Raw genomic sequence first — 451,777 nt, forward strand, 5'->3', positions numbered from 1 at the left:
CACCGATTTACAAGGCTTGTCAGCCACAGCGCATCGGTTCAAAGTTCAAGCGAGCAACGGAAGGCATTCAGGGGGAACGCCGAGCGTGATCGTTTATCAGTCGACCCGTGCCGCGTTCCTGCAAGACTCGGAACGGCAGGCAATCGAAGACATCATCTCCACCGCCTTCATCCAGAAGACGGGCCGATACGCGCCGGACAGCGAGTTCCGCGCCTGGCGTCACTCGCTCACCCAGATGGCCGATGTCCTCAGCGACGACAGCCTGCCCGCGGACATGGGCGTGGGCATCGAGTTCGGCATCCCGCAGACCGCCAAACGCATCGATTTCATCCTGAGCGGGCTTGGCGAGGCCGAAGAACCGCGCGCGATCATCGTCGAACTCAAGCAATGGTCCACATCCGCCGTGACCGACAAGGACGGCATCGTCAGTGCGCAACGCGGCGGGCCGAGCGAGACAGAAGGCCCGCATCCGTCCTATCAGGCCTGGTCGTATGCGGCCCTGCTGCAGGGCTTCAACGAGGCGGTGTACGAAGGCGGCGTGCAGCTACAGCCTTGCGCCTACCTGCACAACCACTTCCGCGACGGCACCATCGACGATCCGCGCTACACCGCCTACACCGACAAGGCGCCGCTATTCCTGCGCGGCGTGGAAGAGAAGCGCAAGCTGCGCGACTTCATCCGCCAGCACGTGCGTAAAGGCGACAACGGCGAATTGCTCTACAAGATCGAACACGGCCGCATCCGCCCTTCCAAGATGCTGGCCGACAGCGTGGTCGGCATGCTCAAGGGCAACCAGGAGTTCGTGCTGATCGACGAACAGAAACTGGTCTACGAAACCTGCCTGGCGCGCGCCGCGCAGGCCAGCGCCGAACGCAAGCAGGTGGTGATCGTCAAAGGCGGCCCCGGCACCGGGAAGTCGGTGGTGGCGGTGAACTTGCTGGTGGAACTGACCAAGCGCGGCACCACCACCAAGTACGTCTCCAAGAACGCAGCGCCGCGCGCCGTGTACGCGCAGAAGCTGGCCGGCCACGTGCGCAAGATCGAGATCGGCAACTTGTTCTCCGGCTCGGGCAACTTCCACCAGACCGAGCCGAATGTGTTCGGCACCCTGGTGGTGGACGAGGCGCACCGCCTCAACGAGAAGAGCGGCCTGTACGGCAACCTGGGCCAGAACCAGGTGATGGAACTGATCCGCAGCGCCCACTGCACCATCTTCTTCGTCGACGACGACCAGATTGTCACCCTCTCCGACATCGGCCACACCGGCGAGCTGCGGCACTGGGCCGCACAGCTCGGCGCCGAAGTCACCGAGCTGGAACTGGCTTCGCAATTCCGCTGCGCCGGCTCGGACGGCTACATCGCCTGGCTGGACAACTTCCTTAGCATCCGCGAGACCGCCAACGCCGATTTCGACCGCGATGCCTTCGACTTCCGCATCGTCGACTCGCCGGTGGAACTGCACAACCTGATCCGCGAAAAGAACAAGCGCAACAACAAGTCGCGCGTGGTGGCTGGCTATTGCTGGGACTGGAAGAGCAAGAACAACCCGGATGCCTGGGACATCGAGATCCCGGAACACGACTATCGCGCGCAGTGGAATCTGGGAAGCGACGGCAGCTTGTGGGCTGTCGCCGAGAACTCCGTCGAGCAAGTCGGATGCATACACACCTGCCAGGGACTGGAACTGGACTACGTGGGCGTGATCATCGGGCCAGACCTGGTTTGGCGCGAGGGCCAGTTGCTCACCGATCCAAGCAAGCGTTCAAAGCAGGATCGCTCTATCCGCGGATACAAGTCGCAGTCAAAGCACAATCCCGAAGTCAATGATCGCGTGGATCGGATCATCCGGAATACCTACAAGACATTGATGAGCCGAGGCATGAGGGGGTGTTATGTCTATACAAGCAATACGGACTCTAAAGCTGCCATGCAAATTCTTAAGGCTGTCTGATACGGACGCCTAGTGAAGCCCCCTCCATAAACTAGCGCGTGTTCGGAACAAGGGAAAGCATGCATTCCAACAGGATTTAATAGATGAGCATCGCTGGCATACGCTCCAACCGAGGTGACGGCTACCAGACAATGGTGGCGTTTGATTGGGCGTTGACAGTCCTATCCGATCCGAAATGTGTTTGGCTTGAGATCGATTCGATAACCTATTCGGTGGACGATGTGGTGGTCGGCAAAGCCGACGGCACTCTTATTGCCTGTCAGTGCAAAAAAAATCAGATCGATTTCAAGGCGTGGTCAATAGCCGACCTTGCGGAAGAGCTAGACAAAGCATCGTACTTGCTGGCCAATAACAAGAATGCCGAAGTGCGTTTCTATTCACGCAACAACTTTGGCGACCTCGCGAAATTGAGAGAACACAGCTTAACTCAGAATGATGAAGTCAGTTATCGAGCAAGTTTAGGCAAGGAGCATCAAGCAACAGATACAACTTTGACGACACGGCTTGCCACATCCGCCCCCGGCCTTTCCTCCTACGAATTCCTGCGTCGCACAAAATTCGCGACCAGTGATGAACTGGAACGCATGGTCGATTTGCTACGCGAACGCTTGCGCAACATGGCGAGCAACCCTGAGGCCGCATTCAATGCCTTTTGGAGACACCTTGATCAACTAGGGACACGCATTGGAGACGATAGCACATCCGCCACTCGGCACCGATTAACCAAAGACGACCTCAAGGCCATTCTTCACAAGGCTGGAGCCATGCTGGTTCCTCCCATTAATATTGCCGAGGTGCGTTTGTCGTTCGCCGATACCTCCGCTATTGGCAGATCGTGGCGGAGAGATATCGCGGGGCTACGGATTTCCAGTCCAACCGTGAACGAACTGCTTACCGCAATCAATGCAAAGAAGCGGGCTATCTTACTCACTGGGCTGCCCGGCTCCGGGAAAACCTGTGTAATGCTTGCGTTGCAAGACGCTTTGGAGCAGCGAGCGCAAACCTATTCAGACATTGCGCCACTCTTCATTCAGTCGCGTGAGTTTGCCGACTTGGCTACAGCACAAGATCGGCAATCACAAGGCTTGCCTGAGCAATGGATCGAAAAAGCCGCCCGTCTGGCTGAAAATGCGCATGTAATTGTGGTCATGGATTCGCTGGATGTACTGTCTATCGCCCGCGAGCATCGTGTGCTGACCTACTTTTTAGCGCAGATAGACCGTTTGCTACTGGTTCCCAACGTCACCGTGGTTACCGCCTGTCGCGACTTTGACAGGCACTACGACCGTCGAATTGCCGAAAGGAAATGGGATTGCGAATTGAAGTGTCAGCCTTTGGACTGGGATGCTGAAATTGCGCCAATGCTCGATAAGCTCGGGATCGCAACGACCTCCATCGATGCGGTTACTCGCGAGCTGATAAAAAACCCACGCGAACTGGCTTTGTTCGTCGAGTTGGCACAACGCGAGGGTAGCTTCAATGTGGTGACCAGCCAAGCCTTGGCCCAGCGCTATCTCGATACTATCGTGCGGGCCAATTGCGTATTGGGGGATGCGGCAATACAAGCGATAGAGGCCATTGCCTCGGATATGCTTAATTTACGCAGCCTGGCTGTGTCGTATCAACGTTTCGACGCATCGCAGGAAATCCTCCGGGTGCTTTGCAGCCTTAATGTGATGCAAGAAACTCAGGATGGGAAGTTGACATTCGGGCATCAAACCCTACTTGACGTATTGGTCATCAGTGGAGCGGTGCGCAGTGGCGTCACGCTGAATAAATTCATTCAAAGTCTGCCCCCCGTTCCTTTCGTCCGTCCCAGCATCCGGAGTTTTGTGGCCCAGTTGGCGCTGGGCGAACGTCGCGAATTCAGGAAGCAGCTACGCACCGTTTTGACGGGTGACGCAGCCTTCCACACCAGGCGCTTGGTTGCAGAATCATTTGCAGAGCAGAAGCCCCATGACGATGACTGGCCCTTGATACGCGACTTGCGCGAAAAGCATCTCGATGTATTCCAGGTGATCTATGGCGCTAGAGCAATTGAGTGGCACCACTTCTGGTTAAAGCATCTGGTTCCCGACTTGAAGAGTACACGGGATGCCGAAGGGATGACAAGGCATGTTTATCGAGTAGCGCAGTGGGGAGACGCAGATGCCACCGACGTGCTGGCGTTATGGATAGAGGCGCTATCACTGGATTGGCTGGACAGCAATAGTATTGCAGAGAAGCTGGGATTTCATCTATCCGGAATCAAATCTGACAATATTGCACTGGTTGTTCCGCTACTTGAGCGGCTGCTCGATCTGCCGCGCTCCGAGCACAGCCCCCTTGGAAGATTTATCGCACGTTGTGTGGCAGCAGGAGTGGCGGATGACTCCCTGCTTTGGCGTTATATCGCAGGTGACATTTGCGACGATAACTTACTTGAGTTCAGGTTCGATAACAAATTGCGTTGCAATTCTCATGAGTTCGGCGACGGGGAAGAAAACTTCATACGTCAACGCATGGAACAGTCCACAGCGTTGCTGGATTTAGCCTTGGAATCGATTGAGCTGTGGAGCAACTTTCGAGCAGCGCGCTATGGAGAAACTCGAATCGGTTACCGGCATGGCTTTTTGGGCGAAACCTCATACGAGGATATGCACAGTCAGAGAGATATGCTGCATGCTGACAGCATGAATATCCTGTTTGATGCGCTTGAGGCGGCCATCATTCATCACGCGAGAATAAATTCAGAGTGGTGGCGAAGTAACCGCGAACGCCTATGTTCCAGTCGCGAAGGGGCATTACTGTACTTTGCAATCCTCGCGTGCACTGCATCGCCTGAAGCCAACATCGATTTGACAGGCCGCATGTTGCGCGACAAGAATTTATTGGAATTTGAGCTTTCCTATGAATTGGGAATATTGATTAAATCGACATTCACCTTAGTTGACCATCGAACGCAAGATGCTGTGACGGCGAATATCTTGACTCTATGGAGTGATGAGACTTCCGATGACGCTAGCTGTTCCTGGACATTAAGACAACGAGCTGAATTTATTGTCGCAATCCCTTGCCACCAGCGCTCGCCAGAAGCACAGGAAGTATTGGAGACATATGAGATGAGAGCTGGCACGCTGATTCCGCAGCCAAATATACGCTCGCGTGGCGGCTGGGTAAGAGCGCCATTTTCATACGAATTATTTCTCAGCTCAAGTAATACAGGGGTATTGCGGCTGTTGTCACACTACGCTGGACATGAAAGTGGTTTCGATGATTTTCTGGCTGGCGGTGAACGTGAGGTTGGCGGGCAGCTGCGAGAGGCTTCTTCCCTTCATCCCACGCGATTTTTGAATTTTCTGCATAATTACTGGGAAGATATTCCAAAGCGGTTCAGAGATGACATCATGGACGGCGCGGCTACTTATCTGGCTCATCGTTATGGCAATTTGCAACCCAGCGGAACATGGAAGCCCATTGAAGAACCCGATGCTTCCGTCTTGGCAGGCCTTATTCTTGATGGACTGGAAAGGCATCCGAAGTACTGGCTTCACCAACGTTCCGCTGCTAAAGCGCTGGAAGCATGCTCGAACGTCATATACGACGCGCAAAATTCCGAGCGGTTGATTTTTCTTGCCATAGGCTTTGGAGGCCTTCATGAAGACGCCCCCATAAAAGGAGACAACGTCGGGCTGATCTCCATAGGCATAAATATGATAAAGGGGGATGTTGCCGAAGGCTTGATGATCCTGGCGAATAATCTACATGAGCACGGCAATGAATTTCCTGAACTGCTGGTTCCTACCTTGCGCCGTTTCGCTAGTGACGAACACCCTGCGGTTCGTGCGCTGATCCTACGCCGCTTACCGTACTTGCAGAGCAAAGTTTTTGATCTTGGCTGGGATTTGTTTCACTTAGCCATGAAGGATGCTGAGGGACTTTGGAAAATCGCGGAGCCATGTCTTTATTACGCCTACTATAGTCATTTTGAGGTAGTGAGGCCTTTGCTGTCGCGTCTTCGTAGCGAGGGTTGCGGAAAGGATCTAAAAACATGGGGGCGCATTTCAGCACTGGCGGCCATGGCTCGGAAAATCGAGTTTGCCAAATTATTGGAGGATTTTAGGGTGCTGGATAGAACGGAGGCCTGGCAGGGGGCGGCCACCGTTTGGACAAACGTTGAAAACGCCCGACAGCACCGTGAGCAATGCCTTTCAGGCTTAGATGCAGGCTTTAATTCTGGCGCCACTCATGCCAAAGCAGTGGCGGAGCAGATGGGGCATATTTTCTCTGACAAATCAGCCTTGATTTCTGTTCCGATAGAGCTGATTCGACGTTGCTTTGATGCATTCAAAGAAGATAAGGATAAAGAGAGAAAACATCATCGTCTCTCCGGGTTTCACGAATGGCTCAATGCGACCTCGCAGCGCGATCCCGAACAAGCCCTTGCTGTAACCGAGATTTATCTAGCCTATGTCAACCATTGCAAGCCATATCTGTATGACCATGAGAATAGTCTTACGCAACTAGTAACTCGTCTATTTGCTGAAGCAGAAGAACGAGAAGAGTCCGACTATGGCGCGATGCTGCAACGTGTGGTCATCGTACAAGACACACTACTTTCTCTGGGAGTCAATGGTGTTGCCGATTGGCTGAAGGCCGCCGAGCGACGATGACCGCATACAAGGTCATCGGCTCGGCCTTGCGGCGCTTGGTGATGTTGGCCATCGGCTTTTCCATGTCTCCGGTGTCTTGGGGTGCGGGACGCGCGCTCAATAATAGCCGCCTTCACGTTGGGGCTTACCGCCACGTTCCAATCTAGCCCTTGCGCGCCGCATCCAACTGGAACTGCAGCGCCGCCAACATGTCCTCTGCCTCCACATAGCCGCCCGATCGACGGGCCTTGTCGCGGGACGCCAACCCACGCGCGACGAAACGCGACGCACCCTCTGCCTCCTCGCACAACACCGGATCGACCCGAGGCGCAGGAAAGGATGCGGGCTTCATAGCTGACGCGGACCGGATATTTCGGTCATTGGATTTCGCCATTGCGATACTCCTTTGCAGGAATGGTTGCTTCATGCGGCGACGCTCGCTTATGCGTCAAGCCCAAGCGCTACCCGCACCGCATCGCACGCCGCGATCAAATCCACCACCAGCCGCTCGCTCACATCCAGCTCGCCCTCGTACTCGGCAACGTTGCGCTGGTGGTGGCACTTGTCCAGCACCCGCCACACCTCCGGACCCAGGCCCAAGGTGTGCGGCAACACCTGGAACACGATGTAGCGGTTGTTGGCGCGGTAGCCCTTTGCACGCAGCGCCGCCAGGCACAGTGCGTGCGCGGCGTTGTAGGCCAGGTCGAAGCGGCTTTCCAGGGCGAGCGTGGCGTTCTTGGCGTCGCCCAGGCGGGCCAGGCCCGAGCGCGTCAGGCCGTCCAGTTCGCGCGGGTCGGTCGGTTCGGCGCTGAGTTGCTTGCCGGGGCCGGACAGGTTTTCAAGTGGCGAGGTCATCCATTCCTCCGATCACCCAGATCTTGGGTTGCTGCAGCACGCGCTGCAGGAATGCGTTTTCGTCGCGCAGCCGCTTTGCGTAATCGGCACGCGTGTACAGCGTGGGATTGACCGGGCGGCCCAGCCGCGCCTGCATGCCATCCAGCGCGCGCATCAGGTCGGCATAGCCCACCGTATCGGAGATCACCATCAGGTCGATGTCGCTGCGTGCGGTGTCGCTGCGCTTGGCGACCGAGCCGTAGACGAAGGCGGCCACGATCTCGGCGGCGATGGGCTGCAAGGCCTCGCCGAGCGGGCCGGCCAGGCCGATGGTCTTCTGCACGATGCCGAGCAGTTCGTCGTGGATGGGCGAGTGCGGGTTGGCCTGGTAGCGCTTCTGGTTGCCGGTGCGCTGTACCGTGAGCAGGCCGGCATCGGCCAGCTTGGCCAGTTCGCGCTGCACCGCACCGTTGCCGGCGCCGGCGGCCGCGATCAGCTCGCCGACCCCGAAGTCGCGCTGCGGCTGGCCGTACAGCAGGGCCAGCACGCGCTGCTGGGTGCGGGTGAACAAGGCATCGGCCAGGCCCGATGGCCGCTTGGTTGCAGCACGCGGCGCTTCGGTCTTTGCAGTGGCGGTGGCGGCCTTGTTACCCATAATGGGTAGGTTATTACCCAATCTGGGTATTTGCAAAGCCTTTTGGCTGGGCCGGGCGAAGGCTCCCTGGTCGGGAGCCAGCCGCACTCGACCAGCCACCCACCCTCACCCCTTCCGCCCCGCCAACCACGCCTTGATCTGCGGCACCCGCTGCGCACGCAGCTTCACCCGCGTGCGGATGTCGGCAATGGCTGCGTCCGCATCGCGGCGCGAGGTCGCGGCGAGGTAGCGCTGCGCATACGCCTGGATCTTGTCGACCATCTTCAGGTCGACGGAGCCGGCGCCCAGGCGCGGGTAGTAGCGGGCGCGCGAGGTGGTGTCGATCAGGGTGTCCACGTGGTCGCGGTGGGCCACGGCGAAATCGAAGGCTAGGTCCGGATGCTCGCCCGCCACCGTCGTGATCATGGAGGCGCTGTTGGTAGCGCCGGGCTCGTCGGTCAGCGCCATGTCCAGGGCGCGTTGCGCGAGAGTGGCGTCCTTGGCGGCGGCCAGCAGCAGGTAGTCCTGGTCGCGGATCATCGAGGACGTCTCCTTCTGCGCCATCCGGTGCAGTGCGTCCCAGGTGCCGGCGTCGGCATGGCGCGCGACGATGCCCAGCACGCTGTTGCGCAGTTCCGGCGACAAGGCGGTCGGGTCGGCCTGGAAGGCGGCGAAACGGCGGCGCGCTTCGGCGATCACCTGGGCGTCGCCCATGCCGCCGAGCGTGTCGATCAGGTGCGCGCGCAGTTGCTTGGCCTGGGCGGAGTCGCTGGCGCGGTCGTCCCAGCCCAGGGTGGCGAACTCCGGCGCCAGCCGCGACAGCGCGTAGCGGCGCCAGGCGGCCTGGCTCTGCGGGTCGTCCTTGAACATATCGTCGATGCCGGCGTAGACCGTGGCGACAGTGACCCACAGGTCCGACGCCGCGCCCACCGGCACCGTGTCGGCCAGGCCGAGCAGGTCCGCTTGCGGCTGCAGGCCGACCGTGGCCAGTGCGCTGGTATCCAGCAGCACGCCGAGCTGGTCCACCACCGGCAGCGTGGCGAAGCCGGCGGTCAGCGCCTTGAACTGCGCGGGCGCGTACAGCGTGCGGTAGTAGCCCTTCTGCCCGGCGTTGACCAGCACCGGGGCGGCGCAGCCGGGCAGTTGCAGCTGCGCGCTGCCGTCCACCAGCACGCGCACTTCATTACCGCCGCTGCGCACGGCCACCGGCACGCGCCAGTGCAGTGGCTGTTTGTCGGGGCGGTCGAGGGTGTATTCGCCCTGCTCCAGGCGCACGACGGTGGTGCCTGCGTTGCAGTTGGCGGCGACCTCGATCAGCGGCACGCCCGGCTGCAGGGTGAAGTCGTGCGCCACCTGCAGGAACTGCTTGCCGGGTGCGGCGGCGTCGATTTCCTGCCACAGGTCGCCGGTGACCGCGTTGCCATAGGCGCGCTTGGCGATGTAGCGGCGCACGCCGTCGCGCCATGCGTCGGCGCCGACGTAGTCCTCCAGCATGCCGATCACCGCCGAGCCCTTTTCGTAGGTGATGCCGTCGAAGGCCTGGCTGGCCTGTTCGACGGTGGCCACTTTCTGCACTACCGGGTGGGTGGTGGCGTAGGCGTCGCTGCCCATGGCGGCACGGCTGACGTAGGCCGGGCCGGTCTTGTCGATATCCCATTCCGGGTGCAGCTTGGCGGTGGTGCGGCCTTCCAGCCAGGTGGCGAAGCCTTCGTTGAGCCACAGGTCGTCCCACCAGGCCATGGTCACCAAGTCGCCGAACCATTGGTGCGCGATCTCGTGCGCGGCGGTGGTGAACACGCGCTGCCGGTCGGTCACGTCCGACACAGCCGGGTCCAGCAGCAGGGAATGTTCGAAGGTGAAGATGGCGCCCCAGTTCTCCATGGCGCTGAAGAACTGGCTGCCGCCCGGGGCGGCGATGTTGTCCAGCTTGGGCAGCGGATAGCGCACGCCGAAGTAGGCGTTGTATTCGCGCAGCACGTCGCGGCCGGACTCCAGCGCGAAGCGCGCCTGGTCGGCCTTGCCCTGCTGGGCGATCACGCCGATCTCGGTGCCGTTGTCGCCCTTGAGCGCGGTGCGCTCGAACTCGCCCACGCCCAAGAACAGCAGGTAGGTGGACATCTTCGGCGTGGTCTGGAACGCGACGCGCTTGAGGCCATGGCCGAGGTCGGTGGTGGCGGCCACGGGCATGTTGCCGACCACCATCTGCGCGGCCGGCGCGTTCACCGTCAGGTCGAAGGTGGCCTTGAAGTCGGGTTCGTCCCAGGACGGCAGGAAGCGGCGCGCGTCGGAGTTCTCGAACTGCGTGTACAGCGCGCGGCGCTGGCCGTGCGCGGTGGCGTAGTCCAGCGCGAACAGGCCATTGGCCTGGGTGTTGATGACGCCGCTGTAGGCGATGGACAGCACGTAGCTGCCCGGCGCCAGCGGCTGGTCGAACACGAAGCTGGCGGTCTGCGCGTCGGCGTCGGTGGCGACCTTGGCCACCAGCGCGGCTTTTGCCTTGCCGCCGGTGAGGGTGCTGCGGCCGAAGCGCAGGTCGGCGGCCTGCAGCACGATGCGGTCGGTGGGCTGCAGCACGTCGAGCGCGATGCGGACCTTGCCGTCGAACGTCATCGTGTCGGCGTGCGGGGTGATTTCCAGTGCGTAATGGTTCGGCCTGGCAGTGCGCGGCAATTGCGTGGTGACCGCGGCGGCCGGCGCGGCGGCGATGCTGGGTGCAGGACGTTCCGGCTGGGCGAACGTGCACGGCGAGACGCTGGCCAGGGCCAGGGCGATGGCGGTCGTGAGGATCTGGCGCATGGGGGCTCTTCGAAGGGGCCGGCGCAGGATACAGACGGCGCGGCGCGTTCGACGCGGCCGCCTGCAATGCAGACAGCGGGCAATCAGCTCGGGCCGGCAGGACCCCGCCAATGCCGATCCGATGGCAGCGGCCAGGTCATGCCAGTTGCCTGAGTTGCGCCTCGCTGGGAAAGTCGCGCACGCGGAAGCGCGGCGGATAGAAGTCCGGTTCCTGCTCCATCAGTTCAGCGACCACCGCGACGGCCTTGTCCCAGTCCGCGACCACCATGTCCGCGTCGCCCGCGTCCTTCGGCACGACGAAGGCGATGCGATCGGCCTTGGGCAAGGAGGTGTCGACATCACGGGTCCAGGTCGCCAGCGAGAACTGCCGGCCGCTGCCGTCGTTCTCCTCGAACACGCGGTAGGAGGCGACGAAGATGTCGGTGTGGTTCGCGGCGTGGATCTTTTCCAGCAGGTCCTTCTGCAGGGAATAGGCCGGCGCATCCATCATGCGCTGCAGATCGGCCTGGCGGCGCCGGTGCTCGGGCTGCGGCAACGCGAACGGCACGATCCGGCGCGCGTCGTCGTAGGCGAAGGCCAGCGAGGAGATGCAGCGGCCGTTCGCGGCCGCGTCCAGGCTCAGTTCCAGCATGCCCGCCATCGCGGTTTCGTCGCGGTCGCCCACCACCAGCAGGCAATCGCGGGTGGGCAGCATGAACACCGGTCGCCCCTTCACCGGGACGCGCTGCAGCACGTCGGGCAGCACCACGCGGCTGGTGTCGTAGGCGTCGTGCCAGGCGCCCTGGAAGATGCCTGCGGCGACCTCGACGAAACGGTCCGGCGTGGCGTCGCGCAGGTTGTCGTGGGCGATGGCCAGGGCTTGCTCGAAGGTGATGCCCCACGCGTCCTTCGGCCCAGCGAGCAGGGTGGAGGTCGAATCGGGGCGGTCGATCGCCAGCAACTCGACGCAGTCCTCGCTCAGCTCGCGCCAGACGGTCGTGAACGGCGTCTCCCAGCCATGCGCGCGGACATGCTCCAGGCGCATTTCCTCGAACATGGCGCGATGGCGCACGACGGGCATCAGCATCGGCCGCGCCTGTTCCAAGGTCTCGATCCGGTTGTCTTCGCCGCCCTCTTCCACGAACGCCGCGGCATAGCTGCGCAGCACCTCGGCGCGGCGCTGGCGATCGGCGGTGGTGTAGTCGTGGTAGGCGTTGTGCAGGTTGATGATGCGCCCGCGTGGCGCGACAAGGCGGAATTCGTCCGGCCGGTACGTGAGCTCCTCGCGGTAGCCCTGCGCGCGCAACGCCTCCTCGAACAGCTTGGCGAACGCATCAGGACTGGGTTTGCGATTGAACAGCTTGTCGAACAGGGCTGCGAACATCAGCGGTCTTCCTTGTTAGTTGGGGCGGGTGTCCGCCTCGGTTTCATGCATCGCGTGCATAGCCCGCCTCTCGCTGTGCGCGAATCGCCAGCACGATCACCGTGTCGGTCACATCCACATAGCGATACGACGCCACGTCACCGCGCGAACCGCGGCCCATCACCAGTTCGCGGCTGTCTCCATGGACCGGGCGGCCGATCAACGGATTGCCTGCCAGCACGTCGAACGCGCTGACGATCTCCTCGGCTCTCTGTTCTGCATGCGCGCTCTCGTGGTCGCGCAAATACGCGGCGATCCGCTCCAGATCCTCGATCACGCCGGGACCGAGGCGAATGCGCGCCACTTCAGTCTTCCAGCTTGCGCGCCACCGGCCGCTTCGCAGGCTTTCCTGCCACCTGGGCCCTGAAGTAGGTGCGCGCCTCGTCCCACGGGATGGTCTCACCCGTCTCCAGGAACTCGGCCCAGCGCTGATCGGCCTGGGCGTGGAAGTCGGCGCGCCGCTCGGCCAGCTCGGCCTTCTCGGCGATGGCTTCCAGGATGAAGTTGTGCGACGTGGTGCCGGCCGCTTCCGCCGCCTTGGCGATGCGGGCCTTGAGCGCGTCCGGCAGGCGGATGGTGGTGGTGCTCATGCGGGGCTCCCGGCGATGGGTTCGAGGCAATGTAGCACATGTGTGGTACAGGCAGCAGGCAGCCGACTGAGTAGGGTTCAGCTCACCTCACATGCGCTTTTCCAGATAGACGCGCATGTCGCTCCACGCAATGGCCTTCCCGGACGCGATGATGCCGGCGTAGCGCCGCTCGGCCATCGCGTCGACGTCGGCGCGAGGCTGGGAGTGTCGTCTTGCGTGCGGCATCTTCGTCATGCGGCGATTTTCACTTTGGCCGCGAAAGGAGCATGGCTTGAAGGCGTTCGCGCACAATCCCTGCCCTTCCGGGTTCGGCCACCAGGCCGGGCAGCGCATTCGCGAACGCGGGATCGTCCAGCAGCGCCGCAAACGCGTTGGCAACCATGTGCCTCAGGTCTTCCGGCGCCATGGCAAGTTCTTCCACCAGTTCTGCCCGACCGTCGACGACATTGAGCACGTCCTCCAGATCGTGGCTGGAAAGAAAGTCGCCCTGACCCCGCGTAGCGAAGGCCTCGAGCTTCGTCGCGACGAACGCAACCGCTGTCACCATCCGTATGGACAAACGCTCATCCAATTCAACTGACTGAGCGGTTTCCACGGCGTAGGCGTACCAACGATTCGAGAAGCCAAGGACCTCGGAATCCACCGGCATCAGATCGAACACCACACCAGAATTACGATGCACCCAACGACAGACCACGCCACTTTCCATCTCGCGGGCGAAGCCTTGCGTCTGCACACGCTCTTCGATACGACGGAACCGGGACCAGTCCAGATCCACCACCGCATCGACGTCGTAGGTAGAGCGAACGCTCTCGGCCAATGGATCGGACAGCAACAGGCCAACGACTGCGCCACCGAGGAAGACGACCTGCTCGCGCAGGTCGCCTAGCGCATCGGCGATCAGACGTAGATGCGGCAGATTGGGATCGTCAGCTCGCATCGCCGAGGCCCAACCGTTGCTTGAGGTGCTTTGCAGCCAATGCGCGCTCGCGTGCGCGGCCGATGCGCAAGGCATCCTGAAGCGCCAACAATTCGTACAAGCCAGGATCGACCAGCGCGGCGTGCGGCGCACTGGCGGACAATGGCGCCACGCCCGGCCCCTTTGCCATGCCCTCTGCGCTCGGCCACACCGGCGCCTCGCCGGGCGCGCTGGCGATATCCACGGACAGCGGCGGCGCGCCGAACGCCGTGGGGATCCCTCGCCGCACAGGACCCAAGGTGACGGGGAATGCATAGCGCACGCCGTGGACCGCGAATTCATGCAGCGCCGTACGCACCGCCTCCCACTCGCCGCGACCCTTCTCCAGTGCCAAGCCGGACGCCACGCATCGCTTCACGCTACGGTGCACTTGCGAGGCACTCATCTGCAGCGCTTCGCCCAAGGACGCATACGTCCAGGATCGCCCTGCTTGAGCGACCTGTTTGTACAGCACCACGAGGTCCTGGGGCTTCAGCTCCACAGCGCACCCTTATTCCATATTCCGGAATATGGAATATCCGCCCCAGGGCACTGCTTTGCAAGTCTTTTGACCCAAAAAGAAGGCCCCTTGCGGGGCCTTCCTGCGGCACTGGTCCCGGCATGCGCCGGGACGCCGGATCAGGCGAACGGATCCTGCAGCACCATCGTGTGGTCGCGGTCCGGGCCGGTGGAGACGATCGAGATCGGACAGCCGGCCAGTTCCTCCAGCGCGCGCAGGTAGGCGCGGGCGGCGGGCGGCAGTTCGTCCCACACGGTGATGCCGTGGGTGTTCTCGGTCCAGCCGGGGAACTCCAGGTACACCGGGGTGCACTCTTCCCAGCCCTGCGCGTCCAGCGGCGCGTATTCGGTGCGCTTGCCGCGGTATTCGTAGGCGATGCAGATCTTCAGCTTCTCCATGCCGTCGAGCACGTCGAGCTTGGTGATGCACAGGCCGGAGATGCCGTTGATGGCGACGGCGCGCTTGAGCGCGACGATGTCCATCCAGCCGCAGCGGCGCGGGCGGCCGGTGGAGGCGCCGTACTCGGCGCCGCGGTCGCGGATGCCCTGGCCCACTTCGTCGTCCAGTTCGGTCGGGAACGGGCCGCCGCCGACGCGGGTGGCGTAGGCCTTGGCGATGCCGAGCACGTAGTCGATGGCATCGGCGCCGACGCCGGTGCCGGCCAGCGCGCCGCCGACGGTGGTGTTGGAGCTGGTGACGTACGGGTAGGTGCCGTGGTCGATGTCGAGCAGCGCGCCCTGCGCGCCTTCGAACAGCACGCGCTTGCCCTGCTTGCGCAGCTCGTGGAGGATGCCGGCCACGTCGTACTTCATCGGCTGTACGTACTCGCCGAAGGCCAGGGCCTCGTCGAAGGTCTTCTGGAAATCGACCGCTTCCACGCCCAGGTACTTGGTCAGCACGAAGTTGTGGTAGTCCAGCGCGGTGCGCAGCAGTTCTTCCAGTTGCGGCGGGTAGTGCAGGTCGGCGATGCGGATGCCGCGGCGCGCCACCTTGTCTTCGTACGCCGGGCCGATGCCGCGGCCGGTGGTGCCGATGGCCTTGCCGCCGGCGGCCTTCTCGCGGGCCTGATCCAGGGCGATGTGGTACGGCATGATCAGCGGCGCGGCCGGGGAGATCTTCAGGCGCGAACGCACTTCCACGCCCGCGTCCTCCAGCTCGCTGATTTCCTTGATCAGCGCGGCCGGCGAGATCACCACGCCGTTGCCGATCAGGCACAGCGCGTCTTCGCGCAGGATGCCCGACGGGATCAGGTGCAGGACGGTCTTCTTGCCGTTGATGACGAGGGTGTGGCCGGCGTTGTGGCCGCCCTGGAAGCGCACGACGGCACCGATTTCCTCGGTGAGCAGATCGACGATCTTGCCTTTGCCTTCATCGCCCCACTGGGCGCCGAGCACGACAACTGACTGACCCATGGCTGGGTAACTCCTGGTTTGCTGCGCAGCCATCGGGGCCGCACGGATGTGGTGGCCATGCACGGGTCTTGCCGGCGCCGGTACGGCCGCTCCATCGGGGAGCGTCCAGGCGGCGGCAGGCCCTTACACGGAAAAGCCGGTCGAGGCGCTCGTGTGGAGCGGGCCCGGCCGGCTTTTGTGCATTATCCGGGTTTTGGGTGACGCTCACCACCCCCTCGGCCGCTGCGTTCAGCAGCGCAACCGGCCTGGATGGATCGGGCCGTCGCTCAGGCGCGGACCCACCACAGGGCCAGCAGCCCCACCGCCAGGGCCACACCACCGGACGCACGCAGCTGCGCGACCGGCATGGCCAACATCTGCTGCACCAGCCGCTTCCAGGCCTCCGGCGCGACCAGCAGCACCAGCCCCTCGAAGACGATCATCAGGCACACCGCGGCGATCAGGTCGTGCATGGGGAGTCTCGGGCGGAGTGGATGGCCGCGGCGCGGCGGGACTGAAGCGGCGTTCTTGCATGTTTACAGACAACCAAAAACTTGTGGGAGCGACTTCAGTCGCGACGGGTTTCACCGGGAAGGCCCGTCGCGACTGAAGTCGCTCCCACAACAGTCCGCGAGCTGCGGCTATCCGGGTTGAGAACGCTCCAAGCGCCGGGCCACCAGGTCGTATGCGACCGGCAACCTGCACTTGGTCAGGAACCGGGACCCGCTTTTACGAATCCCCAATCCCCAATCCCCAATCCCCAATCCCGGCTCGATCAGCGCTCGCTCTTGAGGTACTGCAGGAACGGATCGTTCTTGTCCAGCACGATCACCGCGTTGCCGTCGGCCATGGCGCCGCGATAAGCCTCCAGGCTGCGGTAGAACGCGTAGAACGACGGGTCGGCGGAGCCGGCCTTGCCGTAGATGCTGGCGGCTTCGGCATCGCCTTCGCCGCGCAGCTTCTGCGCGTCGCGCTCGGCCTCGGCAACCAGCACGGTGCTCTCGCGGTCGGCCTGGGCCCGGATGGTCAGCGCCTGCTCTTCGCCTTCGGCGCGCAGCTTGCTGGCTTCCTGCTTGCGCTGCGCGCGCATGCGCTCGTACACGTCGGTGATCACCTGGCTGTCGGTCGGCAGGTCGATCTGCTTGATGCGCAGGTCGGTGATCTGCATGCCCAGGGTCTTGCCGGCGGCGTTGATCGCGCTCAGCTGCTGCGCGATCAGTTCGCTGCGGTCGCCGGACACCAGCTGCTGCAGGGTGCGCGCGTTGATCTGGTTGCGCAGCGAATCGATGATGATCGGCGCCAGGCGCGCATTGGCCACCTTCTCGTCGCCGCCGGTGGCGCGGTAGAAGGCGCGCACGTCGGAGATGTAGCCGATGGCGAAGAAGTCGACGCTGACGTCCTTCTGCTCGGCGGTGAAGTAACGCGCCGGCGGCGTGTCCAGCACCTGGAAGCGACGATCGAACACGCGCGTGGATTCGACCAGCGGCAGCTTGAAGTGCAGGCCCGGCTTGAGGTCGGCACGCGCCACGCGGCCCAGGTTCAGCACCATCGCGGTCTGGTCTTCGCGCACCACGAACACCGAGCTGAGCAACACGAACAGCGCCACGACCGCAACGCCTGCCCACAGGGAAATTCTCATGGCTGCACCTCCTCACGGCCGTTCGGGCGCGGCGAGCGCTCCGGACTGCGGATACTCTCGGCCGGGCTGCTGGACAGCGACGGCATCAGGACCTCCTGCGGCAGCGTCGGCACGCCGCCGCCGCTGGACGGCGCCGGCGCGGCAGCGCCGGCAGCCTTGCCGCCATCGGCCGGCATCGGCACGTAGATCAGCTGGCGGCCGTCGCCGCCGATGACCTTGCGGTTCTCCGACAGCACCTTCTGCACGGTTTCCAGCCACAGCCGCTTGCGGGTGACCTCCGGCGCGCTCTGGTACTGCTGCTGCAGCAGGGTGAAGCGCTCGGCATCGCCCTGCGCGCGGGCGATCGACGCTTCCTTGTAGCCTTCGGCGACGGTGCGGGTGCGCGCGGCCTGGCCGCGGGCTTCCGGCACCATCTTGGCGGCATAGGCCTGGGCCTCGTTGATCAGCCGTTCCTTGACCTGCTGCGCGCCGTTGACCTCGTCGAAGGCCGGCTTCACTTCTTCTGGCGGGCGCGCGTCGGGCAGGGTCAGCCCGGTCACGATCAGGCCGGTGCGGTAGGCGCTGAGCGCGGCCTGCAGGCGGTCGCGCGCGGCGGTGGCCATCGGCCCGCGGTTGTTCAGCACCACGTTGAGGTCGGCGCGGCCGACCTGTTCGCGCACCGCGCTCTGCGCGGCCTGCTCCAGCACCTGGTCGGCGTTGCGCGAGCCGAACACGTACATGCGCGGGTCGTCGATGCGGTACTGCACGTTGAGCGAGACGCTGACGATGTTCTCGTCGCGGGTCAGCACCGGCACCTGGTTGCTGAAGGTCTTGATTTCGGTGGCGTTGACCTTGCGCACCGATTCGATCGGCCACGGCAGCTTGAAGTTCGGCCCCGGCTGCAGGATCCGCGAGAACTGGCCGAAGCGCAGCACCACGCCGCGCTGCTGCTCGCCGATCAGCTGGAAGCTGCTGAACAGCAGCAACAGCACCGCGGCGGCCAGCACCCAGCGGCCGATGTTGGCGCCGTCGCCACCGAACAGGTCCTTCAGCGGACCGGGCAACCCGCCCCACTTGCCACCACCATTGCCGCCACGAGGCTTCCAGGGATTGCGCCCGTGATTGTCCGGGCCATCTGTGCCCTTGCCGCCGGGTGTATTCCAGGCCATGCATGCTCCAAGAAGGTAGGTGGCGGCGCGTCGGTGCGCGCCGGTCACCGTAAGTGAGTCGCCGATTCTACAAGATGGGGCAGATCCGACGTTTCGAAAGGGCTATCTTGGTGCATTCCGTCGCGCCGACCAAGGTGTTCGCCATGCCGCTCCCCGCCAGCTTCCCCGCTTTGCGCATCCACCAGGACGATGCCGGCTACCGCGCCGCGGTCGAACCGGTGGGGCTGGACCAGCTCAGTCCCGGCGAAGTGGTGATCCGCGGCGCCTGGTCGTCGGTGAATTTCAAGGACGCGCTGGCCGGCACCGGCCAGGGCAAGATCCTGCGCCGCTTCCCGCTGGTCGGCGGCATCGACGTGGCCGGGCACGTGGTCGCTTCCAGCGATCCGGCGTTCAAGGAAGGCGATGCGGTGCTGGTCACCGGCTGCGGCCTGAGCGAGACCCGCGACGGCGGCTACAGCCAGTACGCGCGACTGGAGGCCAAGTGGGTGGTGCCGCTGCCGGCCGGGCTGAGCCTGCGCGAGAGCATGGTGCTGGGCACCGCCGGCTTCACCGCGGCGCTGGCGCTGCTGCGCCTGCTCGACAACCGGCAGACGCCGAACCACGGCCCGCTGTGCGTGACCGGCGCCACCGGCGGGGTCGGCTCGCTGGCGATCGACATCTTCAGCCGCGCCGGCTTCGAGGTGCATGCGGTCAGCGGCAAGGCCGACCGCGCCGAGCACCTGAAGGCGCTGGGCGCCAGCCAGGTGCTGGGCCGCGAGGCGCTGCAGACCCGGCGCCCGCTGGAGTCGGTGCGCTTCGGCGGCGGCCTGGATAACGTCGGCGGCGCGATGCTGACCAGCCTGCTGGCGCAGACGGCGCCGTACGGCAATGTCGCCAGCGCCGGGCTGGCGGCGACCCCGGAGCTGGACATGACGGTGATGCCGTTCATCCTGCGCGGCGTGTCGCTGCTGGGGATCGGCTCGGCCGGCACCGCGCGCGACCTGCGCGACCGGATCTGGCAGCAGCTGGGCAGCGACTGGAAACCGCGCCACCTGGACGCGATCTGCACCCGCGAAGTGGAGCTGTCGGGCCTGCCCGAGGTGTTCGCGACGATGCTCGCCGGGCAGTCGTTCGGGCGCACCGTGGTGCGGCTGGATCCGGCGGCGTAGACCTGCCCGGGCGTTTGTGACGCGCAGCGCTTTCCGGGTGCGCGCCGCTGCCACTACACTCGTGGCTCCAAGGGGGAAACACATGGCACGCATCCTGATCGTCGACGATTCGCCGTCGCAGTTGCTCGGCATCCAGCGCATCGTCGAGAAGCTGGGCCACGAAACGCTCACCGCCACCGACGGTGCGGCCGGCGTGGAAGCGGCCAAGGCGGCGCTGCCGGACCTGGTGCTGATGGACGTGGTGATGCCCAACCTCAACGGTTTCCAGGCCACCCGCACGCTGCGCCGCGAGCCGAGCACGCAGAACATCCCGGTGATCCTGGTCACCACCAAGGACCAGGACACCGACCGCATGTGGGGCATGCGCCAGGGCGCCCGCGCCTACATCACCAAGCCGTTCTCCGAGGACGAACTGTCCGAGGTGATCGAGCGGGTGTTCAGTGGCGAGGATGGGCCGAAGGGCTGAGGAGCCGGGACTCGGGACTCGGGACTCGGGACTCGGGGAGGCTGTCCCGGGGTAAATCGCTGTCAAGCGATTTGGATAAAAAGTGCCGATTCTTTGGAAGAAAGAAGCGGCCTTTTCGTAATCTCAGAGCCTGACCGCTTTTCTGTAGGAGGGGCTTCAGCCCCGACGCCTTACCGGTAAGGCGTCGGGGCTGAAGCCCCTCCTACAGAAAGCCAGGGATGCAGCGCACTCGCAACCATCCTTCGAGTCCCGGGTCCCCAGTCCCCAGTCCCGAGTCCCGGCCCTCAAACCGCCTCGCCGAACGCCTTGGCCAGACTGCGATAGGCCTTGCGCTGCGCCTCGGTCTCCGGGGCCGGCGCCAGCACTTCCAGTTCCACGATCTGGTCGCCCGCCGGGGTGCCCGGCAGGCCGCGGCCGCGCAGGCGCAGCTTGCGCCCGGCGTCGGACTCCGGCGGGATCTTCAACTCCACCGCACCGCCCAGGGTCGGCACGCTGATGCTGGTGCCCAGCGCCGCCTGCCACGGCGTCACCGGCAGGGTGTACAGGATGTTGAGCCCGTCCACCTCGAACTGCGGGTGCGCGGCGTATTCGATCTCCAGCAGCAGGTTGCCGCCGCCGTTGCCCTGCCCGCTCAGCCGGATCACCTGGCCGGGCCGCACGCCCTTGGGCACGCGCACGTCCAGTTGCTTGCCGTTGATGGTGATGCGCACGCTGTCGCCGGCATACACAGCCTCCAGCGGCACCGCCAGCTTGGCGCGGGTGTCGCCGCGCGGCGCCGCACCCGCGCCGGGACCGGGGCCGGCGCCGCCCTGGCGCGCGCGCTGCTGGCGCGCGAACAGGCTCTCGAAGAAATCACTGAAACCGCCGCCGGCGCCGCCGTTGCCGAACACTTCCTCGAAGTCGTAGCCCTGCGCGCCGCCGTAGTTGGGCGGGGCCTGGAACTCTTCGCCGGGCCGGTAGCCCTGCGCGCGCAGCTGGTCGTAGGCGGCGCGCTTGGGCGGATCGCGCAGCGCCTCGTAGGCCTCGTTGATGGCCTTGAACTTGTCCTCGGCGCCGGCCTCCTTGCTGACGTCGGGATGGTACTTGCGCGCCAGCCGCCGGTAGGCGGTCTTGATCTCGGCGTCGCCCGCGCTGGGCTCCACGCCCAGGGTCGCGTAGTAATCCTTGAATTCCATCCATCACCTCAAAAAGAGTCGGCCCGCCGCCTTGCGGCAACGGGCCGGTTGCATGCTGCGCACCATCGCCCGGCCATTCTACCGGCCGGCCGCGAAGGCGCGGCGCCGCCGTGGCGGCGCCGACGCGGGCGGGCGCTTACTGCACGATCGTGGCTCCGCTGCCGACCTGGATCCGGCGCGGCGTGCTCGCCGGGCGCTTGGGGATGCGCACTTCCAGCACCCCATGGTAGCCGGTGGCGGAAATGTTGTCGGGATCGGCGCTGTCGGGCAGCGCGAAGCGGCGGTGGAAGCTGCCGTAGCGGCGCTCGATACGCGAGAAGCGCTCGCTGTCGGCGGTGGACTCGCTCTTGCGCTCGCCCCGGATCGACAGGATGCCCTTGTCCATCGACACCTCGATCTCGGCCGGGTCGATGCCGGGCAGGTCGGCGTACAGCACGAAGCGCTCCGGCTCCTCCTTGATGTCCACGCGCGGCACCCACTGCGCGGTGACGACGGCCGACTCGTCGGTGCCGCCGTTGGGGTCGAAGAAGCGGTCGAACACCTGCTTGATCTCGTTCTGGAAGGCGGCCTGGGCCGGCAACTGGCGATAACGGACGATGCTCATCTCGTAGTCTCCTGCAACGTGAATGGGATAGACCCTGACGGGTGGTTCGCGGCGCCGGGCCAGGCCCGCCGCCATGCCTGCCAGATAGGAATGGGCCGGCGCTTTTCAAGGGCCTTGACGCTGCCTTCCCATCCCAATTCCTAGACTCGATTCATCCAAGGAGCCCGACATGCCCATCCAGCCCGGCGAACGCATTCCCGAAGTGGTCCTGCAGCGCATCCGCGAGGGCGTGGAGCAGGTCGACACGCGCAGCCTGTTCGACGGCCGCCATGCGCTGCTGTTCGCGGTGCCCGGCGCGTTCACCCCGACCTGCTCGGAGAAGCACCTACCCGGCTACGTCGAGCACTTCGAGGAGTTCCGCAAGCGCGGCATCGAGGTGTACTGCATGGCGGTCAACGACCCGTTCGTGATGCAGGCCTGGGGCAAGAGCCAGCTGGTGCCGGACGGCCTGCAGATGCTGTCCGACGGCAACGGCGAACTGGCCAAGGCGCTGGGCCTGGAAATGGACGCCAGCAGCTACGGCATGGGCGTGCGGGCGCGGCGCTTCGCGCTGTACGCCGAGGACGGCGTGGTCCGCGCGCTGTTCGTCGAGGCGCCCGGCGAATTCAAGGTCTCCGCTGCCGACTACGTGCTGCAGCATCTCCCCGACTGATCCCCTCCACCCACCACACAGGAACCGGCCAGCCATGTCCAACAAGCCAGCCAACGACGCCAAGCCGCTGCACAACACCACCGGCCTCACCGACACCGCCACGCTGCGCGCCAATGCGCGCCAGAGCATCGAGGACGGCGCGATCACCAAGAGCTACAGCGCCGACCGCGAGGCGGTGATCAAACTGCTCAACGACGCGCTCGCCACCGAATACGTGTGCGTGCTGCGCTACTACCGCCACTACTTCATGGCCTCGGGCATGCTCGCCGATTCGGTCAAGGCCGAGTTCCTGGAGCATGCGCAGCAGGAGCAGGAGCACGCGCACAAGCTGGCCGAGCGCATCGTGCAGCTGGGCGGCGAACCGGACCTCAATCCCGACACCCTGACCGCGCGTTCGCACGCCGAATACAAGGAAGGCGAGGACCTGCGCGACATGGTCAAGGAGAACCTGATCGCCGAGCGCATCGCCATCGACAGCTACCGCGAGATGATCAACTTCGTCGGCGACAAGGACACCACCACCAAGCGCATCCTGGAGCAGATCCTGGCCCAGGAGGAAGAGCACGCGGACGAGTTCTCCGACATGCTGGAAGGATGGATCGGGAAGTAGTCGCGCGATCGCCTGTCTGCACATCCAGCGCCCGGCACCTGCCGGGCGCTTTTTTTGTGGCAATCGCGACTGGATGCGCCGATAGCGCCCGTCGCGGCTGGAACCGCTCCTGCAAAAATCGTCCATCTGCGTAACGCAGCCTGACGCTCCCTGTAGGAGGCATACCACCAGAAAGCGCGTTAGGGCTTCACGATGCAGTCGCAGGGAACGTATCTCTTGTGGAAGCGACTTCAGTCGCGACGGGCTTTACCGGTAATGCCCGTCGCGACTGAAGTCGCTCCCACAACACTCCTTCGGCTTTAAGCAGCAAAGCCGAATGCTCCACATCCCGCAGCGCGCGCGGGATCCGCGCACAGCCCACTCAATGCAGCACCCGGAACCGCACCTGGGTCCACGCGCCGTTGCTGGCCAGCGCGGTCAGGGTGTGCTCGCCGGCCTCGGCGAAATCGCGCTGGAAGTGGCGCGCGCCCTCGGTGCGCGCGATCCAGCGGCCGTCCAGCAGCCAGTCCACAGGCGCGGTGGTGCCCAGCGCACGCACCTGCAGGCGCACGCTGGGACTGCCCGGCGCGCGCGCCAGGGTGGCGCGGTCGTTGAGCCCTTCGATGCGCAGCACGTCGTTGCCGCCGCGGCCGTCGTCGCGGCAGTCCGGCGCCAGCGCCGGCAGTTGCCCGGCCTGGCGTTCGCTGGCGTGCAGCCATGGCGTCAGCAGCGCCGGCCAGCGCGCGAGTTCGCGCTGCACCGCCTGGTGCGGCCGCGCGCAATCCGGCGACAGGCGCAGGCCGCTGTGCGCATCCACCTGCACCGTGTCGCGGCCGGCGCTCCATAGCCGCGCGTCGCGCTCGGCGAAGGTCGGCGGCACCGCGCCGTCCAGCGCGTAGGCGGAGAAGCGCCGCTGGCACAGCGCGGGCGGGGTCTGTTCGGCGGCGATGCCCAGCGGCCAGCACACGTCCACCTGCTGCACGTTGCCCGGCATCGGCCGCGGCGCGTTGTCGCCGCGTGCGCGCGGCAGGCTGTCGATGGTCTCGAACATCAGCGGCAGCGCGGTCACAGCGCCGTACTGGCCGGGCAGCGGCGTGCCGTCCGGGCGCCCGACCCAGACCCCGACCGTGTAGCGGCGGGTGCTGCCGATCGCCCAGGCGTCGCGATAGCCGTAGCTGGTGCCGGTCTTCCACGCCACGCGCGGGCGCGTGCCGACATCGAAGGTGCCGATGCCGTAGCCGGGCCGCGGGTTGGCCTCGAGGATTTCGCGCACGATCCACGCCGCGCCGGGCGACATCAGCCGCCGGTCGATGACCTTGTCGGCGGCGGTGTAGCGCACGCGCCCGGCGATGCCGTCGCGGTTGAGCGCGGCGAAGGCGCCGACCAGCTCTTCCAGCTGCGCGCCGGTGCCGCCGAGGATCAGCGCCAGGTTCGGGGTGCTGCCGCGCGGGAACTTCAGGCCGATGCCGGCGTTGTTCAGGCGCGCGGCGAAACGCGCCGGGCCGACCCGCTCGAGCAGGTCCACCGCCGGCACGTTCAGCGACAGGCGCAAGGCGCTGGCCGCGCCGACCGGACCGTTGAAGGCCTCGTCGAAATTGCCCGGGCGGTAGTCGCCGAAACTCTGCGGCGCGTCCACCAGCAGGCTTTCGGAATGGATCAGGCCGTCGTCCAGGGCCATGCCGTACAGGAACGGCTTGAGCGTGGAACCGGGCGAACGCCAGGCCTGCACCATGTCCACGTCGCCGAGCCGCTTGCGGTCGCCGAACACCACCGAGCCGATGTAGGCGCGCGCCTGCAGGTCGCGGTTGTCGACCACCAGCAACGCCGCGGAGGTGCGCTCGGGCAGCTGCGAGAAATACGCGCTGACCCGATCCTCCAGGGTGCGCTGCAGATCCGCATCGAGGGTGGAGACGATGTGCGCGGCGCGCGGCGCTTGCCGGCGCAGGCGCTCGGCCAGCAGCGCGGCATGCATCGGCGACTGCAGCGAGCGCGCCACCACCGGTTCGATGCGCGCGTCGTCGACCTGCGCGCGCGACCACACCTGCAGCTCGACCATGCGCTCGAGCACCTTGTCGCGCGCGGCGCGCGCGGCCTCCGGGTGCCGGTCCGGGCGCAACCGGCTCGGCGCCTGCGGCAGCACCGCCAGCAACGCCGCCTCGGCCTGCGACAGGCGCGACGCCGGCTTGCCCAGGTAGGCCCAGCTGGCCGCCTCCACGCCCTCGATGGTGCCGCCGTAAGGCGCGCGCTCCAGGTACAGCTGCAGGATCTGGCGCTTGCTCAGGTGCGCTTCCAGCTGCAGCGCGCGCAACAGCTGCTGCAGCTTGCCCAGCGGGCTGCGCGTGCTGACGTTGTCCGGCATCAGGATCCGCGCCACCTGCATGGTCAGGGTGGAACCGCCGGAGACGATGCGGCGCGAGAACACCCACTGCTTGCCGGCGCGCAGCAGCGCCCACGGATTGATCCCGGGGTGATGCCAGAACCAGCGGTCCTCGTAGTTCAGCAGCGCCTGCAGATACAGCGGCGACACGCTTTGCGGCGTGGCCGGGTAGCGCCACACGCCATTGCCGTCGGCGAAGGCGCGCAACGGGGTGCCGTCGGCGGCCACCACCAGGGTCGAGGTATCGCGCGATTTCGGCAGCGGCAGCGGGAACGCCAGGTCCAGCAGCAACAGCGTGGCCAGCAACGCCACCGTGCCCCAGCGCAGCACGCGCCAGTGCAGGCGGCCCCAATGCGGCCGTGGCAGCAGGCGCGTCCAGCGCCGGGTGCGCCGCGCGCGGAGCGTGGCGGCGGAGACATCCTGTGACATGCGGGCTCCCGGTGGAAGCGGCTATTTTGCCCGTTGCGGCGGCGCCGGCGCATCCGCGCGATGCACTTGCAGCGCCTGCGCCAGGAACGGCGCGCACCGCGCCTGGGCCGCATCGTGCTCCACCACCAGATGGTCGATCGCCGCCACCGCGGCCACCAGATGCGGCGCATGCGCGCCGAGCTTGTCCACGGTGACCACCACCGCGGTCTCGCCGCTGGCCTCGATCATCGCGCGCTTGAACAGCGCTTCCTCGCCGTCCACGCCCCACAGCCCGCGCTCGGCATCGATCGCGCAGGCGCCGGGAAAGCACAGGTCGGCACGGACCTGGCGCAGTTGCTGCAGCGCCTGCGCGCCGACGGCCGCGCCGATCCGCGGATCGATCCGGCCGCCGATCAGCAGGATCTCGACGCCTTCGCGCGGCATCAGCAGCTGAGCGATGTCCGGCGCATTGGTGATCACGGTCAGGCGCTGCCGCAGCGGCAGCGCGGCGGCGATGGCGCTGTTGGTGGAGCCGGCGTCGATCAGCAGCACCTGCCCGGGGCGCACCAGCGCGGCGGCCGCCTGCGCCAGCGCACGCTTGCGCTCGGCGTGTTCCTCGTGCCGCTGCGGCAGCGGCGCGAAGCCGGGCGTGGGCGGCAGCGCGCCGCCGTAGACGCGGCGGCACAGGCCCTGCGCGGCGAGATCGCGCAGGTCGCGGCGGATCGAATCCTCCGACACCGCGAACGCCGCGGCCAGCTCCGTGGCCACGACCCGGCCGTGCTCGCGCAGGCGTTGCAGGATCGCCTGCTGGCGTTCCTGCGGCAGCGCGTCGGCGGCGTCCGTCATGCGCCCGACCCGGCACTGCGCAGCGGCAGGCCCAGCGCGCGCAGCTCGGCACGCAGCGTGGCCGCGTCGCGGAACTGCAGCGCGTGCAGGCCCTGCGCGGCGGCGGCGTGGACGTTGCGCGGCGCGTCGTCGATGAACACCGCGCGCGCCGGATCGATGCCATAGCGCGACAGCAGCAGCGCGAAGATCGCCGGGTCCGGCTTCACCAGCCGCTCCTGCCCGGACACCAGGATCCCGGCGAAGCGCTGCAGGAACGCATAGCGCTGCAGCGCGACCGGGAACGTCTCCTGCGACCAGTTGGTCAGCGCATACAGGCGCACGCCCTGTGCGTGCAGTTCTTCCAATATCTGCACACTGGCCTCGAGCGGGCCGCCGAGGGTTTCCTCCCAGCGCTGGTGATAGGCGGCGATCCGCTCGGCATGCGCCGGATGCAGCGCGCTCAGCTCGGCGACCGCCTCGCGCCACGGCCGGCCGGCATCCTGCTGCTCGTTCCACTGCGGCGAGCACACCTCGGCGAGGAAGCGCTCCATCTCGGCGGCGTCGTCGAACAGTTGCCGGTACAGATAGCGCGGGTTCCAGTCGATCAGCACGCCGCCGAGGTCGAAGATCACGGTGTGCGGCGCGTGCGCGGGAGTGGCTGGCATGGCGTGGTGCTCCTAGGTCGGATCAGTGCCGCAGCAGCCGCGACCCCATCACCACCAGCAGCAACAGCCCGGCCACCGCCAGCAACGCGGTGGGCAGGCTGCTGGCGTGGGCGAGGAAGCCGATCAGCGCCGGCCCGGCGAGCAGGCCGGTGTAGCCGAGCGTGGTCAGCGCGGCGATCGCCACCGCCGGCGAGGTGCCGGGCAGGCGCCCGGCCGCGCCGAACAGGATCGGCACCAGGTTCGACACGCCCAGGCCGACCAGCGCATAACCGAGCAGGCCGCTGGCGACGCCCTGCAGCAGCGTGGCCAGCAGCAGGCCGCCGGCCGCCAGCGACGCACCGGCCGCCAGCATCGCCGGCTGGCCGATGCGTGCGACCACCCGGTCGCCGCCGAAGCGGCCGGCCGCCATCGCCACCGAGAACAGCGCATAGCCGACGCCGGCGTAGCGCGTGTCCATGCCATGGAACTCGCGCAGCAGCACCGCGCTCCAGTCGAGCATCGCGCCTTCGGCGAGCAGGCAGATGAAGCACAGCGCGCCCAGCACCAGCACCACGCCGCGCGGCAGGCGCAACGCGGTGCGCTGCGCCGGATCGCCGCCAGCGCCGGCCAGCAGGCCGGCGCGTTGCCACAGCAGCAGCGCCAGCAACAGCGCCGACACCGCCAGCGTGGCCGCCAGCAACGGCGTTCCGAGCGCGAGCAGGGCGCTCATCGCCGCTGCGCCGGTCAGCCCGCCGACGCTGAACACGCCGTGGAAACTGGACATCACCGGCCGCCCGGCGCGCGTCTCGGTTTCCACCCCGTGCGCGTTCATCGCCACGTCCAGCGCGCCGAGCGCGGCACCGAAGTACAGCAGCGCGGCGACCATGCCCGGCACGGTCGGCGCCAGCGCCACCAGCGGCAGGCCCAGGCACAACGCCAGCCCGGAAGCGACCATGACCGCGCGGCTGCCGACCCGGTGGCTGAGCACGCCGGCCAGCGGCATCGCCAGGATCGAGCCGCCGCCGAAGGCGAGCAGCACCAGGCCCAGGGCGGCATCGTCCAGCGCGAAGCGCGCTTTCACGTACGGCACCATCGGCGCCCACGCGGCCATCGCGATCCCGGACAGCAGGAACACCCAGCGGGTGGCGCGGATCGCAGGCCTGGCGGCGGCGTCGGGGACGGCGGAAGCGATGCGTTCCGCGGTGGCGATGGGTAGGTCGGCAGGCATGCGGCGACTGTACTGAAGCACGCATAATCGTGCAACAAGATGCAAAATGACGGATAGACAGGCGGGAACGAAAGGCCGTGGCGAAGCCGCGCATTTGGCGACGAGCCGCGCTGTGCGCTGCTGCCCGACGCCGACCATCCTGCAGCAAGAGGCTTCAGCCCCGACGCTTCACCGGCAAGGCATCGAGCTCGAAGAAGCCCGCCACGCTTACGGAATCACCAGGCGCGCGCATATGCCGGCATGGCACCGCCCTGCCCGACCGCGCAGGGACGGCATCTGCGACATCGCGGCCTGCGCTCCCGGACTGCAGGGCCGCGCAGCCGGCGTCACTCCCCGTGGCCGTCCGCCGCCAGCGGCAGGCGCAGCGTGGCCACGCTGCCGGCGGCATCTGCGCGCGTTTCGAGGCTCAGGCTGGCGCCTTGCGCCTCCAGGATCTGCCGCGACAGCACCAGGCCGATGCCCGAGCCGCCGGGCTTGGTGGTGAAGAACGGCACGAACAGGTTGTCGCTGGGCGGCAGCCCGGCGCCACCGTCGAGGACTTCGATCGACGCGGTTGCGCCGTCGCTGCGCGCGCGCAACGCCACCGGCGCGCTGCCGCCGGACTCCAGCGCGTTGCGCAGCAGGTTGATCAGCACTTGCTCGAGTTGGTCGGCGTCGGCGTGCACTCGCAGTTGCGGGTCGACCTCGACCCGCACCCGCGGATCGTCGAGCAAGCGCTGCACCCGCGTGCACAGCGAGGCCAGCGCCACGGCCGTCGGCACCGGCGCCGGCAACCTGGCCAGGCGCGCGTAGCCGCCGAGAAAGCGCTGCAGCGCCGCACTGCGCTGTTCGATCACGCCCAGGCCGTTGCGCAGGTCGGCGTGCAGTTCGGCGTCGAGCGTGTCCGGCGCGGCCGCGAGCAGGCGCCCGAGGGTATCGGCGATCGAGCCGATCGGCGCCAGCGAGTTGTTGATCTCGTGGCCGAGCACGCGCAACAGGCGGCGGAAGGCCTGCGCTTCCTCCTCGCGCAACACGCGCTCCATCGGCTGCACCAGCAGCAGCTGTCCGGCCTGGCTGCGGCTGCGCAAGGCGGCGTGGCCGATCTGCCAGCGCCCTTGCTGGCCGGCGAAGGCATGCGCGTGGATGCTGCCCGACGGCAACGCGAACAATCCGGCCAGGCCAAGCGCCTGCGCGGACTGCCCGATCAGCTGCTCGGCGGCGGCGCCGAGCAGGCGTTCGCCGGCCGGGTTGACCAGGCGCAGGCGCTGGTCCTGTTCGAACGCGAACACCGCCCCGTCCAGCGCCGCCAGGGTCTTGCTCAGCAGCTGCAGGCTCTCGTGCGAATCGCGCTGCTCGTCCTGCAGCCGCTGCGCCAGCGCGTTGAAGCGCTGCAGCAGGCCATCGCTGTCGCGATCGCGTGCGTCCTGCGCCACGCGCACGCTGTAGTCGCCCTCGCGCAGCGCCTCGAGCAGGCCGCCGAGGGTGCGCAGGCGCTGCCCGGCCTCGCGTTGCTGCCGGCGCCACAACGCCGCGGTCAGCGCCAGCACGCACAGCATCAGCACGGCCGCCTCCGGCGGCCGCGGCGCGCCGACCGCGAGCACCAGCGCCAACGCCAGCAAGGCCGGCGCCGCCAGCCACAACGGTCGCCGCCGCTGCCGCTCAGCCGCCGTCATCGCTGCGCAGGCCATGCTTGCCCAGGCGCCGGTACAGGCTCTGCCGGGTGATGCCGAGCTGGTCGGCGGCGCGCTGCAGATTGCCCTGCTGCTGCGCCAGCGCCTGCCGCAGCAGCAGCGCCTCGGCTTCTTCCAGAGTCAGTTGGGTCGACAAGGCCGGCACCGCGCCGGAAGCCGGTTGCAGGCGCAGGTCGTCGCTGCCCAGCGTCGTACCGTCGGCGAGCAGCGCGGCGCGCTCCATCGCGTGCGCCAGTTCGCGCACGTTGCCCGGCCAGGCGTAGCCGAGCAAGGCGCGCTCGGCGTCGCGCGCCAGCGCCGGCAGCGGCCGCCGGTAGCGCGTGCAGGCGGTGGCCAGATAGTGCCGCGCCAGCGGCAGGATGTCGGCGCCGCGCTCGCGCAGCGGCGGCACCCGCAACTGGAAGGTGTTGAGCCGGTACAGCAGGTCCTGGCGGAAATTCCCGGCCGCCACTTCCGCGTCCAGGTCGGCATTGGTCGCCGCGACGATGCGCACGTCCACGCGCAGCGTGCGCGAGGAGCCGAGCCGCTCGAATTCCCCATCCTCGATCGCGCGCAGCAGCTTGGGTTGCTGCTGCAGCGGCAGGTTGCCGATCTCGTCCAGGAACAGGGTGCCGCCGTCGGCCAGTTCGAAGCGGCCGGCGCGGTCCTGCCGTGCGTCGGTATAGGCGCCGCGCACATGGCCGAACAGTTCGGCTTCGAACAGGGCCGGCGCCAATCCGCCGATGTTGACCTTGACGAAGGCCTGCGCGCGGCGCGGCGACCACTGGTGCAGCAGCTGCGCGAGCAGGCTCTTGCCGGTGCCGTTCTCGCCCAGCAGCAGCACGTTGGCGCCGCTGCCGGCGATGCGCAGCAGGTCCTCGACCAGGCGCTGCATCGGCGCCGATTCGGCGACGAAGCCGGCGGCGCCGTCCTGCAGCAGCAAGGCCTGCGCCTCGCCGAGCCGCTGTGCGTTGCGGCGGCTGCGGTCCAGCGCGATGCGGCTGTCCAGCACCGCCAGCACGCGCGCGTTCTGCCACGGCTTCTCGATGAAATCCACCGCGCCGTCGCGCATCGCCGCCACCGCCAGTTCGATGCTGGCCCAGGCGGTCATCGCGATCACCGGCAATCCCGGCCACTGCGCGGCGATCTGCGCGATCAGCGCCAAGCCTTCCGCGCCGGACGTGGTGTCGCGGGCGTAGTTCATGTCCACCAGCACCGCGGCGAACTCGTCGCCGCGCAGGCAGGCCAGCGCCAGCTCCGGCGACTGCGCGCCGACCACGCCGTAGCCGGCGCTCTTGAGCAGCATGCGCAAGGCCTCGCGCACGTCCACCTGGTCGTCGACCACCAGGATGCGCGGCAAGGGTGGCGTGCGGGCGTCGTTCATGGCGCAGAGTCTAGCGGCTGACCACCGCCGGCATACGCGTCATGCGCGGCGATCGCAACGCACGCAGCCTGCTTTGCTGGCCGCGTCATTCGGCGCGCAACGCCTGCATCGGCGACACCCTGGCCGCGCGCCGCGCCGGCCCCAGCGCCGCGAGCAGGCCGGCTGCCGCCAGCACCAGCAACACCGCGCCGATCGCCAGCGGATCGGCCACCCTCACCTCGAACAGGAAGCGCTGCAGCAGCCGCGACAGCGCCATCGCCACGCCCAGGCCCAGCAGCAGCCCGATCCCGATCTGCACGCCGGCCTCGCCCAGCACCTGCCGCCGCAGCCGCGCCGGCGGCGCGCCGAGCGCGGCGCGCACGCCGAACTCGTGCTGGCGCGCGGCCACCGCCACCGCCATCACCGCGTACAGGCCGACCGCGGCCAGCAGCAGCGCCAGCGCGGCGAACAGGCCGACCAGCAGCAGGTTGAGCTTCTGCTCGCCGGTGGTGCTGGCGACCAGGGCATTCATCGACTGCACGTCGGTGATCGGCTGCTGCGGCGCCACTTCCTCGATCGCCGCGCGCAGCAGGCGCTCGTCCACGCCCGTCGCGCCCGCATGCAGCCGCAGCGCATAGGTCAACGCGCCGAAGTTGCGCAGGATCTGCCACATCGGCTCGCGCATCTGCGCCAGCGGCTGGTACACCATCGGCTGCGCCGGCTCGGCCGGGCCGGCATGGCGCACGTCGCCGACCACGCCGACCACGCGCATCGCCAGGCGGCTGTTGTCGCCGTCGTCGGGGACGGTGACGATCTTGCCGAGCGCATCGCCGTGCAGGTAGCGCTGCGCGAACGAGGCGCTGACCAGGCAGACCTGCTCGGCGCCGGCCATGTCGCCGTCGGCGATGCCGCGCCCGGCCAGCAGCGGGATGCGGAACACCTCCAGGAACTGCGGCGTGATCAGACGGTACTGGCTGTTGATCATCGGCGCGCCGTCATCGACCGACACGCTCCAGTTCAATTGCGTCGACGCCGGCGGATTGGTGGACACGCCGACCCGTTCGATGCCCGGCACCTGCTGCAACCGCGCGACGATACGCCGGGTCTGCTGCATGGCATCGCCGACCGTGGCGTAACGCTCCTTGACCGGCGCCAGGGTGAACACCATCGCGGAGCGGCTTTCGAAGCCCATCGGCACCTCCGCCAGCTTCTGCAGCGTGCGGGTGAACAGCGCCGCGCCGATCAGCAGCACCACGGCGATGGCCACCTGCGCGATCACCAGGCTGCGCCCAAGGCGGCCGGCCTGCAGGCTCCAGCCGCCACGGCCGCCGCCGGCCAGTTCCGCGACCAGATCGCGGCGGCGGCCGCGCACGACGCCCAACGCTGCGGCCAGCAGCGCGGTGGCGCCGCCGGCGAGCAGCGCGAACAGCACGCTGGCCCCGGTCAGGTGCGCGGCCTCGCCGCGCATCCACAGCAACGGCACCCAGCCGCCGAGCAGGCGCAGGCCGAGCCAGGCCAGCGCCAGCCCGGCCAGGCTGCCGAGCGCGCCGATCAGCACGCCTTCGGCCAGCGCCGGCAGGCTCAGCCGCAGCCACGGCGCGCCGAGCGCGGCGCGCACCGCGCTGTCGTGGCTGCGGCCGAGCGCGCGCAGCAGCATCAGGCTGGTCAGGTTGATCGCGGCGATCAGCAGCACGCAGGCCGCCGCGGCGAAGAACAGCCACAGCGTGTTGCCGCTGTAGGAGGTGTACAGGCTGTCCTGCAACGGCAACGCGTTCGGCGGGTCCTGCTGCAACCTGCGCCACCACGTCTCGTCCATGTGCCGGCTGTTCCGCAGCAGCTCCTTGATCACCACGGCGGTCTGCGCGGAGGCAGCTTCCACACTGACGCCCGGCCGCAACCGCGCCACCACGATCTCGTTGGTGGACAGGTTGGTCGCGGCCAGGTCCGGCTGCATGTTGCGGATCAGGTCGAACGGTTCGGCCCAGGGAAAGTCCGCCGGCAGCACGCCGACGATCTGCACCGGCTTGCCCTCCATCTGCAAGGTGCGTCCCACCGCCGCCGGGTCGCCGCCGAAATAGCGCTGCCAGAAGCGATGGCCGAGGATCACCGCCTGCGGCCCGCCGGGCCGGCTCTCCTCGGCATTGAAGTTGCGCCCTGCCGCCATCGGCAGGCCGAACGTGCGCAGGAAGCCCTCGTCTGCGCTGATCGTCGGCACCACCTCGCTGGCATCGCCGCGGACGATGTTGGTCGGCACCGGAAAGCCGCGCGCGATGCCGATCGCCCGCAGGCTGGGCATGCGCCGCAGCACCGGGTAATAACCGGGCGCGGCGATGTTGTGGCCGCCGTCGATGGCCAGGCCCAGGGTGACCAGCCGCTGCGGCTGCGGGAACGGCAACGGCTTCAGCAAGGCCTGGTCGAGCAGCGCGAACACCGCCGTGGTGGTGGCCACGCCCAGCGCCAGGGTCAGCATCGCCAGCAGCAGGTAGCCGGGCTTGCGCGCCAGCGCGCGCCAGGATTGCCGCGTCTCGGCCCAATGGATGGCGGCGCTCATCGCGTCGGCTCCGCGGCGCGCGCCGGCAACGCCACGTCCTGCTCGTGGCGCAGCCGCTCGAAGGTGTCCTCGTCGACGATGCGCCCGTCGAGCATGTGCACGATGCGCTGCGCGCGCCGCGCGAACGCCGCATCGTGGGTGACCATGCACAAGGTGGTGCCGTTGTCGTGCAGTTGTTCCAGCAGCTGCATCACCGCCTCGCCGTTGCGGCTGTCGAGGTTGCCGGTGGGTTCGTCGGCGAGCAGGATCGCCGGATCGCCGGCCAGCGCGCGCGCCACCGCCACGCGCTGCTGCTGGCCGCCGGACAGCTGCCCCGGATAGTGCCTGTGGCGATGGTGCATGCCGACCAGTTCCAGCACCTCGCGCACGCGCTGGCGGATCCGGCCGCGCTCGGCGCCGTCGCGGTAGGTCAGCGGCAGCGCCACGTTCTCTTCCACGGTGAGGTCGGCGATCAGGTTGAAGGCCTGGAAGATGAAGCCGATCTCGGCATTGCGGATGCGCGCGCGGCCGACCGCGTCCAGCTCGGCGACGCTGCGGCCGTTGAGCGAATACGTGCCGCCGCTGGGCGCATCGAGCAGGCCGAGGATCGACAGCAGGGTCGATTTGCCGCAGCCGGACGGGCCGGTGATGGCGAGGAAATCGCCGCGCGCCACGTCCAGCGCGATCTCGGCCAGCGCGTGGGTCTCCACTTCGTCGGTATGGAACACCTTGCCCAGCCCGTGCAGGCGGATCAGCGGCTCGGCGGAAGGTGCGGGAATTGCGGTCATTCTGGGTCTCCTGGAGCGCTAGCGTAAGCGCAGGGTGGCGTAGGCGTTCCACTGGCTGGTATCGGACAGCACGACCTGCTCGCCGGCGCGCAGGCCGGCACGCACTTCGATGCGGTCGCTGGAAGCGGCGCCGAAGCGCACGCGGATGCGTTGCGCGCGCGCGCCGCCGTCGCGCAGCACGAACAGGTCGCCGGCGGTATCGGGTGCGGCCAGCGCCGGGCGCGGGATGCTGACCACGTCGCGCAGCGTGCCGAGCACGATGCGGCCGTCCACCGACAGGTCCGGGCGCATGCCCGGCGGCAACGGCGGCGCCAGCCGCACGTCGACCACCACGCTGCCGCTGCGCACGGCCGGGTCGATCCGCGCCACTTGCCCGCCGACCACGCCGTTGTGCGTGTCCACGGCGACCGGCTGGTCGTCGATCACGTCCTTGGCCAGCACCTCGGGCACCTGCAGCCGCACCAGCAGGTCGTCCGGGCGCGCCACCCGCGCCAGCTTGGCGCCGACCTCGACGCGCTGGCCGGGTTCCACGTCCACCTGCTGGAGGATGCCGGCGCTGCCGGCGCGCACCTGCAGCGAAGCGGCCTGTTGCGCGGCGATGGCCAGGGCGCTGGCGGCCTGCGCGCGCCGCGCCTGGGCGGCGCGCAGCTGCGCGGCCATGTTCTGGCGGAAGGCGGCCACGCGCTGGGTTTCGATGCCGGCGCGGCCGCGCTGCTGCGCCTCGACGATCTGGCTCTGGGTCAGGTCGATCGCCGAGATCGCGCCGCCGTCGTGGCCGCGCTGGTAGGCCTGCGCCTTGACCTGCGCGATGCGCCAGTCCGAGTCGGCCTGCGCCTGCAGCGCCTGCTGGTCCAGCAGTTGCGAGGCCAGCGCGGCACGCAGCGCGGCCACGTCGGCATCGGCGCCGGCCAGTGCGGCGCGGGCGCGGTCCAGGCCGGCGTCCAGCTCGGGATTGGCCAGCTGCAGGATCAGCGTGTCCGCCTGCACCCGCGCGCCGGCATCGACCAGTTGCTGCTGCACGGTGGCGGTGGCGCCGGCGGTGATCCAGCGGATCTGCCGCGGTACCAGTATGCCGTTGGCGCGGATCTCGCGGCGCATCTCGCCGCGCGTGGCCGCCTCGATCCACACCTCGCTGCGGCTTACCTGCGGCGCGGCGCGGCCCGCACCCAACAGGACCACGCCGAGCAGCAGCATGGCCGCCACGGCCAGCGCCAGCCAACGGCGCCGGTGGCGCCAGATCGAACGGTTGGGAGACTTCGCGATATCCATGGCCACTGCAGAGCAGGCTGCGTGCCAATCGGCGAAGCGAGATAACCCATTGAAACGCTTGCCTATCGCCTACGCCAGGCGAGATCGCCGCGTCCGCAGGCGGTCGATCGGCGACCGATTACGGACAGTTGCGCGGCGAAGCGCGCGCGCTCAGCGCTTTTTTTCGAGCCAAGCGCGGTAGCGCAGCAGGGCTTCCGGCTCGTCGGTCTGGAACGCACCGATCCCGGCGCGGTACAGCCGCCCCCACACTGCATCCGGATCGCGCAACGCGTCGGCGTCGCCGCCGTAACCGGCGACGAACCCTTCCCACAGCGTGTTGACCAGCAACCGCACGTGCTGCTGCCTGGCCAACGCGGCCACCGCCGGCAACTGCTCGGCGCGCATCCGCGGCAGTTCGATCGCGACCGGACGCACCTTGCCGCCGATCTGGGTGCGCATGGTCTGCAGCAGGTCGTCGGTGCCGGGCGGATCGAGCAGCACCGGGGTGAAGTTGACCTGGTCGAACGGCGGCAGCGACGCCAGCGGCTGGCTGCGCACGCCGGCCTCGGTCTTGAGCACCACCTGGCGCTGCATGCCCGCACGCCGCACCGCGTCCGCCACCTCCGCATAGATCGGCGCCTTGACGTCGAGATTGAGCATGATCCGGCCCTTGGCCGCGGCCAGCATCTGCTCCAGGGTCACCGGATGCTGGTCGGTGAGCGGCGCATCGGCGCCGCCCTCGTCGTCGCGCAGACGCAGCCGCGACAGCTGCGCCCAGGTCATCTCGGCGACCTTGCCGCTGCCGTCGGTGGTGCGCTCGACGGTGGCGTCGTGGAACATCACCAGGGTGCCGTCGGCGGCGCGGCGGATGTCGGTTTCCAGCATGTCCACGCCCAGCGCCACGCAGCGCTCCAGGCCGGACAGCGAGTTCTCCGGCGCATGCCCGGGGAAGCCGTGCGCGGGCGCCGGATTGTGGCAGCCGCGATGGGCGACGACGAAGATGCCGCCGGCGGGATCGGCCAGGCGCGCCTGGCTGGCGGCGCTGCCGGCGGCGGCCGCGGCGACGGGAGCGGTCAGCGCGCTGCCCAGCAGCAGGAGCGGCAACAGAGTGGATTTCATGGCAATGGGCGTCCGAAGGAGTGCAAGGTTTCAAAGGGAGGGCGTGAAGCGGATGCCGAACCAGTAGGTGGTCGGCACCGAGTAGGTGTCCTTCAACAGGTTCTCGCCCGGCCCGGTCACGCTGGTGATGCGGCTGTGGGTGACGTTGCTGACCTGGCCGACCACGCTGACCTGCTTGTTGACCGCATAGGTCGCCGACAGGTCCAGCTGCGAGCGCGGCGACCAGTACAGGTCCTGCCAGTCGATGTTGCTGACGATGGCGCGCAACGCCTTGCCCTGGCGGTTGTAGGCCGCGCGCAGTTCCAGCCCGCCGACGCTGTAGAACAGCGAGGCGTTGGCGGTGTAGCCGGGCTGGCCGACCAGGCGATCGACGCTGCGCTGGCGCTGGCTCACGTTCGGCGCGCTGCCGACGCTGTACGGCACGTCCATGCCGCCATCGAGCAAGGCCAGGTTGGCGCTGCCGCCCAGTCCGGACAGCGCCGGCACGCCCGGCAACAGGGTGTTGAGCACCGCGCTCAGTTCCAGGCCGCGGATATGCGCCTTGGATGCATTGGCCGGAGTGCTGATCAACACGTTCGAATAGGTGGTGCCGTTGAAGCTGAACTGGTCGGTGCGCGACAGGGTGAAGATCTCGTCCTGGATGCGCTTGTTGAACACCGCCGCGGCGAGCATGCCGTCGAAATCGTCGGGCAGGCGCCATTCCAGCGACAGGTCCAGATTGGTCGAGATGCGCGGCTTGATGTCCGGATTGCCCACGGTCACGGTCACGCCCTGCGCGTTGGGATTGCCGGCGTCGGTGCTGTTGACGAAGCCGATCGAGGTGCGCGCGGCGTAGGCGTCGTACGGCGGGCGGCCGAGCGTGCGGCTGGCGCCGGCACGCAGGTCGAGGCGGTCGCTGAGGTGGTAGGTCATGATCGCCGACGGCAGCAGGTTGGCGTAGTGCGAATCGGTCGGCGCATCGACGTAGACGTACTTGCCGCTGGCCGTATCCAGCTGGCGCTGGCGGCCGACGGTGGACTGGTCGGTGTCGTCGTAGTGCAGGCCGGCCTCCACGTTGAACGCCTCGGCACGGTAGCTGACCAGGCCGTAGGCGCCGAAGATCTTTTCGGTATGGGTGAAGTTGTCCTGGTTGCTGAAGGCCGACTGGTCGGTGCTGTTGAACGCGCTCAGCGGCGTGGACTGCAGCACGCGCCGGGCCTTGTCCGGATCGATGGTGATCAGGTTCAGGCCCAGATAGCGCAGCGGCGCGTTGGACGGCGCCAGCACGTCGGCGATGTTCAGCGCCGGCGCGCTGCGGTTGGGCTGGTATTCGTCGCGATAAATATTGAACGACGGCTTGTCGGTGGTATAGGACAGGCCGGCGCCGAAGCCAAGCCCGCGGTCCTGCTCGCCCTGATTGAAGGCGTAGTCCAGGCGTCCGGTGAGGATGCGGTCGCGCGCGCTGCGCTTGTAGTCCGGACGCCAGTACAACAGGCTGTAGTTGTCGTAGTCGTAGTACGCCTGCGGCGCCACCGGGAAGCGCTGGTTCAGCGCCGAGGTGTCGTAGTTGAAGGCGTAGTTGGCGGTGGGAGTGACGGTGACGCCAGGGCCGGACTGGCCGACCGCGACCGCCGCCGGGCGCGAGGCGCCGGTGACGTACTTGAACATCTGGATCGGCTCGTCGTAGGTCGCATCCGACCACGAGCCGCGCGCGGACAGCACCTGGTGGTCGTCCGGCCGCCATTCCATGCCGGCCTGGCCGAGCTTGGTGCGGGTGGTGGTGACCTGGCTGGAATAGCCGACCTCGATGTCGCCGGCCGGATAGCTGCCGGAGGTCGCGGTCTGGTTGGCGACGCGGTTGCGGTTGCGCGGATCGATGAGCAGCTCGTTGCGCTGCATGTCGTCCTTGAAATAATAGTAGCCGGCGGTGACGTAGGCCTGCAGGTCGGCGCTGGGATGCGCCTCGAACTTGCCGGTCAGGCCGTAGCGGTCGCGCTTGTCCATCACGTACCAGTACTTGTCCTGCTGCGGCACCGCCCAGCCGTTGCCGAGATTGCTGCCGCTCTGCAGCACGCCGTTGCCGTCGTAGAACCCGTAGTGCACCGTGTCGGTGGTCATGTGGGTTTCGGTGTAGCTGCTCAGCGTCTGGTAGTTGCCCGACAGGGTCAGGCCGTACTGCCGGTCGCTGCCGAAGGTGGTGCTGCCGGTGGCGCCGAGGCGATAACCGGGATCGTCCTGGTCGCGCGGCTTGCCGACGTCGTTGGCATGGCCCAGCGCGGCCTCGCTGGTGAAGAACGGCTTGCCGCCGTTCTCGAACGCGCTGCGCGTGCGCAGGTTGATCGCGCCGCCGGTGGCGTTGGGATCCAGGTCGGGGGTGAAGGTCTTGACCACCTGCAGTTCGCTGACCATCGACGCCGGCAGGATGTCCAGGCGCACGCCGCGGGTGATCGAGCCGAGCGTGCCGTTCGGCGTGCCCGGCGAGGCCACGGTCAGGCCGTCGATGGTGACGTTGTTGTAGGACGGGCCGAGGCCGCGCAGCACCGGCGTGGCGGCCTCGTCGCGCGGATGCTCGTTGTCGGTCGCCGGCAGCACCGACAGGCCGGGGATGCGGCGCAGCGCCTCGACGATGGTGGTGTCCGGCAGCGCGCGCACGTCGGTGGAACTGACCACGTCGGTGATGTTGGTCGCCGCGCGCTTGCTCTCCATCGCCGCGGCATTGGCCTTGCGCACGCCGGTGACGACCACGCTGTCCAGGGTCTTGGCCGCGGCCGCCGGCGGCGATGCGGCGGACGGCGCAGCGGCGGCGACATCGGTGGTGTCGGTGTCCGCGGCGGCCGGCGGCAACGGCATCGTCGCCTGCTGCGCGAGGGCGGCCTGGCAACTGGCGGCAAGCAGGCACACCAGCAACGTGCGCTGGTGGCGGTGGTGCGATCGCGTCATCTCGTCTCCCCTGGAAATTTCAAAATGAAATTAATAACTTCAAATTAGTTAATTTTATCCAGGGGGCGATGACAGGCCCATGTCACGGTGTGGGCAGTTGCAAGAACGGTCGGATTGGCGCTGAAAAGCCGCACTGCGGGCGGTGGTCGGCGAGCGCATGCCGGAATGGCGGGTGGGCAGCCATCGCGATTGCAGGACGCTGCGCCACTCGGTGTGCCGCGGCATCGCGCCGGCGGCGGCTCCAGAACGACGATAGGGCCGCAAGGGCCCCATCGCGTGTTTATCTCCATGTGTGCGGCCTGATACGCCAGGGCCTCAAGTCACTCGACCGAAGCCGACACCCTTCTCTCACCAGGACCATGATCCCTTTCGGGGGAAGGTGGTCCGCGAGGCCGGATGAGGATGCGTGCGCAGCTTCGCGCGCCCAACTCCACGAGACGCTTCGTGCCGCACCCTCACCCCAACCCCTCTCCCGGTGGGAGAGGGGCTTCAGGTGCCTCAGCGTGCAGAGCTTGCAGCGCGTCGCGCTGGATTGCAGACGATGACGCGCCTAGGGCTGCACGACGCTGATCGTGCCCGGGTTGCTGCGCCCCACCCCGCGCAGGTCGGGACGGTACATGTCCTCGACCAGCGGCGGCGGCACCGTGTAGGTCCCCGGGGTCACCGCGCGCACCAGGTAGAACACCTGCGCCTTGCTGCCCGATGCCAGGCTCAGCGCGGCCACGTAGCGGTCGTCGCGGAACTCCTCGTGCTTGACGTCGGCGGCCTCGGAACGGTCGCTGATCTCGATGCCGTCCACCACCACGTCGGCCCACTGCTTGGCGTCGCCCAGGTTGAAGTTCTCGAGCTCCAGGCCGGCCGGCAGCAGGTCGGTCAGCAGCGCGTCGGGCATGCCCACGTTGGAGGTGATGGTGACGCGCACGATCAGCGCCTCGCCTTCCTTCAGCGGCCGTGGCGTCCACGGCTTGCCGTCGGTGCCGTACCACTGCCGCTCCACCTTCAGCGTGCTCTCGTCCACCTCCGGCGCCTTGCGCGGGATGCCGGCGATGTCCAGGCTGGCGTACAGCGGCGCCTCGCCCTGCGGCACAAAGCTGACCCCGCGCGCCAGCTCGGCCTCGCCGAACTGGCGGCCGAACGCCTTGGCCGCGCCGATCGCCTCGCTGCTGTCGCCGATCGCCAGCTGCCCGGACACCAGCTTGCTCTGGTTGACCAGCAAGGCCTTGCCCATCCGCGCCAGCGCCACCTGCTCCTGGGTGCTCAGCCACAGCCAGCCGCCGCGGCGGCGCGCGTCGATCTCGCGGCCCAGCGCCACCGCGCGCGCGTCGTACTCGGGCTTGGCCAGGCCGCGCTCGTGCAGCAGCGCGATCATCAGCGCGTCGTCGCGGATCACGCTGCCGTAGTCGCCGAAGTAAGGCGGGCGGTCGCCGCTGTCCTTGGCGAAGCCGGCCGCGATCGCCGCTTCGCCGCGCTTCTTGTCGCCCTGCAGCGACAGCGCCACGCCCAGGTGCACCAGCGACAGGCCGGTCAGCGCCTTGCCGCGGTCGTTGTCGTACAAAGCGCGCAGCGTGCCCAGCGGGGCGCGGTTGACCCGCGCCAGCACGTAGCCGGACCAGGCCTGGTTGGCGAACTTCAGGTTCTCGCGGCGGTCCTGGCCGTAGAAGTTGTTGCCGCCGGACAGCAGGTCCTCGCTGAGCCGGTTCAAGGCCTTCTGCAGCACGTTGTCGGGCACCGCGAAACCGGCGTCCTTGGCGTCGAGCAGGAACTCGGCGATGTACGGGGTCAGGCCCGGATTGACGTAACCGTCGTCGCCCCACATCGAGAAGTGGCCGCTGGAGATCTGCATCGATGCCAATCGGCCGAACGCGCCTTCCATGCGCTCGCGACGGGTGGCCGCATCCAGGCCCTTGGCGCCGAGCAGCCTGGCGGTGGCGTCGTCGAGCAGCAGCGCGGCGTAGCCCTTGCTGGTGGTCTGCTCGGCGCAACCGTACGGGTACTCCAGCGCGCCCTGCAGCGCGCTGGCGAACGGGATCGGCGGCAACGCGCTGACCAGCATGCGCGCGTTGACCGAACCGGCCATCAGCCCCTCGGCGTCGGCCATGCCCAGCGTCACTGGCGCCAACGGATCCAGCACGCGGGTCTGCGCGCGCAGCACCGACGGCCACGCCGCGCGCACCGGCAGGTCGTAGCGGCGGTCGACGCTGAAGCCGTTGCCGTCGACCCGCACCCGCACCTTGGCCACGGTATAGCCCTCCTGCGCCACCAGCGGGAAGCTGAGCGTGGCCTTGCCGTCCTTGCCGAGCTTGGCGCTGCGCGCGTTCTCGGCGATCGCCAGCGGGCCTTCGCCATCCACCTGCACCTTGAACTCGCCCGCCTGCCCGGTGAAGTTCTGCACGTCCAGGGTGACCGTGCTGCGGTCGCCCGGCGCCATCACCCGCGGCATGCTGGCCTCGGCCACGATCGGCGCGCGCACCAGCGTCTCCACGTCGCGGTTGCCGTAGCGCTCGTCCGAATACACCAGCGCCGAGACCCGCAGGGTGCCGTTGAAGTCGGGCACCGACAGTTGCACCCGCGCGTTGCCCTTGGCATCGAGCTTCACCGAACCGGAGAACAAATCAACGGTCTGCACCCGCGCGGTCGGCCGCTTGGCCTGCGGCAACGCCGCCAGCGCCATGTCGCCGCCGAAGCGCAGCTTGCCGGTGCCGCCTTCGAAGCTCTCGATCACGCGGCCGTAGATGTCGTAGGAATCCACGCCCAGGCGCCGCTGCGCGAAGAACTGCGCGTTGGCGTCGGGCACCGGGAAGCGGGTGATGTTGAGGATGCCCACATCGACCGCGGAGATGGTCACGTGCGCCTGCTGGCCGGCCAGTTCCGGCACGCTGACCGTCACCGGCAGCGGCTGCTCCGGACGCATCTGCTTGGGCGCGACCAGGCCCACCGCCACGCGCCGGGTCTTGCGCTCCATCGGCACGAAGGCCACGCCGACCGCACGCGCCGGGGTGATCTTGCTCGGCGCCGAACCGCCGCGGAACACCAGCGCGGTGACGTACACGTCGTGGCGCTCCCAGTCCTTGGTCACCGGGATCTCGAAGCGGCTGCCCGGCTTCACGTCGATGTCCTGCACGTACAGCATCCTGTCGCTCTCGACCATCAGCACGCCGGGACCGGCATGCGGCGGGGTCAGGGTGACCTTGAGCGTGTCGCCGGCCTTGTAGCCGGTCTTGTCCAGCGCCAGCTTGACCTTGTCCGGGCGCGCATCCAGGCCGCGGTTCTCGTCGTTCCAGCTCCAGCCGGCGCGGAACGGATAGCGCGTGGTCAGGCCGGTGGACGGATCGAACACGTCCACCCGGTACTCGCCCCACTCCACCGGGAAGTCGAACTTGGCCGCGCCGCTGCCGGCATCGACGCTGATGCTCTGCTTGTTCTCGAAGCGGCGGGTGAAGTCGTAGTCCCAGCGGTTGTCGGTGAACGCCCAGTGGTAGTCGCGCAGCTCGCGCACCAGGGTCACCTTCAGCCCCTTGGCCGGCTGCGGCTTGCCCTGCGCATCGACACGCATCAGTTCGAAGCGCGCATTGGCGTTGGCGTCGGCGCCGTCCTTGTCGTCGAACAGCGGACGCACCCCGACCAGCGCCGGCGCCGGCCACAGCACGCGCTTGAGCGTGCGGGTGACGGTGCGCCCGCCGGTCTCGTACACGCTGGCGGAAACCAGCGCGGCGATGGTGCTGGTCGGCTTGGCTTCGTCCGGCAGCGCCAGGTCCTCGGCGATCTTGCCGTCGGCGCCGAACTCGGTATCGATCACGTCCTTGGCTTCGCGCGGCAACTGCAGCGTCGGGTCGCCGAAGAAATAGCCCGGCAGCGCTTCCACCGGATGCTGCTCGACCGCCACCGCCAGCTTGGCGGTGAAGCGGTTGCCGTCGGCCGGCGCGCCGTACAGATACGCGGCGGTGGCCTGCAGCTTGAACGGCTCGCCCGGCTTGAGCGTCTTCTGCGCGCTGTCCAGGTCCAGCTTCATGCGCTCGGGCAGGAATTCCTCGATGCGCAGGGTCATGCCCTGCACCGCTTCCTTGCTGGACGGATCGGTGCGGAACTCCACCTGCCAGCGCCCGGTCGGCGCATCGGCGGGAATCAGCTGCTCGAAACTGAAATAGCCCTGCTCGCCCGGCTGCAGGCGGGTCTCGCGGAAGATCTTGCCGTCGGGCTGCTTCAAACGCAGGAACACCGGTTGCGCGCCCTTGCCGCTGGTCGCCACCGGCTTGCCGTCGTTGTCGCGCAGCAGCGCCGACACGCGCACCGTCTCGCCGGGGCGGTACAGGTCGCGGCCGGACCAGGCGAACACGTCGAACCAGGCGTTCTCGCGCCCGGCCACGGCGAACTCGCTCAGGTCCAGCGCCGGCTGGTTGAACGGCAGCATCGACAGGTCGGTGCCGCTGCGCGCCACCAGCACCTGGCCGGCGTCGAGCGTGTAGTTCAGCAGCGCGTTGCCGTTGGCGTCGGTCTCGCCCTTCAGGAACAGCTCGCCCTTGGCGTCGAGGATGCGCAGTTCCACCTTCTTCACCGCCTCGCCGCTCTGCAGCGAGGCGGTATGCACGAACAGCTTGTCCTTGTAGGCGCGCGCGTGCAGGCCGATGTCGCTGACGGTGAAGAACGCGGTGTCGTATTCGTTCTCGAACCGGCCCGGGCGCTTCATCACCGCGAAGTACAGGCCCGGTTCCTGCAGTTCCTTGATGTCCTGGATCGGCAGATAGGTCAGCGCGCGCTCGTTCTTATCGCCGCCGAGCACGAAGCGGTTGACGTAGACCGACTCGGCCAGCTGCGAGATCGGGGTGTGGTCGCCGTACTCGCTGTCCATCTCCCAGCTGCCGCGGCGGCCGCCGCGCTGGTACTGGGCGAAGAACGCCGGCAGCGCGCCTTCCTTGACCCGCATGAACTCCACGTCCACTTCCGGCACGTTGAGCGAGACCACCGGCAGGCCGCGGCTCTCGCGCGCCGGCAGCACGCTGCCCTGCGAGGCGAAGCCGACCGCCGGCTCCAGTTCGCCGGTATAGACCTTCTGCTTGAGCGGCTTGCCCAGGCGGCTGCCGTCGGCGGCGAGCAGGTCGGCGGAGATCAGCACGGTGTAGTCCTTGGCCGCCTCCACGTACGGATAGCGCAGGGTCTTGCCGTCGTCGGACAGCGACCAGGCGCTGTCGTCGGTGCCGACCTTCTCCTCGAAGCGCAGCAGCTTGTCGAAGTCCTGGGTGCCGACCAGCGGCCGCGAGAACTCCAGCGCCAGCGACAGGCCGTCGCGCTTCTGGTCGGGATAGGCGCGAACCAGGCCGAAGCCCTTCATCGCTTCCTTCTGGCCCTTGACCGGCTCGCCGCTGGCGTCGGGCAACTGCCCGGATTCGTTGCGCTTGCAGCCGCCCAGGGCCAGCGCCAGGCCCAGCAGCAGGAAGGTGCCCAACAACCCCGTGCGCAGGAGGCGCCACTGCCGCTTCGAATCCGTGTGCATACGTTCGCTCCGTGAAAGTGGCGCGAGTATAGAACGCCGGCGCGGCGGCGGGAGGGCCGGCATGGCGATCGCGCACGCGGCGTTCGCCGGCGCCTGGCGGGGCGGTCGCGGACGCTGGCGGGCGGGCGCTGCCGGACCGTGCAGGCGGCGATGTTTTCTGCGTGCCGGTTACGGGCGGATGGCGGCGGCGCGCAGCGCTGTTGCGTACTCCGGCCGACATGCCACCGTCGGCGCCGGACATCGCCGTGGAAACAGCCGAGAAGGCAACGGATCACCCCGCCCGGATGCAGTCGGGACTGAAGTCCCTCCCACAGGGCACCCAGTCAGTCAGCCGCTAGTCTTTGTAGGGGCGGCTTCAGCCGCGACGAGCGGAGCCTGGAATCGCGACGGTTTCGGCAATCGGCCGGGGCTGAAGCTCCTCCTACAGTGCACCCGGTTGGACGGCCGCCAGTCCATGTGGGAGCGGCTTCAGCCGCGACGAGCGGAACCGCGGGCTCGCCGCCGCCTCAGCGCAGCAAGCGCTGCATGTACAGCGCGATCAGCCGTGGCCGGTCCAGCGCCAGGCAGACCTGGGCGTTGGCGGCGCCGGGCGCCGCATGGCCGCCCTCCGCCGAGGTGCCGACGGCCGCAGCGCCGCCGGCTGCGCTGGCGCCGGACCGCACTTCCCGCGTATACCCTTGGTCGTCGACCGCGATGCGCAGCGGTACGGTCGGGCACAGGCTCGGGTCGAGCAGCTGCGCCACCGGCACCACGTCGAACAGGGTCGGGGTGGCGCTGGCCCAGGGCTGGTCGGTGTCGCGCCACTGGTAGTAGAGCTGGGTCAGCGCGTCGGTCAGCGGATCGCCATGCGCGAACAGCGCCACCCGCTCCGGTTCCTCCAGGGTCACCTGGGTCGCGTCCAGCGGCAGCATCACCAGCGGCACGCCGGCGGCGAACACGCGCTGCGCAGCGCCGATGTCGGAGACGATGTTGTACTCGGGCGCCGGCGCGCTCGCCGGGCGGTAGCGCGACTTGCCGTAACCGGCGCGCACCGAGCCGCCCATCAGCACCACCTGCCTGAGCATGGCGAAACCCTGCGGGTCGCGCTGCGACGCGCGCGCCGCATCGGTCAGCGGGCCGAGCACCAGCAAGGTGACCTGGCCGGGATGACGCCGCGCCTGTGCCAGGATGAAGTCCGCCGCATCCGGCGCGTTGCGCGGCAGCGTGCCCTGCGCCGCCCAGCGCGCCTGGCTGAAGGGGATGCCGCTGGCGGTCTGCTGGCCGATCGCCAGCGCGATGTCGCTGCGTCCGGCCTGCTGCAACAGCCGCTGCAACAACCGCGCGCGCAGCGTGGTGTCGCCCCAGGCCGAGGCGATGCCGAGCACGTCCAGTTCCGGACTGCGCAGCAGCAGCGCCAGCGCGAACGCATCGTCGATGTCGTCGCCGATGTCGGTGGACACGACGATCTTCTGCGTCGGCGTCGCGGCCGGCTGCGCCGCCACAGCCACGACCGGCGCCATGGCCAGCAGCGCCAGCGCCAGCGCCGCCCACCGTTTCAGACAGCGCATGCGCGCCTCCCATGAAAAGAAACCGCCGGCATGATAGCCGGCGGTCCGTGGTGCATCGCAGTGCAGCGCGCCGATCAGAAATTGGCGCGGAACTGCGCACCGACGATGCGCGGATCGTTGATGAAGCCGGTGAGGTTGTTGAAGTCGATCGCACCGGTGGCGCGGATCTGGTTGGTGCAGTTGCGGCAGAACACCGACACCTCGTACGCGCCGGCATCCCAGTTGTAGCCGATCTTGGCGCCGCCTTCGAGCAGCGGCTGGCCGACGAACTCGCGCGAGTCGTACAGGAAGAAGTTGATCTCGCTGCGGTAGGACCAGTCGGTGTAGAAGAAGAACTCGGCGGCGTCGCCCACCGGGATGCCGTAGCGCAGCGTGGCATTGCCCATCCACTTGGCGGCCTGCGGCAGCACGTTGCCGTCGATGATGGCGTTGCCGGCGGCGTTGAGCGGATCGGTCACGGTGCAGGTGCGGCACACGCCGACCGACAGGGTCGGATCCTCGATGCGGGTCCAGTTGTACGCGCCGCCGAGGGTGACGCGCAGGTTCTGGGTGAGCAGCGCCTCGAAGTCGAACTCGGCGCCGCGCGCCTTGGACTTGTCGGCGTTGAGCAGGCGCACGTCGTTGGAGGTGCCGCCGACCGCGGTCAGCTGCTGGTTCTTCACCTGGAAATCGTAGATGTCGAAGCTGATCCGCGCGCGCTTGTCGAACAGGTCGGACTTGATGCCGATCTCGTAGGAGTCCACGGTCTCCGGCGCGGCCACGGTCAGCGGCGCGGTCGCCGACGGCACGCCGAAGCTGGCGCCGCGGAAACCGCGCGCGGCGCGGGCATAGACGTTGACGTCGTCGTTGATGGTGTAGGTCGCGCTGAGGTCGCCGGTGACCTTGGAGTTGTCGGTGCTGCCGGTGGACGGCTCGAGCAGGGTGACGCGGTCCAGCGCCAGCACGTCGAAGGTCTTCTTGTCGTAGGTGTAGCGGATGCCGGCGCGCAGGTCCAGGCGGTCGGTGGCCGCGTAGTTCAGCGAGCCGAACGCCGCCCACGAGGTGTTGCGCTGGCGGGTCAGCTGGTAGCTGCTGAGGGTGCCGCCGCCCAGGGTGTTGTAGGTGTAGTTCTCGCCTTCCACCGAATCGTGGAAGTAGTACAGGCCGGCCTGCCAGTTGAGCGGGCCGGCGTACTGCGACTCGGCGCGCAGCTCCTGCGAGTACTGGTCCAGGTTCTTGATGCCGCCGGCGGTTTCCACCGGGAACGCGATCACGCCCGGGCCGGACGGCGGCGCGAACACCGCGCCGTAGCCGCCGTCGATGTCGCCGCGGCTGTAGTACTTGCCGATGCCCTCGTAGCCGGTGATCGAGTGCAGCACGATGTCGCCCAGATCCCAGGTCAGGTTGGCGCTGCCGCCGTAGGTCTGCAGTTCCTGGGTGTTGCCGCCGTCGATGGAGACCTTGTCCGGATCGAAGCCATCGACCAGCTTGTTGCTGCCCGGCTGGAAGATGTTGGCGCGGAACAGCCGCGCGGTGCCGTCGAGATGGCGCGCATGCGCGTTGAACAGCGCGCTGAAATCCTCGCCCGGCTGGAACAGCAGCTGCACCCGCACCGCCGAGTCGGTGTAGCCCTCGAACGAACGGTTGTCCACGGTGTTGTCGACCCAGTCGTCGCGGCGCTGGCCCAGCGCCGACACGCGCGCGGCCCACTTGTCGCCCATGGCGATGCTCAGGCCGGTTTCCATGGTCATGGTGCCGTAGGTGCCGTAGGACAGGCTGGCGTAGCCGTCGTTGGCGCCGATGGTCGGCTTGACCGAGTTGAACTTGACCACGCCGGCAGGCGTGTTGCGGCCGAACAGGGTGCCCTGCGGGCCGCGCAGCACTTCCAGGCTCTCCAGGTCGAAGATCGGGAAGCCCTTCAGGAATGCGTTCTCGGCGACCACGTCGTCGTACACCAGCGACACCGGCTGCGAGGCGTAGGTGTTGAAGTCGGTGTTGCCGTAGCCGCGGATGTAGAAGCGCGGGAACACGCGGCCGTTGGAGGATTCGACATTGAGGCTGGGCGCCTTGCCGGCCAGTACGCGCACGTCCGAGCCGCTGGTGGCGATCGCGTCCAGGTATTCCGGGCGCAGCACGCTGGCGGAGATCGGCACGTCCTTGGAATCTTCCGCGCGCCGTTCGGCGGTGACCTTGACCGTGTCCAGGCGGGCGACCCCGTCCGTGCTGTCCGTCTGCTGGGCGGCGGCGGAGAACGAAAGGGCGGAAACGACGGCGACGGCAAGTGCGCTGGTGCGCAACGACCAACTGGCGGACATGGGGACTCCGGAGTGGAATGGGCAAGAGCGGGAAGGTGCGCGTCGCCGGCAAGCGATGCCGCGCCGCACCATAATTAACACAAAATACACATGTTGTGCATGTCCCGGTCGCCTAAACGTGTTAAGGCTGGACATCATGCAACGCACCGTCACAGGCGCCCTGCAGATGCACCGCTCTGCGAAGCCGCCTCTCCCGAACGTTCTTGAACTCGCGCTCCGGATTCCCGGTTCGCCGGCGCCCGTGCCCGCCGCGACGACCATGCAGCATCGCGCGGCTTCAGCCACGCCCGCTTACACGCGAAGTACGGTCGCGGCCGAAGCCGCCCCTACAAAAACAGGACCGGATTTGCGGTGCCATCGCGGCACGGCGATACCGCCGGTGCTGCCGGCTCAGCAGATGTCGCCCGGCACCCGCACCCAGCCGTCCATCAGCACCCGCGCGCTGCGGCTCATGCTCGCCTTGGTGACGCTCCACTGGCCGTCCGCCTGCTGCCGCGCTTCGGCGCCGACCCGCAAGGTGCCCGACGGGTGGCCGAAGCGCACCGCCTGGCGCGCGCCGCCGCCGGCCGCGCGGTTCACCAGCGTGCCGGGGATCGCCGCGGCGGTGCCGATCGCCACCGCGGCGGTGCCCATCATCGCGTGGTGCAGCTTGCCCATCGACATCGCCCGCGCCAGCAGGTCGATGTCGGCGGCGGCGACCGGCCTGCCGCTGGAGGCCACATAGTCGGCCGGCGGCGCGACGAAGGCGACCTTCGGCGTGTGCTGGCGTGTCGCCGCGTCTTCCAGCCTGGCGATCAGGCCGATGCGCAGCGCGCCGTAGGCGCGGATGGTCTCGAACCTGGCCAGCGCCTGCGCGTCGCCGTTGATCGCGTCCTGCAGTTCGGTGCCGCGGTAGCCCAGCGCCTGCGCGTCGAGGAAGATGGTCGGGATGCCGGCGTTGATCAGCGTCGCCTCGAAGCTGCCCACGCCCGGCACGTCCAGCGTATCGACCAGGTTGCCGGTGGGAAACATCGCCCCGTCCGCGCCGTCCTCGTCCGCGGCCGGATCGAGGAAGTCGAGCTGGATCTCGGCGGCCGGGAAGGTCACCCCGTCCAGCTCGAAATCGCCGCTCTCCTGCACCGCGCCGGCCACGATCGGCACCTGCGCGAGGATGGTCTTGCCGATATTGGCCTGCCAGATCCGCACCGTGGCCGTGCCGTCGTGCGGAATGCGCGCGGCATCGACCAGCCCGGCGGCGATCGCGAACGGCCCCACCGCCGCCGACAGGTTGCCGCAGTTGCCGCTCCAGTCCACGAACGGGCGGTCGATCGCCACCTGGCCGAACAGGTAATCCACGTCGTGGTCCGCGCGCGCGCTCGGCGCCACGATCACCGTCTTGCTGGTGCTGGACGTCGCCCCGCCCATGCCGTCGATCTGCTTGGCATAGGGATCGGGACTGCCGATCACCCGCAGCAGCAGCGCATCGCGCGCCGCACCGGGCAACTGCGCGGCAGCGGGCAGATCCTGCAGGCGGAAGAACACGCCCTTGGACGTGCCGCCGCGCATGTAGGTGGCGGGAATGCGGAGTTGGGGAACGTGGGACATGGTGTTTTCCGATCGACGCGTACGCGGGAAGTGTCAGCGGTTGGCGGGAATCTCGGCCTCGACCAGCTGCGCCAGCAGGGTCAGCGACTCCTGCCAGCCGAGGTGGCAGAACTCCACCGGGATCTGTTCGGGGATGCCATCCTGGACGATGTCCAGCTCGGTGCCGCAGGCCAGCGTGCGCAGCCTGACCGTCACCATCATCTCGCCGGGCAGGGCCGGGTTGTCGAAGGTGTCGGTGTGGCGGATCAACGCGCCCGGCACCAGTTCCAGATAGGTGCCGCCGAAGGATTCGCTGGTGCCAGCGCCGAAATTGCTGAAGGAGATCCTGAAGCTGCCGCCCACGCGCGCATCCAGGGCATGCACGGTGGCGGTGTGGCCGTGCGGCGGCAGCCATTTGACCAGCGCCGCCGGTTCCAGGAACGCGCGGTAGATGCGCTCGGCCGGCGCGCGCAGGACGCGGTGCAGGCGGACGGTACCGGTGTTGGCCATGGTCGTTTCCTCAGTGGTGGACGGCATGCGCAGGATGGCACGCGGCCGATGACATGGACGAACCGATCAGGCCACCTTCGCCTGCTCGAGGAAATCCTGCGCGAAGCGTTGCAGCACGCCGCCGTGCGGCTTCGCCGAAGACATTCACATCGATTCCTGCATCCATGCCGGGATATCGCGCTGCGCATGCAGAACGCGCCAGAGATCGACATGCGTCTTGCGTTCGACATAGAAGATCAGATAGGGAAACCCGTTGAGCGGCCAGAAGCGCATGTCCTGCAGTTTCAACAGTGCGGCATGCCGGCTTGAGCCGATCGCTGGATGCCGCGCGATCGTCTTCGTCGCTGCTTCGAGCGCATCGGCGAACGCCAGCTCCAGCGCCACGCCACCTTGTTCGCCATACCACGCGGCGGCCTCGTCGGCATCCCGCCGCGCCAAGGGACGCCAGTACGCTGGCTTCACTTGGCGGCAGCCCGATCCCGCGCGCGCTTGCGCATCTTGTCGAAGAAGTCGGATTCCATCGCCGTGGCCGGCCCGGAATTCGCGCCGTCCAGCAGCAGCCCGCGCAGCGTTTCCACGTCGCGCTGCTTGCGGATCAACTCGCGCAGATATTCGCTGCTGGAGCCGTACGCATGTTTGGCAACCTGCTGGTCGACGAACTGCTTCAGTTCGTCGGGCAAGGAGATGTTCATGGTGGCCATAAGAACCCCAATGGCAAAGATTGCCAAAGTCTGCATCGCCCGGCTTGCGGTTGCAAGCCGGGGCCGATATCACGCCGGGAAGACGCGCAGCACATCACGCAGCGGAAGCCTCGAGGAAATCCTGCGCGAAGCGCTGCAGCACGCCGCCGGCCTCGTAGATCGCCAGTTCCTCTGCGGTGTCCAGGCGGCAGGTCACCGGCACTTCCACGCGGGTACCGTCGGCGCGGGCGATGGACAGGGTCAGCGTCGCGCCAGGGGTGCGCGCGCCGAGCACGTCGAACACCTCGCTGCCGTCGATGCCCAGGGTCTTGCGCGTGGTGCCGGGCCGGAATTCCAGCGGCAGCACGCCCATGCCGACCAGGTTGGTGCGGTGGATGCGCTCGAAGCCCTCGGCCACGATCGCCTCGACCCCGGCCAGGCGCACGCCCTTGGCCGCCCAGTCGCGCGAGGAGCCCTGCCCGTAGTCGGCGCCGGCGACGATCAGCAGCGGCTGCTTGCGCGCCATGTAGGTCTCGATCGCTTCCCACATGCGCAGCACCTGCCCGTCCGGTTCCAGCCGGGTCAGCGAACCGCGCTGCGGCTGGCCATCGACCACGGCCATTTCGTTGAGCAGTTGCGGATTGGCGAAGGTGGCGCGCTGCGCGGTGAGGTGATCGCCGCGATGGGTGGCGTAGGAATTGAAGTCCTCTTCCGGCACGCCCATCCGCGCCAGGTATTCGCCGGCCGCGCTGTCGGCCAGGATCGCGTTGGACGGCGACAGGTGGTCGGTGGTGATGTTGTCGCCGAGCACCGCCAGCGCGCGCATGCCGCGCAGCGTGCGCTCGCCGGCCAGCGCGCCTTCCCAGTACGGCGGGCGGCGGATGTAGGTGCTGTGCGGGCGCCAGGCGTACAGCGGGCTGACCGCGGCGCCGTGCTCCACGCGCACGTTGAACATCGGGTTGTAGACGCGGCGGAACTGCTCCGGCTTCACTGCCGCCGTCACCACCGCGTCGATCTCGGCGTCGCTGGGCCAGATGTCCTTCAGGCGCACGGCGTTGCCGGCGGCGTCCACGCCCAGCACGTCCTTCTCGATGTCGAAGCGCACGGTCCCGGCGATGGCGTAGGCGATCACCAGCGGCGGCGAGGCCAGGAAGGCCTGCTTGGCGTAGGGGTGGATGCGGCCGTCGAAGTTGCGGTTGCCCGACAGCACCGCGGTGGCGTACAGGTCGCGCTCGACGATCTCCTGCTGGATCGCCGGGTCCAGCGCGCCGCTCATGCCGTTGCAGGTGGTGCAGGCGAAGGCGACGATGCCGAATCCCAATGCTTCCAGCTCGGTCAGCAGGCCGGCTTCCTCCAGGTACAGCTGCACCGCCTTGGAGCCGGGCGCCAGCGAGGTCTTGACCCACGGCTTGCGTTGCAGCCCGCGCGCATTGGCGTTGCGCGCCAGCAGGCCGGCGGCGATGACGTTGCGCGGATTGGAGGTATTGGTGCAACTGGTGATGGCGGCGATGATCACCGCGCCGTCGGGCATCAGGCCCTGCGCCTGCTCGGCCTTGCCGACATCGAGCTTGGCCGCATCGGCGATGCCGCGCTCGGCCAGCTCGGCGGTGGCCACCCGCCGGTGCGGATTGCTCGGGCCGGCCATGTTGCGCACCACCGTGGACAGGTCGAAGCGCAGCACGCGCTCGTACTGCGCGGTCGCCAGCGCATCGGCCCATAGCCCGGCGGTACGGGCGTAGTGCTCCACCAGCGCGACCTGCGCGTCCTCGCGCCCGGTCAGGCGCAGGTAGTCGATGGTCTGCTGGTCGATGTAGAACATCGCCGCGGTGGCGCCGTATTCCGGGCACATGTTGGAAATGGTGGCGCGGTCGCCGATGGTGAGCGCGGCGGCGCCGCTGCCGAAGAATTCGAGATAGGCGCCGACCACGCGCTCCTTGCGCAGGAACTCGGTCAGCGCCAGCACCACGTCGGTGGCGGTGATGCCCGGCTGCGGCCTGCCGCTCAGCTCCACGCCGACGATGTCCGGCAGGCGCATCCACGAGGCGCGGCCGAGCATCACGTTCTCCGCTTCCAGCCCGCCGACGCCGATGGCGATCACGCCCAGCGCATCCACGTGCGGGGTGTGGCTGTCGGTGCCCACGCAGGTATCCGGGAAGGCGACGCCGTCCTGCACGCAGACCACCGGCGACATCTTCTCCAGGTTGATCTGGTGCATGATGCCGTTGCCCGGCGGGATCACGTCCACGTTCTGGAACGCCTGCTTGGTCCAGTCGATGAAGTGGAAACGGTCTTCGTTGCGGCGATCCTCGATGGCGCGGTTCTTCGCGAACGCCTGTGGATCGGTGCCGCCGCACTCCACCGCCAGCGAGTGATCGACGATCAGCTGCACCGGCACCACCGGATTGACCTTGGCCGGATCGCCACCCATGTCCGCGATCGCGTCGCGCAGCCCGGCCAGGTCCACCAGCGCGGTCTGGCCGAGGATGTCGTGGCACACCACGCGCGCCGGGAACCACGGGAAATCCAGGTCGCGGCGGCGTTCGATCAGCTGCATCAGCGAAGCGTCCAGCGTGGCCGGAGCGCAGCGCCGCACCAGGTTCTCGGCGAACACCCGCGAGGTGTACGGCAGCGTGGCGTAGGCCGCGGGCCGGAGCGCATCGACCGCGGCGCGCGCGTCGAAGTAATCCAGCGAAGTGCCGGGCAGGGAAGTGCGGTAGTGGCTGTTCATGGCTGGCTACGAAGTTAGAAAAGCAAAACAAAAACGAAGACGGGACTTCCTTCTCCCATCGGGAGAAGGTGCCCCGAAGGGGCGGATGAGGGTACGGGCGAAGCCTGGTGCGAATGAGAGTCCACATGGGGCGGATGAGGGTACGGGCGAAGCCCAATGCAACCAAACGTCGCGAGGCTGCGCCCGTACCCTCACCCCCGACCCCTCTCCCGCCGGGAGAGGGGAGCAATCAGCTGCGGCGATCGATCGGCACGAAGGTCCGGTCTTCCGGGCCGGTGTAGTTCGCGCTGGGGCGGATGATCTTGCCGTCGATGCGCTGCTCGATGATGTGCGCGCTCCAGCCGGCGGTGCGCGCGATCACGAACAGCGGGGTGAACATCGCGGTCGGCACGCCCATCATGTGGTAGCTGACCGCGCTGAACCAGTCCAGGTTCGGGAACATCTTCTTGATCTCCCACATCACCGCCTCCAGGCGCTCGGCGATGTCGTACATCTTGCGGCTGCCCTGCGCGTCGGACAGCTCGCGCGCCACGTCCTTGATCACCTGGTTGCGCGGGTCGGACACCGTGTACACCGGGTGGCCGAAACCGATGATCACTTCCTTGCGCTCGACCCGCGCGCGGATGTCCGCTTCCGCCTCGTCGGGCGTGTCGTAGCGCTTCTGCACCTCGAACGCGACCTCGTTGGCGCCGCCGTGCTTGGGCCCGCGCAGCGCGCCGATGCCGCCGGCGATGGCGCTGTGCATGTCGCTGCCGGTGCCGGCGATGACCCGGCAGGCGAAGGTGGACGCGTTGAACTCGTGCTCGGCGTACAGGATCAGGCTGGTGTGCATCGCCTGCACCCACTCCTCGTGCGGCTTGAAGCCGTGCAGCAGATGCAGGAAATGGCCGCCGATCGAATCGTCGTCGGTCTCCACCTCGATGCGCCGGCCGTTGTGGCTGTAGTGGTACCAGTACAGCAGCATCGAGCCCAGCGAGGCCATCAGCTTGTCGGCGATGTCGCGCGCGCCGGGATGGTTGTGGTCGTCCTTCTCCGGCTGCACGCAGCCCAGCACCGACACGCCGGTGCGCATCACGTCCATCGGATGCGCCGACGGCGGCAGCTGCTCCAGCGCCGCCTTGACCGCGGCCGGCACCCCGCGCAGCGAGCGCAGCTTGGCCTTGTAGCCGCGCAGCTCGCTGTTGCTGGGCAGCTTGCCGTGCACCAGCAGGTAGGCGATCTCCTCGAACTGGCTGCTGCGCGCCAGGTCCAGGATGTCGTAGCCGCGGTAATGCAGGTCGTTGCCGCTGCGGCCCACCGTGCACAGCGCGGTGTTGCCGGCGGCGGTACCGGACAGGGCCACCGATTTCTTCGGCTTGAAGGGCGTGGCGGTGGATGCGGCGGTCGTGTCGTTCATTGCAATCTCCCGGAGGTTCGCGGTCGTGTCGGCGCGGGCAATCAGCGCACGGAGGCGTCCGGCGACAGGCCGCCGGCGCGCTCGAGCAATTGCTGCAGCATGGCGATCTGGCGGTTCTGCAGGTCGACCAGTGTCGCCCAGTCCTGCTCGCGCAGCTGGTTGAGCTTCTCGTGCACCTGCAGGATCTCCAGCTCGGATTTGATGTTCACTTCGTAATCGTTCTGCGCGCGCAGGCGGTCCACCGCGGCCTGGCGGTTCTGGCTCATCATGATCACCGGCGCCTGGATCGCGGCCAGGCACGACAGGCACAGGTTGAGCAGGATGTAGGGATACGGATCGAAGGCATGCGCCAGCACCAGGCTGTTGAGCGCGATCCACGCCAGCAGCACCAGGCCGAAGCCGATGATGAAGCTCCAGCTGCCGCCGATCTCGGCCACGCGATCGGCGATGCGCTCGCCCAGCGTGCGGTCGCGGTCGGCCTGCTTGACGATGTCGCGCGCCACGTGGCGCTTGGCGATGAAGCGCTCCACCACCTCGCGCTCGGCATCGGGCAGTTTCTCCAGCTCGGTCTGCAGCAGTTGCCGCGCGGTCTGGCGGCGATCGATGCGGCCGTGCGGCGATGTGGTGCCGGCGTGGGTGTTCATGGACGTGCTCGGGCAAGGGAACCGGCGTGGATCATGCGCCCTTGCCGGCGAACAGGGCGTCCAGGCGCTGCTCGAAGGCGTGGTAGCCGATGCGTTCGTACAGCTCCTCGCGGGTCTGCATCGTGTCCACCACGTTGTGCTGGTGGCCGTCGCGACGGATCGCCGCATACACCGCCTCGGCGGCCTTGTTGGCGGCACGGAACGCCGACAGCGGGAACAGCTGGATCGCCACCCCGGCCGATGCCAGTTCCTCGCGGCTGAACAGCGGGGTCTTGCCGAATTCGGTGATGTTGGCCAGCACCGGCACCTTCACCGCCTCGACGAAACGGCGGTAGGTGTCCAGGTCGTAGGCGGCCTCGGCGAAGATGCCGTCGGCGCCGGCGTCCACGCAGGCGATGGCGCGCTCGATCGCCGCGTCCACGCCATCCACCTGGATCGCGTCGGTGCGCGCGATCAAAAAGAACTCGGCATCGGTCCTGGCATCGGCGGCGGCCTTGACCCGGTCGGCCATCTCGGCCTGGCTCACGATCTCCTTGCCGGGCCGGTGGCCGCAGCGCTTGGCCCCGACCTGGTCCTCGAGATGGCAGGCGGCCGCGCCGGCCTTGATCAGCGACTTGATGCTGCGCTCGATGTTGAACGCGCTCGGGCCGAAGCCGGTGTCGATGTCCACCAGCAGCGGCAGGTCGCACACGTCGGTGATGCGGCGCACGTCGATCAGCACGTCGTCCAGGGTGTTGATGCCCAGGTCCGGCAGGCCCAGCGACCCGGCGGCGACGCCGCCGCCGGACAGATAGATGGCCCGGTAGCCGGCGCGTTGCGCCAGCAGCGCGTGGTTGGCGTTGATCGCGCCGATCACCTGCAGCGGCGATTCGGCGGCCAGCGCGGCGCGGAAACGGGCACCGGCGGAAACGTGCGACATGGCGAACTCCTGAGCGAGGGCGGCGGCCCGCACGGCCGTTCCGCGATGGGCGCCAATCTGGCACCATCGCCCGGGCCGATCAATCTTGATTCAATGAATCAACCTATCAGCGGATCCCCATGTCCCCCGAAGCCGACCGCCACCTGATCTCCGCCGCCGAGGCCTGCGCCCTGCTCGGCATCAGCAGCGCCACGCTCTACGCCTACGTGAGCCGCGGCCTGCTCGGCTCGCGCGCCGGGGCCGACCATCGCAGCCGCGCCTACCTGCGCGCGGAAGTGGAACGGCTGGCGCAGCGCAAGCGCGTCGGCCGCGGCGCCGCGCGCGGTGCCGCGCAGAGCCTGGACCGCGGCCTGCCGGTGCTGGAGACGCGCATCTCGCTGATCCGGCCCGACAGCCCCTACTACCGCGGGCGCTCGGCGGTCGCCGCGGTGCGCGAGGGCGCCGGCCTGGAGGACATCGCGCGGCTGCTGTGGGAGTGCCTGGACGAAGACCCGTTCGCCGCGGCCCCGGTCGCGCCATGGCCGCAACGGGTGGCGCCGCTGGCCGGCGACATCACGCTGCCGCCGCTGGAGCGTGCCATGGCCTGCATTCCACTGCTGGCCCTGGAGCTGCGCCAACCGCTCAACGCCGCGCCGACCGTGCGCCGCGAGATCGCCGCCACCCTGCTGCGGCAGAACGCCGCGCTGCTGGTCGGCACCCAGCCGGACACCCGGCCGGTGCATCGCCTGATCGCCGACCGCTGGCGCCCGGGCGATGCCGACTTCGCCGAACTGGTGCGCGCCACCCTGGTGCTGTGCGCCGATCACGAACTCAACGTCTCCGCCTTCGCCGCGCGCGTGGTCGCCTCCACCGGCGCACCGCTGCACGCCACCGTCAGCGCCGGCCTGGCCGCGCTGTCCGGCCCGCGCCACGGCGGCGCCACCGCGCGCGCCCACGCGCTGCTGCGCGACGCCCAGGACGCCGCCGACCCGGCCGCCTTCATCGCCGAACGCTGGCAGCGCGGCGACGACCTGCCCGGCTTCCACCATGCGCTGTACCCGGACGGCGACCCGCGCGCGGCCGAAGTGTTGCGCCTGCTGCGCGAGCGCTGTGGCCAGCATCCGCAGATGCGGCATGTGGAAACGGTGCTCGCCGCGGCGCAGGACTGCAGCGGCCAGGCGCCCAACATCGACGGCATGCTCGCGGCGATCTGCCTGGTCCACGACCTGCCCGCCGCCCACGCCCTGGTCCTGTTCGCCGCCGCGCGGCTGTCCGGCTGGCTGGCGCATGCGCTGGAGCAGCAGGCGCTGGGCAAGCTGATCCGCCCGCGCGCGCGCTATGCCGGGGTCATGCCCGAGGGCGCGGCGCCGGGCTGAGGGCGGCAGCTTGCGTGGCGAACGCCGCATCGGCGGCAGCGGCGTCCATTGCGCATGTCCTGCTGTTGCTGCGGCGGCAATCCGCATCGCAGACCGCCCCCTCGCACCGCAGAAAAAGGGCTGACCGGATTCAGTGAACCGCGTCGCCAAATCGACCGCGAAGGTGTACAAATGTACACCATGGATACCCTCTCCCCCCAGCGCGCCGCCATCCTCGCCTACGTCCACGACTGCGCCGAGCAGGCCGGACGGCCGCCGAGCCTGGCCGAGATCGCCAAGCGCTTCGGCTTCGCCTCGCGCAACGCGGCGCGCAAGCACGTGCAGGCGCTCATCGAGGCCGGGCTGCTGGAGCATGTGCCGCAGCAGGCGCGCAGCCTGCGCCCGGTGCAGGCGACGACGCGCAGCGCGCTGCTGCGGCTGCCGGTGCTGGGCCGGGTCGCCGCCGGCGCGCCGATCGGCGCCAATATCGGTTTGGACCAGCAGTTGCGGCTGGACCGCGCCGTGTTCGCGCTGCGTCCGGACTACCTGCTGCGCGTGCAGGGCGATTCGATGATCGACGACGGCATCCTCGACGGCGACCTGGTCGGGATACGCCGCGCCAGCGATGCGCGGGACGGCCAGATCGTGGTGGCGCGGCTGGACGGCGAACTCACCATCAAGCGCTACCGGCACGACGGCGCACGCATCCAGCTGCTGCCGCGCAATCCGGCCTATGCGCCGATCGTGGTGCAGCCGGGGCAGGACTTCGCCATCGAAGGCCATTACTGCGGGCTGATCCGGCAAGGCTGATGGCGGCCGTCGTCGCCCTCGACCGCCTGCTGGCCGAACGCCGGGTCTGGCGCGGCCAGCCGACCACGCTGCCGCCCAGCGCGCAGCCCACCGGCCATGCCGCGCTCGATGCCGTGCTGCCGGCGCGCGGTTGGCCGGAGATGGCGCTGACCGAACTGCTGCACGCCGCCGACGGCATCGGCGAACTGCAGCTGCTGTGGCCGACGCTGGCGCGGCTGTCGCAGGGCGGCGGCCGCATCGTGCTGGTCGACCCGCCCTATCTGCCCTACCCCGGCGCCTGGGAACAGGCCGGGGTGGCGCTGCCGCAGCTGCAGATCGTGCGTGCCGGCGCCGATGCGGCCTGGGCCGCCGAACAATGCCTGCGTTCGGGCAGCTGCGCAGCGGTGCTGTGCTGGCCGGCGCAGGCCAACGACAAGACCCTGCGCCGGCTGCAGGTGGCGGCCGAGACCGGGCGCGCGCTGGGCTTCGCCTATCGGCCGTTGAAGGCCGCGGCCAATCCGTCGCCGGCCGCGCTGCGCATCGCCATCGATGCCGCACCGGCGCAGCTGCGCGTGCTCAAGTGCCGCGGCGGCACGCCGCCGGCGCGCGCCATCGCGCTGTCCGCGTTGGCCACGCCAGCGTCGGCCTCGGCTTGAGGCCGCGCACATGCGCTGGGCCTGCATCCTGCTGCCGCAACTGGCGCTCGACACGGTGCTGCGGCGCTGGCCGACCCCGGACCAACCGCTGGCGCTGCTCGCCGGCCCGCCGCAGCGGCGCACGCTGAAGGCGGTCAACGCCGCCGCACGCGCGCGCGGCCTGCAGCCCGGGCAATCGCTGGCCACCGCGCAGGCGCTGTGCGACCGCTTCGCCACCGCCCTGCACGATGCCGGGGAAAGCCGCCGCTGCCAGCAGTTCCTGGCGGCGTGGGCGTACCGCTTCAGCTCGCTGGTCAGCACCGACTATCCCGGCGCGCTGCTGCTGGAGATCGAGGCCAGCCTGGGCCTGTTCGGGCCCTGGCCGCGCTTCGAGGCGCGCCTGCGCGAGGAGTTGACGGCGTTGGGCTTCCGCCACCGCATCGTGGTCGCGCCGCATCCGTTGGCCGCGCGCGTGCTGGCCAACGCGCACGACGGCATCGCCCTGCTCGACAACGCCGCGCTGCACGGCGCGCTGGGCCAATTGCCGATCGCCCGCGCCGGGCTGGAACCGGGCCTGGCCGACGCCTTCGCGCGGATGGGCCTGCGCACCCTGCAGCAGCTGTTCGCGCTGCCGCGCACGGCGCTGGCGCGGCGCTATCCGCCCACGCTGCTGCAGCACCTGGACGCCTTGCGCGGGCAGGCGCCGCTGCCGCTGCAGTACTACCTGCCGCCGGACCGCTTCGATGCGCGGCTGGAACTGGGCTACGCAGTGGAATCCAGCCAGGCGCTGCTGTTCCCGCTGTGCCGGCTGACCGCCGACCTGGCCGCGTTCCTGGCCGGGCGCGACGGCGGCGTGCAGCGCTTCCAACTGCACCTGGAGCACGAAGGCCTGGCCGACAGCATGGTGCCGGTCGGCCTGCTCGCCGCCGAACGCGAGGCGGCGATGCTGTTCGAACTGGCGCGCGGCCGCCTGCAGCAGGCCAGCGTGCCGGCGCCGGTACAAGCGCTGCGCCTGCGCGCCGACGAACTGCCGCCGTTCGTGCCCGCCGCGCGCGAACTGTTCGACGACCGCGCGCAGCAGGCGCTGCCCTGGGAACAGCTGCGCGAACGCCTGCGCGCGCGCCTCGGCGACGACGCGGTGCACGGCCTGCGCGCGCATGCCGACCATCGTCCCGAATGGGCGTGGCGCGCCGACTCCGGCAAGCCCGCGCAGGCAGGCAAGACCAACAAACCGACCGCGCCCCACATGGCCGCGTCTACCGCGCTGCCGCGCCCCGGCTGGCTGCTGACCCGGCCGATCCCGCTGCGCGAACGCGATCCCGAGCGCCTGGCCGGCCCGGAACGCATCGAAAGCGGCTGGTGGGACGGCGACGACGTGCGCCGCGACTACTACATCGTGCGCACCCGCCAGGGCCAGCGCGCCTGGGTGTTCGCGCCGGCCGACGCGCCGGACGCGCTGATGCTGCACGGCTGGTTCGCATGAGCCACGGCCCAACGCGTCCACGCTTGCGCGCCGTGCCGGCGCCGGTCGCGCAGCCTGCGCCGGCGCACGCCGGCACGCCTGCAGCCGCGGGCACGACGCTACCGGACTACGCCGAACTGCACTGCCTGTCGAACTTCAGTTTCCAACGCGGCGCCTCGCATGCGCGCGAACTGTTCGAACGCGCGGCTCGCCACGGCTACCGTGCGCTGGCGATCACCGACGAATGCACCCTGGCCGGCATCGTGCGCGCCTGGCAGGCGGCCAGGGACACCAGCCTGGCGCTGATCGTCGGCAGCGAATTCCAGCTCGAACACGGCCCCAAGCTGGTGCTGCTGGCCGAGACCCTGCACGGCTACCAGTGCCTGTGCCGACTGATCACCCTGGCCCGCCGTCGCGCCGACAAGGGCACGTACCGCGCCCTGCGCGCGGACTTCGACGACGATCTCGATGGCCTGCTGTGCCTGTGGCTGCCGCACGACGACGGCGACGACGCGGCCGACGGCGCCTGGCTGCAGGCGCGCTTCCCGCAGCGCCTGTGGCTGGCGGTGGAACTGCTGCGCGGCCCCGACGACGACGCCCTGCTGCACGCGCGCCTGACGCTGGCCCGGCGCCTGCACCTGCCCGCCGTCGCCAGCGGCGACGTGCACATGCACGCACGCGGCCGCCGCGCGCTGCAGGACACGCTGACCGCGATCCGCCAGCGCCTGCCGCTGAGCGAGGCCGGCGCGCACCTGTTCGCCAACGGCGAGCGCCACCTGCGTCCGCGCGCGACCCTGGCCACGCTGTATCCGCACGCGCTGCTGACCGAGTCGGTGCGCATCGCGCAACGCTGCACGTTCGACCTCGGCCAACTGCGCTACCAATACCCGCACGAACTGGTGCCGCCCGGGCAGACCCCCACGCAATGGCTGCGCACGCTCACCGAACGCGGCGTCATCGAGCGTTGGGGCGAAGCCGGCGCACCCGAGAAAGCGCGGCGCCTGATCGAACACGAACTCGGCGTGATCGAACGCCTGCAGTACGAATCCTATTTCCTCACCGTCTACGACCTGGTGCGCTTCGCCAGATCGCGCCACATCCTGTGCCAGGGCCGCGGCTCGGCGGCGAACTCGGCGGTCTGCTACGCATTGGGCATCACCGCGATCGACCCGGACCGCATCGGCATGCTGTTCGAGCGCTTCATTTCCGAGAAGCGCAACGAAAAGCCCGACATCGACATCGATTTCGAGCACGACCGCCGCGAGGAAGTGATCCAGTACATCTTCAGCCACTACGGCCGCGAGCGCGCCGCGCTGACCACGGTGGCGATCCAGTACCACGGCCGCAGCGCGGTGCGCGACGTGGCGCGCGCGCTCGGCCTGCCCGGCGACAGCATCGACGCGCTGGCCTCCACGCTGGGCCAGTGGGACGACGACGTCCCGCCGCACGAACGCCTGCGCGAACGCGGTTTCGATCCGGATACCGCGCTGATGCGCCGGCTGCTGGCGCTGAGCGCCGAGCTGATCGGCTTCCCCCGCCACCTGTCGCAGCACCCCGGCGGCTTCGTGATCTCCGAACATCCGCTGCACACGCTGGTGCCGGTGGAGAACGCGGCGATGGCCGAGCGCACCGTGATCCAGTGGGACAAGGACGACCTGGAACTGGTCGGGCTGATGAAGGTGGACGTGCTCGCGCTGGGCATGCTCAGCGCGCTGCGGCGCACGCTGGACCTGCTGCGTGCGCACCGCGGCCGCGATCTGGACCTGGCCAGCATTCCCGCCGAAGACGAGCAGACCTACCAGATGATCCAGCGCGCCGACACCATCGGCGTGTTCCAGATCGAATCGCGCGCGCAGATGGCGATGCTGCCGCGACTCAAACCGCGCGAGTTCTACGACCTGGTGATCCAGGTGGCGATCGTGCGCCCCGGCCCGATCCAGGGCGGCATGGTGCATCCCTACCTGCGCCGGCGCAGCGGCGAGGAACAACGCGACGACTTGCCGGAGAAATTGAAGGAGGTGTTCAAGCGCACCCTTGGAGTGCCGCTGTTCCAGGAACAGGTGATGCAGCTGGCGATCGTCGCCGCCGACTACCTACCGGGCGAGGCCGACCAGCTGCGCCGCTCGATGGCCGCCTGGAAGCGCCACGGCGGGCTGGAACCGCACCGCGAGAAGCTGACCAACGGCATGCTGAAAAACGGCTACAGCGCCGAATTCGCCGCGCGCATCTTCGAACAGATCAAGGGCTTCGGCAGCTACGGCTTCCCCGAGAGCCACGCCGCCAGTTTCGCGCTGCTCACCTACGCCAGCTGCTGGCTCAAGTGCCACGAACCGGCGGCCTTCACCTGCGCGTTGATCAACAGCTGGCCGATGGGCTTCTACAGCCCCGACCAATTGCTGCAGGACGCGCGCCGCCACGGCCTGCAGGTGCGTCCGGTGGACGTGCGCTACAGCGACTGGGATTGCGGATTGGAAGCCTACAGCGCCGATCCGGCGGTGCAGCCGGCGATCCGCCTGGGCCTGCGCCTGGTCCGCGGCCTGGCCGAAGACGCCGCGTTGCGCCTGCAGCAGGCGCGCACGCAGGCGCCGTTCCGCGACCTCGCCGACCTGTGCCAGCGCGCCGCGCTCGACGACAAGGCGCGTGACAGCCTGGCCGACGCCGGTGCGCTGAAACCGCTGGCCGGGCACCGCCACCGCGCACGCTGGGCCGTGGCCGGCGTCGAAGCGCAGCGCCCACTGTTCGAGCCGCTCGCCGCCACTCCGGAACAGCAGGTGGCATTACCGCTGCCCAGCCTCGGCGAGGACATCCGCGCCGACTACGCGACCATCGGCACCACCCTGGGCAAGCACCCGCTGACCTTGCTGCGCCGGCAACTGCAAGCGCGCCGCTATCGCCACTCCGCCGAACTGCGCGCCCTGCCCCACGCCAGCGCGGTCGCCATCGCCGGCCTGGTGACCATGCGCCAGCGCCCGCAGACCGCCAGCGGCGTCACCTTCCTCACCCTCGAAGACGAACACGGCCTGGTCAACGTCGTGGTCTGGCGCCGCCTGGCCGACCGCCAGCGCCAGGCGCTGATCGAATCCAGGCTGCTGGCGGTGCGCGGCCGCCTGGAGACCGCCGACGGCGTGCGCCACCTGATCGCCGGCCACCTCGAAGACCTGACCCCGCTGCTGCTCGGACTGGACATCCGCAGCCGCGATTTCCATTGAGCCGATGAGCACGACGCTGCATGCCTTGCGCGTCGAACGGGCCGGCGCTGTTATTGCGCGGGCGCATCCGCTGCACGGCCGCACGCCTGCATCGCCTGTTGCACCGCATCCGCTTCGCCCAGGCGTTCGCGGTAGATGGTGGCGGCCAACTCGCGCCTGGCCTTGCTCGACCCGATCGAACCGTGACTGGCGATGTCCGACAACGGCCCCCCCAACTGGCGATACCTGGCCACGAGCCTGGCCGTCGCGGCCATGCTGTCGCACTCCACCGGTGCCGCCTGCACCGGCGCGCACACCATCAGCAAACACGAAAAACCCAGCGCGGCGAGTGTCTTGTTCATAGCTGCTCCCAAGCGGAGACGAAGACCGCCATCCCCATGCGGCCGCGCAGGGTTGAAGCGCTGCAGCTCATCGCTGCACAGCACTGCAGCGCGCGGCGCGGCATCGCCACACCACCACCGAGAGCACCGGCAAACAGGCCGCAGCGGCATCGGGCCGCGCGTATCGCCATCCGCTCAGTGCGGACAGCGCCGATGGACGATAGCCAACGCAAACGCCACCGCCAGGCGTGTTGCGACGAAACCCGGCGGCGGCGGATCGAACAATCGGATCAGCGGCGCGAAGTGCGACAGCAACGCCGCCGATGTCCACCGAGCGCGCAAGCACGGACAACGGCCTGCACCGTCCGATCACCAACGATCGCCGCCCGTGGAAGACCTGGCTGCGCTGTCGCAAGCGCTGGATGCCCGCAGCCAATCTCGGACGAGGCAACAAGGCCCCGGATGCCGCCGGATCAAGTGCAGCACATCGAGCTTGCAAACGAGACCGTCACCTTGCCGTTGGCCTCGCGCCATGCGGCGGCATCCAAGGTGAAGCGCCCCGGGAAACCCGGGGCGGTTCAGAATTCATACATGGCGTCGTTCCTGAAGTGCTAACGGCAACCAGTACACGTATTCGGCCCGATATTTACCAACTTGCCGGCCGCCACTCAGACGATATCCAACGCAGCAGGGAGCGCTCAACTCAAGCGCCAAACCGCAGGGGTGACGATTCCAAAACCTGCCATACGATCTCGCTTTCAAGAGGGTGCCATCGGCGTCGGACTCAACACATCGCACGCAACCGGCCAGACTGCGCCGCCATCAACATGGACTGCTTGCGCTACGCCCACCTGGCCCTGGACTAGCTCGGCAGGACAAGCGGTCGTGTTCTCAGGCGGACAGCGCCTTGAGCACATGTTTAGGATCGTTCTTGATCGCCCGCAGCAACGCCTTGGCGGGGCCGGTCGGCGTCCGACGGCCCTGCTCCCAATTGCGTAGCGTGCCGATCTGCACATCGATCACCTGGGCGAACTTGGCCTGGGAGAGGCCTGTAGCCGCGCGCACTTCCTTGACCTTGATCGCATCGACATGGAACTCGCGCGAAGGAACGCGCTCGCCACGGACGATCTCGTCCATCTGCTGCACGCTTTCCATCAGCTCTTCGAAGAACTTGCTCATGAATACCTCCAATGCTCGATGATGCCCTTGAGCGCCTTGCGCTCGGCGTTCGTCAGATCACGCTGCTCGTTCTTGGGATAGATCATCAGCAATGCGATGGTGTCTATGGAAACGAAGTGGTAGTAGATGACACGGGCACCACCTCGCTTCCCATGCCCCTTGGCGGCGACGCGCACCTTGCGCAGCCCGCCCGTTCCTTCGATCAGATCCCCGGCTTCTGGATTCTCGCGCAGCACTACCTGGAACGTGCTGTAGGTCTCGTCGTCCAACAATTCCTTGACGCGCCGGGTGAACAGCGGTGTCTCCACGAGAATCATGAGCAATGCTATCCGCCTGGCCCGAAGTACGTCAATGGCGTACTCCGCGCACCCTGAACGGAATCCGGGATGGGTCGTCACCAACCCGAGCCAGAGTCGCCAAAGGAGACCACCTCCCAGGCTACCTGCCCAGCCTTGCCAGCAGCCTCTGCACGCCTTTCCAACCCCAATACACCCGATGGCACGCGATCAGGCCGCACGCATCCAGGTCCATGACTTCCACCAGATCGACCTGATCGCCGTCGGGGGTTTCTCGCGGATATTCCCACACCACCTGGCGGTGGGATGCATGGCAACGGCCGCTGCGATACCAGCGGCCGAGGCCGTTTTCGGGCTGGGCGAAGGACGCTGCGAAAAACGTCCTGATGGTCTCCCGTCCCTGCAGTCTTCCATCTTGCCGCTCTGCGGAGACCACATAGGCCAGGGGCGTTTCCAGCATCGCGTCTTCCGCATACAGTGCCATCAGCGCATCCAGATTCCGCTCGACAACGCTTTTGTGCCATTGCTCGAAGATGCGGCGGGCATCGCCCTCCGATCCGTTCGATCGCGCTTCGATTTCGCTCATGCAAGACACTCCGATGTAGTGCACTGCAGTCTAGGAACCTGGGCGCGCTGTCGCTTCGATGCGTATCGAAGCGTTCAAGCAAGGCGCGGTCTATGATGGCCGTGCCCGCCAGGAGTGCACACGATGCCGGTCGAACAGCCCAAGCTTGCCGCGACCGCGTTCCTCATCGCCGATCCCGCCCGCGCCGCCATGTTGATGGCGCTCGTCAACGGGCGAGCACTGCCTGCCGGCGAACTCGCCTTCGCTGGTGGCGTCACGCCGCAGACGGCCAGTTCGCACCTGTCGAAACTGCTGGACGGCGGCTTGCTGGCGGTCGAGGTCCAGGGCCGCCACCGCTACTACCGGCTGGCCGGTTCCCACGTCGCGTTCGCCCTCGAAAACCTGGCGACTCTCGCCGCGCCCGTGGCACCGCGATGCCGGAAAACAGCACGCAAGCAGCAATCGCTGACCTTGGCCAGATGCTGTTACGACCACCTGGCGGGGCGACTGGGCATCGCGGTGACCGAAGCGCTGGAGCGGCGCGCGCTGATCGCCAGACAAGACGACAAGCAATACGCGGTGTCCGCCGAAGGCAGCGCATGGTTCGCGCGGATGGGCCTGGACGTTGCGCGCCTCGTCCCGACCAGGCTCGGCATCGCGCGGCAGTGCCTGGACTGGACCGAACGCAGGCACCACCTCGCCGGACCACTCGGCGTCGAGTTGCTTGCGCTGCTTTGCGCCAAACACTGGCTGCGCCGCGAACAGGGCACGCGTGCGATCCACGTCACCGACATCGGCTGGGCCGGCCTGCAGAGCGAACTGGGAATCGGCCGGCTTGCCGGGGACGAACTCGAACTGGATCGCTAAGGCGCTTGTACGAGTGAAGCATCCAGCGCATAGCGGCGCTGGCAATGCTCGCAGAAGAAGGCGCGCCGCTGCGCCTTGCCGAGCTGCTTGCGATAGGTCAGCAGATGGCCGTCGCGCGGACAGGTGGTCTTGGTGTGCACCTGGTAGTGCTTCTTCAGCACGAAGGCCTTCTTCCAGGTGTAGAAATCGAAGCTGTACTCGCGTGCCTGCATCACCAGCTCGGCCAGCTTGCGCGGCGGCAACGCCCCGATTTCGCTCTCCGGATGTACACGAATGCGGAATAGCACCTCGTTCTTGATGATGTTGCCGACCCCGGCGAACACGTCCTGGTCCAGCAACGCATCGGCGGCCAGCGTGCGCGGCCGCAGGCGCAACTTGCGCCGCGCCTGCGCCGCATCCCAGTCCGGGTTCATCACGTCCCCACGCCAGTCGTAGGCCTCGTCCAGCGCGCCCTCGATGAACTTGACCGAACACGCGTAGAAGTTCAGCTCCTCGCCCTTGGCGAAGCCCAGGCTCAACCGTGGCGACGCATCCTTGCGCGCATTGATCCGGTAGCTGCCGAACAGCAGCAAATGGATGCGCACACTGAACCCGTCGAACTCGATCAGGAAGTGCTTGCCCCAACTGCGCAGCGACAGGATCTTGCGGTTGCGCATCCGTTCCAGGTCCAGCTTGCTGTTGCCGGACACCCGCAACACCTTGCGCCCCGCGAACGCGGCCGCTTCTTCTTTCAGGATGACGATCGAAGGACCTTCAGGCATGGCTGAAGTATCGATAGCAGGCGTGAGCGGATCGTGAGCTCAACCGAGCTATAACGGATCAATGAAAACCCACTTGGGGATTCAGCACTTCATTACAAATAAATACTCCCGTTTCTACAGACTCCCAAGACGCCAGCATTTCATAGAAGCAAAAAAGCACCTAGCGAGCGCACACATGAAGATCAATGGCATGACCGATGAGCATGATTTCAGCACACACCTTCGCCAACTTAGTTACTTAGGTGACAGCTGCTATCGCTCCCGTCGATAATCCAAAATCTGTCGCTGCATTTCCTCTCTCGCACTCTGCCCAATCTTCACGTAAATGGGTCCCCACGGAGTACCTACACCCGCACGAACTAGTCGAATAATCAACCATGGCGGCAGCTGCACATCGCCCAAATAAGAGCCGAAGGACTTTTCTGCAGTTCCATAACGAAACGATTCGCCTCTTTGGATGTTTGCTGGGAGCTTGTTGTTGAAAGGATGTCGCCAATCATTTGCTACAGCTCCCCCCCCACTTCATCCAGCGCCGTACCCACGGCTTGAATTCGAGAAAGCAGTTATGGATATAAATCGAATGAGTCCCGAGGTTACTCACCTGATACATCAGTACTCTAGTGTCCAAGTCAGGAGGAAAAAGGTAAATATCGAGGCTACCCTTGGCCTGTGGCTTGTCAGATCGACGTGCTATGTAAAGCGCGGTGACCACCGCTGCCAACGAAGCAATTCCAGAGAACCACGTTGCGACATCACCCCAATCGACGTCCATCACCACGTTACAGATCGTCGAAGTTGCCGACATTGCAAATCCTCCTCGCAGGACGGTTGCAGGACGGCAAAAAGCCGGCACTGTGGCCGGCTTTAAATACCGCGAAACTCCATCTAACGTCAAACCTCTAGATGGTGGGCGGTGCAGGGTTCGAACCTGCGACCCTTGCCGTGTGAAGGCAATGCTCTACCGCTGAGCTAACCGCCCGTGTCGCGAGCCGCACATTATAGGGCCGCTGCGGCTGGCGTCAACGCCCCCGTCGGCGGCGCCTGCGCATGCCTGGCTACATGGTCTGGGTCGGCTTGTCGGCGTTGAGGGTGCCGGCCAGCTGGGTCTCGATCCTGTTGCGGATGGTCTCGCCTTCGCTGTTGTCCGGCAGCTGCACGCCGATGCCGGCGGTGCGGTTGCCCTGCGCGCCCATCGGGGTCACCCAGATCACCTTGCCGGCCACCGGCAGGCGTTCGCTGGAATCGGGCAGGGTCAGCAGCAGGAACACTTCGTTGCCCAGGACATAGCGCTTGGGCGTGGGCACGAAGATGCCGCCGTTCTTCACGAACGGCATGTACGCGTTGTACAGCGCCGCCTTGTCCTTCACCGCCAGCGACAGGATGCCCTGGCGTCCGCTCATCGCACTCATCGTTGTCCCCCTCTCCGGACCGGGCGATCGCCATCGCGCCAGGCCAACAACAGTTCCGCGATGGCCAGGTCGCCACGGACGGTGGTGCGCAGCAGGTCGCGGGTGCGGTTGGCTGCGTCGAACCAGGCGGCCAGCTTGTGCAATCGCGCCGGGTCGGTCAAGCCGGCCTGCGAGGCCTGCGCCAGCGCCAGGTCGGCGGCATGGCCCAGGCGCTGCTCGGCGAAGCCGTCGGCGCTCCAGCGCTGCGCCGCCTCGACCGTGCCCAGCTTGCCCGCGGCGACCTGCTCCAGGTCCGCGGCCACCTGCCGGCGCAGCTTCAGGCCGTCCTCGCGCAGCCACTGCGCGGCCAGGCCGGGGTGGCCGCGCGCGGCGGCCAGCGCTTCGCGCGCGGTCTTTTCCGGAAACTCCTGGGCCAGCAGCCAGGCGATCGCCTCGTCGGCCGGCGGCAGCTTGAACTCCAGGCGCTGGCAGCGGCTGCGGATCGTCGCCGGCAGCCGCGCCGGCTGCGCGCTGATCAGCCACAGGTAGCGGCCGGGTTGCGGCTCCTCCAGGGTCTTGAGCAGGGCGTTGCAGGCGGCGCGGTTGATCGCGTCGGCCGGGTCCACCACCACCACCTGGGCGATGCCGTACTGCGGGGTCAGCGACAGCTTCTGCGAGATCTCGCGCACCTGTTCGATGACGATCTCGGTGCGCAGCTTGTCGCCGGTGCGGTTGGGAATGAACGAGATCAGCTGCAGGTCCGGATGGGTGCCGGCGGCGATCAGCTGCGCGCTGCGCAGGTTCGCCGCCGGCTCGCCCTGGCCGAGCACGTGCGCGGCCAGCTTCAGCGCCACCGCGCGCTTGCCCAGGCCGTCCGGGCCGCAGATCAGCAGGCCGTGGCCGAGCCGGCCGGCGTCGAGCGCGGCCACAGTCTGCTCGTAGGCGCGCTGCTGCCAGGGCGCGAAGGGCAGCTCACTCATGGCGTGCGCTCCTGCTGCACCCAGGCCGCCAGCGCCGCGGCCACGTCGTGGGCCACCGCCTGCGGCGGCTGGCTGGCGTCGATGGTGCGGAAGCGCTGCGGGTCCTGCGCGGCGCGCTGGCGGAAGCCGGCCCGCACGCGCTGGAAGAAATCGTCCTGCTCGCTCTCGATCCGGTCCGGCCACAGGTCGCGGCCGCTGGTGCGGGCGCGGCCGATCTGCACGTCCAGGTCCAGCAGCAGGGTCAGGCCCGGCTGCAGGCCGACCGCGCGCCGCTCCAGGTCGGCGATCCAGGCTCGATCCAGGCCGCGGCCTTCGCCCTGGTAGGCGTAGCTGGAATCGGTGAAGCGGTCGCTGACCACGTAGGCGCCGCGTTGCAGCGCCGGACGGATCACCTCGCGCACATGCTGGGCGCGCGCGGCGAACACCAGCAGCAGTTCGGTCTCGGCGGCCAGCGGCTCGGCCGGCTGCAGCGCCGGCGCGTTGTTGAGCAGCAGCTCGCGAATGCGCTCGGCCAGCGGGGTGCCGCCGGGTTCGCGGGTCAGCAGCACCTCGTGGCCCTGCGCCTGCAGCCAGTCGCGGATCGCGTTGATCGCGGTGGTCTTGCCGGCGCCCTCGCCGCCTTCCAGGCTGACGAAGCGATGGTGGCGCAGCACGGCCTCGCTCATGGCGTCACCGCCGCGCCGCTGCGCGCCTGGCGCAAGCGCTGCAGATAGCGCGCCACCGCCGCGGTGTGCTCGGCATAGCTGGCGGAGAACACGTGCGCGCCGCTGCCGTCGCCGACCGCGACGAAGTACAGGCTGTCGCCGGGCGCCGGGTTGGTCGCCGCGCGCAGCGCGTCGCGGCCGGGCATGGCGATCGGGGTCGGCGGCAGGCCGCTGCGGGTGTAGGTGTTGTACGGGGTATCGGTTTCCAGGTCGCGTTTGCGGATGTTGCCGTCGTAGGCGCTGCCGATGCCGTAGATCACGGTCGGATCGGTCTGCAGCTTCATGCCCTGCTGCAGGCGGCGCACGAACACGCCGGCGATCTGCGGACGCTCGGCGGCCAGGCCGGTTTCCTTCTCCACGATCGAGGCCAGGGTCAGCGCCTGCTCCGGCGACTGCAGCGGCAGCCCGTCGACGCGCGCGTCCCAGACCTCGGCCAGCGCCTTGTCCATCGCCGCATGGGCGCGCTGCAGTACGTCCAGATCGCTGTCCTCGCGCTGGTACAGGTAGGTCTCCGGCAGGAAGCGGCCTTCCGGGTGCTGCCCGGGCTGGCCGAGCTTGGCCATCAGTTCGCTGTCGCTGAGCTCGGTGGCGACGTGGCGCAGCGGCGTGGCCGCGTTCAGCGCCGCGCGCAGCTGGCGGATGTTCCAGCCTTCGACGATGGTGAAGCGGTAGTGGATCACCTGGCCCTTGCGCATGCGGATCAGCAGTTCGCGCGGCGTCAGCGCCGGCTGCAGCGCGTATTCGCCGACCTTGAGCTTGCCGGCGGCATCGAGCTGGCGCGCCAGCAGTTGCCACTGCAGGTTGCTGCCCTGTTCGACCCCGGCCGCACGCAGCTTGCGCAGCACGCCGTTGAACGAATCGCCGCGTGCCACCTCCACGCTGGGCTGCGCCGCGTGCAGCGGCTGCTCGGCGAAGGCGCGATAGCCCTGCCACCACCACGCGCCGGCCGCGGCGGCCAGCAGCGCAAGCACCAGCAATGTCGCCATCAGGGTCAGACACCCGCGTTTAGCCCAAGCCACGGCCACCTCGAAGCGAATTCAACGGGGTGCAGGATACCGCGCGGCCGGCACCGGCCGGTATCGCGAGCGCGCCGCTCACGGTTCCAGCGCGCGCAGCAGGCCGCGCGCCTTGGCCCGGGTCTCGTCGAGTTCGCGCTCGGGCTGCGAATCGACCACGATGCCGGCGCCGGTGCGGAAATGCGCCTGCGCGCCGTCCACTTCGGCGGTGCGGATCAGGATGTTCAGGTCCATGTCGCCGTCGCGGTTGAGCCAGCCGAACGCGCCGGTGTAGGCGCCGCGCGGCACCTGTTCCAGCTCGGCGATGATCTGCATGCAGCGCACCTTGGGGCAGCCGGTGATGGTGCCGCCGGGGAAGGTGGCGCGGATCACCTCGCCGGGGCTGACCCCGGCGCGCAGCCGCCCGCGCACGTTGCTGACGATGTGGTGCACGTGGGCGTAGCTCTCCACCGTCATCAGCTCGTCGACCTCGACGCTGCCCGGCGCGCAGACCCGGCCCAGGTCGTTGCGCTCCAGGTCGATCAGCATCACGTGCTCGGCGCGTTCCTTGGGGTGCCCGACCAGTTCGCGGATGCGCGCGGCCTCGTCGTCGCCGGGCGCGCGCGGGCGGGTGCCGGCGATCGGCCGGGTCTCGACCACGTCGCCGCGCACCGACACCAGCCGTTCCGGCGAGGAACTGACCACCGCGCGGCCATGGCTGGCGAACAGGCCGGCGAACGGCGCCGGATTGGCGCGGCGCAGCTGCGCGTACAGCGCGGCCGGGTCCAGCGCGGCGGCGAAGCGCGCCGACCAGCGCCGCGACAGGTTGACCTGGAACACGTCGCCGGCGCGCAGGTAGTCGAGGATGCGGCGCACGCCGTCGACGAAACGCGGCGGCGGGTCTTCGTCGATCGCCAGCGGCGGTGTCCAGGCCGGCAGCGGCGCGGCGGCGGGCACGGCCTGCAGGTCGGCGAGCAGCGCGTCCAGCAGCCCGGCATGCGCGGTTTCCGCCAGCGCCACGCACTCGCCGCTGGCGTGGTCGCGCAGCAGCGCGGCCGGGCAGCGCAGCGCCAGCGCCGTCGGCGTGGCCGCCGGCCCCTGCGGCAACCGCAGCACCGGCTCCACCTGCGCCGCCAGTTCGTAGTCCAGCAGCAGCGCCCAGCCGCCGCGGAACGGCCAGCGCGGCTCGTCGCGCGCGCAGCGTTCGGCCTGCCATTGAGCGTCCAGCGCGGCCAGGAAATCGCCGGCGACTGCGGCCCCCTGCAGGTCGCGGGTGATGCCATCGCGGTCCAGGCGCAGGCCCTCGCCGCCGGCGATCAGCAGCAGGTCCCAGCGGCCCTGCGCGGTGCCCGACGCCGCCGATTCCAGCAGCAACGGATAGCGCTGCGGCGCCAGGCGATGCAGCGCCAGCAGATCGGTGTCGGCCGGCAGGGGAACGGTACGCAGCATCGAGGACCCGGAGGAAGATGGAGGTGATGCGGACGCAGGCGGCGGTGCACCGTTCACGTGCAAACGATCGGTGTCTCTGCAACTGCGCGCCGGCGGATGCATCCGGAGCAACGGCGCAGTCGCGGCGATCGCATCAACCGACGCCACCACCGCAGCATCGTGCCGGCCCACAGGCCGTTGGCTCGGCCCCGATCACGGCTGCGACCGCCCTGACGTGGATCAGCGCTGTGCCAGCGCAAACGCTCAGGCATCAGCGCTGCCAGTCCGCTCGCCAAAAGCGAGGCGGACACGCCGCCCACTACAAGCGCGGTTCACGCACAAACGAACAAGCTCGAACAGGGGGCGAAAACGGAACGCTCTTGCCAATCCCGAATCCCGAATCCCCAATCCCGGCTCAATCACATCCGCTTGAACACCAAGGTCCCGTTCGTGCCGCCGAAGCCGAACCCATTGGACATCGCCACGTCGATCTTCTTCTCGCGCGCCACGTTGGGCACGTAGTCCAGGTCGCAGCCTTCGCTGGGCTCTTCCAGGTTGATCGTCGGCGGGATGATGCCGGTGTGCAGCGCCATCACCGAGAAGATCGCCTCGGCGCCGCCGGCCGCGCCGAGCAGGTGCCCGGTCATCGACTTTGTCGAGCTGACCATGGTCTTGTAGGCGTGGTCGCCGAGCGCGCGCTTCATCGCCAGGGTCTCGGCCAGGTCGCCCAGCGGCGTGGAGGTGCCGTGCGCGTTGAGGTAGTCGATCTGCTCGGGGTTGAGCCCGGCGTCCTTGATCGCCGCCAGCATGCTGCGCGCGGCGCCTTCGCCGTCCTCGCTCGGGGCGGTCATGTGGAACGCGTCGGAGCTGGCGCCGAAGCCGACCAGCTCGGCGTAGATGCGCGCGCCGCGCGCCTTGGCGTGTTCGTACTCTTCCAGCACCAGCACGCCGGCGCCGTCGCCGAGCACGAAGCCGTCGCGGCCCTTGTCCCACGGCCGCGAGGCGGCGGCCGGGTCGTCGTTGCGGGTGGACATCGCCTTCATCGAGCAGAAGCCGCCGACCGAGGTCGGCGAGGAGCCGCGCTCGGCGCCGCCGGCCAGCATCACGTCGGCATCGCCGTGCTGGATCATGCGCAGCGCGGTGCCGATGGAGTGGTTGGAGGTGGCGCAGGCCGAGACCGCCGAGAAGGTCGGGCCCTTCAGGCCCTTGATCAGGCTCACCTGCCCGGGGAGCATGTTGATGATGGTGCTGGGCACGTAGAACGGCGAGATCTTGCGCGCGCCGCCCTCGTGGAATTTGATGGTCTGCTCCTCGATGCCGAGCAGGCCGCCGATGCCCGAGCCGAGGATCGCGCCGATGCGTTCGGCGTTGCTGTCGTCGATCACCAGACCCGAATCGTCCAGCGCCATGAACGAGGCGCCGACGCCGTAGTGGATGAACGAATCCATCTTCTTGGCGTCCTTGGCGGACACGAACTTGGTCGGATCGAAATCCTTGATCTCGCCGGCGATCTTGGTGGTGAACTGCGACGCATCGATCTGGGTGATCGGGCCGATGCCGGAACGCCCGTTGACGATCCCTTCCCAACTGCTGGCCAGGTCATTGCCCAACGGCGATACCAGGCCCATGCCGGTTACGACGACGCGACGGCTCATTGCGAAATCTCCTCGCCGCGATGCGCGCGGCGTTGACGCTGTAAAAACACAGGGCCGCATGCGCGGCCCCATGGGATTGTCACGCGGACCGGACCCACGCAGGCGCCGATCGCGATCGAGAACGGAGCATCAGCTCTTGACGTGCGCCTTGACGTAGTCGATGGCCTGCTGCACCGAGGTGATCTTCTCGGCTTCTTCGTCCGGAATCTCGCACTCGAACTCTTCTTCCAGCGCCATCACCAGTTCGACGGTGTCCAGCGAGTCGGCACCGAGGTCATCGACGAACGATGCGCTGTTGGTGACTTCTTCTTCCTTGACGCCGAGTTGTTCGACGACGATTTTCTTGACGCGTTCTTCGATGGTGCTCATTGGGATATCGCTCCAGATGGAGTAGTGGTGGTTCGAAACGCCATCGGGCTGCGATGGCCGCGTTGGATAGTGTAGTGGAAACCGCCCGGCCCTTGCATCGCTGCACAAACGCCTGCCGATCAGCCACTTAGGCGCAGTCCCTGCGCCGCAGGCTTACGGCATGTACATCCCGCCGTTCACATGCAGGGTCTCTCCGGTGATGTAGCCGGCCCCGGGGCCGACCAGGAACGCCACCGCGTTGGCGATGTCGGCCGGCTGGCCGAGCTGGCCGAGCGCGATCTGCTCCAGCAGCGCGGTGCGTTGCGCTTCGGGCAGGGCCTTGGTCATGTCGGTGTCGATGAAGCCCGGCGCGACCACGTTGACGGTGATGCCGCGCGAACCGATTTCCTTGGCCATCGACTTGGAGAAGGCGATGATGCCGGCCTTGGCCGCGGCGTAGTTGGCCTGGCCCGGGTTGCCGGTCACGCCGACCACCGAGGCGATGTTGACGATGCGGCCCTTGCGCGCCTTCATCATGCCGCGCAGCACCGCCTTGGAGGTGCGGAACACGCTGGTCAGGTTGGTGTCGATGATCGCCTGCCAGTCCTCTTCCTTCATCCGCATCAGCAGGTTGTCGCGGGTGATGCCGGCGTTGTTGACCAGGATCGAGACCGCGCCGAATTCCTTGCCGATCGCCTCGATCAGCGCCTCGACCGCGGCCGGGTCGGTGACGTCCAGCGCGCGGCCGTGACCGCCGTTGGCGGCCATCCGCTCGCCGATCGCCTGCGCGCCGGTGGCGGAGGTGGCGGTGCCGATGACGGTGGCGCCCTGCGCGGCCAGCGTGTCGGCGATGGCCGCGCCGATGCCGCGGCTGGCGCCGGTGACCAGGGCGATCTCGCCCTGCAATGGCTTGCTCATCTGCTGTTCCTTGGGGGACGGACGGCGCGCGAGGCGCCGAGGGAAAGGAGGCCGCCGCGGGCGTATCCGCCCGCGCGCGGCAGCGGGATCAGGCAGCCCAGGTTTCCAGTGCGCCGGCGAAGTCGGCCGGGGTCGCCAGGGCGCGCCCGTCCAGCGACTTGTCGATGCGCTTGACCAGCCCGGTCAGCACCTTGCCGGGGCCACATTCGGCCACGCCGGTGGCGCCGCGCGCGGCCAGCGCCTGCACGCAGCCGCTCCAGCGCACCGGCAGGTACAGCTGCTCGACCAGCGCCTGGCGGATCGCATCGACGCCGTCGTGCACCTTGGCGTCGACGTTCTGCACCACCGGCAGCTGCGGCGCATGCCAGGCCAGGCCGCGCATCGCCTCGGCCAGGCGGTTGGCCGCCTCGCGCATCAGCGGCGTGTGCGAGGGCACGCTGACCGCCAGCTTCACCGCCTTGCGCACGCCACGCTCGGCCAGCAGCGCCAGCGCGCGGTCGACCGCGGCGGCGTCGCCGCCGATCACCACCTGGCCGGGGGAGTTGTAGTTGGCCGGGACCACCACCTGGCTGCCGGCGGCCTGCGCGCAGACCTCCTCGACCAGCGCGTCCTCGGCACCGATCACCGCGGCAATCGCGCCGACCCCGGCCGGGGCCGCGTCCTGCATCAGCTGGCCGCGCAGGCGCACCAGGTGTGCGCCGTCGTGCAGCGACAGCGCACCGGCCGCGACCAGCGCGCTGTATTCGCCCAGGCTGTGCCCGGCCAGCAACGCCGGCCGCGCGCCGCCCTGGGCCAGCCACAGCCGCCACAGCGCCACGCTCGCCGCCAGCAACGCCGGCTGGGTGTACTCGGTGCGGTTGAGCATTTCCTCGGGGCCGCCCTGGCTCAACGCCCACAGGTCCACGCCGGCGCCGTCGGAGGCCTCGGTGAAGCTGTCGCGCAGCGACGGGTGCAGCTCGGACAGTTCGGCCAGCATGCCCAGCGATTGCGACCCCTGGCCGGGGAAAACGAAGGCTAGTGTGGAATCGGTCACGCGCAATCCGCCTGCAAAAATCGAGCGGCGATGATACGGGCGAAACCGGCCGTGCGTCTGTACCCGGGCGTATGTGCGGCGCCGAACGATGGCGGCCGCAGCGACCGCCACCACCGGTGCAGCCCGCCGTAGCGGGTCGCGGCACCGCGGCGCGCAAGCGCGCGGCGACCCGGCACGCCTGCCCTCGCGCGCAGGTTCACGCGATCCGCGCCAGCGGCTGCGGGGCAGGTGTCGTAATGACGTTCGGTGAATTTGCAGCGGCGCGCAACGCGCCCACCCTGCCGCAGGCCATGGCGCGCGTGGCGCCATGCCGCGGGGATTCCCGGACTCAGTAGCGCAGCAGCGCCGAGCCCCAGGTGAAGCCGCCACCGAAGGCTTCCAGCAGCAGCAGCTGGCCGCGCTGCACGCGGCCGGAACGCACCGCCACATCCAGCGCCATCGGCACCGAGGCGGACGAGGTGTTGCCGTGCATGTCCACCGTCACCACCACCTGGTCCATCGACAGTTCCAGGCGCTTGGCGGTGGCTTCGATGATGCGCAGGTTGGCCTGGTGCGGGATCAGCCAGTCCAGGTCGCCCTTGTTCAGGCCGTTGGCGTCGAGGGTCTCGTCGACCACCGCGTCCAGCGCCTTGACCGCGTACTTGAACACCTCGCTGCCCTTCATCTGGATGCCGCCGGCGGAGGCGTCGCCGGTGCCGTCGCCGAGTCCGGTGGAGATGCCGACCGGATTCCACAGCAGTTCCTTCTTGCTGCCGTCGGCGTGCAGATGGGTGCTGAGGATGCCGGTGTCTTCGTCGGCGCGCAGGACCACCGCGCCGGCACCGTCGCCGAACAGCACGCAGGTGGTGCGCTCGGTCCAGTCGACGATGCGGCTGAGGGTCTCGGTGCCGATCACCAGCACGGTCCTGGCGTCGCCGCAGCGGATGAACTTGTCGGCCACGCTGAGCGCGTAGACGAAGCCCGAGCAGGCGGCGTTGACGTCCAGCGCGGCGCAACCGACCGCACCCAGCCGCGCCTGGATCAGGCAGGCGGTGGACGGGAAGATCAGATCCGGGGTGGTGGTGCCGACGACGATCATGTCGAGCGCGGCGACCTCGATACCGGACGCCTCGATCGCCTTCAACGCGGCTTCGTAGCCGAGGTCGCCGGTGGTCTGGCCCGGCGCGGCGATGTGCCGCTCGCGGATGCCGGTACGGCTGCGGATCCATTCGTCGCTGGTATCGACCATGTGCGACAGATCGTCGTTGGTCAACACTTTTTCAGGCAAATAGCTACCGGTGCCCGCGATCCTGGAATAGATCCGCTTGCTCATGCTGATTCCTGTTGCCTGTTACGCAGGCCGCCCGCGCGGGCGCGGCCTGTGAAGATGGGTGACTCCGTCCGCCGCGGCGCGAGGGACGGGCACGGATCAATCTTCTTCGACCTGCGAGGTCTTGGTGGCGATCACCTTCTTACCGCGGTAGTAGCCGTCGGCGGTGATGTGGTGGCGCAGGTGGATCTCGCCGCTGGTCGGGTCGGTCGACAGCTGCTTGGCGCTGAGGGCGTCGTGCGAACGGCGCTGGCCGCGGCGGGACGGGGTGACACGGGATTTCTGCACAGCCATGGGATTGCTCCAAACTCGGTTCGTTTACATCTGTCGTCATTACGTCGCGCAGGACGCGCGCGTCCGGCAACAACCTTCAAGGCAGCGCGCCGGCGGGCCGACCGCTACTGTTTCTTCAGCGCCGCCAACGCCGCGAACGGGTTGGCCTTGCTCACCTCTTCCTCGGTCGCCGGCCAGTCCTGTTCGACCGCCTCGCTTCCGGGCGCCACCGGCACCAGCGGAACCGCCAGCACCAACTCGTCCTCGACCAGATCGGCGGGCCGCAGCATGCCGTCGTCCGGCACCAGCAAGGCCTCGTAATCCGGCGGCAGCGCGGCCTCTTCGGCCTCGCTGCGGATCAGCCCCAGCCGCTGTACGCTGGACACCGGCAGCAGGAAGCGCTGCAGGCTGCGCTGACAGATCAGCGGCAGCTCGGTTTCGAGCGTCAGTTCGACGTAGGACACTTGCAGTACAGCGTCGCGGCCGAATTCCAGCGTGTAGCGGCATTCGCCTTCGGTATCGGCCAGGCTGCCTTGCAGACGGGTCATCGCCGAGAGCGGCAGGCGGTCTTCGAAGACCCTGCGCGCTGCGACCATCCGCCAGGCATCCAACAGTTCGGGCACGTTCGCGGACATAAGCCGCAGAATGTTAAGGACTAGGACAAGCTCTGTCAAACCGTCCTGTCATCCTGCTTGCCCGGCCGCACGCAGCGCCGCAGACTGCCGGCATTGGCGCCCGCGCCGCCGCCTGCCCGACCGCCAATGCCGCGCCTGATCCTGGCCTCCACCTCCGTCTACCGCCGCGCGCTGCTGCAGCGCCTGCGCCTGCCGTTCGACAGCGCCCGCCCGCAGGTCGAGGAGACGCCGCTGCCCGGGGAAGCGCCGCTGGCGCTGGCGCAGCGCCTGGCGCGGGCCAAGGCGGCGGCAGTGGCTGCCGGCGCCGCCGATGCCTGGGTGATCGGCTCCGACCAGGTCGCCGAACTGGACGGCCAGCCGCTGGGCAAGCCCGGCCATGCCGCCGCCGCGCAGGCGCAGTTGGCGGCGATGTCCGGGCGCAGCGTGCGCTTCCATACCGCCGTGTGCCTGCTGCGCGGCGAACGCGCGCTGCAGCTGTGCGACCTGACCGAGGTGCGCTTCCGCACGCTGCAGGCCGAGGAGATCGCCCGCTACGTCGCCGCCGAACAGCCGCTGGACTGCGCCGGCAGCTTCAAGTGCGAAGGCCTGGGCATCAGCCTGTTCAGCGCGATCCACAGCCAGGACCCGACCGCGCTGGTCGGGCTGCCGCTGATCGGCCTGGCCGGGCTGCTGCGCGAGGCCGGCTACGTGGTGCCGTAGCCGCCGCCATCAGCGTGTGCCGACCCGGCACCACTGATACGGGTAGCTCGCCTGCCCGACCCAGGACGCGTAGACCGCGCAGGTCTCCGGCCGCAAGGCCAGGCCGTAGCGCGCCAGTTGCTGGTCGGCCAGCGCCAGCGCCTGGCGGTCGCCGGCGGCGATGTCGATGGCCCGTCCCGGCAGGATCGTCCACCGGCAGCGGCCATCGCGCTCGGTCACTGCCGCGCGTACCGGCCGGTGCGCCAGGCGCCGCATCAGCCGGCAGTCCGGCCCCCGGTCCAGGCCCAGGCGCGCGGCCAGCGCATTGAGCCGCTGCAGCCGCGCGACGTTGCGGTCCACCGTTGCCGGCAACAGCGCATAGCCCTGGCCGCGTTCGGCCAGCATCGCCCGCACGCGCTGGGCATAGGCCGCCGATTCGGGGAAATTGGACGCCACCGACGCGTACGCCGCCTGCGCCGGCAGGAATGGGATGCGCCACGACTGCGGCACGTCGCCGACCAGCAGCACCAGGCTGCGCGCCGGCTGCGGCAGCGGCGGCGCCTGCACCCGGAACGCCGCGCGCGCCCAGCGCTCGTGGCCCCAGTCGCCCCAGCCATGCACGGCGACCAGCGCGCACGCGATCAGCGTCCAGCGCGCCGCAGCGGCGGCGATGCGCGCCGGCAGCATGCGCCGCAGCCCGACCCACAGCAGCAGCGGCGCCAGCAACTCCGGCACCACCAGGTAGCGCTGGATGCTGAAAACCGACTGCCAGGCCAGGTAGGCGACCACGAAGAACACCAGCAGCGCGCGCCAGGCCGGCGCGACCACGTCGCTGGCCGCCGCGGGCCGGGGTGGCCGGCGCAGCGCGAACCGCAGCAGCGCGGCCAGGCCGACCAGGTACAGCAACGGCCAGACGATCTGCCGCAGGGCGACCTCGCTGACCCGGTTCGGCGCGAACGAAAATTGCAGCGGCCAGCTCAGCCGCTGCAGCCAGCCCTGCGGCAGCCAGCGCGTATCGCTGAGCGCCACCGGCTGCGCCAGCGGCGCCAGGAAATGGCTGTTGAACTGCGGGAACAGCGGGTTGCCGAAGGCCTTCCACACACCCAGCAACCACGGCCCGGCCAGGACCGCGAAGCCGAGCACGGTGACCACGGTCAGCACCGCGGCGCCGCCCACGCGCTGCCGCGCGCGGCCACCGGCGACCAGCGCGGCGACGCCCAGCGCGAGCGCGAACACCGCATTGGTCAGCTTGCAGGCCAGCGCCAGGCCCAGCAGCGCACCGGCCAGCGCCCACCACCCGACCGCCACGCCCTGCCCGGCCGCCTGCTGCCGGCGCTGCGCGTGCAGCGCGGCCAGCAGCCCGCCCAATACCGGCAGCGCGCTGCTGTTGTCGGCCATGGTGCCGGCGAATTCGGACAGGAACGCGGCGCTGCACATGCCGGCCAGGGCCAGCCACGGCGCCAGCCGCGCGCGGTGCAGGCGCGGGTCCAGCACCTGCCAGACGATGCCGGCCAGCAGCAGGAACGCCAGCGCGTGCAGCGCGCCCATCGCGAACCCCGCCAGCGGCGCCGGCAGGCCGGTCATCAGCGCGTAGTGCAGCACGTCCAGCAGCGGATTGAAGTAGCTCTGCAGCTGCGCCGGCGCCAGGTCCGTGCCCAGGCGCCCGTGCAGCGCGGCATAGCCGTTGTACAGGTGATAGTTGCGCAGGTCCCAGTTGGCGTCCTGGCCCAGCAGCAGCGACAGCACGCCGCCGAGCAGCGCGACCGCGATGCCGGCGGCGATCACGTTGCCGCGGTCGTGGAAGGCGAAGCGGCGATCCAGCGCGCGCCGCAGGCGCTGGCGGCGACTCGGGCGCGGCGCTGCCGGCGTGCCGAAGGCCGCGCTCATGCGCCGTCGCCCGAGGAGGCGGCACGCGCCGGCGGCGCGCGCAACGGCAGCGCCGGGATCGCCAGATAGGCCAGGCGCTTGGCCTCGACCCGGCCGCGCGTGACCGTGTCCAGGATCAGCCCGCAGGCCAGCAGCAGGAAGCCGAGCAGCACCAGCGCCGAGCACAGGATCGCGGTCGGGAAGCGCGGCACCAGGCCGGTGTGCGCATAGGTCAGCACCAGCGGCACCGCCAGGCCCAGCGCCAGCAGCACGCAGGCGCCGCAGCCCAGCGAGAAGAACAGCAACGGCCGTTCGGCCTTGAACAGGCGCAGGATGGTCAACAGGATCCGGGTGCCGTCGTGCCAGGTGCGCAGCTTGCTCTGCGAGCCTTGCGGGCGCGCGCCGTAGGCGGTGGCCACTTCCGCCACCGGCATGCGCAGCTGCAGCGCGTGCACCGCCAGTTCGGTCTCGGTCTCGAAGCCGGCGGCATGCGCGGGAAACGACTTCACGTAGCGGCGCGAGAACACCCGGTAGCCGGACAGCATGTCGTCGAAACTGCGCCCGAACAGGAAGCCCACGCAGCGGGTCAGCAGCACGTTGCCGGCCCGATGCCCGGCGCGGTAGGCGGCGGCCTCGTCGCTGCGCCGCGCGCCGACCACCATGTCCAGGCCATCGCGCAGCAGGCGCTCGACCAGCGCCGGCGCCATCGCCGCGTCGTAGGTCGCATCGCCATCGACCAGCACGTACACGTCGGCATCGACATCGGCGAACAGGCGCCGCACCACGTTGCCCTTGCCCTGCAGCGCCACCTCGCGCACCTGCGCGCCGGCCGCGCGCGCGCGCGCGATGGTGGCGTCGCTGGAGTTGTTGTCGAACACGTGGATGCTCGCCGTCGGCAACTGCGCGGCGAACGCGGCGATCACCTGGCCGATCGTGGCCGCTTCGTTGTGGCAGGGAACCAGCACCGCGATCCGCGGCATGGCCGCGTCGTGGGAGGAAGAAAGACTCGGCATGGGCGGCGGGCGGTCCTGCGCGGCGGGCGTGGAAAGGCGCGCCATCCTATCAGCGGCGGCGCAGTTCGATCGGCTGTTCCCACCACTCCTCGACGCTGCCGTCGCGGCCATGCAGGCGCAGGCCCAGCCAATGCGTCCCCGGCGCCAATTCGCCGGCATCGACTTCGGCGCGGAAGCCGACATTGGGATGGCCCGGATCGGTGGAGACCTTCCAGAACGCGGTGATGTCGTAGGCCTCGCCGTAGCGCGCCTGCGCGGCGACCTTGCCGTCGAGCAGCACCTCGACCCGGTCGATGCCCACGCCGTCCTTGAACGCCCAGCCGGAGACCTCGAAATGGCGCGCCACCTTGTCGCCCACCTGCGGCGCGTTGAACCAGGCCATCGCCGGCGTCGTGCACGGACCCGGCAGGCGCTGCGCCGGCAATGCGAACAGCAGGAAGCGCTGGCTGCCGTGATCGCTGGACACCACCTTCGGCGGCGGCAGCGGGCCGACCAGATCGCAGACCGCGTGGTAACGCTGCAGCAGCAGCCGATACTTCATGTCGCTTGGCGACAGCACCAGCAAGCGCGGCCCGTCGCGGCGGCCGTCGCTGAGCAGGCCCCACTGGCGCAGCTGCACGCTGCGCCCATGCTTGTCGTTCAACGGATGCGGCAGCACCTGGATGTCGGCATCGCCGAGTTCGAAACCGAGCTCGGCACCGACCTTGAAGTTGTCGGCCAGCACCTGCGTGCCTGGCGGCATCGCCGCCAGCTCGTGACGCACCGCCGAGGCCAGCGGCTTCCAGCCGGCGAAGTTGCGCGGGTAGTACTTGTCGCCAGCGGCATGCTCGCGCACCGACGGCACCGACACCGCCAGGTAGTAGCCGAACGCGCCGACCAGGCCCAGCCCGGTCAGCAGCCAGGTCGCGCGGCGCAGCGGCTTCGGCCAGCCGTGGAGGATCACCGGCGCGGCGATCAGCAAGGCCAGGTAGCCCGGCAACGGCCAATGGAAACTGACCCGCTCGGCATCGGTGAAGAAGCCGAGCAGGAAGATGCCCAGCGTGGACACGCCGCCGAGCAGGCCGAAGTAGCGCCACTGCACGCGCGCGCCGCCGCTGCCGCCGCCGCGCGTGGCCACCAGCGCCACCTTCCACATCGCCACCGCCAGCAGCGGCGTGACCAGCAGGCCCTGGATCAGCACGAAGGCGATGCCGCTGGGCTGGAAGCTCCACGGATGCCGATCGATCAACTGGAACCTGACCCCGGCCTCGCCGTTGTCGGCGTTCCAGGCCAGCAACGGCAGCCAGGCGACGATGCCCATCGCCAGCGCCACCCACACCTGCGGATCGCGCAGCATGCGCCGGCCCTGCGGGATCAGCAGCAGCGCGATCGCGCCGACCCCGATCACCCCGGCGAAGCGGTAGTGGCTCAACGCACCCAGGGTCAGGCCCAGCGCCAGTTCCACCGCGCTCATCGCATCGACCTGGCGCAGCAGCCGCGCGCTGGCGTCCATGCACAGGATCGTCGCCAGCGCCATCGGCACGTCCGGCAGGGCGAGGATGCCGAGCGTGCCCGACAGCGGCATCAGCAAGGTCAGGCTGCCGGCGCGCCAGCCGGCCACCGCGCCGAACCAGCGCGTGGCGATGCGCGCGATCAGCCACGGCATCGCCGCCGACACCAGCAGGAACGGCGCGCGCAGCGCCAGCAGATGCTCGCCGCCCAGCGCCACGCCCAGCCGCGCCAGCCAGGCGGTCAGCCCGGGCAGATCCGAATAGGCGGCGGCCAGGTGCTGGCCCTCCTGCCAATAGAACGCCTCGTCGACGAACAACGGCAGGCGCGCGGCCACCAGCAGCTTGGCTGCGCTGACCAGCATCCACAGCACCATGAAGGTGGTGCGTGCACGTTGTTCGCCTTGCATTGCCTTTAGACTCCCCTAAACCGTTGCGAGAATGCGATGCCTACTCCGCCCCGCTTGCCGGAAATGCTAACCGATACGCTGCGCGAGGCGCTCGCGCAGGCCCAGCAGCAGGTCAATTCGCTGGTGTTGGGCAAGCCGCAACAGGTGCGATTGGCGTTTGTCGCGCTGTTGTCCGGCGGACATCTGCTGATCGAGGATCTGCCCGGGTTGGGCAAGACCACGCTGGCGCATGCGCTGGCCGCGAGCCTGGGACTGAGCTTCCAGCGCGTGCAGTTCACCTCCGACCTGCTGCCGGCCGACGTGCTCGGCGTATCGGTGTACGACGCGCAATCGCGCCAGTTCCAGTTCCATCCCGGCCCGGTGTTCGCCCACGTGCTGCTCGCCGACGAGATCAACCGCGCGCCGCCGCGCACGCAGAGCGCGCTGCTGGAAGCGATGGCCGAACAGCAGGTCACGCTGGACGGCACCACGCATCCGCTGCCGGCGCCGTTCTTCGTCATCGCCACGCAGAATCCGGTGGACCTGTCGGGCACCTTCCCGCTGCCCGATTCGCAGCTGGACCGCTTCCTGCTGCGGCTGGCGCTGGGCTATCCCAGCGCCGAATCCGAACGCGCGCTGCTCAGCGGCAGCGACCGCCGCGACCTGATCGCACAGGCGCGGCCGCTGCTCGGCGACACCGACATGGCCACGCTGCGGCACAGCGTGGAACAGATCCATGCCAGCGACGCGCTGGTCGGCTACGTGCAGGCGCTGCTCGCGCGCAGCCGCCAGCATCCGGGCGTGCGCGTGGGCCTGTCGCCGCGCGCCGGCATCGCGCTGCTGCGCGCGGCCAAGGCGCACGCGCTGCTGCTGGGTCGCGCGCATGCGCTGCCCGAGGACGTGCAGGCGCTGTTCGTGGCGGTCGCCGAGCACCGCCTGGAGGCCGAACAGGAATCGGCCTCCGGGCAAGCGCTGGCCAAGGCGATCCTGCACAGCGTGGCGGTGGACTGACCCGAATGCGGGCACGGCTGCGCGAGTGGCGGCAGGCGCTGGCACGGCTGGCGCGGCCGCGCGATCCCGAGCCGCTGCCGGTGCGGCTGGACCGGCGCCGCATCTACATCCTGCCCACGCCATTCGGCGGCTTCCTGGCGCTGCTGCTCGGCGCGATGCTGCTCGGCGCGCTGAACTACAACAACAACCCCGCCCTGCTGCTGGCGATGCTGCTCGGCGCGGCCGCCATCGCCAGCGCGATCGCGGCACACCTGCAGCTGTCGGGACTGCGCCTGGAGGCGCTGTCGGCCGAACCGGTCGCGGCCGGCACCCCGCTGCGGCTGCGCCTGGCGCTGGCCGCCGACGACGCCAGGCACCGCCGCGGCCTGCGTGTGGCGCATGCCGACCGGCACACCTACATCGACCTGCACGGCGACGGCGCCAACGAAGCCGATCTGGAGCTGCCCACCGAACGCCGCGGCTGGCTCGACCTGCAGCGCATCCGCGTTTCCACCACCCAGCCGCTGGGCCTGCTGCGCGCCTGGGCCTGGTTCTGGCCGGACGCGCCGCTGTTGGTTTACCCGCAACCGGAACACGACGGGCCGCCGCTGCCGCACGGCGACGGCACCCCGCCCCAGACCCGCCTGCACGCGCTCGGCGAAGAGCTGCACCAGTTGCGCCCATACCGCGCCGGCGATGCGCCGCGCGCGATCTCCTGGAAGCACTCGGCGCGCCGCGACACGCTGCTGGTGCGCGAATACGAACGCCCGATCGGCGTGGACGTGGTGCTGGACTGGCGCACCCTGCCGGCGCTGCCCTACGAGCGCCGCATCGCGCGGCTGGCGCGCTGGGTCAACGAGGCCGAGCGCGACGGTCGCCGCTATCGCCTGCTGCTGCCGGGACAACCGCCGCTGGGCCCGGGCCGCGGCCCGCAACACCGGCACCTGTGCCTGCGCGCGCTGGCGCTGCTGCCGCATGGCTGAGCCGCGCTCGCCCGCGCTGAGCGACGCCAGCCGCCACTGGGCGCTCGCCGCCGGCCTGCTGGCGCTGCTGCCGCTGCTGCTGCAGTTGCCTGGCGCGCTGGCGCTGCTGTTCGCGGCGACCGCGTTGCTGATCGGCGCCAGCTCGGCATGGCGGCCGCTGCCGGCCGCGCTGCGCCTGCTGCTGGTGGCGGCGATGCTGGCGGCGATCTACTGGCAGGTCGGCATGCGCTTCGGCCGCGACACCGGCTGCGCCATGCTGGCGGCGATGCTGGCGATCAAGCCGTCGGAACTGAAGACGCTGCGCGACGCGCGCAGCCTGCTCGGCTTCGCCCTGTTCGCGCCGTTCGCCGCGTTCCTGCTGGACCAGGGACCGGTGACGATGCTGCTCGGACTCGCCGCGGTGATCGCCGCGCTGCTGTGCATGCAGCGCCTGGCCGACCAGGAAGGCCAGAGCGCGGCGCCGCCGCTGCGCGGCCAGCTGCGCGGCGTCGGCCGGCTGCTGGCGCTGGGCCTGCCGCTGGCACTGGCCGCGTTCTGGCTGTTCCCGCGGCTGGGCTCGCCACTGTGGGGCGTACCCGAGCGCGCGCTGGCGCGGCCTGGCCTGTCGGACACGATGAGTCCCGGCCAGTGGCTGGACCTGATGGCCGACGACACCCCGGCGCTGCGCGTGCAGTTCTTCGGCCGCGTGCCCGCGCCGGCGCAGCGCTACTGGCGCGGGCCGGTGCTGTGGGATTTCGACGGCCGTACCTGGCGTGCGCAACGCGGCAACGACTACCTGCCCGCGCCGGCGGTGCAGACCGGCGCGAACGCGTGGGACTACGAGATCGAGGTCGAGCCGACCGACCGCCGCCAGCTGGTCGCGCTGGACCTGCCGCTGCAGGCACCCGAGGGCACCCGCCTCTCCGCCGACTACGTGCTGCACAGCGAGCGCCCGCTCGGCGCATTGACCCGCTGGCGCCTGCGCTCGGCACCGCCGCTGCGCTTCGAAACCGCACTGCCGCCCGCCCAGCGCCAGCGCGCATTGACCCTGCCGCCCGGCTACAACCCGCGCACCCTGGCCCTGGCCCGGCAATGGCGGCAACAGGCCGGCGCCGACGACGCCGCGATCGTGGCGCGCGCGCTGCAATGGATCCGCCGCGACTTCGCCTACACGCTGGAAACGCCGCTGCCCGGCCGCGACGGCGTGGACGAATTCCTGTTCCAGCAGAAGGCCGGGTTCTGCCAGCACTTCAGCTCCGCCTTCGTGGTGCTGATGCGCGGCGCCGGCATCCCCGCACGGGTGGTCACCGGCTATGCCGGCGGCACCCGCAATCCGTTCGGCGACTACTGGGTGGTGCGGCGCATGGACGCCCACGCCTGGGCCGAAGTGTGGCTGCCGCAGCGCGGCTGGGTGCGCGTGGACCCGACCGCCGCGGTCGCCCCGGAACGCATCTACGACACCCTGGAGGACCGCCTCGGCAGCGACGCCGGAGTGCGGAGTGGCAGCGGCGACTGGCAGCTGCGCGACGTCGGCGACTGGTTGCGCCGCGGCTGGAACGACCTGGTGCTGTCCTTCGACGCCAACCGCCAGCAGCGGCTGCTGAGCGAGCTGGGCATCGCCAAGCTGGAGCCGGCGCAACTGGTCGCCCTGTTCGCCGGCTTCGCCGGCTTCGCCGGCTTCGCCGCGTTGCTGCTGGGCTGGATGGCCTGGCTGCTGGCGCGCGGCGAACGCGAGCGCGACCCGCTGCTGCGCGCCTGGCGCCGGCTGGGCCGGCGCTACGCCCGGCTCGGCCTGGGCCGCGAGGCGCACGAACCGGCCTTGGCGTGGGCGCTGCGTGTACACCAGATGATGGAGGCAAACGCGTTGCTTTCGCTCAGCCAGCGTTTCGCTGATTCGCGCTACGCTGGCGCGGATTCGGACAGGGCTTCATTGTTGCGCGACCTGCGCAGGCACCGTCCGCACACCGGAGCATCTCGATGAAGATCCGATTGCTGTTCCCCGTCCTGGCCGTTCTCGCCCTGGGCGCCTGCGCGACCGCGCCCAAGCCGCTGCAAGGTCAGTTCGCCACCGTCACCCCGCGCGACTCGGTCGCCGGCCAGCAGGTCGGCACCTCGGTGCGCTGGGGCGGCAAGATCATCCAGACCAAACCCGGCCAGGGCCAGACCTGCTTCCAGATGCTGTCGCGGCCGTTGAGCGCCAGCGGCCGCCCGGACAGCGACTCGGCCGACGCCAGCGACGGCCGCTTCGTCGCCTGCCGCTCCGGCTTCTACGACCCGGCGGTGTTCGAACCCGGCCGCGAGGTGACCTTCATCGGCCACGTCGCCGGCTACGAAAGCACCCGCATCGGCGAGTACGACTACCGCCTGCCGAAGATCGACGCCGACGTGGTCTACCTGTGGCCGGTGGTGCGCCAGGTCGACGTGGTGCCCGCCTACCCGTACGGTCCGTACGGCCCGTGGGATCCGTGGGGCCCGCGCTGGGGCTGGGGCCGCGGCTGGTGGTAAGCCCGCCGCTGATGGCAAGCGTTGTGCGATGATGGAGAAGAAAACGCCGCCGAAACGCGGCGTTTTCTGTTTGACCGGGAGCGCCGCGGCGAATCGTCCGCATGCGCCCGGCCGGCGGCGGGATCAGGGTGTGCCGAAGCGGCCCAGCGGCGCCCCTGCCAGCAGGTGCAGATGCAGATGGAACACGGTCTGCCCGGCATGCTCGCGGCAGTTCATCACCACCCGGTAGCCGTCCTCGGCCAGGCCCTGTTCGCGCGCGTAGGCGGCCGCGGCCAGCACCAGCCTGCCGACCAGCGGCGCCTGCTCCGGCGCCAGGTCGTCGAGCGTGGGGATCTCCACCTGCTTGGGAATGAACAGCACGTGCACCGGCGCCTGCGGCGCAATGTCCTTGAAGCCGAGCACGGCTTCGTCCTCGTAGACGATGCTGGCGGGAATTTCGCGGCGGATGATCTTGCCGAAGATGGTGTCCATGGGCCGGGTCGCAAAGCGGAAAGGGGCAGTCGTTATAGCCGAATTCGGCGGCGCGCAGGCATTGCCGCGCGAGGCCCCCGCATCGTCCTTCCTGGTGCTTGTCCCCGTGCGCGCGCACAGGAGCGGTGCAACCTGACGACAGGCCCTACTCGCCTGCGCCGCCCCGCGGGACTTCGTTGCGGCTGCCGAACGCATGCGACAGCGTGCCGCGGTCCACGTATTCCAGTTCCCCGCCCAGCGGCAGGCCCTGCGCCAACCGGCTGGGGCGTACCCCGTGGCGGCGCGCCAGCTGCGCCAGGTAGTGCGCGGTGGCCTCGCCTTCGACGGTGGAATTGGTGGCGATGATCAGCTCGGCGATCTCGCCCTGCGCCAGCCGCGCCCCCAGCCGGTCCAGGCCGAGTTCGCGCGGGCCGACGCCGTCCAGCGGCGACAGCCTGCCCTGCAGGATGAAATACAGCCCGCGGTAGCCGGTGGCGTGCTCGATCGCCAGGCGGTCGGCCGGCGACTCCACCGCACACAGCTGCTGGCGGTCGCGGCTGGTGCTGGCGCAGATCGCGCAGAGCTCGGTTTCGCTGAAATCGCGGCACTGCGTGCAGTGGCCGATGCGCTCGATCGCCTCGCGCAAGGTATCGGCCAGCCGCTGCCCACCCTCTCGCTCGCGCTCTAGCACATGGTAAGCCATGCGCTGCGCGGTCTTCTGGCCGACGCCGGGCAACACGCGGAAGGCGTCGATCAGTTGTTCTAGCAGGGAGGGGCTCATTGCGGATAGGGACTCGGGACTGAGGACTCGGAAAGGCGGGCTGTTGCACTCGTAGCCCTTCAGGACGTGGCACCACCATCCGGCGCTACGCCGGCTTGGCTTTTCCGAGTCCCGAGTCCCGGCCTCAGAACGGCAGCTTCATCCCCGGCGGAATCGGCATCCCGGCAGTGGCCGCGCCCATCCGCGACTTGGACTCGGCATCGATCTTGTTGGAGGCGTCGTTGAACGCGGCGGCGATCAGATCCTCGGCCATCTCCTGGTCGGAGAGGATGCTCGGATCGATCCGCACCTTGCGGCACTCCTTGGCGCCGGTCAGGGTCACGCTGACCATGCCGCCGCCGGCGCTGCCGGTGACTTCCAGCTGGGCCAGTTCTTCCTGGGCGCGCTGCAGGTTTTCCTGCATCTTCTGCGCCTGCTGCATCAATTGGGCGATGTTGCCACGCATGCTCTTCTACTCTTGGTAAGGGCGGATGGAATCGGGCACGACCCGCGCGCCTTGCTGCTGGATCAGCGCTTGCACCGCCGGGTCGCTCAGGAACGCGGTTTCGGCCGCGCTCTGGCGCTCGCCGCGTTGCCGGTGCGAGCGCTCGTGCAGGGTCTCGGCATCGACCGCGATGCCGCTTTCGATCACGATCTTCGGCCGGCTGCCCAGCGCGTCGGCCAGCGCCGCGGCCAGTTCGCCGAGCGAGCGCTCGGACTGCAGGTATTCGAAGCCCGGCGACAGCGACAGCCGCAGCACGCCGTCGGCATGGCTGACGAAGGCCGAGTTGGCGGCCAGCTGCCGCGACGGACCGGTCAGGCCGCAATCGGCGACCAGTTCCAGCCAGTCCTCGGCCGCGTGCAGCACGCGCGGTGCGGCGTATTCGGGCGGCGTACGCTCAGCGACGGCCAGCGGTGGCACCATCGCCATTTCCGGCTCGGGCGAAGGTGCGGAGGTTGGCGCAGCAGGCACCGTGTTCGCCAATGGCGGTGGTGTCTGAGCAGGTGCCGGTGCCGCGGTTTCCCATGGCGGATCCAGCACGGCGGGTGCCGCGACTGGTGCGGGCGCCGGTGCCGGCTTGTCTGCGACCGCAGCCGCTGCCGGCGCTGGCGCCATCATCGGTGCGGCAGGGGCCGCGGGCATCGCGGCGACGGACGGTGTGGCGACGCTGGCCGCCGCGGCAGCAGGTGCTGCTGCCACTGGCGCCGCAGGCGTACGGCCTTCGGTCGTCGTGCCCGACCCGGATGCGGCGGCCGGCAGCGGCGCCGCACCCGCCGGGCGGAACGCCAGCATGCGCAGCACCGCCATCTCGAAACCGGCGCGCGGACTCGGCGCCAGGTACAGGTCGCGGCGCCCGTTCAGCGCCATCTGGTACCACAGCTGCACGATTTCCGGGCGCAGGCGCTCGGCGAACGGCGCCGGGTCCAGCCCGTCGAGACCGGCCACCGCCGCGCCCGGCACCAGCTGCCGCACCTGGATCCGGTGCAGCGCTTCGGCCAGCGCCTCCAGCACCCCGCCCCAGTCCGGCGAGAACTCGGCCAGCCCGGCGACCACCTGCAGCAGCCGCTGCCCGTCGCCATCGGCCAGCGCCTCGAGCATCGCCCCGACCTGGGTGCGATCGACCGTGCCCAGCATCGCCCGCACCACATCGTCGCGCAGCGCGCCGCCGGCATAGGCGATGGCCTGGTCGAGCAGCGACAGGCCGTCGCGCAGGCTGCCGTCGGCGGCCTTGGCCAGTTGCACGATCGCCGAGGCATCGACCTCGATCTGCTCGGCGGCCAGGATCCTGGTCATCTGCCCCTGGATCTGCTCCTCGTCCAGGCGCTTGAGGTTGAACTGAAGGCAGCGCGACAGCACCGTCACCGGCAGCTTCTGCGGGTCGGTGGTGGCGAGCAGGAACTTGACGTGCTCCGGCGGCTCTTCCAGCGTCTTCAGCAGCGCGTTGAACGCCGCCTTGGACAGCATGTGCACCTCGTCGATCAGGTAGACCTTGTACTTGCCGCGCGAGGGCATGTACTGCGCGTTCTCGATCACCTCGCGCACGTCGTCCACGCCGGTGTTGGACGCGGCGTCGATCTCCAGCAGGTCGATGTAGCGGCCGGCGTCGATGTCCAGGCACGCCGGGCACTGCCCGCACGGGTCGGCGCTGGTGCCCTGCTCGCAGTTCAGCGACTTGGCGAAGATGCGCGCGATGGTGGTCTTGCCGACGCCGCGGGTACCGGTGAACAGGAACGCGTGGTGCACGCGCCCGCTGTCCAGCGCATTGCTGAGCGCGCGGACCACGTGCTCCTGCCCCACCAGCTCGGCAAAACGCTTGGGGCGCCACTTGCGGGCGAGAACGAGATAGGACATCAGGCAACCGTCTTCATCTGAACCGCCATTGTGCCACGCCGCGCCGCGTCGATCGTTCAGCGGCCGCGGCGGCCGACCCGTCGCCACGGGTCCGGACGACGACGGACGGTGCTTTTACGCAATGGGGGAACTGGCGCTGGCGGCAAGCCCCCATCCCCGCAGACCGTTGTCCTTGTTAACGGCGCCGGCGACGGCTAGAATCCCGCCCCTGCCGTCGGCTACCTCGCGCCGGCAGGCCCGGAGAGGTGTCCGAGTGGTTGAAGGAGCACGCCTGGAAAGTGTGTAAGCGTCTAAACCGCGCTTCGGGGGTTCGAATCCCCCTCTCTCCGCCAGATTAAAAAGTGTTGAGATGGCCCAGTCGCGTGAGTTTCGCCGGCGCCTGGGAGGGGGTGAGAACCCCCGGGTTCGACAGGTGGCATCGCCACCTGCACGGCGAAGCCGCCCGTAGGGCGAGGCATCGAAAGATGCCGAGTGCATCCCCCTCTCTCCGCCAGATTCGAATTGCGCTTCCCTCGCAGGGTTTCTTCGCCGCCGGCGAAAGAACTCAAAGGGAAAGACCGCGCCACGGCGCGGTTTCGTCTCTATGGTGGCCCCGTCGGCCCCTCGCGACGCTAGGTCGAAAACTCCGCCAGGGCCGGAAGGCAGCAACGGTATCGATCGACGCGGGCGCCGAGGTCAGCCGGCGGGGTCGCCACCCTAATTCTGAAACGCAGCCGCACGGGTCGATTCGACGCCTGTACAGATGGCGTTGTGCGCGCGAGCTATGGCCATGGATAGCATGGCGGCAATTCGCTCAAGTCCTGGCCAGTCATTGGCACCGGCCGTGGGACGGCCCGGACATCCCCGCAACGGCAGCGCTCCCTCAGCGCGGTCAGCCGGCGGGGTCGCCACCCTAATTTCGCAGCGCAGCCGCACGGGCCGATTCGACGCCGGCTTGCGCGGTTCGCGCCTGCTGGTCCGCCGCGTCGCGGCCGACACCGCAGGCGCTATGTCTCCGGGTGCAACCAGCCGACGTCGCCTTCGCGGTAACGCTCGCGCTTCCAGATCGGCACCCGCGCCTTGACCTCGTCGATGACGTAGCGGCAGGCGCCGAAGGCGGCGTCGCGGTGCGCCGCGACCACGCCCACCCAGACCGCCAGGTCGCCGATCGCCAGCTCGCCGACGCGATGCACGCAACGCAGGTCGAGGATGTCGAAGCGGGCCAGGGCTTCGTTGGCGATGCGCCGGCCTTCGGCCTCGGCCAGCGCCGCATAGGCCTCGTAGCGCAGGCCATCGACCGCGCGGCCGTCGTTGTGGTCGCGCACCCAGCCTTCGAAACTGGCATAGGCGCCGGCCTGCGCATGCGCCAGCGGCGCGCGCAACGCGGCGATGTCGAGGGCACTGTCGGCGAGATGGAAGCGAGGCGTGTCGGCCATCGGTCAGCCTCCCGAAACCGGCGGGATGAACACCACTTCGCTGCCTTCGCGCAGCGCGTCGTCCCAACTCACGAACGCACCGTCCACGGCCACGCGCAGGCGCTGCGACGGCCAGCGCAGGCCATGCCGCGCGTCGAGTTCGGCATACAGCGCGCGCAGGTCGGCCGCGGCGGTGCGCACCTGTTCGCGCTCGATGCCCGCCGCTTCGCGCAGGCTGGCGAAATACAACACCGTCACCTGCACGCTCATGCCGCATTCCCGACGTCGCGCTTGCCGCCGCGCTTGCCGAGCAATCGGACCGGGCCGATCGTCATCGCGTGGGTCAGCGCCTTGCACATGTCGTAGACGGTCAGCGCGGCGACGCTGGCGCCGGTCAGCGCCTCCATCTCCACACCGGTGCGGTGCACGGTGCGCACCGTGCATTCGATCCGCAGCACTTGCGGCGAGGCCCAGTCGATCGCGAAGCGGCAGCCGTCGATCGGCAGCGGATGGCAGAACGGGATCAGTTCGTGGGTGCGTTTGACCGCCATGGTGCCGGCGATCACCGCGGTGTCGACGATGCCGCCCTTGGCGCTGCGCAGCGCGTCGGCGCGCAATTGCGCGGCCACGGCCGCGGGAAAACGCACGCGCGCCTCGGCCACCGCAACGCGCGCGGTGACCGCCTTGGCCGAGACGTCGACCATCGTCGGCAGTCCCTGCGGGTCCAGATGGGTCAACGTCTTGCTCGCCGCGACGGCGTAGTTGGCCTTTTCTTCGCTCATAGACTGCGCTGCCGCTCCCACGGCACCCTGCTCAGGCGGCGCCGGGAATCGGCGTGCCCTGGTGGAACAGCATGCGCCATTCGCCGTTGCGGCAGCGCCACAACGAACTGCGCAGCGCATGCCGCACCGGCGCGCCGTCGCCATCGCGGCGCTCGCTGCGATAGCGCAACTGCGCCAGATCCGGCGCCGGCAACCACGCCTGCAAGTCGAACGCGCGATAGCGGACCGCGCCGGCCTCTGCGGGCAATGCCTGCAGCAGCGCCTGCCTGTCGATGCTTCGCCCGGACGCACCGAACTCGATGAACGCCTCGTCGAGCAGCGCCGACAACCGCGCGACCGAGGCGCGCGTCGCCGGCTCCAGCAATTCCAGCTCCAGCGCGAACAACCGCTGCTTCAGCGCCTCGTCCATCCCGCTCATCCGCCGATCAGGAACATCTCGACGTGCTTGCCGCGCGCCGCGCGCGCATCGCCGCGCAGTTCGCTGTAGCGGTCGCCACGCTGGCCCCACAGCGCCCGCACGCGCTCGGCCAGCGCATCCTCGCCGCCGGCCAGGGCCGGCTTCAGGTCGGTGCCGGCGGCGGCGAACAGGCAGGTGTAGAGCTGGCCGTCGGCCGACACGCGCGCGCGATGGCAATCGCCGCAGAACGGCGCGCTGACCGAACTGACGAAGCCGATCTCGCCGCCGCCATCGACGAAGGCATGGCGCGCGGCGACTTCGCCGGCGTAGTGCGGATCGAGCGTGCGCAACGGCCAGCGTGCGGCGATGCGCGCGTGCAATTCGGCCGAAGGCACCACCCGTTCGCGGCGCCAGGCATTGCAGGTGCCCACGTCCATGTACTCGATGAAGCGCAGCACGTGGCCGCTGCCGCGGAAATGCGCCAGCAGCGGCAGCACCTGGTCGTCGTTGATGCCGCGCTGGACCACGCAATTGATCTTCACCGGCCCAAGCCCGGCCGCCACCGCCGCGTCGATGCCGGCCAGCACCTGCGCCACGTCGCCGCGATCGCCGGACATGCGCCGGAAGGCCGCCGCGTCGATCGCGTCCAGGCTCACCGTGACCCTGCGCAATCCCGCATCGCGCAGGGCCTGCGCGTGCCGCGCCAGCAGCGAGCCGTTGGTGGTCATGGCCAGATCGTCCAGGCCGGGAATGCGCGCCAGCCGCCGCACCAGTTCGGGCAGGTCGCGGCGCAGCAGCGGCTCGCCGCCGGTCAGGCGCAGCTTGCTGACGCCGTTGCGCACGAAGCCGCGCACCAGCGTCTCGAGTTGTTCGAACGACAACCGCGAGGCCGCATCGAAGCCGTAGTCGTCGGGCACCTTGTCGGCCGGCATGCAGTAACCGCAGCGGAAATTGCAGGCCTCGATCACCGACAGGCGCAGATCGCGCAGCGGCCGCCCCAACCGATCCACCGGCGTGGCAGGCGCCAGCGGCAGCGGCGGTCGCAGCACGGCGCTCATGGCGCCGGCACCTGCGGCGCGCGCGGCGTCTGCAGCGTCACGCACTCGCCCGGCCGCGCGACGCGGTGGCCGCGCGCGCGCAGGGCCTCGGCATCCTCGGCGCTGGCGTAGTGGTACAGCATCATGCGTTGCAGCAACTCGGCGGGATAGTCCCGTTCCAGGTCATCCGCCCCAGTATGCGACGGGTTGCCGTGAAGACCGCAGTCATGCGCGACCAGCTCGCCGTCGCCGGCATAACGGCTCAGCATTTCCGGGATCGGCCGGGTATCGCCGCTCCACACCAGCGCGCCCTGCAGGCGCAGCCCGTAGGCGGTGTCCGGCCAGTGGTGGCGCACCGGGAACACCTCCAGCCGCACCCCGTCGTGCCAGAACGCATCGCCGACCGCGATCAGCTGGAACGCGTCCCAGAAATTGGCGCCGCCCTCGGCCAGCACGTTCGGGTAGTCGCCGATCCGGCGATGCAGCAGCGGCAGCACCGGCGCCGGCACGTAGACCCGCACCTTGCCGCGCCGCGCCGAGAAATAGGCGTCCACGAACAGCCGCTCGAACCCGGCGACGTGGTCCAGGTGCACATGGGTCACGAACAGCGCCTGCGGCATCGCCCCGTAGTGCGCCTGGTAGGCGCTCAGGCCCTCGCCGCCGCAATCGATGCTCAGCCACGGCGCACCGTCGCGCTCGATCGTGGCCATCGGCGACCCCAGCTCCACCGCCGACGCATTGCCGACGCCCTGGAAGCGCAGTGCCCAGGCCATCAGTAGCCCCGGTTCCAGGCCAGGTCGTAGGCGCGGCGCAGGCGCGCGTAGTCCTTGTTGACCTCGTCCACGCTGCGCTCGCCGCGCAGCTTCAGCAGCGAGCGGTGCAGGCGCTTGAGGTTGCGCTCGCGCCAGCGCGTGGCCGGGATGCGCAGCACGCCGCGGTCGAAATCGATCAGCCAGCCGCGGCCGTTGCCGTCGAACAGGATGTTGTGCGCGTTGAGATCGGCGTGATCCAGCCCGGCGCGGTGGAAGCGCGCGACCAGCCGCCCGGTCTCCTCCCACGGCGCGCCGCGCCCGGCGACATGCGCGCGGTCGGCCAGCGAGCGCACCCCTTCCAGCCTTTCCATCAGGATCGCGGCGCGGTAGCGCAGCCCCTGGCGCAGGTAGCAGGCGGCCAGCGGCCGCGGCACCGGCAGCTTGCGCGCGATCAACGCGCGCATCAGCCGGAACTCGGCGAAGCTGCGGGTACGGTCGGCGCCGGACCACAGGTAGCGATCGCGGCTGAGCTTGGCGACCAGGCCGCCGCGCCGGTACTGGCGCAGCACGCAGGCGCCGAACGGGGCATCGACGAACCAGGCGCCGCCGCGGCCGCCCTCGTCCACCGGCCGCGCGCGCTCGGCCCAGTGGGCCGCGGAGAACAGCGCCGGCTCGGCTTGCCGCAGCCGTTGGCGGTCGAACAGAATGGCGCCATAGCCGCGGCCCTCGCGGTACGGCGTCAGCGCTTCGGTGGCGTCGAATGCAACCATTCAGCGAGTCTAACAACACCATGGCAGCAACGCTCCCTTCGCTGTGCCTGTTGCGCCTGTCGGCGCTGGGGGACGTGACCCATGTGGTGCCGCTGGTCCGCACTCTGCAGCGCGCCTGGCCCGCCGCGCCGCCGCTGCACTGGATCATCGACAAGGCCGGGCACAGGCTGCTCGACGGCCTGCCCGGAGTGATTTTCCACGACTACGACAAGCGCAGCGGCCTGGCCGGCATGCGCGCGCTGCGCCGCGACCTGCCGGCGCAGGGCTTCGATGCGCTGCTGCAGATGCAGGTGGCGCTGCGCGCCAACGTGCTGTCCGCGTTCGTGCGCGCGCGCCGCCGCATCGGCTACGACCGCAGCCGCTCCAAGGACCTGCACGGCCTGTTCGTCAACGAGCGCATCCCCGACCGCCCCGGCATCCACGTGCTCGACGCGATCGGCAGCTTCTGCGAACCGCTGGGCCTGCGCCAGAGCGAGGTGCGCTGGGACCTGCCGATTCCCGACGACGCGCACGCCTGGGCGCAGGCGCAATGGCCCGAGGATGGCCGCCCGGCGCTGCTGATCTCGCCCTGCTCCAGCCACGTGCGCCGCAATTGGTACGCCGACCGCTACGCCGCGGTCGCCGACCACGCCGCCGCGCAGGGCTGGCGGGTGGTGCTGTGCGGCGGGCGCAGCGACCTGGAGCGCAGCAGCGCCGATGCCATCGTCGCGGCGATGCGCGCGCCGGTGCTGGACCTGGTCGGGCGCGACACGCTCAAGCAGCTGCCGGCGCTGCTGCAGCGCGCCGCGCTGGTGATGACTCCCGACTCCGGCCCGATGCACATCGCCAATGCCGTGGGCAGCAAGGTGCTGGGCCTGCACGCGGCCAGCAACCCGCGCCGCAGCGGCCCGTATTCGGACATCCGCTACTGCGTGGACAAGTACGACGCGGCGGCGCGCAAGTTCCTCGGCAAACCGGCCGAACACCTGAAATGGGGCAGCAAGATCGAAGTCGACGCGGTGATGGCGCTGATCGGCGTGGACGACGCGATCGCCGCGTTCGAGCGCTACCGCGCCGACCAGGGCATGTAAGCCGGCTTGTGCGCGGGCCGAGCGCGGCCTTACCATGCGCGAGCGCGTCCGCCACCGTTTCGGTCTGCGGACGCCGCCGTAAGCGTTTACGTCAAGCAACGCGCCAACCGCGCCGGATTCGTCCGGGGCCGTTTCCCGTCAGCGCCTCGGCGCCCACGGGTGGCGCCTTTGCTTCGACCGGCTTACGGAGTTCGCACCATGTCCCGTTCCCCTCGGTTTTTCCCGCGCAAGCTGCATCCCCGCCATGCCGGCTGGGTGATGCCGCTATTGTTGTCGATCCTGATGACCTGCGTGGTCTCGATGATCAGTACCCTGCGCACGGTCGGCCTGGCGCCGGGCGTGTACGCGCTGTGGCTGGGCGCCTGGGCGTTGTCGTGGCTGATCGCCTTCCCCACCCTGCTGCTGGCGTTGCCGCTGGTGCGGCGGCTGACCGCACTCCTGGTCGCCCGCGCCTGATCCACCCGTTCCTGGCCCGCACGGGCCGCACCGGGAGGCGGCAACGCCTCCCGGATGCTTCGCTCAGGACGCCGCGCCGCGGTAGTCCTGGTAGGACTTCTCTTCGACGTAGCTGGAGCCCAGCGCCAGGTTGATCTCCTTCTTGATCCGCGCGCGCTCGTCGTTCTCGTAGTACACGCTGCGGGCGAGCTTGATGAATTCCTCGTCGAAGGCCTGCGCCTTCTCCTTGATCCGGATCTCGTCCTCGATCACCCACAGGCGCTCGTTGACCGCCTTCAGCTCCAGGCGCAGGCGGGCGACGTCGCCGCTGGCGGCCGGATGCGCCATCCAGGTCTTTTCCAGCGCCGACAGCTCCGCGCGCACGTTGGCCAGCTTGGCCGCATCGCCGATGCGCTCGGACTTGATCTGCAGGATGGCGATCTTGTCGAGCAGTTCGCCGAAGGACACGGGGACGAGGATTTCGGACATGGGCACACCCAGGCGAGAGTTGAGAGGAAGTGTAACGAGCAGGCCTTAAAGCCATGTCGGCGCGGCGTGGCCGCGGCCGTCAAAAAACAAAAGGCCCCTGACGGGGCCTTCTGCGCACGGACGATACTGCTGCCGCAAAACTGGCGGGAAGGGGGGGATTCGAACCCCCGAGGCGCTATAAACGCCTGCCTGATTTCGAGTCAGGTACATTCAACCGCTCTGCCACCTTCCCGGGTGGTCCCCGGCGGACCGGGGGCGTGCATCATACGGTTCCCGCCGCGCGCGGACAAGCGCCACGTCGCAAGGCAGCGCGGCGCCCGCCCTGGTAGCGCCATGAACCCCGCCTGCCCCGTGGCGCGACCAACGATTGCCTGATGTCCGCTTGGCCGCGATGATGCCGTTTGAATGACAGGAAGCCGGGCCGGCCGCGGGCACGCAATGATCGAATTCGGACACCTCACCCACGTCGGCCTGCGCCGCGAACTCAACGAGGACACCTATTACGGCGACAACGAGCTCGGCCTGTGGCTGGTCGCCGACGGCATGGGCGGCCATGCCTGCGGCGAGGTGGCCAGCGCGCTGGCGCGCGAGGCCATCGTCCGCGAGGTGCGCAGCGGCACGCCGCTGGCGCAGGCGATCCGCATCGCCGACGAAGAGATCATCCGCGCCTCGCGCCGGCGCAACGACACCTTGCCGATGGGCACCACCGTGGTCGCCGCGCGCGTGCAGGGCAACCGCTTCGAGGTGGCCTGGGTCGGCGACAGCCGCGCCTACCTGTGGCGCGACGGCAAGCTGGCCCAGCTCAGCCAGGACCACAGCTACGTGCAGGAACTGATCGCGCAGGGCGCGCTGACCGCCGAGCAGGCGCGCGCGCACCCGCACCGCAACGTGGTCACCCAGGCGCTGGGCGTGACCGATCCGCTGCACCTCAACGTGGCCACGATGACCGGCGAACTGCGCCCGGGCATGCAGTTGTTGCTGTGCAGCGACGGGCTGACCGAGGAAGTGGACGACCCCGGCATCGCCGCCACGCTCGGCTACGACGACTGCAGCGCGCAGGAATGCGTGGACACGCTGGTGGCGGCCGCGCTGGACGGCGGCGGCTCGGACAACATCACCGCGATCCTGGTGCGCTGCCACTGAGCGCAGGCTGGTGGCGCGACCGGCGCCGGGCGCGAGCGCGGGAGCGGCAGGTCGGCGGCAGGTCGGCGGCATCGACGCCGCCGCGGCGCCCAGGCGACGCCCCTGTCTTTCTCGAAGCGCTGTGCGCTGCCGCTGCGCCAGCACCCAGCTTCCTTGCGCGGCCATGCCGTTGCGCCGGCGCGCGCCCAGACCGGCGGTCGCGCTGCTTTGCGTGGGTCGCTCCTGCGCAAGCGCTGCTGCACCAGCGTGGCGAATCCCCAGGATGGACAAACCCCAAGGGACCCACGCCGACACATGCCGCATCCCCGCGCTGCGGCTGCTCAGCCAGCCACGGCCTCGGCGAGCGCCGGCTCGGCGGCGTCCCACAGCGCGCGTCCGGCCTTCTTGCGCAGCTTTTCCAGCCGCGCCTGGTGCGCCTCCAGTTCCGATGCGGTCGGCAGCACCCGCGGCCGCGGCAGCAACGTCGCCATGTCGAACACCGCGCGTTGACCATCGGCGTGGTTGCCGCGCTCGTCGGCCAGGGCGAAGCCGATCTCCTCCTGCCCCGAGGTCAGCGCGATGTAGACATCGCTGAGGATCTGCGCATCGAGCAGCGCGCCGTGCAGTTGCCGGTGCGAGTTGTCCACACCCAGCCGCTTGCACAGCGCGTCCAGCGAATTGCGCTGGCCCGGGAAGCGCTCGCGCGCCAGCAGCAGCGTGTCGATGACCGTGGCGCGGTCGAGGACGCGCCCGTAAGAGTCGCCCAGCCGCGACAGTTCGTAGTCGAGGAAGCCCAGATCGAACGAGGCGTTGTGGATGATCAGCTCGGCGCCGTCGATGAACGCCAGGAACTCGTCCACCACCTCGTAGAACTCCGGCTTGTCGGCGAGGAATTCCAGGGTCAGGCCGGTGACTTCCTGCGCGCCGGGTTCGAAGTCGCAGTCCGGGCGCAGGTAGCGGTGGAAGTTGCGCCCGCTGGGGCGGCGCTCGAGCAGTTCCACCGCGCCGATTTCGACGACGCGGTTGCCCTTCTTCCATTCCAGGCCAGTGGTTTCGGTATCGAGGATGATCTGACGCATGGGGCTCGCTGCAGGATGAGGCGTGGGAAGGATCAGGACGCGACCGCGGCGCCGCCGGCGCGCACCCGCAGCGCCTGGTTGCGCGCCAGCACGTCCACCCGCTCGTTGTCCGGATCGCCGCTATGGCCCTTGACCCAGCGCCAGTCGATCGTGTGCCGCTGCGCGGCGGCGTGCAGCCGCTCCCACAGGTCGCGGTTCTTGACCGGATCGCCACCGGCGGTCTTCCAGTGCCGCCGCACCCAGCCCGGCATCCATTCGGTGATGCCCTGGCGCACGTACTGCGAATCGGTATGCAGCACGATCTGGCACGGCTCGCTGAGCGTCTCCAGCGCCATGATCGCGGCCATCAGCTCCATGCGGTTGTTGGTGGTATGCGCCTCGGCGCCGGCGACTTCGCGCTCCAGGCCCTTGTAGCGCAGCAGCGCGGCCCAGCCGCCGGGGCCGGGATTGCCGAGGCAGGCGCCGTCGGTATGGATATCAACAGTCTTCATGGTCGTCCAGGAATCAGATGGAGGCGGCCGAACCGCGCCAGCGTACCGGCGCGCGCAACGGAATGGGACCGATGCCGGCGGCCGTGCGTTTTTCCGCCTGCAGCAGGCACACCGCACGCAGCGGCGCGCCGGAGGTCGCCGAGCCGACGCCGCTGCGGGTCGGCCAGACCGGACCCAGATAGCGCAGCGGGTCGGTGCATGGCAGCCCGACCTGCTCCAGCAGGCCGCGCCAGCTACCCGGCGGCCGCGCCACCAGGCCCTGCCGGCGCCAGCGCAGCCGGTACGGGCTCACCGCGTTGAGCGCGAACAGCCACAGCCGCCCGCCCGGCAGCAGCACCCGCTCGCATTCTTCCAGCAACGCCGCGGCGTCGGCGCCGAGCACATGCTGCAGCACGATCGCGTTGACGCTTTCCGAGGGCAGCGGCAGCGGCAGCCGGCACACCAGGTCGCCGGCATAGCCGCGCACGGTGCGATGCAGGCGTACGCCGCGCCCCGGCAGCTCGCGCGCCAGCGGCGCGAACGGCACCGGCGCCAGCCACAACCAGGGCTGCGCGGGGCGTCCGAGCAAGGCCTCCAGGATCAACGGCTGCTCGGCCTGCAGCAGTTGCTGTGCCACCGCCGTATCAAACCAGGATGAGACGGCGGCTTGACGAGGGAACGGGGTGGCAGGCATGGTGCCAATTCTATGCGACTGATCGCCCTGCCCGCATTCCAGGATAATTACATCTGGGCGATCGCCGCCGCGGATGGCCGCGCCTTGCTGGTCGACCCCGGCCAGGCCGAGCCGGTGTTCGAGGCCGCCGCGCAAGGCCTGCAACCGGCCGCGGTACTGCTGACCCACCATCACGACGACCACATCGGCGGCGTGGCCGCCTTGCGCGAGCGCTGGCCGGACCTGCCGGTGTACGCCCCGGAAGACCCGCGGATCCCGTTCGCCAGCCAGCGTGTCGGCGACGGCGAGCGCGTCCAGATGCTGCATTGGGAGTTGCAGACCCTTGCCGTGCCTGGGCATACGCGCACGCACGTGGCCTATGTCGGCCATGGTCATCTGTTCAGCGGCGATACGCTGTTCAGCCTGGGCTGTGGACGCATGTTCGAAGGTACGCCCTCCCAGATGTTGGGTTCGCTGCAACGGCTGGCCGCTCTCCCGGGCGCCACGCTGGTGTGTTGCGGACACGAATACACCCTGGCCAATGCGGCATTCGCCGTCACGGTCGATCCCACCAACGCTGCCTTGCGGCAGCGCCATCAGGAAGTCCAGGCCATGCGTCATGCCGCCCGTCCCACTGTTCCCGTCAGTCTCGCCAGCGAAGTGGCGACCAATCCGTTCCTGCGCACCGCCTCGGCGGCGATCCAGCAGGCGGTCGGCGCCAGGCTCGGCCGCGGCGCCCGCGACGAAGTGGAAGTATTCGCCGAATTAAGGCGCTGGAAAGACGATTTTCGCGCATGAGGTCGCTGCTTTTGACGGCGGCGCTGACGCTGGCGATCGCCTCGGCAGCCCCTTCCGCGAATGCGGCGGCCCCCATCGGTGCGGCGCTGGAGCAGACCGTCGCCGGACTGAACGTGTTGCCGATGGACGCCGCCGCGCTGCCGCCGGCGACCACGCGTAACGGCCACACCATCCTCGCCAGCTTCCGCGACGGCCTGGCCGACGCGCAGTGCGACGGCGGCGACACCGATGCGCGCTGGAAGCAGCAGTTCTCGCGCGCGCCGGCGCGGCTGGCCAACGAGGACGAGGACGTGCTGCCGCTGTTCGGCTACGTGGTGGACGAATTGCGTGCCGCCGACCTGCCGACCGAGTTCGCGCTGATCCCGTTCGTGGAGAGCGGCTACCGCCCCGCCGCGCGCAACAGCGGCGGTCCGGCCGGGCTGTGGCAGTTCATCGCCGATACCGCCCGCAACCACGACGTGCCGGTCGAAGGCGGCTACGACGGCCGCCTGTCCGCAGTGGACTCCACCCGCGCCGCGGTGCGTTATCTGAAGACCTTGCACGGCATGTTCGGCGGCGACTGGCGCCTGGCGATCATGGCCTACAACGCCGGCGAATACCGCGTGCTGCAGTCGATGCGCCGCGCCGGGATGAACGCGCAGAACGCGCAGCCGGCCAAGTTGCCGGGGCTGTCGCCGATCACCTATGCCTACGTCGAGAAGCTGCACGCGCTGGCTTGCGTGCTGGAGCAGGCGCAGACCCGCGACGAATGGATGGCCTCGCTGGACCGCGAGGTGCCGATCCTGCAAGCGCGCACCCTGCCCGCCGGCATGGCGCTGGACGAGTGGGCGCAGCAGCAGGCGCTGCAGGGCAACCAGGTCGCGCGGCTGAACCCGGCGCTGGGCAGCGCACGCAGCAGCAGACGCGCGCTGCCGGTCCTGGCGCCGGTCGGCAACGGCAGCAGCAGCGCCACGTCCGCCGCCGATGCCATGGCCGCGGCGACGCAGCCGCAGGCCGAAGCACCGGCGACGCGTGCCGTCGCCAGCATCGCCGAGCCCACCCCGCCGCGCATTCGCTCGCGTACGCCATCGGCGCGGCGCACCCACACGGTCCGCGACGGCGACACCGCCTGGACCATCGCCAAGCGCTACGGCATCACCGTGCAGACGCTGTTGGCGAAGAACGGCCTGTCCGCGCGCAGCGTGCTGCGCCCGGGCATGGTGCTGAGCTACGAGGAATAGGCACAGGGAGCCGGCGAGACCGCGAGAGCGGCAACCGGCAGCGCTGCCGACCCCGGCCAACGCAGGATGCCACTTGCGGGAGCGACTGAAATCGCTCCAACAGCTTGGCGAACAGTTGAGAGAAGCGAGAGCGTCAAGCGCTCCCGCCTTGGTCAGCGCCGCGGTCCAAGGCAGGCATGGGCCGCCCCATGTCGCCAGCGATCATGGCCAACGGCGCTGACGCTGCCGAGCGCGACCGCCCTGCACGTGCGTCACGCGCCCGCACCGATGGCCCGCGCGCGCGTCAGCGGCCACACCGCGCGCACTGGCGCTCCCTTCTCCCCTCGGGAGAAGGTGCCCCGAAGGGGCGGATGAGGGTACGACGCACCAGCGCATGCGCGAAGCACCTGCACACTTCCTTGCCGCCCTTGCGGCCCTGCCGCAGCGACCGCGTCACGACGCATGATCGCGCGGCACATCACCGCACATCCGAATGTCCCAAGTGATCCCTAGTGCTCCGTGTGCCGGAGTGCCGAATGTCTCAAGTGCCCGGAGTGCAGACCCACAAACGAACAAACCCGGCAGGACCGGGCTTGTTCGCATCACGCATCGGCGCAGACGGCGATTACAGATCCGCTTCCTGCACGCTGACCTTGTAGCGCTTGCGCATCGCATCGATATACGCCTTCGCCGCGGCGGCGCCTTCGATCTGGCCCAACTGCTGCTTCAGCGTCGCCTGCTGTTCCGCCGGCACCTTGCTCAGGTCGCCCGGATTCACCTTGTTGAGCACGAACAGCGCGTAGCGCTTGGCGCCGCCCGGCACGCCGTTCGCCGACAGCTCGACCTTGCCTACCGACGGCTTGCCCGCGGCCGGCAGCGGCGCGCTGAAGATCGCGCGGTTGGCTTCCGGGCTCGGCATCGGCACGGTGCGCGGCAGCCCCGGCATCGGGTTGATCTGCAGCTTCTCCGGGCCGGCCAGCACCTGCAGCGTTTCGCCCTTGCGCAGCTTCTCCAGCAGCGCGTCGGCCTTCGCCGCGGCCGCCTTGGCGGTGCGATCGGCATGCACCGCGGCCACCACCTGCTCGCGCACCTTGGCCAGCGGCTGGGTCTGCTCGGGCAGGTGCTGGGTGACGCGGATCAGCACGCTGTGGTTCGGGCCCAGGGTGATCGGATCGCTGACCGTGCCGTCCTGCACCAGCGTGTCGGAGAACGCCGCGCGCAGCACCGCCGGCTGCGCGGCGACGCCGCTGGCGTCGGCGCGCGAGAACGGTCCCAGGGTCTGCACCGGCAAGCCAACGTCCTTGGCCGCCGGCGCCAGCGCGGTCGGGTTCTTCAGCACAAGGTCGACCAGCTTGCCGCTCAGATCGCTGTAGACCTTCTCGTTGTCGGCCTGCAGCTGCTCGCCGGCCAGCTGGTCGCGCACCTGCTCGAAACTCTTGCCCTGGCCGCCCTTGATCTCGCGCAGCTGGATCACGTGGTAGCCGAACTCGCTCTTCACCGGGCCGACGATGTCGCCGGCCTTCATCGCGAACAAGGCGTCCTCGAACGGCTTGATCATCACGCCCCGCTCGACCCAGCCCAGGTCGCCACCGGCATTCTTGGAACCCGGATCCTCGGAATTGGCGCGGGCCAGCGCGGCGAAATCGGCGCCAGGCTGCCTGGCCTCGGCCGCGAGCTTGGCGGCCTTGGCCTCGGCCGCCTTCTGCGAGGCGGGATCCTTGCCGGCGCTGATCAGGATGTGCGAGGTCAGGCGCTGATCGGGCTCGACGAAACGGGCCTGCTCGTCCTCGTAGCGCTTGCGCAGCGTCGCCTCGTCGGCCGGCTTGGCCGCCGGCAGCTTGCTCGCGTCCAGTTCGACGTATTCGATCGACACCCGCTCCGGCTGCTTGAAGTCGGCCTGGTGCGCGTCGTACCACTGCTGCACCTGCGCGTCGCTGACCGGGGTGGTGTCGGCCGGCTGTTCCGGCAACAGCGCAAGGTCAACGTCGCGGGTTTCGCCGAGCATCTTCAGCAGGCGCTCGGTTTCCTGCCGGGTCGCGAACGCCGACTCCATCAGCGCCGACGGGATCAACGACTGCTGCATGCCGTCGCGCACCAGCTGGTCGAACATCGCCGGCGTCCGCGGCGGCATGGTCGAGGCCAACGCCAGGCGGTAACGTTCCGGATCGAACTTGCCGTCCTTCTGGAACGCCGGAATGGTGCTGATGTAGTCGCGTATCGCGGCATCGCCGACGACCACGTGCGCCTGCTCGGCGGCCAGCTTCACCACCTGCTCGTCGATCAACTGGTCGAGCACCTTGCGCTTGTTGTCGGCGCTCTCGAACTCGCGCGGATCGAAGTTCTCGCCCTGCTGCTCGCGCGCCTGCTGCCGCGCTTCCTCGAAGCGCGCACGGAACTGCTCGGTGCTCACCTCGTGGTGACGCCACAGCAGCGAGGCCGGCCACCACGACGGTGCCGACGACCACCATGACGGCGGCGCCTGTACCTTGGCGACGTTGTTGGCACCGACGCCACCGAGATAACTGCTGTCGATGACGAACAGGAACGGAATCATCAACAGGCCGATGATCGCGGTGGCGATCCAGCCCGAGGTCTTTTCGCGGAGTTTCTGCAGCATTGGTTGGGAACCGAGGCCTGTTGGCGAGCCGCGCAGTTTAACCCGCTTCATGCCCTGCGGCGGAATGGCGTGCCGCGGGACCTGGCCCGCAAGAACATCCGCGGCGCGCGCGGCCATGCCAGGCGGCGCACTCCGGAAAAAAGAAACCCCCGATCGCTCGGGGGTTTCGCGTACAAAACTGGCGGAGTGGACGGGACTCGAACCCGCGACCTCCGGCGTGACAGGCCAGCATTCTAACCGACTGAACTACCACTCCGCTTTTTGAACGGAGGCAGGCACGAGGCCCGCAATCTCTGGGTATCTGCGCAGCGCAGGGCGCGGCGGATGCTTCGAGAAACGAAACCCCCGATTTCTCAGGGGCTTCGGTGCAACTGGCGGAGTGGACGGGACTCGAACCCGCGACCTCCGGCGTGACAGGCCAGCATTCTAACCGACTGAACTACCACTCCGCTTTTGAAACTTGTCGCTCGGTGCCCTGGTGGGTGCTGAGGGTTTCGAACCCCCGACCCTCTCCGTGTAAAGGAGACGCTCTACCGCTGAGCTAAGCACCCTAGCGAGTCGATTAGTTTACGGCATCCTTCAGCGCTTTGCCAGCCTTGAAGGTCGGATTCTTCGACGCGGCGATCTTGATCGAGTCGCCGGTCTTCGGGTTGCGGCCGGTGCGCTCGGCACGGTCGCGCACCTGGAAGGTGCCGAAGCCCACGAGGGTCACGCTGTCGCCCTTCTTGAGCGCCTTGGTGACTTCGGACACGAAGGCGTCGACGGCGCGACCGGCTTCGGCCTTGGAGATATCCGCAGCGGCGGCGATAGCGTCGTTCAGTTCGGCTTTATTCATTTCTTGATGACTCCATGTGCGGCAGAAAACCGCGGAATTGAGGATCGGGTGTCGGCTTGGCCTGCCTCGTCTGCGACGAGACCCCGATTGATTTTTTTACTACCAAGCACGCGCGTTCGCAGTGCTCGCAAGTCGTGCATTTATACCAGCGCCCCCCCACCCGCGCAAGCCGAAAAGCCAGCAACGGCGCGGGTTTGAGCCACTTGGGCGGATACGGTTCAGCGCCTTTCAGTGCTTGACGCGCGCGCTCGAGGATGCTTTCGGCTTGGGCTTGCGCCGCACCGGCGCAGCTTCGCCGGCGGCGGCGGCCTTCGGCTTCAACGGCGTCTCCAGCGCCAGGTCGAGCACTTCGTCGATCCACTTGACCGGCACGATCTTCAGGTCGCGGGTGACGTTGTCCGGAATGTCGGCCAGATCCTTGCGGTTCTCCTCCGGGATGATCACCGTATGGATGCCGCCGCGCAGCGCCGCCAGCAGCTTCTCCTTGAGCCCGCCGATCGCCGAGACGCGGCCGCGCAAGGTGATCTCGCCGGTCATCGCCACATCGGCCTTGACCGGCACCTTGGTCAGCATCGACACCAGCGAGGTCACCATCGCGATACCGGCGCTGGGGCCGTCCTTCGGCGTGGCGCCGTCGGGCACGTGCAGATGCACGTCGTGCTTCTGCAGGAAGTCGACCTCGATGCCGAGCCGCTCGGCGCGCGAACGCACCACCGACAGCGCCGCCGAGGCCGATTCCTTCATCACGTCGCCGAGCTGGCCGGTCAGGATCACCGCGCCCTTGCCGGGAACCAGGGTCGATTCGATCTGCAGCAGATCGCCGCCGACTTCGGTCCAGGCCAGGCCGGTGACCAGGCCGACTTCGTTCTGCTCCTCGGCACGGCCGAAATCGAAGCGGCGCACGCCCAGGTACTTGTCCAGGTTCTTGGAGCCGACGCTGACCCGCGCCTTGTCCTTGCGCACCGCCGCGCCCTTCTTCGCCGGCGCCTTCTTGGCCACCGCCGGCTGCGGACCGGCCAACGCGATTTCCTTGACCACCTTGCGGCAGATCTTGGCGACTTCGCGCTCGAGGTTGCGCACGCCGGACTCGCGCGTGTAGTAGCGCACGATGTCGCGGATCGCGTCGGCCGCGATCTCCAGCTCGTCGCCCTTCAGGCCGTTGGCCTTCAGTTGCTTGGGCACCAGGTAGCGCATGGCGATGGCGAGCTTCTCGTCCTCGGTGTAGCCGGGGATGCGGATCACCTCCATGCGGTCGAGCAGCGGGCCGGGGATGTTCAGCGAGTTGGAGGTCGCCACGAACATCACTTCGGACAGGTCCAGGTCCACTTCCAGGTAGTGGTCGTTGAAGGCGTTGTTCTGCTCGGGATCGAGCACTTCCAGCAGCGCCGAGGACGGATCGCCGCGGAAGTCCATCGACATCTTGTCGATCTCGTCGAGCACGAACAGCGGATTCTTGCTGCCGACCTTGTTGAGATTCTGCACGATGCGGCCCGGCATCGAGCCGACGTAGGTACGCCGGTGCCCGCGGATCTCCGCCTCGTCGCGCACGCCGCCGAGCGACATGCGCACGAACTTGCGGTTGGTCGCCTTGGCGATGGACTGGCCGAGCGAGGTCTTGCCGACGCCGGGCGGGCCGACCAGGCACAGGATCGGACCCTTCATCTGCTTCACCCGCGACTGCACCGCCAGATATTCCAGGATGCGGTCCTTGACCTTCTCCAGGCCGTAGTGGTCGGCGTCCAGCGTTTCCTGCGCGACCTTCAGGTCCTTGCGCACCTTGCTGCGCTTCTTCCACGGCACGCCCAGCAGCCAGTCGAGATAGTTGCGCACGACCGCGGCCTCGGCCGACATCGGCGACATCTGCTTGAGCTTGTTGAGCTCGGCCTTGGCCTTGGTTTCCACCGGCTTGGGCATGCCCGCCTCGGCGATCTTGCGCGCCAGTTCTTCCAGCTCGCCGGGCGCGTCGTCCAGATCGCCCAGTTCCTTCTGGATCGCCTTCATCTGCTCGTTGAGGTAGTACTCGCGCTGGCTCTTCTCCATCTGCGACTTGACCCGGCCGCGGATGCGCTTCTCCAGCTGCTGCACGTCGATCTCGCCGTCGACCAGGCCGACCAGCGTCTCCAGCCGCTCGCCCACTTCCAGGGTTTCCAGCAGGCGCTGCTTGTCGGCCAGGCGCACGCCGATGTGCGCGGCGATGGTGTCGGCCAGGCGCCCGGGCTCGTCGATGCCCGACAGCGTCTGCAGCAGTTCCGGCGGCAGCTTGCGGTTGGTCTTGACGTACTGCTCGAACAGCGACATCAGCGAACGCGCGATCGCCTCGACCTCGCGCTCCTCGCGCGACTCGGCCGCATCGATCTCGCTGCCTTCGCCCTGCAGCGCGCCGTCGCGTTCGACCACCTTGTCGACGCTGACCCGCGACAGTCCCTCGACCAGCACCTTGATGGTGCCGTCGGGCAGCTTCAGCAATTGCAGGACCTGCGCCAGGGTACCGACGTTGTACAGGTCGGCGGCCACCGGGTCGTCGGTCTCGGCGGATTTCTGCGCGACCAGCAGAATGCGCTTGTCGGCGTCCATCGCGTGCTCGAGCGCGCGCATCGATTTGTCGCGGCCGACGAACAGCGGGATGACCATGTGCGGGAAGACCACGACGTCGCGCAACGGCAGGACCGGCAGGTCGAGGACTTCGGATTTGGACTGGGCCATGAGGGTTCCGATGTGGGGTGCGGGAATGCGGAAAGGCGGGCATAAAAATGCCGATGGCCCCGTTATGGGGCCATCGGCTGGATGATGCAAGGGCAGCGAAAAAGCCCCTTTTCTTTCAAGCGCTTAGCCAGCCGCGAGGACCGCGGCGCAACCGCGCCGTAGGTTCACCGGACACTCACTCGGCGGAGGCCACCTTCGGCGCCGGCGGCGGGGTCTGGTAGATCAGGTACGGCTCGGACTTGTGTTCGATCACCGACTCGTCCACCACCACCTTGCTGACGTTTTCCTGCGACGGCAACTCGTACATCGTGTCCAGCAGCACCGACTCGACGATGGTGCGCAGGCCGCGCGCGCCGGTCTTGCGCTTGAGCGCCTTCTTGGCGATGGCCAGCAGCGCGTCGGGCCGGAATTCCAGCTCCACGCCTTCCATCTCGAACAGCTTCTTGAACTGCTTGGTGATCGCGTTCTTCGGCTCGGTCAGGATCCGGATCAGCGCCGGCTCGTCCAGTTCCTCGAGCGTGGCGACCACCGGCAGGCGGCCGACGAACTCGGGGATCAGGCCGAACTTGATCAGGTCTTCCGGCTCCACTTCGGCCAGGATCTTGCCGACTTCGCGCTTGCGCTCGGAACTCTTCACCTTGGCGCCGAAGCCGATGCCGCCGACGTCGTTGGAGCGCTGCTGGATCACCTTGTCCAGGCCGGCGAACGCGCCGCCGCAGATGAACAGGATGTTCTTGGTGTCCACCTGCAGGAACTCCTGCTGCGGATGCTTGCGCCCGCCCTGCGGCGGCACCGACGCCACGGTGCCTTCGATCAGCTTCAGCAGCGCCTGCTGCACGCCTTCGCCGGACACGTCGCGGGTGATCGACGGGTTCTCGCTCTTGCGCGAGATCTTGTCGATTTCGTCGATGTAGACGATGCCCTGCTGCGCCTTGTCGACATCGTAGTCGCACTTCTGCAACAGCTTCTGGATGATGTTCTCCACGTCCTCGCCGACATAGCCGGCTTCGGTCAGCGTGGTCGCATCGGCGATCGTGAACGGCACGTTGAGCAGGCGCGCCAGCGTTTCGGCCAGCAGCGTCTTGCCCGAACCGGTCGGACCGACCAGCAGGATGTTGGACTTGGCCAGCTCGACTTCGTCGTTCTTCTGCCGGCTCTCGATGCGCTTGTAGTGGTTGTACACGGCCACGGCGAGCGTGCGCTTGGCGCGCAGCTGCCCGATCACGTACTGGTCCAGCACCTCGAGGATTTCCTTGGGCTTGGGCAGGCTGCTGCGTGCGGACTGCGCCTTCTCCTCCAGCTCCTCGCGGATGATGTCGTTGCACAGCTCGACGCATTCGTCGCAGATGAACACGCTCGGCCCGGCGATCAGCTTACGGACCTCGTGTTGACTCTTGCCGCAGAACGAGCAGTACAGAATCTTGTTGCTGTCGCCGGAACGGCCTTGCCGGTCTTCGCTCATTGCTTCGCTTACCCAGTTACCCCACCCGATGAACGGGGGTTCGATTTCGAGAATAGCACAGGGCCGGGAGGACGCTAGCCCGACCCCGGCCCTGCGGAATACGCTGCGTTTTGCAGTACATGCAAGCCTTATGCCGGCTGGATCGACTCTTCCGGACGGCGCTCCAGCACCTGGTCGACCAGCCCGTAGGCCTGCGCGTCGACGGCGCTCTTGAAGTTGTCGCGCTCGGTATCGCGGGCGATGGTTTCCAGCGACTGGCCGGTGTGCTTGGCCAGGATTTCGTTCAGCCGCGCGCGCAGGGTCAGGATCTCGCGCGCGTGGATGTCGATGTCGGTGGCCTGGCCCTGGAAGCCGCCCAGCGGCTGGTGGATCATCACCCGCGAATTCGGCAGCGCGTAACGCTTGCCTGCCGCACCCGAGGCCAGCAGCAGCGCGCCCATCGAGGCGGCCTGGCCGATGCAGATGGTGCTCACGTCCGGCTTGATGTACTGCATGGTGTCGTAGATCGCCATGCCGGCGGTGACCACGCCGCCCGGCGAGTTGATGTAGATGTTGATGTCCTTTTCCGGGTTGTCCGCTTCCAGGAACAGCATCTGCGCCACGATCACGTTGGCCATGTGGTCGTCGATCGGACCGACCAGGAAGATCAGCCGCTCCTTCAGCAGGCGCGAATAGATGTCGTAGGCACGCTCGCCGCGGCTGGTCTGCTCGACCACCATCGGAACCAGATTCAACGCCTTGGTCACATTGTCCACGCGGGAACTCCTGCTTTGTGTAGTACCTGCACGGGGATGTGCAGGGCTTCGCATCTTGTCGCGCCCCCACGGCTGCGGGGGCCTGGATTGCGTCTCCAACCCGCATGCAATATGCAGGCCGCCGCAAAGCGACGCCTTACTGGCGGATCGCTTCCTGGAACGTCATCGCCTGCTCGGTGTGCTGGGCGCGCTCGGCGATCCAGTCGATCACCTGCTCTTCCATCACACGGCTCTGCAGTCCCCCCATCAATTGGGGATCGTTGCGGTACATCTCAATGACCTGCTCCGGCTCTTCGTAGGTCGAGGCGATCAGGCGCAGGGTTTCCGAGACCCGCTTGGGGTCCAGGCGCAGCTCGTTGCGGCGGGCGACCTCGCCGACCAGCAGGCCGACCAGCACGCGCTTGCGCGCCGCGTCCACGAAGCCCTGGTGGGCGTCGTCCGGCACCTGGCCCGGGTCGCGGCCGGAGCGGCGCAGCTGTTCCACCTGCTGCGCCAGCATCGAACGCGCCTCGTTCTCGACCAGCCGCGGCGGCATTTCCACCGACGCGTAGGCGGCGATCAGCTGCTCGCCGACCTCGCGGCGCAGCCGGTTCATCAGCGCGCCCTTGAGCTCGCGCTCCAGGTTGATGCGGATGTCCTTGCGGAACTGCTCGGCATCGCCGCTCTTCACACCGAAGCTCTTGATGAACTCCTTGTCCACCTCCGGCAGCACCGGCGCGGCGACGTCGACCGCCTTCACGTGCACCTGGACCTGCTTGCCGGCGAACTGCGGCACGCGCCAGTCGGCCGGGAAATCGACGGTCAGGGTCTTTTCCTCGTCCCTGGACAGGCCGACCAGGCCCTGCTCGATCGCCGGGAACATGACGCCCGAGCCGATCACGCTGCTGCCCTTCTCCACGCCTTCGGCGGGCAGGCGCTCGTCGCCGGCCTGCGACCAGGTTTCCAGGGTCACCAGGTCGCCGTCCTGCGCCGGACGCCCGGCGGGCTGCCAGGTGCGGCGCTGCAGGCGCAGGTTCTCGATCATCTGCTCGATGTCGGCGTCGGTGACCTCGGCGGTGTGGCGGATCACTTCCAGCTTGGCCACGTCGATGTCGCCGAACTCCGGCACCACTTCGAAGGTGGCCACGAACTGCAGTTCGTTGTCGCCGGCGCGGTCGATGCGCGGGTTGCCGGCCAGGCGCAGTTCGTGCTCGCGCACCGCCGAGTCGAAGGTCTCGCGCAGCAGGCCGTCCAGCGCCTCGGCGCGGATCTGCGGCCCGAAGCGCTGCTCGATCACCTTCGGCGGGATCTTGCCGGGACGGAAGCCCTTGATCCGCGCGGTGCGCGCGACCTCGCGCAGGCGGCCGCCGATATGGGTTTCCAGGCGCTCCTCCGGCAGGGTGAAGGTCAGACGCCGTTCCAAGGTACCGGTGGTTTCGATCGAAGCTTGCATGTGGACTCCTGCCACCGGGAGCCCGCGGCTCTCGGCACGATGTAGAAAAATACGGGTTGACGCGGGCACGGGACGGCCGCCGCAGCCGGATAGTTTCGCCTATTCCCGCGGTGCCTGCCAGCGCACCCGGTCGGCCGGCGCCGCTGCAGGCCTGGCGCGGCGGGGGTGCGGGGGGTGCATGGAGTGCGGCGGGCCGCGCAAGCGGCGCCGGAATGGTGCGAAAGAGGGGACTCGAACCCCTACGCCTTGCGGCACTGGTACCTAAAACCAGGGCGTCTACCAATTCCGCCACTTTCGCGCTGCGGCGCCGGAAGCGCTCGCCCGCGCATTGTTGCAGGCCTGCCGGCAAAGAAAAAGGCATCCGTCGGAGCCGATGCCGCTCCGCTCGATCCACCGCCGAGGAGCCGACGCTTGCGCAGCGATCGAAAACCGATGCCGCCCGGGCGTGCGATCAATGACTTACGCGGGTCGGAGCCGCCAATGACCCGCCATGCGCAGAGCGCCACCCCGGGTTCGACCATCCCCCTGCCGACGACGCAAAGCGCAGCCTGTTTCAGCCCCGGCCGCCCTTGGGCGCTCTGCGCCGCCCCCGCACCGCCGCTGGCGCCAGCACGAACGCCAGCGACATCGGCCGATCGCGCGACGGATCGCGCGGGCGGCTCAGCAGGTCGCATAGCCGCCCCAGCAGCGCATTGGCCTCGGCCAGTTCCGCCTGGTTGAGCCAGCCCTTGTTGCGCGCCGCCCACAGTTGCCGGCCGGGGCCGTCGACCTCGACATTGCGCTGTTTCAAGGCGGCCTGGAAATCGCGCTCGGCGACCTGCGCCAGCCCCTTGGCGTAGGCGGCCAGGGCCGCGGACGCCGCGTCGCTGGCCAAGTCGTAGGACAGGCGCAGCGGCACGCCTGCAGCGCCCGCCAAGCGGAAGACCCGCTCCCCTGCGGCGCCCTCGCCTTCCTGCACCAGTTCGCTCTCGGCGAGGAGCTGCAGATGGTAGTAGAGCCCATCCGCCGGCCGCCCCAACTGCTCGGACAACTCGGCGACGGTCGCCATTCCCCCCAACGACGCCAGCGTGTCCACGAGTTCCTGGCGCACCGGGGACGCCAACAGACGGATATGCGCCGGATCCCGGATCGCGGTGGCGTCGAACGGCGGCTTGGCGTTTTTCGTCATGTTGAAATTATATGATACTTTTTCAAAACATTTCCAGGGGATCTTCATGCGAAGGCCGCAACCGCTCCATGCATTCCTTTTCTTCCTTGCCGCGGCGTCGGCACTGGCGCCAACGGCCAAGGCGGCCGAACGCTACAGCACGCAGCAGATCCATGCCGACCTCGACGCGCTGCAGGCGGGGATCGCCGCGACCCACCCGGATCCGTCGCATTCGGTCGATCCGGCACAGCTCCAGCTTGCCATCGCTGCCTTGCGGCAGCGGGCCTCGCCCGGGCTGGACCGCGATGCGGCCTGGCGGGACTTCTCCACGCTCAACCCGCTGCTTGCCGATGGCCATTTTTTCGTCGGCTACGCCGACTGGCGCGCAGAGACGGAACAGCATCTGCGCGACGCAGGCGCCCTGTTCCCCTTCGAGGTCACGGTCGATACGCAAGCGCGGGTGCGGATCCTCTCCGCGCTGGGCGGCGCTGCGACGGCGCTTGCCGGCAGCTCGGTCGAGACCATCAATGGCCTGCCCGCAGGCGACGTCGCGCGCGCACTGCTCGCGCACGTGCACGGCGACAGCGCGCGCTTCCGCGCCGACCTGCTGTCGCGGCGCTGGTGGTTCTTCTACTGGAAGGTGTATGGCGCGCCCGCGACCTTCGAACTGACATTGGCCGGGCCGCCGCAGGCGCGGCTGCGCCGACCTGCAAGCCACGCGCGTCCTGCGATCATGGTCGGGGAGGACGATTTCGACCGGCAGTTCGCGTTCGGACTGCGCCCGGACGCCTCCGCGGTCATGACCATCCGGACTTTCTCCTGGCCCGAACCGGCCGCATTCGTGGCGTTCGCGCATCGCGCGTTCCAGCAGATGCAGGCGAGCGGCACGCGCACGCTCGTCATCGACGTGCGGCAGAACGGCGGCGGCGACGATGCGCTGTGGCTGCAGGGGCTGCTGCCCTACCTCGCCGACCGCCCCTATCGCTGGGCATCGCGCTACACCAAGAAAGCGCTTCGCGACGACCCTGCGAAACACGAACGGGCGGGCGATGTGCTGAGCGGAACCGTGGAGACGTGGAGCGCTCCGCGCACCGACGATCCCCTGCACTTCGGCGGCAAGGTCTACGTCCTGATCGGCCCCGGCACTTATTCCTCGGCGGTGCTGTTCGCCAACGCGATGCAGGATTTCCATGCCGGGACGCTGATCGGAGAAGGCGCCAGCGTCAGGAGCACGCAGACCGGTGGCGTGCAGAAGATCGCGCTGCCGCAGACCGGACTGGCCCTGTGGGCGCCGCGGCTGCTGTTGGCGCGGCCGTCGGGAGCGGCAACGCCGATGTGGCTGACCCCGGACATCGCCATCGATGACGATCCGTTGCGGCCCGACGCGATGGTGGACGCGGCGCTGGCGATCGCGGCAGCGCAACGCTGACCGCGTCGCGCGGCAGCGACGCCATGGCCGGCATGCGCTCGCGCACGATCGGCGCATAAAAAAACAGCCACTTGGCTTGCGCTAAGTGGCTGCTTGATTTGGTGGGCCGTCAAGGATTCGAACCTTGGACCTATTGATTAAGAGTCAACTGCTCTACCAACTGAGCTAACGGCCCTGAAACTGAGTCGCGCATTTTATGCGCTTTTTTGCTTCGTTGCAACACCCCGCGAAGCAGCGGGTCACGCGATCAATGGGGTGGCTGAGGGGACTCGAACCCCCGACATCTGGAATCACAATCCAGTACTCTAACCAGCTGAGCTACAGCCACCATTGAACTCTTGCAACACCCTGCCCGGCACCGGTGTGGCGCGCCCGACAGGAATCGAACCTGTAACCGCCGGCTTAGAAGGCCGGTGCTCTATCCGGTTGAGCTACGGGCGCCCAGGCCGGATTGTCGCATTCCTCTCCGCCGTTTGGACATCGGATTGGTCGGGGTAGAGGGATTCGAACCCCCGACATCCTGCTCCCAAAGCAGGCGCGCTACCAGACTGCGCTATACCCCGGCGGAACATCCCTCGCGGCCGAGGCCGGAAAGGTCGGCTATTGTGGGAAGCTCGCGGCCCGGTGTCAACGGCACATCGCATCAACGCCGCCTGCGCTATCCTCGCCACTTGCGGCCGATCTGGGCCAATCGTCTTTTTTACAGGGAGAAACAGCATGATCCGCAGCGGCAACCCCGCCTTGAAGGAATCCACCTTCCTCGACCTCGGCAGCGGCGCGGTCGTTTCGCGCGACGGCGAGGCGATGACCCTGAACGGCACCATCCACAAGACCGGCGCGCTGTTGCTGTTGACCGTGCTGACCGCGGCGTTCGCCTGGAGCCAGTCGATTTCGGTTGATGGCGCCGGCAACGAAGTGATCGCGCCGGGCATCATCGGCTACGTGCTGGGCGGCGCCATCGGCGGCTTCATCCTGGCGTTGATCACCACGTTCAAGAAGACCTGGGCGCCGATCACCGCGCCGCTGTACGCGCTGGTGGAAGGTTTCTTCCTGGGTTCGATCTCGGCACTGTACGAGCACCGCTTCAACGGCATCGTGCTGCAGGCGGTGCTGCTGACCTTCGGCACCCTGTTCGCGCTGCTGTTCGCCTACCGCAGCGGACTGATCAAGGCCACCGAGAACTTCAAGCTGGGCGTGGTGGCGGCCACTGGCGGCATTGCGCTGGTGTACCTGGCGACCATCGTGCTCGGGTTCTTCAATATCCAGATCCCCTACATCCACGCTTCCGGCACGGTCGGCATCCTGTTCAGCCTGTTCGTGGTGGTGGTGGCGGCGCTGAACCTGGTGCTGGACTTCGACTTCATCGAGAGCGGCGTGGAACAGGGCGCGCCCAAGTACATGGAGTGGTACGGCGCGTTCGGGCTGATGGTCACCCTGGTGTGGCTGTACATCGAGTTCCTGCGCTTGCTGTCGAAGTTGCAGTCGCGCAATTAAGCCGGGAGTCGGGAATCGGGATTGGGGAATCGCAAGAGCGGCTCCCTGTGATCGATGCGCGGAAGTGGCTTCAGACGAACTTCCGAGCAAAAGAAAAGGGCGCCTCGAGGCGCCCTTATTCTTTTTTGCGATCTTCCGGCGCGCTCAGAGGCGGCTGGCGATGGCCTTGGCGAAGCCCATGGTGTTGCCGCTGCCGCCCAGGTCCGGGGTCAGCCCGTCCTTGGCTTCCAGCGTGGCGACGATGGCGCTGCGCAGGCGCTCGGCGTTCTGCGGCTGGCCGACATGGTCCAGCAGCTGCGCCGCGCCCAGCAGCAGCGCGCACGGGTTGGCCTTGCCCTGTCCGGCGATGTCCGGGGCCGAGCCGTGCACGGCCTCGAAGATCGCCGCGTCCACGCCGATGTTGGCGCCCGGGGCCAGGCCCAGGCCGCCGACCAGGCCGGCGCACAGGTCCGACAGGATGTCGCCGAACAGGTTGGTGGTGACGATGATGTCGAACTGCTCCGGACGCATCACCAGCTGCATGCAGGCGTTGTCCACGATCATTTCCTGGAACTCGATCTCCGGGTAGTTCGCCGCCACTTCGCGCGCCACCTTCAGGAACAGGCCCGAGGTGGACTTGATGATGTTGGCCTTGTGCACCGCGGTGACCTTCTTGCGGCCGGTCGCCCGCGCCAGGTCGAAGGCGTAGCGGACGATGCGCTCGGAACCCTTGCGGGTCACCTTGGCCATCGACACCGCGGTCTCGCCGTCGGCCGACACTTCCTGACCTTCGCTCAGGTAGGCGCCTTCGGTGTTCTCGCGCACGGTGATCAGGTCCACACCGGCGCCGAAGCGCGACTTGGTGTTCGGGAACGACTTGGCCGGACGCACGTTGGCGTACAGGTCGAACTGGCGGCGCATGGCCACGTTGATCGAGCTGAAGCCCTCGCCCACCGGCGTGGTCAGCGGGCTCTTCAGGGCGATCTTGTTCTTGCGGATCGAGTCCAGGGTGGCGGCCGGCAACAGGTCGCCGTGCTTCTCCAGGGCGACCAGGCCGGCGTCGGCGTATTCGTAGGTGAGGCCGGCGTTCAGCGCGTCGAGCACGAACAGCGTGGCGTCCATGATCTCGGGGCCGATGCCATCGCCACGAATGACCGTGATTGTCTGCGTCATAGGATTGGGGTTTCCGTACAGAGGGGGAACGCGCCGACCGGAAGCCCGGGCTGCAGGCGCAAGGAGGTTTCACCGGTAATTATGCCCGAAGCCGGTGAAGGCCCCCAAACCGCGGCGGGCGCAAAACGCAGCGCGCCGCCCGCAGGCGGCGCGTGCAAGGCGGCTCCGGCGCCACTCAGCCGTGCGCGTGCTCCGACGGCGCAGCGGCCGCGCCTTCCTCGAGCTTGTCGAGGAAATCCACCGCCCGGCGCAGGTGCGGGATCACGATCGAGCCGCCGACCACCAGGCCGACCGAGAAGGTCTCGAAGAATTCGTCGCGCTCCACCCCGGCTTCCCTGCACTGGGCCACGTGGTAGCTGATGCAGTCGTCGCAGCGCAGTACCAGCGAGGCGACCAGGCCGAGCAGTTCCTTGGTCTTCACGTCCAGCGCGCCGGCCTGGTAGGTCTGGGTGTCGAGCGCGAAGAAGCGCCGCACCACCTGGTTCGGTTCGGCCAGGATGCGCTGGTTCATGCGCTGGCGGAACTCGGTGAACTCGCGCAGCCGGTCCTGGCCGTCGCCACCCGCGCCCGTCTCCGCCCCACTCATGCCTGCGCCTCGGGCGCCTGGCCGTCGAGCAGCGGCTGCAGCTTGCCGGCGCGGTGCAGCGCCATCATGTCGTCGTAGCCGCCGACATGGGTATCGCCGACGAAGATCTGCGGCACGCTGGTGCGGCGCGCCAGCGCCACCATCTTCTCGCGCTCGGCCGGGTCCAGGTCGATGCGCACCTCGGTCCAGCTGCGGCCCTTGCTCTTCAGGAAGTTCTTGGCCGCCACGCAGTACGGGCAGATCGCGGTGGAATACAGGGTGATCGGCGGGCCGCCGGCCTGGCCGTCGTTGGCATGTTGGGTGTCCACGGGAAACTCCGGGCAAGAAATGGGGTCCAAGCCACTATGGTAGCGGCCAGGTGGATTTTCGAGTCCGCTGCCGCAACACTGCAGATCACCTCGGTTCAATCGCCCCGATTCGATCGCCCCGGATTCGCCCGCCGCCACCGCGGCACCCCGCCCTGCCCTGGAGCCTCACTTGCGCCCGCTGCCGCTTGCCTTCGCGATCACCCTGGCCACCGCCGTCGCCATCGCCCCGGCGCCGGCGCCGGCGCAGGAGAACAAGCTGCCGGACATCGGCTCCTCGGCCGGCGAACTGCTGACCCCGGCGCGCCAGGCCGAGTACGGCAAGATGATGCTGGCCGAGCTGCGCAACTACGACTACGTGCTCGAAGATCCGCTGATCGACGACTGGCTGCAGACCATGGGCACCCGGCTCGGCGCCAACAGCGACCAGCCGCAGCAGAAGTACACGTTCTTCATGCTGCGCGATCGCCAGATCAACGCCTTCGCCACGCTGGGCGGCTATGTCGCGGTCAACGCCGGGCTGGTGCTGACCGCCGAGCGCGAGGACGAGGTCGCCGCGGTGCTGTCGCACGAGATCGCGCACATCACCCAGCAACACGTGCTGCGCGGGGTGGAGCGGGCGCAGCGCGACCAGGTGCCGATCCTGCTCGGCATGCTCGCCGCGGTGGTGGCCGCGCAGCAGGCCGGCGGCCGCTCCAGCGGCGACGCCACCCAGGCGGCGATCGCCAGCGGCCTGGGGCTGATGCAGCAGCGCCAGATCGACTACACCCGTTCCAACGAATCGGAAGCCGACCGCCTGGGCATCCGCACCCTGGCGCGCAGCGGCTACGACGTGGACGCGATGGCCGGCTTCTTCGAGCGCATGTCGCTGGCGATGCGCGGCAACCAGGGCGGCTACAGCACCCCCGACTACCTGATGACCCACCCGGTCACCACCACCCGCATCAGCGAGGCGCGGCAGCGCGCCGAACAGATGAAGAAGAACACGGTGACCCTGACCACCAGCGTGCCCGGCGGCACCTTGCAGGAGCGGGTCGATCCCAACGACGTGTCGCTGAGCCAGCCGCTGGGCGCGCCCAGCAACCCGCTGCTGCCCGGGCGCCTGCAACTGCCGTTCGAGACCTATTCGCGCGGCGCCAGCGGCCAGTTCGAGTGGGCCCGCGAGCGCCTGCGCGTGCTCAGCGCCAACACCCCGGCCGATGCGGTAAGCGAATACGAGGGCCTGCGCCAGGGCAGCAAGCAGGGCCTCAGCGACGCCCAGCGCTACGGCCTGGCGCTGGCCCGGCTGCGCGGCGGCGGCAGCCCGCAGGACGGCATGCAGACCCTGGAAGACCTGCTGAAGGCACACCCGGACAGTTGGTGGCTGAGCCTGGCGGTGGCCGAGGCCGAATCGCGCAACGGCCGCAGCCAGCAGGCCAACCAGCGCTTCGACGCCCTGCTCAAGCGCCTGCCGAGCAACCGCGCGGTGGCGCTGACCTATGCCACGGCGCTGAACGAGCAGGGCGGTCGCGCCGCCGGGCAGCGCGCGCAGGCGGTGCTGCGGCCGCTGCTGAGCGCGGCCGCCGACGACCCGGTGTTCCAGCGCACCTTCGCCCGCGCCTGCGAACTGGCCGGCGACGGCAATCGCGCCGGCGAAGCCTATGCCGAGGCGGCCTACCTGAACGGACGCCCGGAGCAGGCGCTGATCCAGCTGAACAACCTGAAGAAGCGCGACGACCTCGACTACGTGGCGCGCGCGCGCATCGACGCGCGGATCGCCGCCATCACCCCCACGGTGCTGGAGCTGCGCCGCCAGGGCGTGCAGGATCCGGACGTGAAACAGCGCTGAAACGCCGTGTGGCGGTCGTCATCGAATAGTAATAAAACCGTAGTCTACTGGCGACCTCTCCTCCCAGTCCCACGGTGCCGTCGTGCAGAAACGCATCCTGATCGTCGACGACGAACCCGCCATCCGCGACATGGTGGCGTTCGCCCTGCGCAAGGGCGACTTCGAACCGGTCCATGCCGGCGACGCGCGGGAAGCGCAGACCTCCATCGCCGACCGCGTCCCCGACCTGATCCTGCTGGACTGGATGCTGCCCGGCACCAGCGGCCTGGAACTGGCGCGGCGCTGGCGCAAGGACGCGATGACCCGCGAGGTGCCGATCATCATGCTCACCGCGCGCGGCGAGGAGAACGACCGGGTCGGCGGCCTGGAAGCCGGCGTCGACGACTACGTGGTCAAGCCGTTCTCCGCGCGCGAGCTGCTGGCGCGGATCCGCGCGGTGATGCGGCGGACCCGCGACGACGACGAGGACGGCAGCGTCTCGGTCGGCAGCCTGCGTATCGATGGCGCCGCGCACCGGGTGTTCGCCGGCGACGCGCCGGTGCCGATCGGCCCCACCGAATACCGCCTGCTGCACTTTTTCATGACCCATCCCGAGCGCGTCTACAGCCGCGCGCAGCTGCTCGACCACGTCTGGGGCGGCAGCGTCTACGTCGAGGAGCGCACCATCGACGTGCACATCCGCCGGCTGCGCAAGACCCTGGAGCCGTTCGCGGTGGAGAACATGGTGCAGACGGTGCGCGGCTCCGGCTACCGCTTCTCCTCGTCCATCTGACTGTCGCCGTCGCCTGCTATAAACGGCGGACGACGAATACGATCCATTGCGACAGAGCGCGCTCCCGATGCCCCGCCACATGCGTTACGCCTGGCTCAAGACCCTCGGTACCCTCGCCGCACTGCTGCTGCTGGCGGTGCTGGTCGGCTGGGTCGGCGGTCACGTGTGGATGGCCTTGACCCTGATGTCGCTGGCGGTGATGGGCTGGCACTACTGGCGCCTGCGCCGGGTGCTGCGCCGGCTGACCGCGCGCCAGCGCTGGGAACCGCCGGCCGGCACCGGCGTGTGGAACGAGCTGGACCGGCTGCTGTACCGCAGCCAGGCGGAGATGCGCACGCGCAAGCGGCGCCTGCTGGACATGCTGCGCGCCTACCGCGCCGCCGCCGCCGCGCTGCCCGACGCGGTGGTGGTGGTGGACCGCAACAGCCAGCGCATCCAGTGGTTCAACGAAGCCGCCGGCACCCTGCTCGGCCTGCGCCATCCCGGCGACCTCAACGTGCCGGTGGTGGAACGCCTGCAGCCGATGCCGCTGGCGCACTGGCTGGCCGGCGGCCGCAACGCCGAGCCGATGCTGGACACGCCCTCGCCGATCGACGACCGCCTGCGCCTGAACCTGCGCCTGATCCCCTACTCCGACGACTACTGGCTGCTGGTCGCGCGCGACGTCAGCAAGCTGCTGCAGCTGGAGCAGGTGCGCCGCGATTTCGTCGCCAACGTCTCGCACGAACTGCGCACGCCGCTGACCGTGGTGCACGGCTACCTGGACATGCTCGACCCGGAGGATTTCCCCGATTCCGGGCCGATGATCGCCGAGATGCGCAAGCAGTCGCAGCGCATGACCCAGCTGGTCGAAGACCTGCTGACCCTGTCGCGGCTGGAATCGCAGGAACACGCCAACGAAGAGAGCATCGCAATGGCGCCGATGCTGGCCACGCTGCGCCGCGAGGCCGAAGCGCATAGCCAGGGCCGGCACCGCATCGAGGTGCACGACGAGGCCGACCTGGACCTGGTCGGATCCAACAAGGAATTGCACAGCGCGTTCTCCAACCTGGTCACCAACGCAGTGCGCTACACCCCTGCCGGCGGCTCGGTCAGCATCACCTTCGCCCGCGAAGGCGACGGCGCGGTCCTGTCGGTGCGCGACAGCGGCTACGGCATTCCGTCGCACCACCTGCCGCGCATCACCGAACGCTTCTACCGCGTGTCCAGCAGCCGTTCGCGCGAAAGCGGCGGCACCGGACTGGGACTGTCGATCGTCAAGCATGTGCTGGGCCTGCACCAGGCGCGGCTGGACATCGAAAGCGAAGTCGGCAAGGGCAGCACGTTCTCCTGCCACTTCGGCGCCGGGCGCGTGCATCCGCGGCACGACCATGCCACCCTGACCTCCGCCTAACGAGTACCGCCATGCCACGCGCCGCCGCTTTGCCGCCCACGCCACCACCGGACGTTCCCAGCGACCCGCTGCGCGACCCGTCGCTGTATCTCAACCGCGAACTGTCGCAGCTGGACTTCAATTTCCGCGTACTGGCGCAGGCGCAGGATCCGAGCGTGCCGCTGCTGGAGCGGCTGCGTTTCCTGTGCATCTCCTGCACCAACCTCGACGAGTTCTTCGAGATCCGCGCCGCCACCGTGCGCCACGCGCTGGAATTCGGCTTGCCGCCGGCGCCCGATGGGCTCAGCTCGAGCGCGATCCTCAACACCATCCACGACCGTGCCGCGCAGCTGGTCGATCACCAGTACCGCTGCTGGAACGAAGTGCTGCGGCCGGCGCTGAAGGACGCCGGCATCGGCGTGCTCGGCCGCAACAGCTGGAATGCGCGGCAGAAGCGCTGGCTGCGCGCCTATTTCCGCAACGAGATCATGCCGGTGCTGTCGCCGCTGGGCCTGGACCCGGCGCATCCGTTCCCCAAGATCCTCAACAAGTCGCTGAACATCGTGGTGGTGCTGAAGGGCGTGGATGCGTTCGGCCGCGTCGGCCACCTGGCGATCGTGCGCGCGCCGCGTTCGCTGCCGCGCATCATCCAGCTGCCGGAAAGCCTGTCCGAAGGCGGCCAGAGCTTCGTGTTCCTGTCCTCGGTGCTGTCCACCTTCGTCGACGAACTGTTCCCGGGCATGGAGGTGATGGGCTCCTACCAGTTCCGCGTGACCCGCAATTCCGAACTGGTGGTGGACGAGGAGGAAGTGGAGAACCTGGCGCTGGCGCTGCGCGACGAACTGGTCAACCGCGGCTACCGGCCGGCGGTGCGCCTGGAGATCGCCGAGGACTGCCCGAAGTCGATCGTGCGCACCCTGCTGCAGAACTTCGAACTGCCGGAAAACGCGGTCTACCGCATCAACGGCCCGGTCAATCTGAGCCGGGTCAACCAGGTCTACGACCTGGTGCAGCGCCCGGAGCTGAAGTATCCGCCGATGAATCCGCGCACGCTGCGCGACAGCGACGGCATCTTCGCCATCGTCGCCGCCGACGACGTGCTGCTGCACCACCCGTTCGACGCGTTCACCGCGGTGCTGGACCTGATCAAGCAGGCCGCGGTGGACCCGCAGGTGCTGGCGATCAAGCAGACCCTGTACCGCACCGGCAAGGACTCGGGCATCGTCGATGCGCTGGTGCTGGCCGCGCGCAACGGCAAGGACGTGACCGTGGTGGTCGAGCTGCGCGCGCGCTTCGACGAGGAAGCCAACCTGGGCCTGGCCGATCGCCTGCAGGAAGCCGGCGTGCAGGTGGTGTACGGCGTGGTCGGCTACAAGACCCACGCCAAGATGCTGCTGATCGTGCGCCGCGAAGGCCGCAAGCTGCGCCGCTACGTGCACCTGGGCACCGGCAACTACCACAGCGGCACCGCGCGCGCCTACACCGACCTGAGCCTGATCACCGCCGACGCGGACATCTGCAACGACGTGCACCTGCTGTTCCAGCAGTTGTCCGGGCTGGCGCCGAAGATCCGCCTCAAGCGCCTGCTGCAGTCGCCGTTCACCCTGCACCCGGGCGTGCTGCACCGGATCGAGCGCGAGACCAAGCTGGCCCTGGCCGGGCGCCCGGGCCGCATCATCGCCAAGATGAACGCACTCAACGAGCCGCAGGTGATCCGCGCGCTGTACGCGGCCTCGCAGGCCGGGGTGAAGATCGACCTGATCATCCGCGGCGCGTGCACGCTGCGCCCCGGGGTGCCGGGCGTGTCGGACAACATCCGGGTGCGTTCGATCGTCGGCCGCTTCCTCGAGCACAGCCGCATCTACTGGTTCGGCAACGACGGCGCGCCGGAACTGTTCTGCGCCAGCGCCGACTGGCTGGAGCGCAACCTGCTGCGGCGCGTGGAGACTTGCTTCCCGATCCTGGATCCGGATCTGGTCAAGCGCATCCATCGCGAGGTGTTGCAGAACTATCTGGCCGACAATCTCAATGCGTGGGAACTGGACGCCAGCGGCGCCTATCGCAAGCTGGCGCCGGGCCAGGACCAGCCGCCGCATTCGGCGCAGCTGACGCTGCTCGACGGACTCTGAGCCACGCCACCTGCGCGCCGATGGACGGCAGCCGCCGTGCATCGGCTACCATTCCGCCCATGCCTTCCAACTCCCCGTACACGCCGTTGCGCGATGGCGACCTGCTGGCCGCCATCGACCTGGGTTCCAACAGTTTCCACATGGTCGTGGCGCGGTATCAGCTCGGGCAGCTGCGGGTGGTGGACCGCCTGCGCGAAACCGTGCGCATGGCCGATGGACTGGACAACAAGGGCGGGCTGTCGGCCGAAGCGCGGCAGCGCGCGCTGGAATGCCTGGCGCGCTTCGGCCAGCGCATCCGCGACGTGCCGTCGCTGCACGTGCGCGCGCTGGCCACCAACACCGTGCGCCAGCTGCGCTCGCCGCAGGCGTTCCTGATTCCCGGCGAAACCGCGCTCGGCCATCCGATCGAAGTGGTCAGCGGCCGCGAGGAAGCGCGCCTGATCTACCTGGGCGTGGCGCATGCGCAGCCGCCCAAGCCGGACCAGCGCCGGCTGGTGATCGACATCGGCGGCGGCTCCACCGAATTCATCATCGGCCGCGGTTTCCAGACCCTGGAGCGCGAAAGCCTGCAGGCCGGCTGCATCGCCAGCACGCGGCGCTTCTTCCCCGGCGGCAAGCTATCGAAGAAGAAATGGAAGGACGCGCTGACCGAGATCGGCGCCGAGTTCCAGCAGTTCGCCGGGCTGTACCGCACGCTGGGCTGGGACGAGGCGCTGGGCTCGTCGGGCACGCACAAGGCGATCGGCGAGATCTGCGCGGCGATGAAGCTGACCAAGGGCGCGATCACCGCCGAGGCGCTGCCGCTGCTGCGCGAACGCCTGCTGCTGGCCAAGCGCATCGAGGACATCGACCTGCCCGGCCTGTCCGCCGACCGTCGGCCGATCATCGCCGGCGGCGTGCTGGTGCTGGAAGCCGCGTTCCAGGCCCTGGGCCTGCAGCGCCTGATGGTCAGCAAGGCGGCCATGCGCGAAGGCATCCTGTACGACATGCTCGGCCGCGGCGGCGAGAACGATCCGCGCGAGACCGCGATCGTCGCGCTCACCCAGCGCTACGGCATCGACGAGGCGCAGGCCGCGCGCGTGGAGGCCACCGCGATGGCGCTGTTCGCGCAGGTCGCCACCGATTGGGCGCTGGACGCCGACGACGAACGCATGCTCGGCTGGGCCGCGCGCCTGCACGAGTTGGGCCAGGCCATCGCGCACAGCCAGTACCACGTGCACGGCGCCTACGTGCTCGAACACTCCGACATCGCCGGTTTCTCGCGGCAGGAGCAGCAGGTGCTGGCGACGCTGGTGCGCACCCATCGCCGCAACGTGCCCAAGACCGCGTTCGACGCCCTGCCCGACCGCCTGCTGCTCGGCGCCAAGCGCAAGGCCGCGCTGCTGCGGCTGGCGGTGCTGCTGCATCGCGCCCACGAATCCGAGCCGATCCCGTCGCTGGACCTGAAGGCCAGCGGCGACGACCTGCACCTGATCCTGTCGCAGCCGTGGATCGAATCGCGGCCGCTGCAGCGCGCCGACCTGATCGGCGAGGTCGAGGGCATGGCGGGATTGGGGATCAATTTCCGGCCATTCGTGGCTTGAAGGCCGGGATTGGGGATTGGGGATTGGGGAGTCGCAGCGCCCTCTAACTGGAGCGCGGCTAAACGTCCTGGGCCGGCGTCATCATTCCTACATGCGGCGGACATGTTGGCTTCACCGCCTCGCGCGAAGCTTTGGCAAACCGGAGCCTGAAGCATGCGCTACGCGATCGTCACCGAGACGTACCCCCCTGAGGTCAACGGCGTCGCGCTGACCGTGCAGGGGCTGGAACTGGGATTGCGTGCGCTCGGCCATCAGGTCGACGTGGTGCGCCCGCGCCAGGTCGGCGATGGGCACGACGACGATGCGCTGCTGGTGCGCGGCGCGGCGCTGCCGCGCTATCCCGGCCTGAAGTTCGGCCTGCCCGCGCCGCGGCGCCTGGCCCGGCTGTGGCAGGCCACGCCGCCGGACGCGGTCTACATCGCCACCGAAGGCCCGCTCGGCTGGTCGGCGCTGCGCACCGCGCGGCGCCTGGGCATCCCGATCGCCACCGGCCTGCACACCCGCTTCGACGAATACCTGCCCCAGTACGGCGCCGCCTGGCTGCAGTCGACCGCGCTGCGCTGGATGCGGCGCTTCCACAACCAGGCCGACGCCACCCTGGTGCCGACCCGCGAACTGCTCGGCTTCCTCGCCGGGCAAGGCTTCGAGCGCGCACGCCTGCTGGCGCGCGCGGTGGACAACCGCCAGTTCGAACCGCAACGCCGCGATGCGCAACTGCGCCGCGAGTGGGGCCTGGAGGCGGACGGTTGCGCGGCGCTGTACGTCGGCCGCATCGCCTCGGAGAAGAACCTGCCGCTGGCGGTGCGCGCGTTCCGCCAACTGCAGCGGGTGCGGCCGGAGGCGCGCTTCGTCTGGGTCGGCGACGGCCCGATGCGCGAGCGCCTGGCGCAGGAAAACCCCGACTTCATCTTCTGCGGCGTGCAGCGCGGCGACGCGCTGGCGCGGCACTTCGCCAGCGGCGACCTGTTCCTGTTCCCCAGCCGCAGCGAGACCTTCGGCAACGTGACCCTGGAAGCGATGGCCAGCGGCGTGGCCACGGTCGCCTTCGACTACGGCGCGGCGCGCGAATACCTGCGCGACGGCATCAACGGCGCGGCGGTGGCCGACGACGACGGCTTCGTCGCCGCGGCGGTACGCCTGGCCGGCGACGACGCCCTGCGCCGGCAGCTGGGCGAGGCCGCCTGCACGGCGATGCAGCAGCTGCGCCCGGAACAGGTCGTGGCCGATTTCGAAGCCCTTCTCGCCGAACTGGCGTACAGCAGGAGGCCCCATGTCGACGCGGCTTGAGATTCTGCGCGGGCACGAAACCCGCTGGTGCCGGCAAGCCAACCACTGGTGCCGGCGGCGCTCGGTGCGGCGCTTCTTCGCGCTGATCAGCCGCCTCGGCGACGGCGTGTTCTGGTACGCGCTGATGACCTTGCTGGTGGTCTGCGACGGCATGGGCGGCGTGTTCGCCTCCGCGCACATGGCCGCCACCGGCGTGGTCGCGCTGAGCCTGTACAAGGGCCTGAAGCGCTGGACCCGGCGCCCGCGCCCGTACGCGGCCGACCTGCGCATCCGCGCCTGGGTGGCGCCGCTGGACGAGTTCAGCTTCCCGTCCGGGCACACCCTGCATGCAGTGTCGTTCGGCATCGTCGCCCTGGCCTACTACCCGTGGCTGGCGCCGCTGCTGATCCCCTTCATCGCCTGCGTGGCGCTGTCGCGGGTGGTGCTGGGCCTGCACTACCCCAGCGACGTGCTCGCCGCCACCGCGATCGGCGCGCTGCTGGCCGGGGTGTCGCTGTGGGTGGTTTGAGGCTGGGAATGGAGAACCGGAAATAGGGAATGGGCAGAGCCGGCGCCTTTTCCATTCCCGATTCCCCATTCTCCATTTCCGGCTCCATTACAATGCGGCAATGACCACGCTGTTCATTTCCGACCTGCATCTGGATCCGGCCCGGCCGGCGATCACCGACCTGTTTCTGGACTTCCTGCGCGGCGAAGCGCGCGCTGCCGAGGCGCTGTACATCCTCGGCGACCTGTTCGAGGCCTGGATCGGCGACGACACGCCGTCGGAAACGGCCGACGCGGTGGCGCTGGAGCTGCGCGCGCTGAGCGACGCCGGGGTGCCGGTGTTGTTCATGCACGGCAACCGCGATTTCCTGCTCGGCACCGACTATGCGCGCCGCGCCGGCATGCGCCTGCTGCCGGATCCGTGCGTGATCGACCTGTACGCCGAGCCGACACTGCTGCTGCACGGCGACCTGCTGTGCACCGACGACACCGCCTACCAGGCGTTCCGCGCGCAGACCCGCGACCCGGCGTTCCAGCAGCAGTTCCTGGCGCAGCCGCTGGCCGCGCGCATCGCCTATGCGCAGCAGGCGCGCGCCGCCAGCCAGGCGCGGCAGGCGGAAATGAAGCAAGGCGACCGCGCCCAGTTCGAAACCGTCACCGACGTGGCGCCGGACGAGGTCGTGGCCAGCTTCGCGCGCTACGGCGTGGCGCGGATGATCCATGGCCATACCCACCGCCCCGCGGTGCACACGCTGGACGCCAACGGCCGCAGCTGCACCCGCATCGTGCTAGGCGACTGGTACGAACAGGGTTCGGTGCTGCGCGTGGATGCGCAGGGTTGCCGGCTGCAGCAGCTGTAATCGGCAGCGGCGGGAAACGCGCGCGCGGAACCCGCGACGGTTACAGCATGCCGCCGGCGTTGTCGCGCGCACGTTGCGCATAGCCGACGAAATCGCCCTCGGCCACGTCGTACCACAGGATCGCGCCGGAGCGTTCGACCCGGTAGCGGTCCCGGACCGGTGCGGTCTGCGGATCGCCCGGACAGCCGTCGCCGTGCTTCTCGCGCACCGCGAAATCGATCGCAGCCGATGCGGCGCTAGCGGGTTCGGTGGTCGCTGACGGCGCTGCACTGGCGTCATCGACCGCGGGTTCGGCATCGGTCTCGGCGGCGTATTGCAGGCACTGCGCATCGGCGTAGACATGGTCGGCCGCCAGCCGCGTCTCCAGCATGTCCAACGCGCGGGTTTGGTCGAACGCCGCCGCAGGCGCATCGCCCGTGGCGGGTGCGGCCGCGGGGGCCGCAGCGGCCGCCGGCGCCTGCGGCGGTGCGGCCGGCGGATCCGCCGCCGGGCCGCAGCCCACGCTCAACATCGCCAGCGCCAAGGCGGCTGGCACGCCCATGCTCTTCAACACCATCGCCGATTCCAGGAGTAATGAGCGGTACACGCCCGGCCATGCCGGACGCGTCGTCGCGCAGCATAGCCGAAGCCGGACGCCGCGGCGTCCGGCCGGCCTGCAGGATCGGCAAGCGTGGCAGTCCGGCGCAGGCCTGGCGCGGCCTGCACCGGAGCGCCCCTGGAACTGCTACCTCAGCGGAACGCGGCGACCGTCGCCTTGGTGTTGACCAGCACGTGCTGGTTGTCCGCGGTGAGGGCATTGCCCATCGGCACGCCGCCGTAGGAAATGTTCGGGTTGGACCAGTAGTTCAGGCGCGGACAGCTGACGGGGCAGTCGTAGGCCATGATCGTGCGCCAGTTGTTGCCGTAGCGGTAACCGTGGCCGTAGGCGTATGGCGTGGTGCTGGAATCGGTGGCGATGTCGTGGCGCGCGCTCTGCAGATGGCCGATCTCGTGGGCGAAGCTGTAGTAGCCGGTGGCGCAATCCCAGTACACCGCGGCGAACGCGGTAGCGGCGGTCGAACCGATCCCCGAGGCCAGGCCGCAGTAGCTGCTGTTGTCGATGATCAGCACGCCGACGTCGGCGGCCACGCTGTTGCGCGTGGTGTGGATGCTGTCCATGTAGCCGTCGCTGGTGCCGCGGAAGCGGGTCAGGTCGGTGGTGAAGTTGCCCGACTCGGTGTAGCTGGTGGTCTGATAGCCGGCGAGCACCATGTTGATGCCGACATTGCTGTTGACATAGCCCTGGTTGGACTCGGCGACCGCCAGCTGCACCAGCGACTGCATGTTGCCGCCGTAGCTGGTCACCGCCTGGTTGGTGGCCACCACCAGCACGCGGATGGTCGCGGTCGCACCGGCGGACGGGGACGCGATGGTGGCGCGGTCGTCGGCCACGGCCTGCGGCATCTGGATGATCGGCAGCAGCGCGTACTCGGCCGGATGCTCGGCGGGCATGCGGCTTTCGTCGACCTCGACCAGCACGTGGCCGCCGCCGACGATCGGACGCAGGTGGAACAGCGTGCCGTTGCTGCGGATGCTGCCGGTGATGGTGTCGCCGCTGCGCACCAGGATCGCCGAGTTCAGCGGATCCAGGCCGGAGCGCGTGCGCGCCTTGGCCGCGGCCGCGTTGCCGAGATTGCCGTACCAGATGCTGTTGCCGCCTTCCAACTGTTCGGTCCTGGTCTGCGTGGCGGTGACGCGCTGGCCCAGCAGGTCCAGCTCCAGCTGCGCCTGGGTGGCATCCACCGCGGCGGCGTCCACGCGTACGCTCTGCACCGCGCCGGTGGACGGATTGGCCAGCACCCGGCTCAATGCGGGCTCGCCGGGGATGGACTTGGAAATGTACTGGCTGCTCTGGAACAGGGGTTTTCCGGCCGCGGAGGCGGAACCGGCGACACACAGGGCAAGCATCGCGGTAAGGCAGCACATCGACTTCATGTCGTACTCCCAGGGGTGGTGAGAAGAGACGGAGCGTCGTCCCTCGCGCAGCAGGCGTCGGGCACAGCGCACGGGGGATTCCGATTAGCCGCTCAGCCAGCGTTCAGCGCAAGCAACAAAATCCATCGTGTTCGCACTCAGAGATGGCCATTCCAGTTAGCGCCGTGATCGCCATCCACGCGACGCCTTCACAGCGCGCGCCTGGCCGCGACGCAGGTCAACGACGACCATTTGGAGCACCGCCCCGCGCCGGCCTGCGCGATGGAGTCGGCCGCTTCGCCGCGTCGGCAGCGCGGCCTCAGCCGGCCTGGCGCTGCAAGGCCAGCAGTTCGTCCTCGTCGAAACCGGCCAGCAGCCGCGCCGGCAGGTTGAACGGGCCGTGCAGGTAGCCGCCGGCGTATTCGCGCAGCAGCTCGGCGAAACGGGCGCGCGGCTCGATGCCGGCGCGCGCGCAATACCAGCGGTACCAGCGCGAGCCGGCGGCGACATGCGCCACTTCCTCGCGCAGGATCAATTCCAGGATCTCGACCGTGGCGGCGTCGTCGAGCGCGCGCAGCTTCACGATCATGCCCGGGGTCACGTCCAGCCCGCGCGCCTCCAGCACGCGCGGCACCAGGGCCATGCGCGCCAGGCCGTCGTGCGCGGTCTTCTCGCACATCTCCCACAGCCCGTTGTGCGCGGCGAAATCGCCGTAGTCGTGGCCCAGCGCACGCAGCCGGTCGCGCAGCAGCGCGAAATGGCGCGATTCGTCGGCGGCCACCGCCACCCAGTCGGCGTAGAACGCGTCGGGCAACCCGCGGAAGCGGTACACCGCATCCCAGGCCAGGTCGATCGCGTTGAGCTCGATGTGCGCGATCGCATGAAGGAAGGCGGCGCGGCCCTCGGCACTGCCCAGTCCGCGCCGCGGCAGGTCGCGCGGATGCACCAGCAACGGCCGCGGCGGGCGGCCCGGCATGCGGATCGGTTCGGGCTCGGCGGCATCCGCCGGCACGCGCAGCGCGCCGGCAGCGAACGCGGCGGCGTAGCGCTGGGTCAGGGCGACCTTGTCCTCGGGCGCGCTGGCGGCCAGGCACAGCCGCGCCGCTTGCAGCAGATCCCCGCCGGCGTGCGCGTCGTGCATCGGTGCGCCACGCAACACCGCGTCAGGCGCGGCGCTTCTTCTTCGCTTCGTCCGAACGCAGCTGCATGATGCGCTCGAAGTAGCCCGGCTCGATGCCGGTGGTGTATTCGCCGTTGAAGCACGAGGAATCGAAGGTCTTCAGTTCCGGGTTGCCCTCGCGCACCGCGGTCTCCAGATCTTCCAGGTCCTGGTAGATCAGCCAGTCGCAGCCGAGGAATTCCTGGATCTCCTGCTCGCTGCGGCCATGCGCGATCAGTTCGTCGGCGGCCGGCATGTCGATGCCGTAGATGTTCGGATAGCGCACCGGCGGCGCGGCGCTGGCCAGGTAGACCTTGCGCGCGCCGGCCTCGCGCGCCATCTGCACGATCTGCCGGCTGGTTGTGCCGCGCACGATCGAATCGTCCACCAGCAGCACCACCCGGTTGCGGAATTCCAGGTGGATCGGATTGAGCTTGCGGCGTACCGACTTCACCCGCTCGACCTGCCCCGGCATGATGAAGGTGCGGCCGACGTAGCGGTTCTTGACGAAGCCCTCGCGGTACTTCACCCCGAGCACGTTGGACATCTCCAGCGCGGCGTCGCGCGAGGTGTCCGGGATCGGGATGATGGTGTCGATGTCGTGGTCCGGGCGCAGGCGCAGGATCTTCTCGCCCAGCTTCATGCCCATGCGCATGCGCGCCTTGTGCACCGAGACGTTGTCGATCATCGAGTCCGGGCGCGCGAAGTACACGTACTCGAAGATGCACGGGGTGTGGTCGGTGGGCGAGGCGCAGACCTCGGAGAACAGCTCGCCGCGGCCGGTGATCACCAGCGCCTCGCCCGGGCGCACGTCGCGCAGGCGGGTGAAGCCGAGGATGTCCAGCGCCGAGGACTCGGAGGCGACGATGTACTCGTCGCCTTCCACGCCCTCGCGCTTGCCCAGCACCAGCGGACGGATGCCGTGCGGGTCGCGGAACGCCACCAGGCCCAGGCCCAGCACCACGCTGACCACCGCGTAGCCGCCCTTGCAGCGACGGTGCACGCCGGCCACCGCGCGGATCGCCGCCTCCGGGGTCAGCATGCGCTGCGCGTCCAGCTCGTAGGCGAACACGTTCAGCAGCACTTCGCTGTCCGAATCGGTGTTGATGTTGCGCCGGTCGGCCTCGAACACCTGCTGGCGCAACGCCTCGGTGTTGATCAGGTTGCCGTTGTGCGCCAGCGCGATGCCGTAGGGCGAATTGACGTAGAACGGCTGCGCCTCGTCCATGCCTTCCGAGCCGGCGGTGGGATAGCGGCAATGGGCGATGCCCACCCGGCCTTCCAGCACCGCCATGCGCTTCTCGTCGAAGACGTCGCGGACCAGGCCATTGGCCTTCTGCACGCGCAGGCGGGTGCCATCGGCGGTGGCGATGCCTGCGGCATCCTGCCCGCGGTGCTGCAGCACGGCCAGGCCGTCATACAGTTGCGCCGCGACATTCTGATTGCCGACGATTCCGACGATGCCACACATGTGAACGCTCTCCGCGGCGACTGCGCCGCTATTGGGAAGGTGGCCGTGCCTGGCCGTTGGATTCGACCCGTGCCGGGTCGTTTGCTGCAGGACGCGCCTGCGCCGGATCGATGTTCGCAGGCAGGACCTGCGTCGGATCGGCGCCGGGCTGCGCGGATTGGGCACCCGGACGCCCCAGGGCCTTGGACATCACGTCCTGCAGGCCGCTGGCCGACAAGGCGTTGCCCAGGACCGCATTATCGCCTGCCGCGGGCAACTTGCCCAAATCCATCTGTTGCAGGTTCATCTGCTGCAGGTTCATCTGCGACATGTTCAGGTCCGGCAGCTGCGGCATGCGCCAGTCCGGCAACTGCGCGCGCATCCAGTGCACGCCGGGGTTCAGTACCGGCAGCACCACCGACTGGCGCCAGGCCGGTTCGCGGGTCAGCGGGGTGAAGCTCATCAGCAGCACCAGCACCGCGGCGAAGAAGCCGCCGCGCAGCGTGCCCAGGCCGAAGCCGAGCGCGCGGTCGGTGCCGGACAGCGCGGTGGCGCGCACCGCGCTGCGGATCACCATGCCGATGATGCCGACCACCGCCATCGTCACCACGAAGGTCAGCGCATAGCCGCCCAGATAGTAGGTCATGCTCGGATGCGCGCCGTCGGCCAGCCAGCGCCCGGCGTCGCCGCCGAACTGGAAGGTGGCCCAGCCGGACAGCAGCCACGACAGCGTGCCGACCACGATGCCGACGAAGCCGCGCAGGGCGCCAAGCAGCGCCGAGACCAGGATCACCGCCAGCAGCACCATATCGATCATGCGCGTCTCCTGCGGCCGGGCCGCGCCATGGCGGCGGCAGCGCGCCGCGGTTCCCTTCCCTGGTCCATGCTTGCGACTCCGTGGGCCGAAGCCCGGTTCAAGGGTGTGGACGTACCATACCGCTGATGCCGACCTTGGAGGCGACCTGCGCGCGCAGCTGCTCGGCGTCGGCGCGATTGGCGACCGGGCCGACCCGCACCCGGTTCAAGGCGCCCTTGTCGGTACGCACCTGCTCGACGAAGGCGCTGAAGCCGGCGGCGCGGACCTTGTCGCGCAAGGCGTTGGCGTCCTCGGCCTTGGCGAAGGCGCCCAGCTGCACGGCAAAGCCGGTACCGGACGCGGCCGGCACGCTCGGCACGCTCGGGGCGGGCTTGGCCGCGGCGACCGGGGCCGGCGTCGCCGCCGGCTTGGCCGGCTCGGGCTTGGCCGGTTCCGGCTTGGGCGCCGCTGCGACGGGCGGCTTGGCCACGGCCACCGGCTTGGCCGGCTCCGGCGGCAGGGTGTCGGTCCTGGCCGGCGCCGCGCTGGCCGCCGGCGTCGCGGCCGCCACCGAGGACGTGCTCGGCGCGTCCAGGGTCACCACCTGCGCATTGACGTCGTTGCGCACCTTCACCGCCTGCAGGCGCACCGATTCGGCCTGGGCGCGGTCGGCATACGGGCCGATGCGCACGCGCCAGGCCTGGCGCCCGCCGATCGTGGCGGTCTCGCGGAAGCCGGGCAACTGCGCCTGCTTGAGCCGCGCGATCACCGCATCGGCGTCCGCCGGGCTGGAGTAGGCGCCGAAATTGACCGCGTAGTTGCCGGCGGCCGCGGTCGGCGGCAACGGCTGCGCGGCGGCGCTGCCAGCCGCGGCCGGCGTGGCCAGGTCGGCGGCATCGGGGTTGTCCTGCACCGGCGCCGGCGCCGCGGCGGGCGCGCTGGCCATGCCCACGGCACCGCCGCTGGGCGTGTCGCCCGGCGTCACCAGCGGCAGTTCGCGGGTCTGGAACTGGCCGTCGGCCGGAGCATCCGGGGCCTTCAGCGGAACATTGGCGACGCCGCTGTCGGGCGCAGGGCCCTTGACCAGCATCGGCAGGAAGATCACGGCGAGCGCCACCAGGACAAGGGCGCCAATCAGTCGCTGTTTCAGGACGGTATCCACGGAAAGCTTGAGGGGGCGGCATGGCGGAGTGCCGCAGCGATTATAAGGTCGGGCCGGCTGCCGGCGGGGTCAGCCGGCTGAATGCAGCCAATGCAAGGCCTCGGCCGCGGTGTGGAACGAGCCGAACACCAGTACCCGGTCGCCCGGCCGCGCCTGCGCCAGGGCCTGCTGCAGCGCCTGCTCCACGTTATCGGCGACCACGCCTGCGGCCGCGTCGGTACTGGCCAGGCGCGCCTGCAACTGCGCGCCGCTCTGGCCGCGCGCGCCGGACAGCCCGGCCAGATGCCAGGCCTCGACCTGCCCGGCCAGCGCCTGCACCACGCCGGCCGCGTCCTTGTCGGCCAGGGCGGCGAACACCGCGCGGGTGGCGCCGCTGCAGGGCTGCGCCTGCAGCGCCGCGGCCAGTTCGCGCGCCGCCTGCGGGTTGTGGCCGACATCGACCAGCACCTCGACGCCGTCGCGCACGAACGGCTGCAGCCGCCCGCGCAGCTGCGCGGCGGCGATGCCCTCGGCATAGGCGGTGCGCGGCAAGGCCTTGCGCAGCGCGCGCAAGGCGGCAATGGCGGTGGCGGCGTTGGCGCGCTGCACCGGCGCGCGCAGCTGCGGCAACGGCAGTTCCAGCTCGGTACCGACGTCGCGCCAGCGCCACTGGTCGGCATCGATCGGCTCATGGAAGAAATCGCTGCCGGCACGGATCGCGTTGGCGCCGATCGCATAGGCGCGGCGCAGCACGCTCGACGGCGGATCGATCTCGCCCAGCACCAGCGGTTTCCACGGCCGCGCGATGCCGGCCTTCTCCGCGCCGATCGCTTCGCGGTCCGACCCCAGCCAGTCGGTGTGGTCGATGTCGACGGTGGTGATCACCGCCACGTCGGCATCGACCAGGTTCACCGCATCCAGGCGCCCACCCAGGCCCACTTCCAGCACCGCCAGGTCCAGCTCGGCCTGCTGGAACAGCCACAGCGCCGCCAGCGTGCCGTATTCGAAATAAGTCAGCGGGGTGTCGCCGCGCGCGACCTCCACCGCCTCGAAGCCGGCCACCAGCTGCGCGTCGCCGGCCTCCTGCCCGCCGATGCGCACGCGCTCGTTGTAGCGCAGCAGGTGCGGCGAGGTATAGCTGCCGACGGTCCAGCCGCCGGCGCGCGCGATCGCCTCGACGAAGGCCACGGTCGAGCCCTTGCCGTTGGTGCCGCCGACGGTGACGACCTTCTTCGCCGGCCGGGCCAGGCCCATGCGCGCGGACACCGCGCGCACGCGCTCCAGGCCCATCGCGATGTCCTGCGGGTGTTGCTGCTCGATGTAGGCGAGCCATTCGGGAAGGGTTTTCATCTGTGTATTTTCAGCCTTTCGACGAGGCGCGTTCGATCACCCGCCCACCTCTTGGAAGCAACAGCTTTCGCGCTGACGCGCGAGTCACTTTTCTTTGCTTGTGCAAAGAAGCGCTTTACAGCAGCCAAAGGCTGATCAAAGTAACCAAAAGAAAGCACACCCGGGCGCCGCGCCCTCCGCGCTTCGCGCTCCGGGTGCGCACGTGGCATGGGCATTTTTCGCAGGCACATCCATGTGCCTGCGAAAAACGGCGCGCCTCGTGCGCGCCGCCCCTTCGGGGTATTCGCCCATGCCACGTGCCGCGTCTGACGGGACCCGAAAAGCGAAGCAAAGGCAAAAACGTGCACTGGGTCAGGACTCGGAGCCGCTATCCAAACTTACGGATTTCGCCGCCTACAGCGCCCGGTGCTTGGCCTCGCCGAAGAACGGCGTGTGGTGCGCGCAATCGTTCAGGCGCACCACTTCCAGGTGCTCGACGTCCGGGCCTTCCAGCAGGTTCAGCGTGGTCGGCGCCTGGCGGAAGCTCCACAGCTTGGCGATCGGCAGGCCCAGTACCCGGCACAGGATCACCCGGTTGACCGCATCGTGCGCCACCACCAGCAAGGTGTCCTCCTCGCCCAGACCCTCGGCGGCGCGGGTCAGGCCGCGCCAGGAACGGTCCAGCACCTGCCGCAGCGACTCGCCCCCCGGCATCAGCACCGTGTCCGGCTCCTCGCGCCAGGCGCGCAGGCGTGCCGGATCCTTGTCGTTGATCTCGCTGGCGAGCAGGCCTTCCCATTCGCCGTGCGCGATCTCCTGCAGGTCCGGATCGGTCAGCAGCATCGCCTCGCGCTGCGCGCCCAGCGCGTAGCGGGCGGTGCTCTGCGCGCGCGACAGCGGCGAGGCCACCGCGCGGGTCAGCGGCACCTCGCGCAAACGCGCGCCCAGCGCCTGCGCCTGCGCCTCGCCGACCGGCGACAACGCGATGTCGATCTGGCCCTGGTAGCGGCCTTCGGCGTTCCACGGGGTTTCGCCGTGACGAGCGAGCAGGATGCGCATGCGCTGGAATTCCGTTGGGGGGAGAGGTTCCCGTCTCGCGAGCGAAAACGGAGCGGCATGATACCTGCTCCGTCGCCGGAAACCCCCGAACCGCCTCCCGCTCCGCCGCCGCAACCGTCGCCGTTTAGCGGCGGGCAGGCCGCGCGGTGGCGACGGTCGCGTGTCGCCCCCGCGCGATGCGGTTACTGCTTCAGGTTCAGCTCCTTCAGCAGCCGCGGCGCCGGCGCCACTTCCTGCATGATCCAGTGCAGATAACGCGTATCGACCGCGATCATCCGGGTCATGGCCGGGTCGAACACCCAGTTGGAGCTCACCGACTCCCAGTTGCCGTCGAACGCCAGCCCGACCAGCTTGCCCTGCGCATCGAGCACCGGCGAGCCGGAGTTGCCGCCGGTGATGTCCAGGTCGGACAGGAAATCGACCGGCACCGAACCCAGCCGCTTGTCCTCCAGCCCGCCGTAGCGCTTGGCCTTGGCCGCATCGAGCAGGGCCTTGGGCGAATCGAACGGGTCGGCGCCGGTGTCCTTGGCCAGCACGCCTTCCAGCGTGGTGAACGGGGTGTAGGCCACGCCGTCCTTGGGCGTGTAGCCCTTGACGTTGCCGAAGGTGATGCGCAACGAGGAGTTGGCGTCCGGGTACACCGATTCGCCCTGGCTCTTCCTGTAGTCGGCCAGCGCCTGCAGGTAACGCGGACGCGCCAGCAGTTCCTCGCCTTCGCGGCGCTTCTCCTCGCGCTCGATCTGCAGCAGCGCCGGCATCAGCGCCACCGCATAGCGCAGCGCCGGGTCGGCGCTGGATTCGAACGCGGCGCGGTCGGCGCGCAACCACTTCAGGCGTTCCTCGGTGCTGCCCAGCTTGGTGCCGGCCAGCCGCGCCGCGGCGGCCTGCGCATCGGCGCCGGCCAGCCACTGGTCCAGCGCCGGCAGCCGCTGCGCCTTCGGCAGCTTCAGGTACTGCTCGAACCAGTAGCGCTGCAGCTGGCTGTCCATCGCGGCGACGTAGCGGCGCTCCATCTGCTTCTGCGCGCCCTCGATCTCCGGCAGGTCGCGCTCCTGGTAGCCGGGTTCGCGCTCGGCGTCGGGCTTGGCGCGCTCGATCGCCAGGCGGTACAGCGACACCGCGCTGCCGAGCACGCCGGTACGGCGCATCTGGCGCAGGATCAAATCGCGGTCGCGGGTGGCCTTGGCCTGCTCGTCCAGCGCCAGCAGCTGCGCATGCGCCTGCAGCGCGGCACGGCCGTCGCGGCCCTGGCGCTTGAGCCAGGCCAGCACCGCGCGTTCCTCGGCCTGCTTCTGCGCGGCCGCGTCGATGCGCTTGAAGCCTTCCAGCTGCCCTTCGTAGTTCTTGGCGACGTTGTTCCAGCTGGCCATCGTGGCCGCGTACTTCACCTGGATGTCCGGGTCCTGCTTGCCGGCCTGCTCGACCAGCCCGATCAGGTCGCGGTACTGGCGCGCGGCGGTGGGATAGGCCCAGTCGGCGGTGTCCTGGAATTCGGACGCCAGCGCGTAACGGTTGGTGCGCCCCGGATAGCCGGCCACCATCACGAAGTCGCCGGCGCCCAGCGGCTGGTCGGCGAATTTCAGGAAATGCCTGGGCTGGTACGGCACGTTGTCCTTGGCGTAGGCCGCCGGCTTGCCGTCCTTGCCGACATAGGCGCGGTAGAACGAGAAATCGCCGGTGTGGCGCGGCCACATCCAATTGTCGACGTCGCCGCCGAACTTGCCGATGCCCGACGGCGGCGCATAGGCCAGACGCACGTCGCGGATCTCCAGGGTACGGAACAGGCGGTAGGTATTGCCGCCGGAAAAGCTGTACAGCTCGCAGCGGTAGCCGGCCTCGGCTTCGCAGGCCGCGACCTGGGCCTTGTCGAACGCCTCCAGCGCCTGGGTGCGCTTGAGCGCGTCGCTGCCGGCGGCGGCCATCGCGGCCTTGGCCTGCTCGGTGACGTCGCTGATGCGGTCGAGCACGTAGATGCGCGCGTTCGGCCCGGCGCTGAGCTCGGCGCCGTTGCTGGCCGCGCTGAAACCGTCGCGGATCAGGTTCTTCTGCGGCGTGGAGTTGAGCTGGATCGCGCCGTAGGCGCAATGATGGTTGGTCACCACCAGGCCCTGCGGCGACACGAAGCTGGCAGTGCAGCCGCCCAGCGACACCACCGCGCCCATCGGATCGCCGGTCAGGTCGGCCAGTTGCTGCGGCGACAGCTTCAACCCGGCCTGCTGCAGTTGGCCGGCGATCTCCGGCAATTGCTGCGGCACCCACATGCCTTCGCCGGCATGGGCGGCCGGGGCACAGGCCAGGGTGGCGACGACGGCGACAGCCAGCAGATTCGAGCGCATCGAATGGATTCCTTCGGGACAGGCATGAAATAGACGTTAGATTGTAACGAATGCAACCGACGCCACCAGCATGACCAACGGCACCCCGCACGCGCCGCAGCATGGCCGCGTCCGCGGCCGGCTTATACTTCGCGCCCTCTCAACCCGAGTCTTGCACCGCCATGGCGCAAACAATGAAGGCGCTGGTCAAGCGCGACGCAGCCAAGGGCATCTGGCTGGAACAGGTGCCGGTGCCGGTGCCCGGCCCCAACGAAGTGCTGGTCAAGCTGGAGAAGACCGCGATCTGCGGTACCGACCTGCACATCTATCTGTGGGACGAATGGAGCCAGCGCACGATCAAGCCCGGCCTGACCATCGGCCACGAGTTCGTCGGCCGCATCGCCGAACTCGGCTCGGCGGTCAGCGGCTACCAAGTCGGCCAGCGCGTCTCGGCCGAAGGCCACATCGTCTGCGGCCATTGCCGCAACTGCCGTGGCGGCCGCCCGCACCTGTGCCCGAACACGGTCGGCATCGGCGTCAACGTCAACGGCGCCTTCGCCGAATACATGGTGATGCCGGCCTCCAACCTGTGGCCGATCCCGGACCAGATCCCGTCCGAACTGGCCGCGTTCTTCGATCCGTACGGCAACGCCGCGCATTGCGCGCTGGAGTTCGACGTGATCGGCGAGGACGTGCTGATCACCGGCGCCGGCCCGATCGGCATCATCGCCGCCGGCATCTGCAAGCACATCGGCGCGCGCAACGTGGTGGTCACCGACGTCAACGATTTCCGCCTCAAGCTCGCCGCCGACATGGGCGCCACGCGCGTGGTCAACGTCGCCAACACCTCGCTGAAGGAGGTGATGGCCGACCTGCACATGGAAGGCTTCGACGTGGGCCTGGAGATGAGCGGCAACCCGCGCGCGTTCAACGACATGCTCGACTGCATGTACCACGGCGGCAAGATCGCCATGCTCGGCATCATGCCGCGCGGCGCCGGTTGCGACTGGGACAAGATCATCTTCAAGGGCCTGACCGTGCAGGGCATCTACGGCCGCAAGATGTACGAGACCTGGTACAAGATGACCCAGCTGGTGCTGTCCGGCTTCCCGCTCGGCAAGGTGCTGACCCACCAGCTGACCATCGACGAATTCCAGAAGGGCTTCGACCTGATGGAAGAAGGCAAGGCCGGCAAGGTGGTGTTGAGCTGGTGAGGTCCGGCGCGGCGGCGGCGATGCCGCGTGCTGCGCCGCCAGGACGTGCGTCGTCGGCCTGGCGATCGCACAAAGAAGAAGGGCGCCGCCAGGCGCCCTTCTTCGTTCGCGACGGTGTTGCGCGGATCAGAACGCGATCGTTCCCGAGACCGCGAAGCGGTGGTCGGCCAGCTTCTTGGTGAAGTTCTGGTTGCCCTTGTCGTCGGTGTCGTAGTAGCCCACGCTCAGCGCCAGCGGACCGACCATCTTGCCGACGCTGACGCTGTAGTCGGTGTAGTCCTGGTACTGCGACAACGCGCTGGCATAGGTGGTGCGGCCGACGTGCGCGCCGATGCTGAAGTCGTTCGGCAGGCTCCAGTTCCCGTCCAGCGCGTAGTAGAAGCTGTCCTCGTCCAGGTTGTAGACGTCGTCGGTATACGCCACGGTCAAGGAGTAGGTCTTGAGGAACTTGGTCTTGGTGATCAGTTCGTTGTAGTTCGACTTGCCGGCGCCCGGATAACCGTAGCGGTTGACCATCACGTCGAAGTTCCAGTTCTCGGAGAAATCGACGTTGTAGCCGATGAAGCCGTCCACTTCCCAATCCGGGTCGCCGGCGCCGAAATCGACGTTGGAACCCCAGGTGCCGACGTACAGGCCGAACGGCGAGGTGTAGGTGAGGCCGGCCTGGAACGCAGGGCCTTCGTTGGTCTGCGAGACGCCGCGGAACACGTAGTCGCTGACCACGCCATAGGAGCCGGTAATCGGCGAGGCAGCAGCCTCGTCCTGGGCCAACGCACTCAGCGGGGAGGCGGCCAGCGCCACGGCCAGGGCGACACCAAGCTTGATCTTGTTCACCGGTAATTCTCCTGCGGTTGACGAGGGGGTGGTTCCAGCGCGCACTGCCATGCTGGCTTCACACTTTTTTAACCGGTTTTTTCTTGCAGTGCAACACTTTCAAGACAAACCAAGTCATCGCAGGCCTTGCGGCTGCTTCCTTCGGGTCAAACCTTGTCTACGCCATGCGCCCGCGGTCTGCGCCGCGCCAGCGGACCGGCCCGCCTCGCATTCTGATTGCCGGCCGGGAACACTGTGGGAGCGACTTCAGTCGCGACTGGCTTCCCAGGTAACGGGCGTCGCGACTGAAGTCGCTCCCACAGAAGTCGCTTCCGCACATGCCGGCGAGTGCAAAGACGACGAGCGAAACGCGCGAGCGCCGTTGCGCGCCGTATCCCCGAATACCGCTAGCCGCGCTGCTGCGCGAACAGGCCGAAGCGGCGTGCGCTGAGCTGCAGCACCTGGCCGGGCGCATAGCGCGTCGCGCCCTCGCCCGCCGGCAACTCCACGTCCACTTCGTCCTGGCCATGCGCCAGCTGCGCACGCAGGCGCAGGCGCGAACCACTGCGCTGCGAGGACAGCACCGTCGCCGCCCAGCCGCTGTCGCTGGGCGCCAGGTCTTCCGGGCGCACGTACAGGTCGACCGGGCCGCTGGACAGCGGCGTGTCCGGTGCCGGCAGCGCCAGGCCGGCGACCTGCAGCTGGCCGTCGTGCAGCTGTGCCGGCAGCCGGTTGACCGCGCCGACGAAGCCGTACACGAACGGCGACACCGGGCGGTCGTAGACGTCGGCCGGGCTGCCGAGCTGTTCGATGCGCCCGCGGTTGAGGATCGCCACGCGGTCGGCCAGTTCCAGCGCCTCCTCCTGGTCGTGGGTGACGAACACCGTGGTCAGCCCGGTGCGGTCGTGCAGCTCGCGCAGCCAGCGCCGCAGGTCGCGCCGCACCTGCGCGTCGAGCGCACCGAACGGTTCGTCCAGCAACAGCACGCGCGGCTCGATCGCCAGCGCGCGCGCCAATGCCACGCGCTGGCGCTGGCCGCCGGACAGCTGGGTCGGATAGCGCGATTCCAGCCCGTCGAGCTGCACCAGCGCGAGCAGCTCGGTCACCCGCGCCCGGATCGCCGATTCGGCCAGGCGCTCGGCGCCGCGGCGCACGCGCAGGCCGAAGGCGATGTTGTCGCGCACCGTCATGTGCCGGAACAGCGCGTAGTGCTGGAACACGAAGCCGACCCGGCGCGACTGCACCGGCAGACCGGTCGCGTCCTCGCCGTCGATCAGCACGCGCCCGGCGTCGGCATGCTCCAGCCCGGCGATCACCCGCAGCAAGGTGGTCTTGCCCGAGCCGGACGGCCCCAGCAATGCCAGCAACTCGCCCTGGCGGATGTCCAGGCTGACGTCGTCGAGCGCGACGAACTCGTCGAAACGCTTGCCCAGGTGCTGTACGCGGATGGTCATCGCAACCTCAATGTCGGTGATTGGCGGCCAGCGATTCGCCGTGGCGCCATTCCAGATAGGACTTCAGCGCCAGGGTCAGCAGCGCGGTCAGCGCCAGCAGGCTGGCGCAGGCGAACGCGGCGCTGTAGGCGTATTCGTTGTAGAGGATCTCCACGTGCAGCGGCAGCGTGTTGGTGCGCCCGCGGATGTGCCCGGACACCACCGACACCGCGCCGAACTCGCCCATCGCCCGCGCACTGCACAGCAGCACGCCGTACAGCAGGCCCCAGCGGATGTTGGGCAGGGTCACCCGCCAGAACATCTGCCAGCCGTTGGCGCCCAGGCTCAACGCCGCCAGTTCCTCGTCGCTGCCCTGCTGCTCCATCAGCGGCATCAGCTCGCGGGCGATGAACGGGAAGGTGACGAAGGTCGTCGCCAGCACGATGCCGGGCAGCGCGAACACGATCCGCGGCAATTGCAGCAGCACCTCGCCGAACACCGGCAGGTGCAGCCGCCAGCCTTCGTCGATCAGCGGCCAGGCCCAGCCGTTGCGGCCGAAGATCAGGATGAAGACCAGGCCGGCGACCACCGGCGACACCGAGAACGGCAGGTCGATCAGGCTCACCAGCAGGCGCTTGCCGGGAAAGCGATGCTTGCTCACCGCCCAAGCTGCAGCCACGCCGAACACCAGGTTCAACGGCACCACGATCGCGGTCACCAGCAGGGTCAGGCGGATCGCCGCGAGCGCATCGGGATCGGAGATCGCCCGCCAGAACACGCCGATACCGCCGCGCAGCGCTTCGACGAACACCAGCAGCAGCGGCAGCAACAGGAACGACAGCAGGAAGCCCAACGCGCCGAGGATCAGCAGCGCCTGCACCCACCACGGCTCGGTGGTGACCGCGGCGACGCGGCGGCGGGCAGCAGGCGGCGATGCGCTCAACGCAGTCTCCGAGAACGGGAGGGTCAGGCTGGACACGGTATCGTTCATCTCAATGCGCCGCCAGACCGCGCCGCGCGAAGCGCGCCTGCACGCCGTTGACCACCAGCAGCATCAGCAACGACAGCAGCAGCATCGCCGCGGCGATCGCGGTCGCGCCGGCATAGTCGAATTCCTCCAGGCGGATGGTGATCAGCAGCGGCGCGATCTCGGTGGCGTTGGGCAGGTTGCCGGCGATGAAGATCACCGAGCCGTACTCGCCGATGCCGCGCGCGAAGGCCAGCGCGAATCCGGTCAGCACCGCCGGCCACAGCGCCGGCAGCACCACGCGGCGGATGGTCTGCCAGCGGCCGGCGCCGAGCGTGGCCGCGGCCTCTTCCACGTCGCGCTCGGCCTCGGCCAGCACCGGCTGCACGATCCGCACCACGAACGGCAGCCCCACGAACACCAGCGCCACCACGATGCCGAGCTGGGTGTAGGCGATCTTCAGCCCCAGCGGTTCCAGCCAGCGGCCGACCCAGCCGTTGCCGCCGTACAGCGCGGTCAGCGCGATGCCGGCCACCGCGGTCGGCAGCGCGAACGGCAGGTCGATCATCGCGTCGAACAGGCGCTTGCCGGGGAAGCGGTAGCGCACGAACACCCAGGCCACCCAGGTGCCCATCACCGCATTGAACGCGGCGGCGACGAAGGCGGTGCCGAAGCTGACCCGCAGTGCCGACAGCACCCGCGGTTCGCTCCACACCTGCCATACGCCGTGCCAGCCCAGGCCGCTGGTCTTGAGCACCACGCCCAGCAGCGGGATCAGCACCACCAGTCCCAGCCAGGTCAGGGTGATGCCCAGGCTCAGGCCGAGCCCGGGAATCACCCTGCGCCGCGACGGAGCGCGCGTGGCCGCGGCGGCATTCACTCCCATCGCGTCACTTGCTCGCCTGGATCTGGTCGAACAGGCCGCCGTCGTTGAAGTGCTCGGCCTGGGCCTTGGCCCAGGAGCCGAACTGCTGGTCGATGGTGACCAGTTGCACCTTCGGCAGGCGCGCGATGTCGGCGCGGTCGGCGTATTCGGGATGGCGCGGGCGGTAGTAGTGCTTGGCCGCGATCTTCTGCCCTTCCGGCGAATACAGGTATTTCAGGTACTCCTCGGCGACGTCGCGGGTGCCGTGCTTGTCCACGTTCCTGTCGACCACCGCCACCGACGGCTCGGCCAGGATCGACAGCTTCGGCACCACGATCTCGAACTTGTCCTTGCCCAGTTCCTCCTGCGCCAGGAACGCCTCGTTCTCCCAGGCCAGCAGCACGTCGCCGATACCGCGCTGGACGAAGGTGGTGGTGGCGCCGCGCGCGCCGGTGTCCAGCACCGGCACGTTGCGGAACAGCGCGCGCATGTAGCCGAGGATGCGCTCGCGGTCGCCCTTGAAGATATGGTCGGCATAGGCCCAGGCCGCCAGGTAGTTCCAGCGCGCGCCGCCGGAGGTCTTCGGGTTCGGAGTGATCACCGACACGCCGGTGCGCAGCAGGTCCGGCCAGTCCTTGATCTTCTTCGGGTTGCCCTTGCGCACCAGGAACACGATGGTGGAGGTGTACGGCGCGCTGTTGTCGGGCAGGCGCTTGGCCCAGCCCGGATCGATCAGCTTGCCCTTGTCGGCGATCGCGTCCACGTCGTAGGCCAGCGCCAGCGTCACCACATCGGCCTCGACCCCGTCGATGACCGAGCGCGCCTGCTTGCCGGAACCGCCATGCGAGGTTTCCACCGTCACCTTGTCGCCGCTGTGGGTCTGCTCCCAGTGCTTGGCGAAGGCGGCGTTGTAGTCGCGGTACAGCTCGCGCGTGGGATCGTAGGACACGTTGAGCAGCTGCACGTCGCGCGCGGCGGCGGTGCCGGCGAACGCGCACAGCGCGAGCGCGAGCAGCGGGCTGAATCGGCGCGGCAGGAGGCTGGGCATGGGCGGTTCTCCGGAAGTGGGACGGGGGGCACGGGCGGTCCGGCCATGCGAGCCACGGCCAGTGCGCCATGCTGCGCAGCCGCATGGGTCCGGTGAAATGACTTCGCCGCCGATGCTTATGCCATTTGTGCATGACGCCCGCCGACCTTCGCACACGCCGCGTTAAAATCTCCACCTCTCCCGCCTGCGCGTGCCCGTCATGACCGATTCCCGCCTCACCCAGCACTACGCCGACGAACTGGACGCAATCCGCGCGCAGGGCCTGTTCAAGTCCGAGCGCATCATCGTCGGCCCGCAGTCGGCCGAGATCGTGCTGGCCGACGGCCGCCGCGTGCTGAACTTCTGCGCCAACAACTACCTGGGCCTGGCCGACCACCCGGCGCTGATCGCCGCGGCCAAGGACGCGCTGGACACCCACGGCTTCGGCATGGCCTCGGTGCGCTTCATCTGCGGCACCCAGGACCTGCACAAGCAACTGGAAGCGCGCATCGCCGAGTTCTTCGGCACCGAGGACACCATCCTCTACGCCGCCTGCTTCGACGCCAACAGCGGCCTGTTCGAGCCGCTGCTCGGCGAGGCCGATGCGATCATTTCCGACGCACTCAACCATGCCTCGATCATCGACGGCGTGCGCCTGTGCAAGGCCAAGCGCTTCCGCTACGCCAACTGCGACATGGCCGACCTGGAAGCGCAGCTGCAGGCCGCCGATGCGGCCGGCTGCAAGACCAAGCTGATCACCAGCGACGGCGTGTTCTCGATGGACGGCTTCATCGCCCCGCTGGACCAGATCACCGCGCTGGCGCGCAAGTACGGCGCGCTGGTGCATATCGACGAGTGCCACGCCACCGGCTTCCTCGGCGCGACCGGCCGCGGCTCGGCCGAGGTCAAGGGCGTGATGGACCGGATCGACATCTTCACCGGCACCCTGGGCAAGGCCATGGGCGGTGCGCTGGGCGGCTTCACCACCGGCCGGCGCGAGGTGATCGAACTGCTGCGCCAGCGCTCGCGTCCCTACCTGTTCTCCAACTCGCTGCCGCCGCACGTGGTCGCTGCCGGGATCAAGGCCTTCGCGATGCTGGACGCGGCCGCCGACCTGCGCGCGCAACTGGTCGAGAACACCCGCCACTTCCGCGAGCGCATGGCCGCGGCCGGCTTCGACATCAAGCCCGGCACCCACCCGATCTGCCCGGTGATGCTGTACGACGCGCCGCTGGCGCAGCGCTTCGCCGAGCGGCTGCTGGAGGAAGGCATCTATGCGATCGGCTTCTTCTTCCCGGTGGTGCCCAAGGGGCAGGCGCGGATCCGCACCCAGATCAGCGCCGCGCATACCCGCGCGCAGCTGGACCGGGCGATCGACGCCTTCGTCCGCATCGGCCGCGAGTTGGGAGTGATTGGGTAAGACTCGGGACTCGGGACTCGGGACTCGGGACTCGGGACTCGGGACTCGGGACTCGGGACTCGGGACTCGGGACTCGGGACTCGGGACTCCAGGGCAGGATCTTTGGCGCCGCTTCCGTGTCAAGTGTTTTTTGGAATCCTCGTGTGCAATCGGCATGAACAGTGCGCTACTCGTACAGGGCCGAGCCAGCGCCTTTACGAGTCCCGAGTCCCCTGTCCCGAGTCCCGACCAACCAATCCCTCCACCTCGGCGGCACTGAGCTCGCGCCAGGCGCCCTTGCCCAATTCGCCCAGCGCCAACCCGCCGATCGCCACCCGCACCAGGCGCAGCACGCCCAGATCGAGTTCGGCGAGCAGGCGCCGGATCTGCCGGTTGCGGCCCTCGTCCAGCACCACTTCCAGCCAGGCGTGCTTGTCGCCCTGGCGCAACAGCCGCACCTGCTTGGCGCGCAGCGGCTCGCCGTCGGCGACCACGCCGGCGCACATGCGCGCCAGCAATGCCGCATCGGGCAGCGCATCGACCTGCACGTGATAGGTCTTGTCCGGGCCGCTGGCCGGGTCGGTGACCCGCGCCGCCCACTGCGGATCGTTGCAGAACAGCAACAGGCCCTCGCTGGCCTTGTCCAGGCGCCCGACCGGGGCCAGCCAGGGCAGCCCGGCGCCGTCGAAACAGCGGTAGACGGTGTCGCGGCCGTGCTCGTCCTGCGCGGTGGTGACCAGGCCGCGCGGCTTGTTGAGCATCAGGTACAGGCGCTGCGTGGCGGCCAGCGGCACGCCGTCGAGCGCCAGCCGATGGCGGCCGCGCAGGATCGGGAATTCGGGATCGGTGACGGTGCGGCCATCGACCGCGACGCGGCCGGCGGCGATCCAGCGCGCGGCCTCGGTGCGCGAACACAGGCCGAGCTTGGACAGGGTCCGCGCCAGGCCGTGGCGGGCCTCGCCAGCCGCGGCCACGGCGCTGCGCGGCGAGCGCGGGGCGCTGGCCGCCGGCGGCGACGTGCGCGATGCGGGGCGACGGGAACGCGAAGGAGGTTTCACCGCTCGCGCTTCGTACGCAGGCGCGGTCACGACCGCGCGCAGCGCTTACTGCTTGTCGACCGGCTGCGCCGCGTCGGGCGCCGGGGCGGCGACGGGCACTGCCGCCGGCGCCGGACGCGCCTTGACCACACGCACGCCGCGCGCCTTCATCCAGGCGTCGAACTCTTCGGCGGTCATGCGCTTGCCGTTCTGGCTCATGTCGAAGCGCCACGGGGTGTTGTCGAACGCGGTGGTCGGCTTGTAGGCCGCCGGGTCGTTCGGCTTCACCGCAGCGCCGGCCGGCATCGCGTTGGCCAGGCTCTGGCAGCCTTCGGCGCGCAGGCGCAGCAATACCCGGTCCAGCGACTGGTCGCTGCTGTAGGACTGCGCCAGCACGCCGCTGGGCATGCCCAGCTGCAGGTTGCGCGTGTACAGCTCCGAGGCGATCGGCGCACCGACCGTGGCCGGCAGCGGCAGCGGCTTGGGCAGCACGTCGCCGGAGCAATCCGGTGCGGCATGGGCGGCAGGAATCAAGGCAAGACCAAGCAGGCCGGCCGTAACAATACGCAGCATCGGGTTTTTTCCATTCAGGCGAGACATCGCCGCGAGTGTAGGCAGGGCCAGGCGCAGTTTCAACCGATACCGGCACTGCATGCGCTAAATAATTGGGAAGGCTGAAAAAGTTCAGCTTGCAAGACGTTTTGTCCTGCTTCCGCAGGAGTGCCACTTTTCCGAGTCCCGGGTCCACACGCACAAAAACAAAGCCCGGCGCGAGGCCGGGCTTTGCTTGAAGCATGAAGCGTCCGATTAGTTCTGGACGTTCAGCTCGGTACGACGGTTCTTCGCACGGCCTTCCGGGTTGTCCGAACCATCCGGGTTGGTGTTCGGCGCAATCGGGCGGCTCTCGCCGTAACCGATCGGACCGACCAGACGCGAAGCGTCCACGCCGTTCTTGGTCAGGTAGTCGTACACGGTGGTCGCACGACGCTCGGACAGCTTCTGGTTGTAAGCGTCGGTACCCTTCGAGTCGGTGTGACCGGCGACCTCGACCTTCAGGTCGGGGTAACGCTTCAGGATCTCGGTGGCTTCGCTCAGGATCGCGATCGCGTCCGGACGCAGGGTCGACTTGTTGAAGTCGAAGTTCACGCCCTTCAGGTCGATCGACACCGGCACCGGGCAACCGTCCGGACCGATGGTCTGGCCAGGCTGGGAGGTCGGGCACTTGTCGTCGCAGTTGTTGACGCCGTCACCGTCGTCGTCCAGGTCCGCGCAGCTCGGGGCAGCGGTCGGAGCCGGGGCGGCAACCGGGGCAGCCGGCGGCGGGCCGAGCGGGATCACGACGCCGACCGAGGCCAGCACGTCGCCGAACCAGTTCTCGGACGGAGCGGCAACGCTCTGGTCGTCGAAGTCAGCGCGGTAGGCCACTTCGGCACGCACGGCAACGCGCTTGTCGAAGGTGGTCTGCAGGCCGACGCCGGCCTTGGCGGCGAAGTTGCCGTCCTTGCGCTGGCCCGGGGACACGGCGCCGCCGGTGTCGAACTCTTCTTCCGAACGCTGGTAGCCCAGACCGAACAGCAGGTACGGGTTCCAGCCACGGCCTTCCTGGATGAAGTGGCGACGCAGGTCGAACGAGATGCCGTACTGGCTCCAGTTCAGGTCCTGGTTCTTGTCGAAGTTCGGGTTCTGATAGTTCAGTTCACCGTCGATCGACCAGTTCGGGCTGACGAACTTGCCCAGGCCCAGGGTGACGAACGGGGCGTCGTTGGTCAGACGGTCGTTGTCCTGGAAGTTGAAACCGGCCGAACCGGTCAGGTACCAGCGATCGTCGAATTCCTGTGCGGACGCTGCCTGGGCGACGGCCAGACCGCCCAGCAACGCGGCGGTGAGAATTTTCTTGTTCATTAATACAGCTCCTTGTTTCGGGGATATAGAAACCGATAGGGCATGGTTCAGTACAGATGTCTCGTCACATCCAGACGGCCGTTCCGCACGCCATCGCCGCGCACATTATGCTCGGCATGGTGAAGACGGCGTTAACAGGCACGTAACATGTGAAACCCACGACCAGACCCTTTGCAGTCGTGGACATACCGTATACAGCTTCATGAAATGATGCAATGCGGCGTTTGGCGGCCGTCCGTGCTTGTAGACAGCCGGCCGGCATCGCACGGCGGCCTCACTTCATGCGCTCCCAGGGCGGAGGATCCGCCAGATGAACCTGCATGAACTCCACGAAGGCGCGCACCCGCGGCGGCACCAGCCGGCGCTGCGGCATCACCGCGTAGATGCCGGTCTCGGCGATCGCGTACTCCGGCAGGACCTGGCGCAGGCGCCCGTGGCGCAGGTCTTCGGCCACGTGCCACACCGAATGCAGGGCGATGCCCTGCCCGTTCAGTGCCGCGTCGCGCAGCACCTCGCCGAAATTGGACTCCAGCGGACCGTTCACCCTGACCGCGATCTCGCCTTCGGCGCCGAGCAGGCGCCAGGTGTCCTGGCGGCCTTCGGCGCCGGTCAGCAGCAGGCAGGCGTGCGCGGCCAGATCCGCGGGGGTTTCCGGTTCGCCGTGGCGGCGCAGGTAGTCGGGAGACGCGCACAGCACGCGGCGGTTGCCGGCCAGGCGTCGCGCCACCAGGCTGGAATCGCGCAGCGCGCCGATCCGGATCGCCAGGTCGAAGCCCTCGCTGACCAGATCCACCACGTTGTCGCTCAGATGCACGCTGAGCCGTACCTGCGGATGCAGGGCCATGAACTGCGGCAGCAGCGGCGACACGTACTGGCGCCCGAACGAGGCCGACGTGGTCACCCGCAAGGTACCGGCGGCGGCGCGGCCGGCTTCGCGCAGGCCGCCGGCCAGCGACTCCAGGTCCTCGACCAGCGCGCGTCCCTGCTCGGCCAGCTGCAGGCCTTCGGGCGTGGGATGCAGGCGCCGCGTGGTCCGGTGCAGCAGGCGCACGCCGAGGTCGCGCTCGAGCCGCTGCAGCCGCTGGCTGGCGACCGCCACCGACAGGTCCAGGCTGCGCGCCGCGGCGCTGATCGATCCCAGGTCGAGCACGCGCAGGAACAGCGCGATGTCGCCGATCCGGTCCATTCTCTCGATTCCGTTGAAAGTCACTCAACATCTTGCCAGTTTGTGCTGATAAAGCGCGGTCATAGGCTGTGCTTCTCCCGCCTTCCGGAACCGCCATGCCTCCTTCCCCTTCGCCTGCCGCTGCGCCAGCGCCGCGGCTGCCGCTCGCCTCGTTCGCGCTGACCGCCGGCGCGTTCGGCATCGGCACCACCGAGTTCGTGATCATGGGCCTGCTGCTGCAGGTCGCCGCCGACCTGCAGGTCAGCGTGCCCGCGGCAGGGCTGTTGATTTCCGGCTACGCGCTGGGCGTGTTCGTCGGCGCGCCGCTGCTGACCGTGGCCAGCCGGCGTTGGCCGCGCAAGCGCGTGCTGGTGGCACTGATGCTGGTGTTCACCGCCGGCAACCTGGCCTGCGCGCTGGCGCCGGACTACGCCACGCTGATGGCGGCGCGGGTGGTCACCTCGCTGGCGCATGGCACCTTCTTCGGCGTCGGCGCGGTGGTCGCCACCGGCCTGGTGGCGCCGCAACGCAAGGCCTCGGCGATCGCCACCATGTTCACCGGGCTCACCGTGGCCACCCTGCTGGGGGTGCCGGCCGGCGCCTGGCTGGGACTGCAGTACGGCTGGCGCGCGACGTTCTGGGCGGTGGCCGCGATCGGCCTGCTCGCCACCGTGGTGATCGCCACGCTGGTGCCGGCCCGCGACGACGGCGCAGCGGCGCCGCCGCTGCGCGCCGAACTGCAGGCGGTCGGTCGCGCGCCGGTGCTGCTCGGGTTGGCGACGACGGTGCTCGGCTATGCCGGCGTGTTCACCGTCTACACCTACATCCAGCCGATCCTGACCCGGGTCACCGGCCTGGCCGACAGCGCGGTCTCGCCGCTGCTGCTGGTATTCGGCGTGGGCATGATCGTCGGCAACGTGTTCGGCGGGCGCCTGGCCGACCGCCAGCCGCGCCAGGCGCTGCCGCTGACCCTCGGCCTGTTGGCGCTGGTGCTGGCGGCGCTGGCCTTCGCACTGCACTCGGCGCCGGCGATGGTGCTGGTCACCGGCCTGCTCGGGGTGGCCGCGTTCGCCACGGTGGCGCCGCTGCAGCTGTGGGTGCTGGGCAAGGCCGGCGACGCCGGCCGGCACCTGGCGTCGAGCCTGAACATCGGCGCGTTCAACCTGGGCAATGCGCTGGGCGCCTGGCTCGGCGGGCTGGTGATCAGCCATGGCGGCAGCCTGGCGCAGTTGCCGTGGGCGGCGGCGCTGGTCACCGCGGCCGGCCTGGCGGTGGCGCTGCTGGCGCTGCGACTGTCGCCCGCAGCCGCAAAGACTGCGCCGGCGGCGGCATGCGCCGCGGGCGATGCGGCATGAGCCGGCGCCTGCGCCAGGCCGCAGTGGTTGGCACCTTGCTGGGGGCGCTGGCAGCGCCGGCCGGGGCCGCCGAGCGCGACTGGATCGCGACCTGGCAGGCCAGTCCGCAGCCGCTGTGGGCGGCCGACTTCCCGTTCCCGACCCAGACTCCGTTCAACCTGTGGCGGCAGACCGTGCGCCAGGTGGCGCGAATCAGCCTGGGCGGCGAGTCGGTGCGCGTGGAACTGTCCAATGCCTACGGTAGCGCGCCGCTGCAGATCGGCGCCGCGCACCTGGCGCTGGCCGGCGAAGGCGCGGCGACCGTGCCCGGCTCGGACCGCGAGCTGCGCTTCGGCGGACAGCGCGCGGTGACCATTCCGCCTGGCGCACCGGTGCTCAGCGATCCGGTCGCGCTGCGCGTGCCGGACCTGGCCCGGCTCAGCGTCAGCCTGTACCTGCCGCAGCCGACGGCGCCGTCCACCTTCCATTGGGAAGGCTTGCAGAGCGCCTGGCTGGCCGCCGGCGAGCGCACCGCGGATGCGGCGCTGGACGACGCGGCGCCGCTGCCGGTGCGGCTGTTCGTCAGCGGCATCCAGGTGCGCCGCGCCGACGCCGCCGGCGCGGTGGTAGCGCTGGGCGATTCGATCACCGATGGTGCCGCGTCCACCCCGGGCCGCGACCGGCGCTGGCCGGACCAGTTGGCCACGCGGCTGGCGGCGCAGCGCGTGGCGGTGCTCAACGCCGGGATCTCCGGCGGCCGCGTGCTGCGCGACCGCATGGGCAGCAATGCGCTGGCGCGGCTGGACCGCGACGTGCTGGTGCAACCCGGCGTGCGCACCCTGGTGCTGCTGATCGGGATCAACGACATCAGCTGGTACGCCACGCCGTTCGCGCCGGACGATGCGCCGGTCTCCGCGCAGGAATTGATCGCCGGCTACCGCCAGCTGCTGCAGCGTGCGCAGGCGCGCGGCCTGCGCGTGATCGGCGCCACGCTCACCCCGTTCGAGGGCGCGCTGCCGGACACGCCGATCCACGGCTATTACAGCGCGGACAAGGAGCGCGTGCGCCAGCAGGTCAATGCGTGGATACGCGACGGCAACGGTTTCGATGCGATCATCGATTTCGACGCCCTGCTCCGCGACCCCGCGCACCCTACCCGCATGCTGCCCGCCTTCGATTCCGGCGATCACCTGCACCCCGGCGATGCCGGCTATGCCGCCATGGCCGAGGCCGCCGCGCGCGTGCTCGGCGACAACGCCAACGCCTATCCCGCCGCGGCCTCGCCACGCTGATCGCACCTCCCTTCCGTTCCCCCGCAAAGGAATCCTCACCATGGACTACCGTCATCTCGGCGCCTCCGGCTTCAAGGTCCCCGTCCTCAGCTTCGGCACCGGCACCTTCGCCGGCTCGAACGATTTCTTCGCCGCCTGGGGCAATTCGGACGTGGACCAGGCGCGACGCCTGATCGACATCTGCCTGGAGGCCGGGGTCAACCTGTTCGACAGCGCCGACATCTATTCCGGCGGTGCCGCCGAATCGGTGCTGGGCGCGGCGATCAAGGGCCGCCGCGACCAGGTGCTGATCTCGACCAAGGCCACCTTCCGCTTCGACCCCGACGATCCGAACAGCGTCGGCTCCTCGCGCTTCCACCTGCTGCGCGCGGTCGATGCCGCGCTCGAGCGCCTGGACACCGACTACATCGACCTGTTCCAGCTGCACGGCTTCGATGCGAAGACGCCGCTGGAAGAAACCCTGTCTACGCTCGACGACCTGGTCCGCGCAGGCAAGATCCGCTACCTGGGCGTGTCCAACTTCTCCGGCTGGCACCTGATGAAGTCGCTGGCGGTGGCCGACCGCCATGGCTGGTCGCGCTACGTCGCCAATCAGACCTACTACTCGCTGATCGGCCGCGACTACGAGGAAGAACTGATGCCGCTGGGGCTGGACCAGGGCGTCGGCGCGGTGGTGTGGAGTCCGCTGGGCTGGGGCCGGCTGACCGGCAAGCTCCGCCGCGGCCAGCCGCTGCCGGAAAGCAGCCGGCTGCACGACAAGAAGGTCACCGAAGCCGGCCCGCCGGTCGAAGACGAACGCCTGTACCGGGTGATCGACGCGCTCGAGGCGATCGCCGCCGAGACCGGCAAGAGCGTGCCGCAGATCGCGCTGAACTGGCTGCTGCAGCGGCCCACGGTGAGCAGCGTCATCATCGGTGCGCGCAACGAGGAACAGTTGCGGCAGAACCTGGGCGCGGTCGGCTGGAATCTCGACGCCGCGCAGGTGCAGCGGCTGGACGCGGCCAGCGCGGTGGTGCCGCCGTATCCGTACTGGCATCAGCGCGGCTTCGCCGAGCGCAATCCGCGACCGGTCTGAGCCGGATACGCCGCGCGCCGAAACAACCGCTTCCCCACTCCTGGAGACACCATGAAAGCCGTCGCCCTGACCCACTATCTGCCGATCGACGATCCTCAGTCGCTGTTCGATACCGATGTACCCACCCCGCCCGCGCCCACCGGCTTCGACCTGCTGGTGCGGGTGGAAGCGGTGTCGGTCAACCCGGTCGACACCAAGGTGCGCGCACCCAAGCCGCAGGTCGAAGCGCAGCCCAAGGTGCTGGGCTACGACGCCGCCGGCGTGGTCGAAGCGGTCGGCGCCGAGGTCGAGGGGTTCGAACCCGGCGACGAGGTCTATTACGCCGGCGACATCACCCGCGCCGGCAGCAACGCGCAGTACCAGCTGGTGGACGCACGCATCGTCGCGCGCAAGCCGGCGACGCTGGATTTCGCGCAGGCCGCGGCGTTGCCGCTGACCACGCTGACCGCCTGGGAACTGCTGTTCCAGCGCATGCCGTTCGACTTCGACGACGAGCGCAATCGCGGCCGCCGCCTGCTGGTGATCGGCGGCGCCGGCGGGGTCGGCTCGATCGCGATCCAGCTGGCGCGGCACGCCGGCTTCGAGGTCATCGCCACCGCCTCGCGCCAGCAGACCCGCGACTGGTGCCTGCAGCTCGGCGCGCAGCACGTGATCGACCATCGCCAGCCGCTGGCGCCGCAATTGCAGGCGCTGGGCATCGCACAGGTGGATGCGGCGCTGAACCTGGCCGACACCGATCGTTACTGGGACGCGCTCGGCGACCTGGTCGCGCCGCAGGGCCATGTCGGCCTGATCGTGGAACCGGCCGGCGCGCTGCGCATCGGCGATCCGTACAAGGCCAAGTGCATCGGCATCCACTGGGAAATGATGTTCGCGCGGGCGCGCTTCAAGACCGCCGACATGATCGAGCAGCACCGGATCCTGGCGCGCGCCGCCAGCCTGATCGATGCCGGCGCGTTGCGCACCACGCTGACCGAGACGCTGGCGCCGATCGACGCGGCCAATCTGCGGCAGGCGCACCGGCGGCTGGAATCGGGCAGCACCATCGGCAAGCTGGCGCTGGCCGGCTGGGGCTGAGCGGCTGACGCAATTCGATCCGCCGCGATGTCGTCTGTGGGAGCGACTTCAGTCGCGACGGGGCATTACCGAGAAAGCCCGTCGCCACTGAAGCCGCTCCCGCAGCGTCAGGCCGACAGAGGAGTAGCCCGCACCGACGGACCGATTGCACCGTCACGGCTGCAACGCGCGAACGCGCCTCTTGCCGTGGCGCGGGTTTCGCGGCACCCTGCGCCCATCCATACGCAAGCGTATCCAAAGCCATGTCGCCCGCCTCCGGCCAGCCCGACCCGTCCCCTGCCGCCTATCCGCACCTGTTCGCCCCGCTCGACCTGGGCTTCACCCAGCTGCGCAACCGGGTGCTGATGGGCTCGATGCATACCGGCCTGGAGGATCGCGCGCGCGACTTCCCCAAGCTGGCCGCGTATTTCGCCGAGCGCGCCGCCGGCGGCGCCGGGCTGATCGTCACCGGCGGCTTCGCGCCGAACCTGGTCGGCTGGCTGAAGCCGTTCGGCGGCAAGCTGTCGTGGCCGTGGGAAGTGCGCCCGCACCGGCAGGTGACCGCTGCGGTGCATGCGCACGGCGCCAAGATCTGCCTGCAGCTGCTGCATGCCGGGCGCTACGCCTACCACCCGCTGTCGGTGGCGCCGTCGAAGCTGAAGGCGCCGATCAATCCGTTCACGCCGCGCGCCTTGTCCGCCCGCGGGGTCGAGCGCCAGATCGGCGCCTACGCGCGCGCCGCGCGGCTGGCACGCGAGGCCGGCTACGACGGCGTGGAAGTGATGGGCTCGGAAGGCTATCTGATCAACGAGTTCGTGGCCCCGCGCAGCAATCGCCGCGACGACGCCTGGGGCGGCGACGCGACCAGGCGCATGCGCTTCGCGGTGGAGATCGTGCGCCAGATCCGCGCCGCCTGCGGGCCGGACTTCATCATCATCTACCGGCTGTCGCTGGTGGACCTGGTCGAGGACGGCAGCGACTGGCAGGAGATCGTGGCGCAGGCGCAGGCGATCGAGGCGGCCGGCGCGACGCTGATCAACTCCGGCATCGGCTGGCACGAGGCGCGGGTGCCGACCATCGCCACCTCGGTGCCGCGCGCCGCGTTCGCCGGCGTCACCGCCAAGCTCAAGCCGCACGTGCGGGTGCCGCTGATCGCCACCAACCGCATCAACATGCCCGAGGTGGCCGAACGCATCCTCGCCGGCGGCGGCGCCGACATGGTGTCGCTGGCGCGGCCGCTGCTGGCCGATCCGCAATGGCCGAACAAGGCGCGGCGCGGCCAGGCGCAGGCGATCAACACCTGCATCGCCTGCAACCAGGCGTGCCTGGACCACGTGTTCGAGAACAAGACCGCCAGCTGCCTGGTCAATCCGCGCGCCGCGGCCGAGACCGAGCTGAACTACCTGCCCACCGCGGCGCCCAGGCGCGTGGCCGTGGTCGGCGCCGGCCCGGCCGGACTGGCCTGCGCCACGGTCGCCGCCGAACGCGGCCACCGCGTCACCCTGTTCGACAGCGCCGCGGAGATCGGCGGCCAGTTCAACGTGGCCAAGCGCATTCCCGGCAAGGAAGAATTCCACGAGACGCTGCGCTATTTCCGCCACCAGCTCGACGCCACCGGCGTGGACGTGCGCCTGCACACCACCGCCGATGCGGCGCTGCTGGCCGGTTTCGACGAGGTGGTACTGGCCACCGGCATCGTGCCGCGCGCGGTGGATTTCCCCGGCGCCGACCATCCCAACGTGGTCAGCTATCTGGATGTGCTGCAGGGCCGGGTGCAGGCGGCGGACAAGGTCGCGATCATCGGCGCCGGCGGCATCGGGTTCGACGTCGGCGAATTCCTGGTGCAGGCCGGCGTATCGACCGCGCTGGACCCGGCGCGGTGGATGGCCGAATGGGGCGTGGACCCGCAGTTCGAGGCGCGCGGCGCATTGCGCAAGCCGCAGCCGGAAGCGCCGGCGCGCAAGGTGTGGCTGCTGCAGCGCAGCGCCGGCCGTCCCGGCGCGCGCCTGGGCAAGACCACCGGCTGGATCCACCGCGCCACGCTGAAGGCCAAGGGCGTGACCATGCTCGGCGGGGTCGAGTACCTGGGCATGGACGACGCCGGCCTGCGCATCCGCGTGGACGGTGCCGAACAGCTGCTGCCGGTCGGCACCGTCGTGGTCTGCGCCGGCCAGGAACCGCGCCGCGACCTGCACGACGCGCTGCAGGCCGCCGGCCGCAAGGTGCATCTGATCGGCGGCGCCGACGTCGCCGCGGAGCTGGACGCCAAGCGCGCCATCGCCCAGGGCAGCCGCCTGGCGGCCATGCTCTGAGCGAACGCTGCGCCCGAGCCTGGGCGCGGCTGCTTCTCCCATCGAGGAAGTAGCCACACAGGGCGCGAGAGGGGATGGCGAAGCCGCGTGCATGCCTAGCGATGCCTTGCACCGTACCCTCACCCCAACCCCTCTCCCGGGGGGAGAGGGGCTAAGCGCGCCTCTGCAATGCGATGGCATATTTCTCCGCTTTGTCGCGTTGCTCAGGTATATCGACGCGATGAGTCCGCCTCCGTCCCGCCCCGCCCCGCACGACCCCACGTCGTCGCCGGTGGCGCTACCGTTGTCCATGGCCGGCCTGCAGGCCTACGCGCTGGCGCATTTCGGCAAGAGCCTGCTGTGGTACGCCGGCGAACTGCTGCTGATCTATTCGCTGACCGAACACGCCGGACTGGATGCGACCGCCGCCGGGCTGGTATTGGCGCTGGGCCTGCTGGTCAGCGCGGCGATCGGCCTCGGCGCCGGCTGGAGCCTGCGCCGGCAGCTGCGTGGGGTGGCCAGCGTCGGGCGCCTGCAGTGGCGGGGCCTGAGCACGGCGGCGCTGGCGCTGCTGCTGGTGTTCGCCGCGCCGCTGCTGCCGGCGCCGCTGCGGCTGGGCTACGTGCTGGTGCTCAGCCTGCAGTTCCGCATCGCCTACGCGGTCTGCGACGTGGCGCAGAACACCTTGCTGAGCCTGGTGCGTTGGCCGTGGCGCGGCCACGACGGCGCCAGCGCATTGCGTCTGGCCGGCAGCAGCATCGCGGCGCTGCTGATCAGCGTGATCGTTGGCGCGATGCTGGCGCGCGGTGCCGACGGCGCGGCCTTCGCACTGCAGGCCAGTGCCCTGCTGGCCGCGGTGGCGGTGCTGTGCGCCTGGCATCTGCGACGGGTGCTCCTGGGTGATGGCGCACCGCTGGCGGGCGCCATCGCCGACGCACCGACACGCACCGAACCGGCGCCTTGCTGGCGCGCGATTCCCTGGCAGCCGCTGCTGCTGATCGCCGCGATCTCACTGACCCTGCCCGCCTTCACCAAACTGGCGCCGTACGTGGCCGCCTACGGCCTGCTGTCGCCGGACTGGGGCAGCGCGGTGCTGATCGCCTATGCGCTGGGGTCGGTGCTGGTGCAGCCGCTGGCCGCTCGGCTGGGCCGGCAGCATCCGCCGCCGCAACGGCTGGCCTGGCTCGGCGCGGCGCTGCTGCTGAGCGCGCCGCTGTTCGCGCTGGCGCTGCCGGCGCAGCCGCGCCTGAGCCTGCTGGCGGCCGCGTGCATCGGCGCGATCGGCGGCAGCGGCGGCCAAGTGGTCTGGGCTTGGCATGCGCAGCTGACCGCCGAACGCGCGGTCGCCCAGCACGCGCTGTGCTTCGCCGCGCTGGTGGCCAGCGCACAGGTGGCGCTGGCCGCCGGCATCGCCGTGATCGGGCTGCTGCTGGGCGCGGTGGACTACCGCGAGAGCCATTGCCTGCTGTTGCGCTGGGCGATGGCCGCCGGTCCGCTGGCCTGCGGTGCGCTGTGCCTGCTGCTGGCGCTGCTGTCAGGGCGCCGCCCGCTCAGGCGAAGAAGGCTCGCTGCAATGGCATGAGCGCCGCGCCCAGGGTCACCGCGTCGCCCGCGGTACCCGCGATGCGCAGTTCCGGCAGCGGCGGCGCCAACCCATGCCGGTTGGGTGCACGCGGGATACGGATGCGTTCGATCAGGCGCTCGCCGATCGGCGCCGGCAGGCGCCCGCCGATGACGATCGCCTGTGGATCCAGGGTGTAGGCCAGGTACGCGCACAACTGCGAGAACGGCGCTTCGGCCAGCGCCAGCCAGGCGTCCACGCCCGGGCTGTGCGGGCCGATGTCGCCCAGCATCTGCTCCACGCCGGCGTAGTCCTGCCCCGCCGCGCGGACCAGCGCCAGCAATGCGTCCAGGTTCGGGTAGGCCATGCCGCCGACGGTCCAGATGCCGCCGAACTCGCCGGCATTGCCGCGATGGCCGCGGAACAGCCGGCCGTCGGCGATGATGCCGCCGCCGAAGCCGTTGGTCAGGTGCAGGTAGGCGAAATCGCGGCAGTCGCGGCCGACCCCGTACAGGCTCTCGGCCACCGCCGCCGCCGCGCCGTCGTTCTCCACCATGACCGCACAGCCCAGCGCGTCTTCCAGGATCGGACCCAGCTCGACCTGGGTCCAGTCCTCCAGCGCCGGTGGCCCGGCCATCTGCTGGCCCTGTCCGGTGAAGAAGGCCGAAATCGCCATGCCCGCGCCGACCACCCGCGCCGGATCCACGCCGGTTTCGGCGAACAGCTCCTCGCGGAACCGCAGCAGCTGCGCCAGCACCGGGGCGCGCCGCATGTCGGCCAGGCCGACGCGGCGCTGGCCGCGCACCGCGCCGGCGAAATCGACCAGGGCCAGCGCCACCACGTCGCCCATGAGGCCGATGCCGAACGCGTAGGCGTAGTCCGGGGCCAGGCGCACATCGACGCTGGGGTTGCCGCGGCCTTCGGCGGCGCGCGCGCTGAGCTGCACCATCTTGTCCTGCACGAAGCCCTGCAGCAGGCGTGCGACCGTGGGCTGCGACAGGCCCAGGTCGCGACTCAGCACCGCCTGGGTCTGCACCCCGGCCTTGAACACACGGTCGAGCAACTGGCGGCCGCCGACGCTGACGCGTGGGGGGAAGTCGGCATGGAGCATGGGACGAAGCGGACCCCGCAGTGGACATGGCGCAACGCTAGCATGTGGACATAAAAATTTCATACATAGCAAATAGTATTAACTGCACATACTTTCTCTGGGGAGCTCCATGCGTACCAACCATCCACACCGGAGCCTGCTCGCGCTGGCACTGTCTTCCGCTCTCGCCGCCGGCGCCCATGCCCAGGAGCCGCCGCAGGCACCCGCCGCCGACGCCACCACCACGCTGGATCAGATCGTCGTCACCGGTACCCCGCAGGGCCAGTCGCAGAAGGACGCACCGTTCGCGATCAGCGTGGTGTCCAAGCAACGCCTGGATCGCGCGGCGCCGAGCAGCAGCGTCGACATGCTGCGCGCCGTGCCCGGTTTCTCGGCCGAGCCCTCCGGCGGCCAGGGCGGCGGCCAGAACCTGTACGTGCGCGGCCTGCCCGCCGGCGGCTGGTACTACGTGCAGTACCAGGAAGACGGCATGACCCTGTTCGACGAGCCGCAGGAAAGCTTCTTCAACGTCGATACGCTGTTCTCGCTGGACATGATGACCGAGCGCCTGGAAGTGGTGCGCGGCGGCACCTCGCCGCTGTTCGCGACCAATGCACCGGGCGGCACGGTCAACGCCATCACCCGCCACGGCACCGCCACGCCCGAGGGCGCGGTGCGCATGACCGTCGGCAGCGACGGCCTGCGCCGCGAGGACGCCTACAGTTCCGGCCCGCTGAGCGAGAACGTGCTGTACAGCATCGGCGGCTACCACCGCAGCGACGACGGCTTGCGCGAGACCGGCTACACCGCCGACAAGGGCGGCCAGTTGCGCGGCAACCTGACCTTCCTGATGGGCGATGCGATCCTCGACGTGGACGCCAAATATCTCGACGACCGCACCGCGTTCTACAACCCGATTCCGCTGGACGATCCGCGCACGCCCTCGCAGTCGCTGTCGGCGCTGCTCGACGCGCTGGACGGCACCCTGCTGTCCAACGACCTGCGCCGGACCACGGTGCCGACCTTCGACGGCAACCGCATCCTGTCCCGCAACCTGGACCTGGCCGACGGCATCCACAACCAGGTCAAGCAACTCGGCACCCACCTGGAGTGGAACCTGGACGACGGCCTGACCCTGAACAATCGCATGCGCTTCGTCGATGCCGAGGTGGACTACACCGCGCTGTTCTCCGGCGCCGCGCCGTCCGACGCGGCCGCCTACCTGTCCACCCAGCTCGGCCGCGCGCGCACCGGTTTCGGCAACCGCGTGGCCCGCGTCGGCTACGTCACCAGCGGCACCGGCACCGCCTACGACCCGGCCGGCGCCGACGGCCTGGTGCTGGAAAGCGGCCTGTGGAACGCACGCACCCACCTGCGCACCCTGTCCGACGATCTGCGCCTGAGCAAAGCATTCGATGCATCGGCGCTCGGCCAGCACACCTTGACCGCCGGGGTGAACGTGCAGCACTTCGAATTCGCGCAGGATCGCCTGCAGAACACCGTGCTGACCACGCTGCAGAACAACGCGCAGCGCCTGGACGTGCTGGCCTACGATGCGGCCGGCAACGTGGTCGGCTCGGTGACCCAGAACGGCTTCGTGCGCTATGGCAACGGCGTGACTCGCGGCTTCGCCAACGGTACCTACCTGTCGCCGTACCTGTGGGACTCGGCCAGGTTCGGCCGCCTCGGCGTGGACGCCGGCGTGCGCTACACCCGCTACAGCGCCGACGGCGGCGTGTATGCCAACACCACGCGCAATCTCGGCAACCCCGGCACCCTGGCCGACGACAACGTCGGCGGCCTCAGCGGCGCGTTCAGCGCGCGCGAGGATCGCCGCCATGCCACGCAGTGGACGCTCGGCGCCGAGTTCGCGCTGACTCCGCAATTGCAGACCTTCGCTCGCTATACCAAGTCGCAGCGCCTGCCGCGATTGCAGAACGTCTACCAGACCCAGAACGCGGCGGTCACCGACATCGACCAGGCCGAGGCCGGCCTGCGCGGCGCCTTCGGCGATACCTTCTCGTTCTCCACCGTCGGCTTCTGGAGCCGCTTCAACGACCTGTCGGTCAGCGCGATCGTGCTCAACGATGCCGGTGCGGTGCAGACCCTGGCGCTGGTCGGCAAGACCCAGACCTTCGGCCTGGAATCGGAATTCACCTGGCGTCCGTCGGCGTACTTCGGCGTGACCGGCTCGGCCACGCTGCAGGATCCGCAGACGCGCAGCCTGGCCAATGCCACTACCGGCGTCAGCTACGGCGACCTGGACGGCAAGCAGATCGCGCGCATCCCCAGATTCATCGCCTCGCTGAGCCCGACCCTGTACTTCGACATCGCCGGGCGTCCGCTGGAACTCTCGGCCACCGCCTACCGCATGGGCCAGCGCTACGTCGACTACACCAACGCCACCGCGCTGCCCGCCTACACCACCTACGACCTGGGCGTGTTCGCCCACCTCAGCGACAACGTGGAACTGCAGCTGCATGCGGCCAACGTGGACAACGGCACCGGCCTGACCGAAGGCAACGCGCGGGTGGACACGCTGTCCGGGCAAGGCACCGCCGAGGCGATCTATGCGCGACCGATCTTCGGCCGCAACTACAACGCGTCGCTGACCTGGCGGTGGTGAGCATGCGCTGCCGGAAACTGCTGATGGGTGCGGCGATCTGGCTGCCGCTGATCGCGGCGGCAGCGCCGTCGCTCCCCGAGCGCCTGCGCGATCCGCATGGCGATACGCTGGTGGTGTCGCATCGCGCGTGCTGGAAGTTCGCCGCGGAGAACACCCTCGACGGCATCGCCGCGTGCATCGCGCGCGGCGTGGACATGGTCGAGGTCGACGTGCGCACCACCCGCGACGGCACGCTGGTGCTGATGCACGACGAGCGCGTGGATCGCACCACCGACGGAAATGGCGCAGTGGCCGACCTGGACGCGGCGCAGATCGCCGCGTTGCGCGTGCGTACACACGGTGGCGGCCGCAACAGCACACTCACCCACTGGCACCCGCCGACGCTGGCGCAGGCGCTGGCAACGGCGCGCGGCAAGGTACTGGTAAACCTGGACGTCAAGGCCGCCGCACTGGAGCAGATCATCGACGTGGTCGAGGCGGCCGGTGCACAACGCGAGGTGCTGTTGAACGTACCGCTGGACGTGCCGCCGGCTGCGCTGCAGCGCGCGCACGCAGCCGGCATCGCGCTGCAGGTGCTGTACCTGCAGCGCGAAACCGCGCTTTCGCCGCAGCAGGCGCTGCGCCGCGCCGCCGCGCTGCGTCCGGCGGTGGTGCAGTTGATGTTCGACGACCCGGCAGTGTTGGACATCGCCCAACGCGAACTGGCGCCACGCGCGCGCCTGTTCGTCAACACGATGACCAACGACATCGCCAGCGGCCGGCCGATGCGGCTGTCGGCGAACTACACCGACCAGCGCGCGCTGCGCGATCCGGCCAGCGTCTGGGGCGCGCTGCGTGCGCATGGGGTGAGCATGATCCAGACCGACGAGCCGCTGGCGCTGCAACGCTATCTGCGCGCTGCGCAGTAGCCACCAGCGCGTATCACGCGGCAGCGCCGCCGGGTCCGCTGCCGATGCGCAGGCCACCGCCGCGGACCTGCCGCCGGTGCCGCAGCGCGCGACGCTGCCGGCGCAACGCCGAGTGCTGCAACAGCACAACCGCGCCTGCGCCGATGCGCATCTGGCGCAGCTGCAGCATGCTCGCGACGCCGACCGCGTGGCATCGATGCCGCGCGTGGCCGTGGCGGTATCGCGGATCCGGCAAGCCGGCGTCACCATGCGCTCGCGACTGCCAGAGCCGGACGCTGGCGAAACGCCGGCCGCCGCAACCAGACGCAGGCCGACACAGGCGTGAAATCGCCCGCATTGCGGCGTGCTCGACCGGCCTGAGAGCGCCCACACCGGCAAGGACCGTGAACCCTGTCAACAACCGGGGTTCAGTTGCGATTGGGGAAGCGGCGCCTATTGTGCGCGCCACTTCCGATCCGCCCATCTTGGTGGATCCGCCGGCCTCCAGATTTGCGCCGGCACCCGGGCGACCCGTGACAGGCCGCCTCCCCATGACGCCAAGCCGCATCGCCTTGCCGCGCCACCCGGTGCAGCCCCGATGACGGCCCATACGGAGCAAGGAGTTATATGAAACTGGCCTGGATACTCTGGTTGTCGCAGCTGTTGCCGCAACCCGCCGCCGATTCGCTGTGTTTGAGCACCACCGTCTATCTGGAAGCGCGCGACCAGACGCTGCGCGGCCAGCAGGCCGTCGCCGAAGTGGCGCTGCGGCGCCTGGACAGCGGCCTGTGGGGCAACTCGATGTGCCAGGTGGTCACCGCGCGCAAGCAGTTCGCGCCGGGACTGGTGAAACCGGGCACCGAATTGAAGAACGACGACGCCTGGGCCGATGCGGTCGACGTCGCCTTCGCCGCCGAGCGCAACTGGGCGTTGCCGCAAGGCCAGCGCAAGGAGATCGTGCCCGGCGCCAGCCATTTCGCCGCGCATGCGATCGCCAGCCCGAGCTGGCGCAACGCCTACCAGGTGGCGACGATCGGCGACCACACGTTCTACCGCGTGCAGAAGCTGCGGCCGCGCAACGCTTCCTGACCCGCGTCGCTGCACTGTCGCCAACTGCACGCAGGGCCGGGTACGCTTCCCGGCCCTTTGTCCGTGTGGAGTGCTGCCATGAAACTGTATGCCAAACCCGGCGCCTGCTCGCTGGCCGACCACATCGCGTTGCGCTGGGCAGCGTTGCCGTTCGAACTGGAACTGCTCGATGCCGCGTCGATGAAGGCGCCAGCCTATCTCGCCATCAATCCCGCCGGCGCGGTGCCTGCGCTGCAGGTGGACGACTGGGTGCTGACCCAGAACTCGGCGATCCTCAACTACATCGCCGATCGCGCACCAGCGGCGCAGCTGGCCGGCGACGGCAGCGCGCGCAGCCGCGCCGAAGTGCAGCGTTGGCTCGCCTTCCTCAACGCCGACCTGCATCCGGCCTTCCATCCGCTGTTCGGCAGCACGCGCTACCTGGAGGACGCGGCGGTGATCGCGCGCACCCAGGAACATGCGCGCGAGCGCGTGCGCACGCTGTACGCACGCGTGGATGCGCAACTGGCGACGCAGCCGTGGCTCGCCGGCGCACAACGCTCGATCGCCGATGCCTATCTGTTCGTCACGCTGCGTTGGGCGCAAGCGCTGAAGATCGAACTCGGTGCCAACCTGCAGGACTTCTTCGCGCGCATGGCGGCAGATCCGCAGGTGCAGGCGGCGCTGCAGGCCGAAGGGCTGAATTGAGTGCAGGTACGCCACATCGCGGGCGGGGCGTTATGTGCATGGAGCAGTTGCTAGAGAATTTCCACATCGGATGACGCCACTGTGCGAGCGACTTCAGTGGCGACGAGCCTTCCCGGCAAAGCCGTCGCGACTGAAGTCGCTCCCACAACATTTCGCGAACTGCACATGCTCGAGTAAACACTGCTTCAATGCGGATCGGCGCCAAGCGTATCCTGCAGCCAGCGCGCGGCCAGCGCCGGACGCTTGGCCTTGCCGAGCGCGGCGGTGAACTCCGGCAGCAGCGCTTCGAGCGCGGCGGCATCGCTGCAGCGCTCGATCTTCAACTGCATGAAATAGCCCTTCAGTCCCAGGTGCTGGCGCACCGCTTCGCTCATCGCTTCGTAGAGCTGCGAATAGCGCTGCGCCGCTTCGCGCGAGACCGGCGCATCGGCTGGATGCGCCAAGGCGTGGACGGCACCGGCTACCGTCGCCGCCGATGCCGGCGGCGGCGCGCTCGATGCCGATGCCGATGTCGCAGGCGGCGCCGACGGATCGCCGCCGCGGCGGATCAATCCCCTCTGCTGCAGCTGCGCCAATGCATCTTCCGGCGCATGCAGGCCGGCGACGATCTGCTGCAGCGCGGCGGCATCTTTTTGTCCATCCACCACCAGCAGGATCGAGCGCAGCTGCGCCGGCAGCCGGCGCGCGCGGTCCGCGATCTCCTGCCGTCCCGCTTCGGTCTTGGCATAACGCTCGCTCATTCCCCGCCCTCCCCTGGTTGCGCGTCAGCGTTGCTGCGCGCTGAGGCGCGCGGCGCGGCCTCAGCGTCCCAATACCCGACGGATCTCGTCGAGCGCGCCCGGATCGTCCAGCGTCGACAGGTCGCCGGGATCGCGCTGCTCGGCCAAGGCCTGCAACGAGCGCCGCAGCAACTTGCCCGAGCGCGTCTTCGGCAACGCCTGCACCAGGTACACCTGCGCCGGCCGCGCCACCGCGCCGAGCCGCTCGACCACGCATTGCCGCAACTGCTCGGCGATGCCGGCGGCGGCGGCGGGCGCCGCCTGCGCCTTCAGCGTCGCGAACACCACCGGCACCTGTCCCTTCAGTTCGTCGTGCATGCCGATCACCGCCACTTCGGCCACGTCCGGGTGGCCGGCGATGGCCTCTTCGATTTCGCGCGTGCCCAGGCGATGGCCGGCGACATTGATCACGTCGTCGGTACGGCCGAGGATGAAGGTATAGCCGTCGTCGTCGCGGATCGCCCAGTCCAGCGAGCTGTACAGCAATTCGTCGAAATGGCCGAAATAGCTGCGCAGGAAGCGCGCGTCGTCGTTCCACACCGTGGTCATGCAGCCCGGCGGCAGCGGCGGCTCGATCACCAGCACGCCCTTGCGTCCGGCCGGCACCTCGACGCCTTGCGCGTCGACGATGTTCATCTTGTAGCCCAGGTTGGGAAACCCCGGCGAACCCGGCTTGACCGGCCGCATTTCCAGTCCAGGCAGCAGGGTCAGCGCCGGCCAGCCGGTCTCGGTCTGCCAGTAGTTGTCGATGACCGGCTTGCCCAGCGCCTCCCCGATCCACAGCGCGGTCGGCTCGTCCAGCGGTTCTCCGGCCAGGAACAGGTACTGCAGCGCGCTCAGGTCGCGATCATGGATGTAGTGCGCCGGGTGCTTCTTCAGCACCCGGATCGCGGTCGGCGAGGAGAACATGGTGCGCACCCGGTACTTCTCGCACAGCGCCCACCACACGCCGGGATCCGGATTGACCGGCAAGCCCTCGTACAGCAGCGAGGTGCAGCCGGCGATCAGCGGACCGTACACGTTGTACGAATGGCCGACCGCCCAGCCGACATCGGAGGTGGAGAACATCACCTGGCCCGGCGCGCAATCGAACACCGTGCGCATCGACAGCGCCAGCGCCACCGCATAGCCGCCGACGTCGCGCTGCACGCCCTTGGGCTTGCCGGTGGTGCCGGAGGTGTACAGCAGGTAGCTGGGTTCGTTGGATTCCAGCCACGCCACCGGCACCTGCGCGTCGCTGACCTGCGCGCGCAACTCGGCGTAGTCCACGTCGCGGCCGTCGTTGCGCGGCTGCGCCGGATCCAGCCCGCGCGAGACGATCAGCACCTTCGGCGGCGGCGCGCTGGCTTCCGCGCAGGCAGCATCGACCAGCGGCTTGTACGGAATGATCTTGCCGCCGCGACTGCCGGCGTCGGCGGCGATCAGCAGCTTCGGCGCCGCATCGTCGATGCGCAGCGCCAGGTTGTGCGCGGCGAAGCCGCCGAACACCACCGAGTGCACCGCGCCGATGCGCGCGCAGGCCAGCATCGCGAACACCGCCTCGGCCATGTTCGGCATGTAGATCACCACGCGGTCGCCGCGCTGCACGTCCAGGCGCAGCAGCACCGCGGCGAAGGCGACGACCTCGGCGTGCAGCTGCGCATAGGTGAATTCGCGGGTCTGCCCGGTCTCGCTGGACACCGCCACCAGCGCCAGCTGCGCGGCGCGCTCGGGCAGGTGCCGATCGACCGCGTTGTAGCACAGGTTGGTCAGCCCGCCGCCGAACCAGCGCCGGAACGGCGGGTCGTCGTATTCCAGGATCGCCTGCGGCGGCCGCTGCCAGTGGATGGCCTTGGCCTGCTCGGCCCAGAACTCCTGCGGCTGCTCGATCGAGCGCCGGTACAGCGTCGCGTAGTCCATGCGGCCCCTCCCAAGGCGATGCACCGCCCCGAGCATAGTCCCTGCGCGGCGCGGGCGTCCTTCCGACCTTGGTCGAACGGCGCGGGCGGCCGAACGCCTGAATCAAGCCCCGCCGCGGAGCGGCGTTGGCCTGGACGAATTGTCAGGCGCCTTCATCGACCGAGCGCAGCAATGTCAGGTTCGCACAGTCCTCCGACTCCAGCACCCGACCAGCCCGTGCCGTGTCGATCATCACCCCTGCGCCGAACTCCAACCGAAACCATTCCCTCGAGGCCGCGTCTTCTTCCAGGGGAAAGTCGCCGGTGCTGACCACAAAGAGCACTGTGGATGGGCTTTGGTCATCGAACCACCTGACCAGGTCGCCGCGGCGGACGGGAATGTCTGTACCGGGGTAGCAAGGCACCGTCATGGCACGTCCGACTACCGCTTCTGCGCTGCCGCTTTCGCCTCCGCAGCCGCACGCGGCGGCGCATTCTTCACGTAGCGGTCGAACCACTCCAGCATCTCGGCCACGACGTCCTCGTTGGACTCGCGCGCCGTGTACCAGTGCGGCTCGAACGGCAGCAGCACCAGCCGCGCGGTGCCGCCGTTGCCGCGGATCGCCTGGAACAGGCGCGGCGCCTGGGTGGTTTCGGTGCCGGGATTGGCGTCGTCCATGCCGTGCACGATCAGCAGCGGCTCGTTGATCTTGTCGGCATGGAAGAACGCCGAGGCCTGCGCGTAGACCTCCGGCGCGGCCCAGAACGAGCGCCGCTCGTTCTGGAAGCCGAACGGCGTGAGGGTCTTGTTGTAGCTGCCGCTGGTCGCCACGCCGGCACGGAACAGGTCGGTATGCGCGAGCAGGTTGGCCGCCATCAGCGCGCCGTGGCTGTGCCCGGTGACGCCGATCCGCTGCCGGTCGACCACGCCCAGTTCCACCGCCTTGTCCACCGCGGCGGTGGCGTTGTCCACCAGTTGCTGCAGATAGGTGTCGTAGGCGGTCCTGGGATCGCCGACGATCGGGAACGCGGTGTCGTCGATGATCGCGTAGCCGGCCAGCAACAGCAGCTGGTAGGAACTCAGGCGGGTGAAGTCGCGCTCGTTGGCGCCGCTGACCTGGCCGGCCTTGGACGGGTCGGCGTAGTCGAGCGGATAGGCGTACAGGATCGCCGGCACCCGCGTGCCTTCCTTGTAGCCGGGCGGCGTGTACAGGGTGAACGACAGCTCCACGCCATCCTTGCGCTTGTAGGTCACCAGGCGCTTCTTGATCTGCCGCACCAGCGGCGTCGGATCGGGGAAGCGGGTGACCGGCACGATGCTCGATGCGTAGACCGCCTCGCCCGCCGCCGCGCCAGGCTGCGCCAGGCCCAGCGTGCGCAGATACACGTTCGGCGGATCGGTCGGCGACTGGCGCCAGGTCAGCAGCCGGGTGGTGTCGTCGCCGGCGAACCCGGCGAACACCTCGTCGACGCTGGCATCGCTGCGGAACAGGCGCTCGGTCTTGCCGCTGGCCAGCGCGTAGCGGTCGAGGAAGGCGCGGTCGCCGGCGGGCGTGGCGCCCTGCCCGCTCAGGAACAGCGCACCGCGGTCCTCGCGCAACACCGCTTCGCCATTGGCCAGCACATGCAGTTCCGGGGTGCCGGGATCGGCATACAGATCGTCGGTGGACAGATCGAACAGCACGCGTCCGGGCGTGCCGGGACGGTCGGCGTCCAGCAGCGTGGTGCGCCGCCAGTGGCGGTTCTCGTCGTAGTCGTCCAGCAGCGCCTGCCCGCCCTGGGCGAACCAGGACAGCCCGGCGTAGCGCTGGGTCACCCGCGCCAGTTCGCGCGGCTTGCCGGTGAACGGCGCCGCCAGGGTCAACAGCTTGTCGCGCGCCGGCACGTTGGCCTTCCAATCGCCGCCGTCCAACGCTTCGGCCCAGACCAGCGTGGCCGGCTGGTTGGCCCGCCAGGAGTAGGCGCGCGGACCGGTCGGCACACCCTGCACCGGCACCCGGTCGGCGACCGGCAGATCGGCCAGCACGCGCTCGCCGCCATTGGACAGATCGAGCACCGCCACATCGTGGGCGAAACGCGCATAGGTGGTGACGTAGGAATACGGCCGCTTGAGCCGCTCCACGCGCACATGGCGGCCATCGGGCGCGCCATCCACCGCGGTATAGACCGCCGGCGCGCCGACCTTGCGCTGCTTGCCGCTGGCCGCATCGACGGTGAGCAGTTGCGAGGTGGCGTAGTACGCGAACAGCGCCTCGTCCTCGGGACTGGACAGCGTGTCGCGCGCCTCGTAGGTGCTGCTCTCGCCCTTGCCCTGGATGGTTTCCTTGACCTCCGGCCCCGGCGGCACCGCGGCCTTGCGCGGCGCGGCGCCCAGGTCCTGCGGCACGGTCTTCAGCAGCAGCGTGTCGCTGCCACCCAGCCACTGGATCTCGCCGCCCAGCACCGGGTTGAGCTGCACGCCGTCGATGCGGCGCACATTGCCGGTGGCGACGTCGCCCAGCCACAGTTCGACGCGGTCGGCGGCGGTGTTGTTGAAGGCAAAACGGCGACCGTCCGGCGACCACACCGGCAGCGCCGGACAGGCGCCGGCCGGCAGGGTCACCGCGGTCTGCTTGCCGCTGGCCACGTCGACCAGGCTGAAACCTTCCAGGCAGGCGCGGATGCCGTAGCCATTGGACATGTCGTGGCGGCTGTGGCTGCGCGGCTCCACGCGCACCCCGGCCAGCTTCAGGTACGGCTCGGCGACGCGCGCGATCGGCGGATACCGGGTGCGCTCCACCAGCAGCAGCGTCTTGCCCGTGGGATCCAAGCGCGGCGACGGATTGAGCGGCGCGCGCATCACCCCCAGCAGCGGCTCCGGCGGCTGCCGGTAGCCGCTGTCCGCGGCGGCGGCGGTGAACGGCAACACGCTGGCGAGCGCCAGCGACAAGACCCACCGGTACGGCATGACCATAGAAATTGTCCCTGGCGAATGGCTGCGAAAACGTAGCACACCGCACTGGCCTCTCCAGTCCCTCCATGAAGCCGACATCTTTTCTCCGACGGGGAAGATGGCCCGCAGGGCCGGATGAGGGTCCGGGCGCAGCCTCGTGCACCCAAACTCCGCGGGACGCTGCGCGCCGAACCCTCACCCCAACCCCTCTCCCGGCGGGAGAGGGGCTTTTGGCGGCCTGGCTCTGCAGGCTTGCGGCCGGTCGCCCCCCCCCCCCCCCCCAGCCTCCAACTCCCCGGAGCCGCCCCCCTTCCGGAAACGTTTCGGGCAAGGCGGCCTGCAGGTTCGGATCCCCACAACGCAGAACGCCGGGCAGAGCCCGGCGTTCGGTGACGCGATCGCGCAGCGATCAGCCCAGCAGGTGCGCCACGCCGCTGCGCTCTTCTTCCAGCTCGGCCAGGGTCTTGTCGATGTACTTCTGGCTGAAGTCGTCGATCGGCAGATCCTTGACCAGGGTGTACTCGCCGTTCTCGGTGGTCACCGCGAAGCCGAACATCACCCCTTCCGGGGTGCCGTAGGAACCGTCGGACGGCACGCCCATGGTCACCCACTTGCCGTTGCTGCCCAGCACCCAGTCGCGCACGTGGTCGATGGCGGCGTTGGCGGCCGAGGCGGCCGAGGACGAGCCGCGCGCCTCGATGATCGCCGCGCCGCGCTTGCCCACGGTCGGGATGAAGGTGCCGGCGTTCCACTCCTGGTCGTTGATCGCCTCGGCGATGGACGCGCCCTCGACGGTGGCGAAGCGGTAGTCCGGATACATGGTCGGGCTGTGGTTGCCCCACACCACCAGCTTCTCGATGCCGCCGACCGGCTTGCCGAGCTTGCCGGCCAGCTGGCTCAGCGCGCGGTTGTGGTCCAGGCGCAGCATGGCGGTGAAGTTCTTCGGGTTCAGGTCCGGCGCCGACTTCATCGCGATGTAGGCGTTGGTGTTGGCCGGGTTGCCGACCACCAGCACCTTGACGTTGCGGCTGGCGACCTTGTTCAGCGCCGCGCCCTGCGCGGTGAAGATCTTGGCGTTCTCCAGCAGCAGGTCCTTGCGCTCCATGCCCGGGCCGCGCGGACGCGCGCCGACCAGCAGGGCCACGTCGGCGTCCTTGAACGCCACTTCGGCGTCGTCGGTGCCGACCATGCCGGCCAGCAGCGGGAACGCGCAGTCCTCCAGTTCCATCATCACGCCCTTCAGCGCGGCCTGGGCCTTCTCCATCGGCAGCTCGAGCATCTGCAGGATCACCGGCTGGTCCTTGCCCAGCATTTCGCCGGAGGCGATACGGAACAGCAGGGCATAGCCGATCTGGCCGGCAGCGCCGGTCACAGCAACACGTACGGGTGTCTTCATGGGGGGTTCCTCTGCTAAAAAAGGGATAAGAGTCAGTAGACGCGGTAGCCGAGCGGCAGCAGGTGCGCGTCCAGGGCGGCGGTGTCGTAGCCGTCGATCACGTGCTGGCCGATCACCGTGATCGGCACGCCTTCGCGGCCCAGCGCGGCGGCGGCCAGGCGGCCGTCCTCCTGCTCCACGTCGAGCACGCGGTAGCGGACCTGGGCGCGTTCGAAATCGGCCCGTTGCCGGCGGCAGTAGCCGCACCAGTCGGCGGCCAGCATGACGATGCCGTCTTCGCCGGTGCGCAGCCGCGGATCGCCGGCGGCGAGCGCGGCCGGCGTCTGCGCCTGGCCGCTGCGCCACCACGTATGCACGCCGCCACCGATTCCGAGCAGCACCATGCACAACAGAAGGGGACGCATCGTCATCGAGGGTCGGGCGCGGCAGTCAACCGGGAAATGTTAGCACGCAGGCCGGTTGCGACCGGCCTGGCGGCCGACCGCAGCGGCAGCGCTCAGGCGCTGAGCAGGCGGTTCCACTCGGCGACGCGGTCGGCCTTGGCCGCCAGCACCGCATCAGCGTCGCCTTCGATGGTGATCTTGTTGATCGCATCGCCCTGGACGACGCTGTCGACCACGTCCAGGCCCTGGGTCACCTTGCCGAACACGGTGTGCTTGCCGTCCAGCCACGGGGTGGCGGTGTGGGTGATGAAGAACTGGCTGCCGTTGGTGGCCGGGCCGGCATTGGCCATCGACAGCACGCCGCGCTCGTGGCGCACGCCGTTGCTGGTCTCGTCCTCGAAACGGTAGCCCGGTCCGCCGCGGCCGGAGCCTTCCGGGCAGCCGCCCTGGATCATGAAGTCGGCGATCACGCGATGGAAGCTGAGCCCGTCGTAGAAGCCGCGCTTGGCCAGGTTCACGAAGTTGGCCACGGTCAGCGGCGCCTTGTCGGGATACAGCTCGATCGTGATCGGGCCGCGGGCGGTGTCGAAATGGGCGATCAGGGACATGGGATTCCTTGGAAACGGGGGCGTCATTTGGGGCGCATAGGATACACGGAGGCCCGTTTCGCCCGCTCCAGGGCTCCCGATTCGGGGACTGAATGGCGCCGCCGCCAGCCGCCGAATCCTGAACCGGCAGGCGCGCCGCGATACAGGTATAATAGGGGGCTTACTCTCCTTCCTTTCTGGCGCCGGTTGGCCCCCTTTCGCATGTCCATCGAAAATCTTCGCAATATCGCCATCGTCGCCCACGTCGATCATGGCAAGACCACCCTCGTCGACTGCCTGCTGAAGCAGTCCGGCACCCTCTCCGAGCGCACGGTGCTGGCCGAGCGCGTGATGGACAGCAACGATCAGGAAAAGGAACGTGGCATCACGATCCTGGCCAAGAACACGGCCATCACCTGGCAGGGCAACCGCATCAACATCGTCGACACCCCCGGACACGCCGACTTCGGCGGCGAAGTGGAGCGCGTTCTGTCGATGGTGGACTCGGTGCTGATCCTGGTCGACGCGATGGACGGGCCGATGCCGCAGACCCGCTTCGTGACCCAGAAGGCCTTCGCGATGGGCTTCAAGCCGATCGTGGTGGTCAACAAGATCGACCGCCCGGGCGCGCGTCCGGACTGGGTGATCGACCAGGTGTTCGACCTGTTCGACAAGCTCGGCGCGACCAACGAGCAGCTCGACTTCCCGATCGTCTACGCCTCGGCGCTGCACGGTTACGCGAGCCTGGACGACAGCGCCCGCGAAGGCGACATGACCCCGCTGTACGAAGCGATCATGAAGCACGTGGCGCCGCCGCAGGTGGATCCGGACGGCCCGTTCCAGATGCGCATCAGCCAGCTGGACTACAACAACTTCGTCGGCCTGATCGGCATCGGGCGCATCCAGCGCGGCAAGGTCAAGAAGAACATGCCGGTCAGCATCGTCGACCGCGAAGGCAAGAAGCGCCAGGGCAAGATCCTGCAGGTGCTGGGCTTCATGGGCCTGGAGCGGGTGGAAGTGGAAGAGGCCGAGGCCGGCGACATCGTCGCCATCTCCGGCGTGGCCGACATGAGCATCTCCGACACCATCTGCGCGCTGGACGCGCCGGAAGCGCTGCCGGCGCTGACCGTGGACGAGCCGACCATCTCGATGACCTTCCAGGTCAACAACTCGCCGTTCGCCGGCAGCAAGGAACACAGCGGCGGCAAGTTCATCACCAGCCGCCAGATCCGCGAGCGCCTGGAGCGCGAGACGCTGCACAACGTCGCGCTGAAGGTCGAGGAAGGGTCCGACCCGGACAAGTTCCTGGTCTCCGGCCGCGGCGAGCTGCACCTGTCCGTGCTGATCGAGAACATGCGCCGCGAAGGCTTCGAGCTGGCGGTGTCGCGCCCGGAAGTCATCGTCAAGGAGATCGACGGCAAGCTGATGGAGCCGGTCGAGCAGCTGGTGGTGGACATCGAAGAGCAGCACCAGGGCGGCGTGATGGAGAAGCTGGGCATCCGCAAGGGCCAGCTGAAGAACATGGAGCCGGACGGCAAGGGCCGCGTGCGCCTGGACTACATGATCCCGGCGCGCGGCCTGATCGGCTTCCAGAACGAGTTCCGCACCCTGACCCAGGGCTCGGGCCTGCTGTTCCACGTGTTCGACCATTACGGTCCGAAGGAACAGGGCGCCATCGCCAAGCGCCAGAACGGCGTGATGATCGCCAATGCCGCCGGCGCCACCCCCGCCTACTCGCTGGGGCCGCTGGAAGAGCGCGGCCGCCTGTTCGCCGCCGAAGGCGACAACGTGTACGAAGGCCAGCTGATCGGCATCCATTCCAAGGACAACGATCTGACCGTCAACGCGATCAAGACCAAGCCGCTGACCAACATGCGCGCTTCGGGCAAGGACGATGCGATCAAGCTGACCCCGGCGATCAAGTACACGCTGGAACAGGCGCTGGACTTCATCGAGGACGACGAGCTGGTCGAAGTCACCCCGAAGGAAATCCGCCTGCGCAAGAAGTTCCTGACCGAAAGCGATCGCAAGCGCGCCGGTCGCGGCGGCTGATCGCCTAACGTCCGTGGTCAGCAAGAAGGCGTACAACCCGGATCCGCATGCGCATCCGGGCCTGCACCTGATCGCACTGCTGGAGGCCGGCAAGGGCCTGCTCGCGGTGCTCGCGGCCACGGGCCTGGAACTGATGGGCCCGCTGCCGCTGCGCGCGGCGGTGGGCCGGCTGATCGTCCGCTTCAGCCTGGACCCCGAGCACGGCGCGCTGCCGTCGCTGCTCACCATGATCAATCCCGGCGCGGTGCATCTTGCCGCCGCCGGCATGCTCGCCTACGGCGTGCTGCACATCGTCGAAGCCTGGGGCCTGTGGCGCGCCAAGGCCTGGGCGTCGATGCTGGGCTGCATCTCCGCGGCCATCTACCTGCCGTTCGATATCTACGCGATCGTGCGCCATCCCGGCTGGGCCGCGTGGGCGGTCCTGGCGATCAATCTGGCCGTGGTCGGCATCCTGGCCCGCGACCTGGTCCGGCGCCGACGGCGTCCCGCGCGCTGAGCGCATACCGGCAGGCGCCCGCACCGGTTTGCCAATCCCCATCGCGCTGCGTAGCCTCCTGGAGAACGACTCCCCGGGACCCTGCCGATGCGTCTGCTGCCCGTCCTGTTGCTGTGCGGCGCCCTCGCCGGCTGCCACCACGCCGCCCTGCCCGACACCGCCGTCGCCGCGCCGCCGCAAGCCCCGGCCGCATTCGCTTATGCCGAAGCCGACATCGCCACATTGCAGGCGCAGATGGCGCGCGGCACGCTCGACAGCGCCGGCCTGACCGCGGCCTACCTGCAGCGGATCGATGCGCTGGACCGGCACGGACCGGCGCTGCACGCGATCATCGAACGCAATCCGCACGCCCTGGACGAAGCGCGGCAGCTGGACGCCGAACGCCGCGCCGGGCATCTGCGCGGCCCGCTGCACGGCATCCCGATCGTGTTGAAGGACAACATCGATGCGCGGCCGATGGCCACCTCGGCCGGTTCGCTGGCGCTGGCCGACTTCCACCCGGCGCACGATGCCTTCCTGGTGCAGCGCCTGCGCCAGGCCGGCGCGGTGATCCTGGGCAAGAGCAACCTCAGCGAGTGGGCCAACTTCCGCTCCAGCAAGTCCAGTTCCGGCTGGAGCGCGCGCGGCGGACAGACCCGCAATCCGTACGTGCTCGATCGCAATCCCTGCGGTTCCAGCGCTGGCACCGGGGTGGCCGTGTCGGCGAATCTGGCCGCCGCCGGGATCGGCACCGAGACCGACGGCAGCATCGTCTGCCCGGCCGCGGTGAACGGCCTGGTCGGGCTGAAGCCGACCGTCGGCCTGGTCAGCCGCGACGGCATCATCCCGATCTCCGCCAGCCAGGACACCGCCGGACCGATGACCCGCAGCGTCGCCGACGCGGCGACGCTGCTGAGCGTGCTGGCCGCGCCCGACACCGCCGACCCGGCCACCGCCGCGGCACCGCGTGCACCCGGCTACGACTACGCCGCGCACCTGCGCCGCGACGCGCTGCGCGGTGCGCGCATCGGCCTGCTGCCCTCGCCGCTGACGCAGACCCCGGACATCGCCGCGGCGCAGGCGCGCGCGGTCGCCGCATTGCGCGCGGCCGGCGCCACCGTGGTCGACGCACGCATCCCCAGCGCCGGGCAATGGGACGACGCCGAACTGACCGTCTTGCTGACCGAGTTCAAGGCCGGGCTGGAGCGCTACCTCGACACGCGCCAGGCGCCGCTGCGCACCTTGGCGGAACTGATCGCCTTCAATCGCACGCATGCCGAGCGCGAGCTGGCGCCGTTCGACCAGGCCCTGTTCGAACGGGCGCAGGCCACCCGCGGCCTGGACGACCCGGCCTATCTGGACGCACGGGCGACAGCCAAACGCCTGGCCGGGGCGGAGGGCATCGACGCGGCCCTGCGCGCGCAGCGGCTGGATGCGCTGATCGCGCCGACCACCGGCCGCGCCTGGAAGACCGACCCGCTCCACGGCGACGACTTTCCCGGGGCCAGCTACGGTGCGGCGGCGGTGGCCGGCTATCCCAGCCTGACCGTGCCGATGGGCGCCAGCGACGGCCTGCCGCTGGGCCTGCTGTTCATCGGCAGCGCCTGGAGCGAGCCGCGCCTGATCGAACTGGGCTACGCCTACGAACAGCGCAGTCGCGCACGCACGCCGCCGGCATTCTTGCCGACGCTGCTGCGGACCACGCAGCATCCGTAAAGCCGGTAGCGCCGCAACGATGCCAAGGCGCAACACATCAACAGACGCCCTGCAGGAGCGGCTTCAGCCGCGACAACTTCCGAAGCCGGAAGGCCTGCCGCTACGCTCGTCGCGACTGAAGTCGCTCCCACAAGGGCTGCATCGGCACCGCGGAGCTGCGAGGCCTCTTGTGGGAGAGACTTCAGTCCCGACTGCATGCCAGTTCGGGCAATTCACCACTTCGCCCGTCGCGGCTGATAGTTGCTCCTATCAGGTTGAGTTGCCTGTTGCATTGCCTTCGAGCGATGCGCCAGCACCAACGCACGGACGCGGCAGGCGCATGGCGCAACGACGACACAGCACACCACAACGCTATGCCGTATCCGGCCTCGGCGCGTCCGGACCCTGCAGCACTGTCGCCGCCGGCGCGCCATCCTCGGCGCCGGGCGAACGCATCGCCGCCGAATCGCTGGCCGTCGACGGCGGCCGTCGCGCACCCGCGGCATCGGAGGAAATTTCCGCGCGCAGCTTCGGCAAGGCATACGGATGTTCGCGGGTCAGGAAATCGATCATCCGTTCGCGCACGATGCAGCGCAGGTCGAACGCATCGCCGGAGTTGCGCGCGCTGACCAGCAGGCGCACCTGGATCGTGCTCTCGCTGGTCTCGGTCACCTGGGTCACGCAGACCCGGCCATCCCACAGCGGCTCGCTCTTGCAGATCCGCTCCAGTTCGGCGCGCAACTGCGGCATCGGCGTGCGGTAATCCAGCCACAGGAACGCCGTGCCGAGCAAGTCGGCGCTGCTGCGCGTCCAGTTCTGGAACGGATTTTCGATGAACCAGGTCAACGGCACCACCATGCGCCGCTCGTCCCAGATCCGCACCACCACGTAGGAACTGCCGATCTCCTCGATGCGGCCCCACTCGCCTTCGACGATGACCACGTCGTCGAGCCGGATCGGCTGGGTCAGGGCGATCTGCAGGCCGGCGATCAGGTTGCCGAACACCGGCTTGGCGGCGATGCCGGCGACCAGGCCGATGATGCCGGCCGAGGCCAGCAGCGTGGTGCCGATCTGCCGCACCGCGGGGAAGGTGAGCAGCACGACCGAAACGCCGAGCAGGACGATCGTGCCCATCGCCACCCGCGTCAGCACCCGGGTCTGGGTCTGGATGCGCCGCGCGGCGAGGTTGTCGGCCACTTCGATCGGATAGCTGCGCAGGATCGCCGCTTCCAGCGCGGCGACGCCGCGGACCAACAGCCAGGTCACGCAACCGATGATGCCGATGTGCAGCAGACGCTGCAGGTCGGTCAACGCGCGCTCGTCCAGCGGCGTGGATTCCAGTGCGAAGCTGAGCATCAGCATCGGCAGCAGGAAGGCCATCGGCACGCTGACCACGCGGACGATGCGCGCGCGCCGGTAGTCGCGCCCGCGCATGCGCTGCGCGATGCGCAACAACAGCCACCAGGCGAGGAAGCCGAGCACTACCGCGGCGCCGATCGGCAGCGTGTAAGCGCGCCACGGGATCCAGTCGAGATCCAGGTTCAAGATGCGCTCCTTGAAGGGGGGAGGAGTCGCGACAGTGTGGCAAAGCAGGCATGAGCGCAGTGTCGAGCGCTGCGCCGCGGCACGAATCGCGGCGCCATCGCCAGGCGTGCGCACGGCGCACATCCGCGACAGGCGCATCGCGGGCGAGCGGCGCCCCGTTCCTGGCGCAGTCCATGACCGGTGTGCGCGATTGCAGCGTGCGCGGCTCCTGAGCGGCGACAAGCAACTCGCCAACGGCCCGCAGCCGCCGCTGCGGATGATGCGTCCTCAGTTACGTCCGAAGCTGGATGCGGCAGACGCGGCGCCTGCCAAGACCCGAGGCGCCGACATCGCCAACCAGCCCCCCAACGCAGGCCGCGACACGCGCGCCGCGGCTGCATTCGCGGTGTCGGATATCGACGACTTCAAGCACGCCGACGAACGCCATCGCCACGACATCGGCACCTGGCGCACGCAGCGCACCAGCAAGCGCGCTGCAGGGCCAAGGGAGCGCGCCGTCAGTCCGTGCTCAACGGCACGCTGCGCCCGTTCTGCTTGCGCACGATCGCCAGCGCGATCTCCAGCGATTGCTCGTAGTTCAGGCGCGGATCCACGCTGGAACGATACGCCCGCTCCAGGTCGCGCTCGGTCAGCTCGCGCGCGCCGCCGGTGCATTCGGTGACGTCCTCGCCGGTCAGCTCCAGGTGCACGCCGCCCAGCCGCGTGCCGGCCGCGGCATGGATGTCGAACGACTGCTCCACCTCGCCCAGCACGTTGTCGTAGCGCCGGGTCTTGTAGCCGTTGCTGGTGCTTTCGGTATTGCCGTGCATCGCATCGCACACCCACAGCACGCGGCGGCCGTCGCGTTTCACCGCGTCCAGCAGCGGCGGCAGCTGCTGCGCGATCTGCGCCGCGCCCATGCGATGGATGAAGGTCAGCCGGCCCGGTTCGTCCTCGGGATTGAGCACGTCGATCAGGCGCAGCAACTGGTCCGGCTGCGCCGACGGCCCGACCTTGATCGCGATCGGATTGCGGATGCCGCGGAAATATTCCACATGCGCGCCGTCCAGCGCGGCGGTGCGCATGCCGATCCACGGGTAATGCGTGCTCAGGTTGAACCAGCCCCACTGCCGCGGCACCTCGCGGGTCAGCGCTTCCTCGTACGGCAGCAGCAGCGCTTCGTGCGAGGTGTAGAAATCGACCCGGTTGAGGTTGTACAGCTGCGCGCCGGACAGGGTCTCCATGAAGCGCACCGCGTCGCCGATCGAGGACACCATCTTCTGGTAGTCCTCGGCCAGCGGCGAGTAGCCGACCCAGCTCAGGTTCCAGTACTCGGGATGGTGCAGGTCGGCGAAGCCGCCATCGATCAGCGCGCGCACGAAGTTCATCGTCATCGCCGAACGCGAGTGCGCGGTGATCATCCGCCGCGGATCGGGCACGCGCGCCTGCGCGGTGAACTCCGGGCCGTTGACCACGTCGCCGCGGTAGCTGGGCAGGGTCACCCCGTCGCGGGTCTCGGTATCGGCCGAGCGCGGCTTGGCGTACTGGCCGGCATAGCGGCCGACCCGCACCACCGGCAGGCGCAGGCCGTGCACCAGCACCAGGCTCATCTGCAGCAGTACCTTGAGCCGGTTGGAGATCGTGCCGGACTCGCAATCGCTGAAGTTCTCCGCGCAATCGCCGCCCTGCAGCAGGAAACGCTTGCCTTCCTGCGCCTCGGCCAGCTGCTTCTTCAGCGCGAAGATCTCCCACGAAGTGACCAGCGGCGGCAGGTGGCGCAATTCGCCCAGCGTCGCCTCCAGCGCCTGCGCGTCCGGATACAGCGGCATCTGCAGCGCGGGTTTGCCGCGCCAGCTTGCGGGCGCCCAGGACGGCGAAGCGGATTCGGGCGGGGCGGCGGGGACGGACAGGTTCATGAAAGGACTCCTTGGCAGCCTGCGATGTTCGCAGAGCCTGGCCGCGACGCAAAGCACTGCGTGACGCGGTTGCGCAGCCGTGGCCGCAGCAGCGTGAAGCACATGAACGGCAGGCAAAGCGCACATGCCAGGCATGACTTCCGGCCTACGCCAACGCCACCGCGAAAGCAGAATGTTATTACATAACAAATCTTTTCCTTCCCCTCCCCAGGTCTCGCCTACGCCATGACGCCCCGCCCCCTCTCCGCCGCCATCGCCCTCGTCCTGCTGGCCGCGCCCGGCCTCGCCTTCGCCGCCGATGCGGCTAGCGCCGACACCGGTCCCGAACGCACCACCGACCTGGATGCGGTCACCGTCACCGCCAGGCTGGAAGCGGCGCGCAACGCGCTGTCGCCGGACATCGGCAGCAGCCAGTACGCGATCACCGCCGAGGACATCGAGCGGCTGCCGCTGGGCGCCTCCACCCCGCTCAACCAGGTGCTGCTGCAGGCGCCGGGCGTGGTCCAGGATTCCTACGGCGGCATCCACGTGCGCGGCGACCACGCCAACCTGCAGTACCGCATCAATGGCGTGCTGATCCCCGAGTCCATCTCCGGCTTCGGCCAGAGCCTGGATCCGCGTACGATCAAGAGCATCAAGCTGCTCGATGGCGCGCTGCCGGCGCAGTTCGGCGACCGCACCGCGGCAGTGGTGGACATCACCACCAAGAGCGGCGTGGAACTGGGCAACGGCGGCAGCGTCGGCATCACCGGCGGCTCCTACGGCACGCTCAATCCGAACGCCTCCTGGTGGGGCAGCAGCGGCCGCTGGAGCTGGTTCGTCACCGGCGACTACGAGCAGAACAAGCTCGGCCTGGAGAACCCGGTCAACAGCCGCGACCCCGAGCACGACAAGACCCATCAGGGCAAAGGCTTCGCCGACCTCAGCTACCTGATCGACGAGAACACCCGGCTCAGCCTGCTGGTCGGCTATGCCAACAACCGCTTCCAGATCCCGAACAATCCGGGGCAGACGCCGGCGTACGACTACCTGGGCACCACCGATTTCGATTCGTCCAAGCTCGACGAGAACCAGCGCGAGAACACCCGCTTCGGCACGCTGGTGCTGCAGGGTTCGCTCGGTGCCACCAGCTACCAGCTGTCGGCCGGGCAGCGCTACAGCAGCGTGGCGTTCTCGCCCGACGTCGCCGGCGACCTGATCTTCAACGGCGTCGCCTCGCAGGTGGACCGCAGCAACCGCGCCAACACGGTGCAGGCCGACTTCTCCACGCCGCTCGGCGACGCGCACACGCTGCGCTACGGCGTGTACGGCAACTTCGAGCATGCCGTGGCCAGCAACAACTCCTATGTGTTCCCGGCCGATGCCGACGGCAACCAGACCAGCAACGTGCCGGTCTTCATCCCCGACGCCAGCCGCTTCCATGCCAGCACCTACGCGCTGTATCTGCAGGACGAATGGAAGATCGGCGACGCCTGGACCGTGAACTACGGCGTGCGCGGCGACCGCTACAAGGCGTTCGGCACCACCGAAGGCCAGCTCAGCCCGCGCCTGGGCGTGGTCTGGCAGGCCAGCGCCGACACCACCGTGCACGCCGGCTATGCGCGCTACTTCACCCCGCCGGCCAGCGAACTGATCTCCACCAGCGACATCGCCCTGTACGACGGCACCACCAACCAGCAGTCCACTGCCGGCGGCGCGACCACGCCGCTGAGTGAGCGCAGCGACTATTACGACCTGGGCATCTCGCAGGTGGTCAACGAACACCTGACCCTGGGCCTGGACACCTACTACCGCAAGGCCGACCGCCTGCAGGACGAAGGCCAGTTCGGCGCCGCCTATGTGTATTCCACCTTCAACTACCGCTACGGCCGCATCCGCGGCGCGGAGTTCAGCGCCGACTACAGCAACGGACCGGTCACCGCCTACTTCAACGTCGCCTACAGCAAGGCGATGGGCAAGCGGGTCATGACCAGTCTGTACAACTTCGATCCGGACGCGCTGGCCTATGCCTACGACAACTGGATCCACCTGGACCACGACCAGAAGTTCACCTCCTCCGGCGGCATCAGCTACGCGATCGCCGACGACAGCCGGATCGGCGCCAACTACCTGTTCGGCAGCGGCCTGCGCACCGATACCGACACCGTGCCCAACGGCGCCGAGCTGCCCTCGTACTTCCAGCTGAACCTCAGCGCCGGACACGACTTCGCGCTCAGCGCGCATCCGCTGCACGCGCAAGTGGCGGTGCTCAACGTGCTCGATCGCGCCTACCAGCTGCGCGACGGCGGCGGCATCGGCGTGTTCGCCCCGCAATGGGCGCCGCGTCGCGGCGTGTACCTGAGCCTGCAGCAGGATTTCTGAGGCCGGTGCGCAGCCAGGCTGCGCCCGCAGGACGGGCCGGCCTGGATGCGGGGAGAACAGAGGTACTGCACAGCTGTCGCTTGCGGGCGAAAGCCAGTTCAAGTCACGAACCAGGCGCGACGGCGCGCCAAGCCGAAATCCGCCGGCCATTCCCGCCCATGAATTCGCAACACACGCTGTGTTGTGGGAGCGACTTCAGTCGCGACGGGCCTTATCGGTAACGCCTGTCGCGACTGAAGTCGCTCCCACAGGGGGCGTCGCCCCGGCCCGATTCCGCTGAAGGCGGACAGCGCTGCCGCCTTTGCCGCGTCGCGGGGCCAGCGCGGCGTCCGGCCGCTGTCAGTGCAGCGACCGCCGCCGGGCCTTGAACCCGGCATACAGCGCGAACAGCGCCAGCGCCACGAAGCAGATCAGGCACCACATCGGCATCGACAGGCCGAGAAAACGCCAGTCGATGTTGCCGCAGTCGCCGGTGCCGGTCAGCACGCGGCGCAGGACTTCGAACGGCCCCAGCGTCTCGCGCAGGAAGCTCAGCGGTGGACCGCAGGAAGCCATCGGATCGGGAAACAACTGCACCGACACGTGCTTGGTGGAAATGCCGGCGCCGATGGCCGCGGCCAGGAACGCCAGCACGCCATAGACCTTGCGTCCGCCGCTGCGTGCCGGTCCGTGCAAGGCGCCCAGCAGGAACAGCAGGCCCAGCGCGGCGAACGCGATGCGCTGGAAGATGCACAGCGGACAGGGCTCGATGCCGAGCTGCAGCTGCACGTAGATCGCATAGCCCAGCAGCCCGGCACAGATCAGAAAACCGAACAGGAACTGCGCGCGGAAACTCCAGCGTAACGGGTTCATCGGATCGGGCTCACATGAACGATCCGCGCATTATCCGCCATCGCCCGCCTCGCCACCATGTGCCGTGCGTCGGCGCGCCCAGCGGGTCTGGCGGTGGGCTCCTGGGCGCGGCCAGAACCGCCGCCGCAGACGCAAAAAAGCCCGGACATGCCGGGCTTCCTGCTGACGCGGTGCGGGCCGGAGTTACTCGGCCACTTCCTCGGCGATCGCGGTCGGGCGATCGACCAGCTCGACGTACGCCATCGGCGCGTTGTCGCCGGCGCGGAAGCCGCACTTGAGGATGCGCAGGTAGCCGCCCGGACGCGACTGGTAACGCGGGCCCAGCTCGACGAACAGCTTGCCCACCGCTTCCTTGTCGCGCAGGCGCGAGAAGGCCAGGCGGCGATTGGCGACGCCATCGACCTTGGCGATGGTGATCAGCGGCTCGGCGACGCGACGCAGCTCCTTGGCCTTCGGCAGGGTAGTCTTGATCAGCTCGTGCTTGAACAGCGAGGCCGCCATGTTGGAGAACATCGCCTGGCGATGGGCGCTGGTGCGGTTGAACTTGCGGCCGGATTTCTGGTGACGCATGGTCTTGGTTCCTATGGAAAGTTGAAACTGCTGGAGATCGCTGTCGCCGTCCTGGCGTTGAACAATGGACTGCGGATGGTCCGAGCCGGCCGTCCCTGACCGGACAACGCCGCGGGCTTGAAGACCCGTCGGCGTAGTTGTGCAACTGATGCGGCGCGAGGCGCCGCGAAGGCGCCCCTGCGTCCATCCCTGGCGGTATTGCCTGGGCTCCGCAGAGCCCGGCCCGGCCATCCATGACCGGACATGCGTCCGTCCGTGGCCGATGCCGGTGCGGCATCGGCCAGCTGCGGCTGCTTAGCCGAGCATGCCGTGCTGGGCAACACCGGCCGGCGGCCAGTTCTCCAGCTTCATGCCGAGCGACAGGCCACGCTGGGCCAGCACTTCCTTGATCTCGGTCAGCGACTTCTTGCCGAGGTTCGGGGTCTTGAGCAGCTCCACTTCGGTCTTCTGGATCAGATCGCCGATGTAGTAGATGCTCTCGGCCTTCAGGCAGTTGGCCGAACGCACGGTCAGTTCCAGATCGTCGATCGGACGCAGCAGCACCGGATCCACGCCGTTGCTGGCCGGCTTGGCCGCGCCACGGTCGCGATGGGTGAAGTCGCCGAACACCGACAGCTGATCGCTGAGGATGTCGGCGGCGGTGCGCACGGCTTCCTCGGCATCGATCGTGCCGTTGGTCTCGATGTCCAGGACCAGCTTGTCCAGGTCGGTGCGCTGCTCGACGCGCGCCGATTCGACCGCGTAGGCGACGCGACGCACGGGCGAGAACGACGCATCCAGGACCAGGCGGCCGATGGTGCGGGTTTCTTCGTCCGGACGGCGACGCGCGGCGGCCGGCTGGTAGCCGAAGCCACGCTCGATCTTCAGACGCATGTTGATCGCCATGTCCTTGGTCAGGTGGCAGATCACGTGGTCGTTGTTGAGGATCTCGACGTTGTGGTCGGTCTTGATGTCGGCGGCAGTGACCGTACCCGGACCCTGCTTGGACAGCGACAGCGTGGCGCTATCGCCGGTGTGCATGCGGATGGCCACGTCCTTGAGGTTGAGCAGGACTTCCAACACGTCCTCCTGCAGCCCTTCGACCGTGGTGTACTCGTGCAGCACGCCGTCGATCTCGACTTCAGTGATCGCGTAGCCGGGGATCGAGGAAAGCAGCACGCGACGCAGGGCATTGCCCAGCGTGTGCCCATACCCGCGCTCCAAGGGCTCGATTACGACCTTGGCGCGGTTGTCGGTAAGGCGTTCGATCTGCGGCCCACGGGGGCGCAGAACCTGGTTGGCGGTAACCGTCATGTTGCGGGTTCTCCTGACGAGCCTCCGTTGCCGGAGGCTCTCCAATGTGATTACTTCGAATACAACTCGACGATCAGCGCTTCGTTGATGTCGGCAGGCAGGTCCGCACGATCCGGCACGGCCTTGAAGATGCCGCTGAACTTCTTCGAATCGACCTCGACCCAGGACGGGTTCAGGTCGTGCGTTTCGGCAACGGTCAGCGCTTCCTGCACGCGAAGCTGCTTCTGGGCCTTTTCCGACAGGGCGATCGCGTCGCCGGCCTTGACCTGGTACGAGGCCAGGTTCACCGACTTGCCGTTGACCAGCACGCCACGGTGCGACACCAGCTGGCGCGCGGCCGGACGGGTGACGGCGAAGCCCATGCGGTAGACGACGTTGTCCAGGCGGGTTTCCAGCAGCTGCAGCAGGTTCTCGCCGGTGTTGCCCTTCTTGGTCGAGGCCTTCTTGTAGTAGTTGCGGAACTGACGCTCCAGCAGACCGTAGATACGCTTGACCTTCTGCTTCTCGCGCAGCTGGGTGGCGTAGTCGGACAGCTTGCCCTTGCGGGCGGTCGCGCCGTGCTGGCCGGGCTTCTGCTCCAGCTTGCACTTGGAGTCCAGCGCACGCGCCGGGCTCTTGAGGGAAAGATCGGCGCCTTCACGGCGCGCGAGCTTACAGGTAGGACCGATATAACGAGCCATTTCTTATCGCTCCTTTAGACGCGACGCTTTTTCGGCGGACGGCACCCGTTGTGCGGGATGGGCGTCACGTCGATGATGTTGGTGATCTTGTATCCGACGTTGTTCAACGAACGGACGGCGGACTCGCGACCCGGACCCGGGCCCTTGATGCGCACTTCCAGCGACTTCACGCCGTAGTCGAGCGCCGCGCGCCCGGCCTTCTCGGCGGCCACCTGCGCCGCGAACGGCGTGGACTTGCGCGAACCGCGGAAACCAGCGCCACCGGAGGTCGCCCAGGACAATGCATTGCCCTGACGGTCGGTGATGGTCACGATGGTGTTGTTGAACGAAGCGTGGACGTGGGCGACGCCGTCGGTGACGACGCGCTTGATCTTCTTCTTGGTTTTTGATGCTGCGGGCTTAGCCATGTCTGTCCCTTACTTCCTGATCGCCTTGCGCGGGCCCTTGCGGGTGCGGGCGTTGGTGCGGGTGCGCTGACCACGCAGCGGCAGGCCACGACGATGACGCAGGCCGCGGTAGCAGCCCAGGTCCATCAGACGCTTGATGGCGATGCCCACTTCGCGACGCAGGTCGCCTTCGACGATGTACTTGCCGACTTCGAGGCGCAGGCGCTCGATTTCCGGCTCGGACAGGTCACGGATCTTGGTGGTCGAGGTCACGCCTGCGGCTTCGCAGACCTTCTTCGAACGGGTACGGCCGATGCCGAAAATGCTTTGCAACCCGACCCAGACGTGCTTCTGGGCTGGCAGGTTGACGCCTGCAATACGCGCCATGACGCGGTTCTCCAACTGAGTGATGGCCCGACGGCGCACTGCGGCGCCATCCGGCAGGATGGATCAAAAAGTGAACTTGTAAGTCTAGCAAGGTCTCGGGTTACATGGAAGCCCGTGGAACCTTTCGGTTTCGCAGGCCCGGCATGGGGAGTGTGCCCATGCTCCGGCGCCGGACGTCGTTGACCAGGGTGAGGATCCACCTCGGCCGCCCGCGCTACTCCAGCGCAGGACCACCACGTCGCACCCACGCACGAGACCGCTGCATGGGCCGCCCTTCAAGTCGGAAGACTGCGCCCGGGAACCGGGGCGTCTTCGCGGAAGGAAGTCAAATTATAGCAATCAACCGCGGGCGAAACCGCCGCCGCGCGAGCCACCCTTGAGGTTGGCCTTCTTCAACAGGCTTTCGTACTGGTGCGACATCAGGTGCGCCTGGATCTGCGCGATGAAGTCCATCACCACCACGACCGCGATCAGCAGCGAGGTGCCGCCGAAGTGGAACGAGGTGCCGAGCTGCGCGCGCATGATTTCCGGCAGCAGGCACACGATCACCAAGTACAGCGAACCGGCGGCGGTCAAGCGGGTCAGCACGCCGTCGACGTAGTCGGCGGTGGCCTTGCCCGGACGGATACCCGGGATCAGCGCGCCGGACTTCTTCAGGTTGTCCGCGGTTTCCTGCGAGTTGAACACCAGCGCGGTATAGAAGAACGCGAAACCGATGATCAGCGCGGCGAACACGATCATGTGCACCGGCTCGCCCGGGCCCAGCGCATTGGCGATGCGCTGCAGCCAGCTGCCGAAGGTGCTGTTGGAGGCGGCCTGGCCCGACCACATCGACAGCGTCGCCGGGAAGGCGAGGATGCTCGAGGCGAAGATCGGCGGAATCACGCCGGCCATGTTCAGCTTCAGCGGCAGGAACGAGGTCTGGTTCATGTACGCGTTGCGGCCGCCCTGGCGGCGCGCGTAGTTCACCGTGATCCGCCGTTGCCCGCGTTCGACGAACACCACGAACAGGGTGAAGGCGAGGATCGTCAGCACGATCAGCAGCAGCGAGATGAAGCTCATGTTGCCGTCGCGGTAGGCTTCCACGGTCTGGATCGCCGCCGCCGGCAGGCCGGCGACGATGCCGGCGAAGATGATCAGCGACACGCCGTTGCCGATGCCGCGCTCGGTGACCTGCTCGCCGACCCACATCAGGAAGATGGTGCCGGCGGTCAGCGCGATCACCGCGGTGAGCACGAAGCCCATGCCCGGCGCGTACACGACCGGTGCGCCACCCGGCGCGGTCTGGTTCTGCAGCGCCAGCGCGATACTGCCGCCCTGCACCACCGCCAGCAGCACCGCGCCGATGCGCGAATATTGGGTGATCTTGCGCCGGCCGGATTCGCCTTCCTTCTGCATCGCCTTCAGCGACGGGAAGATGTGCGTGGCCAACTGGATCACGATCGACGCCGAGATGTACGGCATCACGTTCAGCGCGAAAATGCTGAAACGGTGCAGGGCGCCGCCCGAGAACATGTTGAACATGTCCACGATGCCGCCGCCCTGCGCCTGCATCAGCGCAAGCATGGCTTCGGGATTGACGCCCGGCACCGGCACATAGCAGCCGATGCGGTAGACGATCAATGCGCCGAGAACGAACAACAGGCGCTGGCGAAGTTCCGTGAACTTGCCAAGCCCGCCGCCGAGGTTACCCATGCCAGCCTGCGCCATCTGCGTGTTACTCCTGCACGCTGCCGCCGGCAGCTTCGATTGCCGCCTTGGCACCGGCGGTCGCGGCGATGCCCTTGAGCACGAACTTCTTGCTCAGCTCGCCCTTGAGGACGACCTTGGCCTTCTTCGCGGTGCTCGGGACCAGCTTGGCAGCGCGCAGCGCGGCGAAATCGATCTCGCCTTCCGGCAGGTTGTCGAGCTGGTAGGACAGCACTTCGGCGGTGTCCTTGGCCATCTTGGAACGGAAGCCGATCTTCGGCAGCCGGCGCTGCATCGGGGTCTGGCCGCCTTCGAAACCGGCCTTGATCTTGCCGCCGCCCTTGCGTGCGAACGAACCCTTGTGGCCGCGGCCGCAGGTCTTGCCCAGGCCCGAACCGATACCGCGACCGACGCGGGTGCGCTCGGTCCGCGCGCCTTCGGCGGGCTTCAGATCATTCAGATGCAAAGTCATGGTCGCTTACTCCTCAACCTGGACGAGGTACTGAACCTTGTTGATCAGGCCGCGCACCTGCGGGCTGTCCTTCAGTTCACGCACATCGTTGAGCTTGTTCAGGCCCAGCGCACGCACCGACAGACGGTGACGCGACTGGGTACCACGAAGGCCGCGCACCAGGCGCACCTTCACCGTCTTGTTGGACGCATTAGCCATGGTTGAGTTCCTCCACCTTCTTGCCGCGCTTGGCCGCGATGCGCGCCGGCGACTGCATGTCTTCCAGGCCGCGCAGCGTGGCGCGCACCAGGTTGATCGGGTTGCGCGAACCGACGGCCTTGGCCAGCACGTTCTTGACCCCGACCGCTTCCAGCACGGCGCGCATCGCGCCGCCGGCGATGACGCCGGTACCTTCCGACGCCGGCATCATGAACACGCGCGCCGCGCCGTGGCCGGACTTCACCGCGTGCCACAGGGTGCCGTTGTTCAGGTCGATGTTGAGCATGCCCTTGCGCGCATACTCCATCGACTTCTGGATCGCGACCGGCACTTCGCGCGCCTTGCCGTAACCGAAACCGATCTTGCCGTTGCCGTCGCCGACCACGGTCAGCGCGGTGAAGGTGAACTGGCGACCGCCCTTGACCGTCTTGCTGACGCGGTTGACCGCGACCAGCTTTTCGATCATGCCGTCGTCGACTTTCTCTTCGCGGTTGCGGTCGCGATCACGACCCCGCGGTGCACGCTGTTCTTCAGCCATTGTGTATTCCTTGGTAGTTGAAAGATTTACGGCTTGCATGCCGCTTGTAGTTGTTGACTGGAACCGTGTTCCCCGGACGCGCGCACAAGGCGCGCCAGGGTCCGATGCAGCCCGCATCGGCAGGTCGGGCGCGGCGTGGACGCCGCACCCGCAAGGATCAGAACTGCAGGCCGCCTTCGCGCGCGGCGTCGGCCAGCGCCTTGATGCGGCCGTGGTAGCGGTAGCCCGAGCGGTCGAACGCGACCTTCTCGATGCCCGCGGCCTTGGCGCGCTCGGCGATCAGCTTGCCGACCTTGACGGCCGCCTCGCTGTTCTTGCCGCTCTTCAGGCCGTCCTTGACGTCGGCCTGCAGGGTGTTCGCCGCAGCGATCACCTTGGAGCCGTCGGCAGTGAAGACCTGCGCGTACAGGTGCTGGCCGGTGCGCAGCACCGACAGGCGCGCGACGCCGAGTTCGCGGATGTGCGCACGGGTCGACTTGGCGCGACGCAGGCGGGCGATGTTCTTGTTGATGGTCATGTCTGTGTCCTACGGAAGCTGAAGGAAGCGGGGCTTTTCGTTTGGGAGCCCGGCGGTGGACGGCCGGGCTCCCAGCGGATGGGCCTACTTAGGCCTTCTTGGCTTCCTTGCGAATGATGGCTTCACCGGCGTACTTCACACCCTTGCCCTTGTAGGGCTCCGGCGGACGGAAACCGCGGATCTTGGCGGCGACTTCGCCGACGCGCTGCTTGTCGGCGCCCTGCACCACGATCTCGGTCTGAGTCGGGGCGGCCAGGGTGATGCCTTCCGGCGCCTTGAACACGACCGGGTGCGAGAAACCGAGCGCCAGGCTCAGGTCCTTGCCCTGCATCGTGGCGCGGTAGCCGACGCCGACCAGCTCGAGCTTGCGCTCGAAGCCTTCGGACACGCCGTGCACCATGTTCGCCAGGATCGCGCGGACGGTGCCGGTGATGGCGATCTGCGACGGATCGTTCGCCGACAGCGTGGCGACACCGTTTTCCTGCTTGATTTCGACGCCAGCGGGCTTCGGCAGCGACAGGGTGCCCTTCGGGCCCTTGACGCTCACCAGCTCGGGCTGGACATTCAGTTCGACGCCCTTCGGGAGGGAAATCGGCTTCTTGGCTACGCGGGACATTTACTTGCTCCTTCCCTTAGGCCACGAAGCACAGGACTTCGCCACCGACGCCGGCCTGACGGGCCTGCGCATCGGTCATGATGCCCTTGGACGTGGAAATGATGGCAACGCCCAGACCGCCGAGAACCTTCGGCAGTTCGGCCTTACCGCGATACTGACGCAGACCCGAACGGGACACGCGCTTGAGCGTATCGATGACCGGACGGCCCTCGAAATACTTCAGCACGATTTCCAGTTCGGACTTGTTGTTCTCGATCGGGTTGACGCGCAGTTCGCTGATATAGCCTTCGGCCTTCAGCACTTCCGCGATCGCTACCTTGATCTTGGAGGACGGCATTTTCACCGTCGGCTTGCCAACCGCGGCCGCATTCTTGATGCGGACCAGCAGGTCGGCGATGGGATCAGTCATGCTCATGGTGTCTACCTTTGAGTGCACCGATATCCGCTTTCGCGAAAATCTTGTGATGTGAAGCTGTGGAATGAAGCAGTGATATGCAGCATGAAACGTCCTGGAGAAGGCCAGGGCCTACCGCAACCCGCCCTGCTAGGCGCAGGCAAGGAGCGGGATTATACGACAAAAAGTCCGACTTGCGTCGGACTCGTTGACGGAACAGCAAGCGGGCGGGCGACCGCCCTGCCCCGGGCCCCGCGAACGGAGCCGGGACCGCCGGTTGTTACCAGCTGGCCTTGCGCAGGCCCGGCACGTCGCCGTTCATCGTCGCCTTGCGCAGCATGTTGCGGCCGAGGCCGAACTTGCGGTACACGGCGCGCGGACGACCGGACAGCTCGCAACGGGTGCGCTGGCGGCTCGGCGACGAATCGCGCGGCAGCTTCTGCAGCTTGACCACCGCGTCGGCCTTCTCGTCGTAGGACGAGCTGTCGGCGGCGATGATCTTCTTCAGCGCATCGCGCTTGTCGGCGAACTTCTTCGCCAGCTTCTTCCGCTTGATGTCGCGGTTGACCATGGAGGTCTTTGCCATCTGTAAATCCTCGGGATTCGAGATTGGGGATTGGAGATTTGCGGAACCCGGGATGTGGCGGGCGCAGCGCCCTTCCCATCCCGGATCCGAATCACGAATCCCGGCTGTCAATCAGTTACGGAACGGGAACTTGAACGCTTCGAGCAGCGCCTTCGCTTCGGCGTCGGTCTTGGCGGTGGTGGTGATGGCGATATCCATGCCGCGGATCGCATCGACGGCGTCGAAATCGATTTCCGGGAAGATGATCTGTTCCTTCACGCCCATGTTGAAGTTGCCGCGACCGTCGAACGAGCGACCCGAAACACCGCGGAAGTCGCGCACGCGCGGCAGCGAGATGTTGATCAGGCGATCCAGGAACTCGTACATCTTGGCGCGACGCAGCGTGGTCTTGCAGCCGATCGGCCAGCCATCGCGGATCTTGAACGACGCCACCGAGATACGCGACTTGGTGACGACCGGCTTCTGGCCGGAGACCTTGGCCATGTCGGCCACGGCGTTTTCCAGGATCTTCTTGTTCGTCGCCGCCTCGCCCACGCCCATGTTCAGGGTGACCTTGACCAGCTTCGGCACTTGCATCGGATTGGTGTAACCGAACTTCTTCATCAGAGCCGGTACCACTTCTTCCTTGTAGATCTTTTCGAGACGGGAATTCATTGTGTCATTCCTCAGGCGTCGAGCGCCTCACCGCTGGAGCGGAACACACGCAGTTTGCGTCCATCCTCCAGCACCTTGAAGCCAACGCGCTCGCCCTTGCCCGTTGCCGGGTTGACGATCGCCACGTTGGAGATATGGATCGACGCTTCACGCTCGACCACGCCGCCGGCAACGCCTGCCTGCGGGTTCGGCTTGGTGTGGCGCTTGACGATGTTCGCGTTGGAGACGATCACCCGATCGCCGTCGACGCGGACGATTTCGCCCTGCTTGCCCTTGTCCTTGCCGGTAGTGACGACGACCTGGTCGCCCTTCTTGATACGGTTAGCCATGTGTATGTCCTCCGCTCACAGCACTTCAGGAGCGAGCGAGACGATCTTCATGAACTTCTCGGAACGCAGCTCGCGGGTAACAGGCCCGAAGATGCGCGTGCCGATCGGCTCCTGCTTGTTGTTGAGCAACACCGCAGCGTTGCCGTCGAAGCGGATCAGCGAACCGTCGGGACGACGCACACCCTTGCGGGTACGCACCACGACGGCGTCGTAGACTTCGCCCTTCTTGACCTTGCCGCGCGGGATCGCGTCCTTGACGGTGACCTTGATGATGTCGCCAATGTGCGCGTAGCGGCGCTTGGAGCCGCCGAGCACCTTGATGCACATCACTTCCTTGGCACCGGAGTTGTCGGCGACGTCGAGGTAGCTCTGCATCTGGATCATGATTCAGATCTCCCTTATTCGGCCGAACGGGTGACGATTTCCACCACCCGCCAGTTCTTGGTCTTGGACATCGGCGCAATCTCGGTCACGCGCACGACATCGCCTTCGTTGCAGGCGTTGTCGGCGTCGTGTGCGTGGAGCTTGGTCGAGCGCTTGATGTACTTGCCGTACAACGCATGCTTGACCTGACGCTCCACCAGCACGGTGACGGTCTTGTCCATCTTGTTGCTGACGACGCGGCCTTCGACCGTGCGCAGCGTCTTGCTTTCGTTAGTGTCGCTCATGGCGGCCATCCTTACTTCGTGCTGCCGATCAGGTACTTCACGCGAGCAATCTCGCGGCGCACCCGGCGGGTTTCGTGGGTCTTCGGCAGCTGCCCGGTGACCTGCTGCATGCGCAGGGCGAACTGCTCCTTGCGCAGATCGGTCAGGTGGGCCTTCAGATCGTCAGCCGACTTCTCGCGGAGTTGTTTGATGTCCATCAGCGTACCGTCCGGGTCACGAAGGTGGTGGTCACCGAAAGCTTGGCAGCGGCCAGGCGGAACGCCTCGCGCGCGACATCTTCGCCGACGCCTTCGATTTCATAGATCATGCGACCGGGCTGGATCTGGGCGACCCAGTACTCGACGTTACCCTTACCGGAGCCCATTCGCACTTCGATCGGCTTCTTGGTGATCGGCTTGTCCGGGAACACGCGGATCCACATCTTGCCGCCGCGCTTGACGTAGCGGCTGATCGAGCGGCGCGCCGCTTCGATCTGGCGCGCGGTCAGCTGACCGTGCGCGGTGGCCTTCAGCCCGTACTCGCCGAAGCTGACGGCGTTGCCGCTCCATGCCAGGCCGTCGTTACGGCCCTTGTGCATCTTGCGGTATTTGGTTCGCTTGGGTTGCAACATTGCCGTTACCTCGCTTCACGAGCCGGACGCGACGGACGGTCACCACGGTCGCCGCGATCGTTACGATCGTTGCGCGGGGAATCGTCCTGCTTTTCCTGGCCAACCTGGGAGAAATCGAAGATCTCGCCCTTGTAGATCCACACCTTGATGCCGATGATGCCGTAGGTCGTCTTGGCTTCGGCGAAGCCATAGTCGATGTCGGCACGCAGCGTATGCAGCGGCACGCGGCCCTCGCGGTACCACTCGGAACGGGCGATTTCCGCACCGTTCAAGCGGCCGGCGACGTTGACCTTGATGCCCAGGGCACCCAGGCGCATCGCGTTGCCGACCGAGCGCTTCATCGCGCGGCGGAACATGATGCGACGCTCCAGCTGCTGCGCGATCGACTCGGCGACCAGCTGCGCATCCAGCTCCGGCTTGCGCACTTCGGTGACGTTGATGTGGGCGGGGACGCCCATCATCTCGCTCACTTCCTTGCGCAGCTTCTCGATGTCCTCACCGCGCTTGCCGATCACCACGCCCGGACGGGCGGTGTGGATCGTCACGCGCGCGGTCTTGGCCGGACGCTCGATCAGGATCTTGCTGATGCCCGCCTGCGCCAACTTCTTGCGCAGCATTTCACGGACCTTGAGGTCGGCTGCCAGGTAACCGGCGAACTCGCCCTTGTTGGCGTACCACTTGGAATTCCAGTCCTTGGAGACACCCAGGCGGATTCCAATCGGATGAACTTTATGACCCATCGTCTTTTCCTTTCCGCTTACTTGGCGGCGCCCACAACCACAGTGATGTGGCTGGTGCGCTTGAGGATGCGGGTACCGCGGCCTTTCGCCCGCGCCATGAAACGCTTCAGGGTCGGACCTTCATCAACCATGATGGTCTTGACCTTCAGCTCGTCGACATCCGCGCCCTGGTTGTTCTCGGCATTGGCGATCGCCGACTCCACCACCTTCTTGATCAGGTGGGCAGCCTTCTTGTCCGAGAACTTCAGCAGGTTGACCGCCCGCTCGGCGGAAAGACCGCGCACCTGGTCGGCGACCAGGCGGGCCTTCTGCGGGGAGATGCGCGCAGTGCGCAGGATTGCTTTCGCTTCCATCGTCATCTCTCCTTACCGGCTCGACTTCTTGTCGCCACCATGACCCTTGAAGGTCCGGGTGACGGCAAATTCGCCGAGCTTGTGGCCGACCATGTTCTCGTTGACCAGCACCGGAACGTGGTTCTTGCCGTTGTGCACGGCGATGGTGAAACCCACCATCTCCGGCAGGATCATCGAGCGACGCGACCAGGTCTTGATCGGACGCTTGCTGCCGGCCGCGGCCTCCACCTTCTTGACGAGGTGGTGATCGACGAACGGGCCTTTCTTGAGTGAACGTGCCATGGTCGATTAGCCCCTACGATCGCGGACGATGAATTGTTCGGTGCGCTTGTTATGGCGCGTCTTGTAACCCTTGGTCGGCACGCCCCACGGGGTGACCGGATGCGGATTACCCTGACCGGCCTTCGCCTCACCACCACCGTGCGGGTGATCGACGGGGTTCATGGCCGCACCGCGAACGGTCGGACGCACCCCGCGCCAGCGCTTGGCGCCCGCCTTGCCCAGCTTCTCGAGGTTGTGCTCGTCGTTGCCGACTTCGCCGATGGTGGCGCGGCACTCGACCGGCACCTTGCGCATTTCGCCGGAGCGAAGACGCAGGGTGGCGTAGATGCCTTCACGCGCGACCAGCTGCACCGCGGCGCCGGCAGCGCGCGCGATCTGCGCGCCTTTGCCCGGCTTCAGCTCGATGCCGTGCACCGTCGTACCGACCGGGATGTTGCGCAGCGGCAGGGTGTTGCCGGTCTTGATCGGCGCATCCGAACCGGCGATCACCTGGTCGCCGGCCTTCAGGCCCTTCGGCGCGATGATGTAGCGGCGCTCGCCGTCGGCGTAGCACAGCAGGGCGATATGGGCGGTGCGGTTCGGATCGTATTCGATCCGCTCCACGCGCGCCGGAATGCCTTCCTTGTTGCGCTTGAAGTCGATCAGGCGGTAGTGCTGCTTGTGGCCACCGCCGACGTGACGGGTGGTGATGCGGCCATGGTGGTTACGACCACCGGACTTGCTCTGCGGCTCCAGCAGCGCGGCATGCGGCGCGCCCTTGTGCAGATCGGGCGTGACCACGCGCACGGCCGAACGACGGCCGGGAGAAGTGGGTTTGAATTTCATCAATGGCATGGGATGGACCTCAGGCCTTGGCCGTTACGTCGATGGACTGGCCTTCGGCCAGACGCACGTACGCCTTGCGCCAATCGCCGCGACGACCGCTGCGCGAACGGAAGGACTTGTTCTTGCCCTTGACGTTCAACACGTTGACCGACTCGACCTTGACGTCGAACAGCTGCTCGACCGCGGCCTTGACATCGGCCTTGGTGGCTTCGCTCGAGATCTCGAAGACGTACTGATTGGAGAGTTCCTGCAGGCGCGCGGTCTTTTCGGAGACACGCGGGGCACGCAGCACGCTGAAGATTTTTTCGTTGCTGCTCATGCCAGCCACTCCTCGACCTTCTTGACCGCATCGGCGGTGATCACGACCGTATCGGCCCCGACCAGCGACACCGGATCCAGGCCCTGCACGTCACGCACTTCCACGTAGGGAAGGTTGCGCGCCGACAGGTACAGATGCTCGGACGCCTCTTCGGTCACGATCAGCGGGCGCTTGCCCACTTCCAGACCCTTCAGCTTCTCGATCAGATCCTTGGTCTTGCTGGCCTCGACGTCGAACGCGTCGACGACCATCAGGCGACCCTGGCGGTTGAGCTCCGAAAGGATCGCGCAGATCGCGGCGCGATACATCTTGCGGTTCACCTTCTGCTCGAAGCTGCGCGGCTTGGCCGCGAAGGTCACGCCGCCGCCGACGAAGATCGGAGCGGTCAGCGCGCCGTGGCGTGCGCCACCGCCCTTCTGCTTCTTCGACTTCTTGGTGGTGCCGTTGACTTCCGAACGCGTCTTCTGCGCCTTGGTGCCGGCGCGGCCGGCGTTGCGATAGGCGACGACGACCTGGTGAACCAGATCCTCGCTGAAATCGCGACCGAACACGGCGTCGGAGACCGAGACCTTGTTGTTGCTACCCGTGATAACGAGTTCCATCGTCATCTCTCCTTATGCCTTGCTAGCCGGACGCACGATCACGTCGCCACCGGCAGCGCCAGGCACAGCGCCGCGAATGGCGATGAGGCCACGCTCGACGTCGACCTTGACCACTTCCAGATTCTGCGTGCTCTGCTGCACCGCGCCCATGTGGCCGGACATCTTCTTGCCCGGGAAAACGCGACCCGGGGTCTGGCGCTGACCCAGCGAACCCGGCGCGCGATGCGACAACGAGTTACCGTGGGTGGCATCGCCCATGCGGAAGTTGTACCGCTTGATGGTGCCCTGGAAACCCTTGCCCTTGGTGACGCCCTGGACGTCGACCTTCTGGCCGACCTCGAAGATGTCCGCCTTGATCTCGCCGCCGATGGCGTAATCGCCCAGCTGCGCGTCTGCAACGCGGAACTCCCACAGGCCACGACCGGCTTCGACCTTCGCCTTGGCGTAGTGGCCGGAGGCAGGCTTGTTGACCAGCGCGGCGCGACGGGCGCCCACGGTGATCTGAACGGCGCTGTAGCCATCGCTTTCGACGGTCTTGAGCTGGGTGATGCGGTTCGGGGTCGCTTCGATCAGGGTGACCGGGATGGAGCGGCCGTCTTCGGTGAAGACGCGGCTCATGCCGGCCTTGCGGCCCACGAAGCCCAACGAATATTTCTTCGTCATGGTCGTAGTCCTCAGGTCAACTTGATCTGGACATCGACGCCCGCCGCGAGCTCGAGCTTCATCAGCGCGTCCACGGTCTTGTCGTTAGGGCCGATGATGTCGAGCACGCGCTTGTGCGTGCGGGTCTCGTACTGGTCGCGCGCGTCCTTGTCGACGTGCGGAGAAACGAGAATGGTGTAGCGTTCGATCTTGGTCGGCAGCGGGATCGGGCCGCGCACTTGCGCGCCGGTCCGCTTGGCCGTCTCAACGATCTCGCTGGCCGAACGGTCGATCAGACGATGATCGAACGCCTTCAGCCGGATCCGGATCTTCTGATCCGCTTTCTGACCGGTCTTTTGCTCCGCCATGGCGGTGGGTTCCTTCGTTAAAAGAGCGACGGGCAAGGCCTCTGGGATACCTGCCCCGATTATTTCCTGATGTCGTATGCCGCCGAGCATCCAGCTGGCGAGGGCCATTCCTCCGCCCAAAAACTGAGGCAGACCAGTTACCCGGCCTGCCCAGACGGAAAAGTATAATGCGCAGATAAAACAACGTCAACAGCGCAAGGCCGTTGATTGCTTCATGCAGCGCGACCTTCCCGGTCTGGCGAACACGAGGGGCATCCTGCCTCTCTTTTCGCGGTGTATCCGGCACCCTACCCAGGAATGCCGAGCCGCGCATTATAGCGGCTGTTTCACCCGCCCGCAACATGTCGCGGCAAGAATTTCATGGCGCCCTGCCCTCCCACAAAACGACGAAGGGCCGGCTTGCGCCGACCCTTCGTTGAACCGCCAGCCGGAGCCGCGGTCGCCACCGGCCGGACGGCCCCTGAAGGGGCCGCCGACATGGCAGGCATTACTTGATGATCTTGGCCACCACGCCGGCGCCGACGGTACGGCCGCCTTCGCGGATCGCGAAACGCAGGCCTTCGTCCATCGCCACCGGGTTGATCAGCGTGACCACCATCTTCACGTTGTCGCCCGGCATCACCATCTCCACGCCTTCCGGCAGCTCGCAGGCGCCGGTGATGTCGGTGGTGCGGAAGTAGAACTGCGGGCGGTAGCCCTTGAAGAACGGGGTGTGACGGCCGCCCTCGTCCTTCGACAGCACATAGACCTCGGCCTCGAACTCGGTGTGCGGCTTGATCGAACCCGGCTTGCACAGCACCTGGCCGCGCTCCACGTCGTCACGCTTGGTGCCGCGCAGCAGCAGACCGGCGTTGTCGCCCGCCTGGCCCTGGTCCAGCAGCTTGCGGAACATTTCCACGCCGGTGACCGTGGTCTTCTGCGTGGCGCGGATGCCGACGATTTCGATTTCGTCGCCCACCTTGATCACGCCGCGCTCGATACGGCCGGTCACCACGGTGCCGCGGCCCGAGATCGAGAACACGTCTTCCACCGGCATCAGGAACGGCTTGTCCACGTCGCGCTGCGGCTCCGGGATGAACGAATCCAGCGCTTCCACCAGCTTCAGGATCGACGGCACACCGATCTCGCTCTGGTCGCCTTCCAGCGCCAGACGCGCCGAACCGTGGATGATCGGGGTGTCGTCGCCCGGGAAGTCGTACTTGCTCAGCAGCTCGCGCACTTCCATCTCGACCAGCTCGAGCAGCTCGGCGTCGTCGACCATGTCCGCCTTGTTCAGGAACACCACGATGTGCGGCACGCCGACCTGGCGCGACAGCAGGATGTGCTCGCGGGTCTGCGGCATCGGGCCATCGGCGGCCGAGCACACCAGGATCGCGCCATCCATCTGCGCCGCACCGGTGATCATGTTCTTGACGTAGTCCGCGTGACCCGGGCAATCGACGTGCGCGTAGTGACGGTTCGGGGATTCGTATTCCACGTGCGCGGTCGAGATCGTGATGCCGCGCGCCTTCTCTTCCGGCGCCGCGTCGATCGCGTCGTACGCCTTGAACTCGCCGCCGAAGCGCTCTGCGCCGATCTTGGTCAGCGCCGCGGTCAGCGTGGTCTTGCCGTGGTCGACGTGACCGATGGTGCCGACGTTGACGTGCGGCTTGGTGCGCTCAAACTTACCCTTTGCCATGATGTATTTACCTTGTAATTCGTAATGGGGGACAAGGGAGCGGGATGCGGGACTGGCCATGCCCGCATCCCGAATCCCGTCTCACTGATGTCAGCTTTTCTTGATGACCGATTCGGCGATGTTGGCCGGCGCTTCGGCGTAATGGTCGAATTCCATCGAGAACGTGGCGCGACCCTGCGACATGGAGCGCAGCGTGGTGGCGTAGCCGAACATTTCGCCCAGCGGCACCATCGCGTTGATCACCTTGCCGGACGGACTGTCGTCCTGGCCCTGCAGGATGCCGCGACGACGGCTGACGTCGCCCATCACGTCGCCCAGATAGTCTTCCGGGGTCACCACTTCGACCTTCATGATCGGCTCCAGCAGGACCGGGCTGGCCTTGTTGAAGCCTTCCTTGAAGCCCATCGAGCCGGCGATCTTGAACGCCATTTCCGAGGAGTCGACGTCATGGTAGGAGCCGTCGATCAGGCGCACCTTGATGTCCACGATCGGGTAGCCGGCCATCACGCCGTTGGCCACCGCTTCCTGGATGCCCTTGTCCACCGCCGGGATGTATTCCTTCGGCACCACGCCGCCGACGATCGCGTTCTCGAAGGTGTAGCCCAGGCCACGCTCCTGCGGCTCGATCTCGAGCACGACATGACCGTACTGGCCCTTGCCGCCGGACTGGCGCACGAACTTGCCTTCCTGCTTGACCGCCTTGCGGATGGTCTCGCGGTAGGCCACCTGCGGCTTGCCGACGTTGGCTTCGACGTTGAACTCGCGCTTCATGCGGTCGACCATGATTTCCAGGTGCAACTCGCCCATGCCGCGGATGATGGTCTGGCCGGATTCTTCGTCGGTGTTGACGCGGAACGAGGGATCTTCCTGGGCCAGGCGGCTCAGCGCGATACCCATCTTTTCCTGGTCCGACTTGGTCTTCGGCTCCACCGCCATCGAGATCACCGGCTCCGGGAACACCATGCGCTCCAGGATGATGATGTGGTCCTGCGCGCACAGCGTGTCGCCGGTGGTGACGTCCTTCAGGCCCACCGCCGCGGCGATGTCGCCCGCGCGCACTTCCTTGATCTCTTCGCGATTGTTGGAGTGCATCTGCAGGATGCGGCCCACGCGCTCCTTCTTCGACTTGACCGGGTTGTACACCTGGTCGCCGGAGTTCAACGTGCCGGAGTAGACGCGGAAGAAGGTCAGCGAGCCCACGAACGGGTCGGTCATGATCTTGAACGCCAGCGCCGAGAACGGCGCGGTGTCGGTGGCCGGACGGCTGTCTTCCTTGTCGTCCTCGTCGATGCCCTTGACCGGCGGACGGTCGCTGGGCGACGGCAGCAGCTGGATCACGCCGTCGAGCATCGCCTGCACGCCCTTGTTCTTGAACGCGGTACCGCAGTACACCGGCACCACTTCCACCTTCAGGGTGCGCTCGCGCAGGCCGCTGACGATTTCCTCTTCGGACAGCTCGCCCTCGTTGAGGTACTTGTCCATCAGCTCTTCGTTGGCTTCGGCCGCGGCCTCGACCATGAACGCGCGCGCCTCGACGGCCTTGTCGGCCAGGTGCGCGGGGATCTCGCGGTACTCGAACACGGTGCCCTGCGAGGCGGTGTCCCAATGGACCGCCTTCATCTTGATCAGGTCGACCACGCCTTCGAAGCCGTCCTCGGCGCCGATCGGCACCTGCATCGGCACCGGGTAGGCGCCCAGGCGCGACTTCAGCTGCTCGACCACCTTGTCGAAGTTGGCGCCGGTGCGGTCCATCTTGTTGACGAAGGCAAGACGCGGCACCGCGTACTTGTTGGCCTGGCGCCACACGGTCTCCGACTGCGGCTGCACGCCGCCGACCGCGCACAGCACGAACACCGCGCCGTCGAGCACGCGCAGCGAACGCTCGACTTCGATGGTGAAGTCGACGTGCCCGGGGGTGTCGATGATGTTGAAGCGGTGCTGCGGCAGCGACTTGTCCATGCCGCTCCAGAACGCGGTGGTCGCGGCGGAGGTGATGGTGATGCCACGCTCCTGCTCCTGCTCCATCCAGTCCATCGTCGCGGCACCGTCATGCACCTCGCCGATCTTGTGGCTGACGCCGGTGTAGAACAGGATGCGTTCGGAGGTGGTGGTCTTGCCGGCATCGATGTGGGCCATGATGCCGAAGTTGCGGTAACGCTCGATGGGAGTGTTGCGGGCCACAGGGAGCCTCTCAGAATTCTTGGATTGCGGATGGCCGAACGCCGCCTTGCGGCGGCCTTCGGATTTGTGCAGCGCTCAGCGGCGCCGCTAGCAGCACATATAGATTGTGCTGACGGGCCCTGTTTCCAAGGCCCGGAAGGTCACCAGCGGTAATGCGCGAACGCCTTGTTCGCTTCCGCCATGCGGTGGGTTTCTTCACGCTTCTTGATGGCGCCACCACGGTTTTCCGAGGCGTCGACCAGCTCGGCCGCGAGCTTGCGCGGCATCGAGTTCTCGCCGCGCTTGCGCGCCGAGTCGATCAGCCAGCGCATGGCCAGCGCCATGCGACGGGAGGAACGCACCTCGACCGGCACCTGGTACGTGGCACCGCCGACGCGACGCGACTTGACTTCGACCGCCGGAGCAACGTTGTCCAGCGCCTTCTGCACCAGCTCGACCGCATTCGGGTTTTTCTCGCCGATGACGTCCATTGCGCCATAGACGATCTTTTCGGCGACCGACTTCTTGCCGCTGAGCATCACCATGTTGATGAACCGGGCGATGGTTTCGCTGCCGTGCTTGGGATCCGGCAGGACGGTGCGCTGCGGAGTAGAACCTTTACGAGACATGTGTGCTTTCCCTTAGCTCTTCGGACGCTTGGCGCCGTACTTGGAACGACCCTGGCGACGCTTGGCGACGCCGGCGGCATCGAGCGAACCGCGCACGGTGTGGTAGCGCACGCCCGGCAGATCCTTGACGCGACCGCCGCGGATCAGGACCACGGAGTGCTCCTGCAGGTTGTGGCCTTCGCCGCCGATGTAGCTGATGACCTCTTCCTGGTTCGTCAGGCGCACCTTGGCGACCTTACGCAGGGCCGAGTTCGGCTTCTTCGGGGTGGTGGTGTACACGCGCGTGCAGACGCCACGGCGCTGCGGGCACTTGTCAAGCGCCGGGGAGGCACTCTTGTAGGTGGTCGCCTGCCGCGGCTTGCGGACCAGCTGGTTGATCGTCGCCATCAGTGGATTCTTCTGATTGAGGCCGTGGGGCCTGGATGCGTGAAAACGAAGGCAGGCCGAAGGACGGCCTGCCGAGACAGGAAAGTATAGCGGGCAAGTAAAAGCTCCGTCAACTCAACGGAAACTTAACCTGCGGGTCCATCCGGGACCGGAACACGGGGCGCGTCCGCTGCGCCCCCTTTCGCCTGGAACGGCCGGCCCCGCGCACGGGGCCGATCGGGCTTACTCTTCGCTGCTGGTGGCAGCCGCCGGAGCGGGCGTTTCGACCGCCGGCTCGGCGTTGCCGCCGGACAGGGTCTGCATCTCCGACTCGGTCAGGCCGCTGGAGTTGCGACGGCGCAGGCTGTGGTAGGCCAGGCCGGTGCCGGCCGGGATCAGGCGGCCGACGATCACGTTTTCCTTCAGGCCGCGCAGCGTATCGCTGGTGCCGCGGACCGCCGCCTCGGTGAGGACGCGGGTGGTCTCCTGGAACGACGCCGCCGAGATGAACGACTCGGTGGCCAGCGAGGCCTTGGTGATGCCCAGCAGCACCGGGTCGTACTTGGCCGGCAGTTCGTTGCGGGGCACCAGGCGGGCATTTTCCTCGATGACGCGCTGGCGCTCGGCCTGCTCGCCGTTGAGGAACTTGCTGTTGCCCTGGTCGGTGATCTCGACCTTGCGCAGCATCTGCCGGGTGATGACCTCGATGTGCTTGTCGTTGATCTTCACGCCCTGCAGGCGGTACACGTCCTGGATTTCCTTGACCAGGTAGGCGGCCAGCGGCTCCACGCCGAGCAGGCGCAGGATGTCCTGCGGGCTCGGCTCGCCGTCGACCACGGTCTCGCCCTTGGCCACGTGCTCGCCTTCGAACACGATGATCTGGCGATACTTCGGGATCAGCTCTTCGTGTTCCGAACCATCGGTGTCCTTGATGATCAGGCGCTGCTTGCCCTTGGTGTCCTTGCCGAAGCTGATGATGCCCGAGCGCTCGGCCAGGATCGCAGGATCCTTCGGCTTGCGCGCTTCGAACAGATCGGCCACGCGCGGCAGACCACCGGTGATGTCGCGGGTCTTGGACGCTTCCTGCGGGATCTTGGCGACCACGTCGCCCACGCCCACCGCCGCACCGTCCTGCAGGTTGACGATCGAGCGCGGCGGCAGCAGGTACTGCGCCGGCAGGTCGGTGCCCGGGATGGTCAGGTCGTTGCCCTTGCCGTCGACGATGCGCACGATCGGGCGCAGGTCCTTGGCCTGGGTGCCGCGACGCTTCGGATCGGTGATCTCGCGCGAGGCCAGGCCGGTCAGATCGTCGGTCTTCTCGATGACGGTGACGCCGTCGATGAAGTCGATGAAGCGGATGAAACCGGCCACTTCCGACACGATCGGGTGGTTATGCGGATCCCAGTTGGCGACCGACTGGCCGGCCTTGACCGCGTCACCGTCCTTCGCGGTGATCGTGGCGCCGTAGGCCAGCTTGTAGCGCTCGCGCTCGCGGCCGTGGCCGTCGAGCACCGACAGTTCGCCCGAACGCGACACCGCCACCAGCGAACCGTTGGCGTGCTCGACCGACTTGAGGTTGTTGAACTTGATCGAACCGGTGGTCTTGACCGTGATGTTGTCCACCGCCGCCGCACGCGAGGCCGCGCCGCCGATGTGGAAGGTCCGCATGGTCAGCTGGGTACCCGGCTCGCCGATCGACTGCGCGGCGATGACGCCGACCGCTTCGCCGATGTTGACCAGGTGGCCGCGCGCCAGGTCGCGGCCGTAGCAGCGGGCGCACACGCCGAACGAGGATTCGCAGGTGATCGTGGAGCGCACCTTCAGCGTCTGCACGCCGGCCTCTTCCAGCTTGGCCACCCACTGCTCGTCGAGCAGCGTGTTGCGGGTGACGATCGGATCCTCGTCGTTGCCCGGCAGGAACACGTCCTCGGCCACCACGCGGCCGAGCACGCGATCCTTCAACGGCTCGACCACGTCGCCGCCTTCCACGATCGGGGTCATGGTCAGGCCGTCGCTGGTGCCGCAATCGGGCTCGGTGATGACCACGTCCTGCGCCACGTCGACCAGACGCCGGGTCAGGTAACCCGAGTTGGCGGTCTTCAGCGCGGTATCGGCCAGACCCTTGCGCGCGCCGTGGGTGGAGTTGAAGTACTCCTGCACGTTCAGGCCTTCGCGGAAGTTGGCCTTGATCGGGGTCTCGATGATCGAGCCGTCCGGACGCGCCATCAGGCCGCGCATACCGGCCAGCTGGCGGATCTGCGCCTGGCTACCACGCGCGCCGGAGTCGGCCATGATGTACAGGGAGTTCATCGACTTCTGGTCGATGATCTCGCCCTTGGCATTGGTGACCTTCTCGGTACCGATGGTGTCCATCATCGCCTTGGCGATGCGCTCGTTGGTACGCGACCAGATGTCCACGACCTTGTTGTAGCGCTCGCCGGCGGTGACCAGACCGGACTGGTACTGCTCCTGGATTTCCAGCACTTCCTGCTCGGCTTCGCCGAGGATGCCCTTCTTCTCCGACGGGATCAGCATGTCGTCGATGCCGATCGACACGCCGGCGCGGGTCGCGTAGGCGAAGCCGGTGTACATCAGCTTGTCGGCGAACACGACGCTGTCCTTCAGGCCCAGCTGGCGGTAGCTGGAGTTGATCAGGCGGCTGATGTTCTTCTTGGTCAGCTCGGTGTTGGCCAGCGCGAACGGCAGGCCTTCCGGCAGGATTTCGGCCAGCAGCGCGCGCCCGATCGTGGTGTCCACGATCGAGGTCTTCTTGCTGCGGCTGCCGTCCTCGTCGATCACCGTCTCGGTGATGCGGACCTTGACCTTGGCGTGCAGTTCGACCACGCGGTTGTCGTAGGCGCGCTTCACTTCGGCGATGTTGGCGAACACCATGCCCTCGCCCTTCTTGTTCTCCAGGGCGCGGCTCATGTAGTACAGGCCCAGCACCACGTCCTGCGACGGCACGATGATCGGCTCGCCGTTGGCCGGCGACAGGATGTTGTTGGTGGACATCATCAGCGCGCGCGCTTCCAGCTGCGCTTCCAGCGACAGCGGCACGTGCACGGCCATCTGGTCGCCGTCGAAGTCGGCGTTGAACGCGGTACACACCAGCGGATGCAACTGGATCGCCTTGCCTTCGATCAGCACCGGCTCGAACGCCTGGATGCCCAGGCGGTGCAGGGTCGGCGCGCGGTTCAGCAGCACCGGATGCTCGCGGATGACCTCTTCCAGGATGTCCCAGACTTCGGCTTCTTCGCGCTCGACCAGCTTCTTGGCGGCCTTGATGGTGGTGGCCAGGCCGCGACGCTGCAGCTTGGCGAACACGAACGGCTTGAACAGCTCCAGCGCCATCTTCTTCGGCAGGCCGCACTCGTGCAGGCGCAGGGTCGGGCCGACCACGATGACCGAACGGCCGGAGTAGTCCACGCGCTTGCCGAGCAGGTTCTGGCGGAACCGGCCCTGCTTGCCCTTGATCATGTCGGCCAGCGACTTCAAAGGCCTCTTGTTCGTGCCGGTGATGGCACGGCCGCGGCGGCCGTTGTCCAGCAGCGCATCCACCGATTCCTGCAGCATGCGCTTTTCGTTGCGCACGATGATGTCCGGCGCATTGAGCTCGAGCAGGCGGCGCAGGCGGTTGTTGCGGTTGATGACGCGGCGGTACAGGTCGTTCAGGTCGGAGGTCGCGAAGCGGCCGCCGTCCAGCGGCACCAGCGGACGCAGATCCGGCGGCAGCACCGGCAGCACGGTCATCACCATCCACTCCGGACGGTTGCCCGACTCGAGGAAGGCTTCGACCAGCTTGATGCGCTTGGTCAGACGCTTGAGCTTGGTTTCCGAGCCGGTGCCGGCGATCTCTTCGCGCAGGCGGGTCATTTCCGACTGCAGGTCGATCGTGCGCAGCAGCTCGTACACCGCCTCGGCGCCCATCGCGGCGTCGAAGTCGTCGCCGTGCTCCTGGCGCGCGGTCAGGAACTGCTCTTCGGTCAGCAGCTGGCGGCGCTCCAGGGCGGTCAGGCCCGGCTCGGTCACCACGTAGGCTTCGAAGTACAGCACGCGCTCGATGTCGCGCAGGGTCATGTCCAGCATCAGGCCGATGCGCGACGGCAGCGACTTCAGGAACCAGATGTGCGCGACCGGCGAGGCCAGGTCGATATGGCCCATGCGCTCGCGGCGCACCTTGGCCAGGGTCACTTCGGTGCCGCACTTCTCGCAGACCACGCCACGGTGCTTCATGCGCTTGTACTTGCCGCACAGGCACTCGTAGTCCTTGATCGGGCCGAAGATGGCGGCGCAGAACAGGCCGTCGCGCTCGGGCTTGAAGGTACGGTAGTTGATCGTTTCCGGCTTCTTCACTTCGCCGAAGGACCACGAGCGGATCAGGTCCGGCGAGGCCAACGCGATCTTGATCGCGTCGAAGTCCAGCGTCTGGCGCTGCTGGTTGAAGAGGTTGAGCAGGTCTTTCATTGGGTATCTCCGGGTCGGAGGAATTTCGTATCGAGGACGGGGCTAGAGGCTGTTTGCGGGACTCGGGACTCGGGACTCGGGACTCGGGACTCGGAAAGCAAGAGCGCTGGCGCTTCTCGCTTTTCCGAGTCCCGAGTCCCGGTACCCGAGTCCCGACACGATCAGTCTTCCAATTCCATGTTGATGGCCAGCGAGCGGATTTCCTTCACCAGGACGTTGAAGGATTCCGGCATGCCCGCGACCATCTCGTGCTCGCCGTCGACGATGTTCTTGTACATCTGGTTGCGGCCCTGCACGTCGTCGGACTTCACCGTCAGCATTTCCTGCAGGGTGTAGGCCGCGCCGTAGGCTTCCAGCGCCCAGACTTCCATTTCGCCGAAGCGCTGGCCGCCGAACTGCGCCTTGCCGCCCAGCGGCTGCTGGGTGACGAGCGAGTACGGACCGGTGGAGCGCGCGTGCATCTTGTCGTCGACCAGGTGGTTCAGCTTCAGCATGTGCATGTAGCCGACCGTGGTGTGGCGGTCGAACGCCTCGCCGGTGCGGCCGTCGTACAGCTGGGTCTGGCCGCTGATCGGCAGGTCGGCGAGCTCGAGCATGTGCTTGATCTCCGCTTCGGTGGCGCCGTCGAACACCGGGGTGGCCATCGGCACGCCGTCGGTCAGGTTCTTCGACAGGGCCAGCAGCTCGGCGTCGCTGAACTGATCCAGGTCCACACGGTCCTCGCCCAGCTTCTGGTCGTGGTTGTAGATCTGGGTCAGGAACTTGCGCAGGTCGGCGACCTTGGCCTGGGCCTCGAGCATGTTCTGGATCTTGCGACCCAGGCCCTTGGCGGCCCAGCCCAGATGCACTTCCAGCACCTGGCCGATGTTCATGCGCGACGGCACGCCGAGCGGGTTCAGCACGATGTCCACGGTTTCGCCGTTGGCCATGTACGGCATGTCCTCGATCGGCTGGATCATCGACACGACACCCTTGTTGCCGTGGCGACCGGCCATCTTGTCGCCGGGCTGGATGCGGCGCTTCACCGCCAGGAACACCTTGACCATCTTCAGCACGCCCGGAGCCAAGTCGTCGCCGGCGGTGATCTTGCCGCGCTTGTCGGCGAAGCGACGCTCGAATTCCTTCTCGTGTGCCTGGATCTGCTTCTGCGCGCGCTCGATCGCGTCCGACGGCTCCTCGTCCTTCATCCGCAGCGCGAACCAGTCGGACTTCTTCAGCCCGTCCAGGTACGCATCGGTGATGGTGTCGCCCTTCTTCAGGTTCGGACCGCCGTTGGCGACCTTGCCGATCAGCTGGGTGCGCAGGCGCGCATAGATCGCGCTTTCCAGGATGCGGAACTGGTCGTCGAAGTCCTTCTTGACCCGCTTGATCTCGTTTTCCTCGATCTGGCGGGCGCGCTTGTCCTTCTCGATGCCGTCGCGGGTGAACACCTGCACGTCGATGACGGTGCCGTCCATGCCCGGCGGCACGCGCAGCGAGCTGTCCTTCACGTCCGAGGCCTTCTCGCCGAAGATCGCGCGCAGCAGCTTCTCTTCGGGGGTCAGCTGGCTCTCGCCCTTCGGCGTGACCTTGCCGACCATGATGTCGCCGGCGCGCACTTCGGCGCCGATGTACACCACGCCCGACTCGTCCAGGCGGTTCAGCGCCTGCTCGGACACGTTCGGGATATCGGCGGAGATTTCCTCCGGCCCCAGCTTGGTGTCGCGCGCCACGCAGGTCAGCTCTTCGATGTGGATCGTGGTGTAGCGATCCTCTTCCACCACGCGCTCGGAGAGCAGGATGGAGTCTTCGAAGTTGTAGCCGTTCCACGGCATGAACGCGATCAGCATGTTCTGGCCCAGGGCCAGCTCGCCGATGTCGGTCGAGGGACCGTCGGCCAGCACGTCGCCGCGCGCGATCACGTCGCCCACATTGACCAGCGGACGCTGGTTGATGCAGGTGTTCTGGTTGGAACGCGTGTACTTGATCAGGTTGTAGATGTCCACGCCGGCATCGGTGCCGCCGCCGATCTCTTCCTCGTTGACCTTGACCACGATGCGGCCGGCGTCGATCTGCTCGATCACGCCGCCACGGCGCGCGTTCACGGTCACGCCCGAGTCGCGCGCCACCGCGCGCTCGATGCCGGTACCGACCAGCGGCTTCTGCGCACGCAGCGTCGGCACGGCCTGGCGCTGCATGTTCGCGCCCATCAGTGCGCGGTTGGCGTCATCGTGCTCCAGGAACGGCACCAGCGCCGCCGCGATGGACACGGTCTGCATCGGCGACACGTCCATGAAGTGCACTTCGGCCGGCGGCTTCAGCAGCGACTCGCCCTGGTAGCGGCACGGCACGAACTGCTCGGTCAGGCGGCTCTTGGAATCGTGCAGCGCATTGGCCTGCGCGATCACGTACTCGTTCTCCTCGATCGCCGACAGGTACTCGACGTCGTCGGTGATCTGGCCGTCCACGACCTTCCGGTACGGCGTCTCCAGGAAGCCGTACTGGTTGGTGCGGGCATACACCGCCAGCGAGTTGATCAGGCCGATGTTCGGGCCTTCCGGCGTTTCGATGGTGCAGACGCGGCCGTAGTGGGTCGGATGCACGTCGCGCACTTCGAAGCCGGCGCGCTCGCGGGTCAGGCCGCCCGGGCCCAGCGCGGAGACGCGGCGCTTGTGCGTCACTTCCGACAGCGGGTTGTTCTGGTCCATGAACTGGGACAGCTGCGAGGAGCCGAAGAACTCCTTGATCGCGGCGGCCACCGGCTTGGCGTTGATCAGTTCCTGCGGGGTCAGGCCTTCGGACTCGGCCATCGACAGGCGCTCCTTGACCGCACGCTCGACGCGGACCAGGCCCACGCGGAACACGTTCTCGGCCATCTCGCCGACCGACCGCACGCGGCGGTTGCCCAGGTGATCGATGTCGTCGACCACGCCGCGGCCGTTGCGGATCTCGGTCAGGACCTTGATCACTTCGAGGATGTCGGAGCTGTCTGCGTGCTCGGCGACCAGGCGCTTGGACTCTTCGTCGTTGCGCTCGCCGAAGTACTTCCTGTCGTACAGCACCGACTCGCCGGTGACTTCCTTGCGGCCGACACGGCGGTTGAACTTCATGCGGCCGACCGTGGACAGGTCGTAGCGCTCGAAGGTGAAGAACAGGTTGTGGAACAGGTTCTGCGCGGCGTCCTTGGTCGGCGGCTCGCCGGGACGCATCATGCGGTAGATCTCGACCAGCGCTTCCAGCTGGGTCTTGGTCGGATCGATGCGCAGGGTGTTGGACAGGTACGGACCACGGTCCAGATCGTTGACCCACAGCGTGCCCACGGCGTCGACGCCGGCCTTGCGGAACGCGGTCAGCTGGTCTTCGCTGATCTCGTCGTTGGCGCTGGCCAGCAGTTCGCCGGTCGAAGCATCGACCACGTCGTGCGACAGGATGCGGCCGACCAGGTACTCGTCAGGCACGGCCAGCGCGGCGACGCCGGCGGCTTCGAGCTGCTTGACATGGCGCGCGGTGATGCGCTTGCCGGCCTCGACGATGACCTTGTCGCCATCGGCCAGGTCGAAGTTCAGCGTCTCGCCGCGCAGGCGCTCGGGCACCAGCTCCAGCTGCACGCCCTCCTTGGGGTCGATGTGGAAGGTGTTGATCTCGAAGAACTCGGCCAGCATCTCTTCGTTCGAATAACCGAGCGCGCGCAGCAGGATCGACACCGGCAGCTTGCGGCGGCGGTCGATACGGGTGAACAGCGCGTCCTTCGGGTCGAACTCGAAGTCCAGCCAGGAGCCGCGGTACGGAATGATGCGGGCGCTGTACAGCAGCTTGCCCGAGCTGTGGGTCTTGCCGCGGTCGTGATCGAAGAACACGCCCGGCGAACGGTGCAGCTGCGAGACGATGACGCGCTCGGTACCGTTGACGATGAAGGTGCCGTTGTCGGTCATCAGCGGGATCTCGCCGAGGTAGACCTCCTGCTCCTTCACGTACTTGATGGCCTTGGTCGAGGACTCGCGGTCGTAGATCACCAGGCGCACGGTCACGCGCAGCGGGGCGCCGTAGCTCATGCCGCGCTGGCGGCACTCGCGCTCGTCGAACACCGGGTCGCCCAGCTTGTAGCCGACGTACTCCAGCGCCGCGTTGCCGCTGTAGCTGGAGATCGGGAACACCGATTTCAGGGCCGCGTGCAGGCCGTGGTCCGAACGCTTGTTCGGGTCGGTGTTCTCCTGCAGGAACTCGCGGTAGGAATCCACCTGGATCGCCAGCAGGAACGGCACTTCGAGGATCGAGCGCTGCTTGCCGAAATCCTTGCGGATACGCTTCTTTTCGGTGAACGAATAAGACGTCATGAGGTATCACCTTGGCTGTGCGGGCCGCGCGTCCGCGGCCCTGAGTGAACATAAATTGTCAGTTGGAAGTCGCTGGTATTGCCGGCACCAGCACGCCTTCTCTTGCTACTTCCAACTACCAACTCGGTAAGGCAGGGAATCGGGAATGGAGAAACGGGAATCGTGAAGCGCACGCAACGCGGCTTTTCCGATTCTCCATTCCCTATTCCCGATTCCCGCCTGAAACGGCCAAAGGCCGGGGACTTGCGTCCCCAGCCTTCGATGCATCACCTGACACGCTGGCGATGCAAGATGCCGATTACTTGATTTCGACGGTCGCGCCGGCGGCCTCGAGATCCTTCTTGAACTTCTCGGAATCTTCCTTCGACACGGCTTCCTTGACGGTCTGCGGAGCACCTTCGACGAGGTCCTTCGCTTCCTTCAGGCCCAGGCCAGTGATGGCGCGGACGGCCTTGATGACTTCGACCTTCTTCTCGCCGACAGCCTTCAGGATGACGTTGAACTCGGTCTGCTCTTCGACCGGGGCGGCAGCAGCGGCCGGGCCGGCAGCGGCGACCGGGGCGGCGGCGGAAACGCCAAACTTCTCTTCGATGGCCTTGACCAGCTCCATCACTTCCATGAGGGTCTTTTCGGCGATTGCGTCGACGATCTGTTCGTTAGACAGGGACATTGTGATTACCTTTGGAATTTTTTTCTGGATGAGGTTCTAGTGAACCGTTTCAGGTGTCGCGAACTTAAGCCGTTTCGGCCGGGGCTTCTTCCGCTGCGGCGGGGGCTTCTTCGCCACCACCGAGCTTGTCGCCCACTGCCTTGACCGCGCGTGCAAACATGCTCGCCGGCTCGGCGAGGACGCGTGCCAGCATGGCCAGCGCCTGCTCGCGGGTCGGCAGCGATGCCAACACCTCGAGGTGAGCGGCCGGATACAGCTGGCCACCCATCGACACGACCTTGGTCTGCAGCTTGTCGTTACCCTTGGCGAATTCCTTGATCAGACGACCGGCAGCGCCGGGTTCTTCCGTCGAGAACGCATACAGCAGCGGACCGACCAGCGCGTCCTGGACGCACTCGTATTCGGTACCGGCAACGGCACGCGCGGCCAGGGTGTTCTTGACAACACGCAAGTACACACCGGTTTCGCGCGCCTTCTTGCGCATCGCGGTCAGCTGGGCGACCGTGATGCCGGCGTACTCGGCAGCAACCAAGGAGTGAGCCTTCGCGGCAACGTCTGCCAGTTCGGCGACGACTTCTTGCTTCTGGGACAGATTGAGAGCCATTGCACTCCTCCGTTAAAGCAGAGAGTTGGGATTGGTGATTCGGGATTCGTCAGGAGCGACAACGCCGCCCTTGCCAATCCCCAATCTCAAATCGCGAATCCCTGCTTCAAACAAACTCCGCTTGCGGCTCCTGCCGCGTGCGGTCCTGGGCGGCCTCCATCCTGGATGCCGGGGACGCCGAATGGCATCCCAGTTGGTGGCCGTTCCAGACCTGGAGTGAGCGCGCTCGGGAAATCCCGAACTGGCCTGAACCAGAAAAACTCCAGAAAGGCGGCACCATCTACGCCGGCCCGTCCCCGAGGGGACTGGATTAAGCGATCCCGCTGTACCGACGGCGACTCCTTGCCATATCGAGCTTCCGTGCCCGTCGTCGGTATGCGCCGACCGCGCCTGCGGTCTTTGACGGCTTCGCTCCGGGTTGCCCCTCGGCGACGCCTTCAAAAGGGTGGAACCGGCGGCGCGCCTCGCGGAGCGCCGCCGTGTTGCGATTACTTCAGGGACAGCGACGCCTGATCGACGGTGACGCCCGGACCCATGGTCGAGCTCACCGAGATCTTCTGCAGGTAGGTGCCCTTCGAGGTCGCCGGCTTGGCCTTGACCAGGTCCATCAACAGCGCCTGCAGATTGTTCTTCAGCGCGTCGTCTTCGAAGCTGGCCTTGCCGATGGTGCAGTGGATGATGCCGGCCTTGTCGGTGCGGTAGCGCACCTGACCCGACTTGGCGTTCTTCACCGCTTCGGCCGGATTGGCCGACACGGTGCCGACCTTCGGGTTCGGCATCAGGCCGCGCGGGCCCAGCAGCGTGCCCAACTTGCCGACGACGCGCATCGCGTCCGGGGTGGCGATGACCACGTCGTAGTTCAGGTCGCCGGCCTGCATCTTCTCGGCCAGGTCGTCCATGCCGACGGCTTCGGCGCCAGCGGCCAGGGCTTCGTCAGCCTTGGCGCCGGCCGGGGCGAACACCGCCACGCGCACGCTCTTGCCGGTACCGGCCGGCAGCACGGTGGAACCGCGCACCTGCTGGTCGGACTTCTTGGCATCCACGCCCAGGCGCACGGCCACGTCGACGGCTTCGACGAACTTGGCCTTGCTGGTGGACTTGATGATCTTCAGCGCTTCGTCGATCGAATACGCCTTGCCCGGCTGCACGGCAGCACGGATCGCTTTCTGTCGCTTGGTCTGTGCCATCGCTTAACCCTCCACCGTCAGGCCCATGCTGCGGGCGGAACCCGCAATCGTACGCACCGCCGCTTCCAGCTCGGCTGCAGTCAGGTCGGCTTCCTTCGCCTTGGCGATCTCTTCGAGCTGCTTGCGGGTGACCTTGCCCACCTTTTCGGTGTTCGGGCGCTTGGAACCGGAGGTGACGCCTGCAGCCTTCTTCAACAGCACGCTCGCAGGGGTGCTCTTGGTGATGAAGGTGAAGGTACGGTCCGAATAGGCCGTGATGATGACCGGAGTGGGCAGGCCCGGCTCCAGCTTCTGCGTGGCGGCATTGAACGCCTTGCAGAATTCCATGATGTTCAGGCCGCGCTGACCCAGCGCAGGACCGACCGGCGGCGAGGGGTTGGCCTGACCGGCCTTCACCTGCAGCTTGATGTAACCGACTACTTTCTTTGCCATTTCAGTGGTCTCCGGGTGCTAGCGCCCAAACCGCAGGCTCCCCATCGCGACGGGAAAATCACGTGTCCCGCCATCACGTTTGAAGTGCGCAGAAAGCCGCCTCGCGGCGGCTTCCGGTCCTGCCAGGCGACAAGCCTGGACAGCCAGCCGCGCAGTATAGCAGAGATTCTGGCGTCCGGCGCATCCGCGCCGGCGCGGGCTCAGGCCTTCTCGACCTGGCCGAATTCCAGCTCCACCGGGGTGGAGCGGCCGAAGATCAGCACCGCCACGCGCAGGCGGCTCTTCTCGTAGTTCACTTCCTCGACCACGCCGTTGAAGTCGTTGAACGGACCATCGGTGACGCGGACCATCTGGCCCGGCTCGAACAGCACCTTCGGACGCGGCTTCTCCACGCCATCCTGAACGCGCTGCAGGATCGCATCGGCTTCTTCGTCGCGGATCGGCAGCGGACGATCGGCGGTGCCGCCGATGAACCCCATCACCTTCGGGGTTTCCTTGACCAGGTGCCAGCTTTCGTTGTCGATGCGCGGGATGCCGCCCTCCTCGTGGGTCTCGATCTGCACCAGCACGTAGCCCGGGAAGAACTTGCGCTCGGACCGGCGCTTCTGGCCGGAGCGCATCTCGATCACTTCCTCGGTCGGCACCAGCACGTCGCCGAAGCGCTCCTGCATCTCGTCACGCACAATGCGGTCGCGCAGCGCTTGGGCCACGGACTTCTCGAAGCCTGAATAGGCGTGAACGACATACCAACGCTTCACTGCTGCATTCTCCTCAACGACTCACGAACCACTGCATCAGCTTCTGGATCAGGAAATCGAACCCGCCCAGCAGCAGACTCAGAATGATCACCACCACGATCACGACCCAGGTGGTGCGGATCGCTTCCTGACGGGTCGGCCACACCACCTTGCGCAGTTCGAACCGGGACTCGGAGACGAACTCGCGGGACTCGCGCCCCTTGGCGGTCAGCAAGAAGACCGCGCCGGCGGCCACTAGGCCGACGATGACGGCCAGGCCACGCAACGGACCGGACCAGCTCCCCAACTGCGTCGCACGACTCGACTCGCCGAACCAGAACCAGACAAACAGGCCCGCGACCACCAGCAAGGCAGCGATGACATACTTGACGATATCGCCACCCGAGGAAACGGCGGTGCCTTTGGAATGCTCGATCTTGCTGTTCATCCGACTCTTGCGGCTATGCGACCAAGGTCACTGGATAGGGAGCGGCAGATTGGCACGCCAGGAGGGACTCGAACCCCCAACCTGCGGTTTTGGAGACCGCTGCTCTGCCAATTGAGCTACTGGCGTGTAGTTACGAACGCTGCATTTCCCTTAGACGGCGAAGGCGGACCGAAGGTTCCGGCCCGCCCTTCGCTGAACCCGGCGGCCGAAGCCGCCTGCACATCGTCAAACTGCGGCGACCGAAGTCGCCGCAGCGGGCATTACTTGATGATCTTGGCCACCACGCCGGCGCCGACGGTGCGGCCGCCTTCGCGGATCGCGAAACGCAGACCTTCGTCCATCGCCACCGGGTTGATCAGCGTGACCACCATCTTCACGTTGTCGCCCGGCATCACCATCTCCACGCCTTCCGGCAGCTCGCAAGCGCCGGTGATGTCGGTGGTGCGGAAGTAGAACTGCGGACGATAACCCTTGAAGAACGGGGTGTGACGCCCCCCCTCGTCCTTCGACAGCACGTAGACCTCGGCCTCGAACTCGGTGTGCGGCTTGATCGAACCCGGCTTGCACAGCACCTGGCCGCGCTCCACGTCGTCACGCTTGGTGCCGCGCAGCAGCAGACCGGCGTTGTCGCCCGCCTGGCCCTGGTCCAGCAGCTTGCGGAACATTTCCACGCCGGTGACCGTGGTCTTCTGCGTGGCGCGGATGCCGACGATTTCGATTTCGTCGCCCACCTTGATCACGCCGCGCTCGATACGGCCGGTCACCACGGTGCCGCGGCCCGAGATCGAGAACACGTCTTCCACCGGCATCAGGAACGGCTTGTCCACGTCGCGCTGCGGCTCCGGGATGAACGAATCCAGCGCTTCCACCAGCTTCAGGATCGACGGCACGCCGATCTCGCTCTGGTCGCCTTCCAGCGCCAGACGCGCCGAACCGTGGATGATCGGGGTGTCGTCGCCCGGGAAGTCGTACTTGCTCAGCAGCTCGCGCACTTCCATCTCGACCAGCTCGAGCAACTCGGCGTCGTCGACCATGTCCGCCTTGTTCAGGAACACCACGATGTGCGGCACGCCGACCTGGCGCGACAGCAGGATGTGCTCGCGGGTCTGCGGCATCGGGCCGTCAGCGGCCGAGCACACCAGGATCGCGCCGTCCATCTGCGCCGCACCGGTGATCATGTTCTTGACGTAGTCCGCGTGACCCGGGCAATCGACGTGCGCGTAGTGACGGTTCGGGGATTCGTATTCCACGTGCGCGGTCGAGATCGTGATGCCGCGCGCCTTCTCTTCCGGCGCCGCATCGATCGCGTCGTACGCCTTGAACTCGCCGCCGAAGCGCTCTGCGCCGATCTTGGTCAGCGCCGCGGTCAGCGTGGTCTTGCCGTGGTCGACGTGACCGATGGTGCCGACGTTGACGTGCGGCTTGGTGCGCTCGAACTTACCCTTGGCCATGGCTGCTTCTTCTCGGTGATCGTAGAAAGATTTGAAGACTGAATATGGTGCTCACGAAAGGAATCGAACCTTCGACCTCCTCCTTACCAAGGAGGTGCTCTACCGACTGAGCTACGTGAGCGTAGTTCTATTGTGACACAAGCGCGTTCAATGGAGCGGGAGACGGGAATCGAACCCGCACCATCAGCTTGGAAGGCTGAGGTTCTACCGTTGAACTACTCCCGCTACGGGATGCCGCACTGCCACAACAAAAAAACTGGTGGAGGGAGGTGGATTCGAACCACCGAAGGCGTAAGCCAGCAGATTTACAGTCTGCCCCCGTTGGCCGCTTGGGTATCCCTCCAGCTACCCGTCCCGACCAGGCCGCAAGGCCGAAATCAGTCCGGGGTGAAACAGCCCGCTATTCTTCCCTGACATCCCTGCCTTGTCAACAGTATTTTGACGCGATGTCGCAGGAAAACGCCTGTCGCCCGCCAGCGCCCGCAAGCGGGCACAGACGCGCATGCACGCGGGTCAGACGTTGAAGCGGAAATGCAGCACGTCGCCTTCCTGCACACGGTATTCCTTGCCTTCCAGGCGCAGCCGCCCGGCCTCGCGCGCGCCGGCTTCGCCCTTGTACTTGATGAAGTCGTCGTAGGCGATGGTTTCGGCGCGGATGAAGCCCTTCTCGAAGTCGGTGTGGATCACCGCGGCGGCCTGCGGCGCGGTCGATCCGGCCTTCACCGTCCACGCACGCACTTCCTTGACGCCGGCCGTGAAATAGGTCTGCAGCCCGAGCAGCGAATACGCCGCGCGGATCACCCGGTTCAAGCCCGGCTCGGCCAGGCCCAGGTCGGCCAGGAAGGTGTCGCGGTCGGCGTCGTCCAGCTGCGACAGCTCTTCCTCGATCGCCGCCGACACCGGCACCACCTCGGCACCCTCGGTGGCGGCGCGCGCGCGCACCGCATCCAGGTGCGGGTTGTTCTCGAACCCGTCCTCGAGCACGTTGGCGATGTACATCACCGGCTTGAGCGTGAGCAGGAACAGGTCGCGCACCAGCGCCTTCTCCTCCTCGTCCAGGCCCGCGCTGCGCCCGGCCTTGCCGTCGGCCAGCGCGGCCTGCAGCTTGGCCAGGACCGGCTTGCGCGCGGCCGCGTCCTTGTCGCCGCCCTTGGCGCTGCGCTCGGCGCGGTTCAGCGCCTTCTCGACACTGTCCAGATCGGCCAGGGCCAGCTCGGTATCGATGGTCTCGATGTCCGAGATCGGATCGACCTTGTTGTTGACGTGGATGACGTCGGCGTTCTCGAAGCAACGCACCACGTGGGTGATCGCATCGACCTCGCGGATGTGCGCCAGGAACTTGTTGCCCAGCCCCTCGCCGCTGGCCGCGCCGGCGACCAGGCCGGCGATGTCGACGAACTCGACCGCGGTCGGCACGACCTTCTGCGGATTGATGATCTTGGACAGCTCGCCCAGCCGCGGATCCGGCACCGGCACCACGCCGACATTGGGCTCGATGGTGCAGAACGGGAAGTTGGCCGCAGCGATGCCCGCCTTGGTCAGCGCATTGAACAGAGTCGACTTGCCGACGTTGGGCAGGCCGACGATGCCGCATTTGATGCCCATGTTTGTAATCCGGGAATGGAGAATCGGGAATAGGGAATCGGAAAAGCATAGCCGCCTTTCCATTCCCCATTCCCCATTCCCTATTTCCCCTGCGTATGCAACCGCTTCATCGCCTCGTTGAAATCGCCCTGCACCGCCAGCGGCAGCACCGCGATGGCCTCGTCGATGGCGCGATCGATCAGGATCTGGTCGTCCTTGCCCGCACGTCCCAGCACCCAGGGGACGACCTTGTCCCTGTGTCCGGGATGGCCGATGCCGATGCGCAGCCTGTGGAAACCGGCATGCCCGAGCAGGCGGATGGTGTCGCGCAAACCGTTCTGCCCGCCATGGCCGCCGTCGAACTTGAGCCGCGCCGTGCCCGGCGCCAGATCCAGTTCGTCGTGGGCCAGCAACGCCTGCTCCGGTTCGATCTTCCAGTAGCGCAACGCGGCGGTCACCGACTTGCCGCTGAGATTCATGAAGGTGGCCGGCTTCAGCAGCCACAGTGCCTGCCCGGCCACATCGACCTTGGCGGTTTCGCCGAACAGCTTGGCATCCACGCTCCAGCGCGCACCGGCCCGCTCGGCCAGGTGCTCGACAAAACGAAACCCGGCGTTGTGCCGGGTGTTCGCGTGTTCGGTTCCGGGATTGCCCAGACCGACGATCAGACGCAGACCAGTCATGCCGCAGCATCGCCGCAGCGCCCGGACCGCGAGGCCCAGGCGCTGCGCAGGCGATTACTTGCCGTCCTTCTTGGCCGGCTCGGCGGCAGACGGGGCGTCGGTCGCTTCCGGCTCGGCCTCGATCTGGCCGTGCTTGGCGATGACCACCGCCACGTCGTGCTCCTTGCCCAGCTTCAGCTCGGGCAGCTCGACGCCGGCCGGCAGCTTCAGGTCGGACAGATGGATCACGTCGCCGACGGACAGCGCGGACAGGTCGACTTCGACGAACTCCGGCAGGTCCTTCGGCAGGCACACGACCTGGATCTCGTTCAGTTCGTGGGTGACCACGACTTCGGCCGACTTGCCGGCCGGCGACACGTCCTCGTTGAGGAAGTGCAGCGGCACCGACGCGTGCAGCGCCTCGTTGTCGTTCACGCGCTGGAAGTCGATGTGCATGATCAGCTGCTTGAACGGGTGGCGCTGCATATCGCGCAGCAGCACCTTCTGGATGTCGCCGTTCAGGCTCAGGCTCAGGATCGACGAATAGAACCAGTCGTTCTGGCTGGCGAGCCAGACTTCGTTGTGGTTGAGCTCGATGTTGACCGGCTTCAGTTCGCCACCGTAGACGATGGCGGGGATCAGGCCGTCGCGACGGAGGCGGCGGCTCGCACCCTTACCCTCGACCTCGCGGCGCTGAACCTTGATTTCATGTGTGGTTGCCATTTGCGTTTACTACCTTGGTTGAATGAACCGCCTCGCGGCGGTTTTGAGGACTCTTCCGCGACCAGAAGAGTCTGTGAAGCCGGGAGTGGGGAATCGGGAATGGGGAATCGGACAAAGCGCGACACTGCGCCGTTGCGATTCCCTATTCCCGATTCCCCATTCCCAGCCTTAATCCACGTACAACGAACTCACCGACTCGCCGAAGGCGATGCGGCGAATGGTTTCGGCCAGCAGCTCGGCGACGCTGAGCTGGCGGATCTTGCTGCAGCCGCGGGCGGCGTCCGACAGCGGGATGGTGTCGGTGACGACCAGCTCGTCGAGCTGCGAATTGCTGATGTTGCTGACCGCCGGCCCGGACAGCACCGGATGCGTGCAGTACGCGGCCACCTTCAGCGCGCCCTGCGCCTTCAGCGCGGCCGCCGCGGCGCACAGGGTGCCGGCGGTATCGACGATGTCGTCGACCAGCACGCAGGTCTTGCCTTCGACGTCGCCGATGATGTTCATCACCGTGGACACGTTGGCGCGCGGGCGGCGCTTGTCGATGATCGCCAGGTCGGCGTCGTCCAGGCGCTTGGCCACGGCGCGGGCGCGGACCACGCCGCCCACGTCCGGCGACACCACGATCAGGTTATCGGTGCCGTAGGCGCGCCAGATGTCGGCCAGCAGCAGCGGCGAGGCGTACACGTTGTCGACCGGGATGTCGAAGAAGCCCTGGATCTGGTCGGCGTGCAGGTCCACGGTCAGCACGCGGTCGGCGTTGACCGCGGTGAACATCTTCGCCGCGACCTTGGCGGTGATCGGCACGCGCGAGGAGCGCATGCGCCGGTCCTGCCGCGAATAGCCGAAGTACGGCACCACCGCGGTGACGCTGGCGGCGCTGGCGCGCTTGAGCGCGTCGATCAGCACCAGCAGCTCCATCAGGTTTTCCGCGCTGGGCGCGCAGGTCGGCTGGATCACGAACACTTCCTGCCGGCGCACGTTCTCCTCGATCTCCACCTGCACTTCGCCATCGGAGAAGCGCGACACCATCGCCTTGCCCGGACGCACGCCCAGCTCCTTGCAGATGCTCTTGGCAAGCGGCTTGTTGGCATTGCCGGAGAACACCAGCAGGTTACGTTGATCTTGCATGAGAGTGTGTCTCGGGCGGCGGCGGCGGCGAAAGAACTGCGAAACGAAGAAACAGCATGAAACCGTGGAAAACCCAGGCGAAGCGACGCTTCTACCTGTTGAACCCCCGCACATGGATGTGCGGGCTTCTGCGAGGGACTCGCATATTTGGCAGGGGCGGTAGGATTCGAACCTACGAATGCCAGGATCAAAACCTGGTGCCTTGGGCCTCTTGGCGACGCCCCTGCATGAAACTGTTGCTATGCCTCCAGCGCGTCGAGCAGCGGCGAGCGGGTCACGCCGCCGGCCACCCAGGCGCGCAACCCGTCCGGCAAGGCCGCCAGCGCGCGCATGGCGGCAGCGCGATCGGCGAACTCGACGAAACACCCGCTCCCCGACCCGGTAAGGCGCGGCGTGCCGATCTGCGCGAGCGCCTGGAACACGGCCTGGATGGCCGGTTCGCGGCGGAGCAGCACCGGCTCGAACGCATTGCCGAGCAGGAAACCTGAAACGAAGTCGGCCATTTTCGCGGGCGCAGCATCCCGCGTCAAATCCGGGGCCTGGAACAGCGCCGCGGTGGGCACGTGAACCGCCGGATCGGCCAGTACATACCAGGCCGGCGGCAGGGGCAATGGCGTCAACCGCTCGCCCACGCCCTCGGCCCAGGCATCGCGACCGCGCACGAACACCGGCACGTCAGCGCCCAGCGTCAGGCCCAGGCCGGCCAGCGCATCCTCGTCCAGTCCGGCGCCCCACAGCGCATTCAGCGCGACCAGCGCGGTCGCCGCGTCGGACGAGCCGCCGCCGAAACCACCACCGGCCGGAATGCGCTTTTCGACGCATATATCCACACCTTGGGCAATGTTGGCTTCTTTTTGCAGAAGTTTCGCGGCCCGCACCAACAGGTCGTCGGCCTCGGCGACGCCGGGCACGGAGTCGCCGATCCGCGCCACCACACCGTCGCCGCGTACCCGCAGGCGCACCGTATCGCCCCAGTCGAGCAGGCGGAACACGGTCTGCAATTCATGGTAGCCGTCGGCGCGGCGGCCGGTGATCTGTAGGAACAGGTTCAGCTTCGCCGGGGCCGGCCAGGCCGACCAGCCGTCCTCTCCCACCGCGCTCATGGCGTGGCGAAGTCCCACTGGTCCAGCAGCAGGCGCACCTTGGCGTCGCCGTTGCGCGCCTCGATGCGCCGTGGCAGGGCCGGACGGCCGTCGCTGGGCGGGTACCACTCCTGGAACTGGATCTCCCAGCCCATCTGCCGCAGCGCCTGCAGGCGCCCCTCGGCGTCGTAGCCGACCTGCTCGGGCGCCGCGGCGTCCACCGCGACCTGCCCACGCACCCAATCCGGCAGCAGATTGACCGGAATCTCCCAACCGGTGGCCTCGCGCAGCACCTGCTGCGCGTCCTCGCCCGCGCGCGGGCCGCCTTCCAACCCCTCCAGGCGGCCACCACCCTGGCTGTCGCCGCTCAGGCGCCAGCTCTGCCGGGTCACCGGCGCGCTGAGCTCGATCCGGTACTGCCGCTGCTGCTGGGCCCAGTCGATACGCCCGCTGCCGCCGTTGCGACCCTTGGTGATCGCCACCCGGCCCTGGAACGACCAGTTCGGATGCGCGGCCAGCCATGCCGTGCGCGCGGCATCGGCCTGGCGCGCAGCCTCGCCCAACGGCGCGCTCGCGGCCGGCGGCGCCTGCCGCGGCGCCAGCGGGCTACAGCCGCCCAGCGCCAGCAGCGCCGCCAGCGCGCACACCGCACGCAATCCCGGCCTCACGGCGCGACCTTGTCCATGGCCCGCTGCAGCGCGCGATTCTTCGGATCGAGCTTGCGCGCCTCGTCGAAGTACTTGTTGGCCTCGTCCTGCCTGCCCTGCTCCCACAGCACCTGGCCGATGTGCGCGGCGATCTCCGGATCCTTGAACTGGGTCCAGGCACGGCGCAGCTGCACCAGCGCTTCCTGGGTCTTGCCCAGCCGGTACAGCACCCAGCCGTAGCTGTCGATGATCGCGGCGTTGTCCGGATCGGCGGTACGCGCGCGATCGATCAACTGCAGCGCCTCGCGGTAGCGATGGGTGCGGTCGGCCAGGGTGTAGCCGAGCGCATTGAGCGCGGCCACGTTCTCCGGCTCGGTGACCAGGATCTTGCGCAGGTCGGCTTCGGCACGGTCGATGCGGTCGCGTCGCTCCCAGGCCAGGCCGCGCGCGTACAGCAGCGCGTTGTCGTCCGGATAGGCGGCCAGGCCGCGCTCGAACACCTGCAGTTCGCCGGCGTCGTCGCCGCTGCGCTGGCGCAATTCCGCCTCCAGCACGTAGGCGTCGCGGCGCGCGGCATCGTCGGCCTCGGCATCGTCCTGCAGCGCGCGCGCCTCGGCGAAGGCGGCGTCCTTCTGCCCGAGTTCGTACAGCGCCCCGGCGGTGCGCAGCCGCGCCTCGTTGCGCAGCGGGCCGCCCGGCACGCCGCGGTACCAGGTCACCGCTTCCTGGTAGCGCTTCAGGAACTCGGCGATCTTGCCGAGCAGCAGGCGCCGCTCAGGGTCCGGCTGCGTCGCCTCCTTGCTCAGTTCTGCGTACAGCGCGCTCAGCGCCGCGTTGTCCTGCAGCTTGGCCAGCATCGAAGCGCGCAGGCCGTAGTTCTGGGTGTCCTGCGGGCCGAGCGTCAGCACCCGCGCCGCCGCGGCGGTGTCGCCGATCGCGTCGTAGGCGTAGGCCAGCGCGCCGCGCAGCTCGGGATCGCGCGGCGCCTTGGGCTCCACGCCCCGCAGCAGCGCACGCGCCTGCTCGGTCTTGCCGGCCTGTTGCAGCTGGGTGGCGTGCAGCAGGGCCACCCGCGGCTCCTCCGGGAAACGCTTGACCAGCTGATCGACGATGCGCTCGGCCAGCTTCGGCTGTTCCAGGCGCAGCGCCAGGCGCCCGAACTCCTGCCAGGCCTCGAGCTGGTCGGGGATGGCATTGGCGTCGAGCAGTTGGTCCAGCACCTTGGCCGCGACCTCCGGATCGCGGTTGCCGCTGACCAGCGCCACCAGCGCGTAGCGCCAGCCGCGTGCGTCCTTGTCGCGCAGCAGCGCCACCAGCAGGCCACGCGCCTGGCGCAGATTGCCGTTGCGCAGCGCCAGCGACGCCTCGGAACTGCGCATCGCCAGCGACTCCGGCGCACGCTGGCGCCACAGCGCCAGGGCCTGGGCGGCGGCGGCGTTGTCGTTGGCCAGCATCGCGATCCGGGTCGCACGCTCGGCCAGACCGGCATCGCCGGGCGACTCGTTCGCCGCCTGCAGGTACCAGTGCGAGGCATCGGCCAGCTGCCCGGCCTGCAGCGCGAATTCGCCGGCCAGCACCGGCGTCAACGAAGACGCCGCGGCGCTCGGCGGCACCTTGGCGGCGGCCGTCGGCGCGGCGGCGGGGGCGCCGATGGCCGGCAAAGCGGCGAGCGCCGACAGCAATAGAACGATACGGATGCGAATCAATGCGGGCATCGGGGGCAACCGGGCCGTAAAATGGGGCCCTGAATGGCCAGCAGCTTATCGCAAGCAACTGAACAGATGACGTTGTGGGTGCTCGGATTGAACCACCAGACCGCGCCGGTCGACCTGCGCGAACGGGTGGCGTTCGCCGGCGATGCGCTGCCGCGCGCGCTGCAGTCGCTGCGCGCCTTGCCCAACGTCGCCGAGGCCGCCCTGCTGTCCACCTGCAACCGCACCGAGCTGTACGCGATCGCCGAGGACGCGCAGAGCCTGGCCGACTGGCTGGATGCGCACGCGGCCGGCCTGCATGGCTACCTGTACCAGCACCAGGACGCCGACGCGGTGCGGCACCTGTTCCGCGTCGCCACCGGGCTGGACTCGATGGTGCTGGGCGAGCCACAGATCCTCGGCCAGGTGAAAGACGCCTGGGCGCTGGCCCGCGAGCACGGCGCGATGGGCAACCGCCTGGACCGGCTGTTCCAGCAGACCTTCTCGGTGGCCAAGCGCGCGCGCACCGACACCCGGGTCGGCGCCAATCCGGTGTCGGTAGCCTCCACCGCGGTGCGCCTGGCGCAGAACTCCTTCGCCCGGCTCAGCGAATCGACGGTGCTGCTGGTCGGCGCCGGCGAGACCATCGAACTGGCCGCCAAGCACCTCAGCGAAGGCCGCGTGCGGCGCCTGCTGATCGCCAACCGCACCCTCGCCCACGCCCAGGAGCTGGCCAGCCGCCACGGCGGCGTGGCGCTGCCGCTGAGCGAGCTGGAACGGCATCTGCAGGAGGCCGACGTGGTGTTCTCGGCCACCGCCGCGCGCGAGCCGGTGGTGACCCGGGCCCAGGTCGAGCAGGCGCTGCGCGCGCGCAAGCACAAGCCGATGCTGCTGTTCGATCTGGCCGTGCCGCGCGATATCGAGGCCGGCGTGGCCGAGCTGGCCGATGCCTATCTGTACACCGTGGACGACCTGGAACGCGCGGTCGAGGACAATCGCCGCGGCCGCCGCGAAGCGGCCGAGGCCGCCGAGGCGATCATCGACCTGCAGGTGCTGCGCTACATCGAGACGCTGCAGGCCAGCACCCGCCAGGCGCCGCTCAAGCGCCTGCGCGCGCACGGCGACAGCACCCGCGACGACGTGCTGGCCAAGGCGCGGCAGCAGCTGGCCAACGGCAAGCCGGCCGACGAAGTGCTGGAATTCCTCGCCAATACCCTGACCAACCGCCTGCTGCATCCGCCCACCGCGGCGCTGCGCGAGGCGGCGCTGAGCGGCGATGCCGAGCTGGCCCGCGCCGCCGAGCGCCTGTTCCCGGAAAAGCCGGGCTATTTCCATCCCATCCTGAAGACCGATGACACCGACCCTGCGCCGTAAGCTGGAGGCGCTGGCCGAGCGTCGCGAAGAACTCGAACGCCTGCTGTCCGATCCCGAGGTGGTGAGCGACAACGCGCGCTTCCGCGACTATTCGCGCGAATTCGCGCAACTGGAGCCGGTCGCCGCCGCGCTGGCCGACGAGGCCGCGGCCAAGGCCGACCTGGCTGCGGCCGAGGCGATGCGCGCCGATCCGGAACTACGCGAACTGGCCGAGGAGGAAATCGCCGCCGCCCACGCGCGCCTGCTCGCGCTGGACGAACAGCTGGCGCTGCTGCTGGTGCCGCGCGATCCGCGCGACGACGGCAACCTGTTCCTGGAAGTGCGCGCCGGCACCGGCGGCGACGAGGCGGCGATCTTCGCCGGCGACCTGTTCCGCATGTACGCGCGTTACGCCGAGCGCCAGGGCTGGAAGGTGGAAGTGGAATCGGACAGCCCCGGCGAACATGGCGGCTACAAGGAGATCGTGGCGCGCATCGTCGGCCGCGGCGCCTACTCCAAGCTCAAGTTCGAATCCGGCACGCACCGCGTGCAGCGGGTGCCGGCGACCGAATCGCAGGGCCGCATCCACACCTCGGCGGCGACGGTGGCGATCATCCCCGAAGCCGACGACGTGGAAGAGATCGCGATCAATCCGGCCGACCTGAAGGTGGACACGTTCCGCTCCTCCGGCGCCGGCGGCCAGCACGTCAACAAGACCGAGTCGGCGATCCGCATCACCCACGTGCCGAGCGGGGTGGTGGTCGAATGCCAGACCGAGCGCAGCCAGCACGCCAACCGCGACAAGGCGATGAAGCGGCTGAAGGCGCAGTTGCTCGACGCCGAGCGCAGCAAGCAGGCCGCGGCCGAAGCGCAGGACCGCAAGCTGCAGGTCGGCAGCGGCGACCGCAGCCAGCGCATCCGCACCTACAGCTTCCCGCAGGGCCGCATCACCGACCACCGGGTCGAGGGCCTGACCCTGTACGACCTGCCGAACGTGATCGAAGGCGACCTCGACGCGCTGATCGAGCGGCTGAGCCACGAACACCAGGTCGACGAACTGGCGCGGCTGAGCGACAGCCCGTGAGCGTGCGCATGCGCCGCGCCGCTGCGCACGCGCCGGCCACCGTGCGCGCGTGAGCGGCAGCGCGCTGGACGCACTGCGCCAGTTGCAGGCCGCGGTGCGCCGCGACCCGCAGGATTTCATCGCCTGGGTGATGCTGGCCGACGCCGAACTCGGCGCCGGGGCGATCGCCGCCGGCGAACAGGCCGCCCTGCGCGCACTGCAGCTGCGCCCGGCACATCCGGAAGCCCTGGCACGGCTGGGCCGGGTGCGCTGGAGCCAGGGCCGCCACGCCGAGGCCGCCGCCGCGTTGCGCCAGGCGCAGCAGCAAGCGCCGCAGCATCCCGGCATCGCCCTGTGGCTTGGCCATGCGCTGGAGGACAACGGCGAGGCCGAAGCCGCCGCGCAGGCCTATGCGCACGCGCATGCGCTGCTGCCGCAGGAACCGTCGATCGCCGCGCACCTGCTGAACTGGCGGCGCAAGCTGTGCGATTGGCGCGCGCTGGATGCGCTGTCGCAGCAGGTGCGCGGCGCGGTGCGCCAGGGCCATCCGGCGATCGAACCGTTCGCCTTCCTCAACGAAGACGCCAGCGCCGCCGAACAGCTGCACTGCGCGCGCAACCGTGCGCTCGCCTTGGCGCAGACGCTGGCGCCGTTGCCGGCGACGACGCTGCGCCGCGCCGGCCCCTTGCAGGTCGGCTTCCTGTCCAACGGCTTCGGCGCGCATCCCACCGGGCTGCTGACCGTGGCCTTGTTCGAGCGGCTGCGCGCGCACGCCGACCTGCACCTGCAGCTGTTCGCGTTGAACCGCGACGACGGCAGCGCGATCCGCACGCGCCTGCAGGCTGCGGCGCACGCCTGGCACGATGTCGCCGGACAACCGCACCGGGCGATCGCGCAAGGCATTCGCGCTGCCGGCATCGACATCCTGTTCGACCTGCGCGGCTGGGGCGGCGGCGGTGCGCCGGAAGTGCTGGCGCTGCGTCCGGCACCGCTGCAGATCAACTGGCTGGCCTACCCGGGCACGTCAGGCGCACCGTGGATCGACTACGTCGTCGGCGATGCGTTCGCGCTGCCGGATGCGCTGGCCGCGCACTACAGCGAGCGCGTGCTGCGCCTGCCGCGCGCGTTCCAGCCCTCGGACGACAGCCGCCACGTCGGCGCGCCACCGTCGCGCCGCGACTGCGGGCTGCCCGAACACGGCACGGTGTTCTGCTGCTTCAACAACAGCTACAAGCTGACCCCGCGCAGCATGACGCGCATGCTCGCGGTGCTGCGCCAGGTGCCCGACAGCATGCTGTGGCTGCTGTCCGGACCCGGCCAGGCCGATGCGCGGCTGCGCGAGGCCGCGCGCCGCGCCGAAGTGGATCCGGCGCGGTTGCGCTTCATGCCCAAGCTGGCGCATGCCGACTACCTGGCCCGCTACCGGCATGCCGACCTGTTCCTGGACACGCATCCGTACAACGCGCACACCACCGCCTCCGACGCGCTGTGGGCCGGCTGCCCGCTGCTGACCTGCCCCGGCGCGACCTTCGCCGCACGCGTGGCCGGCAGTCTCAACCACCACCTGGGCATGGACGCAATGAACGTGGCCGACGACGCCGCGTTCGTCGCCAAGGCCGTGCAGCTGGGCCGCGACCCGGCCGCGCTGCGCGCGCTGCGCGACACGCTGCAGCAGCGCCGCGCCAGCGCCGGCCTGTTCGACATGCAGGGCTTCGCTGCGGACTTCGCCGACCTGTTGCGCGATACCGCGCGCCGGCACGGCTGGAGCGGGCCGCAGTAGCCCGCGAATCGCCCGGCCGTGGCGGCACCGACACCTGGCGCGCGGGAACGGATGCGTTCGCCTCCAGACCAAACCTCCCGGCAGGTTGCCGGCGTCGGCGATCCCGATTCTTCAACGCGCGCGAGCGACAGCCGACCGCGGCTGACGACACGCACATCGCCGCGCGCTGCCGAAGCGCCCTCATGCACAAACGCGCTTGACCTGAAGCGCAGTTGAGGTTCGACACTGCGCGCCTTCCGTTCGCGCACGCCCCGATGCCATCACGCCTGTCGCCCGACCTCACCTCCCCGCATGCACGCAGCGTGCTGGTCGCCCATGCCTCGGCACCGGTCTGCGCGACGCTGCTCGCACGCTTGCACGCCCACCCCGGCGGCGGCCTGCATGCCCTGGCCTGGCTGGAAGCGCTGAGCGCCGCGCCGGACCTGCTGTACGCGCAATGCTGCGGCGACGACACCACGCCTCTCGGCCGCAGCCTGCACCCGCGCGCGCCGGCGCCGCGACTGACGCTGCGCCGCTACCGTCGCATCCGCAGCGGGGTGTCCGATCCACAGCGCGTGCCCGGCTGCGTCGTGGTGACCAGGCTGGCGACCCGCGATGCCGCGCAGGCGCAGTTCCACGCCAACGCGGCGTTCGCCGCGCTGCAAGACGGCGCGCACGCGCTGCGCGGCCTGATCGCCTCGCATCTGCACCTGTCCGACGACGGCCGCAGCCTGCTCGACTATGCGGAATGGAGCAGCGCCGACGCGCAGCGTCGCGCCCTGCAGCGCGAACCCGAACGCCTGCCGCTGGCGGCCCATCCTGCGGCCAGGGTGACCCACTACCGGCCGCATGCGCTGACCCTGCTTGGCGATCCAGCGCAACCCACGCACGGCCGCACCTGAACCGGCATCGCCCCGCTTCTGCGACGGCGCCTGTACGCGCGCTGCCGATGCGTGGCGGCAGGCTGTACGCCGACCGGGCGAGCCGCTAGGCTTCCTACATGAGCGCCAAAGCCGATTTCATCGCGTTGAACCTGTGCGTACTGACCGTGTCGGACACGCGCAGCCTGGCCGAAGACAGTTCCGGCGATTACCTGGTGTCGGTGCTCGGCGAGGCTGGCCACCGCCTGTACGCACGCCAATTGCTGCCCGACGACCGCTACCGGATGCGCGCGGTGGTCTCGGCGTGGATCGCCGACCCGCAGGTCGACGGCATCCTGGTCACCGGCGGCACCGGCTTCACCGGCCGCGACTCCACCCCCGAAGCGCTGCTGCCGCTGCTGGACAAGCAGATGCCCGGCTTCGGCGAGCTGTTCCGTGCGATCAGCTTCGAGGAGATCGGCACTTCCTCGCTGCAGTCGCGCGCCTTCGCCGGCCTGGCCAACGCCACCTTCGTGTTCTGCCTGCCCGGCTCGACCTCGGCCTGCCGCACCGCCTGGGAAAGGATCGTCGCCGCGCAGCTCGACGCGCGCACCCGGCCGTGCAACCTGGCCACGCTGCGCCCACGCCTGAAGGAATGACCTGGAACCGCGCATGTCACTGGACACCACCCTGCGCCTGCTGGCCAAGGCCAGTGGCATGACCGCCGCGGACATCGCCGCCGCCATCCCGCGCGCCGGTGCGGCCACGGTCAAGGCCTGGCTGGCCGGCGAAAAGATGCCCGGCCGCGACCAGCTCAACGCGCTGGCGCGCGCCTTCGGCGTCCCCGCCGGCGCGCTGCTCGGCGAACTGGCCAGCCAGCTCGACCCGGCCCGCACCCGCGGCGAACACGATCTGCTGCAGGCCTACCGCACCCTGGACAGCCGCCAACAGGGCGCGCTGCTGGAAGTGGCGCGAAGCATGGCCGGCACCCGCGCGAGGCGCAGCAAATGAGCAAGCTCAAACGCAAGCAGTACCATGCATTGATGCAGCCGCTGCAACTGCAGCTGGTGGCGCTGGCGCAAGCCCTGCAGCACAGCGGCCAGCGCGTGCTGGTGCTGTTCGAAGGCCGCGACACCGCCGGCAAGGGCGGCGCGATCCAGGCCATCGCCGAACACCTCAACCCGCGCCAGTGCCGGGTGGTGGCGCTGCCCAAGCCGACCGACCGCGAAAGCACGCAGTGGTATTTCCAGCGCCACGTCGCGCACCTGCCGGCCGCCGGCGAGATCGTGCTGATGGACCGCAGCTGGTACAACCGCGCCGGGGTGGAACGGGTCATGGGCTATTGCAGCGATGCGCAGTACCAGGCCTTCCTGCGCCAGGCGCCGCTGTTCGAGCAGTTGCTGGTCGACGACGGCATCCGCCTGTTCAAGTACTGGTTGTGCGTGGACCAGGACCAGCAGGAGAAGCGCTTCGCCGAACGCCTGCACGATCCGTTGAAGGGCTGGAAGCTGTCGCCGGTGGACCTGCAGTCGCGCGCCCAATATGCCGACTACACCCGTGCCCGCGAGGCGATGCTGGACGCCACCCACAGCGAACGCGCGCCGTGGACGCTGGTCGATTTCAACGACCAGAAGCGCGGCCGCCTGACCCTGATCCGGCACCTGCTCGACCAGTTGCCCGACACGCTGCTGCAGGAGCCGGAGCTGGAATTGCCGCCACTGAAGCACAAACCGCGCAAGGAAAAATTCGGCGCGTTGCAGCCGATTGCGTCGTATCCGGTTTGAGGGCCGGGACTCGGGACTCGGGACTCGGGACTCGATGATGCGGTCCGCGACCGACGGTGCAATGGCTTCCTGTAGGAGGCTTCAGCCGCGACCGGACGCCTCCGCAAAGACGCGGCCGGATTGACACGCCTTCTGCAGCGGCAGGCGGTGGTGTGGGAGGGACTTCGGTCCCGACGCGCTACCGGTAAGGCCGCGTCGGGACTGAAGTCGCTCCCACAGCGAGCCGCCAGGATTTCCGGGATGTCACCCGATCGCGAAGCCCGCTGCCACCGGCGCCGGCCAGGGTTCGCGCAGCACCTGTTCGACCCGCGCCGCCGGCGGGCCGTGCCGCAGCCATTCGGCCAGCGCCTCCAGCGCCGCGGCCTCGCCGCAGGCGACGACCTCGACGCGGCCGTCGGCCAGGTTCAGCGCGCGTCCGTCCAGCCCCAGCGCCAGCGCGCGTTCGCGGGTGGAGGCGCGGAAATACACGCCCTGCACCCGGCCGGAGACCAGGAAGCGGACGGCACCCATCAACCGGCCGCCTTCGCCTGGCCGGCGACCTTGCCGCCGGCCGCGGCGATCGCCGCCTCGATGTCGTGCGCATTGACCGGACCCAGGAACTGCTTGGCCACCTTGCCGTCCGGGGCGATCAGATAGGTCATCGGCAACCCGCGCGGGGTGGCGAAATCGGCCGGCGGCGCATAGGTGTCGAGGATCGCCACCGGGTAGGCCACCGGGTGCTCCTTCAGGAACGCCTGCATCTCCGCCGGCTCGATGTCCTCGTAGGCCAGGCCCACCACTTCGATGTTGTCGCGCATCACGTGCAACGCCGACAGCTCCGGCATTTCCTTCAGGCACGGCGCGCACCAGGTGGCCCAGAAATTCACCACCACCCACTGCCCGCGATGCGCGGCCAGGTCGTACTCGCTGCCGTCCACCGCCTTCACCTTCAGCGTCGGCTGCGGCCGGGTTTCCTGCACCACGTTCGCTGCTTCGCCAGCGGCGGGCGCGGTTGCCGCAGCGGGCGCGGCTGGCGCCGCCGGGGCGGCGGGAGCCGCAGGCGCCGGCGCGCCCGGCGCGGCGCCGTCGGCGGGCGCAGGATGCCGATCGCAGCCGGCCAGCAGCGCGGCGGCGGCGAACAACGGGAACAGGATGCGCGGGGTCATGCGAGGTCTCCGATATCGGTGTAAAGATCGCCGACGCGCCGTTTCAGCACGTCGCGCAGCGGCATGCGCAATTCGTCCAGCGCGCGCCACGCCGCCTGCCCCAGCGCGTCGTCGCGGCACGGCAGGTAGGCTTCGGCGATCGGGATGCGCAGCTGGCAGTTTTCGTAGAGCTCGGTCAGCGGCACGTCGGCCAGGTCGCGCGCCAGCAGCCATTCGCCGTGCTCGGCACGGCTGAGCAGGCGGCTGCGTTCCAGCTCGCACAACAACTCCTGCACCAGCGAATCGGTCAGCATCGGCTCCAGCTGCAGGATCTGATCTTCCTGCAGGCCGTGGCCGTCCTTGCGCGCCTGCGCGAAGCGCCCGAGCAGGCGCAGCAGGCCGTAGATCTCGTAGCCGGCCGGCAGCCGCATCGACGCCGGCTGGTAGCGGAAGGCGGCGATCGAGGACGCCAGCGAGGCGCCGAGCAGGATCCCGATCCAGCTCAGGTAGGTCCACAGCAGGAAGATCGGCACGAACGCGACCGTGCCGTAGATGCGCTGGTAGGACTGGAAACTGCCCAGGTACAGGCTCAGCCCCCACTTCACCAGTTCCAGCAAGGCCACCGCCAGCAGGGCGCCGGGCACCGCGTGGCGCAGCTTGACCGTGTGGTGCGGCACCACCCGGTACACCAGGGTGATGCAGACGAATTCGATCAGCACCGGCGCCAGGCCCAGCGCCATCTGCGCCAGCAGCCGGCCCTCGCTGGTGCGGAACAGCGGCAGCGCGAAGAACCGCGCCGACGCCGCCAGCGACGCCGCGGCCAGCAGCGCACCCAGGGTCAGCACCGTCCAGTACACCAGGAAGCGGGTCAGCCGCGGCCGCGCCGAGACCACCCGCCAGATCCGGTTGAAGGTCTGCTCGACGCTGTTCAAGGTGATCAGCAGCGACACCATCAGCGCGATGGTGCCGGCGCTGGTCAGCTGCCCGGCGCTGGCCGAGAACTGGCGCAGATAGGCTTCCACCGAGCGCGCCGCGGCCGGCACGAAGTTGGAGAAGATGTAGTCGCTGAGCTGGTCGCTCCAGCGGTCGAACACCGGGAACGCCGAGAGCACGCCGAACACCACCATCGCCAGCGGCACCAGCGCGAAGATCGTGGTGTAGGCCAGCGAGGCCGCGGCCTGGAACAGGCGGTCGTCGAGGAAGCGCCGCCACAGGAAAGCGGCGAAGCTGCGCATCCGCGCGCGGTCGCGCACCCGCTCCGTCCAGAGATTGACCGTGTCCAAAGGCTGCATCGGGCAAGGGTACCCGATGCGCGCGGACGCCGGCATCGCCGATACTGGCGGCCGTTCTGGTGCAAGCAAGCGAGGGCCGCATGGCCGAGATCCTGGTCCTGTACTACAGCCGCGGCGGTTCGGTGGCGCGCCTGGCGCGGCAGATCGCGCGCGGCGTCGGCGAAGTGCCCGGCATGGCCGCGCGCCTGCGCACGGTGCCGCCGGTGGCCGCGGTCACCCAGGCCAGCGCGCCGCCGGTGCCCGACAGCGGCGCGCCGTACGTGGACGCCAGCGACCTGCGCGACTGCGCCGGCCTGGCGCTGGGCAGCCCGACCCGCTTCGGCAACATGGCCGCGCCGGTCAAGCATTTCATCGACGGCCTCGGCGCCGAATGGGCCAGCGCCACCCTGGCCGGCAAGCCGGCGGCGGTGTTCACCTCCACCGCCTCGCTGCACGGCGGCCAGGAAGCCACGCTGCTGTCGATGCACCTGCCGCTGCTGCACCACGGCTGCGTGATCGTCGGCATTCCCTACACCGAACCGCTGCTCAGCAGCACGCGCAGCGGCGGCACCCCGTACGGCGCCAGCCACGTCGCCGGCGCCGGGGACGACCCGCAGCCCAGCGAGGAAGAAGCGCAGCTGGCGCGCGCGCTGGGCCGGCGCCTGGCCGGCATCGCGCAACGCCTGGCGGCGCCATGAGCACCGCCCGCCTGCGTCGTGCGCTGGCCGCCACGCTGCTGCTGCTGGCGCTGTTGTACGCGGCCTGGTTCCACGACGACCGCCACCGCCTCGCCGCGCTGCTGGTGTTCGCGCTGCCGCCGCTGCTGCTGGCGATCGGCGCGCTGCGCGGCTCGGCGGTGGCGCGCTTCTGGGCCGGCGTGTTCGGGCTGTTCTGGTTCAGCCACGGGGTGATGGCCGCCTGGAGCCATCCGCCGCAGCGCGCTTACGCCTGGGCCGAACTGCTGCTGGCGCTGCTGGCGATCGGGCTGTCCAGCGCGCCGGGACTGCGCGCGCGTTTCGCCCGCAAGCGCGGCGCCAGACCGCCCGGCGGCGACACACCCTGAGCGGCCGCCGCCGGCACGCCGGTTATCATGGCGGCCTTGCGCGGCCACGGCGGCGCCCCGTCATGCTCTAGGAACCGGCAATGGAAGAACTCCTGATCGTCACCACGGGCGGCACGATCGACAAGATCTATTTCGACGACAAGTCCGACTACCAGATCGGCGATCCGCAGATCGGCCAGATCCTCAAGGAACTGGGCGTGACCTTCCGCTTCAGCGTGATCCCGATCATCCGCAAGGACTCGCTGCACATCACCGACGCCGACCGCGAGCTGATCCGCGCCACCGTCGCCGCGCAGTCCGCGCGCCACGTGCTGCTCACCCACGGCACCGACTCGATGGTGCAGACCGGCAAGGTGCTGCAGACGATCCCGGACAAGACCATCGTGATGACCGGCGCGCTGAACCCGGCGCGGTTCCGCGGCTCGGATGCCGAATTCAACATCGGTTGCGCGGTCGGCGCGGTGCAGTCGCTGCCGGCCGGGGTCTACATCGCCATGAACGGGCAGATCTGGGACCCGCAGAAGGTACGCAAGAACGTGGCCGCGAACCGCTTCGAGCCCGTCTGAGCCGCGATGTCCAAAGCCACCCGCGCAACCAGGGCATTGGACGCGGCCGGCGTCGCCTATCGCCTGCATCCCTACGATTACGAAGCCGAAGCCGGCGCCAAGGGCCTGCAGGCGGCGCAGGCGCTCGGCCTGCCGCCGGCGCGGGTGTTGAAAAGCCTGATGGCGTGGATCGACCACAACGCCGTGTGCGTGGTGGTGCCCTCCGATCGCCGCGTGCAGCTGAAGAAGCTCGCCGCAGCCGGCGCCGGCAAATCGGCACGGATGATGGAAGTGGCCGAGGCCGAGCGGCGCAGCGGCTACAAGGTCGGCGGGATCAGTCCATTGGGCCAGCAACGGCCGGCGCCGGTGCTGGTCGAGCGATCGGCGCTGGCTCCGGGCAGCGTGTGGTTCAACGCCGGCCAGCGCGGCTTGCTGCTGGAAATCGACGCCGAGCGACTGCTCGACGTATTGCAGGCGCGCGCCTGCGACCTATGCGAGTGAGGCTCCCTAGTAACTGGCGGTCACGCCCACCCCGGCCACCGCGGTCACCGCCTTCACCCGCACGTAGTAGGTCCCGGCAGGCAGGTTGAGCGTGCAGCTGTCGGCATTGGCCGCCGCGATCGATCTGCAGCCGTAGACGGTGTCGGTCGGCAGGCCGCCACCGCGCAGATACAGGTCGGCGTTGCCGGTACCGCCGGCCAGGGCCAGCTTCAGCCAGGGCGTGCCGGCCGGCACGGTGACCTGGTAGTACAGCGAAGTCCCCGCCTTGAGCGCCAGGCCACCCAGCGGCACGCCACGGACCAGGGTCTGCGCCTTCAGCGTCGCCGCCACCGCCGCGCCGGCATTGACCAGGCCCGCGCCGCAACCCAGCGTGCAGGCCACCGGCAATGCACTGGCGGTCGCCTTCAAGCGCGCCTCCAGTTCCGCCGGGGTCAGCGGGTTCAGCGCGGCCGACAGCACCAGGGCGGCCACGCCGGCCACATGCGGCGCCGCCATCGAGGTGCCGCTATAGAATGCGTAGCCGGCCGCGGCCGGCGCCAGGGTGCCAGTGTTGAGCGTGGACAGGATGCCCTGCCCTGGCGCAGCGACATCCACGCCGGCGCCATAGTTGGAGAAGCTGGCGCGTGCGCCGGCGGAGGTGGTCGCGGCCACCGCGATCACGTTCGGGCAGTTGGCCGGCACGCTGCCGGCGACGTTGCTGTTGCTGTTGCCGGCGGCCACCACCACGCTGGTGCCGCGCGCCACGGCGGCGGCGATGGCATTGGCCATCGTCGCCGAACAGGTGCCGCTGGCGCCCAGCGACAGGTTGATCACCTGCGCCGGGGTTGGATTGGCGGGAACGCCGGCGACGCTGCCGCCAGACGCCCAGACGATGGCATCGGCGACATCGGACAGGTAACCGCCGCACTTGCCCAGTACGCGCACCGGCAGGACCTTGGCATTGAACGCGACGCCGGCCACGCCGGTGGCGTTGTTGGTGAGCGCGGCGATGGTGCCGGCGACGTGGGTGCCGTGCCAGCTGGAGGATGCGCCGGGCGTGCCGGCACCGCAGGTATTGGCCGGATAGCCGTCGCCCGGATCGGCCGCATTGGCATCGCGGCCGCCGCCGTCGCCGGCGACCAACGGGTCGCTGATGAAGTCGTAGCCGGGCAGCACGTTCGCGGCCAGGTCCGGATGCGCGGTGATGCCGGTATCGATCACCGCCACCACCACGCCCTTGCCGCTGGCCACGTCCCAGGCGGGGCGCACGTTGATCGCGGCCGAGGTAGTGCCGAATGCCCACTGCTGCGGCAGGCCGGGGTCGTTCGGGACCAGCGTCGGCCGCAACAGCAGGTCGACCTCCACGCTCTTCACCGCCGGATCGGCGGCCAGGCGGCGCATCAGCGTCTCGGCCTCGACCCGGTCCAGCGCGCGGTCGGCACCGACCACATCGGCGCCGGTCGCCAGGCGCCGCAGCGAGGCCAGGCCGAGCGCGCGGCCGCGCCGCGCCGGCAGGATGCGTGCCGCGTCCGCCAGCGGCGCCGTGCGCGCCGACAGCGCGGGACGGGCGGCGTCGCGGTAGGTGACGATGAAACGTTGCGGATTCGGCGTCGAGGACAGGCCTTGCAGGCCGACCTCGCCGGCGGCGGCAGCGCTTGCGCACGCCGCCAGCGACATGATGGACACGACCGCGGCGCGGCGCGCGCGATGAGACAGTGCATGCTTGGACATCGAACTTCCCTCTATGGCGCATGGCGCAGTCGGCCGTGCCTGGCGCCGGGCGGGACACCGCCAAGCGCGCTTGCGCTGCGACGGCATCGCCGCCGCAGCCGGTGAAGACGGTCCTGCGTCCTCCATATCGGCGCTGCTTGTAGACAACGCAGGGGGGAGTGCTACCAATATTCCGATCTGTGACAGCAAGCCACTCGTATTGCGGACTGCACCGGCAGATCTCCACGCAGTAGGCGCCGGCGGCGGAGGCCACGCAAAAGAAAACCCCGCGCCAGGGCGCGGGGTCGTCGTCTGCGCAGCGTCCAAGGCGTCCTGCCCTGCCGCTGCGTGCAGCAGCCGCTACTGGCGCGGCGCCGCCGTCCAGGCGCGCGCCGCACCGCGCAGGCGGATCAGTAGTTCGCGGTCAGGGTGACGCCCGAGAACGTGCTGTACGCCTTGAGCCGCACGTAGTAGGTGCCGGCGCTGGGCGAGTTGAAGGTGCAGGTCTCGTTGTTGCCGTTGAGATACGGGCGGCACCCATAGCTGCTGTCGGTCGGCGCGCTGCCCAGGCGCACGTACAGGTCCGCATCGCCGCTGCCGCCGGAGATGGTGACGGTCAGCGAACTGACGCCGGACGGCACGGTCACGGTGTAGTTCAGCTCCGAGCCGGTGCTGGCGCCCAACCCGGTGACCGGCACGCCGTCCTGCAGCGTGTTGCCGGTGGGCGGTGGCGTGGTGCTGCCGCCCCCCAGCGCGGCGGTCACCGCGGCATTGGCGTCGAGCAGGCCGGCGCCGCAGCCCTGCGAGCAGGAGAAGCTGGCCGCGGTGCTCTTGATGGTGCTCTCCACCTGCGCCGGGGTCAGCGGCGTCGGCGCCACCGACTGCATCAGCGCGACCACGCCGGCCACGTGCGGCGTCGCCATCGAGGTGCCGTTGTAGGACGCGTAGCTGGCGTTGCCCGGGGTGGTGGTGCCGTCGTTGAGCGTGGACAGGATGCTCGAGCCCGGCGCGGAGATGTCGATGCCGGTGCCGTAGTTCGAGTAGCTGGCCTTGGCCCGCGAGGAGGTGGTCGCGGCCACCGCGATCACGTTGGCGCAGTTGGCCGGCACCGAGGTGGAGACGTTGGCCGAGCTATTGCCGGCCGCCACCACCACGGTGGTGCCGCGGCCGACCGCACCGTTGATCGCGTTCTGGTAGGTGGTCGAGCAGGTGCCGCTGCCGCCCAGCGACATGTTGATCACTTCGGCCGGGGTGGTGTTGGCCGGCACGCCGCTGACGGTGCCGCCGGACGCCCAGGTGATCGCGTCGGCGATGTCGGAGGTGTAGCCGCCGCACTTGCCGAGCACGCGCACCGGCAGGATCTTGGCATTGAACGCGGTGCCGGCGACGCCGGTGCTGTTGTTGGTCACCGCGGCGATGGTGCCGGCCACATGGGTGCCGTGCCAGCTGGAATTGGACGCCGGCGAACCGGAGTAGCACTCGTTGGCGGCCGCCCAGTCGCCTTCGTCGGCCGGGTTGCTGTCGCGGCCGTCGCCGTCGCGCGCGTCGGCGGCGACGCTGATGAAATCGTAGCCGGGCAGGACGTTGGCGTTGAGGTCCGGATGGCTGGTGATGCCGGTATCGATCACCGCCACGACCACGCCGGTGCCGGTGGCCTGGTCCCAGGCCGGACGCACGTTGATGCCGGCGGTGGTGGTGCCGAAGGCCCACTGGTTGGACAGGCTGGGATCGTTCGGGGTCAGCGCGATGGTCATGCGCTGGTCGACTTCGACGTACTCGACATTCGGGTCGGCGGCCAGCTGGCGCATCAGCGTCTCGGCTTCGGCATGGTCCAGCGCACGGCTGGACTGGATCACTTCCGGGCCGATCGCCAGGCGGCGCAGGCTGGTCAGCCCCAGCGCGCGGCCGTTCTTGGCCGGCATCGTCGCGGCGACCGATTGCAACGTCGCGCGCAGCGACGCCGAGGGGCCGGCCGCGGACGTACTCGCGATGCCGACCGGGGCGGCATCGCGGGTCTTGACGATGAAGCGCTGCACGGTCGGCTCGGCGGACAGGCCGGAGAGGTTGACGTCGCCTGCGAAGGCCGGCGTCGCCAGCAACAGCGAAGTCAATGCGGACGCTCCCAGCACGATCAGCCAAGGGCGCTGGCGCGAACCACGTTGCGAAATTTCGGACATTCGGAACTTCCTTTTCGTTGATTGCCACCTGATGGCGATTTTCGCGCTGCGGATGCCTACACGGGCACTGAATCCGGATGCAGCGCGACTCCCAGGCCGGCCCCCTGTTGCCAGCCGTTCATCCGACGCTATCCCAATACAGACGCGTATGGATGAACTCTTTATCGTCCAAAACTCGTAAATGTGACGTTTGTCAACATAAATGACGGCATCACTTTCGCTTTTTGCGACACGACGGCAACACCGCTGGCTCGAGAAGACAGTCCCGGGACATTTTTGCGCGGCGCGGCGTGGCCACGCGTCCGCACAGCAGGTCGCGCCATCAGGGAGCGGCTCCGCCGGACATCGACAGGGCCACCGACCGCCATGCGCAGCGCTAGCGCCAGGGGTCGCGGCGAACATTGGACAACTTGCGCCCCGGCGCGCGCGCGACCGCGTACGAACCTGGCGGTGTGGCGGGTTGGGCCTGGCAGACCCCATGGCGTGTCCGGGAACGGGCGACGCGCCCTGACGCGATCGACACTGGGCGCAGCCTGCGCCACGCCCAGCTCCAAGCCCGCCAATGCCGGCGGGCGAAGAACGCGGGACCTCTCAGCCCAGCCGCAGCAGCCAGCCGTGACGGTCGGCCACGCGGCCGTACTGGATATCGGTCAGTTCCTGGCGCAGCGACAGGGTCACCGGGCCGGCCGGCGCGGCCAGGTCGCCGACCGCGAAATCCTTGCCTTTCAGCTGCCCGATCGGGGTCACCACCGCGGCGGTGCCGCAGGCGAAGACCTCGGCGATGTCGCCGGAGGCCACGCCGTCGCGCCATTCGTCGATGCTCACCTGGCGCTCGATCACGGCCATGCCGCGGTCGCGCGCCAACTGCAGGATGCTGTCGCGGGTGATGCCCTCGAGGATGCTGCCGGACAGCGCCGGGGTGACCAGACTGCCGTCGCGCATCACCAGGAACACGTTCATGCCGCCCAGTTCTTCCAGGTACTTGCCCTCGACCGGGTCCAGGAACAGCACCTGCGAGCAGCCCTGCGCCTGCGCCTGCTGCTGCGGCAGCAGCGAGGCGGCGTAGTTGCCGCCGCACTTGGCCGCGCCGGTGCCGCCCTTGGCCGCACGCGCGTAGTCGGTGGACAGCCAGATCGCCACCGGCGCCACGCCCTTGGCGAAATAGGCGCCGGCCGGGCTGGCGATGACGTAGTAGCCGGCCTTCTGCGCCGCGCGCACGCCCAGGAACGCCTCGTTGGCGATCATGAAGGGGCGGAAATACAGGCTGGTCTCCGGCGCCGACGGCACCCACGCGGCATCGACCGCGATCAGCCGGCGCAGCGATTCGACGAACAGCTCCACCGGCAGCTCCGGCAGCGCCAGGCGCTGCGCCGAGCGCTGCAGGCGCTTGCCGTTGGCCTCCGGGCGGAAGGTCCAGATCGAACCGTCGGCATGGCGGTAGGCCTTGATGCCCTCGAAGATCTCCTGGCCGTAATGCAGCACCGAGGCGGCCGGATCCAGCGCCAGCGGGCCGTAGGCGCGGACCTGGGCATCGTGCCAGCCCTGCTCGCGGTCCCATTCGATGGCGACCATGTGGTCGGTGAAGTAGTTGCCGAAGCCCGGCGCGGCGAGGATCTGCGCGCGTTGGTCGGCGCTGCGTGCGGTGGTGGACGGGATCAGGCGGAACTGCGAAGACGGCTCGGTAGCGGACACCGGGGTTTCCTGTGGTAGTCGAGGGACGGCCGTGCCGCTGCATCATCGAAGCGCAGCGGCGGCGCCTTGTCCCGGCCCCAGGTCGCGCAGTCGCGCGCGGGTCAGAGCATGCCGGTTTCGAGGCGGGCGGCCTCGGACATCATATGCCGGCCCCACGGCGGATCGAACACCAGTTCGACCTCGGCCTCGGCGATGGTCGGGATCAGCTCCAGCTTGCTGCGCACGTCGTCGACCAGGATCTCGCCCATGCCGCAGCCCGGCGCGGTCAGTGTCATCTTCACCTCGACCATGCGCTGGCCGTCCTCGCGATGCTGCACGCCGACCTCGTAGACCAGGCCCAGGTCGACGATGTTGAACGGGATCTCCGGATCGAAGCAGGTGCGCAGCTGCTGCCAGATCAGCGCCTCGACCTGCTCGTCGCTGGCGCCCTCCGGCAGGTCCAGGCCCGGCGGCGGTTCCTTGCCGATCGCGTCGCCGTCCTTGCCGGCGATGCGGAACAGGTTGCCTTCGACGAACACCGTGTAGCTGCCGCCCAGCGCCTGGGTGATGTAGCCGTAGCTGCCGGCCGGCAGGGTGACCGCGTCGCCTTGCGGCACCATCACCGCCGCGCAATCGCGTTCGAATTGGACAGGTTCGCTGCTGCGTGAATACATGGGGGCGATATGGGGGCTGGCCCCGCCGGTGCAAGTCGTCCAGTTTATCCGAGTGCGCGGGGGAACGCGGCGAAGGGTATCCTGTGCGGATTCTCCGGGAACATCGCATGCCGCCCTCTTCCATGCCGGCCAGGACTTCGCACTGGCTATGGCCCTTGCTGCTCTGCCTGGGCTGTGTCACCGCCTTGATCGCCTGGATGCTGGTCGCGCTGAGCCTGGGTCACCAATCCGGCTGGATGGCGGTGCTGGTGGCGCTGGAGGTCGCGTGGATGCTGCGCCTGGGCACGCTGCCGCGCGGCAAGCTGCGCATCGCCGTGGCGGTGCTGGCCACCGCGCTGGTGATCGTCGCCGCCAACTGGGGCATCGCCGCCGCGCACATAGGCGCCGGGCTGGGCCTGGATCCCTGGGATTCGTCGCTGAAACTGGGCGCGCGCTACGCGTGGACGCTGACCGTGCTGGCCAACCGCCCCGGCGACGTGCTGTGGCTGGGCATGGGCCTGAGCGTGGCCTACTTCAGCGCGCGCTGAGGACAATGGTCGCGGCTTCAGCCGCGACAGCATCCAGGGGCGCCGATCGCCGGCGCCGGTTCAATGCCCGCCGTCCAGCGCCTTCAATTCGCTGACCAGCGCGCCAGCCGCCTCGGCGCCGTCGCCGTACAGCATGCGCGTGTTGTCGGCGTAGAACAGCGCGTTCTCGATCCCGGCAAAGCCCGTGCCCTTGCCGCGCTTGATCACCACGACGTTCCTGGAATTGACCACGTCCAGGATCGGCATGCCGTAGATCGGGCTGGCCGGATCGGTCCTGGCGACCGGGTTGACCACGTCGTTGGCGCCGATCACCAGCGACACGTCGGTGCTGGGGAACTCGGGATTGATGTCGTCCATGTCGGCGATCAGGTCGTAGGGCACGCCGGCCTCGGCCAGCAGCACGTTCATGTGCCCGGGCATGCGTCCGGCCACCGGATGGATCGCGAACTTGACCTTGACCCCGCGCTCGATCAGCCGCTGCGCCAGTTCCCAGATCTTGTGCTGCGCCTGCGCCACCGCCATGCCGTAGCCGGGCACGATCACCACCCGCTCGGCGTAGGCCATCATCGCCGCCACGTCGCCGGCCTCGATCGGCTTCTGCGCGCCGCTGATCTCCTGCGCCTGGCCGCCGCCGCCGAAGTTGGAGAACAGCACGCCGCTGATCGGCCGGTTCATCGCCTTGGCCATCAGCCGGGTCAGCAGGATGCCGGCCGCGCCGACCATCATGCCGGCGATGATCAGCGCCTCGTTGCCGAGCACGTAGCCCTCGAAGGCCACCGCCAGGCCGGTGAAGGCGTTGTACAGCGAGATCACCACCGGCATGTCGGCGCCGCCGATCGGCAGCGTCATCAGCACGCCCAGCGCCAGCGCCACCGCGAAGAAGGCGACGATCGCCACCGGGCTGAGCCCGATCGCGGCCCAGGCGCCCAGGCCCAGCATCGCCACGAACACCAGCAGGTTGAACGCCTGCTGCCCGGGGAAGGTGACGCGCTTGTCCAGCCTCCCGTCGAGCTTGGCCCAGGCGATGACCGAGCCGGACAGCGAGATCGCGCCGATCGCCGAGCCGACGATGGCCAGCGCCAGCGTGGTCGCGTCGGGCTGGCGCGCGGCCAGCGCGGCGATCGCGCTGTCGCTCCAGTGCGCCGTGTCGCGGTGCGCCAGGAACGAGAAGCGCAGCAGCTCCACCGCGCCGATCGCCGCGGCCGAGCCGCCGCCCATGCCGTTGTACAGCGCGACCATCTGCGGCATGTCGGTGATGGCGACCTTCTTGGCCGAGATCCAGGCCGCGCCGGTGCCGATCAGGATCGCCAGCAGGATCAGGGTCAGGTTGTGCAGGCCGGGCAGCAGGAACGTCGCCGCGGTGGCCAGCAACATGCCGAACCCGGCCCAGTGGATGCCGCTGCGCGCGGTCTTGGGCGAGGCCATGCGCTGCAGGCCGAGCAGGAACAAGGTGGCGGCCACCAGGTAGCTGGCCTTCACCAGCCAGGACAGGGCGTCGGCGGTGCTCATGCGCGCTCCCCCGCCAGCGGCGCCGCGGCATCGGGCCGGCGATCCAGGCGATGGTGTTCGAACATCTCCAGCGCGGTCTTCAACAGACCCACCATGCCCAGGCCGAACGCGACCAGGCCCAGCGACAGCTGGTTCAGCGCGGTGGAGCTGGCCAGGTAGGCGCCGACCAGCCCGATCGCGATCGGCAGCAGCGCCTCGACCGAGAGCAGCCACAGCATCAGCCGGCCTTTGCGCGGGTCCTGCCAGACCCTGTGCGAGATCTTGTTCTGGGTGCGGGTGGGATCCTGCAGCGAGGACAGGCCCACGCCCACGCCGGCGTACAGCAAGGCGTAGTTCCAGTCGTCGAACATGCCGACCATGCCGGCGAACAGCGGCTTGGCGGCGTAGACCGCGGCCGCGACCATCGCCGGATACTGCAGGTAGCTGAGCATCTGGAACCAGGCCCTGGGACCCTGCGGGCGCGCCGCGACCAGCGCCGGCTGCGCGGCGGTCATGGCGAGTCCCCGGGCTTCTTGGAACTCTTGAACATTTCCAGCATGCGCTCGGTGACCACGTAACCGCCGGCGGCGTTGCCGGCGCCGAGCAGCACCGCGAGGAAGCCGACCGCCTTCTCCAGCGTGGTGTCGGCGTGGCCGAGCACCACCATCGCGCCGATCAGCACGATGCCGTGGATGAAGTTGGAACCGGACATCAGCGGGGTGTGCAGGATCACCGGCACCCGCGAGATGATCACATGCCCGGCGATGGCCGCCAGCATGAAGATGTACAAGGCCACGAAACCGTCGCTCATTCCGCTTCTCCCGGGCGCCGCGCCCGACCGCCGCAATCATAACCGGGTGCTGAATCGGTGGGCGATGGCTGTGTGGCGCGGCCAGCGGCGGCGACCGGCCCGGCGCCAGGTCAACCGCGGCGGCGGCGATGCGTTATCCACGGTATCCCCGCGCCAGGAAGCTAAGCTGTGCTGGTGAGCACGCCCGCCCTCGACCCGCCGACGACCGACCTCGACAGCGACGCTGCCGCGCGTCCGCTGCCGGCGTCGCTGGACGCATTCCTGGCCGAGATCGGCCCGCGCGCGTTCCGCTTCGCCGAGGCCGGCCTGCGCCAGCGCGAGGATGCGCTGGATGCGGTGCAGGACGCGATGATCAAGCTGCTCGCCTACCGCGAGCGGCCGGCGCAGGAATGGACCCCGCTGTTCTGGAGCATCCTGCGCCGGCGCATCATCGACCTGCAGCGCCGCCGCGGCTTCCGCCTGCGCTTCTGGGCGCCGGCCAGCGAGTACGGCGAGGACAGCCAGCCGGACTGGGCCGACGAAGGCCCGACGCCGGCGCAGCGCCACGAGCAGCGGCAGACGCATGCGCGGCTGGTCACGGCGTTGCGCGCGCTGCCGGCGCGGCAGCGCGAAGCCTTCACCCTGCGCGTGCTCGAGGAGCTGGACGTGGCCACCACCGCACGCGCGATGGGCTGCTCCGAAGGCTCGGTCAAGACCCATCTGTCGCGCGCCCGCGAGGCATTGCAGAAACTTCTGGAGGACGTCCGGTGAAACCCGACACCACACATTCGGCCGCGTTCGACGCGCAGATGCGCCGCGCGCACCAGGCCTCGCTGCAGGCGTTGCCGGCACCGACCCTGGCGCGACTGCGCGCCGCCCGCCACGCCGCCAGCCGCCCCCACGCCACGCCGGCGCGACGCTGGGGCTGGCTGCTGGCGGCGGCCCCGGCGCTGCTCGGCGCCACCTTCGGCATGCATCTGCTGCTGCGCCCGGCGCTGCCCGTCGCGGCCCCGGCGACGGGCGTCGCCGGCGTTCCCGCCGCGGCCGCGGTGTCCGCGAGCGTGGCCGCGCAAGGCGACGGCGACGACGCCGTGGCCGGCCTGCTCGACGAAAATCCCGACCTGTACCTGTGGCTGGGTTCCGACACCTCGCTGGCGATGGAATGACCACGATGAACCGCCTGATCCGCATGTCCCTGGCGCTGGCCCTGCTGGCCGGGGCCACCCCGCTGGCGACGTTCGCCGCGCCGCCACCGCCGCCACCGCCGTCGGATGCCGACGCCGACGCGGGTCCGCCGCTGCCGGACTGGGAACACCTGAGCGCGCAGCAGCGCGAGTTGCTGATCGCACCGATGCGGCAGCGCTGGAACGATGCGCCGCAGCAGCGGCGCAGGATGTTCGAGCACGCGCAGCGCTGGCAGAGCATGACCCCCGAGCAGCGCGAACGCGCGCGCAAGGGCGCACGCCGCTACGAAGACATGAGTCCGCAGCAGCGCGAAGAGGCGCGCGTGCTGTTCGAACGCATGCGCACCTTGCCGCCGGAGCAACGCAAGGCGCTGCGCGATCGCTGGGAAGCGATGACCCCGCAGCAGCGCGACGCCTGGATCAAGGCCAATGCCGGCCCGGACACCAGGCCTGTGCCGGGTTCCAGGTGACCGACCCGTAAGCGCGTCGAGGCGGCGGCGCTTTTCTATCGCTGTCTAAACGCTGCCGTCGCGACTGGGGGCCGGTCTGCAGCATCGATCGCGACGCGGGCCACCGGTCGAATCCGTCGCGACGCAACGCCAGGCTGCATCGCACCACCGTCAGAGGCGGAAATGCGCCGGCAGGTGGACGCAGGGGCCTTGCTCGGAGACTTTGCAGGGGTGGGCGCGCTTCCCGGCGGCCATCGAGCGATCATTCGGGACTGGCGTCATCGGGAATGCCCGTCGCGACTGAAGTCGCTCCCACAGTTGGCTCCCGCAGCCCGCCGCCTGCAACTTGCGACTGGCCGTTGCCTCATTGGGGGCCGGCACGATGCGGGGAATGTCGGGAGACAACGCTCTGGCAGCGTCGGCGCCTGTCGCATCGGCGCGCGGCGTCGGTGCCGGCCGCCGTGCCAGGCGCGACACGCGGCCGACAGCACCGATCAACCGGTCCAGCGCGTCTTGGCCAGCAACTCGTCGTCCCAGTCGTAGGCGATCGCGCCGTCCTTCAGGAACAGCGCGACGAAGTTGTAGACGTTGCGCGCATACATCTCGCTGGCGTGCACCGCGCCCATGCTGGCCAGGTCGAGCGGGCCGGCGACGACCACGCCGGCGTGCTCGATGGTGTCGCCGGGGCGGGTCAGTTCGCAGTTGCCGCCGGTCTCGGCGGCCAGGTCCACCACCACGCTGCCCGGCTTCATGCCCTCGACCATCGCCGCACTGAGGATCTTCGGCGCCGGACGCCCGGGCACCGCGGCGGTGCAGACCACCACGTCGATGCCTTGCAGATGCTCGGCCAGGCGCCGCTGCTGCTCGGCGCGCTCCTGCTCGGTCAGCTGCCGCGCGTAGCCGCCCTCGCCCGCGGCGCTGACCCCCAGGTCGAGGAACTTGCCGCCCAGCGATTCGATCTGCTCGCGCGTCTCCGGGCGCACGTCGAAGCCTTCGACCTGCGCGCCCAGGCGCTTGGCGGTGGCGATGGCCTGCAGGCCGGCGACGCCGGCGCCGACGATCAGCACCCTGGACGGGCGGATGGTGCCGGCGGCGGTGGTCAGCATCGGGAAGAAGCGCGGCGCCAGCTGCGCGGCGATCAGGGTCGCCTTGTAGCCGGCCATGCCGGCCTGCGAGCTGAGCACGTCCATCGCCTGGGCGCGGGTGGTGCGCGGCAGCCGCTCCAGCGGGAACGCGATCAGTTGCCGCGCCTGCATCGCCTCGGCGCGCGCCGGGTCGGCCTGCGGCTGCAGGATGCCGACCACGCCGGCGGCGGGCTTGAGCTGGTTCAGCGCGACGACCGGCAACGGCTGCACGCACAGCACCAGATCGGCCTGCGCCGGAGTCGCGGCATCGGCGAGCTGCGCGCCGGCCGCCAGATAGGCCGCATCGACGAAGCCGGCGGCAACGCCGGCGCCGGGTTCGACATGCACCTGCGCGCCGAGCGCGACCAGCTTCTTCACCGTCTCCGGCGTCGCCGCCACGCGGCGTTCGCCCTGCGCCGATTCCTTCACCACCAGCACCTGCACTGCCATGCGATTCCCCATGCGTTGCCCGCCCTAGTCGGCGCCGATGCTACAGGGTCCGCGCGGCGATGGCAGCGCCGGGCGGCTGGTGCGCGTCCTGGCGGGTCGCACCGCGGGCGCGCGGGCATGCGCGAGGACCCGCGAGCAACGTGTGGGAGCGACTTCAGTCGCGACGGGCTCTACCGGGAAGGCCCGTCGCGACTGAAGTCGCTCCCACAAGGGATGGATCGCAGCAGACCCTCAGTGCAAGGTCGCGTTCTGCGGATCGAGGCGGTCGATGACGCCCTGCATCGCGCTGTCGAAGGCGCCGTCGTTGATGTGGCTGCGCAGCCGGCCCAGCCGCACCATCACCGCCAGTTCCTCCGGCGAGGCCACGCAGAAGCGCACGCCGCGGCGGTTGACGAACAGCAGCCGCGCCGAGATCGGGCTCACCCACGACAGCTTGCCGGTCTGCACCTTGCCGTCGCGGTCGATGAAATCCAGCCAGGTGCCGATCGGCATGGCGCGGAAGCGGTCGGCATCGGCGTTGTCGTAGTCCTCGACCGTCTCCGCGGCGGTGACCTCCACCGGTTGCGCCTCCTGCGCCGGCGGTTGCGGCAGCGTCACCTGCGGCAGTTCCGGCAACGGGCGCTCCAGTTCCGGACGCAGTTCGGCGACCGCCTGCAGCGTGTCGTGCAGCACGTTGATCGCCGCAGCGGCGGCCTCGGCATGCAGGCCGACGCTGGCGAAGACCTTGGTCAGCGGTCCCTGCCAGGCCTGCAGCCAGGGCTTGCCGACGATGTGCCGCTGCGCCTCGGCCGCTTCCTCGAGCAGGCCGTCGGCCAGCGCCAGCGCGTCGCGCACGCCGGTGCCGTCCTCGCCTTCGCGCAGCACCGCCATGGTCAGATGGTGCTGCCACGGCTGGCGCAGGAAGTCGTCCAGCGCCCGCGGCAGCTGCCGGCCCTGCAAGCGCGCCTGCAGTTCCGCCTCGGCGCGCTTTCGGGCCAGTTCGAGCTTTTCCTGGCCGCGCTGGGTCTCGGCGGCGCGGCGCTCGGCGATCTCGATGCGGCGCCGGTGCTGGGCCAGGAACTCGCGGAATTCCTCTTCCAGGGTCAGGAAGATCGCCAGGTTCTCGTTGAACTCGGCGACCAGCCGCTCGATGATCTCCTCGACCTTGCCCATCAGCACGCGCTCGGCCGGACTCTCGCCGGTATTGCCTTCGCAGGCCTCGGCCAGCGAGTTGAGCAGGCGCCGCGCCGGGTGGGTCTTCTGCACGAACATGCGCCGGTCCAGCAGCGCGACCTTGACGAACGGCACTACCAGCCGCCCGATCAGCTCGCGCGAGCGCCCTTCCAGGTCGCGTTCGTCGAGCATCACGTCGAACAGCATGCCGACCAGGTCGATCGCGTCCTCGTCGACCGGATCCAGCCGCGCATGCGCCGGATCCACGCCGAACTGGGTGGCGTTGGACAGCACCTCGCTCTTCAGCCGCTGTGCCAGCGATTCGCCGTCGTCGCCGATCGCCGCGCGCAGCGTGGCGCTGGGCGTGGCCTGCAGCAGCGACAGCACCGAGATCATCTCGCGCTGGCTCAGCGAGCGCTGCTGGCCGACCGCGGCGCTGGCCGCGGAGGTCGCGCTCTCGCGCACGCTGCGGGTCTGCTGCAACAGTTCGTGCAGCGCCTCCAGCAGCACGCCCTGGCTGCCGCCGGGCAGGTTGGCGCCGGCCTCGGCGTAGCCGTCGGTGGCCTGCAGGCGGCCGCGGCTCTCGGCCCAGCGGTCGACGAAGCGGCTGGCCCAGGCCGGCGCGTACTGCTCGTCGTACTCGCCCGCCTCGCCGGCGACGCCACCGTCCTCGCCGAACCCGGGGGTGTCGCCGCGTGCCTGGCGTTCTTCCGGCAGCGGCGCGCGGCGCGGCGGCGGTGGCGGGCGTGGCCGCGAGATTTCCGGCATCACCCCGGCCCGCGCCAGGTTGTCGTCCAGTTCCTGGTAGAGCTTGCCGATGCCGCCAGTGAGATCGCGCTCGCACAGCTTGATCAGCACCAAGCGCACTTCCGGGGCGAAATCGCTGGTGGAGAACGCGGCATGCACCGCGACGCCGATGTGTTCGGGGCCGACCGGATTGGTGTCGGCGTCCAGTGCCAGGCCGCCGGCGATCCAGCCCAGGCGGCGGTCGATGCGGTTGAGCACCGGCTTCCATTCGCGCAGCAGCACGCTGGCCAGGTTGCGCACCGCCAGCCGCGATTCCAGTTCGTGTTCGGACACCAGGCTCAGGCCCTGGCCGTAGCCGGCCAGCGCCACTTCGGCCGACAGCGGCGTGCCGGCTTCCAGCGCCTGCCAGGCCTGGTCCAGCTGCGCGCGGAAGCGCACCGCGATTTCGTCGCGGCGGCGGCGCAGCTCGCGCATGCCGTCCAGGAACAGCAGCTGCGAGGCGCCGGCGCTCTCGGCGCGGTCGAACAGCACGTCGTCGAAATGCGCCAGCGCGGCGGCGAATGCCTGCCCCAGCACCGGCAGCATGCCGTCGCGCGCCTGCATCAGCAGATGCGGGTCGCGCGCGGGATGTGCGTGCGGCGAGCTGGGGCTGAAACTCATGCGCGAAGGCTCCGCGCCGGGAGCGGCGCCAGGAAAGGAGTAAAAGGAAGTCGAACGGAAGCGGCCCCTGTTTCCGCCTCTGCATGGTAGGCAAGGTACCTGAACAGCAACCGTGATGCGCTACGCATTTTACGCTCCGGAACCTGACCTCGTCCGTCATCCTAGGTGGTCTTTGCGTAACGCCACCTGCAAGGCCGTGCGAAACCGCGCTTGTCGCGGCGGGTTCAGGCCGCGACCGCGACCCGTTCCAGCCGGTCCACCGCGCCCTGCATCGCGCTGTAGAACGCATCGTCGTCGCGATGCAGGCGCAGCCGATCCAGCTGCACCATCATCGCCAACGCTTCCGGCGAGGCCACGCACAGGCGGCCGCCGCGACGGTTGACGAACATCAGCCGCGACGAGATCGGGCTGACCCAGGACAATTTGCCCGGCTGCACGCGCCCTTCGCGGTCGACGAAGTCCAGCCAGGTGCCCATCGCCAGGGTGCGGAAATACTCGGCGGTGGTGTGGTCGAAATCGGTCGCCTGCGCCGGCTCGGGCAACGCCGGCACCGTCTCGGCCGCCGGCGCCTCGGGAGCGACCACAGGGGCCGGCGCCTGCAGCGGGCGCGCATGCGCCAGATCGTCCAGGGCCGCCTGCAAGCCCAGCCAGGCGGCCTCGGCGGCGGCCGCATCCAGGCCGACGCTGGTCCACAGCCGCAGCAGCTCGGCGCGCTGCGGTTGCAGCCAGCCGCCCGCCGGCACGCCGCCGCCGGTCTGCGCCTGGCGGCATTGCGCCAGCACCGCGTCGCCGAGCGCCAGCGCTGCGCTCACCGCCGCGCCATGGCCGTCGTCGCGCAGCGCCGACTGCTGCAGGTACTGGCACCACGGCTGGCGCAGGAAGGTCTCGATCGGCGCCGGCAGCGCGGCGCCGGCGGCGGCGCGCTGCAGGCGTTCGTCCACGGCCTGTGCGGCGAGGTGCCGCGCCTTGTCGCGGCGTTCCTCGGCACGCTGCAGCTCGGCCGCGCGGCGCTCGGCGATGTCCACCCGGCGCCGGTACTGCTCGCAGGCGCTGCCGAATTCCGCTTCCAGGGTCAGGAACACCGCCAGGTGCTCGTCGAAATCGGACACCACCCGCTCCACCACGGCCTGCGCCTGCGCCTGCAGCACCTGCTCGATCGCGCTGTCGCCGGCGTTGCCGTCGCAGGCGTCGGCCAGCAGATTGAGCAGGCGCCGCGCCGGATGCCCGTCGCGCACGAACAGGCGGCCGTCGATCAGCGCCACCTTGGCCAGCGGCACCAGCATCTGCCCGAGCAGTTGGCGTTGCGCCGGTTGCAGCACGCATTCGTCGAGCAGCACCTCGAACAGCAGACCGACCAGGTCCAGCGTGTCCGCATCGGCCGGCTCCAGCCGGGTGCTGGCCGGATCCAGCCCCAGCGATGCGCCGGTCGCCATCACCTGCCGGCGCAGCCCCTGCGCCAGCGGTTCGCCGTGTTCGGCGATCGCGGCGAAGCCGGCCAGCGGCGTGGTCTGCAGCAGCGACAGCACCGACAGCAGTTCGCGCGGCGACAGGCTGCGGCGCGCGTCGGCGGCAGGATCCGGCGCGGCCGGCTGCGCCTCGTGCAGCAGGGCGCGCAATGCCGGCGGCAACACGTCCTGGTCGTCGCGGGCATGCGCGTCCAGCGCGCGCGCGGCGCGCCGTTGCGCGGCCGACAGTGGCACTGCGGCATGCCAGCTCTCGAAGAACCGGCTGATCCAGTCCGGCGCCGCGTCGTCGCCGCTGGCGCCGTTGCGCGGGATGGCACGGCGGCGGGTGCGCCCCATCGGCAGCGAGCGCGCCCGCGCGACCTGATCCAGGCGCTGCTCCAGCCGCGCGTACAGTTCGCCGACCCGCTCCTGCAGTTCCTGCTCGCAGATCTTGACGATCGCCAGTTGCACCTGCGGCGCCAGCACCAGCCCGTGCAGCGCCGCATAGACGGCGGCGCCGATGTGCTCGGGACCGAACGGGTTGTTGTCGGCGTCGATGCGCTGGCCGCCGGCGATGAAGCCGAGGAAGCGGTTGAGCCGCATCAGTTCCGGACGCCAGCGGTGCTGGATCGCGCCGGCCAGGTTGCGTACCGCCAGGCGCAGGTCCAGTTCCTGTTCGGAGACCAGGCTCAGGTCGCCGCGCTCGCGCGCCAGGGTGCGTTCCACCGACAGCGGGCGGCCGGCTTCCAGGGCCTGCCAGGCCTGCGCCAGGTGGCCGCGGAAGCGCGCCGCGATCGGTTCGCGCTGCTGCCGCAGCAGCTGGATCGCCTCGAAATAGTCGTTCTGGGTCGGCCCCGCGCGCTCGGCCATGCGGAACAGCGCATCGGCGAGCACGTCCAGCACCTCGCCGAATGCACCGGCGAGCGGCACCGACACCACGTCCCGGACCTGATCGAGCAGGTCCGAGTTGCGGCTGGGCAGCAGCTCCTCGGCATATTCGGCGATTGTCATGGCAGTGTGATACGCAAGCGCAAGTGAGACCGACGTCAATTCGGAAGTTAGCGGCAGATCATGTATGGAACTTGACTCTCCGTGTAACCGCGGCATCCGCTGCCGCTTTCGGGCACGCGACTATAATTCGGCGCCCGCCCCACGGAATCGAGACTATGCGCACACTTCACTCGCTGCAAGCGCTGGATGAGCGCCGCTCGGTGCCGTCCAGGCAATTGGGCGAGCCGGGACCCGACGACGCGACCCTGCTGGCGATGCTGCGCTCGGCGGTGCGCGTGCCCGATCACGGCAAGCTGGTGCCGTTCCGGTTCCTGCGCATCGCCGGCCAGGCACGCCTGGCGCTGGGCGACTTCCTGGCCGAGCGCACGCTGCAACGCGACCCCGGCGCCCCGCCCGCCGCGGTGGAAAAGGATCGCGAACGCTTCGCGCATGCGCCGCTGGCGATCGCGGTGATCGCGCGGCTGCAGCGCGAAGCGAAAGTACCGGAGATCGAGCAATGGCTGACCGCCGGCTCGGTCTGCTTCGCGCTGCTGCAGGCGGCGCAGGCCTACGGCTTCGGCGCGCAGTGGCTGACCGCCTGGATGGCCTACGACGACGCGGTGGCGGCGCGGCTGGGCCTGGCCGAGAACGAGCGCATCGCCGGTTTCATCCATATCGGCACCCCGCGCATGCAGGTGCCCGAGCGCGAGCGTCCCGATCCGCAGCAGCTGCTCAGCGACTGGACGCCGTGAACGCAGCGGCGCCGACGCGGCCGCTGTACCTGGTCGATGCCAGCCTGTACGTGTTCCGCGCCTGGCACTCGATCCCCGACGAGTTCCAGGACGCGCAGGGCTGGCCGACCAACGCGGTGCACGGCTTCGCCCGCTTCCTGCTCGACCTGCTCGAACGCGAGCGCCCGCAGCACATCGCGATCGCCTTCGACGAAGCGCTGGACAGCTGTTTCCGCAATCGCCTGTACCCGGCCTACAAGGCCAACCGCGCGCCGGCGCCGGATGCGCTGCGGCGCCAGTTCGCGCACTGCAAGGCGCTGTGCGCGGCGCTCGGCCTGGGCGTACTGGCGCACCACGACTACGAGGCCGACGACCTGATCGGCAGCGCCCTGCACAGCATGCGCGGCGCCGGCTTCCACGGCGTGATCGTGTCCGCCGACAAGGACCTGTCGCAGTTGCTGCTGCTCGACTTCGACGAACAGTGGGACTACGCGCGCGGCCAGCGCTGGGGCACGGCCGGAGTCAAGGCGCGGCACGGCGTGCATGCGCACCAGATCGCCGACTACCTGGCGCTGACCGGCGATGCGATCGACAACATTCCCGGCGTCACCGGCATCGGCGCCAAGTCCGCGGCGATCCTGCTGGCGCATTTCGGCGACCTGGACACCTTGCTGGCGCGGATCGACGAAGTGGCGTTCCTGCGCCTGCGTGGCGCGGCGCAGATGGCGCTGCGCCTGCGCGAACAGCGCGAACAGGCGCTGCTGTGGCGGCAGCTGGCCACCATCGCGCTGGACGCGCCGCTGCACTCGGCCGCGCCCGGCTTCGCCCGCGGCCAGGCCGACGCCGACATGCTGCACGGCCTGTGCGAAGCGCTGCGCTTCGGCCCGCTGACCCGGCGCCGCTTGCTGCAGGCGGCCGGGCTGGCGACGCTCGGCGAATAGCCAGGCCGTGGCGCCAGCAGAGACGCAAGGTCGGTCGCACGGCGCTGCTTCCGCGCAATCGGCCGACTCGGACTGCTCCCGCATCAACGCCATGTAGCTGCGCTGCGCCGCCAGCAGCCGCACGATGTCCTGGGTGGCCACGCAGCGCAGGCGCGGGCCGGTGCCGGACGCTGCCTGGAAGATCGCCTCCCCTGCTGCGAGGTCGACAGGCGCGCGGCACGCAGGGCGGCGCGATGTATCGCGGGGAATTCGCCAAGCGCGGACAGCAGCCGCTGGTCGATGCGGAAGGCAGGTTGACGCTGGACGATTCCACGCTGCTGATCGACGCCGCACTGGAAGACCGGTGCTCCGGTTCCCGGGGCTGTGCCGCCACTGCCCCGGCCGCCGCCACGTCCCCGCCGCGCTGCGCGCCTTTATCGGGACGCTGCGCGAGCCCGGCGCTGCACGCATGCTCCCGGCGACGCAGCAACGCAGCGCTTCGCGACACCTGGATCGTGCGCAGCATCGGACACCGCGCACGCCACCGCAGCGCGGCGCGCGGCGGCATGGCATCGTGGCGACGTCGATGGCCCTACACTCCGGTCATCCGGCGGTCGCGATCCGCGCCGCCGCCTCTTTACTCCTCAGCAGAGCGAACCCTGCCCATGACCCGCCACGATTCCCCGCCCCGCATCGTCTACGAAGGCAAATACCAGCGCATGGTGGTGCGCGGCACCTGGGAGTATTCCGAACGGGTGCACGCCGGCGGCCTGGCCGCGATCATCATTGCGGTGACCCCGGACGACGAGGTGCTGTTCGTCGAGCAGTTCCGGGTGCCGCTGCAGGCGCGCACCATCGAGATGCCGGCCGGGCTGGTCGGCGACATCGACGCCGGCGAGTCGATCGAGGTCTCGGCGGTGCGCGAACTGGAGGAAGAAACCGGCTGGACCGCCGACCATGCCGAGGTGCTGTTGATCGGCCCGACCTCCTCCGGCGCCAGCAGCGAAAAGATCGCCTTCGTGCGTGCCAGCGGCCTGCGCAAGGTCGGCGACGGCGGCGGCGACGCCAGCGAGGACATCACCGTGCACACCGTGCCGCGCGCCCGCGCTGCGGCCTGGCTGGTGCAGAAGATGGGCGAAGGCTACCAGCTGGACGCCAAGCTGTGGGCCGGGCTGTGGATGATCGAGCACCAGCTGGACGGCACCCCGCGTGGCTGAGCCGACCGCGCGCACCGACGCCACGCCTTCCCTGCTCGCCCCCGGCGATCCGCCGCCCTACAGCGTGTACCAGGCGCAGGGCCGCTCGCCCTACCTGTTGATCGCCGACCACGCCGGGCAGCAGGTGCCGCAGGCGCTGGCCGACCTGGGCCTGCCGCAGCGCGAACTGGACCGGCACATCGGCTGGGACATCGGCATCGCCGGCGTGACCCGCGAACTGGCGCAGGCGCTGGATGCGTTCGCGATCGTGCAGACCTATTCGCGGCTGGTGATCGACTGCAACCGGCCGCTGTCGGCGCCGGGTTCGATCGCCGAGGCCAGCGACGGCACCGTGGTGCCGGGCAACCAGGGCCTGGACGCCAGCGCGCGGGCGGCGCGCGCCAGCGCGATCTTCGCGCCCTACCACGCGCGCATCGCCACGGAACTGGACCGGCGCCGCGACGCCGGCATCGCCACCATCCTGATCGCCATGCACAGCTTCACCCCGTCGATGGCGGGCGTGGCGCGGCCCTGGCATGCCGGGGTGCTGTACCAGCGCGACGCCCGCTTCGCGCAGGCGCTGCTGGCCGAGCTGCGCGCCGAGCCGGGGCTGATTGTCGGCGACAACCAGCCGTATTCGGTCAGCGACGCCACCGACTATGCGATCCCGGTGCACGCCGAAGCGCGCGGCCTGGCGCACGTGGAACTGGAGATCCGCCAGGACCTGATCGCCGCGCCCGCCGGACAGCGGCAATGGGCGCAGCGCTTGCTCAGCATGCTGAATCGGTTGCAAGCTGCCTTCACACCGGGCTGAGCGCAGGCTGCGCACTCTCGCTGCATCGCCGTCCGTTTCGACGCCCCTCGCTTTACGCACCGGAGCCTCCCCCATGCTCATCCGCCTCGGCTACGAGATCCGTTATCGCTTCCTGCAGCCCACGCCGGTGCTGGCCATGCTCGACATCCACGACAGCCGCCGCACCGACATCGTCGTCGCCACCGCGCTGCAGACCGAGCCGGCGATCGCGCTGCGCGGCTATCGCGATCAGTTCGGCAACAGTTGCACGCGCATGCTGGCCCCGGCCGGCGTGCTGACCCTGCGCGCCGATGCGGTGGTGCGCGACAGCGGCCTGCCCGACCAGTACCGCTACGACGCGCCGCAGACGCCGGTGCAGGAGCTGCCGGACGACACCCTGATGTACCTGCTCGGCAGCCGCTACTGCGAGACCGACTTGCTCAGCGGCATGGCCTGGGACCTGTTCGGCAGCGCGCCGACCGGCTGGGCGCGGGTGCAGGCGATCTGCGACTATGTGCATGCGCAGATCGAATTCGGCTACGAGCACGCGCGCCCGACCAAGAGCGCCGCGCAGGCGCTGCAGGAAGGCCGCGGCGTGTGCCGCGACTTCGCCCACTCGGCGATCGCGCTGTGCCGCTGCATGAACATCCCGGCACGCTACTGCACCGGCTACCTGGGCGACATCGGCGTGCCCGTCTCGGCCGCGCCGATGGATTTCTCCGGCTGGTTCGAGGCGTTCCTGGACGGGCAGTGGTACACCTTCGACGCGCGCCACAATCTGCCGCGCATCGGCCGGGTGCTGATCGCGCGCGGCCGCGACGCCGCCGACGTGGCGATCAGCAACACCTTTGGCTACAACACGCTGGAATCGTTCGTGGTGTGGACCGACGAGACCGACCAGGCACGGCTGGATCCGCGCCCCGCCAGCGCAACCGGCGCCGCCGGCAACGGCGCTGCGCTGCAGACCGAAGGACTCTATCTGTAGGGCGGTTCGCCCCAGATGCAGCCGCATCCCGCAGTGGCTTGCGGGATCGGCGCAGCGGTCGCGACGGGCAGTCCCGACAGCGTCCGTCGCAGCCGGCGGCCCGAAGCCATCCCGCCGGTCGCCCCTTCGCGAACATGGGGCCAGGCAATGAACGGGCCTGTCTTTTGTGGGAGGGACTTCAGTCCCGACTGCAGCCAAATCCAAGGACTTCGCCCGTCCCCTCGTCCGCCCCTTCGGGGCCACCTTCCCCCCAAAAGAGGCCATGGTCCTGCCGTGAAAAGGCAGCACGCGTGCGTGGCTGGCCACGACACGCCGCGGCAAGAGCGCGCAAACGCCGCGACGTAGCATCGTCGGACTCGTTGCCAGTCGGAGTCTTGCCGTGCCCGTTCGCCGTCGCTGTCCCCCTCTTCTGCTGCTGGTGCTGATGCTGCAGGTCCCGGCGTTCGCGCAACAGGTCGCCACCGACCCGCCGACGCAATGGCAAGCCGACGCCAGGGCCAACAAGAAAGCCGCCAAGCAGGCCGAAAAGGCCGCCGAGCGCGCGGTGCCGCGGCAAACGGCCGCCGGCGGACCCGCGCCTGGCGGCGAAGGCCCGGGCGGCGGTCACGCAGGCCCGGGCGGTCCAGGCGGCGAAGGCGGCCCGCCGGGAGATCCCCCCGGCGGTGGATCGGGCGCACGCCGCGCCAGCGGTCCGCTGCAGTTGCTGCGTCCGGAGATGGACTTCGCCGCACCGTTGACCGATACGCTGCTGCTGTACCGCACCCGCGAATCGGTGGTGTTCGGCCGCCCCGGCAGCAGCGAGGTGGTGATCCTGCCGCTGTCCGGCGCGCACGTGCAGATCGCGCCCGGCGTGCAGGCGCTGCTGCACGACACCCCCGACGGCATGCTGGTGGAAATCAGCACCAGCAACGGCATCCGCGTGTCCTACCGTTACATCACCGATGCGCAGGATGCGGACAGCCTGCGGGTGCACATCCGCGCCGAAGGCCATGCCGAATCGCAGCGCGGCGGGGTGTTCGAGGTCGATCGCGTGTACCACCGCGGAAACGCCGCAAAACGAAAGAGCTGAGCCGCGTCGCGGCGCCTGCAACGCAGGCATCGCGCATGGGCGGGCCGATTTCCGATACGTCGCAACCCGGCTGGATCGAGGCCGGCAGCGCGAACGTTGCCGCACGCCGTGCGCCGCGGGTGCGGCGCACGGCATGCCCGCCTCAGGCGAAAGCGTCGGTGGCGCGCACCAGCGCGTCGACGTTTTCCGTCTCGAACGCGGAATGGCCGGCGCTCGGGGTGATCTGCAGCGTCGCCTTCGGCCAGGCCTTGTGCAGCTCCCAGGCGCTCTGCAGCGGGCAGACCACGTCGTAGCGGCCCTGCACGATCACCCCGGGGATGTCGGCGATCCTGCCCACGTCGCGCAGCAGTTGGTCTTCCACCTCGAAGAAGCCGCCATTGACGAAGTAGTGGTTCTCGATGCGCGCGAACGCCAGCGCGAACTGCGCGTCCTCGTGGCCGCTGACGAAATCCGCATCCACGTGCAGGAAGCTGGTGGCGCCTTCCCACACGCTCCACGCGCGCGCGGCGGCCAGGCGCGTGGCCTGGTCGTCGCTGGTGAGGCGGCGATGGAACGCGGAGATCAGGTCGGCGCGCTCCACCGGCGGAATCGCGGCGATGTAGTGTTCCCAGGCATCCGGGAACAGCCGGCTGGCGCCTTCCTGATAGAACCACTCCAGTTCCCAGCGGCGCAGCATGAAGATGCCGCGCAGCACCAGCTCGGTGACGCGCTGCGGATGGGTCTGCGCATAGGCCAGGGCCAGGGTCGAGCCCCAGCTGCCGCCGAACACCTGCCAGCGCGCGATGCCGAGCGTTTCGCGCAGCGTCTCGATGTCGGCCACCAGATCCCAGGTGGTGTTGTCGACCAGGTCCGCATGCGGGGTGGAGCGGCCGGAGCCGCGCTGGTCGAACAGCACGATGCGGTATCTGGCCGGATCGTGGAAGCGGCGCATCTTGGCATTGCAGCCGCCGCCCGGCCCGCCGTGCAGCAGCACCACCGGCTTGCCCTGCGGGTTGCCGCACTGTTCGTAGTACAGCGTGTGGCGCGCGTCCACCGGCAGCATGCCGCTGTCGAACGGTTCGATCTCGGGATACAGCGTACGCATGGCGGCTCCTGCTCGAAAACGGTGCTTGAAAACTGGATTTTACCCGTGGATGGCGTGGCCCTGCGGCATCCGCCGTCGCCGTTTGCCCACGCCGGCTTCCGGCGCAGACATGGCTGGCGGCGCGCGCCTCAGCCAGCCGGCCAACATCCCAGGCTGACCCGGTCGCGCGCTTCCAGGTCCTGGTAGGTCGCCACGGCAGCGAAGCCGGCATCCGCCAGCAGCGCGCGCACGCCCTCGCCCTGCTCCCAGCCGTGCTCCAGCAGCAGCCAGCCGCCCGGCAGCAGATGCGCCGATGCGCCGGCGACGATCAGCCGAATGTCGTCCAGGCCGTCGGCGCCGGATGCCAGTGCGCTGGCCGGTTCGTAGCGCAGGTCGCCCTGCGCCAGGTGCGGATCGCCGGCGGCGATGTAGGGCGGGTTGCTGGCGATCAGGTCGAAGCGCTGACCGGCCAGCGGCGCCAGCCAGGGGCCGTGGGCGAAACGGACGTTGTGCAGGCCGTGCGTGCGCGCATTGGCTTGCGCCACCGCCAGCGCCGCGTCGCTCAGGTCGGTGGCCAGCACCTGCGCCTGCGGCCGTTCGCTGGCCAGCGCCAGCGCGATCGCGCCGCTGCCGGTGCCCAGGTCGGCGGCGCGGCGGCCCGGCGCCGTGTCCAGCCGCTCCAGCGCCAGTTCCACCAGGCGCTCGGTGTCCACGCGCGGGATCAGCGTGGCTGGGCCGACCGCCAGGTCCAGGGTCCAGAAGCCGCGCCGGCCGGTCAGGTAGGCCACCGGTTCGCCCTGCGCGCGCCGCGCCAGCAGTTCGCCGAAGCGCTGCGTGGCGATCTCCGGCAACGGATCGCGGGCGTGCGCGAACAGCCAGGCACGGTCGCGCTGCAGGGCGTGGATCAACAGGGCTTCGGCGTCGGCGCGGTCGATCTGCGCGCAGGCCGCGCGCAGCAGGGACTCGGGGGTGGGGGCGTTCATCGGCGTCACGATGCCGCAGCGGCCTGGAAAAGCCAACGTGGTAGAACCATCGCACGGTGTACCTACACCGCAGTGCAGCAAAGAGCCAGACTTGAATAGCGATAGGCCAAACCTATCTATTCAATTCCATCAATCGATTTGAGATATCTATCGACCCCTCCTATGATGAGCCTCGTTCTATCCCCCGCTCCCCTTCGCAACCACGAGGAAACTCCATGTCTCTGATCAACACCCAGGTCCAGCCGTTCAAGGCCAACGCTTACAGGAACGGCGAATTCATCGAAGTCACCGACGCGGACCTGAAGGGCAAGTGGTCGGTGCTGATCTTCATGCCGGCTGCCTTCACCTTCAACTGCCCCACCGAAGTGGAAGACGCCGCCGACAACTACGCCGAGTTCCAGAAGATCGGCGCCGAGGTCTACATCGTCACCACCGACACCCATTTCTCGCACAAGGTGTGGCACGAGACCTCGCCGGCCGTCGGCAAGGCGCAGTTCCCGCTGGTCGGCGACCCGACCCATCAGCTGACCCGCGCGTTCGGCGTGCACATCGACGAGGAAGGCCTGGCCCTGCGCGGCACCTTCGTGATCAACCCGGAAGGCGTGATCAAGACCCTGGAAATCCACGACAACGCGATCGCCCGCGACGTCACCGAGACCCTGCGCAAGCTCAAGGCCGCGCAGTTCGTCGCCTCGCATCCGGGCGAAGTGTGCCCGGCCAAGTGGAAGGAAGGCGAAAAGACCCTGAAGCCGTCGCTGGATCTGGTCGGCAAGATCTAAGCCGCGCCGCACTCCCATCTCCGCCGCTTCGGCGGGGGTGGGGGTGAACCGCAGCCCGCGTCGCGGTCGCCACGCCCGCCTCACGCCAGCCACCCGGCAGCGAGCGCCGGCTGCGGTTCACCCCTCCTCCCAATTCTTACGGCGGTCTGCCCCTGCGGCAGCGACGCCTTCCCTTCGTTTTGCCCATCGTCAGGAGTCCGCCATGTTGGATGCCGATCTGAAAACCCAGTTGAAGGCTTACCTGGAGCGGGTCGTTCGGCCCATCCACATCACCGCGTCGGTGGACGACGGCGCCAAGTCGCGCGAGATGCTCGACCTGCTCGAGGATCTGGTGCTGCTGTCGGACCAGATCAGCCTGGACGTGCACCGCGACAGCGCCGAACGCACCCCGTCGTTCGCGCTGGGCAGCCCCGGCCACGACATCCACCTGCGCTTCGCCGGGCTGCCGCTGGGCCACGAGTTCACCTCGCTGGTGCTGGCGCTGCTGCAGGTCGGCGGGCATCCGTCCAAGGCCACCGCCGAGGTCATCGAGCAGGTCCGCAACCTGCCCGGCGAGTACGTGTTCGAAACCTATTTCTCGCTGTCCTGCCAGAACTGCCCGGACGTGGTGCAGGCGCTGAACCTGGCCGCGGTGCTGAACCCGAACATCCAGCACGTGGCGATCGACGGCGCGCTGTTCCAGGACGAGGTGGAGGCGCGGCAGATCATGTCGGTGCCCACCGTGTACCTCAACGGCGAAGTGTTCGACCAGGGCCGCATGAGCCTGGAGCAGATCGTGGCCAAGCTCGATACCGGCGCGGCCAAGCGCGACGCGGCCAACATCGCGGCCAAGGCGCCGTTCGACGTGCTGGTGATCGGCGGCGGCCCGGCCGGCGCGGCGGCGGCGATCTATGCGGCGCGCAAGGGCATCCGCACCGGCGTGGCGGCCGAGCGCTTCGGCGGCCAGGTGCTGGACACCATGGCGATCGAGAACTTCATTTCGGTGCAGGAGACCGAAGGCCCGAAGATGGCCGCGGCGCTGGAGCAGCACGTGCGCCAGTACGACGTGGACATCATGAACCTGCAGCGCGCCGAGCAGCTGATTCCGGCCGGCGCCGACGGCCTGGTCGAGATCAGGCTGGCCAACGGCGCGTCGCTGAAGAGCCGCAGCGTGATCCTGTCCACCGGCGCGCGCTGGCGGCAGATGAACGTGCCCGGCGAGGACCAGTACCGCAACAAGGGCGTGGCCTATTGCCCGCACTGCGACGGCCCGCTGTTCAAGGGCAAGCGCGTGGCGGTGATCGGCGGCGGCAACTCCGGCGTGGAAGCGGCGATCGACCTGGCCGGCATCGTCAGCCACGTCACCCTGGTCGAGTTCGACGCCAAGCTGCGCGCCGACGAAGTCCTGCAGCGCAAGCTGCGCAGCCTGGGCAACGTGGACATCCTCGTCAACGCGCAGAGCACTGAGGTGCTGGGCGACGGCAGCAAGGTCACCGGGCTGGTCTACAAGGACCGCGTCGGCGGCGACGTCCACCGCGTGGCGCTGGAAGGCATCTTCGTGCAGATCGGCCTGCTGCCCAATACCGAGTGGCTGCAGGGCACGGTGGCGCTGTCGCCGCGCGGCGAGATCGTGGTCGACGACCGCGGCCAGACCTCGCTGCCCGGCGTGTTCGCCGCCGGCGACGCCACCACGGTGCCGTACAAGCAGATCATCATCGCCATGGGCGAAGGCTCCAAGGCGGCGCTGAGCGCGTTCGACCACCTGATCCGCAGCAGCGCGCCGGTCGGCAGTTCGGTCGCCGAAGCGGCCTGATGCGCGACCGCCCCGCGCCGCGAGCCGGCGCGGGGCCTATGCTGTCCCGGGGGGCGACTGGCCCCACGCCGCGCCGAGCGCACCGCCAAGGAACCTGCCGATGAACCTGCGTGATCTGAAATACCTGGTGGCGCTGGCCGATCACAAGCATTTCGGACGCGCCGCGGCGGCCTGTTTCGTCAGCCAGCCGACGCTGTCCACGCAGATCAAGAAGCTGGAGGACGAACTGGGCGTGCCGCTGGTCGAGCGTGCGCCGCGCAAGGTCATGCTGACCCCGGCCGGGCGCGAGGCGGCCAGCCGCGCGCGCGGCATCGTCGCCGAGATCGAGCAGATGAAGGAAGCGGCGCGGCGCAGCCAGGATCCGGAAGCGGGCACGGTGCGCCTGGGCATCTTCCCGACGCTGGGCCCGTACCTGCTGCCGCACGTGATTCCGGCCATCCGCGAGCGCTTCCCGCAACTGGAACTGCTGCTGATCGAGGAAAAGAGCGACGTGCTGCTGAACCGCCTGCGCGAAGGCCGGCTCGACGCGGCGCTGCTGGCGCTGCCGCTGCACGACGACCAGTTGCATACCGAATTCCTGTTCGAGGAACCGTTCGTGCTGGCGGTGCCGGAAAACCATCCGCTGGCCCAGCGCGATTCGTTGAGCCTGAGCGAACTGCACCAGCAGCGGCTGCTGTTGCTGGAGGACGGCCACTGCCTGCGCGAGCAGGCGCTGGACGTGTGCCACCTGTCCGGCGCGCTGGAAAAAGCCGAATTCCAGGCCACCAGCCTGGAAACGCTGCGGCAGATGGTGGCCGCCAACGTGGGCGTGACCCTGCTACCCTTGCTTGCCGTGCAACCGCCGGTGGCCACCTCGTCCAATATCCACCTGCTGCGCTTCGACGACGCCTCCGGCCCGAGCCGGCGCATCGCGATGCTGTGGCGCCGCAGTTCGGCGATGAGCGATTTCCTGGAGCAGTTGGCGCGACTGTTCAAGGCGCTGCCCGAGGCGCTGCTGTCGGTCAAGGCCGCGCCGAGCGTGGTCGTCCCCGCCGCCGCGGCGCCGCCACGCGTCGCAGCCATCTGAGCGCGTCGCGGCGCCGTTGGCGCGCCGCGCCCGGGCGACGCTAACGCCCGGTTTACAGCCGACGGTGCGACAATCCCGCCCTTATCTAGGTTAAGGAATGCGGATGACGTCTATTGGAACCGTGCTCGGCCGCCATCGCAACAATGCGACGCTGTCGATCCTGGTCATGCTGTTCGGCGTGGCGTTGCTGGCCTGTGGCGTGCTGCTGTTCGCGGTGCGCGACAAGGTCGCGCCGGAATCGGCGCAGACGCTGCAATGGATCATGCTCGGCCTGGCGCTGGTCGGCGTGTTGACCCTTCTGCTGGGCTGGGCGATCCGCCGCGGCGGCTGGGAACAGGGCGAGCTGGGCGTGCGCCAGTTCCCCGAGCGCAGCGACGGCACCTATCTCTATCGCGACATCGTCGAGACCTGCCAGTTCTACCGCGCCGGCCTGTCGGTCAACCTGGGCTGGCGGCGCGAAGGCCAGGAACAGTGGCAGGCGGCCAACGGCAACATCGGCGGCTACTACAAGTTCCTCGACCGCTTCATGCACGGCTACCTGCAGGCGCGCGTGCCGGTGCTGCTGGCCAGTCTCGATGCCGGGCAGACGGTGAGCTTCCGCATGGTCACCACCGCCGGCGCGATCCGCCGCGAATTCGCGGTCAACATGAAGGGTTTCACCCGCGGCCCGATCCAGACAGTGCAGCTGAGCCGCGCGCGTATCGCCTTCGCCGACAACGAGATCCGCATCGACGACATCGTCGCCATGGACGTGTCGGCATGGACCTCGCGCCTGCAGTTCCAACTGCGCGGCGGCAGCAAGGTCAGCGTCAGCTACACCGCCTTGTTCGACGGCCCGCTGCTGCTGGCGGTGCTGGAACACCTGCTGCCGGCGCAGCCGCACGTTCCTGCTGGCTGAGCGCGGCCATCGGCCATGCGGCCGGTGCCACGCAACAGCCAGCGCCATCCGGGCGGCGCCTTGCAGCGCCGCCTTTTTCTTGACCCAAGGAGTCTGTCATGTCCTCGCAACCGCAAAGCGGCCTGCCCCCTTCGTTGATCGTGTCCAGCCACGACCTGGCCCGTCTGGAGGCCTTGCTCGAATCCCCCGCATTGCAGCAGCACCCGGCCGCGCTCGCGCTGGGCGCAGAACTCGGCCGCGCCACCGTGGTGCCGCCCGACCAGATTCCCGCCGGCATCGTCAGCATGCACTCGCGCGTGGAATGCGAAGACGAACTGCACGGCGAACGCCACCAATTGACCCTGGTCTACCCGCACGAAGCCGATGCCGCGCAAGGCCGCATTTCAGTGCTGGCACCAGTCGGCAGCGCCCTGCTCGGCCTGGCCGTGGGCCAGTCGATCGACTGGCAGGCCCCCGGCGGACGCGCGCTGCGCCTGCGCGTGCTCGCGGTGCAGGCCGCAAGCGACTTCGCGCCCGCGGCGGGTTAACGTGCGCGGGCTTATCCTTCATTCCATCCGTTCCGAGACCTATCGATGATGTCTTCCGCTCCTTCCAAGCTGGCCCAGCTGCGCGAGCTGTCCGTGGTCGTGGCCGATACCGGCGACTACGATGCGATCAAGCGGCTCAAGCCGGTCGACTGCACCACCAATCCGACCCTGGTGAAGAAAGCCCTGGACCTGCCGGTCTATGCCGAGCTGATCGACGAGGCGCTGGCCTGGGCGCGCAGCCAGGGCGGCGACCGCGCCGCCCTGGTCGACGAGATCGCCGACCGCCTGACCATCGGCGTGGGCAGCAGGCTCAGCGCGCTGGTGCCCGGGCGCGTGTCCACCGAGGTGGACGCCGACCTGGCCCACGACACCGCCGCGACCATCGCCAAGGCGCACAAGTTCATCGCCATGTACGCCGAGCGCGGCGTGGCCAAGGACAAGATCCTGATCAAGGTCGCCGCGACCTGGGAAGGCATCGAGGCCGCGCGCCAGCTGCAGAAGGATGGCATCGACTGCAACCTGACGCTGATCTTCAACCGCACCCAGGCGCTGGCCTGCGCCGAGGCCGGGGTGTTCCTGATCTCGCCGTTCGTCGGCCGCATCCTGGACTGGTACGTGGCCAACGGGCAGACCCCGGCCAGCATCGACGAGGACCCGGGCGTGCAGTTCGTGCGCGGCGTGTACGCCGAGTTCAAGCGCCGCGGTTCGCAGACGGTGGTGATGGGCGCCTCGTTCCGCTCCACCGCGCAGATCGAGGCGCTGGCCGGCTGCGACCGCCTGACCATCTCGCCGGAGCTGCTGGAAAAGCTCGACGCCGACCATGGCGAGCTGCCGCGCAAGCTCTCGCCCGGCCAGGCCGACGGCGCGCAGATCGCGCCGATCGATGCCAAGCAGTTCGCCGCCGACCTGGCCGCCGATCCGATGGCGACCGAGAAACTGGCCAGCGGCATCGACACCTTCGCCAAGGACCTGCAGGCGCTGCGCGACACGATCCGGCACAAGCTGGCGGCGTAGCCGTCTGCGTCCCAGGCACGAGCCCTTGGACAACGTCGCGCGCTTGCACGCGACGTTTTGACCATATTGACCGGGCGTTGCGTAGCTAACATATTGAACCGAGTTGGCCTGGTCTCATCCCGTGAGAAGGACTCATGGTCTGTTGGAGCAACCGACAGCGGAGTCCGACATGACACTTACTCAGATCATCAGCTATTACGGCAGCATCCCCGGCGTTGCCGGAGCTGTCGGAGCTTTGGTGATCCTCTTTCTCAAATGGAGAATGGGTTTTCTCAGGCATTCTGTGAAACGCACGCAACGCCTCTACGCTCTAACTCGCAAAGGCGCTTGGCGAAACGCGGACGCCCCCGCGCTCCAGATCGCTATCAGCAATGCAATCGGCGGCAACCTGAGCGCCGACCAGATCAGAATCGCGCTAGAGCGCAGCGATGCCACCCGGGTACTGGGCCACTGCAAAATGGCGAAAGGCATGGTCGGCGTATCAGAAGACAAGCTAAACTTCGTGCCAAAGGGACGCTGGAAAGCTGCGAAACATTACAGAATCGCAGCGGCCGCACTTTACGCAGCAGCATTCACTTCATGGCCAGTTGCGTCCTTGGTTTTCACGCTCTTCGAACCTTCGAAGCAACTTGCAGTGGGAGTAGTAGCGTCGCTGGTGATCGCAACGCCGTTCTTCACATGGCTATCTGCGTGCTCGGAAGCTGCCTATCAGTTGACGCACGATTTCGATCGGTGCTATCCAACATTTCAGCCGCCAGCTAAAACACCAGCCATCGTTAAGCCGCGCATCAAAGAATCAGCTCCAAACACTCGGACTATGAAAGAAAAGTCAGAATCTGCAAAAGCAGATCCTGATTCTCAGGACTGAACCTTCATCTCAGATGTTCAGGCCTCCAGCCCCAGCGGGCAGCTGACCCCGGTGCCGCCCAATCCGCAGTAGCCGCCCGGATTCTTGGCCAGGTACTGCTGGTGCTCGTCCTCGGCGTAGTAGAACGGCGGCGCCGGGAACAGGATCTCGGTGGTGATCTCGCCGTAGCCGGCCGCGCGCAGGCGCTGCTGGTAGGCGTCGCGGCTGGCGATGGCCGCGTCGTACTGCGCCTGGGTGCTGCAGTAGATCGCCGAGCGGTACTGGGTGCCGGTGTCGTTGCCCTGGCGCATGCCCTGGGTCGGATCGTGGCTTTCCCAGAAGGTCTGCAGCACCTGCTCGAAGCTCACCGCCTGCGGATCGAATACCACCAGCACCGCCTCGGTGTGGCCGGTCTGGCCGGAGCACACTTCCCGGTAGGTGGCGTTGGGCGTCTGCCCGCCGGCGTAGCCGACCGCGGTGCTGAACACCCCCGGCAGCGTCCAGAACTTGCGCTCGGCGCCCCAGAAGCAGCCCAGGCCGAACTGCACCTGTTGCAGGCCGGCGAACGCGTCGCGCAGCGGGTGGCCATTGACGAAATGGCGGTTGTGCAGCGGCAGCGGCTCCGCGCGGCCGGGCAGGCTTTCGCCCGGGCGCGGCAGGCGCTGCTTGAAGGCACCGATTCCCAACATGGCGCGGACTCCTGGCATCGAAAGGGATGCCTCCTGGATGGCGCTGCCGGCACCGGCTTTCAAGGTGCGCGTGGCGCTGGGCCGCCATGGACCCAGGCCACGCGCCCGCCAGGTCAATGCGCCGCGGCCTTGCTGCCGCCGCCCACCACTTCCGGCATCGCCGAGCTGTGGTGGTTGATGATCAGCCAGCGGCCGTCGCGTTTCTCGTAGACGAAGGTGTAGCGCGCCTGCACCTGGCGGGTGCTGCCGTCCGGATTGGTCAGGGTGAAGGTGTAGACGCCGGCATCGACCGCGCTGTCGTCGTCGAGCAGCCGCACCTGGCGGTAGTTGATGACGCCTTGCGGCTTGGCCGCCAGGAAGTGGTCGAAGTAGTCCTTGATCTCGGCGCGGCTGGCGCGGACCTGGTTGGACACGGTCGGCAGCAACACGCCGTCGCGGGCATACAGGTCGGCGACGCGGTCGGCGTTGCCGGTGGCCAGCGCCGCGTTCCAGCGGTCGAACAGGCCGGCGATCTCGCGCTCCTCGCCGGCGGCCGGCAGCGACGGCCGGGCATCGTAGTGCATCGCCGGGGCCGCCAGCGCGGCGGTGGCGGACAGGCTCAGGACCAGGGTGAACAGGATGCGACGCATGGTGGATCTCCGCTGTGGATGAGGGAATGCCGTCTTGGGGCGAAGCCAGTATTGGCGGCCGCGGCTTGCGCAAAATCCGCTGGGCGGCATATCCTTTAATATGCCGATCGGCATAGTGGAGAGCGTCATGCAAACCCCTCTCAATGCGGGCCAATGGCGGCAGGCGCTGCGCCGCGAAGCGGCCGACAGCGCGCGCTGGCAGGCCGTGGCCGACGCCGCCGACGCGGTGAGCCGCGCCAGCGGCGCCGAGCAGGCCGGGGCCGACGCGCTGCGTCTGGCGCGGGAGCTGGTGGATGCGCCGCACGCGGCGGTACTGGCGCTGCGCGGCAGCCGCAGCCTGGTGCTGGCCAGCCATGGCGACGCGCTGCCGCCAGGCGCCAGCGTCGCCAGCGACGGCCCGGCGCTGTCCTGGCACCTGTCCGCGCGCACGGGCGAAGCGGCCGAGCTGTGCGTGCCGATCGCCGCGCTGGGCGCCACGCTGGGCACGCTGTGCCTGGGCTGGAACGCGCGCATGGCGCCGGCACCGGGCGACGTGCAGGCGATCGCCACCATCGCCGCGCTGCTGGCGCCGGCGGTGGCCGAACCGGCGCGTGCGCCGCGGCGCCGCAAGCCGGCGCAACCGGACCGGCTCGGCGCGCTCAGCGCGCGCGAACGGCAGGTGCTGGCGCTGCTGCCGCGTGGCCTGACCAACGCCGGGCTGGGCGCGGAACTGGGCATTTCCGCCGGCACCGCCAAGGTCCACGTGGAGCGCATCCTGCAGAAGCTGCAGGTGTCCGATCGCACCCAGGCGGCGGTGTATGCGGTGCAGGCGGGGATGGCGCTGTGAGCGCCGCCACGCTGCGCTGGAACGACTGGCCGCTGACCCGCAAGAGCCTGGCGGTGGTCGCGCTGCCGCTGTTGCTGCTGCTGGCGGCATTGGTGGCGATCTACAGCGTGGAACGGCAGAACATCGCCGCCGAGAACGACGTGCGCCAGACCCTGGAGGTGCTCAGCGACCTGTACGAGGCGCATGCGCTGCTGGCCGAGACCGCGGCCGGCGTGCGCGGCTACCGGCTGGTGCGGCAGGACGCGTTCCTGACCCCGTACCGCGACGCCGAGCCGCGCCTGCAGACCGTGGTGCAGCGCCTGGCGCAACGCATCACCGATCCGCAGCAGGCGCAGCGCTTCGCCCGCATCCAGCCGCTGTTCGCGGAGAAGATGCAGGGCTGGCGCCGGCTGCTGGCGCCGGACCTGAGCCGCGAGGAAGAAATCCGCCAGCTCAGCGAGGGCAAGGTCAAGCTCGACATCCTGCGCGCCGAACTGCGCGAGCTGCGCAACTACGAGACCGCGCAGTTGCAGGTCCGCACCGCCAAGGCGCAGGCGCTGCGCCAGCGCAACCTGCTGATCACCCTGTGCGCGGCGATGCTGGGCGGCCTCGGCGCGGTGTTCGCGGTGGCCTGGTTCGCCTCGTCGCTGTCGCGGCGGCTGCGCGTGCTGTCGGCCAATGCCGACCGCCTGGGCGAAGGCCTGCCGCTGGCGCCGCAACTGCGCACCGGCGACGAACTGGGCCAGGTCGCGCAACGCCTGGACCAGGCCAGCACCCTGCTCGCCGCGCGTGCCGCCGAGGCGCAGTCGGCGCGGCGCGAGGCCGAGGCCGCCAACCGTGCCAAGACCGAGTTCATGTCGCGCAGCAGCCACGAGCTGCGCACCCCGCTCAACGCCATCCTCGGCTATGCGCAGGTGCTGGAAATGGACCTGCCCGGCGCCGCGCAGCGCGGCCAGCTGCAGCACATCCTCGGTGCCGGGCGACACCTGCTCGGGCTGATCACCGAACTGCTGGACATCGCCCGCATCGAGGCCGACCAACTCGACCTGAGCCTGCAGCCGGTCCCGGTGCGCACGGCGGTCGAGGAAGCGCTGGGCCTGGTCGCGCCGGAGGCGAACACCCGCGGCATCGTCCTGCAACCGCTGCAGATCCCGCCGGCCTGGACCGTGCGCGCCGATCCGCAGCGCCTGCGCCAGGTGCTGATCAACCTGCTGTCGAACGCGATCAAGTTCAACCGCCCCGACGGCACGGTGTGGGTGAGCGCCGAGCGGCAGGGCGAGTTCCTGGGCATCGCCGTGCACGACCGGGGCCACGGCCTGTCGACCGAGCAGGTGCAGCGGCTGTTCACTCCGTTCGAGCGGCTGGGCGCGGAGCGCTCGGCGATCGAAGGCACCGGCCTGGGCCTGGCGTTGAGCAAGCGCCTGACCGAAGCGATGGGCGGGCGCATCGTGGTGGAAAGCAGCCCGGAGGGTTCGCGGTTCTGGATCGCGCTGCCGCTGGATCGGCCCGCCGACGCGCCGGCGCCGCATCCGGCGATCGCCGCGACGGCGGCCGGCGATGGCCAGCGCAGCGTGCTCAGCGTCGAGGACAATCCCTCCAACCAGGCGCTGATCCGCACCCTGGCCGAGCGCCGCCCGCACTGGCGCCTGCACGAGGCGGCGACGCTGGCGCAGGCGCGCGCGCAGTTGCAACAGGCCCGCCCCGACCTGATCCTGCTCGACCTGCACCTGAGCGACGGCAACGGCGAGGACCTGCTGCGGCAACTGCGCGAGCAGCCGCACACCGCGGCGATCCCGGTGGTGGTGGTCAGCGCCGACGCGACGCCCGCCACGCTGGCGCGGGTGCAGGGCGACAACGTACGCGCCTACCTGACCAAACCGCTGGACGTGGCCGAATTCTTCACCGTTCTGGACCGACACCTCGCATGACCCGCAACGATGTCCTCGCCTCGCGCATCCTGATCGTCGACGACGAACCGGCCAACGTCCGCCTGCTCGAAGACCTGCTGCAGCGCGAAGGCTTCCAGCAGGTGGTGGCGACCACCGATCCGCAACGCGTGCTGGGCCTGGTCTCGGCGTTCGCGCCGGACCTGATCCTGCTCGACCTGATGATGCCGGAGCTGGACGGCTACGCGATCCTGGAGCAGCTGTCGCGGCTGGCCGGCGCGTCCAGCTTCCTGCCGGTGATCGTGCTCACCGCCGACCCCAGCCGCAGCGCGCGCCACCGCGCGCTCGGCCTGGGCGCCAAGGACTTCCTGACCAAGCCGCTGGACACCTTCGAAGTCGCGCTGCGGGTCTGGAACGTGGCCGAGACCACGGTGCTGTTCAAGCGCCTGCGCGCGCTGGCCGATCCGGAAGCCGCCCCACCAGGCTGGCGCGCCGATTGATTGAAGGCCGGGATTGGGGATTCGGGATTGGGGATTCGCAAGAGCCGCAGGCCTGCTTTTTCGAATCTCCAATCCCGAATCCCCAATCCCGGCCCCAAACCTACATCGCCCGCGTGACCTGGCCGCCCAGGCCCAGTGCCGTGAGCACTTCCTGCGCCTTCTCCAGCAGTTCGTCGGCCACGCAGACCTGCACCACGCCGAACGGCAGTTCACCGGCGCCGCCGAGCAGCGCCTCGCCGAACACGAACGCGGTGATGCCGGCATCCTCCAGCGCGTGCTTGGCCAGGTGCGCGTCGATCAGGTGCTGGGCACGATAGGCGATCTGCATGGCCCGCCCTCAGCCGCGCACGGCGACTTCGGCGGCCGCGCCGGCGCGCCATTCGCGCATCGCCGGCAAGGCCTCCAGCGCCGCCATGTACTGCGCGGCCTGCGCCGGCACCTCCACCCCGTAGCCGGCGAAACGCAGCGCCACCGGCGCGAACATCGCATCGACGATGCCGAAGTCGCCGCACAGGAACGCCCCGCCGCCGCCCTGGGTCTCGCGCAGCGTCGCCCACAGCTGCACGATGCGCGCGATATCGGCCCGCGCCTCGGCGTCCCAGCGCTCGCCGTCGGGCTGGCGGCAGGCCTGCATCGGCAGCTGCCGGCGCAGCGCCAGGAACCCGGAATGCATCTCGCAGGCCGCCGCCCGCGCCTGCGCGCGCACCTCCAGCGCCACCGGCCAGCCGCGGCCGCCCAGCCAGCGCTCGTTGGCGTACTCGCAGATCGCCAGCGAATCCCAGATCTGCAACTCGCCGTCCCACAGCGCCGGCACCCGCCCGGTCGGCGAATAGGCGCCGATGCGCGCGGCGAACTCCGGCGTATCCAGCGGCAGCGGCACCTCCTCGAACGGTACGTCGAAGTGGCGCAGCAGCAGCCACGGCCGCAGCGACCACGAAGACAGGTTCTTGTCGCCGATGACCAGACGGGGAAGCGGCATGACGCGATCTCGGACGTGGACAGACCCGCAGCGTACGCGGCGGGGCGGCCAGCGGCCAGCTCGGCTAAACTTGCGCTTTACTTTCTGCTGAAGCGCGCATGTCCGAGACCCCCGCCACCGACGCCACCGCCCCGGCCGAGAAGAAAGACTTCATCCGCCAGATCGTCCGCGAGGACCTGGCCAGCGGCAAGCACGCGGCCGTGCGCACCCGCTTCCCGCCCGAACCCAACGGCTACCTGCACATCGGCCACGCCAAGGCGATCTGCCTGGATTTCGGCATCGCCGCCGAGTTCGCCGGACGCTGCAACCTGCGCTTCGACGACACCAACCCGGCCAAGGAAGACCCCGAGTTCGTCGCCGCGATCCAGGACGACGTGCGCTGGCTGGGCTTCGACTGGGCCGAACTGCGCCACGCCTCGGACTACTTCGAGGTGTATTACCTGGCCGCGGAGAAGCTCATCGCCGACGGCCACGCCTTCGTCTGCGACCTGACCGCCGAGCAGGTGCGCGACTACCGCGGCACGCTCACCGAACCGGGCCGCAATTCGCCCTACCGCGAGCGCAGCGTCGAGGAGAACCTGGACCTGTTCCGGCGCATGCGCGCCGGCGAGTTCCCCGACGGCGCGCGCACCCTGCGCGCAAAGATCGACATGGCCAGCGGCAACATCAACCTGCGCGATCCGGCCTTGTACCGGATCAAGCACGTCGAGCACCAGAACACCGGCAACGTCTGGCCGATCTACCCGATGTACGACTTCGCGCATTCGCTGGGCGATGCGGTGGAAGGCATCACCCACTCGCTGTGCACGCTGGAATTCGAAGACCACCGCCCGCTGTACGACTGGTGCGTGGACAAGGTCGACCTGGCCGGCCATCCGGAGCTGCTGCAGCCGCTGCTGGACAAGGGCCTGCCGCGCGAGGCGGCCAAGCCGCGGCAGATCGAGTTCTCGCGCCTGAACATCAACTACACGGTGATGAGCAAGCGCAAGCTGACCCAGCTGGTGGCCGAGCAGCTGGTCGACGGCTGGGACGACCCGCGCATGTACACCCTGCAGGGCCTGCGCCGCCGCGGCTACACCCCGGCGGCGCTGCGCCTGCTGGTGGACCGGGTCGGCATCAGCAAGCAGAACTCGGTGATCGATTTCTCGGTACTGGAAGGCTGCCTGCGCGAGGACCTGGATGCCGCCGCGCCGCGGCGCATGGCGGTGATCGAGCCGCTCAAGCTGGTGCTGGGCAATCTGCCGGAAGGCCACAGCGAGACGCTGCGCTTCTCCAACCATCCCAAGGACGAATCCTTCGGCACGCGCGAGGTGCCATTCTCGCGCGAACTGTGGATCGAGCGCGAGGATTTCGCCGAAGTCCCGCCCAAGGGCTGGAAGCGGCTGGTGCCGGGCGGCGAAGTGCGCCTGCGCGGCGCCGGCATCGCCCGCGTCGACGAGGTGGTCAAGAACGCCGCCGGCGAGATCGTCGAGCTGCGCGGCTGGCTGGATCCGGAGTCGCGCCCCGGCATGGAAGGCGCCAACCGCAAGGTCAAGGGCACCATCCACTGGGTCAGCGCGGCGCATGCGCTGGAGGCGGAGATCCGCCTGTACGACCGCCTGTTCTCGGTGGAGAAGCCCGACGACGAGTCCGACGGCAAGACCTACCGCGACCATCTGAACCCGGCGTCCAAGCGCAGCGTGCGCGGCTACGTCGAGCCGGCCGCCGCACAGGCCGCGCCGGAGCAGGCGTTCCAGTTCGAGCGCAGCGGCTATTTCGTCGCCGACCGCTACGACCACAGCGCGGCCACGCCGGTGTTCAACCGCAGCGTGACCCTGCGCGACACCTGGAGCAGCGGCCAGGGCGCAGCCTGACGCAACCGCGCCTCGCCGCGCCGACCGTTTCGCGGGGTCGGCCGGCGCGCGGCGCGCAACCGCCGCATCGCTGACGCGGTTTCCGGCATGCGGCGCCCGACCGCATGCAGTGCCGCGACGGCCGCCTCGCACCGTCGCTGCCAGCGCCGCGCTTTCCAATGGCATCGCCAGCGCGTTAGCGTAGCGCCCATGTCGCCCGCCCCCACCCTGAGCCTGCGCAGCTACGGCCGCGATGGCCATGCCCACCAGCACGCGCATGTGCAGATCGTGCTGCCGCTGCGTGGCGAACTGGAGATGGAGGTCGGCGGACGCGGCAGCCGCCTGGATGCGTTCCGTGGCGCCGTCGTCGCGCCGCACACGCGGCATGCGCAGTCGGCAGAAGGCGACAACCGCTTCCTGGTGCTGGACTGCGCGACGGCGACCTTCGACGACGACGCACTGGAGCGCCTGCAGCGCGTTCCCTTCATCGACCTGCCGCCGCAGTTGCAGCGTCTGCTGGCCACGCTCGACCCCGTCCAGGCCAGCGCCAGCGCCGAAGCCTGCGCAGCGCTGGCGCTGCGCCAGTTGTGCGCACAGCGCCGCGCCTGGACACGGCTGCAGGCGCTGTGCCGGCGCATCGAGGACGCCCCGGGCCAGCCATGGCCGGTGGAACGCATGGCGCAGGCCGCGCACCTGAGCGTGAGCCGCCTGCATGCGCTGTTCCGCGAAGCGCTCGGGCGCACGCCGCAGGCATGGCTGTCGGCGCGGCGACTGGACTGGGTGCGCCGGCAACTGGCGTACGGCGAGCGCCCGATCGCGCAACTGGCGCTGGACAGCGGCTACGCCGACCAGAGCGCGCTGACCCGCGCCCTGCGGCGTACGACCGGGCACACGCCCGCCGCCTATCGCCGCCGCCATCGGGCGACGGCCGCAACGCCGGACCAGTAGCCTGGGACAAGCCGGGGCGGCACGCGCAGGCCATGCTGGCGCCATTCGGAACGAAGCGACAGGACACGGCATGCGCAGGCGTTTATGGGCGGGAGTGGGCAGCGGCGTGGCGGCCGGCGCGTTGTGGGGACTGGTGTTCCTGGCGCCGCAGTTGCTCGCCGGGTTCTCGCCGCTGCAGCTGGCGGTGTCGCGCTACCTGGCCTACGGCGCGGTCGCCGCGCTGCTGCTGGCGCCGCGCTGGCGCACCGCCACCGGCGCGCTCGGGGCGCCGGAATGGTGGGCGCTGCTGCGGCTGAGCCTGCTCGGCAACATCGTCTACTACGTGTTGCTGGGCAGCGCGGTGCAATGGGCCGGCGGCGCGACCACCGCGCTGATCATCGGTCTGCTGCCGGCGGTGGTCACGGTGCTCGGTTCGCGCGCGGCCGGCGCGATGCAGTTGCGCCGGCTGGCCGCGCCGTGCGCGCTGTGCGTGCTCGGCGTGGCGCTGGTCGCAGCGCAGACGCTGGACGCCGCGCATCCCGCACAGACCAGCGTGGGCACGCGCGCGGCCGGGCTGGCGTGCGCGGTCGGCGCGCTGGCGTGCTGGGCGGCGTATTCGGTCAAGAACGCCGGCTGGCTCGCGCGCCGGCCCGAGATCTCCGGGCGCGACTGGTCGATGCTGACCGGCGTGGTCACCGGCGCATTGGCGCTGACCCTGGCGATCCCCGCGTTCGCGTTCGGCCACGGCCATGCGGCGGCGGACTGGGCGCGGTTCTGGGGCGTGGCGATCGTGCTGGGCGTGTTCGCCTCGGTGATCGGCAATGCCTGCTGGAACCACGCCAGCCGGCTGCTGCCGCTGACCCTGGTCGGGCAGATGATCGTGTTCGAAACCGTGTTCGCGCTGCTCTATGGTTTCCTGTGGGAGGCGCGCTGGCCCACGCCGCTGGAAACCCTGGCGATCGCCTGCCTGCTGGTCGGCGTGCTGTGGTGCGCTTGGTTGCATGCGCCACCGGAGGCGGAGGCCAGCCGCACCCCGGGTTAAGCCACGGCACCTAGACTAGGACCGCCATTCACCCGTCCCAGGAACCTTTGCCCATGTCTGCTGCCTTCCCTACCTCCTGTGCCGGCCTCGCGCTGCTCGCCCTCCTGGCCGGTTGCGACATGGCGCCGTCTTCCGCTCCGTCCCAACCCGCCGCTGCGGCGCCTGCGCCTGCGCCGGCAACGGCAGCGGCAGCGGCGCAAGGCAAGTGCGACAGCGTGCCGGACCACGCCTACGACCTTCCGGCCGCACGTTTCGACGAAACCGCACAACAGCTGGCGCATGGCACCGGCTGCGGCATCGTCTACGACGACCAGTCGCTGTCGCCGCTGCAGGTCAATGCGGTGAAGGGCCGGATCAGCATCCGCCAGGCGATCCACCAGGCCATCGACGGCACCGCGCTCCAGGTCAGGCAGGAAACCGCCGATACGATCGCCGTCGGCCGCCGCTGAGTTGCCGGCGCCGCGGCCATGCGCGTTAGGATGGCAGCGGTCTCTCGCACGGAAGGTCGCCATGTTCAGTCGTTTCGCGCTGTTGCTGTGCTGTCTGTGCCTGTTCGCCGGCACCCTCTTGTTCAGCGGATGCGCACGCAGCGAAGGCGCCAGGCCCGCCGCGCCCGGTTTGCCGGTGAAGGTGGACAGCAGTTGCCGCAGCGACGCCGACTGCGCGGTCAAGGACGTCGGCAACTGCTGCGGCGCGATGCCGGCCTGCGTCAACCGCGACAGTCCCACCGATCCGCAGGGCGTGATGGCGCAATGCCAGGCCAGCGGCCGCATGAGCGTGTGCGGCTCGCGCGCGATCAGCGGCTGCCAGTGCGTGGCCGGGCAATGCAGCGCCAAGGGCGCGCAAGCCGATACACTGCGCGACCCCCAGCCTGCCGAACCCGTCCGCTGATGCTCTACGCGCAAGTCCACCTCACCCTGCCCGCCTGGATCCACGAGGCGGTCGATCCGCAGGCCGTCTATCCCGGCGATGCCGACAAGGTGGCGCTGGCGGTGGAACTGTCGCGGCTGAACGTGGACGCCGGCAGCGGCGGTCCGTTCGGCGCGGCGGTGTTCGGCCCGGACCACCGCATCATCTCGGTCGGCGTGAACCGGGTGGTGCCGCAGACTACGTCGCTGGCGCACGCCGAGAACATGGCCTACATGCTCGCGCAGCAGCGCCTGCAGACGCCGCGGCTGAACGCGGTGCTGGCGCCGGTGACCCTGGCGACCTCGGCGCAGCCGTGCTGCCAATGCTATGGCGCGACCATCTGGGCCGGCATCGACCGGCTGCTGATCGGCGCCAGCGCCGAGGACGTGATGGCGCTGACCCCGTTCGACGAAGGCCCGCTGCCGGCGGACTGGATCGGCGAACTGGAGCGCCGCGGCATCGAGGTGGTGCGCGGCCTGCATCGCGACGCCGCCTGCGCGGTGCTGCGCCGCTACGGCGAGCTCGACAGCCCCCGCTACTGACCGCCGCCCGGCGAAGGCTTCGTCCATGTCCTCCCTGAACGGCCTGCTGTGCTACTGCCGGCAAGGCTTCGAGCCCGAACTGGCGGCCGAACTGAACGACCGCGCCGCGCGCGCCGACCTGCCGGCCTATGCGCGCACCGAGCGCAACAGCGGCTATGCGCTGCTGCTCTGCGAAACGGCCCTGCCGCCGCGCACGCTGCCATGGCGCGGGCTGATCTTCGCGCGGCAGAAACTGCGCCTGCTGGCCGAACTGCGCGAGCTGGATCCGGCCGACCGGATCGCGCCGATGCTGCAGGCGCTGGCCGGGCAAAGCCGCTTCGGCGACCTGTGGGTGGAGCACCCGGATTCGGACGAAGGCAAGCAGCTGTCCGGGCTGGCGCGCAGTTTCGGCAATGCGCTGCGCCCGGCGCTGCGCAAGGCCGGCCTGCTCAGCGACAAGCCGCAGCCGAAGCTGCCGCGCCTGCACGTGTGCTTCCTCGCCGGCACCCACGCCTTGCTGGCCGTCGCCGACAGCGACGACAGCGCGCCGTGGCCGCTGGGCATTCCGCGCCTGAAGCTGCTGTCGGAAGCGCCGTCGCGCTCGGCACTGAAGCTGGAAGAAGCGCTGCTGGCGCTGCTGGCGCCGGAAGAGCGCGAGGCGCTGCTCAAGCCCGGCATGCGCGCCGCCGACCTCGGCGCCGCGCCCGGCGGCTGGACCTGGGTACTGACCCGCCAGCACCTGCACGTGACCAGCGTCGACAACGGCCCGCTGCGCCAGCACGTGCTCGACAGCGGCCTGGTCGACCACCTGCGCGCCGACGGCTTCCACTGGAAGCCGCCGCAGGCGCTGGACTGGATGGTCTGCGACATGGTCGAGCAGCCGCGCCGCGTCGCCGAACTCATGGGCACCTGGTTCCGCGAAGGCTGGTGCCGGCACGCGATCTTCAACCTCAAGCTGCCGATGAAGAAGCGCTGGGACGAGACCCAGCTGTGCCTGGACCTGTTCGCCGAACGCGCCGAGCGGCCGCTGCAGATCCGCGCCAAGCAGCTGTACCACGACCGCGAAGAGATCACCGTGCTGGCGATGCCGGCCTGAGGCGCTGCGCCGGTCGTCGCGATACGGCTTCGATGCCAGGCGCACCGAGGTCCTAAGAGCATTCCAACTCGGATGCTTGCAGCTAGCGCGGTGTTGTGGGAGCGACTTCAGGGCACCTCTAATACCCTCGATTCTAAAAATTTCGCACTATGCGCATCAATGACTTGCGAGCGTTTTAGTCGAGTTTTTGGGGTTATTAGAGGTGCCCTGAAGTCGCTCCCACATAAGGAGAAACCCGCGCTGGCCTTCACCATCCCTTGGCCCGCAACCACCCGCACCCGCTACAGCACGATCCGCTTGCCGCCCTCGCGCGCCGAACGGTGGATCGCGTCGATCACGCGCATGTCGCGCAGGCCTTCCTCGCCCGGCGCGCGCAGCGGCGTACCGTCGAGGATCGCCAGCGCGTCCTCGTCCATCTGCAGCGCCTGCTGGTGGCGCACCGTCGCGTCGAACACACGCCCGTCGCTGGCGCGGCCGCGGATGCCGTCGTAGCTCTGGAACGGCGCCAGTTCGTACCAGCCGCGCTCGCACTCGGCGCGCAGCCGGTTCATGCTGCGGCCGAAGCTGGTGGCGCAGTCGGCGAGCACTTCGTGCGGGAATTCCAGCTTGAACTGCATGTGTTCGTCGACCTCGTCGAACAGCGCCGGCCGGTCGGTGGAGCGGGTGGCGCTGACCGCCAGCGGCTCGGCGCCGACCGTGTAGCGCGCCGCATTGAGCGGATACACGCCCATGTCGTACATCGCGCCGCCGCCGAACTGCGCGCGCAGCCGCCATGGCCGCTGCGCCGGATCGGTGTCGCGGTAGCCGTTGTAGCCGGCCTCGGCGCGCACCGTGCGCATCGCGCCGAACGGGCGCTCGCCGGCCAGCGCGATGATCCGCCGCGTGTTCGGCTCGTGTTGCATGCGGTAGCCGATGCTCAGCCGCACCTTGTTGCGCGCGCAGGCGGCGATCATCGACTGCGCCTCGTTGGCATGCATCGCCATCGGCTTCTCGCACCACACGTGCTTGCCGGCGGCCGCCGCGCGCAGGCTCAGCGGCGCATGCAGATGGGTCGGCGTGACCACGTAGACCACATCGATGTCGGGGTTGTCGGCGATGCGCTCCAGGTCGTCGTAGCTGTAGACGTTGCGATCGGGAATGCGGTAGCGCGCCTGCCACTGCGGAATCTTGTGCGGCGAGCCGGTGACGATGCCGGCCAGCCGGCAATGCCTGGTCAGCGCCAGGCCCGGCGCCAGGCGCGTGCTGGCGTAATCGCCCAATCCGACCAGCGCCACCCCCAGCGGCTTCTTCGGCTTGCCGCGCGGGGCCGCCAACAACGGCGATCCCAATAGGCCTGCGCCCGCCGCGGACAGGCCGGCGAGCAGCACACGGCGACGATTCGGCGAGGACAGCGACATGCGGATCTCCCTGATGGCCGGATACAACGTGCCGGAAACCTTAACGTATCCACCGCCCGGCGATGTGAGCGCTCTCCCGTCGCCGCCGGCACGTCTGGCACACTGCCCGGCCCTGCATTCGCACCGGATCGATCCATGTCCCCTCGTCTGTCCCTGCGTGCCGCTGCCGCTGCGGCTTTGCTGCTGGCTGGCGCATCCGCTGCGGCGCCCGCAGCGGACGCCGCGCTGTTCCGCGCCCGCGACCTGATCGGCGATGGCGTGTTCACCCACGGCATCGAAGGCCCGGCCAGCGGCCCGGACGGCGCGCTGTACGTGGTCAACTTCGGCCACGAGGGCAGCATCGGCCGGGTCAGCTTCGCCGCCGACGGCCGCGCGACGGCCGCGCTGTTCGTGGACCTGCCCGCAGGCAGCATCGGCAACGGCATCCGTTTCGACCATGCCGGGCGCATGTACGTGGCCGACTACGGCCAGCACCGCATCCTGCGCATCGCGCCGCACAGCAAGCGCATCGAGGTCTATGCCACGCTGCCCGGCGCGTTCCAGCCCAACGACATCGCCATCGCCGCGGACGGCACCCTGTACGCCAGCGACCCGGACTGGAAAGGCGAGGGCGGCCAGCTGTGGCGCATCGACCGCGACCGCAGCGCGCACCTGGTCGAAACCGGCATGGGCACCACCAACGGCATCGAGGTCAGCCCCGACGGCAAGCGCCTGTACGTCAACGAGAGCGTGCAGCGCAAGCTGTGGGTCTACGACCGCGCCGGCGACGGCACGCTGTCCAACAAGCGCCTGCTGCTGGCGTTCCCCGATTTCGGCCTGGACGGCATGCGCTGCGACGCCGACGGCAATCTGTACCTGGCCCGCTACGACGCCGGCAAGGTGCTGGTGCTCGATCCGGCCGGCCGGATCCTGCACGAGATCGCGACCAAGGGCCGCAAGCCCACCAACGTGGCCTTCGGCGGCAAGGACGGGCGCGACGTGTACGTGACCCTGCAGGACCGCGGCGCGATCGAGACCTTCCGCAGCGATCGCTCCGGACGCGAATACGGGCCTTAGTCCATACAATGGCGCTGGGATGCGCATCGCATCGCCGTCTCAGTCCGCGCAATCGGCGTCGGGCATCCTGCCTGCACTGACTGGAGAGCCGCGCACATGCAGCCGATCGAACTGAAAGACCCGGCCGGCTTCGCCGACGAATTCCTGCGCCTGACCCTGTTGCAGGGGTTCCAGTCGCTGACCAAGCGCGACCTGGAGTTGCTGATCTTCGTGTTGATGGAACGCGACGGCGCGATCTCGCGCAGCGACTCCAACAACGCGGTGGCGCTGCGCCTGCGGGTGACCCCGGCCAAGGTGAAGGGCCTGCGCCGCGACGGCTATGCGCGTTGGCGCGCGCTGGTGCCCGAAGACGGCGACGCGGCGCTGGAGCGCATCGTGGCCACCGTGCTCACCGAAGACAACCTGCGCGCCGGGGCCAAGCACGTCAGCGAACGCAGCAAGAAGGAAGGCTTCCTGGCGATCCGCATCGAGCATCCGGACGACCAGCAGCGCTTCGAGCAGGCCATCGTCGACGTCGGCGCGCTGCCGGTGTACGAGCGCAACCGCGACGTGGTCGCGGTGCGCTTCGACACCCTGCTCAAGATCGCCGAGCGCTGGGGCTACCTGCAGCCGGAGCCGGAGAAGGTGGTGCGCGAGCTGGAGAAGCTCACTCCCACCGCCGAGGAAGTGGCCGATCTGTTGAAGAAGGACGTGGCCAAGCTACGCTGGGAAGATGTGCGCCGCGCGCTCAACAGCCTCGGCGCCAAGGCCATCGCCAGCACCGCCGAGGGCGCACTGAAGGGACTGCTGAAACTGGCGTTCCCGTTCATCCCCGGCTGACGCTGCAACGCCGTTCCATCATGTCGAACCACCGGAGTCCGTTGTGTCCATGTACCGCCTTTCCTCCCTCGCCGCCTGCGTGCTTGCGGCCGCCATCGGCCCGGCCGCCGCGCAGAACCTCAACCCGACCTCGAGCGTCGTCACCGAGCCGTTGCGCGACGTGCCGAGCATCGTGCAGGCGCAGCCGCTGAGCAGCGGCGAGGTGACCCACCAGGTGCGGCTGGAGGTCCCGCACGGCCAGGCGCCGGTCACCGTGCGCACGGTCCAGCCCGACACCGTCGCCGGCAACTACCGCATCGACTTCGACGCGCTGGACAGCGACCACGACGGCTACATCAGCCGCAGCGAAGCGCAGGCCAGCCCGGCGCTGGCCGACGAATTCGACTCGCTGGACCCGCAACGCCGCGGGCGCCTGAGCCGCGAGCAGCTGGCCGGCTGGCTCAAGTAATTCGTCGCGCAGGGTCGGGTACCGCGTGCAGACCAGCCGCGTGTGAGCCGCGGACCGCAGCCGCGGCGAACGCGACCGACGCCACGGCCGGGGCTGAAGCCCCTCCTACAGTGCACCCATCCAACCAATCGCAAGTCCCTGTAGGAGCGGTTTCAACCGCGACGAACGAAGACATCCAGCTCCCCGGCTTCGGAAACAGTCGGGACTGAAGTCCCTCCCACAGTGCACCCAGCCGGTTCACCGCAAGTCTCTGTTGGACTTCAGTCGCGACGAGCGGACGCCTCGCGCTACCGGGGCCGATGCCCGCTGTGCCCGCACCGCTCCCGCAGGAGCGACCAACGCCTCTCGCCCCACCCCGGATCGCTACACCCCCGACGCGCGCTTCCAGAACCCGTGCATCAGCAGCGGCAGCTTGCCGGCCAGGCCCAGCAACGGGCCGCGCAGCAGGGTCAGGTGCATCTCGTCGTTGGAGAACAGCCGGTTGATCGCATCGAAGCCGTAGGCGGCCACGGTGTTGTCGCTGCGGCGGCCGCGCGCCCAGCGCGCCAGCCGGTGCGGCGCCGACCAGTCGACCCGCCGCGCCTGCGCCTGCCGCACCTGCGCGGCCAGCGCGGCGACGTCGCGCAGGCCGAGGTTGACGCCCTGCCCGGCCAGCGGATGCACCACGTGCGCGGCGTCGCCCAGCACCAGCAGGCGGCCGCGGTGGTAGTCCTCCACCAGTTGCCGGCACAGCGGGAAACCGAGCCGCGGCGACAGCGCGCGCACCGCGCCCAGCCGCGCGCCGAAGGCCTGGGTCAGCTCGGCGCCGAACGCGGCGTCGTCCAGCGCCAGCACTCGCGCCGCCTCGGCCTCGGGCAGCGTCCACACGATCGAACTGCGGCCGTCGGCGAACGGCAGGAACGCCAGCGGGCCGCCGGGCAGGAAGCGCTGCCAGGCGGTGTCCTGGTGCGGCCGTTCGGTGTGCACGAAGGCGACCACGCCGCGCTGGCCGTAGTCGTGCGCCGGCGCGTCCAGTCCGGCCAGGCCGCGCAGCGTGGAATCGGCGCCGTCGGCTGCGATCGCCAGGCGCGCGTCGAGCCGGCTGCCGTCGTCCAGGCGCAGGCGCACCCTCTCGTCCGACGCCTCCAGCGCCTCGACCCGCGCCGGACAGTGCAGTTGCACCCCAGCCGCCGGCAGCGCCGCCCACAGTTGCTCGACCAGCAACGCATGCTCGACGATCCAGCCCAACTGGTCGCGGCCCAGCGCATCGGCATCGAAGTCCAGCTCGCCGCCGCCGCCGGCATCCCACACGCGCATGCGTCGGTAGGCCTGCGCGCGCCGCGCCAGCACCTGCGGCCACACGCCCAGCGCCTGCAGCAGCGCGGCATTGTCCGGTGCGAACGCGTACACGCGCAGGTCCGGCTCGGCCGGCGACCAGCGCGGCGGCTCGCGGCCCTCGACCAGGGCCACCGCCAGGCCTTCGGCGGCCAGCGCCAATGCGCAGGCGGCGCCGACCACGCCGCCGCCGACCACCACCACGTCCAGCACCCCGCGCCGGCTCATGCCGTCGCCTCCCGGCACAGCTGCGGCACTTCGCCGCGGAAGCCCATCGCGCCGCCGACCAGGAACGACTGCAGCGGCGTGGCCTGCGCCGCCGCCAGCAGGCCCAGGCTGCGCAGCGGGCGCAGCAGCGGCGCCGGGTTGGCGGTCAGCCGCGCCAGCCCGCCGGAGAAGGTCACGGTGCGCTGCCGGTCCTGTTCGCGGCGCTGCGCGTAGTGCTGCAGCAGCGCCGGCGCGCCCGCATCGGCGCGGTCGCGCTCGATCAGTTCGGCCAGGGTCAGCGCGTCGCGCAGGCCCAGGTTGAAGCCCTGCGCACCCAGCGGGTGCAGGGTCTGCGCGGCGTTGCCGAGCAGCACCGCGCGCGCATCGGTCAGGCGCCCGGCCAGCACCTGCACGATCGGGTAGGCGCTGCGCTCGCCGCTGCCCAGCAGGCGGCCGACGCGCCAGCCCAGCGCCTCCTGCAGGCGCTGCAGCCAGGCGGCCTCGTCGAGCGCGGCCACCGCGTCGGCCTGCTCGGCGGCGACCGCGTGGATCGCGCCGTAGTGGCGGTCGCCGCGCGGCAACAGCGCGGTCGGGCCGTCGTCGCGGAACCGCTCGTAGGCGGTGCCATCGGGCTGGCGGCTGCCGCGCACCCGCGCCACGAACAGGGTCTGGCCGAAATCGTGGCGGGCCGCGTCGATGCCCAGCGCGCCGCGCACCGCACTGGCGCTGCCGTCGGCGCCGACCAGCAGGCGCGCCTGCAGCACCTGGGTGGCGCCGTCCTGGGCGATGCGCACGGAGCGCACCCCTGCCTCCTCGCCCGGCTCCAGCGCCAGGAACTGCGCCGGCCGGTAGCGGCTGACATGGGTCGCCTCGGCCAACCGCGCCTCCAGCGCCTCGCCGAAGTCGCGCGCCACCACCACCTGCCCGAACGCCTCGCGCCCATAGTCGGCCGCGTCCAGCCGCACCCGGCCGAAATCGCCTTCGCGGCTGACGTGGATGCGCCGGATCGGGCCGGTCGGCGTGCGCAGCCGCTGCATCACCCCGAGCGCGCCCAGCGCGTTGACCGTGGCCGCGGCGAAGCTGAGATTGCGCTGGTCGAACACCGGCGGCAGCGCGCCCGGCGGCGCGGCCTCGATCAGGCCCACGTCCACGCCCAGGCGGTCCAGCGCGATGGCCAGGCTGGCGCCGACCAGGCCGCCGCCGACGATCACTACGTCATGTGCTTTGCTCATCCGGCCATGATACGACCGCCGCCGTCAGACCACGAACACGCCGCCGTTGCGCTACCAGCAGCTGCCGGCGCCGGCGCTGCCGGTGGCGCTGCGCGTGCCGGTCTGGTCGATGCCCAGCGCCGCGCAGGCGGTATCGGCGACGGCCTGGCCGGCGAGCGGGGTGGCGACGATCTTGAACGCGGTGGCGCTGGGCGTGCCGCTGAAGGCGACGCTGTAGAAATTGGAGACCGCTTCGCACTGCGCCGGATCCGGCGCGCCGGCATAGGTCATGTTGGTGGTGTAGTAGCGCTCCATGAACTGGGCGCGCTCCTGCAGGCAGGCCGCGGCCGTGCGCCGCCGCGACTTGACGATCGAGGAGGTGTAGCTGGCATAGGCGATCGCCGCCAGGATTCCGATCACCGCGACCACGATCATCAGTTCGATCAGGGTGAAGCCGGCGATCCGCCGCCGCTGGGGGTGCCGCTGGCGCTGCATGCTCATTTCTCCTTGATGACCTCGCGCCAGGACACGCGGCTCGGGCTGATCGCCGACGTGGCGAGGCTGGTGCTGGTACCGCTGGAGTCGCTGACCACCAGCTTGCCGTTGAGCAGCGCCGCCACGCTGGCCATGCCGCTGCTGATCGCCACCGAACCGACCGCGACGCTGGCGCCGGCACTGGTGGTGAGCGTGTCGTTGCTGGTGCTGCCGTTGCCGTCCAGGTCGAAATACCCGGTCTTGGTGCTGGTCCCGGTGAATGCGCTGATCGCGTTGACGTAGCTGGTGCCGTTGGACTGGCAGGCGCTGCTGCTGGGAATGATGCTGCTGAACACCAGGGTCGTGCCGGAGATCACCGGGGTGCCGACGACGCGCTCTCCCTGCGGGTTGCTGGCATCGGTCAGCAAGTCGAGCGACCAGCCCTGCGACCCGGCCGGCAGCGCGGCATAGCTCTGGAAGCCGCGCACGCCGTAGCCGGAACTGGTGCTGCTGACCGCGATGCTGCGCGCGGTCAGGCCGCTGCGCGCCACGGTGGCGCCGGCGTCGACGATGCCGTACATGGTCTGCACCGAGGTGTCCTGGAGGTCGCTCTTGAGCAGGTAGCGGCCGGTGCCGAAGAACACCCAGGTGGCCGACGTGCCGGGATCCTCGGCGACCAGCACGCCGCCGGTGATCGGCTGCGCCACGCCGGCGCTGCTGGTCGCGCTGAACAGCGCCGCCGCGCCGTTGCCGACCGACCAGGACGCGGCGGCGCTGGCGGACAGGTCGAACTTCCACACATGTCCTTGCAGATCCCCCGCATACACGTAGTCCACCGTGCCGCTGCCGTCCGCATCCCAGCCGGTCGGGGCGAACAGGCCGTTGCTGGTGGCGGTGGTGGTGCCGCCGCTGCCCGTGTCCAGTTCCCGGATCAGCGCGCCGGTGCTCAGGTCGTAGACCAGCAGGACCGCATGGCCGTTGCCGCTGTTGATGCCGTTGCCGGTCACCAGCGCGGTCACGCCGTTGTTGAGCTTGGCGATGAACGGCTGGCCGAGCACCAGGCCCATGTTGCCGGCGGAGGTTTCCGTTTTCTCCCACAGCACGGCGCTGGCCGAGAACGCGGTCGGGCTGCTGACATCCAGTGCGTACAGGCCTTTGCCGCCGCGCCCCAGGGCGCCGACCAGGATGTTCCTGCTGCTGGTCTGCGTCCGCGTGGATACCACCACCGGACCGTCGACGAAGAACTGGTGCGTGTAATCGGGATCGGCGAGCGTGGCCAGATCGCTCATGGCCAGCGCCCCGGGCACGTAGGCGAACAGCTCGGCGCCGGTGCCGGCATCGAAGGCGTGCAGCATGCCGTCGTTGCCGCCCACGTACACGGTGCCGGTGTCGCCGACGTAGGCCGGCGTGGAATCGACGATGTCGCCGAGCACCGTGCTGCGGTTGCGCAGCGTGCCGCCGTTCTGCTTCTCGTTGCTCTGGTCGCCGCGCAGGTAGCTGGCGATATCGGCACCGCCGAGCGCGGTCTGCTGGGTGGTGGTGGGAAAGCTGGCGCCGGCCGCGTTCTCATAGGTAACGATGGTGCGCGCGGTGGCGGCCGGCATGCCCGCCGTCGCCAGCCAGGACGCACTGCTCGCGTTGCAGGTGCTGACCGTGGCCGCGCAGGCGAGCAACTGTCCGCTCCAGGTGCCGGAGACGTACAGCGCCGAGAACAGCTGGGTGCTGCTGCTGAGGCTGGTGGACGTGGCGCTGATGTTGGATCCGGAGCCGGTGCGCTCGGTGATCGCGGCCAGCGCCGACTGCAAGGCGGTGACGAAACTGTCCGGATCGCTGGCGACCACGAACGAACCGTGGCCGTTGACCGTGGCATGCCACAGGTCGTCGATGTTGACGATGGTGTTGTTGACCGGCTTCGGCCAGGACAGGGTGCCGGCGGTGATCGCCGCCAGGTCGGTGGACGGATCCAGCGTGCCCGCCGCACCGATGGAGATGCCGAAGGTGACCATGTGCTGCCAGAACGCCGGGTCGTCGCTGTTGGTCGGCACGATGTTGGACAGGTCGCTGCGCAGGTCGTTCTTCCAGTAGCGCATCGCCACGTCGGCCAGCGTGTCCGCATAGGCGCTGCTGTAGGGAAGCGCAGGAGTGTAGGTGTAGGTATTGCCGCTGGGCCCGGTGATCGTCGACCCGCTGGCATTGTCCTGCTCGCCGGCGGTCGGGGTGTAGCTGGACTCGTTCCAGTAGCCGTCGGTGGTCAGGATCGCGAAGTTCTGCCGGCATGCATATTGGTTGGTGCCCGACTCCGGGCCGTAGGGGCCGGCGGCATCGCTGCTGCTGAAGTAGGTTCCCGCCGAGGCCAGCGCGCCGCGCAGCGGCGTGCTGTCGCTGGCGTTGGCGCTGTACAGGCGGTCGTACCACTGCGTGCGGTTGTTGTTGCTGCCGGTAGTCCCGTTCGGATCGTCGAACAGCCCATCGTTGTTGTTGACCGGGATCGGGTACGCGTTGGTGATGTAGTTGCTGGACAGCGTATGCAGCTGCCGCGCCCAGATGGTGCGAAAGCCGACCCGCACGTTCGCGCCCAGTTCGCTGAACGCGCGCCCGGCCGAGGCCTTGGCGACCTTGTTGCGGGTGCGGTAGTACGAATACCAGGTCGCGAAGTTGACCCGCTCGGCCGCCTCGCTGCGCCCGGTCGGCGTGGTCCTGACGCAGTTGCGCCAGCCGCTGCCCGAGGTGGAGGTGGCGCAGCCCATCGAGGAGGCGGTGGAGGGCGTGTTGGCGGCGCTGTAGGTGGTGTACTCGCTGCGGTAGATCGCCCCGCTGGTCAGGATCTGGTAGCGGTAGTAGTTGGCGCCGTTGGCCAGGTACACCGTCGTATCGGTGCTGGCCGTGTTCTTGGGCACGTAGAAGGTCTGCACGCTCGCATACAGGCTGGTGGTGCTGCCGGAAGCCGATTCCAGGCTGGTGTAGACGCTGCCGTAACTGATCCCGCCGGTCATCTGCGTGCCGGTCGAATCCACCCAGGGCGTGTAGCTGGTAGCCGGGTTGTAGTAGATGGTGTTGCGCGCGTAGGTCTTCAGTGCGACATCGGACACGGTGCCGGTCGCCGGCACGCTGTCGGGCATGTAGGTGTAGTCCATGGACCCCGAATCGTCGAGGATGAACAGGATGTTCGGCGCCACCGTGGTGTCGGTGATCAGCGGAGTGTCGGGAAGGTCCAGGCCGCTCGTCGCCGCCGAAGCCGGCGCCGAAACCAGCGCAGCCAGCCACAACAGCGCCGGACCGAGGCGGATGCCGCGCACGCGCGCCATTGCGCTCATTTGGCCACCAGATAGTTGGTTTGCAGGATTACCGCGGCGCGGTCGCTGCCAGTGCTGCGCGCAGTGATCCGGTAGCGCTGCATGTCGCAGTTGGCGTCGGTGGACGCGGTGGATTTGGAGGTGGTGCAGTTCGGCCCGTAGGCGCCGTCGCCCATGTATTCGATGATGTAGCTGGTGGTGATGGCCGTATCGGTGTTGCCGGTGTTGCTCGCCGTCGTCCAGCCGCTGAAGCCGCTGTCCAGCCAGCGGTCGGTCGCGCCTGCGAGCGGCGCGACGCACACACCGCTGGTGCAGCCGCTGCTGGGCACGCTCACCCCTGCGGAGATCGCGGTCTCGGCGATGCGCAGCGCGGACTCCGCCGCCTGGAACTGACGGGTGCGATCCAGCAGATTCGCGCTCATCCGCTCCTCCAGCGAGGTGCTGCGCAGCACCGCTACCGCGAGCAGCGACATGATCAGCAGCAGGATCAACGCCACCAGCAGCGAAATGCCGCGCTGCGATGCGGCGCCGGACACCGGGATTGTGACCATGTTCATCCGTTGCGATTCCTCAAACCGACCACGTGCACCATCGATCGCTGCAGCACCTTGCCGTCGCTGCCCACCTTGTCCGGGCTGTCCACGGTCAGCGCGATGCGCACCGCGATCACGCTCGACCAGTCGCTGACCGCCGCCGCATCGACATAGGTGGTCGCATCGCTGACCAGGTAGCTCAGCGCCATCGCCGACACGCCCTGCGCCACCTCTTCCTGCTTCAGCGCGCCGGCATACAGGCGGCTGCGGTACAGCGACGTGCTGCCGTTGCCGTTGTAGGCGACATACCAGCGCAGCGCATTGAACCGCGCCACCGCGGCATTGGCGGCGTAGCTGATGGTGCCGGGATGGGAGACGCTGGTCGTGGCGACGCTGGAGGCGGCGAACACGCTGCTGGTGTTGCCGTCGCACACCAGCAGCACGTCGCCGCTGACGAAATCGTGCAGGCTGCCGTTCAAGGTGAAGACCGTGCCGCTGTCGGCGGCGACGGAGGCGACGTAGTCGCTGCCGGAGAACATCTGCAGCGCCGCGGTGCCGGCCACGCGCGCGCCCTTGCCGCTGCCGAACGCGGGCGTGGCGTCGGAAAACTCGGCGCTGGACGAATAGCCCTTCAGCGCGTCGCCCCAGCGGCCCAGGCTGCCCCACCACGCGCTGCTGCTCAACGTGTTGGTCAACGCCCGATGGGTGCAGGCGCTGCCGCCGGCCACACGCAGGTCGCGCGACATCAGGTCGAAGGCGGTGCGTGCGCTTTCCTGGATGCGGCTCAGGCCTTCGCTGCTGCGGTAGGTCTGCTGGTTGCTGAGGAAGATCCCGATCGCCGCGATCGTCACCATCAGGCCGAGCATCATCCCGACCATCAACTCGATCAGGCCGAATCCCGCCGCGCCCGGCCGCGAACGCGCGCCGGCGTTCACAGCTGGGCGCTCATGCTGAGGCTGTAGCGTGCCGCACCGCTGCCGACGCCGCTGGCCGACGCATCGCTGGCGCGGCTGTCGTCCCAGTCCACGGTGACCGTGCACAGGCCGCTGCTGCAGCTGACCGTGCCGCAGGCGCTGGCGCCGACCATGCTGTGCAGCGACTGCATCCACGCGTTCAGATCGGTGGCGGCCAGGGTGCCGGCGGTGGGCGCGGCGCAGGTGCGGCTGAGCGCATAGCCTCCGGCCAGGGACACGCTGCGGTTCACCCGCATCGCATCCAGCAGGGTCGTGACCAATACCACCGCCTGGCTGCGCTGCATCGCGCTGTGGTTGTTGCGTAGCGCGGTGGCCTGCATCGCGGCGATGCCGAGCAGGCCGATCCCCAGGATCAACACCGCGATCAGCACTTCCAGCAACAATTCCCCCGCCTGGCGGCGCGGCCCCGGCGTGCGTGGCGGCGAACGCTCATTCATCGGCGGGCACGGCACAGGCCGCCTGGGTATTCTCGCTGCTGATCGCCACCCGGCTGCCCGCCGCGATGCCGATCCGGCGCTGGTTGTTCTCGGGACGGCTGACCGCCATGCACACCGCGATGCTGGCCGCCAGCAGGCCGTTGCTGGCGTCGCGCGCCAGGCCGTCGGGATAGAACACGATCGCGGCGGCGTTGTCGTTGACCGCGGCGCTAGCGCGCACCTGCACCGAGGGATCGACCAGGTTCGCCCGCAGCAGCTCGCCGCTGCTGGAGACGCGCACGATCCACCCGGGCCAGGCCGCGCTGATGCCGGCGCAACTGCTGCCGTCACTGCTCGGGCAAAGCACCACATTGGCGTTGCGGCGCACGGCTTCCGAGCGCGCCAGCTGCAGCGAGGCCACCAGTTCGTTGGACTGCGCCACCAGGCGATTGGTGTTGATCAGCGCGGCGAAGGCGGGAACCGCCATGGCCAGCACGATCGCCAGCACGGCGATCGCCACCATCAACTCGATCAGGCTGAACCCGCCGGCGCCCCCGCCGGACCAAGGCCAGGCCCGGTCTTTGGCTCGATACCGCATGCCCTCTCCCCCGTCGATCCTGCGTGGCCGGGGGACGGCAAGGGCCTCCCGCCGGCGAACGACCGGACCGTCTCGTGTTGGATACGAATCCGCATGAATCCCACGACGCCGGCATACGGCCGCACCTGGCGACCCCACCGCGCCACGCAAATCTAGTGCGCGGGCGTGGCACGCCATTGCCAAGACGTGCAACGAACGGCAAAAACACGGCACACACATCGCCATTGATGCCCCGCCAGGCAACCGCACCCGGCGCGCCACCGCGGCCCGGCGCTTCCAGTAGAATCGGCCCCATCCACCGCCCGCCGTGATCCGCCATGCCCCCTTCCAGCCATCGCCTTCCCGCCCTGCTCCTGCTGGCAGCGCTGCTGGCCGCGACCCGCATCAACCACTTCGGCGCGATTCCGGACGCCTCCTGGGCGGTGTTCTTCGTCGGCGGCTTCTACCTGCGCGGCTGGACCCGCTGGGCGTTCCCGGGGCTGATGGCGCTGGCGGTGCTGGTCGACTACCTGGTGATCCGCAGCCAGGGCCTGGACTTCTGGCAGCACTACTGCGTGTCGCCGGCGTACTGGTGCCTGATCCCGGCCTACTTAGCGCTGTGGGCGGGCGGCAGCTGGCTGGCGCGGCGCTACCGCGGCGCCGACTGGCGCGCGCTGGGCCTGACCGCGGCCAGCCTGGTGGTGGCGGTGGCGGTGTGCCAGCTGATCGCGCAGGGCAGCTTCTACTGGGTCAGCCGCAGCGTGCCCAACCCGACCGTCGCCGGCTGGTGGCAGAACTACAGCGACTGGCTGCTGCCCTACCTCGGCAGCGCCGCGCTGTACACCGCATTGGCCGCAGCGATCCAGGTCGGGGTCGAGCAGCTGGCGCGGCTGGGCCAGCGCGGCCAGCCCGCCGGCCACTGAGCCAGGCCTGGTCGCCGGCGATGGGCAATCGTCTCTCCAAGATCTACACCCGCACCGGCGACGACGGCAGCACCGGCCTGGGCGATGGCAACCGGGTCGGCAAGGATTCGGCGCGGGTGGCCGCCTACGGCACCGTCGACGAAGCCAATTCGGCGCTCGGGGTGGTCCTGGCCAGTCCGCTCGCCGACGACGTCCGCGCCCTGCTGACCGCGATCCAGCACCAGTTGTTCGACCTGGGCGGCGAGCTGTGCATCCCCGGCCATGCCGCGATCCACGACGCCGACATCGACGCGCTCGAGCGGCACCTGGACCGCTACAACGACACCTTGCCGGCGCTGAAGGACTTCATCCTGCCGGCCGGCGGCGAGGCCGCGGCACGCTGCCATCTGGCGCGCACCATCGTGCGCCGCGCCGAACGCGAGACGGTGGCGCTGTCGCGCCAGGACGCGGTACGGCCGCAGGCGATCCGCTACCTCAACCGTCTGTCCGACCTGCTGTTCGTGCTGGCGCGGGTGCTGGCCCGCGCCGATGGCCAGGGCGAAGTGCTGTGGCGCCACGACCGCCGCCAGGCCTGAGCGGCCGCGGCGGCGCGCGGAACGGGCGGCACGCATGCTGATCTATACCCATCCCGCCTGCCTGGGCCATGAACCCGGGCCGGAGCATCCGGAGCGGCCGGAGCGCCTGCAGGCCGTCACCGCCGCGCTGCGCGAGGCGTTTCCCGACCTGGAATGGCGCGAGGCGCCGCTGGCCAAGCTCGGCGACCTGGCCCGGGTCCACGAGCGCGAACTGATCGACAACGTGCTGGCCGACATCGACGGCAAGCGCATGCTCGACGTGGACACGGTGATCTCGCCCGGCTCGCGCGCCGCCGCCCTGCGCGCCGCCGGCGCCGGGCTGGCCGCGGTGGACGCGGTGATGCGCGGCGAGACCGACACCGCCTTTTGTGCGGTACGCCCGCCCGGCCATCACGCCACCGCCACCACCGCGATGGGCTTCTGCCTGTTCAACAACGTCGCCGTGGCCGCCGCCCACGCCCGCGACACGCATGGCCTGGAACGCATCGCCATCGTCGATTTCGATGTGCATCACGGTAATGGCACCCAGGCGATCTTCGAGCGCGATCCGCACGTGCAGTACCTGAGCACCCACCAGTCCGGGCTGTTCCCGCACTCCGGCGGGGTCCACGACCGCGGCGTCGGCAACCTGCACAACGCGCTGCTGCCGCCGGGCAGCGGCGGCTTCCGCTTCCGCAACACCTGGGCCGACCAGATGCTGCCGCTGCTGGACGCGTTCAAGCCGCAGCTGCTGCTGATCTCGGCCGGTTTCGATGCGCATATGCGCGATCCGCTGGCCGACCTGATGCTGGACACCGAGGACTTCGGCTGGCTCACCGCCGAGCTGCGCGCGCTGGCCGAACGGCATGCGCGCGGCCGCGTGGTGTCGCTGCTGGAGGGCGGCTACGACCTGCAGGCGCTGCGCGAATGCAGCGTCGCCCACGTCGACGCGCTGCGCTGAATCCCGCCACGTCGGATGAACCCCGTCCCCTGCCCTGGGGACGCCTTCATTGCCCCCATGCATGGGATGGGGCAAGCTAGCGGTCGTTTTAGCCCGATACCTGACGCGCGTGCGCCGAGCCCTCCGCCTGCTACCCCTTCCGTTCAGTATCGCCCTCTGCCTGCCGGCGATGGCAGCCGAGAAGGCGCCCAATTGGGGCCTGTGTCCGACCCCGGACGTGCTGCCCAAGTTCGACGACGCGCCCAAGGTCGACCCGAAACTGGCGGCCATACGCGACCAGCAGCCGACCGACATCGAAGGCGACAAGCTGTCGGGCACCACGACCGTCCCGAACTACGTCGGCAACGTCGCGCTCAAGCGCGGCGACCAGTTCATGGGCACCGACAACCTGCGCGTGGACACGGAGACCGGCAACTACGTCGCCGAAGGTCACGTGCGCTACCAGGATTCGTCGATCCGCCTGGTCGCCGACCGCGCCGAGGGCAACCAGGACACCGACACCCACAAGATCACCAACATCCGCTACCAGCTGATCGAACGGCGCGGCAACGGCAGGGCCGACTCGGTGGATCTGCAGGGCGCGCTGGGGCAGATGCACCGCTCCACCTACACCACCTGCGATCCTTCGCAAGTGGTATGGCAACTGCACGCGCCGGAGATCGACGTCGACAACGACGAGGGCTTCGGTACCGCGCGCAATGCGATCCTGAAGATCTACAACGTGCCGATCCTGTACGCGCCGTGGTTCAAGTTCCCGATCGACGATCGCCGCACCAGCGGCTTCCTGTTCCCGGCGATCGGTTTCTCCGGGCGCAACGGTTTCGACTACCTGCAGCCGTATTACCTGAACCTGGCACCGAACTACGACGCCACCCTCTACCCGCGCTACATGAGCGCACGCGGCTTCATGCTCGGCGCCGAATTCCGCTATCTGTACGACGGCGGCAAGGGCCAGATCGAAACGACCTACATGCCCGACGATCAGTTGCGCGACAAGGACCGCGGCAAGTTCGAATACCAGGGCTACCACAACCTGGATTCGCACTGGCAGGCGCGCGCCTCCATCGCCTGGGTCAGCGACGAGCGCTACACGGAAGACTTTTCCAACCGCCTGCTCGGCACCTCGGTCACCAACCTGCAGAGCACGATCGGCATCTACGGCACCGGCAACACCTGGACCGCCGGGTTGATGGCCGATCGCTGGCAACTGACCGACTACACCCTGACCGAGTCCTCGCTGCCGTACAACCGCCAGCCGCGCGCCTTCTTCAACTGGGACCAGGCCTTCGGCAACTGGTTCGAAGCCGGCATCTACAGCGAGGCGGTGCGCTTCGTGCACGACGACATCCACGTCAAGGACGCGCTGTACGAGCGCACCGGCGTGGTCACCGAAGAACCGGGCGGCAGCCGCCTGGACCTCAAGCCCTACATCTCGATGCCGCTGGCCGGCGCCGCGTGGTTCCTCAAGCCGACCCTGGCCTGGCGCTACACCGCCTACCAGCTGGACAAGGACCTGGCCACGACGCTGGGCGGCGACACCTCGCCCTCGCGCAGCCTGCCGATCGCCACGGTCGATGCCGGCGTGTACTTCGATCGCGACACCAAGTTCGGCGACACCAACTATCTACAGACCCTGGAGCCCCGGCTGTTCTACCTGTACACGCCGTACCGCAACCAGGACGACCTGCCGATCTTCGACACGCGCGAATTCACCTTCAGCTGGGGCCAGCTGTTCCGCGACTCGCGCTACACCGGCGCCGATCGCCAGAACGACGCCAACCAGCTGACCATGGCCGTCAGTTCGCGCCTGCTGCGCCAGGACGACGGCAAGGAAAAGCTGTCGGTCAGCCTCGGCCAGATCCTGTACTTCAGCGACTCCAAGGTCAGCCTGCCCAACAGCGACACCACCATCGAGCAGGGCAAGTCGGCCTGGGTCGCCGACGCCAACTACATGATCAACGACCGCTGGACGCTGGGCACCACCTACCAGTGGGATCCCAAGTACCGGCGCAAGGACCTGGCCAGTTTCCGCACCCGCTACCTGCTGCCGGACGACGGCATCATCAACGTCAGCTACCGCTTCCGCCGCGACCTGCTGGAGCAGACCGACGTGTCGGTGCTGTATCCGATCAACCCGACCTGGAGCCTGGTCGGGCGCCACTACTATTCGCTGGCAGACAGCAAGCCGCTGGAAATCATCGCCGGCGTGCAGTGGGACAGTTGCTGCCTGGCGGTGCGCGCATTGGCGCGGCGCTACATCCGCAATCGCACTGGTGACATGGGCACCGCGTTCCAGATCGAATTTGTCTTGAAGGGACTCTCCTCGCTTGGCCAGGACACGGACCGCGTTCTGCGCCGTGCTATTCTCGGCTACAACCGCGACGACCTGTACTTGGTCCCGCCCAGCAACACCACGACCGATCCGGACGCTTACGATCCGAACCTGATTCCATGACCAATACCCTCTCCGCTTTCCTCGTCACCTTGCTGGCGATCGCCGGCGTGTCCGCTCCGGCGGCCGCGCAACAAACCCAACCACTGGACCGCATCGCTGCGGTCGTCGACGAGGATGTCGTCCTGCAGAGCGAACTGGATCGGGCCGTTCGCAACGTGAAGGCGCAGTATGCCGGCCGCGAAGCGCAGCTGCCGCCGGACAACGTGCTGCAACGCCAGGTGCTCGAGCGCCTGGTGCTGGTCAAGTTGCAGGTGGCGCGCGCCAACAGCACCGGGATCCGCGTCGGCGACGATGAACTGAACCGCGCCATCGGCAGCATCGCCCAGCAGAACGGCACCGATGTCGACGGCCTGCGCAAGAAGCTCGCCGCCGACGGCATGGCGTTCGACGACTTCCGCAACTCGGTGCGCGACGAGATCACCGTGCAGCGCCTGCGCCAGAGCTTCGCGCAGAGTCGCATCAACGTCAGCGAGAGCGAAGTGGATGCGGCGCTGGCGCAGCAGGTCACCACCGGCGCCCAGTACCACCTGGCGCACATCCTGGTCGGCCTGCCGGAAGGCGCCACCGCCGACCAGATCAAGACCGGCCAGAGCAAGATCGACGGGGTCAAGACCCTGATCGACAAGGGCGAGATCGATTTCAGCGCGGCTGCGGTGCGCTATTCCGACAGCCCCAACGCACTGGAAGGCGGCGACCTCGGCTGGCGCAGCCTGGACGAGATCCCGAACGCCTTCGCGCAGCTGATCCGCGACATGAAGCCGGGCCAGGTCGCCGGCCCGCTGCGCGGCCCCAGCGGCTTCCAGCTGCTGAAGCTGGTCGAGATCCGCGATGCCTCGGCCAATCCGGAAAAGAAGACGGTCACCGAGTACCACGCCCGCCACATCCTGATCCGCGTCAACGAGGCGCAGCCGGATGCGGCCGCCAAGGCCAAGATCGAGACCCTGCGCGCGCGCATCGCCGGCGGTGCCGACTTCCAGGCCGTGGCCAAGGAGTCCTCCGACGACGCCAACAGCCGTGGCCAGGGCGGCGATCTGGGCTGGTTCCCGGCCGACGCGTTCGGCCCGGACTTCGGCCACCAGATCGAAGGCCTGAGCGACAACCAGATCTCGCAGCCGTTCCGCACCGAGGCCGGCTGGCACATCGTGCAGCGCGTGGCCACGCGCCAGACCGACGTGACCAGCGACACCCAGCGCGCCCAGGTCCGCGAGACCATCGGCCGCCGCAAGCTGGAGGAGGAGTACAACCGCTTCCTGCAGGAAATGCGCGGCGAAGCCTATGTGAACCTGCGTGTCGGTGGTGCCGAAAATGCCGCGCCGGCCGCCGACGCCACCGCGCCGGCGGCAACGCCGGCACCGGCTTCCACCAAGCCGTAAGCCGTGCTGCCCTCGCTCGCGCTGGTGCCGGGCGAGCCGTCCGGGATCGGCCCGGAACTGTGCGTGCGGCTGGCGCAACAGCCGCGCCGCGACTGCCAGCTGCTGGCCTTCGCCGATCCGGACACCTTGCGCGCCGCCGCCGCGGCGCTGTTGCTGCCGCTGCAGCTGCTTCCCGAATCCGCCCCCGCCCTGGTTCCCGGCGACCTGCGCCTGCGCGCGGTCGGCAATGCGCGGCCCAGCCGTTTCGGGCACACCGAACCGGCCAATGCCGCCGCCGTGATCGGCGCGCTCACCCAGGCCGCAGACGCCTGCCTGCGCGGCGAACTGGCCGGCCTGGTCACCGGCCCGGTGCACAAGGCGGCGATCAACGACGGCGGCATCGCCTACACCGGCACCACCGAACTGCTCGCCCGCCACGCCGGGTGCGAGGTGGTGATGATGCTGGCCAACGACATCGTGCGCGTGGCCCTGGCCACCACCCATCTGCCGTTGCGCGCGGTCGCCGATGCCCTGACGCCGGCGCTGCTGGAACGCTGCCTGCGCATCGTCCACGCCGCGCTGCGCAGCGAATTCGGCATCGCCGCGCCGGTCATCGCGGTGCTCGGGCTGAATCCGCACGCCGGCGAAGACGGCCACCTGGGCCGCGAGGAAATCGAGGTGATGGCGCCGGTGCTGGACGCCTTGCGCGGCGAAGGCATGCGCCTGGTCGGCCCGCTGCCGGCCGATACCGCCTTCCTGCCGCAGAAACTGGCCGGCGTCGACACGGTGCTGGCGATGTACCACGACCAGGGCCTGCCGGTGCTCAAGTACAGCGGCTTCGAGCAGGCGGTGAACCTGACCCTGGGCCTGCCCTACCCGCGCGTGGCGGTCGACCACGGCACCGCGCTGGAGCTGGCCGGGCGCGGCATCGCCGATCCGTCCAGCCTGTTCGCCGCGGTCGCGCAGTGCGCGCAATTGGCTACACGCAAGGCGCTTGCGTAGCAGCGGCTGCAGGTGGCCTCGGGCCATCGGCCGCGAAAAAGGTTTCCCGCTAGAGCTTCGTCGCGGCGCAAGCCGCTCCTGCAGGGCCCGCGCGCGCCATCCCGGCCGCATCCCGATAAGATGCCCGCATGACTTCCTATTCCGGCTTCAGCGCCCCGGCCAAGAAATCGCTTGGCCAGCACTTCCTCAGCGACCGCCACTACATCGACAGCATCGTGCGCGCGGTGAATCCCAAGCCCGACGACCTGCTGGTCGAGATCGGCCCCGGCCAGGGCGCGATCACCTTCCCGCTGCTGCGCCGCCACGGCCGCCTGACCGTGATCGAATTCGACCGCGACCTGATCGCGCCGCTGACCGCCGCGGCGGAAGGGGTCGGCGCACTGACCATCCTCAACCGCGACGTGCTGTCGGTGGATTTCGCCGAACTGGCCGGCGACGGCCGCATCCGCCTGGTCGGCAACCTGCCCTACAACATCTCCTCGCCGATCCTGTTCCATGCGCTGGACCATGCCGCGGCGATCGCCGACATGCACTTCATGCTGCAGAAGGAAGTGGTCGACCGCATGGCCGCGGGACCGGGCAGCAAGGTCTACGGCCGGCTCAGCGTGATGCTGCAGGCGTACTGCGAGGTGACCTCGCTGTTCGTGGTGCCGCCGGGCGCGTTCCGGCCGCCGCCGAAGGTGGATTCGGCGGTGGTGCGGCTGGTGCCGCATGCGCCGCAGGACATCGGCATCGCCGACCGGCGGCGCTTCGCCGACGTGGTGCGCGCGGCGTTCGGGCAGCGCCGCAAGACCTTGCGCAATGCACTGGGCGGGGTCTGCGATGCGGCCCAGTTCGAGGCCGCCGGGGTACGCCCGGATGCGCGTGCCGAGCAGCTGGAAGTGGCCGATTTCGTGCGCCTGGCCAACGTCGCGCAGGCCTGAGCGGGACCCGCCCGCGCGGCACGGCACGTTCCCGCATCCATCCGCGCCGCGCGCACGCCACGAACGCAAATACCGACATCGCATCGCGCTCGAACGCAGCACATGCGGCATCCGCCGCTCGCGCGCGCCGCCTGCGGCACGCTCGTAGACAGGTCGCCGTCCATTCCGGCACCGGCTTTGCTTACACTGTGGGGCATGAACGATGACGCCCCCTATCGGATCGAGGTCGAAGTGTCGCCCCGGTTCCTCGACGACCAATCGGCGCCGGAGGACGGACGCTACGCGTTCGCCTACACCATCCGCATCCACAACCGCGGCCGCGTCGCCGCGCGGCTGATCGCCCGGCATTGGGAAATCACCGACGGCAACGGCCGCGTGGAGCGCGTGGACGGCGACGGCGTGGTCGGCGAACAGCCGCGCCTGCGTCCCGGCGAGGACTTCCGCTACACCTCCGGGCTGATGCTGGAAACCGAGCACGGCACGATGCGCGGCCACTACGACATGGAAGCCGACGACGGCACCCATTTCGTCGCCCCGGTCGCCCCGTTCGTGCTGACCGTGCCGCGGACCCTGCACTGATGGCGTCGGCATGAGCGTGTGGGCCATCGGCGACCTGCAGGGTTGCTACGACATCACCCAGCGGTTGCTGGAAAAGATCCGCTTCGACCCGGCGGTGGACCGGCTGTGGTTCTGCGGCGACCTGGTCAACCGCGGCGGGCAGTCGCTGGAAACCCTGCGCCTGGTGCATTCGCTGCGCGAATACAGCGTGGTGGTGCTGGGCAACCACGACCTGTCGCTGCTGGCGATCGGCGAACGCAGCCTGGACGAGCAGCGCAAGGTCAACCCGGACCTGCAGCGCATCGTGCTGGCCGAGGACCGCGACGAACTGCTGACCTGGCTGCGCATGCAGAAGCTGCTGCACGCCGACCGCGAACTGGGCTGGATGATGATCCACGCCGGCCTGGCGCCGAAATGGACCACCACCCTGGCCGAGAAGCATGCGCGCGAGGTCGAGCAGCAATTGCACGGCGGCGGCTACCGCAAGCTGTTCCGCAACATGTACGGCGACCGCCCGGCCTGGTCGCCGGGGCTGACCGGCTACGACCGCTCGCGCGCGATCATCAACCTGTTCACCCGCGCCCGCTACTGCACCCCGCGCGGACGCATCGCGATCGAGGAGAAAGGCACGCCGGGCACCCAGGCGCAGGGCCTGTATCCGTGGTTCGAGGTGCCGGGCCGGGTCGAGCGCGACCTGAAGATCGTCTGCGGCCACTGGTCGACGCTGGGCCTGACCATCACCCAGGGCGTGCACGCCATCGACACCGGCGCGGTGTGGGGCGGCAAGCTCACCGCGCTGCGGCTGGACGGCGAAGACCTGCAGGTGGTGCAGGTGCCGGGACGCCCGGTCGAAGGCCCGCCGCCGGTGCCGCGCGCGCGGCCGCCGCGGCGCAGGTCCGGCGGTGGGCGTAGCGCGGGTGGTGGTGGTGCCACTACACCGCCGCCGCCCACTCAGGACTGACAGACCTGTCTGAAGCATTTCGGTCGCGATGGATGCTGTTTGTGGGAGCGACTGAAGCCGCTCCCACAACACTCCGCTGGCTGCAAATGGACCGCACTGCTGCGGCGCTTGCAGCGGGGATCCTGATGGCCTAAGGCAATCGGCCACCTCGACGCATCATCAGGCGCCACCCCCGATCCGCTACGGCACGCCACGCCTGCGCCGGTAATCCACGAATTCGAACGCCAGCGCATGCTTGGCATCGGCCGCGTGCGCCTGCCGCGCGACCACCTCCCACTGCGCCGGATCGAATGCCGGGAAATGCGCATCGGCGCGCTCGACCACGGTGTCCACATGGGTCAGGTACAGCATGTCGGCCTGCGGCAGGACCAGCGCGAAGATGTCGCCGCCGCCGATCACCGACAGTTCGTCCGCCCCGCTCGCCTGCGCCAGTTCGATCGCCGCCTGCAGCGAGGCGACCGCCTGCATGCCCTCGAACGGCACCTGCCCCGAGCGCGTCATCACCAGGTTCAGGCGCCCCGGCAGCGCGCGTCCCAGCGACTGCGCGGTCTTGCGCCCCATCAGCACCGGCTTGCCCAGGGTCAGCGCCTTGAAGCGCTTCAGGTCGTCCGGCAGGCGCCACGGCAGCTCGTTGTCGCGGCCGATGGCATTGGCGCGATCGAGCGCGGCGATCAGGGTCAGCCGGGCCCCGGGACTCGGGACTCGGGACTCGTCCCTCCCCGTCCTCGCCGATGCCACCGCTGTTGCTTTTTCCGGGTCCCGAGTCCCGAGTCCCGGGTCCCGGCGACTCATACCGCCACCGGCGCCTTGATCGCCGGATGCGGGTCGTAGCCCTCGATCGCGATGTCGTCGTAGGTGAACGCGAACAGGTCGGTGACCGCCGGATTCAGGCGCAGCGTCGGCAACGGCCGCGGCGTGCGCGCCAGCTGTTCGCGCGCCTGTTCGAAGTGGTTCGAGTACAGGTGCGCGTCGCCCAGCGTATGCACGAAATCGCCGACGCCCAGCCCGGTGGCCTGCGCCACCATGTGGGTCAGCAGCGCGTAGCTGGCGATGTTGAACGGCACGCCCAGGAAGATGTCGCCGCTGCGCTGGTACAGCTGGCAGCTGAGCTTGCCGTCGACCACGTAGAACTGGAACAGGCTGTGGCACGGCATCAGCGCCATCTGCGGCAGCTCGGCCACGTTCCAGGCGCTGATCAGCAAGCGCCGCGAATCCGGATTGCGCCTGATCTCGTCCACCAGCCATTGCATCTGGTCGATCTCGCGGCCGTCGGCACCGGTCCAGCGCCGCCACTGCTTGCCGTACACCGGGCCGAGGTCGCCCTGCGCGTCGGCCCACTCGTCCCAGATGCTGACCTTGTTGTCCTTGAGGTAGGCGATGTTGGTCTCGCCCTTCAGGAACCACAGCAGCTCGTGCACGATCGAGCGCAGGTGCAGCTTCTTGGTGGTCACCAGCGGGAAGCCGGCAGTGAGGTCGAAGCGCATCTGCCAGCCGAACACGCTGCGCGTGCCGGTGCCGGTGCGGTCGGATTTCTCCGCGCCGCGCTCGAGCACGTGGCGCAGCAGGTCCAGGTAGGCCTTCATCGCTTGGCGTCCGCCGCCAGCGGCACCGGCTGCAGCACCGGCGCGCCGCGCGAGCGCCACAGCAGGAACAGGCCGAGCAGGATCAGCGGCGTGCTCAGGATCTGGCCCATGGTCAGCCAATGGAACGCCAGGTAGCCGATCGGCGCGTCGGGCACGCGCACGAACTCCACCGCGAAACGGAACACGCCGTACAGCAGCGCGAACATGCCGGACACCGCGTAGCGCGCGCGCGGCCGCAGCGAGAACGACCACAGCACCACGAACATCGCCAGGCCTTCCAGCACCGCCTCGTACAGCTGCGACGGATGCCGCGCGAACCTGTCCAGCGCGCCGCTGGCGTACTGCGCCTGGATCTGCGCCAGCGGCCAGTCCTGCAGCTCCGGCGCGCGCGGGAAGATCACGCCCCAGCCGGCGCCGGTGAACTTGCCCCACAGCTCGCCGCCGACGAAATTGCCGACGCGGCCGAAGCCCAGCCCCAGCGGCACCAGCGGCGCGACGAAATCCATGGTGTCGAAGAAATGCAGGCGCGCCTTGCGCGTCCACCAGGCCGCGGCCACCAGCACGCCGATCAGGCCGCCGTGGAAGCTCATGCCGCCGTCCCAGACCTTGAAGATCAGCAGCGGGTTGGCGAGGAAATCGCCCAGCGCGTAGAACAGCATGTAGCCGATGCGCCCGCCGAGCACCACGCCGAGCATCGCGTAGAACAGCAGGTCGGAGAACCCCTCCATGTCCACGCCGGGCAGGCGGCCGGCGCGGATGCGCAGCCGGCCCAGCCACCACGCCGAGGCGAAGGCGGCCAGGTACATCAGCCCGTACCAGTGCACCTTCACCGGGCCGAGCGAGAAGGCGATGGGATCGATCTGGTGGAGATAGGTCATGCGGGAACGTCGGCCGGAGGGCGGGGGTCGCCTATTCTGCCACTGGCGCTGGCCCCTGCCGTGGTCTTGGTCGACCTGGACGGCGCCAGGCTTCATCTGCCGGCAGACGCCAGCGTCCGCCATCGATGCCGGCAGAAGCCGCGCTTGCGGTCGATCCGGATGGCGCTGCGCTTGATCTGCGGGCAGGCGCGACCCGCAGCGCAGCGGGGCCATGCCGCGCCGGCGCTCAATCCAGCAGCTGCGGCATGTTCGGCAGTTCGTCGCGCCCGGCCTGGCCCGGCTGCGCGGGGAAATGCGTGGCCAGCAAGGCCGACACCGCCGCCACCCCGGCGATCACCGCCTGCTCGGGCTGGCCGGCGCGCATGTCGCGCTCGATCAGCGCGCAGACGTCGCGCCATTGCGCGGCGTCCACGCGTCCGCGCAGGCCGCGGTCGGCCACGATCTCGATCCGGTGGTCGGCCAGCAGCAGATAGATCAGCACGCCGTTGTTGGCCTCGGTGTCCCAGGTGCGCAACTGCGCGAAGGCCTGCTCGGCGCGCGTGCGTGGCGCCAGGCCGCGCAGCAGCGGCGCTGGCGCCAGCGCCGATTCGACCGCGAACATCACCTGGCCGCGGTGCGTGCGCTCGCCGTCGGCGATCGCCGCGCCGATGCGCTCCAGGCTGGCGCTCGGGAACAGCCGGTGCGCCGCCGGCGCGAACAGATGGCGGAGCAGCCGCATCACCAACTCCCCGAGGCGCCACCGCCTCCCGAACTGCCGCCGCCACCGCCCCAGCCACCTCCGCCTCCGCCGCCGAAACCACCGCCCCCTCCGAAACCACCGCCACCGAAGCCGCCGAAGCCGCCCCCGAAGCCGCCGCCCCCCCACCCGCCGCCACCGCCGCCGACCGAGCGGCCCGGCGCGATGCCCGACAGCAGGCCCAGCACCAGCCCGATGGCGCCGGTCAGCGCGCCGACGAACAGCGACAGGCTCAGCAACAGGCCCACGCCGCCGCCGGCGAGCGCCGCCAGCACGCCGCGCAGCAGCCGCGGCGCGCGCGCGAACAGCAGTTGCGCGACGAAGGCGGCGAACAGCCCGGCGAAGAAACCGAGCGGCAGCTTGCCGCCGGAACGTGATTCGGTCGCATGCGTGCTCACCGGCGGCGGCAACTGCTCGCCGTCGATCAGCTTGACCAGCATCGCGGTGGCCTCGGCGATGCCGCCGGCGTAGTCGCCGGCACGGAAGCGCGGCACCAGGTACTCCTGGATGATGCGGTTGGCGGTGGCGTCGGGAATCGCGCCTTCCAGGCCGTAGCCGGGCTGGATGCGCACGCGCCGGTCGTCCTTGGCCACCACCAGCAGCACGCCGTCGTCCACGCCCTTGCGGCCGATCTGCCACTGGTCGAACACGCGCTGGGTGTACTGCTCGATCGTCTCCGGCGCGGTGGTCGCGACCACCAGCACCTGCAGCTGGCTGCCCTTGCGCTGTTGCAGCTGCACCGCCTGCTGCTCCAGCGCAAGGCGCTGGGTCGGCGGCAAGGTGCCGGTGGTGTCGACCACCGGCGTGTCCAGCGGCGGGATCGGCGCTTCGCTGGCCGCCTGCGCCCAGGCCAGCAGCGGCAACAGCGCCAGCAGCAGCATCCCGATCCAGGCATGCCGGCCGCGGCGCGCGGGGCGGTGGCGGGTGGTCGTATCGCGCATTGCGGACTCCTGCCGGCGCGATCGCGCGGCGGCATCGAAGGGGGGACACCACAGCGGTGGGGGGCCGGGGAAGCGACCGGCTGGCTCACGCCGCCGGCCCGGCTGCACACACCGGCCGCACGCCGCAGCGCCGGCCGGTGCGCAGCGGCGCCAGCGTCGGCACCGCCACGCGCTGCAATGCGCTTACTGCGCCGGCGCCGGCTGCGGCGCCTGCTGCGGCTGCGGCGCGGTCTGCGCCGGCTGGCCGCCGAAGTTCACCGCCGGCGCCTCGGAGATCTGCGCCTCGTTGGCCACGGAGAAGTTCGGCTTTTCCTTGTAGCCGAAGATCTTGGAGGTGATCACCTGCGGGAACGAACGGATGTAGGTGTTGTAGTCCTGCACCGCCTGGATGTAGCGGCCGCGGGCCACGGTGATGCGGTTCTCGGTGCCTTCCAGTTGCGCCTGCAGGTCGCGGAACGACTGGTCGGACTTGAGGTTGGGATAGTTCTCGGTGACCACCAGCAGCCGCGACAGGGCGCTGGACAGCTGGCCCTGCGCCTGCTGGAACTGCTGCAGCGACGCCGCGTCGTCGGCATTGACCTGGACCTGGCCGACCCGCGCGCGGGCGTTGGTCACGTCGGTCAGCACCTGCCGTTCCTGGTCGGCATAGCCCTTGACCGTGTTGACCAGGTTCGGGATCAGGTCGGCGCGGCGCTTGTACTGGTTCAGCACCTCGGACCAGCCGGCCTTGACCGCCTCGTCCTTCTGCTGGATCGCGTTGTAGCCGCAACCGGACAACAGCGCCACCACGGCGGCGAGGAACAACGAGCGGGACAACAGGCGCATGGCGCTCTCCGGCATGAAGACAGCGCGCAGCTTGCCACGCGCCCCGTGAAAACGCAGCCGCGGCCGCGTCAGCCGTTCACCACTGGCCGGCGCCGGGCACGTGATGGGCGGCGGCGCGGCGGCGCATCAGCAGGTTCAGCCATTCCACCAGCACCGAGAAGCCCATCGCCGCGTAGATGTAGGGCTTGGGCACGTGCACGTCCAGGCCGTCCAGGATCAGCACCACGCCGATCATCAGGATGAACGCCAGCGCCAGCATCTTCACCGTCGGGTTGGCATCGATGAAGCGGCCCAGCGGGTTGGCCGCCAGCAGCATCACCGCCACCGCCAGCAGCACCGCCGCCACCATCACCGGGATGTGCTGGGCCATGCCGACCGCGGTGATCACCGAATCCAGCGAGAACACGATGTCGATCACCGCGATCTGCGCGATCACCATCCAGAACACGCCCGAGGCCTTGCTGGTGGTCGGGTCGGCGTCTTCGCCGCCGGTGATCATCTCGCGGATCTCCATCGAGCCCTTCACCAGCAGGAACACGCCGCCGACGATCAGCACCAGGTCGCGCACCGAGATGCCCATGCCGGCCACGCTGAACAGATCGCCCTGCATCCGCGCCAGGAACGCCAGCGATACCAGCAGCGCGATGCGGGTCAGGCACGCCACCGCGATACCGAACTTGCGCGCGGCCGGGCGTTGCGCCTCGGGCAGCTTGCCCACCGCGATGGAGATGAACACCAGGTTGTCGATGCCCAGCACGATTTCCAACGCGCTCAGCGTCAGCAGCGTCAACCAGGTGTTGGGATCGGCGAGAAACTCGAAAGCCATGGGGTCGAATCCTTTAACGGTAAAAAAGACAGGCGGGCGTCACAGCAGGCGCGGCAGCAGGATCAGCCCCCAGCACAGCACCACATTGGCCAGCATCAGCAGCACCGCGGCCGAGCCCATGTCCTTGGCGCGGCCGGCCAGTTCGTGGTGCTCCGGGCCGTAGCGCTCGATCACCGCCTCGATCGCCGAATTGAGCAGCTCCACCGCCAGCACCAGCAACAGCGAGCCGATCATCAGCGCCTGCTGCACCGGCCCCTGCCCCAGCCACAGCGCCAACGGCGCCAGCAGCACGAACAGGCACACTTCCAGCCGGAACGAGGACTCGTGCAGCCAGGCCGCGCGCAGCCCCTGGTACGACCAGCGCAGCGCCATCAGCATCCGCCGCGGCCCGCGCGGCAGGTGCCCGAATTGGTCGGCCATGGCTCAGGCCCGGCCTGGGGAGCGAAGACGCGACGGCAACGGCCGGAAGGGAACGGTCATGGGCAATGGCGAAGCGGGCTAGACGCCAATTTTGCCACAAGCCCCCGCCCGCCGCTGGGACGGGCCGCCGCAGCCGGCGGATTTGCCCGCGGCATAGCGCCTGCGGCACCATCGCCGCTCCGTCGCCGTCAGGAGCCGCTCCATGCCCCGTTCGCCGCTGCGCGCCGCGCTGCTCGCCACCTGCCTGTTCCTGCTCGGCCTGCATTCCGCGCTGGCACTCACCGCGCCGGCCGCGCCGAAGATCCCCGAACAGGTGTCCAGTCCGGACTGGGAACAGGACATGCAGCGCTTCGCCCAGGCCGATGCCGCGCATCCGCCCAAGCCCGGCGGCGTGCTGTTCGTCGGCAGCTCCTCGATCCGCTTCTGGACCTCGCTGGCCAGCGATTTCCCCGGCGTGGACACGCTCAACCGCGGCTTCGGCGGCTCGGAGATCCGCGACAGCACCTGGTATGCCGACCGCATCGTGGTGCCGTACCGTCCGCGCCTGATCGTGTTCTACGCCGGCGACAACGACCTCAACAGCGGCCGCAGCCCGCAGCAGCTGCGCGAGGATTTCCTGGCCTTCGTGGCCAGGGTGCGCCGCGACCTGCCCGGCACCCGCATCGCCTACCTCGCGATCAAACCCAGCCCGGCGCGCGCGGCGCTGCTGCCGCAGGTGGCCGAGGCCAACGCGCTGATCCGCAAGGCCGCCGCCGGGCTGAAGCGGGTGGACTTCATCGACGTGTCCACGCCGATGCTCGGCGCCGACGGGCAGCCGCGCGCCGAGCTGTTCGGCCCGGACCACCTGCACATGAACGCCACCGGCTATGCGCTGTGGCGCGACATCGTGCGGCCGTATCTGCAGCGCAAGTAGGAAATAGCGCCCGCCCGGCCGCCCGAGCGGCTACCCTTGGCGGGCGTGTTCCGTTGTCCCCCAGCGTGGAGTAGCACAGGATGCCCAGGGCCCTGGTCATCGAAGACGATGAAGTGACCGCCCGCGACATCGTCGCCGAACTCGGCGCGCATGGCTTCACCGCCGTGTGGATCGCCAACGGCCGCGACGGCCTGCAGCACGCGCTGGCCGACGGCTACGACATCATCACCCTGGACCGCATGCTGCCCGGCATGGACGGTATCGACGTCGTCTCCGAACTGCGCAAGCGCGCGGTGGAAACGCCGGTGCTGATGATCAGCGCGCTGTCGGAGGTGGACGAGCGCGTGCGCGGCCTGCGCGCCGGCGGCGACGACTACCTGACCAAGCCGTTCTCGCCCGACGAACTCGCCGCGCGCGCCGAAGTGCTGCTGCGCCGCCGTCGCAGCGCGAGCGCCACGCCGGAAACCCGCCTGCGCGTGGCCGACCTCGAACTCGACCTGGTCCGCCACAACGCATTGCGCAACGGCCAGCCGCTCGCGCTGCTGCCCACCGAATTCCGCCTGCTCGAATTCCTGATGCGCAACGCCGGCCAGGTGGTGACCCGGCAGATGATCTTCGAGCACGTGTGGGGCTTCCATTTCGATCCGGGCACCAACGTGATCGACGTCCATCTGGGCCGCCTGCGGCGCAAGATCGACGGCAACGGCCAGCCGCCGCTCATCCGCACGATGCGCGGCTCGGGGTATGTGCTTGCGCCCGCTGACTGACGCCTGGCATTCGGCCACCTCGCGGCTGATCCTCATCTACGGGGCGCTGTTCGCGGTCTGGTGCATCGTGCTGCTCGGCGTGGTGCAGTGGGAGTCCTCGCGCTACCTGTCGAACGTGATCGACCAGATGCTGGCCGCGCGCATCCATTACCTGGAGAACACCGACCCCAGGCGCCTGGCCGACACCGTGGCCGCAGCCAGCGCCATCGACATCCAGGGCTTCATGTGGGTGGGCCTGTTCGACGCCCACGGACGCCGCATCGCCGGCAACATCGACGCGATACCCAGGGGCATGGCCGAGAACGGCACGGTCAGCCCCATCGAGGCCAGCCTGATCGACGCCGGGCACGGCAGCCAGACCCGCGCGCGCGGCATCGCCCGGCAGCTGCCGGACGGCCGGCGCCTGGTGGTGGCCAAGGAAAGCAACGTCATCGACGGACTCAGCGGGATCATCTGCCGCGGACTGCTGTGGGGGCTGTCGTTGACCCTGCTGCCCGGCGTGCTCGGCGGCATCCTCATCGCGCGCGGTCCCGCGCGGCGCATCCGCGCCATCCAGCACGCCATGGACCCCATCCGCCAGGGCGACCTCAGCGTGCGCCTGCCGGTGTCGCGCGGCGGCGACGAGGTGGACCTGCTCGCGGCCACGGTGAACCAGGCGCTCGGCGAGATCGAGCGCCTGCTCGGCGAGGTGAAGGGCGTCACCGACAACATCGCCCACGACCTGCGCACCCCGCTCACACGCATGCGCACGCGCCTGTACCGCCTGCAGCAACAGTTCGCCGGCCGCCCCGAAGGCGAGCAACTGGACGATTGCGTCGGCGAGATCGACACCGTGCTGACCCGGTTCCGCGCCCTGCTGCGGGTGTCGGAGCTGGAAGACCGCCAGCGCAGCGCGTGCTTCGCGACGATGGACCTCGGCGCCCTGCTGCACGATGTCCATGACTTCTACGCACCGTTGGCCGAGGACCGCGGGCAGGCCTTCGCGCTGGCGCTGGAGCCGCTGCCGGCCGTGCGCGGCGACCCCCATCTGCTGTTCGAGGCGCTGGCCAACCTGGTCGGCAACGCCATCAAATTCACGCCCGACGGGGGAACGATCCGCCTGATCGGGTTCACCGACCAGAGCGGCAACGCCCGCATCGACGTCGCCGATACCGGACCCGGCATTCCGCCCGAAGAGCGCGAGGCCGTCTTCCGCCGGTTCTACCGGGGCGACCAGACGCGCGCCAAACCCGGCTGCGGACTGGGGCTGGCGATCGTCAGCGCCATCGTGCGCCTGCATGGCTATGCGCTGCGCGTGGGCGGCGACGCGCGCGGGGCGGTGTTCTCGGTGATCTGCCCGCCCGCCGCGTCGCCCGAACACCGCACGCCCGTGGCCTGCCGCCTGCAACAGGTCGACCTCGGCGCGCCGGGCGAGCGCCTGCCGGATGCGCGCCCGGTGGCGCCGTGATCGGCGCGCAAACCCTTCCGCCATCGCGTTTTTTCGACCGCCGCCTGCACGTCTAAATAAATCTTAACTACGCCCGGGGAAGGTCCGGGAGCAGAATCCGCTGCGACGCAACATTCGCGCACGGAACCCGTCCTCCATGATTGGCATCGTCCGGATCGCCCTGACGCGACCGTATACCTTCGTCGTCCTCGCCCTGCTGATCCTGATCGTGGGACCGCTGGCCGCGCTGCGCACGCCCACCGACATCTTCCCCGACATCAGGATCCCGGTGATCGCCGTGGTCTGGCAGTACAACGGCCTGCCGCCCGAGCAGATGGCCGGGCGCGTGTCCTCGCCGTTCGAGCGCGTGCTCACCACCACGGTGAACGACGTCGAGCACATCGAGGCCAGCTCGATCCAGGGCTTCGGCATCGTCAAGATCTTCTTCCAGCCGGGCGCGGACATCCGCACCGCCAACGCACAGGTCACCGCCGTCGCGCAGACCATGCTGCGCCAGTTGCCGCAGGGCACCACGCCGCCGCTGATCCTCAACTACAACGCGTCCACGGTGCCGATCATCCAGCTGGCATTGTCCGGCGAAGGCCTCACCGAACAGAACCTGGCCGACCTCGGCCTCAACATCATCCGTCCGCAGCTCACCTCGGTGGCCGGCGCGGCGATCCCGTATCCGTTCGGCGGCAAGACCCGCCAGGTGCAGATCGATATCGATCCGCCGGCGCTGCTGGCGCGCGGGCTGTCGGCGCAGGACGTGGCCAACGCCCTCGCCGCGCAGAACCTGATCACCCCGGTGGGCACGCAGAAGATCGGCAGGTACGAATACACGCTGCAATTGAACAACTCGCCGTCCGACATCGAGGAACTGGGCAACCTGCCGGTGAAGGTGGTCGACGGCGCCACGGTGTTCATCCGCGACGTGGCCCACGTGCGCGACGGCGCGCCGCCGCAGAGCAACATCGTGCACGTCGACGGCGACCGCTCGGTGCTGATGACGGTGCTGAAGAACGGCTCTGCCTCGACCCTGGCGATCATCGCCGGGGTCAAGCAGCGCGTCGCCGCGATGAAGGACGCCCTGCCGGCCGACCTCAAGATCGTCCCCATCGGCGACCAGTCGCTGTTCGTCAGCGGCGCCATCGAGGGCGTCGCGCGCGAGGGCGTGATCGCCGCGGCGCTGACCAGCCTGATGATCCTGCTGTTCCTCGGCAGCTGGCGTTCGACGCTGATCATCGCCACCTCGATCCCGCTGGCGATCCTCAGCTCGATCGCCGCGCTGTCGGCGATCGGCGAGACGCTGAACATCATGACCCTGGGCGGCCTCGCCCTGGCGGTGGGCATCCTGGTGGACGACGCCACGGTGACCATCGAGAACATCAACTGGCACCTGGAACAGGGCAAGGACGTCGAAACCGCGATCCTGGACGGCGCGGCGCAGATCGTGACGCCCGCCTTCGTCTCGCTGCTGTGCATCTGCATCGTGTTCGTGCCGATGTTCTTCCTGCAGGGCGTGGCGCGCTTCCTGTTCGTGCCGATGGCCGAGGCGGTGATGTTCGCGATGATCGCCTCGTTCGTCCTGTCGCGCACGCTGGTGCCGACGCTGGCGAAGTACCTGCTGCACCCGCATGCGCCGCATACCGACCTGCACGGCGACGGCCCTGGGCAACCGCCTTCGCGCAATCCGCTGCTGCGCTTCCAGCGCGGTTTCGAGAAGCGCTTCGAGGCCCTGCGGGCCCGCTACCACGCCTTGCTCGAAATCGCGCTGTTGCGGCGCAGGCTGTTCGTGCCCGGCTTCGTGGCCTGCGTGGCGCTGTCGTTCCTGCTGGTGCCGATGCTGGGCCGCAATTTCTTCCCGTCGGTGGATTCCGGCCAGATCCTGATGCACGTGCGTGCGCCGGTCGGCACGCGGGTGGAGGAGACGGCGCGCCTGTTCGCCGACGTGACCGGCGCGGTGCGCACGCTGATTCCCAAGGAGCAGCTCGGCAGCGTCGTCGACAACATCGGCCTGTCGTCCTCGGGCATCAACAACACCTACAACAACACCGGCACCATCGGCTCGCAGGATGGCGACATCCAGATCGCGCTGAACGAGGGCCACGCGCCCACCGCCGACTACGTGCGCCGCTTGCGCCAGACCCTGCCGCGCCAGTTCCCCGGTGTCGTGTTCTCGTTCCCGCCGGCCGACATCATCAGCCAGATCCTGAACTTCGGTTCGCCGGCGCCGGTGGACCTGCAGATCCGCGGCCCGAACCTGGCGGCCAACTTCGCCTACGCCAACCGCCTGCTGCGCGAGATCCGCCGCGTGCCGGGCGTGGTGGACGCGCGCATCCAGCAGTCGCAGACCAGTCCCGGTTTCAACGTGAACGTGGACCGCAGTCGTGCGCAACAGGTCGGCATCACCGAGCGCGACGTCACCAGCAGCCTGGGGGTGAACCTGGCCGGTTCCAGCCAGATCGCGCCGACCTTCTGGCTGAATCCGCAGAACGGGGTGTCGTATCCGATCGTGATGCAGACCCCGCAGTACAGCCTCGACAGCCTGCCCGGCCTGGAGAACGTGCCGATCAGCCCCAGCTCGGGGAGCGGCGGCGCGCAGATCCTCGGCGGCCTGGCGACGGTGTCGCGGACCGCGACCAACGCGGTGGTCAGCCAGTACAACATCAACTCGATGGTGGAGATCTTCGCCGCCACCCAGGACCGCGACCTCGGCGCGGTCGCCGCCGACATCCAGAAGATCGTCGACGCCAACCAGAAGTTCCTGCCCAAGGCGTCCAGCACCGCCCTGCTCGGCCAGGTGCAGACCATGAACAACGCGTTTTCGGGACTCATCTTCGGCCTGCTCGGCGCGATCGTGCTGATCTACCTGTTGATCGTGGTGAACTTCCAGTCGTGGAGCGATCCGTTCGTGATCGTGACCGCCTTGCCCGCGGCGATCGCCGGCATCGTGTGGATGCTGTTCGCCACGCATACCAGCCTGTCGGTGCCGGCGCTGACCGGCGCCATCATGTGCATGGGCGTGGCCACGGCCAACGCGATCCTGGTGGTGAGCTTCTGCCGCGAGCGCCTGGCCGAGCACGGCGACGCGGCCAAGGCCGCGCTCGAGGGCGGCTTCGTCCGCTTCCGTCCGGTGCTCATGACCGCCCTGGCGATGATCATCGGCATGGCGCCGATGGCGCTGGGCATGGGCGAAGGCGGCGAGCAGAACGCGCCGCTGGGCCGCGCCGTCATCGGCGGCCTGATCTTCGCCACCACGGCCACGCTGTTCTTCGTGCCGATCGTCTTCAGCATGATCCACAGCCGCCGCGCCCATCCGTCTTCCCCCCCGGCGAACGCCTCCGGAGAGTCCTTGCATGTCGCCTGATACCCCGCACACCCGGCCGCCGCGCCGCCTCCGCCTGGCCGGCATCATCGCGCTGATCGTGGTCCTGGCCATCGTCGTGGCCGGGGTCGCCACGCGCGCCAACGAGGCGCGCACGCTGCGCGTGTGGACCGACGACCAGGCCATGCCGACGGTGCAACTGGTGACGCCGGAGGCTGGCCAGGGCGACAGCGCGCTCAACCTCCCGGGCCGCCTGCAGGCGTATGCGCGCGCGCCGATCTACGCCCGCACCAGCGGTTACCTGAAATGGTGGAAGGCCGACATCGGCAGCAAGGTGAAGGCCGGCGACGTGCTCGCCGAGATCGAAACCCCCGACCTGGACCAGCAACTGCTCCAGGCCAGGGCCGATCTGGCCAGCGCCCGCGCCAACGCGGCACTGGCGCAGACCACCGCCAGGCGCTGGCAGGCCATGGGCGATTCCGACTCGGTGTCCAGGCAGGAAGTGGACGAGAAGAGCGGCGACTACGCGGCCAAGCGCGCGCTCGCGCAGGCCGCGCAGGCCAACGTCGAACGCATCCAGGCGCTGAAGGGCTTCGCCAGGCTGGTGGCGCCGTTCGACGGCACCGTCACCGCGCGCGAGACCGATGTCGGCGCGCTGGTCAACGCCGGCGGCGGCGGCCAGGAACTGTTCGTGGTGTCGGACACGCGCAAGCTGCGCATGTACGTGAACGTGCCGCAGAACTACGCGCCGTCGGTGCGTCCGGGCACCCGCGTGACGCTGACGGTGCCGGAGTATCCGGGCCAGACCTTCGCCGGCGTCGTCGACAGGTCGTCGCAGGCGATCAACGCCGCCTCCGGCACCACGCTGGTCCAGGTGGCCGTGGACAACCAAGACGGCAAGCTGCTGTCGGGCGGCTATGCCAGCGTCACCTTCGCGCTTGCCGCCAACGCCACGCTGCTACGCGTGCCGGCCAGCGCGCTGGTGTTCGACGACAAGGGCCTGCGCGTGGCGGTGGTCGATGCGCACGACAAGGTGGCGTTCAAGACCGTGACCATCGCCCGCGACTTCGGCAGGACGGTGCAGCTCGGCTCGGGCATCGCCGCCGGCGACCGCCTGATCGAGAGCCCGCCGGATGGCCTGGCCGAAGGCGATCGCGTGCGCATCGCTGCGCCCAAGCCGGCAGGCGACCATGCAAAGGTCTGATCGCGTCCGCGCACGGCTTGCCGCGACCGCGGTACTGGCGTCGCTGGGCCTGGCGGCCTGCTCGCTGGCGCCCACCTACCAGGCGCCCGAGGTGCCGGTGGCGGCGCAGTACAGCGATCCCCATTCGCCGTGGGTGGAAGCGCAGCCGGCCGACCATCTCGACCGCGACGGCTGGTGGAAGGTCTATGGCGACGACCGGCTCGACCAGTTGCAGGCGCGCCTGCTGGCCAACAACGCCACGCTGGCCGCTGCGCTCGCCCATTACCAGCAGGCCGAGGCGTTCACCCAGCAGGCCCGCGCCGGGTACTTCCCGACCCTGGGCCTGGACGGCAGCGCCGCGCGCAACCGCCAATCGGATACGCGCCCGCTGCGCGGCGCCACCTCGCCGGCCTACTACGACGCGTACACCGTCGGTGCCCAGCTCGACTACGAAGTGGACCTGTGGGGCCGCGTGCGCGACACCGTCGCCGCTGGCGAAGCGCAGCAGGCCGCCTCCGCCGCCGATCTCGCACAGGCGCGCCTGAGCCTGCAGGCGCAGCTCGCCGACAGCTACCTGCAACTCAACGGCGACGACCGCCAGATCCAGGTGTTGAGCGAGAGCATCGACGCGTTCGGCAAGGCCTTGCAGCTCACCCAGTCGCGTCATGCCGGGGGGATCGCCTCGGCCCTGGACGTGGCGCGCGCGCAGACGCAGTTGTCCAACGCCAAGTCGCAGCGCATGCAGGCGCAAGCGCAACGCGCGCTGGTGCTGCATGGCATCGCGGCGCTGGTCGGCGATTCCGCGTCCAGCTTCCAGCTCGCGGCCAACACCGCGCAGGTGCCGGTGCCGGCGATCCCGCTGCAGGTACCTTCGACGCTGTTGCAGCGTCGCCCGGACATCGCCGCCGCGGAACGGCGTACCGCAGCGGCGAACGCCCAGGTGGGCATCGCGCGCGCCGCGTTCTTCCCGCAGCTGACCATCGACGGGCAAGGGGGGTGGCAGAGCGATCGCTGGGGCGGCATCGCCACCGCGCCCAACCGGTTCTGGGCCATCGGCCCCAGCCTGCTGCTGAACGTGTTCGATGGCGGTCGCCGCAAGGCCGGCGTGAAAGCGGCGCAGGCCGCGACCGCCGAGGCCGGCGCGAAGTACCGCGAGGTGGTGCTCACTGCCTTCGCCCAGGTCGAGGACAACCTCAGCTTGCTGCGCGACCTGGGCACGGCGTTGACCGATCAGCGCGCGGCGGCCGCTGCCGCGCAGCGCTCGGTCGAGCTGTCGCTCAATCATTACCGCGAGGGTGCCGTCGGCTACCTCGAGGTGGTGCAGGCGCAGACGGCCGCACTCGATGCGCGGCGCAGCGTCATCGATCTGGAGACCCGGCAGTTGCGGGCCAGCGTCGCCTTGATCCGCGCGCTGGGCGGCGGCTGGGAGGCAGGCGAAAAAACCTGACGCGGCGTCGATCGCGCCCGGGACCATCCTGCCTGGCCGTCGGCGTGGGCCTGCGATGGCGGTGGTCCCAGCAAACGCTCCGCCGAAGGCGGGTCGCGCCAGCGCCGCTCACCTGGCCGGATCGAACCTGACCGTGGCGGTGGTGCCGCCGCCTTCGGCGCTTTCCAGCCCGATCCGCCAGCCGAAGCGCTCGCACAGCCGGCGCACGATCGACAGGCCCAGCCCGGTGCCCTGCGGGCGATCCGGCTCGGCGCGGAAGAACGGCTCGAACGCGCGCTGCAGCGCTTCGCTGGACATGCCGATGCCGGTGTCGCGGATGCTGATCCGGTCGCTGCCGACCTCGACCTCGATGCTGCCGGCGTCGGTATAGCTGCAGGCATTGCGCAGCAGGTTGCTGACCACCACATGCAGCACCCGCGGCGGCGCATGCAGGCGGGCGACGGCGAGCACCTTGACGGTCAGCGTCACCGGCTTGCCGGTCAGCAGCTCGCGCGCATTCTCGGCCTCGTACTCGACCACCTCGGCGACCTCGAAGGTCTCGCTCTGCGGCACCACGTCCGCTTCGCGCGCCAGGATCAGGAACGCGTCGATCACCGCTTCCATGTCGCGGCCGGCGCGCTGGATGCGCTGCAGGCTGCGGCTCAGCCGCGGCGGCAGGTCCGGATCGGTCATCGCGATGTCGCTGGCGACGCGGATCACGGTCAGCGGCGTGCGCAATTCGTGGCTGGCATCGCGGGTGAAGTTGCGTTCGCGCGCCACATGGTCGGTGACGCGCAAGGCCAGCGCGTGCAGCGCGGCGGCCAGCTGCCGCGATTCGCCCTGCACGTCGGCCGGCAGGTTTTCCGGCGCCAGGTCGGCGGTGGACGGGTGCCGCGGATCCCACTGCGACACGCGCCGCGCCAGCCAGTTCACCGGCGACAGCAGCCGCCGCGAGGCGCGGTGGGTCAGCCATCCCACCGCCACCACCGCGATCAGGGTCAGCAGCACCGGCACGATGCCGAACCAGAAGGCCAGGCGCTGCGCCTGCGCGCGCAGGAACACCAGGTACAGACGTCCGGCCCTGGTGTCGTCGACCAGCACCATCTCGCCACCGGGGCGGTTCTCGTGCAGGCCGGGCTTGAGGCCGCGCACATTCGCCGGCACCGCCGCATCCGATTGCCCGGCCGGCACCAGATAGCCGCGCAAGGTGTGGCTGTTCGGTGGCGGCTGCGATGGGGATTGCGCGTACAGGCGCCAGTAGTGCGCGGCTTCCTCGCGCATCACCGAGCCCACCAGCGAGTGCTGCACCACCGCCACCACCAGATAGCTGCCCAACGCGACGATGCAGCCCGCGAACACGATGCGTGCGATCAGGGCCAGGCGGACTTTGCGCGGCAAACCGTGCGGCATTACAGCTTCCGTTTCTTTTCGCCGCGATTATAGGAGGGCGGATCGTGAATCCACCGTGCAAGCAGGCCCCGTTCCGGAGGCCTGCCGCGGGGCGCGACCGGCACCGCTCAGCTCATCGGCTGGGCGATGTCGGCGATGCGGTAGCCGGCGCTCTGCACGGTGTGCAGCAGCGGCCGGTCGAACGGCTTGTCGATGATCTTGCGCAGGTTGTACAGATGGCTGCGCAGCGTGTCCGAGTCCGGCAGGCCGTTGCCCCAGATCTCGCGTTCGATCTCCTGGCGGGTGACCACGCGCGGCGATTCGCGCATCAGGATGGTCAGCAGGCGCAGGCCGATCGGCGACAGCTGCAGCTCGGTGCCGGCACGGGTCGCCCGCATGCTCACCGGGTCCAGCACCAGGTCGGCCACCTTCAGCACTTCCGAGCCCACCTGGCGGCGCTCGCGGCGGATCAACGCGCGCAGCCGCGCTTCCAGTTCCTGGATCGCGAACGGCTTGGTCAGGTAGTCGTCGGCGCCGAAACCCAGGCCGGTGAGCTTGTCGTCGAGCGTGTCGCGCGCGGTCAGCATCAGCACCGGCGTGGACTTGCGCGCGTCGTTGCGCAAACGGCGACACACTTCGATGCCGTCCAGGCGTGGCAGCATCAGGTCCAGCACCACCACGTCGTAACTGTTCTCCGCGGCCAGGCGATACCCGTCCAGGCCGTCGCAGGCGTAATCCACTTCGAATCCGCGGCCTTCCAGGTACTCGCCGATCATTTCGGAGATGTTGCGGTTGTCCTCGACGACCAGAACGAGTCCGGAGGTTTCCTTGGTCTGACGCATAGAGCTTCCTCAGTCTTCAGCTTTGTGAAACATGCCGGAAGCCCGGTGGTGACGGCGTGAAGAACGCTTCATCTGCCTGAGCGGCGCAGAAATCACCCGCCGATCAAGGGTTTGAGCTTGGGCCACACATTGTCCAGCACCTTGGGCTGGCCGGCGGCGGTGGGATGCAGGCCGTCGTCCTGCATCAGCGCCGGGTTCAGCGCCACGCCCTCCAGCAGGAACGGCAGCAGCCCGGTCTGGTATTGCCTGGCCAGGTCGGCGTAGACCGTGCGCAGCCGCTGGCGGTAGGCTGGCCCGTAGTTCGGCGGCACGTCGATGCCGAGCAACAGCACCTTCGCGCCGGCGTTGCGGCTGAGCACGATCATCTTCTCCAGATTGCCGCGCAGCTCCGCCGGGGTCAGCCCGCGCAGGGCATCGTTGCCGCCGAGTTCGATCACCACCACCGCCGGCCGGTGCTTCTGCAGAAGCGCCGGCAGCCGGGTCAGCGCGCCCGAGGAGGTCTCGCCGCTGATGCTGGCATTGACTACGGCCGGTGGCGCCTGCATCTGTTGTTGCAGGCGGCGCTCCAGCAGCGCCACCCAGCCGGACTGGACCGGAATGTTGTGCGCGGCGCTGAGGCTGTCGCCGACCACCAGCACCGGCCCCGCCGCACCTTTGGCACAGGCGATGGCGGGCAGCAGCAGACACCATGCCAGACAGGCCCAGAGCCAGGCGCTGCGCGTCCAGGCAGGCGTTCCTTTCGTATCGTTGCCACGCATCCGGAGATTTCCTCATCGACAGTCTGGCCCCCACTCCCCGCACCGGCATCGCGATCGACGTGCGCGATGTCGGCAAATCCGTCAGCGGACCGGAGGGCACGGTCCACATTCTCGACAACGTCGGATTGACCATCGGTGAAGGCGACAGCGTCGCCATCGTCGGCGCCTCCGGTTCCGGCAAGACCACCCTGCTCGGGCTGCTCGCCGGCCTGGACCTGCCGACGCGTGGCGAGATCGTGCTCGCCGGGCAGTCGCTCAACGCGCTGGACGAGGAAGCGCGCGCCGCGCTGCGCGCGCGCGAGGTCGGCTTCGTGTTCCAGAGCTTCCACCTGCTGCCGTCGCTGACCGCCGCCGAAAACATCGCATTGCCGCTGGAGCTGGCCGGGCGCGAGGACCCGGCGCGGGTGCGCGAGGTGCTGGAGGCGGTCGGCCTGACCGCCCGTGCGCGGCACTACCCGCGGCAACTGTCCGGCGGCGAGCAGCAGCGCGTGGCGCTGGCGCGCGCGTTCGTGGCGCGGCCGCGGATCCTGTTCGCCGACGAACCCACCGGCAGCCTCGACCAGGCCACCGGCCAGCAGATCAGCGACCTGCTGTTCGCGCTCAACGCCGGCAGCGACACCACCCTGGTCCTGGTCACCCACGACCTGCGCCTGGCGCAACGTTGCGAACACCGCTACCGGCTCGACCGCGGGCGCCTGCGCCAGGCCGAAGCGGTGGCCGACGCATGAACGTGTTGCGCCACGCCGCGCGCGCGCTGCGCCGCGAACTGTTCGCCGGCGACCTGCTGACCGTGTTCGCCGCGCTGGTGCTCGGCGTGGCGGTGATGACCGCGGTCGGCACCCTGGTCGATCGCGTCACCCTGGCGCTGACCGGCAGCGCCGCCGAGGTGATCGGCGGCGACCTCGGCGTGACCGGGCGCCAGGACATCCCCGCCGCGTTCGCCGAACAGGCACAGCGCCGCGGCGTGCGCCACACGCGCCTGGTCAGCTTTCCCAGCGTGCTGTTCCATGGCGATGCCAGCCAGATGGCCAACATCAAGGCGGTCGACGTCGGCTATCCGTTGCGCGGCGACTTGCTGGTCGCACGCGACACCGCCGGCGCCGGCAGCGAGCGCGCCGGCCCGCCACCGCGCGGCCAGGCCTACGCCGATCCGCGCCTGCTCGAAGCGCTGGGGCTGAAGCTCGGCGACGCCCTGGAATTCGGCGCCGGCACGCTGCGCGTGACCCGGGTGCTGCGCGCCGAGCCGGACGCTTCAGGCGAACTGATGCAGCTGTCGCCGCCGCTGCTGGTCAACCGTGCCGACGTCGACGCCGCCGGCCTGCTCGGCCCCGGCAGCCGCGCCTCGTACCGGCTGATGTTCGCCGGCGCGCCGGGCGAGATCGCCGCGTTGCGCGAATGGCTGGCGCCACGCGCCAAGGCGTTCCGCCTGGTCGGCATCGAAGACACCCAGCGCGGGGTGCGCGGCGCGTTCGACCGCGCCGGCCGCTTCCTCGCCCTGACCGCGTTGCTGGCGGTGCTGCTGGCCGGCGTCGCCACCGCGCTGGCGGCCAACCGCTTCGCGCTGCGCCGCATCGACAGCGTGGCGGTGCTGCGCTGCCTGGGCGCGCGCCAGCGCGACATCCTCGGCGCGCTGGCGCTGCAGTTGCTGCTGCTGGCGCTTCCCGCCTGCGCGCTCGGCGTGGGCCTGGGCATGCTGGCGCAGATCGGCCTGGTCGAAGCGCTGGGCAGCCTGATCCCGAACCGGCTGCCGCTGCCGCAGGCGACCCCGGCGCTGGCCGGCGCCGGCATCGGCCTGTTGCTGCTGCTCGGCTTCGGCCTGCCGCCGCTGCTGCGGCTGCGCAATGTGCCGCCGATGCGCGTGCTCAACCGCAGCTTCGCCGCGCTGCCGCCGACCTCGCTGCTGGTCTACGCCGCCGCGCTGGTCGCCACCGTGGTGCTGGCGGTGTACGCCACCGGCGATGGCGTGCTCGCGGCCTGGGTGCTGGGCGGGCTGACCCTGCTGGCCGCGCTCGCCGCGGCGGTCGGCGGCCTGTTGCTGGCCCTGCTGCGGCGGCTGCAATCGCGCCTGCGCGGGCCATGGAAGCTGGGCCTGGCGGCGCTGACCCGGCGCCGCGCGCTGAGCGTGGTGCAACTGGTCGGGCTGTCGCTGTCGCTGTGCGCGCTGCTGCTGTTGGCGGTGATCGGCCCGGGTCTGCTCGGCCAATGGCGCGACCGGCTGCCGGCGGACACGCCGAACTACTTCCTGATGAACATCCAGCCCGACCAGGCCGAGCACGTGCTCGGCACGCTGCGCGGGCTGGGCGTGACCGACGCGGCGGTGGAGCCGTTCAGCACCGGCAAGCTGGTGGCGATCAACGGCAAGCCGCCGCAGCGCCAGGAGCAGGGGCCGGAGGACGATGGCGATGGCGCCGATCGGCCGATCAACTTCTCCTGGCGGCATGCATTCCCCGCCGCCAACCGCCTGCTGTCCGGCCGTTTCTGGGCCGCCGACAGCACCGCGGCGGAAGCCTCGGTGGAGGAAGCCTGGGCGCAGCGCTACGGCCTCAAGCTCGGCGACCGCATCACCCTGCTGCTCGGCGAGCAGCAGCGCAGTTTCACCGTCACCAGCGTGCGCAAGGCCGACTGGGATTCGTTCCGGGTCAATTTCTTCCTGTTGCTCAACGCCGGCGCGGTGCAGGACGCGCCCTACAACCTGATCTCCGCGTTCCACCTGCCGCGCGGGTCCGCCGCGCAGTTGAGCGGCCTCAGCCGCACCTATCCGAACGTGTCGCTGCTGGACATCGACGCGATCCTGGGGCGGGTGCGCGAGGTGATCAACCAGGTGGCGCAGGCGGTGCAACTGGTGATGGGCTTCAGCCTGCTGGCCGGCGTGCTGGTGTTGCTGGCGGCGCTGCAGGCCACCGCCGGCGAGCGCCGCTACGACAGTGCGGTGCTGCGCACGCTGGGCGCGCGCCGGGGCCAGTTGCGCGGCGCGGTGCTGGTGGAATTCGGCGCGCTCGGCCTGCTCGCGGCGATCCTGGCGGTCGGCGCGGCGGCGGGGATCGGCGTGGTGGTGGCCAAGCAGGCGTTCGACCTGGCGCTGTCGCCGCCGTGGCCGGCGCTGCTGCTGGGCGGAGTCGGCGGCGTGCTGCTGAGCCTGCTGGCCGGCTGGTCGGGCACGCGCCGCATCCTGCGCACGCCGCCGGCCCTGGCCCTGCGCGAGCACTGAGCGCACTGCGACGCGGCCCGGCGTGCGTGTGCTTGGCGAGGACCTGGGCGTCGGCCAGCGCGTGCTCGCGGCCAGCGGCGACGATGTGCACCGCCGATAGAAATCGGCGGTGCACTACGCATCCCCAATCCCGAATCCCGCGCAAGCGCCATATGCCGGTTGCGTATAAGCACCATCCGAATCGTTGCTTCAACGTGCGTCCACCTCTGCCTACAGTGCAATCGATGCCGCGTGCCGTGCGCGCGGCGCTGCATCTTTCGCAGACGAGGTCAGACGATGGCACGCGCCTCCACCGCAACACGGCCTGCCCCCGCGACATCGGCAGTCCGCATCGAACCGTTCGCCGCGCCGCTGGGCGCGCAGGTGCTGGGCCTGGACCTGGCGCAGCCACTGGACGCGGCCACGTTCGCGCTGCTGCATCGCGCGCACCTGCACTACCACGTGCTGGTGTTCCGCGACCAGCGCATCACCCCGGCGCAGCAGGTGGCCTTCAGCCGCCGCTTCGGCCCGCTGCAGATCCACGTGCTGCGCCAGTTCCAGTTGCGCGAGCAGCCGGAAGTGCTGGTGGTGTCCAACATCAAGGAGAACGGCCAGCCGATCGGGCTGGGCGACGCCGGGCTCTACTGGCACTCGGACCTGTCGTACAAGCCGACCCCGAGCCTGGGCTCGATGCTGCTGGCGCAGGAGCTGCCGGCCGAGGGCGGCGACACCTTGTTCGCCAACCAGCACCTGGCCTGGGACACGCTGACGCCGGACCTGCAGCGCGCGGTCGACGGCCGCCTGGCCGAGCACAGCTACCTGGCCAAATACGAGGAGCTGCGCGCGCGCAATCCGTGGCGGCCGGCGCTGACCCAGGCGCAGATCGACGAGGTGGCGCCGGTGCGCCACCCGGTCGTGCGCACCCACCCGGAAACCGGACGCCGCGCGCTGTTCGTCAGCGAGCATTTCACCACCCGCATCGTCGGCCTGCCGCAGGCCGAAAGCGATGCGCTGCTGCAGGCGCTGTTCGCGCACAGCAGCGCCGATCCGCTGGTCTACCGGCATCGCTGGCAGGCGCACGACATGGTGTTCTGGGACAACCGCTCGGTCACCCACCTGGCCGGCGGCACCCCGGACCATCTGCGCCGGCGCCTGCACCGCACCACCATCGAGGGCGACGTGCCGTTCTAGGCCGACGCCAGCGCCGGCACCGCGCATTCCCCCCGCCACTCCGCCCTTCCCCACAACGGAGCGACGCATGACCGCTTTCGATTCGCCCGCTTTCCCGGCCACCGCGCCGCCCGCCGCCGCGTCGCGGCGGCTGCGCTGGTTCGCCGCCGCGCTGCTCGCCATCGCGCTGCTGCACGGCCAGTCCGCGCATGCCGAAGGCCGGCTGCGCATCGCCAAGCAGTACGGCATCGTCTACCTGCTGCTGGACGTGGCCCAGCAGCAGAAGCTGATCGAGAAGCACGGCAAGGCCGCCGGCATCGACATCGTGGTGGAAACCGTGCAACTGTCCGGCGGCGCCGCCGCCAACGACGCGTTGCTGTCCGGCTCGATCGATGTGGCCGGCGCCGGGGTCGGCCCGCTGTTCACGCTGTGGGACCGCACCCGCGGCCGCCAGAACGTGCGCGGCGTGGCCTCGCTGGGCAACTTCCCCTATTACCTGATCAGCAACGATCCGCGGATCAAGACCCTGGACGACTTCGGCCCGCGCGACCGCATCGCGGTACCGGCGGTCGGCGTGTCGGTGCAGTCGCGGCTGCTGCAGCACGCCTGCGCGCAGCGCTGGGGCGAGAAGGCCTACAACCGGCTGGATACGCAGCAGGTGGCGTTGCCGCATCCGGACGCGGCCGCGGCGATCATCCGCGGCGGCACCGAGATCACCGCGCACTTCGCCAGCCCGCCGTTCCAGGAGCAGGAACTGGCGCGCAATCCGAAGGCGCACATCGTGCTCGACTCGTACGCGATCGAAGGCGGCCCCACCTCGGCCACGGTGCTGTACGCCACCGAGAAGTTCCGCCGCGACAACCCCAGGACCTACCAGGCCTTCGTCGCCGCGCTGGCCGAGGCGGCCAGCTTCGTGCAGCGCCAGCCGGAGCAGGCGGCGGACCTGTTCGTGCGCGCCAACGGCGGCAAGATCGATCGCGCGCTGGTGCTGCGCATCCTCAAGGACCCGAAGGTGCAGTTCAGGACCGCGCCGCAGAACACGCTCAAGCTCGGCCAGTTCCTGTACCGGATCGGCGCGATCAAGCAGGCGCCCGGCGCGGTCAAGGACTATTTCTTCGACAGCGCGCAAGTCGCCGGAGGCAGCTGAGATGAGCGCATTCGCCTTGACCCCGGCGCCGCTGCTGCAGGTCGAGCGGGTCAGCCTGGAGTACGCCACCGGGCAGCGCGTGGTGCGCGCCACGCACCAGGTCAGCTTCGACGTGTACGCCGCCGACCGCCTGGTGCTGCTCGGCCCGTCGGGCTGCGGCAAGTCGACCCTGCTCAAGGCCATCGCCGGCTTCGTCACGCCCAGCGAGGGGCAGATCCGCCTGGACGGACAGACGCTGCGCGCGCCGGGACCGGACCGGGTGGTGGTGTTCCAGGAATTCGACCAGCTGGCGCCGTGGAAGACGGTGCGCCAGAACGTCGCCTTCGGCCTGCGTGCGGCGCGCAAGCTGGGCCGACGCGAAGCGGCCGAGCGCGCGGACCACTACCTGCAGAAGGTCGGGTTGTCCGCGTTCGCCGACGCCTATCCGCACACCTTGTCCGGCGGCATGAAGCAGCGTGTGGCGATCGCGCGGGCGCTGGCGATGCAGCCGCGCGTGCTGCTGATGGACGAGCCGTTCGCCGCGCTCGACGCGCTGACCCGCCAGCGCATGCAGGAACAGGTGCTGGACCTGTGGGACGAGTTGCGCTTCACCCTGCTGTTCGTGACCCATTCGATCGACGAGGCCTTGCTGGTGGGCAATCGCATCGTGCTGCTGTCGCCGCATCCGGGCCAGGTCCGCGCCGAACTCAACAGCCATGGCTTCGGCCCGGCCAGTCTCGGCAGTGCGCCGTTCCAGCAGGCCGCGCAGCGCATCCACCGGCTGCTGTTCGATCCGCCCGGCGACGACGCCTGTGCCGCTGAGGCGGCCGCCGGCAACGTGGCGCCGTTGCGCCGGCGCGCGCCGCTGCGCGAGGTCGCGCCATGAGCGTCACCGCGCCGCTGCGGCCGCCGATCCGCGCCGAGTACGAACGCCCGGTCGTTGCCTACGTCGCGACCGCATCGACGCTGGCGTTGCCGCGGCGGCAGCTGCCGGACTGGCTGCGCCAGGCGCTGATCCTGCTCGCGCTGGCCGGATTGTGGGAAGCGGCGGCGCACTGGCTGCACGACGACCTGCTGCTGCCGGGCGTCGTGCAGACCGCACGCGCGTTCGCCGACGGGCTGTGGTCGGGCGAACTGCCCGGCCGCGTCGGCGCCTCGCTGCACATGCTCGCGCAAGGCTATGCGCTGGGCGTGGCGCTGGCCTTCGCGTTGACCGCGCTGGCGGTCTCGACCCGGATCGGCCGCGACCTGCTGGGCACGCTGACCGCGATGTTCAATCCGCTGCCGGCGATCGCCTTGCTGCCGCTGGCCTTGCTGTGGTTCGGCCTGGGCAACGGCAGCCTGGTGTTCGTGCTGGTGCACGCGGTGCTGTGGCCGCTGGCGCTGAACACCTATGCCGGCTTCCAGGGCGTGCCGGAAACGCTGCGCATGGCCGGGCGCAACTATGGGTTGCACGGGTTGCGCTACGTGGTCGCGATCCTGGTGCCGGCGGCGCTGCCTGCGATCCTGTCCGGCCTGAAGATCGCCTGGGCCTTCGCCTGGCGCACCCTGATCGCCGCCGAGCTGGTGTTCGGCGCCACCTCCGGCCAGGGCGGCCTGGGCTGGTACATCTTCCAGAACCGCAACGAGCTGTACACCGATCGCGTGTTCGCCGGGCTGGCGATGGTGATCCTGCTCGGCCTGCTGGTGGAAGGCGCCGGCTTCCATGTGCTGGAACGGCTCACCGTGCGTCGCTGGGGCATGCAGCGCTGAGTCGCGCGGCGCGCGCCCGATCCGCACGGGCATGCGCAAAACTTGACTGCCGCCATTGCCTTCGCCGAGCATCGCTGCGACTGCCGCTGCCGCTTCCTGCGCAGATCGGCCCGCGCCCGGTCAGCATCGGCGAGTACAAGGACCATGCCGGCAAGCCAGATCCCACCGCACAGCGCGTCTGCCGCAGCCAGCGAGATCGCCGCGCGCAACGGCGTGCCGTACCTGGCCTGCATCCTGGCCGAGACCCGCAGCGGCCCGTACTACATCGCCACCGCACCGACGCCGCAGGCGCTGGATGGGCTGGGCAAGACCCTGCGCGAGCGCAACAGCGTGCGCGGGCAAACCGAAGATCCGGTCGCGATTCTCGCGGTGTGGTACGAGGAGTGCGAAAACGAAGTCGCCGCGTTGCTCCGCGCCGCGGAGATCTCCCGGCTCAGCCATTGCTGGCAGCGCGGCCTGATCGAATCGTCCAATCCGCAGTGGCTCGACCTGAGCGGCCTGTGCATCGGCTTTCCGCTGATCGTCACCCTGCCCGAGTACAAGGGCTTGAGCTACCACCTGGTGACCGACCTGTAGGCCAGCGCCGCCGCGCACGGCTCGCGCTCGCAAAAAAGGAAGGCGCCGTCCTGGCCGCCTTCCCACCCTGAGCCTGCGTCGGCGGCGGCGCTCAGCGTTCGGCGGGCGCCGGCTCCACCCACTGCGCGAACACCGCGGCGATCCTGGCATCGGCCACCGGCTTGCCCTGCTGCACCGCCTCGGCCTGCTCGAACAGCGGCATGATCATCGCCATGCCGTCGAGCTTGGTCTTCAGGTGCACGCCCGGCGGCTTGCCGAGGAAGGCGTCCCAGTGCGCGCGCACCTTGGCCCAGTAGCCCTGCGTCGCCTTCCAGTAGGCGTAGGCCGGCCTGAAGTCGACCTCATCGGTCTTGACGTAGTCGTTGAAGCCGAATTCGCGCGCGATCGGCTGCTGGCTGCCGTCGGGCTTGCGCAGCACCTTGGTGTTGAACTGCTCGTGGGTCCAGCCGGCCGGAGTCAGCGTGTGCCGGTTGATCACCGCCAGCGCGTTGTAGTCGCTGCGCTTGGTGTATTCGCGGCGCGGCAACGGGCGCCAGCTCAGGTCGCTGGTCCAGGTCGGATGGCCGTCGGCGTAGTCCCAGCGGCCGGTGCCGCAGTAGCGCGGCGCATCGCTGACTTCGTACACGCATTGGGTCCAGGCGCCGCGAGTCGTGGCGGCGGCGAGCGGGCGCACCTGCCAGGTCTGGTCGGCGCTGAATTCGAAGCGCTGCGGCGCTTCGTAGCTCCAGTCCTGGCGCCAGTGCTTGGTCACGTGGCCGCTCTTCGTATCGACCAGCAGATGCTGCAGCACCACCTTGCGCGGGCTGTCCTCGACCACGATCACCACTTCGTTGGCGCCGCTGCGCATCGCCGGCGCGCGCTCGTACCCGGGCTTGAGCAGGACGGTCTCGTCGAAGGCGAAATCCACCATGTACTCGCCCTGCATCGCCAGGATGCTGGTGCGGTCGCGTTGCGGATCGGCGTCCTGGGCGTGGGCGGGGCCGGTGCCGGCGAGCAGCAGCAGGCACGGGAACATGAGCAGAAGCGGTGATTTCATCGTCGTGATCGGTCGCGGTAGGTGAGTTGAAGAGAGAAGAGAGCGAACCCGCGCTACAGGCGCAGCAACGGCCACGGCCGCTCCGGATCGGGGCGCGCGGCAGGCCGTCCGGCGCGGGCGCAGCAGCACTCGTCGACCAGCACTTCGCCCTCGGCCGCCTCCAGCCGCGCGATGCGCCGGGCGATGCTGGCGCCCAGCGGCGACACGCTGGCGACGCTGGCCGCCAGTTCGCCGTCGCTGGCATGCAGGCGCAACGCGCGTGCGCGCCAGCTGTCGCCGCTGAGGCGGCCGGCCACGCGCCGCCACAGGCGTTCGGCGACACCGGCATCGGCGCTGCCGCCGTGGACCGCAGGCAACGCCGACAGCAACGCGTCCCAGGCGACGAAATCGCTGTCCGGCAGCAGGTACAGGCGCCAGCAGCAGCGTTCCTGGCGATCGTAGAAACACAGGCTTTCGAGCAGTCCGTCGCTGTCCACGCCGAGCTGCGCGCCGACGCGCAGCGCATGGTTCCAGCCCATCAGCTCGGTGCCCAGCTGCGCGCGGTACAGGCATAGCACGGTACCCAGCGCCGCCAGCTGCGCCGGGCGCGGCAGCGGCGCGGATGCGGCGATCCGGGTCGCGTCGGTGGTCGCTGGCGCCGCCTTGCCCATGCGCCGCTACCAGTCCAGCGCCAGGCTGACCGAGACGTTGCGTCCGGCGCCGGTGTAGCGGTCCAGCACCGCGCTGCTGGCCAGGGTCGCGCTGGGCAGGGTGTTCCAGTCGATGTAGCGGCGATCGGCCAGGTTGAACACGCCGACGTTGAGCTTGGCGCCGGGCGTGAAGTTCCAGTGCGCGAGCAGATCCAGCGTCGCGTAGCCGGACGGCGTGTAGTACGTCGCCGACGCCGGGCGTTTCTGCTTGGCCACGAAGCTGCCGACCAGTTGCGCGCCCCAGCTCTGGCGATCGTAGGCCAGGCCGAGCACGCCGCGCAGCGGATCGATCGAGTTCAGCGGCGTGGCGTCGGTCTTGTTGTCGCCGCGCGCATAGGCGGCGCTGGAATGCAGCGACCAGCCGTCCCAGCGCGCGGACAGCGCGCCGAAATCGACGCCGGCCTTGGCCTCCACGCCCTTGATCACCACGTGATCGACGTTGCGCGACTGGTACAGCATCAGGCCGTCGGCGTTGTAGCCGACGAAGCTGTAGGACTCGATGAAGTCGCGGTAGTCGTTGTAGTAGCCGCTCAGCCCGAAATAGCCCGCCGTGGCGGTGTAGCGCAGGCCCAGTTCGGCGCCCTTGCTGGTCTCCGGTTTCAGGTCCGGATTGGCGATGGCGGTGTAGCCGAACTGCAGATTGGTGAAGCCGATGTTGACGTCGTTGTACGGCGGCGCGCGGAAACCGTGCGCGTAGTTGGCGTACAGCGACCAGGCGTCGTCGATGCGCCAGATCGCGCCGAGCTTGGGCGAGACGTTGCTGTCGGTGACCTTCTCCGCGGCCACGCCGGGGTTGTCGGCGGCGAAGATCGCATCGACCTGCGGCGACAGCCGGTAGTAGTCCACGCGCAGGCCCGGGATCAGGCTGAAGCGGCCGTCGGCCAGGCGCATCTCGTCCTGCAGGTAGGCGCCGGCCTTGGTGGTCTCGGTGACCGGGAAATCGCGCACCGGGAACGTCTCCACGCCCACCGTCTTGCTGATCGCGCCGGTGGTCAGGTTCTGCGCGTAGCCGTCGCGCTTTTCGTGGGTGTCGCTCCACGACAGGTCGATGCCGTAGCTGACCTCGTGGACCACGCGGCCCTGGTCCACCTGCTTGTGCAGGTTGGCCTGCAGCCCGTACAGGCGCTGGTCGAAGTCGTGCTCCATGTGCCGCAGGGTGTTGTTGCTGCGGCGCTCGTCGGTGCGCTGCAGGCTTTCGCTGTCCTGCCGGTACAGCTGCCACTGCAGGTCGTCGGCGAGCAGCGTGTCGAGCTGGTCCACTTCGTGGGCCAGCGACACGCGGGCGCGGGTCTGATGGTCGCGGCCGCGCTGCGACAGGATGCTGGAGGTGACGTTGCTCAGCGCATCGATGCTGGAGTAGTCCTCGTTGCCTTCCACGGTCAGCTTGAAGCGCTGGTTCGCGCTCGGCGCGTAGACCAGCTTGCTGAGCAGGCTGCGGCCGTCGTTGCTGAGCGGATTGGGCGCGGTGCGCGCCGCGCCGGTGCTGCGGTTGTCGCCCTGGGTCTCGCTTTCCTGGCCCTGGCGGTGGCTGACCGCGGCCATGCCGCTCCAGCGCTCGCCGCCGAACGCGACCAGCGCGCCGGCGAACAGGCCGTCCCATTCGCTTTCGTAGCCGAACTTCAGGCCCACGTAGCTGGTCTTGCCCGGCGCCAGATAGTCGGCCGGATCCTTGGTCACGTAGGCGACCACGCCGCCGAGCGCATCGGAGCCGTACAGCGAGCTGGCCGGGCCGCGCACGATCTCGACCCGCTTGAGCGTTTCCATGTCGACGAAGTTGCGGTTGGCGTTGAGATAGCTGCCGAAGCTGAAGGTGTCCGCGACCGGGATGCCGTCGGTCTGGATCAGCACGCGGTTGCCGTCCAGGCCGCGGATGCGGATGCCGCCGATGCCGCTGAAGCGGCCGCTGTTGCCGGTGACCGAGACGCCGGGGCTGTAGCGCAGCAGGTCCTTCAGGTCGTACACCAGCTCCTGGTCCATCTGCTCGCGATCGATCACATCGACGCTGCTGGGCACCTCGACGATGGCGCGCTGGGTGCGCGTGGCGGTGACCTGCAGGCGGTCGAAGTCGCGCGGCGTGGCGGAACTGGTTGCATCGACGGCATCGGTGGCGTCGACGGGAGCGGCATGCGCGCAGGCGGCCAGGGCCAGCCACAGCGCGCCGGTGAGCGGAGCGGTACGGATCATGGAAGTCATCGGTGGGTCGCGAAAGATCCCGGCCACGCCGGCACGCAGGCCGGCGCAGGGGCCGAGGAGAGAAACGGTCGCGACTGCGGGCGGCCGCGGCGGACCCATCGGGTCCGGCCAGGTGGCGGCAGTGTCGAGCGGGTGGTCCGGCGGCGCGCGGCGCGCCGCACGGCTTACTTGGTCAGGATCAGCTTGTCGTTGCTGGTATGGCGCAGGCGATAGACGCGGTCGCCGTGCTGGATCAGCACTTCGCGGCGCCCTTTCAGCAGCGCTTCGCTGCTGATCGTCTCTTCCACCGGGACCGCGCGCGGCAGCGCACGCTCGCGCAGGCTCAGGGTTTCGGGGTGACGCAACAGGACGGGTTGAGCGGTCATGGTCGGGCTCCGTACACAGGGGTCGATGAAGATGATAATGATTCTCGATAATTAAACAAGAGCCGTTCTCGTTTATAGAGATTCAAGATACGAATCGAAATTCGATCTTCGACAGCTTTTAAGAATCGACTATCGCCCAGTCCCCGCGGAGCGCGCTCCCTAGACCGTGAACCTGAGGCGAGGCGCGCTCAGGCCACCGCCGCCTCGACCTGCGCCCACCATGCCGGGTCTTCGCGCGTGGCCAGCGGCAGCGCGTCGAAGTTCTCGAGCAACTGCGCGACGCGGCTGGCGCCGAGGATCACCGTGGACACGTGCGGATTGCGCAGGCACCAGGCGATCGCCAGCGCCGCCGGCGCCACGCCTTCGGCGGCCGCCAGCGCGGTGAAACGGCGTGCGCGCTGCACGCGGCGCTGCGCGGGCGGCCCGATCACTTCGTCGTGCAGCCAGGCGTTGCCGGCCTGGCCCAGGCGCGAGGCCGGGTCGATGCCGTCGTTGTACTTGCCGGTCAGCAGGCCCGAGGCCAGCGGCGACCAGATCGTGGTGCCCAGGCCGAGCTCGGCGTACAGCGGCGCGTATTCCTGCTCCACGCGCTGGCGGTGCAGCAGGTTGTACTGCGGCTGCTCCATCGACGGCCCCTGCAGGCCGAGCGCCTGCGCCACCTGCGCCGCTTCGCGGATGCGTTCGGCCGGCCATTCGGAGGTGCCCCAGTACAGCACCTTGCCCTGCCGCACCAGCGCGTCCATCGCGCGCACGGTTTCCTCCACCGGCGTGTCGGCGTCGGGACGATGGCAGTAGTACAGGTCCAGATACTCCACGCGCAGCCGCTTCAGCGCGGCATGGCAGGCGTCGGTGACGTGCTTGCGCGAGAGCCCGCGCTGGGTCGGGCGCGGTGCGTCGACCGCACCGAAGTACACCTTGCTGGACACGCAATAGCCGTCGCGCGGCAGCCGCAGGTCGGCGATCACATCGCCCATCACCTGCTCGGCGCGGCCCTGCGCGTAGACCTCGGCATTGTCGAAGAAGTTGACCCCGTGGTCCCACGCGGCGGCGATCAGGTTGCGCGCTTCGTCGCGGCCGATCTGTCCGCCGAAGGTGATCCAGGCGCCGAACGACAGCGCCGACAGCTGCAGCCCGGTGGCGCCAAGGCGACGGTAATGCATGCGAATTCCTCCTGCTGGGCGAGCCGGCGAAGGTGGCCGGCGGGCGGCCGCACAGTGTAGCGAGGCCGCCGGCATGCGCCCGCAATCGGCGCACTGTCTGGATCGCATGGGATTTTCGGCGCTGAACGGGGTTTGCCTTGCCGCCCGTCACCCCCTGCACTACGCTCCCTCTCTTTGGTCCGGCGATCCAGGGGAAGCAGATGGTCGAGGGTTTGGGGAGGATCGGCTTCGGCCTGTTCGGGTTGGCGGTGTTGATCGGGATCACCTGGCTGTGCTCGAACAACAAGCGCGCCGTGGATTGGAAGCTGGTCGCGACCGGCCTGATCCTGCAGATCGGCTTCGCCTCGCTGGTGCTGCTGGTGCCCGGCGGACGCCAGGTCTTCGACTGGCTGGGGCAGCTGTTCGTGAAGGTGCTGAGCTTCGTCAACGAAGGTTCCGGCTTCATCTTCGGCAGCCTGATGGACACCAAGACCTACGGCTTCATCTTCGCCTTCCAGGTGCTGCCGACGATCATCTTCTTCTCCGCGCTGATGGGCGTGCTCTACCACCTGGGGGTGATGCAGGCGGTGGTGCGGGTGATGGCCTGGGCGATCACCAAGGTGATGCGCGTGTCCGGCGCGGAGACCACCAGCGTCTGCGCCAGCGTGTTCATCGGCCAGACCGAGGCGCCGCTGACGGTGCGCCCGTACATCCCGAAGATGACCGAGTCCGAGCTGCTGACGATGATGATCGGCGGCATGGCGCACATCGCCGGCGGCGTGCTGGCCGCCTACGTGGGCATGCTCGGCGGCACCGACCCGGCGGAACAGGCGTTCTACGCCAAGCACCTGCTGGCGGCGAGCATCATGGCCGCGCCGGCCACGCTGGTGGTGGCCAAGCTGCTGATTCCGGAAACCGGCACGCCGCTGACCCGCGGCACGGTCAAGATGGAAGTGGAGAAGACCACCAGCAACATCATCGACGCCGCCGCCGCCGGTGCCGGCGACGGCCTGCGCCTGGCGCTGAACATCGGCGCGATGCTGCTGGCCTTCATCGCCCTGATCGCGCTGGTCAACGCGCCGCTGACCTGGATCGGCGACGTCACCGGCCTGGCCGCGGCGATCGGCCGCCCGACCAACCTGTCGACCATCTTCGGCTATGTACTGGCGCCGATCGCCTGGGTGATCGGCACGCCGTGGGCGGATGCGACCACGGTCGGCTCGCTGATCGGGCAGAAGGTCGTGATCAACGAATTCGTCGCCTACAGCGAGCTGGCGCAGATCGTCAAAGGCCAGGTCCCGGGCATGAGCCTGAGCAGCGAAGGCCGGCTGATCGCCACCTACGCGCTGTGCGGCTTCGCCAACTTCAGCTCGATCGCGATCCAGATCGGCGGCATCGGCGGCCTGGCCCCCGAGCGCCGCCACGACCTGGCGCGGTTCGGCCTGCGCGCGGTGCTGGGCGGCTCGATCGCCACCTTCATGACCGCCACCATCGCCGGCGTGCTGTCGCACTTCGGCTGATGCGATTCCCCTTTCCCCAGTCCTTGTTGAGAAGCAGCACATGCCTATGAGTTCGGTCATCGTCGTCGGTTCGTTCAATGTCGACCACGTCTGGCGCTGCGAGACCCTGCCCGCCCCGGGCGCGACCATCGCCGGCCGCTACAGCACCGGCCCCGGCGGCAAGGGCTTCAACCAGGCGGTGGCGGCGGCGCGCGCCGGCGCCCGCACCACCTTCGTGTGCGCGCTCGGCGACGACGCCGGCGGCGCGATGGCGCGTGCGCTGGCCGCGCAGGACGGCATCGACCTGGCCGCCGAGGCCAGCACCGAGCCGACCGGCACCGGCGGCATCTACGTCGACGGCCACGGCCGCAACACCATCGTCATCGGCGCCGGCGCCAACGCCGCGCTGAGCCTGGGCTTCGTGCAGGCGCAACGCGCGCTGCTGGGCTCGGCGCGGGTGCTGCTGGCGCAGCTGGAATCGCCGATCGAGACCATCGAGGCGACCCTGGCGCTGGCGCGCGAGACCGGCCTGACCACGGTGCTCAACGCGGCGCCGGCCAATGCGCAGACCAGCATCGGCCTGCTCAAGCTGGCCGACGTGCTGACCCCGAACGAGACCGAGTTCGCCGCGCTGCTGGCGCGCCACGTCGGCGAGCGCGTGGATGCCGACGACGTCGCCGCCACCGATGGCGGCAGCCTGCACGCGCTGTGCCGCAAGCTGCTGCCCGGCGGCACCGTGGTGGTGACGCTGGGTTCGGTCGGCGCGTTCATCTCGCACCCCGAAGAGCGCCAGCGCGGCGATGTGCAGCCGTACTACCGGATCGGCGCCGAGGCGGCGCACACCGTGGACACCACCGGCGCCGGCGATGCGTTCAACGGCGCGCTGGCGGCCTCGCTGGCGCAATCGCCGAACGCCGGCTTCGCCACCCATGTGCGCTTCGCCAACCACTACGCGGCGCGTTCGACCGAGGCCGAGGGCGCGGCCGCGTCGATGCCGCGGCTGGTGCCGGACGCCGGCTGAGCCGTCCGCGCCGCTGGCGGCATCCGTTCCCGTGCACCCAGACCGCCGACCCACCGCCCGGCGCCGCGCCGGGCCTGCATCCCGACAAGGAGTTTCCGATGCCGCGTTTTTCCGCCATCTCGTTCGGCGCGCTGTGCGCGCTGCTTGCCCCGCTATCCGCCCTCGCCGCGCAGCGCTGCGACTGGAACAGCGCTGCCGCCGATGCCGACCGCGCCGCGGTGACCGTCTCCGCCGACAGCCTGCAACAGGCGATCGCGGCGCACTACGACGATGCCGACCAGGAAGACGGCGCGGCCCTGGCGCGCACGCTGCTGCAGCGCGCGCAGTCGCCGCAGCTGCCGGGCAAGCTGGAAGGCCGCTGGAAGGTGCGCTCGATCCAGGTCGACCAGCGCTTCGCCTATGCCTACCCCTACTTCAAGGCCGAGATCGCGCGCGATCCCTGCGGCTATCGCCTGAGCAAGACCAGCGGCTCGCAGCGCCGCAGCGGCACGCTGTATCCGCTGGCCAAGGACAGCCGCGAGTTCGCGTTCCTCGGCGCCAGCACGGTCAACGACGATCCGCAGGGCCACTACGCGCCCGGCAACGTCTCGGACGGCACCCATGGCAACAGCGTCGGGCGCCTGGTGGCGCTGGGCCCCGACGAACTGCTGCTGATCCTGGACGGCAACGCCAAGGGCTTCGAGCTGTACCAGCTGATCCGCTGAATCGGCGACCTGCGGCCAGGGCGCGTGCACGCGATCCGTCGGCGCGCGCTTGGGGGTATCACAGCCAGGTCGCCGCGCTTGCCGCCGCCAACATGGCTGTCCGAGTTGGCAGCGGCGGCGGCGGCGGCGACAATGGCCGCATGCGCATCGGCCCCTACACGATCGAACCGAAGGTGATCCTGGCGCCGATGGCCGGGGTCACCGACAAGCCGTTCCGGCTGCTGTGCAAGCGTCTTGGCGCCGGCCTGGCGGTGTCGGAGATGACCATTTCCGACCCGCGCTTCTGGCAGACCCGCAAGTCGCTGCAGCGCATGGACCACGCCGGCGAGCCGGACCCGGTCAGCGTGCAGATCGCCGGCACCGAGCCGCAGCAGCTGGCCGAGGCGGCGCGCTACAACGCCGACCACGGCGCGCAGCTGATCGACATCAACATGGGCTGCCCGGCGAAGAAGGTGTGCAACGCCTGGGCCGGCTCGGCGCTGATGCGCGACGAGGCGCTGGTGGCGCGCATCCTCGGCGCGGTGGTGGCCGCCTCGCCGGTGCCGGTGACGCTGAAGATCCGCACCGGCTGGGACTGCGACCACCGCAACGGCCCGGCCATCGCGCGCATCGCCGAGGACTGCGGCATCGCCGCGCTGGCCGTGCACGGCCGCACCCGCGACCAGCACTACGGCGGGCAGGCCGAATACGCCACGATCGCGCAGATCAAGGCCGCGCTGCGCATCCCGGTGATCGCCAACGGCGACATCGATTCGCCGCACAAGGCCGCGCAGGTGCTGGCCGCCACCGGCGCCGATGCGGTGATGGTCGGCCGCGCCGCGCAGGGCCGGCCGTGGATCTTCGGCGAGATCGCGCACTACTTGGCCACTGGCGAACTGCTGCCGGCGCCGTCGCTGGCGTGCGTGCGCGACACCCTGCTCGGCCACCTGCAGGCACTGCACGAGTTCTACGGCGAGGCGCAGGGCGTGCGCATCGCGCGCAAGCACCTGGGCTGGTACGCCAGGGACCGCCCCGAGAACGCGGCATTCCGCGCCGTGGTCAACCGCGCCGAGAGCGCCGATGCGCAGCTGCGGCTGACGGCCGATTACTTCGACGCACTGATCGCCGGCGTGTCGCCCGACCTACCCGCCGCGGCCTGAGCGCCGCGGCGCAGGGCCACGCCAGGCATTCGCGGCGGGTCCCGTCCCCAGCCGTACGGCGTTCTCCGCTACCACGCAGGCGCGGCGGCTGAAACGAGCGCGCCGGTTCGGCGGCGGGCCGTTCGACCAGAGCGACGACAGCGGCAGGTGGCCCCGGCCGCACGTGCCCAGCGGCACCCGCAAGCGGACCGGGCTGCGGCGGCGATCCCCTGGCCGCTCAGTGCAGCTCGGACGGCGCCGGCGCGCCGACCGGCGTCGCCGCTGCAGGTTCGGTCCAGATCCGCCGCCACATCCGCGCCAGCGCCGCGCCGATCTGCCCGCGCGCCACCGGGGCGCGATACGCGGCCTGCAGCTGGCGCGGTGCGATCGCCTGCCAGCCGTCGCCGCGCTGCCGCGCCACCGCGAAATTGAAGTTGTAGTCCGGCTCCAGGCCCATGCGCAGGTCGCTGAGCACCAGTTCGCCGTCCTTGACCTGGGCGCGCATGAAGCCGCGGTTGAACCAGCTCAGCCGCTGCACCGCCGGCAAGGCGCGCACTTCGCCCAGCGCCTGGGTGTTGGAGGGATAGCCCTGGAACCGCATCGGCCCGCGGTCGGCGACCAGCGAGCGCTCGCCGATCACATAGCCGCTCGGCGTCATCGCCACTACGCGCCACAACAGCGTGTTGAACGGCATCGGCACCGAGAAGCGCGGCGCGTGCTGCAGGCCCATCGCCGCCAGCGCGCGGTCGGCCTGGCGATCGACCAGGTGCTTGGCCAGCAGCGACCAGCCCAGGTAGGCGCTGCTCAGGATCAGCCCGGCCAGCAGCGCCTGCTGCGCCACGCGCCGCGCGCGCGCCCACCAGGCGATGGCGCAGGCCACGATCAGCCACAGCGTGTAGCCCGGATCGATGATGAACACGCTGGACCACATCGCCGGCGGCGGCCGCAACGGCCACCACAGCTGGGTGCCGTAGACGGTGAACGCATCCAGCAGCGGATGCGTGATCAAGGCCAGCTGCATCGCCCAGAACCAGCGGCGCGGCGCTTCGGCCACGCGGCCATGGCCGAAGCGCCGGTACAGCCACCAGATCAGCCAGCCGAGCAGCGGCAGCACGAACAGCGAATGGCTGAAGCTGCGGTGCACCGTCATCAGCGTGACCGGGTCGCGGGTCAGCGGCAGCAGGAGCAGCGAATCGAGGTCGGGCACGGTGCCGAGCGCGGCGCCGGCGAGCAACGCGGCGCGGCGGTGCGCGGCAGGCGCGATGGCGGCGGCGACGGCGCCGCCGAGCACGATCTGGGAGAGGGAATCCATCGGCCGATGCTAGCAGCGATGGCGCCACGGGGGCGCGGACAGTGGCGGTGCTGGTGGCGGTCGCCGTGATTTGCTCTGCTTGCATGGCCGCAGCGGCGAGCAGTTGCAGTGCAAGCGGCAGCGGCATTTCGGCCGGGATGCCTCTTGGGCCAAGCGGAGTCATGGGAAAGCGCCGTCGCGACGGCGGCGACCCGCCAGTTCGCGGTCGGCGAAACGCAAAAGAAAGGCGCCCCACCGGGACGCCTTCCCTTTCCCATACGCCGCCCGGATCAGAATCCTTCGAAGAAGAGGGAATGGGCATCGTCGGAGGAGGTGGCCGCCGTGGCGGGGTTTTCCGATTGGAAATAGCTGATCACATCGGCCGCGATGACCCCCAGCCACTTCCAGAACCGCCCCTTCTTCTTCGACGTGGCGCTCTCGGCCGCGAATTGACCACTCGCGGCCGCCTGCTTGGACCAGTAACGCGTGGAGTGCCTGGCCACGCTCAGCCCGCCCAGGATCAGCGCGCCGTTCTTGGACCTGGGATCGAGTCGCGCCATGGCGTCCCGCTCCAGTTCCTCGAACTGTGCCGCCGCCGCATCCAGGTCCTCGGCGTTCTCGACGATCTGGTCGATCCTCACGATGAACGCGAATTCGTCGGCACTGAACTGCTGGCGCAGCCCGTCCAGATTTTCCGTCAACGGCCGCGTCGGATCGATCGCATCGATGATCGGCTGCTGTGTGGCGATGAACTGCTCCAGCGGCATGCCGGGGTCGTAGCCGCACTTCTTGACCAGCAGGGTCAGGGCCTCGTCGTGCGACACGTTCAGGTCCATCAGGCAGCCGAGATACATGTTGTGCTGGATGCCTGCCTGGTCCACGGGGTTCTCGGCCGCCAGCGCGGGGAGACCGAAGGCACTGCCGACCAGCAGGGCGGCGGTTGCGACAAAGCGCTTCTTCTTCATGAGCATTCTCTTGCAATAAATGGGTGAGGTGACTCGGGTCCATGCGCAGACCTGGGCATGTGGTCACCGACGCATGGGCATGGCGCGATGCGGTGCGGATGCAGGTGGCGCATGGGGACGGTGGTCGTGTCAGAACACGATGTCGTAGACCGTGCTGGAGGTGGTGGCCGCGGTGACGGGGTTTTCGGTGAGCAGGAAACCGACCACGTCCGACCCGACGACGGCCAGCCATCTCCAGAACCGCCCTTTCTTCTTCGCGGTGGTGTCGCCAGCCGTGGCCTCACCGTTCTCGGCCGCGTACTCGGACCAGTAGCGGTTGGAGTGCTTGGCCACGCTCAGCCCGCCCAGGATCAGCGCGCCGTTCCTGGACCTGGGATCGAGCCGCAGCATGGCCTCCTTCTCGAGTTCCTCGAACTGCACCGCCGCGGCGTCCAGGTCCTCGGCGTTCTCGATGATCTGGTCCATCCGCACGATGAACGAGAATTCGTAGGCACTGAGCTGCTGGCGCAGCCCGGCCAGGTTTTCCGCCATCGGCCGGGTCGGGTCGACCGAGTCGACGATGGGCTGTTGCGTGGCGATGAACCGCTCCAGCGGCATGCCGGGGTCGTAGCCGCACTTCTTGACCGCGACGGTGAGGGCTTCGTCGGGCGAGGCATTGGCGTCCATCAGGCAACCGAGATACATGTTGTGCTGGATGCCTGCCTGGTCCACGGGGTTCTCGGCCGCCAGCGCGGGGGCAGCGAAGGCACCGCCGGCCAGAAGGGCGACCGTTGCGACAAGGAGCTTCTTCTCCATGAGCATTCTCCTGTGATGGATGGGTTGAAGGTGGCTGGGCCTCCCGACGCCGTGCGGAGGTGTTCGGGCGATGTGGCCAGCGCCGCATCGGCACGCGGCTCGATGCGGCGGTGTCAGGCTAGGCAGGCCTGCGGCGAGGCACGAGGGCGAAACCGGGTCGCCGCAGGAGCGAACCGGGTCGAATTGGCGAATCCGGGATCGGCCCCGCACCGTTGCGGACGCGCGTTCCCCGGCCTGCGGAACGGATGCCACCATCGAAGAATCAATGCGTTGCGCGGATTTGTTCCCGGTCTATACCCGCGGGCGCGCTGGCATCCGGGTCGCCACCGCTCCTACGCTGCAGGTCCCGTTTCTTCTGTTGCGAGACTCCGATGCCTGCCTTCCGTCGCGCTGTCCATACCGCCATCGTCGTGGCCCTCCTGGCATCGCCCATGGCCGCCCACGGCCACGAGACCCTGCCGCCCGACTGGTGCCTGGAGGAAACCCAGGAGCCGGAGATCGTCGTGAAGTTCGATTTCAACGGCAGGCAACTGCAGGAGCTGATGGCCAAGTGCGGCGTGGTCGACCACGAGCAGCCGTACATGAACGCCCTGGAGACCATTGGCGCCTACTGCGACATCGTGGCGCCGGCGCGATCGGCGAAGCCGGTCATCCTCGGACCCGATGCCTTCCTGGCCAGGGACCACCACACCGCGTACCGCATGGAACAGGGCCTGAAAGGCGCTTGCGTGGTGTGCCCGGCCAAGCGCGGACGCTGAGCGGCCGGCGAGGGACGCCCGCCGTCAGACGAGCGCGTCCCGGCGGGTGTAGGCCAGCACCGCGTCGACCCTGGCCTGCAGCGCGGCGCGCGTGTCCGCCGACAGCCCGTCGCAGTGCGCGAGCACGAAATAGGCCGAACGCAGCACATCCCGCCAGCGCGGGTTGTGCGGCAACTTGGAGACCGCCAGATAGCGCTCCATCGCGCGTGCGCGCAGGCGGCCGTCGTCGATGTTCACGCACCAGATCCGGCTGCGCTCGGCCAGTTCCAGCCGGCCGGTCCCGGTGGCCCGTTCCCAGGTGTCGATGACCGCCAGCATGAGTTCGACCAGCGTGCGCCGGAACGCATCGCGCGCCGCAGGCGCGGCGGCGCCCTCCTCCTGCTCCGCGGCCTGCCCGGTGTCGGTAGCCGCATCGCTGCCGCGTTCCTGCAAGACGAGGACGACCAGGCCGTCGCCTCCCGGCCAGGGTTCGAGCGTCGCGATCAGCGGGCCGCCGTGCCGGGCGACGAATGCGACGCGCTGCGCCGCGCTGTCCTCCATCCGCTCCAGCGCCGACTGCAGCGCGGGACGCTCGGCTTCGGCCACGAAGGCGGAGACCGCCTGTCCCACTGGCTCGGCAGCGTCCGCGCCGCCGAGCCGAAGGCGTCCGGCGCGATTGGCGACCAGCACCTGACCTTCGGCATCGAGCAGGCACACCGCATCCTCGCGGCTGTCGAGCAGGGTCTGCAGCAGGTTGCGATCCTCGGCCAGCGCGTCCGCCTCGCGCCGATAGCGGGCGAGTTCCTCCTCGTGGCGGATCCGCCGCGTTTCCTCCAGCAGGCGCGCGCGTTGCCGGCGCCGCTGCAGCAGCAGCCAGCCGCCAAGCGCGGCCGCAAGACCGGACACCAGTACCAGCCACAGCAGCAGCGTGCGTTGGCGCAGTTGCGCCTTGCGCAGGCTGTTCTCGCTCGCCAACTGGTCGATGGTGCGCTGCTGCTCGGCGCTCTCGAAACGGATCCGCAACCAGTCCAACTGGCGGTCGTGCTGTGCGCGCACCAGCGCTGCCGCGTCCGCGTTCGCACGCCGCAGCGTGGCGTTGGCCGCCACGGCATCGCCCGTGCTTTCCTGCAGCCGCGCCAGTTCCTCCAGCAGCGGCACCCGCACCGGATCGCCGCTGGTGGCCGATGCCAGCGCCTCGCGCAGGCGCGCCGCGGTGGCGGCGGCGTTGCCTTCGAGCCGTGTCGTCCGCGCCATCTGCAACTGCAACGCCGAAGGCAGCGGCAGCTTCCACGCGTCGGCCAGCGCCAGCGCGCTGGAACTCCAGCGCCGCGCCTGCGGCACGTCGCCCAACGCCAGCGCCGCGCGGATCAGGCCGTCATGGACCCGCAGCTCATAGGCCCGGCGGCCCTTCTCGCGGTAGACGGCCAGGGCCTCCTGCAGCCAGGCCAGCGCCTGGCGCGTATCGCCGCTGTCGAGCGCCAGCTCTGCCATGGTCTCCTGCACATGCGCCGCCTCGATGGAGTCGCCCTTCGCGCGGTTGGCGGCGAGCGCATCGCGGTAGTAGCGCATCGCGGTGTCGGGCTCGCGCAATTCGCGATACACGTCGGCGATGTTGTTGAGCACGGATGCCGCTGCCCCGCCCTGGGCGCGCTGGATCCCGAGGCTGATCGTCATGTTGCGCAGGGCGCCGCGAAAATCGCCGAGACGGCGCAGCGCCGCGCCCACGTTGTTCAGATCGCGCGCCTCCGCCCCGCGATCGCCGAGCGCCCTGGACAGCGTGGCCGCGCACTCGAACCGCTCGAGCGCCTGCGCAATGCGTTCGCGGCGAAAATCGAGAATGCCGCGGCGGCGCGTGAGTTCGTAGCGCAAGCGCTCGTCGCCGCCTTCGCCGATGTTTGCGTCGGCGCAATCCAGCGCCTGCTCGGCGGCCTCGAAGCGGCCAGCGTCGAGGCGGTCCCTGGCGTGCGCGAACAGCGCTTCCACCCGCGCGCCGCGCGCCGTTTCCAACGGCGAAAGCCCGGCATGCCGGACGCAAAGCGCCGCGTCCGGAAGCGTGCGCGCCACCCTGTCATCCGGGCAGCCGGACACCGTGTTTCGCGCGATCGCGGTACCGTTCGCCGCGAGCAGGATGAGCACGCAGCACAGTCCGAGTCTTGCCGGAAAGCGGGCGCATGCGGTCGTGGCGGGCGTGTGAACGACGATGCCGGAAGAGGCCGGCGCGATCGGGTTCATCCGATTCCACGCGGATCGCAACGACCGGCTGGACAACGCCTTCCCTGGCTTCACTTTCTCCATGAACCCCGACGTGATCGAGATGCGACGCGCTGGCGCGGCGCCGCCGTTGGTCAGTGCGGGTAACCAGACCCGATCGTGGAGTCCTGTCCGGGTTCGCCGCTCCGAAGGAACGCAGTAGACCCGATGGAGTGCATGCCGATCAAGCGCATGCCGCGCTCATGGCCGCGGCGCGTCGATTGCGGAATGTCCATCACACCGCAATGTTCGACGTCCTTCCAGCGCACGCACCGACTGGCCAATCTGGCGGTCGGCCGCGGCGCCGCGCGCCGCCGATGCAAACGCTCGGCAAGAAGCACTCAGGTTCGGCCGCACGAGCTGCCGAAGCACACACCCCGGCACTGCGTCGTATCGCACGCACCGCTGGCGTCAGGCCGCGCGCGGCCAGGCGCTGTGCTGCGCCAACCGCAGGCGCGGCGGCAGTTCGGTCAGCACTTCGCCGCGATGCGAGAGCAGGCGCAGGGTACCGTCGGCCTCTTCGCCGAGCGCGGTCAGGCTTTCGACCCAGTCGCCGTCGTTGGCGTAGACCAGGCCGTCGCGCTCGAACAGGCCGGCGCGGTGCACGTGGCCGCAGACCACGCCGTCCAGGCCGCGGCGGCGCGCATCGTCCAGGCCGGCGTCGACGAAGCGCTCGATGTAGCGCTCGGCGGCGCTGCTCTGCCGCTTCAGGTAGTCGGCCAGCGACCAGTAGCGCATGCCGAAGCGGCGGCGCACGCGGTTGGTCAACTGGTTGCCGGTGAGGATGCGGTAGTACAGCCAGTCGCCGAACTTCTCCTGCAGGCCGCCGAACTGGGTGACCGCGTCGTAGTCGTCGCCATGCACCACCAGCAGCCGGCGCCCGTCGGCGGTCACGTGCACCGCGCGCCGGCGCACCTGCATCGCCGGCAGCGCCAGGCCGCAGAAGCGGCGGATCGGGCGGTCGTGGTTGCCGGGCACGTAGATCAGTTCGGTGCCGCCGCGCGCCAGCGCATGCAGCGCGTCGACCACGCGCTGGTGCGCCGCGCCCCACACCGCGCGGCGCTGCGCCATCCACCAGAAGTCGACGATATCGCCGACCAGGTACAGCTGCCTGCAATGCAGGCCGCCGAGGAAATCGGCCAGTTCGCGCGCATGGCAGTGCGGCGCGCCGAGATGCACGTCGGACACGAACACCGCCCGGCGCGGGGACAAGCTGCTCACCGTGTTCATGCCATCACCTCTGCTTCGCTGCGGGGCCGTTCCAGGTAGCGCATGCGCTTCTTGCTGCGGATGCGCTGCAGATCCAGTTCGATCAGGCCATCGACCGCGTCGTTGAACGCCGGATCGACGCCGAAGGCGAGGAAGCGCGCGCCGCCCGGCTCGCACAGCTCGGTGTATTGCTTGTAGAGCATCGGCACCGCGGCGCCGAGCGCGTCCAGGTTGCCCTTGAGCACCTTGAACGCGGTGTCCGCGTCCAGCGCGTCGAACGCCGGCGGCGCCTGCGAATAGTCGAACGGCCGCGCCGAGGCGGCTTCGCCCAGCGCATCGCCGTAGTAGTGCGCGTAGTAGGCCACGATCTGCTCGCGCGCCTGCCGCGGCAGCGCCGCGCTGATCGAGACCGCGCCGTACAGGTAGCGCACCTGCGGGTAGTCGCGCAGGTAGGCGCCGATGCCCTGCCACAGGTAGTCGATGCTGCGGCTGCCCCAGTAGTCGGGGACCACGAAGCTGCGGCCCAGTTCCATGCCGGCGGCGATGCGCGGCAGCAGCGCTTCGCCGTAGCGGAACAGCCCGGCGGTGTAGAAACCGGCCAGGCCGCGCTCGGCCAGCACCGGCGCGCCGCGGGCCACGCGGTAGGCGCCGACCACGCGCGCGGCGGCGCCGTCCCACAGCACGATGTGCTCGTACCAGGTATCGTAGTCGTCCAGGTCCAGGCGCCGGCCGGTGCCCTCGCCGACCGCGCGGAAGGTCAGTTCGCGCAGGCGGCCGATCTCGCGCAGCAGCGCCGAGCCGGCACGCAGCCGGCCCACGCGGATCTGCTTGCCGTCCACGGTCTGGCCCAGGCTGCGCAACGCGCCGATCTCCGCCGCCACCGCGGCCGGATCCTCGGCGGCGACCAGCGGCTCCTCGCTCGGCGCCGGCGTGCTCGCCCCGGCCCGGCCCAGCGCATACAGCTCGCGGCGCAGGCCGCGCATCAGTTCGGCCTCGGACTGCCCCTGCGGCAGCGCGCGGGCGCGGCCCAGGCTCAGCGCGATGCGGCGCTCGCGGCGGGCGAACATCTCCCGCGCCAGCAACGCGGTGCCGGCCGGCTTGAACAGCGCCGAGGCGCCGTAGAACAGCGCCGAGTTGCGCGCATGGATGCGCACCGGCAGCACCGGGGTGGCGGTGCGCAGCGCGAAGCGGGTGAAGCCGCGGCGCCAGCGCCCGTCGGCCACCCCGCCCCAGCCCAGGCGCGACACTTCGCCGGCCGGGAACACGATCACGCACTGCTCCTGCTCCAGCGCCTGCTCGATCGCGCGCACGCTGGCCGGCGACGGCGCACCGCCGAGGATGCGCACCGGCAGCAGCAGCTCGCGCAGGCCTTCCAGCGCCCACAGGAAGTCGTTGGCGACGATCTTCACGTCGCGCCGCACCTGGCCCACGCAATCCAGCAGCGCCAGCGCGTCCAGCGCGCCGGACGGATGGTTGGCGACGATCAGCAGGCGCCCGCGTGCCGGAATGCACTCGGCAGGGGTCGGCGCGACCACGTAGCGCGCCTGCAGGAAATCCATCCCGGCCTGGACCAGGGCGAAGCCGCGCAGGTCGTGACTGGCGTCCAGGAACGCCTCCAGCGCGTCCAGGCCCGACCATTTCTGCAGGCCGCGCAACAGCGGCCGCACCAGCCGCGAGCGGCGCCCGGCGAACCAGTGCGGGTAGCGATCCTGCAGACGACGTTCGAGTGCGAGCACGGCAAGCCCCCTGGCTGACTGCGCACAGCTTCGGCCCCCGCGGCGACACCGATCTTGCAATATGACTACGGCAAAGTGACGCCCGCGGTCCCGCCGGCTGACCGGTTAACCTTGCCCAACGCCGGCCGGGCCACAATGCACAGCACCGCGCGCCCGTGTATCATGCGCGTCCATCTTTTCATCCGAATACAAGGATATAGCCGCGATGTCCAGCTATCTCTTCACCTCCGAGTCGGTCTCCGAAGGCCACCCGGACAAGATCGCCGATCAGATTTCCGATGCGGTGCTCGACGCGATCCTGACCCAGGACAAGCGCGCCCGCGTTGCCTGCGAAACGCTGGTCAAGACCGGCGTGGCGATCGTCGCCGGCGAGATCACCACCAGCGCCTGGATCGACCTGGAGGCGTTGACCCGCAAGGTGATCCTGGACATCGGCTACAACAGCTCCGACGTCGGCTTCGACGGCGAGACCTGCGGCGTGCTCAACCTGATCGGCAAGCAGTCGCCGGACATCAACCAGGGCGTGGACCGCAAGAAGCCGGAAGAACAGGGCGCCGGCGACCAGGGCCTGATGTTCGGCTACGCCACCCGCGAGACCGACAGCTTCATGCCGGCGGCGATCCACCTGGCGCACCGCCTGGTCGAGCAGCAGGCCAAGGTCCGCAAGAAGAAGAACTCGCCGCTGGCGTGGCTGCGCCCGGACGCCAAGAGCCAGGTCACCCTGCGCTACGAGGACGGCGTGGCGACCGCGATCGACGCGGTGGTGCTGTCCACCCAGCACGACCCGGACATCAAGCAGAAGCACCTGGTCGAAGCCGTGCGCGAGGAGATCCTCAAGCCGGTGCTGCCGGCCAAGTGGCTGCACAAGGGCACCAAGTTCCACATCAACCCGACCGGCAAGTTCGTGATCGGCGGGCCGGTCGGCGACTGCGGCCTGACCGGGCGCAAGATCATCGTCGACACCTACGGCGGCTGGGCGCGCCACGGCGGCGGCGCGTTCTCCGGCAAGGATCCGTCCAAGGTCGACCGTTCCGCGGCCTACGCGGCGCGCTACGTGGCCAAGAACGTGGTCGCTGCCGGCCTGGCCGACCGCTGCGAAGTGCAGGTCTCCTACGCCATCGGCGTGGCCGAGCCGACCTCGATCTCGGTCACCACCTTCGGCACCGGCAAGATCGCCGACGACAAGATCGAGAAGCTGATCCGCAAGCACTTCGACCTGCGTCCGTTCGGCATCATCCAGATGCTCGACCTGATCCACCCGATGTACCAGCAGACCGCCTCGTACGGCCACTTCGGCCGCACCCCGAAGGCGTTCACCTACACCGACGGCACCGGCGCGCAGCACACCGCCACGGCGTTCTCGTGGGAAAAGACCGACCGCGCCGACGCGCTGCGCGCGGACGCGAAGCTGAAGTAAGCCGGCTCGCCCGCGCTTGCACCAAAACGGGCCGCATCGCGGCCCGTTTTTTTGTCACCTCGGCATGGTCGCGCACGCGCCATGCAGGCAGAACGTGCTCCGGCGAAGACATGCGGATTTCTCATGGGGGAGCGACGTCAGTCGCGACGGGCTTTATCGGTCATGCCTGTCGCGACCGAAGTCGCTCCCACAAGTAGCGGCACAGCGGCGCGCGGGCCTGCCGTGACGGGCAACAGACGCAGGCTCAGCCGCGCCGCTGCAACGCTTCCTGCAACACCGTCTGGAACTGCTGCAGCGTGCACAGCTGGGTCCTGGCGTCGCTGCAGCCCGGCACGCGCAGGGTCTGCAGCAGCGGCGGCTTGCGCAGGCTCAGCGGGGTCAGTTCGCGCAGCTGGTCCAGCGATTGCGCCTGGTAGCGCAGGCGCACGTAGCGCTGGCCGCTACGCGTGTCGCGCAGTTGCTCGAGCACCAGCGCGCCGCCCGGCGGCGAGTCGTCGCGGCCGAAGCCGGGCAGATGGAAGTGCAGGTCGAGCAGGCCGCTGAGCGCGGCGATATGGGTATCGCTGGCGACCAGCACGCTCAGCTTCGGCGCGTCCGCCACGCCCAGCGTGTCCAGCACCCGCCGCGCCAGCGGCGCGCCGGCGCGCGCGGCCATGTACTGCGGCCGCGCGTAGATCTCGAACAGCAGCGCATGCAGCCGCGACACCACGCCGATGCGCTCGCGGGTGGCGCGGCCCCAGCCGACCTGGTCCAGCGGCAGGCCTTCGGCGTATTGCAGGATGAACACCTCGGCGGTGCCGGAGGTCAGGTCCAGCGGACCGTGCATGGCGATGCCGCGGCCGTTGGCGCTTGCGCTCAGCGACGAGGGCATCTTCGCGAAATCGCAGGTCTTGGCGCTGCAACCGAGGATCTGCTGCATCGTGCGCAGCTCCTTCGCGTAGGGCGCCAGCACCGCGCCGGGACCGCCGGTCTGGTGCTGGATCGAGGCCACCGCGGCGGCCGCGTCGAAGTCCACCGCGCCGGCCTCGACCGGGCGGAACAGCGGATCGTCGCTGCCCTGCGGCCGATGCCCGGCCTGCAGCCCGCAGCCGGGGGCCAGCGTCTGCGCCAGGATCTGCGCGCTGGCGATGGTGCGCTGGTCGGTGTTGGCGTAGATGCTCACCGCGCCATCGGCCGGGCAGCCGGTCGCCGGCAGCACGCCGTCGCGGACCAGCCATTGCCGGGTGTAGTCGCCGCTCAGCTGCACGCCAGTGCGGCCGTGCGCGGTGAGCAGGCTCGCCGGCGTGTTCCATACCGGCCACGGCCGGTCGGCCAAGGCCGCCGCCGCGGCCTCGCCTTCCAGCGGCGCACGCACGCCGTGGCGGAACAGCATCAGGACCTGCTCGACCCGCAACTGCGGCGCAGACGCTTCGCTTGCAGGCCGCGCGTGCGCGCCGGCGGCCGCCGCCAGCACCGTCAAAAGCATCCACCGCATCCGCTTGCCCATCGTCGTTCCAGGAAAAAGGGGAAAAAGAAACCACTCATTGCGCGGCATCCATCGCAGTGCATGCCGGTGCGATTGCAGCGCACGTGCGTGGCGATCGCGTGTCGGTGGCCGCGAAGCGACGGATACACCCGCACCCTCATCGCTGCCGCTCCACTGCGCAGCGGACACCCACACCACCTGCGCGCGCCGGCCCAGCGCCGATCATGCGCCGGCACCTCGCGCCCATCGATCGCATGGACGCCACCGCACGCGCCGCGGCAACATGCCGCGACGCGCGAGGGAAGCCGGCCCATGCACAGGCCGTTGGCTCAGAACGTGTACTTCACGGTCAGCAGGCTGGTGCGCCCGGCATCGACGATGTCCGAGATCGCGGTGCTGTTGCGGCCCACATGCGCCCAGTAGCTCAGGCGATTGGTCAGGTTCGCCACCGACAGGTCGGCGCGCAGGTGCTCGTTCACCGCATAGCCCACGTGCAGGTCGACGCGGGTGATCGGCTTCACCCACAGGTCGTCCCAGCTGGCGCCCTGGTCCAGGTAGTCGTAGACCGACACGTATTCGCCCGAGTAGTGGTAGCTCAGGTTCACCGACAGCGGGCCCTTCTCGTAGAACAGCTCGGCGTTGGCCATCAGGTCCGGCGCGTTCTGGATGCGCTCGTCGTGGAAGCCGGTCATGCCCAGGTCGACGCGGGTGGACTGGCGGGTGAGGTTGGCGCCGATGCCGAAGCCGTCCAGCGGCGCCGGCATGCCCTGCAGGGTCTGCCGCACCGCCGCTTCCACACCCAGCACCTTGCCGTCGCCGCCGTTCTGCGGACGCACGTAGCGCACGCTGCCGCTGGTGCTCGCCCCGGCATTGGCCGCATCCGAGCCGTTCTCGTAGATGTAGTCGGACAGGCGCTTGTAGTAGCCGGCCAGCATCGCGTGGCCGCCGACGCCGTTGTCCCACTCGCCGGACACATCGACATTGACCGCCTTGATCGGCTTCAGATCCGGATTGCCTTCGGTGATGGTGGTGATGCCGTCGCTGGACACGCTGTAGCTGGAACCGCCGCCGAGCTGCACGAACGCCGGGCGCGTGTAGCTGGTCCACACCGAGGCGCGGTAAACCGCGTTGGCGTTGCCGGGACGATAGTTCAGGAACACGCTGGGCAGCGGCACGTCGTAGGTGGTGTGGTTGTTCTGGAAGTAGCCGGCCAGCTCGTTGCCGCTGCTGTCCTTGGGCATGGTCCAGTAGGTGTTGCGGATGCGGGTCTGCTCGAAGCGCAGGCCGGGGATGATCTCCAGGTCGCCGGTCTTGAACGTCGCCATCGCGTAGGCCGCGGCCACCGCCTCGGTGCCACGCATGGTGTCGCAGTTCTGATTGTTGACCGCCAGGCTGCCGCAGGTGTCGAAGCTGCTCGCGGTCAGGTACTTGGCGATCGAGGCCTTCAGCGCCGAATTGCTCAGCTTGACCGTCGGGTAGTCGTACTTGCCCGGATACACCGAGTCGTAGCTGCCGCTGACCAGGCCGGTGTTCTCCAGCAGCGTGCCGTCGGTGAACTTGGCGGTGGTCCAGTCGCGCTCGGTGAACTCGCGCGAGCTGTCCACGTACTTCACGCCGAACTGCAGGTTGCTCAGCGCGCCGTCGTCGAAGTCGTAGCGCGCGTCGAACTTGGCGCCGCCCTTCTTCTGCCCGCTGTAGGACTTGGTCAGCTGGCCGTGGCGACGCGCGTACAGGCTGCCGATGTCGTCGGCCTGGTTGCGCATCGCCGTGGTCAGCTGCGGCACCGGGAAGCCTTCGCTGTCGTAGCTGATGAAGCTGTTGGCGCCGTACGGGAACTGGGTGGAGCTGTACTGATCCACGCGCGCAGAGACTTCGATGTGGTCCGGACGGTCGTTGTCGCCGAAGCTGTAGAACAGGTTCGGCGACAGCGTCCAGTTGCCGAGCTGCTTGTCGGCGCCGAACTGGAACGTGGCCAGGTCCGCCACTTCCGGGTTGGTCTCGTACCAGTAGCGCACCGCGACGCGGTTGATCTGCGGCTGGTACACGCCGGTGCTGCCGATCTGGGTGTAGCTGACGCTGGCCGGCACGAATTGCGTATAACCGGTGTTCTGCTCGGTCTTGGCGTAGGCATAGGTCGCCCGCGCGTACAGCTGCAGGGTCGGGTCCACGTGCCAGTCGAAGGAGACGTTGCCGCCGTAGCGCTTGGTGTCGCCGCCGGAATAGCCGATGTTGGTGCCGGTGGACTGCAGCGAATCTTCCGCATCGTAGCCGGCGGCTAGCGCGCCCTTGGCGGTGGTGCGCGAGTATTCCCACGAACCGTCGTTGCGCGCGGCCGAGGCGCTGGCCACTTCGCTGTTCACGTAGTGGCGTTCGTCGTAGTAGGCGCTGGCGTAGATGCCGAACTGGTGCTCGCTGCCGAACTTGGCGTGGAACTCGCCGGCGGCGCCCTTGCCGATGCCGCTCTCGTCGTAGTCGCGGGCGCGGCTTTCCATGCGCCCGCTGGCGGTAATGCTGCCGCCGATCGCGTCGCTGTAGTCGAAGCCGCTGGGGGTGCGGTAATCGATGGTGCCGCCGATCGCATCGCCGTCCATCGCCGCGGTGGAGGTCTTGTTCAACACGATGGTCTGCAGGCCCGAGGGCGGCAGCAGGCTCAGCTGCACGCTGCGGCTGTACGGCATGCCCTGGGCGACGTTGACGCCGTTGATCAGGTTGACGTTGTATTCGGCGTTGAGGCCGCGCACCGAAGCGAACATGCCCTCGCCGCGCGCGGCGCCGTCGACGCCGCCGAAGTACGACTGCCCGGTGTTGACCACGTTGACGCCCGGCAGCAGGCCCAGCGCCTCGGCGATGTTGTGCACGGCGGTGTACTTCAGGTCGTCGGCCGACAGCACGTTGGCGGTGTTGCTGGCCGCCATCTGCATGTCGGCGGCGGTGTAGCGGTTGGCTGCGACCGTCACAGCCGACAACGTCTTGGCGTCGTTCTTGGCCGCGGCCGGCGCGGTGTCGTCGTTGGCGCTGTTCTGCGCCTGCTGCTGCGCGGCGTCTTCGGCGTGGGCGGCGGCGGCGAGGGCCAGGCTCAGGGCCAGGGCGATGGAACCGGCAAGCCGGTGCGGCCTGGCGCGGTGCGATGCGTGGTTCATGGGAATTCCATCAGGACGTGGGTGGTGTCCCGGCACGCAGCGACGCTGCGCGGCCGGAGAAGGCAAAGCAGTGCCCGTATCGCCGGCGTCGAGCCGGCAACTGAGCGAGCATCTGAGGGAGTTCCGTGTCGGAGCTGGGCCGCGCGAACTGACGGCTCGTTAACAACTGCGGCGCATTGTGTGCGGCGATGTTTGCAGGTGCGTGACGGAGTTCATAAGTCAACGGAAACGCGCTACATAGATGATGCATCCGCGTGCGTATCGCGTAACTGATGCTGCAGCGTCGGAGCTGAAGCTCCTCCCGCGGTGCACAGCCAGCGCGCCGCAGCGTTCCCGCAGGAGCGGCTTCGGCCGCGCCAAGCGGAGTGGAAACGTGGGCCGACTTCGCAATCGGTCGGGGCTCAAGCCCGTTCTGCAGTGCGACCAGCCGGCGTGCCGCATGACCTTGGGGGAGCGACTTCAGTCGCGACGGGCGTTACCGGTAGAGCCTGTCGCGAGTGAAACCACTCCCACAGGCCGCGCTGGCCCGACGCGCATCGACTGCGCCGCATCACTGCGATGCGATCTGCGCGTGCAGGATGCGGCGGATCTCCAGGATCGCCTGCGGCGTCTCCTGCACGCTGTGTCCGGAAGTGACGACCAGCTCCGATTCGGCGCCCTGCAGATGCGCGCTGCGGTACGGCACCACGCCGTCGTCGGCATCGGCCAGCGGCAGCGCCGGGTTGCGCCGGGCGATGATCGAGTTGTAGCGCACCGCTGGCGAAATCGGCAGGTCGGCGGCCGCACGCACGAACGGATCGGTATCGCGCAGATTGTCGATGCCGGTGGGCAGGCGCTGCGGCACGCCATCCTGTCCGGCGATGTCCTGCATCACGTCGGTGAAGCGCTGCAGCAAGGCCACCGGCAGGTGGATCAGGCCGCCGACCAGGCGACCGATGCTGCCTTCGGCCATGGCGGTGCCGCGGTGCGGCGCGGCGATGAAGATGGCGCGGTCCACCTGCGGCAGCGGCGCGAAGCGCAACAGCGGCTGCAGGCGCTCGCGTACCCGCGCGCCGCGTTCGCCGCTCAGGTCGCGGCCGGCAAGCAGGTCGTTCCAGATGCGATCGCCGGAGCTGCTGACCAGCAGCCGTGCGATCACCCCGCCCATGCTGTGGCCGATCAGCACCATGTGCTTCGACGCCGCTGCCTGCCCCTGCGGATCGAAATTGTGCAGGGTCTGCTGCAGCAAGGTTTCGATCTGCGCACGGTTCCAGGCGATCGGCATGTTGGTCGGATAGTAGACCTGCCAGATCTGGTAGTGCCGGCGCAGTCGCTCGTCGCCCATGATCTCGTTGGCGACGTTGACCCAGGCTTCCGGACTGCTGGCCAGGCCGTGCAGCATCAGCACGATGCGCCGGTTCGGGTCGTACGGCTGCATCAGGTACAGGTGCGGCTGCTCGATGCCGTACTGGCGCCCGAGCATCGAGCGCAGCGACTGCTTGGCGAAGCCCGAACGCGCCAGCCACAGGCCGTAGGCGGCGGTGAAATTGGCCGCCAGCGGCAGCCGCTGGCCGTGCACGGTGACCTCGCCATCGCGATACGGATCGTAGGGCGCGATCACCACGCCGTGGGTCTCCAGCACCTGCGCCAGGCTGTCGCCGTCGAAGCGCAGCAGCACCGTGGTCGGCGCGTACGACAGTTCGCTGTAGCCTGCGGTGTCGGCGCTTGCCGGCCCTGGCTGCGCGGCGGCCATGATCGCGGTCGGATCGCCGACCTGCGCCGGCGACACTTCCGCCACCAGCTCGGCGCCGAAGCCATCGCGGCGATAGGTGCTGCGCAGGCCGTCGAAGCGCAGCGAGGCGGCAGGCACCATCGCATTTGGCCGTGCCACCCCGCCTGGCAGGCGGAAGCTGTCCAGTTGCGCGCGCACCTGCCAGCCGGCGGTGGCCAGGGTGTCGTCGTCGCGCAACTCACCGCTGCTGTTGCGCGTGCGCCAGCGCTCGAACAGGCTGCCGACCACATGCTGCACCGCGTAGTTGTAGTAGTCGCGCACCTGCGTCTGCCGGTCCTCGAAGGCGCGCACGCTGGCCGGGCGTTCGGTATAGAACAGGTAGGCATACGCGTAGCGCGCGGTTTCCAGCCACGCCTGCAAGGCCGCATCGTCGATCAGCGTGGCGTCGCGCTTGGCGGTGCGCGTGGTCGCCGCGCGCAGCCACAGTTCCGACAGCGTCGCCAGGCGGCGCTCCTCGTCCAGCCCCTGCACCGTGCGCAGTTGCGCGGCGCAGACGGGGATATCGGCCTCGCAGGTCTTGCGCTCGATCGCGACCACGCGCAGCGTCTCCTGGCTGGCATCGCTGAGCTGGCCGGTGCTGAGCACGTCGCCGCGCTTGGCCGCGATGTAGTCGCCGGCCGCGCGCGACTGCACGGTGACCATGGCGCAGCCGGACCCGGCGAGCAGGCCTGCGGCCAGCAGCGTGCGCGCCGCCAGCTGCCAACCGGCGTACGCCGCGCGCATCAGCGCGCCGCTCCGGGCGGTTCTTCACCGGGGATGCCCTCGCGGATACGCTGCGAGAAATCGGCGCCGGTGCCAGCCTGGCGCGCACGTTCGCCGATGCGTCCGCGCGCCTGCAGCGTGGCCAGCGCGTAGCCGGGCACGAAGCCGTGCTGCGCGTACACATACGAGGGCAGATAGCCAGACAGCAGCAAGCGGTAGTCCAATGGCAGCTGCGGCTCGAACTTGCGCACCAGTTCGAACACGATGGTGGTGCAGTTGCTGGTGGCGGTGTTGTAGAACTTCGGCGTGCGCTGCAACTGCTGCGCCTGCGCCACATAGCCCATGAACAGCTGGCGCAACTGCGCACGCGGGATGTTCAGCCGGTACAGGTAGACGTCTTCGCCGCGCACGTTGCTGCGCACCGCCAGGATGTCGCGCTCGTCGGCGGCGACCATCACCTGCTCGAAATTGCGGAAGAACCCGGCCAGCGCCGAAAACGCTTCGCCGCGCTCCTTGCGGATCTCCAGCGAGAACACCACCCGGCGGCCGTCGTCGAAGCCGAACGAGACCAGGGTGTGGGCGATCGCCGGACCCATCCAGTAGGACAGCGCCAGGTCCGCCGAAACCAGCCGGTCCAGGTCGTACTGGCGGGTTTCCCAGCGCGGCGTGTAGTCGCTGTCGCTGCGCCAGGCGAAGTTGCGCACGTTGTGCAGGGTGACGAGGTGGCCATCGACCTGCGGCTGCAGCGGCTGCGCCACGTCGTCGGCCCAGTCGCGGTTCTGCTCGGGCAGCAGCTGCGACCAGCCGAACACCAGGCCGGCGCAGGCCACCGCGAAGATCCACGGCAGCACGCGGTACTCGCGGGGGTGGCGCAGGCCCCACAACGCGGCACCGCCCATCGCCAGCCACAGCAGCGCCGAGGCATGGCGCACCAGGGTACCGGTGTGCGGCAGGTAGGCCAGGAACAGCCCACCCCAGACGCCGGCCAGCACGATCGCCAGCGCCGCGGCGGCGCGCACCAGGCGTGCCGGCCAGCGCCGTTGCGCGATGCCGCGCGCGGCACTGTCGGCGCTATCGCCCCCCCGCCCTCGCCGGCGATGTGCGCTCACAGTGCCGGCGCCGCCGCGGGCGTGGCCAGCGCATGGCACAGCAGCCGGCAACCGCGCAGCGCCAACGCCTTGCGCTCGGCTTCGTCGCTGCCGCGCTGGCAGGCACCGAGCATGTCCATCAACAAGGTCAGGTCGTCGCCATCCAGCCCCGGGCGGCACAGGCCGGCGTCGGTGGCGCGCTGCAGGAACGGCAGCAGGATCGCCATCAGCCGCGCATGCGCCACTTCGACCTGCGGATGGTCGCGCGGCATCGAGCGCCAGTGGTCGGCCAGCGGCGCGGACATGGCGATGTGCTCGGCGACATCGCGCAGCAGCAGGAACAGGCCATCCGGGCGCTCGCCGATATCGCGCGCGCAGCATTCCAGCCCGTCCAGGGCGCGCTGCATGAGCGCGATCATCAAGTCCGTGCGGTCGGCGAAATTGCGGTACAGCGTGGCCCGGCCGACGCCGGAGCGTTCGACCACCAGTTCCAGCGGCGCCAGCACGCCGTGCTCGCAGAACACTTCATCGGCCGCGTCGAGCAGCAGGCGGCGGCGTTGGGCGGCATCGGCGCGGAGGTCCATGCCGGGGATTATCGGACAATTTTGTCCGCTTGCAAGCGCGGCGTTGGCCGGACCGCATGTGGCGCCCCGGCAACGCCGCTGGAACGCCGCTGCCGGGTTGCGCGCGGCGACCGTCAACCGGTGTTCTGCACGCCCTGCGAAACGCCGTTGACGCAGGCCACCAATGCGCGCAGCAACGCTTCGTCCTCGCCGTCGGTGGCCCGCCAGCGCTGCAGCAGGTCCACCTGCAGCACGCTGATCGGGTCGATGTAGGGATTGCGCAGGCGGATCGACAAGGCCAGGCGCGGGTCGTGCTGCAGCAGCGATGCCTGCCCGGTCAGCGACTTCACCCAGCCCTTGGTCAGCGCCAGTTCGTCGCGGATGCGCGGGAAGAAGCGCTCGTGCAGCGGCCCGGCCAGGCGCGAGAACATCTCGGCGATGTTGAGGTCGCCCTTGGACAGCACCATCGCGATGTCGTCGAGGAAGGTGCGGAAGAACGGCCAGTCCGCGGCCATCTCGCGCAGCGTGTCCTCGTGGCCGGCCTCCACCGCCGCGCGCAGGCCGCTGCCGACGCCGTACCAGCCCGGGATCACCGCGCGCGCCTGGCTCCAGGCGAACACCCACGGGATCGCGCGCAGGTTGTCCAGCGCCGCGTCCTGGCCCAGCCGCCGCGACGGCCGCGAGCCCAGGGTCATCCGCTCGATCACGTCGATCGGCGTGGCCAGGCGGAAATAGCGCATGAACTCGGCGTCGCCGACGAAGCTGCGGTAGGCGCGGGTGCTGTGCTCGGCGACGATGTCCATCACCGGCCGCCACGCGCCCTCGCGCGCGTCCGGCGCGCGCGGACGCAGGCTCGACAGCAGCACCGCGCCGGTCATCTGCTCCAGCGAGCGCAGCGCCAGCGCACGGATGCCGTACTTGCGGTGGATCACCTCGCCCTGCTCGGTCACCCGCAGGCGGCCATCGACGCTGCCGCGCGGCGCCGCTTCCAGCGCGCGCGTGGTCTTGCCGCCGCCGCGCACGATCGAACCGCCGCGGCCATGGAAGAAGGTCAGGCGGATGCCGAGGTCGGCAGCCGCGTCGAGCAGTTCCACCTGCGCGCGCTGCAGGCCCCAGCGCGAGGCGGCGATGCCGCCGTCCTTGCCGCTGTCCGAGTAGCCGAGCATCACCATCTGCACGTCGTTGCGCGCGGCCAGGTGGCGCCGGTAGACCGGATCGGCGAGCAGGTCGCGCAGGGTGTCGGTGCCGCCGCGCAGGTCGTCCACGGTCTCGAACAGCGGCACGATGTCCAAAGGCACCGCGCCTTGCGCATCGACCAGGCCGCCGCGCCGCGCCAGCGCCAGCACGGTCAGCACGTCGGCGCGGTTGTGCGCCATGCTGATGATGTAGCTGCCCAGCGCATCGGCGCCATGGCGCGCGCGCGCGTCGGCGAGCGCGGCGAACACCGCGTCCAGGCGTGCGTTGCCGGCATCCTCGGGGGCGGCCGGCAGGATCTGCTCGCCGCCGGCGTAGGCACCGAGTACCGCCGCACGCTCCTCGGGCGAACGCGCATCCCAGTCGTCCTCGCCCAGCGCGGCGGCGACCGCGCGCGCATGCACGCTGGACTCCTGGCGCACGTCCAGCCGCGCCAGGTGGAAGCCGAAGCTGCGCACCCGCCACAACAGGCGGCGCACCGCGAACCAGCCGGCGTGCAGGCCCTTGTTGGCCTGCAGGCTGTCCAGGATCAGCTGCAGGTCCTGCTCCAGTTCGGCCGGCGCGGCGTAGGCGCCCGGCGCGTCGTCCAGCGTCGCCTGCAGGCGCGCGCGCATCAGGTCGTTGAGCAGGCGGTACGGCATGTCACCATGGCGCGGCCGCGAGCGCGCCGCGGCCGCGGGCAGCAGGTGCCGGTAGCGTTCCAGCTGCGCCAGCAACGCATCGCTGACCGCCACCAGCGTGGTCGACTGGCTGAGCAGGCTGGCCAGCTGCCACAGTTCCTTCAGATAACGGTCCAGCACCGCGCGGCGCTGCGCGTCGAGCGTGGCGGTGATGGTGCCGGCATCCACGTTCGGATTGCCGTCCATGTCGCCGCCGACCCAGGTGCCGAACCGCAGCAGCCGCGGCAGCGGCACCGGCACGCCGTAGGTTTGCTCGATCGCATGCTCCAGGGTTTCGTACATCACCGGGACCACCCGGTACAGCACCTGGGTCAGGTAGAAGCCGACGTGCTCGCGCTCGTCTTCCACGGTCGGCCGCACCGGCGAGGAATCGGCGGTCTGCCAGGAGGCGGTCAGCGCCATGCGGAAGCGCGCCGCATCGGTGGCGCGCTCGCCGGGGGTGCGCATGCCGTCGAGGTTGTCGACCAGGCTGGCCACCATCAGCTGCTCCTTTTCCAGCAGCGCGCGGCGCACCGCCTCGGTCGGGTGCGCGGTGAACACCGGCTCCACGTCGATGCGCGGCAGCCACTCGCCCAGCTCCTGCGCGCTCACCCCCTGCGCCTTGAGCCGGCGCAGCGCGTCGTGCAGGCCGTCCGGCTGCGGGGTGTCGGCGCTGTTGCGCTGGTAGTCGCGGCGGCGGCGGATGCGGTGCACGCGCTCGGCGATGTTGACCACCTGGAAGTAGGTGCTGAAGGCGCGCACCAGCGCCTCGGCGTCGCGCGGCGCGCGCGCGTACAGCTGTTCGCTCAGCGAGGACGGCGGCGCATCGCTCTCGCGGCGCGCGATCGCGGTGGTGCGGATGGTTTCGATCTCGTCCAGGAACTCCGCAGACACCTGCTCGGCGAGCAGGTCGCCGACCAGCGCCCCCAATCGGCGTACGTCGTCGCGCAAGGGGATGTCGGGCGTGGCGAACACGATGCTGCTGCGGTACTCGTTCATCGGAAACGCATGGCTCGGCTGTGGGGGCGTCGCAAGACTAACCCAAAAGTATTAGTCGCTCGCCTGGCGTGGTAACGGTTTCAAAGCGAACCATCGCCGGCCATGCGCGGCGCCCGGGACCTGTGGGAGCGGCTGCAGTCGCCCCTGCAGATGCCGGTGCGTGCTCGGCAGCGCGGGCTGGTGCGCCGCCCGGCCGCAGGGCCAGCCCTCCGCAACCGGGCCGTCGATGGATGTCCGGCGTGCGCCGCGTCCCAGGCCGCAATGCGCCCATTCAAGCGCCGCACGCCGCAGCCGCTATACTTGGCTAACCCTCCGCCGAGGGGCGCTGCGACCGTGTCGAGGTGGGCTCCCCGCCTCCAGACCCGGCCAGGCTCGGCGGCAGGCTTGAGCGACAACGGCGCCCGGACCTTCGCGAGTTTTCTCGCCATTGACCGGAGCACTACCGATGAACGCTGTACGCAAGAGCTTTTCCACCGAGGGCGACTACAAGGTCGCCGACATCTCCCTGGCCGATTGGGGCCGCAAGGAGCTGGACATCGCCGAGCACGAGATGCCGGGCCTGATGTCGATCCGCCGCCAGTACGCCGCCGCCAAGCCGCTGGCCGGCGTGCGCGTGACCGGCTCGCTGCACATGACCATCCAGACCGCGGTGCTGATCGAGACGCTGAAGGACATCGGCGCCGACGTGCGCTGGGCCTCGTGCAACATCTTCTCCACCCAGGACCACGCCGCCGCGGCGATCGCCGTCACCGGCACCCCCGTGTTCGCCTGGAAGGGCGAGAGCCTGGAGGAATACTGGGACTGCACCCTCGACGCGCTGACCTTCACCCTGGCCGACGGCACCCAGACCGGCCCGGAGCTGGTGGTGGACGACGGCGGCGACGTCACCCTGCTGATCCACAAGGGCTACGAGCTGGAGAACGGCTCCAGGTGGGTGGACGAGCCCGCCTCCTCGCACGAAGAGCAGGTGATCAAGGACCTGCTCAAGCGTGTGGCGGTCGAGCGTCCCGGTTACTGGACCCGCGTGGTCAAGGACTGGAAGGGCGTGTCCGAGGAAACCACCACCGGCGTGCACCGCCTGTACCAGCTGGCCGAGGCCGGCACCCTGCTGGTGCCGTCGATCAACGTCAACGACTCGGTGACCAAGAGCAAGTTCGACAACCTGTACGGTTGCCGCGAGTCGCTGGCCGACGGCCTCAAGCGCGCGATGGACGTGATGCTGGCCGGCAAGGTCGCCGTGGTCTGCGGCTATGGCGACGTCGGCAAGGGTTCGGCGCACAGCCTGCGCGCCTACGGCGCCCGCGTCATCGTCACCGAGATCGACCCGATCTGCGCGCTGCAGGCGGCGATGGAAGGCTTCGAGGTCAACACCGTCGAGGACAGCCTGGGCCAGGCCGACATCTACGTCACCACCACCGGCAACAAGGACATCATCCGCATCGAGCACCTGACGCAGATGAAGGACCAGGCCATCGTCTGCAACATCGGCCACTTCGACAACGAGATCCAGGTCGAGGCGCTGTACAAGTACCCCGGCGTGCAGAAGATCAACATCAAGCCGCAGGTGGACAAGTTCGTGTTCCCGAACGGCAACGCGATCTTCCTGCTGGCCGAAGGCCGCCTGGTCAACCTGGGCTGCGCCACCGGCCACCCCAGCTTCGTGATGTCCAACAGCTTCGCCAACCAGACCCTGGCGCAGATCGACCTGTGGCAGAACAAGGACAGCTACGAGAAGCAGGTCTACCGCCTGCCGAAGAAGCTGGACGAGGAAGTGGCGCGCCTGCACCTGGAAAAGATCGGCGTGAAGCTGACCACGCTCAGCGACGACCAGGCCGCCTACCTCGGCGTGTCGGTCGACGGTCCGTACAAGCCGGAGCATTACCGGTACTGAGCGGTCGCTGTACTGCCATCAGTCGTAGATCGGGCGCCGCAAGGCGCCCGATCTGTGTCCGGGCAGAGTCCCCGTGCGCCCGCGGCGCGCGCCGCCACCAAGGCGGCGGCCCGAGGCGCCGCGTCTACCCGGCACGACGGTAGACGGATATCTGCGCGCGCGCGGTCGCGCCGAAAGGCCGCCGTGCCCAGTCCGACCAGCGTTCCTGCAGTTCCAGTCCCGCCAGGCGCGCCATCAGGTCCAGTTCCGACGGCCATACGTAGCGATAGCGGTCGTTGAAGATGTGGGTGCCTGATTCGCCGATCAGCACGATGCGTTGCTGGACCAGCTGCCGCACCGGATCGGTACTGGAGCACAGCAACAGCACCGGTGCATCGCCCGCGTCCAGGGCCGGCGCCTCCAGCACCGGCGTCACCCTGGCGCCGGCCTGCAGCATCTCCGCCTGCGGCACCAAGGTCTGCAGAACCAACACGCCGGAGGCCGACAGGCGCTCGCGCACCGCGACCAGACAGCGCACCTGCGCGCTCTGCGCCAGCAGATAGCCGAACGAGAATACCGAGTAGATCAGGTCGAACGGTCCGGCGATGGGCACATCGACGAAATCGTCGCAGACCAGCGTCAGGCGCTCGGCGCCCGGCTTGTCGCGCAGCCTGTCCAGCATGAGCGGAGAGTTGTCGATCCCGCTCACCACTGCGCCGCTGGCCGCGAGCGGCAGGGCGATACGGCCGGTGCCGACACCCAATTCCAGCGCCGTGCCGCCGCCCACCAGCTCGGCCAACAGCTGTACGCACTGCGGCGCGTTGGCGGCGGCTCGCTGTTCCTGCAGCAGGTCGTAATATTGCGAAACTCGGTCGTACGCGTGCGCCGACGATGCGTGCATGGCCCCTACCCGGACAGGAAACGGAAAACCCGCCTAGACGACCATGCCGACCGCCGCATGCGCGGCGCCGGCAGGTTCGCCCGTGGCGAGCCAATGCGCGCAATCGGCACCGAGTTCGGCGGCGGCGCGCTGCAGATAGGCCACGTTGGCGGCAGGCGCAAGGGTTTCGCGCCAGCGTCCGTTGCAGCCACGGTTGAAGAACGCCCGCCCGCCATCGCGCCAGAAGCCGGCCCCCTGCGGAACGTAGCGCGCGGCATGCGCGCGCATGTAATCGAGGCTGCAATGCCGCAGGACGCGTTCGCAACGCGCCGGGTCCAGCGGAACGTCGAGGAAGGCGGCGATGCGGCGCACCTGCGCCGGCAGGTCCTCCAGCAACGCTGCGTAATGCACCAGCAGTACGTTGTCGCAGTCGCGCAACGCCCACCAGGAGCGCACACCTTCCCAGAACGGCCACAGCGGAGCGCCGTCCTCGCGCAGCCAGGTGTCGAAATACTCGTCGACCGGGCATGAGGGCGGCGGCATCACCTTCAGCTTGCCAGCGCTGTGCGGCTCCGCGTCCAGGCGCGCCTGCGCGTCGGCGCTCACCGCACGCTGGTGGTCGTAAAGGCTCCAGACGATGTCGCGGCCATCGCGGCCGACGTAGAGATAGCGCGCCTGTTCGGACAGCACCAACGCATCGGCAGGAAGATGGGTTTTCACGAACCGGCGATGGCGCTGCTCGGCCAGCAACCGCAGCTTGGTCGCCTTGTCCGGATACACCGAATCGAACCATGGCGACACGCTGGACAGCTTGACCTGCGCATCGGCGGCGAAGATCAGCTGCGCGACGATCTGCTGGACCCAGGTGGTTCCTGCCTTCGCGTAGCTGGCGATGACGATGTCGTCGGCACGGAAAGCGAACTCGTTCCACACAGTGGAATCGAAGAAGCGGTTGGGATATTCCCGTTGTTTGGAAGGCATGCCCACGTCGCTGTCCTGTCGGCCCTGCTCGGACCGGTGGCGCCTGGCACGCAGAACGCATCCGCTCTCGCCGGCGTGCATCCAAGCGCACGTCGGCAGGTCCGATGCAAAACGCATGCGAATCGAAGAAAGCATCGCTGCATTCGAGATCTCGGCAGGCTACGGAGTCCTGTGTACCGGCATATCGCTCGCCGCAGCAAGCGACGCGCCAGCTGCACGACGTGCTCCGATCAGCCTGCCAAGATCAGCCTTCGAAAACCCCAGTCACTGCGTGTAGATATACGCGACCTTGCGTGGACCGAACACCGTCAACAGTTTCGAAAACGCGCGGGACAGCATAGCTTTGGCGATTTTCATCACACTCACCTATTCAGGAGTTTTTGGAATGGCGGAATATCCGCCTCTTTCAACCTAGCAATATTCTTATGGCCAATCAACGTTACCGGCAATATTTTCTTTCTGCGTATGCGATATCACGCACTCAATCGCACTGCGAGCGCTACTGGCCGCACACAACCCCCATTCATCCGAACAGGTCCTTGCGCAGGTAGTCGAGATAATCGCGCACATGCTGCTCGCGCGACGCGATGTCGTTGGGCAGGTGCAGGCCGCGCGCGAACCAGCGCAACCGCGGCCGCGCATGCAGGTGCGGATACGCCTGTGCAGGCACCGGCACGCTCAGGAAGGCGCACAGCGGCGCCCAGCCCTGCGACGGCGAGAACACCAGCAACCGATCCGCCGGCACGCTGTCGATGACCGCCTGGTTCCAGCGCTTGAAATAATCGACCATAAAGGCCCGGTCGTCGCTGCGGCCGGCGAACTGCTGCTTCAGAAACGTACTGAATATTTCCCCTTCCGGGCCGAGAAAGGTGCTCTTCCTGCCAGGCGCAAGGATGGTCTGCGTCACTGATTCGAACCAACTGTCGGGATCGCGGACGGTCAGCACAACCTTCGCCTGCGGATACACCTCGATCAGTTGCCGCCAGTAATAGCAACCGGGATGATCGGTACTGGACCGGTAGCCTGCGAAGATCGACGGCCAGTCCGCAGCTCCACGCTCGGCCGCGTTCCACAGCGGCAGCGCCGTGCGCATGTTCGCCGCGACCTCCGTCGCGTGGTGGCAGGGCCCGAATCCCAGATGTTCCAACGCGAACTTCAGCGACAGCGTTCCCGTCCTGCCCAGACCGGCCCCGATCACCTGAAGAGACATCGCCGTTTCTCCGATCCGATGTTGCCAGGCCCGGAACCTAGCACGCCCCGGCGGCGTGCGTCCTTGCATTGGCGAGCAGGATGCGCAATCCGGCGGCCAGGTGGCGCACGCGATTCATGCCGCAGCCATGCGCACTCAGCCGGGCCGCCGCGCGACGCTCATCCGCGCCAGTTCGCGTTGCCTTCCCAGAACGCCACGCTGCGCCGATACGCCTCGCGGTCCATTGCCACGCCAGAGCCGCCCTCTTCCAAGCCCAGCGCGTTGCGCAGCATGGTGATCGGCGCCATCGGGATCTCCTGCGGCTCGGCGGTGTAGAGGCAGCCGACCACGCCCCACTCGGCCTCGATCGGCTCGCCTTCGCGCGCCAGTTGTTCGCGGCTGTAGAGGATCGGCAACAGGTACGCAGCCACCGGCGGCTCGACGCCTTCGAACCAGCGCACCAGCACCGGCAATTCCTCCCTGCTGCGCGCTTCGTAGCCGGAACGCAGCAGGTGGCGATTGGCCTCGGTGATCGGCACGGTCAGGCAGCGGGTGGAGGTCCAGTTGGGATGCACGTGCAGCTTGCAAAACGGCGCGTAGCCGTCCAGCACCCGGAGCGGCGCGGCATCGTTGAGTTGGCGCTCGAACTGTTCCGGAGTGCAGTCCTGGATCGCGTTGCGGCGAGCGTCGCGCGGGAACAGGCGGGTGCGGGCGAAGCGGGTGAGGACGATGGACATGGCGGGGACGGGCACGAGGAGCGGGCAAGCGTAGCGCGCTCGCTGGACGATGGACACCATGAGCGCTGCACACCCGGATCGCGGCCGCCATGGCATTGATCCGACCAGCGCGCCGCGATGCCGCCATCGCGCAGACAGGCGGCATGTCCCGCTTTTCACGTCCGGCGTCTGCTAGGCATGCGCCAACGCGTAATCGATCGCCGCACGAATCGCCGCCACCTGCGCGGCATTGCACTGCTCGGGCGTGGCGGTGGAGCTGTCGGGGTAGACCTCGGTCGTCGTGGTGTAGCGCGCATCGCTGATGCCCGCGCACAGACCCAGCTGCTTCACCGGGTAGTGGATGACGCCATGCGCCACCACCGGCGAGCCGATGATCCTGCCGTCGGCATCGGCCGGCGCGATGTGGGTGACCTGTGCGACGGCCGCCACCACCGCCTGCTGGAACGCCGGCTGCGGGTTTTCGCTGTCGCCGACCAGGTAGAAACCATCGGGAATGCCATCGGGCACATAGGCGACGCCGTCGCGCGCCGCCAGCGCCGGACGGAACTCGGATTCGTCGCTGTCGGTGGTCTCGTGCAGGTCGATGTGCATCGCGATCTGTCCGCGCAACGGCGCGACCAGCCGCAGCAGCGCCGCCGACTCCTGGGCCGGACTGTCGGCGCGGAACGAACGGTTCGGGTCGATGGCGTCCGCGTTCCAGCGATGGATCCGCTCGTAGGCCCATGGACTCACGCACGGCGCCACCAGCACATTGGCGCGCCCGGCGTACGCGCCCGCGTGGCGTTGGGCGAACTGCAACGCGCCGTGCACGCCGCTGGTCTCGTAGCCATGCACGCCGCCGGTCACCAGCATGCACGGCAATGCGTCGTCCCACGCGCGGCTGCGCAACGCCAGCAGCGGGTATTGCTCCCCGGCGTAATCCAGCATGCCGTACTCGACGATCTGCAACTGTCCCCGCAAGCGTTCGATCGCCGCCAGCACCTCCTCCTGGTAGCTGCGCTGCCGACGCTGCCGCGCCAGCCACGCCGCCTTTTCCGCAGGCCCCCACGGCGTGCCGGGCGTACCGATCGGGTAGAAGGTATCGAGTGTCATCTTGCGGGTCCGCGCGTGCCGGTGAGGCGCATGACTTTAGCACCGGGCAACGCAGCCATCGCGACGATGCAAGCGCGGCCGCATGCGCATGCCTGCATCGCATGTTCCGCATGCCGCTTCAACAACGGCACGTCCCCGCCTCCATCCGCAGGCGACCGCGGCGCCGCGGCCCCCCATCGGCGCCGCGACACGCGCACCGGCGTGCATCGGCCGCCGTGCGGCGTCGGTCCCGCAATGCGCTCGCGCCCCGCACAGCGCCGGCAGAACCGGATACCGGTCCCGCTTTGCATCGGCCAATGCAATGAATACGTATGTAGCGCGCGCATGCTGCGCCGCGATGCGCGCTTAGCATCCACGCAGCGCCGCACGCCGTGTGCTGCGTTCATGGCGCCCCGACCGAAGGAGATCTGTGTGATGCGCGAACGCCCCGCCGCTGCAACCGCTCCATTGCGCCCGCACCGCTGGCGCCTGTTCCTCGTCGGCCTGCTGCTGACCCTGGTCACGGCCAGCGCCCAGGCCGAGGTCATCCTGCACGCCTTCAACTGGCCCTACGCCACCGTGGAGGCGCGGGCGGCGCAGATCGCCGCGGCCGGCTATCGCAAGGTGATGGTGGCGCCGGCCTATCGCTCGCAGGGCAGCGCCTGGTGGGCGCGCTATCAACCGCAGGACATGCGCGTGATCGACAACCCGCTCGGCGACACCGAGGATTTCGCCCAGATGGTGCAGGCGCTGGCCGATGTCGGCGTGGAAACCTATGCCGACGTGGTGCTCAACCACATGGCCAACGAGGCGGCGACGCGCCCGGATCTCGACTACCCCGGCAGCGCGGTGCTGTCGCAGTACGCCGCCGACCCGTCGCGCTACGCGTCGCTGCGGCTGTTCGGCGACCTGTCGGTGAATGTCCTCGGCGCCGGCGATTTCGGTCCGGCGCAATGCATCACCGACTACAACGACGCCGACCAGGTCCGCACCTACCGCATCTGCGGCGGCGGCGGCGATCCCGGCCTGCCCGACCTGGTCGGCAACGACTGGGTGGTGCAGCAGCAACGCAGCTATCTGCAGTCGCTGAAGGCGCTGGGCGTGACCGGCTTCCGCATCGACGCGGCCAAGCACATGACCTTCGATCATCTCAATCGCGTGCTCGACGCCGGCATCCGTTCCGGGGTGCACGTGTTCGGCGAGGTCATCACCGGCGGCGGCGCCGGCAACGCCGACTACGACCAGTTCCTGGCGCCCTACCTGCAGGCCACGCCGCATGCGGCCTACGATTTCCCGCTGTTCAACTCGATCCGCAACGCCTTCGCCTACGGCGGCAGCATGGACCTGCTGGTCGATCCTGGCGCCTACGGCCAGGCGCTGCCCGGCAATCGCGCGGTGACCTTCGCCGTCACCCACGACATTCCCAACAACGCCGGCTTCCGCTACGCGATCCTCGACCCGGTCGACGAGACCCTGGCCTATGCGTATCTGCTCGGCCGCGACGGCGGCGTGCCGATGGTGTACTCGGACAACAACGAGAGCGGCGACAACCGTTGGGTGGACGCCTACCAGCGCGACGACCTCCAGCGCATGATCGGCTTCCACAACGCCGCGCAGGGCAGCGACATGCAGGTGCTGTCGCACGACGCCTGCCACCTGCTGTTCCGCCGCGGCGACCTGGGCATCGTCGGCATCAACAAGTGCGGCACCGCGGTCAGCGCCACGGTGGCGATGAGCGGCAGCGTGCTGCGCTGGAACGTGGACTACAGCGACGCGCTCGGCTCGGGCAGCGTGGTGCGCATCTCCAGCAGCAGCTACACCTTCAGCCTGCCGCCGCGGCAGGCGCGGATGTGGAAGCGCTGATCCTGCGCGAACGGACCGCAACGGACCCCATGGCGTCCGTTGCGGCCTGGCCTTCGCGGACAGCGCCCACGCGGCGGCCGCGCGGGCAGCCGGGCAGGACGCCCATCAAGGTTTCGCATCCATCCGGATGAAGAGATATACTCCACGCATCACCTGACGCGCCGCGCCCATGACCGCCATCAGCTTCGAGTTCTACCCGCCCAAGACCGACGAGCAGCGGGCGCAGCTGGACCGCACCGCCGCACGCCTGAAGGCCTACGCGCCGGAGTACGTGTCGTGCACCTTCGGCGCCGGCGGCTCGACCCTGAGCTACACCTCCGAGACGGTGCGCCATCTGAAGCAGCACCACGGCTTCGAGGCGGCGCCGCACCTGTCCTGCGTCGGCGGCAGCCGCGAGGAGATCCGCGAGCTGCTCAAGCTGTACCGCGCGATCGGCTGCCGGCGCCTGGTCGCGCTGCGCGGCGACCTGCCCTCGGGCATGGGCCACCCCGGCGACCTGCGCTACGCCGCCGACCTGATCGCCTTCATCCGCGCCGAGCACGGCGACGCCTTCCACCTGGAGGTCGGCGCCTATCCGGAAACGCATCCGCAGGCCAGCGACGCGCTGAGCGACCTGCGCCATTTCAAGGCCAAGGTCGATGCCGGCGCCGATGGCGCGATCACCCAGTACTTCTACAACGCCGACGCGTATTTCCATTTCGTCGATGCGGTGCGCAAGCTCGGCGTGCAGATCCCGATCGTGCCGGGGATCATGCCGATCTCCAATTTCAGCCAGCTGCGGCGTTTCTCCGAGCAATGCGGTGCGGAGATCCCGCGCTGGATCGGCAAGCGCATGCAGGCCTACGGCGACGATGCCGACGCCATCCGCGAGTTCGGCGCCGACCTGGTCGCGTCACTGTGCGAACGCCTGCTCGCCGGCGGCGCGCCGTCGCTGCACTTCTACACGCTCAACCTGGCCAAGCCCACCGTCGGCGTTCTGTCGCGCTTGAAGTGAGCGACGTCGGCGGCCAGCGTGCGCACCTGCAGTCGCGACGTCGGCGGCCATCGGCGAGGCGGCAGGCGTCCCGACGCCGGACAGCGTCGGGACCGATGGCCCGAGGCCACCCGGCACTTGCCTGATGACCGGAGCGCGGCCGACTGCCGGCGCGCCCTGGCTTCAGTCGAACCGCGACTGCCATTTGTTCAAGAGGCAGGATCGCACCGAACCTGCGATCGCGCTTCATCCGTCGAACTTGACCAGGTCCCTGAAGATCAGTTGACCCCAGCTGTTTCCGCGCGCGTGCACCAGCAGCCCGCCTTCCGACAGCCCGCCAAGCTTGATCGGCGAGAAACCGAGATTTTCCGCAAGCGCACCGATTTCCGTGGCCGCGTCGTCGTCGTCGCTTGCCAGGAACACGACTCTCCTGCCGCCATGCGCGGCCGGGCCTTGAGCGAGCACCGCGGCGACCAGATGATTGAAGCCCTTGACCAGCCTTGCGCCAGGGAAAGCCTGCGCGACCACCCTGGACGAAGGCTGTCCTCCCAGCTGCTCAGGAGGCACGCCGTAGGCATTGGTCACATCGACGATGGTTTTCCCCTGCCAAGTGGGCAGCGCCTTGGCGACATCCGGGTGCGACTCGAAACGCACCGCCAAAAAGACGATATCCGCCTGGATGGCGTCCGCCAGCGTCCTGGGAACGATCGTCGGTCCGATCGCGGCCGCGGCGGATGCGAAGCTTGCCGGGTCGCGCGTGGTCGCAACGCACACTTCGATGCCGCTGCGGGCAAACGCCCTGGCCAGGGCCTGGCCGATACTGCCGAAGCCGATGATGGCGTAGCTCATGGATTTTCCTTTTGGTTTGCCGCGCCCTGCAAACTCCGGCCAGCGCACGGAGCGACCGGCCGGGCGCAGCGGGTCAGAGTTGCGCCAGGCCGCCGTCGACGGCGACCTCGCTGGCGGTCATGAAGCTGCTGTCCGACGATGCGAGAAAGGCCGCCACCGCCCCGATCTCGGCCGGGTCGGCCATGCGCTGGAGCGGCGTCATCGCGCCATAGGCCTTCTGGCCTTCCTCACCCAGCGCTTCCTTCGCAAGCTCGGTCGCCGTCGCCCCAGGCGACAGCACGTTGACCCGGATGCCGGTGCCCTTCAGGTCCTCCGCCCAGGTCCGCGCGAGATTGCGCACCGCCGCCTTGCTCGCGCTGTAGGCGCTGAATGCCGGGGCGCCCGTGGTGCCGGCGCTCGACCCGGTGAGGATGATCGAACCGCCCCGGCTCATCAGCGGCAGCGCCTTCTGCACAGTGAAGATCGTGCCTTTCACATTGGTGTCGAAGGTTTCGTCGATGTGCTTGGCGGTGATCTGGCCGAGCGGAAGCGGGCTGCCCGCACCGGCATTGGCGAAGACGATGTCGAGGGTTCCGCGCTCGGCCTTCACCGCCGCGTAGAGGCCGTCGAGGTCGGCCTCATCCGAGACCGAGCCCCGCACCGCACGGGCATTGGGCCCGAGCTCGACCACGGCGGTGTCGAGCGCTGCCGTTCGGCGGCCAAAGATGAAGACGAAGGCGCCCTCCTCGATGAAGCGCTTTGCCGCGGCAAGGCCGATGCCGGTCGCGCCACCGGTAATCACAGCGGTCTTTCCATTCAGTCTGGTCATCTCGTGCATCCTGGGTTGGAGTTCTACGAAAGCGGGGAACTGCTTGCTTGAGAACAAGGATGCGGCCCTGATAACCTATGGACAAGTATGCACCTTTTGGTAACCATAAAATGACGACACCTGCTGAGACCTGCGGTACCGGCGGCTTCTCCTGCGGGCTCGACGCCACGCTCCGCATCATCTCGGGCAAGTGGAAACCGCTGATCCTGTTTTTCCTGCACGACGGCCCGAAACGCTACGGCGAGCTCAAGCGCTTGGTCCAGGGCGTCAGCAACAAGGTGCTGATCCAGTCATTGAAGGACCTGGAGGCCGATCACGTGCTGGTGCGGACCGATTACAAGGAAGTGCCGCCGCGCGTGGACTACGCGCTGACGCCGCTCGGCCGCAGCCTGGCTGGCGCGATCGTCCCGCTGTGCACCTGGGGAACCGAGCACATGGCGGAGATGGCAAGCATCTTCGCTAAGCGCGACAGCTTGCCCTAGCAGGAAGGCCGGCCCGTTCGTCGCGCAGCTAGGCCGCCAGGTCGGGCGTTTCCTCGCTGCGCTCGCGCAATCGCTCCTCGACGCCCCAGCCTTCTTGGCCGCTTTTTCGGCCTTCGGTCGGCACTGCGATCCGGCTTGCGGTCGCCGTCGCAAAGCGCACGCCGGCCACCACGCAGCAGCGCAGCAATACGTTCAGTCGATCGTTCCAAAGATCGCCACGGCCGCGGGCGACGTCGCGCAGGAAACGCAAGCGCTCGATCGGCGTATCGACCGCGTTGGCGCCCTGCACTTCAGCGCTGATCTGGCTCAGGGCGATCCACGCTTCGCCAAGCAGCCGTCGGCACCTTCAACCGCTTCCCAGAGAACAGACCTGCCGCTAGGCTGAGTGGATGCGCATGCGCCCGTCGATCCTCCTGCTGCTGTGCCTGTACGCCATGCCCGCAGCTGCGCAGAAGGTGAACCGCTGCACCGGTGCCGACGGCGCCACGGTGTTCAGCGATCGCCGCTGCGAGGACCTGGGCGCGATCGACCGGTTGCCGCCGCGCGCCGCACCCAGTGCGGCCAGCGAGGGCGCCAGCGGCCTGTACCGGCCGCAGTGCGTGCGCCGGCTCAGCGAACTGGCGCAGCAGATCCGCACCGCGGTGGACGCGCGCGACGTCAATCGCCTGTCCACGCTGTATTGGTGGAACGGCGTCTCGGACGACGCGGCGCGGCGCATCCTCGACCACCTGGACGCGATCGTCCAGCGGCCGCTGGTCGCGGTCGTGCCGGTGACGCCGGAGCCGGCGTCTTACCCGCCAGCCGTACCCGCCGCGGCCGACGCCTTGGCCACTGCGGAGCAACGCACATCCAGCACCACGCCTGCGGCAGCGCAGGCATCGACCGACGCCCCGCTCGGCGACAGCGCTACGCCGCCGCGCGCACGCGCGACCGGCTTGCGCCTGGAGCAGACCTTCGGCGGCAGCGCGACACCGACCTCGACCGTGCTGGGCCTGCGCCGGCAGTACAACTGCTTCTGGATCAGTTTCTAGCGCATTTCCGACTCGGCGCTTTGCAGCCGGCTAGGCGTCGTAGGGGCGAAGTCAGTCGCGGCGGGCCGCGTCGGCAAGGCCGGTCGCGACTGAAGTCGCTCCCACACCTGCGGCATCTCGATCGGAACATGTTCTGCGCTGCGCGCCGCGCGCCGCGTCGCCAACACCCTCACGTCGCGCAACGTGCCGCGATCGACGGCGTCGCGCGACGCCGCGCAGTCCGCTCAGGCAACGTCCACGTCCACCGGCCACAGGCCGCGGATCGCGGCGATGCCCTGGCCGCCGTGGCGGCGCACTTCGGCCACCTGCGCCGGCAGCAGGCCGCCGATCGGGTACAGCGGCAGCGCCACTTCCTCGCGCAGGCGCTCGAACGCCTCCCACCCCAGCGGCGCGGCGCCGGGATGGCTGGCGGTGGCGGCCAGCGGGCCGACCACGGCGAAGTCGCAGCCGATCCGCTGCGCCGCGTGCAGCTCCTCCAGGCGATGGCAGGACGCGGCGACGCATTGCCCCGGCGGCAGCGGGCGCGCGTCGAACTGCGGCAACTGCTCCGCGCCGAGGTGCACGCCGACCCCCAATTCCTGCGCCAGCGCCAGATCGCGGTTGACCAGCACCTGCGCGCCACGCGCCGCACACAGCGCCACCGCGGCCCGCGCCAGCGGCTGCCAGCTGGCGGCCGGCAGGCTGCGCGCGCGCAACTGCACGCGTTGCACGCCGCCTTGCAGCGCGCGCTCCAGCGCCGCCAGCCAGCGCTCGGGATCGACCGGCTCGGGTGTCACCAGATAGCGATCGGGCTGGCGCAGCATCGCCACCACCGGCTGGTCGGCCGGCGGCATCGCGTAGCGGCTCAGCTTGTCCGGCGCCACCCAGGTCAGCGCCTGGCCCTCGCGGCCGCGCGCGGTGCCCTTCCACGACAGCACCTGGCGCATCTCCAGGCGCAGCCGCTTGTCCGGATAGCGCTGCGGCACTTCCATCAGCTGCGCGCCGATCGTCGCCTCGATGCCCAGTTCCTCCTGCAGCTCGCGCACCAGGGCCTGCTCGGAGGTCTCGCCCGGTTCGCGCTTGCCGCCCGGGAACTCCCACAGGCCGGCAAGGTCGCGGCCCTCGGTACGCCGGGCCAGCAGGATACGGCCGCGGGCATCGGTGATGACCCCGGCGACGACATGGATGGATCTGAGCGGTTCGGACATGGCGCAAGCTTGCCGTCTTCGGCGGTGCCAACGCAATGAATCCGGTTCACATCGTCGGCGATCCGCGGGTCGCGGCAGCGATCCGCACGCATTCGGCCAACCTGCGACGAGGCGACGGCCTGGCCGACCCCGCATCAACGACGCAACCGAGCGCACGCGGCCATGCGAATGGATACACCCACGGACAGCTGTGCCGGCGGCACCGCCACCGCCCGGACGCCCGCTCCCCGCTCACCCGGGCAAGGCGTGTCCGATCCGCCACAGCACCCCGCCCGGATCGTGCAGGGTGAAGTCGCGCATGCCCCACGGCCGATCCTCCGGCTCACCAAGGCGCGCGCCAAAGCGGCCGGCCAGATCCGCGGCACCCAGCCGCCGCCACCAGGCATCGGCATCCTCCACCCACAGGTGCAGCATCAGGTTGTGCGCCAGTCCCTGCTCGTAGAAATCCTGCAGCAGGAACGCACAGCGCTCGCCATGGCGAAAACAGACCAGTCCGTCGCCAAGCGGCTCCGCCACGAACCCCACCTCGCGATAGAAATCCACGGACAGCGCAAAGTCGCGCGCCGGCACGAACACCTTCAATTCAAGACTGGCGGAACGCTCCACGGCATGCATCCAACGGCAATGGCGACACCCGGCACCCTACCCACAGAACGCGCGACACGCCACACAGACAAGCCCCCCCCGTCCGGGCCGCCCCCAAAACAAAGCGCCCCGCACAAGGCGGGGCTGCAGATGCAAGGGTTTGACCAATCACCGCACCCCGTCTGGAGCCGCGCCCCCTTTAGTAAAGGGGGCGCGCCGATAGGCGCGGGGATTTGGGGAGAGATGAGCTGGGGCCCGCGTTTTGCGAAGCCAAACGTGGGGCTGTTGCGCGATTGCGCAACAGCGCGCTTAACTCAACTGCCCATGGCAATGCTTGTACTTCTTGCCGCTGCCGCACGGGCACGGATCGTTGCGGCCGACCTTGGGCGCCTCGCGGGTGACCTGCGCCACCTGCGGCGGGTTGGCGCCCAGCGCGACCTGCTCGGCCTCCTCGTCGGCGCTGTAGCCGCCGACGTCCTGGTGCTGGAACTGCGCCTGGCGCAACTGCGCCTCCATCTGCTGCCGTTCCTGCGCTTCCAGCGCCGCCACTTCGTCCTCGCTGCGGATGCGCACGCGCGCCAGCAAGGTCACCACCTCGCGCTTGGCGTGCTCGAGCATCTCCGAGAACAGTTCGAAGGCTTCCTTCTTGTATTCCTGCTTGGGCTGCTTCTGCGCGTAACCGCGCAGGTGGATGCCCTGGCGCAGGTAGTCCATGCGCGCCAGATGCTCCTTCCAGCTCTGGTCGAGCACGGTCAGCATCACGTGCTTCTCCAGCGCGCGCATGGTCTCGCCGCCGACCGCGGTCTCCTTCTCCTGGAAGTGGCGATCGACTTCCTCGCGCACCTTCTCGGCGATGCCGGCCGCGTCCAGTTCCTCGTGGCGCTTGACCAGGTCGGTCAGCGACAGCGGCAGGCCCAGGTCGCTGGACAGGGTCGCTTCCAGCCCGGCCAGGTCCCACTGCTCGTCGATCGAATTCGGCGGCACGAAGCGCGCCACCAGGTCGTAGATCACGTCGTCGCGGATGCCGTCGACGTTGTCCTTGACCGACTCGGCGTCTAGCAGTTCGTCGCGCTGCGCGTAGATCACCTTGCGCTGGTCGTTGTTGACGTCGTCGAAGTCGAGCAGGTTCTTGCGGATGTCGAAGTTGTGCGCCTCGACCTTGCGCTGCGCCTTCTCGATCTGGCGGCTGACCATGCGGTCCTCGATGACGTCGTCTTCCTTCATGCCCATCATCCGCATCGCCTTCTGCACCCAGTCGGAGGCGAAGATGCGCATCAGGTTGTCTTCCAGCGACAGGTAGAAGCGGGAGGAACCCGGGTCGCCCTGGCGGCCGGAGCGGCCGCGCAGCTGGTTGTCGATACGCCGCGACTCGTGGCGCTCGGTACCGATGATGTGCAGGCCGCCGGCGGCCTTGACCGCGTCGTGGCGCTCCTGCCAGGCCGCCTTCAGGCGCGCGCGTTCGGCCTCGCTCAGGTCCTCGCCCAGCGCCTGCAGTTCCGCTTCCAGCGAACCGCCGAGCACGATGTCGGTCCCGCGGCCGGCCATGTTGGTGGCGATGGTCACCGCGCCCGGCTGGCCGGCGTTGGCGACGATCTGCGCCTCGCGCTCGTGCTGCTTGGCGTTGAGCACCTCGTGCCTGACCCCGGCCTTGCGCAGGTGCTCGGACAGCATCTCCGAGGTCTCGATCGAGGTGGTGCCGACCAGCACCGGCTGGCCGCGCTTGGCGCAGTCCTCGATGTCGGCGAGCACCGCGTTGAACTTGCCCTGGCGGTTGAGGAACACCTGGTCCGGCCAGTCCTTGCGGATGGTCGGGCGGTTGGTCGGGATCACCACCACTTCCAGGTTGTAGATGCTCTGGAATTCGTAGGCTTCGGTGTCGGCCGTACCGGTCATGCCGGACAGCTTCTTGTACATGCGGAACAGGTTCTGGAAGGTGATGCTGGCCAGGGTCTGGTTCTCGCGCTGCACCGGCACGCCTTCCTTCGCTTCCACCGCCTGGTGCAGGCCGTCGGACCAGCGCCGGCCCGGCAGGGTGCGGCCGGTGAATTCGTCGACGATGACCACTTCGCCGTCGCGCACGATGTAGTCCACGTCGCGCTGGTAGATCGCATGCGCGCGCAGCGCGGCGTTGAGGTGATGCACCACGCTGAGGTTCTGCGCGCCGTACAGGCGGTCCTCGTCGTTGGTCAGGATGCCGGCGGCGCGCAGCAGCTCTTCGGCGTGCTCCATGCCGGCCTCGGACAGGTGCACCTGCTTGCCCTTCTCGTCGACCCAGAAGTCGCCCTCGCCTTCCTCGGACTCCTGCTTGCTCAGCTGCGGCACGATGCGGTTGACGCGGATGTACAGCTCCGGCGAATCGTCGGCCGGGCCGGAGATGATCAGCGGGGTGCGCGCCTCGTCGATCAGGATCGAGTCCACTTCGTCGACGATGGCGTAGTTCAGGCCGCGCTGGTAGCGGTCGGCCTTGGACAGCGCCATGTTGTCGCGCAGGTAGTCGAAGCCGAATTCGTTGTTGGTGCCGTAGGTGATGTCGGCGGCGTAGGCGGCGTGCTTGTCGCTGTGCGGCATGCCCGGATAGACCACGCCCACGCTCAGCCCCAGCCAGTTGTACAGCTTGCCCATCTGCGCGGCGTCGCGGCGCGCCAGGTAGTCGTTGACGGTGACCACGTGCACGCCCTTGTCTTCCAGCGCGTTGAGGTACACCGGCAGCGTCGCCACCAGGGTCTTGCCTTCGCCGGTGCGCATTTCCGCGATCTTGCCCAGGTGCAGGACCATGCCGCCGATCAGCTGCACGTCGTAGTGGCGCATGCCGAGCACGCGGCGGCTGGCCTCGCGGCACACCGCGAACGCTTCCGGCAGCACCTTGTCCAGGCTCTCGCCGCCGGCGATGCGCCCGCGCAGTTCCGGGGTCTTGGCCTGCAGCTGCGCGTCGGAGAGCTGCTCCATCTCCGGTTCCAGCGCATTGACCTTGGCGACGATACGGTGGAGCTGACGCAGCTGGCGTTCGTTGCGACTACCGAAAACGCGAGTAAGCAGACTGTTGATCATTGAAGGAACCGGTTGGAAAGGAACGCCCGTACGGCCCAATCCCCCAGGGAATCGGCGGGCCGCAAACGAAACAGGGCGCGAGGCGCCCTGTCGTGGCAAAGCGTATTGTAGCTTGGGGCGGGCTCCGGCGATTCAAGCGCCGGCACGCCGCCCCAGCGCCGCTCAGCCGCGGCCGCGACGGCCCACCGGGGTGGCGCCGTCGCCGAGGAACTTGGCCGGATTCATCACCACGCCGTCCTTCCACACCTCGAAATGCACGTGCGCGCCGGTGGAACGGCCGGTGGAGCCGGCCTTGGCCACTTCCTGGCCGACCCGCACCAGGTCGCCGACCTTCACCGACAAGCGCGAATTGTGCGCGTAGCGGGTGACATAGCCATTGCCGTGATCGACCTCGACCACGTTGCCGTAGCCGCCGCGCACGCCCGAGTAGCTGACCACGCCATCGGCCACGGCCAGCACCGGGTCGCCGACGTTGGCGTGGAAGTCGATGCCCTTGTGGTTGCCGGCGCCGCGGCCGAACGGATCGGCGCGGCCGCCGAAGCCGGAGGTGATGTAGCTGTTGCGGATCGGCATCCGCGACGGCACCGCGTTCTGGTCGAGCTGGTGGTCGAACAGCAGCGATTCGAGCACCGACAGCTGCTGGCCGGAGGTGGCGAACTGCTGCTGCAGCCCGTCCAGTTCCTTGCCCAGCTGCGGCGCCGGCATGTCCTGGCTGGCCTCGTCGTCGCCGCCACCGACGCCGACCGGCTGGTCGAAGTCGAATTCGCCGTCCTGCAGCTTGCCCATGCGGGTCAGGCGTTCGCCCAGCGCGTTCAGGCGCGTGGCCTGCGCCTGCAGTTCGCCCAGCCGCGCGGCCAGCGCGTTGACCTGGGTCTGCGCGTCGCGGCGCACCTGCGCCAGCTCCGCGTCCTGCCGCTCCACCTTGGCCCGCAGCTGCGCCGAACCGACGAAGCCGGTCGCGGCGCTGACGCCGATGCCGAGTACCATGCCCACCGCCAGCACCGTGCCCAGCACGGCCAGGGGACGCCGGTCTGCGAGCTCGCGCAGCCGCCACGGCAGGTCCTTTATCCCCTTTTCACGCGAATTGATTACGATCTTCTTAAACGCCATATGAGTTTTCATGTCTAAGCGAAAGTCCGGCGAGGGCCATACCACCGCGCCGATGCCGGCGTTGGACGCCGCATTGGCGGACAAGGTGGGCGACCCGTTGCGGCGTGCCTTGTGGCTCGACGCGCTGGACCGACAGTTGCGCCCCCATCTGCCGCCGAACCTGGCCTCCCGGTGTCGGTTGGCCAATGTGAACGGCGAACAGCTCGTTTTTCTCGTTGACGCTCCGGTCTGGCACGCCCGGGTCAGGCTCGCCGAGGCCGATATCCTCGCTGCGGCCCGGTCCCTAGGGCTGAAGGCCACCAGGGTGACCGTCAAGATTGCCACTGCATCCGCGCATTCCCCAATGCAACAGGCAAGGAGCAAGCCAGCACCGGTTTCCGCGGCGACGCACAAGGGATTGCGCGACGCGCTGGCATCCTTGCAGGACGTCGATTCCACGACGCCTGAAGCAACGACGGCCTCCGGCCGGCGCGGTCTGCGTACGTAGACACGCACGTCACGACCCGACGCATCCTAGCGGGCGCCGGCGTCGAGGTCGTTATCGATTCGTTAAATAAAAGTTAAGAAAGGTCGAAGGCGCGACGGATCGCCCATTCCGTGATCCCGGACCGCCCCCGGCCGCGGGGCGGAAAACTTTAGGCGTAGGCCACGGCCCCGTAGGTCACTGGCGCCGGCACGGCCTTGGAATCGAAGCTCACCCACTCCCACGCGGCCTGCTCGGCGAGCAGCGCGCGCACCAGCTTGTTGTTCAGCGCATGGCCGGATTTGTAGCCTTCGTAGGCGCCGAGGATGGCGCCGCCGGCCAGGTACAGGTCGCCGATCGCATCGAGGATCTTGTGCCGCACGAACTCGTCGGCATAGCGCAGGCCGTCGTCGTTGAGCACGCGGAATTCGTCGAGCACGATGGCGTTGTCCATCGAGCCGCCCAGGCCCAGGTTGCGCTCGCGCATGTACTCCAGGTCGCGCATGAAGCCGAAGGTGCGCGCGCGGGAGATTTCCTTGATGTAGGCCATGGTCGAGAACTCGATTTCCTGGCGCGACTGCTTGGCCGGGATCATCGGGTGATCGAACTGGATGGTGAAGCCCAGCTTGTAGCCGTCGTACGGCTCGAAGCGGGCGATCTTGTCGCCGTCGCGCACTTCCACCGGACGCTTGATGCGGATGAAGCGCTTGGGCTTGCCCTGCTCGACGATGCCCGCCGACTGCAGCAGGAACACGAACGGACCGGAGGAACCGTCCATGATCGGCAATTCGGCCGAGGACAGCTCGACGATGGCGTTGTCCACGCCGAGGCCGGCCATCGCCGACATCAGGTGTTCCACCGTCTGGATCTTGGCCTCGCCGCGGCTGAGCCCGGTGCACAGCGTGGTCTCGGTGACCAGCTCGGCATCGGCCGGCACTTCCACCGCCGGTTCCAGATCGACGCGCCGGAACACGATGCCGTGATCGGCCGGCGCAGGACGCAGGGTCATGTACACCTTGTCGCCGCTATGCAGGCCTACGCCAGTGGCGCGGATCGTGTTCTTGAGGGTGCGTTGCTGGGTCATGGGAGACAGTTTGGGAACGTCCGCTCAGACGGGAACTGAACGGAATTGAGAATATCACGCGTTTAGCCAAATTTTAACAAGACGGTCACAGCATCCTATTTGCGCAACGCTGGCGAAGGCCCGCGTCGCGGTCGCAAAAACCTGCCGGGTCGAGGTGACCCGGCAGCAAAGGATACGGCGCGCCGAACGGGCGGACAGTCCCGATCGGCGGTGTTGCGGCCGGCGCAGGGCCGGCCTGGCGCGGTCAGTCGGCCTGGCGGCGCAGAAACGCCGGGATATCCAGGTAGTCGTTCGGCAGATCGGCCGCCGCCGGTGTCGGTGCCGAAGACCCCATCGCATCGCTGCTCGGACGCCGCAGGCCCAGGCCCATCGCGCCGCCGACGGCCTTGGACACGGCGTCGCCGCCATGCTCGAAGTCGCCGAATTCCGGCTGGCCGGTGGTGGCGTTGCGCACCAGCTTGATCGGCGCGCGCTGCTCCGGACGCTGGGTCTGGCGCGACACGGCGCGGTTCAGGCCGGTGGCGACCACGGTCACGCGCACTTCGTCCTGCATGTCCGGGTCGAGCACGGTGCCGACCACGACGGTCGCGTCTTCCGAGGCGAAGCCTTCGATGGTGCGGCCGATCTCGTCGAACTCGGCCATGGTGAAGTCCGGACCGGCGGTGATGTTGACCAGGATGCCGTTGGCGCCGGCCAGGTTGACGTCGTCCAGCAGCGGGTTCTGGATCGCCGCTTCGGCCGCCGCCTGCGCGCGGTCGTCGCCGCGTGCCGAGCCGGTGCCCATCATCGCCAGGCCCATTTCCGACATCACGGTGCGCACGTCGGCGAAGTCGACGTTGATCAGACCCGGACGCACGATCAGGTCGGCGATGCCCTGCACCGCGCCCTGCAGCACGTCGTTGGCGGCGCGGAAGGCCTGGATCATGGTGGCGTTGCGGCCGAGCACGGTGATCAGCTTTTCATTGGGGATGGTGATCAGCGAGTCGCAATGCTGGCTCAGTTCCTCGATGCCCTTCAGCGCGACCTGCATGCGCCGGCGGCCTTCGAACGGGAACGGCTTGGTGACCACGGCCACGGTCAGGATGCCCATCTCCTTGGCCAGCTGCGCGACCACGGGGGCGGCGCCGGTACCGGTGCCGCCGCCCATGCCGGCGGTGATGAACACCATGTCCGCGCCCTGCAGCGCGTCCATGATGCGTTCGCGGTCTTCCAGCGCGGCCTGGCGGCCCACTTCCGGGTTCGCGCCGGCGCCCAGGCCCTTGGTGACGTTGGTGCCGAGCTGCAGCTGCAGCTTGGCGCCGCAGTTCTTGATCGCCTGCGAGTCGGTGTTGGCGGTGATGAACTCCACGCCGTCCACGCTGCTGCTGACCATGTGCGCGACCGCGTTGCCGCCGCCGCCGCCCACGCCGACCACCTTGATTACCGCGTTGGGTGCCATCTTTTCAATCAGTTCGAAATGCGCCATGTCCGTTTTCCTCTTGTTATGGAGCCGGGACTCGGGACGCGGGACTCGGGACGCGAAAAAAGCTGCTTTTCGGTTCCCTGCCCGGCCTTCGCGCCGGCAATTTCTTAGTGGATGTTGCCGTTACCGCTTTACCGTCTCTGCTCTCCGCCCTTCCGCTCTCCGCTTTATCGCTCTTACCAGTCCCGAGTCCCGAGTCCCGAAACCCGAGTCCCGGCCCTCAGAACTCCCCGCGATACCAATTCTTCAATTTCTTGAACAGGCTGCCGGCGCGGCCGGTGGGCAGCGACGGGCGGCGCGGGTGTTCGATCTGGCTGCCCATCAGCAGCAGGCCCACGCCGGTGGCGTGCACCGGGTTGCCGACCACTTCGCCCAGGCCGGTGACGTGCTGCGGGATGCCCACGCGCACCGGCATCTGCACCATCTCCTCGGCCAGTTCGACCACGCCTTCCATCTTCGAGGCGCCGCCGGTCAGCACCATGCCGGCGCGCACCAGTTCCTCGAAGCCGGAGCGGCGCAGTTCGGCCTGCACCATCTCGAAGATCTCCTCGTAGCGGCCCTGCACCGCCTGCGCCAGCGAATGGCGCGGCATGCGCCGCGGCGGGCGGTCGCCGACGCTCGGCACCTGGATGCTTTCCTCGGCGGTGGCCAGCTGCGCCAGCGCGCAGGCGTAGCGCACCTTGATCTGCTCGGCTTCCGGGGTGGGCGTACGCAGCATGTGCGCGATGTCGTTGGTGACGTGGTCGCCGGCGATCGGCAGCGAGGCGGTGTGGCAGATCGCGCCCTGCACGAACACCGCCAGGTCGGTGGTGCCGGCGCCCATGTCCACCAGCACCACGCCCAGCTCGCGCTCGTCGGCGGTCAGCACCGCCACCGAGGACGCCAGCGAGGACAGGATCAGGTCGTCCACCTGCAGGCCGCAGCGCTGCACGCACTTGCTGATGTTGGCCGCGGCCGACTGCGCGCACACCACCAGGTGCGCGTGCACCTCCAGGCGCACGCCGGTCATGCCGACCGGGTTGCGGATGCCTTCCTGCGAATCGTCGAGCACGTACTCGCGCGGGATCGCATGCAGGATGCGCTGGTCGGCCGGAATCGCCACCGCCTTGGCCGCTTCCAGCACCCGGTCCAGGTCGTTCCAGGTCACTTCGCCGTCGCGGATCGGCACGATGCCGGGCGAGTTCTTGCATTGCACATGGTTGCCGGAGATCGACGCGTACACCGAGCGGATCTCGCAGCCGGCCATCAGCTCCGCCTCCTCGACCGCGCGCTGGATCGACTGCACGGTGGATTCGATGTCCACCACCACGCCGCGCTTGAGCCCGCGCGATTCGTGCGAACCGATGCCGATCACCTCGATCGGATTGCCGGGCGAGTACTCGCCGACCAGCGCGACGACCTTGGAGGTGCCGATGTCCAGTCCAACGATGAGGGATTTGTCGCCTTTGCGGTTCATGTCTTGGAGCCGGGAATGGAGAATGGGGAATGGGGAATGGGGAAGAGCGGGCTCATGCGCGGGGATGGAGGGTAGGCCAATGCCGCATGGCGCGCGGGTTGGGTCGGAGCCGTGGGCTTTTTCTCCATTCCCGGTTCCCGATTCTCGATTCCCCGCTCCACCGTGAATCCATTGGTGTAGCGCAGGTCGGCGCGCGCGATCGGCGCCTGTTCCGGCGTGGCCAGTTGTGGCAGCACGCGGGCGAAGCGCGCCAGGCGGGCGCGGGCGTCGTCACGCCCGACCACCACCTGCACGCCGTTGCCCAGTTGCAGCGACCAGCTGCCGCGCGCGTCCATCGCCACGCCGTCGACCTGCAGCCCGGCCGGCGCGAACAGCGCGCGCGATTCGTTGTACAGCGCGACCACGTCCTGCGCCTTGGCGTCCGGGCCGGCCAGTTGCGGCAACGCCATGCCGCGCAATTCGCTCGGCAGCGCGAAGATGCGGCCCTGCTCGGACAGCATGCGGTCGCTGCCCCAGCGCGCGAACGGGCGGTGTTCGGTGACGCGCACTTCCAGCACGTCCGGCCAGCGCTTGCGCACGCGTGCGCTCTCCACCCATGGCAGCCGCTCGATCGCGTCCTGCGCGTCCTGCAGGCGGACCGCGAAGAACCCGCGGCGCGCGTACGGCAGCACCACCTGGCGCAACTGCTCGGCCGGCACGCGCTTGAAATCGCCGCTGACCTGCAGCCGGCTCAGCGGCCAGCGCTCGGCACCGACCCAGCCGTTGAGCACCGCCACCACCGGCAACGCGACCAATGCCAGGGCCAGCAGCCAGGCGAGGATGCGCAGCAGGGCGGTCATGCGGCACTCCGTGCCGCGGGATTCGGGATTCGGCATTGGGGATTGGCGCAAAGCGCGCAGCAGGGCGCATCGGCAGCGCGACGCTGCCGTTGTGCGAATCCCCAATCCCCAATCCCGAATCCCGGCTTCACAGCGTCTGCTCCAGCACGCGCCACACCAGTTCTTCGAAGCCGATGCCGAGCTGGCGTGCGGCCTTGGGCACCAGCGAGTGGCTGGTCATGCCCGGGGCGGTATTGGCTTCCAACAGGTAGAGCTGGCCGCTGGCGCGGTCGCGCATCACGTCGACGCGGCCCCAGCCGCGGCAACCGGCGGCGCGGAACGCGTCCAGCGCGAGCTGCGCGATCTGCGCCTCGGCATCGCCGTCCAGGCCCGGGCACAGGTATTGGGTATCGTCGGCGATGTACTTGGCGTTGTAGTCGTACCACTGCCCCTTGGGCACGATGCGGATCGACGGCAGCGCCACATCGCCGAGGATGGCGACGGTGAGTTCGTCGCCTTCGATCATCTGCTCCATCAGCAAGGCGCCGTCGTAGCGCGCCGCCAGCGTCACCGCCTCTTCGAGCTGGGCCTGGTCAAACACGCGGCTGACGCCGACGCTGGAGCCTTCGTTGGCCGGCTTGACGATGACCGGCAAGCCGATCTGCCGCGCAGCGGCGTGTACTTCCGCCGCGCTCGCGCCGGCCGCCAGGCGCGCATAGCGCGGCGTGGACAGGCCCAGCGACAGCCACACCTGCTTGGTGCGGATCTTGTCCATGCTCAAGGCCGAGCCGAGCACGTTCGAGCCGGTATACGGCACCCCGAACGCCTCCATCAGGCCCTGCACGATGCCGTCTTCGCCGCCGCCGTTGTGGCCGTGCAGCACGTTGAACACGCGGTCGAAGCGCTTGTCCACCAGCGCCTGCGCCAATGCCGGGATGCCGTCCACCGCCACCGCGTCGACGCCGCGCGCGCGCAGCGCCTCGAGCACGTTGCGGCCCGAATCCAGCGACACCTCGCGTTCGCTGGAAGTACCGCCGAGCAGCACCGCGACGCGGCCGAACACGGCCGGGTCGGTGTGGCGCGGCGGCGGAAAGTTCTGCGCGCTCATGGCTTGGCTCCGCCGACGAAGCCGTCCTGCGCGATGTGCTGGGCGACGTAGCCGATGTCGCCGGCGCCCATCATCAACAGCAGATCGCCGTCCTGCAGCACGTCCGGCAGCACGTCGCTCAGTTCGGCGACCTGCCCGACCACCACCGGCTCGCTACGCCCGCGCGCGCGGATCGCGCGCGCCAGCGAGCGCGCGTCGGCGCCGGGGATCGGCGCTTCGCCGGCCGGGTAGACCTCGCTGAGCACCAGCGCGTCCACTTCAGACAGCACCGCGGCGAACGCATCGAACTGGTCGCGGGTGCGGCTGTAGCGGTGCGGCTGGAACGCGACCACCAGGCGCTTGTCCGGCCAGCCGCCGCGCGCGGCGGCGAACACCGCGGCCAGTTCGCGCGGATGGTGGCCGTAGTCGTCGACCAGGCGCACGCGCGCACCGGCCGCGGTGGTCACTTCGCCCAGGTCGTTGAAGCGGCGGCCGATGCCGGCGAAGCTCTGCAGCGCGCTGGCGATCGCCGCCGGCGCCACGCCCAGCTGCCAGCCGATGGCGGCGGCGGCGAGCGCATTGAGCACGTTGTGCCGGCCCGGCAACGCCAGCGTCACCGGGGTGCTGCTGCCTTCCGGCAGGCGCAGGGTGAAGCGCATGCGCGGGCCGTCCTGGACCACGTCCTCGGCGCGCACGTCGGCGTTCTCGCTGAGCCCGTAGCTCATCACGTGGCGCGGGGTCTTGGCGGCCAGCGCGGCCACTTCCGGATCGTCGATGCACAGCACCGCCAGGCCGTAGAACGGCAGGCGCTGCAGGAATTCGGCGAATGCAGCCTGGACCCGGGCGAAGTCGTTGCCGTAGTTCTCCAGGTGGTCGGCGTCGATGTTGGTGATCACCGAGATCAGCGGATTCAGGCGCAGGAAGCTGCCGTCGCTCTCGTCGGCCTCGGCCACCAGCCACTGGCCGCCGCCGAGCTTGGCGTTGGCGCCGGCGGCGAGCAGCTGCCCGCCGATCACGAAGGTCGGGTCCAGCCCGCCTTCGCTGAGCACCGCCGCGGCCAGGCTGGTGGTGGTGGTCTTGCCGTGCGTGCCGGCCACCGCGATGCCGCGGCGGAAGCGCATCAGCTCGGCCAGCATCGCCGCGCGCGGCATGATCGGGATGCGCTGGCTGCGTGCCTCCATCAGCTCCGGGTTGTCGTCGCGGATCGCGCTGGACACCACCACGCAGTCGGTGCCGAGCACGTTGGCCGCCGAATGCCCGCGCATCACCCGTGCGCCGAGCGTGACCAGGCGCCGCGTCGCCGCGTTGTCGGCGTTGTCCGACCCGGACACCTCGTAGCCCAGGGTCAGCATGACCTCGGCGATCCCGCTCATGCCGGTGCCGCCGATGCCGACGAAATGCACGCGCGGGAACGCACGGACCAGGTCGCCGGTGTCGTGGAGACGCCGAATCATGCGCGAACTCCGTTCGCGCCGGGACCCGGGACTCGGGACTCGGGACTCGGGGGAAGCGGAGCGGCGGCGCTACGCGCCACCCCATTGGAATCGTCTGCTTGCATATGCTTTTGCTCTTGTTCTTGCTGGTGACGAGTCCCGAGTCCCGAGTCCCGAGTCCCGGTTACATCGAGTCCCGAATCCCGACTCCCGGCCTCTTCCAGAATGATGTCCGCGATGCGCTCGGCCGCATCCGGCTTGGCCAGGCGGCGGGCGGCCTCGGCCATCGACAGGCGGCGCGCGGGGTTGCCGAGCAGGTCGCGCAGCACGCCCTGCAGGTTGGTCGCCAGGGCGTCGTCCTGCTTCAGCAGCACCGCGGCGCCGCGTTCGACCAGGTATTCGGCATTGCGGGTCTGGTGGTCGTCGACGGCGGCAGCGAACGGCACCAGCACGCTGCCGATGCCGACCGCGCACAGTTCGGCCAGGGTCGAGGCGCCGGCGCGGCACACGATCAGGTCGGCCCAGGCGTAGGCGGCGGCCATGTCGCCGATGAAGGCTTCGACGCTGGCGGCGACGCCGGCCTCGGCATAGGCCTGGGCGGCTTCGTCGCGCAATTTCTCGCCGCACTGGTGGCGCACCTCGACCTGCGCGCCGAGCGCGGCCAGGGCGCGCGGCAGCGCCTGGTTCAGCGCGCGCGCGCCCTGGCTGCCGCCGAGCACCAGCAGGCGCACCGCGCCGTCGCGCGCGGCGAAGCGCTGCGCCGGCGGCGCCAGCGCGGCGATCTCGGCGCGCACCGGATTGCCCACCGCTTCCTCGCGTGCGGCGAAGCTGCCCGGGAACCCGGTCAGCACGCGCCGCGCGACGCGCGACAGCACCTTGTTGGTCAGGCCCGGCGCGCGGTTCTGTTCGTGCACCAGCAGCGGCAGTTTCAGCAGGCGTGCGGCGATGCCGCCGGGGCCGGCGGCGAAGCCGCCGAAGCTGACCACCGCGCGCGGCATGCGCCGGCGCAACACGAAGCCGGCCGCGCGGATCGCGCGCAGCACCCGCAGCGGCGCGCCGAACAGCGCCAGCGCGCCCTTGCCGCGCAGCCCGCCGATCTCGATGGTGTCGATCTCGATGCCGTGCTGCGGGACCAGTTGCGTTTCCATGCGCCCGGCCGCGCCCAGCCACACCACCGGCACGCCGCGCGCGCGCAGCACCTTGGCCACCGCCAGCGCCGGGAAGATGTGCCCGCCGGTGCCGCCGGCGAGGATCATCACCGGACGCGACGCAGCGTCGGTCATGGCGGTGCCGGTCATCGGCACGGACACACTCATCCCAGCCTCCCGAAGGTGGGCTCGACCCGCGGCTGCATGCGGCTAGTGCCGCGCGCCGGGGTGCCGGCCTGGATCGCCGCGGCCACCGCGCTGGCGCTGGCCTCGCGTGCGGCCTGCAGGTCCTCGGCGCTGTCCACGGTCTGCCTGACCGGCGGCGCGGCATCACTGCGCACCTTCGCCACCTGGCGTTCGGCGCGATCGAGTTCGTAGGACACGCGCAGCAGCAGGCCCATCGCCACGCAGGTCATCAGTACGCTGGAACCGCCGGCGGAGATCAGCGGCAGGGTCAGGCCCTTGGTCGGCAGGATGCCCAGATTCACGCCGACCGAGACGAAACTCTGCAGGCTGATCCACAGGCCGATGCCGAAGGCGATGTAGCCGGAGAAGTGGCGCTTCATTTCCACGCAGCGCATGCCCAGCCAGAACGCGCGCCCGACCAGCAGCGCGTACAGCGCGATGATCAGGCACACGCCGGTGAAGCCCAGTTCCTCGGCGATCACCGAAAAGATGAAATCGGTATGCGCTTCCGGCAGGTAGTTGAGCTTCTGCACCGAACCGCCCAGGCCGACCCCGAACAGTTCGCCGCGGCCCACCGCCATCAGCGCATTGGACAGCTGGTAGCCGGAACCGAGCTGGTCGGCCCACGGGTCCAGGAACGAGGTGATGCGGCGCAGCCGATAGGGTTCCAGGATCGCGATGAAGGCGAACACCGGCAGCCCGATCACGATCGGCATCGACATCCGCGGCAGGTTGACCCCGCCCAGCACCAGCATGCCGGCGGTGATCGCCAGCAGCAGCGTGGAGGAACCGAAGTCCGGCTGCATCAGCAGCAGGCCGACCAGCGCCACCGCCACGCCCAGCGGCTTGAGCATCGCCGGCCAGGTCGCGTTGACCTCGTCGCGGAAGCGCACCAGGTAGCTGGACAGCCACACGATGTACAGCACCTTCACCGCTTCCACGGTCTGGAACTTGGAGATGCCCAGATTGATCCAGCGCCGCGCGCCGTTGACGCTGCTGCCCAGGCCGGGCACGAACACCACGATCAGCAGGCCGAAGCAGGCCAGCAGCAGCAGCTGGTTGTACTGCTCGATGTTCTTCAGCTCGGTGCGCATCGTCCAGATCGCCAGGCCGATGCCGCCGGCCAGGAACAGCAGATGCCGGGTCAGGTAGTAGAACGGGCTGACGGTCAGCTCGATCGAGCTGGAACCGACCATCACCACCCCCAGCGAGGCCAGCGCCACCACGGCGCCGAGCAGCCACGGGTCGTAGCGGCCGCCGATGGCCTCGAGTCGGGTCGCCTGGTGGGCGGTGTCGTTCATCAGCGTACCTTCAACGTGGCCAGGCCGACCAGCACCAGCACCACCGAGATGATCCAGAAGCGCACGATCACCCGCGGCTCGGGCCAGCCCTTCAGCTCGAAGTGGTGGTGGATCGGCGCCATGCGGAACACGCGCTTGCCGGTGAGCTTGAACGAGGCGACCTGGATCATCACCGACAGCGTCTCGATCACGAACACGCCGCCCATGATCACCAGCACCAGTTCCTGGCGCACGATCACCGCGATGGTGCCGAGCACCGCGCCCAGCGCCAGCGCGCCGATGTCGCCCATGAACACCATCGCCGGGTAGGTGTTGAACCACAGGAAGCCCAGGCCCGCGCCGGCGATCGCCGCGCAGATGATGATCAGCTCGCCGGCGCCGGGGATCGAGGGAATCTTCAGATAGGCGGAGAACACCGCGTTGCCCGAGGCGTAGGCGAACACGCCCAGCGCGCAGGCCACCAGCACCGTCGGCATGATCGCCAGCCCGTCCAGGCCGTCGGTCAGGTTGACCGCGTTGGAGAAGCCGACGATCCAGAAGTAGGCGATGGCGACGAAGCTGATCCCGGCCAGCGGCAGCGCGATCGACTTGAACATCGGGATGTAGAAGGTGATCGCGGCCGGTACGTCGGCGCTGTAGTACAGGAACAGGCCCGCGGCCAGGCCGAAGATCGACTGCAGCAGGTATTTCCAGCGCGACTTCAGCCCGTTCGGGTCGCGGCGCACGATCTTGATCCAGTCGTCGTACCAGCCGATCACGCCGAACGCCAGCATCACCGCCAGCACCAGCCACACGTAGCGGTTGCGCAGGTCGCCCCACAGCAGCACCGACAGCAGCACGGTGAGCAGGATCAGCGAGCCGCCCATGGTCGGCGTGCCGGCCTTGGAGAAATGGCTCTGCGGGCCGTCCTGGCGGATCGGCTGGCCGCCCTTGAACTGCGCCAGCTTGCGGATCACCGCCGGGCCCAGCCACAGCGACAGGAACAGCGAGGTCAGCGCCGCGAGGATGCCGCGGAACGTGAGGTAGCCGAACAACCCGAACAGGCTCTCCAGCTGCTGCAGCCAACGCGACAGTTCAAGCAGCATGCGGCGCCTCCTCTCCCTGCGCCAGCAGCGCGCTCACGATCTTGTTCATGGAGCTGCCGCGCGAACCCTTGACCAGGACGGTCGCCGGGACTCGGGACTCGGGACTCAGTGAAGCCGGGACTCGGGACTCGGGACTCGGGACTCGTAAAGGCGCGACGCCATCTGCTGCCGCGCCGGTGTTCTCATGCTTTTGCATTGGTTCCTGCTCTTGATCCTGCTCTTCCCGGGTCCCGAGTCCCGAGTCCCGAGTCCCGACCGCGGCCGCGGCCGCGCGGAGGTCCGCGCGCAACGCGGCGATCAGCGCCGCATGGCTGTCGAACACGCGGCCGTTCTCGCCGAACGCCTGCGCGGCGATCGCACTGAGCGGGCCCAGCGCATACAGCCGGGTCAGGCCGGCGTCGCGGGCGCGACGGCCGCCGCTGGCGTGCAGCGCCTGCGCGCCGTCGCCGAGTTCGCGCATGTCGCCCAGCACCAGCCAGCGCTCGCCGCCGGCCGCGGCCAGCGCGTCGATCGCCGCGGCCAGCGAACCGGGGTTGGCGTTGTAGCTGTCGTCGATCAGCACCGCGCCGCCGGGCAGCGTGTGCGCGATCTGCCGGCCCGGCACCGGCTGCACCTGCGCCAGGCCGGCGGCGATCAGCGCCGGGGTCACGCCCAGCGCCAGCGCCAGCGCGGCGGCGGCCAGTGCGTTCATCAGGCTGTGCCGGCCCGGCAACGGCAGCGTCGCGTCGACCTCGCCGTGCGGGGTGACCAGCACGAACTGCGAGCGGTCCGGACGCAGGCGCAACTGCGTGGCGGTGACCTCGGCGCTGGCCTGCAGGCCGAAGCGCAGCACGCGCGGGGCCGGCGCCGGCAGGCGCTGTTCGAACCACAGCCCGAACGCGTCGTCGGCATTGATCACCGCGGTGCCATCGGCGGTCAGCGCGGCGTAGATGGCGCCCTTGGTCTGCGCCACGCCGAGCAGGCTGCCCATGCGCTCCAGGTGCGCTGCGGCGATATTGTTCACCAGCGCCGCGTGCGGGGCGACGATGTCGGTCAGGTAGGCGATGTCGCCCGGCTTGCCCGCGCCCATCTCGTAGATCGCGTAGTCGGCCGCGTCCGGCGCTTCGATCACCGCCAGCGGCAGGCCGATCTCGTTGTTGCGGTTGCCGGGGTTGGCGTAGACGCTGCCGCCGTTCACCCGACAGGCATGCTGCAGGATCGCCAGCAGCAGCGCCTTGACGCTGGTCTTGCCGTTGCTGCCGGTGATCGCGGCCACCCGCGTGGCGCGGCCGCGCTGCATGCCGGCGGCGATCCGCGCCAGCGCCAGCTGGGTGTCGGCGACCAGGATCTGCGGCAGCTCGATCTGCGGCTGCAGCAGCTCCACCAGCAGCGCGCTGGCGCCGCGCGCGGCGGCATCGGCGGCGAAGTCGTGGCCGTCGAAGCGCTCGCCGCGCAACGCCACGTACAGGCTGCCCGGCGCCAGCGTGCGGGTGTCGTGGGCGATCGCATCGATCGCCACGTCGTCGCCATGCAGCTCGGCGCCGGCCCAGTGCGCGATCATCGACAGCGGCAGGCGCTTCATCGTGCGCCCTCCCCGGTCTGGGCGTGGGCGGCCTGCGCGGCGCGCGCCTGCAACGCCTGCGCGGCGACCTCGGTGTCGTCGAACGGATGCTGGATGCCGGCGATCTCCTGGTAGGGCTCGTGGCCCTTGCCGGCGATCAGCACGATGTCCTCGGGGCCGGCTTCGGCCACTGCCTGGACGATGGCCTGCGCGCGGTCGCGCTGCACGCGCACCGCGTGCAGGTCGGTGAAGCCGGCCAGGATGTCGGCGACGATGCGGTCGCCGTTCTCGCCGCGCGGATTGTCGTCGGTGACGATCACCGCGTCGGCCAGGCGCTGCGCGATCGCCGCCATCTGCGGACGCTTGCCGGTGTCGCGCTCGCCGCCGCAGCCGAACACGCACAGCAGGCGGCCGCGGGCATGGCCGCGCAGGCTGGACAGCGCCTGTTGCAGCGCGTCCGGAGTGTGCGCGTAGTCGATCACCAGCAGCGGCTGCGCGTCGCTGCCGCCGAGGCGGTTCATGCGTCCGCGGATCGGCTGCAGCTGCGACAGCGTCGCGGCGATGCGCGCCGGCGCCACGTCCAGCGCGTGCAGCGCGCCGGCCACCGCCAGCAGGTTGTCCACGTTGAAGCGGCCGAGCAGCGGCGACTGCAGCGGATGCCGCGCGCCATCGATCAGCAGGTCGAAACCGATGCCGCGCGCGTCCAGGCGCAGCGCCTCGGCGCGCAGCGTGGCGCCGGTCTGACCGCGCGAACTGACGCCGATGCCGCGCAGCGCCGGGGCCAGCGTCGCCAGCAGCTCGCGGCCGAACGCGTCGTCGAGATTGACCACCGCCGCCTTCAACCCGGGCGTGGCGAACAGGCGCGCCTTGGCCGCGCCGTAGCCGGCCATGTCGCCGTGGTAGTCCAGATGGTCGCGGGTGAGATTGGTGAACACCGCCACATCGAAGTGCACCGCATCGACGCGGCCCTGATCCAGCGCGTGCGAACTCACTTCCATCGCCACCGCCTGCGCGCCGGCGTCGCGCAGCTGCGCCAGCAGCGCGTGCGTCTGCAGCACCAGCGGCGTGGTGAAACCGGTCGGCACCACGTCGCCGTACAGGCCGACGCCGAGCGTGCCGATGCTGCCGCTGCGCGTGCCCAGGCACTGCCAGGCCTGCGCCAGCAACTGCACGGTGGAAGTCTTGCCGTTGGTGCCGGTGACCCCGACCATGGTCATCGTCTGCGACGGATGGCCGTGGAACTGGTCGGCCATCGCGCCCATGCGCGCGCGCAGGCCCGGCACCGCGATCGCGTCGGCCGGCACCGGCAATTCGGCCGGGGCCGGCGGTTCGAACAGGATCGCCGCGGCGCCCTTGGCCTGCGCCTGCGCGACGAAGCCCAGCCCGTGCGCGCCGAACCCGGCGATCGCCACGAACGCATCGCCGGCGCGCACCGCGCGGCTGTCCATGACCAGCCCGGACACCTGCACGTCGCGCGCCAGCGCCACGTCCGGCAGCAACTGCGACAGCGGCAGCGCGCGGCTCACTGGCGGGTCTCCTGCAACGGCACCGGCTGCGCGGCCGGCGGCGGCGTGACGGCACGGGCGATGGGCAGCGCCGCTTCCACTTCGGCGGCGGCATCGGGCACCACGGCCGGATCCGGCTCCACCGGTGCCGGCGGCGGCGCATGGCCGCTCTTGCCGGCGGCCTGCGCCGCCAGCCATGCCTGGATGTCGTCCGGCGGCACGTCCATCAGCCGCAGCGCACCTTCCATCACGTTGTGGAACACCGGCGCCGAAACCAGGCCGCCGTAGTACTTGGCGCCCTGCGGATCGTTGATCACGATGACCGTGGCGAAGCGCGGATTGGTCGCCGGCACCAGGCCGGCGAACAGCGCGTTGTAGTGGCCGCGGATATAGCCGCCGGGACCGTTCAGGCGCGCGGTGCCGGTCTTGCCGGCGACGTGGTAGCCGAGGATCGCCGCGCCCTTGGCGCCGCCCTGGGTCACCACGGTTTCCATCATCGACACCACTTCCTTGGCGATCGCCGGGCTCAGCACTTCCTTGGTGTCCTCGTGCTGGCCCTTGACGAAGGTCGGCGTGACCAGCTTGCCGCCGTTGCCCAGCGCGCAGTACGCGCGCGCGATCTGCAGCGGCGTCACCGACAGGCCGTAGCCGTAGGACATGGTGGTCTTGGACGACCCGCTCCAGCGTGCCGGCGAGGGCAGCACGCCGGCCGATTCGCCGGGGAAGCCGCTGTGCGGGGCGCTGCCGTAGCCGTAGCTGTGGATCTGGTCGTAGAAGGTCTGGTCCGGCAGCTTGGCCGCGATCTTGGCCGCGCCGATGTTGGAGCTGCGGGTGATCACGCCGGTCACGGTCAGCACGCCGTTGTTGCGCGGCACGTCCTTGATGGTGAAGCGGCCGATCGCCATGTAGCCCGGGTTGGTGTCGATCAGCGTGTCCTTGGTCACCACCCCGGCCTTGAGCGCGGTGGAGATGGTCAACGGCTTCATCGTCGAACCCGGCTCGACCAGGTCGGTGACCGCGCGGTTGCGGCGCGCATCGGAATTGACCCCGGTGACCGAGTTCGGGTTGTAGGTCGGCAGGTTGACCATGGCCATGATCTCGCCAGTGGCCACGTCCATCACCACGATCGAACCGCCGGCGGCGTTGTTTTCCACCAGCGCGTTGCGCAGTTCCTTGTAGGCCAGGAACTGGATGCGGCGATCGATGCTGAGGGTCAGGTCCTTGCCCGGCTCGGCCGGCTTGACCAGATCGATGCTCTCCACGATCGCGCCCTTGCGGTCGCGGATCACGCGCTTGGAGCCGGGCTTGCCGCGCAGCCATTCGTCGAACGCCAGCTCCAGCCCTTCCTGGCCGCGGTCGTCGATGTTGGTGAAGCCGAGCACGTGCGCCATCGCTTCGCCCTGCGGGTAGAAGCGGCGGAACTCGCGCTGCGAGAACACGCCCGGGATGCCCAGCGCGACCACCGCGTGTGCTTTGTCCGGATTGATCCGGCGCTTGAGGTACATGAACTCCTTGTCCGCCTTCTGCGACAGCTTGGCGGTCAGCTCGTCGCTGGGCAGCTCCAGCGCCTGCGCCAGCTGCGGGATGCGGTCGGGATTGCGCAGCAGCTCCTGCGGATTGACCCAGATCGACTCCACCGGCGTGGACACCGCCAGCGGCTCGCCGTTGCGGTCGGTGATCATGCCGCGCGAGGTCGCGATCGGCAGCTCGCGCAGGTAGCGCGCCTCGCCCTGGCGCTGGTAGAAGTCGCTGTTGATGATCTGCACGTAGGCGGCGCGGCCGATCAGGGTGACCGAGCACAGGCTCAGCGCCGCCCCCACCAGCACCAGCCGGCCACGGAGATTGAAGTTGCTGCGCGGGCGGTTGCGGCCGGTCTTGCTCATGGCCGCACCACCACGATGTCGCCGGTTTCCGGAAACTTCATGCCCAGCCGCTCGCGCGCGACCTGATCGACGCGATTGCTTTCGGCCCAGGTCGCCTGCTCCAGCTGCAGCCGGCCGAACTCGATGTTCAGCTCGTCGCGGTTGTGCTCCAGCCGCGACAGCTCGACGAACAGCTGGCGATGGCGATGGCGCATGTACACCACGCCGATCGCCGAGGCGATGGTGCAGGCGAGCAGGACGATGAGCAGGAGCCGGCTCATGGCGCGCTCCTGTGGAGCGCTTCATGTGCCGGCGGGAATGGAGAATGGGGAATGGGGAATGGGGAAGAGCCGGTGGCCTGCGCCCGGAAACCGTCCGCGCCGGGAAGCGAGCTCTTGCTTTCGCCTTTACCGATTCCCGATTCCCGATTCCCGATTCCCAGCTTCTCGGCCACCCGCAGCACCGCGCTGCGCGCGCGCGGATTGAGCGCCAGCTCGGCGCCGTCGGCCTTGATCGCGCCGCCGTGCAGGTGCAGCGTCGGCACGAACGGCTGCGCCTCGGGCAGGCGGCGGTTGCTCGGCGGGGCCTTGGCGTGGCGGTTCATGAACTGCTTGACGATGCGATCTTCCAGCGAGTGGAAGCTGATCACCGCCAGGCGCCCGCCCGGCTTGAGCCTGGCCAGCGCCGCGTCCAGCCCGGCTTCGAGGTCGGCCAGTTCGCGGTTGATGTGGATGCGGATCGCCTGGAAGCTGCGCGTGGCCGGATGGGTCTTGCTGTCGCCGCGCGGCATCACGCTGGCGATCAGCTCGGCCAGCTGCGCGGTGCGGGTCAGCGGCTGCTCGGCGCGACGCGCCACGATCGCGCGGGCGATGCGCCGGCTCTGGCGTTCGTCGCCATAGGTCCACAGCACGTCGGCGATGTCGCGCTCGCTGGCGTGCGCCAGCCACTGCGCGGCACTGTCGCCGGCGTCCGGGTCCATGCGCATGTCCAGCGGGCCGTCCTTGCCAAACGAGAAACCGCGCGCGGCCACGTCCAGCTGCGGCGAGGACACGCCCAGGTCGAACAGCACCCCGTCCAGATCGGCGGCGGCGTCCCACTGGCCCAGTTCGGCGAAGCTGCCGCGGCGGATGCGCACCCGCGCGTCGCCACCGAACGCATGTTCGGCTTCGGCGATCGCCTCGGGATCCTTGTCCATCACCAGCAGCCGGCCTCCTGGGCCGAGTTTGTGCAGCACCCCGCGCGCGTGTCCGCCACGCCCGAACGTGCCATCCAGATAGATTCCGTCTTCGATCACCTGCAGCCCGTCCATGACCTGCGCGAACAACACCGGCACATGCGCCGCCGGCGGTTGCGACACCGGAAGGTGACCGGCCTGCGCCTGTCCGCGCATCCGGACACCCCGGCTCACAACTTCAGATCGAGCAATCCATCGCCCAGATCCTCGTCAGACAATGTCTGCTGGATCAGTGCGCGATGAGCCTGCTCGCTCCATAGTTCGAACTTGTCGCCCATGCCCAACAGCACGGCGCGCTTTTCGATGCCCACCGCAGCGCGGTGGCTCGGCGGGATGGTGATGCGGCTGTTGGCGTCCAGCTCCAGCGCGGCCGAGGAACCGACCAGCTTCTGCTGCAGGACCCGTACCACGCGCTGGGTGTTGGGCTTGGCCATGACGTCGTCACGGACCCGCTCCCACTCCTTTTCCGCGTACAGCCACAGGCATCCGGCCTCGAACGGGTTGTAGGTCAGCACCAGCCGATTGCCGCTCGCACGCGCGACGAGGTCGCGGTACGCGGTGGGAACCGCCATACGCCCCTTGTCGTCCACTGTGATTGCGGTCTCGCCCTGAAACACGACGCCTACACCTTTCCAAATCCGCCTGGGCGGTCATTGAACCACGAAAAACCACAAAAAACCCGGTTTCCCCTCGAGTGCCCACCTTAGCAGCGCCCGAAAGGTTGTCAACACCTTTGCGAGCGATAAATCGCTAGCCACATCAATGGCTTGCGCCATTCTTTAGAGACTTGTTCAAAGCTTATCCACAAGTTGCTGTTTCGTCTCATATTTTGAGATTGAGCGGAAATTCAGCCCTGTGCACAAGGCGTTAAGACGGCGGCCAGTTGCCGCCTCCGCCGCCGGACCGCTCGCATGCCACTGCGCAAAACCGCACAATTCGCGGCCTATGTGCCTGGTCGCCCTCGCCCTCCGATCGCACCCGCGCTGGCGCCTGCTGCTGGTCGGCAACCGCGACGAATTCCACGCCCGCCCGACCGCGCCGCTGCAGCGCTGGGCGGCCCCGGCGCAGCGCGTGCTGGCCGGGCGCGACCTGCGTTCCGGCGGCAGCTGGGTGGGCCTGGACGATGCCGGCCGCTGCAGCGTGGTCACCAACGTGCGCGACCCGCTGGCCTCGATGTCCGGCGCCTCGCGCGGCGCCCTGGTCGCCGACTACCTGGCCGGCGCCGCGCCGGCGGGCGCCTTCGCCGACGCACTGGCGCTTCGCGCCGACGCCTACCCGCCGTTCAACCTGCTGCTGGCCGACGCCGACGGCGCGCAATACCTGGGCAACCACCCGCCTGCCCGGCAGCGCCTGGCGCCCGGCATCCACGGCATGTCCAATGGCGCGCTGGACGCGCCATGGCCGAAGACGGTGCGCCTGTGCGAGGTCCTGGCGGGCTGGGTCGCCTCCGGCGACGAGGACCTGTCCCCGCTATGGCGGGCGCTGGCCGACGAAACCATCGCCGCCGACGCGCAGCTGCCCGACACCGGCGTGGGCCTGGACCTGGAGCGGCGCCTGTCGCCGGCCTTCATCCGCGGCCACGACTACGGCACCCGCGCCAGCACCATCGTCGCGGTGGACGGCGAGGGACGCGGCTGGATCCACGAGCGCCGCTTCGGCGCCGCTGGGGTGTTCCTGGGGGAGACGCGGCTGGAGGGGCGCGGGACTCGGGACCGGGGACTCGGGACCCGGTAAAGCAAGTGCTTTTCCGGACATCCGATGCCGCGCGGCGCAGTGGCGCCGCACATGCGACAATACCTACGGCGGAGTCGGCCAGACAGTCGCGTCATCGCGGTGCATTTCGATGCAACGTGGTGCCGAGGAAAGTCCGGGCTCCATAGGGCAAGGTGCCAGGTAACGCCTGGGCGGCGCGAGCCGACGGATCAGTGCAACAGAAAGATACCGCCTAAGTCTGCGCAAGCAGACCGGTAAGGGTGAAATGGTGCGGTAAGAGCGCACCGCGAGTCCGGTAACGGACCGGTACGGCAAACCCCACCTGGAGCAAGACCAAATAGGGACCTCATGGCGCTGCCCGCGTCGGGTCCGGGTAGGTTGCTCGAGCGCCGCGGTGACGCGGCGCCTAGAAGAATGACTGTCCACGACAGAACCCGGCTTATCGGCCGGCTCCGCCACTTTACTACTCCTGTACCTGATGCATCACGCTGCAGGCCCAACCGGGGGCTTCGCCTGCTAAGGCTGGCTCTCAAGCGCCAACCGCTCTCTCCGCTTACCCTCTATAAGCTGGATGATGGACGCTCGATGCTTCTCGCTGTGGGCCAGGAAAGCTGACCTGGGAAGCAACAGGCGAACAGGCGTAGGCAGAAGCTCGAAGGCTTTTTCCGCCACGAGCGAAAATGATTCGTCGTCGGCGATGCGCTCATGCGCAATGGTCAACATACCGTCGACTAGTAGGCGTTCGATTTGCGGCCAGTGCTTTTCCACGTACTCGGTAGCAACACTTGCGCCGCCTGCAACCGAACTCAGTGCAGCGCCCTTCACTGAGACGACCTTTTCGCTTAGAGACTCGGACAAGAGCTTCGCTTTTCCAGCGACAAGTCCAAACATAGCTTCAATGCTCCATGGATGCTCGATAGGCCCTTATCGACATTGCGCAAGCATTCTTTAAATCCAACCAGTTAACCCGGTAGACAACAACGCATTTTGTATTCGGACAGCCAAGGAGATCATGACTTGCAGGTCGCCGACAGGTCGTACCTATGGGTTTTGATCATGGATCTGGCCTGCATAAAGAACCTTGACGCGAGCACTACTACCGCAGCTCACCCCCCATACAACGCCTTGCGCGGCGCGCCGGTGATCTCCGCGGCCAGCTTGGCGGCGGTGGACGGCGGCAGGTGCGCGCTGAGCGTGGCATAGACGCGGCGGCCCTCGGCCAGCTGCGCGTCGGCATCGTCGCCGGCGCCCTGCACGATCAGCACGAACTCGCCCTTGCGCTGGTTGTCGTCGGCTTCCACCTGCGCCTGCAGCGCGGCCAGGCTGCCGTCGAGCACGGTCTCGAACAGCTTGGTCAGCTCGCGCGCCAGCACCGCCGGGCGCGCGTCGCCGAACGCGGCGCGGCAGTCGGCCAGGGATTCGACGATGCGGTGCGCCGATTCGTAGAACACCAGGGTGCGCGGCTCGCCGGCCAGGCGCGCCAGGCGCTCGCGGCGGCCGGAGGCCTTGGCCGGCAGGAAGCCCTCGAAGCTGAAACGGTCGCTGGGCAGGCCGGCCACGCTGAGCGCGGCGATCGCCGCGCAGGCGCCGGGCACCGGGCTGACCCGCACCCCGGCCTCGCGCGCCGCGCGCACCAGCCGGTAGCCGGGGTCGCTGACCAGCGGGGTGCCGGCGTCGCTGACCAGGGCCAGCGACTCGCCGCCGAGCAGGCGCGCGACGATGCGCTGCGCCAGCGCGTCCTCGTTGTGCTCGTGCAGCGCCACCAGCGGCCTGTCGATGCCGAAATGCGCCAGCAGCTGGCCGCTGCGGCGGGTGTCCTCGGCGCAGATCGCGGCGACCGCGCGCAGCACCTCCTGCGCGCGCGGCGTCAGGTCGGCGAGATTGCCGATCGGCGTGGCGACGACATGCAGGGTTCCGGGCTGGGCGCTCATCTACGGCTTTCCATGGTCAAGGGTAGAATCGTAGCGGTTTTCCCCGGCGCGCCCCGGCGTGCCCTGCCGAATGGACCAGAAATGAACAAGCGATTCGCAAGGATTTCCGCCCTGTCGCTGCTGGCGCTGCTGTTCGCCGGCTGCGCCACCACCAGCGTGACGCAGAGCGCGTCCTCGCCGGCCCAATCCGCCGCGCTGGCGCTGCTCGACCAGGGCAAGCCGCGGGAAGCGGCGCAGCAGCTCGAGGCGCAGGCCGCCACGGCCACCGGCAGCGAACGCAACCAGTTGCTGGCCGATGCCGCCTTCGCCTGGTACGAGGGCGGCGACGTCGCCCGCGCGCGCAGCCTGGCCGCGCAGGTGCAGCCGCGCCAGCTGTCGGGCCTGAGCAAGGTGCGGCTGGCCCTGGTCAACGCCGAGCTGGCCCTGGTCGACCGCCAGCCGGCGCAGGCGCTGCAGGCGCTGGGCAGCGATCCGCAGGCGGTGCCGCAGAACCTGCGCGCGCGCTGGCACCTGGCCCGCGCGCAGGCGCTGGAAGGCACCGGCGACGCCACCGCGGCGCTGGACGAACGCGCCCGCGCCGATATCGGCCTGACCGGCCAGGCGCGCAGCGACAACCAGCGCGCCATCGTGCGCCAGCTGGCCGCGTTGAACGACGCCACGCTGCAGGCGCGCGCCGCCGCGCTGCCGGCCGGCGATCCGCTGTACAACTTCGCCGGGCGCGCGCTGATCAGCCGCGGCCTGGCCTTGCCGCGGCCGTTCGACCGCGGCGAGCAATGGGGCTTCGACACCAGCAAGCGGCCGCCGGCCGAGCGCGACGGCTACCGCCCGCCGGCCAAGCTGGCGGTGCTGCTGCCGCTGAGCGGCACCCTGGCCACCGCGGCCGCGCCGGTCCGCGACGGCCTGCTCGCCGGTTACTACGGCGAGACCCGGCGCCGCCCGGAGATCGACTTCATCGACACCACCGGCACCCCCGCCGGCGCGCTGGCCGCCTACCAGAAGGCGATCGACGGCGGCGCCGACTTCGTGGTCGGCCCGCTCGGCCGTGACGAGGTCAGCGCGCTGTTCGCGCGCGACGCGCTGCCGGTGCCGCTGCTGGCGCTGAACCGCGGCACCGGCGCCCCGCCCGCCGGCAGCGCCGGCTTCTCGCTGGCGCCGGAAGACGACGGCATCGCCGCCGCCGAGTACCTGCTGGCGCACGAGCGCCGCAACGCGCTGGTGATCGGCAGCAACGACGACAACGGCCGCCGCGCGGTGGCCGCGTTCCGCGAACGCTTCAGCGAGCGCGGCGGCAAGGTCGCCGCCAGCGTCAGCGTGGCCGAGGTGCCGGGCGATGTCGGCGCGCAGCTGCGCAACGCCGGCGCCGCCGACGCGGTGTTCCTGGCGGTGAAGGGCAGCACCGCGCGCGCGCTGGCGCCGCAGCTGGCGCTGGCCGGTTTCGCCGGCAAGAGCCGGGTGGCGACCTCGCAGCTGGTGCTGGGCACCGGCAAGCCGGAGGACGACCTGGTGCTGGACGGCATCGCCTACCCGAGCGAACTGTGGAACGTGCGCGGCGTCGGCGGCCTGCCGGCGGCGACTAGCGTGGCCGAGACCCTGCCGACCGCGCGCGGCCCGGCCGGGCGCCTGTTCGCGTTCGGCTACGACGCCTGGCAGATCAGCGCCTACCTGGAGAAGCTGGCCACCGGCGCCGAGGCCAACCTGCGCGGCGCCACCGGCGTGCTGCACCTGGACGGCTTCGGCAACATCCTGCGCACCCCGGCTTGGTCCACCTTCAGCGGCGGGCGCGCGACGCCGCTGCCCGATGGGCGTTGACCGCCAGCAACGCGGCAACGACGTGGAAGCGGCGGCGCGCGCCGAACTGGAGCGCGCCGGCCTGCAGTTGATCGCCGCCAACGTGCGCTACCGCGGCGGCGAACTGGACCTGGTGATGCAGCAGGCGCAGTGCCTGGTGTTCGTCGAGGTGCGCTACCGGCGCACCGCCGCGTTCGGCGGCGGCGCCGCCTCGGTCGACCTGCGCAAGCGCCGCCGGCTGCTGCTGGCCGCGCAGTTGTTCCTGGCCGCGCATCCGCACTACGCGAACTGGCCATGCCGCTTCGACGTGGTCGAGGCCGAGGGCGAACCGCCGCGGCTGACCTGGCTGCGCGACGCGTTTCGCGCCGACGACTGCTGACGTGCCCAGCATCTTCACCCACGCCGCGGTGCCGCTGGCGCTGTGGGCGGCCGCCGAGCGCGGGCGCATTTCCGCGCGCCTGCTCGGCGCCGGCATCGTCGCGGCGACGCTGCCGGACCTGGACGTGCTCGCGTTCGCCCTGCACATTCCCTACGCAGATGCGTTCGGCCATCGCGGCGCCAGCCATTCGCTGCTGTTCGCCGCCGTGCTGGGCGCGATCGGTGCGGCCCTGTCTCGGCCGTTGCGCGCGCGCCCGCTGCAGGCGGCGACCTGGATGTTCGTCTGCGCCGCCTCGCATCCGCTGCTCGATGCGCTGACCTCCGGCGGCCTCGGCGTCGCCCTGGCCTGGCCGTGGAGCGAGCAGCGCTGGTTCGCGCCGTGGCGGCCGATCCGGGTGTCGCCGTTCGCCAACGGCTTCTTCGGCGCGCGCGGCGTCGCCACGCTGCTATCCGAACTGCGCTGGGTGTGGCTGCCGCTGGCGGCGGCGGTCGTCACCTGGAAACTGCTGCAACCGCCGCCCTCTCCCGCTTCGCGATCGCTGCCATGACCACGCCGCTGCCCGCTTCCCTGGCCCAGACCCTCGCCGACCTGCTCGGCGCCGACGGCTGGCGCACCGACGACGCCAGCCGGCGCAGCTACGGCGAGGACGATTCGCGGCGCTGGGCGCTGGCCGACGCGGTGGCGCTGCCGCAGACCCGCGAGCAGGTACAGGCGATCGTGCGCGCCTGCCGCGCGCACCGCGTGCCGATCGTCGCGCGCGGCGCCGGCACCGGCACCGCCGGCGCCGCGGTGCCGTTCGACGGTGGCGTGGTGCTGTCGTTCGCGCGCATGAACCGCATCCTGCAGCTGCGCCCGCAGGACCGCTGCGCGGTGGTCGAGCCGGGCGTGCTCAACGGCGAGCTGCAGCAGGCGCTGGCGCCGCACGGCCTGTTCTGGCCGCCGGACCCGTCCAGCGCCGAGATCTGCAGCGTCGGCGGCAACCTGTCGACCAATGCCGGCGGCCCGCGCGCGGTGAAGTACGGCGCCACCCGCGACAACGTGCTCGGCGTGGTCGCGGTGACCGGCGCCGGCGAGCTGATCCGCTGCGGCGGCGCCTACACCAAGGACGCCACCGGCTACGACCTGAGCCACCTGCTGGTCGGCAGCGAGGGCACCCTGGCGCTGATCGTGGAGGCCACGCTGAAGCTGTCGCCGCGGCCGCTGGCGCAGGCCGGGCTGCGCGCGTTCTACCGCGACGCCGGCAGCGCCGCGGCGGCGGTGTCGCGGCTGATGGCGCAACCGACCACGCCGGCGATGCTGGAATTCATGGACCGCAGCGCGATCGCGCTGTTGCGCCGCAACGGCAGCGACGTGCCCGAGGCCGGCGCGATGCTGCTGATCGAGGCCGACGGCGACCACGACACCCTGCCTTACGCGCTGCAGGCGCTGGGCGCGGCGGCCGAGGGCGATGGCCTGCTGTCGCTGGACGTGGCCACCGACGGCGCCGCACGCGACCGGCTGTGGGCGGCGCGGCGCGCGCTGTCGCCGGCGCTGCGCACGATCAAGCCGGGCAAGATCAACGAGGACGTGGTGGTGCCGGTGTCGCGCATTCCCGAGCTGGTCGCCGGAGTCGAGGCGCTGGCGGCGGAATTCGACCTGCCGATCGTCGCCTTCGGCCATGCCGGCAACGGCAACCTGCACGTCAACATCATGTACGCGCCCGACGATGCCGCCGAGACCGCGCGTGCGCATGCCGCGCTGCCGCGCCTGTTCTCGCTGGTGCTGGCGCTGGAAGGCACGCTGTCGGGCGAGCACGGCATCGGCGTGGCCAAGCGCGACTACATGGCGCAGGCCTTCGATGCGGCCACGCTGGACGCGATGCGCGCGGTGAAGCGCGCGCTGGACCCGGACGGCATCCTCAATCCGGGGAAGGTTCTTCCAGATGCATGAGCTACTCGGGTCTGCAAATCCCGTACTGGCGGCCCGCCACTGATGCAAGGAACATGAGCGATCCAGATTTTGTTGCTCGCCTCTGGCCGGCAACAGGGCCCGCGCACCATCCTGCGTATCCTGTTTTGCCCAGTCGCTGAATGCCGTTCCATCCGGAACGGCGCAAATCGTACCCGGCTAAGCCTTCAAACCGAGTGCGCGCAGCCAGGCCTCGACTTGACCAAATGCGTCTTGCTGCCACTGTTCCGGGCTGCGTTCACCGAGTACATCCGTTTGTTCGACGAAGCGACGAACGCAGGTCGGTCCGAAACCATCTAGCGTATCGAACTTGCTAGCGATGAATGCGTAACCTGCCGCGCCGCTGGCGTGGTCGAGCAACGGCCTGCACTCCTCGGCCAGCGCCTCTGGGCCTCCGGGGTAGTTCCGGATGCAATAGTAAATGTCGTAGGCATCTTTTTGTTTGTAGCGCCCCTCGATCGCATGTCCCTTCATGGCCAGAAGCGCCGGGATCGAGCAAACCGCGATCTCCACTCGGTTCGTGCCGCCAGCAGGCATCGAACCGGTAATGGCCACGAGTTGGTAGAAACGGAGGGCCAGATCGGCGCCATCCGCTCTTTGCACCGCAAAATCGCTGATCAAAGGCGGCGCGTTCTTGGCGATCGCGGCATCGCGCGGCATCAGGAAATCGACGACGACGTCGATCGCGGCGCCGCCATCTTCGGTCACGATCTGGCGAACGAGTTGAAAGCGCCGAAGATCACGCCGTCGCCGGTAGCCATGCCCCTGCAGAGCCTCGACCAGCTTGGCGTACTCGCCGTTGCCCAATGCCTCGGCGTCCAGGCCGAGATCCACGTCGAGCGTGCCGACGTGCGGCATGTCTTCATTGCCAAGTAGCAACCATGGAACGGCGCCGCCAACGATGGCGAACTTGCCCTTGAAACTCCCAAGGATCTGGCCGATTTCGATCAACACCTTCTTCACCGCCGCCGTCGTGCGGTCGTCATAGTCGGCAGCTGACTGCGGCTCGCCCGGCGTCATTTTTGCCATGTCAGCCTTTCTCGTCGCAGATGATCGGCCGCCTCCCGCCCGCGCTCCCCGGCTGCGGCGAGATCCAGATAGGTCTGCACCGGGCCGGTGCAGATCACGCCAGGCGCCGGCTCCACCGTATCGCGGAATACGCCAAGGTCTTTTAGCAAGGTGACGGTGACGTTTTCGCCCTTCGAAGTGGAAGACAGCCTCAAGCCCGACCGCAGCTGCTCAAGACCTGCTTCGTCCGAATAGAAGTATTGCGTGCCCGTGCGGGCATACGGGGCGAGCCAGTGCGCCGCCGAAAAGGAGGCCAGTGCGAGGCGACCCGGTGCAGGCTCCGAGCGCAGCAAGCGTCGCGTCGCCTCCTCGAACGAATGGCCGTGCAACGTCGTATAGAAGCTCAATCGATGGCCAGCAGGTGCCACGTAGGCGTCGCGCCAAGCATCCACAAGCGCATCGGGTTCGGACAGAAATAGGCCTTCCCTGGAAACCTGTGCCCATTCGCGATTAAGCAAGCCCACGCGCACATTGCTGACGTGCCCCAAACTGACGTCGGCAACCTCCGCCAGCTCGGTGACCCGCCATGCCCGACGCGGATCGCGAAGCATCACACGCAACACCTGCGCGGACTTGGGCTTGAACAGCGACCTGATTTCGCGCCGCTCCACCACAGGTTTGCTTGCGACCTTCCGGTCGATGAAAACGCTGTCGAAGGTCAACCGGGCATTGCCTTCCAGATCGAGATAGCCCACGCCCTGCTCAAGGCATAGCGCCTGAGCTTCGGGCGACAGATAAGGAGCGATGAAGACCGGCGTCGTCTCATTTGCCTGGTTCGCCATGAGGTGGCGCAGTTGCAGCAGGGCCAAACGAACGTTGCGCGGCTGACCGCTGGACTTCACTTCGCAAAACAGCGTGTGGAGCCTGCCAGACGCCTCGATGCGTGCCACGATATCGATGGTCCGGTGATCAGGCGTCAACATCTCGCGCTCGATTTCCAAAACCTTGATCATGGGCACTTGCTCCAAGAGCAAGCAAAGCGCATCTGATGCCTGGCGCTCAAGGTCTTTCATCGATTGATCGGCTTTCAGCATCTACTGAAAATAACAGTTCCAGTGAAATTTTTAAACAGATTTCACTGCAAATGGCTTTCCAGCAATTGCTGAAACGTACAATTAAGGTGAAAATTTAGTGGGCCGGGGCAATATTTCACGCAGGGAGACTGGGCGAAGAGAGGGACGGCTACCGACCTCCCGGCACGCATTAAAACTTGCGCAGCCCTGGTGGAAGAAAGGCGCAAGCCGTTTTCACGACGCCGTACCTATGAAGCGCAGCCCCACGCCCGGCTCGGTGGCGATGTAGCGCGGCGCCACCGCGCTGTCGCCGAGTTTCTGCCGCAACTTGCCGACCAGGATGCGCAGGTAGTGGGTATCCTCCTGGTGGGTCGGCCCCCACACTTCGCGCAGCAGTTGCGGTTGCGTCAGCACGCGCCCGCTGTGGCGCAGCAGCAGCGCCAGCAGCGCGTATTCCTTGCGGCTCAGCGGCAGCGGCTCGCCGTCCAGGCGCACTTCGCGCAGGCCCAGGTGGATGTGCAGGTGGCCATCGTCGAACACCGTCTCGGCCTCGCCGGCGGCCGGTTGCATGCGCAGCAGCACGCGGATGCGCGCCATCAGTTCCTGCACGCCGAACGGCTTGGTCACGTAGTCGTTGGCGCCGGCGTCCAGCGCCTGTACCTTCTCCGCCTCGCCGGCGCGCACGGTGAGCATGATCACCGGCACCGCGGACCACTGCCGCAGTTCGCGCAGCACGCTGTGCCCGTCCTGGTCGGGCAGGCCCACGTCCAGCACCACCAGTTCGGCGCCGTGCGCGGCCAGCTGCGCCAGGCCGTCGCCGCCGCTGGCGGCCTGCAGCACGCGGTAGCCCTGCGCGCGCAGGCTGATGTCCAGGAAACGCCGGATCTGCGGCTCGTCGTCGATGACCAGCACGCGCGGCGGCGGAATCGGATCGGCGTGGGACTCAGTCGGCATCGGGGCGGGACGGCGGGGCGGCGGGTTCGATCAACGGCAGGGTAATGCGGATCGTGGTGCCGCGGCCATCGGCGCCGGGCAGCGCCTCGACGCTGCCGCCGTGCGCGCCGATCATGCCCTGGCAGATGGTCAGGCCCAGGCCGGTGCCGTGGCGGCCGCGGTCGCCGCGTTCGACGCTGTAGAACATGTCGAAGATGCGCGCGCGCTCGTCCTCGGGAATGCCCGGGCCGCGGTCGCCGATGTCGATGCGCAGGCGCCCGTCGACCATCGCCGCGGCGACGCGGATCGCCTCGCCCTCCGGCGAAAATTTCGCCGCGTTCTCCAGCACGTTGAAGATCGCCTGTTCGACCAGCGCCGGATGCACCCACAGCGTCGGCAGCTCGGCGGCCAGGGCGATGTCCAGCCGCACCTGCGGCTGGTAGCGCTGCAGGCGCCGCGCGGCCGACCCGATCAGTTCGTCCACGTCGATCCAGTCGCGGTGCAAGGTCAGCCCGGTATGGCCGAGCCGGGTCATGTCGAGCAGGTTCTGGATGTAGCGGTCCAGGCGCTCGCCTTCCAGCTGGATCGTCTCCAGCAGGCTGCGGCGGTCGTCGGCGTCCATCGCCTGGCCGTAGCTGGCCAGGCTGCTGGCCGCGCCGATCATCGCCGCCAGCGGCGAACGCAGGTCGTGCGACACCGACGACAGCAGCGCCGAGCGCAGGCGTTCGGTCTCGCCGCTGACCCGCGCGCTTTCCAGGTCGGCGACCAGCCGCGTGCGCAGCGCGGCCTGGCCGATGTCCTCGACCATGGCTTCGGCCAGGCGCTGCTGCTCCAGCCCGGGACGCTGCACGCCGGCGGCGAACTTCAGCCCGACCACGCCGATCGCGCCGCGCTCGTGGCGCACCGGCAGGAACCACCAGCTGGCGCCGGCCAGGGTGTCGGTGAAGCGGCCGGTGGCCTGGCCGTGGCGCTGCGCCCAGTCGGCGGCGCTGCGGTCCACCGCCGCCATCGACGCCGCGTAGTCGTGCGCGCCGTCCTGCGCGGCGGCGTGCGCCGCCTCCAGCGGCTGCAGCCGCACCCAGGCCTCGGCCTCGAGCGTGGCGGCCAGCGCGCGGCGCCCGGCCTCCAGCACCTGGCCCAGGTCGGCGGCGCTGGTCAGTTCGCGGCCCAGCCGCTGCAGCGCGGTGGTCTGCGCGTTGGCCGCGCGCAGCGCCAGCACCTGCATGCGCAGCCGCGACGCCAGCCGCCCGGCGACCAGCGCGGCGACCAGGAACAGCAGCACCGTGACCACGCCCTGGCGCGCGCCGATGTGCAGCGTGTAGCGCGGTTCGATGAAGAAGAAGTTGTAGGCGAAGAAGCTCAGCAGCGCCGACAGCACCGCCGCGGCCATGCGCGTCTTCGCCGCGACCATCACCACCGCGACGATGAACACCATCGACAGGTCGTCGATGCCGACCCAGCGCTCGGCGATCCAGCCCACCGCCACCGCCAGCAGCGAGGCCACCGTGGCGAACACCAGGTCGTCGCGCGACAGCCAGTGGCCGGGACGGCGCCAGCGCCGCCGCGCGCGTGCGCGCGCCTCCGGCGAACTGATGATGACCAGCTCGTAGTGCGCGCCGCGCTGCAGCAGTTGCTGGGTGAGCGTGCGGTTGATCATCCGCGCCAGCGGCCGTTCGCGGGTGCGGCCGAGCAGCAGCGTGGACACGCCGTTGTGCGCGGCGTGGTCGAGCAATGCATCGGCCACGCTGGCGCCGTGCAGCAGCGCGGCGTCGCCGCCGAGCCGCCGCGCCAGCGCGAAGGCGCGGTCGACCTCCAGCTGCCAGGCCTCCTCCGGCTGCGCCTGGGTCTGCACGGTGACCACGCTCCACGGCGCGCCGCGGCGCTCGGCCAGGCGCCGCGCCACCCGCACCAGGTAGTCGGACTGGCCGCGCCCGTCGATCGCCACCAGCACCCGCCGCCGCAGCGCCACGCCGGTGCGGCCCTGTGCGGCCTGCACGTCGCGCAGGTCGTTGTCGACGCGGTCGGCCGCGGTCTGCATCGCCAGTTCGCGCAGCGCGGCCAGGTTCGACGGCGAGAAGAACGCCTGCAGCGCCTGTCCCGCCTGCTCGGGCAGATACACCTTGCCCTGTTGCAGGCGTTCGATCAGTTCGCGCGGCGGCAGGTCGACCAGCACGATGTCGCGCAGCCGGTCGAAGATCGCATCGGGCACGGTCTCGCCGACGCGGATGCCGGTGATGCGGTGGACCACGTCGTTGAGGCTTTCCAGGTGCTGGATGTTGACCGTGCTGTAGACGTCGATGCCGGCGTCGAGCAGTTCCTGCACGTCCTGCCAGCGCCGCTCGTGGCGGCTGCCTGGCGCGTTGCGATGGGCCAGTTCGTCGACCAGCACCAGCGGCGGGCGCCGCGCCAGCAGCGCGTCCAGGTCCATTTCCTCGAGCGTGCGGCCGCGGTATTCCACGCGCCGCCGCGGCTGCACGGCCAGCCCGTCCAGCAATGCCGCGGTTTCGGCGCGGCCATGGGTCTCGACCACCCCGACCACCACCTCGCTGCCCTGCTGCTGCAGCTGGCGCGCGCGCGACAGCATCGCGTAGGTCTTGCCGACCCCCGGCGCCGCGCCCAGGAACACGGTCAGGCGCCCGCCGCGTTCGCGCTGGAGCGCGCCGATCAAGGCGTCGGCCTGCTGGGTGCGGGGATCGGGCATAGGTGCGGTTCGGGACTCGGGACTCGGGACTCGGGACTCGGGACTCGCAGAGCGTACAGCGCGGACCGTCGGCTTATTGCTTTTGCTCTTGATTTTCCCGAGTCCCGGGTTCCGAGTCCCGAGTCCCGGCCCGATCCAACGCCAGATTCAGCGCCAGCACATTCACCCGCGGCTGGCCGAGCACGCCGAACTGGCGCGGCCGCACCTGCGCGGCGACCAGCGCGGCGACGGTCGCCACCGGCAATTCGCGCGCCGTGGCCACGCGCGCGACCTGCTGCTGCGCCGCGGCCACGCTGATGTCCGGGTCCAGGCCGCTGCCGGACTGGGTCAGCAGGTCCTCCGCCACCTGCGCCGCGGCGACGCCGTCGCGCGCGGCCACGCTGGCGCGCGCGTCGGCGATGCGCTGCTGCAGCTCCGGATTGCTGCGCGCCTGGTTGCTGCCGGCCGCCGCCATCGGGTCGAACTTGGCCGCCGACGGACGCGGCTGGAAATAGCCGGGCGCGGCGAACGGCTGCGCGACCAGCGCCGAGCCGAGCACGCGGCCGTCGCGTGCGAGCAGGCTGCCGTTGGCCTGCGCCGGGAACAGCGCGCCGGCGAGCAGGGTGGACAGCAGCGAGTACAGCGCGGCGGCGCCCAGCACCAGCAGCGGCAGCAGCAGCGCCGCGCGCCAGCGCAGCGGTTCGCGGTAGGAAGCAGAAACCGGGGAAACGTTCATCGCGGGTGGTCCGAAAAGGAAGCGGAAGATCGGCGCCGGGCTCAGCCCAGCGCCACCAGGATCATGTCGATCAATTTGATCCCGACGAACGGCAGCAGCACGCCGCCGACGCCGTAGATCAGCATGTTCCGGCGCAGCAGCGAGGTCGCCGTGGCCGGGGTGAAGCGCACGCCGCGCAACGCCAGCGGGATCAGCGCTGGAATCACCAGCGCGTTGAAGATCAACGCGGCCAGCACCGCATGCACCGGGCTGGACAGGCGCATCACGTTCAGCGCCGCCATCTGCGGGATCGAGGCGGCGAACAGCGCCGGCAGGATCGCGAAGTATTTGGACACGTCGTTGGCCAGCGAGAAGGTGGTCAGCGCGCCGCGGGTGATCAGCTGCTGCTTGCCCACTTCCACCACCGCCAGCAGCTTGGCCGGATCCGAATCCAGGTCGACCATGTTGCCGGCTTCCTTGGCCGCCTGCGTGCCCGAGTTCATCGCCAGGCCGACGTCGGCCTGCGCGAGCGCCGGCGCGTCGTTGGTGCCGTCGCCGACCATCGCCACCAGCCGGCCGCCGGCCTGCTCGGCGCGGATGCGCGCGAGCTTGTCTTCCGGCGTGGCCTCGGCGATGTAGTCGTCGACGCCGGCCTCGGCGGCGATCGCCGCGGCGGTGAGCGGGTTGTCGCCGGTGATCATCACCGTCTTGACGCCCATCGCACGCAGCCGCGCGAACTTCTCGCGCACGCCATGCTTGACCACGTCCGACAGCTCGACCACGCCGAGCACGTGGCGGCCCTCGGCCACCACCAGCGGCGTGGCACCGCTGCGCGCGACCTGCTCGACGCGGCCCTTCAGTTCCGCCGGCACCAGCCCGCCCAGCGCGGTGACGTGGCGGATCACCGCATCGGCCGCGCCCTTGCGGATCGAACGCGGCGGCTGCTGTCCCTGCACGGGCAGGTCCACGCCGGACATGCGCGTCTGCGCGGTGAAGGCGACGAAGCTGGCGCCGTCCGGATCGGCCGGCGGCAGGCCCTGCTCGCGCGCCAGGCGCACGATCGACTTGCCTTCCGGAGTCGGGTCGGCCAGCGAGGACAGCATCGCCGCCTCGCGCAGTTGCGCCGTATCCACGCCGCTGAGCGCATGGAACGCGGTGGCCTGGCGGTCGCCGTAGGTGATGGTGCCGGTCTTGTCCAGCAGCAGCACATCGACGTCGCCGGCCACTTCCACCGCCTTGCCCGACTTGGCCAGCACGTTCGCCGACAGCGCGCGGTTCATGCCGGCGATGCCGATCGCCGGCAGCAGCCCGCCGATGGTGGTCGGGATCAGGCACACCAGCAGCGCGATCAGCAGCAGCGGATCGATGCGCACGCCGACGTAGCCGGCGATGACCGGCAAGGTCGCGACCACGATCAGGAAGGTCAGGGTCATCGCCGCCAGCAGCATGGTCAGCGCGATCTCGTTCGGGGTCTTCTGCCGGTTGGCGCCTTCGACCAGCGCGATCATGCGGTCCAGGAAGCTGTGGCCCGGTTCGGCGGTGACCTTCACCACGATCTCGTCGGACAGCACCTTGGTGCCGCCGATCACGCCGGAACGGTCGGTGCCGGCCTCGCGCAGCACCGGCGCCGATTCGCCGGTGACCGCCGCTTCGTTGATCGTGGCCACGCCGTGCACGATCTCGCCATCGGCCGGAATGAGTTCCCCGGCGGAGATCACCACCAGGTCGCCGGGCTTCAGCTCGGCGGCGGGAATGCTGGTTTCGCCGTCCAGGTGCGCGCTGCTCACCCGGCGCGCCACCAGGTCCTTGCGTGCGCGCCGCAGCGAGGCGGCCTGGCCGCGGCCGCGCGCCTCGGCCACCGCTTCGGCGAAATTGCCGAACAGCACGGTGATCAGCAGGATCGCGGTCACCGCCCAGCCGAACGCGGGCGCGCCCTGCCCGGCCACGGTGATCAGGGCCGACAGCAAGGTGCCGGCGAACACCACCGCCATCACCGGACTGCCGAGCAGATGGCGTGGCGAGAGTTTCAGCACGCTGGCGCGCAGCGCCGCACGCAGTGCGGGGCCGTCGAGCAGACCGGGCTTGTGGACGGAGGAAGAAGCTTGCGGAAGCGGGGTGCTCATGGTCGTGGTCTCAGTGCGCGGCAAGCGTCAGGTGATCGGCGATCGGGCCCAACACCAGTGCCGGCGTGAATTGCAGAACGGTCAGGACCGCGATGACCGCGATCAGGGTCAGCGCGAAGGTCGGCGTTTCCACCTGTAGGCTGCCGCCGGTTTCCGGCGCCACGCGCTTGCGCGCCATCTGCGCGGCCACGATCAGCGGCACGATCAGCGCCGGATAGCGGCCCAGGATCAGCACCAGCGTGCAGGTCAGGTTCCACCACGGAATGCCGTCGCCGAGGCCTTCGAAGCCGGAGCCGTTGTTGGCGAAGGCCGAGGTGTACTCGTAGAACACCTGGCTGATGCCGTGGAAGCCGGGATTGGAGGTGGCGGTGATCGCCGCCGGCATGGCCAGGGTCAACGCGGTGAAGCCGAGCAGCACCAGCGGCTGCAGCAGGATCAGCAAGGCCAGCAGGCGCACTTCGCCGGCTTCGATCTTGCGCCCGAACAGTTCCGGCGTGCGTCCGGTCATCAGCCCGGCCAGGAACACGCTGAGCAGCAGGTACACCAGGAACTGCTGCAGGCCGCAGCCGATGCCGCCCCAGATCGCGTTGACCAGCATGTTGACCATGGCCACGCCGCCGGTCAGCGGCGCCAGCGAATCGTGCATCGCATTGACCGAGCCGTTGGAGGTCTGTGTGGTCAGCGACGACCACGCCGCCGAGGCATCGGCACCGAAGCGCACTTCCTTGCCCTCCATCAGTGCCACGCTGGCGGTACTGGCCGAATGGCCTTCGGACCACACCGACACCGCGGTGGAGGCCAGCGACATCGCCAGCATGCTGCCGAACACCAGCACGGTGAATTTGCGGCGCCCGGTGAACGGGCCGACCATGAACGCGATCGCCACCGGGATCAGCACGATCGCCAGCATCTCCAGCAGATTGGAGAACGGGGTCGGGTTCTCCAGCGCCATCGCGCTGTTCGGGCCGTACCAGCCGCCGCCATTGGTGCCGAGCTGCTTGATCGCCACCATCGCCGCGACCGGGCCGAGCGGGATCTTCTGCGCGGCCATGCCGGCGCTGGCGTCCAGCGGCGTGGCAGTGGGACCGGCCGCCAGCGTGGATGGCACGCCCTGCTGGGTCAGCAGCACGGTCCACAGCAGGCACAGCGGCAGCAGGAAGCGCAGCGTCGGCCGGATCACGTCGGCCCAGTAGTTGCCGACGTCGGCTTCGTCGACGCTGAGCGTCGCCTGCTGGGTCCCAGCGTTCGCGGCGGCCGCTCGCCCACCGAACAGCGCACGCAAGGTCGCCACCACCAGCGCCAGGCCCATCATCGGGGTGACGAACTGCAGCCCGACCACGCCCACCGCCTGCGACAGATACGACAGCTGCGCCTGGCCGGAGTAGTGCTGCTGGTCGGTGTTGGTCAGGAACGAGACCATGGTGTGCAGGGCCACGTCCCAGCGCATGTTCGGCACCGCATCGGGATTCAGCGGCAGCCACGCCTGGGTCACGAACAGGGCGAACACCAGCGCGCCCAGCACCAGGTTGCTGGCCAGGAACGCGCCGGCATAGCCGCGCCAGCTCATGCCGCGCGCTGGATCGGTGCCGAGCAGGCGGTACAGCGGCCGTTCGATCCAGCCGAACAGCGCGTCGCCGCGCATCGGCGCCCCGCGCATCACCTTGGCCAGGTAAAGGCCCAGCGGCCAACCCAGCAGCAGCGCGAGCGCATAGACAAGCAATGTATCGATCATGGCAGTAGCACTCGGCTCAGAAATCTTCGGGACGCAGAATCACGTACAACAGGTAGCCGGCGGCGACGATCACCGCCACGCCGCAGATCAGCGATAGCCAGGTCGGCATGTCATCTCTCCTCAGGACTCAAAAGGTGGCTTGCAGCGCGGCTTCGACCCGCGTGCCGGCCATGTCGGGGAACAGCCGCTCGGCGGCGCGGTCGGTGTCGTGCGCGGTCAGCCGTAGCTCCAGTCCCGGTCCGCCCTGGCGAATGCCGGGCAGGGTGAACACGGCGCTGACCAACCCATGCGTGTAGCGATCCGCGTAGCTGCGGGCGAGCCAGTAATGGCCCAGCGCCGCCTCGACGCGGCAGCGCTCGTTGAACGGGTAGCGCGCGCCGAGCTGCGCGTAGGTGCCGGTGGTGTCGCTGGCCAGCGCATCGTCGGACCAGCCCAGTTGCGCCCACACGCGCTGCTTCCAGGTCACGGCGGCACCCAGCTCGGTCCAGTTCAGCGCGGCGGCCGAGGGGTATTGGTAGCGGGTCAGGTTCGCGTCCCAGACCCAGTCCGGGGTCCACTGGCCGCGCCAGCCGAGCACGCCGTCGACCTCGGTGCTGGCGTGCGGGGTGCTGTCGAACTTGATCGACGAGGCCCACAGCGACGCGTACGCGCCGTTGTCGGCGGCCAGGGCCAGACCGGCCTGGACGGCGGGATCGCCATCGCTCTGGGTGCTGCCGCGCCAGACGTAGTCGCTGGTGAGCGTGGCATTGCCGCTGACGCTGGCGGCGTGCGCGCAGGCGGCGGCGGCCAGCAGCGAAAGCGCAAACGCGCCGCGCGACACGGGCCGGCGGGCGCTGCGGGAAAGCGGGGAAAGCATGACGTGAGGTCCAGGGCGGAACCGTTCCGCCGACCTGGTCATGTTCCGGCGCAGGGCCGTAAAGTCGCTATCGGCCGATACCGGCCGCGGCGTAAATTTCGCGTAATTTCCGCGGCCGCGGGGCGGCGGCAAAGACAGGAAAGGCCGGCATTGCGCCGGCCTTTCCGTCAAACGAACCGTCAGTGCAGCGGCACGCTCAGGCGCGACGGCGCGGCCGCCGGCGAACTGAAGCTGACGCTGCCGCCGAAGCGGCTGGCCGAGGTGTAGCGCGGATCGGTGGTGTCCACCACCAGCACCAGGCGGTTGCCGGCCGGGATCTCGGCGGCGGTCGCCTGCAGCGGCAGGTCGATCGTGGTCGCCACGCCCGGGGTCGCGTTGCGCAGCGAGTACGGCGCGTGGCTCAGCAACTGCGCCACGCCGAGCCCGTTCATGCTGTAGAGATAGGCGAACAGCGACACGTTGGCCTGGCTCGGAGTCACCGTCACCCGCAGCGACGGGCTGCCGGCCAGGCGCTTGGCACTGGTGTACACCGGCCCGCTCCATACCACCGCGCCGTTGCGGTCCACCAGCGGGATCGAGATGGTGACCGGCTGGCCCAGGCCCTGCAGCAGGCCGCTGACCAGCAGCACGCCCGAATCGGCCAGGGTCGGTACGCCGGTGGCGATGCGGTGGCTCCAGCCGTTGCTGGCGCCGCTGCTCAGCGCGCCGGTCGCGATCAGCCCGCTCGGGCGGGTCAGGGCGTAACTGGTGGCGCCGGCCTGCACGCTGTTCCAGTCGGCATAGCGCAGCCAGGTGCCGCCGAGGGTGGCCAGTTGCACCGGCTGCTCGCTGTCCACGCCGTTGGCCTGGCCCTTGAGGTAGTGGTCGAACCAGCGGGTGGTTTCCGTGTACACCTCGTTCGGCAGGCCCAGCGCGCCCGGCAGTTCGGCCGTGGCGTGATCGCCCTGGCTGAACATCAGGTGCTTGGGCACGCTCAGGCGGTTGTACAGGTCGATGTACTGGTTCGGCGGGAACAGGCCGTCGTTGAACGCATTGGCCATCAGCACCGCGGGGCCGTTGCGGTTGAGCGCCTGCACTTCGTTGATCACGCTGCGCTCGCCGGCCTTGGGCAGGAAGCCCTGCACCGCGCCGTCGTAGTCGCCGAGGGCGACCCGCGCGCTGATCTGCGCCAGGTCCGGGCCGGGGCGGCCGGTGATCGCGCCGGACGCCACCAGCAGGTCCACGCCCTGCTGGCTGACGGTGGCGTTCGCGTACAGCGAGGCCTGCAGGTCGGCCCAGCCGCTGAGCGCGGCCACCGCCTTGATCCGCGGATCGCGCGCGGCGGCGAGCAGGCTGGTGCCGGCGCCGTAGGAAATGCCGGAGACGCCGATCGCCCCGGCATTGGCCGGCGTATTGGCCAGCGCCCAGTCGATCACCGCACTGACGTCCTCCACCGTCGGCGGCCCGGCGATATCGATCACGCCGGCCGAATCCCAGAACCCGCGCGAGGTGTAGCTGACCACCACGTAGCCGTCGCTGGCCAGCTCGCTGGCGCGGCCCACGTATTCCAGGTTCGGCAGCGACCAGCTGGCCGGCATCACCACCAGCGGGAACGGCCCGGCGCCCTGCCCCTGCGGCACCAGCACCAGCGCGCCGAGCTTGGTGCCGTCCCAACTGGGGATGGTCTGGTACTGCTTGCTGAAACCGCCGGCGAAGGCGGCGGCGGAGAACAACAGCATCGCGCACAGGGCGATGCAGCGGGACACGGACGTACGCATGTACTGCCTCCCAAACGGCGCCGGGTCGGAATGGCCCAGCTGCCAGAAACGGTTACGGGTAAGCGACGTGGGGAGTCGAGCGTCGCGACCATACCAGTGGGTACGGGAAAGTTCACGCCGCAGTGCGGCACGGTATGGTGGGGCTCTTGTGGCCGCCCAGTAGATCCATCTGTGGTCCACCGTTTCTGCTTCGGCCGGACCCTCATCCGCCCCTGCGGGGCACCTTCTCCCGACGGGAGAAGGGAACGGCGCGGCGTGCTTTAGCCCCTCTCCCACTGGGAGAGGGGTTGGGGTGAGGGTCCGGCGCGAAGCGACTCGCGGAGTTGGGTGTACGAGGCTGCGCCCGGACCCTCATCCGCCCCTGCGGGGCACCTTCTCCCGACGGGAGAAGGGTGTCCTGGTCTAATTCTCGTGGACACCTCGATAGGGGATGATCATGCCCAGCGAGGACTTTGAACGACATGACGCCCCGTATCCGTAGAAATTTCGATACCGCCTTCAAGCTGCAGGTGGTGCAAATGATCCGCGACCAAGGCCTGAGCGTGGGTCAGGTGTGCCGCGATCTGGACTTGGTCGATAGCGCCGTGCGTCGCTGGCTGGCCCAATACGAGGCCGAGCATGCCGGCCAGCCTGGGCAAGGTCGGCCCCTGACCCCCGAGCAGCAACGCATCCGTGAGTTGGAACGGGAGAACCAGCGACTGCGTGAGGACAACAGCTTGTTAAAAAAAGCATCGGCCTTCTTCGCCCGGGAACTGAAATGATCCAGCAGATGATCGATCAGTGGCAGGAGAAGGCCGCAACCGCCCGGCTGTGCCAGCTGCTGGGCGTGAGCCGCTCGGGGCTGTATGCGGCCCGTCGGCGGCGCGCAGCACCGAGGTCCTGCACGCTCGCTGCGCCGTTGCAGGCGGCCTTCCAGGCCAGCGGCGGCAACTACGGCAGCCGCCGGCTGAGCGCGAGCCTGAAGGCCCAGGGCCTGCCCGCCGGTCGCCATCGAGTCCGCCGCCTGATGAAGCAGCAGGGACTGAAGGCGCGCTGGAGGCGCAAGTTCGTCCATACCACCGACAGCCGACACGAGATGCCGGTGGCGGACAACCATCTGGATCGGCGCTTCAACCCGGACGCCCTCGACCAGGCCTGGGTGGCCGATATCACCTACATCCGCACCGAGCGCGGCTGGCTGTACCTGGCCGCGGTGCTGGACCTGTACTCGCGCAAGGTGGTGGGCTGGGCGATGGCGCCGACCATGCCGGCCGAGCTGGTCTGTACCGCCTTGCAGATGGCCATTGCCCTGCGCCAGCCCAAGCCGGGGCTGATCGTGCATAGCGACCGCGGCAGCCAGTACGCCAGCCAGGCCCACCGCGACCTGCTGACCAAGCACAAGCTGGTGGCCAGCATGAGCCGCAAGGGCAACTGCTGGGACAACGCGGTGATGGAGCGGTTCTTCCTGAGCCTGAAAATGGAGCGCGTCTGGCAGCGTCGCTACACCAACCCCAACGAGGCCATCGCCGACATCACCCACTACATCGTCGGCTTCTACAACACCCACCGCCTGCACTCCACCCTCGGCTATCGATCTCCAGCCGACTACGAGAAAGCCACCACCTGAAATCCCCTATCCACGTGTCCACCAAAACTTGACCACAACAGGGAACGGCGCGGTGTGCTTTAGCCCCTCTCCCACCGGGAGAGGGGTTGGGGTGAGGGGACGGCGCGAAGCGACTCGCGGATTTCCGCTAACCGGCGAAAAAATGCTCGTAGCCGCGCCGCGGCGGCTGCCACGGCTGGCCGTCAGCGTCGCGCACGACGATACCGCCGCCGGCGACGATGCGCCCGATCGGCGTCGCCTGCTCGCCGATCGCCTGCAATGCCTGCACGATCGCCGCGCGTTGCGCCGGCGCGGCGGTGAAGCACAGCTCGTAGTCGTCGCCGCCGCCCAGTTGCCAGGCGTGCACCTGCGCGGCGCTCGCCTCCGCCGGCGCGGCGACCACCGGCAACGCGGCCAGCCACAGTTCGGCGCCGACGCCGCTGCGCGCGCAGATGTGGTCCAGGTCGGCCAGCAGGCCGTCGGAAATGTCCACGCAGGCGTGCGCCAGGCCGCGCAAGCGCCGCCCGGCCTGCACCCGCGGCGACGGCCGCAACAGGCGCTGGCGCAGATGCTCGTGGACCGGATCGGCGGCCGCACGCGTCACGTCCAGGCGCCCGGCCTGCCACAGGGCCAACGCCGCGGCAGCCTCGCCCGGACGGCCGCTGACCCAGATCTCGTCGCCCGGCTGGGCGCCGTCGCGGCGCAGCGCCGCGCCGGGCGCCACGCTGCCGATCGCGGTGACCGACAGCGACAGCGGCCCGCGCGTGGTGTCGCCGCCGGCCAGCACGATGCCGTGCGCATCGGCCAGCGCGAAGAAGCCGTCGGCGAAGGCATCGATCCAGCGCGCATCCTCGTGCGGCAACGACAGCGACAGCGTGCACCAGCGCGGCTGCGCGCCCATCGCGGCGAGGTCGGACAGGTTCACCGCCAGCGTCTTCCAGCCCACATCGGCAGGCGCGGTCTCCGCCGGAAAGTGCACGCCGGCGTTGAGCGTGTCGGTGGTGATCGCCAGTTGCTCGCCCGGCGGCGGCTGCAGCAGCGCCGCATCGTCGCCGATGCCCAGCGGCACGTCCGCGTGCGTCCCGATCCGGGCACGCAGGCGATCGATCAGATCGAATTCAGGCATTTTGGGAGCCGGGATTGGGGATTCGGCATTGGGGATTGGCGACAGCCAGGCCACAGCCGTGGCTCGGGAGGGAATGCAGCGCCTGCGAATCCCCAATCCCAAATGCCCAATCCCGCGCCGTTAGGCGCCCGCGCCACCCGACTCCACCGTGCGCCATTCCAGCGCGGCGCGGTCGAGCACGCCGTTGACGTAGGTGTGGCCGTGTTCGGAGCCGAAACGCTTGGCGGTCTCGATCGCTTCGTTGATCACCACGCGGTACGGCACGTCGTGCCGGTGCAGCAGTTCGTAGGCGGCCAGGCGCAGCACCGCGCGCTCGATCGCGTCCACTTCCTCGACCGTGCGGTCCAGGTAGCCGACCAGCGCCGCATCCAGTTCGGCGCGGTGCTTGAGCACGCCTTCGACCAGATTCTCGAAATAGACCAGGTCGGCGATCTCGTGCGCCTGCTCGTGCGCGAACTGCGCGATCACATGCTGCGCGGTGCCGCCGGCGATCTGCCAGGCGTAGATCGCCTGCAGCGCACGCCGGCGCGCGCGCGAACGCAGCACCGGATCGACGCCGTCGCGGCGGGCATGCTTGTGGCCAGCGGACTTGTTCACGGCAGCAGCTCCAAAAGATTGACCATCTCCAGCGCGGTCAGCGCCGCTTCCTCGCCCTTGTTGCCATGGCTGCCGCCGGCGCGCGCCTCGGCGTCCTCGACCTGCTCCACCGCCAGCACGCCATTGAGTACCGGGATGCGGAAATCCAGCGACACCCGCAGCAGGCCCTGGGCGCAGCCATCGGCCACGTGTTCGTAGTGGCGGGTGTCGCCGCGGATCACGCAGCCCAGCGCGATGATCGCCGCGTGCCGGCCGGTGGCGGCCAGGCGCGCGGCGGCCAGCGGCAGTTCCCACGCGCCGGGCACGCGGATCACGTCCACCGCGTCGTCGGCGATACCGTTGCCGGACAGGCTCGCGCGCGCGCCGGCGACCAGCACGTCGGTGATGCGTGCGTTCCAGCGGCTGGCGATGATCGCGAACCGGGCCGCTTCGGGAGCGCGGAGGTCGCCTTCGTAGTGGGTCATGGCGGTGGCAGGTCCAGGGGGTGGGAGAGTTTAGCAGGCGGCTTGCCTGGGACTCGGGACTCGGGACTCGGAAGAGCTTAGAGCACGGTGAGCGCGTGCCAGCGGAGGAATCAGCCTTTTCCGGGTCCCGGGTCTCGAGTCCCGAGTCCCGGCTCAACGTGTTCCACCACCTCCAGCCCGAACCCGGCCAGCCCGACCTGGCGGCGCGGCGTGCCCAGCACGCGCAGCTTGCCCAGGCCCAGGTCGGCCAGGATCTGGCTGCCGGCGCCGTTGCGCCGCCACTGCCCCACGTCCTTGCTGTTGGCGACCACGTCCGGCTGCTTGCGCAGCCGCGCCAGCAGCGCCTGGCTGTCGCGCGGCGCCGACAGCACCACCATGACCCCGCTGTCGGCCGCGGCGATCGCGCGCAGCGCGTCGCTGGCGGCCACGCCGAAATCGTCGCGGCGCCAGTGCAGCAGGTCGGCCAGCGGGTTCTCCACCTGCACCCGCACCAGGGTCGGCGTTTCGGCGTCCGGGGCGCCACGGACCAGCGCGAAATGCAGGTCGTGGGCGATGCGGTCGCGGTAGGTGACCAGGGTGAAGCTGCCGAATTCGGTCTCGATGGCGCGCTCGTCGATGCGCTCGACGGTGTGCTCGGTGGCCAGGCGGTAGGCGATCAGGTCGGCGATCGAGCCCATCTTCAGCCCGTGCAGGCGCGCGAATTCTTCCAGCTGCGGGCGCCGCGCCATGCTGCCGTCGGGATTGAGCACCTCCACCAGCACCCCGGCCGGTTCCAGCCCCGCCAGCAGCGGCAGGTCGCCAGCGGCCTCGGTGTGGCCGGCGCGGGTCAGCACGCCGCCGGGCTGGGCGATCAGCGGGAAGATGTGGCCCGGCTGGCTCAGGTCGTGCGGCTTGGCGTCGGGTTTGACCGCGGTGCGCACGGTATGCGCGCGGTCGTAGGCCGAGATGCCGGTGGTGACGCCCTCGGCGGCCTCGATGCTGACGGTGAAGTTGGTGTGGAACTGCGCGGTGTTGTGCTGGACCATCGGCGCCAGCCCGAGCTGCGCACAGCGCTCGCGGGTCAGCGACAGGCACACCAGGCCGCGCGCATGGGTGACCATGAAATTGATGTCCGAGGGCTTGACCAGCTCGGCGGCCATGATCAGGTCGCCCTCGTTCTCGCGATCCTCGTCGTCGACGATGACCACCATGCGGCCGGCGCGGAGTTCCTCCAGCAGTTCGGGGACGGGGGCGAAGTTCAGGCTGGGGGTGGTGGATGGCGACATGAGGGACTCGCAGAAGACGGAAGGCGCCGCGCGCCGCCGCGGGCAGCGGCGACGATGCGGCAGGCGACAGGCGCGGCGGAACTCAGTCCTGGCGGCCGTGCAGCAGGCGTTCGACGTAGCGCGCGACCAGATCGATCTCCAGGTTCACCGCCGCGCCGACCGCGGTATGCGCGAACGCGGTGTTCGCCACCGTGTGCGGGATCAGCGCCACCTCGAAGCCGGCAGCGTCCACTTCGTTGACGGTCAGGCTGACCCCGTCCACGCAGATCGAGCCCTTCTTGGCGATGTAGCGCAGCAGCGCCGGTGGTGCGGCGAAGCGCCAGCGCTGCGCGCGCGCATCGTCATGGACCGACTGCACCGTGCCCAGGCCATCGACATGGCCGCTGACCAGGTGCCCGCCGAGCCGGTCGCTCGGGCGCATCGCCCGCTCCAGGTTCAGCGCCGCGCCTTCGGCGAGCGCGCCGAGCGTGGTCAGGGCCAGGGTTTCGGTGGACGCATCGGCCTGGAACGACGCCGCGTCGAAGGCCACCACGGTCAGGCACACGCCGTTGACCGCGATGCTCTCGCCGAGCTGCACGTCGGCGAACGGCAGGCTGCCGGTGGCAAAGGTGAAGCGGATATCGCCGCCCTGCGGCTGGCGCGCGGCCAGGCGGCCGACGCCTTCGATGATTCCGGTGAACATAAAACGTTTCTCGCAAGCATGGTGAGCGAAAAACGCCACAAGGCAAACAGGCGCGCGCACAGCCGCAAGGCTGCGCGAAGGCCGTCTTCTTTCATCCGGACTATACCGTCGGCTCCGGCATCGGACCGGATCTGCTGACCTTGCGTCCCCGAACCGCACCCGTGTGCCGGCCCGACGACCCAAGCGCTCGCGGGCTCGTGCGCGAACGCACCTACCGCCGGTGGGGAATCGCACCCCGCCCTGAAGACGTTTGTGGTTGCCGGCGAACCGGCTCGCGCATTCTAGCAGGGCGCAACATGGCGGCCGCTGCGGCGGGGCGGGCCACCGATGGGACGTAGCGTCGCGACGAAGGCGGCAACCTTGCGCCGTGGCGGCAGCGCGCCGGCGCAGCAGAGGCCGGTTGCCGTTACCCGGCGTCCGTCGCCGCCGGCCGCAGCAGCAGGCGCAGGTCGTCGCCGACCTGGCGCGTCTCCAGCAACTGCAGCGGCACGCGCTGCGCCATCGTGTCGATGCCCAGCCCGGCCAGCAGCGGGCGCGCGGCGTCGCCGAGCAGCAGCGGCGCCAGGTACACCAGCACTTCGTCGACCAGGCCGGCGCGCAGCAGCGCGCCGCTCAGGGTCGCGCCGGCCTCGACCTGGACCTCGTTGATGCCGCGCGCGGCGAGCAACTGCAGCACCGCGCCCAGATCGAAGCGGCCGGCCTGCAGCGCGACCGCGGCGAACTCGATCCCGGGCAGCGAGGGCGGCGCCACGCCCGGCGCATGCAGGTACAGGGTCGGCGCCGCGGCGTCGCGCACCTTGGCCTGCTGCAGCGTGCGCAGCTGCGCATCCAGCACCACGCGCAGCGGCGGCACGACCTCGGCACCATCGTCCAGGCGCACGCTCAGCGACGGGTCGTCGGCCAGCACGGTACCGGCGCCGGTGAGGATCGCCCCGGCGCGCGCGCGCCAGCGCTGCACGTCCTGGCGCGCGGCCGCGCCGGTGATCCATTTCGATTCGCCGCTGGCCAGCCCGGTGCGTCCGTCCAGGCTGGCGCCGAGCTTGATCCGCAGCCACGGTCGGGCGCGCTCCACCCGCGACAGGAAGCCACGGTTCAGCGCGCGCGCCTGCGCTTCCATCAGCCCGCAGCGAACCTCGACGCCGGCTTCGCGCAGCAGCGCGAAGCCGCCGCCGTTGACCTGCGGAAACGGATCGGCCATCGCCGCCACCACCCGCGCCACCCCGGCCTCGATCAGCGCCAGCGCGCACGGCGGGGTGCGCCCGTAATGCGCGCACGGTTCCAGGGTCACGTAGGCGGTGGCGCCGCGCGCGCCCGCGCCGGCGGCGCGCAGCGCGAACACCTCCGCATGCGGGCCGCCGGCGCGCTGGTGGAAGCCCTCGCCCACCACCGCGCCGTCGCGCACGATCACGCAACCGACCATCGGGTTGGGACGCGTGGTGTAGGCGCCGCGCTCGGCCAGGCGCAGCGCCTGCGCCATGTGCCGATGATCGTCGGCGGAGAAATCGCTCATGACGTCCGCGCTCACGACGTCCGCGCTCATGCGCTCTGCGCCGGTGCCGCCAGCGCGCCGGCGTCGATGCGCATCACCGTCACCTGCAGCGGCCCCAGCGGCAGCTGCACATGCGGCTGCCAGCCCAGGCCTTCGTAGTACGGCACCAGCCGCGGTTCGCAATACAGATACAGATGGCCCACCTGCAGCCGCGCTGCGGCCTGCACGCAATGCGCGACCAGCCGCGCGCCGACGCCGCCGCTGCGCGCCTGCGGGCGCACGTACAGCGTCGCCAGCCACGGCGAGAACTGGCGGATGCGCGCATCGTCGTTCTGCAGCAGGCTGACCGAACCGAGCCAGTCGTCGCCCTCGAGCGCGATCCAGCTGGTCGGGATGCGGCTGTCGCAGCGATGGCTGCGCAGGTCGGCCTCGGCCTCGACCACGTTCCACTCCGGCAGCATCTCGCCGAAGGCCTGCAGGTGTTCGCGGGCCAGCGCCGGAATGTGCTGCGGCGCCTCGGCCAGGCAGACGATGCGCATGCCGCCCTCAGCGCTTGCCGGACTTGTCGCCCGGCTTGTCGGCACGGACCAACTCCAGCAGCGGCAACTGCTCGCTGCCCACCGGCAGCTCGCGCTCGAGCTTCTCGATCTCCTCGCGGAAATCGGCCACGTCCTGGAAGCTGCGGTAGACCGAGGCGAAGCGCACGTAGCCGACGTGGTCGAGCTTGCGCAGCTCGGCCATCACGTACTCGCCGACGCGGATCGACGGCAATTCGCGCTCGCCGGACATGCGCAGCTGGTGCACCACCGCGCGCACCGCCGCCTCGATCTGCTCCTCGGCCACCGGCCGCTTCTGCAGCGCGCGATCGAAGCTGGTGCGCAGCTTGCGCGCATCGAAGGCCTCGCGGCCACCGTCGCTCTTGATCACCGTCGGCAGTTTCAGCTCGATCGTCTCCAGCGTGCTGAACCGTTCGCCGCACGCCTCGCACTCGCGGCGGCGACGGATCGTCGCGCCGTCCTCGGACACCCGCGAATCGATCACGCGGGTGTCGGTGTGCTGGCAAAAAGGGCAATGCATCAGGAAAGCCGGGACTCGGGACCCGGGACTCGGGACTCGGGGAAAAGCGCAATCCATCGACCTGCCAGCATGACGGCCATGCAGGCAGGCGCGGGAGCCGGCGCTTTGCCGAGTCCCGAGTCCCGAGTCCCGAGTCCCGACACCTCAGCCATACACCGGATACTTCCGGCACTGCGCGGTCACCGCGTCGCGCACGCGGGCGATGACCGCGGCGTCGGCCGGGGCGTCGAGCACGTCGGCGATCCAGTTGGCCAGGTCGATGCTGTCCTGCTCCAGGTAGCCGCGGGTGGTGATGGCCGGGGTGCCCAGGCGCAGGCCCGAGGTCACGAACGGCGAACGCGGGTCGTTGGGCACCGAGTTCTTGTTGACGGTGATGTGGGCCTTGCCCAGCGCCGCTTCCGCGTCCTTGCCGGACACGTCCCTGCCGATCATGTCCACCAGCATCAGGTGGTTCTCGGTGCCGCCGGAGACGATCTTGTAGCCGCGCGCGATCAGCGTGTTGGCCATCGCCTGCGCGTTCTTCACCACCTGCTGCTGGTAGTCCCTGAACTCCGGCTCCAGCGCTTCCTTGAACGCCACCGCCTTGGCCGCGATCACATGCATCAGCGGACCGCCCTGGATGCCCGGGAACACGATCGACTGCAGCTTCTTGACCAGCTCCTCGCTGGCGCCCTTGGCCAGGATGATGCCGCCGCGCGGGCCGCGCAGGGTCTTGTGGGTGGTCGAGGTGACCACGTGCGCATGCTCCAGCGGGCTCGGATACACGCCGGCGGCGACCAGGCCGGCCACGTGCGCCATGTCCACGAACAGCACCGCGCCGACCTGGTCGGCGATGGCGCGGAAGCGCGCCCAGTCGATCTTCTGCGAATACGCGGAGAAGCCGGCCACGACCATCTTCGGCTTGTGCTCCAGCGCCAGCCGCTCGACTTCGTCGTAGTCGATCAGGCCCTGCTCGTTCACGCCGTACTGCACCGCGTTGAACAGCTTGCCGGAGACGTTGACCTTGGCGCCGTGGGTCAGGTGGCCGCCGTGGGCCAGCGACATGCCCAGGATGGTGTCGCCGGGCTGCAGCAGCGCCAGGTACACCGCCTGGTTGGCCTGCGAACCCGAATGCGGCTGCACGTTGGCATAGTCGGCGCCGAACAGCTGCTTGACCCGGTCGATCGCCAGCTGCTCGGCGATGTCGACGAATTCGCAGCCGCCGTAGTAGCGCTTGCCCGGGTAGCCCTCGGCGTACTTGTTGGTCAGCTGGCTGCCCTGGGCCTGCATCACCAGCGGGCTGCAGTAGTTCTCGCTGGCGATCAGCTCGACATGGTCTTCCTGGCGGCCGGCTTCGGCGGCGATGGCCTGGGCCAGTTCGGGATCGTAGGTTTCGATGCGGGCGGCACGCGGGAACATCGGGTCTCCAGGGGCATGGACAAAAGGCAGACCGCTAGTTTAAGCCCCGCGCAGGGCCGGCGGCGAACCAAAACGACGACGGCCTCCCGAAGGAGGCCGTCGTGGCGTGCCGTGCGGCCCGGATCAGCGGCCGTTGAGCACCAGGTCGGCGATGATGCCGCTGGCGATGGCGACCATCAGCAGGTTGCCGCGGTCGTCGCGCACCCAGCGGTAGCCGTACGGCGGGCGCCGCACCTGGTAGCGGTCGTAGTCGTAGACCACGTAGTTGGGACCGTAATAACGCTGGCCGCGCGCCCACGGCGGCGGAATCGGCGGACCCGGGCGGTAGTAGACGACGTCCGGACGGCTGCGGTAACCGTCGCGATAGCCCTGGCCGTAATAGCGGCGGTCGTCGTAGCGTTCGCGCTCGCGCCAGCCGCGGTCGCGGTCGTCGTCGCGCCGGTCGTGGTCGCGGTCGTGCCAACCGCGGGGATCGCGATCGTCCCAGCCGTCGCGGGCGAACGCCGCGGGCGCCATGAAACCCAGCGCCAGCAGGGACGAAAGGGCAAGGGTGGCAATGCGTTTGATGTTCATGGCTGCTCCGTCACTTTTGGTGTCACGACTGCATTAATGCGCTTGGCGTCTGAACCGCTTCCTGCTGGAACCGGTTACGCATTCAGCTTTCCCGAAACGGGTAAGCGCGCATTACGTTTCGGCCCTCTTCTTCCTGTCCGCAGCGGCATTTCGACGCGATCGGCCACGCATGCCGCGATCCAAGACCGCTCCAGCGCGCTTGTCCCGGCCTGCGCGTCCGCGCTCGGTGACGATGCGCTCAGTGGCGGTGGGCCGGCGCGGCGACCCCGGCCGACTGCGCATGCAGTTGCAGCAGCGCGACCCGCGCCGCCTCGTCGGCAGGCAGGTACACCACCAGCCGATTGCCGTTGCGCGGCGCCGACCACCAGTTGACCTGCTGCAGGTGCAGTTCGCCCGCCTGCGGGTGGTGGAAGCGCTTGAGCTGGTTTTCCACCCCGCGCACCTCGCGCCGCTGCTGCCACAAGGCGTCGAACTCGGGCGAGGCGGCGCGGTAGCGCGCCAGCAGGCGCTCCCAGGCCGGCTCGCCCAGGTGCTCGCCCATGGCGGCGCGCAACAGCGCCACCATGTGCTGCAGGACGTTGTCCCGATCGGCCAGGCGGGCGCGCCAGTGCGGATTGGTGAACGCCTGGTAGACGCAGTTGCGGTCGGCGTCCGGCAGATCGGCCAGGGTCACCCCCATCAGCCGCTCGAAGGCCGGGTTGGCGCCGAGAATGTCGAAGCGCGGACTCTGCAGCATCGCCGGCCAGGGGCCGAGCTGATCGAGCAACATGCGCCCGGTGTCGGTCAACCGCTCGCACAGCGGCTGCAGTCGGGGCGCCGCATCGCCCAATCCGGCCAGCGCCAGCACGTGCCCGGTTTCCACCTCCGAGCACTGCAAGGCGCCGGCGATGGCGGTCAGCACGCGTGCGGAGGCGCGCACTGGCCGTCCCTGTTCGAGCCAGGTGTACCAGGTGACGCCGACGTCGGCGAGCGCGGCCACCTCCTCGCGGCGCAGGCCCGGCGTGCGGCGCCTGCCGGCACGCGGCAGGCCCAGCCGCGCCGGATCCAGGCTCTCGCGGCGCGCCCGCAGGAAGGCGCCGAGCGCGCGTGCGCGTTCGGCCGCCAGCGCAGCAGCGTGCGCGGCAACGGCGCCACCGTCCGCCGCGTCGGTCATGGGATTCACCCGATCACTCAACATCTTGCTGTTCTCCCTGTTCCACCGCCGCGATCCCAGCCCCAGGCAGGAAGCACCAATACCAGGATAAATAACTACTTGTACCAGTTTAAGTGGTCCGGATACTGCGCGCCATGACCACCTCCTCCGCTCCCGCCGCCGTGCCCCATTCGCTCGATCGCCTCGACCGGCAGCCGCCTGCATGCGCCTGCCCCAGCGCCTCGCCGCCGACGCTGGGCGCCTGGGGCCTGGCGATCCTGCTGCTCGGGCAGATGCTGCCGCTGATCGATTTTTCCATCATCAACGTCGCCCTGGGTTCCATCGCCCACACGCTGCACGCCTCGGCGACGGCGCTGGAACTGATCGTGGCGGTGTACGGCGTGGCGTTCGCGGTGGGCCTGGCCGCGGGCGGGCGGCTGGGCGACAACCTGGGCCGGCGCCGGGTGTTCGCCGCCGGCGTGCTGCTGTTCGCGGTGGCCTCGCTGCTGTGCGGACTGGCCGGGTCGGTGCCCGCCCTGCTCGCCGGCCGCGTGCTGCAGGGCCTGGGCGCGGCGCTGGCGGTGCCGCAGATCCTCGCCACCATCCACGTCAGCCTGCGCGGCGCGGCGCATGCGCGGGCGCTGGCGCTGTACGGCTCGCTGGGCGGAATCGCCTTCGTCATCGGCCAGGTGCTGGGCGGCACCCTGGTCACGGCCGACATCGCCGGTTCCGGCTGGCGCGCCATCTTCCTGATCAACCTGCCGTTCTGCGTGCTGGCGCTGGCGGGCCTGCGCGCGGTGCCGGAGACGCGCGCGGCGCGGCGGATGCCGCCCGACCTGGCCGGCGCCGGGTTGCTGGGGCTGTTCCTGGCCTGCCTGCTGCTGCCGCTGGCGCTCGGCCCCACCCTGCATTGGTCGGCGCCGTGCCTGGCGGTGCTGGCCGCGAGCGTGCCCTTGCTGGCGGCGCTGGCCCGCACCGAAGCCTGGCAGCAGCGCCGTGGCCGCGTGCCGCTGCTGCCGCCGGCGCTGCTGCGCCTGCCCAGCGTGCGCTTCGCGCTGCTGCTGGGCGGGGTGTTCTTCGCCTGCTGGAGCGGCTTCATGTTCGTGCTTGCGCTGACCTTGCAGTCCGGCGCCGGGCTGTCGCCGCTGCAGTCGGGCAATGCCTTCATCGTGCTCGGCGCGGCGTACTTCTGCTCGGCGCTGGTCAGCGCGCGCGGGGTGGCCCGGTTCGGGCTGCTGCCGACGTTGCTGCTGGGCTGCATGGTGCAGATGCTGGGCCTGCTCGCGCTGGCGTGGACCTTGCACACGGTGTGGCCGCATCCCGGCTGGCGCGCGCTGGCGCCGGCGACGGCGCTGATCGGCGCCGGACAGGCCTGGATCGTGGCCTGCTTCTACCGCATCGGCCTGTCGCAGGTACCGACCGAGCATGCGGGTGCGGGCAGCGCCATGCTCTCCACCGTCCTGCAGGCGGCGATGGGCCTGGGCCCGGCGGCGCTGGGCGCGGTCTACGCGCACGCGCGCGGCGGCGGCAGCCTGGCGGCGATGCAGGCGGCCCTGGGCAGTGAGTGGCTGGCGATGCTGCTGCTGGTGGCGTGCACCCTGGTCTACCGGCAGCGCCAGCGCCGCCCCGTGCAAGCCGCGGCGACCTGAACCCGGCCGCTCGCGGCACCGCCCCGGCTGCGGCGCAGGCAGGCCGGCAGCCGACGTGCCAGCGCGGGTGCCGCTATAATCGAGGACATTCATTTCGTCGCCTTCCGGCCCCGGCCGGCGGGCGTCCTGCGCCTTCCGGAGACCCCATGTCGCAATACATCTACACCATGAACGGCGTCAGCAAGACGGTGCCGCCGAAGCGCCAGATCATCAAGGACATCTCGCTGTCGTTCTTCCCGGGCGCCAAGATCGGCCTGCTCGGCCTCAACGGCGCCGGCAAGTCGACGGTGCTGAAGATCATGGCCGGCGTGGACACCGATTTCAGCGGCGAAGCGCGCCCGCAGCCGGGCATCAAGGTCGGCTACCTGGCGCAGGAGCCGGAGCTGGACCCGGCCAAGACCGTGCGCGAAGCGGTCGAGGAAGGCGTCGGCGAAGTGCTGCAGGCGCAGGCCGCGCTGGACAGGATCTACGAGGCCTATGCCGAGGAAGGCGCCGACTTCGACAAGCTCGCCGCCGAGCAGCAGCGCCTGGAGGCGATCCTCGCCGCCGGCGACGCGCACATGGTCGAGCAGCAATTGGAGATCGCCGCCGACGCGCTGCGCCTGCCGCCGTGGGACGCGGTGATCGGCCCGCTGTCCGGCGGCGAGAAGCGCCGCGTGGCGCTGTGCCGGCTGCTGCTGCAGAAGCCGGACATGCTGCTGCTCGACGAACCGACCAACCACCTGGACGCCGAGTCCGTGGAATGGCTGGAGCAGTTCCTGGCGCGCTACACCGGCACCGTGGTGGCGGTGACCCATGACCGCTACTTCCTCGACAACGCCGCCGAGTGGATCCTGGAACTGGACCGCGGCCGCGGCATCCCGTGGAAGGGCAACTACACCGACTGGCTGATGCAGAAGGAAGAGCGCCTGAAGCAGGAAGACAACCAGGAGAAGTCGCGGCAGAAGGCGATCCAGAAGGAACTGGAGTGGTCGCGGCAGAACGCCAAGGGCGGCCGCACCAAGGGCAAGGCGCGTCTGGCGCGCCTGGAAGAACTGCAGTCGGTCGATTACCAGCGCCGCAACGAGACCAACGAGATATTCATTCCGCCGGGCGAGCGCCTGGGCAACGCGGTGCTCGAGTTCAAGCACGTCACCAAGAAGTTCGGCGACCGCCTGCTGATCGACGACCTCAGCTTCCTGGTGCCGTCCGGCGCCATCGTCGGCATCATCGGCCCCAACGGCGCCGGCAAGTCGACGCTGTTCAAGATGATCATCGGCAAGGAGAAGCCGGACTCGGGCGAGATCGTGCTCGGGCCGACGGTGAAGCTGGCCTACGTGGACCAGAGCCGCGACAAGCTGGAAGGCAACCACAACGTGTTCCAGGAAGTCTCCGGCGGCCTGGACATCCTCAACATCAACGGCGTGGAGATCCAGTCGCGCGCCTACCTGGGCCGCTTCAACTTCAAGGGCCAGGACCAGCAGAAGCTGGTCGGCAGCCTGTCCGGCGGCGAACGCGGCCGCCTGCACATGGCCAAGACCCTGCTGCAGGGCGGCAACGTGCTGCTGCTCGACGAACCGTCCAACGATCTGGACATCGAGACGCTGCGCGCGCTGGAAGACGCGCTGCTGGAGTTCCCCGGCAACACCTTCGTGATCTCGCACGACCGCTGGTTCCTGGATCGCATCGCGACCCACATCCTGGCGTTCGAAGGCGACTCGCACGTGGAGTTCTTCCAGGGCAACTACCGCGAGTACGAGGCCGACAAGCGCCGCCGCATGGGCGACGACGCCGGTCCGAAGCGGCTGCGCTTCAAGGCGCTGAAGTAAGCGAGCGCGGAACGCGCAGATGCACCTTGCCACGGCCCGCGCACAGCGGGCCGTGTGCATTCGGGCGCTGCTGCGGCTCGGACTCTCTCAGGGCGCTAGACACCTGTGGGAGCGACTTCAGTCGCGACGGGCACTACCGGTAACGCCCGTCGCGACTGAAGTCGCTCCCACAAAGGGCATCGCCTGGCATTCGATCCGGCGCTACAGCTCGTAGGACAGCACGTCCTCGAAGCCGAACTTGCCGAAGTCGCGGATGCGCGACGGGTACAGCCGCCCGATCAGGTGGTCGTGCTCGTGCTGCACCACCCGCGCATGGAAGCCTTCGGCCTCGCACACCACCGCGTTGCCGTCCGGGTCCAGGCCGCGGTAGCGGATCTGCCGGTAGCGCGGGATCACCGCGCGCAGCCCGGGAATGGACAGGCAGCCTTCCCAGCCGTCCTCCAGTTCGTCGGACAGCGGCTCGATCTGCACGTTGGCCAGCGCGGTGCGCGGCACCGGCGGCGCATCGGGATAGCGCCCATTGCTGTCGAAGCCGAACACCATCAGTTGCAGGTCCACCGCGATCTGCGGCGCGGCCAGGCCGACGCCGCGCGCGGCGTCCATGGTCTCGAACATGTCGGCGACCAAAGCGCGCAGCTCCGCGCTGCCGAAATTGTCGACCGGCTGCGCGATGCGCAGCAGGCGCTGGTCGCCCATGCGGATGATGTCGCGGATCATGCCCTGCTCCTGTCGCCGAATGCCGCGCCGATTATCCGCCGACTGGCGCGCGCTTGCAGCCTGGCCATCTCGACCTGGCGGCGAGTGGCGCGGCTGCGGGTGCGGTGGGGGCTGAAGCCCATGCCTTTCAACTTGCGGCGACCGACGCGGCGCATCGCGCACCCGGCGCGACGCGCTTTTTCGTGGCGATGCTGTAGAACAACGACCTGGACTCCGCCGCGCGCAGGCAATGCACAACGATCGCCCTGGATCCTCTTTCTTCTCGCCGAGCCGGCGCGACCTGCTGCGGCTGGCCGTGCTGGCCCCGGCGGCGATCGGACTGGGCCTGCTGCCGGGCTGTTCGAATCCGCCACGTTTCGACGGCAGCTTCATCCAGCCGTGGCGCAGCCACCTGGACCTGGGCGCGCAGGACTGGCAACAGCACATGGCGCTGGCCCAGCGCCTGGGCTGCCGGCAGATCGTGGTGCAGTGGGCCGGGCTGTACGGCAGCGGCGGCGACGCGGACTGGACCCTGCCGGACAGCACGCTGCAGCTGATCTTCTCCACGGCGGCCGCCGCCGGCCTGCAGGTGCGCGTCGGCCTGCCCTACCACAGCGGTTGGTGGAAGGCGCTGCAGGCGCCGGAGCTGGCCACGCTGGATGCGTTCCTGGCGCTGACCCTGGAGCACGCGCGCGCCTATCTGCAGGCCGCGCCGTGGCGCAGGCAGGCCAACTTCGACGGCTGGTACCTGCCGTACGAACTGGAACAGTTCCACTGGGCGCAGGACGCGCGGCAGCAGCGCCTGTGCAGCTGGCTGGCAGCGCTGTGCGCTGCGGCCAGCGCCGGCACCGGGAAGGTCACCGCGATCTCCACGTATTTCAGCCGGCTGCAGACCAGCGGTTCGCTGCCGCAGCTGTGGAACCGCATCCTCGACCAGGTGCCGCTGCGGCCGATGGTGCAGGACGGCGTCGGCGTGGCCGGGCTGGACAACCTGGACGGCGTGGATCCGCTGCTGGCGGCGCTGCGCGCGCGCCAGGTCGCCTTCGACGTGGTGGTCGAACTGTTCGAGGAACTGCCCAGCTCGGCGGCCGACGGCAGCCACTTCCAGGCGCAGACCGCCGATGCCGCGCGCATCCAGAAACAGCTGGCGTGGGCGCAGCGCAGCGGCGCCGCCGGCATCTTCGCGTTCGCGCTGGACCCGTGGCTGTCGCAGGACTCGCCGCGCGCGCAGGCGCTGCGCCGGCAGTGGCGCGCCGGGCGCCCATAGCCGCCCGGCGCGCGCCTACAGGGCGCGGCCGATGATGTCGCGCAGGATCTCGCTGGTGCCGCCGAAGATGCGCAGCGCGCGCGCATCGGCCCAGGCGCGGCCGATGCCGTACTCGCTGCTGTAGCCGTACCCGCCGTGCAGCTGCAGCAGCGCGTCCAGCACCTGGCCCTGGATCTCGGTGGCGTTGAGCTTGGCCATCGCCGCGGTGGTCGCCTGCAGCCGGCCCTGCATGTGCGCGCCCAGGCACTGGTCGAGGAAACTGCGCAGCATCGCCAGCCGCGCCGCCGCGTCGGCGAGCACGAAACGGGTGTTCTGGTGGTCGATCAGGTGGCGGCCGAACGCCTTGCGCTGGCGTACGTAGGCCAGGGTCTGGTCGAGCATGCCCTCGGCCGAGGCCGCCGCGCGCAGCGCGATCGCCAGGCGTTCGGCGGCCAGTTGTTCGCCGAGGTAATCGAAGCCGCGCTGTTCTTCGCCGAGCAGGTGCGAGACCGGCACCGCCACGTCCTGGAAGAACAGCTCGCTGGTGTCCTGCGCGTGCTGGCCGATCTTGGCCATCGGCGCGCCGCGGACGACGCCGGGCAGTGCGGTGTCGACGCAGAACAGGCTCAAGCCGCGCGCGCCCAGTTCCGGCGCCACGGTCGCCACCACCACCGCCACGTCGGCGTTGCTGCCGTTGCTGATCCAGGTCTTCTGGCCGTTGAGCAGGTAGTGCTCGCCGTGGCGCACGGCGCGGGTGCGGATCGCCTTGAGGTCGCTGCCGGCGCCGGGCTCGGTCATCGCGATCGCGCCGATCGCCTCGCCGCGCGCCATCTTCGGCAACCATGCCGTGCGCACCGCGTCGCTGCCGTACTGCATCAGGTACGGCGCGACCATGTCCGAATGGATCGAGAAGCCGATGCCGAGGAAATTCGCCCGCGCCAGTTCCTCGATCACGCAGGCGGCATGCACGGCGTCGCCGCCCAGGCCGTAGGGCTCGGGCAGCTGGCAGTTGAGCAGGCCGGCCGCGCCGGCCGCACGCCACAGCGCGCGCGGGGTGATGCCGTCGCGCTCCCACTGCGCGTAGTGCGGGGCGATCTGGCTGTCGATGAAACGCCGCACCTGCGCACGGAACAGGGTGTGGTCTTCGCGGAACACGGGGCGCTCGCGCATGGCTCAGCGACCGACCGGATCGGTGCCGCTGAGCTGGCCCTGCAGCACCGGCGCGCTGCCGCTGCCGCTCAGGAACAGGCTGTAGTGGTCGCCGGGCTGCAGCGACGGCAGCGCCAGCGGCGCGCTGTCCTTGCTGCCGCACGTGGCGACCAGGCGGGCCTTGACCGGGTTGATCGCGCGCGCGCTGCTGGCGCCCGCGGCGACGGCCGGGAACACCACCGCGCCGCCGTCGGCGATCGCCAGCCGCGCCTGGCCGCAGCCGCCGGCCAGGTTGTAGAAGCGGATCTCGGCCTTGAGCGCATCGCTGCTGCCGCCGCCATCGGCCAGCACCGCCAGCGGTCGCGACGGCGCGGCCGGGTCCAGCACCAGGGTGGTGAAGCTGCCGGCGGCGACCTGCGCCTGCTCGCGCGCCTTGCCGGCCACGCGCAGCGCGAACGGCTTGCCGCCTTCGACGATGGCGTAGCGGGTGGCGCGGCTGGCCGGGCCGATGCGCTGTGCAGCGCCATTGCCGATGCCGACCTCGAGCGCGGCATCGCCCGGGTTGAGCACGCGCACGAACGCCGAACCGGCCGGCGGGCGCGCGGCGTACAGCTGCGCGAGGCGGCCTTCCGCGGCGTCCTGTTGGGCGGTGGCGGCCAGTGGCGCGAGCGCGGCGGCGGCAAGCAATGCGAGCATCCATTTCATCGTGGCGTTTCCTGGCTGCGGAGCATGCGCGCCATGGCATAGCGCTGCTCCAGTTGTTTGCGATCGACCTTGTCGCTGTTGCCGGTGGGCAACGCGTCCACGGCGATCAGTTCGGAGGGAATCATGTAGGCCGGCACGCGGCGAGCGAGTTGCCGCTTCCAGTCCCGCAGCGCATCCGGCAGCGGCCGTACCGCGCCGACGCCCGGCACCGACAGTTCGACGAAGCCGATCATCCGCACCAGGCTGCCATCGGGCCGGCGCAGCACCACGGCGGCACCGGCGACCACGCCGTCCAGGGTCGACAGCGCCGCATCCACTTCGGCCAGTTCGATGCGGTAGCCGTTGAGCTTGATCTGGTCGTCCCTGCGGCCGCGGAAGTAGAACCGTCCCTGCGCATCGACCTCGCCCAGGTCGCCGCTGCGGTAGGCGCGCTTGCCGTCGTGCTCGAACAGCACGCCCTGGTCGAGGTCGGGGCGGTCCAGATAGCCGCGCATCACGTGATCGCCGGCCATGCAGATCTCGCCGGCGTCGAGGAATACCTCGGCATACGGCTTGGCCACGCCGATCGGGAACGGGTTGGGTGCGGCCGCGCGCAGTGCGGCATCGATCTCCACCCAGGTGGTGGAACAGGTCGCTTCGGTCGGGCCGTAGGAGTTGACGATGCGCGCCTGCGGGAAGCGCGCCCACAGTTCTTCGGCCACGCGCGGGGTCAGCGACTCGGCGCCGAACACGAACACCTGCAGCGCGGGCAGGCGCTCGGCGCTGAAGCGCGGATTGAGCAGCTGCTGGCGCACGAACGAGGGCGTGGACGCCCACACCGCCACATCGGACTGGCGCAGATGGTCGACGAAACGGTCGCTGTCGGCGATCACCTCGCGCGGGCACAGCACGCAGCACCCGCCCAGGCCGAGCGCGCCGCACAGGTCGAACAGCGAGAAATCGAAGTTGAACAGCATCTGGTTGAGGAACGCCGGCGCCGGCCCCAGCGCCAGGCAGTCGCGGATCCAGCCGGCGAACAGGGCCACGCTGTCGCGGCCGATCTGCACGCCCTTGGGATCGCCGGTGCTGCCGGAGGTGAACATGATGTAGGCCAGCTCCGGCACCGCCAGCGCGCGCGCGTGGTCGGCACCAGCGCCGAACGCATCGGTGGCGGCGTCGTAGACCGCGGCGGCATGCACCAGCGCGACGATGCGCTGCAGCCGCGCCGGTGGATTGATGGTGTCCACCGGCACGTAGGTCACGCCCAGTTGCAGGCAGCCGAGCATGGCCACCACGAAGGCGGCCTGCTTGTGGCCCCAGATCACCAGCGCATGGCCTGGCTGCACGCCGGCCTGCTGCGCGCGGGCGACCCAGTGCTGCGTGGCCTGGTACACCCCGGCCCAGTCCAGCACGCCATCGGCATCGCGCAGCGCGGGCGCCTGCGCGGCGCGTTCGCACTCGACGAAACGGCATCGCTCGAAATCAAAGCGCATGCATGCGGCTCCTGGCGCGGTCCACGCTCAGCGCCGGTGCGCGGCGACGTAGTCGGCCAGCACCTGCACCGATTCGACCAGCGTGTCGATCTCGTCGATCGGCAGGGTCACGCCGAGACGGTCCTTGACCTCGACCATCAGCTGCACCTTGGACATCGAATCGAACAGCGATTCCATGTATTCGTCGGGCTGCACGCGGGTGCCGATCACGCTCTCGACGATGTCGCCCAGCTGGGCCTGGAGGGTCTGCATGTCCATGGGATTCACCTTGTCAGAACTGGAAATAGAGGAAACGCGATGCCTTGTGCAGGCTCGACAGGCACAGCGCGAGCAGCGACAGCATCGCCAGCAACCACGGCAGGTTCGGCTGCCAGCGCATCCACGCGCGCGGCGCCGGGCTCGGCTTGCTCAGCGCGGGCGAATACACGCCCATGATCTGGTGCGCGTTCGGCGCCAGCCATACGATCGCCAGCAGCAGCGCGATGTACAGCAACTGCACGTGGTGGCCGATCAGCAGGCGCCAGGCATCGCCCAGGCCCATGCCGGCGACAGGGCCGAGGCCGTGCAGGCTTTCCGCGCCGCGCAGGCCGGCCATGCCCTGCACCAATCGCCATGCATCGCCCACGCCGTCGGCGCGGAAGAACGCCTGCGCCACCAGCACCGCGGCGAAGGTCAGCAACAGGCAACCGACATGCTGCAGCGGATTGAACCTGCGCAGCGCCGCCGGCGTGCGGCCGACGACGAAGATGCGCCAGGCATGGTTGATCGCCAGGTAGGCGGCATGCAGCAGGCCGAAGATCAGGAACTGCAGGCCGGCGCCATGCCAGATGCCGGCCAGGCCCATCGCCCACACCGTGGGCAGCACGATCAACGACAGGAAGCCGCCCGCCGAGGCCACCGCGGCCGGGCCGCCGGCGCGCCCGTGGCGGCTGCGCCAGCGCGTCACCGCCATCGCCACCGGGTAGTACAGGTAGGCGGTGATGTAGCGGGTCAGGGTCATGTGCCAGCGCGACCAGAAATCGATCACGCTGGTCGCCTTGTACGGCGAGTTGAAGTTGAGCGGGAAGCGGATGCCGAACATCCGCGCCAGCCCCAGCGCCATGTCCGAGTAGCCGGAAAAATCGAAATACAGCTGCAGCGCGTAGCTCAACGCCGTGGCCCATGCGCCCCAGAACTGCAGCTCGCCGGTGCTGGCGAAACCGGCGTCGGCGTGCGGCGCGATGCTGTCGGCCAGCAGCACCTTCTTGGCCAGGCCGATCACGAACAGCATGCCGCCGACCGACAGGTTGTCGGCGTGGAAACGGTAGGTCTCGCGCCTGCTGAACTGCGGCATCATTTCCTTGTGGTGGAGGATGGGGCCGGCGATCAGGTGCGGGAAGAAGGTCACGAACAACACGTAGCTGAGCGGGCTGCGGTCGTTGACCAGACCGGCGCGGCAGTCGAGCAGGTAGCCGATCTGGGTGAAGGTGAAGAAGGAAATGCCCAGCGGCAGGATCAACGCATCCAGCGGGCCGACGTTGAGCCCCAGGTCGTGGGCGAAGGTGACCATCGCCGCGACGTACTTGTAGTGCACCAGCAACGCCAGGTCGGCGGCCACGCCCAGCGCGACGACCAGCAGTTGCAGCCGTGGCCGCGTCCCCAGCGCCAGCACGAGCAGGCTGACCAGGTAATTGAACGCGATCGAGCCGAGCAACAGCACCACGAACTGCGGATTCCACCAGCCGTAGAACACGATCGAGGCCACGCACAGCCACAGCGCGGCCAGGCGCGGTTGCAGCGCACCGAGCAGGTAGTGCACGCCCAGCGCGATCGGCAGGAACATCAGCAGGAACAGGAAGGAATTGAACAGCATCGTCGGTCGGCGCTCAGTCGATCCCGGCCAAGGCCGCCTGCTCGCCCTCGGTCAGCGGCAGGGACAGGGCCATTTCGGAGAATTCCCAGATCACCAGCTTCAGGCTCGGCGGCCAGTGCGCGCGCTGCGGCCAGGCCGCCAGCAGCGCGCCGGAGAACTGGCCGCCGTCCAGGCTCTGGTTCCACACTTCGCGGCCCAGGGCATTGCCCAGGCGCTCGGCGAACAGGCTGCGGCGTCCGTTGGAGCTGCCCAGCAGCAATACCTCCACCGGCGGCGTGTCATCCAACAAGCCGCCGCTGCGCAGCGGTGCGATGGTCTGCTGCGGTTCGCGATCCAGTGCCGGGCGCCAGGCCGGCGGCGCATGCTCCAGCCCGGCCAGCACGATCAGGTCGCCCATCCGCGGCGTCGGCGCACCGGGCGCGCCGACCGCGAACGCCTGCCCGCCGCGCCCGCCGAGCAGCGGCAGCGCGGAGGTGGCCACCGCGTCGGCGGCGCGCTGCGCGCCGATGCGGTTCATGTGCACGTCGGTGCGGAAGAACACCGGCGCCTGCCCTGCCTGCAGTACCGGCAGCAGATCGGTCGAGGCCACGCCCGCGGCGGCCAGCGCCTGTTGCCACTGCCCCAGCCGCGCGCGCATCGGCGCCGAATGGTGCAGGCCGCAGGTATGCGCCTGCTCGATCCGCGATTTGTCCGGCACCACCACCACCAGCAGGTGCACGCCCTGCGCCTGCAGTTGCCGCGACCAGTGCCGCATCAGGTGCACGCGCTGGGCCAACACCGGCGCGCCTGCGCCCGCAGGCGGACGCAGGCCATCGCGGTAGAACAACCAGTCCGGACAACCCAGCGCGACCTGCGGCCCCGGATCGCCGAGCAGCCGATAGCGCACCGCCGCGCCGACCAGGTCGGCACGCGCCTGCAGCGGCGGCTTCAATGCCGCATTGATCGCGCGGCCGGCCTCGCCATCGGCCCAGCGTGCAGGCGCCAGCGATGCCGCCGGCAGTTGGGCGTGGCCCAGCATCCGGCTTCCGCACAGCAGGCCGGCGACCAGCAATGCGGCCAACACCACGGCCGTGGCGATGTGCGCCCGCGCCGGCGCGGCCGCGGGCAGGGGCGCAGCTGCGCCGGGACGTGCACTCATCGGCTTACTGTCCCAGCGCCTTGTGCAGGCGCGCCTGCCACTGCTGCACGCTCATGATCGAGGCGTTGTCCCACTGGCCGCGCGCGTCCGGGCCCTGCCCATAGGTCGGCTCGAACATCTGCCACACCAGCACCTGCGGCTTGCGCTGCTGGAACTCGGGCGATTCCAGATACTCCAGCAGCGTCGCCCAGTGGCCGACATTGCCGGGCTTCCAGTTCACCGACACCGGGCGATCGAGCGCGTTGGACAATTTCTGCGGAAAACCGAAATACGGCTGCACCATGCTGTGCCCGGTGACGTGCACCGGTGCCGGCGCGTCGTCCAGCAGCGCCTGCTGCTCGGACTGGCGGCGCACGCTGAAGGTGTCGCGGCCGACCGCCTTGCGCTGCGCATCGGTCAGGAACAGTTCGGCCAGATCGCCGAAGCGGCGCTCCTTGATCTCGCTGCCCAGGGCCATGCCGGTGCCGTCCCGGCCCTGCAGGTGCGGCAGCTGCTGGCGGATCTGCGCGGCGACCGCCGTCGCCACCGCGTCGGCGGCCGGTTGGGTCCAATGCTGGTCGCTGCGGTAGAACACGTCCTGCCCGCCCTGCTTGACCTGGCGCAGCACCTGCAGCGCATCCACCGCCGGCACCTGCGCCGTCACCAGACCGGTGCGGACCAGCGCATAGCGGCCGCGTACGGCATCGCTCATGCGCTTGCCGTCGGGCAGCTTGTCCTCGTAGAACAGCGCCTTGTCCGGCAGCACCACGACCTCCAGCGCGATCCCGGCCGCGGCCAGCGCCGCGCGCGCCTCGGCGATCAACGCGGTGTTGCGCCCGATCGCGGCGCCATCGACCTCGCTCAGGCTGCCCCATGCAGGGAACAACCAGCCGTCCTTGCCGACCATCACGATCGAGGACTCCTGCGCCGCGCTGGCGCTGGCGCTGGCGCTGGCTGTGGCAGTTGGCGCCTGCGCCAGCACCGGCGCGGCGGCGAAGGCGCACAGCAGGCCAAGCCACAGCGCACGGGTAGGCACGGGAACAATCGGGGCGACAGGATCGGTCATGGCAGGTGTTTGGGCAGGCATCAGTAGGAGAAGGTGGCGGTGGCGAACAGGCCCTTGGCGCGTTGGGTATCGCCACCGCCGATCGCGAAGCGGTATTGCACGCTCAGGTCCAGGTAGGACCGCGCCGCGTTGTAGCGGTCCTCGCGGAACCAGTAGCGCGCGCCGACGCCGGGACCGGCGCCGAGCGACCAGCTGCGGTCGGTGTCGGACAGGGCGAACGCCTGCTCGCCGATCAGCGGGTAGTCGATGCCGCTGACCCGCGAGCGCTGGTCGAGCCAGTCCGCGGCCACCACCAGAGACGGGGTCAGCACCCAGCGGGTCTGCTCGGCGCCGAAGCGGTAGCTGCGCCCGGCATGCAGTTCCGCGGCGGCGAACCATTGCGCGCGATGCAGGCGGCCATCGGAGGCGAGCAGGGTTTCGACCGGCGCGCCGCCGCTGTCCAGCCGATCCACGCTGAAGCGCGCGCGGTTGTCGTCCCAGCTGTAGCCGGCCTGCGCATAGCCGCTCAGCGTCCACCACTGGTTCACGTCGGTGCGCACGCCGGTGCCGTGGTAGAAGCCGTAGGTCAGGTAGGACATCCAGCCGCCGGCACCGCGGTCCAGGCGATAGCGCGCCTGCGTATTGATCTGCTGCGGCTGGTTGGAGTCGCGCTGGATGCGGCACTGGATCGCGGCCGCGTCCGGATAGACGCCGCCGTTGCGGGTGCCGCTGCCGAGGAACTGGCGGCGCTCGATGCCCGCGCTCAGGCCGGTGCGGCCGAACGCGTAGCGCACGCCGAACGAGCCGATGGTGGACGGCCAGCCGGCGCTGGAACGCGAGCGGCTCAAGCGCTCGGCACGCGCGCGTGCGTCTTCGGTGGCTTCGCCGGTGCACGGGTCCACGGCGAGCACCGATTCGAACGTGCCGCCCTCGTCGTACAGCGTGTTGGCCGCGCGCGCATATGCTTCCAGCGTGCCATGGCGGTTGTTGAGCGCCTCGGGCCGCCAGAACGCCTCCAGGGTGCTGAACACCGAATCGCCCGGGGTGCTGATCGCCGTGCCGCCCAGGTTGCTCGCGGCCTGGCGCGCACCGCGGTAGCCGGCCGCGGCGGTGATGCCCCACTCGCGCCCGAGGTTGGCGATCGAACTGCGCGTGGTGTAGCGCTGCGCCTTGTCCAGCGGCAGCGCGCCCTGGTCGGCGCGGTCGATCGCGCTGCGCAGCAGCGCCACCGCCTGCGGGTTGTCGCCGTTGGCGGCGCTGGCATAGGCCTGGTCGAGCACCACGCTGGGCGGCGCCTTGCCGGTGGCCTCGGCCGCGCGGAAATCGTCGAGCGCCTGCGCCGGTCGGCCGGCGCGCTGCTGCAGGTAGCCGCGCTGCATCAGCAGGCCGGCGTCGGCGGGACGCTGCTGCAATGCGCGGTCCAGGCGCTGCCGCGCCTGCGCGCGCTGCGCGCGGTCGCCGGCGGCCAGCGAGGTGGTGAGCAGGTTCTGCAGGCTGCCGTCGTCCGGACTCTGCAGCAGCGCCTGCTGCGCTTCGCGGATGGCGTCCTGGTAATCCTGCCGCGCGTACGCGGCATAGGCGCGCGACGCGGCGCCACCGTTGCCTTGCAGGTCGGCCGGCGTCAGTTCGCACTGGGTGCCGTAGGGCGTATCGCGGCATTGCTGGAACGGTGCCGGGTACGTCGCCAGGGTCAGCGACGCTGTCGGGCGGGCGCCGCGCAGTGCCTTCTCGCGCTGGGCGATGGCCTGGCCGATCTGCTTGCGCGCCGGTTCCTGCTCGTCGGCCAGCGGATCGGCCCGTAGCGGCTGCAACAGGCGTGCGGCACGCGCGCGGTCGCCTGCGGCGATCGCCGCATCCACCGCCAGCAGGCGCACGTTGCGCTGCTGCTGCGGATCCAGCCAGTCCTGCTGCAGGGCCGCGTCGAAATCGGCATTGGCCTGCGCGGTATGCAATTGGCGCTGGCGCAGGTACGCACGCATCACCAGTGCCACGGTATTGTCGCTGTCGCTGTCCAGGGCCGCGTCGGCGGTGGCCTCGGCGGCGACCAGTTGCCCGTCCAGCAACTGCGCGGTCATCAGCAGCAGACGGTGCGAGGCCACGTCCGGCGCATCCGCCACCGCTTGCCGGGCGAACCCGGCGGCCGCGCCGAACTCCTGCTCGATCAACGCCTGGTAGCCCTGCTGCGCCGGCCTGATCGCGCGCTGGCGGCCCAGCGCCACGCGCTTGGCCTGCAGATCGGCGACATTCGGCGCGCCCAGCTGGATCGCCGTGGCGACCGCGGCCTCGGCTTGTTCGAAGCGTTGCTGGGTTTCCAGCGCCGACACCCACAGCACCGCCCACGCGCCCTGCTGCGGCTGTTGGCGGAAGGCCTGTTCGGCCTTGTCGGCGGCCTCGGCCATGCGGTCGTCGTTGTAGGCGTCGTAGGCCTGGGTGGCGAGCGCGAAGGCGTGCCGATAGGCCTGCTCGGCGGCGCTGGGATGCGTGGTGACGCGCGGCGCGGGGGCGCCGCCGGCACGGGCGGCCGTCGCGGGTGTCGCGCTCGGCGCTGTGGCCAGGCGCTGCAGCGCCGGATCCTGCAGCCCGTCGGCGCGCGCACGGCGCGCCTGCGCGCGCGCTTCGTCGCCGCGGCCCAGCTTCTGCAGCGCGTAGATCTGCAACAGGCGCAGACGCAGCACGTCCGGGCGCAGCCGCGCCGCTTCGGCGGCCTGGCGGTTGGCCTGCTGGTAATCGCCGCGGGCGTAGGACGCATAGGCGTCCTCGGCGATGCGGTAGGCGGCGCCGGCCAACGGCAGCTGCTGCGCGTGCGCGGTGGCGCTGCCCAGGCCGAGCAGACTCAGGGCGATCATGCTGGAGAGCAGGCGGATTCTCATGCGCTCAGCTCTCCGCCAACGCTGTACTGGGGATTGGCCGCGCGGCGATGCTGCTCGCGCACGGCGGCGGCGATCGCCGCCTGGGTAGCGACGCCTTGCTTCACCAGGTGATCGCCGATGCGGCCGTCGCGTTGCGGCCTGTACTCGTCCAGCACCCGCTCGAACTGGTCGCGCGCGATCAGGCGCAGTTCCACCAGCACATCGCCCAGCAACGGCACCGCGTCGACGCGGTAGCTTTCGCCGCTGATCAGGCGCAGGCCGGCGTTGATTTCGCTTTCGCGCGCGATCGCCTGCCTGAGCACGCTCGCGTCCAGGTCGTGCAGCAGCCGCGCCTGCTCCTCTTCGGACAGCGCGTTGGAGACCGCGACCGCCACTTCGCCGGGCACGTCCGACGGCAGCGGCAGCAGCCGCCATTGCACGCAGGCCTGCACCGACAACGGGAACTGCCCGGCCTGCAGATACGCCACGTCGATCGCCGCGCGCGGCAGATCGCCCTGGAAGGCGATGGCTTCGGCCAGGGTTTCGTCGTCCAGCCAGCCCTGCGCCACCAGGATCCGGCCCAGCGGTTGCTGGCGTCCGCCCTCCTGCTGGCGCAACGCCTGCACCAGGCGCTCGGGCTCGACCGCCTCCCAGGTTGTCAGCAGTTCGCCCAGGCGCCTGCGGGTATGCACCAGCTGCGCGGCGCTGGGGAAATCGTGCATGGTCTTGTCCCACACCATGCGCTTGCCGAACAGCAGGTACAGCAGGAACAGCCGCCAGGCGCGCGCGGTGGCCATGAAGTTGATCATGTTGCCGACCACCATGCGCGGGATCGACATCAGCGCATGTTCCCAGCCGTACAGGCGGTTGACGAAGTAGAAGCGCTGCGCCACGCGCGTGGCCAGCGCGGCGGTGGTCAGCAGCGCCACGTTCATCTGCCAGGTGCCGCTCTGGAAGACGGTCGGAAACTGGGTGTCCCACGCGCCGGCGACCTTGAGCAGCCAGAACAGCAGCAGCTGCAGGAAGATCACATAGGCGAAGACGCTGACGAACGAGGTGACGATGCCCTTGCGGTCGCGCGCGAGCAGGTACTTGGTCGCCAGCGAACCGCGCCAGCCCAGCGTTTCCCAGCTCTGCAGGCCGATGCCCAGCACCCAGCGCGCCTTCT

General features: G+C 69.1%; 406 protein-coding genes, 16 tRNA genes, 2 other RNA genes, 2 pseudogenes and 2 riboswitches (1 of these 428 cut by a window edge). Of the genes and pseudogenes, 135 read left to right on the top strand and 291 right to left on the bottom strand.

Annotation, left to right across the window (positions count from 1 at the left end; all coding sequences use genetic code 11):
* Positions 1–16: 16 nt before the first annotated feature.
* Both NRY95_16055 and NRY95_16060 read left to right on the top strand, forming a co-directional pair.
* Positions 17–1,951, top strand: a complete 1,935-nt coding sequence (locus NRY95_16055; protein UYC15230.1) for a DUF2075 domain-containing protein — start codon at positions 17–19, stop codon at positions 1,949–1,951.
* Between the two features lie 83 nt (positions 1,952–2,034).
* Positions 2,035–6,603, top strand: coding sequence for an ATP-binding protein (locus tag NRY95_16060; GenBank protein ID UYC15231.1), 4,569 nt, complete (start codon positions 2,035–2,037; stop codon positions 6,601–6,603).
* 142 nt (positions 6,604–6,745) lie between these two features.
* On the opposite strand, the gene NRY95_16065 is transcribed toward NRY95_16060, so the two are convergent.
* From NRY95_16065 to hflK, 14 genes are all read right to left on the bottom strand, one after another.
* Positions 6,746–7,009: a hypothetical protein gene (locus tag NRY95_16065; GenBank protein UYC15232.1), complete on the bottom strand. Its 264-nt coding sequence runs from the start codon at positions 7,007–7,009 to the stop codon at positions 6,746–6,748.
* Positions 7,010–7,023: 14 nt separating this feature from the next.
* Positions 7,024–7,437, bottom strand: coding sequence for a hypothetical protein (locus tag NRY95_16070; protein ID UYC15233.1), 414 nt, complete (start codon positions 7,435–7,437; stop codon positions 7,024–7,026).
* Positions 7,421–8,071: a transcriptional regulator gene (locus tag NRY95_16075; GenBank protein ID UYC15234.1), complete on the bottom strand. Its 651-nt coding sequence runs from the start codon at positions 8,069–8,071 to the stop codon at positions 7,421–7,423. The genes NRY95_16070 and NRY95_16075 overlap by 17 nt, the downstream gene beginning before the upstream one ends.
* Positions 8,072–8,176: 105 nt before the next feature.
* Positions 8,177–10,846 carry a M1 family metallopeptidase gene (locus tag NRY95_16080; protein ID UYC15235.1) on the bottom strand — a complete coding sequence of 890 codons (2,670 nt, stop codon included), beginning with the start codon at positions 10,844–10,846 and terminating at the stop codon, positions 8,177–8,179.
* 136 nt (positions 10,847–10,982) lie between these two features.
* Positions 10,983–12,209, bottom strand: coding sequence for a hypothetical protein (locus NRY95_16085; protein ID UYC15236.1), 1,227 nt, complete (start codon positions 12,207–12,209; stop codon positions 10,983–10,985).
* Positions 12,210–12,252: 43 nt separating this feature from the next.
* On the bottom strand, positions 12,253–12,552 hold the full coding sequence (locus tag NRY95_16090) for a type II toxin-antitoxin system RelE/ParE family toxin (protein ID UYC15237.1): 300 nt from the start codon (positions 12,550–12,552) through the stop codon (positions 12,253–12,255).
* A gap of 1 nt (position 12,553) precedes the next feature.
* Entirely contained in the window at positions 12,554–12,838 is a 285-nt protein-coding gene (locus NRY95_16095) for a DUF1778 domain-containing protein (protein UYC15238.1), read from the bottom strand.
* A gap of 87 nt (positions 12,839–12,925) precedes the next feature.
* Entirely contained in the window at positions 12,926–13,072 is a 147-nt protein-coding gene (locus tag NRY95_16100) for a hypothetical protein (protein UYC15239.1), read from the bottom strand.
* A 10-nt stretch (positions 13,073–13,082) separates the two neighbouring features.
* Positions 13,083–13,778, bottom strand: coding sequence for a hypothetical protein (locus NRY95_16105; GenBank protein ID UYC15240.1), 696 nt, complete (start codon positions 13,776–13,778; stop codon positions 13,083–13,085).
* Positions 13,768–14,298 (bottom strand): MarR family transcriptional regulator, encoded by a 531-nt coding sequence (locus NRY95_16110; protein ID UYC15241.1) that lies wholly within the window; start codon positions 14,296–14,298, stop codon positions 13,768–13,770. Before NRY95_16110 ends, NRY95_16105 begins: the two co-directional genes overlap by 11 nt.
* Before the next feature lie 137 nt (positions 14,299–14,435).
* Positions 14,436–15,728: an adenylosuccinate synthase gene (locus tag NRY95_16115; protein ID UYC15242.1), complete on the bottom strand. Its 1,293-nt coding sequence runs from the start codon at positions 15,726–15,728 to the stop codon at positions 14,436–14,438.
* A 266-nt stretch (positions 15,729–15,994) separates the two neighbouring features.
* Positions 15,995–16,180: a DUF2065 family protein gene (locus NRY95_16120; GenBank protein ID UYC15243.1), complete on the bottom strand. Its 186-nt coding sequence runs from the start codon at positions 16,178–16,180 to the stop codon at positions 15,995–15,997.
* Between the two features lie 302 nt (positions 16,181–16,482).
* A complete protein-coding gene (locus NRY95_16125; GenBank protein UYC15244.1) occupies positions 16,483–17,346 on the bottom strand; it encodes a protease modulator HflC in 864 nt (287 codons plus the stop codon).
* On the bottom strand, positions 17,343–18,494 hold the full coding sequence (gene hflK / locus NRY95_16130) for an FtsH protease activity modulator HflK (protein ID UYC15245.1): 1,152 nt from the start codon (positions 18,492–18,494) through the stop codon (positions 17,343–17,345). The genes NRY95_16125 and hflK overlap by 4 nt, the downstream gene beginning before the upstream one ends.
* A gap of 143 nt (positions 18,495–18,637) precedes the next feature.
* On the opposite strand from hflK, the gene NRY95_16135 reads away from it, so the two are divergent.
* A complete protein-coding gene (locus NRY95_16135; GenBank protein ID UYC15246.1) occupies positions 18,638–19,642 on the top strand; it encodes an acryloyl-CoA reductase in 1,005 nt (334 codons plus the stop codon).
* Between the two features lie 82 nt (positions 19,643–19,724).
* Positions 19,725–20,108, top strand: a complete 384-nt coding sequence (pilH, locus tag NRY95_16140; GenBank protein UYC15247.1) for a twitching motility response regulator PilH — start codon at positions 19,725–19,727, stop codon at positions 20,106–20,108.
* A 284-nt stretch (positions 20,109–20,392) separates the two neighbouring features.
* Here pilH and NRY95_16145 read toward each other — a convergent pair whose 3' ends face one another.
* The gene (locus NRY95_16145) at positions 20,393–21,283 is read right to left on the bottom strand and encodes a DnaJ domain-containing protein (protein ID UYC15248.1); all 891 of its coding nucleotides are present in this window, start codon (positions 21,281–21,283) and stop codon (positions 20,393–20,395) included.
* A 136-nt stretch (positions 21,284–21,419) separates the two neighbouring features.
* Positions 21,420–21,887 carry an Hsp20/alpha crystallin family protein gene (locus NRY95_16150; protein UYC15249.1) on the bottom strand — a complete coding sequence of 156 codons (468 nt, stop codon included), beginning with the start codon at positions 21,885–21,887 and terminating at the stop codon, positions 21,420–21,422.
* A gap of 169 nt (positions 21,888–22,056) precedes the next feature.
* Between NRY95_16150 and NRY95_16155 the strand changes: the two genes are divergently transcribed.
* Positions 22,057–22,539, top strand: a complete 483-nt coding sequence (locus tag NRY95_16155; GenBank protein UYC15250.1) for a peroxiredoxin — start codon at positions 22,057–22,059, stop codon at positions 22,537–22,539.
* Positions 22,540–22,573: 34 nt separating this feature from the next.
* Complete coding sequence (locus tag NRY95_16160) at positions 22,574–23,149, top strand: bacterioferritin (GenBank protein UYC15251.1); 576 nt, start codon at positions 22,574–22,576, stop codon at positions 23,147–23,149.
* 361 nt (positions 23,150–23,510) lie between these two features.
* Here NRY95_16160 and pbpC read toward each other — a convergent pair whose 3' ends face one another.
* From pbpC to prpB, 22 genes are all read right to left on the bottom strand, one after another.
* Positions 23,511–25,934 carry a penicillin-binding protein 1C gene (gene pbpC / locus NRY95_16165; protein UYC15252.1) on the bottom strand — a complete coding sequence of 808 codons (2,424 nt, stop codon included), beginning with the start codon at positions 25,932–25,934 and terminating at the stop codon, positions 23,511–23,513.
* Positions 25,935–25,955: 21 nt separating this feature from the next.
* Positions 25,956–26,759 (bottom strand): DeoR/GlpR family DNA-binding transcription regulator, encoded by an 804-nt coding sequence (locus tag NRY95_16170; GenBank protein UYC15253.1) that lies wholly within the window; start codon positions 26,757–26,759, stop codon positions 25,956–25,958.
* Positions 26,756–27,403 carry an HAD family phosphatase gene (locus NRY95_16175; GenBank protein UYC15254.1) on the bottom strand — a complete coding sequence of 216 codons (648 nt, stop codon included), beginning with the start codon at positions 27,401–27,403 and terminating at the stop codon, positions 26,756–26,758. Before NRY95_16175 ends, NRY95_16170 begins: the two co-directional genes overlap by 4 nt.
* Positions 27,404–27,425: 22 nt before the next feature.
* Positions 27,426–28,493 carry an MFS transporter gene (locus tag NRY95_16180; GenBank protein UYC18603.1) on the bottom strand — a complete coding sequence of 356 codons (1,068 nt, stop codon included), beginning with the start codon at positions 28,491–28,493 and terminating at the stop codon, positions 27,426–27,428.
* A gap of 443 nt (positions 28,494–28,936) precedes the next feature.
* Entirely contained in the window at positions 28,937–29,443 is a 507-nt protein-coding gene (locus NRY95_16185) for a HAMP domain-containing histidine kinase (protein ID UYC18604.1), read from the bottom strand.
* 805 nt (positions 29,444–30,248) lie between these two features.
* Positions 30,249–31,643, bottom strand: a complete 1,395-nt coding sequence (locus NRY95_16190) for a sigma-54 dependent transcriptional regulator (protein ID UYC15255.1) — start codon at positions 31,641–31,643, stop codon at positions 30,249–30,251.
* 85 nt (positions 31,644–31,728) lie between these two features.
* Entirely contained in the window at positions 31,729–34,173 is a 2,445-nt protein-coding gene (locus NRY95_16195) for an ADOP family duplicated permease (GenBank protein UYC15256.1), read from the bottom strand.
* Positions 34,170–34,940 (bottom strand): ABC transporter ATP-binding protein, encoded by a 771-nt coding sequence (locus tag NRY95_16200; GenBank protein ID UYC15257.1) that lies wholly within the window; start codon positions 34,938–34,940, stop codon positions 34,170–34,172. Before NRY95_16200 ends, NRY95_16195 begins: the two co-directional genes overlap by 4 nt.
* Before the next feature lie 18 nt (positions 34,941–34,958).
* Complete coding sequence (locus NRY95_16205) at positions 34,959–36,209, bottom strand: HlyD family efflux transporter periplasmic adaptor subunit (protein ID UYC15258.1); 1,251 nt, start codon at positions 36,207–36,209, stop codon at positions 34,959–34,961.
* Between the two features lie 150 nt (positions 36,210–36,359).
* On the bottom strand, positions 36,360–37,307 hold the full coding sequence (locus NRY95_16210; protein ID UYC15259.1) for a glycerophosphodiester phosphodiesterase family protein: 948 nt from the start codon (positions 37,305–37,307) through the stop codon (positions 36,360–36,362).
* A gap of 30 nt (positions 37,308–37,337) precedes the next feature.
* Positions 37,338–40,226 carry a TonB-dependent receptor gene (locus NRY95_16215; GenBank protein UYC15260.1) on the bottom strand — a complete coding sequence of 963 codons (2,889 nt, stop codon included), beginning with the start codon at positions 40,224–40,226 and terminating at the stop codon, positions 37,338–37,340.
* Between the two features lie 550 nt (positions 40,227–40,776).
* Entirely contained in the window at positions 40,777–45,714 is a 4,938-nt protein-coding gene (locus NRY95_16220; GenBank protein UYC15261.1) for an alpha-2-macroglobulin family protein, read from the bottom strand.
* Between the two features lie 506 nt (positions 45,715–46,220).
* Positions 46,221–47,213: a nucleoside hydrolase gene (locus NRY95_16225; protein ID UYC18605.1), complete on the bottom strand. Its 993-nt coding sequence runs from the start codon at positions 47,211–47,213 to the stop codon at positions 46,221–46,223.
* 122 nt (positions 47,214–47,335) lie between these two features.
* Positions 47,336–49,555: a TonB-dependent receptor gene (locus tag NRY95_16230; GenBank protein ID UYC15262.1), complete on the bottom strand. Its 2,220-nt coding sequence runs from the start codon at positions 49,553–49,555 to the stop codon at positions 47,336–47,338.
* A gap of 390 nt (positions 49,556–49,945) precedes the next feature.
* A complete protein-coding gene (prpF, locus tag NRY95_16235; protein UYC15263.1) occupies positions 49,946–51,139 on the bottom strand; it encodes a 2-methylaconitate cis-trans isomerase PrpF in 1,194 nt (397 codons plus the stop codon).
* Between the two features lie 33 nt (positions 51,140–51,172).
* A complete protein-coding gene (locus NRY95_16240; protein ID UYC15264.1) occupies positions 51,173–51,655 on the bottom strand; it encodes an SRPBCC family protein in 483 nt (160 codons plus the stop codon).
* A 117-nt stretch (positions 51,656–51,772) separates the two neighbouring features.
* Positions 51,773–52,090: a type II toxin-antitoxin system RelE/ParE family toxin gene (locus NRY95_16245; GenBank protein ID UYC15265.1), complete on the bottom strand. Its 318-nt coding sequence runs from the start codon at positions 52,088–52,090 to the stop codon at positions 51,773–51,775.
* On the bottom strand, positions 52,087–52,329 hold the full coding sequence (locus NRY95_16250) for a type II toxin-antitoxin system ParD family antitoxin (GenBank protein ID UYC18606.1): 243 nt from the start codon (positions 52,327–52,329) through the stop codon (positions 52,087–52,089). The genes NRY95_16245 and NRY95_16250 overlap by 4 nt, the downstream gene beginning before the upstream one ends.
* A 94-nt stretch (positions 52,330–52,423) precedes the next feature.
* The gene (gene acnD / locus NRY95_16255) at positions 52,424–55,036 is read right to left on the bottom strand and encodes a Fe/S-dependent 2-methylisocitrate dehydratase AcnD (protein UYC15266.1); all 2,613 of its coding nucleotides are present in this window, start codon (positions 55,034–55,036) and stop codon (positions 52,424–52,426) included.
* Positions 55,037–55,265: 229 nt separating this feature from the next.
* Entirely contained in the window at positions 55,266–56,432 is a 1,167-nt protein-coding gene (gene prpC / locus NRY95_16260; protein ID UYC15267.1) for a 2-methylcitrate synthase, read from the bottom strand.
* A 41-nt stretch (positions 56,433–56,473) separates the two neighbouring features.
* Positions 56,474–57,076, bottom strand: a complete 603-nt coding sequence (locus tag NRY95_16265; GenBank protein UYC15268.1) for a DUF1003 domain-containing protein — start codon at positions 57,074–57,076, stop codon at positions 56,474–56,476.
* Between the two features lie 31 nt (positions 57,077–57,107).
* A complete protein-coding gene (gene prpB / locus NRY95_16270; protein ID UYC15269.1) occupies positions 57,108–57,995 on the bottom strand; it encodes a methylisocitrate lyase in 888 nt (295 codons plus the stop codon).
* A 119-nt stretch (positions 57,996–58,114) separates the two neighbouring features.
* Between prpB and NRY95_16275 the strand changes: the two genes are divergently transcribed.
* The 5 genes from NRY95_16275 to NRY95_16295 all read left to right on the top strand — a co-directional run bounded on the left by NRY95_16275 (position 58,115) and on the right by NRY95_16295 (position 65,424).
* Positions 58,115–59,350 carry a citrate synthase family protein gene (locus NRY95_16275; GenBank protein UYC15270.1) on the top strand — a complete coding sequence of 412 codons (1,236 nt, stop codon included), beginning with the start codon at positions 58,115–58,117 and terminating at the stop codon, positions 59,348–59,350.
* 180 nt (positions 59,351–59,530) lie between these two features.
* Entirely contained in the window at positions 59,531–60,139 is a 609-nt protein-coding gene (gene lexA / locus NRY95_16280) for a transcriptional repressor LexA (GenBank protein ID UYC15271.1), read from the top strand.
* Positions 60,139–60,774, top strand: coding sequence for a translesion DNA synthesis-associated protein ImuA (gene imuA, locus NRY95_16285; protein ID UYC15272.1), 636 nt, complete (start codon positions 60,139–60,141; stop codon positions 60,772–60,774). The genes lexA and imuA overlap by 1 nt, the downstream gene beginning before the upstream one ends.
* Positions 60,775–60,784: 10 nt before the next feature.
* The gene (locus NRY95_16290) at positions 60,785–62,236 is read left to right on the top strand and encodes a DNA polymerase Y family protein (GenBank protein ID UYC15273.1); all 1,452 of its coding nucleotides are present in this window, start codon (positions 60,785–60,787) and stop codon (positions 62,234–62,236) included.
* Positions 62,233–65,424, top strand: coding sequence for an error-prone DNA polymerase (locus NRY95_16295; GenBank protein UYC15274.1), 3,192 nt, complete (start codon positions 62,233–62,235; stop codon positions 65,422–65,424). Before NRY95_16290 ends, NRY95_16295 begins: the two co-directional genes overlap by 4 nt.
* 50 nt (positions 65,425–65,474) lie before the next feature.
* Here the strand turns inward: NRY95_16295 and NRY95_16300 are convergent, their stop codons facing one another.
* The 4 genes from NRY95_16300 to NRY95_16315 all read right to left on the bottom strand — a co-directional run bounded on the left by NRY95_16300 (position 65,475) and on the right by NRY95_16315 (position 67,805).
* Complete coding sequence (locus NRY95_16300; protein UYC15275.1) at positions 65,475–65,765, bottom strand: hypothetical protein; 291 nt, start codon at positions 65,763–65,765, stop codon at positions 65,475–65,477.
* A gap of 870 nt (positions 65,766–66,635) precedes the next feature.
* A complete protein-coding gene (locus NRY95_16305) occupies positions 66,636–66,923 on the bottom strand; it encodes a helix-turn-helix domain-containing protein (protein UYC15276.1) in 288 nt (95 codons plus the stop codon).
* Positions 66,920–67,240: a type II toxin-antitoxin system RelE/ParE family toxin gene (locus tag NRY95_16310; GenBank protein UYC15277.1), complete on the bottom strand. Its 321-nt coding sequence runs from the start codon at positions 67,238–67,240 to the stop codon at positions 66,920–66,922. The genes NRY95_16305 and NRY95_16310 overlap by 4 nt, the downstream gene beginning before the upstream one ends.
* A gap of 121 nt (positions 67,241–67,361) precedes the next feature.
* The gene (locus NRY95_16315; GenBank protein ID UYC15278.1) at positions 67,362–67,805 is read right to left on the bottom strand and encodes a nuclear transport factor 2 family protein; all 444 of its coding nucleotides are present in this window, start codon (positions 67,803–67,805) and stop codon (positions 67,362–67,364) included.
* A gap of 123 nt (positions 67,806–67,928) precedes the next feature.
* On the opposite strand from NRY95_16315, the gene NRY95_16320 reads away from it, so the two are divergent.
* On the top strand, positions 67,929–68,651 hold the full coding sequence (locus tag NRY95_16320) for an ArsR family transcriptional regulator (GenBank protein ID UYC15279.1): 723 nt from the start codon (positions 67,929–67,931) through the stop codon (positions 68,649–68,651).
* Here the strand turns inward: NRY95_16320 and NRY95_16325 are convergent.
* The 14 genes from NRY95_16325 to NRY95_16390 all read right to left on the bottom strand — a co-directional run bounded on the left by NRY95_16325 (position 68,648) and on the right by NRY95_16390 (position 81,078).
* Positions 68,648–69,412 carry an endonuclease gene (locus NRY95_16325; GenBank protein ID UYC15280.1) on the bottom strand — a complete coding sequence of 255 codons (765 nt, stop codon included), beginning with the start codon at positions 69,410–69,412 and terminating at the stop codon, positions 68,648–68,650. The genes NRY95_16320 and NRY95_16325 overlap by 4 nt on opposite strands.
* A 904-nt stretch (positions 69,413–70,316) precedes the next feature.
* Positions 70,317–70,391 (bottom strand) — tRNA-Val (locus NRY95_16330).
* Between the two features lie 76 nt (positions 70,392–70,467).
* Positions 70,468–70,821, bottom strand: a complete 354-nt coding sequence (locus NRY95_16335; GenBank protein UYC15281.1) for a PilZ domain-containing protein — start codon at positions 70,819–70,821, stop codon at positions 70,468–70,470.
* The gene (locus tag NRY95_16340; GenBank protein UYC15282.1) at positions 70,818–71,780 is read right to left on the bottom strand and encodes a DNA polymerase III subunit delta'; all 963 of its coding nucleotides are present in this window, start codon (positions 71,778–71,780) and stop codon (positions 70,818–70,820) included. The genes NRY95_16335 and NRY95_16340 overlap by 4 nt, the downstream gene beginning before the upstream one ends.
* Positions 71,777–72,445: a dTMP kinase gene (gene tmk / locus NRY95_16345; protein UYC15283.1), complete on the bottom strand. Its 669-nt coding sequence runs from the start codon at positions 72,443–72,445 to the stop codon at positions 71,777–71,779. The genes NRY95_16340 and tmk overlap by 4 nt, the downstream gene beginning before the upstream one ends.
* On the bottom strand, positions 72,442–73,470 hold the full coding sequence (mltG, locus tag NRY95_16350; protein UYC15284.1) for an endolytic transglycosylase MltG: 1,029 nt from the start codon (positions 73,468–73,470) through the stop codon (positions 72,442–72,444). The genes tmk and mltG overlap by 4 nt, the downstream gene beginning before the upstream one ends.
* 108 nt (positions 73,471–73,578) lie before the next feature.
* Positions 73,579–74,928, bottom strand: coding sequence for an aminodeoxychorismate synthase component I (locus NRY95_16355; protein UYC15285.1), 1,350 nt, complete (start codon positions 74,926–74,928; stop codon positions 73,579–73,581).
* A gap of 398 nt (positions 74,929–75,326) precedes the next feature.
* Entirely contained in the window at positions 75,327–76,562 is a 1,236-nt protein-coding gene (fabF, locus tag NRY95_16360) for a beta-ketoacyl-ACP synthase II (protein UYC15286.1), read from the bottom strand.
* A 129-nt stretch (positions 76,563–76,691) separates the two neighbouring features.
* The gene (acpP, locus tag NRY95_16365; GenBank protein ID UYC15287.1) at positions 76,692–76,931 is read right to left on the bottom strand and encodes an acyl carrier protein; all 240 of its coding nucleotides are present in this window, start codon (positions 76,929–76,931) and stop codon (positions 76,692–76,694) included.
* 153 nt (positions 76,932–77,084) lie between these two features.
* Positions 77,085–77,828, bottom strand: coding sequence for a 3-oxoacyl-ACP reductase FabG (gene fabG, locus NRY95_16370; protein ID UYC15288.1), 744 nt, complete (start codon positions 77,826–77,828; stop codon positions 77,085–77,087).
* An 88-nt stretch (positions 77,829–77,916) separates the two neighbouring features.
* Positions 77,917–78,861: an ACP S-malonyltransferase gene (gene fabD, locus NRY95_16375; protein UYC15289.1), complete on the bottom strand. Its 945-nt coding sequence runs from the start codon at positions 78,859–78,861 to the stop codon at positions 77,917–77,919.
* A 328-nt stretch (positions 78,862–79,189) separates the two neighbouring features.
* Positions 79,190–80,173: a ketoacyl-ACP synthase III gene (locus tag NRY95_16380; GenBank protein UYC15290.1), complete on the bottom strand. Its 984-nt coding sequence runs from the start codon at positions 80,171–80,173 to the stop codon at positions 79,190–79,192.
* Positions 80,174–80,269: 96 nt separating this feature from the next.
* Positions 80,270–80,464, bottom strand: coding sequence for a 50S ribosomal protein L32 (gene rpmF, locus NRY95_16385; GenBank protein UYC15291.1), 195 nt, complete (start codon positions 80,462–80,464; stop codon positions 80,270–80,272).
* A 104-nt stretch (positions 80,465–80,568) separates the two neighbouring features.
* Positions 80,569–81,078 carry a YceD family protein gene (locus tag NRY95_16390; protein UYC18607.1) on the bottom strand — a complete coding sequence of 170 codons (510 nt, stop codon included), beginning with the start codon at positions 81,076–81,078 and terminating at the stop codon, positions 80,569–80,571.
* A 126-nt stretch (positions 81,079–81,204) separates the two neighbouring features.
* On the opposite strand from NRY95_16390, the gene NRY95_16395 reads away from it, so the two are divergent.
* A complete protein-coding gene (locus NRY95_16395) occupies positions 81,205–81,777 on the top strand; it encodes a Maf family nucleotide pyrophosphatase (protein ID UYC15292.1) in 573 nt (190 codons plus the stop codon).
* 9 nt (positions 81,778–81,786) lie between these two features.
* On the opposite strand, the gene NRY95_16400 is transcribed toward NRY95_16395, so the two are convergent.
* The 3 genes from NRY95_16400 to NRY95_16410 all read right to left on the bottom strand — a co-directional run bounded on the left by NRY95_16400 (position 81,787) and on the right by NRY95_16410 (position 86,532).
* Positions 81,787–83,643, bottom strand: a complete 1,857-nt coding sequence (locus NRY95_16400) for a glycosyltransferase 87 family protein (GenBank protein ID UYC15293.1) — start codon at positions 83,641–83,643, stop codon at positions 81,787–81,789.
* The gene (locus NRY95_16405) at positions 83,640–84,602 is read right to left on the bottom strand and encodes a glycosyltransferase family 2 protein (GenBank protein ID UYC15294.1); all 963 of its coding nucleotides are present in this window, start codon (positions 84,600–84,602) and stop codon (positions 83,640–83,642) included. Before NRY95_16405 ends, NRY95_16400 begins: the two co-directional genes overlap by 4 nt.
* 82 nt (positions 84,603–84,684) lie before the next feature.
* Positions 84,685–86,532, bottom strand: coding sequence for a glycosyltransferase family 39 protein (locus NRY95_16410; protein UYC15295.1), 1,848 nt, complete (start codon positions 86,530–86,532; stop codon positions 84,685–84,687).
* A 36-nt stretch (positions 86,533–86,568) separates the two neighbouring features.
* Here NRY95_16410 and NRY95_16415 point away from each other — a divergent pair, with 36 nt between their 5' ends.
* From NRY95_16415 to NRY95_16430, 4 genes are read left to right on the top strand one after another with little or no spacing between them, the layout of a single operon-like run.
* Complete coding sequence (locus NRY95_16415) at positions 86,569–87,522, top strand: MoxR family ATPase (protein ID UYC15296.1); 954 nt, start codon at positions 86,569–86,571, stop codon at positions 87,520–87,522.
* A 5-nt stretch (positions 87,523–87,527) separates the two neighbouring features.
* Positions 87,528–88,484: a DUF58 domain-containing protein gene (locus NRY95_16420; GenBank protein UYC15297.1), complete on the top strand. Its 957-nt coding sequence runs from the start codon at positions 87,528–87,530 to the stop codon at positions 88,482–88,484.
* Positions 88,477–90,444, top strand: coding sequence for a DUF3488 and transglutaminase-like domain-containing protein (locus NRY95_16425; protein UYC15298.1), 1,968 nt, complete (start codon positions 88,477–88,479; stop codon positions 90,442–90,444). Before NRY95_16420 ends, NRY95_16425 begins: the two co-directional genes overlap by 8 nt.
* The gene (locus NRY95_16430; protein ID UYC15299.1) at positions 90,441–90,968 is read left to right on the top strand and encodes a Slp family lipoprotein; all 528 of its coding nucleotides are present in this window, start codon (positions 90,441–90,443) and stop codon (positions 90,966–90,968) included. Before NRY95_16425 ends, NRY95_16430 begins: the two co-directional genes overlap by 4 nt.
* Positions 90,969–91,091: 123 nt before the next feature.
* Here the strand turns inward: NRY95_16430 and NRY95_16435 are convergent, their stop codons facing one another.
* The 4 genes from NRY95_16435 to dnaX all read right to left on the bottom strand — a co-directional run bounded on the left by NRY95_16435 (position 91,092) and on the right by dnaX (position 94,531).
* Positions 91,092–91,439, bottom strand: a complete 348-nt coding sequence (locus tag NRY95_16435; GenBank protein ID UYC15300.1) for a histidine triad nucleotide-binding protein — start codon at positions 91,437–91,439, stop codon at positions 91,092–91,094.
* A 145-nt stretch (positions 91,440–91,584) separates the two neighbouring features.
* Positions 91,585–92,199: a recombination mediator RecR gene (recR, locus tag NRY95_16440; GenBank protein UYC15301.1), complete on the bottom strand. Its 615-nt coding sequence runs from the start codon at positions 92,197–92,199 to the stop codon at positions 91,585–91,587.
* A 124-nt stretch (positions 92,200–92,323) separates the two neighbouring features.
* A complete protein-coding gene (locus tag NRY95_16445; protein ID UYC15302.1) occupies positions 92,324–92,644 on the bottom strand; it encodes a YbaB/EbfC family nucleoid-associated protein in 321 nt (106 codons plus the stop codon).
* Positions 92,645–92,650: 6 nt separating this feature from the next.
* Positions 92,651–94,531: a DNA polymerase III subunit gamma/tau gene (dnaX, locus tag NRY95_16450; GenBank protein ID UYC15303.1), complete on the bottom strand. Its 1,881-nt coding sequence runs from the start codon at positions 94,529–94,531 to the stop codon at positions 92,651–92,653.
* A 239-nt stretch (positions 94,532–94,770) separates the two neighbouring features.
* Here dnaX and NRY95_16455 point away from each other — a divergent pair.
* Positions 94,771–94,863: transfer RNA gene (locus NRY95_16455), tRNA-Ser, on the top strand.
* Positions 94,864–95,123: 260 nt separating this feature from the next.
* An RNA gene (gene ffs, locus NRY95_16460) (signal recognition particle sRNA small type) lies at positions 95,124–95,220 on the top strand.
* 297 nt (positions 95,221–95,517) lie between these two features.
* On the opposite strand, the gene NRY95_16465 is transcribed toward ffs, so the two are convergent.
* The 7 genes from NRY95_16465 to NRY95_16495 are packed head-to-tail and all read right to left on the bottom strand — an operon-like array spanning position 95,518 to position 99,663.
* Positions 95,518–95,946: a molybdenum cofactor biosynthesis protein MoaE gene (locus NRY95_16465; GenBank protein ID UYC15304.1), complete on the bottom strand. Its 429-nt coding sequence runs from the start codon at positions 95,944–95,946 to the stop codon at positions 95,518–95,520.
* Positions 95,947–95,949: 3 nt separating this feature from the next.
* Positions 95,950–96,195, bottom strand: coding sequence for a MoaD/ThiS family protein (locus tag NRY95_16470; GenBank protein UYC15305.1), 246 nt, complete (start codon positions 96,193–96,195; stop codon positions 95,950–95,952).
* On the bottom strand, positions 96,192–96,707 hold the full coding sequence (moaC, locus tag NRY95_16475) for a cyclic pyranopterin monophosphate synthase MoaC (GenBank protein ID UYC15306.1): 516 nt from the start codon (positions 96,705–96,707) through the stop codon (positions 96,192–96,194). Before moaC ends, NRY95_16470 begins: the two co-directional genes overlap by 4 nt.
* 31 nt (positions 96,708–96,738) lie before the next feature.
* The gene (locus NRY95_16480; GenBank protein ID UYC18608.1) at positions 96,739–97,116 is read right to left on the bottom strand and encodes a nuclear transport factor 2 family protein; all 378 of its coding nucleotides are present in this window, start codon (positions 97,114–97,116) and stop codon (positions 96,739–96,741) included.
* 5 nt (positions 97,117–97,121) lie between these two features.
* Positions 97,122–98,162: a GTP 3',8-cyclase MoaA gene (gene moaA, locus NRY95_16485; protein UYC15307.1), complete on the bottom strand. Its 1,041-nt coding sequence runs from the start codon at positions 98,160–98,162 to the stop codon at positions 97,122–97,124.
* A complete protein-coding gene (locus NRY95_16490; protein ID UYC15308.1) occupies positions 98,159–98,914 on the bottom strand; it encodes an MBL fold metallo-hydrolase in 756 nt (251 codons plus the stop codon). Before NRY95_16490 ends, moaA begins: the two co-directional genes overlap by 4 nt.
* A complete protein-coding gene (locus tag NRY95_16495; GenBank protein ID UYC15309.1) occupies positions 98,914–99,663 on the bottom strand; it encodes a 3-deoxy-D-manno-octulosonic acid kinase in 750 nt (249 codons plus the stop codon). Before NRY95_16495 ends, NRY95_16490 begins: the two co-directional genes overlap by 1 nt.
* Positions 99,664–99,683: 20 nt before the next feature.
* Between NRY95_16495 and NRY95_16500 the strand changes: the two genes are divergently transcribed.
* On the top strand, positions 99,684–100,733 hold the full coding sequence (locus NRY95_16500) for a glycosyltransferase family 9 protein (GenBank protein ID UYC15310.1): 1,050 nt from the start codon (positions 99,684–99,686) through the stop codon (positions 100,731–100,733).
* A 198-nt stretch (positions 100,734–100,931) separates the two neighbouring features.
* Entirely contained in the window at positions 100,932–101,189 is a 258-nt protein-coding gene (locus NRY95_16505) for a DUF2798 domain-containing protein (GenBank protein UYC15311.1), read from the top strand.
* A gap of 63 nt (positions 101,190–101,252) precedes the next feature.
* Here NRY95_16505 and NRY95_16510 read toward each other — a convergent pair whose 3' ends face one another.
* Together NRY95_16510 and NRY95_16515 are read right to left on the bottom strand one after the other, a co-directional pair.
* Complete coding sequence (locus NRY95_16510; GenBank protein UYC15312.1) at positions 101,253–101,657, bottom strand: DUF6165 family protein; 405 nt, start codon at positions 101,655–101,657, stop codon at positions 101,253–101,255.
* 141 nt (positions 101,658–101,798) lie between these two features.
* Positions 101,799–101,889 (bottom strand) — tRNA-Ser (locus tag NRY95_16515).
* A 206-nt stretch (positions 101,890–102,095) separates the two neighbouring features.
* Between NRY95_16515 and NRY95_16520 the strand changes: the two genes are divergently transcribed.
* A complete protein-coding gene (locus NRY95_16520; protein UYC15313.1) occupies positions 102,096–102,800 on the top strand; it encodes a protein phosphatase 2C domain-containing protein in 705 nt (234 codons plus the stop codon).
* A 320-nt stretch (positions 102,801–103,120) separates the two neighbouring features.
* Here NRY95_16520 and dnaQ read toward each other — a convergent pair whose 3' ends face one another.
* Genes dnaQ through NRY95_16535 form a run of 3 tightly spaced genes read right to left on the bottom strand, consistent with a single transcriptional unit; the run spans position 103,121 to position 105,022 of the window.
* Positions 103,121–103,858: a DNA polymerase III subunit epsilon gene (dnaQ, locus tag NRY95_16525; GenBank protein UYC15314.1), complete on the bottom strand. Its 738-nt coding sequence runs from the start codon at positions 103,856–103,858 to the stop codon at positions 103,121–103,123.
* Positions 103,859–103,890: 32 nt separating this feature from the next.
* Positions 103,891–104,349, bottom strand: a complete 459-nt coding sequence (gene rnhA, locus NRY95_16530; GenBank protein UYC15315.1) for a ribonuclease HI — start codon at positions 104,347–104,349, stop codon at positions 103,891–103,893.
* Positions 104,350–104,362: 13 nt separating this feature from the next.
* Positions 104,363–105,022 (bottom strand): class I SAM-dependent methyltransferase, encoded by a 660-nt coding sequence (locus tag NRY95_16535; GenBank protein ID UYC15316.1) that lies wholly within the window; start codon positions 105,020–105,022, stop codon positions 104,363–104,365.
* A gap of 12 nt (positions 105,023–105,034) precedes the next feature.
* Here NRY95_16535 and gloB point away from each other — a divergent pair, with 12 nt between their 5' ends.
* Both gloB and NRY95_16545 read left to right on the top strand, forming a co-directional pair.
* Positions 105,035–105,799, top strand: coding sequence for a hydroxyacylglutathione hydrolase (gloB, locus tag NRY95_16540; protein UYC15317.1), 765 nt, complete (start codon positions 105,035–105,037; stop codon positions 105,797–105,799).
* Positions 105,796–107,019, top strand: a complete 1,224-nt coding sequence (locus tag NRY95_16545) for a transglycosylase SLT domain-containing protein (protein UYC15318.1) — start codon at positions 105,796–105,798, stop codon at positions 107,017–107,019. Before gloB ends, NRY95_16545 begins: the two co-directional genes overlap by 4 nt.
* Before the next feature lie 604 nt (positions 107,020–107,623).
* Here NRY95_16545 and NRY95_16550 read toward each other — a convergent pair.
* From NRY95_16550 to NRY95_16600, 11 genes are all read right to left on the bottom strand, one after another.
* The gene (locus NRY95_16550) at positions 107,624–109,615 is read right to left on the bottom strand and encodes a peptidylprolyl isomerase (protein UYC15319.1); all 1,992 of its coding nucleotides are present in this window, start codon (positions 109,613–109,615) and stop codon (positions 107,624–107,626) included.
* 179 nt (positions 109,616–109,794) lie between these two features.
* Positions 109,795–109,871: transfer RNA gene (locus NRY95_16555), tRNA-Asp, on the bottom strand.
* Between the two features lie 116 nt (positions 109,872–109,987).
* A tRNA-Asp gene (locus tag NRY95_16560) sits at positions 109,988–110,064 on the bottom strand.
* Between the two features lie 27 nt (positions 110,065–110,091).
* Positions 110,092–110,166 (bottom strand) — tRNA-Val (locus NRY95_16565).
* 11 nt (positions 110,167–110,177) lie between these two features.
* Positions 110,178–110,450, bottom strand: a complete 273-nt coding sequence (locus tag NRY95_16570) for an HU family DNA-binding protein (protein ID UYC15320.1) — start codon at positions 110,448–110,450, stop codon at positions 110,178–110,180.
* 228 nt (positions 110,451–110,678) lie between these two features.
* Complete coding sequence (gene lon, locus NRY95_16575; GenBank protein UYC15321.1) at positions 110,679–113,153, bottom strand: endopeptidase La; 2,475 nt, start codon at positions 113,151–113,153, stop codon at positions 110,679–110,681.
* 175 nt (positions 113,154–113,328) lie between these two features.
* Entirely contained in the window at positions 113,329–114,615 is a 1,287-nt protein-coding gene (clpX, locus tag NRY95_16580) for an ATP-dependent Clp protease ATP-binding subunit ClpX (protein UYC15322.1), read from the bottom strand.
* A 128-nt stretch (positions 114,616–114,743) separates the two neighbouring features.
* A complete protein-coding gene (gene clpP / locus NRY95_16585; GenBank protein UYC15323.1) occupies positions 114,744–115,370 on the bottom strand; it encodes an ATP-dependent Clp endopeptidase proteolytic subunit ClpP in 627 nt (208 codons plus the stop codon).
* A 136-nt stretch (positions 115,371–115,506) separates the two neighbouring features.
* Positions 115,507–116,802, bottom strand: coding sequence for a trigger factor (gene tig, locus NRY95_16590; GenBank protein UYC15324.1), 1,296 nt, complete (start codon positions 116,800–116,802; stop codon positions 115,507–115,509).
* 213 nt (positions 116,803–117,015) lie between these two features.
* Positions 117,016–117,100: transfer RNA gene (locus NRY95_16595), tRNA-Leu, on the bottom strand.
* A gap of 255 nt (positions 117,101–117,355) precedes the next feature.
* Complete coding sequence (locus NRY95_16600; protein UYC15325.1) at positions 117,356–118,018, bottom strand: helix-turn-helix domain-containing protein; 663 nt, start codon at positions 118,016–118,018, stop codon at positions 117,356–117,358.
* Here NRY95_16600 and NRY95_16605 point away from each other — a divergent pair.
* Positions 118,017–119,378 carry a S41 family peptidase gene (locus tag NRY95_16605; GenBank protein ID UYC15326.1) on the top strand — a complete coding sequence of 454 codons (1,362 nt, stop codon included), beginning with the start codon at positions 118,017–118,019 and terminating at the stop codon, positions 119,376–119,378. The two genes, NRY95_16600 and NRY95_16605, sit on opposite strands and share 2 nt — an antisense overlap.
* Positions 119,379–119,477: 99 nt before the next feature.
* Here the strand turns inward: NRY95_16605 and NRY95_16610 are convergent.
* From NRY95_16610 to NRY95_16625, 4 genes are all read right to left on the bottom strand, one after another.
* Positions 119,478–119,553, bottom strand: a tRNA-Lys gene (locus NRY95_16610).
* 76 nt (positions 119,554–119,629) lie between these two features.
* Positions 119,630–119,706: transfer RNA gene (locus NRY95_16615), tRNA-His, on the bottom strand.
* Positions 119,707–119,742: 36 nt separating this feature from the next.
* A tRNA-Arg gene (locus NRY95_16620) sits at positions 119,743–119,819 on the bottom strand.
* A gap of 45 nt (positions 119,820–119,864) precedes the next feature.
* Positions 119,865–119,941: transfer RNA gene (locus NRY95_16625), tRNA-Pro, on the bottom strand.
* Positions 119,942–120,098: 157 nt separating this feature from the next.
* On the opposite strand from NRY95_16625, the gene NRY95_16630 reads away from it, so the two are divergent.
* Complete coding sequence (locus NRY95_16630; protein UYC18609.1) at positions 120,099–120,872, top strand: Bax inhibitor-1/YccA family protein; 774 nt, start codon at positions 120,099–120,101, stop codon at positions 120,870–120,872.
* A gap of 144 nt (positions 120,873–121,016) precedes the next feature.
* On the opposite strand, the gene NRY95_16635 is transcribed toward NRY95_16630, so the two are convergent.
* The 3 genes from NRY95_16635 to grxC all read right to left on the bottom strand — a co-directional run bounded on the left by NRY95_16635 (position 121,017) and on the right by grxC (position 122,918).
* Complete coding sequence (locus NRY95_16635) at positions 121,017–122,024, bottom strand: isocitrate dehydrogenase (GenBank protein ID UYC15327.1); 1,008 nt, start codon at positions 122,022–122,024, stop codon at positions 121,017–121,019.
* A 175-nt stretch (positions 122,025–122,199) separates the two neighbouring features.
* Complete coding sequence (locus NRY95_16640) at positions 122,200–122,610, bottom strand: carboxymuconolactone decarboxylase family protein (GenBank protein UYC15328.1); 411 nt, start codon at positions 122,608–122,610, stop codon at positions 122,200–122,202.
* Positions 122,607–122,918, bottom strand: coding sequence for a glutaredoxin 3 (grxC, locus tag NRY95_16645; GenBank protein UYC15329.1), 312 nt, complete (start codon positions 122,916–122,918; stop codon positions 122,607–122,609). Before grxC ends, NRY95_16640 begins: the two co-directional genes overlap by 4 nt.
* A 169-nt stretch (positions 122,919–123,087) precedes the next feature.
* On the opposite strand from grxC, the gene NRY95_16650 reads away from it, so the two are divergent.
* From NRY95_16650 to lpxH, 8 genes are all read left to right on the top strand, one after another.
* Positions 123,088–124,743, top strand: coding sequence for a M48 family metalloprotease (locus NRY95_16650; protein UYC15330.1), 1,656 nt, complete (start codon positions 123,088–123,090; stop codon positions 124,741–124,743).
* 82 nt (positions 124,744–124,825) lie between these two features.
* A complete protein-coding gene (phoB, locus tag NRY95_16655; protein UYC15331.1) occupies positions 124,826–125,515 on the top strand; it encodes a phosphate regulon transcriptional regulator PhoB in 690 nt (229 codons plus the stop codon).
* Positions 125,516–125,582: 67 nt separating this feature from the next.
* Positions 125,583–126,908 carry a phosphate regulon sensor histidine kinase PhoR gene (gene phoR, locus NRY95_16660; protein ID UYC15332.1) on the top strand — a complete coding sequence of 442 codons (1,326 nt, stop codon included), beginning with the start codon at positions 125,583–125,585 and terminating at the stop codon, positions 126,906–126,908.
* A gap of 11 nt (positions 126,909–126,919) precedes the next feature.
* Positions 126,920–129,016: a polyphosphate kinase 1 gene (gene ppk1 / locus NRY95_16665; GenBank protein UYC15333.1), complete on the top strand. Its 2,097-nt coding sequence runs from the start codon at positions 126,920–126,922 to the stop codon at positions 129,014–129,016.
* A gap of 59 nt (positions 129,017–129,075) precedes the next feature.
* On the top strand, positions 129,076–130,599 hold the full coding sequence (gene ppx, locus NRY95_16670; GenBank protein UYC15334.1) for an exopolyphosphatase: 1,524 nt from the start codon (positions 129,076–129,078) through the stop codon (positions 130,597–130,599).
* A 153-nt stretch (positions 130,600–130,752) separates the two neighbouring features.
* Positions 130,753–131,886, top strand: a complete 1,134-nt coding sequence (locus NRY95_16675; GenBank protein ID UYC15335.1) for a glycosyltransferase family 1 protein — start codon at positions 130,753–130,755, stop codon at positions 131,884–131,886.
* Entirely contained in the window at positions 131,870–132,394 is a 525-nt protein-coding gene (locus NRY95_16680; GenBank protein ID UYC15336.1) for a phosphatase PAP2 family protein, read from the top strand. The genes NRY95_16675 and NRY95_16680 overlap by 17 nt, the downstream gene beginning before the upstream one ends.
* A gap of 100 nt (positions 132,395–132,494) precedes the next feature.
* Positions 132,495–133,232 (top strand): UDP-2,3-diacylglucosamine diphosphatase, encoded by a 738-nt coding sequence (lpxH, locus tag NRY95_16685; protein ID UYC15337.1) that lies wholly within the window; start codon positions 132,495–132,497, stop codon positions 133,230–133,232.
* A 40-nt stretch (positions 133,233–133,272) separates the two neighbouring features.
* On the opposite strand, the gene NRY95_16690 is transcribed toward lpxH, so the two are convergent.
* From NRY95_16690 to NRY95_16730, 9 genes are all read right to left on the bottom strand, one after another.
* Positions 133,273–133,788 (bottom strand): hypothetical protein, encoded by a 516-nt coding sequence (locus NRY95_16690; protein UYC15338.1) that lies wholly within the window; start codon positions 133,786–133,788, stop codon positions 133,273–133,275.
* A gap of 173 nt (positions 133,789–133,961) precedes the next feature.
* Positions 133,962–135,206, bottom strand: coding sequence for a zinc-dependent metalloprotease (locus NRY95_16695; GenBank protein UYC15339.1), 1,245 nt, complete (start codon positions 135,204–135,206; stop codon positions 133,962–133,964).
* 298 nt (positions 135,207–135,504) lie between these two features.
* The gene (locus NRY95_16700) at positions 135,505–136,326 is read right to left on the bottom strand and encodes a ferritin-like domain-containing protein (protein UYC15340.1); all 822 of its coding nucleotides are present in this window, start codon (positions 136,324–136,326) and stop codon (positions 135,505–135,507) included.
* 22 nt (positions 136,327–136,348) lie between these two features.
* The gene (gene purF, locus NRY95_16705) at positions 136,349–137,815 is read right to left on the bottom strand and encodes an amidophosphoribosyltransferase (protein UYC15341.1); all 1,467 of its coding nucleotides are present in this window, start codon (positions 137,813–137,815) and stop codon (positions 136,349–136,351) included.
* A gap of 28 nt (positions 137,816–137,843) precedes the next feature.
* The gene (locus tag NRY95_16710; protein UYC15342.1) at positions 137,844–138,611 is read right to left on the bottom strand and encodes a CvpA family protein; all 768 of its coding nucleotides are present in this window, start codon (positions 138,609–138,611) and stop codon (positions 137,844–137,846) included.
* A 97-nt stretch (positions 138,612–138,708) separates the two neighbouring features.
* Positions 138,709–139,752, bottom strand: coding sequence for an SPOR domain-containing protein (locus tag NRY95_16715; GenBank protein UYC15343.1), 1,044 nt, complete (start codon positions 139,750–139,752; stop codon positions 138,709–138,711).
* A 69-nt stretch (positions 139,753–139,821) separates the two neighbouring features.
* Positions 139,822–141,081 carry a bifunctional tetrahydrofolate synthase/dihydrofolate synthase gene (gene folC / locus NRY95_16720; protein UYC15344.1) on the bottom strand — a complete coding sequence of 420 codons (1,260 nt, stop codon included), beginning with the start codon at positions 141,079–141,081 and terminating at the stop codon, positions 139,822–139,824.
* Positions 141,082–141,474: 393 nt separating this feature from the next.
* Positions 141,475–142,119 carry a histidine phosphatase family protein gene (locus tag NRY95_16725; protein UYC15345.1) on the bottom strand — a complete coding sequence of 215 codons (645 nt, stop codon included), beginning with the start codon at positions 142,117–142,119 and terminating at the stop codon, positions 141,475–141,477.
* A gap of 182 nt (positions 142,120–142,301) precedes the next feature.
* Positions 142,302–144,455 (bottom strand): S46 family peptidase, encoded by a 2,154-nt coding sequence (locus NRY95_16730; protein ID UYC15346.1) that lies wholly within the window; start codon positions 144,453–144,455, stop codon positions 142,302–142,304.
* Between the two features lie 161 nt (positions 144,456–144,616).
* Here NRY95_16730 and tdh point away from each other — a divergent pair, with 161 nt between their 5' ends.
* Positions 144,617–145,648 (top strand): L-threonine 3-dehydrogenase, encoded by a 1,032-nt coding sequence (tdh, locus tag NRY95_16735; protein ID UYC15347.1) that lies wholly within the window; start codon positions 144,617–144,619, stop codon positions 145,646–145,648.
* A gap of 126 nt (positions 145,649–145,774) precedes the next feature.
* Here tdh and NRY95_16740 read toward each other — a convergent pair whose 3' ends face one another.
* The 5 genes from NRY95_16740 to NRY95_16760 all read right to left on the bottom strand — a co-directional run bounded on the left by NRY95_16740 (position 145,775) and on the right by NRY95_16760 (position 150,774).
* Complete coding sequence (locus tag NRY95_16740; protein ID UYC15348.1) at positions 145,775–146,482, bottom strand: TorF family putative porin; 708 nt, start codon at positions 146,480–146,482, stop codon at positions 145,775–145,777.
* A 386-nt stretch (positions 146,483–146,868) separates the two neighbouring features.
* Complete coding sequence (locus NRY95_16745) at positions 146,869–147,915, bottom strand: sulfate/molybdate ABC transporter ATP-binding protein (protein ID UYC15349.1); 1,047 nt, start codon at positions 147,913–147,915, stop codon at positions 146,869–146,871.
* Positions 147,916–147,922: 7 nt separating this feature from the next.
* Positions 147,923–148,885: a sulfate ABC transporter permease subunit CysW gene (cysW, locus tag NRY95_16750; protein ID UYC15350.1), complete on the bottom strand. Its 963-nt coding sequence runs from the start codon at positions 148,883–148,885 to the stop codon at positions 147,923–147,925.
* Between the two features lies 1 nt (position 148,886).
* On the bottom strand, positions 148,887–149,747 hold the full coding sequence (cysT, locus tag NRY95_16755) for a sulfate ABC transporter permease subunit CysT (protein ID UYC15351.1): 861 nt from the start codon (positions 149,745–149,747) through the stop codon (positions 148,887–148,889).
* A 4-nt stretch (positions 149,748–149,751) separates the two neighbouring features.
* The gene (locus tag NRY95_16760) at positions 149,752–150,774 is read right to left on the bottom strand and encodes a sulfate ABC transporter substrate-binding protein (protein ID UYC15352.1); all 1,023 of its coding nucleotides are present in this window, start codon (positions 150,772–150,774) and stop codon (positions 149,752–149,754) included.
* A gap of 199 nt (positions 150,775–150,973) precedes the next feature.
* Here NRY95_16760 and kbl point away from each other — a divergent pair, with 199 nt between their 5' ends.
* A complete protein-coding gene (gene kbl, locus NRY95_16765; protein UYC15353.1) occupies positions 150,974–152,173 on the top strand; it encodes a glycine C-acetyltransferase in 1,200 nt (399 codons plus the stop codon).
* Positions 152,174–152,367: 194 nt separating this feature from the next.
* On the opposite strand, the gene NRY95_16770 is transcribed toward kbl, so the two are convergent.
* The 4 genes from NRY95_16770 to NRY95_16785 all read right to left on the bottom strand — a co-directional run bounded on the left by NRY95_16770 (position 152,368) and on the right by NRY95_16785 (position 156,277).
* Entirely contained in the window at positions 152,368–153,126 is a 759-nt protein-coding gene (locus tag NRY95_16770) for an rRNA pseudouridine synthase (GenBank protein UYC18610.1), read from the bottom strand.
* Between the two features lie 129 nt (positions 153,127–153,255).
* Positions 153,256–153,762, bottom strand: a complete 507-nt coding sequence (locus NRY95_16775; protein UYC15354.1) for a hypothetical protein — start codon at positions 153,760–153,762, stop codon at positions 153,256–153,258.
* Between the two features lie 234 nt (positions 153,763–153,996).
* Complete coding sequence (locus NRY95_16780) at positions 153,997–155,091, bottom strand: OmpA family protein (protein ID UYC15355.1); 1,095 nt, start codon at positions 155,089–155,091, stop codon at positions 153,997–153,999.
* A gap of 274 nt (positions 155,092–155,365) precedes the next feature.
* Positions 155,366–156,277, bottom strand: a complete 912-nt coding sequence (locus NRY95_16785; protein ID UYC15356.1) for a LysR family transcriptional regulator — start codon at positions 156,275–156,277, stop codon at positions 155,366–155,368.
* 95 nt (positions 156,278–156,372) lie between these two features.
* Between NRY95_16785 and NRY95_16790 the strand changes: the two genes are divergently transcribed.
* The 6 genes from NRY95_16790 (at position 156,373) to NRY95_16815 (ending at position 164,886) form a co-directional block, all read left to right on the top strand.
* Positions 156,373–157,611, top strand: coding sequence for an MFS transporter (locus tag NRY95_16790; protein ID UYC15357.1), 1,239 nt, complete (start codon positions 156,373–156,375; stop codon positions 157,609–157,611).
* Positions 157,608–158,882, top strand: coding sequence for an SGNH/GDSL hydrolase family protein (locus tag NRY95_16795; GenBank protein UYC15358.1), 1,275 nt, complete (start codon positions 157,608–157,610; stop codon positions 158,880–158,882). The genes NRY95_16790 and NRY95_16795 overlap by 4 nt, the downstream gene beginning before the upstream one ends.
* 40 nt (positions 158,883–158,922) lie before the next feature.
* Positions 158,923–159,957 (top strand): aldo/keto reductase, encoded by a 1,035-nt coding sequence (locus tag NRY95_16800; GenBank protein UYC15359.1) that lies wholly within the window; start codon positions 158,923–158,925, stop codon positions 159,955–159,957.
* Between the two features lie 51 nt (positions 159,958–160,008).
* The gene (locus NRY95_16805; GenBank protein UYC15360.1) at positions 160,009–161,034 is read left to right on the top strand and encodes a zinc-binding alcohol dehydrogenase family protein; all 1,026 of its coding nucleotides are present in this window, start codon (positions 160,009–160,011) and stop codon (positions 161,032–161,034) included.
* Positions 161,035–161,276: 242 nt separating this feature from the next.
* Positions 161,277–163,325, top strand: a complete 2,049-nt coding sequence (locus NRY95_16810) for an NADPH-dependent 2,4-dienoyl-CoA reductase (GenBank protein ID UYC15361.1) — start codon at positions 161,277–161,279, stop codon at positions 163,323–163,325.
* A 220-nt stretch (positions 163,326–163,545) separates the two neighbouring features.
* Positions 163,546–164,886: an MFS transporter gene (locus tag NRY95_16815; protein ID UYC15362.1), complete on the top strand. Its 1,341-nt coding sequence runs from the start codon at positions 163,546–163,548 to the stop codon at positions 164,884–164,886.
* On the opposite strand, the gene NRY95_16820 is transcribed toward NRY95_16815, so the two are convergent.
* Positions 164,855–165,976 carry an ROK family protein gene (locus NRY95_16820; protein UYC15363.1) on the bottom strand — a complete coding sequence of 374 codons (1,122 nt, stop codon included), beginning with the start codon at positions 165,974–165,976 and terminating at the stop codon, positions 164,855–164,857. The two genes, NRY95_16815 and NRY95_16820, sit on opposite strands and share 32 nt — an antisense overlap.
* Positions 165,977–166,085: 109 nt before the next feature.
* Here NRY95_16820 and NRY95_16825 point away from each other — a divergent pair, with 109 nt between their 5' ends.
* Both NRY95_16825 and NRY95_16830 read left to right on the top strand, forming a co-directional pair.
* A complete protein-coding gene (locus NRY95_16825) occupies positions 166,086–168,581 on the top strand; it encodes a TonB-dependent receptor plug domain-containing protein (GenBank protein UYC15364.1) in 2,496 nt (831 codons plus the stop codon).
* A gap of 23 nt (positions 168,582–168,604) precedes the next feature.
* Entirely contained in the window at positions 168,605–169,489 is an 885-nt protein-coding gene (locus tag NRY95_16830; GenBank protein UYC15365.1) for a glycerophosphodiester phosphodiesterase family protein, read from the top strand.
* A 13-nt stretch (positions 169,490–169,502) separates the two neighbouring features.
* On the opposite strand, the gene NRY95_16835 is transcribed toward NRY95_16830, so the two are convergent.
* Positions 169,503–169,658, bottom strand: coding sequence for a hypothetical protein (locus NRY95_16835; GenBank protein UYC15366.1), 156 nt, complete (start codon positions 169,656–169,658; stop codon positions 169,503–169,505).
* Positions 169,659–170,095: 437 nt separating this feature from the next.
* Between NRY95_16835 and NRY95_16840 the strand changes: the two genes are divergently transcribed.
* Complete coding sequence (locus NRY95_16840) at positions 170,096–170,557, top strand: cell wall hydrolase (GenBank protein UYC15367.1); 462 nt, start codon at positions 170,096–170,098, stop codon at positions 170,555–170,557.
* Positions 170,558–170,635: 78 nt separating this feature from the next.
* Entirely contained in the window at positions 170,636–171,244 is a 609-nt protein-coding gene (locus tag NRY95_16845; protein UYC15368.1) for a glutathione binding-like protein, read from the top strand.
* 185 nt (positions 171,245–171,429) lie between these two features.
* Here the strand turns inward: NRY95_16845 and NRY95_16850 are convergent, their stop codons facing one another.
* From NRY95_16850 to NRY95_16880, 7 genes are all read right to left on the bottom strand, one after another.
* A complete protein-coding gene (locus NRY95_16850; GenBank protein ID UYC15369.1) occupies positions 171,430–171,984 on the bottom strand; it encodes a hypothetical protein in 555 nt (184 codons plus the stop codon).
* Positions 171,985–172,044: 60 nt separating this feature from the next.
* A complete protein-coding gene (gene prpE / locus NRY95_16855) occupies positions 172,045–173,922 on the bottom strand; it encodes a propionate--CoA ligase (protein UYC15370.1) in 1,878 nt (625 codons plus the stop codon).
* 142 nt (positions 173,923–174,064) lie between these two features.
* Positions 174,065–174,331, bottom strand: coding sequence for a hypothetical protein (locus tag NRY95_16860; protein ID UYC15371.1), 267 nt, complete (start codon positions 174,329–174,331; stop codon positions 174,065–174,067).
* An 11-nt stretch (positions 174,332–174,342) separates the two neighbouring features.
* The gene (locus tag NRY95_16865; GenBank protein UYC15372.1) at positions 174,343–176,853 is read right to left on the bottom strand and encodes a prolyl oligopeptidase family serine peptidase; all 2,511 of its coding nucleotides are present in this window, start codon (positions 176,851–176,853) and stop codon (positions 174,343–174,345) included.
* Between the two features lie 388 nt (positions 176,854–177,241).
* Positions 177,242–178,228, bottom strand: a complete 987-nt coding sequence (locus NRY95_16870) for a malate dehydrogenase (GenBank protein UYC15373.1) — start codon at positions 178,226–178,228, stop codon at positions 177,242–177,244.
* 32 nt (positions 178,229–178,260) lie between these two features.
* Positions 178,261–178,632, bottom strand: a complete 372-nt coding sequence (locus NRY95_16875; GenBank protein ID UYC15374.1) for a glutaredoxin family protein — start codon at positions 178,630–178,632, stop codon at positions 178,261–178,263.
* Between the two features lie 92 nt (positions 178,633–178,724).
* Positions 178,725–179,219: a peptidylprolyl isomerase gene (locus NRY95_16880; GenBank protein ID UYC15375.1), complete on the bottom strand. Its 495-nt coding sequence runs from the start codon at positions 179,217–179,219 to the stop codon at positions 178,725–178,727.
* Positions 179,220–179,420: 201 nt separating this feature from the next.
* On the opposite strand from NRY95_16880, the gene typA reads away from it, so the two are divergent.
* The 3 genes and pseudogenes from typA (at position 179,421) to NRY95_16895 (ending at position 183,390) form a co-directional block, all read left to right on the top strand.
* On the top strand, positions 179,421–181,250 hold the full coding sequence (gene typA / locus NRY95_16885; GenBank protein ID UYC15376.1) for a translational GTPase TypA: 1,830 nt from the start codon (positions 179,421–179,423) through the stop codon (positions 181,248–181,250).
* 13 nt (positions 181,251–181,263) lie between these two features.
* Complete coding sequence (locus NRY95_16890) at positions 181,264–181,746, top strand: DUF2127 domain-containing protein (protein ID UYC15377.1); 483 nt, start codon at positions 181,264–181,266, stop codon at positions 181,744–181,746.
* 87 nt (positions 181,747–181,833) lie between these two features.
* Positions 181,834–183,390 (top strand): annotated as a pseudogene (locus NRY95_16895) (amidase).
* Between the two features lie 402 nt (positions 183,391–183,792).
* Here NRY95_16895 and NRY95_16900 read toward each other — a convergent pair.
* Positions 183,793–184,959: a mechanosensitive ion channel family protein gene (locus NRY95_16900; protein ID UYC18611.1), complete on the bottom strand. Its 1,167-nt coding sequence runs from the start codon at positions 184,957–184,959 to the stop codon at positions 183,793–183,795.
* A gap of 503 nt (positions 184,960–185,462) precedes the next feature.
* On the bottom strand, positions 185,463–186,860 hold the full coding sequence (locus tag NRY95_16905; protein UYC15378.1) for a 3-deoxy-7-phosphoheptulonate synthase class II: 1,398 nt from the start codon (positions 186,858–186,860) through the stop codon (positions 185,463–185,465).
* Between the two features lie 225 nt (positions 186,861–187,085).
* Here NRY95_16905 and NRY95_16910 point away from each other — a divergent pair, with 225 nt between their 5' ends.
* Entirely contained in the window at positions 187,086–189,221 is a 2,136-nt protein-coding gene (locus NRY95_16910) for a TonB-dependent receptor (protein UYC15379.1), read from the top strand.
* A 339-nt stretch (positions 189,222–189,560) separates the two neighbouring features.
* Here NRY95_16910 and NRY95_16915 read toward each other — a convergent pair whose 3' ends face one another.
* From NRY95_16915 to NRY95_17175, 53 genes are all read right to left on the bottom strand, one after another.
* Complete coding sequence (locus NRY95_16915) at positions 189,561–190,073, bottom strand: disulfide bond formation protein B (GenBank protein UYC15380.1); 513 nt, start codon at positions 190,071–190,073, stop codon at positions 189,561–189,563.
* A 183-nt stretch (positions 190,074–190,256) separates the two neighbouring features.
* The gene (gene rplQ, locus NRY95_16920) at positions 190,257–190,643 is read right to left on the bottom strand and encodes a 50S ribosomal protein L17 (GenBank protein ID UYC15381.1); all 387 of its coding nucleotides are present in this window, start codon (positions 190,641–190,643) and stop codon (positions 190,257–190,259) included.
* 294 nt (positions 190,644–190,937) lie between these two features.
* Entirely contained in the window at positions 190,938–191,936 is a 999-nt protein-coding gene (rpoA, locus tag NRY95_16925; protein UYC15382.1) for a DNA-directed RNA polymerase subunit alpha, read from the bottom strand.
* A gap of 50 nt (positions 191,937–191,986) precedes the next feature.
* A complete protein-coding gene (gene rpsD / locus NRY95_16930; protein ID UYC15383.1) occupies positions 191,987–192,616 on the bottom strand; it encodes a 30S ribosomal protein S4 in 630 nt (209 codons plus the stop codon).
* 14 nt (positions 192,617–192,630) lie between these two features.
* On the bottom strand, positions 192,631–193,023 hold the full coding sequence (gene rpsK / locus NRY95_16935; protein ID UYC15384.1) for a 30S ribosomal protein S11: 393 nt from the start codon (positions 193,021–193,023) through the stop codon (positions 192,631–192,633).
* Positions 193,024–193,032: 9 nt separating this feature from the next.
* Positions 193,033–193,389, bottom strand: coding sequence for a 30S ribosomal protein S13 (gene rpsM, locus NRY95_16940; GenBank protein UYC15385.1), 357 nt, complete (start codon positions 193,387–193,389; stop codon positions 193,033–193,035).
* A 339-nt stretch (positions 193,390–193,728) separates the two neighbouring features.
* A complete protein-coding gene (secY, locus tag NRY95_16945) occupies positions 193,729–195,099 on the bottom strand; it encodes a preprotein translocase subunit SecY (protein UYC15386.1) in 1,371 nt (456 codons plus the stop codon).
* A 7-nt stretch (positions 195,100–195,106) separates the two neighbouring features.
* Complete coding sequence (gene rplO / locus NRY95_16950; GenBank protein ID UYC15387.1) at positions 195,107–195,550, bottom strand: 50S ribosomal protein L15; 444 nt, start codon at positions 195,548–195,550, stop codon at positions 195,107–195,109.
* Between the two features lie 6 nt (positions 195,551–195,556).
* A complete protein-coding gene (gene rpmD, locus NRY95_16955; protein UYC15388.1) occupies positions 195,557–195,748 on the bottom strand; it encodes a 50S ribosomal protein L30 in 192 nt (63 codons plus the stop codon).
* The gene (gene rpsE, locus NRY95_16960; protein ID UYC15389.1) at positions 195,741–196,286 is read right to left on the bottom strand and encodes a 30S ribosomal protein S5; all 546 of its coding nucleotides are present in this window, start codon (positions 196,284–196,286) and stop codon (positions 195,741–195,743) included. Before rpsE ends, rpmD begins: the two co-directional genes overlap by 8 nt.
* A 157-nt stretch (positions 196,287–196,443) precedes the next feature.
* Positions 196,444–196,803: a 50S ribosomal protein L18 gene (rplR, locus tag NRY95_16965; GenBank protein ID UYC15390.1), complete on the bottom strand. Its 360-nt coding sequence runs from the start codon at positions 196,801–196,803 to the stop codon at positions 196,444–196,446.
* 88 nt (positions 196,804–196,891) lie between these two features.
* Positions 196,892–197,419 carry a 50S ribosomal protein L6 gene (rplF, locus tag NRY95_16970; GenBank protein UYC15391.1) on the bottom strand — a complete coding sequence of 176 codons (528 nt, stop codon included), beginning with the start codon at positions 197,417–197,419 and terminating at the stop codon, positions 196,892–196,894.
* A gap of 16 nt (positions 197,420–197,435) precedes the next feature.
* Positions 197,436–197,834 (bottom strand): 30S ribosomal protein S8, encoded by a 399-nt coding sequence (rpsH, locus tag NRY95_16975; protein ID UYC15392.1) that lies wholly within the window; start codon positions 197,832–197,834, stop codon positions 197,436–197,438.
* A gap of 259 nt (positions 197,835–198,093) precedes the next feature.
* The gene (rpsN, locus tag NRY95_16980; protein ID UYC15393.1) at positions 198,094–198,399 is read right to left on the bottom strand and encodes a 30S ribosomal protein S14; all 306 of its coding nucleotides are present in this window, start codon (positions 198,397–198,399) and stop codon (positions 198,094–198,096) included.
* 111 nt (positions 198,400–198,510) lie between these two features.
* The gene (rplE, locus tag NRY95_16985; GenBank protein ID UYC15394.1) at positions 198,511–199,053 is read right to left on the bottom strand and encodes a 50S ribosomal protein L5; all 543 of its coding nucleotides are present in this window, start codon (positions 199,051–199,053) and stop codon (positions 198,511–198,513) included.
* A gap of 11 nt (positions 199,054–199,064) precedes the next feature.
* A complete protein-coding gene (rplX, locus tag NRY95_16990; protein UYC15395.1) occupies positions 199,065–199,382 on the bottom strand; it encodes a 50S ribosomal protein L24 in 318 nt (105 codons plus the stop codon).
* A gap of 15 nt (positions 199,383–199,397) precedes the next feature.
* Positions 199,398–199,766 carry a 50S ribosomal protein L14 gene (gene rplN, locus NRY95_16995; protein UYC15396.1) on the bottom strand — a complete coding sequence of 123 codons (369 nt, stop codon included), beginning with the start codon at positions 199,764–199,766 and terminating at the stop codon, positions 199,398–199,400.
* Positions 199,767–199,780: 14 nt separating this feature from the next.
* Positions 199,781–200,050: a 30S ribosomal protein S17 gene (gene rpsQ, locus NRY95_17000; GenBank protein UYC15397.1), complete on the bottom strand. Its 270-nt coding sequence runs from the start codon at positions 200,048–200,050 to the stop codon at positions 199,781–199,783.
* Between the two features lie 11 nt (positions 200,051–200,061).
* Positions 200,062–200,247 carry a 50S ribosomal protein L29 gene (gene rpmC / locus NRY95_17005; GenBank protein UYC15398.1) on the bottom strand — a complete coding sequence of 62 codons (186 nt, stop codon included), beginning with the start codon at positions 200,245–200,247 and terminating at the stop codon, positions 200,062–200,064.
* A complete protein-coding gene (rplP, locus tag NRY95_17010) occupies positions 200,247–200,660 on the bottom strand; it encodes a 50S ribosomal protein L16 (protein ID UYC15399.1) in 414 nt (137 codons plus the stop codon). The genes rpmC and rplP overlap by 1 nt, the downstream gene beginning before the upstream one ends.
* A 5-nt stretch (positions 200,661–200,665) precedes the next feature.
* Entirely contained in the window at positions 200,666–201,400 is a 735-nt protein-coding gene (rpsC, locus tag NRY95_17015) for a 30S ribosomal protein S3 (GenBank protein ID UYC15400.1), read from the bottom strand.
* 17 nt (positions 201,401–201,417) lie between these two features.
* Positions 201,418–201,753, bottom strand: a complete 336-nt coding sequence (gene rplV / locus NRY95_17020; GenBank protein ID UYC15401.1) for a 50S ribosomal protein L22 — start codon at positions 201,751–201,753, stop codon at positions 201,418–201,420.
* Between the two features lie 12 nt (positions 201,754–201,765).
* Positions 201,766–202,035, bottom strand: a complete 270-nt coding sequence (gene rpsS, locus NRY95_17025; GenBank protein UYC15402.1) for a 30S ribosomal protein S19 — start codon at positions 202,033–202,035, stop codon at positions 201,766–201,768.
* Between the two features lie 6 nt (positions 202,036–202,041).
* Positions 202,042–202,869 (bottom strand): 50S ribosomal protein L2, encoded by an 828-nt coding sequence (gene rplB, locus NRY95_17030; protein ID UYC15403.1) that lies wholly within the window; start codon positions 202,867–202,869, stop codon positions 202,042–202,044.
* A 10-nt stretch (positions 202,870–202,879) separates the two neighbouring features.
* Positions 202,880–203,179: a 50S ribosomal protein L23 gene (gene rplW / locus NRY95_17035; GenBank protein UYC15404.1), complete on the bottom strand. Its 300-nt coding sequence runs from the start codon at positions 203,177–203,179 to the stop codon at positions 202,880–202,882.
* Positions 203,176–203,781: a 50S ribosomal protein L4 gene (rplD, locus tag NRY95_17040; GenBank protein UYC15405.1), complete on the bottom strand. Its 606-nt coding sequence runs from the start codon at positions 203,779–203,781 to the stop codon at positions 203,176–203,178. The genes rplW and rplD overlap by 4 nt, the downstream gene beginning before the upstream one ends.
* Before the next feature lie 12 nt (positions 203,782–203,793).
* Positions 203,794–204,444, bottom strand: coding sequence for a 50S ribosomal protein L3 (gene rplC / locus NRY95_17045; protein UYC15406.1), 651 nt, complete (start codon positions 204,442–204,444; stop codon positions 203,794–203,796).
* Positions 204,445–204,455: 11 nt separating this feature from the next.
* The gene (rpsJ, locus tag NRY95_17050; GenBank protein ID UYC15407.1) at positions 204,456–204,791 is read right to left on the bottom strand and encodes a 30S ribosomal protein S10; all 336 of its coding nucleotides are present in this window, start codon (positions 204,789–204,791) and stop codon (positions 204,456–204,458) included.
* 487 nt (positions 204,792–205,278) lie between these two features.
* Complete coding sequence (gene tuf / locus NRY95_17055; GenBank protein ID UYC15408.1) at positions 205,279–206,469, bottom strand: elongation factor Tu; 1,191 nt, start codon at positions 206,467–206,469, stop codon at positions 205,279–205,281.
* A 90-nt stretch (positions 206,470–206,559) separates the two neighbouring features.
* The gene (gene fusA / locus NRY95_17060; GenBank protein UYC15409.1) at positions 206,560–208,650 is read right to left on the bottom strand and encodes an elongation factor G; all 2,091 of its coding nucleotides are present in this window, start codon (positions 208,648–208,650) and stop codon (positions 206,560–206,562) included.
* A gap of 140 nt (positions 208,651–208,790) precedes the next feature.
* Entirely contained in the window at positions 208,791–209,258 is a 468-nt protein-coding gene (gene rpsG / locus NRY95_17065; protein ID UYC15410.1) for a 30S ribosomal protein S7, read from the bottom strand.
* Positions 209,259–209,270: 12 nt separating this feature from the next.
* Complete coding sequence (gene rpsL / locus NRY95_17070) at positions 209,271–209,645, bottom strand: 30S ribosomal protein S12 (protein UYC15411.1); 375 nt, start codon at positions 209,643–209,645, stop codon at positions 209,271–209,273.
* 222 nt (positions 209,646–209,867) lie between these two features.
* On the bottom strand, positions 209,868–214,088 hold the full coding sequence (gene rpoC, locus NRY95_17075) for a DNA-directed RNA polymerase subunit beta' (protein ID UYC15412.1): 4,221 nt from the start codon (positions 214,086–214,088) through the stop codon (positions 209,868–209,870).
* 161 nt (positions 214,089–214,249) lie between these two features.
* Positions 214,250–218,401 (bottom strand): DNA-directed RNA polymerase subunit beta, encoded by a 4,152-nt coding sequence (gene rpoB / locus NRY95_17080; protein ID UYC15413.1) that lies wholly within the window; start codon positions 218,399–218,401, stop codon positions 214,250–214,252.
* 298 nt (positions 218,402–218,699) lie between these two features.
* Complete coding sequence (gene rplL / locus NRY95_17085; protein ID UYC15414.1) at positions 218,700–219,071, bottom strand: 50S ribosomal protein L7/L12; 372 nt, start codon at positions 219,069–219,071, stop codon at positions 218,700–218,702.
* Between the two features lie 64 nt (positions 219,072–219,135).
* Positions 219,136–219,675 (bottom strand): 50S ribosomal protein L10, encoded by a 540-nt coding sequence (gene rplJ / locus NRY95_17090; protein ID UYC15415.1) that lies wholly within the window; start codon positions 219,673–219,675, stop codon positions 219,136–219,138.
* Positions 219,676–220,163: 488 nt separating this feature from the next.
* Complete coding sequence (gene rplA, locus NRY95_17095) at positions 220,164–220,862, bottom strand: 50S ribosomal protein L1 (protein UYC15416.1); 699 nt, start codon at positions 220,860–220,862, stop codon at positions 220,164–220,166.
* A gap of 3 nt (positions 220,863–220,865) precedes the next feature.
* Entirely contained in the window at positions 220,866–221,294 is a 429-nt protein-coding gene (rplK, locus tag NRY95_17100) for a 50S ribosomal protein L11 (GenBank protein ID UYC15417.1), read from the bottom strand.
* 200 nt (positions 221,295–221,494) lie between these two features.
* Positions 221,495–222,052 carry a transcription termination/antitermination protein NusG gene (nusG, locus tag NRY95_17105; protein ID UYC15418.1) on the bottom strand — a complete coding sequence of 186 codons (558 nt, stop codon included), beginning with the start codon at positions 222,050–222,052 and terminating at the stop codon, positions 221,495–221,497.
* A gap of 13 nt (positions 222,053–222,065) precedes the next feature.
* Positions 222,066–222,479 carry a preprotein translocase subunit SecE gene (secE, locus tag NRY95_17110; protein ID UYC15419.1) on the bottom strand — a complete coding sequence of 138 codons (414 nt, stop codon included), beginning with the start codon at positions 222,477–222,479 and terminating at the stop codon, positions 222,066–222,068.
* 50 nt (positions 222,480–222,529) lie between these two features.
* A tRNA-Trp gene (locus NRY95_17115) sits at positions 222,530–222,605 on the bottom strand.
* A 134-nt stretch (positions 222,606–222,739) separates the two neighbouring features.
* Positions 222,740–223,930: an elongation factor Tu gene (tuf, locus tag NRY95_17120; GenBank protein UYC15420.1), complete on the bottom strand. Its 1,191-nt coding sequence runs from the start codon at positions 223,928–223,930 to the stop codon at positions 222,740–222,742.
* Positions 223,931–223,975: 45 nt separating this feature from the next.
* Positions 223,976–224,051: transfer RNA gene (locus NRY95_17125), tRNA-Thr, on the bottom strand.
* Positions 224,052–224,081: 30 nt separating this feature from the next.
* Positions 224,082–224,155, bottom strand: a tRNA-Gly gene (locus tag NRY95_17130).
* 32 nt (positions 224,156–224,187) lie between these two features.
* Positions 224,188–224,273, bottom strand: a tRNA-Tyr gene (locus tag NRY95_17135).
* 170 nt (positions 224,274–224,443) lie between these two features.
* A complete protein-coding gene (gene ychF, locus NRY95_17140; GenBank protein UYC15421.1) occupies positions 224,444–225,535 on the bottom strand; it encodes a redox-regulated ATPase YchF in 1,092 nt (363 codons plus the stop codon).
* 80 nt (positions 225,536–225,615) lie between these two features.
* On the bottom strand, positions 225,616–226,197 hold the full coding sequence (gene pth / locus NRY95_17145) for an aminoacyl-tRNA hydrolase (GenBank protein ID UYC15422.1): 582 nt from the start codon (positions 226,195–226,197) through the stop codon (positions 225,616–225,618).
* A 54-nt stretch (positions 226,198–226,251) separates the two neighbouring features.
* Positions 226,252–226,899 carry a 50S ribosomal protein L25/general stress protein Ctc gene (locus NRY95_17150; protein ID UYC15423.1) on the bottom strand — a complete coding sequence of 216 codons (648 nt, stop codon included), beginning with the start codon at positions 226,897–226,899 and terminating at the stop codon, positions 226,252–226,254.
* A gap of 168 nt (positions 226,900–227,067) precedes the next feature.
* Positions 227,068–228,027, bottom strand: coding sequence for a ribose-phosphate diphosphokinase (locus tag NRY95_17155; GenBank protein UYC15424.1), 960 nt, complete (start codon positions 228,025–228,027; stop codon positions 227,068–227,070).
* Positions 228,028–228,175: 148 nt separating this feature from the next.
* Positions 228,176–228,252, bottom strand: a tRNA-Gln gene (locus tag NRY95_17160).
* 14 nt (positions 228,253–228,266) lie between these two features.
* Complete coding sequence (ispE, locus tag NRY95_17165) at positions 228,267–229,130, bottom strand: 4-(cytidine 5'-diphospho)-2-C-methyl-D-erythritol kinase (GenBank protein ID UYC15425.1); 864 nt, start codon at positions 229,128–229,130, stop codon at positions 228,267–228,269.
* Positions 229,127–229,729 carry a lipoprotein insertase outer membrane protein LolB gene (gene lolB, locus NRY95_17170; protein UYC18612.1) on the bottom strand — a complete coding sequence of 201 codons (603 nt, stop codon included), beginning with the start codon at positions 229,727–229,729 and terminating at the stop codon, positions 229,127–229,129. Before lolB ends, ispE begins: the two co-directional genes overlap by 4 nt.
* 44 nt (positions 229,730–229,773) lie before the next feature.
* Complete coding sequence (locus tag NRY95_17175) at positions 229,774–231,471, bottom strand: tetratricopeptide repeat protein (protein UYC15426.1); 1,698 nt, start codon at positions 231,469–231,471, stop codon at positions 229,774–229,776.
* A gap of 66 nt (positions 231,472–231,537) precedes the next feature.
* Between NRY95_17175 and hemA the strand changes: the two genes are divergently transcribed.
* The 7 genes from hemA (at position 231,538) to ppk2 (ending at position 238,266) form a co-directional block, all read left to right on the top strand.
* The gene (gene hemA / locus NRY95_17180; protein ID UYC15427.1) at positions 231,538–232,821 is read left to right on the top strand and encodes a glutamyl-tRNA reductase; all 1,284 of its coding nucleotides are present in this window, start codon (positions 231,538–231,540) and stop codon (positions 232,819–232,821) included.
* Positions 232,799–233,884, top strand: coding sequence for a peptide chain release factor 1 (gene prfA, locus NRY95_17185; protein UYC15428.1), 1,086 nt, complete (start codon positions 232,799–232,801; stop codon positions 233,882–233,884). The genes hemA and prfA overlap by 23 nt, the downstream gene beginning before the upstream one ends.
* 49 nt (positions 233,885–233,933) lie before the next feature.
* A complete protein-coding gene (locus NRY95_17190) occupies positions 233,934–235,643 on the top strand; it encodes a tetratricopeptide repeat protein (GenBank protein UYC15429.1) in 1,710 nt (569 codons plus the stop codon).
* A 254-nt stretch (positions 235,644–235,897) separates the two neighbouring features.
* Positions 235,898–236,524, top strand: a complete 627-nt coding sequence (locus NRY95_17195; protein UYC15430.1) for an antibiotic biosynthesis monooxygenase — start codon at positions 235,898–235,900, stop codon at positions 236,522–236,524.
* A 98-nt stretch (positions 236,525–236,622) separates the two neighbouring features.
* Positions 236,623–237,141, top strand: coding sequence for a molybdenum cofactor biosynthesis protein B (gene moaB / locus NRY95_17200; GenBank protein ID UYC15431.1), 519 nt, complete (start codon positions 236,623–236,625; stop codon positions 237,139–237,141).
* A 13-nt stretch (positions 237,142–237,154) separates the two neighbouring features.
* Complete coding sequence (locus NRY95_17205; GenBank protein UYC15432.1) at positions 237,155–237,493, top strand: hypothetical protein; 339 nt, start codon at positions 237,155–237,157, stop codon at positions 237,491–237,493.
* Positions 237,490–238,266 (top strand): polyphosphate kinase 2, encoded by a 777-nt coding sequence (gene ppk2 / locus NRY95_17210; protein UYC15433.1) that lies wholly within the window; start codon positions 237,490–237,492, stop codon positions 238,264–238,266. Before NRY95_17205 ends, ppk2 begins: the two co-directional genes overlap by 4 nt.
* A gap of 243 nt (positions 238,267–238,509) precedes the next feature.
* On the opposite strand, the gene NRY95_17215 is transcribed toward ppk2, so the two are convergent.
* The 3 genes and pseudogenes from NRY95_17215 to NRY95_17225 all read right to left on the bottom strand — a co-directional run bounded on the left by NRY95_17215 (position 238,510) and on the right by NRY95_17225 (position 240,682).
* The gene (locus NRY95_17215; GenBank protein UYC15434.1) at positions 238,510–238,776 is read right to left on the bottom strand and encodes an acylphosphatase; all 267 of its coding nucleotides are present in this window, start codon (positions 238,774–238,776) and stop codon (positions 238,510–238,512) included.
* A pseudogene (locus NRY95_17220) lies at positions 238,776–239,303 on the bottom strand (TlpA family protein disulfide reductase). The gene NRY95_17215 and the pseudogene NRY95_17220 overlap by 1 nt, the downstream one beginning before the upstream one ends.
* Positions 239,304–239,407: 104 nt before the next feature.
* Complete coding sequence (locus NRY95_17225; protein UYC15435.1) at positions 239,408–240,682, bottom strand: YihY family inner membrane protein; 1,275 nt, start codon at positions 240,680–240,682, stop codon at positions 239,408–239,410.
* 80 nt (positions 240,683–240,762) lie between these two features.
* Here NRY95_17225 and wrbA point away from each other — a divergent pair, with 80 nt between their 5' ends.
* The 4 genes from wrbA to ybaK all read left to right on the top strand — a co-directional run bounded on the left by wrbA (position 240,763) and on the right by ybaK (position 242,770).
* Positions 240,763–241,359, top strand: a complete 597-nt coding sequence (gene wrbA, locus NRY95_17230) for an NAD(P)H:quinone oxidoreductase (protein ID UYC15436.1) — start codon at positions 240,763–240,765, stop codon at positions 241,357–241,359.
* The gene (locus NRY95_17235) at positions 241,356–241,724 is read left to right on the top strand and encodes a DUF2069 domain-containing protein (protein UYC15437.1); all 369 of its coding nucleotides are present in this window, start codon (positions 241,356–241,358) and stop codon (positions 241,722–241,724) included. Before wrbA ends, NRY95_17235 begins: the two co-directional genes overlap by 4 nt.
* Positions 241,725–241,804: 80 nt before the next feature.
* Positions 241,805–242,290 (top strand): asparaginase domain-containing protein, encoded by a 486-nt coding sequence (locus NRY95_17240; GenBank protein UYC15438.1) that lies wholly within the window; start codon positions 241,805–241,807, stop codon positions 242,288–242,290.
* A 6-nt stretch (positions 242,291–242,296) separates the two neighbouring features.
* Positions 242,297–242,770, top strand: coding sequence for a Cys-tRNA(Pro) deacylase (gene ybaK, locus NRY95_17245; protein ID UYC15439.1), 474 nt, complete (start codon positions 242,297–242,299; stop codon positions 242,768–242,770).
* A gap of 6 nt (positions 242,771–242,776) precedes the next feature.
* Here ybaK and NRY95_17250 read toward each other — a convergent pair whose 3' ends face one another.
* The 4 genes from NRY95_17250 to sufT form a co-directional block, all read right to left on the bottom strand.
* Positions 242,777–244,426, bottom strand: coding sequence for a S8 family serine peptidase (locus NRY95_17250; GenBank protein UYC18613.1), 1,650 nt, complete (start codon positions 244,424–244,426; stop codon positions 242,777–242,779).
* Positions 244,427–244,869: 443 nt separating this feature from the next.
* A complete protein-coding gene (locus NRY95_17255) occupies positions 244,870–246,636 on the bottom strand; it encodes a S8 family serine peptidase (GenBank protein ID UYC15440.1) in 1,767 nt (588 codons plus the stop codon).
* Positions 246,637–247,227: 591 nt separating this feature from the next.
* Positions 247,228–248,328, bottom strand: coding sequence for a branched-chain amino acid aminotransferase (locus NRY95_17260; protein UYC15441.1), 1,101 nt, complete (start codon positions 248,326–248,328; stop codon positions 247,228–247,230).
* Between the two features lie 101 nt (positions 248,329–248,429).
* Positions 248,430–248,981 carry a putative Fe-S cluster assembly protein SufT gene (sufT, locus tag NRY95_17265; protein ID UYC15442.1) on the bottom strand — a complete coding sequence of 184 codons (552 nt, stop codon included), beginning with the start codon at positions 248,979–248,981 and terminating at the stop codon, positions 248,430–248,432.
* A 107-nt stretch (positions 248,982–249,088) separates the two neighbouring features.
* Between sufT and NRY95_17270 the strand changes: the two genes are divergently transcribed.
* Entirely contained in the window at positions 249,089–249,508 is a 420-nt protein-coding gene (locus tag NRY95_17270) for a hypothetical protein (protein ID UYC15443.1), read from the top strand.
* A gap of 60 nt (positions 249,509–249,568) precedes the next feature.
* Here the strand turns inward: NRY95_17270 and NRY95_17275 are convergent, their stop codons facing one another.
* From NRY95_17275 to NRY95_17285, 3 genes are read right to left on the bottom strand one after another with little or no spacing between them, the layout of a single operon-like run.
* Positions 249,569–251,017 (bottom strand): NAD(P)(+) transhydrogenase (Re/Si-specific) subunit beta, encoded by a 1,449-nt coding sequence (locus NRY95_17275; protein UYC15444.1) that lies wholly within the window; start codon positions 251,015–251,017, stop codon positions 249,569–249,571.
* The gene (locus tag NRY95_17280; protein UYC15445.1) at positions 251,014–251,511 is read right to left on the bottom strand and encodes a hypothetical protein; all 498 of its coding nucleotides are present in this window, start codon (positions 251,509–251,511) and stop codon (positions 251,014–251,016) included. The genes NRY95_17275 and NRY95_17280 overlap by 4 nt, the downstream gene beginning before the upstream one ends.
* Positions 251,508–251,807: an NAD(P) transhydrogenase subunit alpha gene (locus NRY95_17285; protein UYC15446.1), complete on the bottom strand. Its 300-nt coding sequence runs from the start codon at positions 251,805–251,807 to the stop codon at positions 251,508–251,510. Before NRY95_17285 ends, NRY95_17280 begins: the two co-directional genes overlap by 4 nt.
* Positions 251,808–252,044: 237 nt before the next feature.
* Here NRY95_17285 and NRY95_17290 point away from each other — a divergent pair, with 237 nt between their 5' ends.
* From NRY95_17290 to NRY95_17300, 3 genes are read left to right on the top strand one after another with little or no spacing between them, the layout of a single operon-like run.
* Complete coding sequence (locus tag NRY95_17290) at positions 252,045–252,557, top strand: RNA polymerase sigma factor (GenBank protein ID UYC18614.1); 513 nt, start codon at positions 252,045–252,047, stop codon at positions 252,555–252,557.
* 38 nt (positions 252,558–252,595) lie between these two features.
* A complete protein-coding gene (locus NRY95_17295; protein UYC18615.1) occupies positions 252,596–252,952 on the top strand; it encodes a hypothetical protein in 357 nt (118 codons plus the stop codon).
* 5 nt (positions 252,953–252,957) lie between these two features.
* Positions 252,958–253,440 (top strand): DUF3106 domain-containing protein, encoded by a 483-nt coding sequence (locus NRY95_17300; protein ID UYC15447.1) that lies wholly within the window; start codon positions 252,958–252,960, stop codon positions 253,438–253,440.
* 473 nt (positions 253,441–253,913) lie between these two features.
* Here NRY95_17300 and NRY95_17305 read toward each other — a convergent pair whose 3' ends face one another.
* From NRY95_17305 to NRY95_17315, 3 genes are all read right to left on the bottom strand, one after another.
* On the bottom strand, positions 253,914–254,993 hold the full coding sequence (locus NRY95_17305) for an NAD(P) transhydrogenase subunit alpha (protein UYC15448.1): 1,080 nt from the start codon (positions 254,991–254,993) through the stop codon (positions 253,914–253,916).
* A gap of 231 nt (positions 254,994–255,224) precedes the next feature.
* A complete protein-coding gene (locus NRY95_17310) occupies positions 255,225–257,552 on the bottom strand; it encodes a DUF1631 domain-containing protein (GenBank protein ID UYC15449.1) in 2,328 nt (775 codons plus the stop codon).
* A 224-nt stretch (positions 257,553–257,776) separates the two neighbouring features.
* Positions 257,777–260,008, bottom strand: a complete 2,232-nt coding sequence (locus NRY95_17315; protein UYC15450.1) for a DUF1631 domain-containing protein — start codon at positions 260,006–260,008, stop codon at positions 257,777–257,779.
* A 155-nt stretch (positions 260,009–260,163) separates the two neighbouring features.
* Here NRY95_17315 and NRY95_17320 point away from each other — a divergent pair, with 155 nt between their 5' ends.
* The 6 genes from NRY95_17320 (at position 260,164) to NRY95_17345 (ending at position 265,681) form a co-directional block, all read left to right on the top strand.
* On the top strand, positions 260,164–260,739 hold the full coding sequence (locus NRY95_17320) for a nitroreductase (GenBank protein ID UYC15451.1): 576 nt from the start codon (positions 260,164–260,166) through the stop codon (positions 260,737–260,739).
* Complete coding sequence (locus tag NRY95_17325) at positions 260,736–261,659, top strand: exodeoxyribonuclease IX (GenBank protein UYC15452.1); 924 nt, start codon at positions 260,736–260,738, stop codon at positions 261,657–261,659. Before NRY95_17320 ends, NRY95_17325 begins: the two co-directional genes overlap by 4 nt.
* 644 nt (positions 261,660–262,303) lie before the next feature.
* Entirely contained in the window at positions 262,304–262,855 is a 552-nt protein-coding gene (locus tag NRY95_17330) for an NUDIX hydrolase (protein UYC15453.1), read from the top strand.
* Positions 262,848–263,648 carry an N-formylglutamate amidohydrolase gene (locus tag NRY95_17335; GenBank protein UYC15454.1) on the top strand — a complete coding sequence of 267 codons (801 nt, stop codon included), beginning with the start codon at positions 262,848–262,850 and terminating at the stop codon, positions 263,646–263,648. The genes NRY95_17330 and NRY95_17335 overlap by 8 nt, the downstream gene beginning before the upstream one ends.
* 73 nt (positions 263,649–263,721) lie before the next feature.
* Positions 263,722–264,612 (top strand): transglutaminase family protein, encoded by an 891-nt coding sequence (locus NRY95_17340; GenBank protein ID UYC15455.1) that lies wholly within the window; start codon positions 263,722–263,724, stop codon positions 264,610–264,612.
* Positions 264,613–264,991: 379 nt separating this feature from the next.
* The gene (locus NRY95_17345) at positions 264,992–265,681 is read left to right on the top strand and encodes a hypothetical protein (GenBank protein ID UYC15456.1); all 690 of its coding nucleotides are present in this window, start codon (positions 264,992–264,994) and stop codon (positions 265,679–265,681) included.
* A 142-nt stretch (positions 265,682–265,823) separates the two neighbouring features.
* On the opposite strand, the gene pip is transcribed toward NRY95_17345, so the two are convergent.
* Both pip and prmC read right to left on the bottom strand, forming a co-directional pair.
* A complete protein-coding gene (gene pip / locus NRY95_17350) occupies positions 265,824–266,765 on the bottom strand; it encodes a prolyl aminopeptidase (protein UYC15457.1) in 942 nt (313 codons plus the stop codon).
* Positions 266,766–266,893: 128 nt separating this feature from the next.
* The gene (gene prmC, locus NRY95_17355) at positions 266,894–267,727 is read right to left on the bottom strand and encodes a peptide chain release factor N(5)-glutamine methyltransferase (protein UYC15458.1); all 834 of its coding nucleotides are present in this window, start codon (positions 267,725–267,727) and stop codon (positions 266,894–266,896) included.
* A 215-nt stretch (positions 267,728–267,942) separates the two neighbouring features.
* Between prmC and ahpC the strand changes: the two genes are divergently transcribed.
* From ahpC to NRY95_17390, 7 genes are all read left to right on the top strand, one after another.
* Complete coding sequence (gene ahpC, locus NRY95_17360; protein ID UYC15459.1) at positions 267,943–268,506, top strand: alkyl hydroperoxide reductase subunit C; 564 nt, start codon at positions 267,943–267,945, stop codon at positions 268,504–268,506.
* Between the two features lie 202 nt (positions 268,507–268,708).
* Positions 268,709–270,298 carry an alkyl hydroperoxide reductase subunit F gene (gene ahpF, locus NRY95_17365; protein UYC15460.1) on the top strand — a complete coding sequence of 530 codons (1,590 nt, stop codon included), beginning with the start codon at positions 268,709–268,711 and terminating at the stop codon, positions 270,296–270,298.
* A 100-nt stretch (positions 270,299–270,398) separates the two neighbouring features.
* On the top strand, positions 270,399–271,364 hold the full coding sequence (locus tag NRY95_17370; GenBank protein ID UYC15461.1) for a LysR substrate-binding domain-containing protein: 966 nt from the start codon (positions 270,399–270,401) through the stop codon (positions 271,362–271,364).
* Between the two features lie 103 nt (positions 271,365–271,467).
* Positions 271,468–272,262, top strand: a complete 795-nt coding sequence (locus tag NRY95_17375; GenBank protein UYC15462.1) for a hypothetical protein — start codon at positions 271,468–271,470, stop codon at positions 272,260–272,262.
* 98 nt (positions 272,263–272,360) lie between these two features.
* Complete coding sequence (rnk, locus tag NRY95_17380) at positions 272,361–272,789, top strand: nucleoside diphosphate kinase regulator (GenBank protein ID UYC15463.1); 429 nt, start codon at positions 272,361–272,363, stop codon at positions 272,787–272,789.
* 48 nt (positions 272,790–272,837) lie between these two features.
* Entirely contained in the window at positions 272,838–273,803 is a 966-nt protein-coding gene (gene tal, locus NRY95_17385; GenBank protein UYC15464.1) for a transaldolase, read from the top strand.
* Between the two features lie 169 nt (positions 273,804–273,972).
* Positions 273,973–274,671, top strand: coding sequence for a hypothetical protein (locus NRY95_17390; protein ID UYC15465.1), 699 nt, complete (start codon positions 273,973–273,975; stop codon positions 274,669–274,671).
* 17 nt (positions 274,672–274,688) lie between these two features.
* On the opposite strand, the gene msrA is transcribed toward NRY95_17390, so the two are convergent.
* Both msrA and NRY95_17400 read right to left on the bottom strand, forming a co-directional pair.
* Complete coding sequence (gene msrA, locus NRY95_17395) at positions 274,689–275,339, bottom strand: peptide-methionine (S)-S-oxide reductase MsrA (protein ID UYC15466.1); 651 nt, start codon at positions 275,337–275,339, stop codon at positions 274,689–274,691.
* A gap of 113 nt (positions 275,340–275,452) precedes the next feature.
* Positions 275,453–275,968, bottom strand: a complete 516-nt coding sequence (locus tag NRY95_17400) for an SgcJ/EcaC family oxidoreductase (protein UYC15467.1) — start codon at positions 275,966–275,968, stop codon at positions 275,453–275,455.
* A gap of 127 nt (positions 275,969–276,095) precedes the next feature.
* On the opposite strand from NRY95_17400, the gene NRY95_17405 reads away from it, so the two are divergent.
* From NRY95_17405 to NRY95_17415, 3 genes are read left to right on the top strand one after another with little or no spacing between them, the layout of a single operon-like run.
* Complete coding sequence (locus NRY95_17405) at positions 276,096–276,794, top strand: LuxR C-terminal-related transcriptional regulator (GenBank protein UYC15468.1); 699 nt, start codon at positions 276,096–276,098, stop codon at positions 276,792–276,794.
* On the top strand, positions 276,791–278,701 hold the full coding sequence (locus tag NRY95_17410) for an ATP-binding protein (GenBank protein ID UYC15469.1): 1,911 nt from the start codon (positions 276,791–276,793) through the stop codon (positions 278,699–278,701). The genes NRY95_17405 and NRY95_17410 overlap by 4 nt, the downstream gene beginning before the upstream one ends.
* Positions 278,698–279,159 (top strand): response regulator, encoded by a 462-nt coding sequence (locus NRY95_17415; GenBank protein UYC15470.1) that lies wholly within the window; start codon positions 278,698–278,700, stop codon positions 279,157–279,159. Before NRY95_17410 ends, NRY95_17415 begins: the two co-directional genes overlap by 4 nt.
* A gap of 100 nt (positions 279,160–279,259) precedes the next feature.
* Here the strand turns inward: NRY95_17415 and NRY95_17420 are convergent, their stop codons facing one another.
* Both NRY95_17420 and NRY95_17425 read right to left on the bottom strand, forming a co-directional pair.
* Positions 279,260–279,487: a DUF2007 domain-containing protein gene (locus tag NRY95_17420; GenBank protein ID UYC15471.1), complete on the bottom strand. Its 228-nt coding sequence runs from the start codon at positions 279,485–279,487 to the stop codon at positions 279,260–279,262.
* A 9-nt stretch (positions 279,488–279,496) separates the two neighbouring features.
* The gene (locus tag NRY95_17425) at positions 279,497–280,138 is read right to left on the bottom strand and encodes a glutathione S-transferase family protein (protein ID UYC15472.1); all 642 of its coding nucleotides are present in this window, start codon (positions 280,136–280,138) and stop codon (positions 279,497–279,499) included.
* 98 nt (positions 280,139–280,236) lie between these two features.
* Between NRY95_17425 and NRY95_17430 the strand changes: the two genes are divergently transcribed.
* From NRY95_17430 to rlmM, 7 genes are all read left to right on the top strand, one after another.
* The gene (locus NRY95_17430; GenBank protein UYC15473.1) at positions 280,237–281,991 is read left to right on the top strand and encodes a glutamine--tRNA ligase/YqeY domain fusion protein; all 1,755 of its coding nucleotides are present in this window, start codon (positions 280,237–280,239) and stop codon (positions 281,989–281,991) included.
* A gap of 189 nt (positions 281,992–282,180) precedes the next feature.
* Complete coding sequence (locus NRY95_17435; protein ID UYC15474.1) at positions 282,181–282,918, top strand: AraC family transcriptional regulator; 738 nt, start codon at positions 282,181–282,183, stop codon at positions 282,916–282,918.
* A 70-nt stretch (positions 282,919–282,988) separates the two neighbouring features.
* Entirely contained in the window at positions 282,989–283,939 is a 951-nt protein-coding gene (locus NRY95_17440) for a DMT family transporter (protein ID UYC15475.1), read from the top strand.
* A 53-nt stretch (positions 283,940–283,992) separates the two neighbouring features.
* Positions 283,993–284,388: an STN domain-containing protein gene (locus NRY95_17445; GenBank protein ID UYC15476.1), complete on the top strand. Its 396-nt coding sequence runs from the start codon at positions 283,993–283,995 to the stop codon at positions 284,386–284,388.
* A gap of 61 nt (positions 284,389–284,449) precedes the next feature.
* Entirely contained in the window at positions 284,450–284,830 is a 381-nt protein-coding gene (locus NRY95_17450; protein ID UYC15477.1) for a hypothetical protein, read from the top strand.
* Entirely contained in the window at positions 284,830–285,390 is a 561-nt protein-coding gene (locus NRY95_17455; protein UYC15478.1) for a nucleoside deaminase, read from the top strand. Before NRY95_17450 ends, NRY95_17455 begins: the two co-directional genes overlap by 1 nt.
* Before the next feature lie 34 nt (positions 285,391–285,424).
* Positions 285,425–286,465 carry a 23S rRNA (cytidine(2498)-2'-O)-methyltransferase RlmM gene (gene rlmM / locus NRY95_17460; GenBank protein UYC18616.1) on the top strand — a complete coding sequence of 347 codons (1,041 nt, stop codon included), beginning with the start codon at positions 285,425–285,427 and terminating at the stop codon, positions 286,463–286,465.
* A 281-nt stretch (positions 286,466–286,746) separates the two neighbouring features.
* On the opposite strand, the gene NRY95_17465 is transcribed toward rlmM, so the two are convergent.
* Entirely contained in the window at positions 286,747–287,862 is a 1,116-nt protein-coding gene (locus NRY95_17465; GenBank protein UYC15479.1) for a Gfo/Idh/MocA family oxidoreductase, read from the bottom strand.
* A gap of 135 nt (positions 287,863–287,997) precedes the next feature.
* On the opposite strand from NRY95_17465, the gene NRY95_17470 reads away from it, so the two are divergent.
* From NRY95_17470 to NRY95_17480, 3 genes are all read left to right on the top strand, one after another.
* The gene (locus tag NRY95_17470) at positions 287,998–288,918 is read left to right on the top strand and encodes an SMP-30/gluconolactonase/LRE family protein (GenBank protein ID UYC15480.1); all 921 of its coding nucleotides are present in this window, start codon (positions 287,998–288,000) and stop codon (positions 288,916–288,918) included.
* 96 nt (positions 288,919–289,014) lie between these two features.
* Complete coding sequence (locus NRY95_17475; GenBank protein UYC15481.1) at positions 289,015–289,737, top strand: hypothetical protein; 723 nt, start codon at positions 289,015–289,017, stop codon at positions 289,735–289,737.
* 49 nt (positions 289,738–289,786) lie between these two features.
* The gene (locus NRY95_17480; GenBank protein ID UYC15482.1) at positions 289,787–290,185 is read left to right on the top strand and encodes an EF-hand domain-containing protein; all 399 of its coding nucleotides are present in this window, start codon (positions 289,787–289,789) and stop codon (positions 290,183–290,185) included.
* Positions 290,186–290,548: 363 nt separating this feature from the next.
* On the opposite strand, the gene NRY95_17485 is transcribed toward NRY95_17480, so the two are convergent.
* The 8 genes from NRY95_17485 to NRY95_17520 are packed head-to-tail and all read right to left on the bottom strand — an operon-like array spanning position 290,549 to position 299,130.
* Entirely contained in the window at positions 290,549–291,727 is a 1,179-nt protein-coding gene (locus tag NRY95_17485) for a UbiH/UbiF family hydroxylase (GenBank protein UYC15483.1), read from the bottom strand.
* On the bottom strand, positions 291,724–292,938 hold the full coding sequence (gene ubiH, locus NRY95_17490) for a 2-octaprenyl-6-methoxyphenyl hydroxylase (protein UYC15484.1): 1,215 nt from the start codon (positions 292,936–292,938) through the stop codon (positions 291,724–291,726). Before ubiH ends, NRY95_17485 begins: the two co-directional genes overlap by 4 nt.
* A gap of 51 nt (positions 292,939–292,989) precedes the next feature.
* A complete protein-coding gene (locus NRY95_17495) occupies positions 292,990–293,412 on the bottom strand; it encodes a type IV pilin protein (protein UYC15485.1) in 423 nt (140 codons plus the stop codon).
* Between the two features lie 2 nt (positions 293,413–293,414).
* Positions 293,415–296,705, bottom strand: coding sequence for a PilC/PilY family type IV pilus protein (locus NRY95_17500; GenBank protein UYC15486.1), 3,291 nt, complete (start codon positions 296,703–296,705; stop codon positions 293,415–293,417).
* On the bottom strand, positions 296,702–297,241 hold the full coding sequence (locus NRY95_17505; GenBank protein ID UYC15487.1) for a PilX N-terminal domain-containing pilus assembly protein: 540 nt from the start codon (positions 297,239–297,241) through the stop codon (positions 296,702–296,704). Before NRY95_17505 ends, NRY95_17500 begins: the two co-directional genes overlap by 4 nt.
* Complete coding sequence (locus NRY95_17510; protein ID UYC15488.1) at positions 297,238–298,152, bottom strand: PilW family protein; 915 nt, start codon at positions 298,150–298,152, stop codon at positions 297,238–297,240. Before NRY95_17510 ends, NRY95_17505 begins: the two co-directional genes overlap by 4 nt.
* Entirely contained in the window at positions 298,149–298,628 is a 480-nt protein-coding gene (pilV, locus tag NRY95_17515; GenBank protein ID UYC15489.1) for a type IV pilus modification protein PilV, read from the bottom strand. The genes NRY95_17510 and pilV overlap by 4 nt, the downstream gene beginning before the upstream one ends.
* Positions 298,621–299,130 carry a GspH/FimT family pseudopilin gene (locus tag NRY95_17520; GenBank protein UYC15490.1) on the bottom strand — a complete coding sequence of 170 codons (510 nt, stop codon included), beginning with the start codon at positions 299,128–299,130 and terminating at the stop codon, positions 298,621–298,623. Before NRY95_17520 ends, pilV begins: the two co-directional genes overlap by 8 nt.
* Before the next feature lie 392 nt (positions 299,131–299,522).
* On the opposite strand from NRY95_17520, the gene NRY95_17525 reads away from it, so the two are divergent.
* The 9 genes from NRY95_17525 to NRY95_17565 all read left to right on the top strand — a co-directional run bounded on the left by NRY95_17525 (position 299,523) and on the right by NRY95_17565 (position 308,873).
* Positions 299,523–300,107 carry a hypothetical protein gene (locus tag NRY95_17525; protein UYC15491.1) on the top strand — a complete coding sequence of 195 codons (585 nt, stop codon included), beginning with the start codon at positions 299,523–299,525 and terminating at the stop codon, positions 300,105–300,107.
* A 20-nt stretch (positions 300,108–300,127) separates the two neighbouring features.
* Positions 300,128–300,682, top strand: coding sequence for a cob(I)yrinic acid a,c-diamide adenosyltransferase (locus NRY95_17530; protein ID UYC15492.1), 555 nt, complete (start codon positions 300,128–300,130; stop codon positions 300,680–300,682).
* Between the two features lie 34 nt (positions 300,683–300,716).
* Positions 300,717–301,622 (top strand): histone deacetylase family protein, encoded by a 906-nt coding sequence (locus NRY95_17535; GenBank protein UYC15493.1) that lies wholly within the window; start codon positions 300,717–300,719, stop codon positions 301,620–301,622.
* A gap of 61 nt (positions 301,623–301,683) precedes the next feature.
* Positions 301,684–304,077 carry an LPS-assembly protein LptD gene (gene lptD / locus NRY95_17540; protein UYC15494.1) on the top strand — a complete coding sequence of 798 codons (2,394 nt, stop codon included), beginning with the start codon at positions 301,684–301,686 and terminating at the stop codon, positions 304,075–304,077.
* Positions 304,074–305,450 carry a peptidylprolyl isomerase gene (locus tag NRY95_17545; GenBank protein UYC15495.1) on the top strand — a complete coding sequence of 459 codons (1,377 nt, stop codon included), beginning with the start codon at positions 304,074–304,076 and terminating at the stop codon, positions 305,448–305,450. The genes lptD and NRY95_17545 overlap by 4 nt, the downstream gene beginning before the upstream one ends.
* Before the next feature lie 3 nt (positions 305,451–305,453).
* Positions 305,454–306,431 (top strand): 4-hydroxythreonine-4-phosphate dehydrogenase PdxA, encoded by a 978-nt coding sequence (gene pdxA / locus NRY95_17550; GenBank protein UYC15496.1) that lies wholly within the window; start codon positions 305,454–305,456, stop codon positions 306,429–306,431.
* A 128-nt stretch (positions 306,432–306,559) separates the two neighbouring features.
* Positions 306,560–307,354, top strand: coding sequence for a 16S rRNA (adenine(1518)-N(6)/adenine(1519)-N(6))-dimethyltransferase RsmA (rsmA, locus tag NRY95_17555; protein ID UYC15497.1), 795 nt, complete (start codon positions 306,560–306,562; stop codon positions 307,352–307,354).
* A 195-nt stretch (positions 307,355–307,549) separates the two neighbouring features.
* Positions 307,550–307,933 (top strand): Co2+/Mg2+ efflux protein ApaG, encoded by a 384-nt coding sequence (gene apaG, locus NRY95_17560; GenBank protein ID UYC15498.1) that lies wholly within the window; start codon positions 307,550–307,552, stop codon positions 307,931–307,933.
* A gap of 10 nt (positions 307,934–307,943) precedes the next feature.
* Complete coding sequence (locus tag NRY95_17565) at positions 307,944–308,873, top strand: symmetrical bis(5'-nucleosyl)-tetraphosphatase (GenBank protein ID UYC15499.1); 930 nt, start codon at positions 307,944–307,946, stop codon at positions 308,871–308,873.
* A 180-nt stretch (positions 308,874–309,053) separates the two neighbouring features.
* Here the strand turns inward: NRY95_17565 and NRY95_17570 are convergent, their stop codons facing one another.
* The 8 genes from NRY95_17570 to NRY95_17605 form a co-directional block, all read right to left on the bottom strand.
* Positions 309,054–309,554: a dihydrofolate reductase gene (locus NRY95_17570; protein UYC18617.1), complete on the bottom strand. Its 501-nt coding sequence runs from the start codon at positions 309,552–309,554 to the stop codon at positions 309,054–309,056.
* Between the two features lie 107 nt (positions 309,555–309,661).
* Positions 309,662–310,456 carry a thymidylate synthase gene (locus NRY95_17575; protein ID UYC15500.1) on the bottom strand — a complete coding sequence of 265 codons (795 nt, stop codon included), beginning with the start codon at positions 310,454–310,456 and terminating at the stop codon, positions 309,662–309,664.
* Positions 310,453–311,334, bottom strand: coding sequence for a prolipoprotein diacylglyceryl transferase (lgt, locus tag NRY95_17580; GenBank protein ID UYC15501.1), 882 nt, complete (start codon positions 311,332–311,334; stop codon positions 310,453–310,455). Before lgt ends, NRY95_17575 begins: the two co-directional genes overlap by 4 nt.
* A 226-nt stretch (positions 311,335–311,560) precedes the next feature.
* Positions 311,561–312,052: a TPM domain-containing protein gene (locus tag NRY95_17585; protein UYC15502.1), complete on the bottom strand. Its 492-nt coding sequence runs from the start codon at positions 312,050–312,052 to the stop codon at positions 311,561–311,563.
* Positions 312,052–312,951 (bottom strand): TPM domain-containing protein, encoded by a 900-nt coding sequence (locus NRY95_17590; GenBank protein ID UYC18618.1) that lies wholly within the window; start codon positions 312,949–312,951, stop codon positions 312,052–312,054. Before NRY95_17590 ends, NRY95_17585 begins: the two co-directional genes overlap by 1 nt.
* Positions 312,952–313,194: 243 nt before the next feature.
* Positions 313,195–313,836, bottom strand: a complete 642-nt coding sequence (locus NRY95_17595) for a LemA family protein (GenBank protein ID UYC15503.1) — start codon at positions 313,834–313,836, stop codon at positions 313,195–313,197.
* Between the two features lie 76 nt (positions 313,837–313,912).
* Complete coding sequence (locus NRY95_17600) at positions 313,913–314,662, bottom strand: TerC family protein (protein ID UYC15504.1); 750 nt, start codon at positions 314,660–314,662, stop codon at positions 313,913–313,915.
* Positions 314,663–314,701: 39 nt separating this feature from the next.
* On the bottom strand, positions 314,702–315,082 hold the full coding sequence (locus NRY95_17605) for a diacylglycerol kinase (protein ID UYC15505.1): 381 nt from the start codon (positions 315,080–315,082) through the stop codon (positions 314,702–314,704).
* Positions 315,083–315,284: 202 nt separating this feature from the next.
* Here NRY95_17605 and NRY95_17610 point away from each other — a divergent pair, with 202 nt between their 5' ends.
* The 6 genes from NRY95_17610 to NRY95_17635 all read left to right on the top strand — a co-directional run bounded on the left by NRY95_17610 (position 315,285) and on the right by NRY95_17635 (position 324,146).
* The gene (locus NRY95_17610) at positions 315,285–315,995 is read left to right on the top strand and encodes an SGNH/GDSL hydrolase family protein (protein UYC15506.1); all 711 of its coding nucleotides are present in this window, start codon (positions 315,285–315,287) and stop codon (positions 315,993–315,995) included.
* Between the two features lie 80 nt (positions 315,996–316,075).
* On the top strand, positions 316,076–316,762 hold the full coding sequence (locus NRY95_17615) for a response regulator transcription factor (protein UYC15507.1): 687 nt from the start codon (positions 316,076–316,078) through the stop codon (positions 316,760–316,762).
* Positions 316,740–318,209 (top strand): HAMP domain-containing histidine kinase, encoded by a 1,470-nt coding sequence (locus tag NRY95_17620; GenBank protein UYC15508.1) that lies wholly within the window; start codon positions 316,740–316,742, stop codon positions 318,207–318,209. The genes NRY95_17615 and NRY95_17620 overlap by 23 nt, the downstream gene beginning before the upstream one ends.
* A gap of 136 nt (positions 318,210–318,345) precedes the next feature.
* The gene (locus tag NRY95_17625) at positions 318,346–321,558 is read left to right on the top strand and encodes an efflux RND transporter permease subunit (GenBank protein ID UYC15509.1); all 3,213 of its coding nucleotides are present in this window, start codon (positions 318,346–318,348) and stop codon (positions 321,556–321,558) included.
* A complete protein-coding gene (locus NRY95_17630) occupies positions 321,548–322,720 on the top strand; it encodes an efflux RND transporter periplasmic adaptor subunit (GenBank protein ID UYC15510.1) in 1,173 nt (390 codons plus the stop codon). Before NRY95_17625 ends, NRY95_17630 begins: the two co-directional genes overlap by 11 nt.
* Positions 322,707–324,146 carry an efflux transporter outer membrane subunit gene (locus NRY95_17635; GenBank protein UYC15511.1) on the top strand — a complete coding sequence of 480 codons (1,440 nt, stop codon included), beginning with the start codon at positions 322,707–322,709 and terminating at the stop codon, positions 324,144–324,146. Before NRY95_17630 ends, NRY95_17635 begins: the two co-directional genes overlap by 14 nt.
* Before the next feature lie 108 nt (positions 324,147–324,254).
* Here the strand turns inward: NRY95_17635 and NRY95_17640 are convergent, their stop codons facing one another.
* The 3 genes from NRY95_17640 to NRY95_17650 all read right to left on the bottom strand — a co-directional run bounded on the left by NRY95_17640 (position 324,255) and on the right by NRY95_17650 (position 327,114).
* Complete coding sequence (locus tag NRY95_17640; protein UYC15512.1) at positions 324,255–325,535, bottom strand: HAMP domain-containing histidine kinase; 1,281 nt, start codon at positions 325,533–325,535, stop codon at positions 324,255–324,257.
* Between the two features lie 107 nt (positions 325,536–325,642).
* Positions 325,643–326,356 carry a response regulator transcription factor gene (locus NRY95_17645; GenBank protein ID UYC15513.1) on the bottom strand — a complete coding sequence of 238 codons (714 nt, stop codon included), beginning with the start codon at positions 326,354–326,356 and terminating at the stop codon, positions 325,643–325,645.
* Between the two features lie 92 nt (positions 326,357–326,448).
* On the bottom strand, positions 326,449–327,114 hold the full coding sequence (locus tag NRY95_17650) for an arylesterase (GenBank protein ID UYC15514.1): 666 nt from the start codon (positions 327,112–327,114) through the stop codon (positions 326,449–326,451).
* Between the two features lie 125 nt (positions 327,115–327,239).
* Here NRY95_17650 and NRY95_17655 point away from each other — a divergent pair, with 125 nt between their 5' ends.
* The 7 genes from NRY95_17655 (at position 327,240) to NRY95_17685 (ending at position 334,925) form a co-directional block, all read left to right on the top strand.
* The gene (locus NRY95_17655; protein UYC18619.1) at positions 327,240–327,842 is read left to right on the top strand and encodes an ATP-binding cassette domain-containing protein; all 603 of its coding nucleotides are present in this window, start codon (positions 327,240–327,242) and stop codon (positions 327,840–327,842) included.
* The gene (locus tag NRY95_17660; GenBank protein UYC15515.1) at positions 327,839–330,322 is read left to right on the top strand and encodes an FtsX-like permease family protein; all 2,484 of its coding nucleotides are present in this window, start codon (positions 327,839–327,841) and stop codon (positions 330,320–330,322) included. Before NRY95_17655 ends, NRY95_17660 begins: the two co-directional genes overlap by 4 nt.
* 276 nt (positions 330,323–330,598) lie before the next feature.
* Positions 330,599–331,492: a TauD/TfdA family dioxygenase gene (locus NRY95_17665; GenBank protein ID UYC15516.1), complete on the top strand. Its 894-nt coding sequence runs from the start codon at positions 330,599–330,601 to the stop codon at positions 331,490–331,492.
* A 67-nt stretch (positions 331,493–331,559) separates the two neighbouring features.
* Positions 331,560–332,618 carry an ABC transporter substrate-binding protein gene (locus tag NRY95_17670; protein UYC15517.1) on the top strand — a complete coding sequence of 353 codons (1,059 nt, stop codon included), beginning with the start codon at positions 331,560–331,562 and terminating at the stop codon, positions 332,616–332,618.
* 1 nt (position 332,619) lies between these two features.
* The gene (locus NRY95_17675) at positions 332,620–333,483 is read left to right on the top strand and encodes an ABC transporter ATP-binding protein (GenBank protein UYC15518.1); all 864 of its coding nucleotides are present in this window, start codon (positions 332,620–332,622) and stop codon (positions 333,481–333,483) included.
* Complete coding sequence (locus tag NRY95_17680) at positions 333,480–334,349, top strand: ABC transporter permease (protein UYC15519.1); 870 nt, start codon at positions 333,480–333,482, stop codon at positions 334,347–334,349. Before NRY95_17675 ends, NRY95_17680 begins: the two co-directional genes overlap by 4 nt.
* A 144-nt stretch (positions 334,350–334,493) precedes the next feature.
* Positions 334,494–334,925 (top strand): endonuclease, encoded by a 432-nt coding sequence (locus tag NRY95_17685; protein UYC15520.1) that lies wholly within the window; start codon positions 334,494–334,496, stop codon positions 334,923–334,925.
* 91 nt (positions 334,926–335,016) lie between these two features.
* On the opposite strand, the gene NRY95_17690 is transcribed toward NRY95_17685, so the two are convergent.
* From NRY95_17690 to NRY95_17710, 5 genes are all read right to left on the bottom strand, one after another.
* Positions 335,017–335,940 carry a hypothetical protein gene (locus NRY95_17690; protein ID UYC18620.1) on the bottom strand — a complete coding sequence of 308 codons (924 nt, stop codon included), beginning with the start codon at positions 335,938–335,940 and terminating at the stop codon, positions 335,017–335,019.
* A gap of 74 nt (positions 335,941–336,014) precedes the next feature.
* On the bottom strand, positions 336,015–336,611 hold the full coding sequence (locus NRY95_17695; protein UYC15521.1) for a Hemin transport protein: 597 nt from the start codon (positions 336,609–336,611) through the stop codon (positions 336,015–336,017).
* A 6-nt stretch (positions 336,612–336,617) separates the two neighbouring features.
* Entirely contained in the window at positions 336,618–338,834 is a 2,217-nt protein-coding gene (locus NRY95_17700) for a TonB-dependent hemoglobin/transferrin/lactoferrin family receptor (protein ID UYC15522.1), read from the bottom strand.
* A 173-nt stretch (positions 338,835–339,007) separates the two neighbouring features.
* Positions 339,008–339,208, bottom strand: coding sequence for a hemin uptake protein HemP (locus NRY95_17705; GenBank protein ID UYC15523.1), 201 nt, complete (start codon positions 339,206–339,208; stop codon positions 339,008–339,010).
* 188 nt (positions 339,209–339,396) lie between these two features.
* A complete protein-coding gene (locus tag NRY95_17710) occupies positions 339,397–340,368 on the bottom strand; it encodes an aldo/keto reductase (GenBank protein ID UYC15524.1) in 972 nt (323 codons plus the stop codon).
* Between the two features lie 200 nt (positions 340,369–340,568).
* Here NRY95_17710 and NRY95_17715 point away from each other — a divergent pair, with 200 nt between their 5' ends.
* The 4 genes from NRY95_17715 to dusB all read left to right on the top strand — a co-directional run bounded on the left by NRY95_17715 (position 340,569) and on the right by dusB (position 344,710).
* Positions 340,569–341,867: a NupC/NupG family nucleoside CNT transporter gene (locus NRY95_17715; protein ID UYC15525.1), complete on the top strand. Its 1,299-nt coding sequence runs from the start codon at positions 340,569–340,571 to the stop codon at positions 341,865–341,867.
* A gap of 46 nt (positions 341,868–341,913) precedes the next feature.
* Positions 341,914–342,867 carry a ribokinase gene (locus NRY95_17720; GenBank protein ID UYC18621.1) on the top strand — a complete coding sequence of 318 codons (954 nt, stop codon included), beginning with the start codon at positions 341,914–341,916 and terminating at the stop codon, positions 342,865–342,867.
* A gap of 98 nt (positions 342,868–342,965) precedes the next feature.
* Positions 342,966–343,571 carry a DUF4893 domain-containing protein gene (locus NRY95_17725; GenBank protein UYC15526.1) on the top strand — a complete coding sequence of 202 codons (606 nt, stop codon included), beginning with the start codon at positions 342,966–342,968 and terminating at the stop codon, positions 343,569–343,571.
* 140 nt (positions 343,572–343,711) lie between these two features.
* Positions 343,712–344,710 (top strand): tRNA dihydrouridine synthase DusB, encoded by a 999-nt coding sequence (dusB, locus tag NRY95_17730; GenBank protein ID UYC18622.1) that lies wholly within the window; start codon positions 343,712–343,714, stop codon positions 344,708–344,710.
* A 217-nt stretch (positions 344,711–344,927) separates the two neighbouring features.
* Here the strand turns inward: dusB and NRY95_17735 are convergent, their stop codons facing one another.
* The 3 genes from NRY95_17735 to NRY95_17745 form a co-directional block, all read right to left on the bottom strand.
* Entirely contained in the window at positions 344,928–346,001 is a 1,074-nt protein-coding gene (locus NRY95_17735; GenBank protein UYC15527.1) for a metal-dependent hydrolase, read from the bottom strand.
* Positions 346,002–346,270: 269 nt separating this feature from the next.
* Positions 346,271–346,945, bottom strand: coding sequence for a hypothetical protein (locus NRY95_17740; protein UYC15528.1), 675 nt, complete (start codon positions 346,943–346,945; stop codon positions 346,271–346,273).
* A gap of 129 nt (positions 346,946–347,074) precedes the next feature.
* Complete coding sequence (locus tag NRY95_17745) at positions 347,075–347,740, bottom strand: hypothetical protein (protein UYC15529.1); 666 nt, start codon at positions 347,738–347,740, stop codon at positions 347,075–347,077.
* 431 nt (positions 347,741–348,171) lie between these two features.
* Here NRY95_17745 and NRY95_17750 point away from each other — a divergent pair, with 431 nt between their 5' ends.
* Positions 348,172–348,498, top strand: coding sequence for a hypothetical protein (locus NRY95_17750; protein UYC15530.1), 327 nt, complete (start codon positions 348,172–348,174; stop codon positions 348,496–348,498).
* 24 nt (positions 348,499–348,522) lie between these two features.
* On the opposite strand, the gene NRY95_17755 is transcribed toward NRY95_17750, so the two are convergent.
* From NRY95_17755 to NRY95_17765, 3 genes are all read right to left on the bottom strand, one after another.
* Complete coding sequence (locus NRY95_17755; protein ID UYC15531.1) at positions 348,523–350,709, bottom strand: tetratricopeptide repeat protein; 2,187 nt, start codon at positions 350,707–350,709, stop codon at positions 348,523–348,525.
* Between the two features lie 429 nt (positions 350,710–351,138).
* A complete protein-coding gene (locus tag NRY95_17760) occupies positions 351,139–351,957 on the bottom strand; it encodes a UDP-2,3-diacylglucosamine diphosphatase (GenBank protein ID UYC15532.1) in 819 nt (272 codons plus the stop codon).
* A complete protein-coding gene (locus NRY95_17765) occupies positions 351,954–353,672 on the bottom strand; it encodes a lysophospholipid acyltransferase family protein (GenBank protein UYC15533.1) in 1,719 nt (572 codons plus the stop codon). Before NRY95_17765 ends, NRY95_17760 begins: the two co-directional genes overlap by 4 nt.
* A gap of 205 nt (positions 353,673–353,877) precedes the next feature.
* Between NRY95_17765 and metK the strand changes: the two genes are divergently transcribed.
* Positions 353,878–355,089 carry a methionine adenosyltransferase gene (gene metK, locus NRY95_17770; GenBank protein UYC15534.1) on the top strand — a complete coding sequence of 404 codons (1,212 nt, stop codon included), beginning with the start codon at positions 353,878–353,880 and terminating at the stop codon, positions 355,087–355,089.
* Between the two features lie 244 nt (positions 355,090–355,333).
* Here the strand turns inward: metK and NRY95_17775 are convergent, their stop codons facing one another.
* From NRY95_17775 to ppc, 6 genes are all read right to left on the bottom strand, one after another.
* Positions 355,334–356,563 carry a histidine-type phosphatase gene (locus tag NRY95_17775; GenBank protein ID UYC15535.1) on the bottom strand — a complete coding sequence of 410 codons (1,230 nt, stop codon included), beginning with the start codon at positions 356,561–356,563 and terminating at the stop codon, positions 355,334–355,336.
* 320 nt (positions 356,564–356,883) lie between these two features.
* On the bottom strand, positions 356,884–359,694 hold the full coding sequence (locus NRY95_17780; GenBank protein UYC15536.1) for a TonB-dependent receptor: 2,811 nt from the start codon (positions 359,692–359,694) through the stop codon (positions 356,884–356,886).
* A gap of 550 nt (positions 359,695–360,244) precedes the next feature.
* Positions 360,245–362,188: an alpha/beta fold hydrolase gene (locus tag NRY95_17785; GenBank protein ID UYC15537.1), complete on the bottom strand. Its 1,944-nt coding sequence runs from the start codon at positions 362,186–362,188 to the stop codon at positions 360,245–360,247.
* A complete protein-coding gene (locus NRY95_17790; GenBank protein ID UYC18623.1) occupies positions 362,188–363,189 on the bottom strand; it encodes a DUF4105 domain-containing protein in 1,002 nt (333 codons plus the stop codon). Before NRY95_17790 ends, NRY95_17785 begins: the two co-directional genes overlap by 1 nt.
* 83 nt (positions 363,190–363,272) lie before the next feature.
* Entirely contained in the window at positions 363,273–363,839 is a 567-nt protein-coding gene (locus NRY95_17795) for a TetR/AcrR family transcriptional regulator (GenBank protein UYC15538.1), read from the bottom strand.
* Between the two features lie 113 nt (positions 363,840–363,952).
* On the bottom strand, positions 363,953–366,670 hold the full coding sequence (ppc, locus tag NRY95_17800) for a phosphoenolpyruvate carboxylase (GenBank protein UYC15539.1): 2,718 nt from the start codon (positions 366,668–366,670) through the stop codon (positions 363,953–363,955).
* A gap of 311 nt (positions 366,671–366,981) precedes the next feature.
* A riboswitch (S-adenosyl-L-homocysteine riboswitch) is annotated at positions 366,982–367,080 on the top strand.
* A gap of 35 nt (positions 367,081–367,115) precedes the next feature.
* Here ppc and ahcY point away from each other — a divergent pair.
* A complete protein-coding gene (gene ahcY / locus NRY95_17805; GenBank protein UYC15540.1) occupies positions 367,116–368,561 on the top strand; it encodes an adenosylhomocysteinase in 1,446 nt (481 codons plus the stop codon).
* 124 nt (positions 368,562–368,685) lie between these two features.
* Here ahcY and NRY95_17810 read toward each other — a convergent pair whose 3' ends face one another.
* The 5 genes from NRY95_17810 to NRY95_17830 form a co-directional block, all read right to left on the bottom strand.
* A complete protein-coding gene (locus NRY95_17810; GenBank protein UYC15541.1) occupies positions 368,686–369,441 on the bottom strand; it encodes a class I SAM-dependent methyltransferase in 756 nt (251 codons plus the stop codon).
* Positions 369,442–369,474: 33 nt separating this feature from the next.
* Positions 369,475–370,407 carry a sulfotransferase domain-containing protein gene (locus tag NRY95_17815; protein UYC15542.1) on the bottom strand — a complete coding sequence of 311 codons (933 nt, stop codon included), beginning with the start codon at positions 370,405–370,407 and terminating at the stop codon, positions 369,475–369,477.
* Positions 370,408–370,924: 517 nt separating this feature from the next.
* On the bottom strand, positions 370,925–371,611 hold the full coding sequence (locus NRY95_17820; protein ID UYC15543.1) for a hypothetical protein: 687 nt from the start codon (positions 371,609–371,611) through the stop codon (positions 370,925–370,927).
* Positions 371,612–371,769: 158 nt separating this feature from the next.
* Entirely contained in the window at positions 371,770–372,327 is a 558-nt protein-coding gene (locus NRY95_17825; protein UYC15544.1) for a DUF3228 family protein, read from the bottom strand.
* Positions 372,328–372,498: 171 nt separating this feature from the next.
* Positions 372,499–373,419, bottom strand: a complete 921-nt coding sequence (locus NRY95_17830; protein ID UYC15545.1) for a M14 family metallocarboxypeptidase — start codon at positions 373,417–373,419, stop codon at positions 372,499–372,501.
* Between the two features lie 414 nt (positions 373,420–373,833).
* Between NRY95_17830 and NRY95_17835 the strand changes: the two genes are divergently transcribed.
* A complete protein-coding gene (locus NRY95_17835) occupies positions 373,834–375,261 on the top strand; it encodes an alpha-amylase family protein (GenBank protein UYC15546.1) in 1,428 nt (475 codons plus the stop codon).
* Positions 375,262–375,430: 169 nt separating this feature from the next.
* Complete coding sequence (metF, locus tag NRY95_17840; GenBank protein ID UYC15547.1) at positions 375,431–376,255, top strand: methylenetetrahydrofolate reductase [NAD(P)H]; 825 nt, start codon at positions 375,431–375,433, stop codon at positions 376,253–376,255.
* A 225-nt stretch (positions 376,256–376,480) separates the two neighbouring features.
* On the opposite strand, the gene NRY95_17845 is transcribed toward metF, so the two are convergent.
* Together NRY95_17845 and NRY95_17850 are read right to left on the bottom strand one after the other, a co-directional pair.
* Positions 376,481–377,083, bottom strand: coding sequence for an NADPH-dependent F420 reductase (locus tag NRY95_17845; GenBank protein ID UYC15548.1), 603 nt, complete (start codon positions 377,081–377,083; stop codon positions 376,481–376,483).
* Between the two features lie 73 nt (positions 377,084–377,156).
* Positions 377,157–377,891: an SDR family oxidoreductase gene (locus tag NRY95_17850; GenBank protein UYC15549.1), complete on the bottom strand. Its 735-nt coding sequence runs from the start codon at positions 377,889–377,891 to the stop codon at positions 377,157–377,159.
* Between the two features lie 77 nt (positions 377,892–377,968).
* Between NRY95_17850 and NRY95_17855 the strand changes: the two genes are divergently transcribed.
* Entirely contained in the window at positions 377,969–378,373 is a 405-nt protein-coding gene (locus NRY95_17855) for a helix-turn-helix transcriptional regulator (protein UYC15550.1), read from the top strand.
* Between the two features lie 28 nt (positions 378,374–378,401).
* Here NRY95_17855 and NRY95_17860 read toward each other — a convergent pair whose 3' ends face one another.
* The gene (locus NRY95_17860) at positions 378,402–378,662 is read right to left on the bottom strand and encodes a hypothetical protein (protein UYC15551.1); all 261 of its coding nucleotides are present in this window, start codon (positions 378,660–378,662) and stop codon (positions 378,402–378,404) included.
* Positions 378,663–378,762: 100 nt separating this feature from the next.
* On the opposite strand from NRY95_17860, the gene NRY95_17865 reads away from it, so the two are divergent.
* Positions 378,763–379,404, top strand: a complete 642-nt coding sequence (locus NRY95_17865; protein UYC15552.1) for a DUF4124 domain-containing protein — start codon at positions 378,763–378,765, stop codon at positions 379,402–379,404.
* A gap of 224 nt (positions 379,405–379,628) precedes the next feature.
* Here NRY95_17865 and NRY95_17870 read toward each other — a convergent pair whose 3' ends face one another.
* The 4 genes from NRY95_17870 to NRY95_17885 all read right to left on the bottom strand — a co-directional run bounded on the left by NRY95_17870 (position 379,629) and on the right by NRY95_17885 (position 385,334).
* Positions 379,629–380,591 (bottom strand): Nudix family hydrolase, encoded by a 963-nt coding sequence (locus NRY95_17870; GenBank protein ID UYC15553.1) that lies wholly within the window; start codon positions 380,589–380,591, stop codon positions 379,629–379,631.
* A 231-nt stretch (positions 380,592–380,822) separates the two neighbouring features.
* Entirely contained in the window at positions 380,823–381,197 is a 375-nt protein-coding gene (locus NRY95_17875) for a glyoxalase (GenBank protein UYC15554.1), read from the bottom strand.
* Positions 381,198–381,485: 288 nt separating this feature from the next.
* Positions 381,486–384,224: a preprotein translocase subunit SecA gene (secA, locus tag NRY95_17880; protein ID UYC15555.1), complete on the bottom strand. Its 2,739-nt coding sequence runs from the start codon at positions 384,222–384,224 to the stop codon at positions 381,486–381,488.
* A 162-nt stretch (positions 384,225–384,386) separates the two neighbouring features.
* Positions 384,387–385,334 carry a M23 family metallopeptidase gene (locus tag NRY95_17885; protein UYC15556.1) on the bottom strand — a complete coding sequence of 316 codons (948 nt, stop codon included), beginning with the start codon at positions 385,332–385,334 and terminating at the stop codon, positions 384,387–384,389.
* 10 nt (positions 385,335–385,344) lie between these two features.
* Here NRY95_17885 and NRY95_17890 point away from each other — a divergent pair, with 10 nt between their 5' ends.
* Positions 385,345–385,821, top strand: coding sequence for a DUF721 domain-containing protein (locus NRY95_17890; GenBank protein ID UYC15557.1), 477 nt, complete (start codon positions 385,345–385,347; stop codon positions 385,819–385,821).
* 148 nt (positions 385,822–385,969) lie between these two features.
* Here NRY95_17890 and lpxC read toward each other — a convergent pair whose 3' ends face one another.
* The 15 genes from lpxC to NRY95_17965 all read right to left on the bottom strand — a co-directional run bounded on the left by lpxC (position 385,970) and on the right by NRY95_17965 (position 403,570).
* Positions 385,970–386,881 carry a UDP-3-O-acyl-N-acetylglucosamine deacetylase gene (gene lpxC, locus NRY95_17895; protein UYC15558.1) on the bottom strand — a complete coding sequence of 304 codons (912 nt, stop codon included), beginning with the start codon at positions 386,879–386,881 and terminating at the stop codon, positions 385,970–385,972.
* 244 nt (positions 386,882–387,125) lie between these two features.
* Positions 387,126–388,346 carry a cell division protein FtsZ gene (gene ftsZ, locus NRY95_17900; protein UYC15559.1) on the bottom strand — a complete coding sequence of 407 codons (1,221 nt, stop codon included), beginning with the start codon at positions 388,344–388,346 and terminating at the stop codon, positions 387,126–387,128.
* A gap of 217 nt (positions 388,347–388,563) precedes the next feature.
* A complete protein-coding gene (gene ftsA, locus NRY95_17905; GenBank protein UYC15560.1) occupies positions 388,564–389,799 on the bottom strand; it encodes a cell division protein FtsA in 1,236 nt (411 codons plus the stop codon).
* The gene (locus NRY95_17910; GenBank protein UYC15561.1) at positions 389,796–390,638 is read right to left on the bottom strand and encodes a cell division protein FtsQ/DivIB; all 843 of its coding nucleotides are present in this window, start codon (positions 390,636–390,638) and stop codon (positions 389,796–389,798) included. The genes ftsA and NRY95_17910 overlap by 4 nt, the downstream gene beginning before the upstream one ends.
* A 127-nt stretch (positions 390,639–390,765) precedes the next feature.
* Entirely contained in the window at positions 390,766–391,725 is a 960-nt protein-coding gene (locus NRY95_17915; protein ID UYC15562.1) for a D-alanine--D-alanine ligase, read from the bottom strand.
* The gene (gene murC, locus NRY95_17920) at positions 391,722–393,158 is read right to left on the bottom strand and encodes a UDP-N-acetylmuramate--L-alanine ligase (GenBank protein ID UYC15563.1); all 1,437 of its coding nucleotides are present in this window, start codon (positions 393,156–393,158) and stop codon (positions 391,722–391,724) included. Before murC ends, NRY95_17915 begins: the two co-directional genes overlap by 4 nt.
* Complete coding sequence (gene murG, locus NRY95_17925) at positions 393,155–394,453, bottom strand: undecaprenyldiphospho-muramoylpentapeptide beta-N-acetylglucosaminyltransferase (GenBank protein UYC15564.1); 1,299 nt, start codon at positions 394,451–394,453, stop codon at positions 393,155–393,157. The genes murC and murG overlap by 4 nt, the downstream gene beginning before the upstream one ends.
* The gene (gene ftsW, locus NRY95_17930) at positions 394,450–395,772 is read right to left on the bottom strand and encodes a putative lipid II flippase FtsW (protein ID UYC15565.1); all 1,323 of its coding nucleotides are present in this window, start codon (positions 395,770–395,772) and stop codon (positions 394,450–394,452) included. Before ftsW ends, murG begins: the two co-directional genes overlap by 4 nt.
* On the bottom strand, positions 395,772–396,857 hold the full coding sequence (gene mraY, locus NRY95_17935; GenBank protein UYC15566.1) for a phospho-N-acetylmuramoyl-pentapeptide-transferase: 1,086 nt from the start codon (positions 396,855–396,857) through the stop codon (positions 395,772–395,774). The genes ftsW and mraY overlap by 1 nt, the downstream gene beginning before the upstream one ends.
* Entirely contained in the window at positions 396,847–398,418 is a 1,572-nt protein-coding gene (gene murF, locus NRY95_17940) for a UDP-N-acetylmuramoyl-tripeptide--D-alanyl-D-alanine ligase (GenBank protein ID UYC15567.1), read from the bottom strand. The genes mraY and murF overlap by 11 nt, the downstream gene beginning before the upstream one ends.
* Positions 398,415–399,923 (bottom strand): UDP-N-acetylmuramoyl-L-alanyl-D-glutamate--2,6-diaminopimelate ligase, encoded by a 1,509-nt coding sequence (locus tag NRY95_17945; protein ID UYC15568.1) that lies wholly within the window; start codon positions 399,921–399,923, stop codon positions 398,415–398,417. The genes murF and NRY95_17945 overlap by 4 nt, the downstream gene beginning before the upstream one ends.
* Positions 399,920–401,785 (bottom strand): penicillin-binding transpeptidase domain-containing protein, encoded by a 1,866-nt coding sequence (locus tag NRY95_17950; GenBank protein ID UYC15569.1) that lies wholly within the window; start codon positions 401,783–401,785, stop codon positions 399,920–399,922. The genes NRY95_17945 and NRY95_17950 overlap by 4 nt, the downstream gene beginning before the upstream one ends.
* Positions 401,782–402,045, bottom strand: a complete 264-nt coding sequence (gene ftsL / locus NRY95_17955) for a cell division protein FtsL (protein ID UYC15570.1) — start codon at positions 402,043–402,045, stop codon at positions 401,782–401,784. The genes NRY95_17950 and ftsL overlap by 4 nt, the downstream gene beginning before the upstream one ends.
* Positions 402,042–403,154, bottom strand: coding sequence for a 16S rRNA (cytosine(1402)-N(4))-methyltransferase RsmH (gene rsmH / locus NRY95_17960; protein UYC18624.1), 1,113 nt, complete (start codon positions 403,152–403,154; stop codon positions 402,042–402,044). Before rsmH ends, ftsL begins: the two co-directional genes overlap by 4 nt.
* 14 nt (positions 403,155–403,168) lie before the next feature.
* A complete protein-coding gene (locus NRY95_17965; GenBank protein ID UYC18625.1) occupies positions 403,169–403,570 on the bottom strand; it encodes a division/cell wall cluster transcriptional repressor MraZ in 402 nt (133 codons plus the stop codon).
* A 373-nt stretch (positions 403,571–403,943) separates the two neighbouring features.
* Here NRY95_17965 and NRY95_17970 point away from each other — a divergent pair, with 373 nt between their 5' ends.
* The gene (locus NRY95_17970) at positions 403,944–404,732 is read left to right on the top strand and encodes an NRDE family protein (GenBank protein ID UYC15571.1); all 789 of its coding nucleotides are present in this window, start codon (positions 403,944–403,946) and stop codon (positions 404,730–404,732) included.
* A 70-nt stretch (positions 404,733–404,802) separates the two neighbouring features.
* Positions 404,803–405,169: RNase P RNA component class A (gene rnpB, locus NRY95_17975), an RNA gene on the top strand.
* A gap of 58 nt (positions 405,170–405,227) precedes the next feature.
* Here the strand turns inward: rnpB and NRY95_17980 are convergent.
* Positions 405,228–405,602, bottom strand: coding sequence for a hypothetical protein (locus NRY95_17980; GenBank protein ID UYC15572.1), 375 nt, complete (start codon positions 405,600–405,602; stop codon positions 405,228–405,230).
* A 215-nt stretch (positions 405,603–405,817) separates the two neighbouring features.
* A complete protein-coding gene (gene rsmI / locus NRY95_17985; protein ID UYC15573.1) occupies positions 405,818–406,642 on the bottom strand; it encodes a 16S rRNA (cytidine(1402)-2'-O)-methyltransferase in 825 nt (274 codons plus the stop codon).
* A gap of 81 nt (positions 406,643–406,723) precedes the next feature.
* Here rsmI and NRY95_17990 point away from each other — a divergent pair, with 81 nt between their 5' ends.
* Genes NRY95_17990 through NRY95_18005 form a run of 4 tightly spaced genes read left to right on the top strand, consistent with a single transcriptional unit; the run spans position 406,724 to position 410,738 of the window.
* Positions 406,724–408,451 (top strand): penicillin-binding protein activator, encoded by a 1,728-nt coding sequence (locus NRY95_17990; GenBank protein UYC15574.1) that lies wholly within the window; start codon positions 406,724–406,726, stop codon positions 408,449–408,451.
* Positions 408,441–408,809, top strand: coding sequence for a YraN family protein (locus NRY95_17995; GenBank protein ID UYC15575.1), 369 nt, complete (start codon positions 408,441–408,443; stop codon positions 408,807–408,809). Before NRY95_17990 ends, NRY95_17995 begins: the two co-directional genes overlap by 11 nt.
* Before the next feature lies 1 nt (position 408,810).
* Positions 408,811–409,356, top strand: coding sequence for a metal-dependent hydrolase (locus NRY95_18000; GenBank protein ID UYC15576.1), 546 nt, complete (start codon positions 408,811–408,813; stop codon positions 409,354–409,356).
* Positions 409,353–410,738, top strand: coding sequence for an FAD-binding protein (locus NRY95_18005; protein UYC15577.1), 1,386 nt, complete (start codon positions 409,353–409,355; stop codon positions 410,736–410,738). Before NRY95_18000 ends, NRY95_18005 begins: the two co-directional genes overlap by 4 nt.
* A 177-nt stretch (positions 410,739–410,915) precedes the next feature.
* Here NRY95_18005 and NRY95_18010 read toward each other — a convergent pair whose 3' ends face one another.
* From NRY95_18010 to NRY95_18055, 10 genes are all read right to left on the bottom strand, one after another.
* A complete protein-coding gene (locus tag NRY95_18010; protein UYC15578.1) occupies positions 410,916–411,785 on the bottom strand; it encodes a hypothetical protein in 870 nt (289 codons plus the stop codon).
* Positions 411,773–412,777, bottom strand: coding sequence for a type IV toxin-antitoxin system AbiEi family antitoxin (locus tag NRY95_18015; protein UYC15579.1), 1,005 nt, complete (start codon positions 412,775–412,777; stop codon positions 411,773–411,775). Before NRY95_18015 ends, NRY95_18010 begins: the two co-directional genes overlap by 13 nt.
* Before the next feature lie 294 nt (positions 412,778–413,071).
* Positions 413,072–413,791: a response regulator transcription factor gene (locus tag NRY95_18020; GenBank protein ID UYC15580.1), complete on the bottom strand. Its 720-nt coding sequence runs from the start codon at positions 413,789–413,791 to the stop codon at positions 413,072–413,074.
* Positions 413,781–416,471, bottom strand: a complete 2,691-nt coding sequence (locus NRY95_18025; protein UYC15581.1) for a sensor histidine kinase KdpD — start codon at positions 416,469–416,471, stop codon at positions 413,781–413,783. The genes NRY95_18020 and NRY95_18025 overlap by 11 nt, the downstream gene beginning before the upstream one ends.
* Before the next feature lie 73 nt (positions 416,472–416,544).
* On the bottom strand, positions 416,545–417,186 hold the full coding sequence (kdpC, locus tag NRY95_18030; GenBank protein ID UYC15582.1) for a potassium-transporting ATPase subunit KdpC: 642 nt from the start codon (positions 417,184–417,186) through the stop codon (positions 416,545–416,547).
* Positions 417,187–417,227: 41 nt separating this feature from the next.
* A complete protein-coding gene (kdpB, locus tag NRY95_18035; GenBank protein UYC15583.1) occupies positions 417,228–419,288 on the bottom strand; it encodes a potassium-transporting ATPase subunit KdpB in 2,061 nt (686 codons plus the stop codon).
* Positions 419,289–419,298: 10 nt separating this feature from the next.
* Entirely contained in the window at positions 419,299–421,020 is a 1,722-nt protein-coding gene (gene kdpA, locus NRY95_18040) for a potassium-transporting ATPase subunit KdpA (protein ID UYC15584.1), read from the bottom strand.
* A gap of 16 nt (positions 421,021–421,036) precedes the next feature.
* Positions 421,037–421,129, bottom strand: a complete 93-nt coding sequence (locus NRY95_18045; protein ID UYC15585.1) for a potassium-transporting ATPase subunit F — start codon at positions 421,127–421,129, stop codon at positions 421,037–421,039.
* A gap of 18 nt (positions 421,130–421,147) precedes the next feature.
* Positions 421,148–421,876, bottom strand: coding sequence for a TorF family putative porin (locus NRY95_18050; protein ID UYC15586.1), 729 nt, complete (start codon positions 421,874–421,876; stop codon positions 421,148–421,150).
* A 179-nt stretch (positions 421,877–422,055) separates the two neighbouring features.
* On the bottom strand, positions 422,056–423,633 hold the full coding sequence (locus tag NRY95_18055) for an X-Pro dipeptidyl-peptidase (protein UYC15587.1): 1,578 nt from the start codon (positions 423,631–423,633) through the stop codon (positions 422,056–422,058).
* A 461-nt stretch (positions 423,634–424,094) separates the two neighbouring features.
* On the opposite strand from NRY95_18055, the gene NRY95_18060 reads away from it, so the two are divergent.
* A protein-coding gene (locus NRY95_18060; GenBank protein UYC15588.1) for an IS3 family transposase occupies positions 424,095–425,239 on the top strand; the annotation gives its coding sequence in 2 pieces (ribosomal slippage) (positions 424,095–424,347 and positions 424,347–425,239; 1,146 coding nt in all).
* A 127-nt stretch (positions 425,240–425,366) separates the two neighbouring features.
* Here the strand turns inward: NRY95_18060 and thiL are convergent.
* The 11 genes from thiL to NRY95_18115 all read right to left on the bottom strand — a co-directional run bounded on the left by thiL (position 425,367) and on the right by NRY95_18115 (position 435,042).
* Positions 425,367–426,344, bottom strand: a complete 978-nt coding sequence (gene thiL / locus NRY95_18065; protein ID UYC15589.1) for a thiamine-phosphate kinase — start codon at positions 426,342–426,344, stop codon at positions 425,367–425,369.
* A gap of 120 nt (positions 426,345–426,464) precedes the next feature.
* Positions 426,465–426,941 (bottom strand): transcription antitermination factor NusB, encoded by a 477-nt coding sequence (gene nusB / locus NRY95_18070; GenBank protein UYC15590.1) that lies wholly within the window; start codon positions 426,939–426,941, stop codon positions 426,465–426,467.
* Complete coding sequence (gene ribH / locus NRY95_18075; GenBank protein ID UYC15591.1) at positions 426,938–427,405, bottom strand: 6,7-dimethyl-8-ribityllumazine synthase; 468 nt, start codon at positions 427,403–427,405, stop codon at positions 426,938–426,940. The genes nusB and ribH overlap by 4 nt, the downstream gene beginning before the upstream one ends.
* A gap of 110 nt (positions 427,406–427,515) precedes the next feature.
* Complete coding sequence (ribB, locus tag NRY95_18080) at positions 427,516–428,646, bottom strand: 3,4-dihydroxy-2-butanone-4-phosphate synthase (GenBank protein ID UYC18626.1); 1,131 nt, start codon at positions 428,644–428,646, stop codon at positions 427,516–427,518.
* A 106-nt stretch (positions 428,647–428,752) separates the two neighbouring features.
* Positions 428,753–429,352: a riboflavin synthase gene (locus NRY95_18085; protein UYC15592.1), complete on the bottom strand. Its 600-nt coding sequence runs from the start codon at positions 429,350–429,352 to the stop codon at positions 428,753–428,755.
* Positions 429,353–429,431: 79 nt separating this feature from the next.
* Positions 429,432–429,604: riboswitch (FMN riboswitch) on the bottom strand.
* 154 nt (positions 429,605–429,758) lie between these two features.
* Positions 429,759–430,892 (bottom strand): bifunctional diaminohydroxyphosphoribosylaminopyrimidine deaminase/5-amino-6-(5-phosphoribosylamino)uracil reductase RibD, encoded by a 1,134-nt coding sequence (ribD, locus tag NRY95_18090; protein ID UYC15593.1) that lies wholly within the window; start codon positions 430,890–430,892, stop codon positions 429,759–429,761.
* Positions 430,889–431,380 (bottom strand): GNAT family N-acetyltransferase, encoded by a 492-nt coding sequence (locus NRY95_18095; protein UYC15594.1) that lies wholly within the window; start codon positions 431,378–431,380, stop codon positions 430,889–430,891. Before NRY95_18095 ends, ribD begins: the two co-directional genes overlap by 4 nt.
* Before the next feature lie 7 nt (positions 431,381–431,387).
* Positions 431,388–431,918 (bottom strand): transcriptional regulator NrdR, encoded by a 531-nt coding sequence (nrdR, locus tag NRY95_18100; protein UYC15595.1) that lies wholly within the window; start codon positions 431,916–431,918, stop codon positions 431,388–431,390.
* Positions 431,919–432,062: 144 nt separating this feature from the next.
* Positions 432,063–433,316, bottom strand: coding sequence for a serine hydroxymethyltransferase (locus NRY95_18105; GenBank protein ID UYC15596.1), 1,254 nt, complete (start codon positions 433,314–433,316; stop codon positions 432,063–432,065).
* Positions 433,317–433,439: 123 nt separating this feature from the next.
* Positions 433,440–433,889 carry an RcnB family protein gene (locus NRY95_18110; GenBank protein ID UYC15597.1) on the bottom strand — a complete coding sequence of 150 codons (450 nt, stop codon included), beginning with the start codon at positions 433,887–433,889 and terminating at the stop codon, positions 433,440–433,442.
* A gap of 238 nt (positions 433,890–434,127) precedes the next feature.
* Positions 434,128–435,042 (bottom strand): helix-turn-helix transcriptional regulator, encoded by a 915-nt coding sequence (locus NRY95_18115; protein ID UYC15598.1) that lies wholly within the window; start codon positions 435,040–435,042, stop codon positions 434,128–434,130.
* Positions 435,043–435,176: 134 nt separating this feature from the next.
* Between NRY95_18115 and NRY95_18120 the strand changes: the two genes are divergently transcribed.
* Positions 435,177–436,670, top strand: a complete 1,494-nt coding sequence (locus NRY95_18120; protein ID UYC15599.1) for an MFS transporter — start codon at positions 435,177–435,179, stop codon at positions 436,668–436,670.
* A 146-nt stretch (positions 436,671–436,816) separates the two neighbouring features.
* A complete protein-coding gene (gene ettA, locus NRY95_18125) occupies positions 436,817–438,478 on the top strand; it encodes an energy-dependent translational throttle protein EttA (protein ID UYC15600.1) in 1,662 nt (553 codons plus the stop codon).
* Positions 438,479–438,679: 201 nt separating this feature from the next.
* Here the strand turns inward: ettA and def are convergent, their stop codons facing one another.
* Positions 438,680–439,195: a peptide deformylase gene (def, locus tag NRY95_18130; GenBank protein UYC15601.1), complete on the bottom strand. Its 516-nt coding sequence runs from the start codon at positions 439,193–439,195 to the stop codon at positions 438,680–438,682.
* Positions 439,196–439,424: 229 nt separating this feature from the next.
* Here def and NRY95_18135 point away from each other — a divergent pair, with 229 nt between their 5' ends.
* Positions 439,425–440,441 carry a DUF4434 domain-containing protein gene (locus NRY95_18135; protein UYC15602.1) on the top strand — a complete coding sequence of 339 codons (1,017 nt, stop codon included), beginning with the start codon at positions 439,425–439,427 and terminating at the stop codon, positions 440,439–440,441.
* A gap of 15 nt (positions 440,442–440,456) precedes the next feature.
* Here NRY95_18135 and NRY95_18140 read toward each other — a convergent pair whose 3' ends face one another.
* The 9 genes in view from NRY95_18140 to NRY95_18180 are tightly spaced (at most 50 nt apart) and all read right to left on the bottom strand, a layout consistent with a single transcriptional unit that may run on beyond the window.
* Positions 440,457–441,590 carry an acyl-CoA dehydrogenase family protein gene (locus NRY95_18140; GenBank protein UYC15603.1) on the bottom strand — a complete coding sequence of 378 codons (1,134 nt, stop codon included), beginning with the start codon at positions 441,588–441,590 and terminating at the stop codon, positions 440,457–440,459.
* A 3-nt stretch (positions 441,591–441,593) separates the two neighbouring features.
* Complete coding sequence (locus NRY95_18145; protein UYC15604.1) at positions 441,594–442,274, bottom strand: alginate O-acetyltransferase AlgF; 681 nt, start codon at positions 442,272–442,274, stop codon at positions 441,594–441,596.
* Entirely contained in the window at positions 442,271–443,746 is a 1,476-nt protein-coding gene (locus tag NRY95_18150; GenBank protein ID UYC15605.1) for an AMP-binding protein, read from the bottom strand. The genes NRY95_18145 and NRY95_18150 overlap by 4 nt, the downstream gene beginning before the upstream one ends.
* A 27-nt stretch (positions 443,747–443,773) precedes the next feature.
* The gene (locus NRY95_18155; GenBank protein ID UYC15606.1) at positions 443,774–444,004 is read right to left on the bottom strand and encodes a phosphopantetheine-binding protein; all 231 of its coding nucleotides are present in this window, start codon (positions 444,002–444,004) and stop codon (positions 443,774–443,776) included.
* Between the two features lie 13 nt (positions 444,005–444,017).
* Positions 444,018–445,598 (bottom strand): MBOAT family protein, encoded by a 1,581-nt coding sequence (locus NRY95_18160; GenBank protein UYC15607.1) that lies wholly within the window; start codon positions 445,596–445,598, stop codon positions 444,018–444,020.
* Between the two features lie 13 nt (positions 445,599–445,611).
* Complete coding sequence (locus NRY95_18165) at positions 445,612–446,736, bottom strand: cell division protein FtsQ (protein ID UYC15608.1); 1,125 nt, start codon at positions 446,734–446,736, stop codon at positions 445,612–445,614.
* 4 nt (positions 446,737–446,740) lie between these two features.
* Positions 446,741–447,751 (bottom strand): twin-arginine translocation pathway signal, encoded by a 1,011-nt coding sequence (locus tag NRY95_18170; protein ID UYC15609.1) that lies wholly within the window; start codon positions 447,749–447,751, stop codon positions 446,741–446,743.
* A gap of 50 nt (positions 447,752–447,801) precedes the next feature.
* The gene (locus NRY95_18175) at positions 447,802–450,630 is read right to left on the bottom strand and encodes a hypothetical protein (GenBank protein ID UYC15610.1); all 2,829 of its coding nucleotides are present in this window, start codon (positions 450,628–450,630) and stop codon (positions 447,802–447,804) included.
* On the bottom strand, positions 450,627–451,777 hold the 3' portion of the coding sequence (locus tag NRY95_18180; protein ID UYC15611.1) for a glycosyl transferase family protein. Its footprint extends 994 nt past the window's final position; only the last 1,151 of its 2,145 coding nucleotides appear in the window; the start codon falls outside the window, past its right edge; its stop codon occupies positions 450,627–450,629. Before NRY95_18180 ends, NRY95_18175 begins: the two co-directional genes overlap by 4 nt.

Origin of the sequence: Xanthomonas campestris pv. phormiicola, from assembly GCA_025666215.1 — a bacterium.
GTDB lineage: Bacteria > Pseudomonadota > Gammaproteobacteria > Xanthomonadales > Xanthomonadaceae > Xanthomonas_A > Xanthomonas_A campestris_A.

What these genes read in the sequence shown, in the direction of transcription:
- NRY95_16060 (UYC15231.1), top strand. Translation starts at nt 2,035, where the DNA reads ATGAGCATCGCTGGCATACGCTCCAACCGAGGTGACGGCTACCAGACA.
- NRY95_16065 (UYC15232.1), bottom strand. Translation starts at nt 7,009, where the DNA reads ATGAAGCAACCATTCCTGCAAAGGAGTATCGCAATGGCGAAATCCAAT.
- NRY95_16070 (UYC15233.1), bottom strand. Translation starts at nt 7,437, where the DNA reads ATGACCTCGCCACTTGAAAACCTGTCCGGCCCCGGCAAGCAACTCAGC.
- NRY95_16075 (UYC15234.1), bottom strand. Translation starts at nt 8,071, where the DNA reads ATGGGTAACAAGGCCGCCACCGCCACTGCAAAGACCGAAGCGCCGCGT.
- NRY95_16080 (UYC15235.1), bottom strand. Translation starts at nt 10,846, where the DNA reads ATGCGCCAGATCCTCACGACCGCCATCGCCCTGGCCCTGGCCAGCGTC.
- NRY95_16085 (UYC15236.1), bottom strand. Translation starts at nt 12,209, where the DNA reads ATGTTCGCAGCCCTGTTCGACAAGCTGTTCAATCGCAAACCCAGTCCT.
- NRY95_16095 (UYC15238.1), bottom strand. Translation starts at nt 12,838, where the DNA reads ATGAGCACCACCACCATCCGCCTGCCGGACGCGCTCAAGGCCCGCATC.
- NRY95_16100 (UYC15239.1), bottom strand. Translation starts at nt 13,072, where the DNA reads ATGACGAAGATGCCGCACGCAAGACGACACTCCCAGCCTCGCGCCGAC.
- NRY95_16105 (UYC15240.1), bottom strand. Translation starts at nt 13,778, where the DNA reads ATGCGAGCTGACGATCCCAATCTGCCGCATCTACGTCTGATCGCCGAT.
- NRY95_16115 (UYC15242.1), bottom strand. Translation starts at nt 15,728, where the DNA reads ATGGGTCAGTCAGTTGTCGTGCTCGGCGCCCAGTGGGGCGATGAAGGC.
- NRY95_16120 (UYC15243.1), bottom strand. Translation starts at nt 16,180, where the DNA reads ATGCACGACCTGATCGCCGCGGTGTGCCTGATGATCGTCTTCGAGGGG.
- NRY95_16125 (UYC15244.1), bottom strand. Translation starts at nt 17,346, where the DNA reads ATGAGAATTTCCCTGTGGGCAGGCGTTGCGGTCGTGGCGCTGTTCGTG.
- hflK (UYC15245.1), bottom strand. Translation starts at nt 18,494, where the DNA reads ATGGCCTGGAATACACCCGGCGGCAAGGGCACAGATGGCCCGGACAAT.
- NRY95_16135 (UYC15246.1), top strand. Translation starts at nt 18,638, where the DNA reads ATGCCGCTCCCCGCCAGCTTCCCCGCTTTGCGCATCCACCAGGACGAT.
- pilH (UYC15247.1), top strand. Translation starts at nt 19,725, where the DNA reads ATGGCACGCATCCTGATCGTCGACGATTCGCCGTCGCAGTTGCTCGGC.
- NRY95_16145 (UYC15248.1), bottom strand. Translation starts at nt 21,283, where the DNA reads ATGGAATTCAAGGATTACTACGCGACCCTGGGCGTGGAGCCCAGCGCG.
- NRY95_16150 (UYC15249.1), bottom strand. Translation starts at nt 21,887, where the DNA reads ATGAGCATCGTCCGTTATCGCCAGTTGCCGGCCCAGGCCGCCTTCCAG.
- NRY95_16155 (UYC15250.1), top strand. Translation starts at nt 22,057, where the DNA reads ATGCCCATCCAGCCCGGCGAACGCATTCCCGAAGTGGTCCTGCAGCGC.
- NRY95_16160 (UYC15251.1), top strand. Translation starts at nt 22,574, where the DNA reads ATGTCCAACAAGCCAGCCAACGACGCCAAGCCGCTGCACAACACCACC.
- pbpC (UYC15252.1), bottom strand. Translation starts at nt 25,934, where the DNA reads ATGTCACAGGATGTCTCCGCCGCCACGCTCCGCGCGCGGCGCACCCGG.
- NRY95_16170 (UYC15253.1), bottom strand. Translation starts at nt 26,759, where the DNA reads ATGACGGACGCCGCCGACGCGCTGCCGCAGGAACGCCAGCAGGCGATC.
- NRY95_16175 (UYC15254.1), bottom strand. Translation starts at nt 27,403, where the DNA reads ATGCCAGCCACTCCCGCGCACGCGCCGCACACCGTGATCTTCGACCTC.
- NRY95_16180 (UYC18603.1), bottom strand. Translation starts at nt 28,493, where the DNA reads ATGGCCGCGTGGGCGCCGATGGTGCCGTACGTGAAAGCGCGCTTCGCG.
- NRY95_16190 (UYC15255.1), bottom strand. Translation starts at nt 31,643, where the DNA reads ATGAACGACGCCCGCACGCCACCCTTGCCGCGCATCCTGGTGGTCGAC.
- NRY95_16195 (UYC15256.1), bottom strand. Translation starts at nt 34,173, where the DNA reads ATGAGCGCCGCCATCCATTGGGCCGAGACGCGGCAATCCTGGCGCGCG.
- NRY95_16200 (UYC15257.1), bottom strand. Translation starts at nt 34,940, where the DNA reads ATGACCGCAATTCCCGCACCTTCCGCCGAGCCGCTGATCCGCCTGCAC.
- NRY95_16205 (UYC15258.1), bottom strand. Translation starts at nt 36,209, where the DNA reads ATGGATATCGCGAAGTCTCCCAACCGTTCGATCTGGCGCCACCGGCGC.
- NRY95_16210 (UYC15259.1), bottom strand. Translation starts at nt 37,307, where the DNA reads ATGAAATCCACTCTGTTGCCGCTCCTGCTGCTGGGCAGCGCGCTGACC.
- NRY95_16215 (UYC15260.1), bottom strand. Translation starts at nt 40,226, where the DNA reads ATGACGCGATCGCACCACCGCCACCAGCGCACGTTGCTGGTGTGCCTG.
- NRY95_16220 (UYC15261.1), bottom strand. Translation starts at nt 45,714, where the DNA reads ATGCACACGGATTCGAAGCGGCAGTGGCGCCTCCTGCGCACGGGGTTG.
- NRY95_16225 (UYC18605.1), bottom strand. Translation starts at nt 47,213, where the DNA reads ATGGCGCCGGTCGTGGCTGTGGCGGCGCAGCCGGCCGCGACGCCGACG.
- NRY95_16230 (UYC15262.1), bottom strand. Translation starts at nt 49,555, where the DNA reads ATGTCCGCCAGTTGGTCGTTGCGCACCAGCGCACTTGCCGTCGCCGTC.
- prpF (UYC15263.1), bottom strand. Translation starts at nt 51,139, where the DNA reads ATGTCCCACGTTCCCCAACTCCGCATTCCCGCCACCTACATGCGCGGC.
- NRY95_16240 (UYC15264.1), bottom strand. Translation starts at nt 51,655, where the DNA reads ATGCCGTCCACCACTGAGGAAACGACCATGGCCAACACCGGTACCGTC.
- NRY95_16250 (UYC18606.1), bottom strand. Translation starts at nt 52,329, where the DNA reads ATGGCCACCATGAACATCTCCTTGCCCGACGAACTGAAGCAGTTCGTC.
- acnD (UYC15266.1), bottom strand. Translation starts at nt 55,036, where the DNA reads ATGAACAGCCACTACCGCACTTCCCTGCCCGGCACTTCGCTGGATTAC.
- prpC (UYC15267.1), bottom strand. Translation starts at nt 56,432, where the DNA reads ATGAACGACACGACCGCCGCATCCACCGCCACGCCCTTCAAGCCGAAG.
- NRY95_16265 (UYC15268.1), bottom strand. Translation starts at nt 57,076, where the DNA reads ATGAACACCCACGCCGGCACCACATCGCCGCACGGCCGCATCGATCGC.
- prpB (UYC15269.1), bottom strand. Translation starts at nt 57,995, where the DNA reads ATGTCGCACGTTTCCGCCGGTGCCCGTTTCCGCGCCGCGCTGGCCGCC.
- NRY95_16275 (UYC15270.1), top strand. Translation starts at nt 58,115, where the DNA reads ATGTCCCCCGAAGCCGACCGCCACCTGATCTCCGCCGCCGAGGCCTGC.
- lexA (UYC15271.1), top strand. Translation starts at nt 59,531, where the DNA reads ATGGATACCCTCTCCCCCCAGCGCGCCGCCATCCTCGCCTACGTCCAC.
- imuA (UYC15272.1), top strand. Translation starts at nt 60,139, where the DNA reads ATGGCGGCCGTCGTCGCCCTCGACCGCCTGCTGGCCGAACGCCGGGTC.
- NRY95_16290 (UYC15273.1), top strand. Translation starts at nt 60,785, where the DNA reads ATGCGCTGGGCCTGCATCCTGCTGCCGCAACTGGCGCTCGACACGGTG.
- NRY95_16295 (UYC15274.1), top strand. Translation starts at nt 62,233, where the DNA reads ATGAGCCACGGCCCAACGCGTCCACGCTTGCGCGCCGTGCCGGCGCCG.
- NRY95_16300 (UYC15275.1), bottom strand. Translation starts at nt 65,765, where the DNA reads ATGAACAAGACACTCGCCGCGCTGGGTTTTTCGTGTTTGCTGATGGTG.
- NRY95_16305 (UYC15276.1), bottom strand. Translation starts at nt 66,923, where the DNA reads ATGAGCAAGTTCTTCGAAGAGCTGATGGAAAGCGTGCAGCAGATGGAC.
- NRY95_16310 (UYC15277.1), bottom strand. Translation starts at nt 67,240, where the DNA reads ATGATTCTCGTGGAGACACCGCTGTTCACCCGGCGCGTCAAGGAATTG.
- NRY95_16315 (UYC15278.1), bottom strand. Translation starts at nt 67,805, where the DNA reads ATGAGCGAAATCGAAGCGCGATCGAACGGATCGGAGGGCGATGCCCGC.
- NRY95_16320 (UYC15279.1), top strand. Translation starts at nt 67,929, where the DNA reads ATGCCGGTCGAACAGCCCAAGCTTGCCGCGACCGCGTTCCTCATCGCC.
- NRY95_16325 (UYC15280.1), bottom strand. Translation starts at nt 69,412, where the DNA reads ATGCCTGAAGGTCCTTCGATCGTCATCCTGAAAGAAGAAGCGGCCGCG.
- NRY95_16335 (UYC15281.1), bottom strand. Translation starts at nt 70,821, where the DNA reads ATGAGTGCGATGAGCGGACGCCAGGGCATCCTGTCGCTGGCGGTGAAG.
- NRY95_16340 (UYC15282.1), bottom strand. Translation starts at nt 71,780, where the DNA reads ATGAGTGAGCTGCCCTTCGCGCCCTGGCAGCAGCGCGCCTACGAGCAG.
- tmk (UYC15283.1), bottom strand. Translation starts at nt 72,445, where the DNA reads ATGAGCGAGGCCGTGCTGCGCCACCATCGCTTCGTCAGCCTGGAAGGC.
- mltG (UYC15284.1), bottom strand. Translation starts at nt 73,470, where the DNA reads ATGGCGACATTGCTGGTGCTTGCGCTGCTGGCCGCCGCGGCCGGCGCG.
- NRY95_16355 (UYC15285.1), bottom strand. Translation starts at nt 74,928, where the DNA reads ATGCTGCGTACCGTTCCCCTGCCGGCCGACACCGATCTGCTGGCGCTG.
- fabF (UYC15286.1), bottom strand. Translation starts at nt 76,562, where the DNA reads ATGAGCCGTCGCGTCGTCGTAACCGGCATGGGCCTGGTATCGCCGTTG.
- acpP (UYC15287.1), bottom strand. Translation starts at nt 76,931, where the DNA reads ATGAGCACCATCGAAGAACGCGTCAAGAAAATCGTCGTCGAACAACTC.
- fabG (UYC15288.1), bottom strand. Translation starts at nt 77,828, where the DNA reads ATGAGCAAGCCATTGCAGGGCGAGATCGCCCTGGTCACCGGCGCCAGC.
- NRY95_16380 (UYC15290.1), bottom strand. Translation starts at nt 80,173, where the DNA reads ATGAGCAAGCGGATCTATTCCAGGATCGCGGGCACCGGTAGCTATTTG.
- rpmF (UYC15291.1), bottom strand. Translation starts at nt 80,464, where the DNA reads ATGGCTGTGCAGAAATCCCGTGTCACCCCGTCCCGCCGCGGCCAGCGC.
- NRY95_16390 (UYC18607.1), bottom strand. Translation starts at nt 81,078, where the DNA reads ATGTCCGCGAACGTGCCCGAACTGTTGGATGCCTGGCGGATGGTCGCA.
- NRY95_16395 (UYC15292.1), top strand. Translation starts at nt 81,205, where the DNA reads ATGCCGCGCCTGATCCTGGCCTCCACCTCCGTCTACCGCCGCGCGCTG.
- NRY95_16400 (UYC15293.1), bottom strand. Translation starts at nt 83,643, where the DNA reads ATGAGCGCGGCCTTCGGCACGCCGGCAGCGCCGCGCCCGAGTCGCCGC.
- NRY95_16405 (UYC15294.1), bottom strand. Translation starts at nt 84,602, where the DNA reads ATGCCGCGGATCGCGGTGCTGGTTCCCTGCCACAACGAAGCGGCCACG.
- NRY95_16410 (UYC15295.1), bottom strand. Translation starts at nt 86,532, where the DNA reads ATGCAAGGCGAACAACGTGCACGCACCACCTTCATGGTGCTGTGGATG.
- NRY95_16415 (UYC15296.1), top strand. Translation starts at nt 86,569, where the DNA reads ATGCCTACTCCGCCCCGCTTGCCGGAAATGCTAACCGATACGCTGCGC.
- NRY95_16420 (UYC15297.1), top strand. Translation starts at nt 87,528, where the DNA reads ATGCGGGCACGGCTGCGCGAGTGGCGGCAGGCGCTGGCACGGCTGGCG.
- NRY95_16425 (UYC15298.1), top strand. Translation starts at nt 88,477, where the DNA reads ATGGCTGAGCCGCGCTCGCCCGCGCTGAGCGACGCCAGCCGCCACTGG.
- NRY95_16430 (UYC15299.1), top strand. Translation starts at nt 90,441, where the DNA reads ATGAAGATCCGATTGCTGTTCCCCGTCCTGGCCGTTCTCGCCCTGGGC.
- NRY95_16435 (UYC15300.1), bottom strand. Translation starts at nt 91,439, where the DNA reads ATGGACACCATCTTCGGCAAGATCATCCGCCGCGAAATTCCCGCCAGC.
- recR (UYC15301.1), bottom strand. Translation starts at nt 92,199, where the DNA reads ATGAGCCCCTCCCTGCTAGAACAACTGATCGACGCCTTCCGCGTGTTG.
- NRY95_16445 (UYC15302.1), bottom strand. Translation starts at nt 92,644, where the DNA reads ATGCGTGGCAACATCGCCCAATTGATGCAGCAGGCGCAGAAGATGCAG.
- dnaX (UYC15303.1), bottom strand. Translation starts at nt 94,531, where the DNA reads ATGTCCTATCTCGTTCTCGCCCGCAAGTGGCGCCCCAAGCGTTTTGCC.
- NRY95_16465 (UYC15304.1), bottom strand. Translation starts at nt 95,946, where the DNA reads ATGGCCGACACGCCTCGCTTCCATCTCGCCGACAGTGCCCTCGACATC.
- NRY95_16470 (UYC15305.1), bottom strand. Translation starts at nt 96,195, where the DNA reads ATGAGCGTGCAGGTGACGGTGTTGTATTTCGCCAGCCTGCGCGAAGCG.
- moaC (UYC15306.1), bottom strand. Translation starts at nt 96,707, where the DNA reads ATGAGCGAAGAAAAGGCCAACTACGCCGTCGCGGCGAGCAAGACGTTG.
- NRY95_16480 (UYC18608.1), bottom strand. Translation starts at nt 97,116, where the DNA reads ATGGACGAGGCGCTGAAGCAGCGGTTGTTCGCGCTGGAGCTGGAATTG.
- moaA (UYC15307.1), bottom strand. Translation starts at nt 98,162, where the DNA reads ATGAGCGCCGTGCTGCGACCGCCGCTGCCGCTGGCGCCTGCCACGCCG.
- NRY95_16490 (UYC15308.1), bottom strand. Translation starts at nt 98,914, where the DNA reads ATGGCCTGGGCACTGCGCTTCCAGGGCGTCGGCAATGCGTCGGCGGTG.
- NRY95_16495 (UYC15309.1), bottom strand. Translation starts at nt 99,663, where the DNA reads ATGGTTGCATTCGACGCCACCGAAGCGCTGACGCCGTACCGCGAGGGC.
- NRY95_16500 (UYC15310.1), top strand. Translation starts at nt 99,684, where the DNA reads ATGGCAGCAACGCTCCCTTCGCTGTGCCTGTTGCGCCTGTCGGCGCTG.
- NRY95_16505 (UYC15311.1), top strand. Translation starts at nt 100,932, where the DNA reads ATGTCCCGTTCCCCTCGGTTTTTCCCGCGCAAGCTGCATCCCCGCCAT.
- NRY95_16510 (UYC15312.1), bottom strand. Translation starts at nt 101,657, where the DNA reads ATGTCCGAAATCCTCGTCCCCGTGTCCTTCGGCGAACTGCTCGACAAG.
- NRY95_16520 (UYC15313.1), top strand. Translation starts at nt 102,096, where the DNA reads ATGATCGAATTCGGACACCTCACCCACGTCGGCCTGCGCCGCGAACTC.
- dnaQ (UYC15314.1), bottom strand. Translation starts at nt 103,858, where the DNA reads ATGCGTCAGATCATCCTCGATACCGAAACCACTGGCCTGGAATGGAAG.
- rnhA (UYC15315.1), bottom strand. Translation starts at nt 104,349, where the DNA reads ATGAAGACTGTTGATATCCATACCGACGGCGCCTGCCTCGGCAATCCC.
- NRY95_16535 (UYC15316.1), bottom strand. Translation starts at nt 105,022, where the DNA reads ATGCCTGCCACCCCGTTCCCTCGTCAAGCCGCCGTCTCATCCTGGTTT.
- gloB (UYC15317.1), top strand. Translation starts at nt 105,035, where the DNA reads ATGCGACTGATCGCCCTGCCCGCATTCCAGGATAATTACATCTGGGCG.
- NRY95_16545 (UYC15318.1), top strand. Translation starts at nt 105,796, where the DNA reads ATGAGGTCGCTGCTTTTGACGGCGGCGCTGACGCTGGCGATCGCCTCG.
- NRY95_16550 (UYC15319.1), bottom strand. Translation starts at nt 109,615, where the DNA reads ATGCTGCAGAAACTCCGCGAAAAGACCTCGGGCTGGATCGCCACCGCG.
- NRY95_16570 (UYC15320.1), bottom strand. Translation starts at nt 110,450, where the DNA reads ATGAATAAAGCCGAACTGAACGACGCTATCGCCGCCGCTGCGGATATC.
- lon (UYC15321.1), bottom strand. Translation starts at nt 113,153, where the DNA reads ATGGCCCAGTCCAAATCCGAAGTCCTCGACCTGCCGGTCCTGCCGTTG.
- clpX (UYC15322.1), bottom strand. Translation starts at nt 114,615, where the DNA reads ATGAGCGAAGACCGGCAAGGCCGTTCCGGCGACAGCAACAAGATTCTG.
- tig (UYC15324.1), bottom strand. Translation starts at nt 116,802, where the DNA reads ATGCAAGCTTCGATCGAAACCACCGGTACCTTGGAACGGCGTCTGACC.
- NRY95_16605 (UYC15326.1), top strand. Translation starts at nt 118,017, where the DNA reads ATGCGAAGGCCGCAACCGCTCCATGCATTCCTTTTCTTCCTTGCCGCG.
- NRY95_16600 (UYC15325.1), bottom strand. Translation starts at nt 118,018, where the DNA reads ATGAAGATCCCCTGGAAATGTTTTGAAAAAGTATCATATAATTTCAAC.
- NRY95_16635 (UYC15327.1), bottom strand. Translation starts at nt 122,024, where the DNA reads ATGACGCAGACAATCACGGTCATTCGTGGCGATGGCATCGGCCCCGAG.
- NRY95_16640 (UYC15328.1), bottom strand. Translation starts at nt 122,610, where the DNA reads ATGAGTGGGGCGGAGACGGGCGCGGGTGGCGACGGCCAGGACCGGCTG.
- phoR (UYC15332.1), top strand. Translation starts at nt 125,583, where the DNA reads ATGCCCCGCCACATGCGTTACGCCTGGCTCAAGACCCTCGGTACCCTC.
- ppk1 (UYC15333.1), top strand. Translation starts at nt 126,920, where the DNA reads ATGCCACGCGCCGCCGCTTTGCCGCCCACGCCACCACCGGACGTTCCC.
- ppx (UYC15334.1), top strand. Translation starts at nt 129,076, where the DNA reads ATGCCTTCCAACTCCCCGTACACGCCGTTGCGCGATGGCGACCTGCTG.
- NRY95_16675 (UYC15335.1), top strand. Translation starts at nt 130,753, where the DNA reads ATGCGCTACGCGATCGTCACCGAGACGTACCCCCCTGAGGTCAACGGC.
- NRY95_16680 (UYC15336.1), top strand. Translation starts at nt 131,870, where the DNA reads ATGTCGACGCGGCTTGAGATTCTGCGCGGGCACGAAACCCGCTGGTGC.
- lpxH (UYC15337.1), top strand. Translation starts at nt 132,495, where the DNA reads ATGACCACGCTGTTCATTTCCGACCTGCATCTGGATCCGGCCCGGCCG.
- NRY95_16690 (UYC15338.1), bottom strand. Translation starts at nt 133,788, where the DNA reads ATGGTGTTGAAGAGCATGGGCGTGCCAGCCGCCTTGGCGCTGGCGATG.
- NRY95_16695 (UYC15339.1), bottom strand. Translation starts at nt 135,206, where the DNA reads ATGAAGTCGATGTGCTGCCTTACCGCGATGCTTGCCCTGTGTGTCGCC.
- NRY95_16700 (UYC15340.1), bottom strand. Translation starts at nt 136,326, where the DNA reads ATGCACGACGCGCACGCCGGCGGGGATCTGCTGCAAGCGGCGCGGCTG.
- purF (UYC15341.1), bottom strand. Translation starts at nt 137,815, where the DNA reads ATGTGTGGCATCGTCGGAATCGTCGGCAATCAGAATGTCGCGGCGCAA.
- NRY95_16710 (UYC15342.1), bottom strand. Translation starts at nt 138,611, where the DNA reads ATGATCGATATGGTGCTGCTGGCGGTGATCCTGGTCTCGGCGCTGCTT.
- folC (UYC15344.1), bottom strand. Translation starts at nt 141,081, where the DNA reads ATGAAAACCCTTCCCGAATGGCTCGCCTACATCGAGCAGCAACACCCG.
- NRY95_16725 (UYC15345.1), bottom strand. Translation starts at nt 142,119, where the DNA reads ATGCGCATCCTGCTCGCTCGTCACGGCGAAACCCCGTGGAACGCCGAA.
- NRY95_16730 (UYC15346.1), bottom strand. Translation starts at nt 144,455, where the DNA reads ATGCGCTCGAATCTGCTGGCTGTCGCCGTCGTCGCCACCCTGGCCTGT.
- tdh (UYC15347.1), top strand. Translation starts at nt 144,617, where the DNA reads ATGGCGCAAACAATGAAGGCGCTGGTCAAGCGCGACGCAGCCAAGGGC.
- NRY95_16745 (UYC15349.1), bottom strand. Translation starts at nt 147,915, where the DNA reads ATGACCATCCGCGTACAGCACCTGGGCAAGCGTTTCGACGAGTTCGTC.
- cysW (UYC15350.1), bottom strand. Translation starts at nt 148,885, where the DNA reads ATGAACGATACCGTGTCCAGCCTGACCCTCCCGTTCTCGGAGACTGCG.
- cysT (UYC15351.1), bottom strand. Translation starts at nt 149,747, where the DNA reads ATGGGAGTGAATGCCGCCGCGGCCACGCGCGCTCCGTCGCGGCGCAGG.
- NRY95_16760 (UYC15352.1), bottom strand. Translation starts at nt 150,774, where the DNA reads ATGCCCAGCCTCCTGCCGCGCCGATTCAGCCCGCTGCTCGCGCTCGCG.
- kbl (UYC15353.1), top strand. Translation starts at nt 150,974, where the DNA reads ATGACCGATTCCCGCCTCACCCAGCACTACGCCGACGAACTGGACGCA.
- NRY95_16775 (UYC15354.1), bottom strand. Translation starts at nt 153,762, where the DNA reads ATGCTGCGTATTGTTACGGCCGGCCTGCTTGGTCTTGCCTTGATTCCT.
- NRY95_16780 (UYC15355.1), bottom strand. Translation starts at nt 155,091, where the DNA reads ATGAACAAGAAAATTCTCACCGCCGCGTTGCTGGGCGGTCTGGCCGTC.
- NRY95_16785 (UYC15356.1), bottom strand. Translation starts at nt 156,277, where the DNA reads ATGGACCGGATCGGCGACATCGCGCTGTTCCTGCGCGTGCTCGACCTG.
- NRY95_16790 (UYC15357.1), top strand. Translation starts at nt 156,373, where the DNA reads ATGCCTCCTTCCCCTTCGCCTGCCGCTGCGCCAGCGCCGCGGCTGCCG.
- NRY95_16795 (UYC15358.1), top strand. Translation starts at nt 157,608, where the DNA reads ATGAGCCGGCGCCTGCGCCAGGCCGCAGTGGTTGGCACCTTGCTGGGG.
- NRY95_16800 (UYC15359.1), top strand. Translation starts at nt 158,923, where the DNA reads ATGGACTACCGTCATCTCGGCGCCTCCGGCTTCAAGGTCCCCGTCCTC.
- NRY95_16805 (UYC15360.1), top strand. Translation starts at nt 160,009, where the DNA reads ATGAAAGCCGTCGCCCTGACCCACTATCTGCCGATCGACGATCCTCAG.
- NRY95_16810 (UYC15361.1), top strand. Translation starts at nt 161,277, where the DNA reads ATGTCGCCCGCCTCCGGCCAGCCCGACCCGTCCCCTGCCGCCTATCCG.
- NRY95_16815 (UYC15362.1), top strand. Translation starts at nt 163,546, where the DNA reads ATGAGTCCGCCTCCGTCCCGCCCCGCCCCGCACGACCCCACGTCGTCG.
- NRY95_16820 (UYC15363.1), bottom strand. Translation starts at nt 165,976, where the DNA reads ATGCTCCATGCCGACTTCCCCCCACGCGTCAGCGTCGGCGGCCGCCAG.
- NRY95_16825 (UYC15364.1), top strand. Translation starts at nt 166,086, where the DNA reads ATGCGTACCAACCATCCACACCGGAGCCTGCTCGCGCTGGCACTGTCT.
- NRY95_16830 (UYC15365.1), top strand. Translation starts at nt 168,605, where the DNA reads ATGGGTGCGGCGATCTGGCTGCCGCTGATCGCGGCGGCAGCGCCGTCG.
- NRY95_16835 (UYC15366.1), bottom strand. Translation starts at nt 169,658, where the DNA reads ATGCTGCAGCTGCGCCAGATGCGCATCGGCGCAGGCGCGGTTGTGCTG.
- NRY95_16840 (UYC15367.1), top strand. Translation starts at nt 170,096, where the DNA reads ATGAAACTGGCCTGGATACTCTGGTTGTCGCAGCTGTTGCCGCAACCC.
- NRY95_16845 (UYC15368.1), top strand. Translation starts at nt 170,636, where the DNA reads ATGAAACTGTATGCCAAACCCGGCGCCTGCTCGCTGGCCGACCACATC.
- NRY95_16850 (UYC15369.1), bottom strand. Translation starts at nt 171,984, where the DNA reads ATGAGCGAGCGTTATGCCAAGACCGAAGCGGGACGGCAGGAGATCGCG.
- prpE (UYC15370.1), bottom strand. Translation starts at nt 173,922, where the DNA reads ATGGACTACGCGACGCTGTACCGGCGCTCGATCGAGCAGCCGCAGGAG.
- NRY95_16860 (UYC15371.1), bottom strand. Translation starts at nt 174,331, where the DNA reads ATGACGGTGCCTTGCTACCCCGGTACAGACATTCCCGTCCGCCGCGGC.
- NRY95_16865 (UYC15372.1), bottom strand. Translation starts at nt 176,853, where the DNA reads ATGGTCATGCCGTACCGGTGGGTCTTGTCGCTGGCGCTCGCCAGCGTG.
- NRY95_16870 (UYC15373.1), bottom strand. Translation starts at nt 178,228, where the DNA reads ATGAAGACACCCGTACGTGTTGCTGTGACCGGCGCTGCCGGCCAGATC.
- NRY95_16875 (UYC15374.1), bottom strand. Translation starts at nt 178,632, where the DNA reads ATGCGTCCCCTTCTGTTGTGCATGGTGCTGCTCGGAATCGGTGGCGGC.
- NRY95_16880 (UYC15375.1), bottom strand. Translation starts at nt 179,219, where the DNA reads ATGTCCCTGATCGCCCATTTCGACACCGCCCGCGGCCCGATCACGATC.
- typA (UYC15376.1), top strand. Translation starts at nt 179,421, where the DNA reads ATGTCCATCGAAAATCTTCGCAATATCGCCATCGTCGCCCACGTCGAT.
- NRY95_16905 (UYC15378.1), bottom strand. Translation starts at nt 186,860, where the DNA reads ATGAACCTGTCCGTCCCCGCCGCCCCGCCCGAATCCGCTTCGCCGTCC.
- NRY95_16910 (UYC15379.1), top strand. Translation starts at nt 187,086, where the DNA reads ATGACGCCCCGCCCCCTCTCCGCCGCCATCGCCCTCGTCCTGCTGGCC.
- NRY95_16915 (UYC15380.1), bottom strand. Translation starts at nt 190,073, where the DNA reads ATGAACCCGTTACGCTGGAGTTTCCGCGCGCAGTTCCTGTTCGGTTTT.
- rplQ (UYC15381.1), bottom strand. Translation starts at nt 190,643, where the DNA reads ATGCGTCACCAGAAATCCGGCCGCAAGTTCAACCGCACCAGCGCCCAT.
- rpoA (UYC15382.1), bottom strand. Translation starts at nt 191,936, where the DNA reads ATGACGGTTACCGCCAACCAGGTTCTGCGCCCCCGTGGGCCGCAGATC.
- rpsD (UYC15383.1), bottom strand. Translation starts at nt 192,616, where the DNA reads ATGGCTCGTTATATCGGTCCTACCTGTAAGCTCGCGCGCCGTGAAGGC.
- rpsK (UYC15384.1), bottom strand. Translation starts at nt 193,023, where the DNA reads ATGGCTAAGCCCGCAGCATCAAAAACCAAGAAGAAGATCAAGCGCGTC.
- rpsM (UYC15385.1), bottom strand. Translation starts at nt 193,389, where the DNA reads ATGGCGCGTATTGCAGGCGTCAACCTGCCAGCCCAGAAGCACGTCTGG.
- secY (UYC15386.1), bottom strand. Translation starts at nt 195,099, where the DNA reads ATGGCGCAGGCTGGCATGGGTAACCTCGGCGGCGGGCTTGGCAAGTTC.
- rplO (UYC15387.1), bottom strand. Translation starts at nt 195,550, where the DNA reads ATGACTTTGCATCTGAATGATCTGAAGCCCGCCGAAGGCGCGCGGACC.
- rpmD (UYC15388.1), bottom strand. Translation starts at nt 195,748, where the DNA reads ATGGCTAATGCGTCCAACAAGACGGTGAAGGTGCGCCTGGTGCGCGGC.
- rpsE (UYC15389.1), bottom strand. Translation starts at nt 196,286, where the DNA reads ATGGCTGAAGAACAGCGTGCACCGCGGGGTCGTGATCGCGACCGCAAC.
- rplR (UYC15390.1), bottom strand. Translation starts at nt 196,803, where the DNA reads ATGACCATCAACAAGAACATCGCCCGCCTGCGTCGCGCCAAGTCGACC.
- rplF (UYC15391.1), bottom strand. Translation starts at nt 197,419, where the DNA reads ATGTCCCGCGTAGCCAAGAAGCCGATTTCCCTCCCGAAGGGCGTCGAA.
- rpsH (UYC15392.1), bottom strand. Translation starts at nt 197,834, where the DNA reads ATGAGCATGACTGATCCCATCGCCGACCTGCTGGTCCGCATCAAGAAT.
- rpsN (UYC15393.1), bottom strand. Translation starts at nt 198,399, where the DNA reads ATGGCAAAGACCTCCATGGTCAACCGCGACATCAAGCGGAAGAAGCTG.
- rplE (UYC15394.1), bottom strand. Translation starts at nt 199,053, where the DNA reads ATGAATTCCCGTCTCGAAAAGATCTACAAGGAAGAAGTGGTACCGGCT.
- rplX (UYC15395.1), bottom strand. Translation starts at nt 199,382, where the DNA reads ATGGCTAACCGTATCAAGAAGGGCGACCAGGTCGTCGTCACTACCGGC.
- rplN (UYC15396.1), bottom strand. Translation starts at nt 199,766, where the DNA reads ATGATCCAGATGCAGAGCTACCTCGACGTCGCCGACAACTCCGGTGCC.
- rpsQ (UYC15397.1), bottom strand. Translation starts at nt 200,050, where the DNA reads ATGAGCGACACTAACGAAAGCAAGACGCTGCGCACGGTCGAAGGCCGC.
- rpmC (UYC15398.1), bottom strand. Translation starts at nt 200,247, where the DNA reads ATGGACATCAAACAACTCCGCGAGAAGTCGGCTGACGATCTGAAGGCC.
- rplP (UYC15399.1), bottom strand. Translation starts at nt 200,660, where the DNA reads ATGTTGCAACCCAAGCGAACCAAATACCGCAAGATGCACAAGGGCCGT.
- rpsC (UYC15400.1), bottom strand. Translation starts at nt 201,400, where the DNA reads ATGGGTCATAAAGTTCATCCGATTGGAATCCGCCTGGGTGTCTCCAAG.
- rplV (UYC15401.1), bottom strand. Translation starts at nt 201,753, where the DNA reads ATGGAAGCGAAAGCAATCCTGCGCACTGCGCGCATCTCCCCGCAGAAG.
- rpsS (UYC15402.1), bottom strand. Translation starts at nt 202,035, where the DNA reads ATGGCACGTTCACTCAAGAAAGGCCCGTTCGTCGATCACCACCTCGTC.
- rplB (UYC15403.1), bottom strand. Translation starts at nt 202,869, where the DNA reads ATGCCATTGATGAAATTCAAACCCACTTCTCCCGGCCGTCGTTCGGCC.
- rplW (UYC15404.1), bottom strand. Translation starts at nt 203,179, where the DNA reads ATGAGCAGCAACGAAAAAATCTTCAGCGTGCTGCGTGCCCCGCGTGTC.
- rplD (UYC15405.1), bottom strand. Translation starts at nt 203,781, where the DNA reads ATGGAACTCGTTATCACGGGTAGCAACAACAAGGTCTCGGTCTCCGAC.
- rplC (UYC15406.1), bottom strand. Translation starts at nt 204,444, where the DNA reads ATGACGAAGAAATATTCGTTGGGCTTCGTGGGCCGCAAGGCCGGCATG.
- rpsJ (UYC15407.1), bottom strand. Translation starts at nt 204,791, where the DNA reads ATGGCGGAGCAAAAGACCGGTCAGAAAGCGGATCAGAAGATCCGGATC.
- tuf (UYC15408.1), bottom strand. Translation starts at nt 206,469, where the DNA reads ATGGCAAAGGGTAAGTTTGAGCGCACCAAGCCGCACGTCAACGTCGGC.
- rpsG (UYC15410.1), bottom strand. Translation starts at nt 209,258, where the DNA reads ATGTCTCGTAAAGGTTCTACTCCGCAGCGCACCGTCCTGCCGGATCCC.
- rpsL (UYC15411.1), bottom strand. Translation starts at nt 209,645, where the DNA reads ATGGCGACGATCAACCAGCTGGTCCGCAAGCCGCGGCAGGCGACCACC.
- rpoC (UYC15412.1), bottom strand. Translation starts at nt 214,088, where the DNA reads ATGAAAGACCTGCTCAACCTCTTCAACCAGCAGCGCCAGACGCTGGAC.
- rpoB (UYC15413.1), bottom strand. Translation starts at nt 218,401, where the DNA reads ATGACGTCTTATTCGTTCACCGAAAAGAAGCGTATCCGCAAGGATTTC.
- rplL (UYC15414.1), bottom strand. Translation starts at nt 219,071, where the DNA reads ATGTCCCTGTCTAACGAACAGATCGTCGACGCAATCGCCGAAAAGACC.
- rplJ (UYC15415.1), bottom strand. Translation starts at nt 219,675, where the DNA reads ATGGCTCTCAATCTGTCCCAGAAGCAAGAAGTCGTCGCCGAACTGGCA.
- rplA (UYC15416.1), bottom strand. Translation starts at nt 220,862, where the DNA reads ATGGCACAGACCAAGCGACAGAAAGCGATCCGTGCTGCCGTGCAGCCG.
- rplK (UYC15417.1), bottom strand. Translation starts at nt 221,294, where the DNA reads ATGGCAAAGAAAGTAGTCGGTTACATCAAGCTGCAGGTGAAGGCCGGT.
- secE (UYC15419.1), bottom strand. Translation starts at nt 222,479, where the DNA reads ATGAACAGCAAGATCGAGCATTCCAAAGGCACCGCCGTTTCCTCGGGT.
- tuf (UYC15420.1), bottom strand. Translation starts at nt 223,930, where the DNA reads ATGGCCAAGGGTAAGTTCGAGCGCACCAAGCCGCACGTCAACGTCGGC.
- ychF (UYC15421.1), bottom strand. Translation starts at nt 225,535, where the DNA reads ATGGGCATCAAATGCGGCATCGTCGGCCTGCCCAACGTCGGCAAGTCG.
- pth (UYC15422.1), bottom strand. Translation starts at nt 226,197, where the DNA reads ATGACTGGTCTGCGTCTGATCGTCGGTCTGGGCAATCCCGGAACCGAA.
- NRY95_17150 (UYC15423.1), bottom strand. Translation starts at nt 226,899, where the DNA reads ATGGCAACCACACATGAAATCAAGGTTCAGCGCCGCGAGGTCGAGGGT.
- NRY95_17155 (UYC15424.1), bottom strand. Translation starts at nt 228,027, where the DNA reads ATGCAAGATCAACGTAACCTGCTGGTGTTCTCCGGCAATGCCAACAAG.
- ispE (UYC15425.1), bottom strand. Translation starts at nt 229,130, where the DNA reads ATGAGCGCGGTGGGAGAGGACGGCTGGTCGGCCTGGCCGGCCCCGGCG.
- NRY95_17175 (UYC15426.1), bottom strand. Translation starts at nt 231,471, where the DNA reads ATGCCCGCATTGATTCGCATCCGTATCGTTCTATTGCTGTCGGCGCTC.
- hemA (UYC15427.1), top strand. Translation starts at nt 231,538, where the DNA reads ATGACGTTGTGGGTGCTCGGATTGAACCACCAGACCGCGCCGGTCGAC.
- prfA (UYC15428.1), top strand. Translation starts at nt 232,799, where the DNA reads ATGACACCGACCCTGCGCCGTAAGCTGGAGGCGCTGGCCGAGCGTCGC.
- NRY95_17195 (UYC15430.1), top strand. Translation starts at nt 235,898, where the DNA reads ATGCCATCACGCCTGTCGCCCGACCTCACCTCCCCGCATGCACGCAGC.
- moaB (UYC15431.1), top strand. Translation starts at nt 236,623, where the DNA reads ATGAGCGCCAAAGCCGATTTCATCGCGTTGAACCTGTGCGTACTGACC.
- NRY95_17205 (UYC15432.1), top strand. Translation starts at nt 237,155, where the DNA reads ATGTCACTGGACACCACCCTGCGCCTGCTGGCCAAGGCCAGTGGCATG.
- ppk2 (UYC15433.1), top strand. Translation starts at nt 237,490, where the DNA reads ATGAGCAAGCTCAAACGCAAGCAGTACCATGCATTGATGCAGCCGCTG.
- NRY95_17215 (UYC15434.1), bottom strand. Translation starts at nt 238,776, where the DNA reads ATGGGTGCCGTCCGCTTCCTGGTCTCCGGCCGGGTGCAGGGCGTGTAT.
- NRY95_17225 (UYC15435.1), bottom strand. Translation starts at nt 240,682, where the DNA reads ATGCAGCCTTTGGACACGGTCAATCTCTGGACGGAGCGGGTGCGCGAC.
- wrbA (UYC15436.1), top strand. Translation starts at nt 240,763, where the DNA reads ATGGCCGAGATCCTGGTCCTGTACTACAGCCGCGGCGGTTCGGTGGCG.
- NRY95_17235 (UYC15437.1), top strand. Translation starts at nt 241,356, where the DNA reads ATGAGCACCGCCCGCCTGCGTCGTGCGCTGGCCGCCACGCTGCTGCTG.
- NRY95_17240 (UYC15438.1), top strand. Translation starts at nt 241,805, where the DNA reads ATGGAAGAACTCCTGATCGTCACCACGGGCGGCACGATCGACAAGATC.
- ybaK (UYC15439.1), top strand. Translation starts at nt 242,297, where the DNA reads ATGTCCAAAGCCACCCGCGCAACCAGGGCATTGGACGCGGCCGGCGTC.
- NRY95_17250 (UYC18613.1), bottom strand. Translation starts at nt 244,426, where the DNA reads ATGTCGCTGGCGGCGTGCGCAAGCGCTGCCGCCGCCGGCGAGGTCGGC.
- NRY95_17255 (UYC15440.1), bottom strand. Translation starts at nt 246,636, where the DNA reads ATGTCCGAAATTTCGCAACGTGGTTCGCGCCAGCGCCCTTGGCTGATC.
- sufT (UYC15442.1), bottom strand. Translation starts at nt 248,981, where the DNA reads ATGTATTCACGCAGCAGCGAACCTGTCCAATTCGAACGCGATTGCGCG.
- NRY95_17270 (UYC15443.1), top strand. Translation starts at nt 249,089, where the DNA reads ATGCCGCCCTCTTCCATGCCGGCCAGGACTTCGCACTGGCTATGGCCC.
- NRY95_17275 (UYC15444.1), bottom strand. Translation starts at nt 251,017, where the DNA reads ATGAGCACCGCCGACGCCCTGTCCTGGCTGGTGAAGGCCAGCTACCTG.
- NRY95_17280 (UYC15445.1), bottom strand. Translation starts at nt 251,511, where the DNA reads ATGACCGCCGCGCAGCCGGCGCTGGTCGCGGCGCGCCCGCAGGGTCCC.
- NRY95_17285 (UYC15446.1), bottom strand. Translation starts at nt 251,807, where the DNA reads ATGAGCGACGGTTTCGTGGCCTTGTACATCTTCATGCTGGCGGCCATC.
- NRY95_17295 (UYC18615.1), top strand. Translation starts at nt 252,596, where the DNA reads ATGCGCCGCGCGCACCAGGCCTCGCTGCAGGCGTTGCCGGCACCGACC.
- NRY95_17300 (UYC15447.1), top strand. Translation starts at nt 252,958, where the DNA reads ATGAACCGCCTGATCCGCATGTCCCTGGCGCTGGCCCTGCTGGCCGGG.
- NRY95_17305 (UYC15448.1), bottom strand. Translation starts at nt 254,993, where the DNA reads ATGGCAGTGCAGGTGCTGGTGGTGAAGGAATCGGCGCAGGGCGAACGC.
- NRY95_17310 (UYC15449.1), bottom strand. Translation starts at nt 257,552, where the DNA reads ATGAGTTTCAGCCCCAGCTCGCCGCACGCACATCCCGCGCGCGACCCG.
- NRY95_17315 (UYC15450.1), bottom strand. Translation starts at nt 260,008, where the DNA reads ATGACAATCGCCGAATATGCCGAGGAGCTGCTGCCCAGCCGCAACTCG.
- NRY95_17320 (UYC15451.1), top strand. Translation starts at nt 260,164, where the DNA reads ATGCGCACACTTCACTCGCTGCAAGCGCTGGATGAGCGCCGCTCGGTG.
- NRY95_17330 (UYC15453.1), top strand. Translation starts at nt 262,304, where the DNA reads ATGACCCGCCACGATTCCCCGCCCCGCATCGTCTACGAAGGCAAATAC.
- NRY95_17340 (UYC15455.1), top strand. Translation starts at nt 263,722, where the DNA reads ATGCTCATCCGCCTCGGCTACGAGATCCGTTATCGCTTCCTGCAGCCC.
- pip (UYC15457.1), bottom strand. Translation starts at nt 266,765, where the DNA reads ATGCGTACGCTGTATCCCGAGATCGAACCGTTCGACAGCGGCATGCTG.
- prmC (UYC15458.1), bottom strand. Translation starts at nt 267,727, where the DNA reads ATGAACGCCCCCACCCCCGAGTCCCTGCTGCGCGCGGCCTGCGCGCAG.
- ahpC (UYC15459.1), top strand. Translation starts at nt 267,943, where the DNA reads ATGTCTCTGATCAACACCCAGGTCCAGCCGTTCAAGGCCAACGCTTAC.
- ahpF (UYC15460.1), top strand. Translation starts at nt 268,709, where the DNA reads ATGTTGGATGCCGATCTGAAAACCCAGTTGAAGGCTTACCTGGAGCGG.
- NRY95_17370 (UYC15461.1), top strand. Translation starts at nt 270,399, where the DNA reads ATGAACCTGCGTGATCTGAAATACCTGGTGGCGCTGGCCGATCACAAG.
- NRY95_17375 (UYC15462.1), top strand. Translation starts at nt 271,468, where the DNA reads ATGACGTCTATTGGAACCGTGCTCGGCCGCCATCGCAACAATGCGACG.
- rnk (UYC15463.1), top strand. Translation starts at nt 272,361, where the DNA reads ATGTCCTCGCAACCGCAAAGCGGCCTGCCCCCTTCGTTGATCGTGTCC.
- tal (UYC15464.1), top strand. Translation starts at nt 272,838, where the DNA reads ATGTCTTCCGCTCCTTCCAAGCTGGCCCAGCTGCGCGAGCTGTCCGTG.
- NRY95_17390 (UYC15465.1), top strand. Translation starts at nt 273,973, where the DNA reads ATGACACTTACTCAGATCATCAGCTATTACGGCAGCATCCCCGGCGTT.
- msrA (UYC15466.1), bottom strand. Translation starts at nt 275,339, where the DNA reads ATGTTGGGAATCGGTGCCTTCAAGCAGCGCCTGCCGCGCCCGGGCGAA.
- NRY95_17400 (UYC15467.1), bottom strand. Translation starts at nt 275,968, where the DNA reads ATGCGTCGCATCCTGTTCACCCTGGTCCTGAGCCTGTCCGCCACCGCC.
- NRY95_17405 (UYC15468.1), top strand. Translation starts at nt 276,096, where the DNA reads ATGCAAACCCCTCTCAATGCGGGCCAATGGCGGCAGGCGCTGCGCCGC.
- NRY95_17415 (UYC15470.1), top strand. Translation starts at nt 278,698, where the DNA reads ATGACCCGCAACGATGTCCTCGCCTCGCGCATCCTGATCGTCGACGAC.
- NRY95_17420 (UYC15471.1), bottom strand. Translation starts at nt 279,487, where the DNA reads ATGCAGATCGCCTATCGTGCCCAGCACCTGATCGACGCGCACCTGGCC.
- NRY95_17425 (UYC15472.1), bottom strand. Translation starts at nt 280,138, where the DNA reads ATGCCGCTTCCCCGTCTGGTCATCGGCGACAAGAACCTGTCTTCGTGG.
- NRY95_17430 (UYC15473.1), top strand. Translation starts at nt 280,237, where the DNA reads ATGTCCGAGACCCCCGCCACCGACGCCACCGCCCCGGCCGAGAAGAAA.
- NRY95_17435 (UYC15474.1), top strand. Translation starts at nt 282,181, where the DNA reads ATGTCGCCCGCCCCCACCCTGAGCCTGCGCAGCTACGGCCGCGATGGC.
- NRY95_17440 (UYC15475.1), top strand. Translation starts at nt 282,989, where the DNA reads ATGCGCAGGCGTTTATGGGCGGGAGTGGGCAGCGGCGTGGCGGCCGGC.
- NRY95_17445 (UYC15476.1), top strand. Translation starts at nt 283,993, where the DNA reads ATGTCTGCTGCCTTCCCTACCTCCTGTGCCGGCCTCGCGCTGCTCGCC.
- NRY95_17450 (UYC15477.1), top strand. Translation starts at nt 284,450, where the DNA reads ATGTTCAGTCGTTTCGCGCTGTTGCTGTGCTGTCTGTGCCTGTTCGCC.
- NRY95_17455 (UYC15478.1), top strand. Translation starts at nt 284,830, where the DNA reads ATGCTCTACGCGCAAGTCCACCTCACCCTGCCCGCCTGGATCCACGAG.
- NRY95_17465 (UYC15479.1), bottom strand. Translation starts at nt 287,862, where the DNA reads ATGTCGCTGTCCTCGCCGAATCGTCGCCGTGTGCTGCTCGCCGGCCTG.
- NRY95_17470 (UYC15480.1), top strand. Translation starts at nt 287,998, where the DNA reads ATGTCCCCTCGTCTGTCCCTGCGTGCCGCTGCCGCTGCGGCTTTGCTG.
- NRY95_17475 (UYC15481.1), top strand. Translation starts at nt 289,015, where the DNA reads ATGCAGCCGATCGAACTGAAAGACCCGGCCGGCTTCGCCGACGAATTC.
- NRY95_17480 (UYC15482.1), top strand. Translation starts at nt 289,787, where the DNA reads ATGTACCGCCTTTCCTCCCTCGCCGCCTGCGTGCTTGCGGCCGCCATC.
- NRY95_17485 (UYC15483.1), bottom strand. Translation starts at nt 291,727, where the DNA reads ATGAGCCGGCGCGGGGTGCTGGACGTGGTGGTGGTCGGCGGCGGCGTG.
- ubiH (UYC15484.1), bottom strand. Translation starts at nt 292,938, where the DNA reads ATGAGCAAAGCACATGACGTAGTGATCGTCGGCGGCGGCCTGGTCGGC.
- NRY95_17495 (UYC15485.1), bottom strand. Translation starts at nt 293,412, where the DNA reads ATGCAGCGCCAGCGGCACCCCCAGCGGCGGCGGATCGCCGGCTTCACC.
- NRY95_17500 (UYC15486.1), bottom strand. Translation starts at nt 296,705, where the DNA reads ATGAGCGCAATGGCGCGCGTGCGCGGCATCCGCCTCGGTCCGGCGCTG.
- NRY95_17505 (UYC15487.1), bottom strand. Translation starts at nt 297,241, where the DNA reads ATGAACATGGTCACAATCCCGGTGTCCGGCGCCGCATCGCAGCGCGGC.
- pilV (UYC15489.1), bottom strand. Translation starts at nt 298,628, where the DNA reads ATGAATGAGCGTTCGCCGCCACGCACGCCGGGGCCGCGCCGCCAGGCG.
- NRY95_17520 (UYC15490.1), bottom strand. Translation starts at nt 299,130, where the DNA reads ATGGTGGCGATCGCCGTGCTGGCGATCGTGCTGGCCATGGCGGTTCCC.
- NRY95_17525 (UYC15491.1), top strand. Translation starts at nt 299,523, where the DNA reads ATGCCCCCTTCCAGCCATCGCCTTCCCGCCCTGCTCCTGCTGGCAGCG.
- NRY95_17530 (UYC15492.1), top strand. Translation starts at nt 300,128, where the DNA reads ATGGGCAATCGTCTCTCCAAGATCTACACCCGCACCGGCGACGACGGC.
- NRY95_17535 (UYC15493.1), top strand. Translation starts at nt 300,717, where the DNA reads ATGCTGATCTATACCCATCCCGCCTGCCTGGGCCATGAACCCGGGCCG.
- lptD (UYC15494.1), top strand. Translation starts at nt 301,684, where the DNA reads ATGGGATGGGGCAAGCTAGCGGTCGTTTTAGCCCGATACCTGACGCGC.
- NRY95_17545 (UYC15495.1), top strand. Translation starts at nt 304,074, where the DNA reads ATGACCAATACCCTCTCCGCTTTCCTCGTCACCTTGCTGGCGATCGCC.
- rsmA (UYC15497.1), top strand. Translation starts at nt 306,560, where the DNA reads ATGACTTCCTATTCCGGCTTCAGCGCCCCGGCCAAGAAATCGCTTGGC.
- apaG (UYC15498.1), top strand. Translation starts at nt 307,550, where the DNA reads ATGAACGATGACGCCCCCTATCGGATCGAGGTCGAAGTGTCGCCCCGG.
- NRY95_17565 (UYC15499.1), top strand. Translation starts at nt 307,944, where the DNA reads ATGAGCGTGTGGGCCATCGGCGACCTGCAGGGTTGCTACGACATCACC.
- NRY95_17575 (UYC15500.1), bottom strand. Translation starts at nt 310,456, where the DNA reads ATGAAGGCCTACCTGGACCTGCTGCGCCACGTGCTCGAGCGCGGCGCG.
- lgt (UYC15501.1), bottom strand. Translation starts at nt 311,334, where the DNA reads ATGACCTATCTCCACCAGATCGATCCCATCGCCTTCTCGCTCGGCCCG.
- NRY95_17585 (UYC15502.1), bottom strand. Translation starts at nt 312,052, where the DNA reads ATGCGGCTGCTCCGCCATCTGTTCGCGCCGGCGGCGCACCGGCTGTTC.
- NRY95_17590 (UYC18618.1), bottom strand. Translation starts at nt 312,951, where the DNA reads ATGCTGCTGCTGGCGCTGTTGCCGCTGCTGGCCTGGGCGCAGGCGGCC.
- NRY95_17595 (UYC15503.1), bottom strand. Translation starts at nt 313,836, where the DNA reads ATGCGCCTGTTGTCCCGCTCGTTGTTCCTCGCCGCCGTGGTGGCGCTG.
- NRY95_17600 (UYC15504.1), bottom strand. Translation starts at nt 314,662, where the DNA reads ATGGCTTTCGAGTTTCTCGCCGATCCCAACACCTGGTTGACGCTGCTG.
- NRY95_17605 (UYC15505.1), bottom strand. Translation starts at nt 315,082, where the DNA reads ATGGCCGACCAATTCGGGCACCTGCCGCGCGGGCCGCGGCGGATGCTG.
- NRY95_17610 (UYC15506.1), top strand. Translation starts at nt 315,285, where the DNA reads ATGCCCCGTTCGCCGCTGCGCGCCGCGCTGCTCGCCACCTGCCTGTTC.
- NRY95_17615 (UYC15507.1), top strand. Translation starts at nt 316,076, where the DNA reads ATGCCCAGGGCCCTGGTCATCGAAGACGATGAAGTGACCGCCCGCGAC.
- NRY95_17620 (UYC15508.1), top strand. Translation starts at nt 316,740, where the DNA reads ATGTGCTTGCGCCCGCTGACTGACGCCTGGCATTCGGCCACCTCGCGG.
- NRY95_17625 (UYC15509.1), top strand. Translation starts at nt 318,346, where the DNA reads ATGATTGGCATCGTCCGGATCGCCCTGACGCGACCGTATACCTTCGTC.
- NRY95_17630 (UYC15510.1), top strand. Translation starts at nt 321,548, where the DNA reads ATGTCGCCTGATACCCCGCACACCCGGCCGCCGCGCCGCCTCCGCCTG.
- NRY95_17635 (UYC15511.1), top strand. Translation starts at nt 322,707, where the DNA reads ATGCAAAGGTCTGATCGCGTCCGCGCACGGCTTGCCGCGACCGCGGTA.
- NRY95_17640 (UYC15512.1), bottom strand. Translation starts at nt 325,535, where the DNA reads ATGCCGCACGGTTTGCCGCGCAAAGTCCGCCTGGCCCTGATCGCACGC.
- NRY95_17645 (UYC15513.1), bottom strand. Translation starts at nt 326,356, where the DNA reads ATGCGTCAGACCAAGGAAACCTCCGGACTCGTTCTGGTCGTCGAGGAC.
- NRY95_17650 (UYC15514.1), bottom strand. Translation starts at nt 327,114, where the DNA reads ATGCGTGGCAACGATACGAAAGGAACGCCTGCCTGGACGCGCAGCGCC.
- NRY95_17660 (UYC15515.1), top strand. Translation starts at nt 327,839, where the DNA reads ATGAACGTGTTGCGCCACGCCGCGCGCGCGCTGCGCCGCGAACTGTTC.
- NRY95_17665 (UYC15516.1), top strand. Translation starts at nt 330,599, where the DNA reads ATGGCACGCGCCTCCACCGCAACACGGCCTGCCCCCGCGACATCGGCA.
- NRY95_17670 (UYC15517.1), top strand. Translation starts at nt 331,560, where the DNA reads ATGACCGCTTTCGATTCGCCCGCTTTCCCGGCCACCGCGCCGCCCGCC.
- NRY95_17675 (UYC15518.1), top strand. Translation starts at nt 332,620, where the DNA reads ATGAGCGCATTCGCCTTGACCCCGGCGCCGCTGCTGCAGGTCGAGCGG.
- NRY95_17680 (UYC15519.1), top strand. Translation starts at nt 333,480, where the DNA reads ATGAGCGTCACCGCGCCGCTGCGGCCGCCGATCCGCGCCGAGTACGAA.
- NRY95_17685 (UYC15520.1), top strand. Translation starts at nt 334,494, where the DNA reads ATGCCGGCAAGCCAGATCCCACCGCACAGCGCGTCTGCCGCAGCCAGC.
- NRY95_17690 (UYC18620.1), bottom strand. Translation starts at nt 335,940, where the DNA reads ATGTTCCCGTGCCTGCTGCTGCTCGCCGGCACCGGCCCCGCCCACGCC.
- NRY95_17695 (UYC15521.1), bottom strand. Translation starts at nt 336,611, where the DNA reads ATGGGCAAGGCGGCGCCAGCGACCACCGACGCGACCCGGATCGCCGCA.
- NRY95_17700 (UYC15522.1), bottom strand. Translation starts at nt 338,834, where the DNA reads ATGATCCGTACCGCTCCGCTCACCGGCGCGCTGTGGCTGGCCCTGGCC.
- NRY95_17705 (UYC15523.1), bottom strand. Translation starts at nt 339,208, where the DNA reads ATGACCGCTCAACCCGTCCTGTTGCGTCACCCCGAAACCCTGAGCCTG.
- NRY95_17710 (UYC15524.1), bottom strand. Translation starts at nt 340,368, where the DNA reads ATGCATTACCGTCGCCTTGGCGCCACCGGGCTGCAGCTGTCGGCGCTG.
- NRY95_17715 (UYC15525.1), top strand. Translation starts at nt 340,569, where the DNA reads ATGGTCGAGGGTTTGGGGAGGATCGGCTTCGGCCTGTTCGGGTTGGCG.
- NRY95_17720 (UYC18621.1), top strand. Translation starts at nt 341,914, where the DNA reads ATGAGTTCGGTCATCGTCGTCGGTTCGTTCAATGTCGACCACGTCTGG.
- NRY95_17725 (UYC15526.1), top strand. Translation starts at nt 342,966, where the DNA reads ATGCCGCGTTTTTCCGCCATCTCGTTCGGCGCGCTGTGCGCGCTGCTT.
- dusB (UYC18622.1), top strand. Translation starts at nt 343,712, where the DNA reads ATGCGCATCGGCCCCTACACGATCGAACCGAAGGTGATCCTGGCGCCG.
- NRY95_17735 (UYC15527.1), bottom strand. Translation starts at nt 346,001, where the DNA reads ATGGATTCCCTCTCCCAGATCGTGCTCGGCGGCGCCGTCGCCGCCGCC.
- NRY95_17740 (UYC15528.1), bottom strand. Translation starts at nt 346,945, where the DNA reads ATGAAGAAGAAGCGCTTTGTCGCAACCGCCGCCCTGCTGGTCGGCAGT.
- NRY95_17745 (UYC15529.1), bottom strand. Translation starts at nt 347,740, where the DNA reads ATGGAGAAGAAGCTCCTTGTCGCAACGGTCGCCCTTCTGGCCGGCGGT.
- NRY95_17750 (UYC15530.1), top strand. Translation starts at nt 348,172, where the DNA reads ATGGCCGCCCACGGCCACGAGACCCTGCCGCCCGACTGGTGCCTGGAG.
- NRY95_17755 (UYC15531.1), bottom strand. Translation starts at nt 350,709, where the DNA reads ATGAACCCGATCGCGCCGGCCTCTTCCGGCATCGTCGTTCACACGCCC.
- NRY95_17760 (UYC15532.1), bottom strand. Translation starts at nt 351,957, where the DNA reads ATGAACACGGTGAGCAGCTTGTCCCCGCGCCGGGCGGTGTTCGTGTCC.
- metK (UYC15534.1), top strand. Translation starts at nt 353,878, where the DNA reads ATGTCCAGCTATCTCTTCACCTCCGAGTCGGTCTCCGAAGGCCACCCG.
- NRY95_17775 (UYC15535.1), bottom strand. Translation starts at nt 356,563, where the DNA reads ATGCGGTGGATGCTTTTGACGGTGCTGGCGGCGGCCGCCGGCGCGCAC.
- NRY95_17780 (UYC15536.1), bottom strand. Translation starts at nt 359,694, where the DNA reads ATGAACCACGCATCGCACCGCGCCAGGCCGCACCGGCTTGCCGGTTCC.
- NRY95_17785 (UYC15537.1), bottom strand. Translation starts at nt 362,188, where the DNA reads ATGCGCGCGGCGTACGCCGGTTGGCAGCTGGCGGCGCGCACGCTGCTG.
- NRY95_17795 (UYC15538.1), bottom strand. Translation starts at nt 363,839, where the DNA reads ATGGACCTCCGCGCCGATGCCGCCCAACGCCGCCGCCTGCTGCTCGAC.
- ppc (UYC15539.1), bottom strand. Translation starts at nt 366,670, where the DNA reads ATGAACGAGTACCGCAGCAGCATCGTGTTCGCCACGCCCGACATCCCC.
- ahcY (UYC15540.1), top strand. Translation starts at nt 367,116, where the DNA reads ATGAACGCTGTACGCAAGAGCTTTTCCACCGAGGGCGACTACAAGGTC.
- NRY95_17810 (UYC15541.1), bottom strand. Translation starts at nt 369,441, where the DNA reads ATGCACGCATCGTCGGCGCACGCGTACGACCGAGTTTCGCAATATTAC.
- NRY95_17820 (UYC15543.1), bottom strand. Translation starts at nt 371,611, where the DNA reads ATGTCTCTTCAGGTGATCGGGGCCGGTCTGGGCAGGACGGGAACGCTG.
- NRY95_17825 (UYC15544.1), bottom strand. Translation starts at nt 372,327, where the DNA reads ATGTCCATCGTCCTCACCCGCTTCGCCCGCACCCGCCTGTTCCCGCGC.
- NRY95_17830 (UYC15545.1), bottom strand. Translation starts at nt 373,419, where the DNA reads ATGACACTCGATACCTTCTACCCGATCGGTACGCCCGGCACGCCGTGG.
- NRY95_17835 (UYC15546.1), top strand. Translation starts at nt 373,834, where the DNA reads ATGCGCGAACGCCCCGCCGCTGCAACCGCTCCATTGCGCCCGCACCGC.
- metF (UYC15547.1), top strand. Translation starts at nt 375,431, where the DNA reads ATGACCGCCATCAGCTTCGAGTTCTACCCGCCCAAGACCGACGAGCAG.
- NRY95_17845 (UYC15548.1), bottom strand. Translation starts at nt 377,083, where the DNA reads ATGAGCTACGCCATCATCGGCTTCGGCAGTATCGGCCAGGCCCTGGCC.
- NRY95_17850 (UYC15549.1), bottom strand. Translation starts at nt 377,891, where the DNA reads ATGACCAGACTGAATGGAAAGACCGCTGTGATTACCGGTGGCGCGACC.
- NRY95_17855 (UYC15550.1), top strand. Translation starts at nt 377,969, where the DNA reads ATGGACAAGTATGCACCTTTTGGTAACCATAAAATGACGACACCTGCT.
- NRY95_17865 (UYC15552.1), top strand. Translation starts at nt 378,763, where the DNA reads ATGCGCATGCGCCCGTCGATCCTCCTGCTGCTGTGCCTGTACGCCATG.
- NRY95_17870 (UYC15553.1), bottom strand. Translation starts at nt 380,591, where the DNA reads ATGTCCGAACCGCTCAGATCCATCCATGTCGTCGCCGGGGTCATCACC.
- secA (UYC15555.1), bottom strand. Translation starts at nt 384,224, where the DNA reads ATGATCAACAGTCTGCTTACTCGCGTTTTCGGTAGTCGCAACGAACGC.
- NRY95_17885 (UYC15556.1), bottom strand. Translation starts at nt 385,334, where the DNA reads ATGGCGTTTAAGAAGATCGTAATCAATTCGCGTGAAAAGGGGATAAAG.
- NRY95_17890 (UYC15557.1), top strand. Translation starts at nt 385,345, where the DNA reads ATGTCTAAGCGAAAGTCCGGCGAGGGCCATACCACCGCGCCGATGCCG.
- lpxC (UYC15558.1), bottom strand. Translation starts at nt 386,881, where the DNA reads ATGACCCAGCAACGCACCCTCAAGAACACGATCCGCGCCACTGGCGTA.
- ftsZ (UYC15559.1), bottom strand. Translation starts at nt 388,346, where the DNA reads ATGGCGCATTTCGAACTGATTGAAAAGATGGCACCCAACGCGGTAATC.
- ftsA (UYC15560.1), bottom strand. Translation starts at nt 389,799, where the DNA reads ATGAACCGCAAAGGCGACAAATCCCTCATCGTTGGACTGGACATCGGC.
- NRY95_17910 (UYC15561.1), bottom strand. Translation starts at nt 390,638, where the DNA reads ATGACCGCCCTGCTGCGCATCCTCGCCTGGCTGCTGGCCCTGGCATTG.
- NRY95_17915 (UYC15562.1), bottom strand. Translation starts at nt 391,725, where the DNA reads ATGAGCGCGCAGAACTTTCCGCCGCCGCGCCACACCGACCCGGCCGTG.
- murC (UYC15563.1), bottom strand. Translation starts at nt 393,158, where the DNA reads ATGATTCGGCGTCTCCACGACACCGGCGACCTGGTCCGTGCGTTCCCG.
- murG (UYC15564.1), bottom strand. Translation starts at nt 394,453, where the DNA reads ATGAGTGTGTCCGTGCCGATGACCGGCACCGCCATGACCGACGCTGCG.
- ftsW (UYC15565.1), bottom strand. Translation starts at nt 395,772, where the DNA reads ATGAACGACACCGCCCACCAGGCGACCCGACTCGAGGCCATCGGCGGC.
- mraY (UYC15566.1), bottom strand. Translation starts at nt 396,857, where the DNA reads ATGCTGCTTGAACTGTCGCGTTGGCTGCAGCAGCTGGAGAGCCTGTTC.
- murF (UYC15567.1), bottom strand. Translation starts at nt 398,418, where the DNA reads ATGAAGCGCCTGCCGCTGTCGATGATCGCGCACTGGGCCGGCGCCGAG.
- NRY95_17950 (UYC15569.1), bottom strand. Translation starts at nt 401,785, where the DNA reads ATGAGCAAGACCGGCCGCAACCGCCCGCGCAGCAACTTCAATCTCCGT.
- ftsL (UYC15570.1), bottom strand. Translation starts at nt 402,045, where the DNA reads ATGAGCCGGCTCCTGCTCATCGTCCTGCTCGCCTGCACCATCGCCTCG.
- rsmH (UYC18624.1), bottom strand. Translation starts at nt 403,154, where the DNA reads ATGCGCGGACAGGCGCAGGCCGGTCACCTTCCGGTGTCGCAACCGCCG.
- NRY95_17965 (UYC18625.1), bottom strand. Translation starts at nt 403,570, where the DNA reads ATGGCGGTTCCCACCGCGTACCGCGACCTCGTCGCGCGTGCGAGCGGC.
- NRY95_17970 (UYC15571.1), top strand. Translation starts at nt 403,944, where the DNA reads ATGTGCCTGGTCGCCCTCGCCCTCCGATCGCACCCGCGCTGGCGCCTG.
- NRY95_17980 (UYC15572.1), bottom strand. Translation starts at nt 405,602, where the DNA reads ATGTTTGGACTTGTCGCTGGAAAAGCGAAGCTCTTGTCCGAGTCTCTA.
- rsmI (UYC15573.1), bottom strand. Translation starts at nt 406,642, where the DNA reads ATGAGCGCCCAGCCCGGAACCCTGCATGTCGTCGCCACGCCGATCGGC.
- NRY95_17990 (UYC15574.1), top strand. Translation starts at nt 406,724, where the DNA reads ATGAACAAGCGATTCGCAAGGATTTCCGCCCTGTCGCTGCTGGCGCTG.
- NRY95_17995 (UYC15575.1), top strand. Translation starts at nt 408,441, where the DNA reads ATGGGCGTTGACCGCCAGCAACGCGGCAACGACGTGGAAGCGGCGGCG.
- NRY95_18005 (UYC15577.1), top strand. Translation starts at nt 409,353, where the DNA reads ATGACCACGCCGCTGCCCGCTTCCCTGGCCCAGACCCTCGCCGACCTG.
- NRY95_18010 (UYC15578.1), bottom strand. Translation starts at nt 411,785, where the DNA reads ATGGCAAAAATGACGCCGGGCGAGCCGCAGTCAGCTGCCGACTATGAC.
- NRY95_18015 (UYC15579.1), bottom strand. Translation starts at nt 412,777, where the DNA reads ATGATCAAGGTTTTGGAAATCGAGCGCGAGATGTTGACGCCTGATCAC.
- NRY95_18020 (UYC15580.1), bottom strand. Translation starts at nt 413,791, where the DNA reads ATGCCGACTGAGTCCCACGCCGATCCGATTCCGCCGCCGCGCGTGCTG.
- NRY95_18025 (UYC15581.1), bottom strand. Translation starts at nt 416,471, where the DNA reads ATGCCCGATCCCCGCACCCAGCAGGCCGACGCCTTGATCGGCGCGCTC.
- kdpC (UYC15582.1), bottom strand. Translation starts at nt 417,186, where the DNA reads ATGAACGTTTCCCCGGTTTCTGCTTCCTACCGCGAACCGCTGCGCTGG.
- kdpB (UYC15583.1), bottom strand. Translation starts at nt 419,288, where the DNA reads ATGAGCACCCCGCTTCCGCAAGCTTCTTCCTCCGTCCACAAGCCCGGT.
- kdpA (UYC15584.1), bottom strand. Translation starts at nt 421,020, where the DNA reads ATGATCGATACATTGCTTGTCTATGCGCTCGCGCTGCTGCTGGGTTGG.
- NRY95_18045 (UYC15585.1), bottom strand. Translation starts at nt 421,129, where the DNA reads ATGCCGACCTGGCTATCGCTGATCTGCGGCGTGGCGGTGATCGTCGCC.
- NRY95_18050 (UYC15586.1), bottom strand. Translation starts at nt 421,876, where the DNA reads ATGCTTTCCCCGCTTTCCCGCAGCGCCCGCCGGCCCGTGTCGCGCGGC.
- NRY95_18055 (UYC15587.1), bottom strand. Translation starts at nt 423,633, where the DNA reads ATGCGTACGTCCGTGTCCCGCTGCATCGCCCTGTGCGCGATGCTGTTG.
- thiL (UYC15589.1), bottom strand. Translation starts at nt 426,344, where the DNA reads ATGCCTGAATTCGATCTGATCGATCGCCTGCGTGCCCGGATCGGGACG.
- ribH (UYC15591.1), bottom strand. Translation starts at nt 427,405, where the DNA reads ATGACCCACTACGAAGGCGACCTCCGCGCTCCCGAAGCGGCCCGGTTC.
- NRY95_18085 (UYC15592.1), bottom strand. Translation starts at nt 429,352, where the DNA reads ATGTTCACCGGAATCATCGAAGGCGTCGGCCGCCTGGCCGCGCGCCAG.
- ribD (UYC15593.1), bottom strand. Translation starts at nt 430,892, where the DNA reads ATGAGCGCGGACGTCGTGAGCGCGGACGTCATGAGCGATTTCTCCGCC.
- NRY95_18095 (UYC15594.1), bottom strand. Translation starts at nt 431,380, where the DNA reads ATGCGCATCGTCTGCCTGGCCGAGGCGCCGCAGCACATTCCGGCGCTG.
- nrdR (UYC15595.1), bottom strand. Translation starts at nt 431,918, where the DNA reads ATGCATTGCCCTTTTTGCCAGCACACCGACACCCGCGTGATCGATTCG.
- NRY95_18105 (UYC15596.1), bottom strand. Translation starts at nt 433,316, where the DNA reads ATGTTCCCGCGTGCCGCCCGCATCGAAACCTACGATCCCGAACTGGCC.
- NRY95_18110 (UYC15597.1), bottom strand. Translation starts at nt 433,889, where the DNA reads ATGAACATCAAACGCATTGCCACCCTTGCCCTTTCGTCCCTGCTGGCG.
- NRY95_18115 (UYC15598.1), bottom strand. Translation starts at nt 435,042, where the DNA reads ATGACCGACGCGGCGGACGGTGGCGCCGTTGCCGCGCACGCTGCTGCG.
- NRY95_18120 (UYC15599.1), top strand. Translation starts at nt 435,177, where the DNA reads ATGACCACCTCCTCCGCTCCCGCCGCCGTGCCCCATTCGCTCGATCGC.
- ettA (UYC15600.1), top strand. Translation starts at nt 436,817, where the DNA reads ATGTCGCAATACATCTACACCATGAACGGCGTCAGCAAGACGGTGCCG.
- def (UYC15601.1), bottom strand. Translation starts at nt 439,195, where the DNA reads ATGATCCGCGACATCATCCGCATGGGCGACCAGCGCCTGCTGCGCATC.
- NRY95_18135 (UYC15602.1), top strand. Translation starts at nt 439,425, where the DNA reads ATGCACAACGATCGCCCTGGATCCTCTTTCTTCTCGCCGAGCCGGCGC.
- NRY95_18140 (UYC15603.1), bottom strand. Translation starts at nt 441,590, where the DNA reads ATGCGCGAGCGCCCCGTGTTCCGCGAAGACCACACCCTGTTCCGTGCG.
- NRY95_18145 (UYC15604.1), bottom strand. Translation starts at nt 442,274, where the DNA reads ATGAAATGGATGCTCGCATTGCTTGCCGCCGCCGCGCTCGCGCCACTG.
- NRY95_18150 (UYC15605.1), bottom strand. Translation starts at nt 443,746, where the DNA reads ATGCGCTTTGATTTCGAGCGATGCCGTTTCGTCGAGTGCGAACGCGCC.
- NRY95_18155 (UYC15606.1), bottom strand. Translation starts at nt 444,004, where the DNA reads ATGGACATGCAGACCCTCCAGGCCCAGCTGGGCGACATCGTCGAGAGC.
- NRY95_18160 (UYC15607.1), bottom strand. Translation starts at nt 445,598, where the DNA reads ATGCTGTTCAATTCCTTCCTGTTCCTGCTGATGTTCCTGCCGATCGCG.
- NRY95_18165 (UYC15608.1), bottom strand. Translation starts at nt 446,736, where the DNA reads ATGAGTGCACGTCCCGGCGCAGCTGCGCCCCTGCCCGCGGCCGCGCCG.
- NRY95_18175 (UYC15610.1), bottom strand. Translation starts at nt 450,630, where the DNA reads ATGAGAATCCGCCTGCTCTCCAGCATGATCGCCCTGAGTCTGCTCGGC.